Origin of the sequence: Pseudomonas sp. D1-1, assembly GCF_051132225.1 — a bacterium.
Classification (GTDB): domain Bacteria; phylum Pseudomonadota; class Gammaproteobacteria; order Pseudomonadales; family Pseudomonadaceae; genus Aquipseudomonas.
Genome location: NZ_CP071676.1, coordinates 727288 through 1188660, shown reverse-complemented (window position 1 = coordinate 1188660; position 461373 = coordinate 727288). Strand labels below are relative to the sequence as shown.

398 protein-coding genes, 5 tRNA genes, 3 rRNA genes, 2 other RNA genes and 5 pseudogenes (2 of these 413 cut by a window edge) are annotated in these 461373 nt (G+C 60.5%); 174 read left to right on the top strand and 239 right to left on the bottom strand.

Annotation, left to right across the window (positions count from 1 at the left end):
• Positions 1–957, top strand: the 3' portion of a protein-coding gene (gene purT / locus J3P86_RS05215) for a formate-dependent phosphoribosylglycinamide formyltransferase (protein WP_230151134.1). 225 nt of this gene lie to the left of the window's left edge; the window shows 957 of its 1182 coding nt (coding positions 226–1182); its start codon lies beyond the left edge, outside the window; the stop codon is at positions 955–957.
• Positions 958–1211: 254 nt separating this feature from the next.
• Here the strand turns inward: purT and J3P86_RS05210 are convergent, their stop codons facing one another.
• Both J3P86_RS05210 and J3P86_RS05205 read right to left on the bottom strand, forming a co-directional pair.
• Entirely contained in the window at positions 1212–3626 is a 2415-nt protein-coding gene (locus J3P86_RS05210) for a glucose/quinate/shikimate family membrane-bound PQQ-dependent dehydrogenase (RefSeq protein WP_434625843.1), read from the bottom strand.
• 172 nt (positions 3627–3798) lie between these two features.
• The gene (locus tag J3P86_RS05205) at positions 3799–4053 is read right to left on the bottom strand and encodes a hypothetical protein (protein ID WP_434625845.1); all 255 of its coding nucleotides are present in this window, start codon (positions 4051–4053) and stop codon (positions 3799–3801) included.
• Positions 4054–4110: 57 nt separating this feature from the next.
• Between J3P86_RS05205 and J3P86_RS05200 the strand changes: the two genes are divergently transcribed.
• Positions 4111–4341 carry a VF530 family DNA-binding protein gene (locus tag J3P86_RS05200; protein ID WP_434569681.1) on the top strand — a complete coding sequence of 77 codons (231 nt, stop codon included), beginning with the start codon at positions 4111–4113 and terminating at the stop codon, positions 4339–4341.
• Between the two features lie 42 nt (positions 4342–4383).
• Positions 4384–4992, top strand: a complete 609-nt coding sequence (locus J3P86_RS05195) for a Pr6Pr family membrane protein (RefSeq protein ID WP_434625847.1) — start codon at positions 4384–4386, stop codon at positions 4990–4992.
• Positions 4993–5151: 159 nt separating this feature from the next.
• Here J3P86_RS05195 and J3P86_RS05190 read toward each other — a convergent pair whose 3' ends face one another.
• The 3 genes from J3P86_RS05190 to J3P86_RS05180 are packed head-to-tail and all read right to left on the bottom strand — an operon-like array spanning position 5152 to position 6498.
• Complete coding sequence (locus tag J3P86_RS05190; RefSeq protein WP_434569683.1) at positions 5152–5361, bottom strand: DUF1289 domain-containing protein; 210 nt, start codon at positions 5359–5361, stop codon at positions 5152–5154.
• Entirely contained in the window at positions 5358–5882 is a 525-nt protein-coding gene (locus tag J3P86_RS05185; RefSeq protein WP_305496527.1) for a gamma carbonic anhydrase family protein, read from the bottom strand. Before J3P86_RS05185 ends, J3P86_RS05190 begins: the two co-directional genes overlap by 4 nt.
• A 16-nt stretch (positions 5883–5898) precedes the next feature.
• Positions 5899–6498 carry a CoA pyrophosphatase gene (locus J3P86_RS05180; protein ID WP_434569685.1) on the bottom strand — a complete coding sequence of 200 codons (600 nt, stop codon included), beginning with the start codon at positions 6496–6498 and terminating at the stop codon, positions 5899–5901.
• 147 nt (positions 6499–6645) lie between these two features.
• On the opposite strand from J3P86_RS05180, the gene J3P86_RS05175 reads away from it, so the two are divergent.
• Both J3P86_RS05175 and J3P86_RS05170 read left to right on the top strand, forming a co-directional pair.
• Positions 6646–7197 carry an NUDIX hydrolase gene (locus tag J3P86_RS05175; protein WP_434699578.1) on the top strand — a complete coding sequence of 184 codons (552 nt, stop codon included), beginning with the start codon at positions 6646–6648 and terminating at the stop codon, positions 7195–7197.
• Positions 7198–7237: 40 nt separating this feature from the next.
• The gene (locus J3P86_RS05170) at positions 7238–7744 is read left to right on the top strand and encodes a L,D-transpeptidase family protein (protein ID WP_305496533.1); all 507 of its coding nucleotides are present in this window, start codon (positions 7238–7240) and stop codon (positions 7742–7744) included.
• A gap of 201 nt (positions 7745–7945) precedes the next feature.
• Here the strand turns inward: J3P86_RS05170 and J3P86_RS05165 are convergent, their stop codons facing one another.
• Entirely contained in the window at positions 7946–8254 is a 309-nt protein-coding gene (locus J3P86_RS05165; protein ID WP_434625854.1) for a DUF6124 family protein, read from the bottom strand.
• 1652 nt (positions 8255–9906) lie between these two features.
• On the opposite strand from J3P86_RS05165, the gene J3P86_RS05160 reads away from it, so the two are divergent.
• From J3P86_RS05160 to nagE, 5 genes are read left to right on the top strand one after another with little or no spacing between them, the layout of a single operon-like run.
• Positions 9907–10638, top strand: coding sequence for a GntR family transcriptional regulator (locus J3P86_RS05160; RefSeq protein ID WP_305496537.1), 732 nt, complete (start codon positions 9907–9909; stop codon positions 10636–10638).
• A 16-nt stretch (positions 10639–10654) separates the two neighbouring features.
• Positions 10655–11761, top strand: coding sequence for an N-acetylglucosamine-6-phosphate deacetylase (gene nagA, locus J3P86_RS05155; protein ID WP_434699577.1), 1107 nt, complete (start codon positions 10655–10657; stop codon positions 11759–11761).
• Positions 11742–12764, top strand: coding sequence for an SIS domain-containing protein (locus J3P86_RS05150; protein ID WP_434695749.1), 1023 nt, complete (start codon positions 11742–11744; stop codon positions 12762–12764). The genes nagA and J3P86_RS05150 overlap by 20 nt, the downstream gene beginning before the upstream one ends.
• A 53-nt stretch (positions 12765–12817) precedes the next feature.
• Positions 12818–15331, top strand: coding sequence for a phosphoenolpyruvate--protein phosphotransferase (gene ptsP / locus J3P86_RS05145; RefSeq protein ID WP_434699576.1), 2514 nt, complete (start codon positions 12818–12820; stop codon positions 15329–15331).
• Positions 15332–15365: 34 nt separating this feature from the next.
• Positions 15366–17075, top strand: a complete 1710-nt coding sequence (gene nagE / locus J3P86_RS05140) for an N-acetylglucosamine-specific PTS transporter subunit IIBC (RefSeq protein WP_434699575.1) — start codon at positions 15366–15368, stop codon at positions 17073–17075.
• A 335-nt stretch (positions 17076–17410) separates the two neighbouring features.
• Here nagE and J3P86_RS05135 read toward each other — a convergent pair whose 3' ends face one another.
• Complete coding sequence (locus J3P86_RS05135) at positions 17411–17722, bottom strand: NGG1p interacting factor NIF3 (protein WP_434699574.1); 312 nt, start codon at positions 17720–17722, stop codon at positions 17411–17413.
• A 4-nt stretch (positions 17723–17726) separates the two neighbouring features.
• Entirely contained in the window at positions 17727–21623 is a 3897-nt protein-coding gene (gene purL, locus J3P86_RS05130) for a phosphoribosylformylglycinamidine synthase (protein WP_434625868.1), read from the bottom strand.
• Positions 21624–21911: 288 nt separating this feature from the next.
• On the opposite strand from purL, the gene mltF reads away from it, so the two are divergent.
• Positions 21912–23372, top strand: coding sequence for a membrane-bound lytic murein transglycosylase MltF (mltF, locus tag J3P86_RS05125; protein ID WP_305496550.1), 1461 nt, complete (start codon positions 21912–21914; stop codon positions 23370–23372).
• 182 nt (positions 23373–23554) lie between these two features.
• On the opposite strand, the gene pdxJ is transcribed toward mltF, so the two are convergent.
• From pdxJ to lptF, 8 genes are all read right to left on the bottom strand, one after another.
• Positions 23555–24298 carry a pyridoxine 5'-phosphate synthase gene (gene pdxJ / locus J3P86_RS05120; protein ID WP_434699573.1) on the bottom strand — a complete coding sequence of 248 codons (744 nt, stop codon included), beginning with the start codon at positions 24296–24298 and terminating at the stop codon, positions 23555–23557.
• A gap of 50 nt (positions 24299–24348) precedes the next feature.
• Positions 24349–25032: a DNA repair protein RecO gene (gene recO, locus J3P86_RS05115; protein ID WP_434625873.1), complete on the bottom strand. Its 684-nt coding sequence runs from the start codon at positions 25030–25032 to the stop codon at positions 24349–24351.
• A gap of 172 nt (positions 25033–25204) precedes the next feature.
• Positions 25205–26107, bottom strand: a complete 903-nt coding sequence (era, locus tag J3P86_RS05110; protein ID WP_072345611.1) for a GTPase Era — start codon at positions 26105–26107, stop codon at positions 25205–25207.
• On the bottom strand, positions 26100–26789 hold the full coding sequence (gene rnc / locus J3P86_RS05105) for a ribonuclease III (RefSeq protein ID WP_030139612.1): 690 nt from the start codon (positions 26787–26789) through the stop codon (positions 26100–26102). Before rnc ends, era begins: the two co-directional genes overlap by 8 nt.
• Positions 26790–26973: 184 nt before the next feature.
• The gene (lepB, locus tag J3P86_RS05100; protein ID WP_434625875.1) at positions 26974–27828 is read right to left on the bottom strand and encodes a signal peptidase I; all 855 of its coding nucleotides are present in this window, start codon (positions 27826–27828) and stop codon (positions 26974–26976) included.
• 5 nt (positions 27829–27833) lie between these two features.
• Positions 27834–29633: a translation elongation factor 4 gene (gene lepA / locus J3P86_RS05095; RefSeq protein ID WP_053124835.1), complete on the bottom strand. Its 1800-nt coding sequence runs from the start codon at positions 29631–29633 to the stop codon at positions 27834–27836.
• Between the two features lie 194 nt (positions 29634–29827).
• Positions 29828–30889, bottom strand: coding sequence for an LPS export ABC transporter permease LptG (gene lptG / locus J3P86_RS05090; RefSeq protein WP_434699572.1), 1062 nt, complete (start codon positions 30887–30889; stop codon positions 29828–29830).
• Positions 30882–32003 carry an LPS export ABC transporter permease LptF gene (gene lptF, locus J3P86_RS05085; protein WP_434625879.1) on the bottom strand — a complete coding sequence of 374 codons (1122 nt, stop codon included), beginning with the start codon at positions 32001–32003 and terminating at the stop codon, positions 30882–30884. Before lptF ends, lptG begins: the two co-directional genes overlap by 8 nt.
• 316 nt (positions 32004–32319) lie before the next feature.
• Between lptF and J3P86_RS05080 the strand changes: the two genes are divergently transcribed.
• The 5 genes from J3P86_RS05080 (at position 32320) to rlmF (ending at position 39039) form a co-directional block, all read left to right on the top strand.
• Entirely contained in the window at positions 32320–33810 is a 1491-nt protein-coding gene (locus J3P86_RS05080) for a leucyl aminopeptidase (RefSeq protein ID WP_305496564.1), read from the top strand.
• Between the two features lie 58 nt (positions 33811–33868).
• Positions 33869–34297 (top strand): DNA polymerase III subunit chi, encoded by a 429-nt coding sequence (locus J3P86_RS05075; RefSeq protein WP_305496566.1) that lies wholly within the window; start codon positions 33869–33871, stop codon positions 34295–34297.
• A gap of 7 nt (positions 34298–34304) precedes the next feature.
• Entirely contained in the window at positions 34305–34670 is a 366-nt protein-coding gene (locus tag J3P86_RS05070) for a DNA polymerase III subunit chi (RefSeq protein WP_434625881.1), read from the top strand.
• 231 nt (positions 34671–34901) lie between these two features.
• A complete protein-coding gene (locus tag J3P86_RS05065) occupies positions 34902–37748 on the top strand; it encodes a valine--tRNA ligase (RefSeq protein ID WP_434699570.1) in 2847 nt (948 codons plus the stop codon).
• 271 nt (positions 37749–38019) lie between these two features.
• Complete coding sequence (gene rlmF, locus J3P86_RS05060) at positions 38020–39039, top strand: 23S rRNA (adenine(1618)-N(6))-methyltransferase RlmF (RefSeq protein ID WP_434699569.1); 1020 nt, start codon at positions 38020–38022, stop codon at positions 39037–39039.
• A gap of 293 nt (positions 39040–39332) precedes the next feature.
• On the opposite strand, the gene J3P86_RS05055 is transcribed toward rlmF, so the two are convergent.
• Positions 39333–39614 (bottom strand): HU family DNA-binding protein, encoded by a 282-nt coding sequence (locus J3P86_RS05055; RefSeq protein ID WP_030139622.1) that lies wholly within the window; start codon positions 39612–39614, stop codon positions 39333–39335.
• Positions 39615–40008: 394 nt separating this feature from the next.
• On the opposite strand from J3P86_RS05055, the gene yejK reads away from it, so the two are divergent.
• Positions 40009–41013: a nucleoid-associated protein YejK gene (yejK, locus tag J3P86_RS05050; RefSeq protein WP_420765369.1), complete on the top strand. Its 1005-nt coding sequence runs from the start codon at positions 40009–40011 to the stop codon at positions 41011–41013.
• On the top strand, positions 41013–41369 hold the full coding sequence (locus tag J3P86_RS05045) for a glutaredoxin family protein (RefSeq protein WP_434625889.1): 357 nt from the start codon (positions 41013–41015) through the stop codon (positions 41367–41369). The genes yejK and J3P86_RS05045 overlap by 1 nt, the downstream gene beginning before the upstream one ends.
• A gap of 160 nt (positions 41370–41529) precedes the next feature.
• Here J3P86_RS05045 and J3P86_RS05040 read toward each other — a convergent pair whose 3' ends face one another.
• The 5 genes from J3P86_RS05040 to J3P86_RS05020 form a co-directional block, all read right to left on the bottom strand.
• A complete protein-coding gene (locus J3P86_RS05040) occupies positions 41530–42465 on the bottom strand; it encodes a glutathione S-transferase family protein (protein ID WP_434625891.1) in 936 nt (311 codons plus the stop codon).
• Between the two features lie 79 nt (positions 42466–42544).
• The gene (locus tag J3P86_RS05035) at positions 42545–42868 is read right to left on the bottom strand and encodes a GIY-YIG nuclease family protein (protein WP_434625893.1); all 324 of its coding nucleotides are present in this window, start codon (positions 42866–42868) and stop codon (positions 42545–42547) included.
• A 42-nt stretch (positions 42869–42910) separates the two neighbouring features.
• Positions 42911–43381 carry a nuclear transport factor 2 family protein gene (locus J3P86_RS05030; protein WP_434569706.1) on the bottom strand — a complete coding sequence of 157 codons (471 nt, stop codon included), beginning with the start codon at positions 43379–43381 and terminating at the stop codon, positions 42911–42913.
• A gap of 88 nt (positions 43382–43469) precedes the next feature.
• A complete protein-coding gene (locus J3P86_RS05025; RefSeq protein WP_434699568.1) occupies positions 43470–44798 on the bottom strand; it encodes a CynX/NimT family MFS transporter in 1329 nt (442 codons plus the stop codon).
• Positions 44788–45447, bottom strand: coding sequence for a FadR/GntR family transcriptional regulator (locus J3P86_RS05020; RefSeq protein ID WP_434699567.1), 660 nt, complete (start codon positions 45445–45447; stop codon positions 44788–44790). The genes J3P86_RS05025 and J3P86_RS05020 overlap by 11 nt, the downstream gene beginning before the upstream one ends.
• A gap of 166 nt (positions 45448–45613) precedes the next feature.
• Here J3P86_RS05020 and J3P86_RS05015 point away from each other — a divergent pair, with 166 nt between their 5' ends.
• Entirely contained in the window at positions 45614–45925 is a 312-nt protein-coding gene (locus J3P86_RS05015) for a type II toxin-antitoxin system MqsR family toxin (protein WP_434699564.1), read from the top strand.
• Complete coding sequence (locus J3P86_RS05010) at positions 45922–46407, top strand: type II toxin-antitoxin system MqsA family antitoxin (protein ID WP_434699563.1); 486 nt, start codon at positions 45922–45924, stop codon at positions 46405–46407. The genes J3P86_RS05015 and J3P86_RS05010 overlap by 4 nt, the downstream gene beginning before the upstream one ends.
• Before the next feature lie 58 nt (positions 46408–46465).
• Here the strand turns inward: J3P86_RS05010 and J3P86_RS05005 are convergent, their stop codons facing one another.
• From J3P86_RS05005 to J3P86_RS04990, 4 genes are all read right to left on the bottom strand, one after another.
• Positions 46466–47230: an amino acid ABC transporter ATP-binding protein gene (locus J3P86_RS05005; protein ID WP_003178331.1), complete on the bottom strand. Its 765-nt coding sequence runs from the start codon at positions 47228–47230 to the stop codon at positions 46466–46468.
• A gap of 10 nt (positions 47231–47240) precedes the next feature.
• Positions 47241–48338, bottom strand: a complete 1098-nt coding sequence (locus tag J3P86_RS05000) for an amino acid ABC transporter permease (protein ID WP_186705160.1) — start codon at positions 48336–48338, stop codon at positions 47241–47243.
• Between the two features lie 10 nt (positions 48339–48348).
• Positions 48349–49530, bottom strand: coding sequence for an amino acid ABC transporter permease (locus J3P86_RS04995; RefSeq protein ID WP_434625904.1), 1182 nt, complete (start codon positions 49528–49530; stop codon positions 48349–48351).
• 65 nt (positions 49531–49595) lie between these two features.
• Entirely contained in the window at positions 49596–50627 is a 1032-nt protein-coding gene (locus J3P86_RS04990) for an amino acid ABC transporter substrate-binding protein (protein WP_186610954.1), read from the bottom strand.
• A gap of 471 nt (positions 50628–51098) precedes the next feature.
• On the opposite strand from J3P86_RS04990, the gene J3P86_RS04985 reads away from it, so the two are divergent.
• Positions 51099–51755: an alpha/beta hydrolase gene (locus J3P86_RS04985; protein ID WP_434625906.1), complete on the top strand. Its 657-nt coding sequence runs from the start codon at positions 51099–51101 to the stop codon at positions 51753–51755.
• A 98-nt stretch (positions 51756–51853) separates the two neighbouring features.
• Positions 51854–53329 (top strand): ATP-dependent RNA helicase RhlB, encoded by a 1476-nt coding sequence (gene rhlB, locus J3P86_RS04980; protein WP_434625908.1) that lies wholly within the window; start codon positions 51854–51856, stop codon positions 53327–53329.
• An 81-nt stretch (positions 53330–53410) separates the two neighbouring features.
• Here rhlB and moaE read toward each other — a convergent pair whose 3' ends face one another.
• From moaE to J3P86_RS04955, 5 genes are all read right to left on the bottom strand, one after another.
• The gene (moaE, locus tag J3P86_RS04975) at positions 53411–53863 is read right to left on the bottom strand and encodes a molybdopterin synthase catalytic subunit MoaE (protein WP_434653597.1); all 453 of its coding nucleotides are present in this window, start codon (positions 53861–53863) and stop codon (positions 53411–53413) included.
• Positions 53864–53866: 3 nt separating this feature from the next.
• On the bottom strand, positions 53867–54109 hold the full coding sequence (locus J3P86_RS04970) for a MoaD/ThiS family protein (protein ID WP_305496595.1): 243 nt from the start codon (positions 54107–54109) through the stop codon (positions 53867–53869).
• Positions 54106–54579, bottom strand: coding sequence for a cyclic pyranopterin monophosphate synthase MoaC (gene moaC, locus J3P86_RS04965; protein WP_264426735.1), 474 nt, complete (start codon positions 54577–54579; stop codon positions 54106–54108). Before moaC ends, J3P86_RS04970 begins: the two co-directional genes overlap by 4 nt.
• A 247-nt stretch (positions 54580–54826) precedes the next feature.
• Entirely contained in the window at positions 54827–56221 is a 1395-nt protein-coding gene (locus J3P86_RS04960) for a PhoH family protein (RefSeq protein WP_305496599.1), read from the bottom strand.
• Positions 56222–56560: 339 nt separating this feature from the next.
• Positions 56561–57685, bottom strand: coding sequence for a polysaccharide deacetylase family protein (locus tag J3P86_RS04955; RefSeq protein WP_434699561.1), 1125 nt, complete (start codon positions 57683–57685; stop codon positions 56561–56563).
• Positions 57686–57992: 307 nt separating this feature from the next.
• Here J3P86_RS04955 and yaaA point away from each other — a divergent pair, with 307 nt between their 5' ends.
• The 15 genes from yaaA to J3P86_RS04880 all read left to right on the top strand — a co-directional run bounded on the left by yaaA (position 57993) and on the right by J3P86_RS04880 (position 77698).
• On the top strand, positions 57993–58772 hold the full coding sequence (gene yaaA, locus J3P86_RS04950; protein WP_434673589.1) for a peroxide stress protein YaaA: 780 nt from the start codon (positions 57993–57995) through the stop codon (positions 58770–58772).
• An 810-nt stretch (positions 58773–59582) separates the two neighbouring features.
• Entirely contained in the window at positions 59583–60899 is a 1317-nt protein-coding gene (locus tag J3P86_RS04945) for a nucleotide sugar dehydrogenase (RefSeq protein ID WP_305496603.1), read from the top strand.
• Positions 60900–60999: 100 nt separating this feature from the next.
• Entirely contained in the window at positions 61000–62481 is a 1482-nt protein-coding gene (alg8, locus tag J3P86_RS04940; protein WP_370870998.1) for a mannuronan synthase, read from the top strand.
• Between the two features lie 35 nt (positions 62482–62516).
• Entirely contained in the window at positions 62517–63686 is a 1170-nt protein-coding gene (locus tag J3P86_RS04935) for an alginate biosynthesis protein Alg44 (RefSeq protein ID WP_305496605.1), read from the top strand.
• A gap of 9 nt (positions 63687–63695) precedes the next feature.
• Entirely contained in the window at positions 63696–65207 is a 1512-nt protein-coding gene (algK, locus tag J3P86_RS04930) for an alginate biosynthesis TPR repeat lipoprotein AlgK (RefSeq protein WP_434699560.1), read from the top strand.
• A gap of 5 nt (positions 65208–65212) precedes the next feature.
• The gene (locus J3P86_RS04925; protein ID WP_434631468.1) at positions 65213–66697 is read left to right on the top strand and encodes an alginate export family protein; all 1485 of its coding nucleotides are present in this window, start codon (positions 65213–65215) and stop codon (positions 66695–66697) included.
• 26 nt (positions 66698–66723) lie between these two features.
• A complete protein-coding gene (algG, locus tag J3P86_RS04920; protein WP_434673588.1) occupies positions 66724–68316 on the top strand; it encodes a mannuronan 5-epimerase AlgG in 1593 nt (530 codons plus the stop codon).
• Between the two features lie 12 nt (positions 68317–68328).
• Complete coding sequence (locus J3P86_RS04915; RefSeq protein ID WP_434631471.1) at positions 68329–69780, top strand: alginate O-acetyltransferase; 1452 nt, start codon at positions 68329–68331, stop codon at positions 69778–69780.
• Between the two features lie 23 nt (positions 69781–69803).
• Positions 69804–70928 (top strand): mannuronate-specific alginate lyase, encoded by a 1125-nt coding sequence (locus J3P86_RS04910; RefSeq protein WP_434631474.1) that lies wholly within the window; start codon positions 69804–69806, stop codon positions 70926–70928.
• Positions 70929–71141: 213 nt separating this feature from the next.
• Positions 71142–72707, top strand: coding sequence for an MBOAT family O-acyltransferase (locus tag J3P86_RS04905; protein WP_434625921.1), 1566 nt, complete (start codon positions 71142–71144; stop codon positions 72705–72707).
• An 11-nt stretch (positions 72708–72718) separates the two neighbouring features.
• On the top strand, positions 72719–73894 hold the full coding sequence (locus J3P86_RS04900) for an alginate O-acetyltransferase (RefSeq protein ID WP_305496611.1): 1176 nt from the start codon (positions 72719–72721) through the stop codon (positions 73892–73894).
• 14 nt (positions 73895–73908) lie between these two features.
• Positions 73909–74574 (top strand): alginate O-acetyltransferase AlgF, encoded by a 666-nt coding sequence (locus tag J3P86_RS04895; protein WP_434625923.1) that lies wholly within the window; start codon positions 73909–73911, stop codon positions 74572–74574.
• A gap of 150 nt (positions 74575–74724) precedes the next feature.
• Positions 74725–76176 (top strand): mannose-1-phosphate guanylyltransferase/mannose-6-phosphate isomerase, encoded by a 1452-nt coding sequence (locus tag J3P86_RS04890; RefSeq protein ID WP_434569722.1) that lies wholly within the window; start codon positions 74725–74727, stop codon positions 76174–76176.
• Between the two features lie 202 nt (positions 76177–76378).
• Complete coding sequence (locus J3P86_RS04885) at positions 76379–76843, top strand: multidrug transporter (protein ID WP_434699559.1); 465 nt, start codon at positions 76379–76381, stop codon at positions 76841–76843.
• Between the two features lie 30 nt (positions 76844–76873).
• Positions 76874–77698, top strand: a complete 825-nt coding sequence (locus J3P86_RS04880) for an SDR family oxidoreductase (RefSeq protein ID WP_434699558.1) — start codon at positions 76874–76876, stop codon at positions 77696–77698.
• 688 nt (positions 77699–78386) lie between these two features.
• Here J3P86_RS04880 and J3P86_RS04875 read toward each other — a convergent pair.
• Genes J3P86_RS04875 through J3P86_RS04860 form a run of 4 tightly spaced genes read right to left on the bottom strand, consistent with a single transcriptional unit; the run spans position 78387 to position 83214 of the window.
• Positions 78387–79250, bottom strand: a complete 864-nt coding sequence (locus tag J3P86_RS04875) for an efflux RND transporter periplasmic adaptor subunit (protein ID WP_434602878.1) — start codon at positions 79248–79250, stop codon at positions 78387–78389.
• 10 nt (positions 79251–79260) lie between these two features.
• Positions 79261–79461 carry a DUF1656 domain-containing protein gene (locus J3P86_RS04870; protein ID WP_434569726.1) on the bottom strand — a complete coding sequence of 67 codons (201 nt, stop codon included), beginning with the start codon at positions 79459–79461 and terminating at the stop codon, positions 79261–79263.
• Positions 79451–81631, bottom strand: coding sequence for an FUSC family protein (locus tag J3P86_RS04865; RefSeq protein ID WP_434699557.1), 2181 nt, complete (start codon positions 81629–81631; stop codon positions 79451–79453). Before J3P86_RS04865 ends, J3P86_RS04870 begins: the two co-directional genes overlap by 11 nt.
• Positions 81632–81642: 11 nt before the next feature.
• A complete protein-coding gene (locus tag J3P86_RS04860) occupies positions 81643–83214 on the bottom strand; it encodes an efflux transporter outer membrane subunit (RefSeq protein WP_434699555.1) in 1572 nt (523 codons plus the stop codon).
• Between the two features lie 310 nt (positions 83215–83524).
• On the opposite strand from J3P86_RS04860, the gene J3P86_RS04855 reads away from it, so the two are divergent.
• Positions 83525–84493 (top strand): LysR family transcriptional regulator, encoded by a 969-nt coding sequence (locus tag J3P86_RS04855; RefSeq protein WP_434569728.1) that lies wholly within the window; start codon positions 83525–83527, stop codon positions 84491–84493.
• Positions 84494–84521: 28 nt separating this feature from the next.
• Here J3P86_RS04855 and J3P86_RS04850 read toward each other — a convergent pair whose 3' ends face one another.
• A complete protein-coding gene (locus J3P86_RS04850; RefSeq protein ID WP_434625934.1) occupies positions 84522–84779 on the bottom strand; it encodes a hypothetical protein in 258 nt (85 codons plus the stop codon).
• A gap of 229 nt (positions 84780–85008) precedes the next feature.
• Here J3P86_RS04850 and J3P86_RS04845 point away from each other — a divergent pair, with 229 nt between their 5' ends.
• The 5 genes from J3P86_RS04845 to J3P86_RS04825 all read left to right on the top strand — a co-directional run bounded on the left by J3P86_RS04845 (position 85009) and on the right by J3P86_RS04825 (position 93057).
• The gene (locus J3P86_RS04845) at positions 85009–86166 is read left to right on the top strand and encodes an efflux RND transporter periplasmic adaptor subunit (protein ID WP_434699554.1); all 1158 of its coding nucleotides are present in this window, start codon (positions 85009–85011) and stop codon (positions 86164–86166) included.
• On the top strand, positions 86163–89276 hold the full coding sequence (locus J3P86_RS04840; protein WP_434699553.1) for a multidrug efflux RND transporter permease subunit: 3114 nt from the start codon (positions 86163–86165) through the stop codon (positions 89274–89276). Before J3P86_RS04845 ends, J3P86_RS04840 begins: the two co-directional genes overlap by 4 nt.
• A 9-nt stretch (positions 89277–89285) precedes the next feature.
• Entirely contained in the window at positions 89286–89960 is a 675-nt protein-coding gene (locus J3P86_RS04835; protein ID WP_305496630.1) for a heavy metal response regulator transcription factor, read from the top strand.
• Complete coding sequence (locus J3P86_RS04830; RefSeq protein ID WP_434699552.1) at positions 89935–91314, top strand: heavy metal sensor histidine kinase; 1380 nt, start codon at positions 89935–89937, stop codon at positions 91312–91314. Before J3P86_RS04835 ends, J3P86_RS04830 begins: the two co-directional genes overlap by 26 nt.
• 258 nt (positions 91315–91572) lie before the next feature.
• On the top strand, positions 91573–93057 hold the full coding sequence (locus tag J3P86_RS04825) for a sensor domain-containing diguanylate cyclase (protein ID WP_434700602.1): 1485 nt from the start codon (positions 91573–91575) through the stop codon (positions 93055–93057).
• Positions 93058–93146: 89 nt separating this feature from the next.
• On the opposite strand, the gene lpxC is transcribed toward J3P86_RS04825, so the two are convergent.
• The 18 genes from lpxC to rsmI all read right to left on the bottom strand — a co-directional run bounded on the left by lpxC (position 93147) and on the right by rsmI (position 112590).
• The gene (lpxC, locus tag J3P86_RS04820; protein ID WP_030139673.1) at positions 93147–94058 is read right to left on the bottom strand and encodes a UDP-3-O-acyl-N-acetylglucosamine deacetylase; all 912 of its coding nucleotides are present in this window, start codon (positions 94056–94058) and stop codon (positions 93147–93149) included.
• 112 nt (positions 94059–94170) lie between these two features.
• Positions 94171–95364: a cell division protein FtsZ gene (ftsZ, locus tag J3P86_RS04815; protein WP_305496634.1), complete on the bottom strand. Its 1194-nt coding sequence runs from the start codon at positions 95362–95364 to the stop codon at positions 94171–94173.
• A 97-nt stretch (positions 95365–95461) separates the two neighbouring features.
• A complete protein-coding gene (gene ftsA, locus J3P86_RS04810) occupies positions 95462–96721 on the bottom strand; it encodes a cell division protein FtsA (RefSeq protein WP_058542749.1) in 1260 nt (419 codons plus the stop codon).
• Positions 96722–96736: 15 nt separating this feature from the next.
• A complete protein-coding gene (locus tag J3P86_RS04805; protein WP_434569734.1) occupies positions 96737–97603 on the bottom strand; it encodes a cell division protein FtsQ/DivIB in 867 nt (288 codons plus the stop codon).
• 3 nt (positions 97604–97606) lie between these two features.
• Positions 97607–98572 carry a D-alanine--D-alanine ligase gene (locus J3P86_RS04800; RefSeq protein ID WP_305496638.1) on the bottom strand — a complete coding sequence of 322 codons (966 nt, stop codon included), beginning with the start codon at positions 98570–98572 and terminating at the stop codon, positions 97607–97609.
• The gene (gene murC / locus J3P86_RS04795; protein WP_305496639.1) at positions 98569–100029 is read right to left on the bottom strand and encodes a UDP-N-acetylmuramate--L-alanine ligase; all 1461 of its coding nucleotides are present in this window, start codon (positions 100027–100029) and stop codon (positions 98569–98571) included. The genes J3P86_RS04800 and murC overlap by 4 nt, the downstream gene beginning before the upstream one ends.
• On the bottom strand, positions 100022–101092 hold the full coding sequence (gene murG, locus J3P86_RS04790) for an undecaprenyldiphospho-muramoylpentapeptide beta-N-acetylglucosaminyltransferase (RefSeq protein WP_434625947.1): 1071 nt from the start codon (positions 101090–101092) through the stop codon (positions 100022–100024). The genes murC and murG overlap by 8 nt, the downstream gene beginning before the upstream one ends.
• A complete protein-coding gene (ftsW, locus tag J3P86_RS04785; RefSeq protein ID WP_370870999.1) occupies positions 101082–102299 on the bottom strand; it encodes a putative lipid II flippase FtsW in 1218 nt (405 codons plus the stop codon). The genes murG and ftsW overlap by 11 nt, the downstream gene beginning before the upstream one ends.
• Positions 102296–103642: a UDP-N-acetylmuramoyl-L-alanine--D-glutamate ligase gene (gene murD / locus J3P86_RS04780; protein ID WP_434673579.1), complete on the bottom strand. Its 1347-nt coding sequence runs from the start codon at positions 103640–103642 to the stop codon at positions 102296–102298. The genes ftsW and murD overlap by 4 nt, the downstream gene beginning before the upstream one ends.
• Positions 103643–103647: 5 nt before the next feature.
• Positions 103648–104730, bottom strand: coding sequence for a phospho-N-acetylmuramoyl-pentapeptide-transferase (gene mraY, locus J3P86_RS04775; protein ID WP_339478079.1), 1083 nt, complete (start codon positions 104728–104730; stop codon positions 103648–103650).
• Positions 104730–106097, bottom strand: a complete 1368-nt coding sequence (locus J3P86_RS04770) for a UDP-N-acetylmuramoyl-tripeptide--D-alanyl-D-alanine ligase (protein WP_434699550.1) — start codon at positions 106095–106097, stop codon at positions 104730–104732. Before J3P86_RS04770 ends, mraY begins: the two co-directional genes overlap by 1 nt.
• The gene (locus J3P86_RS04765; protein ID WP_434602871.1) at positions 106090–107553 is read right to left on the bottom strand and encodes a UDP-N-acetylmuramoyl-L-alanyl-D-glutamate--2,6-diaminopimelate ligase; all 1464 of its coding nucleotides are present in this window, start codon (positions 107551–107553) and stop codon (positions 106090–106092) included. The genes J3P86_RS04770 and J3P86_RS04765 overlap by 8 nt, the downstream gene beginning before the upstream one ends.
• Complete coding sequence (locus J3P86_RS04760) at positions 107553–109292, bottom strand: peptidoglycan D,D-transpeptidase FtsI family protein (RefSeq protein WP_305501351.1); 1740 nt, start codon at positions 109290–109292, stop codon at positions 107553–107555. Before J3P86_RS04760 ends, J3P86_RS04765 begins: the two co-directional genes overlap by 1 nt.
• Complete coding sequence (ftsL, locus tag J3P86_RS04755; protein ID WP_003178214.1) at positions 109292–109585, bottom strand: cell division protein FtsL; 294 nt, start codon at positions 109583–109585, stop codon at positions 109292–109294. The genes J3P86_RS04760 and ftsL overlap by 1 nt, the downstream gene beginning before the upstream one ends.
• Positions 109582–110529: a 16S rRNA (cytosine(1402)-N(4))-methyltransferase RsmH gene (rsmH, locus tag J3P86_RS04750; protein ID WP_305496646.1), complete on the bottom strand. Its 948-nt coding sequence runs from the start codon at positions 110527–110529 to the stop codon at positions 109582–109584. Before rsmH ends, ftsL begins: the two co-directional genes overlap by 4 nt.
• Entirely contained in the window at positions 110526–110981 is a 456-nt protein-coding gene (gene mraZ / locus J3P86_RS04745) for a division/cell wall cluster transcriptional repressor MraZ (protein ID WP_003205355.1), read from the bottom strand. Before mraZ ends, rsmH begins: the two co-directional genes overlap by 4 nt.
• A 308-nt stretch (positions 110982–111289) precedes the next feature.
• Positions 111290–111643: RNase P RNA component class A (gene rnpB, locus J3P86_RS04740), an RNA gene on the bottom strand.
• A 74-nt stretch (positions 111644–111717) separates the two neighbouring features.
• On the bottom strand, positions 111718–112590 hold the full coding sequence (gene rsmI, locus J3P86_RS04735; RefSeq protein WP_434625955.1) for a 16S rRNA (cytidine(1402)-2'-O)-methyltransferase: 873 nt from the start codon (positions 112588–112590) through the stop codon (positions 111718–111720).
• A 251-nt stretch (positions 112591–112841) separates the two neighbouring features.
• Between rsmI and J3P86_RS04730 the strand changes: the two genes are divergently transcribed.
• From J3P86_RS04730 to J3P86_RS04715, 4 genes are all read left to right on the top strand, one after another.
• The gene (locus J3P86_RS04730; RefSeq protein WP_434699549.1) at positions 112842–114653 is read left to right on the top strand and encodes a penicillin-binding protein activator; all 1812 of its coding nucleotides are present in this window, start codon (positions 112842–112844) and stop codon (positions 114651–114653) included.
• A complete protein-coding gene (locus J3P86_RS04725; protein WP_434569741.1) occupies positions 114653–115015 on the top strand; it encodes a YraN family protein in 363 nt (120 codons plus the stop codon). Before J3P86_RS04730 ends, J3P86_RS04725 begins: the two co-directional genes overlap by 1 nt.
• 97 nt (positions 115016–115112) lie before the next feature.
• Entirely contained in the window at positions 115113–115706 is a 594-nt protein-coding gene (locus J3P86_RS04720) for a phosphoheptose isomerase (RefSeq protein ID WP_007928463.1), read from the top strand.
• Positions 115703–116281, top strand: a complete 579-nt coding sequence (locus J3P86_RS04715) for a BON domain-containing protein (protein ID WP_030139689.1) — start codon at positions 115703–115705, stop codon at positions 116279–116281. Before J3P86_RS04720 ends, J3P86_RS04715 begins: the two co-directional genes overlap by 4 nt.
• A gap of 318 nt (positions 116282–116599) precedes the next feature.
• On the opposite strand, the gene J3P86_RS04710 is transcribed toward J3P86_RS04715, so the two are convergent.
• From J3P86_RS04710 to rplM, 7 genes are all read right to left on the bottom strand, one after another.
• Positions 116600–117010, bottom strand: coding sequence for a ClpXP protease specificity-enhancing factor (locus J3P86_RS04710; protein ID WP_434569742.1), 411 nt, complete (start codon positions 117008–117010; stop codon positions 116600–116602).
• Between the two features lie 16 nt (positions 117011–117026).
• Positions 117027–117644, bottom strand: coding sequence for a glutathione S-transferase N-terminal domain-containing protein (locus J3P86_RS04705; RefSeq protein WP_003178195.1), 618 nt, complete (start codon positions 117642–117644; stop codon positions 117027–117029).
• Positions 117645–117796: 152 nt separating this feature from the next.
• A complete protein-coding gene (locus J3P86_RS04700) occupies positions 117797–118579 on the bottom strand; it encodes a cytochrome c1 (protein WP_305496653.1) in 783 nt (260 codons plus the stop codon).
• Positions 118579–119790 (bottom strand): cytochrome b, encoded by a 1212-nt coding sequence (locus J3P86_RS04695; protein WP_434625960.1) that lies wholly within the window; start codon positions 119788–119790, stop codon positions 118579–118581. Before J3P86_RS04695 ends, J3P86_RS04700 begins: the two co-directional genes overlap by 1 nt.
• Positions 119790–120383 (bottom strand): ubiquinol-cytochrome c reductase iron-sulfur subunit, encoded by a 594-nt coding sequence (petA, locus tag J3P86_RS04690; protein WP_305496657.1) that lies wholly within the window; start codon positions 120381–120383, stop codon positions 119790–119792. Before petA ends, J3P86_RS04695 begins: the two co-directional genes overlap by 1 nt.
• Before the next feature lie 257 nt (positions 120384–120640).
• On the bottom strand, positions 120641–121033 hold the full coding sequence (gene rpsI / locus J3P86_RS04685; protein ID WP_003228056.1) for a 30S ribosomal protein S9: 393 nt from the start codon (positions 121031–121033) through the stop codon (positions 120641–120643).
• Between the two features lie 14 nt (positions 121034–121047).
• Complete coding sequence (gene rplM, locus J3P86_RS04680) at positions 121048–121476, bottom strand: 50S ribosomal protein L13 (RefSeq protein ID WP_003205365.1); 429 nt, start codon at positions 121474–121476, stop codon at positions 121048–121050.
• 245 nt (positions 121477–121721) lie between these two features.
• Here rplM and J3P86_RS04675 point away from each other — a divergent pair, with 245 nt between their 5' ends.
• A complete protein-coding gene (locus tag J3P86_RS04675; RefSeq protein ID WP_198796609.1) occupies positions 121722–122762 on the top strand; it encodes an NADP(H)-dependent aldo-keto reductase in 1041 nt (346 codons plus the stop codon).
• Between the two features lie 126 nt (positions 122763–122888).
• Here the strand turns inward: J3P86_RS04675 and J3P86_RS04670 are convergent, their stop codons facing one another.
• The gene (locus J3P86_RS04670) at positions 122889–124025 is read right to left on the bottom strand and encodes an acyl-CoA dehydrogenase family protein (RefSeq protein WP_434625962.1); all 1137 of its coding nucleotides are present in this window, start codon (positions 124023–124025) and stop codon (positions 122889–122891) included.
• Positions 124026–124269: 244 nt separating this feature from the next.
• On the opposite strand from J3P86_RS04670, the gene J3P86_RS04665 reads away from it, so the two are divergent.
• The 4 genes from J3P86_RS04665 to J3P86_RS04650 all read left to right on the top strand — a co-directional run bounded on the left by J3P86_RS04665 (position 124270) and on the right by J3P86_RS04650 (position 128576).
• On the top strand, positions 124270–125166 hold the full coding sequence (locus J3P86_RS04665) for a GlxA family transcriptional regulator (protein WP_434631484.1): 897 nt from the start codon (positions 124270–124272) through the stop codon (positions 125164–125166).
• A 251-nt stretch (positions 125167–125417) separates the two neighbouring features.
• On the top strand, positions 125418–126305 hold the full coding sequence (locus J3P86_RS04660; protein ID WP_305496660.1) for a nitrilase family protein: 888 nt from the start codon (positions 125418–125420) through the stop codon (positions 126303–126305).
• A gap of 13 nt (positions 126306–126318) precedes the next feature.
• Positions 126319–127515 carry a hypothetical protein gene (locus J3P86_RS04655; RefSeq protein WP_434699546.1) on the top strand — a complete coding sequence of 399 codons (1197 nt, stop codon included), beginning with the start codon at positions 126319–126321 and terminating at the stop codon, positions 127513–127515.
• Between the two features lie 74 nt (positions 127516–127589).
• Positions 127590–128576, top strand: a complete 987-nt coding sequence (locus J3P86_RS04650) for an asparaginase (RefSeq protein WP_434699544.1) — start codon at positions 127590–127592, stop codon at positions 128574–128576.
• A gap of 84 nt (positions 128577–128660) precedes the next feature.
• Here the strand turns inward: J3P86_RS04650 and zapE are convergent, their stop codons facing one another.
• From zapE to J3P86_RS04635, 3 genes are all read right to left on the bottom strand, one after another.
• Positions 128661–129755, bottom strand: coding sequence for a cell division protein ZapE (gene zapE / locus J3P86_RS04645; protein ID WP_305496664.1), 1095 nt, complete (start codon positions 129753–129755; stop codon positions 128661–128663).
• Positions 129756–129855: 100 nt separating this feature from the next.
• A complete protein-coding gene (locus tag J3P86_RS04640; RefSeq protein ID WP_434699542.1) occupies positions 129856–131211 on the bottom strand; it encodes a tryptophan--tRNA ligase in 1356 nt (451 codons plus the stop codon).
• A 24-nt stretch (positions 131212–131235) separates the two neighbouring features.
• The gene (locus J3P86_RS04635) at positions 131236–131865 is read right to left on the bottom strand and encodes an alpha/beta hydrolase (protein WP_305501353.1); all 630 of its coding nucleotides are present in this window, start codon (positions 131863–131865) and stop codon (positions 131236–131238) included.
• Between the two features lie 148 nt (positions 131866–132013).
• Here J3P86_RS04635 and J3P86_RS04630 point away from each other — a divergent pair, with 148 nt between their 5' ends.
• The gene (locus J3P86_RS04630) at positions 132014–132451 is read left to right on the top strand and encodes a YhcB family protein (protein ID WP_305496666.1); all 438 of its coding nucleotides are present in this window, start codon (positions 132014–132016) and stop codon (positions 132449–132451) included.
• Positions 132452–132753: 302 nt separating this feature from the next.
• Here the strand turns inward: J3P86_RS04630 and J3P86_RS04625 are convergent, their stop codons facing one another.
• From J3P86_RS04625 to J3P86_RS04590, 8 genes are all read right to left on the bottom strand, one after another.
• Positions 132754–134139: an aspartate aminotransferase family protein gene (locus J3P86_RS04625; protein WP_434699540.1), complete on the bottom strand. Its 1386-nt coding sequence runs from the start codon at positions 134137–134139 to the stop codon at positions 132754–132756.
• The gene (locus J3P86_RS04620; protein ID WP_434699538.1) at positions 134136–135623 is read right to left on the bottom strand and encodes an NAD-dependent succinate-semialdehyde dehydrogenase; all 1488 of its coding nucleotides are present in this window, start codon (positions 135621–135623) and stop codon (positions 134136–134138) included. The genes J3P86_RS04625 and J3P86_RS04620 overlap by 4 nt, the downstream gene beginning before the upstream one ends.
• A 130-nt stretch (positions 135624–135753) precedes the next feature.
• Entirely contained in the window at positions 135754–136233 is a 480-nt protein-coding gene (locus tag J3P86_RS04615; protein WP_305496671.1) for an Lrp/AsnC family transcriptional regulator, read from the bottom strand.
• 186 nt (positions 136234–136419) lie between these two features.
• Positions 136420–137421 (bottom strand): N(2)-acetyl-L-2,4-diaminobutanoate deacetylase DoeB, encoded by a 1002-nt coding sequence (gene doeB / locus J3P86_RS04610; RefSeq protein ID WP_434699537.1) that lies wholly within the window; start codon positions 137419–137421, stop codon positions 136420–136422.
• Between the two features lie 3 nt (positions 137422–137424).
• Positions 137425–138615, bottom strand: coding sequence for an ectoine hydrolase DoeA (gene doeA, locus J3P86_RS04605; protein WP_434625978.1), 1191 nt, complete (start codon positions 138613–138615; stop codon positions 137425–137427).
• Between the two features lie 41 nt (positions 138616–138656).
• A complete protein-coding gene (locus J3P86_RS04600) occupies positions 138657–139643 on the bottom strand; it encodes a cyclodeaminase (RefSeq protein ID WP_434699536.1) in 987 nt (328 codons plus the stop codon).
• A gap of 22 nt (positions 139644–139665) precedes the next feature.
• Positions 139666–140637 (bottom strand): hydroxyectoine utilization dehydratase EutB, encoded by a 972-nt coding sequence (gene eutB, locus J3P86_RS04595; protein WP_434699534.1) that lies wholly within the window; start codon positions 140635–140637, stop codon positions 139666–139668.
• Positions 140638–140852: 215 nt separating this feature from the next.
• Entirely contained in the window at positions 140853–142247 is a 1395-nt protein-coding gene (locus tag J3P86_RS04590) for a PLP-dependent aminotransferase family protein (RefSeq protein WP_434625984.1), read from the bottom strand.
• Between the two features lie 289 nt (positions 142248–142536).
• Between J3P86_RS04590 and ehuB the strand changes: the two genes are divergently transcribed.
• From ehuB to ehuA, 4 genes are all read left to right on the top strand, one after another.
• Positions 142537–143394, top strand: coding sequence for an ectoine/hydroxyectoine ABC transporter substrate-binding protein EhuB (gene ehuB / locus J3P86_RS04585; protein WP_305496678.1), 858 nt, complete (start codon positions 142537–142539; stop codon positions 143392–143394).
• 78 nt (positions 143395–143472) lie between these two features.
• Positions 143473–144132, top strand: coding sequence for an ectoine/hydroxyectoine ABC transporter permease subunit EhuC (ehuC, locus tag J3P86_RS04580; protein WP_434625989.1), 660 nt, complete (start codon positions 143473–143475; stop codon positions 144130–144132).
• Positions 144129–144785, top strand: coding sequence for an ectoine/hydroxyectoine ABC transporter permease subunit EhuD (gene ehuD / locus J3P86_RS04575; RefSeq protein ID WP_434625991.1), 657 nt, complete (start codon positions 144129–144131; stop codon positions 144783–144785). Before ehuC ends, ehuD begins: the two co-directional genes overlap by 4 nt.
• Positions 144785–145654 carry an ectoine/hydroxyectoine ABC transporter ATP-binding protein EhuA gene (ehuA, locus tag J3P86_RS04570; RefSeq protein ID WP_434625993.1) on the top strand — a complete coding sequence of 290 codons (870 nt, stop codon included), beginning with the start codon at positions 144785–144787 and terminating at the stop codon, positions 145652–145654. Before ehuD ends, ehuA begins: the two co-directional genes overlap by 1 nt.
• 228 nt (positions 145655–145882) lie before the next feature.
• Here ehuA and J3P86_RS04565 read toward each other — a convergent pair whose 3' ends face one another.
• A complete protein-coding gene (locus J3P86_RS04565; protein ID WP_018604257.1) occupies positions 145883–146617 on the bottom strand; it encodes an OmpA family lipoprotein in 735 nt (244 codons plus the stop codon).
• A 153-nt stretch (positions 146618–146770) separates the two neighbouring features.
• Positions 146771–147946 (bottom strand): aspartate aminotransferase family protein, encoded by a 1176-nt coding sequence (locus tag J3P86_RS04560; RefSeq protein WP_434699532.1) that lies wholly within the window; start codon positions 147944–147946, stop codon positions 146771–146773.
• A 98-nt stretch (positions 147947–148044) separates the two neighbouring features.
• On the opposite strand from J3P86_RS04560, the gene J3P86_RS04555 reads away from it, so the two are divergent.
• The 4 genes from J3P86_RS04555 (at position 148045) to J3P86_RS04540 (ending at position 151721) form a co-directional block, all read left to right on the top strand.
• Entirely contained in the window at positions 148045–148947 is a 903-nt protein-coding gene (locus J3P86_RS04555) for a LysR family transcriptional regulator (RefSeq protein WP_434699531.1), read from the top strand.
• Between the two features lie 114 nt (positions 148948–149061).
• A complete protein-coding gene (locus J3P86_RS04550; RefSeq protein WP_434699530.1) occupies positions 149062–150075 on the top strand; it encodes a sensor domain-containing diguanylate cyclase in 1014 nt (337 codons plus the stop codon).
• 76 nt (positions 150076–150151) lie between these two features.
• Entirely contained in the window at positions 150152–150895 is a 744-nt protein-coding gene (locus tag J3P86_RS04545; protein WP_434626002.1) for a DUF72 domain-containing protein, read from the top strand.
• Between the two features lie 121 nt (positions 150896–151016).
• Positions 151017–151721 carry a hypothetical protein gene (locus J3P86_RS04540; protein WP_434626004.1) on the top strand — a complete coding sequence of 235 codons (705 nt, stop codon included), beginning with the start codon at positions 151017–151019 and terminating at the stop codon, positions 151719–151721.
• A gap of 97 nt (positions 151722–151818) precedes the next feature.
• On the opposite strand, the gene J3P86_RS04535 is transcribed toward J3P86_RS04540, so the two are convergent.
• The 8 genes from J3P86_RS04535 to hmpA all read right to left on the bottom strand — a co-directional run bounded on the left by J3P86_RS04535 (position 151819) and on the right by hmpA (position 159933).
• A complete protein-coding gene (locus J3P86_RS04535; RefSeq protein WP_434574337.1) occupies positions 151819–151992 on the bottom strand; it encodes a hypothetical protein in 174 nt (57 codons plus the stop codon).
• A 319-nt stretch (positions 151993–152311) separates the two neighbouring features.
• Positions 152312–153199, bottom strand: coding sequence for a heme o synthase (gene cyoE, locus J3P86_RS04530; RefSeq protein ID WP_039591595.1), 888 nt, complete (start codon positions 153197–153199; stop codon positions 152312–152314).
• A gap of 11 nt (positions 153200–153210) precedes the next feature.
• Positions 153211–153546 carry a cytochrome o ubiquinol oxidase subunit IV gene (gene cyoD, locus J3P86_RS04525; protein ID WP_249876093.1) on the bottom strand — a complete coding sequence of 112 codons (336 nt, stop codon included), beginning with the start codon at positions 153544–153546 and terminating at the stop codon, positions 153211–153213.
• Complete coding sequence (locus J3P86_RS04520) at positions 153547–154173, bottom strand: cytochrome o ubiquinol oxidase subunit III (RefSeq protein WP_053125033.1); 627 nt, start codon at positions 154171–154173, stop codon at positions 153547–153549.
• Between the two features lie 3 nt (positions 154174–154176).
• A complete protein-coding gene (cyoB, locus tag J3P86_RS04515) occupies positions 154177–156207 on the bottom strand; it encodes a cytochrome o ubiquinol oxidase subunit I (protein WP_434626009.1) in 2031 nt (676 codons plus the stop codon).
• A 3-nt stretch (positions 156208–156210) separates the two neighbouring features.
• The gene (cyoA, locus tag J3P86_RS04510; protein WP_305496696.1) at positions 156211–157158 is read right to left on the bottom strand and encodes a ubiquinol oxidase subunit II; all 948 of its coding nucleotides are present in this window, start codon (positions 157156–157158) and stop codon (positions 156211–156213) included.
• Between the two features lie 781 nt (positions 157159–157939).
• Positions 157940–158449, bottom strand: coding sequence for a disulfide bond formation protein B (locus J3P86_RS04505; RefSeq protein ID WP_434569750.1), 510 nt, complete (start codon positions 158447–158449; stop codon positions 157940–157942).
• Positions 158450–158751: 302 nt separating this feature from the next.
• Positions 158752–159933, bottom strand: coding sequence for an NO-inducible flavohemoprotein (gene hmpA, locus J3P86_RS04500; protein WP_434626011.1), 1182 nt, complete (start codon positions 159931–159933; stop codon positions 158752–158754).
• Between the two features lie 150 nt (positions 159934–160083).
• Here hmpA and norR point away from each other — a divergent pair, with 150 nt between their 5' ends.
• From norR to J3P86_RS04475, 5 genes are all read left to right on the top strand, one after another.
• A complete protein-coding gene (gene norR, locus J3P86_RS04495) occupies positions 160084–161637 on the top strand; it encodes a nitric oxide reductase transcriptional regulator NorR (RefSeq protein ID WP_434699529.1) in 1554 nt (517 codons plus the stop codon).
• A gap of 155 nt (positions 161638–161792) precedes the next feature.
• Entirely contained in the window at positions 161793–162695 is a 903-nt protein-coding gene (locus J3P86_RS04490) for a chemotaxis protein CheV (RefSeq protein ID WP_030139917.1), read from the top strand.
• A gap of 116 nt (positions 162696–162811) precedes the next feature.
• Positions 162812–163138 carry a hypothetical protein gene (locus J3P86_RS04485; RefSeq protein WP_434695804.1) on the top strand — a complete coding sequence of 109 codons (327 nt, stop codon included), beginning with the start codon at positions 162812–162814 and terminating at the stop codon, positions 163136–163138.
• Positions 163139–163216: 78 nt separating this feature from the next.
• Complete coding sequence (locus tag J3P86_RS04480) at positions 163217–163966, top strand: YkgJ family cysteine cluster protein (RefSeq protein ID WP_434699528.1); 750 nt, start codon at positions 163217–163219, stop codon at positions 163964–163966.
• Positions 163967–164202: 236 nt separating this feature from the next.
• Positions 164203–165174: a 2-hydroxyacid dehydrogenase gene (locus tag J3P86_RS04475; RefSeq protein ID WP_305496709.1), complete on the top strand. Its 972-nt coding sequence runs from the start codon at positions 164203–164205 to the stop codon at positions 165172–165174.
• 70 nt (positions 165175–165244) lie between these two features.
• Here J3P86_RS04475 and J3P86_RS04470 read toward each other — a convergent pair whose 3' ends face one another.
• A complete protein-coding gene (locus J3P86_RS04470; protein WP_434626021.1) occupies positions 165245–166144 on the bottom strand; it encodes a DMT family transporter in 900 nt (299 codons plus the stop codon).
• A 135-nt stretch (positions 166145–166279) separates the two neighbouring features.
• On the opposite strand from J3P86_RS04470, the gene J3P86_RS04465 reads away from it, so the two are divergent.
• The 4 genes from J3P86_RS04465 (at position 166280) to fecA (ending at position 171206) form a co-directional block, all read left to right on the top strand.
• A complete protein-coding gene (locus J3P86_RS04465) occupies positions 166280–167155 on the top strand; it encodes a helix-turn-helix domain-containing protein (protein ID WP_434631490.1) in 876 nt (291 codons plus the stop codon).
• Positions 167156–167311: 156 nt separating this feature from the next.
• Positions 167312–167800, top strand: a complete 489-nt coding sequence (locus J3P86_RS04460; RefSeq protein ID WP_434699527.1) for a sigma-70 family RNA polymerase sigma factor — start codon at positions 167312–167314, stop codon at positions 167798–167800.
• Between the two features lie 8 nt (positions 167801–167808).
• Complete coding sequence (locus tag J3P86_RS04455) at positions 167809–168756, top strand: FecR domain-containing protein (RefSeq protein ID WP_434626025.1); 948 nt, start codon at positions 167809–167811, stop codon at positions 168754–168756.
• A 110-nt stretch (positions 168757–168866) separates the two neighbouring features.
• Entirely contained in the window at positions 168867–171206 is a 2340-nt protein-coding gene (fecA, locus tag J3P86_RS04450; RefSeq protein ID WP_434699526.1) for a TonB-dependent Fe(3+) dicitrate receptor FecA, read from the top strand.
• Positions 171207–171290: 84 nt separating this feature from the next.
• Here the strand turns inward: fecA and J3P86_RS04445 are convergent, their stop codons facing one another.
• Positions 171291–171701 carry an HPF/RaiA family ribosome-associated protein gene (locus J3P86_RS04445; RefSeq protein WP_434626030.1) on the bottom strand — a complete coding sequence of 137 codons (411 nt, stop codon included), beginning with the start codon at positions 171699–171701 and terminating at the stop codon, positions 171291–171293.
• A 508-nt stretch (positions 171702–172209) separates the two neighbouring features.
• Here J3P86_RS04445 and J3P86_RS04440 point away from each other — a divergent pair.
• Positions 172210–172527 (top strand): DUF3509 domain-containing protein, encoded by a 318-nt coding sequence (locus J3P86_RS04440; protein ID WP_434626032.1) that lies wholly within the window; start codon positions 172210–172212, stop codon positions 172525–172527.
• Here J3P86_RS04440 and J3P86_RS04435 read toward each other — a convergent pair.
• Positions 172524–173024, bottom strand: a complete 501-nt coding sequence (locus J3P86_RS04435) for a phosphate-starvation-inducible protein PsiE (protein ID WP_186611035.1) — start codon at positions 173022–173024, stop codon at positions 172524–172526. The genes J3P86_RS04440 and J3P86_RS04435 overlap by 4 nt on opposite strands.
• A 291-nt stretch (positions 173025–173315) precedes the next feature.
• Here J3P86_RS04435 and J3P86_RS04430 point away from each other — a divergent pair, with 291 nt between their 5' ends.
• Entirely contained in the window at positions 173316–173576 is a 261-nt protein-coding gene (locus tag J3P86_RS04430; RefSeq protein ID WP_003205410.1) for a YebG family protein, read from the top strand.
• 67 nt (positions 173577–173643) lie between these two features.
• Here the strand turns inward: J3P86_RS04430 and J3P86_RS04425 are convergent, their stop codons facing one another.
• Complete coding sequence (locus J3P86_RS04425) at positions 173644–174663, bottom strand: Glu/Leu/Phe/Val dehydrogenase dimerization domain-containing protein (RefSeq protein ID WP_434569763.1); 1020 nt, start codon at positions 174661–174663, stop codon at positions 173644–173646.
• A gap of 187 nt (positions 174664–174850) precedes the next feature.
• On the opposite strand from J3P86_RS04425, the gene J3P86_RS04420 reads away from it, so the two are divergent.
• A complete protein-coding gene (locus J3P86_RS04420) occupies positions 174851–175654 on the top strand; it encodes a SirB1 family protein (RefSeq protein WP_434602853.1) in 804 nt (267 codons plus the stop codon).
• Positions 175655–175775: 121 nt separating this feature from the next.
• Here the strand turns inward: J3P86_RS04420 and maiA are convergent, their stop codons facing one another.
• From maiA to hmgA, 3 genes are read right to left on the bottom strand one after another with little or no spacing between them, the layout of a single operon-like run.
• A complete protein-coding gene (gene maiA / locus J3P86_RS04415) occupies positions 175776–176411 on the bottom strand; it encodes a maleylacetoacetate isomerase (protein ID WP_434699525.1) in 636 nt (211 codons plus the stop codon).
• Between the two features lie 9 nt (positions 176412–176420).
• The gene (gene fahA / locus J3P86_RS04410) at positions 176421–177725 is read right to left on the bottom strand and encodes a fumarylacetoacetase (protein WP_434699524.1); all 1305 of its coding nucleotides are present in this window, start codon (positions 177723–177725) and stop codon (positions 176421–176423) included.
• Between the two features lie 3 nt (positions 177726–177728).
• Entirely contained in the window at positions 177729–179033 is a 1305-nt protein-coding gene (gene hmgA, locus J3P86_RS04405; protein WP_434695819.1) for a homogentisate 1,2-dioxygenase, read from the bottom strand.
• 161 nt (positions 179034–179194) lie between these two features.
• On the opposite strand from hmgA, the gene J3P86_RS04400 reads away from it, so the two are divergent.
• Positions 179195–180001, top strand: a complete 807-nt coding sequence (locus J3P86_RS04400; RefSeq protein WP_434653648.1) for an IclR family transcriptional regulator — start codon at positions 179195–179197, stop codon at positions 179999–180001.
• Here J3P86_RS04400 and J3P86_RS04395 read toward each other — a convergent pair.
• The 7 genes from J3P86_RS04395 to J3P86_RS04365 form a co-directional block, all read right to left on the bottom strand.
• Positions 179998–182550, bottom strand: coding sequence for a LuxR C-terminal-related transcriptional regulator (locus J3P86_RS04395; RefSeq protein WP_434699523.1), 2553 nt, complete (start codon positions 182548–182550; stop codon positions 179998–180000). The genes J3P86_RS04400 and J3P86_RS04395 overlap by 4 nt on opposite strands.
• Before the next feature lie 213 nt (positions 182551–182763).
• On the bottom strand, positions 182764–184131 hold the full coding sequence (locus J3P86_RS04390; protein ID WP_434626043.1) for a DUF1329 domain-containing protein: 1368 nt from the start codon (positions 184129–184131) through the stop codon (positions 182764–182766).
• Positions 184132–184153: 22 nt separating this feature from the next.
• Positions 184154–185947: a DUF1302 domain-containing protein gene (locus J3P86_RS04385; RefSeq protein ID WP_434626045.1), complete on the bottom strand. Its 1794-nt coding sequence runs from the start codon at positions 185945–185947 to the stop codon at positions 184154–184156.
• Positions 185948–186726: 779 nt separating this feature from the next.
• Positions 186727–187638: an SDR family oxidoreductase gene (locus tag J3P86_RS04380; RefSeq protein ID WP_434569771.1), complete on the bottom strand. Its 912-nt coding sequence runs from the start codon at positions 187636–187638 to the stop codon at positions 186727–186729.
• Between the two features lie 126 nt (positions 187639–187764).
• Complete coding sequence (locus J3P86_RS04375; RefSeq protein ID WP_434699521.1) at positions 187765–188667, bottom strand: alpha/beta fold hydrolase; 903 nt, start codon at positions 188665–188667, stop codon at positions 187765–187767.
• A complete protein-coding gene (locus J3P86_RS04370; RefSeq protein ID WP_434569773.1) occupies positions 188667–189449 on the bottom strand; it encodes a class II aldolase/adducin family protein in 783 nt (260 codons plus the stop codon). The genes J3P86_RS04375 and J3P86_RS04370 overlap by 1 nt, the downstream gene beginning before the upstream one ends.
• Before the next feature lie 166 nt (positions 189450–189615).
• Positions 189616–190071 carry a flavodoxin gene (locus J3P86_RS04365; protein ID WP_434626049.1) on the bottom strand — a complete coding sequence of 152 codons (456 nt, stop codon included), beginning with the start codon at positions 190069–190071 and terminating at the stop codon, positions 189616–189618.
• A 156-nt stretch (positions 190072–190227) separates the two neighbouring features.
• On the opposite strand from J3P86_RS04365, the gene J3P86_RS04360 reads away from it, so the two are divergent.
• Both J3P86_RS04360 and J3P86_RS04355 read left to right on the top strand, forming a co-directional pair.
• Positions 190228–190704: a PAS domain-containing protein gene (locus J3P86_RS04360; protein ID WP_305501358.1), complete on the top strand. Its 477-nt coding sequence runs from the start codon at positions 190228–190230 to the stop codon at positions 190702–190704.
• A gap of 52 nt (positions 190705–190756) precedes the next feature.
• Entirely contained in the window at positions 190757–191362 is a 606-nt protein-coding gene (locus tag J3P86_RS04355; RefSeq protein WP_305496748.1) for a hypothetical protein, read from the top strand.
• Between the two features lie 63 nt (positions 191363–191425).
• Here the strand turns inward: J3P86_RS04355 and J3P86_RS04350 are convergent, their stop codons facing one another.
• Positions 191426–192385, bottom strand: coding sequence for a MerR family transcriptional regulator (locus tag J3P86_RS04350; protein ID WP_434699520.1), 960 nt, complete (start codon positions 192383–192385; stop codon positions 191426–191428).
• 220 nt (positions 192386–192605) lie between these two features.
• Here J3P86_RS04350 and J3P86_RS04345 point away from each other — a divergent pair, with 220 nt between their 5' ends.
• The 7 genes from J3P86_RS04345 to J3P86_RS04315 all read left to right on the top strand — a co-directional run bounded on the left by J3P86_RS04345 (position 192606) and on the right by J3P86_RS04315 (position 197183).
• The gene (locus J3P86_RS04345; RefSeq protein ID WP_434653654.1) at positions 192606–193166 is read left to right on the top strand and encodes an antibiotic biosynthesis monooxygenase; all 561 of its coding nucleotides are present in this window, start codon (positions 192606–192608) and stop codon (positions 193164–193166) included.
• Between the two features lie 200 nt (positions 193167–193366).
• On the top strand, positions 193367–194071 hold the full coding sequence (folM, locus tag J3P86_RS04340) for a dihydromonapterin reductase (RefSeq protein WP_434653655.1): 705 nt from the start codon (positions 193367–193369) through the stop codon (positions 194069–194071).
• 20 nt (positions 194072–194091) lie between these two features.
• A complete protein-coding gene (gene folE, locus J3P86_RS04335) occupies positions 194092–194649 on the top strand; it encodes a GTP cyclohydrolase I FolE (protein WP_434569779.1) in 558 nt (185 codons plus the stop codon).
• Entirely contained in the window at positions 194650–195030 is a 381-nt protein-coding gene (folX, locus tag J3P86_RS04330) for a dihydroneopterin triphosphate 2'-epimerase (protein WP_434699518.1), read from the top strand.
• Positions 195031–195127: 97 nt separating this feature from the next.
• Complete coding sequence (locus J3P86_RS04325) at positions 195128–195424, top strand: DUF1244 domain-containing protein (RefSeq protein WP_434699517.1); 297 nt, start codon at positions 195128–195130, stop codon at positions 195422–195424.
• Positions 195417–195755 (top strand): HopJ type III effector protein, encoded by a 339-nt coding sequence (locus J3P86_RS04320; protein ID WP_305496755.1) that lies wholly within the window; start codon positions 195417–195419, stop codon positions 195753–195755. The genes J3P86_RS04325 and J3P86_RS04320 overlap by 8 nt, the downstream gene beginning before the upstream one ends.
• 177 nt (positions 195756–195932) lie before the next feature.
• Entirely contained in the window at positions 195933–197183 is a 1251-nt protein-coding gene (locus J3P86_RS04315) for a 2-aminoadipate transaminase (RefSeq protein ID WP_434699516.1), read from the top strand.
• 195 nt (positions 197184–197378) lie between these two features.
• Here J3P86_RS04315 and trxB read toward each other — a convergent pair whose 3' ends face one another.
• Positions 197379–198341, bottom strand: coding sequence for a thioredoxin-disulfide reductase (gene trxB, locus J3P86_RS04310; protein ID WP_212799028.1), 963 nt, complete (start codon positions 198339–198341; stop codon positions 197379–197381).
• A 311-nt stretch (positions 198342–198652) separates the two neighbouring features.
• Here trxB and cysZ point away from each other — a divergent pair, with 311 nt between their 5' ends.
• The 3 genes from cysZ (at position 198653) to J3P86_RS04295 (ending at position 201938) form a co-directional block, all read left to right on the top strand.
• Positions 198653–199411 carry a sulfate transporter CysZ gene (gene cysZ, locus J3P86_RS04305; RefSeq protein ID WP_434653658.1) on the top strand — a complete coding sequence of 253 codons (759 nt, stop codon included), beginning with the start codon at positions 198653–198655 and terminating at the stop codon, positions 199409–199411.
• A 39-nt stretch (positions 199412–199450) separates the two neighbouring features.
• On the top strand, positions 199451–200650 hold the full coding sequence (locus tag J3P86_RS04300; protein WP_434626062.1) for a glycosyltransferase family 4 protein: 1200 nt from the start codon (positions 199451–199453) through the stop codon (positions 200648–200650).
• A 241-nt stretch (positions 200651–200891) separates the two neighbouring features.
• On the top strand, positions 200892–201938 hold the full coding sequence (locus J3P86_RS04295; RefSeq protein ID WP_434699514.1) for an IS110 family transposase: 1047 nt from the start codon (positions 200892–200894) through the stop codon (positions 201936–201938).
• 18 nt (positions 201939–201956) lie between these two features.
• Here J3P86_RS04295 and J3P86_RS04290 read toward each other — a convergent pair whose 3' ends face one another.
• The 3 genes from J3P86_RS04290 to J3P86_RS04280 form a co-directional block, all read right to left on the bottom strand.
• Positions 201957–203060, bottom strand: coding sequence for an NADH:flavin oxidoreductase (locus tag J3P86_RS04290; protein WP_434699512.1), 1104 nt, complete (start codon positions 203058–203060; stop codon positions 201957–201959).
• A 309-nt stretch (positions 203061–203369) separates the two neighbouring features.
• Entirely contained in the window at positions 203370–203852 is a 483-nt protein-coding gene (locus tag J3P86_RS04285; RefSeq protein ID WP_434626066.1) for a glutathione peroxidase, read from the bottom strand.
• Between the two features lie 115 nt (positions 203853–203967).
• A complete protein-coding gene (locus tag J3P86_RS04280; RefSeq protein ID WP_305496761.1) occupies positions 203968–204453 on the bottom strand; it encodes an FKBP-type peptidyl-prolyl cis-trans isomerase in 486 nt (161 codons plus the stop codon).
• Here J3P86_RS04280 and J3P86_RS04275 point away from each other — a divergent pair.
• From J3P86_RS04275 to J3P86_RS04265, 3 genes are read left to right on the top strand one after another with little or no spacing between them, the layout of a single operon-like run.
• On the top strand, positions 204422–204760 hold the full coding sequence (locus J3P86_RS04275) for a DUF3565 domain-containing protein (protein ID WP_305496763.1): 339 nt from the start codon (positions 204422–204424) through the stop codon (positions 204758–204760). The genes J3P86_RS04280 and J3P86_RS04275 overlap by 32 nt on opposite strands.
• 60 nt (positions 204761–204820) lie before the next feature.
• The gene (gene pta, locus J3P86_RS04270; protein WP_305496764.1) at positions 204821–206920 is read left to right on the top strand and encodes a phosphate acetyltransferase; all 2100 of its coding nucleotides are present in this window, start codon (positions 204821–204823) and stop codon (positions 206918–206920) included.
• Positions 206921–207829, top strand: a complete 909-nt coding sequence (locus J3P86_RS04265; protein ID WP_434626071.1) for an acyltransferase — start codon at positions 206921–206923, stop codon at positions 207827–207829.
• Positions 207830–208013: 184 nt separating this feature from the next.
• Here J3P86_RS04265 and cysN read toward each other — a convergent pair whose 3' ends face one another.
• The 3 genes from cysN to J3P86_RS04250 all read right to left on the bottom strand — a co-directional run bounded on the left by cysN (position 208014) and on the right by J3P86_RS04250 (position 211849).
• Positions 208014–209912: a sulfate adenylyltransferase subunit CysN gene (gene cysN, locus J3P86_RS04260; RefSeq protein ID WP_434699511.1), complete on the bottom strand. Its 1899-nt coding sequence runs from the start codon at positions 209910–209912 to the stop codon at positions 208014–208016.
• A 9-nt stretch (positions 209913–209921) separates the two neighbouring features.
• Positions 209922–210839 carry a sulfate adenylyltransferase subunit CysD gene (cysD, locus tag J3P86_RS04255; RefSeq protein WP_007912374.1) on the bottom strand — a complete coding sequence of 306 codons (918 nt, stop codon included), beginning with the start codon at positions 210837–210839 and terminating at the stop codon, positions 209922–209924.
• 251 nt (positions 210840–211090) lie between these two features.
• Positions 211091–211849: a Nif3-like dinuclear metal center hexameric protein gene (locus tag J3P86_RS04250; protein ID WP_434626075.1), complete on the bottom strand. Its 759-nt coding sequence runs from the start codon at positions 211847–211849 to the stop codon at positions 211091–211093.
• Between the two features lie 104 nt (positions 211850–211953).
• Here J3P86_RS04250 and algW point away from each other — a divergent pair, with 104 nt between their 5' ends.
• The 3 genes from algW to J3P86_RS04235 all read left to right on the top strand — a co-directional run bounded on the left by algW (position 211954) and on the right by J3P86_RS04235 (position 216218).
• On the top strand, positions 211954–213114 hold the full coding sequence (gene algW / locus J3P86_RS04245; RefSeq protein WP_305496771.1) for a Do family serine endopeptidase AlgW: 1161 nt from the start codon (positions 211954–211956) through the stop codon (positions 213112–213114).
• A gap of 264 nt (positions 213115–213378) precedes the next feature.
• Positions 213379–215484 (top strand): TonB-dependent siderophore receptor, encoded by a 2106-nt coding sequence (locus J3P86_RS04240; RefSeq protein ID WP_434626078.1) that lies wholly within the window; start codon positions 213379–213381, stop codon positions 215482–215484.
• A gap of 14 nt (positions 215485–215498) precedes the next feature.
• Entirely contained in the window at positions 215499–216218 is a 720-nt protein-coding gene (locus tag J3P86_RS04235) for a DUF4198 domain-containing protein (RefSeq protein ID WP_434569792.1), read from the top strand.
• Positions 216219–216421: 203 nt separating this feature from the next.
• Here the strand turns inward: J3P86_RS04235 and hisC are convergent, their stop codons facing one another.
• From hisC to J3P86_RS04185, 10 genes are all read right to left on the bottom strand, one after another.
• A complete protein-coding gene (hisC, locus tag J3P86_RS04230; protein ID WP_434626083.1) occupies positions 216422–217474 on the bottom strand; it encodes a histidinol-phosphate transaminase in 1053 nt (350 codons plus the stop codon).
• 1 nt (position 217475) lies between these two features.
• Positions 217476–218813, bottom strand: coding sequence for a histidinol dehydrogenase (gene hisD / locus J3P86_RS04225; protein WP_434626086.1), 1338 nt, complete (start codon positions 218811–218813; stop codon positions 217476–217478).
• A gap of 124 nt (positions 218814–218937) precedes the next feature.
• A complete protein-coding gene (hisG, locus tag J3P86_RS04220) occupies positions 218938–219573 on the bottom strand; it encodes an ATP phosphoribosyltransferase (RefSeq protein WP_434699509.1) in 636 nt (211 codons plus the stop codon).
• Between the two features lie 129 nt (positions 219574–219702).
• Positions 219703–220968, bottom strand: coding sequence for a UDP-N-acetylglucosamine 1-carboxyvinyltransferase (murA, locus tag J3P86_RS04215; protein WP_305496778.1), 1266 nt, complete (start codon positions 220966–220968; stop codon positions 219703–219705).
• 22 nt (positions 220969–220990) lie between these two features.
• Positions 220991–221230 carry a BolA family protein gene (locus J3P86_RS04210; protein WP_007953556.1) on the bottom strand — a complete coding sequence of 80 codons (240 nt, stop codon included), beginning with the start codon at positions 221228–221230 and terminating at the stop codon, positions 220991–220993.
• A 114-nt stretch (positions 221231–221344) separates the two neighbouring features.
• Complete coding sequence (locus J3P86_RS04205; RefSeq protein WP_434626088.1) at positions 221345–221650, bottom strand: STAS domain-containing protein; 306 nt, start codon at positions 221648–221650, stop codon at positions 221345–221347.
• Positions 221651–221658: 8 nt separating this feature from the next.
• Entirely contained in the window at positions 221659–222312 is a 654-nt protein-coding gene (locus J3P86_RS04200; RefSeq protein ID WP_305496782.1) for an MlaC/ttg2D family ABC transporter substrate-binding protein, read from the bottom strand.
• 11 nt (positions 222313–222323) lie between these two features.
• Positions 222324–222791, bottom strand: coding sequence for an outer membrane lipid asymmetry maintenance protein MlaD (gene mlaD / locus J3P86_RS04195; RefSeq protein WP_186613429.1), 468 nt, complete (start codon positions 222789–222791; stop codon positions 222324–222326).
• Positions 222791–223588, bottom strand: coding sequence for a lipid asymmetry maintenance ABC transporter permease subunit MlaE (mlaE, locus tag J3P86_RS04190; protein WP_305496784.1), 798 nt, complete (start codon positions 223586–223588; stop codon positions 222791–222793). The genes mlaD and mlaE overlap by 1 nt, the downstream gene beginning before the upstream one ends.
• Complete coding sequence (locus J3P86_RS04185) at positions 223588–224397, bottom strand: ATP-binding cassette domain-containing protein (protein ID WP_434699508.1); 810 nt, start codon at positions 224395–224397, stop codon at positions 223588–223590. Before J3P86_RS04185 ends, mlaE begins: the two co-directional genes overlap by 1 nt.
• A gap of 273 nt (positions 224398–224670) precedes the next feature.
• Here J3P86_RS04185 and J3P86_RS04180 point away from each other — a divergent pair, with 273 nt between their 5' ends.
• The 10 genes from J3P86_RS04180 to J3P86_RS04135 all read left to right on the top strand — a co-directional run bounded on the left by J3P86_RS04180 (position 224671) and on the right by J3P86_RS04135 (position 231680).
• Positions 224671–225645 carry a KpsF/GutQ family sugar-phosphate isomerase gene (locus J3P86_RS04180; protein WP_434626092.1) on the top strand — a complete coding sequence of 325 codons (975 nt, stop codon included), beginning with the start codon at positions 224671–224673 and terminating at the stop codon, positions 225643–225645.
• Positions 225646–226170 (top strand): KdsC family phosphatase, encoded by a 525-nt coding sequence (locus tag J3P86_RS04175; protein WP_305496788.1) that lies wholly within the window; start codon positions 225646–225648, stop codon positions 226168–226170.
• Between the two features lie 7 nt (positions 226171–226177).
• Positions 226178–226750, top strand: coding sequence for an LPS export ABC transporter periplasmic protein LptC (lptC, locus tag J3P86_RS04170; protein WP_434626094.1), 573 nt, complete (start codon positions 226178–226180; stop codon positions 226748–226750).
• Positions 226737–227285 (top strand): lipopolysaccharide transport periplasmic protein LptA, encoded by a 549-nt coding sequence (gene lptA, locus J3P86_RS04165; protein ID WP_305496790.1) that lies wholly within the window; start codon positions 226737–226739, stop codon positions 227283–227285. Before lptC ends, lptA begins: the two co-directional genes overlap by 14 nt.
• Complete coding sequence (gene lptB, locus J3P86_RS04160; protein WP_305496791.1) at positions 227285–228010, top strand: LPS export ABC transporter ATP-binding protein; 726 nt, start codon at positions 227285–227287, stop codon at positions 228008–228010. The genes lptA and lptB overlap by 1 nt, the downstream gene beginning before the upstream one ends.
• A 163-nt stretch (positions 228011–228173) precedes the next feature.
• Positions 228174–229667 carry an RNA polymerase factor sigma-54 gene (locus J3P86_RS04155; protein ID WP_434602829.1) on the top strand — a complete coding sequence of 498 codons (1494 nt, stop codon included), beginning with the start codon at positions 228174–228176 and terminating at the stop codon, positions 229665–229667.
• A 76-nt stretch (positions 229668–229743) separates the two neighbouring features.
• Positions 229744–230052, top strand: a complete 309-nt coding sequence (hpf, locus tag J3P86_RS04150) for a ribosome hibernation-promoting factor, HPF/YfiA family (RefSeq protein WP_039592236.1) — start codon at positions 229744–229746, stop codon at positions 230050–230052.
• A 12-nt stretch (positions 230053–230064) separates the two neighbouring features.
• Entirely contained in the window at positions 230065–230529 is a 465-nt protein-coding gene (ptsN, locus tag J3P86_RS04145) for a PTS IIA-like nitrogen regulatory protein PtsN (protein ID WP_210642854.1), read from the top strand.
• A gap of 2 nt (positions 230530–230531) precedes the next feature.
• Positions 230532–231389, top strand: a complete 858-nt coding sequence (gene rapZ, locus J3P86_RS04140) for an RNase adapter RapZ (protein WP_434626100.1) — start codon at positions 230532–230534, stop codon at positions 231387–231389.
• Between the two features lie 15 nt (positions 231390–231404).
• Positions 231405–231680, top strand: coding sequence for an HPr family phosphocarrier protein (locus tag J3P86_RS04135; protein ID WP_434602828.1), 276 nt, complete (start codon positions 231405–231407; stop codon positions 231678–231680).
• A gap of 76 nt (positions 231681–231756) precedes the next feature.
• Here the strand turns inward: J3P86_RS04135 and J3P86_RS04130 are convergent, their stop codons facing one another.
• From J3P86_RS04130 to pmbA, 6 genes are all read right to left on the bottom strand, one after another.
• Positions 231757–232647, bottom strand: coding sequence for a ZIP family metal transporter (locus tag J3P86_RS04130; RefSeq protein ID WP_434626103.1), 891 nt, complete (start codon positions 232645–232647; stop codon positions 231757–231759).
• A gap of 27 nt (positions 232648–232674) precedes the next feature.
• Positions 232675–233286 carry a superoxide dismutase gene (locus tag J3P86_RS04125; RefSeq protein WP_434569804.1) on the bottom strand — a complete coding sequence of 204 codons (612 nt, stop codon included), beginning with the start codon at positions 233284–233286 and terminating at the stop codon, positions 232675–232677.
• 1 nt (position 233287) lies between these two features.
• A complete protein-coding gene (locus J3P86_RS04120) occupies positions 233288–233728 on the bottom strand; it encodes a hypothetical protein (protein WP_434626105.1) in 441 nt (146 codons plus the stop codon).
• Between the two features lie 27 nt (positions 233729–233755).
• On the bottom strand, positions 233756–235132 hold the full coding sequence (locus tag J3P86_RS04115) for a class II fumarate hydratase (RefSeq protein ID WP_434699507.1): 1377 nt from the start codon (positions 235130–235132) through the stop codon (positions 233756–233758).
• Positions 235125–235520 carry a FagA protein gene (locus tag J3P86_RS04110; protein ID WP_434626109.1) on the bottom strand — a complete coding sequence of 132 codons (396 nt, stop codon included), beginning with the start codon at positions 235518–235520 and terminating at the stop codon, positions 235125–235127. The genes J3P86_RS04115 and J3P86_RS04110 overlap by 8 nt, the downstream gene beginning before the upstream one ends.
• 271 nt (positions 235521–235791) lie before the next feature.
• Positions 235792–237138: a metalloprotease PmbA gene (gene pmbA, locus J3P86_RS04105; RefSeq protein WP_434626111.1), complete on the bottom strand. Its 1347-nt coding sequence runs from the start codon at positions 237136–237138 to the stop codon at positions 235792–235794.
• Between the two features lie 108 nt (positions 237139–237246).
• Here pmbA and yjgA point away from each other — a divergent pair, with 108 nt between their 5' ends.
• Complete coding sequence (gene yjgA / locus J3P86_RS04100; RefSeq protein ID WP_305496807.1) at positions 237247–237771, top strand: ribosome biogenesis factor YjgA; 525 nt, start codon at positions 237247–237249, stop codon at positions 237769–237771.
• A gap of 155 nt (positions 237772–237926) precedes the next feature.
• Here yjgA and tldD read toward each other — a convergent pair whose 3' ends face one another.
• The 8 genes from tldD to mreB form a co-directional block, all read right to left on the bottom strand.
• Complete coding sequence (gene tldD / locus J3P86_RS04095) at positions 237927–239369, bottom strand: metalloprotease TldD (protein WP_003197828.1); 1443 nt, start codon at positions 239367–239369, stop codon at positions 237927–237929.
• Between the two features lie 5 nt (positions 239370–239374).
• The gene (locus J3P86_RS04090; RefSeq protein WP_434626116.1) at positions 239375–240238 is read right to left on the bottom strand and encodes a carbon-nitrogen hydrolase family protein; all 864 of its coding nucleotides are present in this window, start codon (positions 240236–240238) and stop codon (positions 239375–239377) included.
• A 144-nt stretch (positions 240239–240382) separates the two neighbouring features.
• A complete protein-coding gene (locus J3P86_RS04085; protein ID WP_434699506.1) occupies positions 240383–244186 on the bottom strand; it encodes a YhdP family protein in 3804 nt (1267 codons plus the stop codon).
• Positions 244187–244247: 61 nt separating this feature from the next.
• On the bottom strand, positions 244248–245705 hold the full coding sequence (gene rng / locus J3P86_RS04080) for a ribonuclease G (RefSeq protein ID WP_305496813.1): 1458 nt from the start codon (positions 245703–245705) through the stop codon (positions 244248–244250).
• Positions 245706–245762: 57 nt separating this feature from the next.
• Positions 245763–246359 (bottom strand): Maf family protein, encoded by a 597-nt coding sequence (locus tag J3P86_RS04075; protein WP_434626122.1) that lies wholly within the window; start codon positions 246357–246359, stop codon positions 245763–245765.
• Positions 246360–246522: 163 nt separating this feature from the next.
• Positions 246523–247011, bottom strand: a complete 489-nt coding sequence (mreD, locus tag J3P86_RS04070; RefSeq protein WP_305496816.1) for a rod shape-determining protein MreD — start codon at positions 247009–247011, stop codon at positions 246523–246525.
• Positions 247008–248102, bottom strand: a complete 1095-nt coding sequence (gene mreC, locus J3P86_RS04065) for a rod shape-determining protein MreC (RefSeq protein ID WP_434699505.1) — start codon at positions 248100–248102, stop codon at positions 247008–247010. The genes mreD and mreC overlap by 4 nt, the downstream gene beginning before the upstream one ends.
• A gap of 169 nt (positions 248103–248271) precedes the next feature.
• Complete coding sequence (mreB, locus tag J3P86_RS04060; RefSeq protein WP_002555108.1) at positions 248272–249309, bottom strand: rod shape-determining protein MreB; 1038 nt, start codon at positions 249307–249309, stop codon at positions 248272–248274.
• 214 nt (positions 249310–249523) lie between these two features.
• Between mreB and gatC the strand changes: the two genes are divergently transcribed.
• From gatC to J3P86_RS04030, 6 genes are all read left to right on the top strand, one after another.
• Positions 249524–249811: an Asp-tRNA(Asn)/Glu-tRNA(Gln) amidotransferase subunit GatC gene (gene gatC / locus J3P86_RS04055; protein WP_434626124.1), complete on the top strand. Its 288-nt coding sequence runs from the start codon at positions 249524–249526 to the stop codon at positions 249809–249811.
• Positions 249812–249827: 16 nt separating this feature from the next.
• Positions 249828–251279: an Asp-tRNA(Asn)/Glu-tRNA(Gln) amidotransferase subunit GatA gene (gene gatA / locus J3P86_RS04050; RefSeq protein ID WP_434699504.1), complete on the top strand. Its 1452-nt coding sequence runs from the start codon at positions 249828–249830 to the stop codon at positions 251277–251279.
• A gap of 10 nt (positions 251280–251289) precedes the next feature.
• Positions 251290–252735: an Asp-tRNA(Asn)/Glu-tRNA(Gln) amidotransferase subunit GatB gene (gatB, locus tag J3P86_RS04045; protein ID WP_434569815.1), complete on the top strand. Its 1446-nt coding sequence runs from the start codon at positions 251290–251292 to the stop codon at positions 252733–252735.
• A gap of 185 nt (positions 252736–252920) precedes the next feature.
• On the top strand, positions 252921–253298 hold the full coding sequence (locus tag J3P86_RS04040) for a septal ring lytic transglycosylase RlpA family protein (protein ID WP_434626129.1): 378 nt from the start codon (positions 252921–252923) through the stop codon (positions 253296–253298).
• Between the two features lie 49 nt (positions 253299–253347).
• Positions 253348–254406 carry a calcium/sodium antiporter gene (locus J3P86_RS04035; protein ID WP_434604992.1) on the top strand — a complete coding sequence of 353 codons (1059 nt, stop codon included), beginning with the start codon at positions 253348–253350 and terminating at the stop codon, positions 254404–254406.
• Positions 254403–254783, top strand: a complete 381-nt coding sequence (locus tag J3P86_RS04030; protein ID WP_434626131.1) for a carboxymuconolactone decarboxylase family protein — start codon at positions 254403–254405, stop codon at positions 254781–254783. Before J3P86_RS04035 ends, J3P86_RS04030 begins: the two co-directional genes overlap by 4 nt.
• Before the next feature lie 130 nt (positions 254784–254913).
• Here the strand turns inward: J3P86_RS04030 and J3P86_RS04025 are convergent, their stop codons facing one another.
• The 5 genes from J3P86_RS04025 to kdgD all read right to left on the bottom strand — a co-directional run bounded on the left by J3P86_RS04025 (position 254914) and on the right by kdgD (position 261849).
• Positions 254914–255855, bottom strand: coding sequence for an AEC family transporter (locus J3P86_RS04025; protein WP_305496830.1), 942 nt, complete (start codon positions 255853–255855; stop codon positions 254914–254916).
• Between the two features lie 529 nt (positions 255856–256384).
• The gene (gene garD, locus J3P86_RS04020; RefSeq protein ID WP_434626132.1) at positions 256385–257938 is read right to left on the bottom strand and encodes a galactarate dehydratase; all 1554 of its coding nucleotides are present in this window, start codon (positions 257936–257938) and stop codon (positions 256385–256387) included.
• A 12-nt stretch (positions 257939–257950) separates the two neighbouring features.
• Positions 257951–259315, bottom strand: coding sequence for an MFS transporter (locus tag J3P86_RS04015; protein ID WP_039592259.1), 1365 nt, complete (start codon positions 259313–259315; stop codon positions 257951–257953).
• Positions 259316–259400: 85 nt separating this feature from the next.
• On the bottom strand, positions 259401–260846 hold the full coding sequence (locus tag J3P86_RS04010; RefSeq protein ID WP_434699503.1) for an aldehyde dehydrogenase family protein: 1446 nt from the start codon (positions 260844–260846) through the stop codon (positions 259401–259403).
• Positions 260847–260937: 91 nt separating this feature from the next.
• Positions 260938–261849 (bottom strand): 5-dehydro-4-deoxyglucarate dehydratase, encoded by a 912-nt coding sequence (gene kdgD, locus J3P86_RS04005; protein ID WP_186613371.1) that lies wholly within the window; start codon positions 261847–261849, stop codon positions 260938–260940.
• Positions 261850–262165: 316 nt separating this feature from the next.
• On the opposite strand from kdgD, the gene J3P86_RS04000 reads away from it, so the two are divergent.
• Entirely contained in the window at positions 262166–262507 is a 342-nt protein-coding gene (locus J3P86_RS04000; RefSeq protein ID WP_434626135.1) for a hypothetical protein, read from the top strand.
• Positions 262508–262670: 163 nt separating this feature from the next.
• Here the strand turns inward: J3P86_RS04000 and J3P86_RS03995 are convergent, their stop codons facing one another.
• From J3P86_RS03995 to J3P86_RS03980, 4 genes are all read right to left on the bottom strand, one after another.
• A complete protein-coding gene (locus tag J3P86_RS03995; RefSeq protein WP_434626136.1) occupies positions 262671–263417 on the bottom strand; it encodes a FadR/GntR family transcriptional regulator in 747 nt (248 codons plus the stop codon).
• Between the two features lie 256 nt (positions 263418–263673).
• Positions 263674–265401, bottom strand: coding sequence for an ABC transporter ATP-binding protein/permease (locus tag J3P86_RS03990; RefSeq protein WP_434699502.1), 1728 nt, complete (start codon positions 265399–265401; stop codon positions 263674–263676).
• Positions 265402–265492: 91 nt separating this feature from the next.
• The gene (locus tag J3P86_RS03985; protein ID WP_003177957.1) at positions 265493–266053 is read right to left on the bottom strand and encodes a response regulator transcription factor; all 561 of its coding nucleotides are present in this window, start codon (positions 266051–266053) and stop codon (positions 265493–265495) included.
• A complete protein-coding gene (locus J3P86_RS03980) occupies positions 266046–267308 on the bottom strand; it encodes an ATP-binding protein (protein WP_434699501.1) in 1263 nt (420 codons plus the stop codon). Before J3P86_RS03980 ends, J3P86_RS03985 begins: the two co-directional genes overlap by 8 nt.
• 365 nt (positions 267309–267673) lie before the next feature.
• Here J3P86_RS03980 and J3P86_RS03975 point away from each other — a divergent pair, with 365 nt between their 5' ends.
• From J3P86_RS03975 to J3P86_RS03930, 10 genes are all read left to right on the top strand, one after another.
• Complete coding sequence (locus J3P86_RS03975) at positions 267674–268390, top strand: SIMPL domain-containing protein (protein WP_434569824.1); 717 nt, start codon at positions 267674–267676, stop codon at positions 268388–268390.
• 408 nt (positions 268391–268798) lie between these two features.
• Positions 268799–270400, top strand: coding sequence for an ABC transporter substrate-binding protein (locus tag J3P86_RS03970; protein WP_434626138.1), 1602 nt, complete (start codon positions 268799–268801; stop codon positions 270398–270400).
• Positions 270401–270655: 255 nt separating this feature from the next.
• Positions 270656–272281 carry an ABC transporter substrate-binding protein gene (locus J3P86_RS03965; RefSeq protein ID WP_434626139.1) on the top strand — a complete coding sequence of 542 codons (1626 nt, stop codon included), beginning with the start codon at positions 270656–270658 and terminating at the stop codon, positions 272279–272281.
• Positions 272282–272587: 306 nt separating this feature from the next.
• Complete coding sequence (locus J3P86_RS03960) at positions 272588–274189, top strand: ABC transporter substrate-binding protein (RefSeq protein WP_434699500.1); 1602 nt, start codon at positions 272588–272590, stop codon at positions 274187–274189.
• A 171-nt stretch (positions 274190–274360) separates the two neighbouring features.
• A complete protein-coding gene (locus J3P86_RS03955) occupies positions 274361–275773 on the top strand; it encodes an OprD family porin (protein WP_434626142.1) in 1413 nt (470 codons plus the stop codon).
• A gap of 75 nt (positions 275774–275848) precedes the next feature.
• Positions 275849–277444: an ABC transporter substrate-binding protein gene (locus J3P86_RS03950; RefSeq protein ID WP_434699499.1), complete on the top strand. Its 1596-nt coding sequence runs from the start codon at positions 275849–275851 to the stop codon at positions 277442–277444.
• A 74-nt stretch (positions 277445–277518) separates the two neighbouring features.
• Positions 277519–278529 (top strand): ABC transporter permease subunit, encoded by a 1011-nt coding sequence (locus tag J3P86_RS03945; protein WP_434626145.1) that lies wholly within the window; start codon positions 277519–277521, stop codon positions 278527–278529.
• Positions 278530–278539: 10 nt separating this feature from the next.
• The gene (locus J3P86_RS03940; RefSeq protein WP_186613348.1) at positions 278540–279451 is read left to right on the top strand and encodes an ABC transporter permease subunit; all 912 of its coding nucleotides are present in this window, start codon (positions 278540–278542) and stop codon (positions 279449–279451) included.
• Positions 279452–279461: 10 nt separating this feature from the next.
• Positions 279462–280430, top strand: a complete 969-nt coding sequence (locus tag J3P86_RS03935) for an ABC transporter ATP-binding protein (RefSeq protein WP_434626146.1) — start codon at positions 279462–279464, stop codon at positions 280428–280430.
• Entirely contained in the window at positions 280430–281410 is a 981-nt protein-coding gene (locus tag J3P86_RS03930) for a peptide ABC transporter ATP-binding protein (protein ID WP_305496858.1), read from the top strand. The genes J3P86_RS03935 and J3P86_RS03930 overlap by 1 nt, the downstream gene beginning before the upstream one ends.
• Before the next feature lie 127 nt (positions 281411–281537).
• Here the strand turns inward: J3P86_RS03930 and J3P86_RS03925 are convergent, their stop codons facing one another.
• Complete coding sequence (locus tag J3P86_RS03925; RefSeq protein WP_434653692.1) at positions 281538–281789, bottom strand: hypothetical protein; 252 nt, start codon at positions 281787–281789, stop codon at positions 281538–281540.
• 422 nt (positions 281790–282211) lie between these two features.
• Complete coding sequence (locus J3P86_RS03920) at positions 282212–283795, bottom strand: peptide chain release factor 3 (RefSeq protein ID WP_434699497.1); 1584 nt, start codon at positions 283793–283795, stop codon at positions 282212–282214.
• A 333-nt stretch (positions 283796–284128) separates the two neighbouring features.
• Between J3P86_RS03920 and J3P86_RS03915 the strand changes: the two genes are divergently transcribed.
• The 5 genes from J3P86_RS03915 to J3P86_RS03895 all read left to right on the top strand — a co-directional run bounded on the left by J3P86_RS03915 (position 284129) and on the right by J3P86_RS03895 (position 289303).
• Positions 284129–284845: an ABC transporter permease gene (locus J3P86_RS03915; protein WP_186612146.1), complete on the top strand. Its 717-nt coding sequence runs from the start codon at positions 284129–284131 to the stop codon at positions 284843–284845.
• A gap of 24 nt (positions 284846–284869) precedes the next feature.
• Entirely contained in the window at positions 284870–285772 is a 903-nt protein-coding gene (locus J3P86_RS03910; protein ID WP_434699495.1) for a glycine betaine ABC transporter substrate-binding protein, read from the top strand.
• Positions 285773–285787: 15 nt separating this feature from the next.
• Positions 285788–286441, top strand: coding sequence for an ABC transporter permease (locus J3P86_RS03905; protein WP_434699494.1), 654 nt, complete (start codon positions 285788–285790; stop codon positions 286439–286441).
• Positions 286438–287595, top strand: a complete 1158-nt coding sequence (locus J3P86_RS03900; protein WP_305496869.1) for an osmoprotectant ABC transporter ATP-binding protein OsmV — start codon at positions 286438–286440, stop codon at positions 287593–287595. The genes J3P86_RS03905 and J3P86_RS03900 overlap by 4 nt, the downstream gene beginning before the upstream one ends.
• Before the next feature lie 544 nt (positions 287596–288139).
• Positions 288140–289303, top strand: a complete 1164-nt coding sequence (locus tag J3P86_RS03895) for a type III PLP-dependent enzyme (protein WP_305496871.1) — start codon at positions 288140–288142, stop codon at positions 289301–289303.
• A 36-nt stretch (positions 289304–289339) separates the two neighbouring features.
• Here J3P86_RS03895 and J3P86_RS03890 read toward each other — a convergent pair whose 3' ends face one another.
• Entirely contained in the window at positions 289340–290101 is a 762-nt protein-coding gene (locus J3P86_RS03890; protein WP_434626151.1) for a tetratricopeptide repeat protein, read from the bottom strand.
• Positions 290102–290782 (bottom strand): Fe2+-dependent dioxygenase, encoded by a 681-nt coding sequence (locus J3P86_RS03885; RefSeq protein WP_434699493.1) that lies wholly within the window; start codon positions 290780–290782, stop codon positions 290102–290104. It abuts the gene before it with no gap.
• Positions 290783–290991: 209 nt separating this feature from the next.
• Here J3P86_RS03885 and J3P86_RS03880 point away from each other — a divergent pair, with 209 nt between their 5' ends.
• Together J3P86_RS03880 and J3P86_RS03875 are read left to right on the top strand one after the other, a co-directional pair.
• Positions 290992–293310 carry a TonB-dependent receptor gene (locus J3P86_RS03880; RefSeq protein WP_434699491.1) on the top strand — a complete coding sequence of 773 codons (2319 nt, stop codon included), beginning with the start codon at positions 290992–290994 and terminating at the stop codon, positions 293308–293310.
• Positions 293311–293593: 283 nt separating this feature from the next.
• Positions 293594–296119, top strand: a complete 2526-nt coding sequence (locus tag J3P86_RS03875; RefSeq protein WP_434700601.1) for a PepSY domain-containing protein — start codon at positions 293594–293596, stop codon at positions 296117–296119.
• A 145-nt stretch (positions 296120–296264) separates the two neighbouring features.
• On the opposite strand, the gene J3P86_RS03870 is transcribed toward J3P86_RS03875, so the two are convergent.
• The 4 genes from J3P86_RS03870 to ptsP (J3P86_RS03855) form a co-directional block, all read right to left on the bottom strand.
• Positions 296265–297806 (bottom strand): alkaline phosphatase D family protein, encoded by a 1542-nt coding sequence (locus J3P86_RS03870; RefSeq protein ID WP_434699490.1) that lies wholly within the window; start codon positions 297804–297806, stop codon positions 296265–296267.
• Between the two features lie 191 nt (positions 297807–297997).
• Positions 297998–299743 (bottom strand): PTS fructose-like transporter subunit IIB, encoded by a 1746-nt coding sequence (locus tag J3P86_RS03865; protein WP_434626155.1) that lies wholly within the window; start codon positions 299741–299743, stop codon positions 297998–298000.
• A gap of 13 nt (positions 299744–299756) precedes the next feature.
• A complete protein-coding gene (gene pfkB / locus J3P86_RS03860; protein ID WP_434699488.1) occupies positions 299757–300698 on the bottom strand; it encodes a 1-phosphofructokinase in 942 nt (313 codons plus the stop codon).
• The gene (gene ptsP, locus J3P86_RS03855; RefSeq protein ID WP_434626157.1) at positions 300698–303562 is read right to left on the bottom strand and encodes a phosphoenolpyruvate--protein phosphotransferase; all 2865 of its coding nucleotides are present in this window, start codon (positions 303560–303562) and stop codon (positions 300698–300700) included. Before ptsP (J3P86_RS03855) ends, pfkB begins: the two co-directional genes overlap by 1 nt.
• 287 nt (positions 303563–303849) lie before the next feature.
• On the opposite strand from ptsP (J3P86_RS03855), the gene cra reads away from it, so the two are divergent.
• Both cra and J3P86_RS03845 read left to right on the top strand, forming a co-directional pair.
• Complete coding sequence (gene cra / locus J3P86_RS03850; protein ID WP_434626158.1) at positions 303850–304845, top strand: catabolite repressor/activator; 996 nt, start codon at positions 303850–303852, stop codon at positions 304843–304845.
• Between the two features lie 20 nt (positions 304846–304865).
• Positions 304866–305642 carry a TatD family hydrolase gene (locus J3P86_RS03845; RefSeq protein ID WP_434699486.1) on the top strand — a complete coding sequence of 259 codons (777 nt, stop codon included), beginning with the start codon at positions 304866–304868 and terminating at the stop codon, positions 305640–305642.
• A 117-nt stretch (positions 305643–305759) separates the two neighbouring features.
• On the opposite strand, the gene J3P86_RS03840 is transcribed toward J3P86_RS03845, so the two are convergent.
• The 4 genes from J3P86_RS03840 to J3P86_RS03825 all read right to left on the bottom strand — a co-directional run bounded on the left by J3P86_RS03840 (position 305760) and on the right by J3P86_RS03825 (position 311699).
• Positions 305760–306464 (bottom strand): methyl-accepting chemotaxis protein, encoded by a 705-nt coding sequence (locus tag J3P86_RS03840; RefSeq protein WP_434674501.1) that lies wholly within the window; start codon positions 306462–306464, stop codon positions 305760–305762.
• 1593 nt (positions 306465–308057) lie between these two features.
• Positions 308058–308867: a regulatory signaling modulator protein AmpE gene (gene ampE / locus J3P86_RS03835; RefSeq protein ID WP_434699485.1), complete on the bottom strand. Its 810-nt coding sequence runs from the start codon at positions 308865–308867 to the stop codon at positions 308058–308060.
• Positions 308864–309424, bottom strand: a complete 561-nt coding sequence (gene ampD / locus J3P86_RS03830; protein ID WP_434569850.1) for a 1,6-anhydro-N-acetylmuramyl-L-alanine amidase AmpD — start codon at positions 309422–309424, stop codon at positions 308864–308866. Before ampD ends, ampE begins: the two co-directional genes overlap by 4 nt.
• A 64-nt stretch (positions 309425–309488) precedes the next feature.
• Positions 309489–311699 (bottom strand): DUF1631 domain-containing protein, encoded by a 2211-nt coding sequence (locus J3P86_RS03825; RefSeq protein WP_434699483.1) that lies wholly within the window; start codon positions 311697–311699, stop codon positions 309489–309491.
• A gap of 267 nt (positions 311700–311966) precedes the next feature.
• Between J3P86_RS03825 and nadC the strand changes: the two genes are divergently transcribed.
• On the top strand, positions 311967–312815 hold the full coding sequence (gene nadC / locus J3P86_RS03820; RefSeq protein ID WP_434626163.1) for a carboxylating nicotinate-nucleotide diphosphorylase: 849 nt from the start codon (positions 311967–311969) through the stop codon (positions 312813–312815).
• Between the two features lie 39 nt (positions 312816–312854).
• Here the strand turns inward: nadC and J3P86_RS03815 are convergent, their stop codons facing one another.
• Positions 312855–313160, bottom strand: a complete 306-nt coding sequence (locus tag J3P86_RS03815; RefSeq protein WP_434602788.1) for a DUF6388 family protein — start codon at positions 313158–313160, stop codon at positions 312855–312857.
• Positions 313161–313459: 299 nt separating this feature from the next.
• Here J3P86_RS03815 and J3P86_RS03810 point away from each other — a divergent pair, with 299 nt between their 5' ends.
• Entirely contained in the window at positions 313460–314005 is a 546-nt protein-coding gene (locus J3P86_RS03810; protein WP_434658321.1) for a hypothetical protein, read from the top strand.
• An 11-nt stretch (positions 314006–314016) separates the two neighbouring features.
• Here the strand turns inward: J3P86_RS03810 and J3P86_RS03805 are convergent.
• The 16 genes from J3P86_RS03805 to rlmE all read right to left on the bottom strand — a co-directional run bounded on the left by J3P86_RS03805 (position 314017) and on the right by rlmE (position 329560).
• Positions 314017–314092 (bottom strand) — tRNA-Thr (locus J3P86_RS03805).
• Positions 314093–314217: 125 nt separating this feature from the next.
• Entirely contained in the window at positions 314218–316323 is a 2106-nt protein-coding gene (gene pnp / locus J3P86_RS03800; protein ID WP_305496899.1) for a polyribonucleotide nucleotidyltransferase, read from the bottom strand.
• Positions 316324–316517: 194 nt separating this feature from the next.
• On the bottom strand, positions 316518–316787 hold the full coding sequence (rpsO, locus tag J3P86_RS03795) for a 30S ribosomal protein S15 (protein WP_011332409.1): 270 nt from the start codon (positions 316785–316787) through the stop codon (positions 316518–316520).
• A gap of 143 nt (positions 316788–316930) precedes the next feature.
• Positions 316931–317848 carry a tRNA pseudouridine(55) synthase TruB gene (gene truB, locus J3P86_RS03790; protein WP_434626164.1) on the bottom strand — a complete coding sequence of 306 codons (918 nt, stop codon included), beginning with the start codon at positions 317846–317848 and terminating at the stop codon, positions 316931–316933.
• Positions 317849–317851: 3 nt separating this feature from the next.
• On the bottom strand, positions 317852–318253 hold the full coding sequence (gene rbfA, locus J3P86_RS03785; protein ID WP_181287552.1) for a 30S ribosome-binding factor RbfA: 402 nt from the start codon (positions 318251–318253) through the stop codon (positions 317852–317854).
• Between the two features lie 159 nt (positions 318254–318412).
• Positions 318413–320932, bottom strand: coding sequence for a translation initiation factor IF-2 (gene infB / locus J3P86_RS03780; protein WP_434626165.1), 2520 nt, complete (start codon positions 320930–320932; stop codon positions 318413–318415).
• Positions 320933–320959: 27 nt separating this feature from the next.
• On the bottom strand, positions 320960–322441 hold the full coding sequence (nusA, locus tag J3P86_RS03775) for a transcription termination factor NusA (protein WP_434699482.1): 1482 nt from the start codon (positions 322439–322441) through the stop codon (positions 320960–320962).
• A gap of 59 nt (positions 322442–322500) precedes the next feature.
• Complete coding sequence (rimP, locus tag J3P86_RS03770) at positions 322501–322959, bottom strand: ribosome maturation factor RimP (RefSeq protein WP_053118762.1); 459 nt, start codon at positions 322957–322959, stop codon at positions 322501–322503.
• A gap of 138 nt (positions 322960–323097) precedes the next feature.
• A tRNA-Met gene (locus tag J3P86_RS03765) sits at positions 323098–323174 on the bottom strand.
• A gap of 97 nt (positions 323175–323271) precedes the next feature.
• Positions 323272–323357: transfer RNA gene (locus J3P86_RS03760), tRNA-Leu, on the bottom strand.
• 21 nt (positions 323358–323378) lie between these two features.
• The gene (gene secG / locus J3P86_RS03755) at positions 323379–323762 is read right to left on the bottom strand and encodes a preprotein translocase subunit SecG (RefSeq protein WP_025211789.1); all 384 of its coding nucleotides are present in this window, start codon (positions 323760–323762) and stop codon (positions 323379–323381) included.
• Between the two features lie 4 nt (positions 323763–323766).
• Complete coding sequence (gene tpiA / locus J3P86_RS03750; protein ID WP_305496904.1) at positions 323767–324522, bottom strand: triose-phosphate isomerase; 756 nt, start codon at positions 324520–324522, stop codon at positions 323767–323769.
• A 66-nt stretch (positions 324523–324588) separates the two neighbouring features.
• Positions 324589–325926: a phosphoglucosamine mutase gene (gene glmM, locus J3P86_RS03745; RefSeq protein WP_434626166.1), complete on the bottom strand. Its 1338-nt coding sequence runs from the start codon at positions 325924–325926 to the stop codon at positions 324589–324591.
• 16 nt (positions 325927–325942) lie between these two features.
• Positions 325943–326794 carry a dihydropteroate synthase gene (folP, locus tag J3P86_RS03740; RefSeq protein ID WP_434602784.1) on the bottom strand — a complete coding sequence of 284 codons (852 nt, stop codon included), beginning with the start codon at positions 326792–326794 and terminating at the stop codon, positions 325943–325945.
• Between the two features lie 8 nt (positions 326795–326802).
• The gene (ftsH, locus tag J3P86_RS03735) at positions 326803–328716 is read right to left on the bottom strand and encodes an ATP-dependent zinc metalloprotease FtsH (protein ID WP_305496907.1); all 1914 of its coding nucleotides are present in this window, start codon (positions 328714–328716) and stop codon (positions 326803–326805) included.
• A gap of 193 nt (positions 328717–328909) precedes the next feature.
• Positions 328910–329560, bottom strand: a complete 651-nt coding sequence (gene rlmE / locus J3P86_RS03730; RefSeq protein WP_305496908.1) for a 23S rRNA (uridine(2552)-2'-O)-methyltransferase RlmE — start codon at positions 329558–329560, stop codon at positions 328910–328912.
• 107 nt (positions 329561–329667) lie between these two features.
• Between rlmE and J3P86_RS03725 the strand changes: the two genes are divergently transcribed.
• Complete coding sequence (locus tag J3P86_RS03725; protein ID WP_181287543.1) at positions 329668–329976, top strand: YhbY family RNA-binding protein; 309 nt, start codon at positions 329668–329670, stop codon at positions 329974–329976.
• A 9-nt stretch (positions 329977–329985) separates the two neighbouring features.
• Here the strand turns inward: J3P86_RS03725 and J3P86_RS03720 are convergent, their stop codons facing one another.
• From J3P86_RS03720 to grpE, 8 genes are all read right to left on the bottom strand, one after another.
• Positions 329986–330390, bottom strand: a complete 405-nt coding sequence (locus J3P86_RS03720; protein WP_434699481.1) for an MFS transporter — start codon at positions 330388–330390, stop codon at positions 329986–329988.
• 28 nt (positions 330391–330418) lie between these two features.
• The gene (greA, locus tag J3P86_RS03715; RefSeq protein ID WP_030139783.1) at positions 330419–330895 is read right to left on the bottom strand and encodes a transcription elongation factor GreA; all 477 of its coding nucleotides are present in this window, start codon (positions 330893–330895) and stop codon (positions 330419–330421) included.
• A 2-nt stretch (positions 330896–330897) separates the two neighbouring features.
• A complete protein-coding gene (gene carB / locus J3P86_RS03710; protein WP_434602783.1) occupies positions 330898–334119 on the bottom strand; it encodes a carbamoyl-phosphate synthase large subunit in 3222 nt (1073 codons plus the stop codon).
• Positions 334120–334224: 105 nt separating this feature from the next.
• Positions 334225–335361 carry a glutamine-hydrolyzing carbamoyl-phosphate synthase small subunit gene (gene carA, locus J3P86_RS03705; RefSeq protein ID WP_186639522.1) on the bottom strand — a complete coding sequence of 379 codons (1137 nt, stop codon included), beginning with the start codon at positions 335359–335361 and terminating at the stop codon, positions 334225–334227.
• 254 nt (positions 335362–335615) lie between these two features.
• Positions 335616–336422: a 4-hydroxy-tetrahydrodipicolinate reductase gene (gene dapB / locus J3P86_RS03700; RefSeq protein ID WP_434699480.1), complete on the bottom strand. Its 807-nt coding sequence runs from the start codon at positions 336420–336422 to the stop codon at positions 335616–335618.
• A 9-nt stretch (positions 336423–336431) separates the two neighbouring features.
• On the bottom strand, positions 336432–337556 hold the full coding sequence (gene dnaJ / locus J3P86_RS03695) for a molecular chaperone DnaJ (protein ID WP_030139779.1): 1125 nt from the start codon (positions 337554–337556) through the stop codon (positions 336432–336434).
• 290 nt (positions 337557–337846) lie between these two features.
• Positions 337847–339763: a molecular chaperone DnaK gene (gene dnaK / locus J3P86_RS03690; RefSeq protein ID WP_434602781.1), complete on the bottom strand. Its 1917-nt coding sequence runs from the start codon at positions 339761–339763 to the stop codon at positions 337847–337849.
• A gap of 101 nt (positions 339764–339864) precedes the next feature.
• Complete coding sequence (gene grpE / locus J3P86_RS03685) at positions 339865–340431, bottom strand: nucleotide exchange factor GrpE (RefSeq protein WP_434699479.1); 567 nt, start codon at positions 340429–340431, stop codon at positions 339865–339867.
• 240 nt (positions 340432–340671) lie between these two features.
• On the opposite strand from grpE, the gene recN reads away from it, so the two are divergent.
• The gene (recN, locus tag J3P86_RS03680; protein ID WP_434653715.1) at positions 340672–342345 is read left to right on the top strand and encodes a DNA repair protein RecN; all 1674 of its coding nucleotides are present in this window, start codon (positions 340672–340674) and stop codon (positions 342343–342345) included.
• Positions 342346–342419: 74 nt separating this feature from the next.
• Here recN and fur read toward each other — a convergent pair whose 3' ends face one another.
• Entirely contained in the window at positions 342420–342824 is a 405-nt protein-coding gene (gene fur, locus J3P86_RS03675; RefSeq protein WP_305496921.1) for a ferric iron uptake transcriptional regulator, read from the bottom strand.
• A 97-nt stretch (positions 342825–342921) separates the two neighbouring features.
• On the opposite strand from fur, the gene bamE reads away from it, so the two are divergent.
• Positions 342922–343449 carry an outer membrane protein assembly factor BamE gene (gene bamE, locus J3P86_RS03670; RefSeq protein ID WP_305496923.1) on the top strand — a complete coding sequence of 176 codons (528 nt, stop codon included), beginning with the start codon at positions 342922–342924 and terminating at the stop codon, positions 343447–343449.
• A gap of 60 nt (positions 343450–343509) precedes the next feature.
• On the opposite strand, the gene J3P86_RS03665 is transcribed toward bamE, so the two are convergent.
• Genes J3P86_RS03665 through J3P86_RS03655 form a run of 3 tightly spaced genes read right to left on the bottom strand, consistent with a single transcriptional unit; the run spans position 343510 to position 345663 of the window.
• The gene (locus tag J3P86_RS03665) at positions 343510–343812 is read right to left on the bottom strand and encodes an RnfH family protein (protein WP_434699478.1); all 303 of its coding nucleotides are present in this window, start codon (positions 343810–343812) and stop codon (positions 343510–343512) included.
• Positions 343809–344252: a type II toxin-antitoxin system RatA family toxin gene (locus tag J3P86_RS03660; RefSeq protein ID WP_305496926.1), complete on the bottom strand. Its 444-nt coding sequence runs from the start codon at positions 344250–344252 to the stop codon at positions 343809–343811. Before J3P86_RS03660 ends, J3P86_RS03665 begins: the two co-directional genes overlap by 4 nt.
• A 7-nt stretch (positions 344253–344259) precedes the next feature.
• Complete coding sequence (locus J3P86_RS03655; RefSeq protein ID WP_434699477.1) at positions 344260–345663, bottom strand: sodium-dependent transporter; 1404 nt, start codon at positions 345661–345663, stop codon at positions 344260–344262.
• Positions 345664–345781: 118 nt separating this feature from the next.
• Between J3P86_RS03655 and smpB the strand changes: the two genes are divergently transcribed.
• Positions 345782–346264, top strand: coding sequence for an SsrA-binding protein SmpB (gene smpB, locus J3P86_RS03650; protein WP_030139770.1), 483 nt, complete (start codon positions 345782–345784; stop codon positions 346262–346264).
• Positions 346265–346384: 120 nt separating this feature from the next.
• Here smpB and J3P86_RS03645 read toward each other — a convergent pair whose 3' ends face one another.
• Positions 346385–347152 (bottom strand): FCD domain-containing protein, encoded by a 768-nt coding sequence (locus tag J3P86_RS03645; protein ID WP_434569863.1) that lies wholly within the window; start codon positions 347150–347152, stop codon positions 346385–346387.
• A gap of 263 nt (positions 347153–347415) precedes the next feature.
• On the opposite strand from J3P86_RS03645, the gene J3P86_RS03640 reads away from it, so the two are divergent.
• From J3P86_RS03640 to J3P86_RS03605, 8 genes are all read left to right on the top strand, one after another.
• Complete coding sequence (locus J3P86_RS03640) at positions 347416–349110, top strand: lactate permease LctP family transporter (RefSeq protein WP_434699475.1); 1695 nt, start codon at positions 347416–347418, stop codon at positions 349108–349110.
• A gap of 150 nt (positions 349111–349260) precedes the next feature.
• The gene (locus J3P86_RS03635; protein ID WP_434699473.1) at positions 349261–350085 is read left to right on the top strand and encodes a (Fe-S)-binding protein; all 825 of its coding nucleotides are present in this window, start codon (positions 349261–349263) and stop codon (positions 350083–350085) included.
• Positions 350082–351539: a LutB/LldF family L-lactate oxidation iron-sulfur protein gene (locus tag J3P86_RS03630; RefSeq protein ID WP_434699471.1), complete on the top strand. Its 1458-nt coding sequence runs from the start codon at positions 350082–350084 to the stop codon at positions 351537–351539. Before J3P86_RS03635 ends, J3P86_RS03630 begins: the two co-directional genes overlap by 4 nt.
• A complete protein-coding gene (locus tag J3P86_RS03625) occupies positions 351536–352207 on the top strand; it encodes a LutC/YkgG family protein (protein ID WP_434653721.1) in 672 nt (223 codons plus the stop codon). The genes J3P86_RS03630 and J3P86_RS03625 overlap by 4 nt, the downstream gene beginning before the upstream one ends.
• Positions 352204–355014 (top strand): FAD-binding and (Fe-S)-binding domain-containing protein, encoded by a 2811-nt coding sequence (locus J3P86_RS03620; RefSeq protein ID WP_434699469.1) that lies wholly within the window; start codon positions 352204–352206, stop codon positions 355012–355014. Before J3P86_RS03625 ends, J3P86_RS03620 begins: the two co-directional genes overlap by 4 nt.
• Positions 355015–355136: 122 nt before the next feature.
• The gene (locus tag J3P86_RS03615; protein WP_434569869.1) at positions 355137–355427 is read left to right on the top strand and encodes a hypothetical protein; all 291 of its coding nucleotides are present in this window, start codon (positions 355137–355139) and stop codon (positions 355425–355427) included.
• Between the two features lie 93 nt (positions 355428–355520).
• Positions 355521–355914, top strand: a transfer-messenger RNA (tmRNA) gene (ssrA, locus tag J3P86_RS03610).
• A 183-nt stretch (positions 355915–356097) separates the two neighbouring features.
• On the top strand, positions 356098–357354 hold the full coding sequence (locus J3P86_RS03605) for an integrase domain-containing protein (protein WP_434699467.1): 1257 nt from the start codon (positions 356098–356100) through the stop codon (positions 357352–357354).
• Positions 357355–357494: 140 nt separating this feature from the next.
• Here the strand turns inward: J3P86_RS03605 and J3P86_RS03600 are convergent, their stop codons facing one another.
• The 10 genes from J3P86_RS03600 to J3P86_RS03555 form a co-directional block, all read right to left on the bottom strand.
• Entirely contained in the window at positions 357495–358175 is a 681-nt protein-coding gene (locus tag J3P86_RS03600; RefSeq protein WP_434699465.1) for a hypothetical protein, read from the bottom strand.
• Positions 358172–359299, bottom strand: coding sequence for a hypothetical protein (locus J3P86_RS03595; RefSeq protein ID WP_434699464.1), 1128 nt, complete (start codon positions 359297–359299; stop codon positions 358172–358174). The genes J3P86_RS03600 and J3P86_RS03595 overlap by 4 nt, the downstream gene beginning before the upstream one ends.
• Positions 359296–360273 (bottom strand): hypothetical protein, encoded by a 978-nt coding sequence (locus tag J3P86_RS03590; RefSeq protein ID WP_434699463.1) that lies wholly within the window; start codon positions 360271–360273, stop codon positions 359296–359298. The genes J3P86_RS03595 and J3P86_RS03590 overlap by 4 nt, the downstream gene beginning before the upstream one ends.
• Before the next feature lie 373 nt (positions 360274–360646).
• Entirely contained in the window at positions 360647–361054 is a 408-nt protein-coding gene (locus J3P86_RS03585) for an SMI1/KNR4 family protein (protein ID WP_434699462.1), read from the bottom strand.
• A gap of 11 nt (positions 361055–361065) precedes the next feature.
• Positions 361066–361653, bottom strand: coding sequence for an HNH/ENDO VII family nuclease (locus tag J3P86_RS03580; protein ID WP_434699461.1), 588 nt, complete (start codon positions 361651–361653; stop codon positions 361066–361068).
• On the bottom strand, positions 361650–364919 hold the full coding sequence (locus tag J3P86_RS03575; RefSeq protein WP_434699460.1) for a helicase HerA domain-containing protein: 3270 nt from the start codon (positions 364917–364919) through the stop codon (positions 361650–361652). Before J3P86_RS03575 ends, J3P86_RS03580 begins: the two co-directional genes overlap by 4 nt.
• Before the next feature lie 4 nt (positions 364920–364923).
• Complete coding sequence (locus J3P86_RS03570) at positions 364924–365802, bottom strand: hypothetical protein (protein WP_434699459.1); 879 nt, start codon at positions 365800–365802, stop codon at positions 364924–364926.
• Between the two features lie 13 nt (positions 365803–365815).
• Positions 365816–368071: a dynamin family protein gene (locus J3P86_RS03565; protein ID WP_434699457.1), complete on the bottom strand. Its 2256-nt coding sequence runs from the start codon at positions 368069–368071 to the stop codon at positions 365816–365818.
• Positions 368068–368982 carry a dynamin family protein gene (locus J3P86_RS03560; RefSeq protein WP_434699455.1) on the bottom strand — a complete coding sequence of 305 codons (915 nt, stop codon included), beginning with the start codon at positions 368980–368982 and terminating at the stop codon, positions 368068–368070. The genes J3P86_RS03565 and J3P86_RS03560 overlap by 4 nt, the downstream gene beginning before the upstream one ends.
• Positions 368983–369174: 192 nt before the next feature.
• Positions 369175–370197, bottom strand: coding sequence for a helix-turn-helix transcriptional regulator (locus J3P86_RS03555; RefSeq protein WP_148852550.1), 1023 nt, complete (start codon positions 370195–370197; stop codon positions 369175–369177).
• A gap of 845 nt (positions 370198–371042) precedes the next feature.
• On the opposite strand from J3P86_RS03555, the gene J3P86_RS03550 reads away from it, so the two are divergent.
• From J3P86_RS03550 to J3P86_RS03525, 6 genes and pseudogenes are all read left to right on the top strand, one after another.
• Positions 371043–371315, top strand: a complete 273-nt coding sequence (locus J3P86_RS03550; protein WP_238340729.1) for a complement resistance protein TraT — start codon at positions 371043–371045, stop codon at positions 371313–371315.
• A 118-nt stretch (positions 371316–371433) separates the two neighbouring features.
• A pseudogene (locus J3P86_RS03545) lies at positions 371434–371946 on the top strand (DUF932 domain-containing protein); the annotation flags it as partial.
• Positions 371930–372538: pseudogene (locus J3P86_RS03540) on the top strand (hydrolase or metal-binding protein); the annotation flags it as partial. The pseudogenes J3P86_RS03545 and J3P86_RS03540, both read left to right, overlap by 17 nt.
• Entirely contained in the window at positions 372510–373007 is a 498-nt protein-coding gene (gene radC, locus J3P86_RS03535; RefSeq protein WP_339100574.1) for a RadC family protein, read from the top strand. The pseudogene J3P86_RS03540 and the gene radC, both read left to right, overlap by 29 nt.
• A 13-nt stretch (positions 373008–373020) precedes the next feature.
• Complete coding sequence (locus J3P86_RS03530; protein WP_434699452.1) at positions 373021–373230, top strand: hypothetical protein; 210 nt, start codon at positions 373021–373023, stop codon at positions 373228–373230.
• Positions 373231–373285: 55 nt separating this feature from the next.
• Positions 373286–373591, top strand: coding sequence for a hypothetical protein (locus J3P86_RS03525; RefSeq protein ID WP_434699450.1), 306 nt, complete (start codon positions 373286–373288; stop codon positions 373589–373591).
• On the opposite strand, the gene J3P86_RS03520 is transcribed toward J3P86_RS03525, so the two are convergent.
• Positions 373578–373925 carry a helix-turn-helix domain-containing protein gene (locus J3P86_RS03520; protein ID WP_017739179.1) on the bottom strand — a complete coding sequence of 116 codons (348 nt, stop codon included), beginning with the start codon at positions 373923–373925 and terminating at the stop codon, positions 373578–373580. The two genes, J3P86_RS03525 and J3P86_RS03520, sit on opposite strands and share 14 nt — an antisense overlap.
• A gap of 138 nt (positions 373926–374063) precedes the next feature.
• Between J3P86_RS03520 and J3P86_RS03515 the strand changes: the two genes are divergently transcribed.
• From J3P86_RS03515 to J3P86_RS03505, 3 genes are all read left to right on the top strand, one after another.
• Positions 374064–374417, top strand: coding sequence for a hypothetical protein (locus J3P86_RS03515; RefSeq protein WP_434699448.1), 354 nt, complete (start codon positions 374064–374066; stop codon positions 374415–374417).
• Positions 374418–374468: 51 nt separating this feature from the next.
• The gene (locus J3P86_RS03510) at positions 374469–375257 is read left to right on the top strand and encodes a hypothetical protein (protein WP_434699447.1); all 789 of its coding nucleotides are present in this window, start codon (positions 374469–374471) and stop codon (positions 375255–375257) included.
• A 209-nt stretch (positions 375258–375466) separates the two neighbouring features.
• A complete protein-coding gene (locus tag J3P86_RS03505) occupies positions 375467–375769 on the top strand; it encodes a hypothetical protein (protein ID WP_434699445.1) in 303 nt (100 codons plus the stop codon).
• A gap of 24 nt (positions 375770–375793) precedes the next feature.
• On the opposite strand, the gene brxL is transcribed toward J3P86_RS03505, so the two are convergent.
• The 11 genes from brxL to J3P86_RS03450 all read right to left on the bottom strand — a co-directional run bounded on the left by brxL (position 375794) and on the right by J3P86_RS03450 (position 394072).
• The gene (gene brxL / locus J3P86_RS03500; protein WP_434699443.1) at positions 375794–377869 is read right to left on the bottom strand and encodes a BREX system Lon protease-like protein BrxL; all 2076 of its coding nucleotides are present in this window, start codon (positions 377867–377869) and stop codon (positions 375794–375796) included.
• A 5-nt stretch (positions 377870–377874) separates the two neighbouring features.
• On the bottom strand, positions 377875–380397 hold the full coding sequence (locus J3P86_RS03495; protein WP_434699441.1) for a PglZ domain-containing protein: 2523 nt from the start codon (positions 380395–380397) through the stop codon (positions 377875–377877).
• On the bottom strand, positions 380394–382202 hold the full coding sequence (locus J3P86_RS03490; protein ID WP_013692227.1) for a DUF262 domain-containing protein: 1809 nt from the start codon (positions 382200–382202) through the stop codon (positions 380394–380396). Before J3P86_RS03490 ends, J3P86_RS03495 begins: the two co-directional genes overlap by 4 nt.
• Positions 382199–386005, bottom strand: a complete 3807-nt coding sequence (gene pglX / locus J3P86_RS03485) for a BREX-1 system adenine-specific DNA-methyltransferase PglX (protein WP_434699439.1) — start codon at positions 386003–386005, stop codon at positions 382199–382201. The genes J3P86_RS03490 and pglX overlap by 4 nt, the downstream gene beginning before the upstream one ends.
• A complete protein-coding gene (gene brxC, locus J3P86_RS03480) occupies positions 386006–389647 on the bottom strand; it encodes a BREX system P-loop protein BrxC (RefSeq protein ID WP_434699438.1) in 3642 nt (1213 codons plus the stop codon).
• A 15-nt stretch (positions 389648–389662) separates the two neighbouring features.
• Positions 389663–390235, bottom strand: a complete 573-nt coding sequence (locus tag J3P86_RS03475) for a BREX protein BrxB domain-containing protein (RefSeq protein ID WP_434699436.1) — start codon at positions 390233–390235, stop codon at positions 389663–389665.
• The gene (locus J3P86_RS03470; RefSeq protein ID WP_434699434.1) at positions 390216–391001 is read right to left on the bottom strand and encodes a BrxA family protein; all 786 of its coding nucleotides are present in this window, start codon (positions 390999–391001) and stop codon (positions 390216–390218) included. The genes J3P86_RS03475 and J3P86_RS03470 overlap by 20 nt, the downstream gene beginning before the upstream one ends.
• Positions 390998–391501, bottom strand: coding sequence for a BrxE family protein (locus J3P86_RS03465; protein ID WP_434699432.1), 504 nt, complete (start codon positions 391499–391501; stop codon positions 390998–391000). Before J3P86_RS03465 ends, J3P86_RS03470 begins: the two co-directional genes overlap by 4 nt.
• A 44-nt stretch (positions 391502–391545) precedes the next feature.
• Positions 391546–392460, bottom strand: coding sequence for a WYL domain-containing protein (locus tag J3P86_RS03460; protein ID WP_434699430.1), 915 nt, complete (start codon positions 392458–392460; stop codon positions 391546–391548).
• A gap of 314 nt (positions 392461–392774) precedes the next feature.
• Positions 392775–393470, bottom strand: a complete 696-nt coding sequence (locus tag J3P86_RS03455; RefSeq protein WP_434699428.1) for an inovirus Gp2 family protein — start codon at positions 393468–393470, stop codon at positions 392775–392777.
• Between the two features lie 371 nt (positions 393471–393841).
• Positions 393842–394072, bottom strand: a complete 231-nt coding sequence (locus J3P86_RS03450; protein ID WP_058409978.1) for a helix-turn-helix transcriptional regulator — start codon at positions 394070–394072, stop codon at positions 393842–393844.
• Positions 394073–394265: 193 nt separating this feature from the next.
• On the opposite strand from J3P86_RS03450, the gene J3P86_RS03445 reads away from it, so the two are divergent.
• Both J3P86_RS03445 and J3P86_RS03440 read left to right on the top strand, forming a co-directional pair.
• Positions 394266–395951 (top strand): YfjI family protein, encoded by a 1686-nt coding sequence (locus J3P86_RS03445; RefSeq protein ID WP_434699425.1) that lies wholly within the window; start codon positions 394266–394268, stop codon positions 395949–395951.
• Between the two features lie 905 nt (positions 395952–396856).
• Positions 396857–396994 (top strand): annotated as a pseudogene (locus tag J3P86_RS03440) (integrase); the annotation flags it as partial.
• Positions 396995–397032: 38 nt separating this feature from the next.
• Here J3P86_RS03440 and J3P86_RS03435 read toward each other — a convergent pair.
• Positions 397033–398505, bottom strand: a complete 1473-nt coding sequence (locus tag J3P86_RS03435) for an FAD-dependent oxidoreductase (RefSeq protein ID WP_434699423.1) — start codon at positions 398503–398505, stop codon at positions 397033–397035.
• 49 nt (positions 398506–398554) lie between these two features.
• Between J3P86_RS03435 and J3P86_RS03430 the strand changes: the two genes are divergently transcribed.
• Positions 398555–399040 (top strand): MarR family winged helix-turn-helix transcriptional regulator, encoded by a 486-nt coding sequence (locus J3P86_RS03430; RefSeq protein WP_434626251.1) that lies wholly within the window; start codon positions 398555–398557, stop codon positions 399038–399040.
• A gap of 57 nt (positions 399041–399097) precedes the next feature.
• Here J3P86_RS03430 and J3P86_RS03425 read toward each other — a convergent pair.
• Positions 399098–400026, bottom strand: a pseudogene (locus J3P86_RS03425) (AraC family transcriptional regulator N-terminal domain-containing protein).
• A 23-nt stretch (positions 400027–400049) separates the two neighbouring features.
• Complete coding sequence (locus J3P86_RS03420) at positions 400050–400883, bottom strand: oxidoreductase (RefSeq protein ID WP_434699421.1); 834 nt, start codon at positions 400881–400883, stop codon at positions 400050–400052.
• A 216-nt stretch (positions 400884–401099) separates the two neighbouring features.
• Between J3P86_RS03420 and J3P86_RS03415 the strand changes: the two genes are divergently transcribed.
• Positions 401100–401669 carry a hypothetical protein gene (locus J3P86_RS03415; RefSeq protein WP_434626254.1) on the top strand — a complete coding sequence of 190 codons (570 nt, stop codon included), beginning with the start codon at positions 401100–401102 and terminating at the stop codon, positions 401667–401669.
• 121 nt (positions 401670–401790) lie between these two features.
• Positions 401791–401967: a hypothetical protein gene (locus tag J3P86_RS03410; RefSeq protein ID WP_434626255.1), complete on the top strand. Its 177-nt coding sequence runs from the start codon at positions 401791–401793 to the stop codon at positions 401965–401967.
• Positions 401968–402230: 263 nt separating this feature from the next.
• Here J3P86_RS03410 and J3P86_RS03405 read toward each other — a convergent pair whose 3' ends face one another.
• The 7 genes from J3P86_RS03405 to J3P86_RS03375 form a co-directional block, all read right to left on the bottom strand.
• Positions 402231–402635 carry a hypothetical protein gene (locus tag J3P86_RS03405; RefSeq protein WP_434626256.1) on the bottom strand — a complete coding sequence of 135 codons (405 nt, stop codon included), beginning with the start codon at positions 402633–402635 and terminating at the stop codon, positions 402231–402233.
• 556 nt (positions 402636–403191) lie between these two features.
• Positions 403192–404037: a phosphatase PAP2 family protein gene (locus J3P86_RS03400; RefSeq protein ID WP_434626258.1), complete on the bottom strand. Its 846-nt coding sequence runs from the start codon at positions 404035–404037 to the stop codon at positions 403192–403194.
• Positions 404038–404061: 24 nt separating this feature from the next.
• Positions 404062–404733: a histidine phosphatase family protein gene (locus J3P86_RS03395; protein ID WP_434699420.1), complete on the bottom strand. Its 672-nt coding sequence runs from the start codon at positions 404731–404733 to the stop codon at positions 404062–404064.
• Positions 404734–404851: 118 nt separating this feature from the next.
• Positions 404852–406432, bottom strand: a complete 1581-nt coding sequence (locus tag J3P86_RS03390; protein ID WP_434626260.1) for an aldehyde dehydrogenase (NADP(+)) — start codon at positions 406430–406432, stop codon at positions 404852–404854.
• Between the two features lie 23 nt (positions 406433–406455).
• Positions 406456–407451: an AraD1 family protein gene (gene araD1 / locus J3P86_RS03385; RefSeq protein ID WP_434626261.1), complete on the bottom strand. Its 996-nt coding sequence runs from the start codon at positions 407449–407451 to the stop codon at positions 406456–406458.
• Between the two features lie 52 nt (positions 407452–407503).
• Positions 407504–408679, bottom strand: coding sequence for an L-rhamnonate dehydratase (locus J3P86_RS03380; protein ID WP_305496980.1), 1176 nt, complete (start codon positions 408677–408679; stop codon positions 407504–407506).
• Positions 408680–408998: 319 nt separating this feature from the next.
• On the bottom strand, positions 408999–410003 hold the full coding sequence (locus J3P86_RS03375) for a 4-hydroxythreonine-4-phosphate dehydrogenase PdxA (RefSeq protein ID WP_434699418.1): 1005 nt from the start codon (positions 410001–410003) through the stop codon (positions 408999–409001).
• A gap of 422 nt (positions 410004–410425) precedes the next feature.
• Here J3P86_RS03375 and J3P86_RS03370 point away from each other — a divergent pair, with 422 nt between their 5' ends.
• The 6 genes and pseudogenes from J3P86_RS03370 to J3P86_RS03345 all read left to right on the top strand — a co-directional run bounded on the left by J3P86_RS03370 (position 410426) and on the right by J3P86_RS03345 (position 416815).
• The gene (locus J3P86_RS03370; RefSeq protein WP_434626263.1) at positions 410426–411442 is read left to right on the top strand and encodes a Bug family tripartite tricarboxylate transporter substrate binding protein; all 1017 of its coding nucleotides are present in this window, start codon (positions 410426–410428) and stop codon (positions 411440–411442) included.
• Between the two features lie 52 nt (positions 411443–411494).
• Positions 411495–412028 (top strand): tripartite tricarboxylate transporter TctB family protein, encoded by a 534-nt coding sequence (locus J3P86_RS03365; protein WP_434569883.1) that lies wholly within the window; start codon positions 411495–411497, stop codon positions 412026–412028.
• Positions 412025–413554 (top strand): tripartite tricarboxylate transporter permease, encoded by a 1530-nt coding sequence (locus J3P86_RS03360; protein ID WP_434626264.1) that lies wholly within the window; start codon positions 412025–412027, stop codon positions 413552–413554. Before J3P86_RS03365 ends, J3P86_RS03360 begins: the two co-directional genes overlap by 4 nt.
• 69 nt (positions 413555–413623) lie before the next feature.
• Positions 413624–414565: a LysR family transcriptional regulator gene (locus J3P86_RS03355; protein ID WP_434626265.1), complete on the top strand. Its 942-nt coding sequence runs from the start codon at positions 413624–413626 to the stop codon at positions 414563–414565.
• Between the two features lie 330 nt (positions 414566–414895).
• Positions 414896–415909 (top strand): annotated as a pseudogene (locus J3P86_RS03350) (methyl-accepting chemotaxis protein); the annotation flags it as partial.
• A gap of 42 nt (positions 415910–415951) precedes the next feature.
• On the top strand, positions 415952–416815 hold the full coding sequence (locus tag J3P86_RS03345) for a methyl-accepting chemotaxis protein (RefSeq protein WP_434604984.1): 864 nt from the start codon (positions 415952–415954) through the stop codon (positions 416813–416815).
• Between the two features lie 54 nt (positions 416816–416869).
• Here the strand turns inward: J3P86_RS03345 and J3P86_RS03340 are convergent, their stop codons facing one another.
• The 6 genes from J3P86_RS03340 to J3P86_RS03315 form a co-directional block, all read right to left on the bottom strand.
• Entirely contained in the window at positions 416870–417289 is a 420-nt protein-coding gene (locus J3P86_RS03340) for a type II toxin-antitoxin system VapC family toxin (RefSeq protein WP_305496990.1), read from the bottom strand.
• Positions 417286–417531 (bottom strand): FitA-like ribbon-helix-helix domain-containing protein, encoded by a 246-nt coding sequence (locus tag J3P86_RS03335; RefSeq protein WP_305496991.1) that lies wholly within the window; start codon positions 417529–417531, stop codon positions 417286–417288. Before J3P86_RS03335 ends, J3P86_RS03340 begins: the two co-directional genes overlap by 4 nt.
• A 70-nt stretch (positions 417532–417601) precedes the next feature.
• Positions 417602–417970, bottom strand: coding sequence for a glyoxalase superfamily protein (locus J3P86_RS03330; protein ID WP_434569886.1), 369 nt, complete (start codon positions 417968–417970; stop codon positions 417602–417604).
• A gap of 124 nt (positions 417971–418094) precedes the next feature.
• Positions 418095–419567: an N-acyl-D-amino-acid deacylase family protein gene (locus tag J3P86_RS03325; protein WP_434626266.1), complete on the bottom strand. Its 1473-nt coding sequence runs from the start codon at positions 419565–419567 to the stop codon at positions 418095–418097.
• Position 419568: 1 nt separating this feature from the next.
• Positions 419569–420429 carry a MurR/RpiR family transcriptional regulator gene (locus tag J3P86_RS03320; RefSeq protein WP_434695946.1) on the bottom strand — a complete coding sequence of 287 codons (861 nt, stop codon included), beginning with the start codon at positions 420427–420429 and terminating at the stop codon, positions 419569–419571.
• A 24-nt stretch (positions 420430–420453) separates the two neighbouring features.
• Positions 420454–421803 (bottom strand): gluconate:H+ symporter, encoded by a 1350-nt coding sequence (locus J3P86_RS03315; RefSeq protein WP_434602741.1) that lies wholly within the window; start codon positions 421801–421803, stop codon positions 420454–420456.
• Positions 421804–422139: 336 nt separating this feature from the next.
• On the opposite strand from J3P86_RS03315, the gene J3P86_RS03310 reads away from it, so the two are divergent.
• A complete protein-coding gene (locus J3P86_RS03310) occupies positions 422140–423585 on the top strand; it encodes a SulP family inorganic anion transporter (RefSeq protein WP_434699416.1) in 1446 nt (481 codons plus the stop codon).
• Positions 423586–423730: 145 nt separating this feature from the next.
• Here J3P86_RS03310 and J3P86_RS03305 read toward each other — a convergent pair whose 3' ends face one another.
• From J3P86_RS03305 to J3P86_RS03295, 3 genes are all read right to left on the bottom strand, one after another.
• Positions 423731–424624, bottom strand: coding sequence for an NAD-dependent epimerase/dehydratase family protein (locus J3P86_RS03305; RefSeq protein WP_434699415.1), 894 nt, complete (start codon positions 424622–424624; stop codon positions 423731–423733).
• Positions 424625–424727: 103 nt separating this feature from the next.
• Positions 424728–425639 (bottom strand): LysR substrate-binding domain-containing protein, encoded by a 912-nt coding sequence (locus J3P86_RS03300; protein WP_434699413.1) that lies wholly within the window; start codon positions 425637–425639, stop codon positions 424728–424730.
• A gap of 191 nt (positions 425640–425830) precedes the next feature.
• Complete coding sequence (locus J3P86_RS03295; protein WP_434699411.1) at positions 425831–426421, bottom strand: NAD(P)H-dependent oxidoreductase; 591 nt, start codon at positions 426419–426421, stop codon at positions 425831–425833.
• Positions 426422–426619: 198 nt separating this feature from the next.
• Between J3P86_RS03295 and J3P86_RS03290 the strand changes: the two genes are divergently transcribed.
• Positions 426620–426934: a putative quinol monooxygenase gene (locus J3P86_RS03290; protein WP_434602737.1), complete on the top strand. Its 315-nt coding sequence runs from the start codon at positions 426620–426622 to the stop codon at positions 426932–426934.
• On the opposite strand, the gene J3P86_RS03285 is transcribed toward J3P86_RS03290, so the two are convergent.
• Complete coding sequence (locus tag J3P86_RS03285) at positions 426924–427688, bottom strand: sulfite exporter TauE/SafE family protein (RefSeq protein WP_434699410.1); 765 nt, start codon at positions 427686–427688, stop codon at positions 426924–426926. The two genes, J3P86_RS03290 and J3P86_RS03285, sit on opposite strands and share 11 nt — an antisense overlap.
• A gap of 199 nt (positions 427689–427887) precedes the next feature.
• Here J3P86_RS03285 and J3P86_RS03280 point away from each other — a divergent pair, with 199 nt between their 5' ends.
• Entirely contained in the window at positions 427888–428769 is an 882-nt protein-coding gene (locus J3P86_RS03280) for a LysR substrate-binding domain-containing protein (protein ID WP_434699409.1), read from the top strand.
• Between the two features lie 96 nt (positions 428770–428865).
• Positions 428866–429210, top strand: coding sequence for a cupin domain-containing protein (locus J3P86_RS03275; RefSeq protein WP_003177747.1), 345 nt, complete (start codon positions 428866–428868; stop codon positions 429208–429210).
• Between the two features lie 223 nt (positions 429211–429433).
• Here the strand turns inward: J3P86_RS03275 and mmsB are convergent, their stop codons facing one another.
• Entirely contained in the window at positions 429434–430321 is an 888-nt protein-coding gene (gene mmsB / locus J3P86_RS03270) for a 3-hydroxyisobutyrate dehydrogenase (protein ID WP_434699407.1), read from the bottom strand.
• A 10-nt stretch (positions 430322–430331) separates the two neighbouring features.
• Positions 430332–431858: a CoA-acylating methylmalonate-semialdehyde dehydrogenase gene (locus J3P86_RS03265; protein ID WP_434569899.1), complete on the bottom strand. Its 1527-nt coding sequence runs from the start codon at positions 431856–431858 to the stop codon at positions 430332–430334.
• Between the two features lie 139 nt (positions 431859–431997).
• On the opposite strand from J3P86_RS03265, the gene J3P86_RS03260 reads away from it, so the two are divergent.
• Entirely contained in the window at positions 431998–432945 is a 948-nt protein-coding gene (locus J3P86_RS03260) for a LysR family transcriptional regulator (RefSeq protein ID WP_434569900.1), read from the top strand.
• On the opposite strand, the gene J3P86_RS03255 is transcribed toward J3P86_RS03260, so the two are convergent.
• From J3P86_RS03255 to J3P86_RS03195, 13 genes are all read right to left on the bottom strand, one after another.
• Positions 432942–433445 carry an OmpA family protein gene (locus J3P86_RS03255; RefSeq protein WP_434569901.1) on the bottom strand — a complete coding sequence of 168 codons (504 nt, stop codon included), beginning with the start codon at positions 433443–433445 and terminating at the stop codon, positions 432942–432944. The two genes, J3P86_RS03260 and J3P86_RS03255, sit on opposite strands and share 4 nt — an antisense overlap.
• A 5-nt stretch (positions 433446–433450) precedes the next feature.
• The gene (locus J3P86_RS03250; protein ID WP_305497012.1) at positions 433451–434719 is read right to left on the bottom strand and encodes a diguanylate cyclase domain-containing protein; all 1269 of its coding nucleotides are present in this window, start codon (positions 434717–434719) and stop codon (positions 433451–433453) included.
• Entirely contained in the window at positions 434716–435291 is a 576-nt protein-coding gene (locus J3P86_RS03245; RefSeq protein ID WP_434626277.1) for a YfiR family protein, read from the bottom strand. The genes J3P86_RS03250 and J3P86_RS03245 overlap by 4 nt, the downstream gene beginning before the upstream one ends.
• Positions 435292–435424: 133 nt before the next feature.
• Positions 435425–437521 carry an exodeoxyribonuclease V subunit alpha gene (recD, locus tag J3P86_RS03240; protein WP_434699406.1) on the bottom strand — a complete coding sequence of 699 codons (2097 nt, stop codon included), beginning with the start codon at positions 437519–437521 and terminating at the stop codon, positions 435425–435427.
• A complete protein-coding gene (gene recB / locus J3P86_RS03235; protein ID WP_434699404.1) occupies positions 437518–441207 on the bottom strand; it encodes an exodeoxyribonuclease V subunit beta in 3690 nt (1229 codons plus the stop codon). The genes recD and recB overlap by 4 nt, the downstream gene beginning before the upstream one ends.
• On the bottom strand, positions 441204–444656 hold the full coding sequence (gene recC / locus J3P86_RS03230; protein ID WP_434699402.1) for an exodeoxyribonuclease V subunit gamma: 3453 nt from the start codon (positions 444654–444656) through the stop codon (positions 441204–441206). Before recC ends, recB begins: the two co-directional genes overlap by 4 nt.
• 155 nt (positions 444657–444811) lie before the next feature.
• Positions 444812–444927 (bottom strand): 5S ribosomal RNA (rrf, locus tag J3P86_RS03225).
• Between the two features lie 164 nt (positions 444928–445091).
• Positions 445092–447983, bottom strand: a 23S ribosomal RNA gene (locus tag J3P86_RS03220).
• Positions 447984–448234: 251 nt separating this feature from the next.
• Positions 448235–448310: transfer RNA gene (locus tag J3P86_RS03215), tRNA-Ala, on the bottom strand.
• A gap of 27 nt (positions 448311–448337) precedes the next feature.
• A tRNA-Ile gene (locus J3P86_RS03210) sits at positions 448338–448414 on the bottom strand.
• Positions 448415–448479: 65 nt separating this feature from the next.
• Positions 448480–450018, bottom strand: a 16S ribosomal RNA gene (locus J3P86_RS03205).
• The 16S, 23S and 5S rRNA genes sit together here with 2 tRNA genes alongside, the layout of an rRNA operon.
• A gap of 636 nt (positions 450019–450654) precedes the next feature.
• The gene (locus J3P86_RS03200) at positions 450655–452148 is read right to left on the bottom strand and encodes a CoA-acylating methylmalonate-semialdehyde dehydrogenase (protein WP_434699401.1); all 1494 of its coding nucleotides are present in this window, start codon (positions 452146–452148) and stop codon (positions 450655–450657) included.
• Between the two features lie 63 nt (positions 452149–452211).
• Positions 452212–453561 (bottom strand): aspartate aminotransferase family protein, encoded by a 1350-nt coding sequence (locus tag J3P86_RS03195; protein ID WP_434699400.1) that lies wholly within the window; start codon positions 453559–453561, stop codon positions 452212–452214.
• Between the two features lie 121 nt (positions 453562–453682).
• Between J3P86_RS03195 and J3P86_RS03190 the strand changes: the two genes are divergently transcribed.
• From J3P86_RS03190 to J3P86_RS03170, 5 genes are all read left to right on the top strand, one after another.
• On the top strand, positions 453683–454603 hold the full coding sequence (locus J3P86_RS03190) for a LysR family transcriptional regulator (RefSeq protein WP_434602727.1): 921 nt from the start codon (positions 453683–453685) through the stop codon (positions 454601–454603).
• Between the two features lie 105 nt (positions 454604–454708).
• Positions 454709–455359 (top strand): TetR/AcrR family transcriptional regulator, encoded by a 651-nt coding sequence (locus J3P86_RS03185; protein ID WP_305497021.1) that lies wholly within the window; start codon positions 454709–454711, stop codon positions 455357–455359.
• Positions 455360–455365: 6 nt separating this feature from the next.
• Positions 455366–455959: an IMPACT family protein gene (locus tag J3P86_RS03180; protein WP_434699399.1), complete on the top strand. Its 594-nt coding sequence runs from the start codon at positions 455366–455368 to the stop codon at positions 455957–455959.
• A gap of 442 nt (positions 455960–456401) precedes the next feature.
• The gene (locus J3P86_RS03175) at positions 456402–457088 is read left to right on the top strand and encodes an SDR family oxidoreductase (RefSeq protein WP_434699398.1); all 687 of its coding nucleotides are present in this window, start codon (positions 456402–456404) and stop codon (positions 457086–457088) included.
• Positions 457089–457261: 173 nt separating this feature from the next.
• Positions 457262–458620 carry an 8-oxoguanine deaminase gene (locus J3P86_RS03170; protein ID WP_434699397.1) on the top strand — a complete coding sequence of 453 codons (1359 nt, stop codon included), beginning with the start codon at positions 457262–457264 and terminating at the stop codon, positions 458618–458620.
• Between the two features lie 119 nt (positions 458621–458739).
• Here J3P86_RS03170 and J3P86_RS03165 read toward each other — a convergent pair whose 3' ends face one another.
• Positions 458740–459831: a calcium:proton antiporter gene (locus J3P86_RS03165; RefSeq protein WP_305497028.1), complete on the bottom strand. Its 1092-nt coding sequence runs from the start codon at positions 459829–459831 to the stop codon at positions 458740–458742.
• A gap of 186 nt (positions 459832–460017) precedes the next feature.
• Here J3P86_RS03165 and J3P86_RS03160 point away from each other — a divergent pair, with 186 nt between their 5' ends.
• On the top strand, positions 460018–460971 hold the full coding sequence (locus J3P86_RS03160) for an adenosine deaminase (protein ID WP_434569912.1): 954 nt from the start codon (positions 460018–460020) through the stop codon (positions 460969–460971).
• A gap of 118 nt (positions 460972–461089) precedes the next feature.
• On the opposite strand, the gene J3P86_RS03155 is transcribed toward J3P86_RS03160, so the two are convergent.
• Positions 461090–461373, bottom strand: partial view of an MFS transporter gene (locus J3P86_RS03155; protein ID WP_434700599.1) — the final stretch only. Its footprint extends 1051 nt past the window's final position; 284 of the gene's 1335 nt are visible here — the last part of the coding sequence; its start codon lies off the right edge, out of view; the stop codon is at positions 461090–461092.

Here is a 461373-nt window from a genome sequence, read left to right as displayed (position 1 = left end):
CCGCACTACATCGTGCCGGAAATCGAAGCCATCGCCACCGCGACCCTGGTGGAACTGGAAGCCGAAGGCTTCACCGTGATCCCTACCGCCCGCGCCGCGCAACTGACCATGAACCGCGAAGGCATCCGCCGCCTGGCCGCCGAAGAACTCGGCCTGCCGACCTCGCCGTACTTCTTCGCCGACACCGTGGAAGACTACCGCAAGGCCGTCGAGACCCTGGGTTTCCCATGCGTGGTCAAGCCGGTGATGAGTTCCTCGGGCAAGGGCCAGAGCCTGCTGCGCAGTGCCGATGACGTGCAGAAAGCCTGGGACTACGCACAGGAAGGCGGCCGCGCCGGCAAGGGCCGGGTGATCATCGAAGGCTTCATCGACTTCGACTACGAAATCACCCTGCTTACCGTGCGCCACGTCGGCGGCACCACGTTCTGCGCACCGGTCGGTCACCGTCAGGAAAAGGGCGACTATCAGGAATCCTGGCAGCCACAGGCCATGAGCCCGGTGGCCCTGGCCGAATCCGAGCGCGTCGCCAAGGCAGTGACCGAGGCCTTGGGTGGTCGTGGACTGTTTGGCGTCGAACTGTTCATCAAGGGTGACCAGGTGTGGTTCAGCGAAGTCTCGCCGCGCCCGCACGACACCGGCCTGGTGACGCTGATCTCCCAGGACCTGTCGCAATTCGCCCTGCACGCCCGCGCCATTCTGGGTCTGCCAATTCCGCTGATCCGCCAGTTCGGCCCATCGGCTTCGGCGGTGATTCTGGTGGAAGGCCAGTCGACGCAGACCGCCTTCGCCAACCTCGGCGCCGCCCTGAGCGAACCGGACACCGCCCTGCGCCTGTTCGGCAAGCCGGAAGTCAACGGCCAACGCCGCCTGGGCGTGGCCCTGGCCCGCGACGAATCCATCGAAGCCGCCCGCGCCAAGGCAACCCGGGCTTCGCAGGCGGTCAAGATCGAACTCTAAAAGCCCAAGGCTAAGCACAATCCTTGTGGCTAGAAGACTCATCTGTGGCGAGGGGATTTATCCCCGCTGGGCTGCGCAGCAGCCCTAAAACCAGACAACTCGTTGGATCAGACAGATTGGGGTGACTGTTCTGAGGGGCTGCTTCGCAGCCCAGCGGGGATAAATCCCCTCGCCACAAAAGCGTGTGTGAGATCGAAGTATTAAAAAAGGCGACACCCGCAAGGGTGTCGCCTTTTTCTTGGGCGCGGTTCTGCTTAATCCGGCAGCTTGTAGGCGATCACATAATCACCCTGCTTGGTCCCCAGCGAGCCATGGCCGCCGGCTACGACCAGCACGTATTGCTTGCCGTCCTTGCCGGTATAGGTCATCGGCGTGGTCTGGGCGCCGGCGGGCAGGCGGCCTTCCCACAGCTGTTTGCCGTTCTTCACGTCATAGGCGCGCAGGTACTGGTCAAGCGTGCCGCTCAGGAACGCCAGGCCACTGGCGGTGGTGAACGTGCCGCCCAGGCTCGGAACGCCCATGCTCAGCGGGATCGGAACCGGCGAGCTGTCGCGCACGGTGCCGTTCTTGTGCTTCCACAGGGTCTTGTTGTTGGTCAGGTCGACGGCCGCCACATAACCCCAGGCCGGCGCCTGGCAAGGCAGGCCCATTGGCGAAAGCAGCGCCTCGAGGATTACGCCGTACGGCGCGCCCTTGTTCGGCTGCACGCCTTCGGTTTCGCTCTTGCGACCCGGACCACCCGCGACTTCCGCCGCCGGCACCAGTTTCGACTTGAACGCCATGTAGCTCGGGTTGACGAAAGCGATCTGGCGCACCGGATCCACCGAGATACCGCCCCAGTCGAACACACCGAAGTTGCCTGGATAGACGATCGAGCCCTGCAACGACGGCGGTGTGAACATGCCCTCATAGCGCAGCGACTTGAAGTCGATCCGGCACAGCATCTGGTCGAACGGGGTCACGCCCCACATGTCGCGTTCCTTAAGGACCGGCGGCACGAAGTTCAGGTCGGACATAGGTTGGGTCGGTGAAGTGAAGTCGCCTTCCACCGCGCCTTGCGGCACCGGGATCTCCTTGATCGGCACGATCGGCTGGCCGTTGCTGCGGTCCAGCACATAGATGCTGCCCTGCTTGGTCGAAGCCAGCACGGCCGGTTTCACGCCATCAGCAGTCTTGAGGTCCATCAGGGTCGGCTGGCCGCCGACGTCCATGTCCCACAGGTCGTGGTGGGTGAACTGGAAGTACCAGCGCACCTTGCCGGTGGCGATGTCCAGCGCGGTCAGGCCGGCAGCGTATTTTTCCGACTCGGGCGTGCGGAAACCACCGAACTGGTCGGGCGTCTGGTTGCCCATCGGCAGGTAGAGCATGCCGAGTTTTTCGTCGACGCTGAACATCGACCACATGTTTGGCGAGTTGCGGGTGTAAGTCTGGCCTTCGGCAATCGGCGTGGTGTCGTCCGGGTTGCCGCTGTCCCAGTTCCACACCAGTTTGCCGGTGTGCACGTCGTAGGCACGGATTACACCGCTTGGCTCGTCAGTGGAAACGTTATCGGTGACGTGGCCGCCGATCACGACCAGGTTCTGGGTGACCGCCGGCGGCGAGGTGGAGTAGTAACCGCCGGCGGTGAAACCACCGATGTTGGCGGTCAGGTCGACCTGGCCCTTGTCGCCGAAGTCTTCGCACATCTTGCCGGTGTCGGCGTTGAGGGCGATCAGGCGGGTGTCGGCGGTTGGCAGGAAGATCCGTCGTGGGCACACGGTGCTGGCGGGCGTGGTGCTGGCGGCGCCGGTCGGGCTCTGCTCGGCCGAGGCGTACACGGCGTCATCGTGATAGCTCACACCGCGGCAGGTCATGTGGGCCCAACCCTTGAAGTTTTCCGCATTCTGCGTGGAAAGCTTCGGATCGAAACGCCAGATTTCCTTGCCGGTTTCAGGCTCCAGCGCAATCACCTGGCTGTGCGGCGTGCACACGTAGAGCATGCCGTTGGCCTTGAGCGGGGTGTTTTCAGCGGTAGTCTCGCCCGGGTCGTTCGGCCCTGGCAGGTCACCGGTGCGGAACGTCCAGGCTTCCTTCAACTGGCCGACGTTCTGCGGGGTGATCTGCGCCAGCGGCGAATAACGGTCGCCGTGGGCGCTGCGGCCGTAGGAGTTCCAGTCCCCGTCCGGCATCGCCGGTGCGGTGTTGGCCATGCCGGGCACGCTGTCGCGGTCCAGTTGGCCCTTGATTTCACCCGGGTTGGTGAACTGGCTGGCGAGCGCGGCGATACCCGCGATGATCACCGCAGCGCCCAATGCGCGGGTGCCCATCGGCGACGCATCGGCAGTCAGCAACGGGCGGCGGAACCATGGCAGCAGCAAGACGATGCCCAGGGCAAACAGCATCGCCAGGCGCGGCACCAGTTGCCACCAGTCCAGGCCCACTTCCCACAGGGCCCAAACGGTACTGGCGAACAGCACCAGCGCGTACAGCCCCAACGCCGCACGGCGGGCCAGGATCAGCAGGACGCCGGTGAGCGCCAGGCCGATACCGGCAAGCAGGTAATACAGCGAGCCGCCGAGCGTGCTCAGCTTGATTCCCCCGGCCAACAGGGCCAGGCCCATCAACAGAAGCAGAATGCCGAGCAGGCTCGGTAGCAGACGGCTTCGACTCAAAGCACCCTCAGTGCTCATAGTGTGTATCTCCGTGACGTTTTAAAGAGTCCCGCGCAAGCAGTCACTTTAGATGACGATCTCGCGCAGGCATGGTTCAGTAAAAAAGTGATCGGTCGACGCGCTGCCGCTGGGCTTGCGTTGGCCATCAGAACGACGACTGGATCCCGCCAATCGGCGTGTCGTCCGCCTGTCAGCGAAGCCGGACAGCGCTGTCTGGCAGAGTCTGAACATCAAACATAAAGAGGGATTTCTTGATCTTTTTTAAGGATTGAACAAACGCAAAGGCTCTGGCGCGGCAGGAGAAGCGTTTCAGCTGGCTGCGCAAGGATAATGTTCTGTTACAAATAGAGAAAGCGCTTTTACCAACATGGATCCTTTCGGATTCGGTAACAGTCAAACGGGCTTCAACGACGCGGCCACTGCTTTCAAAGCGCGGCGCTTCCACCCGAACGGCACCTCGGCTAAGGTGCGCGGCATATCACTTACCTGGCGTACAGGCTTCATGACCGAACACAACGACAACCCACTGCACGGCGTGACGCTGGAGCAGATCCTCAATGCCCTGGTGCAGCACTACGAGTGGTCGGGCCTGGCCGAACGCATCGATATCCGCTGTTTCAAGAGCGACCCCAGCATCAAGTCGAGCCTGACCTTCCTGCGCAAGACGCCGTGGGCGCGGGAAAAAGTCGAGCGCCTGTACATCAAGCTGATGCGCACGAAACGGCCGGTCTGAGTCGTGGGCGTTGGAATTCCCCTGCGGCGCGGTTTCGTGTCGATGGCGGCACTGCTTGGCTGGGCGGGACTGAGCATCCAGTTGTATCTGATCTTGCTCGGGCGTTGGGAGCTGGGCGCGAGCCTGCTGGGCGGGCTGGTGAATTGCTTCAGTTTTTTCACGGTGCTGACCAACACGCTGGTGGCCGTGGTGCTGAGCTTCGAACTGACCCACCGCGATTCAGCGGCGCGGCGCTGGTTCCTCGGGCCAGCGGTATGCAGCGGCATCGCCGTGAGCATTGCCCTGGTCGGCCTGGCCTACAGCCTGCTGCTGCGCCATCTCTGGCAACCCGAAGGCTGGCAGTTTATCGCCGACGAACTGCTGCACGACGTGATGCCCGTGCTGTTCATCGGCTACTGGTGGTTCTGCGTGCCCAAGGGCAGCTTGCGCCTGCGCCACATCGGGCTGTGGATGCTTTATCCCTTGGTGTACTTCGGTTATATCCTGCTGCGTGGCAATCTGCTGGCGGCTTACCCCTACCCTTTCATCGATGTTGCGACTCTGGGTTATCCACAGGTACTGATCAATGCCGGGGGGATATTGGCGGGGTTTGTCGGGATCGCGCTGGGGGTGGTGGGATTGGATTGGTGGCTGGGGCGGCGGCCCCACTAAGAATCACCGTGATTATCTGTGGCGAGGGGATTTATCCCCGCTGGACTGCGTAGCAGCCCCTTTAAAAGGCTATGCGTTTTTTCCTGACACTACCTGGAGCTTGATTTGGGGCCGCTGCGCAGCCCAGCGGGGATAAATCCCCTCGCCACAGTGAATACATCAAGGTTTTGCCGGCAACATCCACACCAACCCACTGGCCTTGGCCCGTTCGTGACACAACGCCAGAACGCCGCGCCGCTCTTCATTGTCCATCCGGCTCCAGCGGGTGATTTCCGCCACCGTGCGCTGGCAGCCGGTGCAGATGTCGTCATCATCCAGCGCGCAGATGTTCACGCAGGGCGAGGGAACCGGACGTTCAGCCGGGTTCATTGTTCTTGCTCGACCAAGTCGCGGGCATAACGCTGCGAGTTGTGCACATAGTGCGCCGCGCTGGCTTCGAGCATCTTCTTCTGGGCCTCGGTCAGCTCGCGCACGACCTTGCCCGGCGAGCCCATCACCAGCGAACCATCGGGAATCTCCTTGCCTTCGCCGATCAGCGAGTTGGCGCCGATGATGCAATTCCTGCCGATCTTCGCGCCGTTGAGGATCACCGCGTTGATGCCGATCAGGCTGTAGTCCCCCACCGTGCAGCCGTGGAGCATCGCGTTGTGGCCGATGGTCACGCCGGTGCCGATGGTCAGCGGAAAGCCCATGTCGGTGTGCATCACCGTGCCGTCCTGCACGTTGCTGTTCCTGCCGATCAGGATCAGTTCGTTGTCGCCGCGCAGCACGGCGTTGAACCAGACGTTGGCGCCTTCTTCGAGGCGGACCTTGCCCACCAGCGTGGCGTTGGGCGCAACCCAGCTCTGTGGGTGGGTTTCGACACGGGCATCGCCCAGGCGGTATTTCATGGAAGTCCTCGGGGCGTCAGGTATTGATGAAACTGTTGGGCGGTGTGTGCAGGTCGATACCGGCGTCGTACAGCAGGTTGACCAGCTCGACGATCATGATCGCCGTCAGGCCCCAGATCTTGTATTCGCCGAAGCGATAACTGGGCACGTACCAGCTGCGCCCCTGGTAATCGATGCGGTGGGTGTGTTCGCGCGGGTCCTTGCGGAAAAACTCCAGCGGCACGCTGAAGACCGCGGCGATCTCGGCATCGTTGGCCTGGTACTCGACGTAATCGGGAATCACCCCGACATAGGGGGTGACCTTGATGCCGTGTAGGGAAATCAGCGGGCTGAGAGGGCCGATCACTTCCACCAGGCCAGGCGGCAGGCCGATTTCCTCTTCGGCTTCGCGCAGGGCAGTGAAGATCAGGTCCGGGTCTTCCGGGTCGCGGCGCCCGCCGGGGAAAGCCACTTCGCCGCCGTGGGTCGAGAGCCCACTGGCGCGCAAAGTCAGGACCAGTTCCGGCTCGTCGCTGCGGGTGATCGGCACCAGCACCGCCGCTTCAGGGAAACGCCGATCGGTCTCCAGATCACGCGGCGTATGGTTGCTTACTCGATGCAGTAGCTCGTCCAGCATGAGACTTCTCGATTTATTCGCTGCCTAGCATCATGCACCAATCAGCCAAGCGGCCCAAGCCCCGGGACCACGTCATGTCGCGAAACGACAACTTGCCGATACCCGCCCGCACACGCCAAGATAGGCGCAGCCTCCAGGAATCCAAGCATGAAATTCTGCAGCCAGTGCGGTAACCCGGTGACCCAGCGCATACCCGAGGGCGACTCGCGCCTGCGCTTCGTCTGCGACACCTGCCACACCATCCATTACCAGAACCCCAATATCGTTGCCGGATGTGTACCGACCTGGGGTAGCAAAGTCCTTTTATGCCGCCGCGCCATCGAACCGCGCCGCGGTTATTGGACGTTGCCGGCGGGCTTCATGGAAAACGGCGAGACCGTCGAGCAGGCCGCCGTCCGTGAAACCGCCGAGGAAGCCTGCGCCCGGGTGCGAAACCTGAGCATCTATACGCTGATCGACGTACCGCACATCAGCCAGGTGCATGTATTCTTCCGCGCAGAGCTGGTCGACATTGATTTTGCCGCCGGGCCCGAGAGCCTGGAAGTGCAGCTGTTCGAAGAAACCGAGATTCCGTGGGACGAGCTGGCTTTCCGCACGGTGGGCCGTACCCTGGAATACTTTTACGCGGACCGACGGGCCGAGGATTTCCCGGTGCGATCCGAGTCGATACCGCCGCTGGCCCAGCCTGCCAATACCTGAACATCAATATAGTCGCGACACCTCTAGGGATATCGTTTTAATGCGCTGGTTGCTTGTCCTGTTTTGCCTGTCGTTCACCGCTGTGTCCCAAGCCGCCGCCGTGGGAACCTATAACGGCAAGGTCATTGAAAAAGTCCTGGTGCTGAAGTCCGCCCATCAATTGCAATTGATCAACGACGGCAAGCCGCTGAAGACCTATCGCATCTCCCTGGGCAAGGGCGCCAAGAAAGGCCCCAAGCTGATCGAAGGCGACAAGCGCACCCCCGAGGGTTTCTACTGGCTGGACTGGCGCAAGACCAGCGAGCGCTTCTATCTGTCGATGCACATTTCCTACCCCAACATCAGCGACGCCGCCCGCGCCCGCCGCGAAGGCGTGGAGCCGGGGGGAATGATCATGATCCATGGCACGCCGGATTCGGAGGAGAACCCGGAGCAGTTGTTCCATACGCTGGACTGGACCGATGGCTGTATCGCCATGCGCAATGTGGACATGCGTGAGGTGTGGAACCTGGTGCCGGATGGGACGATGATCGAGATTCGCCCGTAACTGCGCAAGGAGCCTTTGGTGGCGAGGGAGCTTGCTCCCGCTGGGCTGCGCAGCAGCCCCAAGACCCGACAGCGCGGTGTATCAGGCAGATTGAGTTGCTGGCCTTGGGGTCGCTTCGCAACCCAGCGGGAGCAAGCTCCCTCGCCACAGGGGGCCTGGCGTTCCCGCATCGTGCTAGGGATGAGGCCATTACTTATGGCATCAAATCCGAAGCTCGACCCGATCCAAGGCCTTGTTTGTCAGCAATTCCCCGAGCTCAATCATCTGCACCACTCCCAATGCTACGTGCCGTCGTGAGCCTTCGAGACTGAATGCCAGGTCGCTGAGCATTGCATTGGCCGAGGCCAGGGTTTCGCTGAGGTTGGCTAGCAGGGTTTCGGTGTCGATGCAGTCCGTCACGTTGAACAGTTGGGTCGAGGGTTGGGGTTCTGAGTCGCTGTCGTCCGGCTTGGGATTCTGGTCCATAGCGCGGTCGGCGGGGTTTGGCGGGTTTGGGGTTTCTTTGATCATGGTCTTGCTCCTAGAGATGGAGCTACCACCGAGTCTTCTCACGGACTGGAGGGTGGCAGCCGTACGCGGGGTGAGAATCCGGACTCTAGGAACCCGGCCACGCAGAAGCGTGCCCGCGCACAGCCGCCATAACATGATGCATAGGCGAAATGCGCCTGCACTTTATATGGTGGGCGCCTGTGCGCCTAGAGATGCTCGGATTCTCACGTCCGGTCGCTGAATTGGCAGCGACGCCCAAAGACTAGAACTGCTGCGGTCACGGCCGGTAATGGTTCCGCTTTTACAGCGGGTCACTTTTGGAAAGAGCGCCAAAAGTAACCAAAAACGCTCTGCCCCACCACTCGGCACCTCGCCAAGGCTCGGTGTCCCCTCACTCCGGCATTGCTCCGTGGGCCCGCCGCGAAGGGCCGTCCCTGGCCCAGCGCGGCTATCCCGGCATCCATGCCGGGATGCCCACTCCACAATGCCTGCGTTCGGCCAGCGTGGTTAACGGGGCGCCGAAATCAACGTCCGCCACGAGGCGGCCTGAAGCCGACCTGGTTTTGGTGGGACCGCACTCCTCCTGTGGGAGCGAGCCTGCTCGCGAAGAGGCCGGTACCGCCAACATCTTCATCGGCTGTGACATCGCCTTCGCGAGCAGGCTCGCTCCCACATTGGGTCTTCAGCAACTACAAAATTTGCGTAGGCCACAGCCCCTGTGGAGCGAGCCTGCTCGCGAAGAGGCCGGCACATCCAGCCTCTTCATCGACTGACATTCCGCCTTCGCGAGCAAGCTCGCTCCCACATTGGATCTTCAGCAGCTACAAAATTTGCGTACGCCACAACCCCTGTGGGAGCGAGCTTGCTCGCGAAGAGGCTGGTACAGCCAACATCTTCATTAACTGAAAGTCCGCTTTCGCGAGCAGGCTCGCTCCCACATTGGATCTTCAGCAGCTACAAAATTTGCGTACGCCACAGCCCCTGTGGGAGCGAGCTTGCTCGCGATGAGGCCGGCACATCCAGCCTCTTCATCGACTGACATTCCGCCTTCGCGAGCAGGCTCGCTCCCACAGATGGATCGAAGTACCACCGCCAAAGACAGGCCGGCTCTTGCTCTTGCCGTGCTTTTGACTTTGATCTCAGCGCCCCGTTAACCACGATGGCCGAACGCAGGTATTGTGGAGTGGGCATCCCGGCATGGATGCCGGGATAGCCGCGCTGGGCCAGGGACGGCCCTTCGCGGCGGGCCCACGGAGCAATGCCGGAGTGAGGGCACACCGAGCCCAGGCGAGGTGCCGAGTGGTGGGGCAAAGCGCTTTTGGTTACTTTTGGCGCTCTTCCAAAAGTGACCCGCTGTAAAAGCGGAACCATAAGTAGCCATCACCGCAGCAACGGATATACACGCCGCCCCCTCCGGTCGCAAAAAAAATAAATATCAAATCCCCTAATTTACAACCCATGCATACCACTGCCCTCCTGAAACCACCACCCAACGCCGTACGCTCACGAACCCTCCTCCGCCCGGCAATACCACTTAAAGCCAACCCCCTCGAAACACCCCATAAACGCCCAAAAACCAACCAGATCCCACGTTGACATGGTATTCAAGTGGTATTAGTTTCCACCCCACTTACCGAGCGACAACGCCCACAAAAACCGCATCGGACACCCCCATGAACGACATCCAGACCCTGCGCCCTGACGATACCCAACCCACCCCGCTCTACCTGCAACTGGCCCGCAACCTGGAAGCCGCCATCCACGCCGGCCAATGGAAAGCCGAGCAGGCAATGCCGTCCGAGCGCAGCTTGAGCGAACAACTCGGCATCTCCCGGGTCACCGCCCGCAAAGCGCTGGAAGTGCTGTTCGAACAAGGCCTGATCCGCCGTAACCAGGGTTCGGGCACGTTCATCACCCCGCGCCTGGAACAACCGCTGTCACGCCTCAGCGGCTTCAGCGAAATGCTCCGGCTCAAGGGCTTCGTGCCCGGTTCGCAATGGCTGGAGCGCGAGATCACCCCGCCGACCCACGAAGAACTGATCCGCCTGGGCCTGTCGCCCACCGACAAAGTCGCGCGGCTCAAGCGCCTGCGCAAGGCCGATGACACGGTCATGGCGATTGAAATGAGCACGCTGCCGGCATCGATCATTCCCAAGCCACAGGCGGTGGGCGATTCGCTGTACGAGTTCCTCGATGGCATTGGCAAACCGGTCGTTCGCGCGCTGCAGCACATCCAGGCGATCAACGCTTCCGATGAATTCGCCGCCCTGGTGGGCATCGCCCCCGGCACCGCGATGTTGCTGATGACGCGGGTCGGCTACCTGGAAGACAACACGCCCATCGAAGTCACCGACACCTATTGTCGCAACGACTACTACGACTTTGTCGCCGAGCTGCGGCGCTAGAGACCAGAGAATTCCCATGTCCGAAGACAACATCCTCACCGCCAACGGCTGGATACGCGGCCGCCTGGTCCACGAACACGGCAAGGTCGCGGCCATCGAAGGCCAGCCCTGCGACCCGGCGAGCAACGACCTGCCCTATCTGCTGCCCGGCTTCATCGACCTGCATGTGCACGGCGGTGGCGGCAAGGACATCATGGAGGGCGCGACGGCGTTCGAGACGATCGCCCGAACCCACGTGCGCTTCGGCACCACGTCGCTGCTCGCCACCACCATGACGGCACCGAGCGAAGAAATCGCCGGGGTGCTCAAGGCCCTCGGCGAATACTGCGAACAGCGGCCCGGCGGCAGCGCGCGGGTGCTCGGCGTGCATCTGGAAGGGCCTTATATCAACCCCGGAAAACTCGGCGCCCAACCGAATTTCGCCCACACCGCGTTGATGGCGGAAGTGGAGGCTTATCTCGCCCTGGCGCCGATCCGGGTGATCACCATTGCGCCGGAAATCGCCGGGCACGATGCCTTGATCCGCGCCCTCAGCGCCCGCGGCGTGCGCATGCAGATCGGCCATACCCTCGGCAGCTACGAAGAAGGCGTCGCGGCGCTGGCCGCCGGGGCCAGCAGTTTTACCCATTTGTATAACGCCATGAGCCCGCTGCATCACCGCGAACCGGGCATCGTCGGCGCGGCGCTGGCCCATGCGCAATATGCCGAATTGATCCCGGATCTGCTGCACGTTCACCCCGGGGCCATGCGCGTGGCCTTGCGTTCGATCCCGTGCCTGTATTGCGTCACCGACTCGACGGCCGCCGCCGGGATGCCCGACGGCGAATACAAGCTGGGCAGCCACACCGTGACCAAATGCCTGGGCGGCGTGCGGCTGGCCGACGGCACGCTGGCCGGCAGCACCCTGACCATGGACCAGGCCCTGCGCAACCTGGTGAAGATCGGCCTGCCCATCGCCGAAGCCTCGCAACGCCTGTCGCAATTTCCCGCCGATTATCTCGGCCTGCCCGAACGCGGACGCCTGCGCCCCGGCGCCTGGGCCGACTGTGTGCGCCTTGACCGTTCCCTGAACCTGACCGACGTGATGGTCGAAGGAGAAGCCATTGTCTTCCAGAATGCTTGAAGAGGCCCTCGCCTCGTCCGATGCCGTCGAGCGCCAGTTGCAGCGACTGGATCCGGCCCTGCAGGAAATCGCCGGACGCCTGCGCCGCCAGCCGCCGCAAGTGGCGATGACCGTCGCCCGGGGCAGCTCCGATCATGCCGCCAGTTACTTCGCCTACCTGACCATGCAGCACCTGGGCTTGCCGGTGGCGTCGTTGCCCATGTCGGTGGTAACCCTGCAACAGGCGCCGCTCAAGGTCAGCGGCCAGGTGGCCTTTGCCTTTTCCCAATCCGGGCAGAGCCCCGACCTGGTGAACAGCCTGCGTCTGTTGCGCAAGCGTGGCGCGCTGAGCGTGGCGATGGTCAACGCCGAGGATTCGCCGCTGGAGGCTGCCTGTGAATTCAGCGTGCCGCTGTGCGCCGGCGTCGAAAACAGCGTCGCCGCGACCAAGAGTTTCATCGCCACCCTCAGCGCCAGCACGCGGCTGGTGGCGCACTGGAAGGACGATTCCGAGTTACTGGAGGCTGGCCGCGCGTTGCCCGAAGGCTTGCGCGACGCCGCGCGCCAGGATTGGAGCCCGGCCGTCGAGGCCCTGCGCGACTGTACCCGGTTGATGGTGATCGGCCGTGGCGCCGGGTTCGCCATCGCCCAGGAAGCGGCGCTCAAATTCAAGGAAACCTCGGCGATTCAAGCCGAGGCCTTCAGCAGCGCCGAAGTCCGTCACGGGCCGATGGCGCTGATCGACGAACACTATCCGCTGCTGGTCTTCGCTCCGCGGGGAGCCGAGCAGGCCGGCGTGTTGAGCCTGGCCGCCGACATGCGCCAACGCGGCGCGCGGGTATTGCTGGCGGCCCCCGATGACATTGCCGAACGCGACCTGACGCTGTCCCGCGCCGAACACCCGGCCCTGGACCCGATCCTGGCGATCCAGAGCTTTTATGGCATGGCCGCCCGGCTGGCCGTGGCCCGAGGCCTGGATCCGGACCAGCCACGGCACTTGAGCAAGGTCACCCGAACCCACTGAGCCGACGGCGTCTTTTAACGCAAGGCCAACCCGATTTCAAAGAGAGCGAGCCCATGCCCAATAACAATAAAGAGCTGACCCTCAGCGCCCCGCTCAGCGGTCCGCTGCTCACCCTCGCCAACGTCCCGGACGCGGTGTTCGCCAGCGGCGCGATGGGCGACGGGATTGCCATCGACCCGCTGAACGACACGCTCTACGCACCCTGTGACGGTGAGGTGATCCACGTCGCTCGGACCGGCCACGCCGTGACACTGCGGGCCGACAACGGCGCCGAACTGCTGCTGCACCTGGGGCTGGACACCGTCGAGTTGCAGGGCGACGGGTTCTCGATGCTGGTCAAGCAAGGCGCCCGGGTCAGCAACGGGCAGGCGTTGCTGCGCTATGACCTGGACCGCGTGGCACTGCGCTGCAAAAGCCTGGTGAGCCTGCTGGTCATCACCAATGGCGAGCGCTTCCAGGCACGGCCCATCACCCTCAAAGCGGTCAAGGTCGGCGAGCCGTTGCTGCATATCGTCGCCCGGGCGGCGGGCGAAACCCGCAGCGATGAACCGCAGGTCGGCATCGAAGTGTCCGGCCAGATCCGCATCGTCCATCGAGGTGGCCTGCACGCCCGCCCCGCCGCCCTGGTTCGTCAGACGGCGCAACGCTTCAAGAGCCGCTCGCACCTGCATTTCGGCGACCGCTCGGCGCCGTGTGACAGCGTGATGGGCATGATGGGCCTGGCAATCACCGAGCAGGCCGAAGTCCATGTCAGTTGCCGCGGCAGCGATGCCGAAGCGGCGTTGCAAGCGTTGTTGAAGACATTATCCACAGCCTTGGCCGAAGAGGTTCACGCCGACACGCCACGGGTCCAGGCGCCGAACCATGCCGCCGAGGATGGCGTGCTGCAGGGTGTCTGCGCCGCACCCGGCCTGGTCACCGGCCCGCTGGTTCGATTGGAGGGCATTCAATTGCCCGAGGACCCCGGTGGTCACGACGTTGAAGAACAACGACAACGGCTGCGCCAAGCCCTGGAGCAGGTCAGCCGCGACATCGGTGTTACGTTGGAAAACGCCAAGGCCCGGCACCACGCGGATGAGCAGGCGATTTTCAGCGCTCATCTGGCGCTGCTGGAAGACCCGGTCCTGCTGGACGCCGCTTACCTTTCCATTGATCAGGGTTGCGCGGCGGCCCACGCCTGGAGCCGCTCCATCGACGTGCAGTGCCAGGTGCTGCGGCAATTGGGCAGCACGTTGTTGGCCGAGCGCGCCAATGATCTGCGCGACTTGCGTCAGCGGGTCTTGCGGGTGTTGCTTGGTGAAGCGTGGCAATTCGACGTGCCGGTGGGCGCGATTGTCGCCGCGCAGGAGCTGACCCCCTCGGACCTGCTGCAACTCGGCGCCCAGGGCGTGGCCGGCGTATGCATGGCCGAAGGCGGCGCGACGTCCCACGTAGCGATCCTGGCCCGGGGCAAAGGCCTGCCCTGCCTGGTGGCGTTGGGCGAGGCGCTGCTCGAACAGGCGCCGGGGCGAACGGTGGTGCTGGACGCTGACAATGACCGCCTCGAACTCACGCCCAGCGCCGAGCGCCTGACGCAGGTCCGCCAAGCCCAAGCCCAACGCGCCGCCCTGCGCACCTGGCATCAGTCCCTGGCCCACACGCCGGCGCGAACCGTTGATGGGGTCGATGTCGAAATCGCCGCCAACGTCGCTTCCAGCGCCGAAGCGGGCGAGGCCTTCGCCAACGGTGCCGATGGCGTCGGTTTGTTGCGCACCGAATTTCTTTTTGTCGACCGTCACACGGCCCCCGACGAAAGCGAGCAACGCCAGGCCTATCAAGCCGTGCTCGATGCCATGGGCGACAGGCCGGTGATCATCCGCACCATTGATGTCGGCGGCGACAAGCAGCTGGATTACCTGCCGCTGCCGGCCGAAGCCAACCCGGTGCTCGGCCTGCGCGGCATACGCCTGGCCCAGGTACGCCCGGAATTGCTCGATCAACAGTTGCGCGCCCTGCTGCAGACCCGTCCGTTGAATCGCTGCCGAATCCTGTTGCCAATGGTCACCGAAGTCGACGAACTGCTGCACGTCCGCCAGCGCCTTGATGCCTTGGGCACCGAGCTGGGCCTGGGCGAGCGTCCGCATCTGGGGGTGATGATCGAAGTGCCGGCCGCCGCCCTGCTCGCCGAGCAACTGGCCGAGCACGCGGACTTCCTGTCCATCGGCACAAACGACCTGTCCCAGTACACCCTCGCCATGGATCGCGACCACGCCGGCCTCGCCGCCCGGGTCGATGCCCTGCACCCGTCGCTGTTGCGGCTGATCGCCCAGACCTGCGCCGGCGCGGCCAGGCATGGACGCTGGGTCGGCGTGTGTGGCGCCCTGGCTTCCGATCCCCTGGCGACACCGGTGTTGATCGGGCTGGGTGTACGGGAGCTATCGGTCAGCCCGCCACAGATTGGTGAAATCAAGGACCGCGTGCGCCACCTCGACGCTGCCCAATGCCGCCGCATCAGTACCGATTTGCTGAATCTGCCGAGCGCCGCCGCTGTGCGCCAGGCCTGTCACCAACACTGGCCTCTGGGCTGAGCCACGTCGAACAACAACAAAAAGGAGAGACGCCATGTACCAGCATTTCATCGAAGGGCTGCAACGCCTCGGCCGGGCGCTGATGCTGCCCATCGCGATCCTGCCGATTGCCGGCCTGCTGTTGCGCCTGGGTGACACGGACCTGTTGAATATCGCCATCATTCACGACGCCGGCCAGGCGATCTTCGCCAACCTGGCACTGATTTTCGCCATCGGCATTGCCGTGGGCTTCGCCCGGGACAACAACGGCACCGCCGGGCTGGCCGGGGCGATCGGCTACCTGGTCATGATCGCGACGCTGAAGGTACTCGACGCGACCATCAACATGGGCATGCTCGCCGGGATCATCAGTGGCCTGCTGGCCGGCGCGCTGTACAACCGTTTCAAGGACATCCGGTTGCCGGAGTACCTGGCGTTTTTTGGCGGCCGGCGTTTCGTGCCGATTGTCACCGGTTTCAGTGCCGTGGGCCTGGGCGTCGTGTTCGGTCTGATCTGGCCGCCGATCCAGCATGGCATCAACGGCTTCGGCGAACTGCTGATGGCCAGCGGCAGCTTCGGCGCGTTCGTGTTCGGCGTGTTCAATCGGCTGCTGATCGTCACCGGCCTGCACCACATCCTCAACAACATGGCCTGGTTCATCTTCGGCAGCTTCACCGACCCGGCGACCGGCGCGGTGGTCACCGGTGACCTGACCCGCTATTTCGCCGGCGACCCCAAAGGCGGCCAGTTCATGACCGGCATGTTCCCGGTGATGCTCTTCGGCCTGCCCGCCGCGTGCCTGGCGATGTATCGCAACGCCCTGCCCCAGCGGCGCAAAGTGATGGGCGGGATCCTGCTGTCGATGGCGCTGACCTCGTTCCTGACCGGCGTCACCGAGCCGATCGAATTCGCCTTCATGTTCCTTGCGCCGCTGTTGTACCTGGTCCACGCGCTGCTCACCGGTCTGTCGATGGCGGTGACCAACCTGTTGGACATTCACCTGGGCTTCACCTTTTCGGGTGGTTTCATCGACATGGTGCTGGGCTGGGGCAAATCCACCAACGGCTGGCTGGTCGTCCCGGTGGGCCTGGCGTACGCGCTGATCTATTACCTGGTGTTCGACTTCTGCATCCGCCGCTTCGATCTCAAGACCCCGGGGCGTGAAGAGATGCCGGCGGGCGACAAACCGGTCATCACCGAAAACCAGCGAGCCGCAGCCTACATCCAGGCGCTGGGCGGCGCCGACAACCTGATCACTGTCGGCGCCTGCACCACTCGCCTGCGCCTGGACATGGTGGACCGCAACAAGGCGTCCGACGCCCAGCTCAAGGCCCTCGGCGCCATGGCCGTGGTTCGCCCGGGCTATGGCGGTAGCTTGCAGGTGGTGGTCGGGCCGATGGCGGACAGCATCGCCGATGAAATCCGCCTGGCATTGCCCTCCTCCGAACAGACGGCCCCTGTCGCTGTACTGGATAGCGTTGAACCGTCACCACAGGTCGGCGCTGTCGAAGCACAGAAATGGCTGGATGCCTTGGGCGGCAATCACAACGTGGTGCAACTGGATTGCGTGGCGATGAGCCGGTTGCGGGTGCAATTGGCCGATGGCAAGGGATTGTCGGAAAGCCAGCTAAAGGCGCTTGGCTGCCAGGGGGTCAGCGCGCTGGAGGATGGCGTGTGGCATTTGTTGCTGGGGGAAAAAGCGCCCGGGGTGTGGCGGGCGTTGGAGGCGGTGGTGGTGAGTCGTAAGGCGGATGTCAAAGCCTGATCTTTCATTGCCTGGAAGTACGCCATCGCGAGCAAGCTCGCTCCCACAATGGATTTTTTTGATGTGCAGATATTTGTGATTCACACCCTACCCTGTGGGAGCGAGCTTGCTCGCGATGGGGCCGGCACAAGCAACATCAAATATCCGATACACACAATCCCCGTGGCGAGGGAGCTTGCTCCCGCTGGGTCGCGCAGCGGCCCCGGTTTTTTGCGACTGCTACGCAGCCGAGCGGGAGCAAGCTCCCTCGCCACGGGATTTGCGTACACCGAATCGCAGCCAATAAAAAACCCGCTGAATCAATCAGCGGGTTTTTCATTTCGGCCTGAGGAGGATCAGAAATCCTCCAAGCGCCACACTTCATACGCCGGTGTCTCGTAGGGGTGGCTCTGCTTCAGCGCCTCCACCACAGGCCGGATCAACCCGTCGGCCACTACCAGCTCCACCTTCCATTCCTCGACCTGCTCGACGTGCCCCGCCTCGCCAATGAACGGCTGGCTGCCGTCCAAGGGGCGAAACTGGCCCAGGCCCAGCACTTGCCAGGCGCAGTGGTCATACGCGCCGATCCGTCCGCCACCGGCGGCGAATACAGCGCTTTTGACCACCTCCACATGGCTGGCCGGGACGAAAAAGCAGAGTTTGTACACCGCCTCAGTTCACCCAGACGCGCGCGTTGCGGAACATGCGCATCCATGGCGCGTCTTCGTTCCAGTCGTCCGAACGCCACGAGTTCTGCACCGCGCGGAATACCCGCTCCGGGTGCGGCATCATGATCGTGACGCGGCCGTCGCGGCTGGTCAGGCCGGTGATCCCGCGTGGCGAGCCGTTCGGGTTGGCCGGGTAGGTCTCGGTGACCTTGCCATGGTTGTCGACAAAACGCAGCGACACACAACCGGACAGATCGGCTTCAAGCAATGCTTCTTCGCTTTCGAATTCCGCATGACCTTCGCCGTGGGCAATGGCGATCGGCATGCGCGAACCGGCCATGCCCTGCAGGAAGATCGAGTTCGACTCCTGCACCTGGACCATCGCCACGCGCGCTTCGAACTGCTCGGAGCGGTTGCGCACGAAGTGCGGCCAGAACTCGCTGCCCGGGATCAGCTCGTGCAGGTTGGACATCATCTGGCAACCGTTGCACACGCCGAGGGTGAAGCTGTCGGTGCGCTCGAAGAAGCCCTGGAACGCGTCGCGGGCGCGGCTGTTGAACAGCGCCGACTTGGCCCAGCCTTCACCGGCACCCAGCACGTCGCCGTAGGAGAAGCCGCCGCAAGCGACCATGCCCTTGAAGTCGTTCAGGTCGACACGGCCGGCGAGGATGTCGCTCATGTGCACGTCGATCGCGTTGAAGCCGGCGCGGTCGAACGCCGCAGCCATTTCCACCTGGCCGTTGACGCCCTGCTCGCGCAGGACCGCCACTTGCGGACGAATGCCTTTCTTGATGTAAGGCGCGGCCACGTTGTCGTTGACGTCGTAGCTGAGCTTGGCGCTCAGGCCCGGGTTGTCTTCTTCCAGGATTGCGTCGAATTCCTGCTCGGCGCAGTCGGCGTTGTCGCGCAGGCGCTGGATCTGGTAGCTGGTCTCGGCCCACTGGCGCTGCAACAGGCGGCGCTGGCCTTCGAAGACGGTGTCGCCGTTGAAGGTGATGTTGATGTGGGCGTTGTTGATCGGCTGGCCGATCACCGAGACGCACTCGGCCAGGCCGGCGGCGCTGAATTGGGCGAGGATATCCGGGGTGGCGTCCTGGCGAACCTGGATCACCGCACCGAGTTCTTCGTTGAACAGGATGGCCGGGATTTCGCTGGCCGATTCGGCCACGCTGTCCAGGGTCAGGTTCAGGCCGCAGTGGCCGGCGAAGGCCATTTCCATCACGGTGGTCAGCAAGCCGCCATCGGAACGGTCATGGTAGGCCAGCAGATGACCGTCGGCGTTGAGGCCCTGGATCACGGCGAAGAACGCCTTCAGGTCTTCGGCATCGTCGACGTCCGGCGCTTGCGAGCCGAGCTTGCCATGCACCTGGGCCAGGATCGAGGCGCCCATGCGGTTCTGGCCACGGCCCAGGTCGATCAGGATCAGATCGGTGGTGCCCTTGTCCATGCGCAGTTGCGGGGTCAGGGTCTGGCGGATGTCGGTGACCGGGGCAAAACCGGTCACGATCAGCGACAGCGGCGAGGTCACGCTCTTGTCCACGCCTTCATCGTTCCAACGGGTGGCCATGGACATGGAGTCCTTGCCCACCGGAATGGTGATGCCCAACTCAGGGCACAGCTCCATGCCGACAGCCTTGACGGTGTCGTACAGGCGGGCGTCTTCACCAGGATGGCCGGCGGCGGACATCCAGTTGGCCGACAGCTTGATGTCGGAGATCCTGCCGATGCGCGAGGCCGCGATGTTGGTCAGGGTCTCGCCGATCGCCATGCGGCCCGACGCCGGGGCGTCCAGCAGCGCCAGCGGGGTACGTTCGCCCATGGCCATGGCTTCGCCAGTGTAAACGTCGAAGCTGGTGGCGGTCACGGCCACGTCGGCCACCGGCACCTGCCATGGGCCGACCATCTGGTCGCGCGCCACGAGGCCGGTGATGCTGCGGTCGCCAATGGTGATCAGGAAGCTCTTGCTCGCCACGGCCGGGTGATGCAGGACGCGCTCGATGGAGTCGGCGATGTCGAGGGTGGACGGATCGAAATCATCCCCCAGCTCGGCTTCGCGGACGGCCGAACGGTGCATGCGCGGGGCTTTGCCCAGCAGCACTTCCAGCGGCATGTCCACCGGGCTGTTGCCGAAATGACTGTCGGTGACGGTCAGTTGCGGCTCGGCGGTGGCTTCGCCGACGACCGCGAACGGGCAGCGCTCACGCTCGCAGATCGCCTTGAAGCGCTCGAAGTCGGCCGGGCCGACCGCCAGGACGTAACGTTCCTGGGATTCGTTGCTCCAGATTTCGTGCGGGGCCATGCCCGGCTCGTCGTTCGGAATGTTGCGCAATTCGAAGCGACCACCACGACCGCCGTCGTTGACCAGCTCCGGGAAGGCATTGGACAGGCCGCCCGCGCCGACGTCATGGATGAAGCTGATGGGGTTCTGCTCGCCCAGCTGCCAGCAACGGTCGATGACTTCCTGGCAGCGGCGTTCCATTTCCGGGTTTTCGCGCTGGACCGAGGCGAAGTCCAGGTCCGCCGAGCTGGTGCCGGTGGCCATGGAGGAAGCGGCGCCGCCACCCAAGCCGATCAGCATGGCCGGGCCGCCGAGGACGATCAGCTTGGAGCCGACCAGGATCTCGCCCTTCTGTACGTGTTCGGCGCGGATGTTGCCCATGCCGCCGGCGAGCATGATCGGCTTGTGATAGCCACGAACCTCTTCACCGCGCGGGGTGTTGATGGACTGCTCGAAAGTACGGAAGTAACCGGTCAGGGCCGGACGGCCGAATTCGTTGTTGAATGCCGCGCCGCCGAGCGGGCCTTCGATCATGATGTCGAGGGCGTTGACGATGCGCTCAGGCTTGCCGTAAGGCTTTTCCCACGGCTGTTCAAAGCCCGGGATCTGCAGGTTCGACACGGTGAAGCCGGTCAGGCCGGCCTTGGGCTTGGCGCCACGGCCGGTAGCGCCTTCGTCGCGGATCTCGCCACCGGAACCGGTGGACGCGCCCGGGAACGGGGCGATGGCGGTTGGGTGGTTGTGGGTTTCGACCTTCATCAGGATGTGCACCGGCTCCTGGACCGCACCGTACTGGCGGGTCTCAGGGTTCGGGTAGAAGCGACCGGCAACGTTGCCGACGATCACCGCCGCGTTGTCCTTGTAGGCCGACAGCACACCTTCGTTGTGCATCTGGTAGGTGTTCTTGATCATGCCGAACAGGCTTTTTTCCTGGCTCTGACCGTCAATGTCCCAACTGGCGTTGAAGATCTTGTGGCGGCAGTGCTCGGAGTTGGCCTGGGCGAACATCATCAGTTCGATGTCGTGCGGGTTGCGCTGCAAGCCCTGGAAGGCGTCGACCAGGTAATCGATCTCGTCTTCGGCCAGGGCCAGGCCCAGCTCGGCGTTGGCTTTTTCCAGCGCGGCGCGGCCACCGCCCAGCACGTCGATAGCGGTCAGCGGCTTGGGTTCGGCATGGCTGAACAGGCCGGCGGCCTGCTCCAGGTTGCCCAGAACGACCTGGGTCATGCGGTCATGCAGGCCATCGGCAATCAGTTGGGCCTCGGCCTCGCTGAACTCACCGGCGACATAAAAGGCAATGCCGCGCTCCAGACGCTGGATTTTCGCCAGGCCGCAATTGCGCGCAATATCACTGGCCTTGCTCGACCACGGCGAAATGGTGCCGAAACGCGGCAATACCAGGAACAGACGACCGGTCGGTTCCTGGACGGGAACGCTGGGGCCGTACTTCAGAAGGCGCGCGAGCACCTGCTGTTCGTCGCCGGTCAAACCGCCGGTGACTTCGGCGAAGTGAGCGAATTCAGCATACAAGCCACTGACAGCCGGAACGCATCGGCTCAGTTGCTCAAGGAGTTTGCTGTGGCGAAAGGCAGAAAGGGCAGGAGCGCCGCGCAGGATCAACATCTTCGGGACAGCCTCGGGAAGGGGGTGTGCTTTGAGGCCGTGCATTCTAGCCTAAACCGCTGGCAACGGCACCCGAAACGCTACGTGCGATGCCAGCCGGACGTCGGTCATCCCTTGGACGGCTGCAGCCAGGCGTCATTGGGATAATTCAGCGGAGTTATTTTTTTCCGGCGCAACCGCCGCCGCACGCCGGCCCGCCTGTGTTGCGGACACGTTTTGCAACCTCTAGCAGACTGGCCTTTTGCTGTCGATATATGGCGGTCGAGGCCGTTTGCGTATACTGCGCAGATGTTTTCCCCAACGGCTTTGCGTCCGCGGTACGCCAGATGGCTGATCGCAACCGGACTCTTCCTGGTGCTCAGTGGTTGTGTTGAGAAACCCAACACACTGGAGCGCGTAAAGGAGGATGGCGTGCTGCGGGTGGTTACCCGGAACAGCCCCGCCACCTACTTCCAGGATCGCAATGGTGAGACCGGCTTCGAATACGAGCTGGTGAAGCGCTTCGCCGAGGATTTGGGGGTCGAGCTGAAGATCGAGACCGCTGACAACCTTGACGACCTGTTCAGCCAGGTCGGCAAGCCCAATGGCCCGGTGCTGGCCGCGGCGGGCCTGGTCAGCAGCGAACAGCGCAAGAAACAGGTACGGTTCTCCCACGCCTACCTGGAGGTTACCCCGCAGGTCATCTACCGCAACGGCCAGTCCCGCCCCACCGATGCGGCCGCCCTGGCGGGCAAGAAGATCATGGTGCTCAAGGGCAGCTCCCACGCGGAGCAGCTCGCGCAGTTGAAACAGCAGTATCCGGGAATCGAATACGAGGAATCCGACGCGGTTGAAGTCGTCGACCTGCTGCGCATGGTCGATGAAGGCCAGATCGACCTGACGCTGGTGGATTCCAACGAAGTGGCGATGAACCAGGTGTACTTCCCTAACGTGCGCGTGGCGTTCGACCTCGGCGATGCCCGCAGCCAGAGCTGGGCGGTGGGCCCCGGCGAAGACAACAGCCTGCTCAACGAAATCAACGCCTACCTCGACAAGGTGCAGAAGAACGGCACGCTGCAACGCCTCAAGGACCGCTATTACGGGCACGTCGACGTCCTCGGCTACATGGGCGCGACCACCTTCGCCCAGCATCTGCAGCAACGCCTGCCCAAATACGAGCAACACTTCAAGACCTACGCCAAGAAGGAAAAGGTCGACTGGCGCCTGCTGGCTGCCATCGGCTACCAGGAATCGCTTTGGCAACCGACGGTCACCTCCAAGACCGGCGTGCGCGGCCTGATGATGCTGACCCAGAACACCGCCCAGGCCATGGGTGTGTCCAACCGCCTCGATCCGAAGCAGAGCATCATGGGCGGCGCCAAGTACCTGGCCTATATGAAGGAGCAACTGGACGAGAGCATCGAGGAGCCGGACCGCACCTGGTTCGCCCTCGCCGCCTACAACGTGGGCAGTGGTCACCTGGACGACGCGCGCAAGCTCGCCGCCAAGGAAGGGCTGAACCCGAACAAGTGGCTCGACGTGAAGAAGATCCTGCCGCGCCTGTCCCAGAAACAGTGGTACAGCAAGACCCGCTACGGCTACGCCCGGGGCGGCGAACCGGTGCATTTCGTGGCGAACATCCGTCGCTACTACGACATCCTCACCTGGGTGACGCAGCCACAGCTCGAAGGCGACCAGGTAGCCGAGGGCAACCTGCATGTACCGGGCGTGGACAAGAGCAAGCCTAACCAGGAATCTCCACAGCTCTAAACAGCTGCCTTCCCCACAGTCTTGCTTGGTTTATCCACAAGTTTTATGTCCATCCAGCGCCCCTGTGGGAGCGAGCTTGCTCGCGATAGCGGTCTGTCAGTCAACATTCATGTTGAATATCAGGCCCTCATCGCGAGCAAGCTCGCTCCCACAGTTTTGATTGGGGCGCTTACTCGGTGGGATCAGGGTCGGGCAGCCGCCAGGATCAACGCTTTCATCTCCGCCACAGCCGACTTGAACCCGACAAACAACGCATGGGCCACCAGCGCGTGGCCGATGTTCAGCTCGTTGATGCCCTTGATGGCCGCGACGGCTTCAACGTTGTGGTAATGCAGACCATGGCCGGCATTGACGATCAGCCCCTGGGCCAGGCCGAAGCTGACGCCGTCGGCGACCCGCTGCAGCTCATCGGCCACGTCCTTAGGTGTCTCGGCGTCGGCGTAACGGCCGGTGTGCAGCTCGATGGCCGGCGCACCGACACGCTTGGAGGCTTCGATCTGCCGTTCATCGGCATCGATGAACAGCGAGACCTCGGCACCGATCTTCGACAGGCGCTCCACCGCCAGGCTGATCCGCGACTCCTGCCCCGCTACATCCAGGCCGCCTTCGGTGGTCAGTTCCTGGCGCGTCTCCGGAACCAGGCAGATGTGCGCCGGACGGATGCGTTCGGCGAACGCCATCATTTCCTCGGTCACGCCCATTTCAAAATTCATGCGAGTCTGCAGCACATCCTTGAGCAGCAGCACGTCGCGTTCCTGGATGTGTCGACGGTCTTCGCGCAAGTGCACGGTGATGCCATCGGCGCCCGCCTCTTCGGCGTCCAGCGCGGCCTTGACCGGGTCCGGGTAACGCGTACCACGGGCCTGGCGCAGAGTGGCGACATGGTCGATGTTGACGCCGAGAAGAATGCGATTGCTGGTACTCACGAAAAGCGCTCCTGAATGGACAGAGATTCGGCCCACAGCATACGGGGAGATCAGGGCTTGCGAAACAACTCGCGACTGACCAGCGGCCGGCCGCCCAGATGAACCGCCAGGGCCTGGCGCATCAGCCGCTTGGCCGCCGCCAGCGCGCCAGGCGCTGTCCAGTCGGCTTGCGCCATGGCCAGCAACTCGACGCCGTTGAACAGTCCCGGTTGCAGCAGGTAGACCCGCTCCAGGCCTGCATCCACTTGCAGGCGATACAGACCGTCGGCCGCAATAGGATCGCCGTGCAGGTCGGCGTCCAGGGCAAAACCGTAGCCCAGGTCATCCAGCAGGCGCCATTCGAAAGAGCGCAGCAATGGCTCCAAGGGTCGACCCTCGGCCAGGGCCAGCAACGTGGCGGTGTAATGGTCGAACACGGCGGGATGGGGATCTTCGGCGGGCAGCAGGCGGATCAGCAATTCGTTGAGGTACAGGCCACTGAACAGCGCTTCGCCATTGAGCCAGGAGGCGACGCCATTGCTTTCCATGCGCCCGACATTCTTCAACTCACCCCGGCCGCGAAACTCGACTTCCAGCGGCACGAACGGCCGCGCCAGGGTCCCGGCCTTGCCCCGAGCCCCCCGCAACACCGCCCGCAGCCGCCCTTGAGGCGTGAGGAAGTCCACCAGGGCGCTGCTTTCGCGGTAGGCGCGGCTGTGGAGGACGTAGGCGGATTGAGCGGTGGGTTGAGACATCGAAGTCACAGTTCTCGATGAGCGAGCACAATTTTATAAACACCCCGAAACCAATGTGGGAGCGAGCTTGCTCGCGATAGCGGTCTGTCAGTCAACACAGATGTTGAATATCAGCCCCTCATCGCGAGCAAGCTCGCTCCCACAATGGTTCTCGGTATATCCAGTCAGATAATCAGAGGTCGCCGTAACCCAGCGAGCGCAACGCCCGCTCGTCATCGGACCAGCCACCCTTCACCTTGACCCACAGGTTGAGCATGATCTTGGAGTCGAACAGCAGCTCCATGTCCTTGCGCGCCTCGGTGCCGATGCGCTTGATGCGCTCGCCCTTGTCGCCAATGATGATTTTTTTCTGGCCGTCACGCTCGACGAGGATCAAGGCATGGATGTGCAGGGTCTTGCCCTGCTGCTTGAACTCTTCGATTTCCACCGTGATCTGGTACGGCAGCTCGGCACCCATCTGGCGCATGATTTTCTCGCGGACCAGTTCGGCGGCGAGAAAACGGCTGCTGCGGTCGGTGATCTGGTCTTCGGGGAAGAAGTGATCGTTTTCCGGCAGGTGCTCGGCGATTACCCGCTCCAGCGCGTCGAGGTTGTGACCGTGCTGGGCAGAGATCGGGATGATCTGGGCATTCGGCAACTGCTCTTGCAACCAGCTCAGGTGCGGCATCAGCTCGGCCTTGTCTTCGATGCGGTCGGTCTTGTTCAGCGCAACGATCAAGGGACCGGTCACGTACTGGACACGCTCGAGGACCATCTGGTCTTCTTCGGTCCACTTGGTGCGGTCGACCACGAAGATGACCACGTCAACGTCCTTCAACGCCGCCGAGGCCGTCTTGTTCATGTAGCGGTTCAGGGCCTTCTCGCCGCCCTTGTGCATGCCGGGCGTGTCGACGTAGATCGCCTGTACGGCGCCTTCGGTCTTGATGCCGAGCATGTTGTGGCGAGTGGTTTGCGGCTTGCGCGACGTGATCGCCAGCTTCTGGCCGAGAATGTGGTTGAGCAATGTCGACTTGCCCACGTTCGGCCGGCCAACGATGGCGACATAGCCGCAGCGGGTGACGGTTGTATCAGTCATTGCCATTCTCCACGCCCAGGGCGATCAGTGCTGCAGCGGCCGCTACCTGTTCGGCAATACGACGGCTGACGCCCTGGCCTCGGCTTTTTTCATTCAATAGGACCACTTCGCATTCGACGAAGAAGGTTCGGCAATGCGGCTCACCCTGGATATCCACCACTTCGTAGCGCGGCAGTTCGCAGCTGCGCGACTGCAGGAATTCCTGCAAGCGCGTCTTGGGATCCTTGTTGGTGTCCACCAGCGTCAGGCTGTCGATCTCGGAAGTCAGCCAGGCCAGCACCCGCTCGCGGGCCATTTCCATGCCGGAATCCAGATAGATCGCGCCAATCAGCGCTTCCAGGGCATCGGCCAGGATCGATTCGCGACGAAAACCGCCACTTTTCAACTCGCCGGAGCCCAGGCGCAGGTAATCGCCCAGGTCAAAACCACGGGCCAGTACCGCCAGGGTCTCACCTTTTACCAACCGTGCACGCAAACGCGACAACTGGCCTTCCCGCGCCAGGGGGAAGCGTTCGAACAACGCCTCGCCGGCCACGAAGTTGAGGATGGCATCGCCGAGGAATTCCAGGCGTTCGTTGTTGCGCCCGGCAAAACTGCGGTGAGTCAGGGCCAGGAGCATCAGCTCCTGATCCTTGAAAGTGTAGCCGAGCTGACGCTCGAGACGGCTTAGAGAAACGCTCACGGTTTACCCACGCTGAGTTCGTGGCTGGATTCCACCGCCACGGCGACTGAGTGCCGTTGGCTTGGGACAATTAACGCTGTGTTCAAAAATGACGTCCTGACTATCGTTGGCTTCATGCCTTCGGGCAACCTTGTGCAGGCTCCAGAAATGCATTCGGCGCTGTGTTCAACAGCGCCGTGTGTGATTACTTGATCAGGCCAACCCGCGAGAAATTCGGCAGGTGACTGAGTTTGGGTTCCGGCCAGCTCATCCAGACCGCAAAGGCCTTGCCGACGATGTTGCGGTCGGGGACCATGCCCAGCATGTCCCTGGGAATGTTCGGATCATCCCAGTAGCGGCTGTCGTTGGAGTTGTCGCGGTTGTCGCCCATCATGAAATAGTGCCCGGCCGGCACGGTCCATGAATGGTCCGGCGTGGCGCGGTAGCGGCTCATTTCCTTGCGGATCAGGTGTTCCGCCTCGCCGAGTTTTTCCTTGTAGAGCTCGGCACTGCCCAGCGTGCCCGGCTCGGAGCCGATCAACTGCTCGGCCACCAGTTCGCCGTTGACGAACAGACGCTTGTCGGCGGTGTAGCGAATCCTGTCGCCCGGCAGGCCGACCACACGCTTGATGTAGTTGACGTTCGGGTCGCTCGGGAAGCGGAACACCATCACATCACCCCGTTGCGGGTCGCCGATCTCGATGACTTTCCTGTCGATCACCGGCAGCCGGATCCCGTAGGAAAACTTGTTCACCAGGATGAAGTCGCCCACGTCCAGGGTCGGCTTCATCGAGCCGGACGGGATCTGGAACGGCTCCACCAGGAACGAGCGCAGCACCAGGACGATGAACAGCACCGGGAAGAACGACTTGCCGTATTCGACCAGCAGCGGTTCCTTGTTGAGCTTTTCGATGACCACGCCATCAGGCTGGCTGACGCTGCCCTGATATGAGGCAATGGCGGCCCGACGCCGAGGCGCCAGGAACAACAGATCAAGCAACGCCAACAGGCCGCAGACGAACACGGCGATCACCAGCAACAGCGGGAAATTTAGCGACATAGGACCTAACTATCCAACCTGAGCACCGCAAGGAAGGCTTCCTGTGGAATTTCCACGTTACCGACCTGCTTCATGCGTTTTTTACCGGCCTTCTGCTTTTCCAACAGCTTGCGCTTACGGCTGACGTCGCCGCCGTAGCATTTGGCCAATACGTTCTTTCTGAGTGCCTTGACGGTTGTGCGCGCCACAATCTGCCCGCCAATGGCGGCCTGGATTGCCACGTCGAACATCTGCCGCGGAATCAGCTCCTTCATCTTCTCGGTCAACGCACGACCTTTGTAGTGCGCGTTGTCACGGTGCACGATCAATGCCAGGGCATCGACTTTTTCGCCGTTGATCAGCACATCCAGCTTCACCAGATTAGCCGATTGGTAACGATCGAAATGATAGTCCAGCGAAGCATAGCCGCGGCTGGTGGATTTCAGGCGGTCGAAGAAGTCCAGCACCACTTCGTTCATCGGCAAGTCGTAGGTCACCTGGACCTGCGTGCCGAGGAACAGCATGTCGTGTTGCACGCCGCGCTTCTCGATGCACAGGGTAATGACGTTGCCCAGGTGTTCCTGAGGCACAAGGATATTCGCCCGCACGATTGGCTCGCGCATGTCCTCGATGGCCGACAGGTCCGGCAGCTTGGACGGGTTGTCGACGTAGATGGTCTCGCCGTTCTTGAGCAGCAGCTCGAAGATTACCGTCGGCGCCGTGGTGATCAGGTCCAGGTCGTATTCGCGCTCCAGGCGCTCCTGGATGATTTCCATGTGCAGCATGCCGAGGAACCCGCAGCGGAAACCGAAGCCCAGGGCGTCGGAGCTTTCCGGGGTGTACTGCAGGGACGAGTCGTTCAGGGTCAGCTTCTGCAGTGCTTCGCGGAAATCCTCGAAGTCGTCGGAGCTGACCGGAAACAGGCCGGCATAGACCTGCGGCTGAATGCGTTTGAAGCCCGGCAGCACGTCGACGTCGGGGGTCGAGCTCAAGGTCAGGGTGTCGCCGACCGGCGCACCGTGGATGTCCTTGATACCGGCAATGATGAAGCCGACTTCGCCAGCCTTCAGGTCGACGGTGGCGGTGTGTTTCGGATTGAACACACCAACACTGTCCACCAGGTGGATCTTGCCAGTGGACTTGACCAGGATCTTGTCGCCCTTCTTCACGCGGCCATGGCGCACGCGAACCAGGGAGACCACGCCCAGGTAGTTGTCGAACCACGAGTCGATGATCAACGCCTGCAGCGGATCTTCGATATTGCCGGTCGGCGCCGGAATGGTAGTGACCAGGCGCTCGAGCACTTCATCCACGCCCAGGCCGGTCTTGGCGCTGCAAGTGACCGCGTCGGTGGCGTCGATGCCGATGATTTTCTCGATTTCTTCTTTCACGCGGTCCGGATCGGCCTGGGGCAGGTCGATCTTGTTCAATACCGGCATGACTTCCAGGCCTTGCTCGATGGCCGTGTAGCAGTTGGCGACCGACTGGGCCTCGACGCCCTGGCCGGCATCGACAACCAGCAGCGCGCCTTCACAGGCCGCCAGCGACCGGCTGACTTCATAGGTGAAGTCGACGTGGCCGGGGGTGTCGATGAAGTTGAGCTGGTAGGTGACGCCGTCGCGAGCCTTGTAATAGAGGGTAACGCTGTGGGCCTTGATGGTGATCCCGCGCTCACGCTCGAGGTCCATGGAGTCCAGGACCTGGGCTTCCATTTCACGCTCGGCCAGACCGCCGCACATCTGGATGAAGCGATCAGCCAGCGTCGACTTGCCATGGTCAATGTGGGCGATGATGGAGAAATTGCGGATATGACTCAAATCACTCACGGATCAACACTCAAAAAGGCTGCAGGCATGGCCCGCCGAAAAATAGCCGGGAATTGTACCTGATCCATCGTGCAAGCGTCACGTTCGCCTGTCGATGGCTGTCCGTGGAATGAATCAGGGGCCGCTTGTTACATCATTGTGGCGAGGGGATTTATCCCCTCGCCACAAAAGCCCCCCCGCCACAAGGGCGCCGATCAACCCGCCCGGCGCAGCAGCCAGAGCCCGGCCAGCGCGCAGATCGTGGCCGGCACCAGCACGGCGAACAGCGGCGAGAAACCGAACACCAGGCTCGATGGCCCCAGCAAGTCCTGGGCGATGCGGAAGGTGAAGCCGACCAGTACGCCGGTGAAGACGCGCTGGCCGAGGGTCACCGAGCGCAGCGGACCAAAGATGAAGGAAATCGCCATCAACACCAGGGCGGCAGTAACCAGCGGCTGCAATACCTTGACCCAAAATGCCAGCCAGTAGCGGCCATTGTTCAGGCCCTGGTCCGCCAGATAGTGGATGTAACCCCACAAACCGGTGATCGAAAGCGACTCCGGCGCCATCACGACGGTGCTGAGCAACTGCGGGCTGATCTGCACGTCCCAACGTTCCTGTGGAGCGGCGACCACCTCGGTGCGCTTGTCATGGAACAAGGTGGTGGTGACGTCGGTCAGTTGCCAGTGATCCTCGGCGAAATTGGCGCGTTTGGCGAAGCTCGACGACAACAGGTGCCGCTCGTCGTCGAAGCGATACCGGGTCACGCCGTACAGCGTGCCGTTAGGCTGGACCGAGTTGATGTGGATGAACTCGTCACCCTGGCGGTGCCACAAGCCATGCTTGGCGCTTTGGGCATCACCGCCGCCCTGGGCCAGGGAGCGATTGGCCTGGGCGGTGTTCTCGGTGGCCGGCGCGACGTACTCGCCGACCAGCAGCCCGACCAGCATCAGCACCAGCATCGGTTTCATCACCGCCCACACGATGCGGCCGATGGACACGCCGGCGGCGCGCATGATGGTCAGTTCGCTGTTGCTCGCCAGGCTCCCCAGGCCGATCAGGCAACCGATCAGCGCAGCCATCGGCAACATGTCGTACAGGCGCCTTGGCGCCGTCAGCAACACGTAGCTCGCCACGTCCAGCAATGTATAGGTATCGCTGACATCGCCCATCTCGTCGATGAACGCGAACAGGGTCGCCAGGCCAAGAATGATTCCCAGCACCGCGAGGATCGCCATGAACACGCTGCTGCCGATATAGCGGTCGAGTTTAACCACGGGCCACCTCCAGCGCGCTGCGACGACTGGCCAGCTTCAAGCGCAACGGCTCCCAATAGAGCAAGCCCAGGCCAATGACCAGGAAGATCGAATGCACCCACCACAGGCCCAGGGCCGGCGGGATCTTGCCTTTCTCCAGGGCACTGCGGGCGGAAATCAGGATGGTCAGGTAGGCCATATACAAAAGAATCGCCGGCAGCAGCTTGAGGAAACGACCCTGGCGCGGATTGACCCGCGACAGCGGGACCGCCATGAGGGTCACAATGAACACCAGCAACGGCAGCGACAGGCGCCATTGCAGTTCGGTGCGGGCGCGGATGTCATCACTGCCCAGCAGGCTGGCGGTAGGCATCGCATCGCGGTCGGTGACTTCATCGCTGACATCGGGCTTGGGCAGCAGCACACCGTAGGTGTCGTACTTGATCGCCCGGTAATCGGCCTGTCCCGGGGTGCCATCGTAGCGATAGCCGTTCTCCAGGATCAGGTAGCGGTTGCCGTCGGGGTTGATTTCCTGGCGGCCTTTCTCAGCCACCAGCACGGAAATGCCGCGGTCCTTCTTGGTGTCCGAAGAGACGTTTTTCTGGGTGATAAAGACGCCGCCGAGGTTGACCCGGTCGTCCGACAGTTGTTCGGTGTAGGTGACACGCGTCCCGTCGCGCAGGGCCTGGAAGCGCCCCGGTACCAGGGTGTCGAATTCGGTCATGGCGTCCTGCTGGTTGATCAACAGCTGGAACTGGTTGGCGCCCTGGGGCGACAGGCTCAGGCTCAGCCAGGCCACCACCAGCGCCACCAATGTGGCCGGGAACAGAGTGATGCGAAACAGACGCTGCTGACTCATGCCGGTGGCCGACAGCACGGTCATTTCACTGTCCAGGTAGAGGCGACCGTAGGCCAGCAGGATCCCGAGGAACAATCCCAGCGGCAGGATCAGTTGCAGGAAGCCCGGCAGGCGGAACCCCATGATCAGGAACAGCGAGCCCGGATCGAGGGCGCCCGAAGCCGCCTGGGCAAGGTACTTGATGAAGCGCCCGCTCATGATGATGACCAGCAGCACGGCACTGACCGCGCTCAGGGTCAGCAGGACTTCGCGGGATAGATAACGGAAGACGATCAAACCAGACACTCCACGATTGTCAGGCTAGGCGGCCAAACAAGAAACGTATCGAGCCGACGCATACTGCGAGCAGCCGAAAAAAGAGCCGCATTATCCTGTGATTGGAGGCGCCTGTCACTGCGCATGCTTTAAGCAGACGCTCCCCAGCCAAAAAAGTTAACCGCTGCGAGGGTTGTCAGCTTCGGGCGCCGGGGTTCAAACTGCGGCCTTTGTCGCCGGCAAGCTCCGGCGCTTCTTTTATATAGAAGACAGCTGTTCAGCGCGCCACTGTCGTCGCGGCGCCTGGCCTCTTGACCATTGACTCAAGGATCCGGACATGGAACTGGTTGTAAAAAGCGTCAGCCCAGAAACGTTGAAGACCGCCACGCTGGTGGTTGCCGTTGGTGAGAACCGCCAGCTCGGCGTCGTCGCCACCCAGCTCGACGCCTTGAGCGGCGGCGCCATCAGCGCTGTACTCAAGCGCGGCGACCTGGCCGGCAAGGTCGGCCAGAGCCTGCTGCTGCACAGCCTCCCCAACCTCAAGGCCGAGCGTGTGTTGCTGGTGGGCGTTGGCAAGGACGCTGAACTGGGCGACCGTCCGTTCCGCAAGATCATTGCCGGCGTCTTGGGCACCCTGAAAAACCTGGGCGGTGGCGACGCCGTGCTGGCCTTGGACGAACTGGTTGTAAAAGGCCGCGACAGCTACGGCAAGAATCGCCTGCTGGCCGAGACCCTGGTGGATGGCGAATACCAGTTCGACCAGTTCAAGAGCCAGAAAGCCGAACCCCGTGCGCTGAAAAAAATCACCCTGCTGACCATCAAGGCCGCCCAGGCCGAAGTCCAGCGCGCCGTGACCCACGCCACCGCGATCGCCAACGGCATGGCCTTCACCCGCGACCTGGGCAACCTGCCGCCGAACATCTGCCACCCGACCTTCATGGGTGAACAGGCCAAGGCACTGGGCAAGGAATTCAAGGGTCTGAAGGTCGAGGTCTTCGACGAGAAGAAAATCAAGGACCTGGGCATGGGTTCGTTCTATGCCGTCGGCCAGGGCAGCGCCCAGCCGCCACGCCTGATCGTGATGCAATACAACGGCGGCAAGAAATCCGAGAAGCCGTACGCCCTGGTGGGCAAGGGCATCACTTTCGACACCGGCGGCATCAGCCTCAAGCCCGGCGCCGGCATGGATGAAATGAAATACGACATGGGCGGCGCCGCCAGCGTGTTCGGCACCCTGCGCGCCGTGCTCGAGCTGCAATTGCCGATCAACCTGGTCTGCATCCTCGCCTGCGCCGAGAACATGCCCAGCGGCACGGCTTCGCGCCCGGGCGACATCGTCACCACCATGAGCGGCCAGACCGTGGAAATCCTCAACACCGATGCCGAAGGCCGTCTGGTGCTGTGCGACGCCCTCACCTATTCCGAACGCTTCAAGCCGCAAGCGGTGATCGACATCGCCACGCTGACTGGCGCCTGCGTCGTCGCCCTGGGCGCCCATACCTCGGGCCTGCTGGGCAACAATGACGAGCTGATCGGCCAACTGCTCAGCGCCGGCCAGCAGGCCGACGATCGCGCTTGGCAATTGCCGCTGTTCGATGAGTACCAGGAACAGCTGGACAGCCCGTTCGCCGACATCGCCAACATCGGTGGCCCGAAAGCCGGGACCATCACCGCAGCGTGCTTCCTGTCGCGCTTCACCAAGAACCTGAACTGGGCCCACCTGGACATCGCCGGCACGGCCTGGACCAGCGGCGGCAAGGACAAGGGCGCCACCGGCCGTCCGGTACCCCTGCTGACCCAGTACCTGCTGGACCGCGCCAAGGCCTGACACCGATGATCGCCGGTGCGTCGCCCTCGGGTGACGCCTCGGCGATTCAAGGAACGCAATGACCAAAGTCGACTTCTACATCCTGCCCAGCGCCGATCCCTCGGCGCGACTGGATTTCGCCTGCAAGCTCACCGAGAAAGCCTGGCGCATGGGCCATCGCATCTATCTGCATTGCAGCGATGCCGCTCAGCGCGAAGACCTGGACGCGCGCCTGTGGGCGTTCAAGGGCGAGAGTTTCGTGCCCCACGGTCCGGCCGAAAGCGAACCCGAAGGGCTGATCGTGCTGGGGCTGGGGGAAGACTGCGGTCAGCATCAGGACCTGCTGGTCAATCTCGACCTGAAAGTGCCGGCGTTTGCCCAGCGTTTCGCCCGCGTGGCGGAAGTCGTGGTCGAAGACCCGGCCATCCGCCAAGCCGCGCGGGAGAGTTTCCGTTTCTACCGCGAACAGGGCTATGCTCTGCAAGACCACCGTTTACAGCGACTCTGAGCCTACGATGGACACTCCAAAACCGCCGCAAAAACCTGCTCACCTGCTGGATGACCTCGAGTCGATCCGCCAACTGCTCGGTGACGATACCTTGCAGCCACCGCTGTTGACCGACACGGTGGAACACGAAGCCGTGCATGACGAGCAGATTCCGCTGCTGTTCGAACCGATCAACGGCCAGCCCGAACCCAAGCCAGCCCCCAATGCCGAACCAAAAGGCCCCGACGCCCTGTTGCATCTGGACCAGGAATTGCGCGCCGCCGCCCAACTGATCCTGCAAGACGTGATCGACGATTTCGCCCCGCACATCGAAACCGAGATCAAGCGCCGGTTGGATGCGCGTATGGAGCGGTTGTTGAGCCAGTACGAATAGATAACAGACCTACTGATCTTCCTCTGTGGGAGCGAGCTTGCTCGCGATGGGGCCGGCACATCCAATATAAGTGCAGGCTGAACCACCGCCATCGCGAGCAAGCTCGCTCCCACAGGGTTCACTGCCCCTATATATACCCGACGTGCCGCTCCCAGCCTGTGGCTTGCACTCGCCCCGCCCGCTATACTTCCCGGCTTTTCCTGAATAAATGCCAATAGGGTCCCGCCGCGCATGGATAAGACCTACCAGCCGCACGCCATTGAAACTTCCTGGTACAACACCTGGGAGTCCGAGAATTATTTCGCTCCGCAAGGCGCGGGCGATTCCTACACCATCATGATCCCGCCGCCGAACGTCACCGGCAGCCTGCACATGGGCCACGGTTTCAACAACGCGATCATGGACGCCCTGATCCGTTTCCGTCGCATGCAAGGCCGCAACACCTTGTGGCAGCCGGGCACCGACCACGCCGGTATCGCCACGCAAATGCTGGTGGAACGTCGCCTCGAAGCCCAGGGCCAGAATCGCCATGACCTGGGTCGCGAGAAATTCCTCGAGAAAGTCTGGGAATGGAAAGACGAATCCGGCGGCAACATCAGCCGTCAGATCCGTCGCCTCGGCTCGTCCGTGGACTGGAGCCGCGAGCGCTTCACCATGGACGACGGCCTGTCCGAAGCGGTCAAGGAAGCCTTCGTGCGCCTGCATGAAGACGGGCTGATCTATCGCGGCAAGCGCCTGGTCAACTGGGACACCAAGTTGCACACGGCGATTTCCGACCTCGAAGTGGAGAACCACGACGAGAAAGGTTTCCTGTGGAACCTGAAGTACCCGCTGGCCGACGGCGCCAAGACCGCCGAAGGCAAGGATTACCTGATTGTCGCCACCACGCGTCCGGAAACCATGCTGGGCGACTCAGCCGTAGCGGTGAACCCGAACGACGAGCGCTACCAGGCGCTGATCGGCCAGTTCGTCGAGCTGCCGCTGGTTGGCCGTCGTATCCCGATCATCGGCGACGACTACTGCGACCCCGAATTCGGCACCGGCTGCGTGAAAATCACCCCGGCTCACGATTTCAACGACTATGAAGTCGGCAAGCGCCACAACCTGCCGCTGCTGAACATCTTCGACAAGAACGCCAATGTCTTGCCGGCCGCCCAGGCATTCAACCTCGACGGCACCCTGAACGAAAGCGTCGACGGCCAGATCCCGGCCGAATACGCCGGCCTGGATCGCTTCGAAGCGCGCAAGCAGATCGTTGCTGCGTTCGAGGCCGCCGGCCTGCTGGTCAGCGTCGACGACCATGCCCTGAAAGTCCCGAAAGGCGATCGCTCTGGCACCATCATCGAGCCGTGGCTGACCGACCAGTGGTACGTGTCGACCAAGCCGCTGGCCGAGCCGGCGATTGCCGCCGTGGAAGACGGCCGCATCCAGTTCGTGCCCAAGCAATACGAAAACATGTACTTCTCGTGGATGCGCGACATCCAGGATTGGTGCATCAGCCGCCAGCTGTGGTGGGGCCACCGCATCCCGGCCTGGTACGACGAGTCGGGCAAGGTCTACGTCGGTCGCGATGAAGCCGAAGTCCGCGCCAAGCACAACCTTGGCCCGGACGTAGCGCTGGCGCAGGACAACGACGTTCTCGACACCTGGTTCAGTTCGGGCCTGTGGACGTTCTCGACCCTGGGCTGGCCGCAACAGACCGAGTTCCTGAAGAAATTCCACTCCACCGACGTGCTCGTCACCGGCTTCGACATCATTTTCTTCTGGGTCGCCCGGATGATCATGCTGACCATGCACTTGGTGAAGAACGAGGACGGCACGCCGCAAGTGCCGTTCAAGACTGTCTACGTCCATGGCCTGGTGCGCGACGGCCAGGGCCAGAAGATGTCCAAGTCCAAGGGCAACGTCCTCGACCCGCTGGACATCATCGACGGCATTGACCTGGAAACCCTGGTGCAGAAACGCACCTCGGGCCTGATGCAGCCGAAACTGGCGAAGAAGATCGAGAAGGCCACCCGCGAAGAATTTGCCGAGGGCATCGCCAGCTACGGCACCGACGCTCTGCGGTTTACCTTCTGCTCGCTGGCATCCACCGGTCGCGACATCAAGTTCGACATGGGCCGCGTCGAAGGCTATCGCAACTTCTGCAACAAGATCTGGAACGCCGCGCGCTACGTGCTGGACAAGGGCGAAGACTGCGGCCAGAACGGCGAAACCTACGAGCTGAGCCTGGCTGACCGCTGGATCATTTCGCAACTGCAACGCACCGAAGCCGAAGTGACCCGCCAGCTCGACCAGTTTCGTTTCGACCTGGCCGCACAAGCGCTGTATGAGTTCATCTGGAACCAGTATTGCGACTGGTACCTGGAACTGTCCAAGCCGGTACTGTGGGACGAAAACGCACCGGTCGAGCGCCAGCGCGGCACCCGTCGCACCCTGGTTCGCGTATTGGAAGTGGCCCTGCGCCTGGCGCATCCGTTCATGCCGTTCATCACCGAGGAAATCTGGCAGCGCGTCGCACCGCTGGCCGGTGCCCAGGGCAAGACGATCATGCTGCAACCGTGGCCGGTGGCCAACGAAAGCCGCATCGATCCGGCAGCCGAAGACGACATCGAGTGGCTGAAGACCTTCATGCTCGGCCTGCGCAACATCCGCGCCGAAATGAACATCGGCCCAGGCAAACCGCTGACCCTGTTCCTGAAAAACGCCAACGCCGAAGACCTGCGCCGTCTCAACGAGAACGAAGCGCTGCTCAAGAAGCTGGCGAAACTGGAATCGGTGACGGTACTGGCTGTGGGCGAAGAAGCACCGCTGTCGGCCACCGCCCTGGTTGGCGAGATGGAAGTGCTGGTGCCAATGGCCGGCCTGATCGACAAGGCCGCCGAACTGGCGCGCCTGGACAAGGAGATCCTGCGTCTGAAGGGCGAAGTCCAGCGCGTCGGCGGCAAGCTGTCGAACGCCGGCTTCGTCGACAAGGCACCGGCCGAAGTCATCGAGAAGGAGCGGGCCAAACTGGCCGAGGCCGAACAGGCCCTGGGCAAGCTGGCCGAGCAGCACGCGCGGATTGCCAGCCTGTAACGGTGGTTCGTGATTGAAAAGGGAGGCCCAGGTGGCCTCCTTTTTTTCTGCCTGTCCTTTCCCAAAGCAAGCGCCTCCCCCTGTGGGAGCGAGCCTGCTCGCGATGACGGTGGCAAAATTCAACATCCATGCAAGCTGATCCACCGCTTTCGCGAGCAGGCTCGCTCCCACACAGGTTCCCCCCGCTCATTTGAATAGCGCAGTCATCAAGACCGCGCCGAATGTGGGACAATGCCCGCCACTTTTTGAGCCAGCCCTGAATCGACCCGCCATGACCGCTCCTCGCCCTCCCCGCCCTCCCCGCCAGAAGCCCAAGCCCGTCGCCGAGACCAAAGCGCCGCGGGAGAAGGCCAGCCTGCATCCGCGCAATCGCCATCAGGGCCACTATGACTTCCCGGCGCTGATCAAGAGCACACCGGAACTGGCGAAGTTCGTGATCATCAATCCCTACGGCAAGGAAAGCATCGACTTTGCCAGCCCCGAGGCGGTGCGAGTGTTCAACCGGGCGCTGCTCAAGTCCTTTTATGGCATCGCCTATTGGGACATTCCGGCTGACTACCTGTGCCCTCCCGTGCCGGGGCGCGCCGACTACGTGCATTTTCTCGCCGACCTGCTCGCCAGCCACAATGAAGGCGAAATTCCTCGCGGCGCGGCGGTCAAGGTGCTGGACGTTGGCACCGGCGCCAACTGCGTTTATCCGCTGATCGGCTACAGCGATTACCGCTGGCACTTCCTGGGCTCGGAAATCGACCCGACGGCAATCGCGTCGGCCAAGGCCATCGTCCAGTCCAACGGCCTGAACAAAGCCATCCAGCTGCGCCAGCAACCCAACCGCAAGCACATCCTGTCAGGGCTTCTGGAAAGTACCGAACGGTTCGACCTGACGATGTGCAACCCGCCGTTCCACGCCTCCCTGGAGGAAGCCACCAAGGGCAGCCAGCGAAAATGGCGGGCACTGGGCAAGGCGGATCCGAAGCGCAAGTTGCCGGTCTTGAATTTCGGCGGCCAGGCGGCGGAGCTGTGGTGCGAGGGTGGCGAGGCGCGCTTCGTCACGCAGTTGATCAGTGAGAGCGCCCAGATCGCCGGGCAAGTGCTGTGGTTCAGCACGCTGGTATCGAAGGCCTCGAACCTGCCGGCGATTCAAGCCGCGCTGAAAAAGGCCGGAACGCTGCACAGCCAGGTGGTGGAAATGTCCCAGGGGCAGAAGCAGAGTCGGTTCGTGGCTTGGACCTTCCAGGACCAGGCGCAGCAACAAGCCTGGCGCCAGGCGCGCTGGGCTCGCAAGGACTGAACCTCCCTCAACACAGCCTGATGCGGTTCACTTAAGGTATCGGCATTCCCGTGGCGAGGGAGCTTGCTCCCGCTGGGCTGCGTAGCGGCCCCAAAACCTGCCGAATACGCAGCATCAAACACACCGTACCCGCCGGAATACGACTGCTTCGCAGCCGAGCGGGAGCAAGCTCCCTCGCCACAGGCACGTCGTTTTTCTTGAGTGATCAGCATTACTCACCACTGGCCACTTTTTCAAGGCAACAAAAAACCGTGCCCGGATCGCTCCGCGGCACGGTTTTTCATAAAACGATCTTACTTGTTGACCGCGTCGGTCAGGCCTTTGGCCACAACCAGCTTGATCACTTTCTTGGCCGGGATTTCGATGGCTGCGCCAGTCGAAGGGTTGCGACCGGTACGGGCAGGACGCTCGGTGACTTTCAGCTTGCCAACACCTGGCAAGGTCAGTTCGCCGCCGTTTTCCAGCTGATCGGCAACCACTTGGCCCAGTTGGTCCAGCAGCGCACGCACGGTAGCTTTTGGTGCGTCTACAGATTCAGCCAAATCAGCGATCAGTTGGTCTTTAGTAAGAGCCATGTAGTGTTCCTTCCCTATCAAATTCATATGGATTGCAGAGTGCAGTGTCAGCCATCGAGCCGATCTATCTGATCAGCCGCCCTCGGTCATCACCACGACGGATCGGGGTAATAGATGCCGAAATCCGGGTTTGGTTCGACCTGACAAATGCTGAATGCACGCTTAACGCAGTGACTTCGCGTAAGACCGGGCAAAACTAGCACAACGCCTGTGAAATATCCGCCTCTACCTACCCATTTGGTCAGCTTTATTGCGCTAAATTGGTAAAAAAATGCTCACCGGGTGTCAGACCGGTCTGAAAGGGCCTTCACCACGTTCCAAAACCAGTGATTGCGGTACACTGGGCCCTTTTTCGGGGAGCGCGCCCTCCCCTCTTTCATCAGCCGAGAAATCCATGCCGATCCGTCATTGCATCGTCCACCTGATCGACAAAAAACCCGACGGCACGCCCGCTGTGCTCCATGCCCGCGACTCCGAACTGGCGGAGTCCACGGCCATCGAGAACATGCTCGCCGACCTCAACGAGAGCTACAACGCCAAGCAAGGCAAGGCCTGGGGCTTCTTCCATGCCGAATCCGGGGCGCATCCGTTCAGTGGCTGGTTGAAGGAATACCTCGACGGCGGCAAGGACTTCACTGCGTTCAGTCGCGTGGCGGTGGAACACCTGCAAAAGCTGATGGAAGAATCCAACCTGTCGGTTGGCGGCCACGTGCTGTTCGCTCATTACCAGCAAGGCATGACCGACTACCTGGCGATCGCCCTGCTGCACCACAGCGAAGGCGTGGCCGTGACTGACGAGCTGGACGTGACCCCGTCGCGCCACCTGGACCTGGGCCAGTTGCACCTGGCGGCGCGGATCAACGTGTCGGAATGGCAGAACAACAAACAGTCCAGACAGTACATCTCGTTCATCAAGGGCAAGAACGGCAAGAAGGTTTCGGAGTACTTTCGCGACTTCATCGGTTGCCAGGAAGGCGTCGACGGCCCCGGCGAAACCCGCACCCTGCTCAAGGCTTTCAGCGACTTCGTCGAAAGCGAAGACCTGCCCGAAGACGACGCCCGGGAGAAAACCAAGACCCTGGTGGACTACGCCAGCAGCCAGGCCAAGCTCGGCGAGCCGATGGGCCTGGAAGAGCTCTCGGAGCTGATCGACGAAGAGCGCCCGAAAGCGTTCTACGACCACATCCGCAACAAGGACTACGGCCTGTCGCCGGAAATTCCGGCGGATAAACGCACCCTCAATCAGTTCCGCCGCTTCACCGGCCGCGCCGAAGGCTTGTCCATCAGCTTCGAAGCGCATCTGCTGGGCTCGAAGATCGAATACGACGAAGAGGCCGGCACGCTGATCATCAAGGGTTTACCGACCTCGCTGACCGATCAGCTCAAGCGGCGTAACTGATGCTCACCGGGGTACTGAAGAAGTGCCTGCTGGTTCTGCTGGTGGTGGTCGCGTACCAGAACTGGGGCAAAATCGAGCGGGTGCTCAATCCGTCGCAAATGGTTTCGAAACAGGTTCGCAGCAACGCCCGCGTCGTGCTGTACGCCACCGACTGGTGCGGATACTGCAAGGCAACCCGACGATTCCTGGACGAGAAAGGCGTGCCGTTTCGCGAGTTCGATATTGAAAAGGACGCCGAAGCGCGCAAGACCTACGAGGCGCTGGGCGGCCGGGGGATTCCGATCCTGGATGTGAACGGCACGTTGATTCGTGGGTATGAGCCGGAGAATATTCTCAAGGCATTAGCCGCGATATAAATCCACCGGGCCAGCAGTGATGTCGGCCCCGCCCCCCTTTCGCGAGCAGGCTCGCTCCCACAGTGATTGCGGCAAACACAAATCCTGGGCCCACCCCCGGCCAAATGTGGGAGCGAGCCTGCTCGCGAAAGCGGAAGCCCAGTCACCACCTCAGCAAAAATCAGACCGCCTCGAGGCGAAACCCGAACCGCGGAAAGTGCACATGCACCACCCCGCCACGCTCGTCCTGACGACGCAGAATCAATTCTTCGCTACCGGCAAACAACAACTCCCCAACCACCGGATCGACACCGTAATCAGTCGCCGCGATGCTCACCCGCTGCCCCGCCACAAATCCGTTCGGCTCCTTGAATGACTCATCCGGCAGCGCTGCCGGCGTCGCATCGCGAGACACCTCCAGGGCCTCTTCGGAACTCATCTGGCTCGACGCACCGTGGCCGAAACCCAACACCCGCGCCAGCCACGCCGATACCGCAGGGTGAGCATCCACCAAAGGTGAAGTGACAGGCGTGCCCTTGAGGAACCACAGCGGATGCGCCATGGCAAAGTCGGCAATCGACGGATCACCTAGCAGGAAGTCGCCGTCTTCACGCTGCAACTGCTGCTCCAGGCGCGCCATGATCACAGGCCATTGATGCTTGGCCTGCTCGGCGGACAGACGCGTGGCCGTGCCGCCACTGAACAGCCCGGCACGGTCGCTGATGAACGCCTTGATCGCCTCGGGCGGCAACTTGGCAAAACGCACCGCCACCGATTCCGGCTGGAACACCAGGCTTACCGCATGCTGAAACACCACCGAATCCGCCCATGCCGCAAAGGACGCAGCGATCATTTCCCGGCCCTCGGGAAACAGCGCCGGGGAGGCTTTCTGTTGCTCCAGTCGCCGGGCTATCAACGCCGTGTCGCAGTAGATGTCAGCGCCGATCTGCAACACCGGCGTCTTGCGGTAACCACCGGTCAAGGCCGTCAGGTCCGGCTTGGGCATCATCGGCGGTATACCTACCGAACGCCAGGACAAGCCCTTGAAACCCAGCAGCAGGCGGGCTTTCTCTGCGAATGGGGAGGTTGGGTAATGATGGAGGATCAGTTCAGACATGAGAATCGCCACTGCTGGGATGAAGTCTTGCAGCTTAGCGCGCCTGACCGGACCAGCCTACCGGCCTGATGAAGGCCTATCAGCCTGGCTGATGAAGCGACAGCGCACTGGCCACCAAGCATTCCTTGGCGCTTTTCTTGAGCTTCTTGATCAACCGCTCCTGCCGCAACGCCTCGCCCTTGTCACGGCAGGCCTCGGTATAGACCAGCGCGACCGCCGGGCTGGAGAGAAAGAAACGCGCGCCCTTGCCGCTCTGATGCTTGGCGAAACGCCGCACCGGGTCATCGCTGATGCCGCAGTACAGCGAGCCGTTGGCGGCGCGCACCAGGTAGACGAACCAGGGCTTGGCCGGTTCGGGTGTGGCGGGGGCAGCGAGGTCGGGGGGTGATTCAACGGTGGTCACGGAAATATTCAACAGCCGCGATGGAAACAAGCCGCGATCTTATCAGCGACTGGCCTGGAACGCCCGCAGCCCCTTGAGCGCCTGGGCGCGGACGGCGTTGCGCACCAGCGGTGTCCAGCCCAACAGCAGGCCTTTGGTGCCCAAGGCCTGGCGCGACCAGCGCCACAGGTCGAAATGATCGTGGTGCTCGCAGATCTTGCCGTCACGAAAAACGAAGCGCGCCTGGATGTCGTTTACCACTGTATTGCCGGTCTGGCTGAACAGATAAGTCGCCACCCAATGGGCGCCGCCGGAACGTTCGTCGCTGCGCACGTTATCGAACGTCAGGGAAAAATCCTTGGCCCGCGTGGTGAGCATGCGCCACATGTCGCCGGCATCGCGCCCACGCAGTTCGCCGAAGGCCGGATCACTGAACACCACGTCATCGGTGTAGCAGGCACTCATGGCCTCGGCATCGAGGCGCTGGAATGCCTGGTAAAACCGGGTGATCAGGGCTGTGTGGGCATCGCTCATGGACGGACTCCGGAGATCGTTTCAGTAGGCCTGCACGATAATCTGCCACCGCGTGGAACACTATCGTCATTCGCTATGAAAAATGACATTAGCGAAGCTCGCCGACTCTTTCGCTGACGACACCGACATACAACGCCCGGCCGGCGCCGAGGCCGGCGATGATCGCGCCCAGGCCAACCAGGCCAAAGATCCAGCCCAGGGCATTCCAGCCGCCGGTCAAGTCATGTACCACGCCGACCGCGAACGGCCCCAGTGACGCCAGCGTATAACCAAAACCCTGGGCCATGCCGGAGAGGTTGGCGGCCACATGGGCGTCGCGCGAGCGCAGCACGATCAGCGTCAGAGCCAGGGCGAACGTCGCGCCCTGCCCCAGGCCCAACAGGACCGCCCAGCCCCACAGCCCTTCGATGGGCGCGTAGAGGCAGCCGAACAACCCGCCGAGCACCATCAGCATGACGATCACGATGGCCAGGCGCTGGTCTTTGCCGCGCGTTGCCAGCCAGGGCGCCGCGAGGGAGCTGACCAGTTGCACGATTACCGAGCCGGACAGCACCAGCCCCGCCTGGGTCGGGGTCAGCCCGCGACCGATGAGGATCGACGGCAGCCAGCCGAACACGATGTAGGCCAGGGACGATTGCAGCCCCATGTACAAGGTCACCTGCCAGGCCAGGGGATCACGCAGCAACCCGCGGACACGATACGCCGCTTGATGCGCCCCGTGTTTCTGGCCCACTTGCGGCAGCCAGAACACGGCGGCCAGCAGGGCCGGCAGCATCCAGAAGCCCAGGCCGAGGGCCCAGTCATGGCCCAGATGTTCGCTCAATGGCACCGTCGCGCCGGCCGCCATCGCCGCACCCAGGCACAGCGCCATGGTGTAGACACCGGTCATGGTGCCGGCCTGCTTGGCGAAGTCGCGCTTGACGATGCCCGGCAGCAACACGCCGATCACACCGATGCTGGCGCCAGCGAGGATGCTGCCCGCGAACAGGCCGAACTGGCCGAACGAGCTGCGCAGGATGATGCCGCCAGCCAGCGTGAGCAGGATCCCGAGCACCACTCGTTCAGCGCCGAAGCGGCGTGCCAGCACTGGCGCCAATGGCGCGAACAGGCCCAGGCAGAGCACTGGCAAGGTTGTCAGCAGACCGGCCTGGGCAGCCGACAGGCCAAGGCTTTTCGACACGTCGCTGAGCAGCGGTGCCATGCTCGACAAGGCCGGGCGCAGGTTCAACGCGACCAGGATCAGGCCTAGCAGCAGCAACCAGGGCCGGCGCACCAGCGGGTGGCTCTGCTGGGCCTGCTCGTCGTCCGCCTCGGCGTCGATCAGCAATTCTTCGAGTTCGGCGCCGCGTTTGTTCGGCGTTGCGGTAGTGCGGTCAAGCGGATCGCGGGACATGGAAAGCTCGGGTTCAGGGTTCATTGATCAACTGCCGGCAGAGGGCCTTGGCCCGCTCCGGATCCTGGCGTTCAACGGCTTCGAGGATTTCGATGTGCAGGTCGAACACGTGTTGATGGCGCGGAATAATACTGAGGCTCTGACGCAACTGAGCGCCGATCACGCTGGAGAAATAGCGATACAGCTCGCTCAGGGCCGGGTTGTGCGCGGCGTCCACGAGCAGGCGATGGAACACCAGGTCGCAGGCGATGTAGTGCTCCAGGTCGCCGTGATAATGCTCGCCGCTGGTTTTCAGCGCCTGGCGCAAGGCAACTAAATCATCCTCGGTGCGCCGTAGCGCCGCCAGGCCGATGGCCTCGACTTCAAGGATGTGCCGGGTTTCCCGGGCCTGCTCCAACGAACAACGGGATAGCGCCTTGAGCGTGTCCAGCGGGTCGACGACCGCACGCACGTAGCTGCCGTCGCCCTGACGAATCTCGATCAATCCGGAAAACGCCAGTACGCGCATGGCTTCGCGCACCGTGTTGCGGCTGATGCCTAGCTCGGCGACCAATTCCGGCTCGGTAGGCAGGCGCTGGCCGACAGCCCACACGCCGTCGCTGATGCGTTGGCGCAGTTGCTCCAAGGCTTGATCGACCAGGGAGCGCTTTATTAGCGGGGACATTTCTGACATGGGGCTCGCCTTTTCATCCAATCATGGGATGAATTTTCTGACATGTTAGTCAGCTTCACGTAGGACGGCAACCGCCTACGTTTTATTGGAGGCAAAGAATCCGAATTTTCGATTAGTCAGATTTACCCTTTATGGGTGATCATTGAGACAAGGCAAACGGCTTCTTATGGAAAAGAGCACACCCCATTACGACCTGACAGTGGTCAAGGCCGAGGTTCACAGGTTGCGAAGCAAGGCGTTCACATTGAACGCCCGCGAAGGCGGACGAAGGATGATGTTGAGTCTCGCCCGGATGCTGCGGATCGTTCACCTGTTGGAATACAGGATGCTGCATAAATCGATGACCACGTATGCCGATCACCGAATCTGGCAAGACGTCTATCACACAACATTTCAGGATCGGGAGATTTACATCAAGGTGACTTACCGCCCCGGCGGTGGGCATCCGGTGGTCTCCTTCAAGGAGAAAAACCAATGAAACCCCAGCAATGTGTCAGCTGCGGCAGCATCGACGCGATGCATCATTTCAAAGGCCGTAGCTTTACGGTCGACTACAGGCAGGTGACTCGGCAAGTACACGATATTGCCGGATGGGAATGCCGGATCTGCGGTGAAATCGAATTCGATCACGACACTGACAGCGCCGAACGTTACTCCAGGGCCAGCGACCAATTGCTGGAAGATTACGCGCTGGCGACAGGTGCGGAAATCAAACGCATCCGCCGCAAACTGCACCTCACGCAAAAAGACGCGGTGAAGCTGCTATCCGGAGGCGGGCATAACGCGTTTTCCCGTTATGAACGCGGCGAAGTTACCCCGGCCCAGTCGTTATTCGTGCTGATGCGCCTGCTTGATCGGCATCCGCACCTGATGGCTGAAGTCCACTCGCTGAACGACGAAGCCCATTTGCAGCAACTGTTGTCGGGTCGCCATCCGGAACATGACACGGCGGATCTCTGACCCGAAAAAAAAAACAAACCCGGACAAGTCCGGGTCTATTTCACTGCCTGAGATCGGATCAGTGCAGGATCTGGCTCAGGAACAACTTCGTACGGTCATTCTGCGGGTTGTCGAAGAAGTCATTCGGCGCAGCCTGTTCAACGATTTCGCCTTTGTCCATGAAGATCACGCGGTTGGCCACGGTGCGGGCGAAGCCCATCTCGTGGGTCACGCACAGCATGGTCATGCCGTCTTCGGCCAGGCCGATCATGGTGTCCAGAACCTCTTTCACCATTTCCGGGTCGAGGGCCGAGGTCGGTTCGTCGAAGAGCATGATTTTCGGTTTCATGCACAGGGCACGGGCGATCGCCACGCGCTGTTGCTGACCGCCGGAGAGCTGGCCCGGGTACTTGTGCGCCTGCTCTGGAATGCGTACGCGTTCCAGGTAATGCATGGCGATTTCCTCGGCCTTGCGCTTGGGCATCTTGCGCACCCACATCGGCGCCAGGGTGCAGTTCTGCAGGATGGTCAGGTGCGGGAACAGGTTGAAGTGCTGGAACACCATGCCGACTTCGCGACGGATCGCTTCGATCTGCTTGAGGTCGTTGGTCAGTTCCACGCCATCGACCACGATGCGACCCTGCTGGTGCTCTTCCAGGCGATTGAGGCAGCGGATGGTGGTGGATTTGCCGGAACCCGACGGGCCGCACAGCACGATACGCTCGCCCTGCTTGACGTTCAGGTTGATGTCTTTCAACACGTGGAACTGGCCGTACCACTTGTTCACGCCCTGCATCTGAATAATGCCTTCAGGGCTCACAGGCTGTTTGATCGCTTCACTCATGAGTCAACTCCTAACGCTTGTGGCCAGTGTCCAGCTTGCGTTCCAAATGCATGGAATAGCGGGACATACCAAAACAGAAAATCCAGAACACCAGGGCGGCAAACACATAGCCTTCAGTGGCCATGCCCAGCCATTTCGGGTCGGCGGCAGCTTGTTTCACGCTGTTGAGCAGGTCGAACAGGCCGATGATGATCACCAGGCTGGTGTCCTTGAACAGCGCAATGAAGGTGTTGACGATCCCCGGGATCACCATCTTCAGCGCCTGCGGAAGGATAACCAGGCCCATGCTGCGCCAGTAGCCCAGGCCCATCGCCGCGGCCGCTTCGTATTGCCCCTTGGGAATCGCTTGCAGACCGCCACGCACCACTTCGGCCACGTAGGCCGACTGGAACAGGATCACGCCGATCAATGCCCGCAGCAGCTTGTCGAAGTTCATGCCCTCAGGCAGAAACAACGGCAGCATCACCGAGGACATGAACAGCACCGTGATCAACGGCACGCCGCGCCAGAACTCGATGAAGGTCACGCAGACCACGCGAATCGCCGGCATGTTCGAGCGCCGGCCCAGGGCCAGGACGATGCCCAGCGGCAGAGCACCGACGATACCGACGGTGGCGATCACCAACGTCAGCATCAGGCCGCCCCACTGGCTGGTCGCCACGGTATCCAGACCGAAAACGCCACCGTGCAGCAGGCACCAGGCAATGATCGGGTACAGCACCAGGAAGCTGAGGCCGTAGATCGCCTTGCGCGGGAAGCGCGAGATGAACAGCGGCGCCACGCCAAGCACTGCCGCCCACACCGTCAGGTCTACGCGCCAGCGCAGGCCTGTCGGGTAATAGCCGTACATGAACTGGCCGAAACGCTGTTGGATGAACACCCAGCAGGCGCCTTCCTTGGTGCAGTCGGCCTGGGTGGTGCCGACCCAGTTGGCATCGAGGATAGCCCAACCGAGGATCGGTGGAACTATCAGGTAGATCAGGTAGAACGCGAACAACGTCAGCAGCGTGTTGAGCCAGCTGGAGAACATGTTCGCGCGCATCCATGCCACCGGCCCGAACACTTTGCTCGGTGGCGGCATATCAGGTTTGAAAGTATGGGATGTCATGCGCTTTTCCTCACCGCTCGATCAGCGCAATGCGCTTGTTGTACCAGTTCATCAGCAAGGAAATGCTGATACTGATCGCCAGGTACACGCTCATGGTGATCGCGATCACCTCGATGGCCTGACCGGTCTGGTTCAACACCGTGCCGGCAAACAGCGAAACCATTTCCGGATAACCGATACCGGCCGCCAGCGAAGAGTTCTTCGCCAGGTTCAAGTATTGGCTGGTCAGCGGCGGGATGATCACGCGCAGGGCTTGCGGGATGATCACCTTGCGCAGGGTCGGACCGTTGCGCAGGCCCAGCGAGTGAGCCGCCTCGGTCTGGCCATGGCTGACCGACTTGATGCCAGAACGCACGATCTCGGCGATGAACGCCGCGGTGTACACCGTCAGCGCCAGGGTCAAGGCCAGCAGTTCCGGGATGAGAACCCAGCCACCAACGAAGTTGAAACCCTTGAGCTGCGGCATTTCCCAATGCACGGGCGCGCCGAAGATCAGTGCGCACAACGCCGGGATCACCAGGAACAGCGCCAGGCCGACCCAGAATTTATGGAACGGCTCGCCCGTTGCTTCGAAACGCTTGTTGGCCCAGCGGGTCATCAGCACGATGGCGACGATCGCCAGCACGACACTGGCCACGAACGGCCAGAACCCTTCCGCCACCAGCGCCGCCGGCATGTTCAGGCCACGGCTGCTGACGAAGAAGGTGTCGCCGAAGTTGTGGGCAGCCCGTGGTCCCGGCATCGTCAGGAATACCGCGAAGTACCAGAACAGGATCTGCAACAGCGGTGGGATGTTACGAAAGACCTCCACGTAGACGGTCGCCAGCTTGGAGATTATCCAGTTCTTCGACAAGCGTGCGACGCCGATGATGAACCCCAGGATGGTCGCCAGAATCACGCCAATGAAGGTCACCAGGAGGGTGTTGAGCAAACCGATGACAAAGACGCGGGCATAACTGTCCGCTTCGGTGTAGTCGATCAGGTGTTGGGCGATGCCGAAACCGGCACTGCGCTCCAGAAAGCCGAAACCGGACGTGATGCCCCGGTGTTCCAGGTTGGTCTGTGTGTTATCGAACAGAAACCAGCCCAGCGAAATAACCGCCACGATGGTGACGATCTGAAATACCCACGCACGCACTCGTGGATCGCTGAGGCTGAGCCTCTGCTTAGGTGCGCCGATTGAATTTTGCATGAAGTGCCCCGCAAAGAATGGAACAGAACATCACCCGGTGGTTGGCCCACCGGGTGATAGAACCATCAGCGCACTGGTGGTGCGTATTGGATGCCGCCTGCGTTCCACAGAGCGTTCAGACCGCGATCGATCTGCAGCGGGGTGTCCTTGCCGAGGTTGCGCTCGAACATTTCACCGTAGTTGCCGACTTGCTTGACGATCTGCACGACCCAGTCTTTCGGCAGCTTCAGGTCTTTACCGTATTCACCGTCAGCGCCCAGCATACGAGCGACGTCCGGGTTCTTGGTGGACTTGGCTTCAGCTTCGACGTTCTTCGAGGTCACGCCTGCTTCTTCGGCATTGAGCATGGCGAAGCCAGTCCAACGCACGATGGCCAGCCACTCGTCGTCGCCGTTACGCACGACCGGGCCCAGTGGCTCCTTGGAGATGGTTTCCGGCAGGACCACGTAGTCCTTCGGCGAAGCCAGCTTGCTGCGCTGGGCGAACAGTTGGGACTTGTCGGAGGTCAGCACGTCGCAACGACCGGATTCCAGCGACTTGGCGCTTTCATCGGAGGTGTCGAAAGTGATCGGGGTGTACTTCAGGCCGTTGGCGCGGAAGTAGTCGGACACGTTCAGCTCGGTGGTGGTACCGGCCTGGATGCAGATGGTTGCACCGTCCAGTTCCTTGGCGCTCTTGACGCCCAATTTGCTGTTGGCCAGGAAGCCGATGCCGTCGTAGTAGGTAATGAAGCCCGGGAATTTCAAGCCCATGCCCGCATCACGGGAGCTGGTCATGGTGGAGTTGCGCGACAGCACGTCGATTTCGCCGGATTGCAGCGCGGTGAAGCGCTCCTTGGCGTTCAACTGGCTGAACTTGACCTTGGTCGCATCGCCAAACACCGCAGCGGCCACGGCACGGCAGAAGTCAGCGTCGATACCCACGATCTTGCCGGTGGAATCAGGCACCGAGAAACCCGGCAGGCCATCACTTACACCACATTGCACAAAACCTTTCTTCTGCACGGCATCCAGGGTTGCACCCGCCTGAGCGAACCCGCTGACACCGAGGACTGCTGCTGCAGTCACGACTGCCAGGGTGGATTTCAGTAACTTCATTCAAACCTCCAGTTTTGCTCTTGTTGTGTCGGAGCTGGGACCCTGTCGCACCCTTTTGAGGCATTGCCGACCCTTGTTGGCTTTTTTTAGGGTCAACCGACGTCTGGGCCTTCGCTATGAGTCTAATAATGAGAGCGGCTATAAACGGCGCCTTACTCACTTCTCACCAATCGGCCGAACGGGCTGTAGCCCTTCACGTTCGCGAAGCCCGTAGCGGCTATTGGCGAACATCCATCACCGGATTTCTGATATCCCATGCGTCGCGTCGAGCTGATAGTGTTACCGCGCTGCGTAAGAATCATCATTCGGCTAAACCAATAGCAAAGCCCGTACCACACCGCTGCGCTTGTCCGTTACTGGCGACGTCAAGACAAAAACTTGTAGCATTGCGACATCTAATTAACTGAGGCACCAGGCGCGCACCGCAATCAGGCACTGATTGAGCGCACCCGCACATTTTTGGAGCACACCATGACCGACCCCTTGATTCTCGAGCCCTCCAGCACCGCCGATGCGTGCGTTATCTGGCTCCACGGCCTGGGCGCCGATCGCTACGACTTCATGCCGGTCGCCGAAATGCTGCAGCAAAGCCTGCTGACTACGCGCTTCGTATTGCCCCAGGCGCCGACGCAACCGGTGACCATCAATGGTGGCTACGCCATGCCCAGCTGGTATGACATTCGGGCCTTGAGCCCGGCGCGGGCGATCGACGAGCAACAACTGGACGCCTCGGCGCAACGGGTCATCGACCTGATGGAAACCCAGCGAGCCAGCGGAATAGACGCCTCGCGGATTTTCCTGGCAGGTTTTTCCCAAGGCGGAGCAGTGGTTTATCACACGGCATTCGTCAAGTGGCAGGGGCCGCTGGGTGGCGTGATTGCGCTGTCCACTTATGCGCCAACTTTCGGCGAAGAACTGCAGTTGTCAGCCAGCCAGCAACGCGTTCCGGTACTGGCGCTGCACGGACAGTACGACGAAGTGGTACTCAACCCGATGGGCCGGACCGCCAAAGAGTATCTGAAGCAGCATGGTGTCACCGTGACATGGCAAGAATACCCAATGGGCCACGAAGTGTTACCCGAGGAGATTCGCGACATCGGTACCTGGCTGGCGGAACGCTTGCGCTAAGAGGCAGATAGCCACGCCAGCGCTTTGATGATCACACTACGCCGCGCCCGTTTCTTGCATTACACTGGCCGGCGTACATTCCTTAACCAACCGATGAGATGACCGTGCTCAAAGCACTCAAGAAGATGTTCGGTAAAAGCGAGGCCGAGCAACTCGCGCCTGAAGCCAGCGCCCCCGTCCACGGCGCGAGCCGCACCGATGCGCACCAACCACGTCGGACCGCCCCCGTTGCGGACGCAAAACTATCGCCGTCGACCGCATCCGTTGCGCAACCTGTGGCGGCATCCGAGCCGGAAAAACCACGCAGCGAAGCCCCCAAGCCACGTCGCGAGCGCGCACCCAAACCGCCGGTCGTTGCCTGGAAGCTCGAAGACTTCGTCGTAGAACCTCAGGAAGGCAAGACCCGCTTCCACGATTTCAAGCTCGCCCCCGAGCTGATGCATGCCATCCAGGACCTGGGCTTCCCGTACTGCACGCCGATCCAGGCGCAAGTGCTGGGCTATACCCTCGCCGGCAAGGACGCTATCGGTCGTGCCCAGACCGGCACCGGCAAGACCGCCGCGTTCCTGATTTCGATCATCACCCAGTTGCTCCAGACCCCGCCCCCCAAGGAACGCTACATGGGCGAGCCGCGGGCGCTGATCATCGCGCCAACCCGTGAGCTGGTGGTGCAGATCGCCAAGGATGCCGCCGACCTGACCAAGTACACCGGCCTGAACGTGATGACGTTCGTCGGCGGCATGGATTTCGACAAGCAGCTCAAGCACCTCGAGGCCCGCCACTGCGACATCCTCGTGGCGACGCCGGGCCGCCTGCTGGACTTCAACCAGCGCGGCGACGTGCACCTGGACATGGTCGAAGTGATGGTGCTCGACGAGGCCGACCGAATGCTCGACATGGGCTTCATCCCCCAGGTACGCCAGATCATTCGCCAGACCCCGCCGAAAAACGAACGCCAGACATTGCTGTTTTCCGCCACCTTCACCGAAGACGTGATGAACCTGGCCAAGCAATGGACCACCGATCCTGCAATCGTCGAGATCGAAGCCGAAAACGTCGCCAGTGAAAATGTCGAACAGCACATCTATGCGGTCGCCGGTGCCGACAAGTACAAACTGCTCTACAACCTGGTCAACGACAACGGTTGGGAGCGGGTGATGGTCTTCGCCAACCGCAAGGACGAAGTGCGCCGCATCGAAGAACGCCTGGTGCGCGATGGCGTCAACGCCGCGCAACTGTCGGGCGACGTGCCGCAGCACAAGCGCATCAAGACACTCGAAGGTTTCCGCGAAGGCAAGATCCGCGTGCTGGTCGCCACCGACGTGGCCGGTCGCGGCATTCACATCGACGGCATCAGCCACGTGATCAACTTCACCCTGCCGGAAGTGCCGGACGACTACGTGCACCGTATCGGCCGCACCGGTCGTGCCGGGGCCGCCGGGGTTTCGATCAGCTTCGCCGGCGAGGATGATTCCTACCAGTTACCCTCGATCGAGGCACTGCTGGGCCGCAAGATCAGTTGCGAGATGCCGCCGACTCATCTGTTGCGGCCGGTCGAGCGCAAGCGACCTTAACCGTCTTCGCAGTACCGAAAGCGCAGCCCAACCAGGCTGCGCTTTTTTCGTCTTGGATACCTGGCAGTTTCTACAGGTTGCCTACCGCTTCCAGCGATCCGCCGCCGCATGATCACTGTCCCGCCCCTCGACCCAACGCGGGCCGTCGGCGGTATTTTCCTTTTTCCAGAACGGTGCGCGGGTCTTCAGGTAGTCCATGACAAAGGCGCAGGCCTCAAAGGCCGCCTGGCGATGGGCGCTGGCGGCGCCGACAAAAACGATCGGCTCACCCGGTTCCAGGGCGCCGATGCGGTGCAATACCTCAAGCTTGAGCAGCGGCCAGCGCTGCTCGGCCTCGGTGGCGATCTTGCCCAGGGCTTTTTCGGTCATGCCCGGATAATGCTCGAGGAACATCCCGGACACATCGAGGCCGTCATTGAAGTCGCGCACGTAGCCGACAAAACTCACCACGGCGCCGACGCCGACATTTGCTGCCTGCATCGCATTGACCTCGGCCCCCGGGTCGAACGGCTCGGCCTGCACCCGAATCGCCATGGCTCAGCCTCCGGTCACGGTGGGGAAGAAGGCCACTTCGTCGCCGTCCGCCAGCGGTTCATCGAGCTGGCACAGGTCTTCGTTGCGGGCGCACATCAGGTTCTGCTCTCGCAGCACTTCGGCTCCGTCACGCTGAGCGAGCAATGCGCGCACATCGTCAACCGTGGCGAAAACGCCCTCCACTTTCAGCGAATCCACGCCGAGCGCTTCGCGATAACGGGCAAAGAACTTCACGGTGATGTTCATGACGCATCCGCCTGGAAGTGGCCGCTCTTGCCGCCGAGTTTTTCCAGCACACGCACGCCCTCGATGGTCATGCCCCGGTCCACGGCCTTGCACATGTCGTAGATGGTGAGCGCGGCGACGCTGGCGGCGGTGAGCGCCTCCATTTCGACACCGGTCTGTCCCGAGAGCTTGCAGCGGGCCACGATGCGCACGCGATCCTCGCCTTCGGCGGTCAGTTCGACCTTGACGCTGGTGAGCATGAGCGGATGGCAGAGCGGGATCAGGTCACTGGTTTTTTTTGCCGCCTGGATACCGGCAATGCGCGCGACGGCGAACACATCGCCCTTGGGATGGCCGCCGCTGACGATCATTTGCAGAGTATCGGGCAGCATGCGCACAAAGGCTTCGGCGGTGGCTTCGCGGAACGTCACGGCCTTGTCGGTCACGTCGACCATGTTGGCGCGACCTTGGGAATCGAGATGGGTCAGCACAGGGTAACTCCTGATCAGGAGCGTCGATTGTAAACCTGTGAGTCAAATTCCGGCAGGGTTGATTGTCGTACCTGCTTGGATCTATTACCGCAAATCCCTTGTGGGAGCGAGCTTGCTCGCGATGGCGGCGTGTCAGACACCTATTTTTATCTGACACTCCGTCATCGCGAGCAAGCTCGCTCCCACAGGGTTTTCGTCCAGTCATAAAGAACCGGGCGACCTTGATGGCCGCCCGGTTCGGCTGGGGTTACAGATGAGATTCGGCGTATTCGGCCAGGATCGAGCGTGGTACGCCCTGCAGGGTGATGTGGACGCCGTTGGGGAAGTCCTTGAAGCGTTCGGTCAGGTAGGTCAGCCCGGAGCTGGTCGCGGACAGGTAAGGGGTGTCGATCTGCGCCAGGTTACCCAGGCACACCACTTTGGAACCGGCGCCGGCACGGGTAATGATGGTTTTCATCTGGTGCGGGGTCAGGTTCTGGCATTCGTCGATCAGGATCAGGCTCTGCTGGAAGCTGCGGCCTCGGATGTAGTTGAGGGATTTGAACTGCAACGGCACTTTGCTGAGGATGTAGTCGACGCTGCCATGGGTGCTCTCGTCATCCATGTGCAAGGCTTCGAGGTTGTCGGTAATTGCACCCAGCCACGGCTCCATTTTTTCCGCTTCGGTACCGGGCAGGAAGCCGATTTCCTGGTCCAGGCCCTGCACGCTGCGAGTGGCGATGATGCGCCGGTAGCGCTTGCTGACCATGGTCTGTTCGATGGCGGCGGCGAGGGCCAGGATGGTCTTGCCGGAACCGGCGGCGCCGGACAGGTTGACCAGGTGGATGTCCGGGTCGAGCAAGGCGAACAGCGCCAGGCTCTGGTAGATGTCGCGAGGCTTGAGGCCCCACGCCTCCTGATGCAGCAGGGGTTCCTGGTGCAGGTCGAGGATCAGCAGCTTGTCGACCTGGATTTCCTTGATCCAGCCGACGAATCCTTGTTCATCGATAATGAATTCGTTGATGTGCACCGCCGGCAGGTTGTCGATCAGTTGCACCTGGTGCCAGGTGCGCCCATGGTCCTGGCGGGTCTCGACCTTGCTCACGCGGTCCCAGAAGGAGCCGGTCATGGTGTGGTAGCCGTTAGGCAACAGCGATACGTCGTCGACCAGTTGGTCAGTGCTGTAGTCTTCCGCCGCGATCCCGCAGGCGCGGGCCTTGAGGCGCATGTTGATGTCTTTGGTCACCAGCACCACGGCTTGTTCCTTGTTGCGCGCGTGCAGGTCGATCAGCTGGTTGATGATGATGTTGTCGTTCAGGTGTTCAGGCAGCACCAGGTTGGGTTCGGTGCGCTTGCTCATCAGGATCGAGAGCAGGCCCTTGGGGCCGCTCTTGCCGCGCTGGATTGGCACCCCCAGTTCAACGTCTTCTGGAGAGGCATCGCCCAGGGTCTTGTCGATCAGGCGGATCGCCTGCCGGCATTCAGCCGCCACGCTATGATGGCCGCTCTTGAGCTTATCCAGCTCCTCGAGCACGGTCATCGGGATGGCGACGTGGTGTTCTTCGAAATTCAGCAGCGCGTTTGGATCGTGGATCAATACGTTGGTATCGAGTACATACAGGATTGGCTGGTTGGAGGAAGGGCTACGTCCGTGGTCATCCATACTCGGTCACCTTTGTGGGGGCCATTCGACGCAATACCGTGACAGTGCTGCGCCTCGAGGTAGCCACCGAATTCACTCGCGAGGATTTCGGGTGAACTGCACACAATCTGGGTCTTGGAAGACGCCACCTGTGTTGCAGGTTTCGGCGGTCTGACTTCTTGATACTCCAAAAACGATGACAGGAAAAAGCACTTTGACGCTTTTTTGAAGTTTATTTTTCAGAGTGACGAATAACCCTTGGCGTAGTGCCCCGGCGCCGTTAAAGTCGGAAGTCCGGTCGCCCTGAATGCGCGCCCCGATTCCCGCCCCGCCCAATGTTTACGGGACTTTTGCCTTTTTTCAGCGAAACGCGTCCTGACACTCTTCCCAGCCGATCCCGCTTTGCGCCGTTTGCGTAACGAGCCAGGGCAGCGCCGTTTTCACCGCGTCCTGCTTGGCGTTGAAGTTGATGACCCCGTGGCGCCACAACAGCATCAGCGTCAGCGCGCGCTGGGCACTCTGCTCGGGCTTGAGGCGGTTGGTGCTGTCCTGGGGATCGATATCCCATAGCGCCACTTGCAGTCCCTGGTTCCTGAAGAATGCCTGGGCATCGCCTCGACGCTGGCCCTGTGGCGGACGGAACAAGGGCACGTAATTCTCCGGCAGCCGGCCCTTGACCAGGTCAACGCTGCGCCGTACCGAGTCCTGCCAATCCTGCCAATGGCTGTGGGAGCGGAACTCCCAGCCCTGCACCCCGACGCATTGCCCAGCAAACAGAGTCTGGAGATCATTTGCCGAGCCGTCTGTCAGGCGCGCCTGGATGTCCTTGCCCAACACAAAAAAAGTGCCGTTCATGTTCGACTTGCGCAGGTACTCGGTCAGCCAGGGCGTGTGGTCCGGTGCGACGTTGGCAGCGCTGTCGAAGGTCAGCAAGAACAGTCGGTCATTCATCTGCTCACCGTTGCGCTCATAATCGCCGAAACGCTCGACTTCGCTGCTGACCTGGGGAAACAGCGCAGCCTTGCGCAGCAGCTCGTCGCGGTATTGCGTATGAAAGATCCGGCTCGGCTCGGCCCACTTGATGTAATAGGAATTGTCATCGAGCTTGAACCGGCCCGCCTCCTCGCGCAGGGTCGCCATGTCCTCGACCAGGTAGCAGAAGGAGGCATCCAGCGTGCAACTGCGCTGGGCGAAGTTGTAGCTCGAAAGCAGGCGCTGCCACAGCCGCGCGCGCAAGGCGTTCACCGCGACCATATTGACCGAGCGCAGCCCCAGGTATTGCTTGAGGGCTATTTCGTCCATGGCATCGGCATCCAGCAATACCCGGGCGAACATCAGGACCTCGGCCCGCGAAGCCACATCGAACAGCGTCGGGCTGGTGAGCTGTTCAGGCCAGGTGCTGCGGTCCAGGGTAGCGACGTCGTTGGGCGCAGCGAAAGCGCCGAGGCTCAACAACCAGGCCGACAGTAAAAGGACGATACGCAAAAGGGATGCTCCATAACGAAACCCGCGCGGGATGATAGCTGATCCAGAAGCAGTCCCCTATGGCGCACGAAGCTTTGTGGCGAGGGGATTTATCCCCGTTGGGGTGCGAAGCAGCCCTGAGAAATCTGCAGCCTGGAACATCTTTTTGGACTGCTGCGCAGTCCAGCGGGGATAAATCCCCTCGCCACAATGTGCACCCGACGAAAGTGTGACGGTTCGCATCGCCACCCATCCCCTATCACCTCAATAGCTGGAGTCCACCCGGACAACCCCCTAGAATCGCCGCACCCTTAAAGGAGACGTTTGCATGCTGATGGTGATTTCCCCCGCCAAGACCCTCGATTACGAAACACCGCCGGCCACCGAGCGTTTTACCCAGCCGCAGTACCTGGATCACTCCCAAGAGCTGATTGAACAATTGCGCGAATTCTCGCCAGCGCAGATCAGCGAGTTGATGCACGTCTCCGACAAGATCGGCGGCCTCAATGCCGCGCGATTCGGCAGCTGGAACCCGGCGTTTACCCCGGCCAATGCCAAACAGGCGTTGCTGGCGTTCAAGGGCGATGTGTACACCGGCCTCGACGCGCAAAGCCTCGGTGAAGCCGATTTCGACTACGCCCAACAGCACCTGCGCATGCTCTCCGGTCTCTACGGTCTGCTGCGTCCGCTGGACTTGATGCAGCCTTATCGCCTGGAGATGGGCACGAAGCTGGCCAATGCCCGGGGCAAGGACCTTTATGCATTCTGGGGCACCCGCATCAGCGAATGGCTGAACGAAGCCTTGGCCGATCAGGGCGACGACGTACTGTTGAACCTGGCTTCCAATGAATATTTCTCGGCGGTCAAGCGCAGTGCACTGAAAGCCCGCGTCATCGATGCCGAGTTCAAGGATCTGAAGAACGGCCAATACAAGATCATCAGTTTCTACGCCAAGAAAGCCCGGGGCTTGATGAGCCGGTTTGTCATCGAGCAGCGCATCAACGATCCCGTGCAACTCAGACACTTCGATGTACAGGGCTATCGTTACAACGCCGAACAATCCTCCCCGAACAAGTTGGTCTTTTTGCGCGACCACGCCCCGCAATAACGCAACACCTGTTTCGGGCCCCGATAAGGGGCCTCGATCATCCCGCTATATGTCATCTCACTTCCCCACCGCACTTGACACTTTCTTGGCGTCAACAAAACAAACACCCCCTGCTCTAACTTTTCTTTCACTCGACAAATGTCAGATTTTTCCGTAGTGGCACGGAAATTTTTCATCAGTAGTGGCATAAAACTATCTACCCCCGCCAACTCCCCGAAACTAAAGGCCAAAAGCGCGCGTGCTATCAATTTGAAAGCAGTGCCATCTAGGCAAATATTTCGAAAAATTTCGAAAATGGCGATGAGCGGATCGGAACTATGTGAAATTGCACGGCTCATACCACCCGTAACGATTCTCGCCGAGCGTGTACGAGATAACTTACGTGGCACGTCGTCCGAAGTAACCGAGTTGTCACGACAATTTAGCGAAACGGTCGTCTAATTGGATCCACCCTTAAAAGGACGGGAGATAAAGCACCATTTGTATCCCCTACAAGGCCAAGGCTGCGCCCCTATAACGTGCTCACCCGAGCACACAAGCTTCTGATTTTGTGGGCTTTTTGCCAGAAATCGGAAAGTGAACGACCGTTGCACGAACGTCCCGCCAACGAGGACTGGCTGCATAACAGGGCAGGTCATAACAACTAGGCCGCTTTGCGCACAACTTGAGTGCATTTATTTAGACACTCGGAACTTAGTATGCCTGCACACGGCACTGTGGCGCCTGCATTCCACACTTCCGAGTGCGCGATGACCGCTGAACACTTATTAACTCCGGCCATTTGATGGCGTGAAAACAGAGGTAAATGCGATGCGCATTAGCATATTTGGTTTGGGTTACGTCGGTGCAGTATGTGCCGGTTGCCTGTCTGCACGGGGCCATGATGTAGTTGGCGTAGATGTCGCCAAAGACAAGATCGACATGATCAACGCCGGTAAATCACCGATCGTTGAACCGGGCCTGGGCGAGCTATTGGCGCAAGGCATTCAAACAGGTCGCCTGCGCGGTACTACCAACTTCGCCGAAGCTATTCGTGATACTGACCTGTCGATGATTTGCGTCGGTACACCGAGCAAAAAGAACGGCGACCTGGAACTGAACTACATCGAAGCCGTGTGCCGCGAGATCGGTTTTGTCCTGCGTGACAAGACCACCCGTCACACCATCGTGGTTCGCAGTACCGTACTGCCGGGCACCGTGGCCAATGTGGTCATCCCGATCCTCGAAGACTGCTCCGGCAAGAAAGCCGGCGTCGATTTCGGCGTCGCGGTCAACCCTGAGTTCCTGCGTGAAAGCACCGCGATCAAGGACTACGACCAGCCGCCAATGACCGTCATCGGCGAGTTCGACAAAGCGTCGGGCGACGTCCTGCAATCGCTGTACGAAGAACTCGACGCACCGGTCATCCGCAAGGACATCGCTGTCGCCGAGATGATCAAGTACACCTGCAACGTCTGGCACGCCACCAAGGTGACCTTCGCCAACGAGATCGGCAACATCGCCAAGGCCGTCGGCGTCGATGGTCGTGAAGTGATGGACGTAGTCTGCCAGGACAAGGTCCTGAACCTGTCCCAGTACTACATGCGTCCAGGCTTCGCTTTCGGCGGCTCGTGCCTGCCAAAAGACGTGCGCGCCCTGACCTACCGTGCAGGCTCGCTGGACGTGGAAGCGCCGCTGCTCAACTCGCTGATGCGCAGCAACGAATCCCAGGTGCAGAACGCCTTCGACATCGTCTCCAGCCACGACAAGCGCAAAGTCGCCCTGCTGGGCCTGAGCTTCAAGGCCGGCACCGACGACCTGCGTGAAAGCCCACTGGTGGAACTGGCGGAAATGCTGATCGGCAAGGGTTTCGACCTGAAGATCTACGACAGCAACGTCGAATACGCACGCGTCCACGGTGCGAACAAGGATTACATCGAGTCGAAGATTCCTCACGTCTCGTCCTTGCTCAATTCCGACTTCGACGCGGTGATCGACAACTCCGACATCATCATCCTCGGTAACCGCGACGAGAAGTTCCGCGCGCTGACCGAGAACGTACCGGAAGGCAAGCAGGTCATCGACCTGGTTGGCTTCATGTCCAAGGCCACCTCCCCGAGTGGCCGGACCGAAGGCATCTGCTGGTAAGTCTGTTAGCCGGCCGGGGCTTGCCCCGGCCGGCCTTTCGCCTGCCTTAACCCATCGGGCCGCCCACAAGGCCCGCCCGAGATAGAGACGGATGCAGATTATGCACAGGCTAAAGCACGGCCTGCTTCAGGCCGCCGGTTGGCTGTTTTACTTGAGTTTATTGATGGGCATCGCCACGGCGCTGCCCACGTCCACGTTCGACTCCGAATCGAAGGATTTCATCTTTCTGATCGGCGCCGTGGGCATCTGGCGTTATTCCATGGGCGCGACGCATTTCGTGCGCGGCATGATTTTCCTGTACATCGTCTACCCACACCTGCGCCGCAAAGTGCGCAAGCTGGGCAAGGCGGCGGATCCGTCCCACGTTTACCTGATGGTCACCAGCTTCCGCATCGATGCGCTGACCACCGCCCAGGTCTACAGCTCGGTCATCCGCGAAGCCATCGACTGCGGGCTGCCGACCACCGTGGTCTGCTCCATCGTGGAAATGTCCGACGAACTACTGGTCAAGAGCCTCTGGGCCCGCATGAACCCGCCAGAGCACGTCAAGCTGGACTTCGTGCGCATTCCCGGTACCGGCAAGCGTGACGGCCTGGCCTTCGGTTTCCGTGCCATCTCCCGTCACCTGCCGGACGACCGCGCCGTCGTGGCCGTGATCGACGGCGATACCGTCCTGGCCGAAGGCGTCGTGCGCAAGACCGTGCCGTGGTTCCAGCTGTTCGGCAACGTCGGCGGCCTGACCACCAACGAGTTCTGCGAAGTGCGCGGCGGCTACATCATGAGCGAGTGGCACAAGCTGCGTTTCGCCCAGCGTCACATCAACATGTGCTCCATGGCCCTGTCCAAGCGCGTATTGACCATGACCGGGCGCATGTCGGTGTTCCGCGCCACCGTCGTGACCAACCCGGACTTCATCGCCGACGTCGAAAGCGACTCGCTGCAACACTGGCGCCTGGGCCGCTTCAAGTTCCTCACCGGCGATGACAAGTCGAGCTGGTTCAGCCTGATGCGCCTGGGCTACGACACGTTCTACGTGCCGGACGCCGCCATCAACACGGTTGAGCACCCGCCGGAAAAAAGCTTCATCAAGGCGAGCCGCAAACTGATGTTCCGCTGGTACGGGAACAACCTGCGGCAGAACTCCCGGGCATTGGGCCTGGGCATGAAACGTCTGGGCCTGTTCACCTCGGTCGTGCTGTTCGATCAGCGCGTGTCGATGTGGACCTCGCTGCTGGGCCTGACCGTAGCGATCATCGCCAGTGTCAAGTACGGCACCGCGTTCATCCTGGTGTACCTGCTGTGGATCGGTATCACGCGGTTGCTCCTGACGCTGCTGCTGTCGTGCTCCGGACACCGGATCGGTCCGGCCTACCCGGCGATTCTCTATTACAACCAGATCGTCGGCGCGCTGGTGAAGATCTACGTGTTCTTCCGCCTCGATCAACAATCCTGGACTCGCCAGCCCACCCACCTGACCCGTGATCTCGCCAGCTTTCAACGTTGGTTCAACACTTGGTCGTCTCGGACCATGACCTTCTCCGCCGGCAGCATCTTTGTCGCCGTGCTGCTGACGATGGTCTGACCGGACTTGAATGAATTAACTAGGAAATCGCCCCTATGAACACCGCCGTGAATGTCAACGTAGTGCATGAATCCGAAGCCCAACGCCAACACGCCCGGGTCAAAATCCCGGCCAAGTTGCGCTTCTTCGGCCCCGACCGTACGCCGATGGAAGTCAAGGTCCTCGACCTGTCCGCCGGTGGGTTGTGCTTCAACGCCGGCCAACTGCCGCTCAAGGTTGGCGAGACCTACAAGGCGCGCCTGCAGTTCGTGATCGACAACCTCGGCCTGGCCATGGACGTCGAATTGCAGATCCGTTCCTACGACCGCCAGACCGGCCGCGCCGGTTGCCAGTTCCAGAACCTGGAGCCGCGGGACATCTCGACACTGCGCCACATCATCACCTCGCACCTGGCCGGCGACATCGTCGGCGTCGGTGATGTGCTGGCGACCCTGCAACGCGACAACTTCACCAAGGCTCGCAAGCAGAAAGATGAAAACGGTGGCATGAGCGCCTTCGGTCGCCTGCGCGCCGTGACCTTCAGCCTGGGCATCTTCATTGTCGGCCTGGCGGCATTCGGCTTCATCTTCAAGTCGGTGTACGGCATGTACTTCGTCAGCCACGCCCAGGCCGGCATCGTCAACGTACCGGGCATGGCCATCACCATGCCGCGCGACGGCACCGTGCAAAGCCTGGTCAAGGCCGACGGCCTGGCCGCCAAAGGCGCTCCGCTGGCGACCTTCAGCACCAGCATGCTCGACGTGCTCAAGGGTCACCTGGACGACAACCAGCTGCAGCCAGCCAAGGTCGAGGAACTGTTCGGCAAGCAAATGACCGGCACCCTGACCTCGCCATGCGATTGCATCGTGGCCCAGCAACTGGTTTCCAACGGCCAGTACGCCAGCAAGGGTGACGTGATCTTCCAACTGGTTCCTCGCGGCGCCGAAGCCAACGTCGAGGCACGTTTCTCCTATCGCCAGTTCGGCGACGTGCGTCCAGGCACCCCGGTCAGCTTCCAGGTAGCCGGCGAAGACGCCACCCGCACCGGCAAGATCGTCAGCAGCACCAGCCTGAAAAGCGCCGACCTGTCTTCCGATATCCGTGTGCTGATCCAGCCTGACGAAGCCCTGGACAGCGCGCTGGCCGGCCGTCCGGTGGAAGTCGTCAGCGACCGTGGCCCGAACTTGAACTGGCTGATCGACAAAGCCATGGCCGTCGGTCTTTAAGTCGAGGAAATGCCCGTGATCACTCCACAAAACAACAATGCACCGCATTCCCTGTGGGAGCGAGCTTGCTCGCGATGGGATCGACGCGGTCTGTCTGGTACACCGAGCGGCCTGCATCGCGAGCAAGCTCGCTCCCACACAGGATATGCGTTGTGTGCTCTGGCGCTGGCAGTCAGTCTTAGCGGTTGCGCCGGCCTGCCCGACCAGCGCCTGGCCAACGAAGCCCTCAAGCGCGGCGACACGGCGTTGGCGCAGCAGAACTATCAGCAACTGGCAGACCTGGGCTACAGCGAGGCCCAGGTGGGCCTGGCCGATATCCAGGTAGACAGCCGCGACCCCGAGCAGATGAGAAAGGCCGAGGCGACCTACCGCGCCGCCGCCGACATCTCGCCGCGCGCCCAGGCTCGCCTGGGTCGCCTGCTGGTGGCCAAGCCCGGCTCCACCGAAGCTGAAAAGCACGAAGCCGAAGGCCTGTTGAAAAAAGCCTTTGCCAACGGTGAGGGCAACACGCTGATCCCGCTGGCGATGCTGTACCTGCAATATCCCCACAGCTTCCCGAACGTCAACGCGCAGCAACAGATCAGCCAATGGCGCAGCGCCGGTTATCCGGAAACGGGCCTGGCGCAGATCCTGCTCTATCGCACCCAGGGTACGTACGACCAGCATCTGGACGAAGTGGAAAGAGTCTGCAAGGCCGCCTTGGCGACCACCGACATCTGCTACGTCGAACTGGCCACGGTCTATCAGAAACGCGGCCAGCCGGAACAGCAGGCCGAGCTGATCAAGCAGATGCAGGCCGGTCACGCTCGTGGTGTGGTCTCGGCCCAGCGCGTGGACAGTGTCGCGCGTGTCCTGGCCGATTCCAGCCTGGGCAAGACCGACGAGAAAACCGCTCAGTCGCTGCTCGAAGGCATCGCGCCCGGCAACCCTGCTTCCTGGGTCAGCCTGGCGCAGCTGCTCTACGATTTCCCTGAGTTGGGCGACGTCGACAAGATGATGCAGTACCTGGAAAACGGCCGCGCCGCCGACCAGCCGCGCGCCGAGCTGTTGCTGGGCAAGCTGTACTACGAAGGCAAGTGGGTACCCGCCGACGCCAAGGTCGCCGAGGCGCATTTCCAGAAAGCCGTGGGCCGTGAAGTGGCCGCCGATTACTACCTCGGCCAGATCTATCGTCGCGGCTACCTGGGCCAGGTGTACTCGCAAAAGGCCCTGGATCACCTGCTCAAGGCCGCCCGCAACGGCCAGAACAGCGCCGACTACGCCATTGCCCAGCTGTTTTCCCAAGGCAAGGGCACCAAGCCCAACCCGGTCAACGCTTATGTGTTCAGCCAGTTGGCCAAGGCGCAAAACACCCCGCAAGCCATCGAGCTTGCCCAGACCCTCGAAGAACAATTACCGCCGGAACAACTTGCACAAGCGCAACGCCTGCTACAACAAGAGCAGGCCATTCGCGGCGCCATGAGCCCCGATACGCTGGAACTGCAAGCCCTAAAAGAAGATGACGGCGAGGAACCTCTATGAAGCTTTTGAAGCTCAATCCTTTTGTACAGGCTGGTATTGGCCTGTCGTTTGCCCTGCTGTGGTCCTGCCCGACCCTGGCGGCCCTGACCGATAGCAAGAATTTCGGCCTGGAAGTGAAGATCACCGGCCAGTCCGAAGATGACCGCGACCTCGGCACCCAGCGTGGTGGCGACGTCAACGGCATCGGCCTCGACCTGCGCCCTTGGGTCTACGGCGAAAGCGGTGCGTGGAGTGCCTATGCCATGGCCCAGGCCGTGACGTCCACCGACATCATCGAGACCGACACCCTGCAACAGTCGGACGACGCGACCCAGCAAACCGACAGCGGCGACCGCGAGGCCAAGAAAAGCTACCTGGCCATGCGCGAATTCTGGATTGGCTACCGGGGCCTGACCCCTTATCCGGGCGAGCAGTTGAAGTTCGGCCGCCAACGCCTGCGCAATGACGACGGGCAATGGCGCGACACCAACATCGAAGCCCTGAACTGGACCTTCGACACCACGCTGCTGCGCGCCAACCTGGGCGTCGCCGAGCGGTTCAGCGAATACCGCACCGACCTCAAGGAGCTGTCGCCCCAGGACAAGGACCGTATGCATGTCTACGGTGATGTCGGCTATCAGTGGATGCCAGGCCAATGGGCCGGGATCCGTGCCCACCACAGCCATGACAGCGGCAGCCTCGACTATCCGGTCCCGGGCCAGGCCACCGACACCCTGGACAAGACCCAGAACGGTGATCTGACCTGGCTCGGCCTGGAAGCCAACAGCGACGCCTACAACTGGCGCAACACCAATACCGTCAACTATTGGGCAAGCGTCACCGGCATGACCGGCGACCGCGACACCGTCAACCCGCTGAACGCCGACGGCACCCGCCCCGCGCAGCTCAAGCGCAGCGACGACGTCGACGGCTGGGCCACCGACCTGGGTATCCGCCTGCGCCTCGACCCGCAATGGCAAGTCGGTGCGGCCTATGCCCGCGCCAGCGAGGACTACGAACAGAACGGCCTGCAAAGCAACCGCTCGAACTTCACCGGCACCCGCTCGCGCGTGCATCGTTTCGGCGAAGCGTTCCGTGGCGAGATGGCCAACACCCAGAGCGCCAGCCTGTTCGGTTCCTGGCAGTTGCGTGACGAATACGACGCCAGCCTGGTGTACCACAAGTTCTGGCGCGTGGACGGCAACAAGGCAGTGGGCAGCAACGGCATCAACGCCGTGGAAAACAACACCGATGACGTGACCGGCGCGATCCTGTCCACCTCGTCCCTGCCGCTGCGCGACGGCGACAAGGACCTGGGCCAGGAAGTCGACCTGGTCGTCACCAAGTACTTCAAGCAAGGCCTGCTGCCGGCTGCGCTGAGTCAATCGATTGATGAGCCGTCGGCGCTGGTGCGCTTTCGTGGCGGCGTGTTCAAGCCAGGCGACGCCTACGGCAAAGAGGTCGATTCGTACATGCATCGCGCCTTTGTCGACGTGATCTGGCGCTTCTGATGCGAACGGCCATGGGAGTGCCCGATATGAACCACTACCTCAGGAACAGCCAGGCGATGAAAGGTTCGATCAGCCTGTTGGCCGCAGCCATGCTGCTGGCCGGCTCGTCGGCGTTCGCCAACGTTGAACCGGTGGTCAAGCCGGGCAACGTGGTCAAGGAACTGCAGCAAGCCAAGACCTACACCGTCAGCAGCGCGCCAACCGCACCGCTGGAACTGGCCGCACCGACCCTGCCCGACCTCTCCGGCTACACCGCCGAAGCGGTCGCGGCGAAGATCGTGCGCAGCAAGCCCGGCAAGGTCAGCGTGCGGCGGATGATGCAGGAAAACGCCTTGAAGGACTTCATCGGCGGCGACAACAAGATGGCCGAGTGGGTGGTGCGCCAGCACGGCATCCCGCAGGCCATCTTCATCGACGACGGCTACATGAACCTCAAGGATCTGGTCAAGAAGGTGCCCAAGCAGTACCTCAAGGAAACTTCGCCAGGCGTCTTCCTGGCGCGGATTCCGATTGTCGTGGGCGAAAAAGGCATCCTGGAGATCGACAAGCAGACCCAGGAACTGCGCCTGTCCCAAGAGGGAGGCTCGTTCCTGGTCAACGATGGCCGGATGTTCATCCGCGACACCAAGGTCACCGGCTGGCGTGAAAAGGACAACGGCCCCGCGACGTTTCGTTCGGCCAACGAGTTCCGGCCGTTCCTGCTGTCCTGGGGCGGCACCGAGACCTACATCGTCAACACCAAGATGGCCAGCTTCGGCTACGCCAACAGTAAGTCGTACGGCGTCAGTATTTCCCAGTACACGCCGAACATGGCCAAGGTCCTCAAGCGTCCGGAACCGACCGGCTGGATCATCGGTTCCGAGTTCTCGGACATGTGGTACGGCTTCTACTGCTACGAAACCAACGATTTCGTGGTCAAGAGCAACACCTACAAAGACAACATCGTCTACGGCATCGACCCCCACGACCGTTCCCATCGGCTGATCATTGCCGACAACACCGTCTACGGGACCAAGAAAAAGCACGGAATCATTATTTCCCGTGAGGTCAACGACAGCTTCATTTTCAACAACCGCAGCTACGACAACAAACTCTCGGGCCTGGTGATCGACCGTAACAGCGTGAACAACGTGATCGCCTACAACGAGATCTACAAGAACCACACCGACGGCATCACGCTTTATGAGAGTGGTGACAACCTGTTGTGGGGCAACAAGGTGATCAGCAACCAGCGCCACGGCATTCGGATTCGTAACAGCGTGAACATCCGCTTGTACGAAAACCTGTCCATGGCCAACGGCCTGACCGGTCTTTATGGCCACATCAAGGACCTTTCCGACACTGACCGGGACATCAAGCTCGACCCGTTCGACGCCCAAGTCTCCTTGATCGTGGTCGGCGGCGAACTGGCCGGCAATGGCAGCGGCCCGTTGTCCATCGACTCGCCATTGAGTGTCGAGCTGTACCGCGTGTCCATGCTCGCGCCGACCAAATCCAGCGGCATCAGCTTCACGGGGATCCTTGGCGAACGCCAGGACGAAATCCTCGACCTGCTGGTGCGCCAGCAAAAAGCCGTGCTGATCGACCCTGTCGAACGCCAGACCGAAATGCGGGACTGAGGAATGACCTTTATGAACCCACAGATGATCAAACTTCTGGGCCTGTCCGCCCTGACTGCCGGCATTCTCGCCGCCGCAAGCGGCGCGCGCGCCGATGAAGTCAAAGCACCGACCTTTACCGCCGAACCCTGCTGCAACCTGTGCCCGGCTGCCCATGACGCGAAGAACTACACCACGCGCTACCAGCAGAACTTCACCACGCTGGTGCAGGCCCAGGGCGACTGGCTGTTCCGTACCCAGGAAGACCTGCGTACCGAGTTCAATACCACACCGGCCGGTTACAAGCGCATGCAGCAACTGCACGATGCGTTCAAGAAAAAAGGCGTCGAGCTGGTAATCGTCTACCAGCCGACCCGTGGCTTGGTGAACCGCAACAAGCTCAACCCGCAGGAGAAGGCTTCCTTCGACTACGAAAAGGCCCTGGCCAATTACAAAACCATGCTCGGCCGTTTCGCGCAGATGGGTTACGTGGTGCCGGACCTGTCGCCACTGACCAACGAAAACCTGCCCGAAACCCTGCCGGCCCACGACTTCTACTTCCGTGGCGACCAGCACTGGACCCCGTACGGCGCCCAGCGCACGGCGAAGATCGTGGCCGAGAAGGTCAAGCAGATCCCGGCCTTCGCTGACATTCCCAAGCAGGAATTCGAGACCAAGAAGTCTGGCCGCATGGGCAAGACCGGCACCCTGCACAACATGGCCGGGCAACTCTGCGGCACCAGCTACGCGATTCAGTACATGGACCAGTTCACCACCGAGCCCAAGGGCGAGGCTGGCGACGGCGACCTGTTCGGTGATTCCGGCAATCCGCAGATCACCCTCGTGGGCACCAGCCACAGCGGCAAGAACTACAACTTCGCCGGTTTCCTGCAAGAAGCCATCGGCGCCGACATCCTCAACGTGGCCTTCCCGGGCGGCGGTTTCGAGGGCGCGATGATCCAGTACCTGGGCAGCGAAGAGTTCCAGAAGAATCCGCCGAAGATTCTCATCTGGGAATTCTCGCCGCTGTATCGCCTGGACCAGGAAACCATCTATCGCCAGATGATGGCGCTGCTCGACAACAACGGTTGCGAAGGCAAGCCGGCGCTGATGAGCAGCAAGGCCAAGCTAAAGCCGGGCAAGAACGAATTGATGGTCAACAGCAAGAATATGGACCTGCGTAACGGCAGTCACCAGATCGACATCCGCTTCACCGACACCTCGGTGAAAACCTTGCAAGCCACCCTCTGGTACATGAATGGGCGCCACGAGGACATCAAGATCGAAAAACCGAACACCTCCGAAACCGACGGGCGTTTCGCCTTCCAATTGCGCACCGACGAAGACTGGGCCTCGCAGAACCTCCTGGCTCTAGAAGTCCAGGGTCCTGAAGCCGGTAAAGAGCCACTGCAAGTGGAAGCGAAAGTCTGCAAACGCAATGCATCTCCGCAAGCCGAGCAACAAACGGCTCAAATCGGACAATGAGGTCTCGTCTCATGACCAGAACCATGCGCACCCGAACGTTGAAAACGCTGTTGGCGCCATCGCTGCTGACCCTGGCGATATTCGCCGGGGCCACGCAGGCCGCGGCGCCACTGCGCCCGCCGCAGGGCTACTTCGCACCGATTGAAAAGGTCAAGGAAGGCTCCGGCGGCCAGGGCTGCGAAGCCGTGCCGACGCCTTACACCGGCTCGCTGCAGTTTCGCAGCAAGTACGAGGGCTCCGACAAGGCTCGCGCAACGCTGAACGTGCAGTCGGAAAAAGCCTTCCGCGACAGCACTGCCGACATCACCAAGATCGAGCGCGGCATCAGCAAGCAGGTCATGCAGTTCATGCGCGACGGTCGCCCCGAGCAACTGGAATGCACCCTGAACTGGCTGACCGCCTGGGCCAAGGCCGATGCGTTGATGTCCAAGGATTTCAACCACACCGGCAAGTCCATGCGCAAATGGGCGCTGGGCAGCATGGCTTCGGCCTATGTGCGCCTGAAGTTCTCCGAGTCGCGCCCGCTGGCGAATCACCAGGAACAGGCGCAACTGATCGAGAGCTGGTTCAGCAAGATGGCCGACCAGGTCGTCAGCGACTGGGACAACCTGCCGCTGGACAAGACCAACAACCACTCGTACTGGGCCGCCTGGTCAGTGATGGCGACCGCCGTGGCGACCAACCGTCGTGACCTGTTCGACTGGGCCGTCAAGGAATACAAGGTCGGCGTCAACCAGGTAGACGCCGAAGGCTTCTTGCCCAACGAGCTCAAGCGCAAGCAACGCGCCCTGTCCTACCACAACTATGCCCTGCCGCCGCTGGCGATGATCGCCAGTTTCGCCCAGGTCAACGGCGTGGACCTGCGCCAGGAAAACAATGGCGCCCTCAAGCGACTGGGCGACCGGGTGCTGGCCGGGGTGGAAGACCCGGACATCTTCGAAGAGAAGAACGGCGACGAGCAGGACATGAAGGATCTGAAGATCGATTCGAAATTCGCCTGGCTCGAACCGTTCTGCAGCCTCTACACCTGCTCCGAGGACGTGCTGGAACGCAAGCATGAAATGCAACCGTTCAAGACCTTCCGCCTCGGCGGCGACCTGACCCGCGTGTATGACCCTTCGCGGGAGAAAGGCGAGAAAGGTAGTTAAGACTCAACACATTTCCTGTGGCGAGGGAGCTTGCTCCCGCTGGGGTGCGTAGCGCCCCCAAGCCTGACGATGCGACTGCTTCGCAGCCGAGCGGGAGCAAGCTCCCTCGCCACAGGTAAGCAAGTGTTCGAAATGTAATAGCCCCCCGGTTTTCATGGGGGGGTTTGGGGGGGCTCTGGCCCTTGACTGTTGATTCAACATGGAGAGATCGGGATGGTATTTTCATCCAATGTGTTCCTGTTCCTGTTCCTGCCGATCTTTCTCGGCTTGTACTACCTGAGCGGGCAACGCTATCGCAACCTGCTGCTGCTGATCGCCAGCTACGTGTTCTATGCCTGGTGGCGGGTGGACTTCCTCGCCCTGTTCGCCGGCGTCACCCTGTGGAACTACTGGATCGGCCTGAAAGTCGGTGCCGCCGGCGTGCGCACCAAGCCGGCCCAGCGTTGGCTGCTGCTCGGCGTGGGCGTGGACCTGGCCATCCTGGGCTATTTCAAGTACGCCAATTTCGGTGTCGACAGCCTCAACGCGATCATCACCGGCTTCGGGCTGAACCCGTTCATCCTGACCCACGTACTGTTGCCGATCGGTATCTCGTTCTACATCTTCGAGTCCATCAGCTACATCATCGACGTGTATCGCGGTGACACACCGGCCACTCGCAACCTGATCGACTTCGCGGCATTCGTGGCGATCTTCCCGCACCTGATCGCCGGCCCCGTGCTGCGTTTCCGTGACCTGGCCGACCAGTTCAACAACCGCACCCACACGCTGGACAAGTTCTCCGAAGGCTGCACGCGCTTCATGCAGGGCTTCATCAAGAAAGTGTTCATCGCCGATACCCTGGCGGTGGTGGCCGACCATTGCTTCGCCTTGGAGAACCCGACCACGGGCGATGCCTGGCTCGGCGCCCTGGCGTACACCGCGCAGCTGTACTTCGACTTCTCCGGCTACAGCGACATGGCCATCGGCCTGGGCCTGATGATGGGTTTCCGTTTCATGGAAAACTTCAAGCAGCCCTACATCAGCCAGTCGATCACCGAGTTCTGGCGGCGCTGGCACATCAGCCTGTCGACCTGGCTGCGCGACTACCTCTACATCACCCTGGGCGGTAACCGCAAAGGCACGCTGATGACCTATCGCAACCTGTTCCTGACCATGCTGCTCGGTGGTCTGTGGCACGGTGCGAACATCACCTACGTGATCTGGGGTGCCTGGCACGGCATGTGGCTGGCCATCGAAAAAGCGGTGGGCATCGACACCAACCCACGCAGCATCAACCCGATCCGCTGGGCATTGACCTTCCTGCTGGTGGTGATGGGCTGGGTGATCTTCCGTGCCGAAAACCTGCACGTCGCCGGTCGCATGTACAGCGCGATGTTCAGCTTTGGTGACTGGTCGCTGTCGGAACTGACCCGCGCCAACCTCACCGGCCTGCAGATCGCTACGTTGGCGGTGGCCTACATCACCCTCGCCTTCTTCGGCCTGCGCGACTTCTACACCAATCGTCCGCCGGTCAAGGCCAAGCCTGAAGAGAGCACCGAAGCCAATGGGCCTGCCACTGCGCAACCGGGACTGATCAAAGCCGTACCGGGTGACAACCCGTCGACCATCCATGAACCAGGCTACACCGTCGGCGTCGAAGCCCAGGTGCAACCGGCCTACTGGACCGTGGACTGGTCGCGCTACGTGATGCGCACCCTGGTATTGGTGTTGTTCATCGCCTCGATTCTCAAACTGTCGGCGCAAAGCTTCTCGCCGTTCCTTTACTTCCAGTTCTGAGGGATCCGGACATGACCCGCTCATTACGCATCTTCTACGTCGCACTGTTCATGCTGATACTGACAGCGCTGGGTATCTGGTCGATGCGCAGCTTCCTCGGCTTCAGCACCAACCCCGATGCGACCGTGCTCAACGGTCGCTGGGCCAAGGCCGTGGAAACGCATTACGACGAAGAATTCCCGATCAAACGCCTGGGCACCAACATCTGGGCGGCGCTGGACTACAAGCTGTTCAACGAGGGCCGCAAAGGCGTGGTCCTGGGCCGCGATCAGTGGCTGTTCAGCGATGAGGAATTCAACCCGATCGTCAACGAAGACCAGAACCTGCAAGGCAACTACGCGCTGATCGAAGGCGTGCGCCAGAAGCTCAAGGAGCAAGGCATTACCCTGGTCATGGCCATCGTGCCGGCCAAGGCGCGGCTGTATCCGGAGCACCTGGGTGAAGTGAAGCCTTCGAGCATTCACGCCAACCTGTACCAGGATTTCCACGCCCGTGTCGCGGCGGACAAGATCCTTGCCCCTGACTTGCTCGCCCCGCTGCAACAGGCCAAGCAAAGCGGTCAGCAAGTGTTCCTGCGCACCGACACCCACTGGACTCCGGAAGGCGCGCAAATCGCTGCGGAACATCTGGCCAAAGCGATTGCCGAACGCACACCACTGAACGGTGAGCCACAGCGTTTCGTCACAGAGCCTGCGGAAAAAATCATCCACAAGGGCGACCTGCGTCAGTTCCTGCCGCTGGACCCGCTGTTCGAAAACCTGATGCCAGCCCAGGAACCGCTGGTCAAGCGCAACACCCGCGAAGCCGACGACCAGCCGGCCAGCGAAGACGCACTGTTCGCCGATGCCCAGGTGCCCGTGGCTCTGATCGGTACCAGCTACAGCGCCAACCCGAACTGGAACTTCGTCGGTGCACTCAAGCAAGCCCTGCACAGCGACGTCGTCAACTACGCCGAAGACGGCCATGGCCCGATTCTGCCGATGCTCAGCTACCTCAAGAGCGACGCCTTCAAGAACAGCCCGCCACAAGTGCTGATCTGGGAGTTTCCTGAACGTTATCTGCCCGTGAACAACGAGATCGGCGACGCCGATCCGCAATGGGTCGCCGAGCTCAAACAAGCCGGCGCCCGCCAACAGAACGTAGCTGCAAACACACAATCCGAGACGCCCGACCGGGCGCAAAACTGAAAGAGAGGTCCACCATGACTTTCAACACTACTCCTCGCCGTCTCGCTGCTCGCTCCTTCAAGGCCGTTGCCCTGGTCGCCAGCATGAGTGCCCTGTCCTTCTCAGCGTTTGCCGGTGACTCGGCCCTGTACGGCCCGGTCGCGCCAAAAGGTTCGAGCTTCGTGCGGATCTACAACGCCAGCAACGCCGAAGTCAGCGCCACCGTCGGCAGCACCAATATCAGCGACGTGGCCCCACTGGCCAGCAGCGACTTCAGCTTCATGCCTGGCGGCGACTACAGCGCGAAGGTGGGCAGCCAGACCGTACCGGTTAAACTGGCCTCCGATCACTATTACACCCTGGTCAATAACGCCAGCGGCCAGCCACAACTGATCGAAGAGCCACCGTTCAAGAACAAGCAGAAATCCCTGGTCCGCATGCAGAACCTCAGCGACAAGCCGCTGACCCTCAAGACCGCTGATGGCAAGACCGAAGTGGTTCCGAACGTAGCGGCCAAGGGCCGTGGCGAACGTGAAATCAACCCGGTGAAAGTGAGCCTGGCACTGTACGAAGGCGACAAGAAAGTCGGCGACGTCAAGCCTGTTGCCCTGGAGCGTGGCGAAGCGGCCGTGCTGTACGTAACCGGCTCCGGCAGCAGCCTGTCGCCAGTCTGGGTGAAACGCCCGGTGTCGACCCGCTGATGAGTTTTCCTGACTGACGCCCTGCCTGTGGGAGCCAACCTGCTCCCACTTTGAACCGAGGCGTCATTCAGGCACGGAACAACAACAAGAGAGTGAAACGACAGAACGCAGTAGCTCTGAAACCATTTCGATTTTGTAGGAGTAACACACATGATTCCGGTGATCTTGTCAGGTGGTAGCGGCTCACGTCTTTGGCCGCTTTCGCGCAAGCAATTCCCTAAACAGTTCCTGGCCTTGACCGGCGAACATACCCTGTTCCAGCAGACCCTCGAGCGCCTGGTGTTCGAAGGCATGGACACGCCGATCGTGGTCTGCAACAAGGACCACCGCTTCATCGTCAACGAGCAGCTGTCGGCCCGCAACCTGGAAGCCCAGCGCATCCTGATGGAACCGTTCGGTCGCAACACGGCACCTGCCGTGGCCCTGACTGCGATGATGCTGGTCAATGAAGGCCGCGACGAACTGATGCTGGTGCTGCCGGCCGACCACGTCGTCGAGGACCAGAAGGCCCTGCAACGCGCCCTGGCGCTGGCCACCGTGGCCGCCGAGCGTGGCGAAATGGTGCTGTTCGGCGTACCGGCGACCAAGCCGGAAACCGGTTATGGCTACATCAAGTCGACCAACGATGCCCTGCTGCCTGAAGGCGTCAGCCGCGTTTCGCACTTCGTCGAAAAACCCGACGTCAAGCGCGCCACTGAGTTCGTCGATGCCGGCGGTTACTTCTGGAACAGCGGCATGTTCCTCTTCCGCGCCAGCCGCTTCCTCGAAGAGCTGAAAAAGCACGATCCGGACATCTACGACACCTGCCTGCTGACTCTGGAGCGCAGCGAGCAGACCGCCGACACCATCACTTTTGACGAAGCCACTTTCGCCTGCTGCCCGGACAACTCCATCGACTACGCCGTGATGGAAAAAACCCAACGCGCCTGCGTAGTGCCGCTGTCGGCCGGCTGGAGCGATGTCGGCTGCTGGTCGTCGCTGTGGGAAGTCAATCCGAAGGACGCCAACGGCAACGTCACCAAGGGCGACGTCGTGGTCCAGGACAGCCGCAACTGCATGATCCACGGCAACGGCAAGCTGGTATCGGTGATCGGCCTGGACAACATCGTCGTGGTCGAAACCAAGGACGCCATGATGATCGCCCACAAGGACAAGGTCCAAGGCGTGAAGCAGATGGTCAACACCCTCAATGCCCAGGGCCGCACCGAAACCCAGAACCACTGCGAAGTCTATCGTCCATGGGGTTCCTACGACTCGGTGGACATGGGCGGTCGTTTCCAGGTCAAGCACATCTCGGTCAAGCCGGGCGCGTGCCTGTCGCTGCAGATGCACCACCACCGCGCCGAACACTGGATCGTGGTCAGCGGCACCGCCGAAGTGACCTGCGACGAGAATGTGTTCCTGCTCTGCGAAAACCAGTCGACCTACATCCCGATCGCGTCGGTCCACCGCCTGCGCAACCCGGGCAAGATCCCGCTGGAAATCATCGAAGTGCAGTCCGGTAGCTACCTGGGCGAAGACGACATCGAGCGCTTCGAAGACATCTACGGTCGCTCCACCCCGATCGAACGCGGCGTGTCGGTGAAGACCATCGCGCAGTAAGAACTAGTAGCAACGATCAGTAGTAACGATCGGCAACAAAAGATCAGTCGTACAAGAAGCCCCCGTCCAACCCACTGCGTCCCCTATCCGCAGCGGGTTGGGCGGGGGCTTTTTCCTGGGCGTTCGGTGACCCATCCAGGGAGCAATACCCATGGCCCGCCCCCTTCGGTAGGATGTGCCGACGGTCACGGAGGCTTCAACCATGTTTATCGGCGTCTTGCTGGTCATCACCTGGCTCATCCTGCTGTTGCGCTACCCGGCCAAGGCATTGCCGGTGTCCCTGGCGGCGTTTGTCGGGTTGGGGCTGGTGGCGGCATGGGTACTCTGGGAAGAGAACCGGGAAACCCGGCAACTGGCACGTCTGGACCTGCGCGTCACGTTCGCTCCTGACCAGTGCCCCGCCGATCGCCCACTGCTGCTGAAAATGCGCAATGGCAACGACGTGCCTCTGACCGAACTGCGCTGGCGAATCGCAGCCTATGCCCCCGGCGATACCATCAACCTGGCGGACAACCAGTACAGCTCACCGCGCTACAGCGGCCCCGGCGAATTGCAACCCGGCGCCAACTGGCAGGACTGCCTGCCGATACCGCCACTGCGCCCCGGCTACCGCCCGCAAACCCTGGAGTTTCGTGCCGAGCGACTGCAAGGTAGTTTCTCCAACTGACCCTCCCATTTTTTGCACAAGGAAAGCCTCATGCCCGTCGCGCTGATCACCGGATGTTCCAGCGGCATCGGCCGCGCCCTCGCCGATGCCTTCAAGACCGCCGGTTACCAGGTCTGGGCCAGCGCGCGCAAGGATGACGACGTGGCGCAGTTGCGCGCCGCCGGGTTCACCGCCGTGCAGCTGGATGTCAATGACGCTCAGGCGCTGGAACAGCTCGGCGAGCGAATCAACCAGGAACATGGCGGCCTCGATGTGCTGGTCAACAACGCCGGTTATGGCGCCATGGGCCCGTTGCTGGATGGCGGCGTGCCGGCCATGCAGCGTCAGTTCGAAACCAACGTGTTCGCCATCGTCGGCGTGACCCGCGCGCTCTTTCCGGTGCTGCGCCGGGCGAAGGGGCTGGTGGTGAACATCGGCAGTGTTTCCGGTGTGCTGGTCACGCCATTTGCCGGGGCGTACTGCGCCTCCAAGGCTGCCGTGCATGCCTTGAGTGATGCGCTGCGCATGGAACTGGCGCCGTTCGGGATCCGCGTGATGGAGGTCCAGCCCGGTGCCATTGCCTCCAGCTTCGCGAAAAATGCCGGGCATGAAGCCGAGCAGTTGATCAGCGAACAATCGCCCTGGTGGCCCCTGCGTGACGGTATCCGCGCCCGCGCCAAGGCCTCCCAGGACAACCCCACCCCCACCAGCGAATTCGCCGCCGCGCTGCTCAAAGCCGTGCAACAACCCAAACCACCGCGCTTGTTGCGTCTGGGCAATGGCAGCCGGGCGTTGCCGTTGATGGCCGGTCTGTTGCCCAAGGGGTTGCTGGAGAAAGGCTTGATGAAGCGGTTCGGGTTGGGTCGGTCGCTTTAAATCATCGGGCTCTGCTTTTGCTGTTGTGCCAAGAATCCTTTGGGATAACCGGAACATGTGGGAGCGAGCCTGCTCGCGAATACGGTCTCACATTCAACATTGATGTTGGCTGAACCACCGCTATCGCGAGCAAGCTCGCTCCCACAGGGGACTTTGGGTGAGCACAACATTCATGCCCGTCGAAGATCCAGTGTGGGAGCGAGCCTGCTCGCGATGACGGCGTGTAAGTCACCGTCCATGCAGCTGAACCACCGCTATCGCGAGCAGGCTCGCTCCCACAGGGGACTTTGGCTGAACACATCACTCGTGCCCGCCGAAGATCCAGTGTGGGAGCGAGCTTGCTCGCGATAACGGCGTGTCAGTCACCGTCCATGCAGCTGAACCACCGCTATCGCGAGCAAGCTCGCTCCCACAGGGGACTTTGGGTGAGCACAACATTCATGCCCGTCGAAGATCCAGTGTGGGAGCGAGCCTGCTCGCGATGACGGCGTGTAAGTCATCGTCCATGCAGCTGAACCACCGCTATCGCGAGCAGGCTCGCTCCCACAGGGGACTTTGGGTGAACACAACATTCATGCCCGCCGAAGATCCAGTGTGGGAGCGAGCCTGCTCGCGAATACGGTCTCACATTCGACATTGATGTTGGCTGAACCACCGCTTCCGCGAGCAGGCTCGCTCCCACAGGGGCTCAGCGCTTGTCGTGGGGTTCTACCACCACCGTGCACGTCATCCCCGCCGCCAGCAGCACGCCATCCGGTACTTCATCCAGATGTATACGCACCGGCACCCGCTGGGCCAGGCGCACCCAGTTGAAGGTCGGGTTCACGTCGGCAATCAGTTCCCGGCTCTCGGGGTTGTCGCGGTCGTAGATGCCCCGGGAGATACTTTCCACGTGCCCCTTGAGCAGTTCGCCACTCATCAACTGCAACTGCGCGGCATCGCCGACCCGCACCTTGGGCAACTTGGTTTCCTCGAAGAAGCCATAGACCCAGAACGAATTCATGTCCACCACGGCCATCTTCGCCTCGCCGATGCGTGCATAGTCACCACGGTGCACATTGAGGTTGGTGACGTAGCCGTCCACCGCCGCACGGACCTCGGTGCGAGCCAGGTTCAGCTCGGCCGCCTCCAGCTGCGCCTGGGCGTGCTGGTAATCAGCCAGGGCCGAGTCGGCGATATTGCTGGCGTCGTCACGGTTTTCCCGGGAAATCACCAGGCTGTCCAGGTCGGCGCGCCGATGAGCGTTGACCTTGCGCATCTCCCAAGTGGCCTTGCGGGACGCCACCAGGGAACGCGCCTGCTTGAGCGCAATGCGGTAATGCTCGGGGTCGATGCGCATCAGCAAGTCGCCCTTCTTGACCAACTGGTTATCACGCACCGGCACCTCGATCACTTCGCCGCTGACGTCGGCGGCGACGTTGATGATGTCGGCCCGGACCCGGCCATCGCGGGTCCATGGGGTGTTCATGTAATGCACCCACAACGTCCGGCCGATCCACAGCGCAAGCGCCAGCACCAACAGCGTCGCCAGCAGGCTGAAAAATTTCTTCATCGCATCGATCTCAACGGTAGACCGTCAGCGCCAGCGCGCCGAACAGGCAAGTGAACAGGCTCAGGCGCAGCAGCGCCGGATGCCAGAAAAAACGGTACAGATCCAGCCCCGAGAGGAAACGATCCAACGCCCAGGCGAGGCCGGCGGCGATGAAAAACATCAGGGTCATGGTCGGCATGTATACGCCGTGGAAGGCGATCTCACGGAGCATGTTCAGGTTCCTGGGGCAGCGACGCGGCATAAGCCGCCAAGGGTGATTGCGGGTCCAGCAGAGAGGTGCGGATGAAGTGCAGGTAGCTCTTTACCCGGCGCAGGGCGGAGGTGTCGAAATGCGGGGCGAAAGGTTCGTCGGTGGACTGGACCCGGCTGATGGCCTGGTCCACCGCGACCAGGGCGCGCTCCAGATTTTTCTGGCCAGGCTGGCGGAACAGCCGCACCAGCGCCCGCCCCATCACCCGGATCGCCTGGCGCCATGGCTGGCTTTCGGCATAGGCCGGATGCACCGGCAGCGTCGCCTGTTCCTTGCGCAACTGGATGATCGCGTGGCCGACTTCCAGCACCACGAACATCCAGCGCAGCAAGTCCCGTTGCACCCGGGGCTGTCCCGCCGCCAGCCCGTAGGCCTGGTGCAGCAGATCGCGGGTACGGCTCTCGAATCCCGACGCGAGGCCCTTGAGCTTGCCACTGATGGCGAACACCACTTGTTCGCGCAAGTCCTGTTCCAGCCGGCGCCACATCCAGCGGCTGTTGGGCGGCAGGATGATCGCCCCGGCAGCCGCACACACCAGCATGCCGAGGATCATCGCGAGGTAGTCGTTGATGAAGGCGTAGGGGTTGTAGACCGTCAGGTTGTCCGGCACCGAGCCGGTGCTGAAAAAAATCAGCAGGCCCAGCCCGACCCCGGCGTATTGCGCACGTGAGCTGAGAAACGCGCCCAGCATGATCACGGGCGCCAACATCACGCAGAGCAAGGGGAAGCCGTCGATCAACGGGAAGATGAAGAACATCTCGACAAACCCGATCAACGCCCCGAACAACGTGCCGCAGGCCATCTGGAACGCCATGCGCTTGGGGTTCGGCGTGGCGGCCGACAAGCCCACGGTGGCGGCGGCGATCATCGTCATGGTCGCACCGCTCGGCCAGGCCGTGGCGACCCAATAGCTGCCCAGCACCACCAGGATGAAGGCGGCACGAAAACCGGCAGCCGCGGCGGCCAGGCCATTGGTCTGCGACACGAAGGGTTCGTCCCAGCGCTCACGTTCGTGGCGGTGATCGGCCAGTGACGCGTGGGTCTGGGCGTAGCCATGCAGGTCTTCGACGAAGCGATAGAGCAATTCGTATGCAGTATGGAAATCCAGCTGCTGCGCCTCACTGGGATCCGTCTCTTCAAATTGTCCCCGCAGTTGGCGCACCCGGGCTGGCAAGTCGGCCTTGTAGGCCGCCAGCGCCGCCGCCAGACGCGTCGCATCGGCGTCGGTCAAGGCCCGCGCGCTGAAGCCGTCGAGCAATTCGGCGAGGGTTTGCAAGCCGGGTTTGATCGCGTCCACCACCGCATCGGCCGCGCCATTGCGCAAGCGTTCAAGCAACTGATGCAAGGCGTTGAAGCGCGTGGTAACGCCCATGAATTCGCTGTTCAGGCGACTCAGTCGGCCGTTGCGCCGGCGCATGTGCGGGTCTTCGAACACGGTCACGCTGCGCAGGCTTTCCAGGCCCACCGCCTCGGCGATGAAAGCGACGTTGCGTGCCTCGAATGCCTCGGGCTGGCTGCGTCCGCGCAAGCCATCGGTGACGAACAGGGCGAACACGCCGAAGCGCTGGTAGAGCGCGTTGCGCATGGCCGCGCTCGCGGTTTGCGGCAGGATTGCAGCGCTCACCGCGGTGGCGCAGAGAATCCCCAGGGCAATCTCCAGCACCCGCCATACCGCCGCCATGAAAGCCCCTTCCGGATGAGCCAGGGCCGGCAGGCCGATCATCGCCGCGGTGTACCCGGCCAACACAAAACCGTAGGCGCGAAAGTTGCGATAACGCGCTGCTCCGGCCGAACAGATGCCGACCCATATCGCCAGGCAGCCGAGAAACAACTCGGTGTTCTGGGCGAACAGGGCGATCAGCGCCACCATCACCGTCGAGCCGGCCAAGGTACCGAGCAGGCGATAAAAACTCTTGGCGAAGACCTGGCCACTCTGCGGCTGCATGACGATGAACACGGTGATCATCGCCGTACGCGGTTGCGGCAACTCCAGGCGCATCGCCAGCCACAGGGTCAGGAACACGGCGAGCAATACCTTGAAGATGTAGACCCAGGTCACCCCATCGCTGCGGGCCCAGTCGAAAAAGCCACGGCGCCATTCGAGGCGATGAAGCCGAAGTAAATACGTCACGGAAGGCCTGCTCAGCATCGTGGCGAGGGAGCTTGCTCCCGCTCGGGTGCGCAGCACCCATCTGAAGAACCTGGGGCTGCTTCGCAGCCCAGCGGGAGCAAGCTCCCTCGCCACAGGGGAGCGCCTGCCACAGGCATGTCGCTGCCGGCCTCCAGCCCGCCGCCCAATGCGGTGACCAAATCGGCATGGGCGCTCAGCCGCGCTGCCTCTACCTGCTGTTGCACCTGTTGTTGCTTGAACAGCAGGCTCTGGGCGTTGAGCACGTTGAGGTAGTCGGTGAGCCCACGCTGGAACGCAACCAGCGCGATGTCGTAGGTGCGCTGGGCGGCGGCCACCGATCCGGCGGCGAAGGCCTGTTGCTTGTCCATCGACTCACGGCGAATCAACCGGTCGGAAATGCTCTTGAGGGCATTCACCAGCGTCTGGTTGTAGCGCGCCACGGCGATGTCATAACCCGCCGCAGCCTCGCCCAACTCGCCACGCAGGCGTCCGCCATCGAAAATCGGCAGCGAAATCGCCGGGCCGACGTTGTAGGTGAGCTTCTTGCCTGTCAGGAACTCCAGCGCCCCACCGCCAGTAGCCATGTAACCCAGGCTACCGACCAAGTCGACGTTGGGGTAAAAACCCGCGCGCGCCACCTCGACTCCACGGGCCTGGGCCGCCACCTGCCAGCGCGCGGCAACCACATCCGGGCGCTGGCCGAGCAGTTCGGCGGGCAACGCCGATGGCAGTTTCAACGGAGCCCCCAGCGCCAGGCTCGGCCGTTGCAGGCGCGCGCCGTCGCCCGGGCCCTTGCCGGCCAGCGCCGCCAATTGATTGCGGCTCAGGGCAATGGCTTCGTCGAGGGCATCGAGCTGACGATGGGTTTCCGGCAATGGCGCCTGGGCCTGGCTGACTTCGAAATGGGTGCCGATGCCACCGTCCAGACGCTTTTGCGCCAGTTCGAGGATCTGCTCTTGCTGATGGAGGGTCGCGGCGATGATGTCGTGCTGGGCGTAATGCAGCGAAAACTGGATGTAGGCGCGCACGATATTGTCCTGCAATTCCAGCTGCGCCTGCCGCGCCTCGGCGACGCTGACATGGGCCAGGTCGACGGCCCGCTCGCTGGCGCTGCGCTCGCGGCCCCACAGGTCCAACGCATAGCTCAGGCCCAGGGCGGCGTTGTTGTCCCAAGTGGTGGTGTTGGCCAGTTCGCCGGGGCCATAAAACTGATCGGTGGGCCAGTTGTGGCGCTTGAGGGCCGACTCGCCATTGATCTGCAGCGACTCGGCGGCCTCGGCGACACCCGCCATGGCCTTGGCCTGGCGCACCCGGGCGACGGCCATGGCCAGGCTCGGGCTGTCTCGCACGGCCAGGTCAATCCAGCCGTCCAGTTGCGGGTCACCATAGGCTTTCCACCACTGGCGGGTCGGCCAGTGAGCATCGCGGGCGGCCTCGCGTATCGCCGCATCGGTCGCCAACTGGTTGGCCAACAAGAGCTCGCCTTGCGGCGCGATCCCTCCCGTCCCGATACAACCGCTGAGGGTCAGCGTCAAAACCCAAACACTGAGAGTCTTCAGCTCTCTGCTGATGCAACGCGGCACGGGCGCAATATTCCTGAGGTGGAGAGGCAAGAAGAGATGATGAGAATTTCGCCCTGACACACCTGTGGGAGCGAGCCTGCTCGCGAAAGCGGCCGGGCAGACACACCGAGGACAATTGGAGTGCCTGTTTCGCGAGCGGGCTCGCTCCCACAGGATCCAGGACTGGCGGCAATTCTAGGCATCACCCCCAACGGCGATAAGCCGACCTTTCTGCGAATCTTTGTTACCGTTATCGTGATAATCCATTAGTCGGGGTCCCGCATCTCTGTAACTTCATGTCACAATTTGGCACCTCCCAAGAGAGCCCTCCATGGACACTTTGCAAAACATGCGTGCGTTCAGCTGTGTTGCCGAAGCCGGCAGCTTCACCGCCGCCGCCGCGCAACTCGACACCACCACGGCCAACGTCTCGCGTGCGGTTTCCAACCTGGAAGCGCATCTGCAAACCCGTCTGCTCAACCGCACCACTCGCCGCATCGCCCTGACCGAAGCCGGCAAACGCTACCTGCTGCGGTGCGAGCAGATCCTGGCGTATGTCGAAGAGGCGGAAGCCGAGGCCAGCGATGCCCATGCGCGCCCGGCCGGACAATTGAAAGTCCACACCATGACCGGCATCGGCCAGCACTTCGTCATCGATGCCATCGCCCGTTATCGCAAGACGCACCCGGACGTGACCTTCGACCTGACCCTGGCCAACCGGGTGCCGGACATCCTCGACGAGGGCTACGACGTCTCGATCGTACTCGCCAGCGAGTTGCCGGACTCCGGCTTCGTGTCCCAGCGCCTGGGAATCACCTACAGCATCGTCTGCGCGTCGCCCGCCTACGTGAAGGCCAGCGGCTGCCCGCAGAAACCCAGCGACTTGCTGAACCACGCCTGCCTGCGCCTGGTCAGCCCGGTCATTCCGCTGGAGAAATGGGTGTTCGACGGCCCGGAGGGCCAGGAGATGGTCACCATCAACAGCTCACCGTTCCTGGTGAATTCCGCCGATGCGATGAAGACCGCGATCACCAGCGGCATGGGCGTGGGCGTGCTGCCGGTGTACGCCGCCATCGAAGGCTTGCGCAACGGCACGCTGGTGCGGGTCATGCCCAACTACCGCTCGCAGGAACTGAACCTTTACGCCATCTACCCTTCGCGCCAGTACCTGGATGCGAAGATCAAGACGTGGGTCGAATACCTGCGAGGCTCGTTGCCGGAAATCCTCGCGGCGCACCAGGCCGAACTGACGGCCTATGAATTGAGTGGAAGCCTGACGGGAGCACGGGTCGCGAACTGAATCCGCGACCGCGCGCCGAGGGGAAAGATCAGCGTTTGCCCATCGAACGGCGCGTGCCGGGAGGCGCGGCGCCGGGGGTCTTGGTATGGCCATTCTTCGCGCCGTTCTTGTACCACGGTTGTTGGCCGGCACCTTTGGCCGCCGCCAGGTCGCCTGGTTTGAATGGAAACTTGAAGGCCGGGATCGGCGCCTTGTCGTCGGCGGCGCTGGAAACATCGCTGTCGGTCTGGCCGGACGGTTCACCGTTCGGGTGCTCGTCCACAGGCGATGGTGTTGGGGAAGTCATGTAAGGCTCCGGGCGGGTATGCCGGGCTCGGTAAGTGAGCCGCGAAACGCAGCAGTATACCTGCGCAAAATCGCGGTGCACGGGGTAGATTCAATGGCTAAGTTCCGTCTGACGGGAAACCAAGACAAAACTGACAGCCCTGACAGCTAGCCGTCACCTTCCTGACGGGCTCACAACGCTATATAAGAAAGCCAGGAATTCCTCCGTCCCGAACCGGCGTTTCACGTTCATGCCTATCCAGAAAAAAACCGTCCTGCTCGTCGCGTTACTGATCGCCCTGGCCGCCCTCGCCCTCTGGTTCATCATGAAGCCCGTCGCCAGCAAACCCAGTGCTTCCACCGCCGTGCCAGTGAAGGTGATAAGCGTTGTCGAGCAGGATGTGCCGCGCTTTGCCAGTGGCATCGGCACGGTACTGTCGCTGCACAGCGTGGTGATCCGTCCGCAGATCGACGGCATCCTCACCAGGCTGCTGGTCAAGGAAGGGCAACTGGTCAAGAAGGGGGACCTGCTGGCGACCATCGATGATCGTTCGATCCGCGCCAGCCTCGACCAGGCCCGCGCCCAGCTCAGCGAGAGCCAGGCGCAACTGGCCGTGGCCCAGGTCAACCTCAAGCGCTACAAGCTGCTGAGCGTCGATGACGGCGTATCGAAGCAGACCTACGACCAGCAACAGGCGCTGGTCAACCAGCTCAAGGCCACTGCCCAGGGCAACCAGGCGGCCATCGATTCGGCGCAGGTGCAGCTGTCCTACACGCAGATCCGCTCGCCGGTGAGCGGTCGCGTCGGCATTCGCAATGTGGATGAAGGCAATTTCCTGCGCACCAGCGACACCGAAGGCCTGTTCACGGTGACCCAGATCGACCCGATCGCCGTGGAGTTCTCCTTGCCCCAGCAAATGCTGCCGACCCTGCAGCGATTGATCGCCGCCCCGGACCAGGCCCTGGTCAAGGCCTACATCGGGGCCGACGGCGTGACCGGGGAATTGCTCGGCGAGGGGCGGCTCAGCCTCATCGACAACCAGATCAACACCAATACCGGAACCCTGCGGGCAAAGGCCGAATTCAATAACGCCGCGCAACGGCTGTGGCCGGGGCAACTGGTGACGCTGAAAATCCAGACCGCTATCGACAAGGGTGCCCTGGTAGTGCCGCCCACCGTGGTCCAACGCGGGCTGGAGCAACACTTCGTCTATCGGGTCAAAGGTGACAAGGTCGAAAGCGTGCCGGTGCAAATGGTTTATCAGGACAGCGACAGGCACATCATCAAAGGCGTGAACGCCGGCGACCAACTGGTGAGCGACGGCCAGTCACGCCTCAAGCCCGGCGCCAGTGTCCAGGTGCTCAGCGATCCGCCTGCCCTCGCCAAGACCGGGCAGGCGCAGCCATGAAGGGCCGCGGCTCGATATCGGCGTGGTGCATCGACCACCCCATCGCCACGGTGCTACTGACGTTCGCCCTGGTATTGCTGGGGTTGATCGCCTTTCCCCGCCTGCCCGTCGCGCCTTTGCCCGAGGCGGAATTCCCGACCATCCAGGTCAACGCCCAACTGCCCGGCGCCAGTCCCGAAACCATGGCATCGTCCGTGGCGACCCCACTGGAGGTGCAATTCAGCGCCATTCCCGGCATTACCCAGATGACCTCAAGCAGTGCGTTGGGCTCGACCAACCTGACCCTGCAATTCAGTCTCGACAAGAGCATCGACACCGCCGCCCAGGAAGTGCAGGCGGCGATCAACACCGCCGCCGGCAAGCTGCCCAATGACATGCCGAACCTGCCGACCTGGCGCAAGGTCAACCCGGCCGACAGCCCGGTGCTGATTCTCAGCATCAGCTCCGACCTGATGCCAGGCACCGAACTGAGTGATTACGTCGAGACGCTGCTCGCCCGGCAGATCAGCCAGATCGACGGTGTTGGACAGATCTATATCACCGGCCAGCAGCGGCCGGCGATCCGGGTCCAGGCCTCGGCCGACCGGCTTGCCGCCATCGGCCTGACCCTCGCCGATATTCGCCAGTCCTTGCAGCAGGCCAGCCTCAACCTGGCCAAGGGCGCGCTGTATGGCGAGTCGAGTATTTCCACCTTGTCCACCAACGACCAGCTGTTCAAGCCGGAGGAATACGGCGAGCTGATCGTTTCCTACCGGGACGGCGCACCGGTCCATCTCAAGGACATCGCCAAAGTCGTCAACGGTTCGGAAAACGCCTACGTGCAGGCCTGGTCCGACGATCAGCCCGGCGTCAACCTGGTGATCTTCCGCCAGCCGGGGGCGAACATCGTCGAGACGGTCGACCGCATCCAGGCGGCGCTGCCGACCCTGGAAGCCATGCTGCCGGCCGCCATACAGGTCAAGGTGATGATCGATCGCACCCAGACCATTCGCGCTTCGCTGCATGAAGTGGAAATCACCCTGCTGATCGCGGTGCTGCTGGTGGTGGCGGTGATGGCGCTGTTCCTGCGCCAGCTCTCGGCGACGCTGATTGTCTCGGCCGTGCTCGGGGTGTCGCTGACCGCCAGTTTCGCGCTGATGTATGTGATGGGTTTCAGCCTCAACAATCTGACCCTGGTGGCGATCGTCATCTCGGTGGGATTCGTGGTGGACGACGCGATCGTGGTGGTGGAGAACATCCACCGGCACCTGGAAGCCGGCGATGGCATGCGCGAGGCGGCGATCAAGGGCGCCGGGGAAATCGGCTTCACGGTGGTGTCCATCAGCTTCTCGCTGGTGGCGGCGTTCATTCCGCTGCTGTTCATGGGCGGCGTGGTCGGGCGGCTGTTCAAGGAGTTTGCCCTGACCGCCACTTCGACCATCCTGATTTCCGTCGTGGTGTCCCTGACCCTGGCGCCGACCCTGGCTGCCTTGTTCATGCGCGCCCCGAAACATCACGCCCATGCCAGGCCGGGTTTCGGCGAGCGCCTGCTCGGCTGGTACGAACGCGGCCTGCGCCGGGCCCTGGCCCACCAGAAACTGATGATCGGCATGTTCGGCCTGACCCTCGCCCTCGCGGTCGTGGGCTACGTGTTCATCCCCAAGGGCTTCTTCCCGGTCCAGGACACCGGCCTGGTGCTGGGCACCAGCGAAGCGGCGGCCGATATCTCGTTCCCGGACATGGTGGCCAAGCACAAGGCCCTGGCCGAGATCGTCGCCGCCGACCCGGCAGTGCAGACCTTCTCGCACTCCGTCGGCGTCTCGGGCAACAACCAGACCATCGCCAACGGCCGCTTCTGGATCGCCCTCAAGCCTCGGGGCGAGCGCGATGTATCGGCCAGTGGCTTCATCGACCGGATCCGCCCCAAGTTGCTGAAGATTCCCGGCGTTGTGCTGTACCTGCGGGCCGGACAGGACATCAACCTCAGCTCCGGCCCGAGCCGCGCCCAGTATCAATACGTGCTCAAGAGCAACGACGGGCCGACCCTCAACGCCTGGACGCAGAAACTCACCGACAAGCTGCGCAGCATTCCGGCATTCCGCGACATTTCCAACGACTTGCAACTGGGCGGCAGCATCACCCACATCAACATCGACCGCAGCGCGGCGGCACGTTTCGGCCTCACCGCCAGCGATGTCGACCAGGCGCTCTACGACGCTTTCGGCCAGCGGCAGATCAATGAATTCCAGACCGAGACCAACCAGTACAACGTCATCCTGGAACTCGACACCCAGCAACGCGGCAAGGCCGAAAGCCTGGCGTATTTCTATCTGCGCTCGCCGCTGAGCGGGGAAATGGTCCCGCTCTCGGCCCTCGCCCGCTTCGACGCACCGACCAACGGCCCGCTGTCGATTGCCCACGACGGCATGTTCCCGGCCGCCAACCTGTCGTTCAACCTCGCGCCGGGCGTGGCGCTGGGGGATGCCGTGCGCCTGCTCGACCAGGCCAAGAACGAGATCGGCATGCCCGCCGCCATCACCGGCAGCTTCCAGGGCGCGGCCCAGGCGTTCCAGAGCTCGCTGAAAAGCCAGCCGTGGCTGATCCTCGCCGCGTTGGTGGCGGTGTACATCATCCTCGGCGTGCTCTACGAGAGTTTCGTCCATCCGTTGACGATTATTTCCACGTTGCCCTCGGCCGGCCTCGGCGCGTTGATCATGCTCTGGCTGTTGGGCCAGGACTTCTCGATCATGGCGCTGATCGGCCTGGTGCTGCTGATCGGCATCGTCAAGAAGAACGGCATCCTGATGATCGACTTCGCCCTCGATGCCCAGCGCAACGGCGGGATGGCGGCGCAGGAAGCGATTTTCCAGGCCTGCCTGACGAGGTTCCGTCCGATCATGATGACGACCCTGGCCGCCCTGCTCGGCGCCCTGCCACTGATGCTCGGCTACGGCCCCGGCGCGGAGTTGCGCCAACCCTTGGGCATCGCGGTGGTCGGTGGCCTGCTGGTGAGCCAGGCACTGACGCTGTTCACCACGCCAGTCATATACTTGTGGCTGGAGCGATTGTTCCATCGGCCCGCGCCTCGACCCGGTTCTGCGCCGACGGCGGCGCTGGCAAATGCAGACTGAGGCCGGGCCATGCGCGTTCTGATCATCGAAGACGAAGAAAAAACCGCCGACTACCTGCACCGCGGCCTGACCGAACAGGGTTACATCGTGGATGTGGCAGGGGATGGCGTCGAAGGGCTGCACCTGGCCCTGGAAAGCGATTATGCGGTGATCGTGCTCGACGTCATGCTGCCGGGCCTCGACGGCTTTGGCGTGCTGCGGGCCCTGCGCGCCCGCAAGCAGACGCCGGTCATCATGCTCACCGCCCGCGAACGGGTCGAAGATCGCATCAAGGGCCTGCGCGATGGCGCCGATGATTATCTGGGCAAGCCGTTTTCGTTCCTGGAGCTGGTGGCCCGCCTGCAAGCCCTGACCCGCCGCAGCAGCGGCCATGAACCGGTGCAGGTGAGCATCGCCGACCTGTGGATCGACCTGATCAGCCGCAAGGCCAGCCGCGCCGGGCAGCGTCTGGACCTGACCGCCAAGGAGTTTTCGCTGCTCAGCGTGCTGGCTCGCCGCCAAGGCGAGATCCTTTCGAAAACCGCGATTGCCGAAATGGTCTGGGACATCAATTTCGACAGCGACGCCAACGTCGTCGAAGTGGCGATCAAACGCCTGCGGGCCAAGCTCGACGGGCCTTTCGAGCACAAGCTTCTGCATACCATCCGAGGGATGGGTTATGTGTTGGAGAACCGCGGTGAGTAACAGCATCGCCCTGCGCCTGAGCGGCATGTTCACGCTGGTGGCGGCGCTGGTGTTCCTGCTGATTGGCGGCGGCTTGTACCAGCAGGTCGAAAAAGGTCTCGGCCTGTTACCAGAGGCGGAGCTCGATGCCCGCTACAGCGTGCTGGAGTCCACCGTCGGCCGCTATGGCACGCCGGAGCACTGGGTCAAGATCAACAACAAATTGCGCTTGCTCGGCGAGGAGGATAAACGCATCCACTTCTGGATCGTCAGCGATGACCCGCGCTTTGAATACGGTAACCCCGATGCACAGATCCGTGCCTTCGCCGCAGGTCCATTGGGCAAACGTGACCTGAAGCTGGCGACGCAGCATTACCCGATGAAAGTGCTGGTGAGCCAGTTCCCGGCCAAGGACCAGCGACCGCCGCTACGGTTCATGATCGGTATCGACACCGAGACCTTCTACCAGACTCAGCATCGTTTGCTGGTCGCGCTGGTGAGCCTGGCGATCGTCGGCGTGCTGCTGGCCTCGTTGCTGGGCTACTGGGTGGCGCGCATCGGTCTCAAGCCACTCATCAAGTTGTCGGACGAAGCCCGGCGCCTGGCCCCGCCCCGGCTCACCGGGCGCTTGCAATTGTCACCGCTGCCACCGGAACTCAACCAGTTCGTCAGTTCCTTCAACGCAACCCTGGACCGGGTCGAGCAGGCGTATTCAAGGCTGGAGTCATTCAATGCCGACGTTGCCCATGAACTGCGCTCGCCGCTGACCAACCTGATCGGCCAGACGCAGGTGGCGCTGACCCGCGGGCGCTCGGCAGAGCATTACTTCGAAGTGCTGCAATCGAACCTCGAAGAGCTGGAGCGACTGCGCTCGATCATCAACGACATGTTGTTCCTGGCCAGCGCCGACCAGGGTAGCAAGGCCACCAAGCTGACCACGACGTCCCTGGCCGATGAGGTGGCAACCACCCTCGATTATCTGGACTTCATCCTGGAAGACGCCCAGGTCCAGGTTCGCGTCAGCGGCGATGCCCAGGCCAGTATCGAGATCGCCCACCTGCGCCGGGCCTTGATCAATCTGCTCAGCAACGCCGTCCAGCACACCGCGCCCGGCCAGGTGATCGACGTGGACATCGAAGCCACCGGCGACCAGGTCATCCTGGGCGTCACCAATCCCGGCGAGCCTATCGCCGGCGAACACCTGCCGCGCCTGTTCGAGCGCTTCTACCGGGTCGACGTCTCCCGCAGCAACAGCGGCGCCAACCACGGCTTGGGCCTGGCCATCGTCAAGGCGATTGCGCTCATGCACGGCGGCGATGTATTCGTGCGCAGCGACCGTGGTGCCAACACCTTCGGGATCCGCTTGCCGGCCTGAGGAGCAAGCCCGCCCCCACGAAACTCCTGTGGCATACGCCCACCCAAGGACAACACTGTGGGAGCGAGCCTGCTCGCGAAGGCGGCAGTCCATCCAATCTCGATTTCCATGCAATAAGCCACGATGTGGATTGCTCAATTCCAGTGTCACAAGCACAATCTTGCAAAAGGCCAGCATTGTCTGATGCCAGTCATCCGCTGTTAAAGATGAGCAGCCTATGGGAAGGATCCCAGCCACATGACAATGCAGATCGGAATCATGAGCGCGAGCAGTGCAACACCCGGCAACATCCCGCTTTCGATACGTTCGGAACGGGTACTCGTTTTGGCCAGCTCGCTGGTTGTCATCGCCATCGTAGCTATCGTGACGTTCCTGCTGATCCGTGAACACGCCAGCGCGCAGCAGGCAGCGACACGCGCGGCGAGCAACATTGTGCAGTTGATCGACGCCGACGTACTGCGCAATGTCGAACTCTACGATCTTTCGCTGCAAGGCCTGATTGCCGCAGCGAAACGCCAGGACCTCCAGGACGTTTCGCCAACGATCCGCCACCTCGCCCTGTTCGATCGCGCCACCGCAGCCCCTTATAAAGGCGACATATTGCTGCTCGACAAGCGCGGCGACGTGGTCGCCGATTCCGCTTCGATCGAACCGCGCAAGGGCAATTACGCCGATGGGGAATATTTCCAGTCCCATCTGCAGGAACCGGGCCCGGGCATGAAGATCAGCCGTCCGTTCCGGGCCCGGAGCAGTCCGCATGACTGGCGCATCAGCTTCAGCTACCGCTTGAACGACGACCGGGGCGGGTTCATGGGCGTGGCCGAGGCTGCAATGCGCCTGGGCTACTTCAGCCAGCTCTTCAAGAGCTTGAACATCGGCCATGGCGGCACGGTCAACCTGGTCAGCCGCGACGGGATCCTGTTGGCTCAGGAGCCGCCTCTGGCCGAAGACATGATCGGCAAGGATTTCAGCAGCCGACCGAACTTCGTGCGGATCCTGCGCGAAGGCGATGGCAGTTTTACCAGCGTGTCCAGCGTGGATCAGAAGCAGCGGCTGTACACCTTTTCCCAGGTAGGTAATCTGCCGCTGATCGTCGTGGTCGCGCTCTCTTCCCAAGAAGTTTTCGCGTCATGGCAACGCACGGCGCTGCTGGTCAGTGGCGCCACGGGCGCGCTGTGCTTCAGCTTGCTCTGGCTCACCTGGCTGCTGCGTCGGGAATTGAGACGCCGGCACACCGCTGAACGGGAACTGGCCCTGCTGGCATCCGTCGACCCCCTGACAGGCCTGGCCAACCGCCGGACGCTGGACCAGACGCTGCAACTGGAGTGGCTGCGCGCCCAGCGCTCCGGTCAATCGTTGTCGATCCTGATGATCGATGCCGACCACTTCAAGGCGCTCAATGATCGCCTGGGCCACCAACGCGGTGACGAGGCGTTACGAACCCTGGCGCAACTGATCGGCGGGTACGTGCGCCGACCGGCCGACCTGGCGGCGCGTTATGGCGGTGAAGAGTTCTCGGTGGTGCTGCCGGAGACGACGACCGCAGGAGCGTTCACCATGGCGCAAAACATTCGCGAAGCCGTTGAGCAACTGCCCGGTGAATTGACCATGACCGTCAGTATCGGCATCGCAACCTGGGCCCAAGGGCCTTATGACGAACTCGATCAATTGTTGCTCGCCGCTGACAAGGCGCTTTACCAGGCCAAGGCCAGTGGGCGTAATCGGGTGGTTTGCGCGATGTAAGGCAACCCCAGAAGCTCTTGCCTCCAACAGCCAGCCATAAAAAAAGGCCACCCGAAGGCAGCCCTTAAAAAACTAGAGAGGTTTTTTGCTTACACGGCCGCTACAGGGCGCATGTAAGAGATTGGTGCGGTGCTGGCGTCTTCGAACGTCACGACTTCCCAAGCGTCTTTCTGCTCAATCAACTTGCGCAGCAGCTGGTTGTTCAGTGCGTGGCCGGACTTGAAGCCCTTGAACTCACCAATCAGGCTGTTGCCCAGCAGGTAGAGGTCGCCGATTGCATCGAGGATCTTGTGTTTGACGAATTCGTCTTCATAACGAAGGCCGTCTTCGTTCAACACGCCATCGGAATCGACCACGATCGCGTTTTCCACACTGCCACCGAGTGCGAGGTTGTGCTTGCGCAGGTACTCGATATCACTCATGAAACCAAAGGTACGCGCGCGGCTGACTTCTTTGACGAACGAAGTGCTGGAAAAATCCACGCTTGCACTCTGGGTGCGGTCACGGAAAACCGGGTGATCGAAATCGATCTCGAAGCTCACCTTGAAACCTTCGAAAGGGACGAAAGTGGCGCGCTTGTCGCCGTCTTCCACTGTCACTTCCCGCAGGATGCGGATGAACTTCTTGGCCGCGTCCTGCTCTTCCAGGCCAGCCGATTGAATCAGGAATACGAAAGGTCCGGCGCTGCCATCCATGATCGGGACTTCGGACGCGGAGAGCTCGACGTAGGCGTTATCGATGCCCAGGCCAGCCATGGCCGAGAGCAAATGCTCCACCGTGTCCACTTTGGTGTCACCGTTGACCAGCGTGGTCGACATAGTGGTTTCACCAACGTTTTCCGCGCGAGCAGGAATCTGCACCACAGGGTCGAGGTCGGCACGACAAAACACAATGCCGGTGTCGACAGGCGCGGGCTTGAGGGTCAGATAGACCTTCTCGCCGGAGTGCAGGCCGACACCTGTGGCACGGATAATATTCTTCAGGGTGCGTTGTTTAATCATGGCATGGGCCGCTTCAGCGCAAATTGCGAACTGGTATCAACAAAGGCTGGCGATGATAGCAGACCAGACCTTTGCTGAACACCAATCACCCGTATACCCCTGATACATTCCATCAATCGGCCTGACGACGCAGGAATGCCGGGATGTCCAGGTAATCCAGATCGTCTTGCGGATTCATCTTCGCGGCAGTCGCAGCACCGGCCTGGGCCTGGTTGCGCATGACGGTCGGACGGTCCAGGTCACGGTAGTTCACCGCGGGAGCTTCCTGACGAGCGGCAGCTTGCTGCTGGGGCTGCGAAGCCATGGCGGTCTGCACGGTGTTGTCGATCACCTTCATCGGCTTCTCGATTTTCGCGCCCAGGCCAGTGGCAACCACGGTCACGTGCAGTTCGTCACGCATGTCCGGATCGATCACGGTGCCGACCTTGACCATTGCGTGGTCGGAAGCGAACGCCTCGATGATGCTACCCACGTCGGAGTACTCGCCCAGGGACAAGTCCGGACCGGCGGTGATGTTCACCAGGATGCCGCGGGCGCCCTGCAGGTTCACATCTTCGAGCAGCGGGTTGCGGATGGCCGCTTCGGTGGCTTCGCGTGCACGGTTCGGACCGCTGGCGCAGCCGGTGCCCATCATCGCCATGCCCATTTCGGACATCACGGTGCGTACGTCGGCAAAGTCGACGTTGATCATGCCCGGACGCTTGATGATGTCGGAGATACCGCGAACGGCACCGGCCAGTACGTCATCGGCCTTGGCGAAAGCCGACAGCAGGCTGGCGTCCTTACCGAGGATGGTCAGCAGCTTCTCGTTGGGGATGGTGATCAACGAGTCGACGCTTTCGCTCAGCGCGCGGATGCCTTCATCGGCGATCTGCATGCGCTTGCGGCCTTCGAACGGGAACGGACGGGTCACCACCGCAACGGTGAGGATGCCCATTTCCTTGGCCACTTCGGCAATGATCGGCGCTGCACCGGTACCGGTACCGCCGCCCATGCCAGTGGTGATGAACACCATGTTGGTGCCAGCCAGGACTTCAGCGATGCGCTCGCGATCTTCCAGGGCAGCCTGACGGCCAACCTCGGGATTCGCGCCGGCACCCAGGCCCTTGGTCACGCCGGTACCGAGTTGGAGGATGGTCCGCGCGCCGATGTTTTTCAGCGCCTGAGCATCGGTGTTGGCGCAGATGAACTCAACGCCTTCGATGTTGCTCTTGACCATGTGGTTGACAGCGTTGCCGCCGCCACCGCCGACACCGATTACCTTGATAACCGGGCTGGCGGGGATGTTGTCTACGAGTTCGAACATTTTCCCTCTCCTTTCATTCTCTAGTTTTTTCGCCTACTGCGTTTGTTGCCGTCTTGCAACGCCGGGCCTGAAACCCGACGCCTGAATCTGAAATCGCTTAGAAATTGCCCTTCACCCAAGCCTGGAGCCGCTCGAACAGCGGTGCCTTGGGCTCTTCGCTGCTGTAGCTGTCACGGCTGCCGATGCCCGAGAACGAGATCCCGTCGGATTGCTTTTGCAGGCCGTACATCAACAGGCCCACGCCAGTCGAATAGATCGGGTTGCGCACCACGTCATCCAGGCCCTTGACGCCATGGGGCACGCCCAGGCGCACCGGCATGTGGAAAATCTCTTCGGCCAGCTCGACCGCGCCCTCCATCTTCGACGTACCGCCGGTCAGCACGATGCCGGCCGGGATCAGGTCTTCGTAGCCGCTGCGGCGCAGTTCGGCCTGGATCAGCGTGAACAGTTCGTCGTAGCGCGGCTCGACCACTTCGGCCAGGGCCTGGCGCGACAATTCGCGCGGCGGACGGTCGCCGACGCTCGGCACCTTGATGGTTTCACCGGCACCGGCCAGCTTGGCCAGGGCGCAGGCGTAACGGATCTTGATTTCCTCGGCGTACTGGGTCGGGGTGCGCAGCGCCATGGCGATGTCGTTGGTCACCTGGTCGCCGGCAATCGGGATCACTGCCGTGTGGCGGATGGCGCCTTCGGTGAAGATCGCGATGTCGGTGGTGCCGCCGCCGATATCGACCAGGCACACGCCGAGTTCTTTCTCGTCGTCGGTCAGCACCGAGTAGGCCGAAGCCAGTTGCTCGAGGATGATGTCGTCGATTTCCAGGCCGCAGCGACGCACGCACTTCTCGATGTTCTGCGCGGCGTTCACGGCGCAGGTGACCACGTGGACCTTGGCTTCCAGGCGTACCCCGGACATACCCAGGGGCTCGCGTACGCCTTCCTGGTTATCGATCACGTAATCCTGCGGCAGGGTGTGCAGCACCCGCTGGTCGGCCGGAATCGCCACGGCCTGGGCCGCGTCGAGTACGCGCTCAAGGTCGGCGGAGCTGACTTCACGGTCCCGAATCGCCACGATGCCGTGGGAGTTCAGGCTGCGGATGTGATTGCCCGCGACACCGACGAACGCCGAGTGGATCCGGCAACCGGCCATCAGCTGCGCTTCTTCGATGGCGCGCTGGATCGATTGGACGGTGGACTCGATGTTCACCACCACGCCTTTCTTCAAGCCACGGGACGGGTGTGTACCGATCCCGACGATGACCAGCGTGCCGTCGTCCGCGACCTCGCCTACCAGCGCTACCACCTTGGAAGTGCCGATATCCAGACCGACGATCATTTTTCCGCTTTGCACGTTTGCCATGGGTCCTGCCTCTTCTTAATTCTTCGCGACGGCGGGTTCGGCCGTCGTCGGCGCTACAGGTTCCCGCCAGCCAACAGCGAGGCCGTTGGCGTAGCGCAGATCGATGCGCGCAATGTTCGTAATCTGTTCTTTGAGCGTCTTGTCATAGATGGCAATGAAGCGGCGCATCTTTTCCACCAGGTTGCCGCGCCCGAGCAACAGCTCGATGCCCGGCCCCGAGCTGCCCGCGCCAGTGGTCAGGAACCAGCTGCCGCGCTCACGCAATTCCAGGCGCGCGATGGAGAAGCCCAGTGGCCGCAACATCTGACTCAACACCTGGTATTGCTGCATCACTTGCTGCTGGGCCCGCTGTGGACCGAACAGTTGTGGCAAATGTTCATAATTGGCCAGTTCCCGTGGCGTAAACGCCTGGCCCTGGTTGTTCAACAGCGACTCGTCGCCCCAACGGGCCACCGGCAACTGCTCTTCCAGACGAATCGACACCTGGTCCGGCCATACCCGCCGCACTTCGGCGTGGGCGATCCAGGGCATCTGCTCCAGCTCGGTGCGCATGCCCGCCAGGTCGATGGTGAAGAAGCTCGACGCGACGAACGGAGCGATCCGCTGCTGCACCGCCTGCTGGCTGATGTAGCTCAGGTCACCCTGGACGTTGATCCGGGCGATTGGCCGATCGGCATAAGGCAGCAGCCGCTGCGCGCCTTCATACGTGCCGAACCCCAATACCACCAGCATCACCGGCCAGAACAAGCTCTTGAGAAAGCCGAAATTGGCTTTCGGCAAGCGCGCCGACATCGGCTCTTTGGCCACCATTCGGCTGGCACCCCGCGGCACCGGCTTGCGACCGGGTGCGGATGGCTGATGACGAAGCGATGCGCCTTGCATGGCTTAACCCCTGGACTCTTGGTTGCCGACACTGGCGGCCAGGATCGACAGCACCAGTTGCTGGAAATCCAGGCCGGCAGCACGAGCCGCCATCGGAACCAGGCTGTGGTCGGTCATGCCGGGCGCGGTGTTGACTTCCAGGAACCAGAACTGCCCATCGGCGTCCTGCATCACGTCCGCCCGCGCCCAACCGGCGATACCCAGCGCCTCACAGGCCTTGGCCGTGAGGTCCATCAATTGTTTTTCCTTGGCAGCGTCCAGCCCGCAGGGAATGCGGTACTGGGTGTCATTAGCGATGTACTTGGCGTCGTAGTCGTAGAACGTGTGGGGCGTGCCCAGCGCAATCGGGGGCAACACCTGGTCACGCAGGGTGGCGATGGTGAACTCGGGACCGGTGATCCATTGCTCGACCAACACTTGCGAATCGTAGGAACTGGCGTCCTTCCAGGCTGCGGTCAACTCAGGCAGCGAATTCACTTTCGCCATGCCGATACTTGAACCTTCATGGGCCGGTTTGACGATCAAAGGGAAGCCCAGTTCCGTCGCCGCCGAAATACAATCGGCCTCGGACGCCAGCACGGCGTGACGCGGCGTCGGGATGCCGAGGCTGTGCCAGACCTGTTTGGTGCGCAACTTGTCCATCGCCAGGGCGGAAGCCAGGATGCCACTGCCGGTGTAGGGAATGCCCAGGCATTCGAGCAAGCCCTGCATGCTGCCGTCTTCGCCGCCACGGCCATGAAGAATGATGAAGGCGCGATCGATCTTTTCGCTCAGCAGGCGCTGCAGGAAGTCGTCGCCCACGTCGATGCCGAATGCGTCGACGCCGGCGCTTTGCAGGGCTTGCAGCACGGCGTTGCCGGACTTGAGAGAGACCTCGCGCTCGGCGCTCTTGCCACCGAACAGCACGGCCACGCGGCCGAAGGCTTTCGGATCAAGGGTCGAGACCAGGTTGGCGTAGGCAGCAGTCATTTCAGTTTCCCCTCGCTGGAGGCCACGGTGGCTCCGGCGAATAACGGACTTTTCAACAGTTTCGGGGCCAGGCCACCGATATCACCGGCGCCCTGGCAGAGCAGGATGTCGCCGGCGCGCAGCAGCGGCTTGACCAGCGGCGCGAGGTCCACGCCGCGGTCGATGTAGATCGGGTCCAACTGGCCGCGCTGGCGGATGCTGTGGCACAGCTGGCGGCTGTCGGCGCCCGGGATCGGCTCTTCGCCGGCCGGGTAGACTTCCATCAACAGCAGCACGTTGGCGTCGGCCAGCACCTGGACGAAATCGTCGTACAGGTCGCGGGTGCGGCTGTAGCGGTGCGGCTGGTAGACCATCACCAGCCGGCGCTCCGGCCAGCCACCGCGCACGGCCTTGATCACCGCCGCGACTTCGGTCGGGTGATGGCCGTAGTCATCCACCAGCATCACGTTGCCGCCGTCCACCGGCAGCTCGCCATAGACCTGGAAGCGTCGACCTACGCCCTGGAACCCGGACAGGCCCTGGACGATGGCTTCATCGCTGACGCCTTCGTCGGTGGCGATGCAAATTGTCGCCAGCGAGTTGAGCACGTTGTGGTTGCCGGGCATGTTCACCGACACGTCCAACGGCTCGCGATCAGGACGCAGCACGGTGAAGAACGTCTGCATGCCCTGCTGGCGCACGTTGATCGCGCGCACGTCGGCGTCTTCGCCAAAGCCGTAGGTCACGGTCGGACGCTTGATCAGCGGGAGGATTTCGCGCACCACCGGATCGTCCAGGCACACCACCGCCAGACCGTAGAACGGCAGGTTGTGGAGGAACTCGACGAAGGTTTTCTTCAGTTTGTTGAAGTCACCGTCGTAGGTCGCCATGTGGTCGGCGTCGATGTTGGTCACCACGGCCACCAGCGGTTGCAGGTGCAGGAAACTTGCATCGCTCTCGTCGGCTTCGGCGATCAGGTAGCGGCTGGTGCCCAGTTGGGCGTTGGTGCCCGCGGCGTTCAGGCGCCCACCGATCACGAACGTCGGGTCCAGGCCACCGGCAGCGAACACCGAGGCGATCAGGCTGGTGGTGGTGGTCTTGCCGTGAGTACCGGCGACGGCGATGCCGTGGCGATAGCGCATCAGCTCGGCGAGCATCTCGGCGCGCGGCACCACGGGAATGCGACGTTCCAGGGCGGTGGCGACTTCCGGGTTGGAAGTGTTCACGGCGCTGGAGACCACCAGCACATCGGCGTTGGCGGCGTTCTCGGCACGATGGCCGATGAAAATCTGTGCACCGAAGGATTCCAGGCGCTCAGTGACCGGCGAAGCCTTCAGGTCGGAACCCGAGACCTGGTAACCCAGGTTCAGCAACACCTCGGCGATCCCGCACATGCCCACGCCGCCGATCCCGACGAAGTGGATGCGGCGGATGCGGCGCATTTCCGGCTGCGGCATGGCTTTGCGATTCTCAACCATGGGCCACCTCCAGGCAGGTATCGACCACTTGGGCGGTGGCATCGGGTTTGGCCAGGCGGCGTGCGGCGCGGGCCATGTCTTCGAGTGTTTGCGGCTGCATCAAGACCTCTGTCAGGCGCGCAGCGAGATCCGCGGCGCCAGTCGTTCTTTGTGGCATCAGGAAGGCAGCGCCTTCGCGGGCCAAATAATCGGCGTTGCGGGTCTGGTGATCGTCGATGGCGTGGGGCAAAGGCACCAGCATCGAGGGCAGACCGGCGGCAGCCAGTTCACTGACGGTCAGCGCGCCTGCGCGGCAGACCACCAGGTCGGCCCAGCCATAGGCTTGGGCCATGTCTTTGATGAAAGGCTGCACTTGCGCCTCGACGCCAACGGCGCGATAGCGCTCGGCGGTCACTTCATCGTGGTTTTTGCCAGCCTGGTGAAACACTTCAGGGCGCAGTTCGGGGGCGACCTGGGACAAGGCTTCGGGCAGCAGTTTGTTCAACGGTTCCGCTCCCAGGCTTCCGCCCAGGATCAGCAAACGCGCCTTGCGTCCGGCCAGGGCCGGGCGCGGTGTATCGAGGAACAGCTCCGTGCGCACCGGGTTACCGGTGGTGCGACGGCTGCCCGACAGGGTAAAGGTGTCGGGGAAGGCTTCACACACTCGAGCGGCCAACGGCACCAGTAACCGATTGGCGGTACCAGCGACCGCGTTCTGCTCATGAACGATCACCGGCACACCGGCCAGTTTTGCCGCGACGCCGCCAGGACCGGTCACATAACCGCCGAAGCCGACGACACACACCGGCCGCAGCCGACGGATGACCGCCCGCGCCTGCCAGATCGACTTGAGCAGCATCAGCGGTGCCTTGAGCAGCGACAGCTTGCCTTTGCCCCGCAGGCCACTGGCGTTGATCCGATGCAGCTCGAGGCCGGCGGCGGGTACCAGTTCATTCTCGATGCCACGCGGCGTGCCGAGCCAGTGCACGGTGTAGCCGCGCGCCTGGAACTCCCGGGCGCAGGCCAGCGCCGGGAATACATGCCCGCCGGTTCCGCCCGCCATGATCAGCACGTTAGCGCCCATGAGTCGGCTCCTCGGCGAAGTCGCTTTCATGGAATTCCATTTCTTCGCTGCCCAGGTGGGTTCGACTTTCCCACTCGATGCGCAGCAACAAGCCGAGGCAGGCACAGCAGATCACCAGGGAGCTGCCGCCATAACTGAGGAACGGCAGCGTCAGGCCCTTGGTCGGCAGCAGGCCGACGTTCACCCCGATGTTGATCAGGAACTGGCCGATCCACAGGAACGACAGGCCGTACGCCACGTACGCGGCAAAGAACTGCTTGGCCTTCTCGGCCCACAAGCCGATGTACATGCCGCGCACACAAACGAAGACGAACAGCGCGACGGTGCACAGGGAACCCACTACCCCCAGCTCCTCGGCGAGAACCGAGAACACGAAGTCGGTGTGAGCTTCCGGCAGGTAGAACTGCTTTTGCACACTGTTGCCCAGGCCCACGCCCAGCCACTCGCCGCGACCGAAGGCGATCAACGCCTGGGTCAACTGGTAGCCGGAACCGAACTGGTCGGCCCACGGATCGGTAAAGGTGATCAGGCGCGCCATCCGGTACGGCTGGGCCTGCACCAGGACGGTCACTGCCGCGAACGCCAGCGCTACCATCAGGGTGAAGCGGAACAGCCCGACACCGCCGAGGAACAGCATTGCCGCCGCCGCGCCCATCATCACCACCGTTGCGCCGAAGTCCGGCTCCATCAGCAGCAGGCCGGCCATCGGCAGCAGCACGATGAACGGCTTGAAGAAGCCCATCCAGCTCTCGCGCACTTCTTTCTGACGACGCACCAGGTACCCGGCGAGGTAGATCACCACAAAGACCTTGGCGATTTCCGAGGGCTGCACGTTGAAGAAGCTGAAGCCGATCCAGCGCATGGAGCCGTTGACCTCGCGGCCGATACCCGGCACCAGCACCATCACCAGCAGGCCGAAGGCACCCAGCAACATCAGCCAGCCCAGGCGTTGCCAGGTGGCGATCGGCACCATCATGGTGACAATGCACGCGCCCAGGCCGATCACCAGGTAAATCAGGTGGCGGATCATGTGGTAGAGGGTGTTGCCCGATTGCACGGCGGCCACTTCCGACGAGGCGGAGGTGATCATCACCAGGCCCAGGCCGAGCAGCGCCAGGCAGCCGGCGAGCATCGGGAAATCCAGGTCGATACCGCGACCGGTAATCAGCGGCGACGGGTACGGCTTGATGATGTTCATCAGGCTCATGCCAAGTCCTCCGCAGCCCGGGCGAACAGTTGCCCGCGCTCTTCGTAATTCTTGAACATGTCGAAACTGGCGCAGGCCGGCGACAACAGCACGGCATCGCCCGGTTGCGCGAGGGCACGGCATTGCTGCACGGCTTCGTCCAGCGAAGCGACGCGAACCTGCGGCACGGCATCGCCGAGGGCCTGGGCGATCAGTTCACGATCGCGGCCCATCAGCACCACGGCACGACAGTTGGCCGCCACCGGATCGCGCAGGTCTTTAAAATCGGCACCCTTGCCGTCGCCACCGGCAATCAGCACGAGCTTGCCCTGGATGTCCGCGCCGAGGCCTTCGATGGCAGCCAGGGCGGCGCCAACATTGGTGGCCTTGGAATCGTTGTACCAGGCCACGCCATCCAGGTCGCGCACCCACTGGCAGCGGTGCTCGAGCCCGGCAAAGCTGCGCAGCGCCGAAAGCATGGCGTCGAACGGCAGCCCGACGGCATGCCCGAGGGCGAGCGCGGCCAAGGCATTGGCCTGGTTATGGGCGCCGCGAATCTTCAGTTCGCGCACCGGCATCAGGTTCTGGAACTCGAAGGCCAGATATTTCTCGCCGTTCTCTTCGCGCAAACCGAAGCCTTTGAAATCTGGAGCGCCGAGGCCGAAAGTCCAGCACGGCAGCCCTTCGCTCATCAGCGGACGCGTCAAGGCATCCTGGCGGTTGAACACCACTTGCCGGGCACCACGGAAAATCCGGTGCTTGGCCAGGTGATAGGCCGGCAGGCCGCTGTAGCGGTCCATGTGGTCTTCGCTGATGTTCAGCACAGTGGCCACTTCAGCGCCAAGGTGATCGGTGGTCTCGAGCTGGAAGCTCGACAACTCCATGACGTACAGCTCGACCTCGTCGCTGAGCAGATCCAGCGCCGGGGTGCCGAGGTTGCCGCCCACGGCGACACGCTTGCCGGCGGCCGCGGCCATTTCACCGACCAGCGTGGTGACGGTGCTTTTCGCATTGGAACCGCTGATGGCGATAATCGGCGCCTTGGCGTTGCGCGCGAACAGCTCGATATCGCCGGACAATTTCACGCCACGGGCGGCGGCAGCCTGCAGGGCCGGGGTCGCCAGGGCCAGGCCAGGGCTCACGTAGAGCTCGTCGGCGCGGCACAGGAACTCGACGTCCAGCTCGCCACAACGCACATCCACCTGGGGATAGTCACGACGCAGCGTGGCCAGCTCAGGCGGATTTTCCCGCGTATCGGCGACGGCAAACGACACACCCCGGTTCGCCAGGAAGCGAACCAGGGACATGCCGCTCTTGCCGAGGCCGACAACGATGCGGAAGTGGTCAGAAGCGATCAGGGACACTCGTTCTACCTCAGCTTCAGGGTGGCAAGGCCGACCAACACGAGAATCACGGTGATAATCCAGAAACGGACGATCACACGCGGCTCGGGCCAGCCCTTGAGTTCAAAATGGTGGTGTATCGGCGCCATGCGAAATACCCGGCGGCCGGTCAATTTAAAGGAAGCAACCTGAATGACGACTGACAGGGTCTCCATCACAAACACGCCGCCCATGATGAACAGGACGATTTCCTGGCGAACGATGACGGCGATGGTGCCCAGGGCCGCGCCCAGCGCCAGCGCGCCGACGTCGCCCATGAAGACTTGCGCCGGGTAGGTGTTGAACCAAAGAAAGCCCAAGCCGGCACCGATCAGCGCGCCGCAGAATACGATCAGCTCGCCCGCCCCCGGTACATAAGGAATCAGCAGGTATTCAGCGAATTTCACGTTACCCGACAGGTAGCAGAAGATCCCCAGCGCACCACCGACCATCACCGTCGGCATGATCGCCAGGCCGTCGAGGCCGTCGGTGAGGTTGACCGCATTGCTCGAACCGACGATCACCAGGTAGGTCAGCACGATGAAACCTGCGCCCAGCGGGATGCTGTAGTCCTTGAGCATCGGCAGGATCAGGGTGGTTTCCACCGGCGAGGCGGCGGTCATATAAAGGAAGATCGCCGCGCCGAGGCCGAACACCGACTGCCAGAAATATTTCCAGCGGCTTGGCAGCCCACGGGAGTTCTTCTCGATGACCTTGCGGTAGTCGTCGACCCAGCCAATGGCGCCGAAAAACAGCGTCACCAGCAGCACGACCCAGACGTAACGGTTCGCCAGGTCGGCCCAGAGCAAGGTGCTGATACCGATGGACGACAGGATCAGCGCGCCGCCCATGGTCGGGGTGCCGGATTTGGACAGATGCGACTGCGGGCCGTCGTTACGAACCGACTGACCGATCTGCAGGCTCTGCAGGGTGCGGATCATCCACGGGCCCAGGAACAGCGACAACGACAACGCGGTCAGCACACCCAGGATCCCGCGCAGGGTCAGGTACTGGAAGACCGCGAAGCCTTTGTGGAACTGTTGCAGGTACTCCGCTAGCAGCAGCAGCATTAATGTTTCTCCATACGGGTGCCGCACAAAGCCGCAACGATGTTTTCCATCGCCGCACTGCGTGAGCCCTTGATCAATAGGGTGGTGTTCGGGTCTTGCTCGGCGCCCAGGGCCTGTATCAGCTCGGCCTGCGTGGTGAAATGCTGTGCGTGCTCGCCAAACGCCGCCACGGCGTGGGCCATCATCGGGCCGACGGCATACAGCGCATCGACCTTGCCGCGCGCGTAGGCACCGACATCGTGATGGCCTTGCTGCGCCCACTCGCCCAGTTCACCGATATCCCCCAGCACCAGCACGGTGCGACCGGAGAAACCGGCAAGGATATCCACAGCGGCGCACATGGACGTCGGGTTGGCGTTGTAGGTGTCGTCGATAACGCGCATGCCGTTGCTCGCCAACTGCGCGACGCTGCGTCCCCTGACCGGTTGTACGGCGGTAAGCCCGGCAACGATGCCCGGCAACGACACACCCAGCGCATGGGCGGCGGCCGCGGCGGCCAGGGCATTGGCAACGTTATGCGTGCCAAGCAGGTTCAACTGCACGCGCTCCGCGCCATCAGGGCTGTGCAGGTTGAAAGCCGGGCAACCACGGGCGTCGCGATCCAGGTCGCTGGCGTAGAAATTCGCCGCCAGGTTGCTCAGGGCGAAGCTCAGCACCTTGCGCTCCCCGGCCCGGGTCTTCCAGATTTCGAAGGCTTTATCGTCGAGATTGAGCACGGCGATGCCATCGTTAGCCAGCCCTTCGATGATCTCGCCCTTGGCCTCGACAATTTTCTCGGGGCCGCCGAACTCGCCGACATGGGCGGTCCCGGCGTTGTTGAGCACCGCCACGTGAGGCTTGGTCATGCCGACCGTGTAGGCAATCTCGCCGAGCCGTGAAGCGCCGAGTTCGATGACCGCGGCGCTGTGCTCCGGCGCCAGTTCGAGCAGGGTCAAAGGCACGCCGAGGTCATTGTTCAGGTTGCCACGGGTCGCCAGGACCGGACCGCGTGTGCGCAGGATGCTCGCGAGCATTTCCTTGACCGTGGTCTTGCCGCTGGAACCGGTGATGGCCGCGACCGGATTGGCAAACGCCGCGCGATTCAGCGCACCGAGCTGGCCCAGGGCCTGGCGAGTGTCGCTGACCAGCAACTGCGGCAGCGTGCTGTTGCTTACTTCCCGCTCGACCAGTGCCGCGACCGCGCCTTTGGCTGCCACCTCGTTGAGGTAATCGTGACCGTCGAAACGTGGTCCGGCCAGAGCGACGAACAACTGCCCCGGCGCGATCGCACGGCTGTCGATGCTGACGCCGTCGAACGAGGCGTCCGCGGCGATCAGGCGCGCATTCAAAGCGTTGCTCAGCTCGCTGAGCTTCAAGGCCTTAAGCATGGGCCACCTCCCACGCGGTCAGGGCGTGATCGGCTTCCACCAGATCGGAAAAGGCCTGGCGCACGCCGTTTATTTCCTGGTAGTCCTCGTGCCCCTTGCCGGCCAGGACGATGACGTCGTCCGCCGAAGCGCTGGCGATCAATTGGGCAATGGCCTGGCCACGCCCGGCCACGAAGGTGACGTTATCGACCTCCGAGAAACCGGCGCGGATGTCGTCGAAAATGCGCGCTGGATCTTCACTGCGCGGATTGTCATCGGTGACCAGCACGCCATCGGCCAGTCGTTCCACGACCTCGGCCATCAATGGGCGCTTGCCGCGATCACGATCGCCGCCGCAGCCGAACAGACAAAGCAACTTGCCCTTCGCGTGCGGGCGCAGGGCCGTGAGGACTTTTTCCAGTGCATCGGGGGTGTGGGCATAGTCGACCACCACCAGCGGCTGGGTTCCGCCGCCCAGGCGCTGCATGCGACCGGCCGGACCTTCGAGTTTCGGCAGCACCTTGAGAATTTCGTCCAGGGCATAGTCCAGCCCGAGCAAGGCGCCAATGGCGGCCAACACGTTGCTCAGGTTGAAACGCCCCAGCAAGGTGCTGCGCAAGTGGTGCTCGCCCTGGGGTGTGACCAGCGTGGCGCGCACGCCTTCGTCATCGAACTGCGCCTGACGGATATAAAGGTAGGCGCTGGGGTCTTCCTGGCTGTAGGTGATCAACCGGGACTCGCGCTGCTCGGCGGCCAGTTGGCGGCCGAACTCGTCATCAATGTTGATGACCCGGCACTTCAGATCGTTCCAGGCGAACAGCCTGGCCTTGGCTTCGCCGTAGGCTTGCATGGAGCCGTGGTAGTCCAGGTGATCCCGGGACAGGTTGGTCAGCACCGCGACGTCGAACGCCAGTGCAGTGACGCGACCCTGATCGAGGCCATGGGAAGAGACTTCCATCGCCACGGCCTTGGCGCCGGCCTTCTTCAGGTCGGCCAGGGTCGCCTGCACGGCAATCGGGTTCGGCGTGGTGTGCAGGCCGCTTTGCAGCGCGCCATGGAAACCGTTGCCCAGCGTTCCGACGATGCCGCAATGCTGGCCGAGCAGATCCAGCGCCTGCGCCACCAACTGGGTAACGCTGGTCTTGCCGTTCGTGCCGGTCACGCCGATCAGGTTCAGGTGACGGCTCGGTTCGCCATAAAAACGCCCGGCGATGTCCGACAACTGCGCCGCCAGTCCCTTGACCGGGATCAGCGGAACATCAGTGATCGGCAGCACGGTTGCGCCGTTCACTTCATAAGCCACCGCCGCCGCGCCGCGCTTCAAGGCGTCGGCAATGTGGTCCCGACCATCGAAACGGGCACCCGGCACCGCCAGGAACAGGTCTCCGGCGCGCACGTCGCGGCTGTCGAGGGCCAGCTCGCGAATCAGCAGGTCATGCCCGGCGTGGGCAAAAATCTTGTTCAGGCTCAGGGACATCAGCCACGCCCTCCGTCGGCTTTCAGGGGGACGACCGGGGCGGTACTCGCCTGCTGGGTCGGCGGCAGGTTATCCGGGGTGATGTTCATCAGGCGCAGGGTGCCGGACATCACTTTGCTGAACACCGGCGCCGATACCAGGCCGCCGAAATAACCGGCCTTGCTCGGTTCGTCGATGACCACCACGATGGCATAGCGCGGATCGCTCATCGGCCCGAAGCCGGCGAACAGCGAACGATAGGAATTCTCGGCATAACCCTTGGTGCCCACGGAAGTCTTGCGCGCCGTACCGGACTTGCCGGCAACGTGATAGGCCGGAACCTGAGCGCGATAGACACCGCGCGGCGCCTCGATCACCTGTTGCAGCATGCCCTGCATGGTCTTGGCGACGTCCTCAGGGATTACCTGGGTGGTTTGCGGCGCCTTGTCGGTCTTGATCAGCGTCAGCGGGGCAATACGGCCATTGTTAGCCAGCGCGGAAAACGCGTGGACGAGCTGGATCGCCGTCACGGAAACACCGTAGCCGTAGGACAAAGTGGCTGTTTCCGCCTTGCGCCATTCACGATAGTTGGGCAGGTTGCCGACGCGCTCGCCTGGGAAGCCCAGGCCCGTGTCCTGGCCGAGGCCGATCTTCTGGGCCAGGCGATAAATCGCCTCGCCACCGATATCGAAGGCGATCTTGCTCATGCCGACGTTACTGGAATTGATCAGGATGCCGGTCAGGTCGAGCACCGGTCCTTCGGTCTTGGATACGTCACGAATGGTGTACTTGCCGATCTGCAACGTTCCCGGATAGACCTCGACGGTGTCGCTCGGCTTCCAGCGCCCGGTTTCCAGGGCGGCGGCCATGGACACGGCCTTCATCGTCGAACCGGGTTCGAACACGTCGATCATCGCGCGGTTGCGCATCATCGCCGGCTGCAGGTTGCGACGGTTGTTCGGGTTGTAGGTCGGCTGGTTGACCATGGCGAGGATCTCGCCGGTCTTCACGTCCATGATCACCAGGCTGCCGGCCTTGGCACCGTTCTCGACGATGGCGTTGCGCAGCTCGCGGTTGGCCAGATATTGCAGGCGCAGGTCAATGGACAACGCCAAGGGCTTGCCGGCCTTGGCGTTTTTGGTGACCTGGACATCCTTGATCAGCCTGCCGCGCCGATCCTTGATGACCTGGCGCTTGCCGGCGACACCGGCGAGCCATTCGTCGTAGGCCAGCTCGACCCCTTCCCGTCCCCGGTCATCGATGTCGGTAAACCCGACCATATGGGCGGTGACCTCACCGGCCGGATAAAAACGCCGAAACTCTTCGATGCCGTAGACCCCCGGCACTTTCAGGTCGAGCACGCTCTGGCCTTGCTCGGGCGTCAGCCCGCGCACCAGATAGATGAATTCCTTGTTGGCCTGGGCTTCGAGGCGTTCGGTCAGAGCCTTGGGGTCCTGGCCGAGGGCGGCAGCCAGCGCCGGCCACTTCTCCTTGGCCTGCTGCATTTCCTTGGCGTTCGCCCACAAGGTGGTCACTGGTGTGCTGACAGCCAGCGGCTCGCCATTGCGGTCGGTGATCAGGCCACGGTGAGCCGGGATCGGGATATGACGCACGCTACGGGCGTCGCCCTGCTCCTTGAGGAAGTCACGGTCGACCACCTGCAAGTCGATGATGCGCCACGAGATGGCCGCGACCATGATCCCGAGCAAACCCAGGACCAGGCGGAACCGCCACGGGAACAGCGCCCCTTCGAGCTTCATCATGGCGCCACCATCTGCACTTCAGCCGCACCGGGGATGCGCATCTTCAGCTGTTCGGTCGCCAGGACTTCGATACGGCTGTGGGCGGTCCAGGTACTTTGCTCCAGGATCAACCGACCCCACTCGGCCTGCGCCTTGTCGCGCACGCTGAGCTCGTTGTAAAGGGTGTTGAGCAACTGCCGGTTCCAATGCGCGCTGTAGGACACGGCAATGGCCGAAACGAGCACGCCAATAAACAGCAGCAGCATGAAAAAGCTGCCGCCTGGCAGGGGCTTGGCGAAGAGCTTGCTCACCGCAACTTCTCCGCGACACGCATGACGGCGCTACGGGCGCGAGGGTTGGCCTTGAGCTCGGCCTCGGAGGCGAACTGCGCTTTGCCATGAATCTTGATTTTCGGTACGAACGCCTCGAAACGCACCGGCAGATTGCGCGGCAGGTTATCGGCTTCGCCTTTGGTGAGCTTGCGCATGAACAACTTGACGATACGGTCTTCCAGGGAATGGAAGCTGATCACCACCAGGCGCCCACCGATTTCCAGTGCCTCGAGAGCGGCTTCGAGACCGGCCTCAAGATCGCCCAATTCGTTGTTGACGTGGATACGCAGCCCTTGGAAAGCCCGGGTCGCCGGGTTCTTGCCTTTTTCCCAGGCAGGGTTGGCAACCTTCAGCACTTCGGCCAGATCACCGGTACGCTCGAACGGCTTGATGTCGCGACGCTCGACCACCGCGCGCGCCATGCGCCCGGAAAAACGTTCCTCGCCGTACTCCTTGAACACGCGGGCGATTTCTTCTACGGACGCGGTATTGACGAATTCAGCCGCGCTGATGCCACGGGACGGATCCATGCGCATGTCCAGCGGACCGTCGTTGAGAAAACTGAAGCCGCGTTCCGGGTCGTCCAGCTGCGGCGAAGACACGCCCAGGTCAAGCAACACGCCGCTGACCTTGCCTGCCAGGCCGCGTTGGGCGACTTCCGAACCGAGCTCCGCAAAGCTGCGCTGCACAACGACAAAGCGGCCGTCTTCGGCCGCTAGCGCTTGCCCGGTGGCAATCGCTTGAGGATCCTTGTCGAACCCCAGCAGCCGACCGTCCGGACCGAGCTGGCTGAGAATCAGCCGGCTATGCCCGCCACGCCCGAACGTGCCGTCCAGATAGCAGCCATCAGGACGTACGGCGAGAGCCTCGACGGCTTCGTCAAGCAGTACGGTGATGTGGTTAAAGCCGCTATCAGTAGTCACAGGATCAAATCACGCAGTTCATCAGGCATGGCGCCCGGTTGTTGAATAGCAGCAAGGTCGGCGGCAGAAACCGCATTCCAGGCATCTTCGTCCCACAGCTGGAACTTGTTCAGTTGGCCCACCAGCATCGCGCGCTTGTCCAGCTTGGCGTACTCGCGCAGACGCGGCGGCACCAGGAAACGACCGCTGCCGTCGAGTTCGAGGTCGACGGCATTACCGATCAGCAGGCGTTGCAGGCGACGGTTCTCTTCCCGCAGCGAAGGCAGTGCGCGCAGTTTGGTTTCGATGATTTCCCACTCATCGAGAGGGTAAACGCATAAACATGGATCAACGGCGTCGATCGTGACGATTAACTGTCCTGAACTTCGCGAAACGAGCTCGTCACGATACCGGCTCGGCATGGCGAGACGGCCTTTTGCATCGAGACTGATAGCGTTAGCTCCGCGAAACACGTCAGCGTTTCTCCACTTTTTGGCGTTTTACCTTCAAAAAAACCCACTTCATGCCACTTTCCGCCACTTGCGCACACTATAGGAATGCGCCCACCGCACCGTCAAGGCACGGAATGAAGGAAAAGCCTTATAGATCGGAGATTTAGGAGCGTTTCAGGAGGGGCAACAAGAAACTGACGTAGGAAAATTCGCTTTAACTCGAAGGCACACAGGGGACTGCACGCTGAAGTTAAAGTGATTTATTAAGAGTAAGATTTTTTTGATCTTAGGAACTGCTTCTGCCATTGATTCCGGCAGGGAGGGAAAAGGTGGAGAGTCGATCTGTAAGCCGGGTTCTGTCTTGAACAGTCATTCGTCTACGATGGCCATCACTGGACATCTTTAGCAACCTACCCGGTCCCAGCGCGGGCCACGCCTTGGGACCCTATTTGGTCTTGCTCCAAGTGGGGTTTACCTAGCCACGAACTGTTGCCAGTCGTGCGGTGCGCTCTTACCGCACCTTTTCACCCTTACCGGCGCCGAAGCGCTTAGGCGGTTATTTTCTGTGGCACTTTCCGTAGGCTCGCGCCTCCCAGGCATTACCTGGCACTTCGCCCTATGGAGCCCGGACTTTCCTCCCCCCCCTAATTTTCATAGAGGGCAGCGACTGTCCGATCGACTCTCCGCCGCGAAGGTTAACGGTAGCGCGCCCGAAGAACAAGCGCTAAAAGCCCTTGGCCAGCTTGGCGCGCCGGTTTCATTGGGCCTTCTGTTTATCCAGCGCAGCCTGATACAGCACATTCTTGCGCTCGCCGGTGATCTGCGCGGCGAGGGCCGCCGCTCGCTTGAGGGGCATTTCCTCCAGCAACAGATCAAGGATGCGCATCGCTTCGCTACTGACGGCGTCTTCGTCCTGGGGCGGTGTCCAGCCCGCGACCAGCACCACACACTCGCCACGCTGCTGATTGCTGTCGCTTTCAACAAACGCACGCAACTGCGCCAGAGGCAGCCCCTTCAAGGTCTCGAAGGTTTTCGTCAGTTCCCGAGCCAGCAATGCCTGGCGCTCGGGACCGAACACCAGCTCCATGTCCTGGAGACATTCGAGGATACGGTGCGGCGCCTCATAAAAGATCAGCGTTCGAGGTTCCTCCTTTATAGCTTCCAGGCGCCCTCGCCGCCCCACCGCCTTGGCCGGCAGGAAACCTTCGAAGATAAACCGGTCCGATGGCAAGCCGGCCGCCGACAACGCCGCGATCAATGCGCAGGCACCTGGCACCGGCACTACATTGATACCGGCAGCGCGGGCCTGGCGCACCAGGTGGTAACCCGGATCGGAAATCAGCGGCGTGCCGGCATCGGAAATCAGCGCCACATTGTCGCCGGCCAGCAGACGGGTAATGAAACGACTGCCTTCGTCCCGTTCGTTATGTTCATGGCAAGCTGCCAATGGCGTGGAAATACCGAAGTGCTGCAGCAGACGCTGGGAGTGACGCGTGTCTTCGGCGGCGATAAGGGCGACCTCGCCAAGGATCTTCAGCGCGCGGGCGCTGATATCGTCCAGGTTGCCGATGGGCGTCGCCACCACGTAAAGCGAGCCGGCAGCGGAATTCAAAGCACCTGGAGCAGTCAAAGCGCACACCTCATGATCATGAAAGTGGGCATTGTAGCGTGTGCCGCCATTCTCAGCCGCTCACATTAACCCTTGTGGCGAGGGAGCTTGCTCCCTCCCACGGGGTCAGACATTCGAGTGAGCAGCATCTTTGTGCTGCAATGCACGCTTTGAAATACCTAAATTGATCGATTCACACCACTAACATCGCGCCCCGGCCAGTGCTTGGGTACAATTCGACGCTAATTTGATCTCGTATCAGGAACACTTACATGATCGCTTGCCTGCGGCTGCTCTCCGCCCTCTGCCTCGCTGCCCTCCTGGCGGCTTGCGTCAGCTCGCCCTCGTCCAGCCTTGGCGAACTTCCACGGACCCCGGACGCCAGTATCGAGCAATTGCTCGAACAGGCCGCCCAGAGTAAAAACCCGGAACAAGCCGCCCTGCTGCGCTTGAGCGCCGCCGACCTGGCCTACCGCCAGGGCAATGCTGGCCAGTCCGCACAGATCCTGCAACAAGTGCCGATGGAGCAGCTCAAGCCCGGCCAGCAGATTTTCGCCAACACGTTGTCAGCCGAACTGGCGATGACGCGCAACCAGCCCAAGGCCGCGCTGACTTCGCTGAGCCATCCGAGCCTGCAGCACCTGAGCGAAATGCCCGTGGAGCAGCAAGTCCGCACCGGTACCGTCCGCGCTCGCGCCCTGGAGGCCGATGGCCAGACCCTGGCCGCCGCCCGCGAGCGGATCTTCATTGCTCCGCTGTTGGAAAACGAAGCGCAGGCAAAAAATCACGAAGCCATCTGGACACTGATCGCCTCGCTGCCCACCGATCAACTGCAACCGACCACTACCGACGATCTCGGTGGCTGGCTGAGCCTGGCCAAAGCCGTGAAAACCGCCGGCACCCTGGAGCAGCAGCAAGCCGCCATCGACAGCTGGCGCGAACAGAACCCGAAACACCCTGCCGCACTCCAGTTGCCGACGCCGCTGGTCAAGCTCAAGGAGCTGGCAAGCCAGCCACTGGGCAAGATCGCCGTGTTGCTACCGCAGAATGGCCCGCTGGCCGCGGTCGCAAAAGCACTGCGCGAGGGCTTCATGGCCGCGCATTACCAGGCCCAACAGGCCGGGCAGAAGCCGCCGAGCATCCAGTTCTATGACAGCGCCAGCCTGACCTCGATGGACGAGTTCTATCGCAAGGCCCAGGCCGACGGCGTACAGCTGGTGGTCGGCCCGTTGGAAAAACCATTGGTCAAGCAGATCAGCACCCGCCCGCAATTGCCGATCACCACCCTGGCGCTGAACTACAGCGAAGGCGAACAAGGCCCGCCGCAACTGTTCCAGTTCGGCCTGGCGCCTGAAGACGAAGCCCGCGAAGTCTCCCGGCGCGCCCGCGCCGACGGCCTGCATCGTGCAGCCGTGATGGTGCCGAAAGGCGAATGGGGCGATCGCGTCTTGAAAGCCTTCAGCCAGGATTGGCAGGCCAATGGCGGGACCATCATGGCAATCGAGCGTGTCGACCAGCCGGTGCAACTGGCCCAGCAGATCGCCGACATGTTCCAGCTGCGCCAGAGCGAAGGTCGCGCCAAGAGCCTGCAAAGTACGGTAGGCACCGCGGTCGCGGCGCAGCCATCGCGTCGCCAGGACATCGAGTTCATTTTCCTCGCGTCGACCCCGCAGCAGGCCCAGCAGATCAAGCCGACCCTGAACTTCCAGTACGCCGGCGACGTGCCGGTCTACGCGACCTCCTCGGTGTTCAGCGTCAGCGGCGACCAGAACCAGTACAACGACATGAACGGCGTTCGCTTCTGCGAAACCCCATGGCTGCTCGACGCGAACGATCCGCTGCGCCAGCAGGTCACCGCGCAGTGGCCCCAGGCGGCCGGCAGCCTGGGCCGGCTGTACGCGATGGGCGCTGACGCCTATCGCCTGGCTCCACGCCTCGGCCAGCTCAAGGCCCTGCCGGACAGCCGCATCGAAGGCCTGTCGGGTAGCCTGGCTGTCTCCCCGACCCAGCGCGTGCAACGTCAACTCCCTTGGGCGCAGTTCGTCAACGGCCAGGTCCAGCGCCTGCCGGACACTCCGCGCTGATGCCCGACCGATCGCGCCAGCAAAGCGGCAGGGATGCCGAGGGCCTCGCCCTCGCGCATCTTGAGCAACACGGCCTGCGACTGCTGGCGCAAAACTGGCTGTGCAAACGCGGCGAGCTGGATCTGGTCATGCTTGACGGCGATACAGTAGTATTCGTCGAAGTCCGCTACAGAAAAAATACCCAATGGGGTGGCGCGCTCGACAGCATTGACCAGCGCAAGCGCCAGAAGCTGGTTTTCGCCGCGCAGTATTTCCTGCAACGCGAGTCTCGCTGGGCCGATCATCCTTGTCGCTTCGACGTGGTTGCCATCGATAGCAACGTCGACCAACTGAATTGGCTGCAAAACGCCTTCGACAGTTGAGCGCAGCCGAGCCGGACACCTTCACTCAACTTTTTTGCTCTTTGCTTTGCGCGCCGCACATTTGTGCCGATAAGTCGCGCTACTTAAGGTCACACAGATGGACATGCAATCGCGAATCCGCCAGCTTTTTCAGGCCAGCATCGACACCAAGCAACAGGCGATGGACGTACTTGCACCGCACATCGAGCAAGCCAGCCAAGTGATGGTCAATGCCTTGCTCAACGAGGGCAAGATGCTTTCGTGCGGCAATGGCGGTTCGGCCGGCGACGCCCAGCACTTCTCTTCGGAACTGCTCAACCGCTTCGAGCGCGAACGTCCGAGCCTGCCGGCCATCGCACTGACGACCGATAGCTCGACGATTACCTCGATCGCCAACGACTACAGCTACAACGAAGTGTTCTCCAAACAGATCCGCGCCCTCGGCCAGCCTGGCGATGTGCTCCTGGCGATCTCCACCAGTGGCAATTCGGCGAATATTATTCAAGCGATCCAGGCCGCACATGATCGCGAAATGATTGTCGTAGCATTGACCGGTCGCGACGGCGGCGGCATGGCTTCACTGCTGTTGCCTGAAGACGTCGAGATCCGCGTACCGGCCAATGTCACCGCACGTATTCAGGAAGTCCACCTGCTGGCGATCCACTGCCTTTGCGACTTGATCGACAGCCAACTGTTCGGGAGTGAAGAATGACCCCTAATCGCCTAGGCCTTTTGGCCCTGACCCTGTGCCTCGGCATCAGCGGCTGCACATCGGTGGTTAACGCCAGCCGGGAAAAGCCGATTGAAGACGACCGCGGCACCCGCACCTTCGGCAGCAAGATCGACGACTCGTTGATCGAAACCAAAGTGGGCGTGAACATTGCCAAGGCCGACCCGGACCTGGACAACAATTCGCACATCGTCGTCACCAGCTTCAACGGCGTTGTGCTGCTGGCCGGCCAGACGCCCCGCGCCGACCTCAAGGCCAAGGCCGAACAGGAAGCCAGCGCCGTGCAGAGGGTCAAGACCGTGCACAACGAACTGCAGGTCCTCCAGCCCTCTTCGCTGCTGGCTCGCCAGAACGACGCCTGGCTGACCACCAAGATCAAGACCCAGATGCTCACCGACGCCAGCATTCCTGGTTCGCGCATCAAGGTTGTGACAGAGAACGGGATTGTCTATCTGCTGGGGTTGCTGACCAAGCAGGAGGCCGCGCAGGCGACCAATCTTGTTCAGGGTGTGTCTGGGGTGCAGAAGATTGTGAAGTTGTTTGAGTACATCGACTGATATCAAGCGCTCATTCGCTCAAGAAAAACGGCGTCTGCTCCGCGATGGAGAGGCGCCGTTTTTTTACGGGATATTCCTTAAAGCCGACCTGGTTTCGGTGGGTTTTGCATTTTCTCTGTGGGAGCGAGCCCGCTCGCGAAGGCAAAGTATCAGCCGATCAAAATGTCGGATGTGGTGGCCTCTTCGCGAGCAGGCTCGCTCCCACGGGATATCTGTGATGCACATGGGTACCGATTGGTGGGGCACTCAAAAAAATGCCCGCATCTCACGACACGGGCATTTTCTCAACCAAATAACCAGGCTTTCACACAGACCCGATCACTTCACCACTTTCAAACTAGGCCGCCCGCTAGGACGCGGCGGCTCATCGTCGGGCGGCAGATCCTCATCCGCCTCGAACTCTTCCTCACCGTCCAACGGCACTTCCAGCTCGAATACCATTCCCTGGCCATTCTCCCGGGCATAGATCCCCAGGATGGAGGCAATCGGCACGTACAGCGTATGCGGCACCCCACCGAAGCGCCCCTCGAAACTGACCGCATCGTTGTCCATGTGCAAATGACGCACAGCGGCCGGCGATACGTTCAAGACAATTTGCCCGTCATTGGCAAAACCCTGCGGCACCTGTACCGACGGATACTCGGCATTGACCAGCATGTGCGGGGTGCAATCGTTGTCCACAATCCACTCGTAGAGCGCGCGGACCAGATAAGGTCGACTGGAGTTCATAGCGGCTCCCTAAGCCTTAGCGCATGTCACGTTCGACACCAGACAGACTCGCCTGGAAAGCCTCACGCGCAAATTGGCGCTCCATATAATCAAGCAACGGCTTGGCGGGCCGTGGCAGTTCGATACCCAGGATCGGCAAACGCCAGAGTATGGGCAATAGGCAGCAATCCACCAGACTTTGTTCCTCACTGAGGAAAAACGGCTTGTCGACAAACAGCGGCGACACGCCTGTCAGGCTTTCGCGCAATTCCTTGCGCGCCACGACACGCGCCGGCTCCTTGGTCCTGGAATCCAGGATCAGGTCCACCAACCCGCACCAGTCACGCTGGATGCGATGGATCAGCAAACGACTGTTGGCACGCGCGACCGGGTACACCGGCAGCAACGGCGGATGCGGATAACGCTCATCCAGGTACTCCATCACCACGGTCGACTCCCACAGTGCCAGGTCACGATCGACCAGCGTGGGCAGGCTGCCGTAAGGGTTCACCTCGATCAGCTTCGGCGGCTGACGGCCCGCTTCGACGTAAATGATCTCGGCGCTGACACCCTTCTCGGCCAGTACGATACGTACCCGGTGGGAATAGTGGTCGGCGGGGTCGGAGTAACAGGCCAACCGATTGGTCACGCCCATGGCGATCCTCCTCGCTTGTTGAAATTATCGAAAAACGGAAAAACGAGCGCGCCCAGAGGGCGTCTCCCGTAACCACCTGGCCGACCAGGCTCGTTACACCTTCAGAGACGCCCTTGGGCGCGCACGATTAACAGCAACGGCTTACAGCTTTATCAATGCACGTCTTTCCAGTATTCACGCTTGAGCAGATAAGCGAATACGAAGAAGAACGCCAGGTACAGCAATACATACGTACCGATGCGCTGATGTTCCAGCTTCACCGGGTTGGCCGAGTAGGCCAGGAAGGTCACCAGGTTCTTGACCTTCTCGTCGAACTGCTCCGGGGTCAGGCTGCCGGAGTTCGGCACGATGGTCAGCTGGTCGCAGGCTTCATGGGTCAAAGCGGTGCCGGTCAGCGGATCATATTGCTTCTTGCCGTCCTCGACGATCTGAACCTGCTTGCAGCCTATCACCTGACGACCCTGCAGGCCGACCAGAACGTTCGGCATGCCGACGTTCGGGAAGACCTTGTTGTTCACGCCCCAAGGGCGCGCCGGGTCTTCATAGAACGAACGCAGATAGCCATAGAGCCAGTCGGTACCACGCACGCGCGCCACCAGGGTCAGGTCGGGCGGCGCCGCGCCGAACCAGGTCTTGGCATCCGCCGGCTGCATGCCGATGTTCATGTGGTCGCCCAGCTTGGCGCCGGTGAACACCAGCTTTTCAAGCATCAACTCATGGGGAATACCCAGGTCATCGGCCACGCGCTCGTAGCGCTGGAACTTGGCGCTGTGGCAGCCCATGCAATAGTTGGCGAAAGTACGGGCGCCGTCCTGCATGGCCGCTTTGTCGGAAACGTCGATGTCGACTTTTTCCAGCTCCGGACCACTCGATGTGGACGCAAAGGACAGAACAGGCAAAGCAGCAAGAATCAGTACAGAAAATAGCTTTTTCATCAGCCAGCCACCCTTTCCGGAACCGGTTTGGTCTTCTCGAGCCTGGTGTAGAACGGCATCAGAATGAAGTAGGCGAAGTACAGGAAGGTGCAGACCTGCGACAGCAGCGTCCGGCCCGGTGTCGGTGCCAGCACACCCAGCACGCCGAGGATCACGAACGAGATGCAGAACACCCAGAGCCAGATCTTGCTCAGCCAGCCCTTGTAGCGCATCGACTTGACGGGGCTGCGGTCCAGCCAGGGCAGGACGAACAGCACGGCAATCGCGGCGCCCATGGCAATTACGCCCAGCAGCTTGTCGGGAACCGCCCGCAGGATCGCGTAGAACGGGGTGAAGTACCAGACAGGGGCAATATGCTCAGGGGTCTTGAAGGCGTTGGCCTGTTCGAAGTTCGGCTTCTCGAGGAAGTAGCCGCCCATTTCCGGGAAGAAGAACACGATCGAACAGAAGATGAACAGGAAGACCACCACGCCGACGATGTCTTTCACGGTGTAGTACGGGTGGAAGGCGATGCCATCCAGCGGCACGCCGTTCTCGTCCTTGTGTTTCTTGATGTCCACGCCATCGGGGTTGTTCGAACCGACTTCGTGCAACGCCAGGATGTGCAGCACCACCAGGCCGAGGATCACGATCGGCAAGGCCACGACGTGCAAGGCGAAGAAGCGGTTCAGGGTAATGCCCGAGATCAGGTAGTCACCGCGGATCCACTGGGTCAGGTCATCGCCGATGACCGGGATAGCACCGAACAGCGAGATGATCACCTGGGCGCCCCAGTAGGACATCTGGCCCCACGGCAGCAGATAACCCATGAAGGCTTCGGCCATCAGCGCCAGGTAGATCAGCATGCCGAACACCCACACCAGCTCACGCGGCTTCTGGTACGAACCGTAGAGCAGGCCACGGAACATGTGCAGATAGACCACGATGAAAAACGCCGAGGCGCCGGTGGAGTGCAGCAGACGCAGAATCGAGCCGTACTCGACATCACGCATGATGTACTCGACGGAGGCAAACGCTTCCTCCGCCGACGGGGTGTAGCTCATGGTCAGCCAGACACCGGTAACGATCTGGTTGACCAGGACGAGCAAGGCCAGGGAGCCAAAAAAGTAGAAGAAGTTGAAATTCTTCGGCGCGTAATACTTGCTGAGATGGTCTTCCCACATTTTGGTCGCGGGAAAGCGCGCATCAAACCAGTCCATTAATTTGCTCATCACGCTTTCTCCGTATCGACGCCAACGACAATGATGTCGTCCGACTCATAGGAATGCGGGGGAACTGGCAGGTTCAGAGGTGCAGGCTGCGATTTGTAGACGCGACCGGCCAGGTCATAGTGGGAGCCGTGGCATGGGCAGAAATAACCACCGACCCAGTCTTTGCCCAGGTCGGCAGGCGCCACTTCGGGACGGAACGTTGGCGAGCAACCCAGGTGAGTGCAGATCCCGATCAGCAGCAGCACTTCCGGCTTGATCGAACGGGTTTCAGGGTTGACGTACTCCGGTTGGACCGAGTTCTTGGAAGAGGGATCGGACAGCTGGCCCTCGATCTTTTTCAGATTCCCCAGGATCTCCTCTGTACGGCGGACGATGAATACCGGCTGGCCGCGCCACTCAGCAATCATCTGCTGGCCTGGCTCGATCTTGCTGACATTCACTTTCACCGGTGCGCCTGCGGCTTTCGCCTTGGCACTGGGAAACCATGACCCCACGAACGGGACCGCAGCCCCCACCGCTCCTGCAGCACCCACCACGGATGTGGCTGCTACCAGGAAGCGACGCCGGCCTGCATTCACGCCGTCATTGCTCATTCAGTCCTCTCCCATCAGCTTTGTGGCCTGTTAAATCAGGCGTCTACTAAGTAAAAATCTGAACTTATAAAAATTTTGCCGAATGGTAATGAAAACCCCCAATTCTGACAAGGTAATTACCCAGCGGCGAAACCGCCAGGCCTTGTAGTATAGGGGCTCTACGAATGTGGCAAGTTGTCACAGAGCAATTATTTCGCGCATAAAAAAAACGCCCAGCTCCGTGAGGAACTGGGCGCCTTTTGAACGCGGAAGCGAAATTAACGCTTCGAGTACTGCGGACGCTTACGCGCTTTACGCAGACCGACTTTCTTACGTTCTACTTCGCGAGCATCGCGAGTTACGAAGCCAGCTTTACGCAGGGCGCTGCGCAGAGTTTCGTCGTAATCCATCAGGGCGCGAGTGATGCCGTGGCGGATTGCGCCAGCCTGGCCACTTACACCACCACCGATAACGGTGACGTAGATGTCGAACTTCTCGACGGTCTCGGTCAGTTCCAGCGGCTGACGAACTACCATGCGGGCAGTTTCGCGGCCGAAGAAGTTATCCAGGGAGCGGTTGTTGATGGAGATGTTGCCAGTACCCGGACGCAGGAAAACGCGTGCGGTTGCAGTCTTGCGACGGCCAGTGCCGTAATTTTGAGTCGCCGACATAATGAACTATTCCGTTAAAACTTCAGTTCTTGGGGCTGCTGAGCAGTATGAGGGTGAGCAGCGCCCGCATAAACCTTCAGCTTACGATACATGTCGCGACCCAGTGGGTTTTTAGGCAGCATGCCTTTAACCGCGGTCTCGATCACGCGCTCAGGGGCTTTGGCGATCAGCTTTTCGAAGTTGATCGACTTGATGCCGCCAGGAAAACCGGAGTGGGAGTAGTACATTTTGTCAGTGGTTTTAGCGCCAGTAACACGTACTTGCTCGGCATTGATCACGACGATGTAGTCACCGGTGTCAACGTGAGGGGTGTACTCAGGCTTGTGCTTGCCACGCAGACGGCTCGCGATTTCGGTGGCCAGACGACCCAGGGTCTGACCAGCAGCGTCGACGACAAACCAGTCGCGCTTTACTGTTTCCGGTTTAGCAGTAAAAGTTTTCATTCTTTATAGCCTCAGGGGCCGCCCTGTAAATTAGACGGCGGATCTTACTGAATAGTGCGTACTTTGACAAGTCAAAGGCAGCCGGATACAGACGCTTTCGGGGGCTCGGGTCGGCGCGTCCGTTCAACGGCAAGATTCTTCGGCGGCGGCGCATCACTTCCACTGCAGAAAGAGGTGCGCAATTATGCAGATTGCGAAAAATATTTCAACCTGCTTTTATGATTGTTTTGCCCAAGGAGTCCCTGATGGACTATCGCAAGCTAGGCCGTACCGATCTGAATGTCAGCGCCTTGTGTCTCGGAACCATGACCTGGGGCGAGCAGAACAGCGAGGCAGAGGCGTTCGCCCAGATTGAACGCGCCAAGGGTGCCGGGATCAATTTCCTCGACACCGCCGAGATGTACCCCGTGCCGCCGAAGGCCGAGACCTACGCCACCACCGAGCGTTATATCGGCAACTATTTCAAGAGCCGTGGCGACCGCGCCGACTGGATCCTGGCCAGCAAGATCGCCGGCCCGGGCAATACCATCGACTATATCCGCGACAAGAATCTCAAGCACAACCGCCGCCACATCGTCGAAGCGCTGGACGCCAGCCTCAAGCGCCTGCAGACCGACTGGATCGACCTGTACCAACTGCACTGGCCGGAGCGCAGCACCAATTTCTTTGGCCAATTGGGCTACACGCACAAGGCCGACGAGGATTTCACTCCTCTGGAGGAAACCCTCGAAGCTCTGGACGAACAGGTCCGCGCCGGCAAGATCCGCCATATAGGCCTGTCCAACGAGACGCCGTGGGGCACCATGAAATTCCTCGCCCTGGCCGAAGCCCGCGGTTGGCCTCGCGCGGTGTCGATTCAAAACCCGTACAACCTGCTCAATCGCAGCTTCGAAATCGGCTTGGCGGAAATCGCCATTCGCGAGCAATGCGGCCTGCTGGCCTATTCGCCCCTGGCGTTCGGTTTCCTGTCGGGCAAATACGAAAACGGCGCACGGCCCGCCAAGGGCCGCCTGACGCTGTACAGCCGCTTCATGCGTTACTTCAACCCGCAATCGGAAGCCGCCTGCAGCCGCTATGTGGCACTGGCCCGCGAACACGGCCTGGACCCGGCGCAGATGGCCCTGGCATTTGTTACCCAGCAGCCGTTCGTGACCAGCAACATCATCGGCGCCACCACGCTGGAGCAACTGGACAGCAACATCGCCAGCTTCGACCTCAAGCTGTCGGATGAAGTGCTGGCGGGAATCGAGGCGATTCACAAGGACCAGCCGAATCCGGCGCCTTGATCCATAGGCCCCATCGCGAGCAAGCTCGCTCCCACAAGGGTTCTTTGTCGATCACAAAATAATGATCAGACACAAACCCTGTGGGAGCGAGCTTGCTCGCGATAGCGGTCTAACTGTCCTAATGCATCAAAGCGACCGCGCAATAATCTCCTTCATGATTTCGTTGGTCCCCGCATAGATCCGCTGCACCCGCGCATCAGCCCACGCCCGGGCGACCGGATATTCCCACATGAAACCGTAGCCGCCATGCAGCTGCACGCATTCGTCGAGCACCTTGCATTGCAGGTCGGTGCCCCAGTACTTGGCCATCGCCGCCGTCGGTACATCGAGCTTGCCCTGCAGATGAAGCTCCAGGCAGCGGTCGACAAAGACCCGGCCGATCTGGATCTCGGTGGCCATTTCAGCCAGTTTGAAGCGGGTGTTCTGGAAATCCGCGATGGATTTGCCGAACGCCTTGCGGTCACGGGTGTAATCCAGCGTCCATTGCAGCGCCGCTTCGGCCGAGGCCAGGCCACCGATGGCGACGGTCAGGCGCTCCTGAGGCAGTTCCTGCATCAGGTAGGCGAAGCCCATTCCGGCCTGGCCCAGCAGATTTTCCTTCGGCACGCGGACATCCTGGAAGAACAGCTCCGACGTGTCCTGGGCCTTCATTCCGACTTTCTCCAGGCGCTTGCCTTTTTCAAAGCCCGGCGTGCCCGCCTCCACCAGGAACAGGCTGGTACCTTTGGCCCCCGCCTTCGGGTCGGTCTTGGCGACGACAATAACCAGGTCGGCCAGGAAGCCATTGGTAATGAACGTCTTGGAGCCGTTGATCACGTATTCATCGCCGTCGAGCACTGCTGTGGTCTTCACGCCTTGCAGGTCGGAACCGGCGCCCGGCTCGGTCATGGCGATGGCCGTGACCATTTCGCCGGACACCAGTTTCGGCAGGTATTTATGCTTCAACGCTTCGCTGCCGTAATGCAGGATGTAAGGCGCAACGATATCGGAATGCAACGAGAAACCGATCCCGGTCAGCCCCAGGCGGCCGATTTCCTCGATCACCACCGTGCTGTAGAGAAAATCCGCTTCCAGCCCGCCGTAGGCCTCCGGCAGATGCGAGCACAACATCCCCGCCTCCCCAGCCTTGTTCCAGAGTTGGCGATCGATGTGCCCCTGTTTTTCCCACTGGCTGTGGTACGGCACGGCTTCTTTTTCAAGGAAGGTTCGTACGGTGTCGCGAAACAACTCGTGCTCGGGACTGAACAGGGTTCTGGGGATCATGGCGCACCTTTGGTTATTGTTGGGTGTGGTTATCCGACAGAGCCTAAGCCTGCGGCGTATGAGAGGACACTGGACACATCCGACAAAAAATAAGACGATCCAGCCGTCTGGTGACCACTTTCCCCTATAAAAATAAAGATGAGTTATGTCCATGCACGCCTCCACGCCCTTGCGGCGCGTCAGCATCCTGGCAGTCGACCGGGTTTTCGCTTCCACCCTCATGCAGGCCAAGGATTTTTTCCACCTGGCCAGCCTGCGCTACGGCAAACAGCTTGGCCACGGCCTGACCCCAGCGTTCGAAACCCGGCTGGTCAGCCCTGACGGCAAGCCAGTCAACAGCTTCAGCGATGTGCTCATGCCGGTGGACGGTGGCCTCGAAAATACCGATGTGATCATCCTGCCGGCGTTCTGGGATGACTTTGCCACGCTCTGCCAACATTATCCCCAGGTCCTGCCCTGGCTGCGCGAACAACACGCTCGCGGTGCGGTGCTCTGCGGCGAAGCCACCGGAGTATTCTGGCTGGCCGAGGCCGGGCTGCTCGACGGCAAGGAAGCCACCACCTACTGGCGCTTCTTCAATGCCTTCAAGGAGCGTTTCCCTCAGGTGCACCTGAACCAGGACAAGCACCTGACCGACGCCGACAATCTGTTCTGCGCCGGCGGCACCACGTCGGCCTGCGACCTTTACATCTACTTGATCGAACGCTTCTGCGGCGCCAACGTCGCCCAGGCCGTGGCGCGGGACATCCTGTATGAAGTGCAACGCAACTATTCGCCGGGACGCATCGGCTTTGGCGGGCAGAAACTGCATCAGGACGTGATCATCCTGCAGATCCAGCAATGGCTGGAGGAGCATTTCGCCGACAAGTTCCGCTTCGAGGACGTCGCCCGGGAGCACGGCATGAGCATCCGCAATTTCATGCGCCGCTTCCAGACCGCCACCGGCGACAAGCCCTTGCACTACCTGCAACGCCTGCGGATAGAAACCGCCAAGGGCCTGCTGTCCGGGAGCCGCAAGAGCATCAAGACGATCAGCTATGAAGTCGGCTACGACGACGCGAGCTTTTTCGCACGACTGTTCCGGCAGCACACCGACCTGTCACCGAACCAGTACCGGCAGCAATTCCAGCAGGCGGCGTGAGCACGTCGCTGAACGCAAATTCCATTGTGGGAGCGAGCCTGCTCGCGAAGGCGGTGTGTCAGCTTGCAGGGTTGCTGAACAGGCTCGCCTCTTCGCGAGCAGGCTCGCTCCTACTTTTGATTTCCGCTCATTCATCTTGGGAGATGCCCTACAAACCACACGGAAACGGCTGACTTACGCTCCACGCCCGTTTCGCCTCTTATAAACACGCCATTAAACAGCGTGAATAAAAATAAAAAGAGGTTTCTTGAATGAGCGAGCCAACCAGTCCTGTCCGCGTAGCGGTTGTGCAATTCGACCCTCAGGTCGGCGTAAGGAATCATGAGCAGAACCTGCATCACAGCCTTGCGCTGGCGTTGGAGGCGGTAAACGGCGGAGCGAATCTCATCGTTCTGCCCGAGCTGTCAAATACCGGTTATTTTTTCAGCAACCGACAGGATGCGTTCGAACACTCCGAATTGGTCCCTAACGGGCCGAGCGTGCAGGCCTGGAAGGACTTCGCCCGCCAGCACAAGATTTACCTGGTGGCCGGCTTGACAGAGCGCGAGGGCATGCGGCTTTTCAACACCGGTGTTCTGTTGGGGCCAGACGGTTTTATTGGCAAGTACCGAAAAGCCCATTTGTGGAACCTGGAGAAACTCTGGTTCACACCAGGGGACCTGGGTTTTCCAGTGTTCGAAACCCCGATAGGCCGCATCGGAATGCTGATCTGCTGGGACATCTGGTTTCCGGAAGTGCCGCGAATCCTGACCCAGCAAGGCGCGGACATCATCTGCAGCCTGAATAACTGGGTCTGGACGCCCCCACCGCTGTTTGATGACGCAGGCAAGTGCATGGCGTCATATCTGACCATGACGGCGGCACACGTCAATAACGTGTTCATTGCAGCGGCAAGCCGCATCGGCGAAGAACGCGGTGCCCGCTATCTTGGCTGCTCGCTGATCGCGGGTACTAACGGTTGGCCGATTGGCGCGGTGGCCTCCGCCGACCAGCAGGAAGTGCTGTTCGCCGACATCGACCTGACCAGTTCCCGTAGCGCCGCCATCTGGAACAACCTGAACGACCTGCACCGTGATCGGCGTTCGGATCTCTACGATCCGATGCTTGGTTATACCCAGCACCCTCTCCTGCCGCGCTGAGGGGGCTTATGCAATGGAATCCACAAACGAAAAACGCCAACGCCGGCATACCGCTCGTTCATCGCTGGATCTTGCAGTGATCCTGTTGGTGCTCGGCGCGCTGTCGCTGGTCTTCTGGCTTTCTTTCATGAGCCTCGCCTCCTGGCCCGACTACGGCCACATGGTGTCGAATTTGCCACAGCCAACCTCATGGCTACGCTGGGTGGTGGGAGACATCAGCGAAGTCGCCTTTTATAAGCATGAATTTGCTTCCATCGGACTGCTGGCGGGGGCATACCTGGCATACCGGGCCAATGAAACGGGAAAGGCCTGGCAAGGCTTTCCCATCTGCTACGGCAGCGGCCTGTGGCCGTGGGTCGTCGCCAGCTCACTGCTTGGGCTCCTGCTCAGCAACCTGTTATGGGGCTGGACCGTTACGGCCACCGCCTGGCAACCGACCTTTGCCGCATTCGTTTCATTGCCGGCGGCGATGGTGCTGATGTTTGGCGGTGGCTGGAAAGTGGCGATCAATGGCGCAGTCATGGGTGCATTGCTGGTCACCCCGGCGTGCTTGTTGCTGGTCAATTACGTCTGCAATCCACTGGGTTTGCCGGCAGTGATCGGCAACGTCTCGGGGATGGCTGTCGCCAGCGTCATGGCATTCCTGCTCTGTCGTTATGTGCCAAGCCTGGTGAGCTCGCAGGCCTCAATGAAACCATCCGAAACGCCATCAAGGCCCACGCCCAGCCGTGCACCCGACTACGGTGTCGTCTGGAGCCTGCGCCGAGTCTTGGCGGATTTCTCCGAAGCGCCGTTCTTCGGCAATGAGTGGGCCAGCCTTGGGCTCATATCGGGCGCCTTGCTGGCCTATGCCTTGAACCCGATGAGCCCGGTCTACGGCTCGGGCTTGCTGCCGCAACTGATCGGTGCGCAAGCGCTGACCTCGGCCTTGGGCGTGATGATCTGGCGTCGACAGTGGAGGTTGCGAGGCTGGTATCCCACCTATATCCCGCTGGTATCGGTCGTGCCTGCCGCGGTTCTGACCTACGGCGGCAGTTGGCCGGTGATTGTCTCCAGCGCCTTGCTAGGTGCACTTGTGGCGCCGCCACTGGCGTGTGCGATTGCCAAAAGGCTACCCACCGACATGCACGGATTTATTGCGAATGTCCTGTCCATGGCCATCAGTACCTTGCTCATCATTCCGCTTATCGGACGCCTGATAACCAACTGAGCCGCCCCCTTCCACGGCTGCATCTCGACCGGTAGGCGGTTGCAGCCATTTTTTGCAAGCACGCGAGGTATCACATGGACTTGCCCAACCTGAGCATCGCTTCACTCGGCGGCACCGTGAGCATGCAGGCCCGGGTCTTCGGAGAAGGAGTGGTCCCGACCGTCAGCGGCGCAACCCTGCTGGCTTCGGTACCCGAATTGAGAGCCCTGGCCCGCGTCACCGTCGAAACGCTCCAACTGTTGCCCAGCGCCTCATTGAGTTTCGAGCATTTATTGAGTGTCCTGCGCTGGGCGAACACTCAGATCGAGCTAGGTGCGGTGGCGGTTGTCCTCACTCAGGGCACCGACACGCTGGAGGAATCCGCCGCATTTTTCGATCTCCTGTGGGACCACGACGAACCTCTGGTGCTTACTGGAGCGATGCGTTCCGCAGCCCAGACAGGCGCCGACGGACCGGGCAATCTGCTGGATGCCTGCCAGGTGGGCCTGGCCGAGAGCAGTTGGCGACGAGGTGTTCAGGTGGTCATGAACGGGCAGATTCATTCGGCGCAGGCGGTTCGCAAAACCGATTCGATGGCACTGCAGGCTTTTTCTTCGCCCGTCGTAGGCCCGGCAGGCCTGTTACTGGAGGGTGACGTTCACTATTTCCATCCACCACGCCAACGTCACACCTTGCCGTTGCCACAGCGCTCGACGCACAAGGTTGCGTTATTACAAGCGTCGCTGTCTGCCGACAGCCTGTTGCTGGAGAACGTTCTCGCGCTGGGTTACGACGGGCTGGTGATCGCCGGTTTCGGCGCAGGGCACGTTTCTGAAACCTGGGCTGGAAAAATTGACGCCATTGCCAGAAAAATCCCGGTCATTGTTGCGACTCGCTGCGATTGCGGCTCAACGGCTCGCTCGACTTACGGCTTCAAGGGCGGCGAGATGGATCTGGTTAAAAGAGGTGCTTCGATGGCTGGTTTTGTCTGCCCACGAAAATCGAGGATTCTCTTGTGGCTGCTGCTCGGTTGCCAGCGACAAGATGACCTGGCTCGCTATCTGAGGCTTTTGCAGTATTGAGGGTTGCCTAGACGGATCGGCGGGGGCTGCTGCGCAGCCCAGCGGGAGCAAGCTCCCTCGCCACGGGTTTGTGCTGCAGTTGTATTACGGTTTATGCGCCCGCGACAGGAATTCGTGGGATTGCATCTCCAACAGGCGACTGAGGGTCCGCTGGAATTCGAAGTTCAGGCGACCGCCGGTATAGAGGTCCTTGAGCTCGACTTCAGCCGAGATGATCAGCTTCACGTTGCGGTCGTAGAATTCGTCGACCATGTTGATGAAACGGCGGGCGATGTCATCGGTGGTGACGCTCATCTGCTCGACGCCGCTGAGCAGCACGGCATGGAAGATCTTGCCCAGCTCGATGTAGTCGTTCTGGCTGCGGGGGCCGTCGCACAGTTCACGGAAGTCGAACCAGGCCACGTCGTCGCAGGTGCGGATCGCACGGATTTCGCGGTTCTCGATGATCAATACATCGTTTTCAACCGCCTGGGTGCATTCCGGCGTCAGGGCGCGGAAGCTCTTGCGCAGGCTTTCTTCAGCGGCGGCATCCAGCGGGAAATGGAACAACTCCGCTTGTTCGAGGTGACGCAGGCGATAGTCCACGCCGCTGTCGACATTGACGATTTCGGTGTGCTCCTTGATCAGCTTGATCGCCGGCAGGAAGCGCGCCCGTTGCAGACCGTCCTTGTAAAGGCCGTCGGGGACGATGTTCGAGGTGGCGACCAGGGTCACGCCGTTCTTGAACAGTTCTTCCATCAGCGTGCCAAGGATCATGGCGTCGGTGATGTCGGAAACGAAAAACTCATCGAAGCAGATCACCCGCGTCTCGGCGGCGAAGCGCTTGGCGATGAGGGTCAGCGGGTTCTTTTCGCCACCCAGGGTCTTCATTTCCTCGTGCACGCGCTTCATGAAGCGGTGAAAGTGCGTCCGGGTCTTTTCCTTGAAGGGCAACGCTTCGAAGAAGGTGTCCACCAGGTAAGTCTTGCCACGGCCGACGCCACCCCAGAAGTACAGGCCCTTGACCGGTGTCTGGTCCTTTTTGCCGAACAGTTTGCCCAACAAGCCCGGCTTGTTGTTCGACGCGGCAACCAGGTCGTCGTACAGGCGCTGCAAATGCCGCACGGCCGTTTCCTGGGCTGCGTCGTGGAAGAATTCCGGGCGTTTCAGATCAGCTTGATATCGTTCTAGGGGCGTCATATTCGTTAGCAAGGCAACAAAAACGGGCCGTCACTGTAGCGATGGCCCAGAGGAATGGCAATCGGCCCTTATTCGGGCCGATGGTCGGGAACGCCTTCAATCAATCCTGGGCAGGCGTCAGTGCCACGCGCAACGCATCGATGGCCGCGTCTCGGGCGCTACGGTCGGCAAAGGCCGGGCTGTGGGCCACGCATTCGCCGTCGAGCCAGACGCTGAAACTCAGTTCATCGCTGCGCACGTCCAAGGGCTGGCCGGATTGCAACTGCTTGGTCACCTGGCCAGCGGTCTTGCCGTCGGCGAAGTTGTTCGAAAGCAACAACTGCTCGCCATCGGCAGAAAGCAGGCGGAAGCGGAAACTGCCGTCATCGTCGCGGAAGCTGACGAAGCGCGCAGCCTTGGCCGCTTTCTTTTTGGTCTGCGTTGCCACTTGCACCTGGCTGACGAAGGACCGCAGGCCAACTGCCTCGCGCAGTTCATTGAGAAACGGCGTTGCTACGGCCCGGGCTTTTTTCGCGCCCAGTTGCAGGATGTCTTCAAGGTCCGCCGGGCGTTCGATCAACTGGTGGTACCGCTCGCGCGCTTCACCCAACTGGTCGTCGAGCAGTTGGAACAGACGACTCTTCGCCTCGCCCCAACCCAGGCCTTGCAGCAGTTCGCTACGGAACGCGGCGGACTGCTCGGCAGTGGCGAAGGCCTGGAACAGCGTGAACAGGTGCGAGTTGTCCGGGTCCTTGGCTTCGCCCGGCGCGCGCGAGTCGGTGACGATCCGCGAGATCGCGTCCTTCATGTCCTTGGCGCTGCTGAACAACGGAATGGTGTTGTCGTAGCTCTTGGACATCTTGCGGCCATCGAGGCCCGGCAGCGTGGCGACGCTTTCCTCGATCAGCGCCTCGGGCATGGTGAAGAACTCCTTGCCCTTGCCGAACAGGTGGTTGAAGCGCTGACCGATGTCCCGCGCCATTTCCACGTGCTGGATCTGGTCACGACCGACCGGCACCTTGTGGGCGTTGAACATCAGGATGTCGGCCGCCATGAGGATCGGGTAACTGTAGAGGCCCATGGTGACGCCGGCGTCAGGGTCTTCGCCGGTCTCGACGTTCTTGTCCACCGACGCCTTGTAGGCGTGGGCACGGTTGAGCAGGCCCTTGGCGGCGACGCACGTCAGCAGCCAGGTCAGTTCCGGGATTTCAGGGATATCGGACTGGCGATAGAACGTCACGCGGTCCACATCCAGGCCACCGGCCAGCCAGGTCGCGGCGATTTCCAGGCGCGAGCGCTGGATGCGCAGCGGGTCATCACATTTGATCAGGGCGTGGTAATCGGCCAGGAAATAGAACGAATCGGCATTGCTTTCGCGGCTGGCGAGGATCGCCGGACGGATGGCGCCGGCGTAGTTGCCCAGGTGCGGGGTGCCGGTGGTGGTGATGCCGGTCAGGATACGGGTACGAGTCGTCATGGGTTATCGCTTGTCAGACTGCTGTCAATTCGAGAGGCGCGGCAGGAGCAGATCCTTGAGATCAGTCAGCTTGCCATGAAAAAAGTGTCCGCATTCTGCCACTTTCAGCAGCTCATGGGGGCGCTGGAGCGCGTCGGACCATGTGTAGACAAGTTGGGGATCGACCACTTCGTCGGTTTCCGGCTGGATCACGGTCAATTCGCCACTGGTCGGCAGGGGCGCTTGTGCATCCAGGCGCATTACCGCCGGAGCAACCATGAACAGGTGCTTGAGCGCCTGGCCTTGGGCTTCCAGGCGTCCGCCAAGGGTGGCGGCGACGAAGCCGCCGAAGGAAAAACCAAACAGGGTCAGGGGCAGCTGCGGGTATTTTTCCAGCAACCAGGCGGCCGCGGCCTGGGCATCGTCCACTTCGCCGGTGCCCATGTCATGGCTGCCGGCACTGGCGCCGACGCCGCGATAATTGAAACGCAACGTAACCAGGCCAGCGTCGCGGGCGGTGCGCTGCAGGGTCGAGACCACTTTGTTGAGCATGGTCCCGCCCTGTACCGGGTTGGGGTGGCAGATCAGCGCCAGGCCACGGGGCGCTTCGCTGTCCAGGTACAAGGCTTCCAGTTGGCCGACCGGGCCATCGATGACTACAGGGGTTTCGCGCATAAGCAAGGGAAAGAACTCCGTGACCCCGAATAGGGTCGACTCGTCTAGCTAAAAGTCTGTGCCTGGCATGATTGCGATGTTCTTCGCGGTATACAGCGCAGGTCCGAGCCGTTAACGTAAAGCAAAGCCGTTTATAGAGGAAGGACTCGTGGAACACTCGCTCTTAGTTTGGCTGTTGCCGACTCTTGCCCTGGTTGCCGGTGTCGCCATTGGTTTCCTGATTGCCCGACTGCTGCCTAACGCGGTGCCCAACAGCACCCAACGTCAGCTCGACGACATCCAGGAACGTTTCGACAGTTACCAGAATGAAGTGGTAACCCACTTCAACAGCACCGCTTCCCTGGTGAAAAAGCTCACCCAGAGCTACCAGGAAGTCCAGGATCATCTGTCCGAGGGCGCCAACCGCCTGGCCCTGGACGAGCAGACGCGCCAGCGCCTGCTGGCCGCCCTGCAAGCCGACACGGCGCAGACGCCACGGGAGCGCCTGACCCCGCCCAAAGGGATCCAGGAACCGCCACGGGACTACGCCCCCAAGGCCCCGAACTCCCCAGGGATGCTGGATGAGCATTACGGTTTGAAGAAGTAATTTCCAGCAACACCAAAAAGCCCGCCCGATCGCATGATCGGGCGGGCTTTTTATTGGCTCTAATTCCACTCACTTCGATGTCTGATCCCTTGTGGCGAGGGAGTCGTCGACGCTGCGCTGTCGCGCTGTGAACTTGGTTCTGTGGCGAGGGGATTTATCCCCGTTGGGCTGCGCAGCGGCCCCCAAACCAGCCAACTCGGTGTCAGAAAGATTGAGTTCACTGCTTTAGGGCTGCTGCGCAGCCCAGCGGGGATAAATCCCCTCGCCACAGGTATTGTGTCCTGAAGTATTGTGTACTCAGCTCAAGCCAACACTTCCTCCGCCACCTGGTCGATGGCCCCTTTGGTGATGTCGACGATCAGGTCGGCGTCTTCGCGGGTCAGGATCAGCGGCGGAGCGAAGCCCAGGATGTCGCCGTGGGGCATGGCGCGGGCGATCATTCCGCGTTCCAGGCAGGCGGCCGAGACCTTGGGTCCGACCTTGAGTGCCGGGTCGAACGCCGTACGCTGTTCACGATCGGCCATGAACTCCACCGCCGCCAGCATGCCGTCACCGCGCACTTCGCCCACCAGCGGATGGCCTTCGAGGGTTTCGCGTAAACGCCGGTTGAGGTAACCACCGACGTCTTCGGCGTTGGCCATGAGGTTTTCCCTTTCGAGGATATCCAGGTTGGCCAGGGCCGCCGCCGCGCAGATCGGGTGTCCGGAGTAAGTCCAGCCATGGCCCATCGCACCTTCGGCCTGGGAGGCTTTTTCGATCACGCTCCAGACCTTTTCACCGATGATCACCGCCGACAACGGCGCGTAGGCGCTGGTCAGTCCCTTGGCCGTGGTGATCAGGTCCGGCTGCATGCCATAGCGCTGGCTGCCCATCTTCGAACCCAGGCGACCAAACGCGCAGACCACCTCATCGGCGATCAACAGCACGTCGTATCTGTTCAGCACGGCCTGGATCGCAGCCCAATAACCGGCGGGCGGAACGATGATGCCACCAGTGCCCATCACCGGTTCGCCGATGAACGCCGCCACCGTGTCCGGGCCCTCGGCGAGGATCATTTTTTCCAGTTCATCGGCGCAATAACGCACGAACGTTGCTTCGTCCATGCCCGCCCGGGCCTTGCGATACCAGTGCGGACACACGGTGTGCTTGACCCCTTCGGCCGGCAGGTCGAAATGCTGATGGAACGCCGGCAGCCCGGTCAGGCTGCCGGTCATGATGCCCGAGCCATGGTAGCCACGATCACGGGAGATGATTTTTTTCTTCTGCGGCCGGCCGAGTACGTTGTTGTAGTAACGCACCAGTTTGATCTGGGTTTCGTTGGCATCGGAGCCGGACAGCCCGTAATAGACCTTCTTCATCCCCGTCGGCGCCCAGTCCATGATGCGGCTGGACAGTTCGATGATCGCCTCGCTCGAATGACCGACATAGGTGTGGTAGTAGGCCAGTTCCTTGGCCTGTTTGTAGATGGCATCGGCCACTTCGGTACGGCCATAACCAATGTTCACGCAATAGAGCCCGGCGAAAGCGTCGATGAAGTCACGCCCCTCGTGATCGCGTATGCGAATGCCCGACGCGCTCTTGATGATGCGCCCCTTGAGCGCCCCGCTGGCGTGGTCGTGGGCGTGGGTCGAGGGGTGCATGAAATGCGCACGGTCTTGTTCGAACAACGTGTTGAGTTCTTGGCTCATGCGGGCTCTCCTGGGAATTGGCCTTGATGGTGCAGGCAAAAGTATTTGGTTTCGACGAAGGGCTCGAAGCCCTCGGTGCCGCCCTCGCGGCCGAGGCCCGAGGCTTTCATGCCGCCGAAGGGAATCGGATGACCGGTGAACTTGACGCCGTTGACGGCGACCATGGCGTGGTCGAGACGACGGATCAGTGGATAAATGACATCCAGGCGATTGGAGCAAATATACGCGGCCAGTCCGTATTCGGTGTCGTTGGCCAGTTCGATGGCTTCGTCCAGGGTGTCGAACGGCATCACCCCGGCGATGGGCGCGAAGTTCTCTTCACGGTAGATGCGCATTTTTGGCGTGACGTCGGCCAGCACGGTCGGTTGGTAGAACAACCCGCCCAGAGCATGGGCCTCGCCACCGGCCAGGCGTTGGGCGCCAAGGGCCAGCGCATCGGCGACGCGGTCGGCGGTCGCATCGAGCGCCGCCTGATGCATCAACGGCCCGACATCCACCGCCTGCTCCTGTTGATCAACCATCGCCGGCCCGACCCGCAAGGCGCGCACCGCGGCGGCGAAACGACTGAGAAACGCCTGATACGCCGGGCGCTGCACCAGGATCCGGTTGGCCGCGCAGCAATCCTGACCCGAGGTCTGGAATTTCGCCTCGACAGCGACTTTGACTGCCAAGGCCAGATCGGCATCGGCGCAGACAATGAACGGCGCATTGCCGCCCAGCTCCAGCGCGACCTTTTTCACGTCATGGGCCGCTGCTTGCAGCACCAGTTTGCCGACCCGGGTCGAGCCGGTGAAACTCACCGAACGCACGCGGCGGTCCTTGACCAGGGTCTCCATGGTCATCTGCGGCTCGCCCAATACCACGTTGAAGACGCCGGCAGGAAAGCCCGCTTCCTCGGCCAGTTGCGCCAGGGCCAACGCCGAGTAAGGCGTTTCATGGGCCGGCTTGACCACCACGGTGCATCCGGCCGCCAGCGCGGCAGCGGCCTTGCGGGTGATCATCGCCGAGGGGAAGTTCCAGGGTGTGAGCAGCGCGCAGACGCCCACTGGTTCCTTGACCGTGCCCAAATGAGCGTTCGGGATATGACTGGGAATGTTCTGGCCGTAGAGGCGCCGGGCCTCCTCGGCGAACCACGGGATGAAACTTGCGGCATAGGCGATTTCGCCACGGGACTCGGCCAGCGGCTTGCCCTGCTCCAGGCTGAGAATTCGCGCGAGGTCTTCGCTGTGCTCGCTGATCAACGCCGCCCAGCGCCGCAGCATCGCGCCGCGAATCTCCAGGCTCTGCTCGCGCCATGCGGGGAACGCGCGATGCGCCGCGTCCACCGCCGCGACGATCTGAGGTTGATCGAGCATCGGCACATGGCCGATAACCGTGCGGGTTGCTGGGTTCTGCACCGCGATGCTCTGGCCGCTGTCGCTGTGGACCCAATGGCCATCGATGTAGCAAAGCGCTTTGAACAGCAGCGGGTGTTGATAAGGCATGACGTTCACTCCAGACCGTTAGCGTGAATCCATGCTAGGGCTGCTGCGCTTTTGTTATCGGCTGTTTGCACCGGCCCGGACCTTGGTTTTTTTCTGGAAATACCCTGCCGGAAAATGTTTTCTGCGGTGTTCAGGATGACGGTGTGAGCTCCGCCGGCAAGGCGCCGACGGTCTTGATGGTCTTGGTGACGATGTAGGTGAAGTAGCGTTCGATGCCGAGGTCTTCAAGCAACAGTTGATCGACGAAACGCTGATACGAATCGACGTCCGGCGCCTGGATCATCGCCAGGTAATCCACACCGCCGCCGGTGGCGTAGCAGAACACCACTTCGGGCGCGGCGAGCAGGCGTTGCTCGAAACGGCGCATGTCCTGGGCGGTGTGCCGGGCCAGGGTGATTTCCACCAGTACCTGCTGGCGCTTGAACACCGCGCCCCAGTCGATCTGCGCCCGGTAGCCGATGATCAGCCCCGCCGCCTCGAGTTTGCGCACCCGCTCCCAGGCCGGGGTCACTGAAAGGTTGATCGCCTCGGCGAGGCTCGACTTGGTGATCCGCCCGTCCTCGGCGAGGATCTGCAGGATTTTCAGGTCGTAGCGATCGAGCTTGTGCATGGGCCGGGCTCTCCAGAGAATTCAGACGTCATACCGCCCCCGTGGGAGGGTAAATCTACCGTCACCGCAAATCCCTGTGGGAGCGAGCTTGCTCGCGATGAGGCCATCAAATTCAACATCATCGTCTCAGACACACCGCTATCGCGAGCAAGCTCGCTCCCACAGGGAATTTGTGGTTGGCTGTTATCAAGCCAACACATCCGCAATCACCACCAGCGTATCGCCACACTGCACCAGCCCGGGAAAGTGCCGCGCCGCCAGCAGGCCGCTGCGGGCGGCGCGGTATTCAACCGGGGCGACGCCGCTGCGGGTTGCGTCGTGGATGCGCGCCACCACTTCTCCCTGGTTCACGCTTTCGCCGAGGTCGCGACACATTTCCAACAAGCCGTCATGCTCGCTGGCAACGAAGCAACTGGCGTCCGGCATGTCGAGCATCACCGACGGCTGCAACTCGATCGCACCCCGCAGGATGCCGGCGTGGATCAACAGGTTGCGCACCCCGCGCTCGGCAATCGCCACGCTGCGGGCGGTGGACGAACCGCCGCCGCCCAGCTCGGTAGTAACAAACACCTTGCCCTGGGACTCCGCCGCCGTGTCGTACATCGACCCGGCATCCAGCTCCAGCATGCGCATGCAATACGGCGCGTTGAACGCCAGCATCGCGGCCTCGCAACGCGCCTGTTGCTGTTTGTCCGGCAATACGTGGCAGGCGGCGAATGGCAGGAAATCCAGGGTTCGCCCCCCGGAATGAATGTCCAGCACAAGGTCAGCCAACGGCAGCAGGGTGCGGTTGAAATAGTCGGCGATTTTCTCGGTGACGGTGCCGTCCGGCTTGCCGGGAAAACTGCGGTTCAGGTTGCCTTTGTCGATGGGCGAAGTCCGGCGTCCGGCACGGAACGCCGGGGTGTTCATGAACGGCACGATGATGATCCGCCCGCTGACGTCTTCGGCGCTCAACTGCTGGGCCAGTTTGCTCAGGGCCACCGGGCCTTCGTATTCGTCGCCGTGGTTGCCACCGCTGAGCAGCGCGGTCGGACCGCTGCCGCGCTGGATCACGGTGATGGGGATCATTACCGCGCCCCATGCCGAATCGTCCCGCGAATACGGCAACTTGAGAAAACCGTGCTGCACACCCTCGCGGCTGAAGTCGACCGTGGCGCTGATGGGATTGCTGGGCAATTCGCGCATGGCTCAATCCTTCACGAACAGTTGACGGGGCACGTTGCACAGCGTCTCGACGCCGGTCTCGGTGATCAGGATGCTCTCGGTGATTTCCAGGCCCCAATCGTCCATCCACAGCCCCGGCATGAAGTGGAAGGTCATGCCCGGCTGCAACACGCTGTTGTCGCCGGGGCGCAGGCTCATGGTGCGCTCGCCCCAATCCGGCGGATAACTGATGCCGATGGGGTAGCCGCAACGGCTGTCCTTGTGGATGCCGAACTTTTCCAGCACCTTGAAAAACGCCACGGCAATGTCGCCGGTGGTGTTGCCCGGCTTGGCCGCGTCCAGGCCAGCGGCGATGCCCTCGACCACGGCTTTTTCGCCGTCGAGGAAATGCTGCGGCGGCTTGCCCAGGTAAATGGTGCGCGACAGCGGGCAGTGGTAACGCTTGTAGCAGCCGGCGATTTCAAAGAAGGTGCCAGCGCCTTTTTCGAACGGCGAATCATCCCAGGTCAGGTGCGGTGCGCTGGCGTCGGCACCGGTGGGCAGCAGCGGCACGATGGCCGGGTAATCGCCGCCATGGCCGTCGGCACCGAGGATGCCGCTGCTGTAGATCTCAGCCACCAGTTCGTTCTTGCGCATGCCCGGCTCGATGCGTTCGAGGATCCGGCTGTGCATGTTCTCGACGATGCGTGCGGCGATGCGCATGTAGGCGATTTCCTGCGGCGACTTGACCGCACGCTGCCAGTTCACCAGGCCCACCGCGTCCACCAGCTTCGCCTCGGGCAGGTGCTTTTGCAGCGACAGGTACGCGGCGGCGCTGAAGTAGTAGTTGTCCATTTCCACGCCGATGCTCAGCGCGCCCCAACCACGGGCAATGATCACCTCGCGGGACAGGTAGTCCATGGGATGACGCTCGCGGGACTGCACGTAAATGTCCGGGTAGCCGACGATGTTATCGGCCTGCATGAACACCGTGCGCTTCGCCCCGTTGGCATCCTGGCCACGCCCGAACCACACCGGCTCGCCGTCCAGCGCCAGCAGCACGCACTGGTGCACATAGAACGACCAACCGTCATAGCCGGTGAGCCAGGCCATGTTCGACGGATCGGTGACCAGCAACAGCTCCAGGCCCTGGACCTGCATCGCCGCGCGAACCTTTGCCAGGCGCTGGGCGTATTCCTCCCGCTGGAACGGAAGATTGACGACTATCTCTGACATCCACCTGCCCTCTGTTCAATGACACGAATAAACAAATCGATTCAACGACCGAACGCGAAACCCTTGCCTGCCGCCCTCGCCCGCTCGAACGCCAGATTGGCGATGGCGGTGTCCTGGGCGCCGGTGCCGGTCAGGTCGCAAAGCGTTACCTGCGTTGCATCGGAGCGCCCGGGCTGCTGGCCCGCCAGCACTTGCCCGAGTTCCATCAAATCGTCACGGACAAAGCCGGCCGCCAAGGCATGGTGCAGTTCGCCGAGCACGCGGGTCTGGCTGAGGCGATCGGCGACATAGCAGTCGACGGCTGCCAGGGCCTGTGGGGAAATTTCGTTCTTGTGCTCCGCGTCCGAGCCCATCGCGGTGATGTGCAGGCCAGGGTGCAAGTGGCGGGGCTCGATCAGCGGCTCGCGGCTGGGCGTGCAGGTGATCGCGATATCCACGCCCTCCAGGGCAGCGTCAATGGAGCTGCAGGGCGTGACGGCAAGTCCGCTGTCACGGGCCAGTCCATCACTGAACGCCTTGGCCTTTTGCGCATCCCGCGCCCAGACCCGCACCTCGTCGATCGGCCGCACCAGGCGCAGCGCCTGAAGCTGCAACGCCGCCTGCTCGCCGGCCCCGATCAACGCCACGCTGCGGCTTTGCTCGCGAGACAGGCAACGCGCCGCCACCGCCCCGGCCGCGGCGGTGCGCACGGCGGTGAGGTAGCCATTGTCGAGCAGCAGCGCCTCCAACAGACCGGTACGCGCCGAGAGCAGCATCATCATGCCGTTGAGGCTGGGCAGGCCGAGCTTGGGGTTGTCGAAGAAACCCGGACTGACCTTGATGGCGAAGCGCTCCAGGCCCGGCAGGTAAGCGGTCTTCACATCCACTTCGCCGTTGTGCTCGGGAATGTCCAGCCGCAGGATCGGCGGCATCGCCACGGCCGCGGTGGCCAGCATCACGAAGGCCTGCTCGATGGCGTCGATGCTGGCCAGGTCGAGGGCCACGCAACTGCGCAGGTCGGCCTCGCTCAATAGGGTGACTTCACTCATGACAGGCTCCGTTAACGGGTTATCAGGCGTTGGCGCCGGCGATCACGCGGGCATGTTGTTCGGTGTCGACGTTGCGCCCGCTGACCACCACCACGATCGGTCCGCGCGGTTCGACCAGGCCGTCGAGCAACGCCGCGATGCCCACCACGGCGGCACCTTCGAGCACCAGGCGTTCGTGGTGATAGGCGTGGCGCAGGGCATTGGCGATCGAAGCTTCCGAGAGCAGGTGCACGTCATCGGCCAACTGCCGGGTCATGGCGAAGGTGTAGCGGTTGTCCAGGCCGATGCCGCCGCCAAGAGAGTCCGCCAGGGTCGGCAGCTCTTCGACTTCCAGCGGCTGGCCGGCGGCGAGGCTGGTGTGCATCGCGGCGCCTCGCGCCATGCTGATGCAGTGGACTTGAATGGCTGGATTGGCGCTTTTCAGGGCCAGGCCCACACCGGCGAACAGGCCGCCGCCGGACAATGGCACCAGCACCTGGGCCACATCCGCTTGCTGTTCGAGGATCTCCAGGCCAAGGGTGCCCTGGCCGGCGATGATTGCGGGATGATCGAACGGCGGCAGGAAGGTCGCGCCCTGCTCGCGGGCGATGCGCTCGGCCTCGCGCTGGGCGTCGTCCTGGGACTGGCCGACAATGCACACCTCGGCGCCCAGATCGCGGATCGCCTGCACTTTGTTGGCCGGCACGAGGTTCGACAGGCAGACAATCGCCTTGACCCCTTGTTGCGATGCGGCATGGGCCAGTGCCCGACCATGGTTACCGGTCGAGGCCGTCACCACGCCTGACACCTTCTGCTCCGGGCTGAGTTGCGCCACGGCATTGCTGGCGCCACGCAGCTTGAAGCTGCCGGTGATTTGCAGGGATTCCAACTTGAGGTATACGGGCACGCCGATCAATCGCGACAGGCTGGCGGAGTACTCCATGGGCGTGCGCCGCACCAGCGACTCGATGCGCTGGCGAGCGAGGTAGATGTCCTGAAGCTGCAACCCTGTCATGACCGCGTCCCGAGCCGATGTGTTGGGCGCAGTCTAAGAGGGCCGGATTGTGCTGACGAATGTACTAGGGCAATTTAGTGATGAAGTTCCAAAGTCACTACAAATCCCTGTGGGAGCGAGCCTGCTCGCGAAAGCGGTCTACCCGTCACATCAATGCTGGATGTGCTGCCGCCTTCGCGAGCAGGCTCGCTCCCACAGGATTTTTGTTCGCGTTATCAAAAATCATGAATCTGCGGATACTGGTTGAAGATCTGCCGCATGCCGATCAATGCATGGCGCATTTCTTCATCGCTGCATTCGGCGCCAACGCAGACCCGCACCGCCCGTGGCCGCGGTGTGCCGCGCACGGTGAACGGGTCGGGGGACGTGACGGCGATGTGCTTGTGGCGCAGCGCCCGCACCAGGCTGTCGACTTCCCAGTGGGGCGGGATGCCGATCCAGGCATTCAAGGCATGGGGATGCTGGGCCAAGACGTGCTCGCCCATGTACTCGGTGACCATCGCCTGGCGCCCGGCCAACAGGCGCCGTTGTAAATGCAACAACGAGTCGGCGCGCCCGTCGCGGATCCAGCGAGCGGCGATCTCCGAGACCATCGGGGTGGCCATCCAACTGTTCACCCGCAGGATGCTCTCGGTGCGCAGCGCCAGGCGCTTGGGCACCACCAGATAACCGATGCGCAAGCCCGTGAGCACTGACTTGGTCATGCTCGTGCAGTAGAACGACAGCTCCGGCAGGTAATGGCTGATGGGCGGCGCCCGGCGCTCGTCCAGCAACGGACCGTAGACATCGTCTTCGATGATGTGCACGCCGAAGCGCCGGGCAATCTCGGCGATTTCCCGGCGGCGGGTGTCGGGCATCAGGCTGGTGGTGGGGTTATTGAGGTTGGGTGTACACACCAGCGCGGTGATGCGCTCGTTGCTGCACATGTCCTCGAAATGCTCGGGATCAATGCCGTGGCGGTCGGTGTCCAGGCCCTTGAGGGTGAAACCCAGCACCTGGGAATTGCCGATCACACCGTGGTCGGTCAGCCCTTCGCAGAGCACTACATCGTCGGGACCGGCCAGGGAAGCCAGGGCGAGGAAGATGCCATGAGCCGCGCCGTTGGTGATCAAGACGTCGTTGCGATCGACCTTCAGCCCCTGCCGGCCGATCCATTGCGCCGCCGCTTCGCGATGGGATTCAAACCCCGCAATCGGACGAAACGCATGAATCCATGGCTGGTCTTCTTCGGTGCTCAGCTCGGCGCAGGTGTCGCGCCAGAACTGATCATGCTCGCGAGTGTGCAGGATCCGCGTGATGGAAAAATCCACCAGCGCCCGCTCGGGGCTGTCGAGTATGTAAGTGGCGACCCGGTCGCTCATGCGCCGCGAAACGAAACTGCCGCGCCCTACTTCGCAACGCACCAGCCCCTGGCGCTCCAGTTCCTTGTAGGCGTTGGTGACGGTCTGCACGCTGATGCCCATGGCGTCGGCCACTTGTCGTTGCGGCGGCAGGCGCTGGTCGTTGGCGAGGATGCCCTGTTCGATGTCGTCGGCGATCGCCTGGACCAGAATCTTGTATTTGGATTCACCGCTGCGGGCGACGTCCAAGGCTGATTTCCACTTATCCATAACGCTGCGACCCGCCTGTGTACTGGTGCGCCCAGCATTGCTCGGGCTTCGCGGCAAAGCAATTGTCCTAGTGCAATACAATCGGCGCCGGGGCTTTTGTATGCTCGGTCCAAGGTCGTCATCCAGGCGGGCACACTGCCCCCGACAAAAAGCCGGATCGACCTGTACCGGCGCTGTTACCGACTCAGGCCCCGCCCGGATCCGCCGCTGTACGCTTTGCTCTTGCCACACTGCCTCCTAACACAGAACCGTCTAGCGACGGATCCACAAGAAACAGGAGATTTTATCGATGAGCAATTTTCCAACCAGCAGCTGCACGCCCCTGCGCCGCCTCTTGTTGACGTGTGCCGCGCTTGGCCTGGCCGGCAGCGTTCAAGCGGCCACCCTGGACACCGTCAAAAGCAACAGCAGTATCCGCATCGGCTACGCCAACGAAACGCCGTTTGCGTTCACCGAAACCGACGGCAGCGTGACCGGCGAATCGCCGGAGATCGCCAAGATCATCTTCGCCAGGATGGGCATCAAGCAGGTCAATGGGGTGCTCACCGAATGGGGCTCGCTGATTCCGGGCCTGCGCGCCGGGCGTTTCGACGTGATTGCCGCCGGCATGTACATCACCCCGGCGCGGTGCAAGCAAGTGTTGTTCACCGACCCACAGTACCAGTTGCCCGACGCGCTGCTCGTGGCCAAGGGCAACCCGAAAAAGCTCCACAGCTACGAAGACATCGCCAAGCAACCGGACGTGAAGCTGGCGATCATGGCCGGTACGGTCAACCTCGCTTACGCCCGCGACTCGGGGGTCAAGGACGAACAGATCCTCCAGGTTCCCGACACCACGGCGCAACTGCAAGCGGTGCGCGCCGGTCGCGCCGATGCCGCCGTCGGCACACAACTGACCATGAAAGGCCTGGCCAGCAAGGGCGGCGACAAAGTCGAGGCGATGACCGAGTTCAAGGACGACCCGTCCCACATTGGCTACGGCGCCCTGGCCTTCCGGCCCGAGGACAAGGACCTGCGCGACGCGGTCAACGCCGAGTTGAAAAAGTGGCTGGGCTCGGAGGAACATCTCAAGGCCGTCGCGCCATTCGGTTTCGACAAGTCCAACGTCACCAGCAAGACCGCGGCCGAGCTCTGCGCTCAGCCGTAATCGACACTGGCGTGCCGAAACGGGCATGACGCGTACGCGTGATGCCTGTTCCCAGCTTCATCGGATACGGGTTGAACCATGGGCGAATTACTTCCGTTATTGATTCAAGGGGCCTGGGTCACGCTCCAGGTGACATTCTTTGGCTCGTTGCTGGCGATTGTCGCCGCGGTGCTGGCGGCACTCGGACGGCTCTCGCCGTGGCGCGCGTTGCGCTGGTTTTCCATCACCTACATCGAGGTGTTTCGCGGCACCTCGCTGCTGGTGCAGCTGTTCTGGCTATTCTTCGTGCTGCCACTTCCTCCGTTCAACATCGAGCTGAGTCCCTACGCCGTGGCGATTGTCGGCCTGGGGCTGCACATCGGCGCCTACGGGGCCGAGGTGATGCGTGGCGCGATCAGCTCGGTCGCCAAGGGGCAATACGAAGCCTGCACGGCGCTGAACTTCAGCAGCTATACGCGCTTCAAGCGAATCATCCTGCCCCAGGCCTTGCTGGCGGCCATTCCACCGGGCACAAACCTGCTGATCGAGTTGTTGAAGAATACCTCGCTGGTGTCGTTGATCACTTTGTCCGACCTGAGTTTCCGGGCACGCCAACTGGACCAGGCGACGTTCCAGACCCTGGAAATCTTCAGCCTGGCGCTGGTGATGTATTTCATCCTCGCCCAGGCCATCAACCTGGGCATGCGCCACGTCGAGCGGCGGCTGAGCCGGGGCCGGATGCGCGGAGGTCTGTCATGACGCTGTTCGATTGGTCCTACGCCGCACAAATCCTCCCGGACCTGCTGCGCGCGTCGCTCAACACCGTGGGCATTACCCTGATCGGTTTCCTGATCGCGATCGTGCTGGGGCTGTTCCTGGCGATTGGCCGGCGCAGCCGCAAGTTCTGGCTGTCGTGGCCGGCCACGGCGGTGATCGAGTTCATCCGCAGCACACCGTTGCTGATCCAGGTGTACTTCCTTTACTACGTGCTGCCCAACTACGGCCTGAGCCTGACGGCCATGCAAGTCGGCGTCCTCGGCATCGGCCTGCATTACGCCTGCTACATCGCCGAGGTCTACCGCAGTGGCCTCGACGCCGTGCCACGGGCGCAGTGGGAGGCGGTGACCGCGCTGAACATCGCGCCGTACGACGCCTACCGCAACATCATCCTGCCCCAGGCGCTGCGGCCGATCGTGCCGCCGCTGGGCAACTACCTGGTGGCGATGCTCAAGGACACGCCAGTGCTGTCGGCGATCACCGTGGTGGAAATCATGCAACAGGCCAAGAACATCGGCTCCGAGCATTTCCGCTACCTGGAACCGATCACCCTGGTCGGCCTGTTCTTCCTTGCCCTGAGCCTTGTCCTGGCTTGGCTGGTACGGCGCCTTGAAACGCGCATGGAGCTACGCTAATGACTTTACCCCTGTCCACGTCCACCGATTTGTCCCGGCGCAGCACGCTGGCATCGCAGCAGGAGGCCCCGGCCATGCAGATTCCGACACCGTCCCGGCCGATTGTGAGTTTCCAGGACGTGACCAAAAGCTATGGCAGTTTCACCGTGCTCGATCATTTGAACCTGGATGTCGCGCCCGGTGAAAAGGTCGCGATCATCGGCCCCAGCGGCTCGGGCAAGTCGACGCTGCTGCGGGTGCTGATGACGCTCGAAGGCATCGATCAGGGCCAGATCCGCATCGAGGACGATTCCCTGACCCACATGCCCAACCGCAACGGCGTGCTGGTTCCGGCCAATGACCGGCACATCCGCCGGGTGCGTGGCAAGATCGGCATGGTGTTCCAGAGCTTCAACCTGTTTCCCCACATGACCGCGCTGCAAAATGTGATCGAAGCGCCAGTGCAGGTGCTGGGCATGAACCCCAAGGAAGCCCGCGAGCGCGCCGCCGACCTGCTGGAGCTGGTGGGCCTGGGCAACAAGCTCGACCATTACCCGTCGCAGTTGTCCGGCGGCCAGCAGCAGCGGGTGGCAATTGCCCGGGCGCTGGCGATGCGCCCCAAGGTGATGCTGTTCGATGAAGTGACCTCGGCGCTTGATCCGGAATTGTGCGGCGAGGTGCTGAGCGTGATCCGCAAGCTGGGCGCCGAGCACAACCTGACGATGTTGATGGTGACTCACCAGATGGGCTTTGCCCGGGAATTCGCCGACCGGGTGTGCTTTTTCTACAAGGGGCAGATTCACGAACAAGGCACCCCGGCGCAGATTTTCGAGCACCCGCAGCAGGAGCGGACGTGCGCATTCTTGAGTGCGGTGAAAGAAGCTAACTAAAACCTACCCATTAGAGTGAACTCTGTTGTGGCGAGGGGATTTATCCCCGCTGGGCTGCGCAGCAGCCCCCCAATCAAGCAACTCGGAGTGTCAGGCTGAGTGGGTTGACTGTTTTGGGGCTGCTTCGCAACCCAGCGGGGATAAATCCCCTCGCCACAAAGGGTCAAACGACAGCCGTAAAAAAGGGGGCCATGTTTCCATGGCCCCCTTTCAGTTAACGTCCAGCGGTTATGGATATTGCTGGTAAGTCTGCCCCTGCTGCTGCGGCGCCTGGTACTGCTGGCCAGGAATGGCCTTGAGGTTGACCTCGACGCGACGGTTTTGCGCACGGCCGTTGACGTCGGCGTTGCTTGCCACCGGGTTGTCCGGGCCGGCGCCACGGGCCGAGAGGTTGGCGCCGCTGACACCTTGGGACGTCAGGTAGGTCGCCACGCTCTGCGCGCGACGCTGGGACAGGTCCATGTTGTGCTGGCGGCTGCCGGTGCTGTCGGTATAGCCGACAATCTCGATCTGGTTCTGGTTGAATTCCTTGAGGGAGTTGGCCAGGTTGTTCAGCGGCTGGTAGAAGCTCGATGCGATGTTCGCCGAGTCGGTGGCGAAGGTGATGTTGCCTGGCATGATCAGCTTGATCTGGTCGCCCTGGCGCTGCACCTCAACGCCGGTATTGGCCATGCTGGCGCGCAATTTCTTTTCCTGCTGGTCGGCGTAGTAACCGTAGCCGGCCGCGGAGGCCCCCACCACCGCCGCGCCGATCAACGCACCCTTGCCCCGATTATCGTGGCCGATGGCCGCACCGGCCAATGCCCCGGCCAGGGCGCCGAGGCCGCCATACTTGGCGGTTTTGCTCATGCCCGAAGATTCGGTAGAGGCCTGGCCCTGGTTGTCATAGGGGTTGGGCGACGCACAGCCGGACAACAGGGCCACGGCAGTAGCGACAACGATCAAGCGACGCGAGGTGAACATGAAGATGCTCCTGGGTTTTCAGTCTGAGTGCAAAAGTGTAGGCAATCGACTCTGGCTGGCGTTGGAACGCGACAATCGTCAAAAATTCCGTCCCGTCGCGCTGCGCTTCGCCTGGACCGATCACCATGAGTCATCGGCCCGGACAAGGTAGCCTCACGCCTGCCCCAGGCAGCGGCTCACCCCTCTGACGATCATCTCGACTTCCCGCCCGTCGATCGTCAACGGCGGCAACAGGCGAATGGTCTTGCCCCGGGTGACGTTGATCAGCAAACCATGATCCCGGGCGGCACAGAGGGTCAGGTCGCGCACCGGTTGCTTTAGCTCGATGCCGATCATCAAGCCTTGGCCCCGAATCTCCAGGACATTCGGGTTGTCCGCCAACTCAGCCCGCAACCGGCTTAGCAATTGCTCGCCCTGACGTCTGGCGTTCTCCAGCAGGCCTTGCTCCTCGATGATGTCCAGCACGGTGCAGCCGACCCGACAAGCCAGAGGATTTCCGCCGAACGTGCTGCCGTGGCTGCCGGGGGTGAACAGTCCGGCGGCCTTGCCGCGCGCCAGGCAGGCACCGATGGGCACGCCGTTGCCGAGGCCTTTGGCGAGGGTCATCACGTCCGGGACGATGCCCTCGTGCTGGAACGCGAACCACTGCCCGGTGCGGCCGATGCCGGTCTGGATCTCGTCGAGCATCAACAACCAGGCGCGCCGGCTGCACAAATCCCGCAGAGCGTTCAGGTAACCCGGTGGCGCGAGTTGTACGCCACTTTCGCCCTGGATCGGCTCTACCAGGATCGCAACGATGCGCTCGCCGTGGGCTTGCTGGACTTTTTCCAATGCGCCGAGATCGCCGAACGGCACCTTGATGAAGTCCCCCGGCAACCGATTGAAACCCAGCCGCACCGAGGGCCCGTCGCTGGCGGACAGCGTGCCCAGGGTGCGCCCGTGGAAAGCATTGTCCATCACCACGACCAACGGCTGTTCGACGCCTTTGTGCCAGCCATACAGGCGGGCCAGCTTCAATGCGGTTTCATTCGCCTCGGCGCCGGAGTTGTTGAAAAACGCCCGTTCCATCCCCGAGAGCTGGGTGAGTCTGTGGGCCAACCGCTGCTGCCAGTCAATGCTGTACAGGTTGGACGTGTGCAGCAGCAGGCCGGCCTGTTCACTGATGGCTGCCACCAACCGCGGATGGGAATGGCCCACGTTGGTCACTGCCACGCCCGCCACCGCATCAAGGTATTCGCGACCATCCTGATCCCACAGGCGCGTACCCAAGCCATGGGTGAAGTTCAGCGCCAAGGGTTGGTAAGTGCTCATCAGGCAGGCGGCAGTCATGACATCTAGCTCCATCGGGTGGTTTTTTCCAGTATGGTTAGCCACTCTCGATGGATAAACCTCGCTTTACTTCATTCATTTAAAAGCAGAGCTTGATAATGGACCTGTTCCAGGCAATGACCGTTTACGTGAAAGTGGTGGAAACCGGCAGCCTGACCGCAGCGGCCCAGGCGTGCGAAATGTCCACGACCATGGTCGGCAATCACCTTCGGGCGCTGGAGCAACGCCTGGGTGTGCGCCTGATCAACCGTACGACGCGTCGTCAGCGCTTGACCGAATTCGGCTCGGCCTACTATCAACGCTGCCTGGAAGTGATCGGGCTGGTTGACGATTCCGAACGCCTGGCCGAGCAGACCCAAGGCGACCCCAGCGGCACCTTGCGCATCACCGCGCCGCTGACCTTCGGCACGGAGCGCCTCGCCCCGGCGCTGGCCGAATACAGCCAGCGTTATCCCCAGGTCAAGCTCGACGTTGTCTTGACCAACCAGCGTCTGGACCTGCTCGACCACGGCTTCGACGTCGCCATTCGCCTGGGCAGTCCCGACCCGAAGCTGATCGTTCGTCCCCTGATGGACTACACACTGACCGTCTGCGCCTCCAAGGCCTACCTGGCACGGCGCGGCACGCCGCAGAAACCTGAAGACCTGCAACAGCATGACTGCCTGTCGTTTGCCTATTCCGCCGGAGACGAATGGCGTTTCGCCCAGGAGCACTGGCCCATCAACGGGCCGGACGGGGAGATCAAAGTGCCGGTGCGCGGGCCGATGCTGATCAACAGCTCGTCGGGTCTGCACCGCGCCGCCCTGGCCGGCATGGGCGTGGTGATGCTGCCGGACGCGCTGGTGGCGCAGGATCTGGAGGATGGACACTTGGTGGCGCTGTTGCAGGACTATCAACTGCCCCACCGGCCAATGAGCCTGATGTACGCCCAGGATCGCTATCGTTTGCCGAAGCTGCGCAGTTTCGTCGAGTTTGCGCTGCAAAAGTGGAGCAAACCCTGAAGTAATAAATCCTCTCGTGGCGAGGAGCTTGCTCCCGCTAGTGGCGCCCCGCCCCATCGGCTACTCTTAACCCCTGGAAAGCATTTTGATATCAGGGCTGATTGAGGGAACGATATGGACGACGCCTCGAAGATCGATTTGCTGCGGTTCGATTTGTCCGATCTGGACGAAAACGTGCTGCACACCATCATGGAACTGGTCAGCGATGGCATCTGGGACTGGAACGCCAACACCGGCTTCGTCTATCGAAATCCCGGCTGGTACACGATGCTCGGCTACACGCCTCACTCCCTGAGCAATACCGTGCTGACCTGGGAGAGTGTGATCCACCCGGAAGATTATCCCTACGTAATGGCGTTATTCGACGATTACCTCGAACAACGCGCCCCTAAGTACCAGGCCGAATACCGCTGCCGCGCCTATGACGGCTCCTATATCTGGATCGAAGACCGCGGCTACGTGATCGCCCGCAATCCCGATGGCAGCGTCGCCCGCATGATCGGTGCCCATCGCAGCATCGATGACAAGAAGCGTCTGTTCGAACAACTTGAACGGCGTAACAAGTCCCTCGAAGCCATCATCGAAGAACGCACCCGCGAACTGTCCCGGGTCAACGAGCAGTTGCAAATCCAGCTCGAGGAAAACCGCAGGCTCGCCGAAACCGACGCCCTCACGCTGGTCGCCAACCGCTATCGCCTGGAACAGGCGCTACCATTGGCCTGTGAACGCGCGCAGCGCTTTCGCGAGCCGTTGTCGCTGATTGCCATGGATGTCGACGATTTCAAGGACATCAACGATCGCTACGGCCATGCTTTCGGCGACGCGGCGCTGGTGCAAGTGGTACAGGCGGTCAAGCGCTGCGAGCGCGACGGCGACCTGCTGGTACGCTGGGGCGGCGATGAATTCATCATGATCTTGCCCAACACGTCCAAGGCCGATGCAGTCCTGTTGGCCGAAACCATTCGCCGAGGCTTGTCCGACCTGCTGCCGGTGGGCGATTTCCAGATCACCATGAGTTTTGGCGTGGTGCAACGCCACGAAGACGAACCGCAAGCAGCGCTACTGGATCGGGCTGACCAGGCACTGTATCGCTCCAAGATGGCCGGCAAGAATGTGATTTGTGATTGAACGGGCAATGTCCGACTGGATCCTCAGGCCGCTACGGTGGTCATAGGCTGTAACTCTTGCAATCAGGTCCTCGCCATTGCCGACTCGACCCCTCTCCTCTTCGCCCGTGTTGGTGGGCTGCGCGGGCTGGTCATTGCCAAAGGAGCAATGGCCCGCTTTTCCCTTTGAGGGCACCCATTTGCAGCGCTACAGTGCCCGCTTCCCGGCGGTGGAAATCAACAGTTCGTTCTACCGCCCGCACCGTCCCGCCACCTATGCAAAATGGGCCGACAGTGTGCCGGCGGGTTTTCGCTTCTCAGTCAAGATGCCCAAGCAGATCACCCATGAGCGGCGCTTGCATGATTGCGAGGGGCTGGTGGATGAGTTCCTCGGGCAATGCTCGCAACTGAGGGAGAAACTTGGTTGCCTGTTGATCCAGTTGCCGCCGTCGCTGGCCTTCGATAACACCCAGGCCGAGGACTTTTTCAAAGCCTTGCGTGACCGTTACCAGCGCCACGCGGTACTCGAACCCCGGCACCCGAGCTGGCTCGCGCCACAGGCCATGGCATTGCTTGAGAAAGAGCGCATCGCCCGCGTCGCCGCCGACCCGTCGCCTGTGCCGGGCGGCGATCAACCGGCGGGCTGGGCGGGCGTGCGTTATTACCGGCTGCATGGCTCGCCGCGCATTTATTACTCCGCCTACGAAGACGCCTGGCTGCAGCGACTGGCAGACCTACTGAAGGCTGCCCCGGACACGCCGACCTGGTGCATCTTCGACAACACCGCCAGCGGCGCCGCGACGCCCGATGCGTTGCGATTGCTGCAGCTGCTGGGCGATTGAAATAGTCACCGGTGGCCGGTCCGACCGTGACAACACCGCTCGGGTCCAATAGATTAGGCGACCGAAAAAAGCCCCGTGCGTTTTCTCGCCATATCCCGCTAACAGAAGTAGTGAAATTTCAATGTCCGATTCCAATACCGCTGAATCTGTAGTCTCCCTGTCGTCCAAAGCGGAATACGAAAACTCCATCAATCTTTCACAGCATCTGCCCCAGGCCAAAAGCATCAGCGAAATGGTCCTCGATGCCTTCCAGTCGAACCGCGAAAGCGACCAGATCCGCGAACTGCGCACCGCCATTCGCCAGGCTCACGATGCGTTCGACGATGACAAGGCCTACGCACTGATGGGCCAGCTCAAGCAACTCAAGGACGCCGAAGCCGCCGACTTCGCTGCGCTGGAAGACCTCAGCAGCCGCTTCCCGATCAGCCGTATCCTTTCCAGCTACAAGGATGACCCGGCCTTCCAGGAACTGGTCTACGGCCTGGCCCTGAAGGTGCTGAACCAGACCCATCAGGCCATCAGCAACCCGAGCGGCGGCAAGGGCAAGGCCGCGCGCGCCAAGAAGGAAGCCGAGGTGTTTGTCATCAGCAAGGACGGCATCAGCGTCACCCTGCCCTTGCGCACACCACGCTCCAAGCCGAACGTCGACCGCGAGGCCTTCGAATTCCTCGGCTTCAACTTCATCGGCGAAGGCGACGAAGCCGAGCTGGAAAGCGAAACCTTCCTGGACAACGACGGCACCGAACAGCCGGTCACCCGCAAAAGCATCGTCACCGCCTTGCAGCAGCAAAAAGCCTTCGACGGCTACAGCATCGCCCAGCAATAACCCCCGAATCCGCTCCCACAGGAAGGTCAACAACGCCCTGAATATTACCTATGAAAAAGCCCCGCATTTCTCTCGAAGGCGGGGCTTTTCATAGCTATCAGCTTTTCAAACAGCGCCAAGCCGTTCGACCATGTCCGGAAACTTCTCGACCAGCTTGATCAACAAAGCCGCCTGGGCGTTTTATCTGGCGAAGGGTAATCTTGCCCTCGCGGTGAGCGGCCATCTCTTCGACGCCTTGCATCATCTCGGCAAACAGATCGCGTTTTTTCATAAGGTACCTCGTACTTTCAACTCTGCTTCCATGGCTCGCTTGAGCGTCTTCTATTGCTCGGAGGTCAGGTTTTCCAAGTCGTCCTTGCTCGTCATAAATCGCTATTATCAAATTGACCAGCATTCATAGAGCATTAACGAGCACTCCGCAATCCTTGTGGGAGCGAGCTTGCTCGCGATGACGTCGGCACATACAGCATCCAGACAAGCTGACCCACCGCTATCGCGAGCAAGCTCGCTCCCACAGGGTCCGGAGTTCCGCCTATGAAAAAGCCCCGCGCTTCTCTCGAAGGCGGGGCTTTTTGTGCAGCGTCTGAAGCTTAAGGCGCGTACGTCAGCAGCAGCTCACTCGGCACTTTGAAGTCCAGGGACATCATGACGCTCAGGGCGGTGATGGTGAAGATCGAGAACACGAACAGCTTGCGTGCCCAGACCGTGTCATCCACCGCCTTGTAACCGGTCCAGGCCATGTACAGCCAGTACATGCCCATGGCGGCGGCGACGGCGAGGTAGCTCATACCGGCGTAACCGCTGAACGTCAGCATCAAGGTCGCCACGAGGAAGGCCAGGATGTAGAGCAGGATGTGCTTCTTGGCCACCTGGATGCCCCGCTTGACCGGCAGCACCGGAATCGAAGCCGCCAGGTAGTCGTTGAAGCGGAAGATCGCGATGGCATAGGAATGCGGCATCTGCCACAGGCTGAACATCACCAGCAGCGTCAGCGCAGCCATGTCGAAGCTGTTGCTGACCGCGACATAACCGATCACCGGCGGCATCGCCCCCGACAGGCTGCCCACCAGCGTGCCGTGGACCGACTTGCGCTTGAGGTACAGGCTGTAGAGACCGACGTAGATGACAAAACCGATCACCGCGAACAACGCCGCCAACGGATTGGCCACCCAATACAGCAGCGCCACGCCGGCCACGCCCAGCACCGTGGCGAATGCCAGGGCCAGTTGCACTGGAATCAGGCCTTGGACCAGCGCCCGGTTCTTGGTGCGTTCCATCTTGATGTCGATGTCGCGGTCGATGCAGTTGTTGAACACGCAACCGGACGCCACCACCAGGGAAGTGCCGATCATCGCCGCCAGGAAGATGGCCAGATCGACATGCCCTTTCGAGGCCAGGAAAAACCCGCCCGCCACAGAAAGCACGTTACCGAAAATGATCCCCGGCTTGGTGATTTGGATAAAGTGCTTCAGTGACATCCGGACTTTCCTCAGTGCGCCATCATGTTGGAGTGGATGCTGAACATGATCCACAACGACAAGCCGACCAGCAGTACGATCACCAGCGCAGCGAAGACAAACGCAATGACGTTGTTACGCTGGGCGGCCGAGCGGTCCAGGTGCAGGAAGTACACCAGGTGGACCAATACTTGGACCACGGCGAAGATCAGAATGATCCAGAGCGTCAGGCTCTTCGGCAGCGTTGGATACATCACCAGGCCGAACGGAATGACGGTCAGGATCACCGACAGGATGAAACCGATCGCGTAGGACTTGACGCTGCCGTGGCCGGCGTCGTGGCCATCATGGGAATGAGCGTTAGCCATTTACAGGGTCCCCATCAGATAAACAACGGTGAATACGCAGATCCACACCACGTCCAGGAAGTGCCAGAACAGGCTCAGGCAGCTCAGGCGCGTCTTGTTGGTGGCGGTCAGGCCATTTTTCTGGACCTGGTACATCATGATCGCCATCCAGATCAGACCGCTGGTCACGTGCAGACCGTGGGTGCCGACCAGGGTGAAGAACCCGGACAGGAAGCCGCTGCGGCTAGGGCCGTAGCCTTCGGCGATCAGGATGTGGAACTCGTTGATCTCCATGGCGATAAAGCCGGCGCCCAGCAGGAAGGTCATTGCCAACCAGCCCAGTACCTGGGTTTTCTTGCCCTTGAACAACGCCAGCATGGCGAAGCCGTAGGTGATCGAACTGAACAGCAGCAGCGCGGTTTCGCCCAGTACATAAGGCAGTTCGAAGATGTCGTGGCCCGACGGGCCACCGGCGACGTTGTTAACCAGCACCGCGTATACCGCGAAGATCGACGCAAACAGAATGCAGTCGGTCATCAGGTAGAGCCAGAAACCGAATACGGTCATCTCGCCCGAGTCGTGGTGATGGTCATCGTGCCCATGGTCATGACCATGGGCGTGTCCAACATTGGTCACTAAGTTCGACATGGTTTAAGCCTGTTCCAACGAGGTTTCAACACGGGTGGCGGAGGCTGGGACTTTCCCGGCCGCGACCAGACGCTTGTGCTGCTCGGCTTCGATGCGCTCGATGACATCCACCGGCACCATGTAGCCCTGATCATCACGGGCGGCATGGATGGCGAAATACACCACGGTGCCGACCAGGCTGGCGATGGCCAGCCACCAGATGTGCCAGATCATCGCGAAACCGAACACGGTCAACAGAGCCCCCATGACCACACCGGTAGCGGTGTTGTTGGGCATGTGGATCGGCGCGTACCTGGCCGGAGTCTGGTACGCGGTACCGTTTTCCTTGGCTTCGGTGAACGGGTCGATGGTTTCCGCTTTCGGCAGCACGGCAAAGTTGTAGAACGGTGGTGGCGAAGAAGTCGACCATTCCAGGGTATGGGCATTCCACGGGTCACCGTGTTCGCACATGTTTTCCGGCTTCTTGCGGTCACGCACACTGACGTACAGCTGGATCAGCTGGCAGGCGATACCGACAGCGATCATCACCGCACCGAACATGGCGACGTACAGGTACGGCACCCACTCAGGGTTGGTGGTGGCGTTCAGGCGACGGGTCATGCCCATGAAGCCCAGTGCATAGAGCGGCATGAACGCGACGAAGAAGCCCGAGATCCAGAACCAGAACGCTGCCTTGCCCCAACCTTCGTGCAGCTTGAAGCCGAACGCTTTCGGGAAGTAGAACGCAAAGCCCGCGATGTAGCCGAACACGGCGCCGCCGATGATCACGTTATGGAAGTGCGCGATCACGAACAGGCTGTTGTGCAGCACGAAGTCCGCACCCGGGATGGCCAGCAGTACGCCGGTCATGCCGCCGATGGCGAAGGTCACCATGAAGCCCAGGGTCCACAGCACATGGCTGGTGAAACGCAGGCGGCCCTGGTAGATGGTGAACAGCCAGTTGAACAGCTTCACACCCGTCGGAATCGAGATCAGCATCGTCGCCAGGCCGAAGAAGGCGTTGACGCTGGCACCCGAACCCATGGTGAAGAAGTGGTGCAGCCAGACCATGAAGCCCAGTACCGAGATCGCGCCGGAAGCGTAGATCATCGAGTGGTGGCCAAACAGTTTCTTGCCGGAGAAGGTCGAGATGACTTCGGAGAAAATACCGAACGCCGGCAGGATAAGGATGTACACCTCAGGGTGACCCCAGGCCCAGAACAGGTTGACGTACATCATCGGATTTCCACCCAGTTCATTGGTGAAAATGTGGAAATCCATGTAGCGGTCAAGCGTCAGCAGAGCGAGTGTAGCGGTCAGGATCGGGAACGAAGCGACGATCAGCACGTTGGCCCAGGTGCAGGTCCAGGTGAAGATCGGCATGTCCATCAGCTTCATGCCAGGGGTACGCATTTTCAGCACGGTGGCCAGGAAGTTGACCCCCGTCAGCGTTGTCCCGAGCCCGGATAGCTGTAGCGCCCAGATGTAGTAATCCACCCCGACGCCCGGACTGTATTGCAGCCCCGACAGCGGCGGATAGGCAACCCAACCGGTCTTGGCGAATTCGCCGACACCCAGGGAAAGGTTGATCAGCACCACGCCGGACACCAGCAGCCAGAAGCTCAGGGAGTTCAGGAATGGATAGGCAACGTCACGCGCGCCGATCTGCAGCGGCACTGCAAGGTTCATCAGGCCGGTGAAGAATGGCATCGCCATGAAGATGATCATGATCACACCGTGGGCGGTGAAGATCTGGTCATAGTGTTCAGGCGGCAGGTAGCCGGGCGAGCCCTCGGTGGCCATGGCCAACTGGGTACGCATCATGATCGCGTCGGCAAAACCGCGCAGCAGCATGACCATGGCGACGATGATGTACATCACGCCGATCTTCTTGTGGTCGACCGAGGTCAACCATTCAGTCCACAGATAAGTCCACTTCTTGAAATAAGTGATACCCGCGAACAACGCCAGACCACCGAGCGCGATGATGGCGAGGGTCACCATGACAATCGGCTCGTGGAACGGGATCGCTTCCCAACTTAATTTACCAAACATCGTTTACTCCTCTGCCCCGGCAGCTGAATGCGAGCTCATGTCCATCCCTTCCATGTTGTGGGCCACTTCCTTGTCTTTCTTCTCGTGATGCATCGGCTTGCCCGGATTCATCCCTTCATACTTATCGATGATGGTCTGGAACAGGTTCGGCGTGACCGACGAGTAGAGTTCGACAGGGTTGTTCTGGCTCGGCTTGGAAAGGGCTTCGTATTCAGCTTTTTCAAGCTGTTTAGGTGCCTTCTTCACTTCGTTTACCCAGGCGTCGAACTCTTCCTGGGTGGTGGCGGTCGCTTTGAACTTCATGCCGGTGAAACCCGCGCCGCTGTAGTTGGCGGAGATACCTTCAAGTTCGGTGTTCTGGTTGGCGATCAGGTGCAGCTTGGTCTGCATGCCGGCCATCGCGTAGATCTGGCCGCCCAGGCCCGGGATGAAGAACGAGTTCATCACGGTGTCGGAGGTGACCTTGAAGTTGATCGGCGTGTGGGCCGGGAACACGATCTTGTTGACCGTGGCAATGCCTTGTTCCGGATAGATGAACAGCCACTTCCAGTCCATCGAGACCACTTCGATGGTGATCGGCTTGACGTCGGAATCCAGCGGACGGTACGGGTCCAGGGCGTGGGTCGACTTGTAGGTGATGTAACCCAGGGCAATGATGATCAGTACCGGAATGGTCCACACCGCGATTTCGATCTTGGTCGAGTGGGACCATTTCGGCGTGTAGGTGGCACTGGTGTTGGACGCGCGATATTTCCAGGCGAACAGGAACGTCATGACGATAACCGGCACGACGACCAGCAACATCAGCAGCGTGGCGGTGATGATCAGGTTTCGCTCATCCAGGCCGACCTGGCCCTTGGGATCGAGCAGGGTCATGTTGCAGCCTCCCAGCAGCAACGTGCCGAGCAGCGGCAACAAGCCTAGTAATCGGGGGTACCTGTTTTTACTCATCTCACGACCTCTAAAGCAGCTTGCGCAATGCAGTTGGGTTTTGATCGCCAACACTTCACCCTGCCAAGGGTTGGCATTTTCTTGGATTGAATAAGGGCTGCCCGTCGAACGTCAGACGCTGTTCGACACATCCTGGGCCAGCAGTGAGTTCTTATTCGTTGGTCAAAGGCCTGTTCAAGCCCAATTCCGTTTGGTGCGGGTAGTTGGAGGCACCGACACCTGGGGTCGCATGGGGCGCTGGCGCCCTTCGACCACTCTCGTGCTCAAGCCTGAGCCGGGTCGGAAAATCGGTGCGGGCGATTGTAGTGAGCTGCGGCGTTCGAGACCATGTCTTAACCCGAAATAATTTTTCTCCGATCCGGCAATAATCTGCCGCCGATATTGCAACGGGCCAGCATGTTATCGAAATTAATTCTCAACAAGAACCCCAAAAAACGTAAGGCTACTACGCCCGATTTAGACAGCTCCAGCAATTTAAGGCGAGCTTCTATCCGCTTTAGGCGCCCATTTTACGGGGCCTTGAAGGCAACCCGCTGCGCTGTTAAAAATGCCTGCTCCAGAGCGACTCCCAATTGAAAACGAAGGGTGGTCAGGCGGTTTTTTTGTTGCAGAATGAGGCGGCAATTCGGCCCCGGGACGGCTGCGAGACAGCAGATATGTGACAACATGTCGCACACTGTCGCAGGGTGTTCCTGCCGCTGATCAAGACGGTGCCTCATCGACCCTGAAACGTAAAACGCCCCGGTTCCGAAGAAGAGCCGGGGCGTTTTTCCACGATACTTCAGCGCAGCGTCTTGCGATTGCGCGACACCAGCAATGGCACCAGCACGACGGTGAGGACGAACGCCACCAGTGCCCATTGCGCCAGCGACAGGCCGAGGATCGGCGGGTACGGGGTGGAACAGAAACCATCGACCTGGAAGCCCAGCGGGAAGATCTTCGCCAGCGGCAGGCTATCGACAATCGGCTGCAACACATCCACACCGCAACTGACCGCGGGGAAAAACTGGGTGTACACATGGTGCCCGGCCACCCCCGCCCCCGCCAGCGCGCAAAGCACGACAAGGCCTTCGAAGACCGTCAGGCTGCGGCGCGTGCGCATGGCCGCGCCGATGAAGGCGAAGATGGCGATCAGCAACAACGCATAGCGCTGCAGGATGCACAGCGGGCATGGCGCTTCACCAAGCACTACCTGCATATATAAAGCACCGCCGATCAGTCCCAGGCAGATCAACCCCAGCAGCACCAGATAGCGCCGCTCACGGCCCAGCCGCAGCATTTCCTCACTCATTGCTTTTCCCTTTGATAGGCATGGATCGACGCGCGGCCTTGCGGCGACCGGCGCGCTTTCGGATGGCCGAAGTCTACACGCAGATCGTGAACGAGCGCAGTCGGCAATGTGGAGGGAATAGACAGCAAAGAGGTTAAGCGGGGATTAATTTCAGGACAGCGCCGGTCATGCCGCCGCTTTCGCGAGCAGGCTCGCTCCCACAGGTCACGCGTCGTGCATGAGTGTTCCGGATACGCAGATCCTCTGTGGGAGCGAGCCTGCTCGCGAAGAAGGCAACCCGGTCACCCGGATTGCCCTGGCATTTATTCCAAAGCAGCCGCCGGCCCGAAGAATTCATAACGGCTTTGTCCCGGCGGTACGCCTAAGGCCTTGAGATGACGCTTGATGGCCGCCATGAAGCCCTTCGGCCCAAGGAAGTACGCGTCCAGGTCTCGCTGCTCCGGCAACCACTGCGCCAGTTGCTCCTCACTCAACAGCCCTACCTTGTCAGCCGCCGGCCCAGCGCCGTCGTGCTCGTCATAACAGTAGAAACGCTTGAGTTGCGGGTGCCGCTTGGCCAGGTCGTCGATCCACTCGCGAAAGGCATGGACCTGGCCATTGCGTGCGCAGTGAATGAAATGCACCGGGCGCTCGGTTTGCAGCGCCGCTTGCAACATCGCCAGGGTCGGAGTGATGCCGACGCCGCCACTGATCAGCACCAGCGGCTTGTCGCTGGCGGTGAGGTAAAAATCTCCCGACGGCGGAAACAGCTGGATGCTATTGCCGACCTGGAAATGGTCGTGCAGGTAATTGGACACCCGTCCGCCCGCCTCGCGCTTGACGCTGATGCGGTACTGGCCATTGTTCGCCAAGGCCGACAACGAATAGTTGCGGCGCACTTCTTCACCGTCCAGCACCAGCTTCATACCGATGTACTGGCCGGGCTCGGCCTGCAGGATCGGCCCCTTGTCCGCCGGTTCGAAGTAGAACGAAGTGATTTCCGCGCTTTCCTGCACTTTGGCCGTCAGGATGAACTCACGTTCACCGCGCCAGCCGCCGGGTGCCGCGGCTTTGCGGTCATACAAGCTGGTTTCGGCGCCGATCAGGATATCGGCCAACTGGTTATAGGCAGCGCCCCACGCCGAAATCACTTCAGGTGTAGCGATCTCTTCGCCCAGTACCTCGGCGATTGCCCGCAGCAAGCAGGAGCCGACGATCGGGTAATGCTGTGGCTGGATCTGCAAGGCCACGTGCTTGTTGACGATCTTCGCCACCAGGTCGCCCAACTGGTCGAGCTGATCGATGTGCCGCGCATACATCAGTACACCGTTGGCCAGCGCACGCGGCTGATCGCCGCTGGCCTGGTGAGCCTGGTTGAACAGCGGGCGCACTTGCGGGTATTCCGACAGCATCATGCGGTAGAAGTGAGTGATCAGCGCTTCCCCACCGCTTTCAAGCAAGGGGACAGTGGAACGGATGATGGCGCGTTGTTCTCGACTCAGCATGGGTGACTCCTCGCGTGGTACAACTAACAGTTACCTATGCCTATCAGTTTTCATGCCACAAATTTTGGCCTTGTATTTCAGTCAGTTGAAGACGATGTAGTCATATCGACAAGACAGCGCTTATAGTCCATATGACTAGATGGAGTCATTATGACCGCAACTTCCTTGCTGACCTCGCTATTGCCGCTGGTGGCCGACCTGTCCCGCGAACTGCCTGAAGGCGAGCGCTATCGGCGCCTGCTCGGAGCCCTGCGCAGCCTGTTGCCTTGCGACGCCGCTGCACTGTTGCGCCTGGACGGCGACTGCCTCGTCCCGCTGGCCGTGGATGGCTTGAGCACCGACACCCTGGGCCGGCGATTCCGGGTCAGTGAGCATCCGCGTTTCGAAGCTTTGCTGGCCAATCCGCAGCCCACTCGCTTCGCCACCGACAGTGACCTGCCCGATCCGTACGATGGATTGGTGGAAGGGCTGGATGAACATCTGGAGGTTCACGATTGCATGGGTTGCCCGCTGTTTGTCGATGAGCAGCCCTGGGGCTTGCTGACCCTGGACTCGCTGGACCCGGAACGCTTCGAACCTATTGACCTGAGCGCCCTGCAAGCCTTCGCCAGCCTCGCCGCCGCCACCGTCAGCGCCGCCGAACGCATCGAGCGCCTGGCGTTGAGGGCCGAGGACGAGCATCGCCGCGCCGAAGTCTACCGTCAGGCCAGCGGCCAGCAGCAGCGCGACATGGTCGGCCAGAGCAAGCCCCATAAACGCCTGGTGGAAGAGATCAAGCTGGTCGGGGGCAGTGACCTGACGGTACTGATCACTGGCGAAACCGGCGTCGGCAAGGAATTGGTCGCCCAGGCCATTCATGCCGCCTCCCACCGTGCCGACCAGCCGCTGATCAGCCTCAATTGCGCGGCGCTGCCTGACACTCTGGTGGAAAGTGAACTCTTCGGCCATGTTCGAGGCGCATTCACCGGTGCCACCCAGGACCGGCGCGGCAAATTCGAGCTGGCGGATGGCGGCACGCTGTTCCTCGACGAGGTGGGCGAACTGTCCCTGACCGTCCAGGCCAAATTGCTTCGCGTGTTGCAAAGCGGCCAGCTGCAACGCCTGGGCTCGGACAAGGAGCACCGCGTCGATGTACGCCTGATTGCGGCGACCAACCGCGACCTCGCCGAGGAAGTGCGCAATGGCCGTTATCGGGCCGACTTCTACCACCGGTTGAGTGTCTACCCGCTGCAAGTGCCCGCGCTGCGTGATCGCGGGCGCGATGTACTGCTGCTCGCCGGCTTTTTCCTGGAACAGAACCGCTCGCGCATGGGCCTTGGCAGCCTGCGCCTGACCAGCGACGCCCAGGCTGCGTTGCTGGCCTACGATTGGCCGGGCAACGTGCGCGAACTGGAACACCTGATCGGTCGCAGCGCGTTGAAGGCATTGGGCAAGCATCCGGTTCGGCCGAAGATTCTAAGCTTGAGCGCCGATGATCTGGATCTGCATCACGTAGTCCCGGAAAATGCTCCGACCAACAGCCTCGCGCCAGCCTCCACGGTGAAGGTTTCCGGTGACTTGCGCCAGGCCACGGAAAATTATCAACGGCAAATGATCAGCGCCTGCCTGGAACGCCATCAACACAACTGGGCCAGCGCTGCCCGGGAACTGGGCCTGGATCGGGCCAACCTGGGGCGGATGGCCAGGCGGCTGGGCCTCAAATAGTTTGCCGAGGGGACTTTTGTGGACCGCGCTATCGTGATCCTCGCCATTGACAGTTTTTCGCCCTAAAGCCTGCCCCCGACAAGTCGATAACCCGTTATCAAAAGCTGTCTTGGCGATCTTCATGCTCGCCCCACCTTTTTCCACAGAAGGTTTTTATGTCTTCCAACAAAGCCCGCGCAGATTCCCTTTCGCTTCTGCTGTTTACCTTGCGCAGCGGCAAGCTGATGGCAATCAACCTGCTCAAGGTCAGCGAAATCATTCCCTGCCCGCCGCTGACCAAACTGCCGGAGTCGCACCCACACGTAAAAGGCATCGCCACGTTGCGCGGAACGTCGTTGTCGGTGATCGACCTCAGCCGCGCCATTGGCGAGCGGCCGCTGGAAGACCCGGACGGCGGGTGCCTGATCGTCACCGACGTCAGTCGCTCCAAGCAGGGCCTGCACGTGCAGGCGGTGAGCAAGATCGTGCATTGCCTGACTACCGACATCAAGCCGCCGCCCTACGGCTCCGGCGGCGTGCGTGCGTTCATCACTGGCGTGACCTCGGTGGACGGCACGCTGGTGCAGGTGCTGGACATCGAAAAAGTCATCCACGGCATCGCCCCGGCGCAGATCGAGACGGCGCCCACCGAACTGAGCATGGAAGACGCCGAAGTCCTCGGCAACGCCCGGATCCTGGTGGTCGATGACAGCCAGGTGGCGCTCCAGCAATCGGTGCATACCCTGCGCAACCTGGGCCTGCAATGCCACACCGCCCGCAGCGCCAAGGAAGCCATTGACTGCCTGCTTGAGCTGCAAGGCACGGCGCAGGAAATAAACCTGATCGTTTCCGACATCGAAATGTCCGAGATGGACGGTTACGCCCTCACCCGGACCCTGCGCGAAACACCCGACTTCGCTCACCTCTACGTGTTGTTGCACACCTCGCTCGACAGCGCGATGAACAGTGAGAAAGCGCGGCTGGCGGGCGCCAACGGGGTGCTGACCAAGTTCTCCTCGCCGGAACTGACCAAATGCCTGATCACGGCGGCCAAGGCCGTCGCCGAACAAGGTCGCTGAACCCGCCCGCGTTCCGATGGTGCGCCGAATGCACGAGGCTGCGAGTTCGCGGCCTCGATACCGTCCCAACCTCAGGCATACTCCTGCGCTGGCCTCCCAGAACAAGGATCTTGCCGATGAAAGTACCCTGCCTGATTTTCTTCGCCCTCAGCGCCCTGGCTGCACAGGCCCATGCCTCCAGCTCCGATGCCTGGGCTGCCTATGACAAGAAAGTCCTCGCCAGTTGCATCAAGGCCAGCGGTTTGAAAAATGCCGAACCGGTCGGCAGCCCCGCGCAATTCGACGACCGGGTGGGCTACACCGCGCTGTTGCTGCAAGGCCAATATCCGCAAAAGCACATGAAAGGCGCGACCGGCACCGAGCTGTGCCTCTACCGCAAGAAAACCAAGAGCGCGTTCGTGACCGAATGGGACTCGATCCGCCCGACCGAAACCTCCCGATGAGTGGCGCATAAATTGCTTCGCATGGCTTATCCCGGCGTTTTTCTGTCGCCGCTTTAGCCAATTGCCTTCGGTCAATCAATGAACACAACGTTTTCCTGCGTAGGGTGCGGTAAATGCTGCACGGGCCATCACGTTCCCCTGACGCTCGATGAAGCCAGGATGTGGGCGAATGATGGCGGCCAGGTGATTGTCCTGGTCGAGGCCTTCCTGCCCAATGGCCTCGGCCTGCCGGTGGCGCAACGCGAGCACGCCGAACGGCGCTCGGCAGTAGTGCGCAGCGGCGTCAGCGAGGCCCGCGTGGCGATCACCTTCGCCGCCTATAATCCCGGTCCTTGCCATAATCTGGACGCCGATAACCTGTGCCGCATCTATGAGCGTCGCCCCCTGGTGTGCCGCATCTATCCCATGGAAATCAACCCGCATATTCCTCTCGATACCGCCGCCAAGGATTGCCCGCCGGAGTCGTGGGAAACGGGGCCGCAGCTGATCGTCGGCGGTCAGTTGGTAGACCAGGAACTGGCCCGGTTGATCGAGCGCTCCCGCCAGGCCGACCGTGAAGAGATCGCCATCAAGGAACGCATCTGCGTGTCCCTGGGCATCCACACCACCGCACTGAAGGGCGACGGATTTACCGCGTACCTGCCGAACATGGCGGCGTTTGCCGCCGCCATCGATCAGGCTCGCGCGCAGCCGATGGGCCAAGAGGCAGGTGAATGGCAGTTCCACTTGTCCGGTGATGACATTGCTCGCCAGGTCACCGACAGCGGCGCAAGTGTTGTCACCGAGGAGCCGGTCAACTACGCGTTTATTTCGCTGCGGGCCGCCTGACTGTGTAGAAAGGCCCCTGTGGAAGAAAGGTCCCTGTGGGAGCGAGCCTGCTCGCGATGGCGATTTATCTGCCGGCCTATCCGGTGACTGACACACCGCGATCGCGAGCAGGCTCGCTCCCACATAAGCTCACTCCCAAAAGGAAAAGTGTGGCGCTGGGATGCACCGTCCCTCTCGCCTAACCCGCGCCAGGAATGTTAGCGTGCTTGGTATTCTCCGCAGATGAGCCTTGCACGATGAAAAAAACCGTACTCGCCTTCAGCCGTATCACGCCCCCCATGATCGAGCGCCTGCGCCAGGACTTCGACGTGATCGTGCCCAACCCGTCGAACGGCGACATCAATGCGCAGTTCAACGAAGCCTTGCCCCATGTCCATGGGCTGATTGGCGTTGGCCGCAAGCTCGGCCGCGAGCAACTGCAGCACGCCACGAAGCTGCAAGTAGTCTCCAGCGTGTCGGTGGGCTATGACAATTACGACCTGGCGTACTTCAATGAACGCGGGATCATGCTCACCAACACTCCCGACGTGCTCACCGAAAGCACCGCCGACCTGGCGTTCGCCCTGGTGATGAGCAGTGCCCGGCGCGTCGCCGAACTGGACGCCTGGACCAAGGCCGGACAGTGGCAGGCATCTGTCGGGCCACAGCTGTTCGGCAGCGATGTACATGGCAAGACCCTGGGCATCGTCGGCATGGGCAATATCGGCGCGGCTGTTGCCCGACGTGGTCGGCTGGGGTTCAACATGCCGATCCTCTACAGCGGCAACAGTCGCAAGCCCGAACTGGAGAACCAGTTGGGCGCACAGTTCCGCGAACTGGACCAGTTGCTGGCCGAAGCGGACTTCGTCTGCCTGGTGGTGCCGTTGAGCGAGAAAACCCGCCACCTGATCGGCCAGCGCGAGCTGTCCCTGATGAAACCGAGCGCCATCCTGGTGAACATTTCCCGCGGTCCGGTGGTGGATGAGCCGGCGTTGATCGAAGCCTTGCAGAACAACCGCATCCGCGGCGCCGGGCTGGATGTCTACGAAAAGGAACCGCTGGCCGAGTCGCCGCTGTTCCAGTTGAAAAACGCCGTCACCTTGCCGCATATCGGTTCGGCTACCCATGAAACCCGTGAGGCCATGGCCAATCTGGCCGTGGAAAACCTGCGCAGCGCCTTGCTGGGCGAACGACCGAAGAACCTGGTCAACCCGCAAGTCTGGAAATAAGCGGGCCGAGTACTCACCGTGGCGAGGGAGCTTGCTCCCTCGCCACGGGATTCATACCGGACGTTGTGGCTTAACGAGCCAGCACGACTTTCGCGGTCACGGGTCGCGGCTTGCGAAACACCAACACGTTGCCCAGCATCACCAGCACCAGTCCGACCAGCGCCGGTGCCGTCCACTGATAACCCTCGACAACAGCCGAGACATTCAAGGCCACTACCGGGAACAGCACGGTGCAATACGCCGCCCGCTCCGGCCCCATGCGTCCTACCAGCGTCAGGTACGCGGTAAAGCCGATGACCGAACCCGGGACCACCAGGTACAACAGCGAGCCGACGTAGCGCGTATTCCATTCCATCTCGAACGGAATGCCCTGGAACAAGCACCACACCGACAGCATCGCGGCCCCGTAGGCCATGCCCCAGGCGTTGGTGGTCAACGGCTTGAGGCCGGCCTTCTGTTGCAGGCTCGACAGCATGTTGCCCGCCGAGAAACACAAGGTGCCCAACAGCGCCAGCGCCAACCCGAGCAGCGTTTGCGGACTTGCGCGGTGCCCGGCCAGCTCCGGCCAGAACAACAACGCCAGCCCGAGCAGCCCAAGGGCACCGCCGAGCAAGACGTTTCGGGCGATCCGCTGACCGAAGAACACCCGCGCATTCAAGGCGTTCCAGAGCGTAGCGGTGGAAAACACCACGGCGATCAGGCCGCTGGGAATCCATTGGCTGGCGGTCAGGAAACACATGAAGTTGATGCAGAACAGGCACAGGCCCTGGGCGACGCAGATCAAATGACCGCGCCGGTTCATGACCTGAAGGCGGCGGCTGAGCAGGAGCATCACGAACAGGATCAGCGCGGCGAGGCCGAAGCGATAGACAATCGACACCGGAATGGCGACGACGCCCAACTGCAGTTTCAGGGCGATCCAGGTGGTCCCCCAGATGAGCACGGTGAGCAGGTACAACGAAAGGTTCATGGCGACGACTCCTGGCAATGACGGCCAGTCTCACGCCGATACGTGCCCGACGCTTGCGTAAACTTGCGGTTTTTATCAGGGACAGGCTGGCATGGGCGCCTCGAGGGAGTAGGATTCATGCTGGAGAAACCGATCATGACCAGTCTGCAAACCCTGCAAGTCTTCCAAGCCCTCAACAGCTCGCCCAATGCTCGCCTGGAGCACAGCGCCGAGCTCGGTGACGGCATGGCGGCGGCTTTGTGGAGCAACCATCACGACGCCCGTGACTACGAGGCGCCAACCCACCATACGCTGTCGTGCTACATCGCCGGCGGCACCGGCACTTTTCGCCGCGAGCGTCCCGACACCACGGGGGCGCCCGGCAAACTCTGCGTGTTGCCGGCCGGACATGAATCGGCCTGGGTCATCAACGGCGACATTCGCCTCGCCCACCTGTATTTCAGCCCCGAGCAATTCGCCCTGGGTTGCGTCACGCTGCTGGATCGCGAACCGCGGCAAGTGCAATTGCACGAGGCAACCTTTCTCGATGACCCGCGGCAGGCACAGCGCTTTCGACAGTTGATCGAGCTGGACTGGGCCGAGCCGGCTGAACGCCTGCTCGGCACCAGCCTCGCCCATGAACTGCTCAGCCACCTTCTGCTCAACCAGGTTGGCCAACGCCAGGGCCTGCGCCTGAAGGGTGGGCTGGCCGCGCACCAGCGACGCTTGCTGGTGGATTACATCGACGCTCAATTGGCCGAAGCCATCAGCCTTGGTCAACTCGCTGCGCTGTGTGCCCTGTCCGAATACCATTTCGCCCGGATGTTCCGCGAAACCTTCGGCCTGCCACCGCACCAGTACGTCCTGGCGCGGCGTCTCACCCGGGCGCGGCACTTACTGCGCCATACCCTACAACCGTTGGGCGAGGTAGCTCTGGCCTGCGGATTTGCCAGCGCCAGCCATTTCACCAACCGTTTTCGCCAGGCCCTGGGGGCAGCTCCCGGGGAGTATCGGCAGGCATTTTTGCGCTAGCGCGTCCATGTGCGAGCGAGCCTGCTCGCGAAAGCCCGATCCGGTCCATAACCGAAACGAAACACTCATCCCGATTGCCGTTTCCCTCTGCGCGCCTCTACAATGCGAACAATTCTTGTTCTCTAGCACAGCTTACCGCTGTCGGGATGTTCCTCGTTGCCGCCTGCACACACCGTCGAAGTGCTCTACAACGCCCACCACAGTTGGCTCAACGGCTGGTTGCGAAGAAAACTCGGGTGTCCCGACAGTGCCGCCGATCTGGCCCAGGACACGTTCATGCGCGTGCTGACCGCGCGCGATCCGCAGCCGGTCCTGGAGCCCCGTGCATTTCTCACCACCATCGCCAAGCGCGTATTGTTCAACCATTACCGACGCCAGGATCTCGAACGCGCCTACCTCGACACCCTCGCCCAGATGCCGGAGCAAGTGGCGCCGTCGGAAGAGGAGCGAGCGATCATCCTGCAGACCCTGCTGGAACTGGACCAACTGCTCGATGGACTGCCACGTGCGGTCAAAAAGGCGTTCCTGCTGGCGCAGATCGATGGCCTGACCTACAACGAAATCGCCCATGAACTGGGTATTTCCCTGCCGACGGTCAAGCGCCACCTGAACAGGGCAGCGATGCGCTGCTACTTCGCCCTGTGAACCCGCCGATGCCCAGCGCGCCGAACGTCAGCGCGCAAGTCGCCGAGCAGGCGGTGCATTGGCTGCTGGAAATGCAGCAAGGGCCACTCGATGCGCGCCAGCAGCAAGCCTGGGAACAGTGGCTCAATGCACACAGCGAACATCGCCGCGCCTGGGAGCATATCCAGCGGGTCAACCAGCGGCTGCGCAATGTGTCTTCTCCGTTGGCCCATGCGACGCTCAACACACCGAAGTCGGCAACGCGGCGCCGGACCCTCAAGATGTTGCTGCTGCTGGGTGCCGGCTCGGCCGCGACCTGGGGCCTGCGTGAACGCCAGTTGTTGCCGCCATTGCTCGCCGATTACCGCAGCCCGGTGGGCGAGCGGCGTCGCCTGGCGCTGGATGACGGCAGCCAGCTGCAGCTCAACAGCGGCAGCGCGGTCGATATTCGCTTCGACGCTCAGCGCCGCCTGATCCGCCTGCTGGAAGGCGAACTGCTATTGACCGCAGCCCAGGACCCACGCCCCCTGCAGGTGCTGACCGCCCATGGCCTGCTGGAAAGCCACGACGCCCGTTTCAACGTGCGTGAGTATGCAGACCACACCCAAGTCGCAGTGTTTGCCGGCCAGGTGGACATTCGCGGCAGGCACGGCACGGCTTTTCTGCTGGGGGCTTCCCGACAAGCGTCCCTTGGCATCAACGGCACCGGTCCCGCCACGGCGCTTGACGCCAACAGCGGTGCCTGGACGGAGGGCATGCTGGTCGCCGCGCACATGCGCCTGGCGGATTTCCTTGAGGAACTGGGCCGCTACCGACGCGGCCAGCTGCACTGCGACGAGGCGGTCGCCAACCTTCTGGTCTCCGGAACTTATCCGCTGGACAACGGCGAGCGAATCCTTGATCTGCTGGAAATCAGCCTGCCGGTAAAAGTGCGGCGTTTCACCCGCTATTGGGTCACGGTCGAAGCTCGCGCTTGAGCCCATGGCGGCCCACCCAAAAAAAATGATTTGCTAGTGAGCCGTTTTCCACACCTCGGGTGACAGAGAAGGAAAGCCACTTCGATATAACCTTCTCGGGATTCCCATCCATGCCGCAGCAACCCACCCGTCTCACCCCGCTCGCTCGCGCCGCGCGTCAACTGTTGCTGGGGGCCAGCTTGAGTTTCGTTGCACTGCCCGCCGTGCTGGCTGCAGAGGCCAAGGCCTATCACATTGCGCCGTCATCGCTGGAAAACGCCCTTAATCAATTCGGCCGCGAAGCCGGCGTGTTGATTTCCTTCGGCTCGCAACTGACCGGCGGCCTGCAGAGTCGCGGCCTGGAAGGCAGCTACAGCCCCGAGCAAGGCTTGAACGCGCTGCTTGAAGGCACAGGCCTGCAAGCTCGGCCCGAGGGGGACAATGCTTTCAGCCTGCAACCGGTCAGCAGCACTGCACTGGACATCGGCACCACGACCGTGGTCGGTGACTGGCTCGGCGACGCAGCGCCGACCAACGTCTTCGAACACCCGGGCGCTCGGGACGTTATCCGCCGCGATGAGTTCGAACGCCAGGGCGCGACGCAGGCCCGGGACGTGCTCAATCGCATTCCCGGCGTCAACGCACCGGAAAACAACGGCACCGGCAGTCATGACATGGCGCTGAATTTCGGTATACGTGGCCTCAATCCGCGCCTGGCTTCCCGCTCGACGGTACTGATGGATGGCATTCCAGTGCCTTTCGCGCCGTATGGCCAACCGCAGCTGTCCTTTGCTCCCGTGAGCATGGGCAACATGGACGCGGTGGATGTCGTGCGCGGGGGCGGCGCGGTGCGCTACGGCCCGCAAAACGTCGGCGGCGTGGTCAACTTCGTGACCCGGGCAATACCCGATGCACCGACCGTCAAAGGCGGTTTCCAGACCGAGGCGAGCCCGTCCTCCAGCCACGATGGCTTCAAGACGTCCGCCAATCTGCTGGCCGGCGGCACCGCCGATAACGGCCTGGGCGGCGCCCTGTTATATTCCGGCACCCGCGGCGGCGACTGGCGTGAGCACAGCGACACGCAGATCGACGACCTGATCCTCAAGGGCAACTATCAACTGGACGAGGCCAACAGCTTCAACGCCATGGCCCAGTACTACGAAGGCGAGGCCGACATGCCCGGCGGCCTGAACGTGGCCGACTACAACGCCGACCCGTACCAGTCCACTCGTCAGAAGGACCGATTCTGGGGCCGTCGTACCCTGGTCAATTTCGGCTATCGCTACCAGCAGGACCGGCGAGAATTCACCGCCAACACGTTTTTCACCAAGACCTTGCGCAGCGGCTATCTGGACCAGGGCTCCTTCCTGTCCCTGTCGCCTCGTGAATATTGGGTACGCGGCCTGGAAACCCGTTTTGCCCAAGGCTTCGACCTCGGCCCGACCAGCCACGAGGTCGGCGTCGGCTATCGCTATATCAACGAAGCCGGTCATGAACTGCGTTATCGCACACCGATCGCCAGCAACGAGCTGCCGACCACCTCCAGCCGCAACGACCGCGATACCCGCGGCGGAACCGAAGCCAATGCATTTTTCATCGATGACCGGATCGATATCGGCAAATGGACGATCACGCCCGGCATTCGCTACGAAATGATCGAGTCGCAGCAAACCAACAACCTGACCAATGTGAAGTACAAGGGCGACTACAACACCGCCCTGCCAGCGCTGAATGTGCTGTACCACCTGACCGACGAATGGAATCTGTATGCCAACACCGAAGGCTCGTTCGGCAGCGTGCAGTACAGCCAGATGCCCAACCGCGTCAGCAGCGGTGAAGTGAAACCGGAGAAGGCTCGCACCTGGGAGCTTGGCACCCGCTATGACAATGGCAACCTGCGGGCAGAGATCGGCGCCTTCCTGATCAACTTCGACAACCAGTACGAAAGCAACCAGACCAACGATTCGGTGATCGCCCGGGGCGAGACCCGCCACCAGGGCATCGAAACCAGCGTCAACTATGCCCTCGAAGGCCTGAGCCCGGCGCTGGCCGGTTTTGACGTGTACGCCACTTACGCCTACGTCGACGCCACCATCCGCGAAGACGGGCCGAACAAGGGCAACCGCGTGCCCTTCTCCTCCAGGCACAAAGGTACGCTGGGCGTAGGTTACACGGATGGGCCGTGGAAGCTGAACCTGGACAGCACCTACCAGAGCGCGCAGTTTGCCGACAACGCCAATACCCGCGCGGAAAGCGCCGATGGCAGCACCGGCAATATCCCTGGCTACATGCTGTTCAGCAGCCGCGCCGCTTATGATTTCGGCCCGCAACTGTCGGACCTGAACGTCGCGGTGGGCGTGAAGAACATCTTCAATACCCAATACTTCACCCGCTCGTTTGATGACAACAATCGGGGCAAATACGTAGGGGAACCGCGCACGTTGTATGTGCAGACGTCCGTGGCGTTCTGATTCGGGGCCACGGTGAATAGCTGAAACAAGACGGGCCTGCAATTGCAGGCCCGTCTGTTTGGTGGGTAATTTCAGTGACCGGGTTCAGCCGTTAAGCGCAGCCCGTTCGTTCTCGAGGAATTCTTCTTCCAGCATGGCATCAGCCAGTGCAATCGACTCGGTCTGGCCGTTGGTGGCGGCGCGCTTGCCGCGCAGTTTGCCGAACAGATGCTCCAGTTTATGTTCCAGCTTGGTGGCTGCGCCTTCGATCGCAAGTTCCAGCGACTCGGCCTTGTGCGTTACGGAAATTGGCTGGTGGCCTTTTGGCCGAGCCTCAAGTTGGCAACGCAAATCGTGGGGACCGGGCTTGTCGCCGTTCTCATCCCCCAAATGAACCTCGATCCGTGTCAGGTCTTCTTCGTAACGTTCGAGCGTGCTTTCAATGGTAGTACGTACCCACTCCTCCAGTCGGATGCTGCTTTGAATATGGTTATCGCTGTTGACTTGGATTTGCATAGTTCATCCCTTATTTCGGCTAGCTCGCCAGGGGCCAATCGACGTTAGCGCAACGGCCCCTTGAGTACAGAGTCGGGCTGGCGGGAGAACAATTCAACCCCCGAAAAAAGATAAATATTCATTTGTAAATAAAGCCGGACAACGAGCAACAGCGCTGTTAATGTCGGGAGTTGTCTCGCCCCGCTTGTTCATTCCAATCCGCCTGCGTGCCCTGCACCGTCAGCGAACATCGGCCCGCCAGTGCCCCGAAACGGGCTGCCGCCATAACCGCATTCCAGAGCATTGCGCGTCCAGGCGCCGTGATCATTGTCCGACAGTTTTTCCGGCATGCCCCTTGCTAACTCCCTTACAGGAGGCGCCGCGGGCTGCGATCAATGGGTCAGCCGCCTGCCCGCCCCGGGAATCTGGCGATGGATACGATCATGGAATGGCCGGTGGTCCGGTGTTGCGAACTAATCCCGATCATGGCCGGTCAACAACTGCACGTTCAATCAGGCGGTGACGCATCATGGACAACCCTTTTCAGATCATTACGGACGCCTTCGCGCCGCAATACCAGATCAACCTGAGCATCCAAGGCCTGGACGGCAGCATCATGCTGACCCTGTCCAAGGCCGGGCGCGTCGTTGCCAAGCGCATGATCAGCGCGCAGCAACGCAACGACCCGGAACGGCTCAAGCGCCTGGTGCAGAGTATTCAATTCGGCATTGCCATCGAGCAGGGCCACAGCGCCGTGGCCATCCTCGAAGCCATGACCGGCGGCGACAACATCAAGGTGCCGCCACCGCAGGTACAGGGCCAGGCGTCCAGCGCCGCCGGTCTCTAGATTTCGCCCTTCTCCACTTCGGCATGCTCGCTCGAACCCGCGCCGACCTTACGGTGCGGGTGTTCGATCTTCACCGAGGGAAACTGCGACGAGGCGTAGCGCACCACCAGGATCGCGAACGCCAGCAGCAGGATGCCGCCGCACAAGTAGATGATGCCCAGGTCCGGCGGGCTGTGATGCGAGACGTTGGAAATCAGCAGGCGCGTCAACGCGGTGATCGCCACGTAGATGAGAAATCGCACCGGCATGTGATTGGTCTTGAAGTAAATCCCGACCATCGCCCCCAACTCCAGGTAGATGAACAGCAGGAGGATGTCGTCGATCTTGATATGACCCTCCTCGATCATCTGCAGGAACTCCATCACGGCAGCCCATGCCGTCACCGCCCCGATGGCGAACAGCGCCAGGTAGTGGAAGGTCTCGACGAACAGGTTGCCCAGGGATTCGGCCAGCTGGTGGACATTCTGGCGCAGGTTCTCGGCCCAGTTGATTTTCACGATGTAGTTTCCTTAGGTCGACTCGACCGGATGATGCGGGTTGGACGTGACGGTTGTTCTGCATGCAGAAAAAAGGCCAGCGACCGCAATGAGATGGCACCGGGCTGGCATTCGACACGTTGGCGACATCAGCGGTCCCGTCGCGGGCACGTTTGTCTTGGGCGACAAACCTCGAAACCGGTCTACATTAAAAAGCCACTATTCAAAGCGTCAGGATTCGCTTATCCTTTGGCCTGTATATAAATACAGTAGTCACAGACAAAACCAATGTGAAGGCATGTGAGGTGGTGAATGGCCGTCGAAGTGGTATACCGCAGCAGCCGAGATCTGGAGCGATTGTTCATGGATAAAGCCGAAGCTGACCGTCATGACAAAATGCTGGAACTCGCTGAATTGCTCGCCGAAGTGTTGCAAAAAGCCGTTCCATCGCTGAGCGAACAACAGGTGGAGGAAGCCGGCATCTACATGGCGAAGAATCGCGATGTGTTCGCCAAGGCATTCAAGAGCCAGCCAGACGCGTTGTCCGAACTGCTCAATCCGTCAGACGAATGATCAAAAAGATCGCAGCCTTCGGCAGCTCCTACACGGTGTAGGTGCTGCCGAAGGCTGCGATCTTTTTTTATCGGTACAACAAACGCTCCGCGAGCTCGTCAGCCACCCTGGCCGGTGAGCGTTTTTCGGCCTGGGCGTGGGCGAAGACTTCCGTGAGCCGGGCACCGATCTTGGCGAGATGCGCCGTGATGGTCGGCAGCTCTTCGCCGCGGTGTTTCAAGGCAACATAGATCAGGCCGCCGGAATTGATCACGTAGTCCGGTGCATAGAGGATCCCACGTCTTTCCAACTGGTCGGCGACTTGCAGGTTGCTCAACTGATTATGCGCCGAGCCGGCAACGGCCGAGCAGCGCAGTTGCGCCACGCTCTGGCTGTTGAGTACCCCGCCGAGGCCGCAGGGAGCCAGGATGTCGCAGGGGGTACTGAGCAGTGCGTCGTTGGCGATGGGATGGGCGCCCAGTTGCTCCATCGCCAGCTGCACTTTACCGGGGTCGATATCGCTGACCAGCAGTTCGGCGCCCGCCGCATGCAGTTGCTCGGCCAGCGCATAACCGACATTGCCCAAGCCTTGGATGGCCACCCGCAGGCTTTCCAGGTTGTCGCTACCCAGGCGAGCCATGGCCGTGGCGCGGATCCCGGCGAACACCCCCATTGCCGCATGGGGCGCCGGGTCTCCCGCGGCAGTGGTGCTGGTGACATGACGAGTCTGCTGGGCGATACAGTCCATGTCCGCCACCGATGTGCCGCTGTCGATGGCGGTAATGTAGCGACCGTCCAGCTGCTCGATGCAGCGGCCGAAGGCTTCGAACAATGCCGCACGGCTCTCGACGTGTGCCGGACGCATGATGACCGCCACGCCCCCGCCCACGGGCAGGCCGGCCAGCGCAGCCTTGTAGCTCATGCCCTGGGCCAGGCGCACGGCGTCGGCCACGGCACTTTCGTCGTCGGGGTAGGAAAGATAACGACAGCCACCCAGTGCAGGCCCAGGACGGCTGCAATGAATGGCAATCACCGCCTTCAACCCGGTTGCCGGGTCTACGCTCAAGTGCAGCGATTCAAGGCGGGAGCTTTGCATGAGAGCAAACATCGACAGGCTCCCGAATCACTTTTTTGTCTGTCTCGCCAGTATAGGCGCGCAATCGAAATTTGCAGGAGCACGCCGGAATAACGCCGCATGATCGTCAGTCTTTTCGGCATAACCGGCTACCCCCTCTTTGCGAGACTGGACGAAACCTCGCGGCAGAGCTAAAACGAGGCATAGTCCGGAGACTGTGATGAAACCGCGCCAAGCCTTTTTTGACTGTCTGCACCGCTCGCCACCCGCACTGCTCGAAGCAGCCCTGTGGATCGCAGCCGAGCATGATCGTGAAGTGGACGTGCCAGCGTTATTGAAGGATTTCAGGGAGCTGCAGCAGAAAGTCAGCCACGGCCTGCCGATGCTGCCTGTCAGCGAATTGGGCCAGCCCCTGCTTCGGCGCCTGAATGATCTGGGTTTCGCCCAGGACGACGCTACGCCGCTACGGCCTGGCGCGGCGCTGCTGGACAAGGTCCTGGTCCGCAAGCGAGGGCAACCGCTGGCCTTGGGCCTGATAGCCCTGGAACTGGCCAAGGGCCTGGAAATCCCGATGACCGGCGTCAATTTCCCCGGCCATTTCCTGCTGCGCGTACCTGGCGCGGACCACCTGCTCGACCCCTGCGGCGGTCGCCGCTTGTACCCCAATGACTGCCGGGACTTGCTGCATCGCCAATACGGCGCCAACCTGCCGCTCAAGGCCGAGCACATGGTCTGCGCCGAGCCGATGCAGATGCTCCAGCGGCTGTCGCGTAATCTCAGGCAATTACATCTGGCCAACGACGACTACATCGCCGCGCTGGTCGATGCCGAACGGGTGCTGGAACTGGGTAACGCCAGCGCCGCCGACTACCTGGCCCGCGCCAGCCTCTACCAGCGACTCGATTGCCCCAACGCCGAACGTTTCGATCTCGAACATGCATTGATGCTCAGTGATGACCCGATCCAGCGGATCCGGCTGACCGAGCGGCTGGGGCATCTGCCGCCAAATACGATTGTGCATTGAGCCCCGGCGGCCCATTACACACCCTGTGGGAGCGAGCCTGCTCGCGATGAAGCAGGCGGCCTCACTATCAGAGCGTCTGGCCCACCGCCTTCGCGAGCAGGCTCGCTCCCACAGGGGCGACTCAGGGAGTATCAGGCTGACTCGCCGGATGCGCTTGCTGGAACGCCGCATGGGCTGCCGCCAACGCTGCCACCCGGCGGATTCGTGGATACCCCTGCAACGACACATTGAAGCGCTCGGCCGCATACAGCTGCGGGATCAGGTAAACGTCCGCCAGGCCTGGCGCCGCGCCGAAACAATAGCCGTCTTCGCCAATCAGCTGCTCCACCGCTGCCAGCCCTTGGCTGATCCAGTGCCCGATCCACTCCGTCACCTGTGCTTCGTCGTGGCCCCACTGCCTGAGCTTGTTGAGCACGCTGACATTGTGCAGTGGATGGATGTCGCAGCCGATCAGTGCGGCCACGCCACGCTCATGTGCGCGAAGCACGGGGTCACGGCTGAGCAACGGCACCTGTGGATAACGTTCCTCCAGGTATTCGATGATCGCCGGAGACTGGACCAGCAAAGCGCCCTCATCGGTACGCAGCGCGGGTACCCGCCCCTGGGGATTGATCCCCAGGTAGGCCGGCTGGCGATGTTCGCCCCCGGGCGGCGCGATCAGGTTGACCGGCAGGGCCCGGTAATCCAGGCCCTTGAGCGCCAGCGCGATGCGCACCCGGTAAGACGACGTGGAACGGTAATAGGTGTAAAGCTCCATGCCGCCCCCTCAATGCGCCGGCAAGACTTTGCCGCGGCATTCGCCGAAACCGATGGAGGCGGCACCTTCGCGGCCGCAACGGGCGCGCAGGATGATTTCGTCACCGTCTTCGAGAAATTTGCGGATTTCGCCGGACGCCAGTTCGATCGGCTTTTTACCGCCCTCGGTGATTTCCAGCAGGCTGCCGAACTGACCATTTTCAGGTCCTGACAATGTGCCCGAGCCAAACAGATCGCCGGCCTGTAATTGGCAACCGTTGACGCTGTGGTGCGCGACCATCTGCGCCACGGTCCAATACATGTACCGGGTATTGCTCAAGGTCAGGCGATGAGGCGCCAGGCCCTGCTCGCGCATGGATTCGGTCAGCAGCAGGACTTCCAGTTCGATATCAAAGGCTCCGCCAGCCTGGTCACGCTTGTCCAGCAGATACGGCAGTGGCTGGGGGTCGCCTTCCGGGCGCGCCGGCTGCGGGCGACGGAACGGCTCAAGAGCCTCGGCCGTCACCACCCACGGCGATACGCTGGTGAGGAAACTTTTCGACAGGAAAGGCCCCAGCGGCTGGTACTCCCAAGCCTGGATATCCCGGGCCGACCAATCGTTGAGCAAGCAGAAACCGCCGATGTGCTCGGCCGCATCGCCGATGGCAATGGGCTCGCCCAGGGCGTTGCCCTTGCCGATCCAGATACCCAGCTCCAGTTCATAATCCAGCCGCGCGCACGGGCCGAAGATCGGCTCGGCCTGGCCGGGCGGCAGCGTCTGGCCTTGCGGACGGCGCACATCGGTACCGGAGGGGCGAACCGTCGAAGCGCGACCGTGATAACCGATGGGAACGTACTTGTAGTTGGGGAGCAGCGGATTGTCCGGCCGAAACAGCTTGCCGACATTCTGCGCGTGCTCGATGCCTACGTAGAAATCGGTGTAGTCATTGATTTTCGCTGGCAAGTGCATCTGGCAGTCCGCCGCCAGTGGCAGCAACCGCGCGCCCTGGGCCTGGATCGCGTCCCGCTGGGGGCTGTCCTCGCGCAACAGTTCGAGCAATCTTTCGCGCAGGGCAACCCGGGCCTCGCGCCCCAGGTCGAAGAAGGCGTTCAACTGGCCGCCCTGCATGGCCTCGACGGCTTCAGCCGCCTTGCCGTCAAACAGGCCCGCCTGCAACGCGGCCTGCAGATCGAAGATCCGCTCACCAATCGCCACGCCGCTACGGGGAGCTTCGCCAGCGACACTGAAGATGCCCAGCGGCAGGTTCTGCAGCGGGAAGTCGGGATGACTATTAGCGCAAACAACCCAGCTGAGGGTAGGGGAAACTTGGGTCATGGGTTATCTCCGGGTCGGGTCGAAAGTGACCGGCAGCGAGGCCCAGCAGGCGTCGTAGTCAGTTTGCAATTGTGCGCAGTCCAGGGCGAAACGGCTGGGACGCAGCACTTGGCTGGTCTCGAACATGAAGGCCATGGTGTTATCGATTTTTGTTGGCTTGAGCTCGGCATTGATCGCCTTGGTGCAGGTCTCGCCATCCGGGCCGTGGGCGCTCATGCAGCTGTGCAGCGACGCGCCGCCCGGCAGGAAGCCCTCGGCCTTGGCATCGTAGGCGCCCTGGATCAGGCCCATGAATTCATTCATCAGGTTGCGATGGAACCACGGCGGACGGAAGGTGTTTTCCGCCACCATCCAGCGCGGCGGGAAAATTACGAAATCGAGATTCGCCAGGCCATGGACACTGGTCGGCGACGTCAACACGGTGAAAATCGACGGATCGGGGTGGTCGAAGCTGACCGTGCCGATCGTGTTGAATCGTCGCAGATCGTATTTGTACGGCACGTTGTTGCCGTGCCAGGCCACCACGTCGAACGGCGAATGGTCCAGCTCGCAGGCCCACAGTTCACCGAGGAACTTCTGTACCAGCGTGGTCGGTTGCACGAGGTTTTCGTAATGGGCGACGGGGGCCAGGAAATCCCTTGGATTGGCCAGGCCATTGCTGCCGATCGGCCCGAGGTCTGGCAGGCGCAACGGCGCCCCGTGGTTCTCGGCGATGTAGCCGCGAGCTTGCGCGTCGAGCAGTTCGACGCGAAATTTCAGCCCTCGAGGCAGCACGGCGATTTCCAGCGGAGCCACTTCCAGCACACCCAGCTCGGTGGCGATGCGCAGCCGCCCCAGTTGCGGCACGATCAGCCACTCACCATCGGCGTTGAAGAACACCCGCTCCATGGAGCGGGTGGCGCAGTAGTGATAGATGCTGATACCGGCGGGTTTGTCCGCACCGGCATTGGCCGCCATGCGCACCAGGCCGTCGATCAGATCGGTGGGCTCCGCAGGGATCTGCAACGGGCTCCAGCGCAGGCGATTGGGTGTCACCTCGCCCAGCGGGCCTGCGGCCAATTGCCGTTCCAACCTGGCGAAGGCCGGATGGTTGGCCGAAGGACGGATGCGGTACATCCAGGTTCGCCGCGCTTCGCTGCGGGCCATGGTGAAGGCGGTGCCGGAAAACAGTTCGGCGTACAGGCCGTACGGGGCTTTCTGCGGAGAGTTCTGGCCAACGGGCAGTGCGCCGGGCAGCGCCTCGCTGGCGAATTCGTTACCGAAGCCAGACTGGTAAGCCAGGTCCGACGCCGTGGAATCGAGGTTCATGGAGCCTCCTGAATACAGGACTGGATGCGTCCCGTCGCTCTGTGGAGCAGCCTGGGCGCACCGGGTTGTTTTTATCGTAATTCGATTACGCATAACGTAATTTGCTCGACGACCACCGTCAAGCTATAAAGACGCCCATTCGCTTCCGGACCATAACCTCCATGGAAAACCCGCCTAGCAACGGTAAACAGAAAGTCCGCTCCGCTGAGGTCGGCACCGACATCCTCAAGGCCTTGGCCGAGTTGTCCCCTTCCACCTCGCTGTCACGCCTGGCCGAACATGTGCAGATGCCGGCCAGCAAGGTTCATCGTTACCTGCAAGCCCTGATCGCGAGTGGCTTCGCCGAACAGAACAGCGCAACCAACCACTACGGTTTGGGCCGCGAAGCCTTGCGCGTAGGGCTGGCGGCGCTCAACGGCATGGATGTGCTGCAAGTGGCCGCCCTGCCCTTGGCCGAACTGCGCGACGACTTGAACGAAACCTGTTTTCTCGCGGTGTGGGGCAATCACGGCGCGACCGTGGTGCGGATCGAACCCGCCGTGCGGGCCGTGACCGTGGTGACGCAATTGGGCTCGGTCCTGCCGTTGCTCAGCTCATCCACGGGATTGGTTTTCAGTGCCTACCTGCCGGAGCGCGAGACCATCGAGCTGCGCGAACAGGAGGTGCGCGACGCCACCGACCACGCCTTGGCCGATGACAATGTCTATGCCGCCTTGCAGGGGCAGATCCGCAGTCGCGGCCTGCACCATGTGCATGGCTTGTTGATGCCCGGCATTGATGCCTTGTCCGCGCCGGTTTTCAACGCCATGGGCCAGGTGGCGGCAGTCATGACCATTGTGGGTCCGACATCGCTGTTCCACGCCGACGAAAACGGCCCGGCGGCGCAGCGCCTGTTGACCGCGACCCGGGCCGTGAGCCGGCGAATGGGGTATGACTCAGGGTCATCAGCCCAGCAGGATATTGGCTAACTCATCACGCCCATGTTTTTCGCTTTTGCGACCGCTTGTGTCCGCCGCTGTACGCCCAGCTTGCTATGGATCCGCCGCGCATGGGTTTTCACCGTATGCAGCGAGATGAACAGGCGCTCGGCGATCTGCTGGTTTGAATGGCCCTGGGCAATGAGTTCCAGTACTTCCAGTTCGCGCTGGCTGAGCAGCGTTTCTTCCGCCGCGCGTCCCGGCAGCTCGATCCGCTCCTGAGATTGCATCCAGTGCACCAGTTCAGGCTGGCGCATACGCAGCTCACCCAAGGCTTGCTGCGCCCGCCAACAGGCCACTTGCTTGAGCGCCTCCGGCGCGATCAATCCAAGAGAAGTGCGATCGACGGACAACCAGACGACCTCGGCCAGCGCCAACTGCAACTCCGTTTCCAATGCGTGCATTTCGCGCTGCCGTGCCTGGGCGATCATCGCCTGCAGGCGAGCCTGCGGCTCATGCGCCCGATGCAGGTAGACCTCGGCCAGCACCAGCAGATACTCAAGACGCGGAATCAGCTCCAGGGTCGCTGGCGGCGCCTGCTTGGCCTGCGGCCCGTGGAAATGCCGCAAGACCCGGGTCAAGACTTCATGAGCAAGCTCCGGGCGCCCCTGCTGCAACCAGAATTGACAGCTGGTTTGCAGCAGCACGCCGCGATAGACCGTGTCGGGGATGTGTCGCTGCTGCATGATCCGCTCGGCGTCGCGCAGTTGCATGAAGGCTTCGCCATAGTCACCCCGGTTGGCCGCCAGGCAAGCCTTGCCGAGAAAGCCGTAGAGCACTTGTTTGTCCTGGCTGCGCAGGCCCGCCTCCAGGCCGGCTTGAAAGTGTTCGGCGGCCTGCTCGTCAGATCCCATGCGTAACGCCAGGCGCCCACGTCGCAGGGCGATACGTCCCAGCAGCGCGGAAAAATCCTGGCCGGGCTTGTCGAGCAGCACCTGGACGGCGCTCAACAAATGATCCGCCCGATGGGGCGCGCCGCGTTGCTCAAGTACCTGGGCGTGATCCAGTTCCAGCAATCCTTCGAACACCAGCGAGCCATGAGCCCGGGCCAGGCACAGCGCCTGACGGTTGATCCATTGCGCGGACGCCAGCTCACCTTTGAGCAGTGCCTGCTGCGTCTGGCCGATCAGGCACAGCACCTTGAGAGCCCAGGCGTGCGGTTCGAGGCCGGCTTCGGCCTGGAGGAAATGCTCAAGCGCCGGTTCGCCCTCACCGTCCAGATGCAGCAGCCAACCACGCAAGACCTGCCAGCGGGCAATCAGTTCTCGCTGCCGGCAGGCCAGCGGTTGTGGCGCGAACCGGCCCAATTGCTCGATGCACCGCTCGGCCTCGGCGAAACGTCCGGCGCACAGCAAGGCTGCGGTAACCAGCCCCACCGATTGCGGCGTACCGAGGGACAACGCCTCGTCCTGCTGGTCATGCAGGCTCAATAACAGCTGGACGTTGTTGCCCTGCAAGACATGCTCGAAATTCAGATGCTGGAGGACACTCACGGCGGTCTCGAACTCCCCCGCTTGCATGGCCTGTTCGAATGCCATCGGCCAATCCTGCTCGGCGGCGAACCATTGGCAGGCCCGCCGGTGCCAGGAGCGCGCCTGGGGCCAGGGCTCGTCACGCACCAGGCGGGCCAGCGGAGGGAAAATCTGCATCCATTCCGAAGACTGCGCCCACGGTTCGATGAAGCATCCCAGGTCCAGCAGCAAGGGAAGGCATTCGGCCCCCACCGTATCGCCGAACAGATGCTCGCAAAGCCGGGCATTGAAGCGCGGCAAATGCGCCAGCACGCGCCAGGCCTGCGCCAGTTCCGGGGACAGGGCGCCAAACAATTCATATTCGAGGTAGTCGGGCAAAGTCCCGGCACGCCCCGACGAAGCGTTGCTCCGCGCCCACTCGCAACGTTCGAGCAAGGCGAAGCGCACCCCGGCACACCAGCCACCACTGCGCTGAACCACCTCGCGGGCGGTGCGTGCTGCCAGTGGGCCGGGCAAATGCCCGAGCAATTGCTGAACGTCCTCGGCGGTAAAAACCAGGGCTTGCGCGTCGAACTCGTGCAGCTCGTCGTCCAGCAACAGGCGCGGCCAATTGCAGTGCGGGCGGCGACGGCCATTGAGCCACAGATGCAGCGCCGGACTGCTGGTGTTGAGCAAGCGGTCGAGCAATTGGTCGAGTGCCGGATTGGGCACCCGGCAATAATCATCCAGGAACAACCATGTCGGGGTTTGCAACCGTGCCAGGTGAGCCAGCAGGCTCGCCTCATCGACCACCGGCAATCCGAGGGCCTGGGCCAGGCACTCACAGAATTGCGCGACATCCATCGCCGCGCCCCCCAGCGGCAGCCAATGCAGCCGGCAGCCCGGGGGCGCTTGCAGGAAGCACTCAGCGAACAACGCGCTCTTGCCACTGCCCGCCGGTGCGTAAAGCAGCTTTACCCGCGCCTCGGAAGCCAGCAACGACTCGCTCAAGGACCGGCGTGGCACATGCGTCGAAGACAGGCGCGGCAGCAGCCCGGGACGGTCCGGACACGGGGTCATGGCGGTCATTGTGCAAGGTCCCTTTTATTGTTGTTCCATCACCCTAGACCTGTGTCGAGCACCTTAGGAGAAATATTCAGCGCGCTGATTGCGGCTCATAAAAAAATGACCGGCAGCTCAGCTGTCGGTCATTGGTTTTGCTCAGGGTCTGGAGGGCTTTGGGGCCGCTTCGCGGCCCAGCGGGAGCAAGCTCCCTCGCCACGGGCATTTTGCCAAGACGATCTAGCGAACCCCGCTCGACCGCAACGCTGCCGGCGTGTAGTCGGCTGCCCGAGCCTCGAACCCATAGACGTAGGCGTGCTTCTCTTCGTTTTTCATCCCCAGGGCAATATAGCGGCCAGCGATGATGTCGTAGAGCGCTTCGAGTGTGTAGCCCGGGTTCTGATGGTCGTAATAGAACTGGGCATGCCCTTCGGCCACGCGCCACAACTGGCCGCGCCCGTCATAGTGGTCCACCAGTGCCGCTTGCCAGCTGTCCTCATCGATGTACATGTGACGCTTGGCGTAGATATGCCGCTCGCTGGGCTTGACCGTACCCACTACTTCCCAGACCCGGTGCAGCTCGTAGCGCGTCAGGTCCTGGTTGATGTGCCCGGCCTTGATCACGTCATCGTATTTGAGACTCGGTGAATCAAGTTTGTAGCTGTTGTACGGGATGTACATTTCCTTCTTGCCCACCAGCTTCCAGTCGTAGCGATCCGGGGCGCCGGAAAACAGGTCGAAGTTGTCGGAAGTACGCAAGCCGTCGGCAGCGGTGCCCGGGCCGTCATAGGCAACTTGTGGGGCACGACGCACACGACGCTGGCCGGCGTTGTAGATCCATGCCAGACGCGGCTCCGTCACCTGGTCGAGCGTTTCATGCACCAGCAACACGTTACCGGCCAGGCGCGCCGGGGCCGTCACCTCTTGCTTGAAATAAGTGAGTACGTTGCTGGCTTTTTCCGGGTCGGCGTCCTTGATCAGAAACGGCACGGCGATCTCTTCTTCGAAGCGGATCGGCGTGAAGCTGCCGTTGGTCTGCGGTGTGGCCTGGATGATGACGCGCCGCAGGTTGCCGCCGTGGTAGCGGGTGACGTGGTTCCACAGCACCTCCACGCCGGTCTTGGGAATCGGGAACGCGTAGTAGCGGTTGCCAGTGAAGTTGGCCAGGCCGTTACCGTCGTTGATGGCGTTCACGTTCAGTGCGCTACGTTTGGCCGCCTCATAGATCTCCGGCGGCAGGCCAACGCTGCGGTGGGTCGGGTAGACCGGAATCCGGTAGGTTTCCGGGTAGCGCTTGAACATCGCGACCTGGCCTTCGGAGAGTTTGTCCTTGTACTTGTCCACGGTCGCGGCGGTGATGGTGAACAGCGGTTTTTCACTGGCGAACGGGTCGGCGAGGAAGCCTTTGCTGTCCACGGCACCGGCATTCTTCGGAATACCGCCGGTCCAGGCCGGGATCGAGCCATCAGCGTTGCCGGCCTTTTCCGCGCCCAGCGGGGTGAGGCTGGTGCCCAGTTTGTTGGCTTCCTCCGGCGAGACTGCCGCCATCACGTTCGCGGCCAGCAGGCTCAGGGCCAGGGCACCGCATTGCAGGATCATCTTGCGCATTGGGTTTTCCTTGTCAGCCAGATCAGAAGTTCACGCCGAAGCTCAGCGCGAGGAAGTCGCGGTCTTCGAGAACGTTGTAATCGCCGCCGAAGAAATCGGTGTAGCTCAGGCTGGCGGTGTAAGTGTTGCGGTAATCGGCATCGACACCCACGCTGACCGCCTTGGCGCCTTCGTTGAACAGACCGTTGGGCCCATAGCCGGCCACGTCATGGGACCAGGACAGGTTGGGCTTGAAGTTCACCCCGCCGATAACGTTGGAATAGTCAAGAATCGCCCGGGCGCGATAACCCCAGGAGGTCGAGGTGACAAAACCGTCGGTGTCGCCGTTGAAGCCGTACTGGCCGTAGACCGAATCGCGTCCATAACGCAGCTCGTCCTTCGATTCGAGACCGCCGACATGCACGACCGCGGCCTCACCGACCACGGTCAGGCGATCGGCGCCCAGCACCTGGTCGAAGAAGTGCGTCAGGGTGCTCTGCACCTGGGTCACTTCCTTGCGGCGGTAACCGGTGTTGTCCGCGCCCGGCGAAGTGGCGATCGGTGACGCGGCGCCTCCGGCGATCGGGTTCACCAAGGCCAGGGTCAGGTCGTTGGTGTTGACCTGTACCGGTGCATTGGGGCGGTAACTGATTTCGCCGGTCCACGCCGTGCCAGTCGGCAACGTGGTGGAGAAACTGGCGCCGTACAGGCGGATGTCTTCAGGGTATTCGAGGTAATACCCACCGCGCCCCAACATCACGCTTTGCGCCAGGCCCGCGCCGCTGCCAGGGGCGATGGCGTTTGCAGTCGCGACCATCCCCGGCAGCGCAGCCAGCGTAGAGAGCCCCGCCGTAGTGGTGCCCACAGTCGGCGTGCGGCTGTGGTAATTCATGAAGTACAGGCCGTACTCGGTGTCATCGCCGAGCCAGCGCAACGCCGTGCCCCACTGGCCGGAGTCCCGCGCATCGCGGTCACCGCCACGGGGAATGACCACGCCTTCGCTGGTCACCTGGATGCCCTGGCCGAACGCGGTGGTCAACGGCACGAACGGCGCAATCGCCGGGCTGCCTACGGTATAGCCATCGGTGCAACCATCGGCGACCACATCGTTACCGAAGAAGGTGCCGCAGTTGTCCACAACCGTCTGGTCCCACTCCAGTTGGTAGAAACCTTCGACGGTAAGCTTGTCGGTCAAGCCCTGGGAGGCGAACAGCATGTTGACCGGGATCAGGCCTTCCTTGATCTCCGCACCCGGGCGACGGAACGCGGACACATCCACCGGGTTGATGCTGTTGATGGAGTTGCCGATGAAGGTACTTTCGCCCCAACTGACCACCTGCTTGCCGGCGCGCACCGTGCCCGGCAGATCGGCGATGGAATAATTGTGATAGACGAAGGCATCGAGGATCTGCGCCCCCGACGACTTGGCGCCCTCCTTGCGGTTACTGTCGCTGATGTCCTTGAACTCGCGGTTTTCGTCCTTGAGCTCGAAGTCGTACCAATACTTGCCACGGACAAACACGCCGGTGTCGCCGTACTTGAGTTCGAGGTCGTGGAGGCCCTTGAAGATTTTCGAGAAGGTCTCGCCTTTCCTGAAATTCAATCGGCCGTCGTCACCGGTGGAAGACTGGCCCGTACCGCCATTGACGGTGCCGACCAGATCCCTGTCGGCATCGCGCATGCCCCAGCTCGCGCCAACCGACAGCGAGGAATCGAACTGCCCCTCGATTTCGCCAATGTTGAATGAAACGGCCTGCGCCTGGGCACAGCAACCCAAGGCCACCGCGACGGCCAGCGCCTGCGGCTTGAAGATGGCGCGCATTGTTATTGTTGTCATGCGTCTTCCCCGGTGAGTGACAGAGCCTCCACCCTACTGCCCCACGTCATGGGCGATAAGCGCACCAAGGGGGTATTCGCGATGTACCTCCAAAGGATGACAGCCCATGCGGGCCGGGCCTTTGCGTGGTGCATGAACGGACTGGATGAGAGGTTATCAACGGCGTGCATTTTCATCGCTGCGCCTGCACTGTTACATGCACTGCAACAGTGCATGTCCGGATCCGGGCTGTTTCCGAAAACGTCCCATCCCTATGCTGGCCGGGCTTGCGGGACAACGGGCCTGCAAGCGCAAGCCGCCAGGCGTCCCTCGCGCCTGGCGCACCGTCATTCGGATGGATTGCGCATCAATCCATCGTCCCCGTGTCCACTGACGTTGATTTGTAGCTCCTTTACAACGTCACGTTTAGGCCGCTGCGTTTTGCAGCGGCCTTTTTTATTTCCGGGTTATTTCCGCGAGGGAACTTCTTGTTTCCTGGATAACTCGAGCACTATTCAGAATATTCTCAAACGCTACCCGGAAATCGGTCCGGTAAACGTGCTCGGGCATTCGGACATCGCCGCGGGCGCAAGAGGTTATCCAGGCCCGATGTTTGCGAGGCATGCGTTGTATCTCAAGGGTATCGGCGCCTGGTTCGAGCCTTCCAGCTGCATTTTCGCCCGGCGAAACATGACGGTGTGATAGACAGGGAGACCGCTGCGAATCTCGCGGCCCTGGTGCAGAAGTACTTCCCCTGAGCGCGGTGCCGCGCCTGGCGACAACGTGCCCAGGGACGCGATTCAAATGGCGTGACGCTGCAGGTTCGCCATCATCTCTTTCAAAGCTTCCAGGTTGTCGTTCGGGTGGACTGCGTTTTCGAAGTCGCAAATCTGCTGCCAGTGAGCGGCGACGTCCTCGGGTGAGAACCCCTCGCGCGGATCGAAGCCGGCACCGAGGCTGCGCTCCCAGCGCACCTTGCCCATCCAGCCGCCGCCTACTTCGAACAATCCGGAAGTTTCCTGACAGGCTTCGCTGGCCAGGTACACGACCAGCGGGCTGACCAGCTCGGGCTTGAGCTGCTCGAATACCTGCGGCGGGATCAGGCCTTCGGTCATCCGCGTGCCGCCGGTGGGGGCGATGGCGTTGACGAGGATGTTGTTCTTGCGACCTTCGATAGCCAGGGTGCGAGTGAGGCCGTACAGGCCAAGCTTGGCCATGCCGTAGTTGGACTGGCCGAAGTTGCCATAGATGCCGGACGTGGAGGCGGTGAAGATCACTCGTCCGTAGTTCTGCTCGCGCAGGTGCGGCCAGGCGGCGCGGGTGACTTTATAGGCACCTTCGACATGGACACGGTAAACCAGGTCCCAGTCGGCATCGTCCATCTTATGGAAGGTCTTGTCGCGCAGGATACCGGCATTATTGACGACCACGTCCACCCTGCCGAAGGCGTCGAGGGCGTTTTGCACAAGCTTGTCGCCATCGGTGACCGAGTCATGATTGGCCTCGGCAATACCACCGGCGGCACGGATTTCAGCCACCACCCGATCCGCTGCCGAGGCGTTGGCGCCCTCCCCCTGCGCCGACCCGCCGAGATCGTTCACCAGCACGCGTGCGCCCTGCCGGGCAAACAGCAACGCATGAGCGCGGCCAAGGCCGCCGCCGGCTCCCGTGACGATCACGACTTTATCTTCGAAGCGCACAGATTCACTCATGGGCAGAACTCCAGCAGGCCGATAGGACATTGGCCCGAGTGTCCGGCACAAGTCGGCAGGCCACAATCAACTGGGCTCAGAGTGAATGGTGGGCGATAAGGTGAGGGGATGATGCGAGGCAATCGGTCATGAACAGGCCATTTGCCTGATCGGCGCCGCGATGATTTCGCGAAATGCCAGGTAATGCTTGAGTACCTGAACAGGTGCCTCGGTGTGTGGATAGTGGCCAATGTCAGGCAACAGCACCGTGTCGGCGTTCGGAATCAAGGCGCGGTAACGCGCCACCATATGCGCACCGGAAATCGGATCGATTGCCCCGTCGATGACCCGCAACGGCACTTCGCCGCGCTGCATCGCCTGCACCCAACGGTCGCGTTGCACCCGTCGTTCGGGAATATAGGCGATGAGTTTGTGCATGATCCGCGGCCCGTGATGGGTTTCGACGAGGCTCCAGTAATCATCCATCTCGCTTTCGGTCGGGCAGGTCCTGGGGCCGAAAATCCGTTGGAAACTCTTCACCAGCCCGTCCCTGGAGAAGGCCCGGCCTATCAGCCACCCCAAGGGGCTGAGCAGCAACTTCTGCATCAGCACCGGACGATGGGTCTCGGGAAACAGTCCACCATTGAGAAAGACACAACTGGCGACGTCGGCGCGCGCCTCGCTGTGCCGGGCAATCAACTCTTGGGCCACGCTGTCGCCATAATCGTGGGCCAGCACATGAACTCCCTGTGTCACATTCAAATGCGTCAGCAACGCTTGCTGCAGATCGGCCTGCTCCAACAGGCTATAGGTGTGATCCACAGGTTTATCGGAGTCACCGAAACCGAGCATGTCGCAGGCGATCACCCGGTAACGCTGTGCCAGCGGCTGCCACAGGTAATGCCAGTCCCAACTGGCGGTAGGGAACCCGTGGATCAACAGCAGAGGCTCGCCGTGGCCCGCCACCCAATAGCGGATAGCGTGACCCCGAAACATGAAGGTCTGTCCGCGCTGGCGCCAGATACGCAGCGGAATCTGGACCATGGGCATCAGCTTTTATAACCCGGATCTTGCTGGTCGAGTTTGCGCAGCAAGGCCGGCCAGGCCAGCGCGCCCCCCATGCCTTGGGCGCTTCGGGTCACCCCGGCAACCATCGCCCGGGCACCGGCCAGCACCTGGGGCTCGATGGCGATCAACTCGGCGCCGCCGGTCTGCGCCAGAACCTGGATGTCACAGGCTCGCTGGAAAATGAACATCATCAGGAAGGTATCGGCGATGGTGCCGCCACAAGTCAGCAGACCGTGGTTGTGAAGCATCAGGAAATTACTGTCGCCCAGGTCCGCTTGCAGGCGGGCCTTCTCTTCAGGATTGAGGGCGACCCCTTCGTAAGGGTGATACGCCAGGCTCGACAGCACGAACAGCGATTGCTGGCTGATCGGCAGGACGCCCTGTTTTTGCGCCGATACCGCGACACCGGCGGCCGTGTGGGTGTGCAACACACACATCACATCGTGCCGCACCTCGTGCACCGCACTGTGAATGGTGTAACCCGCCGGGTTTATCTCATAGGGGCTGGGCATCAGCTTGTTGCCGGCCTGGTCGACCTTGACCAGGCTCGACGCGGTGATTTCATGGAACATCAAACCGAACGGGTTGATCAGGAAATCTTCGGTGCCGGGGACCTTGGCGGAGATATGGGTAAAGATCAGATCGTCCCAGCCGTGCAGCGCGACCAGTCTGTAACAGGCGGCAAGATCGACGCGGGTCTGCCATTCCGCGGCGCTGACCTGGTCCTTGATGCCGGGTGTCGATTGAATGGGCGTCACGCTCACGGTTATGACCTCTGGCTTCTTGTTATGGTGGAGGCGTATCCAACCTCCATGAACAGAAAACCAGTCTAGTCAGCTCCGCCAGGGCCGGTAGTTGCATTGGCAGCCAGCTTACTGACCGAGCGGGTCATCAGGCGAACATCCGCGATCAGTGCCGGCCGCTCCTCCATCAATGGCGCAATGCAGCGATCAATTCGCCCAGCCAGGGCTCGGCATCGCTTTCCGGCGTCACACTCTCGCTGGCATCCAGGCGTAACATGGCCAGCACCTCGTGCACGCCCAGCTCGGCGAACAATTCGCGCATCTGCTCGCCACCACCGCAGAACGTATCGCCATAGCTGGCATCCCCGAGGCCGATCACCGCACCGGGCAGGCCGCGAAACGACGCGGGCAATTGGTCGCGAATCGTCGAATACAATGGCATCAGGTTGTCCGGCAGCTCGCCCATGCCGGTAGTGGACGTTATGGCCAGCAACGCCTGCGGGCCAAACGCCTGGATATCCGCCAGGGTTGCCCGCGGATTGTGGAATGTCTGGAAACCGGCGTCATCAAGCAATTTGGCGGCATGCCGGGCGACTTCTTCGGCGGTGCCGTATACGGAGCCGGAAAGGATGGCGACTTTCATCAATCTGATCCTGAAGCGGAATTAAAGAGCCGCAATGGTAGCAGGCTGAACAGTGATGCCGGGATTGATTCTCAACAACCGATAATGGCAAGTAGACATCCCCCAGGGTTCTTCTAGAATGCAGCGCACGCAGGGATGACGATGGCTGGAGGCCTCATGATTAATGCTCACTTGATGCAGTTGGTGATCAGCGCTTCGAACGACGGGATCGTCATCGCCGAAAAGGAAGGCGACGAAGACAATATCCTGATTTATGTAAACCCGGCGTTTGAACGGCTGACCGGCTACAGCCGCGACGAGATCCTCTACCAGGACTGCCGTTTCCTGCAGTCCGGCGATCGCGATCAACCGGCCCTGGAGCATATCCGCATGGCCTTGAAGCAAGGCGGATCATGCCGACAGGTCCTTCGCAACTATCGCAAGGACGGCACGCCGTTCTGGAATGAGCTGTCGTTGTCGACCGTGAAAAACCAGGCTGACGGGCACACTTATTTCGTCGGTGTGCAGAAGGACGTGACAATCCAGGTGAAAGCTCAACAGCGAATCGCCCAGCTTGAAAAGGAGTTGGCTGAAGCACGGGAGACCATTGCGCGCCTGGATGCGACGAACGGCGCAAACAAAACGGCGAATTAATGGTCAGTCACTACAATCACCCGTGAACTCGCACATATTTTTCGAGCACTGTATGCAGCGCGACGCCCTTCTTACCCAAGATGAGCTGGATTTCATCCGGACCATGCAGCACAGCCCGCAGTTGAACGAGCGGGATGTCACGTCGAGCTTGCTGGTAAACGGTGGGTCGCAGATCCGTGACCTTTTGACGCGCCTGGCAGCAAACGAGCAGGTCACGTTACAAGCCAATTTCGAAAACCAACAGATGACCTTTCCGTTGCATCTGGTGGAAGACGAATTCCATGCCATGCACCTGCGCCTGGGTGTGCCGAGCATCTATGAGGATGGACCAAAGGTGCGCCCATGGCGCCTGACGCTCGAGGCACCGGTTGCGCTGGAAAATGCCAAGGGTCAGCCAGGTCCTTTATGGGTGCACGAGGTATCTTGCAAGGGCGTTCTGCTGGAAATTCGCAACCGCACCAAACCGCCAAAACAGTTCGCGTTGTGGTTCAGCCCTTCAGGCTACGAGAGAATTTCGCTTCGCGGTACGTTCGAACGGGAAACCGATCAGGGCCTGTACGCCTACCATCTGAATCAGCATGACCAGGACGAAACCGAGCGCCTGCGTCAATACATCCTCCAGCAACATCGTCTGACCCATCCGGCGATGCACCTCTAGGCTTTGTACGAAAAGTGCCTGCGCGACGATCGGCGACTTTTCGTACAAATCCTAGCAAGCCATTCAAGTGTCCAGGTTACCCGCCAGAAATTGACGCAAGCGTTGGCGCATCAGCATGCCTTCATTTCCCAGGCAAGCGATGGAAGAGCCCGCCAGGCTTTCCTGCGCCAGGTCGGACGCATCGCCGGCGAGCATGACCGGGCAATCGAGGCTCATCGCCAGCCTGTTCAGCCGCTTGGGCAGCTCCGCGGCCGGCGCATGATTGGAAACCAGCACGAGCGCCAATGGCTTGATCTTCTGGCAAATCAGGGTCAATTCGTCAAAGGGTTGGCCGACAGCCATGACCCTGACATCCACCTCCGCCCTGGAGATGAATAGCGTCGTGACCAGCAACTCCAATTCCCGGCATTGGCCAGCTATGGCGCTGACCAGGACCCGGCGCGACGAAGTTTCGCGCTTCAGCAAGAGTCGTTGCATGACACGCGAGCGCAAGAAACCGTCGAAAAACAGCCACTCACTGGTCTGCCCGAACTCATGCTGGCGTTGGAGCAATGCTCGCCAGAGCGGCATCAGGATGTCCTGGAAGACGACCGGTGCCGTATAGCTGGAAAAAATCTGTCCATAGACCCGATCCAGCTCCACATCGTCAAAGTTGCCGACTGCTTCAGCCACGAGCTGTTGCCACTGGGCGTAATCAGCGCGCACCAGATCGGGCGAAATGAACCTGGAGGCTGGCTGAACCGACTCGGTCCTGGCGAGAATTTTCCCCACCTTGCTCACCGCTACCCCGCGTTCGATCCAGGCGAGAATGCTGCGAACCTTCTCGATGTCGCCCAATGAATACAGGCGGTGCCCGCTTTCGGTGCGTGTGGGCTGGATGAGGCCGTAGCGCCGCTCCCACGCGCGCAAGGTCACCGGATTCACGCCAGTCACCCGCGCCACTTCGCGGATGGGAAACAAATCCTCGCCTTTCAAAGCCACGGAGGCCTGAAACGCAAGGTTCTCTTCGATGATCACGCTCATTCCGAAGGCTTACCCGGCTCGAATTGGATCCCAGTTTACTCCTCACCGGGGATGTCTTTACAAGGTAGATAGCGGGCGATATTCGAATTTGTAGTTTTTTATCCTACAAGGAATAATCCTTGCTTGCCTTCAGGCATCGAACGTCGCCCCCTTACCCTGGGGCCGTTCTTCAAGCGAATCTCCTACCCGGAGTGCCGCAGCCGTAACATGGAGATACAAAATGTCTGCCTCACCCGTCACGTTGATGGTTGCCCGCCGCGTCGCCAATGGCCGCTATCAGGACTTGATCGCCTGGTTGCGCGAAGGCGAGCAACTGGCGACCGACTTCCCCGGCTACCTGGGCTCAGGCGTACTTGCGCCGCCGCCCGAAGACGACGAATTCCAGATCATCTTCCGTTTCGCCGATGAGCAGACCCTGCATGCGTGGGAACATTCGGCCTCGCGCACGGCTTGGCTGGGACGCGGCAGCGAGCTGTTTGCCCATCCCTCCGAACACCGAGTGCGCGGCATCGACGGCTGGTTCGGCGCCGTCAACCAGCGCCCGCCGCGCTGGAAACAGGCGGTGGCTATCTGGCTGGCGTTTTTTCCGGTTTCGTTGTTGTTCAATTTCCTGCTGGGGCCATTACTGGTTGAACTGGGCATGTTGAGCCGGGTGCTGATCAGCACGCTCATCCTGACGCCGCTGATGGTTTATCTGTTTATCCCGTTATCGACCCACTTGCTGGCGAACTGGCTCGCCGGCGCACCGCAACGACCAGTGCCGGCGACGCAGAACCATTAATGCAGCAGGACTTCGTGTGGGAGCGAGCCTGCTCGCGAAAGCGGCCTGCCAGCCAGATTGAATCCAGCTGGACCAACGCCTTCGCGAGCAGGCTCGCTCCCACAGTGAAATTGGCAATGCATTCACTGGATCGGTCGCCAATAGGTACACGGTATCCGGCGCTGTTATAGTTTTGCTTCCGCCGCAAACCGAGCCGCCCCATGCCTACCGCTCCGATCCTCATCACCGGCGCAGCCCAGCGTGTCGGCCTGCACTGCGCCCGTCGGTTGCTGGAAGACGGGCAACCGGTCATCGCCACCTATCGCACCGAACGCCCGGGCGTGCAGACGCTACGGGACTCAGGGGCCACGATGCTGTTTGCCGACTTTTCCAGTGAAGCGGGAATCCTCGCCTTCATCGAACAACTCAAGCAGCACACCGACCAGCTACGCGCCATTGTGCATAACGCCTCGGCCTGGCTGGCCGAAACCCCAGGCGATGAGGCGGCCGCCTTCGGCGCGATGTTTGGCGTGCACATGCTCGCGCCTTACCTGATCAACCTGCAGTGCGCCGAGCTGCTGCAACGCTCGGTGCCGGCCGATATCGTGCACATCAGTGATGACGTGACCCGCAAGGGCAGCAGCCGGCACATCGCCTATTGCGCCACCAAGGCCGGGCTCGAGAGCCTGACCTTGTCGTTTGCGGCAAAGTACGCACCCGCCATCAAGGTCAACGGTATCGCCCCGGCCCTGCTACTGTTCAATCCCGACGACGATGCGGCCTATCGGGCCAAGGCCCTGGCCAAATCCGCGCTGGGTTTCGAGCCGGGCAGTGAAGTGATCTACCAGAGCCTGCGTTATCTGCTGGACAACCCCTACGTCACCGGCACGACCCTGACCGTCAACGGTGGGCGGCACATTAAATAATCCTGTTCCGAGGAAGCGCAATGGCCCTGTCGCCCGAGCATTACCGCGAGATCCTGATCGGCCTGGGCGAAGACCCGGAACGCGAAGGCCTGCTTGATACACCGGTGCGGGCCGCGAAGGCCATGCAGTACCTTTGCCATGGCTATGAACAGAGCATCGAACAGATCGTCAACGGCGCCCTGTTCGCCTCCGACAGCGATGAAATGGTGATCGTTGCCGACATCGAACTCTATTCATTGTGCGAACATCACCTGCTGCCCTTCATCGGCAAGGCCCATGTGGCTTATATTCCTACGGGCAAGGTCCTGGGGCTGTCGAAGATCGCCCGGCTGGTGGATATGTTCGCCCGTCGCCTGCAGATCCAGGAAAACCTCACCCGGCAAATCGCTGACGCGGTGCAGCAGGTCACCCAGGCCGCCGGCGTTGCGGTGGTGATAGAAGCCCAGCACATGTGCATGATGATGCGCGGTGTCGAAAAACAGAACTCGACGATGAACACCTCGGTGATGCTCGGCGCCTTTCGCGAGTCCAGCACCACGCGCCAGGAGTTCCTGCAATTGATTCGACGGAGCCAATAAATGCCACAACTTCAGCCCGCCATGGCGCGCATCAAGGTCAAGGACCTGCGCCTGCGTACGTTCATTGGCATCAACGAGGACGAGATCCTCAACAAGCAGGATGTGTTGATCAACCTGACCATCCTCTACGCGGCCCAAGAGGCAGTGCGCGATAACGACATCGACCACGCCCTGAACTACCGCACCATCACCAAGACAATCATCGCCCATGTGGAGGGCAACCGATTCGCCTTGCTCGAACGCCTGACCCAGGAGTTGCTGGACCTGGTCATGGCCAACGAGTCGGTGCTGTACGCCGAGGTCGAAGTCGACAAGCCGCACGCCTTGCGCTTCGCCGAGTCAGTGTCGATTACCCTCGCGGCAAGCCGTGCTGCTTCGTAGCAGCCAAAAGTTTCAAGCGGTAAGCTTCAAGCCTGAACACCGCAAACCCACTTGCAGCTTGAAGCTCGCCGCTTGAAGCTGTCTCGCAGAGACTCCCATGAACGATCAACAACGCCTCGAACTCGAAGCCGCCGCTTTCCGCCAGCTGGTTGCCCATCTGGACAGCCGCAAGGATGTGCAAAACATCGACCTGATGAACCTCGCCGGTTTCTGCCGCAACTGCCTGTCGAAGTGGTACAAGGCTGCCGCCGACGAGCGTCAGGTCGAGGTCAGCCTCGACGATGCCCGCGAAGTCGTCTACGGCATGCCCTATGCCGAGTGGAAAGCTCAATACCAGAAAGAAGCCAGCGCCGAACAGCAAGCGGCGTTCGCCAAAGGAACTCCCGATGCCTGACCTGAACACCTTCCGCGCCAGCCTCAAGAGTGGCGAACATGTTTTCGCCGATACCCTGGCCTTTGTCGCCGATGGCTACGATTACCAGCCCCAGGCTTTCAACAACGGTGGCGTCGAGAACGCCGCCGGGCAGAACGAAGGTTCGTGCAAGACCCTGGGCCTGGCGTTGCTTGAAGGCTTGAGCGATGAAGAAGCACTCCTGGCGTTTGGCGAGCATTACCGTTCGGTGCTGGCCACGCCCGAGGGCAGCGATCACGGCAATATCCGCGCGTTGATGGTCCATGGTCTCGCCGGCGTGAAGTTCGAGGCGCAGCCGCTGCAACGGCGCTGACCGTCCCGCTCTTGTGGCGAGGGAGCTTGCCCCCTCGCCACAAGAGCCGCTTGCGCAAGATTCACAGTTATCCACATCCCGACTTTTATGATTGACCCGGCAACTTTATTTCGTTTGCCGGGCGCCTCTCCCCGCGGCTTAGATAAAGGCAATATTTCTTCCTTCGAGCCGTCATCCATGAGCCGCGAAAGCATCAGCCAATCGATTTCCTTCGTTCACCCCGTCAGCCTCGACCATGGAAGAAACGCCGAAGTCTGGGACACGGATGGCAAGCGCTACATTGATTTTGTCGGCGGCATCGGCGTGCTGAATCTCGGCCACTGTCATCCGCGTGTCGTCGAGGCGATTCGCGAGCAAGCCACCCGGTTGACCCACTATGCGTTCAACGCCGCGCCGCACCGGCCTTATCTCGAATTGATGGAGCGCCTGGCAAGATTCATCCCGGTGGACTATCCGGTTAGCGGCATGCTTACCAACAGCGGCGCCGAGGCAGCGGAGAACGCCTTGAAAATCGTCCGCGGCGCCACGGGGCGCACCGCCGTGATCGCGTTTGATGGCGGCTTCCACGGCCGGACCCTGGCCACCCTCAACCTCAACGGCAAGGTTGCGCCCTACAAACAGAAAGTAGGTGTCCTGCCCGGACCGGTCTATCACCTGCCCTATCCCAGCCAGGACAACGGCGTGACCTGTGCCGAAGCCTTGAAAGCCATGGACCGGTTGTTCAGCGTCGAGATCGATGTAAACGACGTAGCCTGTTTCATCGTCGAGCCGGTGCAGGGCGAAGCCGGTTTCCTGGCGATGGACATAGCCTTCGCCCAGGCGCTGCGCCAGTTCTGTGACGACAAGGGCATCGTGTTGGTCATCGATGAGATCCAGTCCGGTTTCGGCCGTACCGGCCAACGTTTTGCGTTTTCGCGGCTGGGCATCGAACCGGACCTGATCCTGCTGGGCAAGAGCATCGCCGGCGGTGTCCCGCTGGGGGCGGTGATGGGACGCAAAGCCCTGATGGACAACCTGCCCAAGGGCGGCCTCGGCGGCACCTACTCGGGCAACCCTATCGCCTGCGCCGCCGCGCTGGCGACCCTGGACGAGATGACCGACACGAACCTGCGGGCCTGGGGCGCACGCCAGGAGGAGGCCATAGTTAGCCGCTACGAATCCTGGCGCCGTCGCGGGTTGTCCCCCTATCTGGGGCGGTTGACCGGAGTCGGCGTCATGCGCGGCATCGAACTGGCCCACGCCGATGGCACCCCGGCGTCGGCTCAATTGACGCAATTGTTGGCGGCGGCACGGGACTCGGGCTTGCTGCTGATGCCCAGCGGCAAATCCCGGCACATCATTCGGCTACTGGCGCCGTTGACGACCGAGCCGGCGGTGCTGGAAGAGGGATTGGACATCTTGGAAGCGTGCCTGGCGGAACTGGCCTGAATACGGTCCCCTTGTCCACACAGCCCTTGTGGGAGCGAGCTTGCTCGCGATAGCGTCAGGTCAGCCAACATCTATGTTGACTGACACACCGTCATCGCGAGCAAGCTCGCTCCCACAAGGGCTCGGCATCCACCCGTTGGTCATGTGACAGGCATAAAAAAACCGGCCGAAGCCGGTTTTTTATTGCCCGATGGATCAGAACGAAACGTTCTGCAAGCCATCCAGGTAACGCTCGGTGTCCAGGGCCGCCATGCAACCGGCGCCGGCCGAGGTGATCGCCTGGCGGTAGACGTGGTCGGCCACGTCGCCGGCCGCGAAGATACCTTCGACGCTGGTGGCCGTGGCGTTGCCGTCGCGACCGCCCTTGACCACCAGGTAGCCGTCCTTGAGCTCCAGCTGGCCTTCGAACAACGAGGTGTTCGGCGTGTGGCCGATGGCGATGAAGACGCCGTCGACCTTGATCTCGTCAAAGCTGCCGTCGTTGTTCTTCAGGCGGGCACCGGTCACGCCCATGTTGTCGCCCAGCACTTCGTCCAGGGTCGCGTTGAGCTTGAGGATGATCTTGCCTTCGGCGACGCGGGCGTTGAGCTTGTCGATCAGGATTTTCTCGGCGCGGAAGGTTTCGCGACGGTGGATCAGCGTGACCGTGCTGGCGATGTTGGCCAGGTACAGCGCTTCCTCGACTGCGGTGTTGCCGCCACCGACCACGGCGACCGGCTTGTTGCGGTAGAAGAAACCATCGCAGGTGGCGCAGGCGGACACGCCTTTGCCCATGAAAGCTTCCTCCGATGGCAGGCCCAGGTAGCGGGCGCTGGCGCCGGTGGCGATGATCAGGGCATCACAGGTGTAGGTCGCGCTGTCGCCGGTCAGGGTGTAGGGCTTGGCGGCGAAATCCACGGCGTTGATGTGGTCGAAAACGATCTCGGTCTCGAAGCGCTCGGCGTGTTCCTTCATGCGTTCCATCAAGGCCGGACCGGTCAGGCCATGGACATCACCCGGCCAGTTGTCGACTTCAGTGGTGGTGGTCAACTGACCGCCGGCCTGCATGCCGGTGATCAGCAACGGCTTGAGGTTGGCACGTGCCGCATAGACCGCGGCGCTGTAACCGGCAGGGCCGGAACCGAGGATAATCACTCGCGAATGACGGACTTCAGACATGACTTGCTCCTGTTGACCGGACCCTGCGGCCCGGAACGCCGGCTATGCGGCGGGAATAAAAAAGGACTGTGGATGCACTTGGGGAAGGCTTGGGTTCGACAGTCCTGAAAAAGATTGGGTGCAGCGTATCGAGGGAGCGAAGATTAAGGAAATACGGTTTAACAATCCAGCTCATAGGTGAGCTCTATCCGCGGCAGCGCTCCCGATAGCTGCGATCCTGCGCTAAACCTTTGTTACACACAGTGTCGTGGCTTTCGCGCACCGAGCAAAGCCGGTAAGGTCGGCGCGTCCACCTACCCTCGGAGCCACCTATGCCCGCCGCCCCTGTCCTGTCCGGCCCGCAATATTTGCGAGAAGGACTCAAACTGGTCCTGAGCCCCAGCCTGCGCCTGTTTGTCTTGTTGCCGCTGGCGATCAATCTGGTGTTGTTCGTCGGGCTGATCTACCTCGCCGGTCACCAGTTCAGCCTGTGGGTCGACACGCTGATGCCGTCGTTGCCGGATTGGCTGAGCTTTCTCAGTTACGTGCTCTGGCCATTGTTCGTCGTCCTTGTCGTACTGATGGTGTTTTTCAGCTTCACCATGCTCGCCAATATCATTGCGGCGCCCTTCAATGGCTTTCTCGCCGAGAAAGTCGAGGTAGTGGTTCGCGGCACCGATGATTTCCCCGCGTTCAGTTGGGGCGAGCTGGTTGCGATGATCCCGCGTACCTTGGCCCGGGAGGCGCGCAAGCTCGGCTATTTTCTGCCCCGGGCCCTGGGGCTGTTCGTGCTGTCATTCATCCCGGTGATCAATATCGTCGCCGCACCGCTGTGGCTGCTGTTCGGCATCTGGATGATGGCGATCCAGTACATCGACTACCCGGCGGACAACCACAAACTGGGCTGGAAAGAGATGCTCGCCTGGCTGCGGGAAAAACGCTGGCAGAGCCTGGGCTTCGGCGGCAGCGTTTACCTGGTGTTGCTGATCCCCTTCGTGAACATTTTGATGATGCCGGCGGCGGTGGCCGGGGCGACGCTGTTCTGGGTGCGCGAACAAGGTGCCGAGACCGCTTTGGCCCGTCAGGGCTGAGCCGTCACAAATCCATCATCCTGGCGTCACAATGACGAAATGGCCCCGGTCGACACTGGGGTCATGACCACACTCCTGCACGTTACCCTCGTCACCGAAACCTTTGCGCCGGAAATCAATGGCGTAGCCAACACCCTGGGTCGTCTCTACGACGGCTTGCGTGCCCGCGGGCACCGGGTGGAACTGATCCGCCCACGCCAGGCCGGGGACCACGGCCTGGCCAGTGACGAGCAGTTGCTGCTATGCCGGGGCTGGCCTTTGCCCGGGTATCCGGGGCTGCAATGGGGGCAGGCGTCGATGCACAAGTTGCTCAGGCGCTGGAAACGTCATCGCCCGGACGTGCTGTATATCGCCACGGAAGGCCCGCTGGGCTTGTCCGCGCTACGAGCAGCGCGGCGCCTGGGGATTTCGGTGGTCAGCGGCTTCCATACCAATTTCCAGCAATACACCCAGCAATATGGCCTCGGCTTGCTAAGTCGCGGGCTGACCCATTACCTGCGCTGGTTCCACAACCGCTCCAGCCTGACACTGGTGCCCAGCCTCAGCCAGCGTCTGGAACTGGAACGCCGGCATTTCGAACGCGTGGCGTTGCTGTCCCGCGGCGTGGACAGCCAACTGTTCCATCCAGCCAAACGCTCCACAGACCTTCGTGAAACGTGGGGCCTGGGCGAGGACGACATTGCCGTCATCCATGTCGGACGCCTGGCGCCGGAGAAAAACCTCGGGCTGCTCAAGCGCAGTTTCGACACGCTGAGCAGCGCCTTCCCGGCACGGCGAATCAGACTGGTGATAGTCGGTGACGGCCCGCAGCGGCCCGCCCTCGAACAGCAATTGCCCGAGGCGATCTTTTGCGGCGCACAGCGTGGCGAAGCGCTGGCTGCGCATTATGCGTCCGGGGACGTGTTTGTCTTTCCGAGCCTGACCGAAACCTTTGGCAACGTCGTGCTCGAAGCACTTGCCTCGGGGCTGGGCGTGGTGGCCTACGATCAGGCTGCGGCGGCGCAGCACATCCGTCACGGCTATAACGGCGTGCTGGCGATGCCAGGGGATGAAGAGGCTTTTTGCGACGCGGCCCGCTGGCTGCTGGAAGAGCGCGAGGCCTTGCGTTGTGTGCGGCTCAATGCGCGCCAGCATGCCAGTCGCCAGGGCTGGGCATCGGTGATCGAGCAGTTCGAGGCGCAGTTACGCGGGGTTTGTGTGGGTGAGCAGGTGCTGCCTGCGGCGCCGACGGTGCGTTGATTGTCGCTGATGCTGAGGGCGCCATCGCGAGCAAGCTCGCTTGTATGTTTAGACTTGAAGGGGTGGGCGGGACTAAAAGCTCGATTCCGACTCTAGCCAGTACGGACCGTGGGAGACTTCTCGTCCCGCCCTTTCTACCTAAAGCGCCGATAAGGAATTCATCGGTAAACCGACGATAGAAGCAAGCCAGCGCTACGGTAGACCCCGACAAGCATCTAAATCCTAGCTCCGAGGATTCGAGATGACAATCCTTACCTCCCCAGCGGTTATCGGTATTGATGTCGCCAAGGCTGAAATCGTGGCTTATCGCGAAGATCTAAAAAGCATTCAGATTGTTGATAACGACCGTAAGGCCCTTGTTCGTTGGCTCGAAACGTTGCCAGCGCAAAGTTTGATTGCACTGGAAGCCACCAGCTTTTATCACCTGGACACGGCTGAACTGGCTCATGGGATGGGGCACAGGGTTTACGTTGTGGATGCCTATCGGGTGGCCCACTACCGCGAAAGCATTGGACAGCGGGCCAAAACCGATCCTTGCGATGCACGTTTGCTGGCGCGCTATCTGACAAACGAACAGCAACGGCTACGCGTCTGGACCCCACCTCCGCAGGCCTACAAAGTATTAAAGAGCCTGCTACGCAAGCGCGCAGAACTCATCAAAGCGCGCGTCAGCCTCATGCTGAGTTGGTCGGGCGAACCGCTTCTGAAGGATATCCTGACCGAGCAACTGGAGGCCTTCAAGCAAAGCGATCGGGCCATCCAGAAGCTATTGCGCGAGGCCAGCCAAGAGGCGGGAATTACTGAAAACATCAACCGCTGCAAAGCCATTGAGGGCGTGGGTGAACTGACGGCAACAGGTCTGGCGACAGCCTTCATGCGAGGTGACTTCGCCAGCGGCGATGCGTTTATTGCCTTTTTAGGGATGGACCTGAGGCCAAAGGATTCCGGAAAAAAACACAGCCCCAGGCACCTAAGCAAAAAAGGAGATGGCGAACTGCGACGCTTGGCGCACACCGCGGCGATGGCGGCTAGCCGGTCTCCTGTCTGGAAACCTTACTACGAATCCTGCTTGGCAAGAGGTTTCGCCAGAACCCAAGCCTTGGTGATCCTCGCCCGGAAATTGTGCCGGGTGGCATTCGCCCTGATGAAAAACCAGAGCGAATATCGCCCTAAATTCTATGCTGCAGGGTTCCCCTGCAACATAGAATCTCCCACATTGAATCTTCGGCGGAATATATATCTGCTGTTCTACCGAAATCCCCTGTGGGAGCGAGCTTGCTCGCGATAGCGTCAGCTCAGACGATGCTTAAACCAAGGTCATCAACGCCTCGCGGCTGAACGGCAGGATCTCCTGTTCGCGCCCTTCCCGCACTTTCTGCGCCCAGTCCGGATCCACCAGCAGCGCGCGCCCCACCGCCACCAGATCGAATTCCTCCTTGTTCAGGCGCTCGAGCAGATTCTCCAGGCTGGCCGGTTGCGCAACCTTGTCGGTGTTCACCATAAATTGCAGGAACTCACCATCAAGGCCGACGCTGCCGACGGTAATGGTGGGCTTGCCCGTGAGCTTGCGGGTCCAGCCGGCCAGGTTCAGGTCCGAGCCTTCGAATTCCGGCTCCCAGAAGCGACGCGTAGAACAGTGGAAGATATCCACGCCGGCATCCGCCAGGGGCTTGAGAAATTCTCCCAGCGCTTCGGGCGTCTGCACCAGGCGCGCGGTGTAGTCCTGCTGTTTCCATTGGGAGAAACGGAAAATGATCGGGAAGCCCTCACCTACCGCAGCCCGCACCGCGCGAATCAGCTCGATCGCAAAGCGCGAACGGTTGGCCAGGCTGCCACCATAACCATCGGTGCGCTGATTACTGCCTTCCCAGAAAAACTGGTCCACCAGGTAGCCGTGGGCACCGTGGATTTCCACCCCGTCCATGCCGATGCTCTGGGCATCTTTTGCCGCTTGGGCGAATGCCGCAATGACCTCGTCGATGTCCGTCTGGCTCATGCCATGGACCACGACTTGGCCATCCTTGAGCTTTTCAGTCGGGCCGTAGCCCGGCACGGCGCCATCCGGCTCGGTGCCGAGGCGCCGCACGTTGCCCACATGCCACAGTTGCGGAACAATCTTGCCGCCTTCGGCGTGCACGGCATCGACCACTTTTTTCCAGCCGGCCAGCGCGGCGTCGCCGTAGAAGTGCGGTACGTTCGGATAGCCATTGGACGCCCGGTGGCCGACCGTGGTGCCCTCGGTGATGATCAGGCCGACCCCGGCCGCCGCGCGACGACGGTAATACTCGATCACCTTGGAGTTCGGCACGCCGCCAGGCGAAAAGGAGCGCGTCATCGGCGCCATCACGACCCGGGTCGGCAGTTCCAGCGCGCCGAGATGAAAGGGTTTGAACAGGGCTCTTACAGGCATGGGGCACTCCATGAAAACGAGGTCGCATCGGATATGACGACGATAATATGGGACATGCACAGCGCTGGGTAGCACTATTGATTGGAGTGATTAAGGATCAGAAGGCCGCGAAGATCGACATTGGAGAGGCTCAACCTGATGCAAGCCGAGCGCATAACCTGTGGCGAAGGGATTTATCCCCGCTGGGCTGCGCAGCAGCCCCAAGAGCAAGCGACTTGATAAAGCTGACACACCGAGGCATCAGATTTTAGGGCTGCTCCGCAGCCCAACGGGGATAAATCCCCTCGCCACAAAAGTTCAGCGGATGGTTTAGCTCAGCGCTTTTTCAATCGCCTGGATCACCGAAGGATCATCCGGCGACGTGCGCGGCGAGAAACGCGCCAGCACCCGGCCGTCCTTGCCGAGCAGGAATTTTTCGAAGTTCCAGGTGATGTCCCCGGGAAACTCGGCACCTTCACCCGCCAACAGACGGTACAGCTGGTGACGGTCGTGGCCGTTCACTTCCAGCTTGCTCGACAGCGGAAACGTCACGCCGTAATTGAGGCTGCAGAATTCCTGGATCTCCTGCTCGGTCCCAGGCTCCTGGCCGGCGAACTGATTACAGGGCAGGCCCAGCACGCTGAACCCCTGGTCCTTGTATTGCTGATAAAGATTTTCCAGCGCCGCGTACTGAGGCGTCAGGCCACATTTGGAGGCGACGTTGACCACCAGCACGACTTGGCCCTTGAATGGCGCGAGGGGAAGCTCCTGACCATCCAGGGCTTGCAGTTTAAGGTCGTGGAAAGCACTCATGACGAACTCCAGGGTTTGCGGATCTTTTCGAAACAGCCATGGGCGATGCTAACAGCAAGCGACTAAAAAGGCGCCATAGGGCGCCTCTCCAGTCAACTTGAGCGTAGCGCAGAAATCAGTGCTGATGGCCGCCTTCACCATGGACGTGGCCATGGGCGATTTCTTCCTGGCTGGCATCACGGATGTCGACGATCTTGACCTGGAAGTTCAAGCGCTGACCGGCCAACGGGTGGTTGCCGTCGACAGTCACGTCGTCGCCGTCGAGGTCACGGATAGTGACGATTTGCATCTGGCCATCAGGCGCCGAAGCGTGGAACTGCATGCCCACTTCCAGCTCATCCACGCCTTCGAACATGCTGCGGCTCAGGGTGCTGACCAGCTCGGCGGAATATTCGCCATAAGCGTCTTCCGGCTCAACGGCCACTTTCAGCTCGTCACCGGTGGTTTTGCCTTCCAGGGCTTTTTCCAGGCCCGGGATGATGTTGCCTGCGCCATGCAGGTAGACCAGCGGAGCGCCGCCGGCGGAGCTGTCGATGACCTCACCAGCGTCGTTGGTCAGGGTATAGTCGATGGAGACAGCCTTATTGGCGGCGATCAGCATGGGGCGAGACCTTTTGCATAAGAATGAAGAACGGACAAGTCTAAACAAGGATTTGCCCGAAAGCGAACGGAACCCGGACAAACGGGCTAGCTCGAACAGACCAACGGTCACCGGTTTCCATCAGGATGAGGACGGGCACTGGGTGGCCGAGCTGTCCTGCGGCCACACCCAGCACCTGCGCCACCAGCCACCGTGGCAATCCCGGGCCTGGGTGCTGGACCCGGCGCAACGTATTGAAAAAATAGGCCAGCCCTTTGATTGCGGCTGGTGCGCTCAAGGCCCGGTTAGCGCTAACCTTGGCGACTGAATTGACGGTAGACAGCCAGTCATAGGCTGCAGCCTTGCCATGCCCCTCTAGAGAATCCGCATGCAGACTTTTTTTATCGCGCCCACCGACTTTGGTGTGGGTCTGACCTCCATCAGCCTCGGGCTGGTGCGTACCCTCGAACGGGCCGGGCTGAAAGTCGGCTTTTTCAAACCCATCGCCCAGCCCCACCCTGGCGATACCGGCCCGGAACGCTCCACCGAACTGGTGGCCCGTACCCACGGCCTCAAGCCACCGCAACCACTGGGCCTGGCCCATGTGGAGCGCATGCTCGGCGATGGCCAGCTCGATGAATTGCTGGAAGAAATCATCACCCTCTATCAACAGGCCGCGATCGGCAAGGACGTGCTGGTCGTCGAGGGCATGGTCCCGACCCGCAGCGCCAGCTACGCCGCCCGGGTCAACCTGCACCTGGCCAAGAGCCTGGACGCCGAGGTGATCCTGGTGTCGGCGCCGGAAAACGAAGTGCTGACCGAACTGTCCGGTCGTGTCGAGTTGCAGGCGCAACTGTTCGGCGGGCCGAAAGATCCGAAGGTCCTCGGCGTGATCCTCAACAAGGTGCGCACCGACGAAAGCATGGAAGCGTTTTCAGCACGGCTCAAGGAGCACTCGCCCCTGCTGCGCAGCGGCGACTTCCGCCTGCTCGGCTGCATCCCTTTTCGCCCCGAACTCAACGCCCCGCGCACCCGCGACGTGGCCGACCTGATGGGCGCGCAGGTACTCAACGCCGGCGACTACGAAACCCGGCGCATGAGCAACATCATCATCTGCGCCCGCACCATGCGCAACACGGTGGAGCTGCTCAAGCCCGGCGTATTGGTGGTCACCCCGGGCGATCGCGATGACATCATCCTGGCCGTGAGCCTGGCGGCGATCAACGGCGTGCCGCTGGCCGGCCTGCTGCTGACCAGCGACACCCTGCCCGACCCGCGCATCATGGACTTGTGCCGAGGCGCCTTGCAGGCGGGGTTGCCGGTGCTGTCGGTGAGCACCGGTTCCTACGACACCGCCAACCTGCTCAACAGCCTGAACAAGGAAATCCCCATCGATGACCGCGAACGCGCGGAGATCATCACCGATTTTGTTGCCAGTCACCTCGACGCCAACTGGCTGCACCAACGCTGCGGCACGCCCCGGGAAATGCGCCTGTCGCCGGCGGTGTTCCGCTACCAACTGATCCAGCGCGCCCAAGCGGCCAACAAGCGTATCGTCTTGCCCGAAGGCAGCGAACCGCTGACCGTACAGGCGGCGGCGATTTGCCAGGCCCGAGGCATCGCCCGTTGCGTGCTGCTGGCCAAGCCGGCCGACGTCGAAGCGGTGGCCCGCGCCCAAGGCATCGAACTGCCGCCTGGGTTGGAGATTCTCGACCCGGATACGATCCGCGAGCGCTACGTGGAACCCATGGTGCGGCTGCGCAAAAGCAAGAGCCTGAACGCACCGATGGCCGAGCAGCAACTGGAAGACACCGTGGTGATCGGCACCATGATGCTGGCGCTGGATGAAGTCGACGGGCTTGTCTCGGGGGTCATCCACTCCACCGCCAATACCATTCGCCCGGCGTTGCAACTGATCAAGACCGCACCCGGCTGTTCGCTGGTGTCCTCGGTATTTTTCATGCTGTTTCCCGAGGAAGTGCTGGTCTACGGCGACTGCGTGATGAACCCGCACCCCAGTGCAGCGGAGCTGGCCGAAATCGCCCTGCAAAGCGCCGATTCAGCCGCAGCGTTCGGCATCACGCCACGGGTGGCGATGCTCAGCTATTCCAGCGGCGAATCGGCCAGCGGTGAAGAAGTGGAGAAGGTCCGCGAAGCCACCCTGCTGGCCCACGAGGCACAACATGGCTTGCTGATCGACGGGCCGTTGCAATACGACGCCGCCGCCAACGAGGCCGTGGCCCGGCAATTGGCGCCCAACAGCCAGGTAGCCGGCCGCGCCACGGTGTTCATTTTCCCGGACCTGAACACCGGCAACACCACCCACAAGGCCGTGCAGCGCAGCGCCGACTGCGTCAGCCTCGGGCCGATGCTGCAAGGCCTGCGCAAACCGGTGAACGACCTGCCGCGCGGCGCCCAGGTCGATGACATCGTGTACACCATCGCCCTGACAGCGATCCAAGCCGCCAACCGACCTCTGGACATTTAAATGCTGGATTTCCTGCCTGCCCCCGTGCGCGGCGTCATTGCCTCGCTGCTGTTGGCGCTGAACACCATCGCCTGCTGTACGCCGCTGTTCGTCGTGGCGATCTTCAAGCTGTTGCTGCCCTTCCCCGCCGCCCAGCGTTTCACCGACTGGCTGATGAGCCACATCCACGAAGCCTGGATCAGTAACAACAAGGCCTGGATGAACCTGGTGCGCCCTACCCGCTGGCGCCTCAGCGGCCTGGAAGGCCTGGACTACCAGCACTCGTACCTGATCACCAGCAACCACCAGAGCTGGGTCGACATCATGGTGCTGCAATACGTGCTGAACCGACGCATCCGTCCATTGAAGTTCTTTCTCAAGCAGGAGCTGATCTGGGTGCCGGTGATCGGCCTGGCCTGGTGGGCGCTGGGGTTTCCGTTCATGAAGCGTTACTCCAAGACGTACCTGGAAAAGCATCCGGAGAAGAAAGGCAAGGACCTGGAAACCACCCGCAAGACCTGCGCGAAGTTTCGCAACAACCCCGTGGGCATCTTCAATTTCGTCGAAGGCACGCGCTTCACCGAGGGTAAGCATGCCCAGCAACAATCACCGTTTCGCTACCTGCTCAAGCCCAAGGCCGGCGGCATCGCGTTTGTGCTTGATGCGATGGGCGAGCAACTGGAGTCGATCATCAACGTGACGATCCATTATCCGGGCGGCCGTCCGGGCTATTGGGATTTGCTCTGCGGCAACGTTGGCGAGGTGGTGGTGCATTTCCAGGAGTTGAAGATCCCGCCGCAGTTCATCGGCAAAAGCTACGACCAGGATGGGGAGTATCGCCTGGAATTCCAGGGTTGGATCAATCAGTTGTGGCAAGACAAGGATGCGCTGCTTGAGCAGATGCATCGCGAGTATCCCGCCAAGTCTTGAGGTGACTGTACAGGCCTCATCGCGAGAAAGCTGGCTCCCACAATGGTCAGCGCTGAGACAAATACCTGTGGGAGCGAGCTTGCTCGCGATGGCGTCCCTCCAGACAACAAAAAAGCCCGCCGATGATCATTCATCGGCGGGCTTTTACTTGCCGCTTGAAGCTAGAAGCTTGTAGCTGCTTCCCTTAGATCGCCCCACGCTTGCGCAGCAGATCCAGCACCTGCTTGACGCTCTCTTCCAGGGTCAGCGACTGGGTGTCGATCACCAGGTCGGCATCCAGCGGCACGTCGTACGGGAAGGACTCGCCCGGGATGTTGTCGCCGGCGGCGGCATACAGCCCTTGCGGATCACGCTGGGCGCACACCGTTGGCGAGGCCTGGACATAGACCGTCAGCAGGCGCTCGCGGCCGATCAGGTCCTTGGCCTGCTCACGCCCTTCGGCACTCGGTGCAACGAAGGCGGCCAGGGTCAACAGGCCCGCTTCGTTGAACTGACGGGCGACGTGAGCCGCACGACGCCAGTTCTCGGTGCGTCCGGCACGGTCCTGCGGCAAGCCTTTGTTCAAGTCGTGGCGCAGGTTTTGACCATCGAGCACGAACACCGCGCGGCCCATGTCGAACAGCTTGCGCTCTACAGCATAGGCCAGCGTGCTCTTGCCCGCGCCCGACAGGCCGCTGAACAGCACGGTGGCCGGCTGCTGGCCGAAACGCTGGGTGCGTTCTTCCACCGACACGTGGGCCAGTTTGCCGTGGTGCGTGCTGCTGCCGTGGGCCAGCGGCTGGGCGACGATCATGCCGGCACCGACGGTGCCGTTGGTCAGGCGGTCGATGATAATGAAGGCGCCGGTGGTGCGGTTGCTCTCGTAGCCGTCCAGGGCGATCGGCGCGTCCAGAGCAATCTTCACCTTGCCGATTTCGTTGAGCTGCAACGCGCTGGCCGGACCTTCTTGAAGGGTGTTCACATCGACCTTGTTGACGATGCTGGCAATCGAGCCGGGCACGTAACTGGTGGCGCGCTTGATGTCGTACTTCTTGCCCGGCAGCATCGGCTCTTCGGCCATCCACACCAGCATCGCTTCGAAGCTGTCGGTCACCGGCGGAACGTTGTCGGCGTGTACCAGCAGGTCGCCACGGGAGATATCGATCTCGTCTTCCATGGTCAACGTCACAGCCTGGCCTGGGCCGGCGTGTTCCAGCTCGCCCTCGAAGGTGACGATGGATTTCACGCGGCTGCTCTTGCCCGACGGCAGCACCACGACTTCGTCGCCCTTGTGCACGATGCCGCTGGCAAGGGTGCCGGCGAAACCGCGAAAGTTCAGGTTCGGACGGTTGACGTACTGCACCGGGAAACGCAGGTCGGTGAAGTTGCGGTCGCCCGCCACTTCCACGGTCTCGAGAATTTCCATCAGCGACTGGCCGGTGTACCACGGCGAACGCTCGGACCTGTTCACCACGTTGTCGCCCTTGAGCGCCGACATCGGCACGAAGTGCATGCTGGTGGGCTTCATCTTCAAGCCTTCGGCGAACTTCAGGTAGTCGGCCTTGATCGACTCGAATACGCCCTGGTCGAAGTCCTTGAGGTCCATCTTGTTGATGGCCACGACGATGTGCTTGATGCCCAGCAACGAGGCGATGAAGCTGTGGCGACGGGTCTGGGTCTGCACGCCGTAGCGGGCATCCACGAGGATGATCGCCAGGTCACAGGTGGAGGCACCGGTGGCCATGTTGCGGGTGTACTGCTCATGGCCGGGCGTGTCGGCGATGATGAATTTACGCTTGGCGGTGGAGAAATAGCGGTAGGCGACATCGATGGTGATGCCTTGCTCGCGCTCGGCCTGCAGGCCGTCGACCAGCAGCGCCAGGTCGATGTCGTCACCGGTGGTGCCGACTTTCTTCGAATCGCGAGTGATCGCTTCCAGATGATCTTCGTAGATCATCTTCGAGTCGTGCAGCAGGCGCCCGATCAGGGTGCTCTTGCCGTCGTCGACGTTACCGCAGGTCAAAAAGCGCAGCAGCTCTTTACGTTCGTGCTGGCCCAGGTAGGCGAGGATGTCCTCGCTGATCAAATCAGATACGTGCGACATGACAACCCCTTAGAAATAACCCTGACGTTTCTTGTCTTCCATCGAGCCTGCGCCATCGTGGTCGATGACCCGGCCCTGGCGCTCGGAAGTTCGCGTCAGGAGCATTTCCTGAATGATGTCCGTCAGGCTTTCGGCCTCGGACTCCACCGCGCCCGTCAACGGGTAGCAGCCAAGGGTACGGAAACGCACTTTCTTCTTGACGATGCGCGCCTTGTCTTCGTCGGACAGGTGCTCGAGGATGCGCTCGTCGTCGATCATGATCAGCGTGCCGTTCTTCTCGATCACTTCACGCTCGGCGGCGAAGTACAACGGCACGATCGGGATGCCTTCGAGGTAGATGTACTGCCAGATGTCCAGCTCGGTCCAGTTCGACAGCGGGAAGACGCGGATCGACTCGCCCTTGTTGACCTTGCCGTTATAGACGTTCCACAGTTCGGGGCGCTGGTTCTTCGGGTCCCAGCGGTGCTTGCTGTCGCGGAACGAGTAGACGCGCTCCTTGGCGCGGGACTTCTCTTCATCGCGACGGGCGCCGCCGAATGCAGCGTCGAAACCATGCTTGTCGAGCGCCTGCTTCAGGCCCTCGGTCTTCATGATGTCGGTGTGCTTGGCGCTACCGTGGGTGAACGGGTTGATGTTCTGCGCGACGCCGTCCGGGTTGATGTGGGTGATCAGGTCCAGGCCCAGTTCTTCGACCATCTTGTCGCGGAACTTGTACATCTCCTGGAATTTCCAGCGGGTGTCGACGTGCATCACCGGAAACGGCAGCTTGCCGGGGAAAAACGCCTTGCGTGCCAGGTGCAGCATCACGGCGGAGTCTTTACCGATGGAGTACAGCATCACCGGGTTATCGAACTCGGCGGCCACCTCGCGGATGATGTGGATGCTTTCCGCCTCCAGCTGTTTCAGATGCGTCAGTTTGTCGACCATGGCTACTCACGAAAGCTTTCTTATGAACGGCCAGCGGGCCGTGTTCGAGCGGGGAATCCTAGCACAGCGACCTCTTCTAATCAGGGCGCCAACTAGATCGAAACAGCATATGGATATGCCTGTGGGTTCGGGCGCGTTCAGGTATCAATGTGGGAGCGAGCCTGCTCGCGAAAGCGGTGCGTCAGTCAATACCCATGTGTCTGTTATAACGCTTTCGCGAGCAGGCTCGCTCCCACAGGGGTGACCAGCAGTCAGATAGGATTCGGGCAATCGATGAAGATATGCTCCAGCGCGAAGCGTCGCGCCAGATAGTCACCCAGCGCCTGGACGCCGTAGCGCTCGGTCGCATGATGCCCGGCAGCAATGAAGCTGATGCCGTTCTCCCGGGCGCTGTGGAAGGTCTGCTCCGACGCTTCGCCGCTGAGATACAGGTCAACCCCGGCGAGTACCGCCTGATCGATGTAGCCCTGGCCACCGCCGGTGCACCAGCCCACCCGGCGGATCATCTGCTCGCCTTCGATCAACAACGGCTCGCGCCCCATCACTTCCTGGACCTTGCGAGCGAAATCCCGGGGCGTCATCGGCTCGGACAAGGAGCCGACCAGGCCGACGATTTTCGGATTGTCCGGGTCCAGCGGCCCCTCCACGGTGATGTCCAACTGCCGGGCGAGTTGCACGTTATTGCCCACCTCGGGGTGCAGATCCAGCGGCAAGTGGTAAGCCAAGAGACTGATGTCGTGCTTGAGCAGCGTTTTCAGGCGCCGCTGCTTCATGCCGGTGATGCACGGGTTCTCACCCTTCCAGAAATAACCATGATGCACCAGCACCAGGTCGGCGCTGGCCTCCACGGCGGCGTCGAGCAGCGCCTGGCTGGCGGTCACGCCGCTGACGATGCGCATCACCTGCGGCGCGCCCTCGACCTGCAAGCCATTGGGGCAGTAATCGGCGACCCGGCTGCTTGCCAGGTATCGGTCCGCTTCTTCAACCAGGGTGCTCAGGGCTACGGCCATAAAAAGACTCCTAAATATCCCGTTCAGAGGCGTGCGCGGCCTCGTATAATGCGCGACATTATGGGCGGTCCCATTCCGCCTGCAACCTCTGTAGGACGTGCTTAATGCTCAAGGCGCTGCGTTTTTCCGGCTGGCCGCTGTTGGCCGGCGTACTTGTCGCACTACTGATTATCCAGCGCTACCCGGAATGGGTCGGCTTGCCAAGCCTCGACGTCAACCTGCAACAGGCACCGCAGGCCAAGGCTCCGCAGCAGGGCCCCGTGTCCTATGCGGATGCGGTGACCCTCGCCGCGCCGGCGGTGGTCAACCTGTACACCACCAAGGTCGTCAACAAGTCCGGTCACCCACTGTTCGAGGACCCGCAATTCCGACGCTTCTTTGGTGACAATTCCCCCAAGCAGAAGCGCATGGAATCAAGCCTGGGCTCGGGCGTCATCATGAGCCCGGAAGGCTACATCCTGACCAACAACCACGTCACCAGTGGTGCCGACCAGATCGTGGTGGCACTCAAGGACGGTCGTGAAACCCTGGCGCGGGTGATCGGCAGCGACCCGGAAACCGATCTGGCCGTGCTGAAGATCGATTTGAAGAACCTGCCGGCGATCACCATCGGCCGCTCCGACAGCATCCGTATCGGCGACGTGGCCCTGGCGATCGGCAACCCGTTCGGCGTCGGCCAGACCGTGACCATGGGCATCATCAGCGCCACCGGTCGCAACCAGTTGGGCCTGAACAACTACGAGGATTTCATCCAGACCGACGCCGCGATCAACCCCGGCAACTCCGGCGGTGCGCTGGTGGATGCCAATGGCAATCTCACCGGGATCAATACGGCGATCTTCTCCAAGTCCGGCGGCAGCCAGGGCATTGGCTTCGCCATTCCGGTGAAGCTGGCCATGGAGGTGATGAAGTCGATCATCGAGCACGGCCAGGTGATTCGCGGCTGGCTGGGCATTGAAGTCCAGCCGCTGACCCAGGAGCTGGCGGAATCCTTTGGCTTGTCCGGGCGCCCCGGCATCGTCGTGGCGGGGATTTTCCGCGACGGTCCGGCCCAGAAAGCCGGCCTGCAATTGGGTGACGTGATCCTCAGCATCGACGGCGAACCGGCCGGCGACGGCCGCCGCTCGATGAACCAGGTGGCGCGGATCAAGCCCACCGACAAGGTCACCATCCAGGTGATGCGCAACGGCAAGGAGCTCAAGCTCACCGCCGAGATCGGCCTGCGTCCACCGCCGGCACCGGTGGTGCTCAAGGAAGAAGAGTAACCGCGGCGCCTTGATCAGAACACTTGTGGCGAGGGGATTTATCCCCGCTGGGCTGCGAAGCAGCCCCAAGAGCAAGCGACTCGACCAGACTGACACACCGCGGCAGCCAAGTAAGGACTGCTGCGCAGCCCAGCGGGGATAAATCCCCTCGCCACATGTACTCCTCGTTCTGCGGCGACCATAGCTGCACCTGAAATTACAGATAGCATAAATTCTCATTAGTAGTGTTATATTGTTTCAATACTAAAATTGGAACAACATAACATGTCATCCTTCAAACGGATTTCCGCTGCCAGTCTCGCCCTGGGCCTGCTCGGTGATCCCGCCTTCGCCGAAGAAATCCAGCCCCTGGAACTGGACGCCATCAACGTCACGTCCGAGTACGAATCCCCCACCGGCCCCGTTTCAGGTTATCGCGCCACCCGCTCCGCCAGCGCGACCAAAACCGACACCGCCCTGCGCGACGTCCCGCAATCCATCAGCGTGATTACCGCCAGCGTGCTCAAGGACCTGGGCAGTACCAGCGTCGAACGGGCGCTGGAATATGCCGGTGGCGTATCGAAGCAGAACAATTTCGGCGGCCTGACGCTTTATGAATACAGCGTGCGCGGCTTTACCACGTCGGAGTTCTACAAGGACGGCTTCAGCGCCAACCGCGGTTACCCAAGCACCCCGGACGCCGCCAATATCGAACGCATCGAAGTTTTGAAGGGCCCGGCGGCCAGCCTTTATGGTCGGGGAGACCCTGGCGGGACGGTGAACATTGTCACCAAGAAACCCCAACCCGAAGCCTTCACCACACTGCAGACCAGCGCCGGCAGTTGGGACCGATATCGCACAGCGCTGGACGTCAATACGCCACTGGACGCCGAAGGCAACCTGCTGTCGCGAGTAAACCTGGCGGTGGAGGACAACCACAGTTTCCGTGATCACGTCGACAGCAAGCGCGTCTTCGTGGCCCCGTCCATCAGTTGGCAACTGAGCCCGGACACTCGACTGCTGGTGGAAAGCGAAATCGTGCGCCACAGCTCGACGTTCGATCGCGGCATCGTCGCTCCGAATAATCGCTGGGGTGGCGTCTCCCGCTCGACTTTCCTCGGCGAACCCAACGACGGCGACATCGACAATCACAACAATATGCTCCAGGCCGCCCTTGAGCATCAGCTCAACGATACCTGGCAACTGCGTCTGGCCAGCCATTACAAGCAGGGTGAACTCTGGGGCTTCGCCTCAGAGGCGCGCGCCCTGAACGCCGACGGCCACACCGTGAACCGCCGCTACCGCGAGCGCGACAATGATTGGCACGACAGCATCACCCAGTTGGAACTGCGCGGCCAGTTCGACCTCGGCCCCTGGCGGCATGAACTGCTGATCGGCACGGAATACGAGGACTATCGCAAGAACGAACGCGTGACGACCATCGCCGGCAGCGCTTATCCCATCGACATTTACAACCCGATCTACGGCCAGCCGAAACCCAACGGTACGCGCTCCGGCACGGACTTCTTCGAGCATGTCGAAAGCAGGGCCCTGAACCTGCAGGACCAGATCGTCTTCACCGACAAACTACGCGGCCTGCTTGGCGTGCGCTATGAGCACTTCGAGCAAAGCATCGACAATCATGTCAACGACGTCACCAGCCGTCAGCGCCATGACGCCCTGACGCAACGCGCGGGGCTGCTGTATCAACTGACGCCTGAAGTCGGGCTGTTCGCCAACGCCTCCACTTCGTTCAAGCCCAATAACGGCCTGGATGCCGGCGGCAAGACCTTCGACCCGGAGGAAGGTGTCGGTTATGAACTCGGAATCAAGAGCGAGCTGTTCGACGATCGCCTGAGCACCACCCTGGCGGCTTTTCATATAGAGAAGGAAAACGTCCTGACCCAAGTCGCCGGAACCGACTTCAGCCGCGCCGTGGGCAAGGCCCGCAGCCAGGGCATCGACCTCCAGGTCACCGGCCAGGTGACCGACGCCGTGCGGGTAATTGGCGCCTTCGCCTACATCGATGCCGAAGTGACCAAGGGCGACGAGCAGATTCCCGACGGCAGCCGGATCCTCGGCGTTGCCAAGCGCAGCGGCAGCCTGCTTGGGGTCTACGAATTCCAGGACGGCCACCTGCGCGGCTCGGACGTTGGCGCGGCATTCACTTATGTCGGCGATCGCTCGGGCGAGGCCGGCAAGGACTTCGAACTGCCGGCCTACCACACCGTGGATCTGCTGGCCCATTACAAGGCCAGTGACAACGTCACCGTCGGCCTGAACCTGAACAACGTCCTCGACGAAAAATACTACGAACGCTCCTACAGCAATTACTGGGTCACCCCCGGCGATCCGCGCAACTTCACTGTCAGCCTCACCCTCGATCTATAAAAAGGAAAATCAGCATGAAATACCCCAAGACCTTTGCCCTGCTCGGCATGCTCCTGGCTATCGACGCCTCGGCCCATGGCCTGTGGACCGAACAACGCCGCGGCAATATCGAGGTGATCTACGGCCACGGCGCCGAAGACAACGCCTTCAAGGCGCAGAAAATCAGTGGCGCCTGGGCCTACGACCTCGGCGGCAAGATGATCCCGGTCACGGTGGAGCGTTTGTCGGACCACGCGCGCCTGCAGCCGCTCAAGCCGCCGGCCGTGCTGGCGGTCGCCCTGGACAACGGCATGTGGTCGCAGACCGCCGACAAGAAATGGATCAACGAAGGCCGCAGCAAAGTGCCTGGGGCGATTGAATCAACCCAGACCTTCAAGTACAGCCTGGCGATCTACGAGCCGGGCGCCAAGCTGCCGAAGCTCGAACCGATCAAGTTCGTGATCCTGCCGGAAGTCGACCCGCTGACCGTCGGCCCCGGCCAATCGCTGCCGGTGCGGGTGCTGCTCGATGGCAAACCGGCCGCCGGTGTGAAGCTGGTGGGCGACTACCGCAGCGCACCGAACACCGTGAGCACTGAAACCGACGCCGAAGGCCGGGCCAAGGTGCTGGTGCGCAATGAAGGTTTGAACGTGATCGCCGCAAGCATGGAAATCCCGCTCAAGGACAACAAGGACGTGGCGACGCGCGGGGTGTTTACTTCGCTGACATTCCTCGGTGAGCCGCATCACGAGTGAAGTCGAAAACTGCGGGAGCTGAGCCGACGCCTTCGCGAGCAGGCTCGCTCCCACAGGGGATTTACAAGTTTGCCGACCTTTTGGACACCCTGAAACGCATGTGGGAGCGAGCCTGCTCGCGAAAGCGTCGGTTCAGCCACCCTTGAGGTGACAAACACTCAGCCATCGCGAGCAAGCTCGCTCCCACAGGGCCGTGCTGAAGGTTAGAGCTCGCCCATAGCCTCGATCAGTGCCTGGTTCTGCTCCGGCGTGCCGATGCTGATCCTCAGGAACTGGGCGATGCGCGCCTGCTTGAAGTGCCGCACGATCACGCCCTGCTCGCGCAGTTTCGCCGCCAGCCCCGCCGCGTCATGTCGGGGGTGACGGGCGAAGATGAAGTTGGCCGCCGACGGCAGTACTTCAAAACCCTTGGCTTCAAGCTGCCCAACTACCCATTCGCGGTGCTCGATGACCGACCGGCAGGTCTGGTCAAAATACTCGCGATCATCGAACGCTGCCGCGCCGCCGACATTCGCCAGGCGATCCAGCGGGTAGGAGTTGAAGCTGTTCTTGATCCGCTCCAACGCTTCGATCAAGTCCGGATGGCCCACCGCCAGGCCCACGCGCAGCCCCGCCAGCGAGCGTGACTTGGACAGGGTTTGTGTCACCAGCAGGTTCGGATAACGATCCACCAGGCTGATGGCCGTTTCGCCGCCGAAATCGATATAGGCCTCATCGACCACTACCACTGAATCCGGGCTGGCCCTGAGGATCTGTTCCACCGCGTCCAGCGCCAGCAGGCAACCGGTCGGCGCATTCGGGTTGGGGAAAATGATCCCGCCATTGGGCTTGGCGTAGTCTGCCGGGTCGATCCGGAATTGTTCATCCAGCGGCACCGCATCGAACTGGATACCGTACAGCCCGCAATAAACCGGATAGAAACTGTAGCTGATGTCCGGGAACAACAACGGCTGATCGTGCTGCAACAAGCCGTGGAAAATGTGCGCCAGCACTTCATCCGAACCGTTGCCCAGGAACACCTGGTTGGTCTGCACTGCGTAATATCGGGCCACGGCGCTTTTCAGCAAATCACTGTTGGGGTCCGGATACAGGCGCAGGTTGTCGTTCAGCTCGGTCTGCATCGCGGCCAGGGCCTTGGGCGATGGGCCGTAGGGATTTTCGTTGGTGTTGAGCTTGACCAGCCGGGTCAGCTTCGGCTGTTCGCCCGGCACGTAGGGCACCAGGTTCTTGACGAACGGGCTCCAGAATTTACTCATTTCAGTTCCCCTGCCCTTCAATGGATGGCTCGTCAAGAATGCGGTACTCGGCGCTACGAGCGTGGGCGCTCAGCGATTCGCCGCGGGCCAGCACCGAAGCGGTCTTGCCCAGTTCGGACGCGCCCTGCTCGGAGCAGAAAATGATCGACGAACGTTTCTGGAAATCGTAAACGCCCAGCGGCGACGAGAAACGCGCGGTGCCGGAAGTCGGCAGCACGTGGTTGGGGCCCGCGCAATAATCACCCAATGCCTCGGACGTGTGACGGCCCATGAAGATCGCACCGGCATGGCGAATCTTCGGCAGCCAGGCTTGCGGGTCGGCCACCGACAACTCCAGGTGTTCCGGCGCGATGCGGTTGGCGACCTCGATGGCCTGCTCCATGTCTTCGACCTTGATCAGCGCTCCACGGCCATTGATCGAGGTGTTGATGATCTCGGCGCGGTCCATGGTCGGCAGCAGCTTGGCGATACTGGCAGCGACCTTGTCGAGGAACCCTGCATCCGGACTGACCAGGATGGCCTGGGCATCTTCGTCGTGCTCGGCCTGGGAAAACAGGTCCATGGCGATCCAGTCCGGGTCGGTCTGGCCGTCGCAGACCACGAGGATCTCCGAAGGGCCGGCGATCATGTCGATGCCGACCTGGCCAAATACGTGGCGCTTGGCGGTGGCAACATAGATATTGCCCGGCCCGACCACCTTGTCGACCCGCGGCACGCTTTCGGTGCCATAGGCCAACGCAGCCACGGCCTGCGCACCGCCGATGGTGAACACTCGGTCGACGCCGGCGATGCAGGCGGCCGCCAACACCAGTTCGTTGATGTCCCCGCGCGGAGTCGGGACGACCATGACCACTTCGGTCACGCCAGCCACCTTGGCCGGAATCGCATTCATCAACACCGAAGACGGATAGGAGGCCTTGCCACCCGGCACATACAGGCCGGCGCGGTCCAGCGGCGTGACCTTCTGGCCAAGCACCGTGCCATCGGCTTCGGTGTAGCTCCAGGAATCCTGCTTCTGTCTTTCGTGATAGCTGCGCACGCGGGACGCAGCTTTTTCCAAGGCTTCGCGCTGGGGCACGGTGATTCGGGTCAGGGCCAGCTCCAGGCGCTCGCGCGGCAGGATCAGGTCGGCCATCGAGGCGACTTGGAGGCCGTCGAACTTCTGGGTGAACTCCACCAGTGCGGCATCACCACGCTCGCGCACGGCTTTGATAATGTCGAGCACACGCTGATTGACCGAGTCGTCGGACACACTCTCCCAGCTCAGCAGATGATCCAGATGATGTGCGAAATCCGGGTCGGCAGCGTTGAGTCGGCGAATCGAGGTGGGAGCGGTCATGGCGAGGGCCTCATTAATGGCAAATGCTCAGGCGCCCTAAGCTACCAGTCCATTCGCGTGGGCACCTGAGAAAATTGGCTATGACGCGGATAGACGGGCGCGACGCAGAAGTCGCGCAGGTGAATCAGCCGCGGTGTCGCGATTCCACTGCCTTGCGCAGGGTATCGATCAAGGCCTGGATGCGGGCGTGCTGCATTTTCATCGAAGCCTTGTTGACGACCAGCCGGGAGGTGACGTCGGCGATGAAATCCTGCGGCTCAAGACCATTGGCCCGCAACGTATTGCCGGTGTCGACGACGTCAATGATCTTGTCCGCCAGGCCGATCAGCGGCGCCAGCTCCATCGAGCCGTAGAGCTTGATGATGTCGACCTGACGGCCTTGTTCGGCGTAGTAACGCTTGGCAACGTTGACGAACTTGGTCGCCACCCGCAGGCGGCCCTTGGGCTCGGGGGCGCCGACCTTGCCGGCGGTCATCAGCTTGCAGCGGGCGATCCGCAGGTCCAGCGGCTCGTAAAGGCCCTGGCCGCCATACTCCATCAGCACGTCCTTGCCGGCTACGCCCAGATCGGCGGCGCCATGTTCCACATAGGTCGGCACATCGGTGGCGCGCACGATCAACAAGCGCACGTCGGCCTGGGTCGTGGGAATGATCAGCTTGCGGCTCTTGTCCGGATTCTCGGTCGGCACGATGCCCGCTTCGGCCAGAAGCGGCAGGGTGTCGTCAAGGATGCGGCCCTTGGACAGTGCGATGGTCAACATGGGAAGCGTCAGTCCTTATCAAGGTACTCATGCCTGGTCGCAAGCGGCGCCAGACAGACATCGAGGGTGCAACCACCCTCGATGTGAAACGAAATCAGAGGGCACTTCCGTGTGCCCGTTCAGCCGGTACTAGCCCGGTACGCGACGGATCTTGGCGCCGAGCATCTGCAGCTTCTCTTCGATGCACTCGTAGCCACGGTCGATGTGGTAGATGCGGTCGATCAGCGTGTCGCCTTCGGCAACCAGTGCAGAGATGACCAGGCTGGCCGAAGCCCTCAGGTCGGTCGCCATGACAGGCGCGCCTTTCAGTTTTTCGGTCCCGGTGACGATGGCCGTGTTGCCTTCGACCTGGATCCTGGCGCCCATGCGGTGCAGCTCGTAGACGTGCATGAAACGGTTTTCGAAGATCGTCTCGATCACCGCGCCCGTGCCTTCGGCAATGGCGTTGAGGGAGATGAACTGCGCCTGCATGTCAGTCGGGAACGCCGGGTATGGAGCGGTCCGCACGTTGACGGCTTTCGGCCGCTTGCCGTGCATGTTCACTTCGATCCAGTCTGCACCGCAGGTGACTTCGGCACCGGCTTCCTTGAGTTTCTCCAGGACGGCTTCGAGGATGGTCGGATCGGTGTCCTTGACCTTGACGCGACCACCGGTGACGGCGGCGGCTACCAGGTAGGTGCCGGTTTCGATACGGTCCGGCATCACTTTATAGGTGGCCGAGTGCAGGCGCTCGACGCCATCGATGGTGATGGTGTCGGTGCCGGCGCCGCTGATCTTGGCGCCCATGGCGATCAGGAAGTTCGCCAGGTCGACGACTTCAGGCTCGCGGGCAGCGTTTTGCAGCACGCTGCGGCCCTTGGCAAGGGCGGCGGCCATCATGATGTTTTCGGTACCGGTCACGCTGACGGTGTCGAAGAAGAAATGCGCGCCACGCAGGCCGCCTTCAGGCGCCTTGGCCTTGATGTAGCCGCCTTCGACGTCGATCACCGCGCCCATGGCTTCGAGGCCACGGATGTGCAGGTCCACCGGACGCGAACCGATGGCGCAACCGCCAGGCAAGGCGACTTCGGCTTCACCGAAACGAGCGACCATCGGGCCGAGTACCAGGATCGACGCACGCATGGTCTTCACCAGTTCGTACGGCGCGATCAGGGTCTTGATGGTGCGCGGGTCGATTTCGACGCTGAGCTTCTCGTCGATCACAGGCTCGATGCCCATGCGACCGAACAGCTCGATCATCGTGGTGATGTCGTGCAGGTGCGGCAGGTTGGCCACGGTCACCGGGCCATCGCACAGCAGCGTCGCGGCCAGGATCGGCAGGGCGGAGTTCTTTGCCCCGGAAATACGGATTTCGCCATCAAGACGAACGCCGCCGGTAATAATCAGTTTATCCATAAGAATCTCGAGGCCCTTGGGCTCAGGTGCGCTCGGCCCAGGCCGCGCTGCTGAAAAATTTCATCGTGACCGCGTGGATGCTGCCGTCGGCGATCCATGGGTTCAAATGGGCATAGATGCTCTGCTGACGCTTCACTGGGCTCAACGCCGCCAGTTCATCGCTGATCACGTTCAACTGAAAGTTGCAGCCTTCGCCTTCAACTTCCACCTGCGTACCAGGCAGCTTTCCTTCAAGGAAGCTCTTCACTTCTACAGCCTGCATGCTCAACCTCAATCGGCGCCCTGTGCGCACGGGTCGCACATCATACAAAAAAGCCCCGCGCCTGCGAACCCCGCGAAGCAGGACTCTGACAGGGGGCGCTTCCAGCGATGTGGGTCAGGGATGCGCCAACAGCTCGGTCAATTCGCTGACCTGGGCTATTTCGCGCATGTCTTCGGGCATCCCGCGGATGCTCCACGTCTTGCCGGCGGCCCTGGCGTCGCGCATGAAGCACAGCAGCAGCGACAGGCCGACGCTGCTGGACTTCTGCACGCCCGAACAGTCGATAACCAGCTCCGCAGCCTTCGCGGACTCGATCAGCGCCTGGCCCTGCTTGCGCAATCCAGGGCCGGTACGGTAATCCAGCACGCCGCTGAGCAGCAGCTCGCCGGCCTCGCCCAGGCGAACGGCCGATTCACTCACCGGCTCATTCATTGTTGCTGCTTCTCTTGGGCGTCTTCGGCAACTTCCTTGGCCTTGGCGACTTCACCGGCCCAACCGTTGATGGTCTTGTCCAGGTCATTGCCATTGCGCTGCATCGCATCGGCGAACTGATCACGGAACAACTTGCCGATGTTGATGCCGTTGATGATCACGTTGCGGACTTTCCACTCGCCGTTGATTTTCTCGAGTGTGTAGGACACCGGGTACACGGCGCCATTGTTGCCCTTGACCGTCATGCCGACGCTGGTGCGCTCGCCTGACTCATCCTTGGCCGGGTCGACCGTTATCCCCTGATTGTTGTACTCGAGCAAGGCGTTGCCATAGAACTGGAACAGGCTGCGCTTGAAGTTTTCCTGGAAGCGGGTCATCTGCGCGGGCGTAGCCTTGCGCGAATACTTGACGGTCATGATGCTCTTGGAAATACCGTCGGCATCCACCACCGGCCCGACGATACGATTCAAGGACTCGTAGAATGCGCCCGGGTCCTGCTTGTACTTTTCCTTGTTCGCCGACAGATCGGCCAACAGTTGGTCGGTGGTCGTCTTGATGATGTCGTGCGCCGAAGGGGCCGCCACGGCGTTGCCCATCAGCGGCAGCGCCGCCAGCAGGACCAGCAGGCTGCGTCGCAGGATAGAGATCATTCAAAAGCTCCTCATTTGGCGTCTTTGCTAACGGTATTGAGCAGGAATTTACCGATCAGGTCCTCAAGCACCAGCGACGACTGCGTGTCGTGAATGGTCCCGCCATCCTTGAGCAGGGAGTCTTCCCCGCCCACGCTGATACCGATGTATTTCTCACCCAACAGCCCAGCCGTGAGGATAGATGCAGTGGAGTCAGTCGGCAGGTTGTCCACGCGCTTTTCCAGCTGCAGCGTCACCCGACCGGTGAAACTGTCGCGATCCAGATCGATTGCCGTGACCTTGCCGATGGTCACACCGGCCATGGTCACCTTGGCTCTGACAGTCAAACCGGCGATATTGTCAAAATAAGCATAAAGTTTATAAGTATCGGTGCTTGCGGTCGGCGCCAGTCCACTGACCCGCAGGGCCAGCAACAGCAAAGCCAGGATGCCAGCCAGCAGGAAAAGGCCGACACCGATTTCCAGGGTGCGGTTTTGCATCAGAAATCTCCAAACATCAAGGCGGTCAGAATAAAGTCAAGGCCCAGGACGGCCAACGAGGCGTATACCACGGTCTTGGTTGTGGCACGGCTGATCCCCTCTGACGTGGGCTCACAGTCATAACCTTGAAACACGGCGATCCAGGTCACCACGAAAGCGAATACGGCACTCTTGATCACACCGTTGAGCACATCGTCGAGAAAATCGACGCTGTTCTGCATATTGGCCCAGTAGGAGCCTTCATAGACCCCCAGCCAATCGACGGCAACCCATGAGCCGCCCCAGATCCCTACGACACTGAAGATCATTGCCAGCACCGGCAGGGAAATGAACCCGGCCCACAAGCGCGGGGCAATGATGTACTTGAGCGGGTCGACCCCGATCATTTCCAGGCTGGACAGCTGTTCGGTGGACTTCATGTTACCGATCTCGGCCGTCAACGCCGAACCGGCGCGCCCGGCAAAAAGCAGCGCAGTGACCACCGGGCCGAGCTCACGCAGCAAGGTCAGCGCAACCATCTGCCCGACCGCCTGCTCGGAACCGTAGCTGGACAATATGCTGAAGCCCTGGAGCGCCAGGACCATGCCGATGAAAATCCCCGAGACGACGATGATCACCAGGGACATCACTCCCACCGAATGCAGCTGCTTGACCAGCAGGCCAAAACCGCCGCCGGTCGAACTGCGACCGAGCAAGGCATGCATCAGGAACAGCGAGGAACGCCCCAGCACTGCCACCACGTCGATGCCCGAGCGACCGAACAGGCGGACTCTTTCTATCAATGACTTCTTGCGCATCAGCGCTTCCCCAGCAGATCGGTACGGTAATCCGTGGCCGGAAAATGGAACGCCACCGGGCCGTCCGGATCACCTTTCATGAATTGGCGAATACGCGGGTTTTCCGAATCCTTCAGCTCCTCGGGCGTGCCCTGCCCCAACACCTGGCCATCGCCGACCACATAGATGTAGTCGGCAATGCTCGCGGTTTCGGCCAGGTCGTGGGACACCACGATACTGGTGATGCCCAACGCATCGTTGAGCAAGCGGATCAGGCGCACCAGCACGCCCATGGCGATAGGGTCCTGCCCGACAAAGGGCTCGTCGTACATGAGGATCTGCGGATCGAGGGCAATCGCCCGAGCCAACGCGACCCGACGCTTCATGCCACCGGACAGTTCGTCCGGCATCAGCTCCAGGGCGCCGCGCAGCCCGACGGCCTGCAATTTGAGCAGGACAATATCGCGGATCATCTCTTCCGGCAGCTCCGTATGGACCCGCAGGGGAAACGCCACGTTTTCGAATACGTCGAGATCGGTAAACAGCGCACCGCTCTGGAACAGCACGCCCATATGCTTGCGCGCATCGAACAGATCGCTGCGCGACAGTTCTGGAAGATTCTGGCCATTGACCCAGACTTCGCCGGCACTGGGGCGCAATTGTGCTCCCATCAGGCGCAGCAGCGTGGTCTTGCCGCAGCCGGAAGGCCCCATGATGCCGGTCACCTTGCCGCGCGGGATACGAATATCGATGTCATTAAAAATGCTGCGCGTCCCTCGCTTGAAGGACAGCCCCTTCAGCTCGACCGCGTAGGCGTTGTCGGCACTCATCTAAACTCCTTGCGATGCAGCCTCATATTCGGATGTCCCGGCCAGCCGACAAACGCCGGTAACGCCGGGCACACGAACCGGCGGCGAACTATATCACTGCAACGACCAAGCGCCCAAGGCCGACGCCCGCCCGTTGAGCCTTGCTCGAGGTAAAACGTCACATTTCATGTCAAGCGTTGGGGCTGCCTGAACAAAGCATGACGAACTAACGTGAGGGAATCGTTCATTGCCGGTATAATCGCCGCCTTTTCATCGGGCTATACGATTTCTGACATGAGCCAATCCAGCGAACTGATTCAATCGGCACAACGTACCCTCCGCCTCGAACTCGAAGCCGTGCAAGGTTTGCTGGCCCATATCGATGCTGATTTCGTACGCGCGTGCGAGATGATTCTGTCCAGCAAGGGCCGCGTGGTCGTGGTGGGCATGGGCAAATCCGGGCACATCGGCAACAAGATTGCCGCGACCCTGGCCAGCACCGGCACCCCGGCGTTTTTTGTCCACCCCGCCGAAGCCAGCCATGGCGACATGGGCATGATCACTCGGGATGACATCATCCTGGCGCTGTCGAACTCCGGCTCCACCAATGAAATCGTCACCCTGCTGCCGCTGATCAAGCGCCTGGGCATCCAGTTGATCAGCCTCACCGGCAATCCTGACTCGCCGCTGGCCAAGGCCGCCGAGGTGAACCTCAACGTGCATGTCGAACACGAAGCCTGCCCGCTGAATCTGGCACCCACCTCTTCCACCACGGCGGCGCTGGTCATGGGCGACGCCCTGGCCGTGGCCTTGCTGGAAGCCAGGGGCTTCACCGCCGAAGATTTCGCTTTCTCCCACCCCGGTGGCGCCCTGGGCCGCCGGCTGCTGCTCAAGGTCGAAAACGTGATGCACGCGGGAGACGCATTGCCGCAGATACAGCGTGGCACGCTGCTCAAGGACGCCCTCATGGAGATGACCCGCAAGGGCCTGGGCATGACCGTTATTCTAGAAACGGACGGCAAGCTCGCCGGGATCTTCACCGACGGCGACCTGCGTCGTACCCTGGATCGCACCATCGATATCCACAGCACGACCATCGATGAGGTCATGACCCCCCACGGCAAGACAGCCCGGGCCGAAATGCTTGCCGCCGAAGCCTTGAAGATCATGGAAGACCACAAGATCAGCGCCCTGGTGGTGGTCGACGACGAAGACCGCCCGGTGGGCGCCCTGAATATGCACGACTTGCTGCGTGCGGGAGTCATGTAAATGAGCACAGACCTGTTGCAACGCGGCAAAGCAATCAAACTGGCAGTGTTCGACGTGGATGGTGTGCTGACCGATGGCCGCCTGTACTTCCTCGAAGACGGCAGCGAATTCAAGACGTTCAACACCCTTGATGGCCAGGGCATCAAGATGCTGATGGCCACCGGCGTGCAGACCGCCATCATCAGTGGCCGCAAGACCCCAGTGGTCGAACGGCGCGCGAAGAACCTCGGCATCCCGCACCTTTATCAGGGCCGCGAAGACAAATTGGTGGTGCTGGACGAACTCCTCGGCCAACTCAATCTAAGCTATGAGCAGGTCGCCTACCTCGGTGACGATCTGCCAGACCTTCCGGTGATCCGCCGTGTCGGCCTGGGCATGGCAGTGGCCAACGCGGCTGCCTTCGTACGCGAGCACGCCCATGGCGTCACCACGGCGAGGGGCGGCGAAGGCGCGGCCCGCGAATTCTGTGAACTGATCCTGCGTGCCCAGGGCCACCTCGAAGCGGCCAACGCCGCGTACCTGTGAGCCACCTATGCTAAGCAAGAAAATTCGCACCATCCTGGTGTTCGGCTGTATCGCCGCGATCTTCGCGGCGGTGGGCTACTGGAACATCAGCCCGGAACGCTTCCTCGACCAGCCTGCGGTCCAGGCGCCGGAAAACGATATCGACTGGTACGCGACCAACACGCACACCTTGCAGTACCTGCCTGACGGCAAGCTGCAGTATGAGATGACGTCGGACAAGGTCGATCACGTGAAGGCCAGCGACATGACGCTGGTCACCAAGCCGGACCTGAACATGTTCCGCGGCACGGAGTTCCCGTGGCACGTACAAAGCGAGCGCGCCGAGGTCAATCCCGGCGGCACCGAGGTGGAACTGATCGACTCGGTACGCGTGGCCCGGACCGATGAGAAGAACCGTACGACCATCATTACCAGTACCCGTATGACAGTCTTCCCGCAGCGCCAATATGCGCAGACCGAGCAACCCGTTAGAATCGACGGCGCCGGCGGCGTGTCGACCGGCACGGGAATGAAGGCCTATTTGAAGGAAAGCAGGATACACCTGCTATCGAACGTAAGAGGACAGTATGAAGCTCGCTAAAACCCTCCCTATTTTGCTCAGTCTGGGCGCAGCACTGGGAAGCGCGAGCGCCTGGGCCCTCCCCACCGACCGCGACCAGCCTATCCGCATCCAGGCCGACGACGCGCAACTGGACGACAAGAACGGCGTCGCCACTTATAAAGGCGACGTGATCATCACCCAGGGTTCGATGAAGGTCACCGGCAATACCGTGACCATCACCCGCACCCAGTCCGGCGACATCGACGTGGTGACCTCGGTGGGCAACCTGGCCTACTTCGAGCAGATGCAGACCGCGGGCGACACCAAGCCGGTCCAGGGCTATGGCGTCACCATCCAGTATCACGCGTCCCAGGACCGCGTCGTGCTGATCGACCGCGCCAAGGTTGTCGACAAGGACAATAACGTGACCCAGGGCGAGAAAATCGTCTATGACACCAACAAGAAACTGGCCAGCGCCGGTCGCGCCACTGGCAGCAAGGTCACCGAATCGCGCCCACGCATCGACATGGTGATCCAGCCGAAAAAGAAAACCGACGAGCAGAAGGCCCAGTAATGGCAACTCTGAAAGCTCAGCATCTGGCCAAGAGCTACAAGAACCGCCAAGTCGTGCGTGATGTCAGCCTGTCCATCGAAAGCGGCCAGATCGTAGGCTTGCTCGGCCCCAATGGCGCGGGCAAGACCACCTGTTTCTACATGATTGTCGGCCTGGTGCAGGCCGACCAGGGTCGCGTACTGATCGATGACCTGGACGTCAGCCACCGGCCGATGCATGGCCGGGCAAAGGCTGGCATTGGCTACCTACCACAAGAGGCGTCGATCTTTCGCAAGTTGTCGGTAGCCGACAACATCATGGCGATCCTGGAAACCCGCCAGGAGCTCGACAAGGCCGGCCGTCGCCAGGAGCTGGAAAGCCTGCTGCAGGAGTTCCATATCAGCCACATTCGCGACAATCTGGGCATGAGCCTTTCCGGTGGCGAACGTCGCCGCGTGGAGATCGCCCGTGCCCTGGCCACCGCGCCGAAATTCATTCTGCTGGATGAGCCGTTTGCCGGCGTGGACCCGATTTCGGTGGGCGACATCAAGCAGATCATCCATCACCTCAAGGCCAAGGGAATCGGCGTGCTGATCACCGACCACAACGTACGCGAGACGCTGGATATCTGTGAAACCGCCTACATCGTCAACGATGGCCAGCTGATCGCCGAGGGCGACTCCGCCACCATCCTGGCCAACGAACTGGTCAAGGAAGTATACCTGGGCCATGAGTTCCGCCTTTAAGCCAAAGGTGGCCTGGCGGATGCCCGGGCGCCCTCAATTAATTGAGATAGCCCCCTAGGCAAACACTTCAGTTTCAGGCATATAATTTGCTTAAGTTTGGCGCTTCGGCGCCCTGTAGTGGATGGCGCATGTGCGCCGGCGAATAAGGTGTTAAGCCCCAGCCATGAAACCATCGCTAGTCTTGAGAATGGGCCAGCAGCTGACGATGACACCGCAGCTGCAACAGGCTATCCGCCTACTCCAATTGTCGACCCTGGACCTGCAACAGGAAATCCAGGAGGCCCTGGAGTCCAATCCGATGCTCGAACGCCAGGAAGAAGGCGACGACTTCGACAATACCGACCCACTGGCCGACAACGTCGAGCAGAAAACCACCCCGGAGGTCCCGGAACCGTCCTATCAGGAAGCCGCCCCGACGGTGGATAACCTCGACGATGGCGAATGGAGCGAACGCATTCCCAATGACCTGCCCGTGGACACGGCATGGGAAGACGTCTACCAGACCAGCGCCAGCAGCCTGCCAGGCGGTGACGACGACGAGTGGGACTTCACCACTCGCACCTCTGCTGGCGAAAGCCTGCAAAGCCATCTGCTGTGGCAACTGAACCTGGCGCCGATGTCGGACACCGATCGCCTGATCGCGGTGACGTTGATCGATTGCATCAACAACCAGGGCTACCTGGACGAGACCCTCGAAGAAATCCTCGAAGCCTTTGACCCGGAGCTCGATATCGAGCTGGACGAGATCGAAGCCGTCCTGCATCGCATCCAGCAATTCGAACCCGCCGGCATTGGCGCTCGCAACCTAGGCGAATGCCTGCTGCTGCAATTGCGCCAGCTGCCCGCCAAGACGCCATGGCTGGCCGAAGCCAAGCGCCTGGTAACCGATTACATCGACCTGTTGGGCGGCCGCGACTACAGCCAGTTGATGCGCCGGATGAAGCTCAAGGAAGATGAGTTGCGCCAGGTCATCGAACTGGTGCAAAGCCTGAATCCGCGCCCCGGCTCGCAAATCGAATCCACCGAGCCCGAGTATGTCGTCCCCGATGTGATCGTGCGCAAACACAACGATCGCTGGCTGGTGGAGCTGAACCAGGAATCGGTACCCAAGCTGCGGGTCAATGCCCAATACGCCGGTTTCGTGAAGCGTGCCGACACCAGCGCCGACAATACCTTCATGCGCAATCAGTTGCAGGAGGCGCGCTGGTTCATCAAGAGCCTGCAAAGCCGCAACGAAACCCTGATGAAAGTCGCCACCCAGATCGTCGAGCATCAGCGCGGCTTCCTGGAGTACGGTGACGAAGCGATGAAACCGTTGGTCTTGCATGACATCGCCGAGGCGGTAGGCATGCACGAGTCGACGATTTCGAGGGTGACAACCCAGAAATTCATGCATACCCCAAGGGGCATCTATGAATTGAAATACTTTTTCTCCAGCCACGTCAGTACCTCCGAAGGCGGTGAATGCTCGTCCACGGCCATCCGCGCGATCATTAAAAAACTGGTCGCTGCGGAAAATCAGAAAAAGCCGTTGAGTGACAGCAAGATCGCTGGTTTACTGGAGGCACAAGGCATTCAGGTGGCCCGCCGTACCGTCGCCAAATACCGCGAATCCCTGGGAATCGCGCCTTCGAGCGAACGCAAGCGGTTGATGTAACAGGCCACGCCACAGCGTTCCAGTGGCAGGTATTTCTACCTGCCGCTTTATGCACTGGCAACGAAGGAGAAGCTGTATGCAAGTCAACATCAGTGGACACCAACTGGAAGTGACCGAACCCCTGCGCACCTACATCGGCGAAAAGCTCGACCGATTGGAAAGGCATTTCGACAAGATCACCAACGTGCAAGTCACGATGAACGTCGAGAAGCTGCTGCAGAAAATCGAAGCCACGCTGCATATCCCCGGCGGAGAAGTGGTTGCCAACGCAGAGCATTCAGACATGTATGCCGCGATTGACCTGCTGACCGACAAGCTGGATCGCCAACTCAAAAAGCATAAGGAAAAGACCCAGAGCCTCCTCCAGGGCGCAACCGGTCGTTAACCCCCCCAATCCATGATCCGACTAGAATCCATCCTGACCCCCGGCCGTTCACAGGTGAACGCGCCGGGTGGCAGTAAAAAGAAAGCCCTCGAACAAATCGCCAACCTGATCCACCGCGAAGTACCGGATCTGGAAATGCAGGACGTTTTCGAGGCGCTGGTTGCCCGTGAGAAACTCGGCTCCACCGGTTTTGGCAACGGCATCGCCATTCCCCATTGCCGCCTCAAGGGTTGTTCCGCGCCGATCAGTGCGCTGCTACACCTTGAAGCCCCCATCGATTTCGACGCCATCGACGGCGCCCCGGTCGACCTGCTGTTCGTATTGCTGGTCCCGGAAGCGGCGACCGATGCGCACCTCGAGCTGCTGCGCCAGATCGCCAGCATGCTCGACCGCAAGGAAGTACGCGAAAAACTGCGCAGCGCCCCGAGCAACGAAGCCTTGTATCAGGTAGTCCTGGACGAGCAGAACGGTCATTAAACATGCGTATGATCATCGTCAGTGGCCGCTCCGGCTCCGGCAAAAGCACGGCCCTCAACGTTCTTGAGGACAGTGGCTACTATTGCATCGACAATTTGCCGGCCGGCCTGCTCCCACAACTGGCCGAGCGCGCCTTGATCCACACCGAGCTGGCGCAACCGCTGGTCGCCGTCTCGATCGACGCGCGTAACCTGCCGAGCCATTTGTCGCGGTTTCCGGCATTGCTTGAAGAAGTGCGCAGCCGGCACATCCAATGCGACGTGTTGTACCTCGACGCTGACGAAGAAACCCTGCTCAAGCGCTTCTCGGAAACCCGTCGACGCCACCCGTTGAGCAACGCCAGCCGCTCCCTGGCTGAAGCGATCCATGACGAGAGCCAACTGCTGGGGCCGATTGCCGACCTGGCGGACCTGAAGGTCAACACCACCAACCTGAACCTGTACCAGTTGCGCGACACCATCAAGTTGCGCCTGCTGAACCAGCCGGAACCGGGTACGGCGTTCCTGGTGGAGTCGTTCGGCTTCAAGCGTGGCATGCCGGTGGATGCCGACCTGGTGTTTGATGTCCGCTGCCTGCCCAACCCTTACTGGAAACCCGAACTGCGCGAGCAGTCCGGGCTTGACCAGTCGGTGATCGACTACCTGGCTGCCCAGCCGGATGTCGAGGAAATGTACCAGGATATCTCCAGCTACCTGCTCAAGTGGCTACCGCGTTTTGCCGCCAGCAATCGTGCCTATGTCACGATTGCCATCGGCTGCACCGGCGGTCATCACCGCTCCGTGTACCTGACCGAACGCCTGGGTCAGCTCCTGCAAAAATCCCTGAAGAATGTCCAGGTTCGCCACCGCGACCTCAGCTAAAGGATTCACATCGCGATGCCTGCTCGGGAAATTGAAATCATCAACAAGCTGGGTTTGCATGCCCGTGCATCGGCGAAATTCGTAGGTGTCGCCGGCAAGTTTCCAGAAACCACGATCAGGGTCGGGCGCACGCCGGAGGCAACAGTCGACGGTAAGAGCATCATGGCGATGATGATGCTGGCTGCGGGTAAAGGCACCAAGATCCACCTGAGTACCGAAGGTGAACAGGCGCAGGAAGCCATGGATGCGCTGGTGGCACTGATCAACAACTATTTCGACGAAGGCGAGTAATCAGGCACTGCTGACTTGCCGGTGGTGAGGGAGCAAGCTCCCTCACCACAAAAGCTCATCCACTTGCAGATTTGCATCACCCCAACGCCGTATCCATCACCATCATCAAGCAGAACCCAAGCAAGAGCCCCAGGCTCGCCAGTTTTTCATGCCCATTGCGACGCGACTCGGGGATGACCTCATGGGTCACCACCAACAGCATCGCTCCAGCGGCCAGCGCCAGCCCCAACGGCAACAGCACCTCGGCCAACGTCACCAGCCAGGCACAGAGCAATGCGAACACCGGCTCGACCAGCCCTGACGCTGCGCCAATCAGGAACGCCTTGACCCGCGACATCCCCGCCGCGGCCAGCACCAGCGCAATCACCAGCCCTTCCGGCACATCCTGCAAAGCGATGCCCATCGCCAGGCTATCGGCATCCGCCATGCCGCCGCCCGCCGAAACGCCCACCGCCATGCCTTCCGGGATGTTGTGGGCGATGATGGCGAACACGAACAACCAGATCCGCGGCGCAATAACCGGTCGTCCTGGGGTCGCAACCAGTCGTTCAGGGCTGGCAGAGACCTTGCGGTCCACCAGGTACAGTCCGAACGCCCCCGACAGGATGCCGAAACAGATGAGCCCGCTGGCCGCCCAAGGCGTGAAGCCCAACTGCTCGGCTGCGGCAATGCCCGGCACGATGAGCGAAAACGCGGTGGCGGCGAGCATCACCCCGGCCCCGAAGCCCAGCAGCGAGTCGCTCATGGCCTGAGGCATGCGCCGTATCACCAGCACCGGCACCGCGCCCAACGCCGTACCCAAGGCGCAAAGCCCACCGCCCTGGAGCGCACGCAACATTTTTGGCTCAAGCTCCAGCCACGCCAGCCCTTGGGCCACCAATAATGTCATGCCAGCCAACAGCAACAGCGAGCCCAAGGCATAGCGGAACATTCGCCCGCCGCCTATCGCCAGAGTTTCAGTGTCCATAGTCAGCCTTGGGTTGTTTATAAGAACTCAAGCAAGCGCAGCCTGGTAGCGCCGGGCGACTTCTGGCCAATTGATCACGTTGTAGAACGCGTTGATGTATTCCGGACGGCGGTTTTGATACAGCAGGTAATAGGCATGCTCCCAGACGTCCAGGCCCAGGATCGGCGTGTTGCCGCCCATCAGCGGGCTGTCCTGGTTGCCGCTGCTTTCCACCACCAGAGTCTTTTGCGGGGTCACACTCAACCAGGCCCAGCCGCTGCCGAAGCGGGTCAGTGCCGCTTTCGTGAAGGCTTCCTTGAACTGATCGAGACCGCCCAACTGCGCGTCTATCGCCGCTGCCAGCGCACCGTCCGGCTGGCCGCCACCGTGGGGCGTCATCACTTCCCAGAACAGCGAGTGGTTCGCATGACCACCGCCCTGGTTGATCACCGCGGCTCGTAGCGCCTGCGGTAATTGCTCCACGCTGGCCACCAGTTTTTCGATGGGCCAATCGGCATATTCAGTGCCATCCACCGCCGCGTTGAGGTTGTTGATGTAAGTCTGGTGATGCTTGGTGTAGTGGATCTCCATGGTCTGCGCATCGATGTGCGGTTCCAAGGCGTCGTAGGCGTAAGGCAATGCAGGCAAGGTGAAAGCCATCTCAGTGGACTCCGTAATGATGAGGGACGTGGCTGTGCCGGGACGAAACGGCAGCGTTGTGCAGCAGGCGCTGAGTGCGTGGGTACTCGCCATGCTCGCTGATGAAATTCAGCAGTTCGACGTAGGTCCTGTGGCTTTGGCGCATCGCGGCGGCACGCAGGGCCGGCGCCAGGCGTTCGTCCTGCATGGTCTGCAATAACCGTTGGTGAATCGCGCAGAGGTACTCGGCGCTCTCCTCCGGCTGGTTCAGGCGCAAGTGCAGGTCCGCCAGGTTGTGATGCGACACGACACAGGCGGCCACGGCTTCGTCGGCATCCGCCCAACGCTCGAACAACACCTGCGCCAGGGCCAGGGCCTGCAGGTAGGCTTCGCGGGCATCCACCCACTCGCCCTGCAGGAAATGGTGATTGGCCCGTTCGATCGTACGTTTCCAATGCTCCATGATGAGTCCTCCACACAAGTGTCGGGGTTACACACCACCGGCGGTGAGCTTTTCCGGGTCCAGCAGGATCTCCAGTTCGGCGCGCGACAGGTCGGTGTGTTCCAAGGCGACATCGATCACCGGGCGACCTTGCTGATAAGCCTTCTTGGCTATTTCAGCGGCCTTCTGGTAACCAATGATCGGATTCAGTGCCGTGACCAGGATAGGATTGCGCGACAGCGCTTCCTTGAGCCTGGCTTCGTTGACCTTGAACGTGGCGATGGCCTTGTCCGCCAGCAATTGGCTGGCGGTGGACATCAGGGCGATGCTGCTCAGCAGGTTCTGGGCGATGATCGGCAGCATCACGTTGAGTTCGAAATTGCCCGACTGGCCGGCGATGGTAATCACCGTGTCGTTGCCGATGACCTGGGCTGCGACCATGGCGGTGGCTTCGGGAATGACCGGGTTGACCTTGCCGGGCATGATCGAAGAGCCCGGCTGCAGGCCTTCCAGCTCGATTTCGCCCAGGCCGGCCAGCGGCCCTGAGTTCATCCAGCGCAGGTCGTTGGCGATTTTCATCAGCGACACGGCAGTAGTCTTGAGCTGCCCGGAAACCGCCACGGCAGTGTCTTGGGAGCCGATCAGCGCGAACAGGTTCTTGCCCGGGGTGAATTGCACCTGGGTCAGTTGCGTCAGCTGCTGGCTGAACAATTCGGCGAAGCGTGGATGGGCATTAACGCCGGTGCCAACCGCCGTACCGCCCTGGGCCAGGGACTGCAGGCTCGGCAACAGATCCTGCAAGTGGCCGATGTTAGCCTTGAGCTGTTGCGCCCAACCGTCGAGCACCTGGCTCAAGCGCACCGGCATGGCATCCATCAGGTGGGTGCGGCCAGTCTTTATGAAGGGGTGGACTTCTTCGGCCTTGCGTTCGATCACCTGGACCAGGTGCAACAGCGCCGGCAGCAATTGCTCGTGCAGGGCCAGCGCGGCGCTGACATGAATACTGGTGGGGATGATGTCGTTGCTGCTCTGGCCACAATTGACGTGGTCATTCGGGTTGACCACCTCTCCCAGCAAGCGGCTGGCAAGCGTGGCAATCACTTCGTTGGCGTTCATGTTGGAACTGGTGCCGGAGCCGGTCTGGAAGATATCCACCGGGAAATGCGCCATGAAGTCGCCTTCGAGCAGGCCCTGGGCCGCATCGACGATGGCTTTGCCCTGGGCGACGCTGATTTGCTCCAACTCGACATTGGCTCGTGCGGCGGCGGCCTTGGCCAGGATCAGGGCACGAATGAACTGCGCCGGCATGCGCTGGCCGCTGACCGGAAAATTATCCACCGCGCGCTGGGTCTGCGCGCCATAGAGTGCGTCCACGGGGACCTGAAGTTCACCCATGCTGTCGCGTTCGATACGGGTATTACTCATCGGGAAATCCTTGCTCCAGTTCAATAAGAGAAATCGACGGCTCCAGCGCGCAGGTAGCCAGCGCCCAGGCATGGCTTTGCCAGCGCTTGAGGCGGCAGCGGCAAAGCGCCTGCCGCTCAAGTTCACGCAACGGGCGCCAGGCTTGATCCAGGCAGAGGTTGCGCCAGTGCCAGGGCAGCGCGACATCCGAAGCGGTGTCGAGCAACAGCCGGAAGGCAGTTTCGCCAATCATCCACGGCGACGTGGCGGTGCAGCAGGCCAGGTAGCGCCCCTCGGCCAGGTAGTGTTCGATCAGCCGCGGCTCGTCCGGGCTCATCGCGCAGCGGATCTGGCGACTCATCCAGCGCCAGTTTTCAAGGTAGGGTTGTTCGTGCAGGGCAAGACTCATGACCGGGGCTCAATCGGCGAATGAGATTCATTATTAGATGATAATAAGAAGCAACACAAGCCCGATGGAGGTCACATTGTGGCGAGGGGATTTATCCCCGCTGGGGTGCGAAGCAGCCCCCAGCAATCTTTCAGGCACACCGCAGTGTCGGTTTTTTTGGGGGCGCTTCGCACCCCAACGGGGATAAATCCCCTCGCCACAAAGGAATGTTCGGGTACAAAAAAGGCGCGTCATCCCAACGGATGACGCGCCTTTTTTGATGCGATGAGTTTCAGCTACCCGCCACCATCATTCGCTCGATCAGCACCGAGCCGGTGCGGATGTTGCTGCGCAGCTCCAAGTCGCTGCCCACCGCCACGATCTGCTTGAACATATCGCGCATGTTGCCAGCAATGGTGACTTCCTGGACCGGGAACTGGATCTCGCCATTTTCGACCCAGAACCCCGCCGCGCCACGGGAATAATCGCCGGTCACCATGTTCAAGCCATGCCCCATCAGCTCGGTGACCAACAACCCACGCCCCATGCGCCGCAGCAGCGCTGCCTGGTCTTCCTCGCCATGAGTGACGAACAGGTTGTGCACGCCACCGGCGTTAGCGGTGCTCGGCATGCCCAATTTGCGACCCGAATAGGTGCCGAGGATGTACGAAACCAGCTCGCCGTTTTCCACGAACGGCTTGGCATAGGTGGCCAGGCCATCCCCGTCGAAAGCCGAACTGCCCATGGCCTGCATCAGGTGCGGACGCTCGTCGATGGTCATCCATTCCGGAAACAGTTTCTGGCCCAGCGCGCCTTCGAGGAACGAGGATTTGCGGTACAGGTTGCCGCCGGACACCGCCGACAGGAAGCTGCCGAACAAGCCACCGGCCAACTCGGCGGAGAACAGCACCGGCACCTCACAGGTTGGCACAGGCCGCGCGCCCAGGCGACTGGCGGCCCGTTGCGCGGCCTTCTGGCCGATGCTCACCGGGTCCGCCAGCAATGTGCCCTGGCGACTCACGTCGTACCAGTAGTCGCGCTGCATCTGCCCGTCGGCCTCGGCGATCATCACGCAGCTGAGGCTGTGGCGGGTCGATGCGTAACCGCCGATGAACCCATGACTGTTGCCATAGACGCGGCAACCCTGGTGGGTGTTGAGCGTAGTGCCGTCGGCATTCTTGATCCGGCTGTCGGCGTCGAATGCCGCCGCTTCGCAGCGCAGTGCCTGCTCGATGGCCTGCTCGGGCGTGATGTCCCAGGCGTGGAACAGATCGAAGTCCTTGAGCTCCTTGCACATCAGCGCGGCATCGGCCAGGCCGGAGGCTTCGTCTTCGGACGTATGCTGGGCAATCGCCAATGCAGCGGCGACTGTTTCGCGAATGGCGTCAGGGCCGCTGGCCGAGGTGCTGGCCGAGCCCTTGCGCTGCCCCACGTAGAGGGTGATGCCAAAGCCCTGGTCGCGATTGAATTCGACGGTTTCCACTTCGCGTTGGCGCACCGACGTCGACAGCCCCTGCTCCAGCGACACCGCCACTTCGCACGCGCTGGCGCCCTGTCGCCTGGCTTCGGCGAGGATCTGCTCGACCTGTTCCTGCAGTGCCGGCAATGCTTGCGGGCCGACGCTTTGAACTGCACTCATGGTGTTCTCCACTCAAATTCTGCTTTCGGTAATGGCCATCGAGCGACCGGGCCGGACAAGCGGCCCCCGACTGGTTATCATGGCGGCGTTTCTTTGCGGACTGCCACCATGGTTGATTCTTACGACGACTCCCTCTACGAGGGTGAAAAAAGCAAATCCCAGGTCAAACGCGAGCTGCATGCTCTGGTTGACCTCGGCGAGCGCCTGACAACACTCAAGCCTGACTTGCTGGCCAAACTGCCCTTGACCGACGCCTTGCGCCGAGCCCTGGCCGATGCGCCCAAGCACACCGCGAATATCGCGCGTAAACGGCACCTGCAATTCATCGGCAAGCTGATGCGCGACCAGGACACTGACGCCATCCTGGTTCTGCTCGACCAGCTCGATGCCTCCACCCGGCAGTACAACGAGCGTTTCCACAACCTGGAACGCTGGCGTGATCGCCTGATCGCAGGCGATGACGGCACTCTGGAAAAATTCGTCATCGACTACCCGGACGCCGATCGCCAGCAACTGCGCTCGCTGATCCGTCAGGCCCAGCACGAACTGGCGCAAAACAAGCCGCCGGCGTCGAGCCGTAAAATCTTCAAGTACATCCGTGAGCTGGACGAGACTCAACGCGGCCTGCGCTGATCGTAACAGCTTGACTCCTCTGCAAGAGGCGGCAGTTACCGTGGCGAGGGAGCTTGCTCCCGCTCGGTTGCGTAGCAACCGCATTGGGGCTACTGCGTAGCCCGGCGGGAGCAAGCTCCCTCGCCACGATGACGTGCGCACATCCTTGAATATTTTTATGCGCCCGTGCCACCCACGGTAATCGCATCGATCTTCAGTGTCGGCTGACCGACGCCTACCGGCACCGACTGACCGTCCTTGCCACACGTGCCCACGCCGCTGTCCAGCGCCAGGTCGTTACCGACCATCGACACCTTGCTCATCGCCTCCGGCCCGTTGCCGATCAACGTCGCGCCCTTGACCGGTGCGGTGATCTTGCCGTCTTCGATCAGGTAGGCCTCGCTGGTGGAAAACACGAACTTGCCGCTGGTGATGTCCACCTGGCCGCCGCCGAGATTGGCGCAGTAGATGCCCTTCTTCACCGACGCGATGATTTCCGCCGGATCACTCTGGCCGCCGAGCATGTAGGTGTTGGTCATGCGCGGCATGGGCAGGTGCGCGTAAGACTCGCGGCGACCGTTGCCGGTGCGGGCCACGCCCATGAGGCGGGCATTGAGCTTGTCCTGCATGTAACCCTTGAGCACGCCGTTCTCGATCAGCGTGGTGCATTCGGTCGGGGTGCCTTCGTCGTCGACGCTCAGCGAACCACGACGCCCGGCGAGCGTGCCGTCATCGACGATGGTGCAGAGTTTCGAGGCGACCATCTCGCCCATGCGACCGCTGTAGGCCGAACTGCCCTTGCGGTTGAAATCGCCTTCCAGGCCGTGGCCCACGGCTTCGTGCAGCAGCACGCCGGACCAGCCGGAGCCGAGCACCACTGGCAACGTGCCGGCCGGGGCCGGGATGGCCTCAAGGTTCACCAGCGCCTGGCGCAGCGCTTCGCGGGCGTAACCCATGGCGCGGTCTTCGCTGAGGAAATAACGATAGTCGGTACGACCACCCCCACCGTGGCCACCGCGCTCACGGCGACCGTTCTGCTCGACGATCACGCTGACGTTGAAACGCACCAGCGGCCGCACATCCGCCGCCAGGCCACCGTCGGTGGAGGCCACCAGAATCCGCTCCCAGACCCCGGCCATGCTCACCGATACCTGCTGGATACGCGGGTCGAGGGCACGTGTGGCGACGTCAATGCGCTTGAGCAGCTCGACCTTTTCGGCGCGACTCATGACTTCCAGTGGGTTGTCCGGCGCATACAGCTGGGCCACGTCCTGGCTGCTGAACGCCTGGACCGTGCCATTCTGCCCGGCCCGGGAAATCGAGCGAGCCGCACGAGCCGCGGCGCCGAGGGCCTCAAGGGTGATGGCGTTGCTGTAGGCAAACCCGGTCTTTTCGCCGGATTGGGCACGCACGCCCACACCCTGGTCGAGGTTGAAACTGCCTTCCTTGACGATGCCGTCTTCCAGCGACCAGGACTCGGAAATCTGTCCCTGGAAATACAGGTCGGCCGCATCGATGCCCGGACCGGCCAGGTCGCCCAGCACGCCTTGCAGGCTTTCGAGGGTCACGCCGCCGGGGGCTAAAAGGTGTTCACTGACTGAGGACAACAACCCGCTCATATGTTTTACGCCTTGAATTCGTCGTCTTGGACAGGTCGCTGTCGAGCGCCCTGCGAGAAAAAGCGCCGGTGGCTCGCCACCGGCATGCGCGCCCGGATGGACGCCTGTTCACTGTCGTCGCGCTCGGCCAGCAGCACGGCCTCGCCTTGATCCTGTTGCGCCAGCACACGCCCCCACGGGTCGACTATCGCGGCATGGCCAAAGGTTTCCCGGGGCCCCGGATGCAACCCACCCTGGGCGGCCGCCAGCACGTAGCACTGGGTTTCGATGGCCCGGGCGCGAATCAGTACGTCCCAATGCGCAGCGCCGGTCACCGCGGTAAACGCCGAAGGCGCGGTAATCAGCTCGGCCCCGGCCGCCCGCAACTCGCTGTAGAGCTCGGGGAAGCGCAAGTCGTAGCAGACCGTCAGGCCAACCCGGCCCACCGGTGTGTCGGCAACCACCACGTTGCCGCCATAAGCATAGTCATCGGATTCGCGGTAACGACCGCGATTGTCCGCCACGTCCACGTCGAACAGGTGCAGCTTGTCATAACGCGCGACGATCTCGCCCTGGTCGTCCACCAGCAACGAACATGCATGGGCCTTGGCCTCGGGCTGGCCCACCGGGGGCAACGGCAACGTGCCGGCCACAATCCATAACCTGAGGTCGCGCGCGACCTGTTTCAACCACGGCAGGATCGGACCCTGACCAAAGGCTTCGGCCCGCGCGATATCGGCAACGTCCCGCCGGCCCATGGCCGCGAAGTTTTCCGGCAGCACCGCGAGCCGTGCGCCACCCGCCGCGGCCTGCTCCAGCAACACCCGGGCACGGGCCAGGTTGGCAAGCACATCGCTCTGGCTGACCATTTGAATCACGGCGACTGGCATGGTGCCTCCTTATTTTTCTTATGCCTCATTGCCCCTGTGGGAGCGAGCTTGCTCGCGATAGCGGTGCATCAGTCACCTCTTCCTTTGCTGACCCGGCGCTATCGCGAGCAAGCTCGCTCCCACAAGGGGGCTTCGCATTTTCTGTCAAAACGGCTTGTCGAAAGTGATCTTCGGCTCTTTCCACGGCCCCTTGACGTCGTATCTTACGCTGGCAAAACGCGCGACGCGGTCGCCGATCAGCTTGTCGATCAGAAACAGCGCCCCACCCACCGCCGGTGCGCCGACGATCAACGCGGCGATCGGCAGGTTATTGGTGACGGGCAGGGTTACCAGCAGCTTGGCATCGACCCGGTCAGCCACCATGTCCAGCGTTCCGTTGAGTTCCAGGTTGCTCGAAGGTCCGGTCAGGGTAATCGGCTCACGAGTCACGTATACACCACTGCTCGCCACCAGCAGGCCCTTGACCCGATCGTAGCTCAGCCCCTTGCCGAACAGATCGGAGAAATCCAGGCGCAAGCGCCGGCCGATGGAGTTGAAGTTCAACAGGCCGAAAACCCGCAAGGCCTGCGCGCTGCCTTCGACTTCGACGAACTGACCCTTGTTGAGTGACGCATCGAGGCTGCCGGAGAAACGCTTGGTGGCGACCCATGCAGGCGAACCGGGCCAGCGTCCGTCGACGTCCAGATGGAATTCCTGGCTTGTCACGCTAGGCGCAAACCCCCAGCCCTTGAGCACATCGGCGAGGTTCTTGCCCTTGATCCGGCCCTTGTACCAACTGCTGGTGGAACCGGGCAGGCCCTCCCAGGCGCCATTGCCATGCAGGACCATGCCCTTGAGCCCCATGTCCAGATCATTCAGCGCGATGCCCTTGCCCGTCGGCCGGACTTTCAGCGACCAGGCACCAATGAGATCCGGCCCCTGGAACAACTGGTCGATGGCGATATCCATCGCCGGGATTTGGCTCGGATCGACCGAGGCCAGCGGGTCCGGGGCGTTTTCGTCGGCCTGGACCGTCGGGTCCGCGGCCGGCAGGCGCACATAGTCGAGCCGGATCCCGATCGGCGCGGCCTTCGCATCCGGCAGGTTGACGCTGCCCTTGGCCTGCTGGCTATCGAGCCGCAGGGCCCAGGCATCAGCCTTACGGTCCAACTGTACCGAGGCCTGGTCAAGCGTCGTGCCCATCGCGGTGAGCTTGCCAACCTTGAGATCGGCACTGCTGAGCACCTGCCGGGCACTGCCGCCCGGGTCCTTGCCGGCATATTTGCCCAACAGATCCTGCCAGGGGCTCACGTCCAGCTCCGACAATGTGCCGCGCAGCCGCAGCCCCTTGGCGCCAGGCAGAACCGCCTCGCCGGCGCCCAGCAGCAATTCGCCACGCCCGTCAGCGACTTTTCCGCTCGGCGCGGCGTAAGTGAAGCTGGCCAGGTCGCCATAATCGACCCAGTAGCGACGCTCCGCCCCTTGCAACGTCATACGGAACACCGTGTCGCGCCCGACATCCGCAGCCATGCCGAAGGGCGCCGGCAGATCCACCGCCACGCCCTTGAGATCGGAGCTGACCGACAATTGGCTGTCGGCACCGTTGAGCGTCACTTGCAACTGATAGGGAACCACGCCGGAGATGGGCAACGGCTGGGTCACGCTCAACCAGTCCGTAAGCTTCTTGACCTCGACCCGCCCGGACGCCACCACCCGTGTGTCGAGCGCACCGGCACGGCCCTCGGCAAAAATCTGCGCGCTTACCGGCCGGTCGAATGCCCGGGCCGCGATGTTCTTGCCACTGAGCCCCTTGTTGCTGTCGAAACGGAAGTCGCCCTTGAGCTGGGTCAGCTCCAGCGCCGGCTCACTGAGCTTGAGCCGGGCCTTGTCGGTACTGAAATCCACCAGGATCTTCGGCTGTTCACCTTTGGCCAGCGGGATATCCAGGTTCACCTTACCTTGCAGGTCGCCCTCGCCTTCCCAACCGGCGAAGGTCTCGGCCGTGCCGATGGGTGCGGTCTGGAGGATTTTCAGCCCGTCGCCCAATACCCCGGCAAAGCCGCCGTCCAACAACAGATGGACATTCTGCCCGGCCGGCGCATGGGGAATGGTTACCGCAACATCCTTGACCTGGGTGTCCAGCAGTTGCCCCTGGCTGGCATAGATACGTACGCCGCTGTCCTCGACAAAGACGTCGCCGCTGACCTTGCTGACCGAAGGCCAGCCCGGCTGGAACGCCAGCTCGGCGTCATGCACCTTGAAAAACAGGCTGATGCTGCGAGACGCGTCCTCGGCACCTTTGTTCAGCGAGCCCTGGTACTGGAAAAAACCCTCGTCCACCGCGCCCTTGACGATGGCGGTGCGCAACCATTCATCCAGCGCCGGACTGAGGACGGCCGGCAGGTACTTGGCGGTGTAGCGCCCGTCACCGTCCACCAGGCCGACCCGCAGGTCCATGTAGTCTTCCTGGCTGTGGTCGAAATGCAGGCGGATCAGGAAGTCGCCGGCAATCCGCCCTTCCTCTCCCAGCACCTTCAAGTACGGTGCGATCAGGGTGAACCCCTGCTTGTCGAGCTTCCAAGTCAGCCGGGCATTGGCCTGCAAGTATTGCCAGGGCTTGGCGAAAATCGGGTCCAGGTGCAGGGAAAAATCCTTGCTGTCCATGCGCAGCTCACCGCCGCCGAGGTCACCGCTGAGGCTGCCTGAGACGTTGCGCGCCGCCGGGGCGCCGCGATAGGCGTCAAACCCGACCGTGTCCAGATTGGTGGCGAAGCTGATTTTCTGATCACCGGTGTTCTGTGGCCGGTAATCCAGCAACACGTTGCGCAGGCCACCGGTCACCTTGAGCCGGTCGATCGCCGTGGCGACACCTTCGGGCAATGGCGCCAGGGCATTGAGCAACGGCGTGAGCGGCGTCAGGTCAAGGCGATCGGCCTGCACGTGCCAACGCTCCTCGACCTTCTCGGTGGCGCTGTTCTGTTGCAACTGCAGGCGTGTTTCCCAGCGCGTCTCACCCAGGTTCATCGCCAGCGAGTCGAAGGTCGCGGTGAACCCCTGGCTGCTGCGCTGGAAATATCCGTTGAGGGCCAGGTTGTGGATTTGCACGGGCCTGCGATCGGCATAGGCGCCCTGGATCTGTGGCGCGTTCAACCGCACGGCGGCACTTTGCACCGTGCCCTCTCCCCAACTGAGCCAGAATTCCCCACCGGCCTTGATCTCGGCAAAATTCCACTGCCGGGTCAGGCGTTTCGGCAGCCATTTCGACCAGTCGCTTTGCGGCAGGCTCAGGTAGGCGTCGGCCTCGCCATTTCGCCAATCGCTGGCGCGGATACGGGTGCGCAGGTTGAGCGCCACGGGCTGGCCGTCAGGCAGGGTAATACGTGCGTCCAGGCGCTGGCGAGCCGGACCGGTGCGCAAGCTCAGACCAACATAGGTCAGGCTCAGCGGCGGATGGTCCAGCGGTTGCAAGGTGACCTGACTGTCGAGCACCGACAGTTTTGAAATCATCTGCATGCGTTCAAGCAATTGCTGCGGATCGAGCGGCTGATCGTCCTTCACCGGCAGGCCTTCAAGGGACCATTTGCCGTCAGCGCCCTCTTTCAGGCTGACCTTCAGGCCGCTGACTTCCAGATGAGCGATGCGCACCTGGCGAGCCAGCAGGCTGTCCCACACCGCAGGCACGGCACGTACCTGATCCAGGTGCAAGGCGTTGGGCCCCTCGCCGACTACCACGTCGCGCGCCGCCAGGACGGGCGCCAGGGCGCTCCAACTGCCTTCGAGGCTACCAACGTGCACGGGAATGCCCAACGCTTCGCCGGCCCGGCTCTCGGCTTCACCGCGATACTCGGCCACCAGCGGGATCAACTCCCGGCCGAGGCTGACATACAGGGCCAGCAGTATCAGCAGCAGCGCACACAGGCCCAGCCCCCAGCGAGTCAGCGTCCCCATAAGGCGTGTCAGACGCTCCATGTCAGCGGGCTCCCCTGGCAAAGGCATTCATATTCGCGGCCCTGGCGCTGCGCGCGCCGCTTCAGAGCAACACCACGTCGTACTGTTCCTGGGAATACATGGTTTCCACCTGGAAGCGAATCGTGCGCCCGATAAAGGCCTCCAGTTCCGCGACGTTGCCGGACTCCTCATCCAGCAGGCGATCCACCACCTTCTGGTTCGCCAACACTCTATAGCCGGTGGCCTGGTAGGCGCGCGCCTCCCGGAGGATTTCCCGGAAGATTTCGTAACACACGGTTTCCGGAGTCTTCAGCTTGCCCCGGCCCTGGCAACTGCTGCACGGCTCGCACAGCACCTGCTCAAGGCTCTCGCGGGTGCGCTTGCGGGTCATCTGCACCAGGCCCAGTTCGGTAATGCCGATGATGTTGGTCTTGGCGTGGTCGCGTTCGAGCTGTTTTTCCAGGGTCCGCAGCACCTGGCGCTGGTGCTCTTCGTCTTCCATGTCGATGAAGTCGATGATGATGATCCCGCCCAGGTTACGCAGGCGCAGTTGCCGGGCGATGGCCGTGGCCGCTTCAAGATTGGTCTTGAAGATGGTTTCCTCAAGGTTGCGATGGCCGACGAATGCACCGGTATTGACGTCGATGGTGCTCATCGCCTCGGCCGGATCGACCACCAGGTAACCGCCGGATTTGAGCGGCACCTTGCGTTCAAGGGCTCGCTGGATTTCATCTTCGACGCCGTACAGATCGAAAATCGGCCGCTCGCCAGGGTAGTGCTCCAGGCGGTCGGCGATTTCCGGCATCAGCTCGGCGACGAATTGCGTGGTTTTCTGGAAGGTTTCCCGGGAATCGATACGGATTTTCTCGATCTTCGGGCTGACCAGGTCCCGCAGGGTCCGCAGCGCCAGGCCCAGGTCCTCGTAGATCACACTCGGCGTGGCGATGGTCTTGATCTGCTCGGCGATCTGGTCCCAGAGCCTGCGCAGGTAGCGGATATCCATGAGGATTTCATCGGCCCCGGCGCCCTCGGCGGCCGTGCGCAGGATGAAACCGCCGGCCTCCTTGATGCCTTCTTTCTCAACGCAGTCGCTGACAACCTTCTTCAGACGCTCGCGTTCGGCTTCGTCCTCGATCTTCAGGGAGATGCCAACGTGGGCGGTGCGCGGCATGTACACAAGATAGCGCGACGGAATCGACAACTGGGTGGTCAGGCGCGCGCCCTTCGAACCGATGGGGTCCTTGGTGACCTGCACCACCAGGCTCTGGCCTTCATGGACCAAGGCGCTGATGCTCTCTACCGCCGGCCCTTCGCGCATCGAAATTTCCGAGGCGTGGATGAACGCCGCGCGGTCCAGGCCGATATCGACGAAGGCCGCCTGCATGCCCGGCAGCACCCGTACCACCTTGCCCTTGTAGATATTGCCGACGATGCCGCGTTTTTGCGTACGCTCGACATGGACCTCTTGCAGGACGCCGTTTTCAACCACCGCCACGCGCGATTCCATCGGCGTGATGTTGATCAGGATCTCTTCACTCATGGCAGGGTCTCGTTCAGGCATATTCACGATTTATGGCCGCATCTGGTCAGACGGCGCTCAGCGCGCGCTCAAGGTTTGCCAACAGGGTATGCCGAAATGGCCGAGCAGTTCTGCGGTTTCGCATAGTGGCAGGCCGACCACGGCCGAATAACTGCCTTCGAGGTCGGCGATGAACACCGCGCCCAGCCCTTGGATACCATAGCCGCCCGCCTTGTCCCGGGGTTCGCCGCTGGCCCAATAGGCAATCGCTTCCTGCTCCGTGACCGGGCGAAAGCGCACCCGACTGCGAACCACCCGGGATTCGCAACGCTGGCCATCGAGCACGGCAATCGCGGTCAATACCTCATGGTCGCGACCGGACAGGCTCAGCAGCATCGACTTGGCATCGGCCTCGTCCTGAGGCTTGCCGAGAATCCGGCCATCCAGTACCACCGCGGTATCGGCACCCAGCACACAGCAATCGGTGCCGTTCTGCAACGAGTGCAGCCCGGCCTCGGCCTTGCCCCGCGCCAGGCGCTCGACATAGGCCGATGGGGTTTCGTGGTCGAGGGGAGTTTCGTCGATGTCCGCGCCGATCGCGGTAAAGGGAACGCCGATCTGCGTGAGCAATTCACGCCGACGCGGCGAGCCCGAGGCAAGGTAAAGCGGTTTCATCAAGACATCTCCCTTGTACGCGCCGGCTTTTGTGGCGAGGTAGCTTGCTCCCGCTCGGTTGTGCAGCAACCGTAAAAATGGGGCCGCTACGCAGCCCAGCGGGAGCAAGCTCCCTCGCCACTGGGATGTAGGTATTCAAAAAAGTCTAGAGATCCCGACCGCATCAGTTGATCTTGAAACGCAGGCGCAAGCCACGCAAACCGAAGCTGACCCAAGGCCAGAGCAACGCACTGACCAGGGCCGGCAACACCAGCGCCAGCGTCGGCTGACGATTGCCGGTCAGTGCGCTGAGCCACAATTGCACCAGTTGCGCCAGGCCAAAGATCACTAGGATCACCAGGCTCTGCTGCCACATGGGAAACATCCGCAGGCGCTGTTGCAGCGAGAGCACCAGGAAAGTGATCAAGGTCAGGATAAGCGCGTTCTGCCCCAGCAACGTGCCATAAAGCACATCTTCGGTCAGGCCCAGGCACCAGGCGGTGACCATGCCGACCTTGTGCGGCAAGGCCAGCGCCCAGAAGGCCAGCAGCAAGGCCAGCCACAACGGACGCAGGATCTCCATGAACTGCGGCAGCGGCGACACACTGAGCAACAGGCCGATGGCGAAGGTCAGCCAGACCATCCAGCCGTTACCGGATCGAGTACTGCTCATTCTTCTCGTGCTCCCCTGGTCGCCGGTGTAGCGGCGGGTGTCGAGGCCGGTGGCTTGGCCGCGGGCCGTGCAGGTTGGGATGTCGTCGCATGGGCGGCCGGCCGGGCGGGCGTCGCAGCGGGTGCGGCCGGCGGGGTGGTTGCCGTGACGGGCGCCGCCACTTGGGGTTTTGGCACCGTGGCCGGGACCGACGCGGGTGCAGGTGCGGGCGCAGGCGCAGCAGGCGCCGTCGACTCGCCACCCTGCCGATCCTGGACTTCCTGGGCCACGGCGGCGTCATTGGCGCGCTCTTCAGGCGTGCGGTTGTCGCTGAACACCAGCAGCAGGTAACGGCTACGGTTCAGCGCGGCCGTGGGCACCGCCCGGACAATGGCGAATGGCTGACCGGAATCGTGGATGACTTCCTTGACCGTCGCCACCGGATACCCCGCCGGGAATCGCTGGCCAAGACCCGAGCTGACCAGCAGGTCGCCTTCCTTGATGTCGGCGGTGTCGGCCACATGCCGCAGCTCCAGGCGCTCAGGATTACCGGCGCCGCTGGCAATCGCCCGCAAGCCGTTGCGATTGACCTGCACCGGAATGCTGTGGGTGGTATCGGTCAACAGCAGCACGCGGGAGGTATAGGGCATCAGCTCGACCACCTGCCCCATCAGGCCACGGGCATCGAGCACCGGCTGGCCGAGGACCACGCCGTCGCGCTCACCCTTGTTGATGATGATCCGGTGCGTGAAGGGATTGGGGTCCATGCCGATCAACTCGGCGACCTCGACCTTCTCATTGACCAGCGCCGAGGAGTTGAGCAACTCGCGCAGCCGCACGTTCTGCTCGGTGAGGGCCGCGAGCTTCTGCATGCGCCCCTGCAACAGCAGGTTTTCGGTCTTGAGTTTTTCGTTTTCGGCGACCAGTTCGGTGCGGCTGCCGAACTGGCTGGCCACACCCTGCCACAGCCGCTGCGGCAGGTCGGTGATCCAGTAGGACTCCATCAACACCAGCGACATCTGGCTGCGCACCGGCTTGAGCAGCGTGAAGCGGGCATCGACCACCATCAGCGCGACCGATAGCACGGCCAACACCAGCAGGCGTACGCCCAATGAGGGGCCTTTGGCAAAAAGCGGTTTAATAGGCCGCTCCTCCCAGGCAAATGTTGTCTTTATTCATACGGCATCAACCGGCCTGGATACGAATGACAGAAGATAAACGCCAACGGGCAGCACTGCAAAGTGCTGCCCGGAAGCGAACAACATAGACGATCCCGCCAGCTTATTCGCTGGAAAGCAGGTCCATGGTGTGCTTGTCCATCATTTCCAGCGCACGGCCACCGCCGCGGGCAACGCACGTCAGCGGGTCTTCGGCGACGATCACCGGCAGGCCGGTTTCCTGGGCCAGCAGCTTGTCGAGGTCACGCAGCAGCGCACCACCACCGGTCAGCACCAGGCCGCGCTCGGCGATGTCCGACGCCAGCTCCGGCGGCGACTGCTCCAGGGCGCTCTTGACCGCCTGCACGATAGTCGCCAGCGACTCTTGCAGCGCCTCGAGCACTTCGTTGGAGTTGAGGGTGAAGGCGCGAGGAACGCCTTCGGCCAGGTTACGGCCGCGCACGTCGACTTCACGCACTTCGCCGCCCGGGTAGGCGGTGCCGATTTCCTGCTTGATGCGCTCGGCGGTGGATTCGCCGATCAGGCTGCCGTAGTTGCGGCGCACGTAGGTGATGATCGCTTCGTCGAAACGGTCGCCGCCGACACGCACGGACTCGGCATAGACCACGCCATTCAGGGAGATCAAGGCGATTTCAGTGGTACCGCCACCGATATCGACGACCATCGAACCGCGGGCTTCTTCCACCGGCAGGCCGGCACCGATGGCAGCGGCCATCGGCTCTTCGATCAGGAATACTTCACGGGCACCGGCACCGAGGGCCGATTCGCGGATGGCGCGACGCTCCACCTGGGTGGATTTGCAGGGCACGCAGATCAGCACGCGAGGGCTGGGCTGCAGGAAACTGTTTTCGTGAACCTTGTTGATGAAATACTGCAGCATCTTTTCGCAGACGCTGAAGTCGGCGATCACGCCATCCTTCATCGGGCGAATGGCTGCAATGTTGCCCGGTGTGCGGCCCAGCATGCGCTTGGCTTCAGTACCGACAGCCACGACACTTTTCTGGTTACCGTGGGTGCGGATGGCCACGACCGAGGGTTCATTCAGGACGATACCGCGCTCGCGCACGTAAATAAGGGTGTTGGCAGTGCCCAGGTCGATGGAAAGATCGCTGGAAAACATGCCACGCAGTTTCTTGAACATGGGAAAGGGACCCTAGGCAACGCGTGGGTAAAAAAGTGCGGCAAACTCTAACAACGACAGGGATTTTGGGCAAGGCGCCAATATGTTAAATTGGCCGCTTTTCTGTGCACCAAACCCCGAGATCGCGGCCGTAGGGCCGTAGAAATGCGGTAGTGTTCCGACAATCTAACACACGGACAGACTGCGTCCGTTTTGTTTTCCACTGGAGAATCCCATGGCGCTTGAACGCTCCGACGTGGAAAAAATCGCTCATCTGGCCTGTCTGGGCCTCAATGAAGCCGATCTTCCACACATTACTTCTGCCCTGAACAGCATTCTAGGGCTGGTCGACGAGATGCAGGCGGTCGACACCGACGGTATCGAGCCGCTGGCCCACCCACTGGAAGCCAGCCAGCGCCTGCGCGCCGACGTCGTCACCGAGTCCGATAACCGCGAGGCCTACCAGGCCATCGCACCGGCGGTCGAAAACGGCCTGTACCTGGTTCCGAAAGTCATCGACTAAAGGGAAAGAGCCTCTCATGCATCACATGACCCTGGCCGAGATCGCCCGCGGACTCGCCGACAAGAAATTTTCCTCCGAAGAGCTGACCAAGGCCCTGCTGGCGCGCATTGCCCAGCTCGACCCGCAGCTCAACAGCTTCATCAGCCTCACCGAAGAACTGGCCCTGAGCCAGGCCAAGGCCGCCGACGCCCGTCGCGCCAACGGTGAGAGCGGCGCCCTGCTCGGCGCGCCGATCGCCCACAAGGACCTGTTCTGCACCAAGGGCATCCGCACCAGTTGCGGCTCGAAGATGCTCGACAACTTCAAGGCCCCGTACGACGCCACCGTGGTCGCCAAGCTGGCCGCCGCTGGCGCCGTGACGCTGGGCAAGACCAACATGGACGAATTCGCCATGGGTTCGGCCAACGAATCCAGCTACTACGGCGCGGTGAAAAACCCCTGGAACCTGGAACACGTACCGGGCGGTTCGTCCGGTGGTTCCGCTGCCGCCGTGGCTGCGCGCCTGTTGCCGGCGGCCACCGCCACCGACACCGGCGGCTCGATTCGCCAGCCGGCGGCGTTCACCAACCTCACCGGCCTCAAGCCGACCTACGGCCGCGTCTCGCGCTGGGGCATGATCGCCTACGCCTCCAGCCTCGACCAGGGTGGCCCGCTGGCACGCACCGCCGAAGACTGCGCAATCCTGCTGCAAGGCATGGCCGGGTTCGACCCGAACGATTCCACCAGCATCGATGAACCGGTGCCGGACTACAGCGCCAGCCTCAACGGCTCGCTGCAAGGCCTGCGGATCGGCGTGCCGAAGGAATACTTCGGTGCCGGCCTCGATCCGCGCATCGCCGAACTGGTTCACAACAGCGTCAAGGCGCTGGAAAAGCTCGGCGCGGTGATCAAGGAAATCAGCCTGCCGAACATGCAGCACGCGATTCCGGCGTATTACGTGATCGCCCCGGCGGAAGCCTCCTCGAACCTGTCGCGCTTCGACGGCGTGCGCTTCGGCTATCGCTGCGAAAACCCGCAGAACCTGGTCGACCTGTACAAGCGTTCCCGTGGCGAAGGCTTCGGCGCCGAAGTGCAGCGCCGGATCATGGTCGGCGCCTACGCGTTGTCCGCCGGCTACTACGACGCCTACTACCTCAAGGCGCAGAAAATCCGCCGCCTGGTGAAAAACGACTTCATGGCCGCCTTCAACGAGGTCGACATCATCCTCGGCCCGACCACGCCGAACCCGGCCTGGAAGCTCGGCGCCAAGAACAGCGACCCGGTCGCCGAGTACCTGGAAGACGTCTACACCATCACCGCCAACCTCGCCGGCTTGCCGGGCCTGTCCATGCCGGCCGGCTTCGTCGATGGCCTGCCGGTGGGCGTGCAGCTGCTCGCGCCGTATTTCCAGGAAGGCCGCCTGCTCAACGTGGCGCACCAGTATCAGTTGAACAGCGACTGGCACACCCGCACCCCAACCGGCTTCTGAGGAGAAACACATGCAATGGGAAGTCGTGATCGGGCTGGAGATTCATACCCAGCTCACCACCCGATCGAAAATCTTTTCCGGTAGCTCGACCACGTTCGGTTCCGAGCCCAACACCCAGGCCAGCCTGGTAGACCTGGGCATGCCCGGCGTATTGCCGGTGCTCAACGCCGAAGCGGTGCGCATGGCGGTGATGTTCGGCCTGGCGATCGACGCCGAGATCGGCCAGCACAACGTGTTCGCCCGCAAGAACTACTTCTACCCGGACCTGCCCAAGGGCTACCAGATCAGCCAGATGGAACTGCCGATCGTCGGCAAGGGCCACCTGGACATCGCCCTGGAAGACGGCACGGTCAAGCGCGTCGGCATCACCCGTGCGCACCTGGAAGAAGACGCCGGCAAGAGCCTGCACGAAGAATTCAACGGCGCCACCGGCATCGACCTGAACCGTGCCGGCACGCCGCTGCTGGAAATCGTCTCCGAGCCGGACATGCGCAGCGCCAAGGAAGCCGTGGCCTACGTCAAGGCGATCCACGCATTGGTGCGCTACCTGGGCATCTGCGACGGCAACATGGCCGAAGGCTCGCTGCGCTGCGACTGCAACGTGTCGATCCGGCCCAAGGGCCAGACCGAGTTCGGCACCCGCTGCGAGATCAAGAACGTCAACTCGTTCCGCTTCATCGAGAAGGCGATCAACAGCGAGATCCAGCGCCAGATCGAACTGATCGAGGACGGCGGCAAGGTCATCCAGCAGACGCGCCTGTACGATCCGAACAAGGACGAGACCCGTCCGATGCGCAGCAAGGAGGAAGCCAACGACTACCGTTACTTCCCCGATCCGGACCTGCTGCCGGTGGTCATCGAGAACTCCTTCCTCGACGAAGTGCGCGCCACCCTGCCGGAACTGCCGCCGCAAAAGCGCGAGCGCTTCCAGGCGCAGTTCGGGCTGTCGAGCTATGACGCGAACGTCCTGGCCACCAGCCGCGAACAGGCCGATTACTTCGAGAAAGTCGTGAGCATCGGCGGCGACGCCAAGCTGGCGGCCAACTGGGTGATGGTCGAACTGGGCAGCCTGTTGAACAAGCAGGGCCTGGAAATCGACGAGTCGCCGGTCTCGGCCGAGCAACTGGGCAGCATGCTGTTGCGGATCAAGGACAACACCATTTCCGGCAAGATCGCCAAGATGGTCTTCGAAGCCATGGCCAATGGCGAAGGCAGCGCCGACGAGATCATCGAGAAGCGCGGCTTGAAACAGGTCACCGACACCGGTGCGATCAGCGCCGTGCTTGATGAAATGCTCGCGGCCAATGCCGAGCAGGTCGAACAGTACCGCGCGGCGGACGAAGCCAAGCGCGGCAAGATGTTCGGCTTCTTCGTCGGCCAGGCCATGAAAGCCTCCAAGGGCAAGGCCAACCCGCAACAGGTCAACGAACTGCTAAAAAGCAAGCTCGAGGGCTGATGGCCATGGAGCCAGTCTTCCAATCTGGCTCACCCCCCTGTGGCGAGGGAGCTTGCTCCCGCTGGGTCGCGAAGCGGCCCCCAACAATCTGCTGCCAGATTCAGGGGGCTGCTGCGCAGCCCAGCGGGAGCAAGCTCCCTCGCCACAACAACTTTCACAACCACACTGATGTGGAACCCCCCTACATGAAGCGTCTCCTCGGCGCCTGCGCGCTGCTGTCCCTGCTGGCCGGCTGTGCCAGCCAGAGCGGGACGGTCGATCCAAACGGCTACGACCAGACCGGCGTCGCCTCCTATTACGGTTCCCGGCACCACGGCAAACGCACCGCCAGCGGCGAACGTTTTGACCAGCACGGCCTGACCGCCGCTCATCGCCAGTTGCCGTTCGGCACCCGGGTGAAAATCACCAACCTGAAAAACAACGACAGCGTCGTGGTCCGCATCAACGACCGTGGTCCGTATTCACGCGGCCGACTGATCGATGTATCGCGCGCCGCTGCCGAACAGTTGGGCATGCTGCGTAGCGGTACCGCGCGGGTGCGCGTACAAGCCCTCGACGACTGACAGACGGAGTCCGGCCATTTCCCTGATCAACGCTTTATCCCTGCTCAGCCTGATCGAATTGCTCGGCGCCTTGCTGTTGCTGATCGCCGGCGCCGAGCTGCTGGTGCGTGCCGCTGTCGGCCTGGCGGCGCGCTTGCAGGTGCGTCCGCTGATCATCGGCCTGACCGTCGTCGCCTTCGGCAGCAGCGCGCCACAGATGGCCGTCAGCCTGCAGGCGACCCTGGCGCAAAACGCCGACATCGCCGTGGGCAGCGTCATCGGCAGCACGATTTTCAACCTCCTCGTGACTCTGGGCCTGTCGGCGCTGATCATTCCGTTGCGCGTCTCGCGACAACTGGTGCGCCTGGACATCCCGCTGATGATCGGCGCGTGCCTGCTGGTTTTCGTACTGGCCTGGAACGAAGAGCTGAGCCGACTGGACGGAGCGCTGCTGCTGATAGCCCTGGCGGTGTACCTGGCGCTGCTGCTGCGCCAGTCCCGGCATTCGGGACGACCGCATCCGCTGGGCGAAGTGGTCGACATGGCCTGGCCCAAAAGCCTGGTGATGATCGCGTCGGGCCTGGCCATGCTGGTTTTCGCCGGGCACCTGTTACTGGGCGCCGCAGTGGAAGTGGCGACGGACCTGGGACTGTCGGAGCGCATCATCGGCCTGACCATCGTCGCCGTCAGCACCTCGCTGCCGGAACTCGCCACCTCACTGATCGCCGCACTGCGCGGCCAGCGGGACATTGCGGTAGGCAACGTGATCGGCAGCAACCTGTTCAACCTGCTGGGCGTACTCGGCGTGACCGCCCTCGCCGCCCCTTCGCCGCTCTCGGTCTCGCCCAATGCCCTGGACTTCGACCTGCCGGTAATGCTCGGCGTGGCGGTGCTGTGCCTGCCGGTATTCTATTCCGGCTACCGCGTCACCCGCGCCGAAGGGCTGCTGTTGCTGGGCTTGTACCTGGCCTACGGGCTGCACGTGGTGTCGTTCACCACCGGCATGCCCCTGGCCGGCCAACTGGAACGGCTGATGCTGTTCTACGTGCTGCCGGCGCTGCTGGCGTTCTTGCTGTTCACTTCCGTGCGCGCCTGGCGCCGCCAACACCACAAGAGGGATTTGCCATGACCAACACCCCGAAGACCGGCCTCGACATGCGTCGCCAGGTGATGGGCGACGCCTTCGTCGATCGCGCCCTGGGCAACGCCACCGAATTTACCCAGCCACTGCAGGATTTCGTCAACGAGCACGCCTGGGGCAGCGTCTGGAGCCGCGAAGGCCTGCCGCTGAAAACCCGCAGCCTGATCACCCTCGCCGCCCTCACCGCCCTCAAATGCCCGCAGGAACTCAAAGGCCACGTGCGCGGCGCCTTGAACAACGGCTGCACGGTAGAGGAGATTCGTGAGGCACTCCTGCATTGCGCGGTGTACGCGGGCGTGCCGGCGGCGATCGATGCGTTTCGGGCGGCGCAGGAAGTGATTGATAGTTACCAGAAGCCTGAGTGACCGTTAGATCGCTATCGTCGGATCGCCGCCCGGAGCAAGCTCGCTCCCACAAGGGCCAGAGGGTATCGCAGTCACCTGTGGGAGCGAGCCTGCTCGCGAATGGATCGAAAGGGCGCTGCAAATCCGAGGCTTAGATCCACCCACCCCACTGCAGCACAAAAATCCCCACGTTGGTGGTAATCGCCGCCATCAGCGTAGTGATGACGATGATTGCCGCCGCCAACTCATGGTTGCCATTTGCGGCGCGGGCCATGACGAAGCTGGCGGCGGCGGTGGGGCTGCCGAAGTACAGGAACAGGATCCCCAACTCGGCGCCGCGAAAGCCCCACAGCCAGGCGCCCAACGTAGTCACCAGGGGCAGGCCGACCATTTTCACCAGGCTCGAACTCAGGGCCATCTTGCCGCTCTTGCGCAAGGCCGCCAGCGACAGTGTGCCGCCGATGCAGATCAACGCCAGGGGCAAGGTCATTTGCGACAAGTACCTGGCCGAGGTCTCGAACCAGTTCGGCAGGCCGATTTGCCAATAGGCGAACGGCGCGGCGGCGAGCACGCTGATGATCAGCGGGTTGCTGATCACGCTTTTGCAGATGCTCCATGGGTCGGACTTGATCACCGGGCTGTAGACCGCCAACACGATGGTCGACAAGGTGTTGTAGAACAGGATCACCAGCGCCGCGAGAATCGCGCCCAGGGAAATCCCGTAGTCACCGTACATGCTTGCCGCCAGCGCCAGGCCGATTACCCCGTTGTTGCCACGAAACGCGCCCTGAGTGTAGATACCGCGATCTTCACGCGGGCAACGCCAGATCGCCCAGCCCCAGGCCATGGCAAAACTCGCCAGGGTGGCGATCGAGAAATAGATCAGCAGGTCCGGCTGCAACGCCGCATGCAGATCGGCATGCAGAATGCCGAGGAACAACAGCGCCGGCATGGTGACGTTGAACACCAGCGACGAGGCGATGTAGATGAAGTTGTCGTTGATCCAATTGATACGCTTGAGCAGCGTCCCCAGAAACAGCATGGCAAACACCGGCGCGGTGATGTTCAGGGTTTCGAGGAAAATTGCCAGCATGCCGGGGGACCTTGAGAAGGAGTGTCGTTAGGTGGCTAATGATAGCCACTCACGGCGTTGGCGTCTGGTGAAGCCTCTTCGCGAGCAGGCTCGCTCCCACCTTTATTCCGCGATGAACACAAAATCCAAATGCACCACCTACCCCTGTGGGAGCGAGCTTGCTCGCGAAGAGGCCGGCACATCCAGCATCAATGCAAGCTGACCCACCGCCTTCGCGGGCAAGCCCGTTCCCACATTTGCTCTGCGATAAACACAGAATCCAGATGCACCACATCCCACTGTGGGAGCGAGCCTGCTCGCGAAGAGGCCGGCACACCCAGCATCAATGCAAGCTGACCCACCGCCTTCGCGGGCAAGCCCGTTCCCACATTTGCTCTGCGATAAACACAGAATCCAGATGCACCACATCCCACTGTGGGAGCGAGCTTGCTCGCGAAGAGGCCGGCACATCCAGCATCAATGCAAGCTGACCCACCGCCTTCGCGAGCAGGCTCGCTCCCACACTGGATCCCAACCGGTCACGAAATCATCAGGTAATCGGCGCGGGGTTGAACAGCGTGATGTCGTTGTACAGCTTGTGCCGCTCGGCCCAGGTCTGTTTCTTGCCGCTGGCCACATCCAGGTAGTAGTGGAACAGCTCCCAGCCCAGCTCTTCGATGCTTGCACGCCCGGTGGCGATCCGGCCGGCGTCGATGTCGATCAGGTCCGGCCAGCGTTGGGCCAGTTCGGTGCGGGTCGAGACCTTCACCACCGGCGCCATCGCTAAACCGTACGGCGTACCGCGTCCGGTGGTGAACACATGCAGGTTCATCCCCGCTGCCAGTTGCAGCGTACCGCAGACAAAATCGCTGGCCGGCGTGGCGCAGAAGATCAAGCCCTTCTGCTTGAAGCGCTCGCCCGGGCCGAGCACGCCGTTGATCGCGCTGCTGCCGGACTTGACGATCGAGCCCAGGGATTTCTCGACGATGTTCGACAGCCCGCCCTTCTTGTTGCCCGGCGTGGTGTTGGCGCTGCGATCGGCTTCGCCCTTGGCCAGATAGCGGTCGTACCAGTCCATCTCGCGCACCAGCTCCTCGGCGACTTCACGGGTTTGCGCCCGGGACGTCAGCAGGTAGATCGCATCGCGCACTTCGGTGACTTCGGAGAACATCACCGTCGCACCGGCCCGCAGCAGCAAATCCGAGGCGTAGCCCAGGGCCGGGTTCGCGGTGATGCCGGAAAACGCATCGCTGCCGCCGCATTGCATGCCCAGGATCAGCTCCGAGGCCGGCACGGTTTCGCGACGGCGCTGGTCGAGTTTCTTCAGACGGGTCTCGGCCAGTTCCATGATCTGCTCGATCATTTCGGTGAAACCGTGGCTGGAGTCCTGCAAGCGATACAACCATGGCTCGCTGAGATCCACCGAACTGTCGCCCTCGTGCATGACCTGCCCGGCCTGCAATTTCTCGCAGCCCAGGCTGATCACCAGCGCCTCGCCGCCCAGGTTCGGGTTGCGCGCCAGGTTGCGCACGGTGCGAATCGGGATATAGGCATCGGTGGCGGTGATCGCCACGCCACAGCCGTAGCTGTGGGTCAGCGCCACCACGTCATCGACGTTCGGGTACTTGGGCAGCAGCTCATCCTTGATGCGCTTGACCGCATGGTCCAGCACGCCGGTCACACACTGCACCGTGGTGGTGATACCCAGGATGTTGCGCGTGCCGACGGTACCGTCGGCATTGCGATAACCTTCGAAGGTGTAGCCCTCAAGCGGCGCATCGGCGGCCGGCACATCGGTGGACAGCGGCAGGCTGTCCAGCGGTGGCGCGGTAGGCATGCGCAACTGGTCTTCCTTGACCCAGCTGCCACGCGGGATCGGCTGCAGCGCGTAGCCAATGACCTGGCCGTAGCGAATCACCTCGCCGCCCTCGGGAATATCCTCCAGGGTGACTTTGTGGCTTTGCGGCACGAAGTCGACGGTAACCAGGCCGTCCGGGAATTCAGTCCCGGCCGGTACGCCTTGGTCGTTGACGACGATCACTACGTTGTCCCGCTCATGCAGGCGGATGTAACGGGGCGAATCGGCATGTTCAATCAGATTCATCGACGCCGCTCCTCAGGATTTGGCTTCAGACAGGCTGGAAAGATCGGCTTCTTTGGCCGCTGGTTCCTTGAGCACGACACGCTTGATCGGGCCCACGATGACCAGGTAGCTGAACACCGCCATCAGCGCGTTGCAACCGACAAACACCAGCGCCCACTTGAACGAACCGGTGGAGCTGATGATGTAGCCGATGACGATTGGCGTGGTAATCGACGCCAGGTTGCCGAAGGTGTTGAACAGGCCACCGCTCAAGCCGGCGATCTGTTTTGGCGAAGTGTCGGAGACCACGGCCCAGCCCAATGCACCGACGCCTTTACCGAAGAAGGCCAGGGCCATGAAGCCCACCACCATCCATTCGATGTCCACGTAGTTGCACGCCACGATGCTGCTGGACACCAGCAGGCCGGCAATGATCGGCGCCTTGCGGGCGAAGGTCAGCGAGTGGCCCTTGCGCAGCAGGTAGTCGGAAATCACCCCGCCAAGCACGCCGCCGATAAAGCCGCAGATGGCTGGCAAGGACGCGATGAAACCGGCCTTGAGGATGGTCATGCCGCGTTCCTGCACCAGGTACACCGGGAACCAGGTGAGGAAGAAGTAGGTGATGCCGTTGATGCAGTATTGGCCCAGGTACACGCCGAGCATCATGCGGTTGGTCAGCAACTGGCGGATGTAATCCCACTTCGGACCATCGGCTTTCTTTTCCTTGCCCTTGTCTTGGTCCATGTCGACCATCGCGCCGTTGGACGCGATGTGATTGAACTCGGCCTCGTTGATCATCGGGTGCTGGCGCGGGCTGTAGATCACTTTCAGCCAGACCAGCGAGAACACGATACCGATCACGCCCATCACGATGAACACGTGCTGCCAGCCGAAGCGGTAGACGATCCAGCCCATCAGCGGTGCGAACAGTACGGTGGCGAAATACTGCGCCGAGTTGAAGATCGCCGAGGCGGTGCCGCGTTCCGCGGTGGGGAACCAGGCCGCGACGATACGGGCGTTGCCCGGGAAGGAAGGCGCTTCGGCCAGCCCGACCAGAAAGCGCAGCATGAACAGCGCAACCACGGCCGTGGACATGCCGAATTCACCGACATAGCCTTGCAGCACGGTGAACAACGACCAGGTGAAAATGCTCAGGGCATAGATTTTTTTCGAACCGAAACGGTCGAGCAGCCACCCGCCAGGAATCTGCCCGGCTACGTAGGCCCAGCCGAAGGCGGAGAAGATATAACCGAGGGTGACGGCATCGATGCCGAGGTCTTTTTGCAGGCTGGAACCAGCGATGGCGATGGTGGCACGGTCGGCATAGTTGATCGTCGTCACCAAAAACAGCATGAGCAGGATCAAATAGCGGACGTGCGTCGGCTTGGTCTCTTGCATGTAATCTACTTCCACTATTTATTTTTATGCGGGAAATCAAATTGTACGGTCGGCGCCGGAGCCCGGCGCCGTCCGGTGTTGCGTATTACGAGCCGATGTAGGAGGTCTTCACCACGGTGTAGAATTCTTGTGCGTAGCGGCCTTGCTCGCGCGAACCATAGGACGAACCTTTGCGCCCGCCGAACGGCACGTGATAATCCACGCCGGCGGTTGGCAGGTTGACCATCACCATGCCCGCCTGGGAATGGCGCTTGAAGTGGTTGGCGTACTTCAACGAGGTGGTAGCGATACCGGCCGACAGGCCGAACTCGGTGTCGTTGGCCATCGCCAGCGCCGCCTCGTAGTCAGCCACGCGCACGACGTTGGCGACCGGGCCGAAGATTTCTTCACGGCTGATGCGCATCGAGGCTTCACTGTCGGCGAACAGCGTCGGCGCCAGGAAATAACCTTCGGTGTCGCAGGTCACCACACCACCACCGCTGACCAACCGCGCACCTTCGCTCTGGCCGATGTCGATGTACTTCAAGTCCTGGTTGAGCTGGGCCTCGGAGACCACAGGGCCGATATCGGTGCCGGCTTTCAAGGCATGACCGACCTTGATCGACTGCATGCGCTCGGCCATCGCCGCGACGAACTGGTCGTGGATACCGGCGGTGACGATCAGGCGGCTCGACGCGGTGCAACGCTGGCCGGTGGAGTAGAACGCGCTCTGCACCGCCAGCTCGACGGCCTGCTTGAGATCGGCGTCGTCGAGGATGATCTGCGGGTTCTTGCCGCCCATTTCCAACTGCACCTTGGCCTGGCGCGACACGCAGTTGACCGCGATCTGCCGGCCCACGCCCACGGAACCGGTGAAGCTGATGCCGTCGACTTTGGGGCTGTTGACCAGGACTTCACCGACCACGCGGCCGCTGCCCATGACCAGGTTGAACGCACCGGCCGGGAAACCGGCGCGGGAAATGATTTCGGCCAAGGCCCAGGCACAGCCCGGCACCAGCTCGGCGGGCTTGATCACCACGCAGTTGCCGTAGGCCAGGGCCGGGGCGATTTTCCACGCGGGAATAGCGATCGGGAAGTTCCACGGGGTGATCAGACCGACCACACCAAGGGCTTCACGAGTGACTTCAACGTTGACGCCCGGACGCACCGACGGCACGTAATCGCCCGACAGGCGCAGGCACTCGCCGGCGAAGAATTTGAAAATATTGCCGGCGCGAGTCACTTCGCCGATGGCTTCGGGCAGGGTCTTGCCCTCTTCCCGGGCCAGCAACTGGCCGAGTTCTTCGCGGCGGGCGAGAATTTCGCTGCCAACTTTATCCAACGCGTCGTGGCGGGCCTGGATACCCGAGGTCGACCAGGCCGGGAACGCAGCACGAGCAGCGTCGATGGCGGCATTGACTTGAGCGGCGTCAGCCTTGGCGTATTCACCGATGACATCGGACAAGTCAGACGGGTTGATGTTGGTGCAATAGTCGGCACCGGCTACCCACTGACCGTTGATGTAGTTATCGAAACGCTTTGAATCTGCCACGGAGCTTCTCCTATTACAAAACCTGTCTAGGAACGCTGGGCGTCCCTGTACGCAAAAAGCCGCTGATTGCTCAGCGGCTTTGTCGGGTCTGTTACTGCTTGCCTTGCTTGTCGATCAGCGCGGCCAGGGCTTCGTATTCTTCTGGCAGCAGGTCGGTCAGCGGCGTGCGCACAGGGCCCGCGTCGTAGCCGACGATTTTCGCACCGGCCTTGACGATGCTCACCGCGTAACCGGCCTTGCGGTTGCGGATGTCCAGGTACGGCAGGAAGAAATCGTCGATGATCTTGCCAACGGTTTCGTGATCTTCGCGGGCAATGGCGTGGTAGAAGTCCATCGCGGTTTTCGGGATGAAGTTGAACACCGCCGAGGAGTAGACCGGTACGCCCAGCGCCTTGTAGGCAGCGGCGTAGACTTCGGCGGTCGGCAGGCCGCCCAGGTAGCTGAAACGATCGCCGAGGCGACGACGGATCGACACCATCAATTCGATATCGCCCAGCCCGTCCTTGTAGCCGATCAGGTTCGGGCAACGCTCAGCCAACTGCTCCAGCTGGGTGGCGTTCAGGCGGCAGACGTTACGGTTGTAGACCACCACGCCGATCTTCACCGATTTGCACACGGCTTCAACGTGGGCGGCAACGCCGTCCTGGCTGGCTTCAGTCAGGTAGTGTGGCAGCAGCAGCAAGCCCTTGGCACCCAAACGCTCGGCTTCCTGAGCGTATTCGATGGCCTGGCGGGTCGCACCGCCAACACCGGCGAGGATTGGCACGCTGGTGGCGCAGGTATCGACGGCAGTCTTGATGACTTGCGAATACTCACTGGCGGCCAGGGAGAAGAATTCACCGGTGCCGCCCGCTGCGAACAACGCAGAGGCGCCATACGGGGCCAGCCACTCGAGGCGCTTGATGTAGCTGTCGCGATTGAAATCGCCATTGGCAGTGAAATCGGTGACCGGGAACGACAGCAGGCCAGACGAGAGGATGGACTTCAGTTCTTGTGGATTCATTATTCGAACACCCTGGACGCAAATGTTGTGTTGTAGGAAAGCGGTTCAGCTTCGTGAGAAGTTGTAGGTCATCGTACAACTTAAAATCTGAACGTCAACTGAATTTCGTCGGTGGGTAGGTGTTGTGGCCGAGCGCGACCTCTTCCGCCGGGGAGGCCAGGGCAGCGCGCGGCATACCCGAGCGCTCATTACCACTAGCAGATCTGACAGTTGTGCCTTCTCGGCAGTGCTGAGAGGGTGTTACTGCGAACCCAAACAATCTTTGACATGAGCCGCCCGCAAAACAGCCGCGGCCAAGACTACATGGAGTTAGATCATGGCTATGTTCGACCCACCCATCCTGTCGATCAGTTTGTCGGCTTTGGGAAATACCCTGAATGTCTTGATCCCTGATGCCGACGGGATTTCCGCCGACTGGTGGGTTTTTCCGACGCTTCGCGCCGATAACATTCCCGATTGGGAAGGAGAACAAGTGCCCGCGGGCCGATGGGACGACCCCGACCAAGGGCCGATTAAATTGACGGGATTACGGGTGATCGTGCCCGAGAAAGAGCTGAGAAGGTATATCGGAAAGGAAGTTGAATTGCAGTACCGGTTTTCCAACGAGTCCAGCCAGGACATCCATTCAGCCCCGGTGAAGTTGAAGATCGAGAAGTAACCGTCCTCCCCGTAAGGTGGGTTATCTGCTGAATCAGAAGCCAACACAGGGACCTCCGTGGCGAGGGAGCTTGCTCCCGCTTGAGTGCGAAGCACTCATATAGAGAGGGGCTGCTGCGCAGCCCAGCGGGAGCAAGCTCCCTCGCCACGAAAAGCAGCGAAGGTCAGCCTTGTGCTTGCGCCTCTTCATGGGCCTGGCGCAGCCGCTCGCGGCTGTTGGTCAGGTGCAGGCGCATGGCCGCGCGGGCCGCATCGGAGTCCCTGCGGGCGATGGCTTCGTAGATTTCTTCGTGCTCGCGGCTCAGGCGATCCATGTAGTGCTGCTGGTCATCATGGGCCAGGCGCGCCGAGTTCAGCCGGGTGCGCGGGATGATGCTGGTGCCCAGGTGGGTCATGATGTCGGTGAAATAGCGGTTGCCGGTGGACAAGGCGATTTCCAGATGGAAAGCGAAGTCCGAGGCCACCGCGTCGCTGGCGTGGGCCGCGCTTTCATTCAGGGCGTCGAGCGCCGCGCGCATCGCTGCCAATTGTTCGTCGCTACGCCGCTGCGCCGCCAGCCCGGCCGATTCCACCTCCAGGCTGATGCGCAATTCCAGGATCGCCAGCACGTCACGCAAGGTGACCACCGTCGCCGGGTCGATGCGAAAGCCGCTCGGGCTCGGCGTGTCGAGCACGAATGTACCGATGCCGTGGCGGGTTTCCACTTGCCCTGCCGCCTGCAAACGGGAAATCGCCTCGCGCACCACGGTACGGCTGACGCCATGGGCCTCCATGATCGCCGACTCGGTGGGCAATTTATCGCCACGCTTGAGCAGACCGTCGCGAATCTGCTCGGACAGCACCGTCACCAGCTCCTGCGCCAGGCTGCGGCGCTTGCGGGGAAGACGTGGGACGTTGAGCGGGTTTTCCATGGTGTATCTCTATTTTGACAAGCGGCTGAATACGCATCATAGCGCAACGTGGTTGTACGATCACCGTTGGTGCAGAAACCGAGTCGCTTTCATTGCGAGCAGGCTTCCACGGGGACCGGCTGTAGACATAAACCTGCGATTCGCCAGCACCCCTTGTGGGAGCGAGCCTGCTCGCGAAGACGGTGGGTCAGACTTCAACCGCAACTGACACAAGGCCTTCGCGAGCAGGCTCGCTCCCACATCAGGTTTGGGGGTTTCAGGCGGTTACGGCCTGCTCCACCAGTTGGCCATTCTCGATGCGCACATGTCGCCCATGGAAACGTTTCAAACTGCTTCGATGGCCGACGCTGATGATGCTCAGGCCTGGCAGCTGGTCGAGCAACGCCTGGTACAGCGTTGCCTCGTCTTCTTCATCCATCGCCGACGTTGCTTCATCCATATACAGCCATAGCGGCGCATACAGCAACGCACGGGCGAAGGCCAGGCGCTGCTGTTCGCCCGGCGAGAGCATGCGTTGCCAATGGTTGCTTTCGTCCAGCCGCGAAATCAGGTGCGGCAGGCGACAGGTTTCCAGCACCTGTGCATAACGTTCGTTGGGGTAGATATCGCCCGCTTGTGGATAACTCAACACCTCGCGCAGGCTGCCAATCGGCAGGTAAGGCTTTTGCGGCAGGAACAGATAACGCGCCGAAGGCAACAGGATGCTGCCGTGCCCGGCGGGCCACAAATGCCCCATCGCCCGCAGCAAGGTGGACTTGCCGCTGCCGGAACGCCCGCTGAGCATCACCCGCTCACCCGGTTCGACACTCAGTTCAGCGCGGGTCAGCAAATGACGACCGTCGCTCAGGTCCAGCCCGAGGTTGCGGACTTTCAGTTCGTTGCCCTGGTTCTGCACATCGATGGCCGGCACCCGGTCTTCGTTGTCGCTCATGGCCTGGCGGAAACTCAGCAGACGGTCACAAGTGGCGCGCCAGGCGGCGAGCGAGGCGTAAGCATCGATGAACCAGCTGAAATTCTCCTGCACATTGCCGAACGCCGAGTTGATCTGCATCAGCTCGCCCAGCTGGATCTTCCCGGAAAAATAACGCGGCGCAGCGACGATAAACGGGAAGATGATCGCGATCTGCCCATACCCAGAGGTAAAGAACGTCAGGCGCTTGGACACGCGCATGATGTCCCAGAAGTTGTGCCACACCAGGCCGAAACGCTCGCTCAGGCGGCGGTTCTCGTTGGGTTCGCCGTTGTACAGCGCAATGCTCTCGGCGTTTTCCCGCACCCGCACCATGGAAAAACGCAGGTCGGCTTCGAAGCGCTGCTGGTTGTTGTTGAGGCCGATCAGGCGACGACCGATCAAATGCGTCAGCCAACTGCCCACCGCCGCATACAGCAGCGCACACCAGAACATATAGCCAGGGATCGAGTAGCCGAACACTTCGATGCTGCCCGACACGCCCCACAGAATGATCGAGAACGACACCAGGCTGACCACGGTACGCAGCAGCCCCAAGCCCAGGCTCAACGTCGTGGAAGTGAAGCTGTTGAGGTCTTCGGAAATCCGCTGGTCAGGGTTGTCGGTGTAGCCGCCCTGCTCCAGCCGGTAATAATTCTTGTCGTTCAGCCAACGGGCAAAATGCTGCTCGGTGAGCCAGGCCCGCCAGCGAATCGTGAGCATCTGGGTGAGGTACAGACGATACACGGCGCCGAGGATCGCCACCGTGGCGATGCCGCCGAAATACAGGATCAACTTCCAGAACGCCTCGCTGTTCTTTTCCTGCAGGGCGTTATAAAAATCCTTGTACCAATTGTTCAGCCACACCGAAATCGCCACGCTGAACAGCGACAGCGCAATCACGGCGATCAACAGCGTCCAGGCCTTGCCCTTCTCCTCACTGCGCCAGTATGGCGTGGTCATTTGCCAGACACGGCGGAAAAACTGGCCGCGCACCGCGTCATTGACCGCGGAATATTCAGCGTTCTGATTCATGGTTAAGGCTCGATAAGGGGAAAACTCGGGCCGATCATAAAGCAACGGCCCGATGTGTCGCGAGGGTGGACAGCATTCGTTCAGCGCAGGTTCAGCGACGTACCGGACGCTTCTGCAATTTGCGCTGCAAGGTCCGCCGGTGCATGCCCAGGGCGCGGGCGGTGGCGGAGATGTTGCCTTCGTGCTCGGTCAGCACCCGCTGGATGTGTTCCCACTGCAACCGGTCCACCGACATCGGGTTTTCCGGCACCAGCGTGTCCAGGTCGGCATGTTCGGACAACAACGCGGCCAGCACATCGTCGGCGTCGGCCGGTTTGCACAGGTAATTGCAGGCGCCGCGCTTGATCGCCTCGACCGCCGTGGCGATGCTCGAATAACCGGTGAGAATCACCACGCGCATTTCCGGGTCGAGTTCCAGCAGCTTGGGCAGCAGCACCAGCCCAGAGTCGCCATCCATCTTCAGGTCGAGGGCGGCGTAGTCCGGCAGGTCGGCCTGGGCGATGGTCAGGCCCTCTTCGGCGGAGCCGGCGGTGCTGACGCGAAAACCGCGTCGGGACATGGCCCGGGCCATGACGCGGGTGAAGGTGGCATCGTCGTCCACCAGCAAAAGGTGCGGCAGTTCTTCGCCGTCGACTTGGATCTCGTCACTCATATTCGTCTCCTCGGTCGGCATGGGGCAGGCGCAGCTCGGTGAGCGTGCCGCCCTCCTCATGGGGGTAGAGTTTCACCGAGCCGCCGGCGCGTGTCACGCTGGCCTTGCTCAAAAACAGGCCGAGGCCGAAACCCTTGCCCTTGGTGGTGTAAAACGGTTTGCCGATCTGCTCGGCAATCGCCAGCGGCACACCGGCGCCGTGGTCGCGAATGCAGATCGTCAGTTCATGGGCGTTCCAGTCCAGCACCACTTCCAGGCCTTCGGGACAGGCATCGGCGGCATTGTTCAGCAGGTTCAGCAAGGCCTGGGTCAGGTCCGGCGGCGGCGCCATGCGCGGCACCGTGCCCTGGCCCAGGCACTGGAAGCGATAACTGGCTTCGGGGCGCATCAGGTGCCAGCGATTCAGGGCCTCGTCGAGCCAGTCGGTGACGTCCTGCATTTCGATGGCCAGCCGGCGGTTCGCCTCGGCGGCACGCACCAGGTATTGCAGGGTTTCCTTGCACAGCTGGACCTGGTCCTGCAGCACGCTGAGGTCTTCCTGCAACGCCGGGTCGTGATGATCCTGGCGCATTTCCTTGAGCAGCACGCTCATGGTCGCCAGCGGCGTGCCCAATTCATGGGCGGCGCCGGCGGCCTGGGTCGCCACGGCCAGCAGTTGCTCGTCGCGCAGGCCCTCTTCGCGGCGAATCGCCCTCAGCTCTTCCTGGCGACGCAGCTCTTCGGCCATGCGCGCGGCAAAAAACGTGATGACCGCGGCGGCCAAGGCAAAACTCAGCCACATGCCGTAGATCTGCAGGTTTTCCCGGGCAATGGGAAAGGTTTCAAGCGGATAGAACCGCGCCAGCAACAAGGTGTACAGCGCCAGGGCGATGCCGGACAGGATCAGCGAAAAACGCCACGGCAGCGTGACCGCAGCAATCGTCAGCGGCACCAGGTAATACGACACGAAGGGATTGGTCGACCCGCCGGAGAAATACAGCAGCGCACTGTGGATAAACAGGTCGCAGGCCAGTTGCACGGCGTATTCGAGCTCGGTCACTGGCCAGGAAGTGCGCAGGCGAATCGCCGTCAATGCGCAGAGTACGCTGGAGCACGCCAGGGTAATCGCCAGTTGCAGCCAGGGCAGCGGCAGCAGGTCGAACCAATAGGCAAGCCCCACGGAGCCGGCCTGGGCCGCGAGGACCAGAATGCGGATGAACGTCAGACGCCAGAGGTTCTGGCGCGAAGCGGAAGTCATTTGCAAAGGGGCGAGCATGAGCTCTCCTGATGAGCGCTCCAGGCGGATCGCACGGAGTATAACCAAGGCGCGGCAGGCAGAGGCGAAGATGCGGCAAAGCGCCACAGCTTCCAGCCTTGCCGCAGCCTCCTGTGGCGAGGGGATTTATCCCCGCTGGACTGCGCAGCAGTCCCGATAGTGTCATGACCTGATTCAGTGTGATGGCTGATCTTTTGGGGGCGCTTCGCGCCCAGACGGGGATAAATCCCCTCACCACAGAAAGCCCTTCGCCGGGCATCATCTGTATAGAAGTTGTAACTGTGCGAACCCGCCCATAAAAGCTAGAGTCTTATCGTTCACGCAGGCTCGGAACCTACCCCTGCGCATCATCCCAAGGAGCTTTCATGCACACGTTCAGTCGCCCCGCCGCCCTGCTCGCCCTCAGCCTCGGCGCCGTCGCCAGCCTGCCGGCCCTGGCCGCCGATGAGCTGCACTACAACCAGATTTCCCTGCACGCCGAAGCCAGCCAGGAAGTGGCCCGCGACCTGATGATCGTCACCCTCTACACCGAGGAACAGAACACCGACCCGGCCAAACTCGCCGCCGCCGTCAGCACCACGCTGAACAAAGCCATCGGCCAGGCCAAGCAAGTCAAGGACATCAACCTGCGCCAGGGCAGCCGCAACAGCTACCCGGTCTATGACAACAAAGGCGGGAAAATCACCGGCTGGCGCGAACGCGCCGAGCTGCGCCTGGAAAGCGCCGACTTCGCCGCCCTGTCCAAACTCACCGGCGAACTGCTGGGCGACATGAAAATGGCCGGCATGGACTTCGCCATCGCCACCGCCACCCGCCAGACCAGCGAAGACGCCTTGCTCAAGGACGCCGTCAACGCCTTCAAGGCCCGCGCCCAACTCGCCACCGAAGCCTTGGGCGGCAAGGGCTACAAGATCGTCAACCTGAACTTCAACACCAACGGTTACCCACAACCGTACATGCGCCCGCAAATGATGATGAAAGCGGCATCCATGGACGCTGAGTCGGTCACGCCTGAGGTTGAAGCCGGCACCAGCAAAGTGACCATGACCGCGGATGGGGTGGTTGAGGTGTTGATGCAGTAATGATTGGCGGTGGCCAGTCAGTATCCACCGACCGACCACCGCGTCCCCCGTGGCGAGGGAGCTTGCTCCCGCTGGACTGCGCAGCAGTCCCAAAACCGGACACCTCGTTGTGTCAGATGTACAGAGTCGCTGTTATTGGGCCGCTTCGCGGCCCAGCGGGAGCAAGCTCCCTCGCCACGGGGGAAGTGGTTGGCCAGCGATTCATGGCGGCCTTTAGAACGCCTTCGCGAGCAGGCTCGCTCCCGCAATGGGGTTGGAATACCAGCGCAGAAACAGGTGGGATGTCGAGCCGGCTCTTCCAAGCGCTATACCCAAACCCAACGGTCACCCTCACTTTTAGATATTTCCTACGCGCCCGCCCCACCCGCTACCCTTCAGAAAAACCGTCATCAAGATCTAAGGGATTTCATGGACAGAACCACCTTCAAACCCCTCTTGCTTACGCTTGCCCTGCTGAGCGGCGCCCCACTGGCCCAGGCCGCGACCACCCTGGTCTATTGCTCCGAAGCCAGCCCCGCCGGCTTCGATCCCAGCCAATACACCAGCGGCACCGACTTCGATGCCTCGGCCGAAACCGTCTTCAACCGCCTCACCCAGTTCAAGCGCGGCGGCACCGAAGTCGAGCCCGGGTTGGCGTCAAGCTGGGACGTATCCGCCGATGGCCTGGCCTACACCTTCCACCTGCGCGAGGGTGTGAAGTTTCATACCACCGACTATTTCACCCCGAGCCGCGACTTCAACGCCGACGACGTGCTGTTCACGTTCCAGCGCCTGCTCGATCCGCAACATCCGTTCCGTCAGGCCTACCCCACCGAGTCGCCGTACTTCACCGACATGGGCCTGAACACCACGATCAAAAGCGTCGAAAAAATCGACGAGCACACCGTGCGCTTCAGCCTGAACAACGTCGACGCCGCATTCGTGCAGAACCTGGCGATGAGTTTTGCCTCGGTGCAGTCCGCCGAGTACGCAGCGCAGCTATTGAAGGAAGGCAAGGCCGGCGACCTCAACCAGAAGCCCATCGGCACCGGGCCGTTTGTGTTCAAGCGCTATCAGAAGGATTCGCAGATCCGCTACGCCGCCAACACGGCGTACTGGAAACCCGAGGACGTGAAGCTCGACAACCTGATTTTTTCCATTACCCCGGACGCTGCCGTGCGCCTGCAAAAGCTCAAGCGCGGCGAATGCCAGGTCAGCGGTTATCCGCGTCCGGCCGACATCGAAGTGATGGAGCAGGACCCGAACCTGCGCGTGCTCAGGCAGCCCGGTTTCAACCTGGGTTTCCTCGCCTATAACGTGACGCATCCGCCGCTGGACCAGCTCAAGGTCCGTCAGGCGCTGGACATGGCCATCGACAAGCCGGCGATCATCAAGGCCGTGTATCAGGGCGCCGGGCAGTTGGCGCAGAACGCCTTGCCCCCGGCTCAATGGTCGTTCGACCCGGCGATCCAGGACGCGCCCCATGACGTGACCAAGGCCAAGGCGCTCCTCAAGGAAGCCGGGGTTGCGCCCGGTACAACCATTGATTTATGGGCAATGACGGTGCAGCGCGCCTCCAACCCCAATGCGCGAATGTCTGCGCAAATGATCCAGCAGGACTGGGCCAAAGTTGGCATCAAGGCCAACATCGTCAGCTACGAATGGGGGGAGTACATCAAGCGCGCCAAGAATGGCGACCACGACGCGATGATCTACGGCTGGACCGGCGACAACGGCGATCCAGACAACTGGCTCGGCGTGCTGTACAGCTGCGCGGCGGTCAAGGGCAGCAACTACGCCAAGTGGTGCGACCCAGCCTACGACCGGCTGGTCCAGCAGGCCAAGGTCTCGACCGACCGCCAGCAACGCATCGACCTGTACCGCCAGGCGCAGAAAATCCTCAAGCAGCAGGTGCCCATCACGCCCATCGCCAACTCGACGGTGTTCCAGCCGATACGCAAGGAAGTGGTCGATTTCAAGCTCAGCCCGTTCGGGCTTACACCCTTCTACGGCGTGGGTTTGAACAAGTAAAACCCGCCCCAGGCCGGTGCATTGCAGCCTCACAACGCACCGGCACGGAGCGCCCCTCGCCCCAAAAAAACCGGCGCAAACGTTCAAATGCGTCAAAAGTTATAAAGATGCGACATTAAGGTACGTACGTGCCACTGTTTCAGACTTGAAACCGCTCTGGATCTTGCATTGGGTATGGGGCCTGCATAAGTATCCGCAGGACGACTCACGAGGTCGCCCTCAAATCCAAAAATGACAACAAATCATGAGGCCAACATGCTTAAACACGCGGTCATTCCGTTTTTAGTCGGCGCAGGCTTGTTAGCCAGCGCTCCTTTCGCTTCCGCCGCGACTAACCTGGTGTTCTGCTCCGAAGGCAGCCCGGCCGGTTTTGACCCTGGTCAGTACACCACCGGAACCGACTTCGATGCCTCTGCAGAAACCATGTTCAACCGCCTGACCCAGTTTGAGCGCGGCGGTACCGCCGTGATTCCTGGCCTGGCCACCAAGTGGGACATTTCCGAAGACGGCCTGACCTACACGTTCCATCTGCGTGAAGGCGTCAAGTTCCACACCACCCCGTATTTCAAGCCGACCCGTGAATTTAATGCCGATGACGTGCTCTTCACGTTCAACCGCATGATCAACAAGGACGATCCCTTCCGTAAGGCGTACCCAACCGAATTCCCGTACTTCACCGACATGGGGATGGACACCAACATCACCAAGGTCGATAAAGTCGACGACCACACCGTCAAGTTCACTCTCAAGGATGTCGACGCCGCGTTCATCCAGAACCTGGCCATGAGCTTCGCCTCGATCCAGTCCGCCGAGTACGCCGCCCAGCTGCTCAAGGACGGCAAGCCTGCCGACATCAACCAGAAGCCGATCGGCACCGGCCCGTTCGTGTTCAAGAGCTACCAGAAAGACTCCAACATCCGTTACACCGGCAACAAGGACTACTGGAAGCCTGAAGACGTGAAGATCGACAACCTGATCTTCGCCATCACCACCGACCCGTCGGTGCGTATCCAGAAGCTGAAGAAGAACGAGTGCCAGATCACCCTCTTCCCACGCCCGGCCGACCTCAAGGCCCTCAAGGACGACAAAGCGCTGAAGATGCCTGACCAGGCGGGTTTCAACCTGGGCTATGTAGCTTACAACGTGATGGAAAAAGTCAAAGGCGACGACAAGCCCAACCCGTTGGCTGACCTGCGCGTTCGTCAAGCCCTGGACATGGCTGTAAACAAGCAACAGATCATCGACTCGGTGTACCAAGGTGCGGGACAACTGGCGGTCAACGCCATGCCTCCGACCCAATGGTCCTACGACACCACCATCAAAGATGCCAAATACGACCCTGAAAAAGCCAAGGCTCTGCTCAAGGAAGCCGGCGTCAAGGAAGGCACGGAGATCGTTCTGTGGGCCATGCCGGTTCAGCGTCCGTACAACCCGAACGCCAAACTGATGGCGGAAATGCTGCAGAATGACTGGTCCAAGATCGGCCTGAAGGTCAAGATCACCAGCTATGAGTGGGGCGAGTACATCAAGCGCTCCAAGGGCGGCGAGAACCAGGCCATGATCATCGGCTGGAGCGGTGATAACGGTGACCCGGACAACTGGCTCAACGTGTTGTTTGGCTGCGACTCGCTGCAAGGCAACAACTTCTCCAAATGGTGTGACAAGAAGTTCGACGGCCTCGTCAAGGAAGCCAAGCGCACCACCGACCAGGCCAAGCGCACCGACCTCTACAAACAGGCGCAACACGTCCTCAAGGACGCCGTGCCGATGACACCTATCGCTCACTCGACGGTGTATCAACCCATGCGCGCCAACGTGCAGGACTTCAAGATCAGCCCCTTTGGCTTGAACTCCTTCTACGGCGTCAGCGTCAGCAAATAAAGGTAATCAACGGCGGCGTTTCCAACGTCGCCGTTGCTTTATCTGCCGAGACAAAGACTTGGAAATTGCCTACATCCAAAAGCACTGCGAACCACAGCAGTTGGTTTAGGACGTGTCGCCTTTTCCCACAAGTCTTTCAGGCATTGCGCATATACCGCCTGGCACACGACTCATACCGTCGGGGCTGGAGGTTTTGCCAATCCTGCGGCAGCGCTGTTCACGCATTGGAATGAGCCCATGCCCCGGCCCCGTCCCTGGAAGGACACCGGTTCACTGTCAAACACCCCGAACGAGAGAGGGAGCGTCATGCGCCATACCTTGGTTTTATCCGCATTGCTGGGCACCGGCCTGCTGGCCGCTACATCCGCGGCCCAGGCCGCCGGCGGCAGCCTGGTGTTCTGTTCCGAAGGCAGCCCCGCCGGTTTCGACACTGCGCAATACACCACCGCGACCGACAACGATGCCGCCGAACCGCTGTACAACCGCCTGGCCGAATTTGAAAAAGGCGCGACCAATGTCGTGCCGGGCCTGGCGACGAGCTGGGACATTTCCGAAGACGGCCTGAAATACACCTTCCATCTGCGCGCAGGGGTGAAGTTCCACACCACCGACTACTTCACGCCGACCCGGGATTTCAACGCCGACGATGTACTGTTCACCTTCAACCGCATGCTCGATCCGCAGCATCCGTTCCGCAAGGCCTACCCCACCGAGTTCCCGTACTTCAACGGCATGAGCCTGAACAAGAACATCGCCAAGGTCGAAGCGACAGGACCGTTGACGGTGGTCATGACGCTCAACAGCGTGGACGCCGCGTTCATCCAGAACATCGCCATGAGCTTCGCCTCGATCCTTTCGGCCGAGTACGCTGACAAGCTGCTCACTAGCGGCAAGCCGAGCGACATCAACCAGAAGCCGATCGGCACCGGGGCTTTCGAGTTCAAGAGCTACCAGAAAGACTCCAACATCCGCTACGTCGCCAACAAGCAGTACTGGGCGCCTGAGCGGGTCAAGCTGGACAACCTGATCTTCTCGATCAACACCGATGCGTCGGTGCGGGTGCAGAAGCTCAAGGCCAACGAATGCCAGATCACCCTGCATCCACGCCCGGCCGATGTGCCGGCGCTGAAGAACGATCCCAAGCTGCAACTGATCGAGAAACCCGGCTTCAACCTCGGCTACATCGCCTATAACACCCGCCACAAACCCTTCGACCAGGTCGAAGTGCGCCGGGCGCTGGACATGGCGGTGAACAAGCAGGGCATTCTCAACGCCGTTTACCAGGGCGCGGGGCAGTTGGCGCAAAACTCCATGCCGCCAACTCAATGGTCCTACGACGACACGATCAAGGACGCTCCCTACGACCCGGAAAAAGCCAAGGAGCTGCTCAAGGCCGCCGGGGTCAAGGAAGGCACCGAAATCACCCTCTGGGCCATGCCCGTGCAACGCCCGTACAACCCCAACGCCAAGCTGATGGCCGAAATGCTCCAGTCCGACTGGGCGAAAATCGGCTTGAAGGTGAAGATCGTCACCTACGAATGGGGCGAATACATCAAGCGCACCAAGAACGGCGAGCACGACATCAACCTGATCGGCTGGACCGGCGACAACGGGGACCCGGACAATTGGATGGGCACGCTGTACAGCTGCGACGCCATTGGCGGCAACAACTACTCCCAATGGTGTGACCAGGACTACGACAAGCTGATCAAGCAGGCCAAGATCGTCACCGACCGCGAGCAGCGCACCGTGCTCTATAAACAGGCCCAGCAGTTGCTCAAGCAGCAAGTGCCGATCACGCCTATCGCCCACTCGACGGTCAACCAGCCGCTGAGTGCCAAAGTCGAAGGGTTCAAGGTCAGCCCCTTCGGTCGCAACGTCTTCTCGGGCGTCAGCCTGAACCCATAACCGTTTAGCCATGCAGCGAGGGCTTCCTTTGGAAGCCCTCCGCTAGCGTTTTGCCTTAATTCGCCGATCAGGCAGCTGGCAAACGTTTGCAAGCTGCAAATGAGTTGTAAACCAATAGCCGTATCACCGAAAAAGAACGGCATAAAAAAGAAAGAAAAAGGAGCGTTACCCATGAAACTGAGCAGCACCGCGATACTGGCCCTGGCCATCAGCAGCATCACCGCGACGGCCTATGCCGAGTCTCAAAGTCAGGCGGTCACGCCCGTGGCTCTCAAGACCACCAGCGAGCAAAGCGAAGCCAAGGGTTTCATCGAAGGCCAGTCCATCAGTGGCACCACGCGCAACTGGTACGCCAACGAGCAATTCAAGCGGGGCACAAAGCTCACCTATCGCAAGAACGGCGAAGCGCGCGAGACCGACCGCCGTATCAACTGGGTTCAGGGCACCATCGTCAAATACAACTCGGGGTTCACCGAAGGCACCGTGGGTTTCAGCACCGAACTGGCCGCCTATAACGCTATCGCCCTTGACCAGGATCGCAAGGATCTGGCGTCCAACAATGGCGGAGCGCCGACCACCCGTCCGGGCGCCGGCAACAACCGTACCCTGACGCGCGAAGGCGGCGACGCCGTGGGCCAGTGGAGCAAACTGGGTCTGGCCAACCTCAAGGCCCGTGTTTCCAACACCACTCTGACCGCCGGCCGCCAGAACTTCAGCAGCCCGATGGTCGATGTCATCGGCAACCGTGCGCTGCCTTCCAGCTTCCAGGGTGTGAGCCTGCACAGTGAAGAATTCGAAAACCTGGCGTTCGATATAGCCACCTTCGACCGTAACTCTCCTCGCATGGAACAAAGCCAGCGCAAGTTTCGCTCCGAGTATGGCGACAGCAGCGTCGAGACCGATCACGTCAACACCGCCGGTATCAGTTACCAGCCACTGGCCAGCCTGAAGACCAGCCTCTGGGCGACCGAGGCCGAGGACATGTGGAACCAGTACTATTTCGGTGCCACCCATGAACTGGGCGACAGCTCGGTGCTGAGCCTGACTACCGGCCTGAACTACTACAAGACCGTGGACTCGGGTAAAAGCAAGCTGGGCGAAATCGACAACGACACCTATTCCCTGTCGTTCGGCTTGACGCACCAGGCCCACAGCCTGACGTTCTCTTACCAGCAAGTGAACGGCAACGAATACTTCGACTACCTGCACGAAACCAACGGCATCTACCTGGCCAACTCCCTGTTGTCGGACTTCAACGGCCCGAACGAGAAATCCTTCCAGGTCGCCTATGGCCTGAACATGGCCGAATACGGCGTTCCGGGCCTGAAATTCAACATTTATCAGGCTCGCGGCTGGGGCATCGACGGTACGCATTACAACAGCACCGGTTATGACGTCGCCGCGATGGACGGCGAGCATCACTACGAATACGGTATCGGTGCCTCCTATGCCGTCCAGAGCGGCCCGCTGAAAGCCACCGCGGTCCGTGCGACCTACACCGCACACCGAGCCAGCGAAAACCAGGCCGACGGCAGTCTCAACGAATTCCGCCTGGTTACCACCATCCCGTTCAACATTCTCTAACCTTTCCACCGACGGTCGACCCACAAGGTTGACCGTTCGGTTTTTTGCCGTTCAACCGATTGCAGAGGATTGACGATGAACATGAACCCCCTACGCGCCGCCATTGCCGCCGCACTGCTGAGTGTTGCCGTTGGCGCCACGGCCAAACCCCTGGTGGTTTGCACAGAAGCCAGCCCGGAAGGCTTCGACATGGTCCAGTACACGACTGCAGTCACCGCCGACGCCGTGGCCGAAACGATCTTCAACCGCCTGGCCGACTTCAAGCCCGGCACCACCGAAGTGATTCCTGCCCTGGCCGAGTCCTGGGACATCAGCGACGACGGCTTGACGTATACCTTCCACCTGCGCAAAGGCGTCAAGTTCCACACCACCGATTACTTCAAGCCGACCCGCGACATGAACGCCGACGACGTGGTCTGGAGCTTCCAGCGCCAGCTGGACCCGAATCATCCGTGGCACAAACTGTCGAGCGTGGGTTTCCCGTACTTTGAAAGCATGGGCTTCAAGGAACTGCTCAAGAACGTCGAAAAAGTCGACGAGCACACGGTCAAGTTCACCCTGACCCGCCGCGAAGCACCGTTCCTGGCCGACATCGCCATGGCGTTCTCCTCGATCTACCCGGCCGAATACGCCGACCAGTTGCTCAAGGCAGGCAAGGCCGCCGAGCTGAACAACAAGCCGATCGGCACCGGGCCGTTCATCTTCCAGCGCTACAACAAAGACGCCCAGGTTCGCTTCAAGGCCAACCCGGACTACTTCCGGGGCAAGCCGCCGGCCGATGCGCTGGTGCTGGCGATCGCCACCGATAACAATGTGCGCATGCAGAAACTCAAGACCAATGAGTGCCAGATTGCGCTGTACCCGAAACCGGACGATATCCCCAGCATCAAGAAAGACCCGAACCTGAAGGTCACCGAGCTGGATGCGATGACCGTTTCCTACACCGCCCTGAACACCAGCCACAAATACATGAGCGATGTGCGGGTGCGCAAAGCCATCGACCTGGCCTTCGACAAGGAAGCCTACGTCAACGCGCTGTTTGGCAAAGGTAACGCCACCGCCGCGGTCAATCCGTACCCGCCGACGCTGCTGGGTTACAACCACGACCTGAAGAACCCGACCCGCGACCTCGACAAGGCGCGCCAGTTGCTCAAGGAAGCCGGCGTGCCGGAAGGCACCGTGTTTACCCTGTTCACCCGCAACGGCGGCGGTCCGACCAACCCCAACCCGATGCTCGGCGCGCAAATGATGCAGGCCGACCTGACGAAAGTCGGGATCAAGGTCGATATCCGCGTCATGGAATGGGGCGAAATGCTCAAACGCGCGAAAAACGGCGAGCACGACATGGTTTCCGCCGGATGGGCGGGCGATAACGGCGACCCGGATAATTTCCTGACGCCTATGCTCAGTTGCGAAGCCGCCAAGAACGGCGAAAACTACGCGCGCTGGTGCAACGAAAAATTCCAGGCGCTGCTCGACCAGGCACGCGCCACAGTGAACCCCGAGGAGCGCGCCAGGCTCTATGAGCAGGCCCAGGTGATTTTCAACCAGGACCAGCCATGGATCAGCATGGCCCACACCCGCATGTTCACGGCAATGCGCAAGAACGTAGAGGGCTATGTGATTAGCCCGCTCACCACCAACAACTTCGCCACCACCCAGGTGAAGTAGATAAGAAAACGCCCGGCAACCTTCACCAAAGGATTGCCGGGCACGCCTAACCGGCTGATGAGGTACACCTGAAGATGTTTAGTTTTATTGCCCGCCGACTGGGATTACTGATTCCCACGTTCTTCGGCATCACCTTGCTGACCTTCGCGTTGATTCGCATGATTCCCGGCGACCCCGTGGAAGTGATGATGGGCGAACGTCGGGTCGATCCCGAAATGCATGCTCAGGCAATGGAACGCCTTGGCCTGAACAAACCGCTGTATGCCCAGTACCTGGACTACATCGGCAAACTGGCCCAGGGCGATCTTGGCGAATCGCTGCGCACCCGTGAAAGCGTATGGAGCGAGTTCAGCTCGCTGTTTCCCGCGACCCTGGAACTGTCCCTGGCCGCGCTGCTGTTCGCCGGTATCCTCGGCCTGCTGGCCGGGGTGATCGCGGCGCTCAAGCGAGGATCCCTGTTCGACCATGGGGTGATGGGCATCTCCCTGGCGGGATATTCGATGCCGATCTTCTGGTGGGGCCTGATCCTGATCATGTTCTTCTCGGTGTCCCTGGGCTGGACACCGGTGTCGGGACGGATCGACCTGCTCTACGACATCGAGCCGAAAACCGGCTTCATGCTGATCGATACGCTGCTGGCCGATGAGCCGGGCGCGTTCCTCGACGCACTGCATCACCTGATCCTGCCGGCTATCGTGCTGGGCACCATTCCGCTGGCGGTGATCGCCCGCATGACCCGCTCCTCGATGCTCGAAGTGCTGCGCGAGGACTACATCCGCACCGCCAAGGCCAAGGGCCTGTCGCCGTCGCGCGTGGTGTTCGTGCACGGCCTGCGCAACGCGCTGATCCCGGTGTTGACCGTGGTCGGCCTGCAAGTCGGCACGCTGCTGGCCGGCGCGGTCCTGACCGAAACGATCTTCTCCTGGCCGGGCATCGGCAAGTGGCTGATCGAAGCCATCGGCGCCCGGGACTATCCCGTGGTGCAGAACGGCATCCTGTTAATCGCCTGCCTGGTGATTCTGGTCAACTTCGTCGTGGACATTCTCTACGGCTTTGCCAACCCACGTATCCGTCACCAGCGCTGAGATCAAGACCATGAGTACTCCAACTACCGCGGTAGCAGTCGATCAAAGCCTGCTGTACCCGTCCCCGTACAAAGAATTCTGGCAAGCGTTTTCCCGCAACAAGGGCGCCGTCGCCGGGCTGCTGTTCATGATCCTGATCGTGTTCTGCGCACTCTTCGCCCCGTGGGTCGCGCCGCACGACCCGAGCGAGCAATACCGCGACTTCCTGCTGACGCCGCCGGCGTGGCTCGAAGGTGGGCAGATGCAGTTCCTGCTGGGCACCGACGAACTGGGCCGTGATTTGCTCTCGCGCCTGATCCAGGGTTCGCGGCTGTCGCTGCTGATCGGCTTGTCGTCGGTGGTGATGTCGCTGATCCCGGGCATCCTGCTGGGGCTGTTCGCCGGGTTCTTCCCGCGCATCCTCGGCCCGACCATCATGCGCCTGATGGACATCATGCTCGCCCTGCCCTCGCTGCTGCTGGCCGTGGCGATCGTCGCCATCCTCGGCCCAGGCCTGATCAACACTGTGATCGCCATCGCCATCGTCTCGCTGCCGTCCTACGTGCGCCTGACCCGCGCCGCCGTGATGGGCGAGCTGAACCGCGACTACGTGACCGCCGCCCGCCTGGCCGGTGCCGGCCTGCCGCGCCTGATGTTCATCACCGTGCTGCCCAACTGCATGGCACCGCTGATCGTCCAGGCGACCCTGAGCTTCTCCTCGGCGATCCTCGACGCCGCCGCCCTGGGCTTCCTCGGCCTCGGCGTGCAACCGCCGACCCCTGAGTGGGGCACCATGCTGGCCTCGGCCCGCGACTACATCGAACGCGCCTGGTGGGTCGTGAGCCTGCCTGGCCTGACCATTTTGCTCAGCGTGCTGGCAATCAACCTGATGGGCGACGGTCTGCGCGATGCGCTGGACCCGAAACTCAAGAATGCCGCCTGAGGAGATTCCCATGTCACTGCTAGAAATCAAGAATCTCAACGTCCGCTTCGGCGACGCCACCGCCGTGCCGGTGGTCGACGGCCTGGACCTGAGCGTGGATAAAGGCGAGGTGCTGGCGATCGTCGGCGAATCGGGCTCGGGTAAATCCGTGACCATGATGGCGCTGATGGGCCTGATCGAGCACCCCGGCATCGTCACCGCCGATGCGCTGAACTTCGACGGCAAGAACATGCTCAAGCTGAGCAACCGCCAGCGCCGGCAGATCGTCGGCAAGGACCTGGCGATGGTTTTCCAGGACCCGATGACCGCGCTCAACCCCAGCTACACCGTGGGTTTCCAGATCGAAGAAGTACTGCGCCTGCATCTGAAGCTGTCCGGCAAGGCCGCCCGCAAGCGCGCCATCGAACTGCTGGAAAAAGTCGAGATCCCGGGCGCCGCCAGTCGCATGGATGCCTACCCGCATCAACTGTCCGGCGGCATGAGCCAGCGTGTGGCGATTGCCATGGCGATTGCCGGCGAGCCGAAACTGCTGATCGCCGACGAACCGACCACCGCTCTGGACGTGACCATCCAGGCGCAGATCATGGACCTGCTGCTGGCCCTGCAGAAAGAGCAGGACATGGGCCTGGTGCTGATCACCCATGACCTCGCCGTCGTGGCTGAAACCGCGCAGCGCGTGTGCGTGATGTACGCCGGCCAGGCCGTGGAAGTGGGCAAGGTGCCGCAGCTGTTCGACATCCCGGCCCACCCGTATAGCGAAGCACTGCTGGCGGCGATTCCGGAGCACAGCATGGGCGCCGAGCGCCTGGCGACGTTGCCGGGCATCGTGCCCGGTCGCTACGACCGCCCGCAAGGCTGCCTGCTGTCGCCGCGCTGCCCGTACGTGCGTGACAACTGCCGCCAGGAGCGCCCTGCGCTCGATCCGAAATCCAACAGCCTCGCCCGCTGCTTCTACCCGTTGAACCAGGAGGTGGCGTGATGGCCGTCGTACTTACCGCCCGTGACCTGACCCGTCATTACGAAGTGTCCCGTGGCATGTTCAAGGGCCATGCGACCGTACGCGCCCTCAACGGTGTGTCGTTCGAACTGGAAGCCGGCAAGACCCTGGCCGTGGTGGGTGAATCCGGTTGCGGCAAATCCACCCTCGCCCGGGCCCTGACGCTGATCGAAGAGCCGTCCGCCGGTTCCTTGAAAATCGCCGGCCAGGAAGTGGCCGGCGCCAACAAGGCCGAGCGCAAGCAACTGCGCAAAGACGTGCAGATGGTCTTCCAGAGTCCTTATGCGTCCCTCAACCCGCGGCAGAAAATCGGTGATCAACTGGCCGAGCCGTTGCTCATCAACACCAACCTCTCGGCCACCGAGCGTCGCGACAAAGTCCAGGCGATGATGAAGCAGGTGGGCCTGCGCCCCGAGCACTACCAGCGCTATCCGCATATGTTCTCCGGCGGCCAGCGCCAGCGCATCGCCCTGGCCCGCGCGATGATGCTGCAACCCAAGGTGCTGGTGGCGGACGAACCGACCTCGGCGCTGGACGTGTCGATCCAGGCCCAGGTGCTGAACCTGTTCATGGACCTGCAACAGGAGTTCAACACCGCCTACGTGTTCATCTCCCATAACCTGGCGGTGGTGCAGCATGTCGCCGACGACGTGATGGTGATGTACCTCGGCCGCCCGGTAGAAATGGGCCCCAACGAGTCCATCTACAGCCGCCCGCTACACCCCTACACCCAGGCGCTGCTGTCGGCCACCCCGACCATCCATCCGGACCCGAACAAGCCGAAGATCAAAATCGTCGGCGAACTGCCCAACCCGCTCAACCCACCGTCCGGCTGCGCCTTCCACAAGCGCTGCCCGTACGCGACCGAGCGTTGCAAGACTGAAGAACCGGCGTTGCGGCCACTCGATAACCGGTTGGTGGCGTGTCACTACGCGGAGCGGTTCCTTGACGGCGCGGCGTAAGGCTAAAAAGCAGCAAAACACTTAAGGCAAGAAAAGCCTTTGTGGCGAGGGAGCAAGCTCCCTCGCCACAGGAAATAAAAAAACCCTCCAGACCAACTCGGACTGGAGGGTTTTTTATGCAGGGCATCTACGTCTGGCTATCGCCCTCTTCATCCTCATCGCCATCCGGTGTGTCGATTGGCGAACCATCGTCATCCTCGCCATCGTCCGGATCGCCTGCGTCCGCATCGGTCGCGGCAAGCATCAACTCGCCTTGAACCACCGAGCCATTCGACGCGTGCTTCTCGTGCTCATCGCATTCGGCCCACGCAGCGGTGGAACCGAGGGACAGCATCACCAACACCTTTAGAAAAAACATCATGCGCAGCAGCTTATTCATAGCCAATTCCTTCTTTACCGGATAAAGCCGGGGCCGACGGTGCTCAGGAAATACTGTTCCGAACAGACCGGTTCATCAGATAGGACGCCACGGAACAGCCAGAAATGCCGCTCTTCTAAAGATTGGTTTCGAATAAGATTTATTCCCAAACCAACTAACACCAAAAGGTCCAATGTGGGAGCGAGCCTGCTCGCGAAGAGGCCCGCACATCCAGCATCCAGGCAGGCTGACCCACCGCTTTCGCGAGCAAGCTCGCTCCCACAGGGGTTGTGGATGACTGGGAGATTGGCGACCTGCATAGGACCAATGTGGGAGCGAGCTTGCTCGCGATGACGGCGGCACATCCAAAAATGGATATGGCTGACACTCCGCTTTCGCGAGCAGGCTCGCTCCCACAGGTTTTCGGTTTAGACGCTTGGGGCTTAGTGATGCTCGCGCGTCGCGCGGAATTTCACATCTGGCCAGCGCTCTTCCATCAGCGCGAGATTGACCCGTGTTGGCGCCAGGTAGGTCAGGTGGCCGCCGCCGTCCAGCGCGAGGTTTTCCACGGCCTTGTTGGAAAATTCCTCAAGTTTTTTCTTGTCGGCGCATTCAATCCAGCGGGCGGAATACACGGTGATCGGCTCGTAGGAGCACTCGACTTTGTATTCCTCTTTCAGGCGACTGGCGACGACGTCGAACTGCAGCACACCGACGGCGCCGAGGATGATGTCGTTGCTGCGCTCCGGGAAGAACACCTGGGTGGCGCCCTCTTCGGCCAACTGCTGGAGGCCCTGGCGCAGTTGCTTGGACTTGAGCGGATCCTTCAGCCGTACCCGGCGGAACAGTTCCGGGGCGAAATGCGGGATGCCGGTAAAACCCAGGGCTTCGCCTTCGGTGAAGGTGTCGCCGATCTGGATGGTGCCGTGGTTGTGCAACCCGATGATGTCACCGGCGAAGGCCTCTTCCAGTTGCTCGCGTTCCGAGGAGAAGAAGGTCAAGGCGTCGCCGATGCGCACGTCCTTGCCGGTGCGCACGTGGCGCATCTTCATGCCTTTTTCGTATTTGCCGGAGCAGATGCGCATGAAGGCGATACGGTCGCGGTGCTTGGGGTCCATGTTCGCCTGGATCTTGAACACGAAGCCTGCGAACTTCTCTTCCACCGGTTCCACGGTGCGCTCGTTGGCAACGCGTGGCAGCGGGCGCGGAGCCCAGTCGACAACGGCGTCGAGCACATGGTCGACGCCGAAGTTGCCCAGGGCGGTCCCGAAGAACACCGGGGTCAGTTGGCCATCGAGGAATTCCTGCTGGTTGAATTCATGGCAGGCGCCCTGCACCAGCTCCAGCTGCTCGACAAAACGGTCGTATTCGTCGCCCAGGTGCGCGCGGGCCTCGTCGGAGTCGAGCTTCTCGATGATCTTGGTTTCGGTGCGCTCATGACCGTGGCCGGCGGTGTAGACGATGATGTAGTCGTCGGCCAGGTGGTAAACGCCCTTGAAGTCGCGGTAGCAACCGATCGGCCAGGTGATCGGCGCTGCCTTGATCTTCAGGACCGCTTCGATTTCGTCGAGCAGTTCGATCGGGTCGCGAATGTCGCGGTCGAGCTTGTTGATGAAGCTGACGATCGGCGTGTCCCGCAGACGGCAGACGTCCATCAGCGCGATAGTCCGTGGCTCGACGCCCTTGCCGCCGTCGAGGACCATCAAGGCCGAGTCCACCGCGGTCAGCGTGCGGTAGGTGTCTTCGGAGAAGTCTTCGTGGCCCGGGGTGTCGAGCAGGTTGATCATGTGCTCGCGATACGGGAACTGCATGACCGACGTGGTAATGGAAATACCCCGCTGCTTTTCCATCTCCATCCAGTCGGAGGTGGCATGGCGGTCGGACTTGCGGGATTTCACCGTGCCGGCCACCGCAATCGCCTTGCCCATCAGCAAGAGCTTTTCGGTGATGGTGGTCTTACCGGCATCGGGGTGGGAAATGATGGCGAAAGTGCGGCGTTTCGCGACTTCGGCGGCCTGTTTGGTCATGGGAAATCGCCTGGCAGGTGATTCAAAAAAGGGCGGCGATTATAGCTCAACTTGTGCCAGGAACCGAACCGTTGAGCACATCAAGGGTGGCCAGATGCTGCCGCACATGGGAACCTTTTGCCACGTGGAGGCGTCCACCACCCTGATACGAGCAACCGTCAGGGGCTGAAAAATCAGCAAGTTAGCCTGACGAGGCTGCGCTCATGGCTCGCTTCGACAGCCGTTTTGACGGCATCGAAAAGAGCTGCTTCTCGCGAACGTTTTCCCGGCAACCAATGAGGGTCCGCCGCTCGGGAAAGCGTGCGCCGACAAAAAAGACAAAGGAGTCCGCCTGTGGCTATCCGCTATGGCAAAGGGCTTATCGGGGGGGCGGTCGTCGTCGCCCTCCTGGCCCTGTTGGTCCACTGGATCGGCATCGATACGATCCACCGTTACCGCGACGACCTGCTGTTCTACCTGCAAGCGCACCTGATGCTTGTACTGGCTTCCATGTTGGCGGCCCTGATCGTCGGCATTCCCGCCGGCATCGCCCTCAGCCGCCCCGGCATGGTCGGGCGCGCCGAACGCTTCATGCAAGTGTTCAACATCGGCAATACCGTGCCGCCCCTGGCCGTGCTGGCCATTGCCCTGGGTATCCTGGGCATCGGCAGCGGGCCGGCGATCTTCGCCCTGTTCCTCGCCTCGCTGTTGCCCATCGTGCGCAACACCTATGAAGGCTTGAAAAATGTCCAGGGCTCGCTCAAGGAAGCTGCCGTCGGCATCGGCATGACCCCGCGCCAGGTGTTGTGGAAAGTCGAACTGCCCAACGCCGTGCCGATCATCGTCGGTGGCGTGCGCGTAGCCCTGGCGATCAACGTCGGCACCGCACCGCTGGCGTTCCTGATCGGCGCCAACAGCCTTGGCAGCCTGATCTTCCCCGGCATCGCCTTGAACAATCAGCCGCAATTGCTGCTCGGCGCGGCCTGCACCGCCTTGCTGGCGCTGCTGCTCGACGGCCTGGTAACCCTGGCCAGCCGCCTCTGGCTGGAACGCGGTCTGCGACCGTCCTGAGCCTGGCTGGATAAAGGAATCATTATGAAGAAGTTGAGCTTGATCCTGGGCTGCCTGCTGTTGTTCGCGGGGTTCGCCCAAGCCGCTGAAAAACCGCTGATCCGCCTCGGTGCCCGGGTGTTCACCGAGCAGACCCTGCTGGCCGAGATCACCGCGCAATACCTGCGCGACAAGGGCTACGACGCACAGATCACTGGCGGGCTGGGCAGCAACCTGGCCCGCAGCGCCCATGAAACCGGGCAGCTGGATTTACTCTGGGAATACACCGGCGTGTCGCTGGTTTCCTACAACCATGTCACGGAAAAACTCGACAGCGCCCAGTCCTACGCCCGGGTGAAAGAACTCGACGCGAAAAAAGGCCTGGTCTGGCTCGCGCCGTCGAAATTCAGCAACACCTACGCCTTGGCCCTGCCGGAGAAAGTCGCGAAGAAGTACCCGCAGATCAATTCCATCAGCCAATTGAATACGGTGCTGCAGACCGAGGCCGAGGAAAATCACCTGGTCGCGCTTGACACCGAGTTCGCCAACCGTTCCGACGGCCTGGCCGGCATGGTCGAGCGCTACGGCATGAACCTGACCCGCAAGAATATCCGGCAGATGGACGCCGGCCTGGTCTACACCGCCCTGCGCAACAGCCAGGTGTTCGCCGGACTGGTGTACACCACCGACGGCCGACTGAACGCGTTCAAGCTGAAGCTGCTGGAAGACGACAAGCACTATTTCCCCGACTACACCGCCGCGCCGGTGGTGCGCCAGGCCTTCCTTGACGCCCATCCGCAACTGGCCGCGCAGCTCAAGCCACTGGCCGAACTGTTCGACGACGAAACCATGCGCCAGCTCAACGCCCGTGTGGATGTCGATCATGAAAGCCCTTCCGCCGTTGCCGCCGATTTCCTGCGCCAGCATTCCCTGCTCTCAACCCAATGACCTGGAGGAAAAGCCATGGATTTTCTTGACGCCTTTTCCCATCTGGACTGGCCGCTGGTGCTGCACCTGACCTGGCAGCACATCACCCTGGTGGGCATCGCCGTGACCCTGGCGATAATCGTCGGTGTGCCGCTGGGCATTTTCATGACCCGCTTCCCGGCGCTCGCCGGCCCGTTGCAAGCCAGCGCCACGGTACTGTTGACCATTCCGTCGATTGCCCTGTTCGGCCTGCTGCTGCCGTTCTATTCCAAGTTCGGCCAGGGCCTCGGTCCGATGCCAGCGATCACCGCGGTGTTCCTTTATTCGCTGCTGCCGATCATGCGCAACACGTACCTGGCCTTGACCGGCGTCGAACCGGGCATTCGTGAAGCCGCCCGCGGCATCGGCATGACCTTCGGCCAGCGCCTGCGCATGGTCGAACTGCCGATTGCCGTGCCGGTGATCCTCGCCGGCGTACGCACCGCCGTGGTCATGAACATCGGCGTCATGACCATCGCCGCCACCATCGGCGCCGGTGGCCTGGGCGTGCTCATCCTCGCTTCCATCAGCCGCAGCGACATGTCGATGCTGATCGTCGGCGCCGTGCTGGTCAGCCTCCTGGCCCTCTTCGCCGACCTGCTTCTGCAATGGCTGCAACGCTCGCTGACCCCGAAAGGACTATTAAAATGATCGAACTTCAAAACCTCAGCAAAACCTTCAAGAGCAACGGCAAGGATGTAAAAGCCGTGGACTCGGTGAACCTGACCGTCAACGAAGGCGAGATCTGCGTGTTCCTCGGGCCGTCGGGCTGTGGCAAAAGCACCACGCTGAAGATGATCAACCGCTTGATCCCGCCGACCTCGGGCAAGGTCTTGATCAACGGCGAAGACACCACCGGCCTCGACGAGGTGACCCTGCGCCGCAACATCGGCTACGTGATCCAGCAGATCGGCCTGTTCCCGAACATGACCATCGAGGAGAACATCACCGTGGTGCCGCGCCTGCTCGGCTGGGACAAGCAGAAATGCCACGACCGCGCCCGCGAGTTGATGAGCATGATCAAGCTCGAACCCAAGCAGTACCTGCATCGCTACCCCCGTGAACTGTCGGGCGGCCAGCAGCAGCGGATCGGCGTGATCCGCGCCCTGGCCGCCGATGCGCCGTTGCTGCTGATGGACGAACCTTTCGGCGCGGTCGATCCGATCAACCGCGAGATGATCCAGAACGAGTTCTTCGAGATGCAACGGGCGCTGAACAAAACCGTGATCATGGTCAGCCACGACATCGACGAAGCCATCAAGCTGGGCGACAAGATCGCGATCTTCCGCGCCGGCAAGCTGGTCCAGTGCGATCACCCGGACACGCTCCTCGCCCATCCGGCCGATGAATTCGTCAGCAACTTTGTCGGCCAGGACAGCACCCTCAAGCGCCTGTTGCTGGTCAAGGCCGAAGACGCGGCGGACAACGCCCCGTCGGTCAGCCCCGAAACACCGGTGGCCGAGGCGCTGGAGTTGATGGACGAACACGACCGTCGCTACGTGGTGGTCACCTGCGCCGAGAACAAGGCGCTGGGGTATGTGCGCCGGCGCGACCTGTACCGCCAGACCGGCACCTGCGGGCAGTTCCTGCGGGAATTCAACGCCACCGCGGCCTACGACGAACATCTGCGGATTCTGTTGTCGCGTATGTATGAGTTCAACCGTTCGTGGCTGCCGGTGATGGATGCCGAGCGGGTCTTTCTTGGGGAAGTGACCCAGGAATCGATTGCCGAATACCTGAGCTCCGGCAAGTCCCGTGGCGGCAAGACCAGTATCGTCTCGCCGGCCGAGACCGCGTCTACCTGACCATCGGTGAAGCACAATTCCTTTGTAGTGAGGGGGCAATTTGTGGCGAGGGGATTTATCCCCGTTGGGCTGCGAAGCAGACCCATACTCTGGCACCACGCTTATTCAGATAGGGCAAATCAACCGGATGGGGCTGCTGCGCAGCCCAGCGGGGATAAATCCCCTCGCCACAAAATCAAAAGGCACATTGCGCAAGGTTGAAAACCGATCCGAGGGAACATCAACCTGTCACACCGGTCGGTTACATCATGAACTGTCGCGCACTGCACGACGGAGACGTGCAAAAACGCGACATTTTTAGTTGATCTCAGGCCCCTCACGCCCTAAAGTTCGCGCCGAACGTCCATGCTGGAAACGATCCATCCGGCTCAAGTACTGACGACGAGACAGCAAGGCCAAGGGACTCAAGCGTCCCATGGCCTTTTTGCTTTCGGCGACATGCCTTGGGAAGTAGGCGAACCAAAGTGGGGATACGGAGGACGTTCGCGAGGGTTGCTGCCCTCAAACCCATTGATCCTGATGTTTGCCAGTAGGAGTCCCAAGTATGTCGATCCAGGTCGAAGATTATTTCGCGCGCGAAACCTTTCAGAAAATGAAGGCGTTCGCCGACAAGCAGGAAACCCCGTTCGTGGTGATCGACACCGCGATGATCGCCAAGGCCTATGACGACCTGCGCGCCGGTTTCGAATTCGCCAAGGTCTACTACGCCGTCAAGGCCAACCCGGCGGTGGAAATCATCGACCTGCTCAAGGATAAAGGCTCGAACTTCGACATCGCCTCGATCTATGAACTGGACAAGGTGATGAGCCGCGGCGTCGGCCCGGACCAGATCAGCTACGGCAACACCATCAAGAAATCCAAGGACATCCGCTACTTCTACGAGAAGGGCGTGCGCCTCTACGCCACTGACTCCGAAGCCGACCTGCGCAACATCGCCAAGGCCGCGCCGGGTTCGAAAGTCTATGTGCGCATCCTCACCGAAGGTTCGACCACGGCTGACTGGCCCCTGTCGCGCAAGTTCGGCTGCCAGACCGACATGGCCATGGACCTGCTGATCCTCGCCCGCGACCTGGGCCTGGTGCCGTACGGCATCTCGTTCCACGTCGGCTCGCAACAGCGCGACATCAGCGTCTGGGACGCGGCCATCGCCAAGGTCAAGGTGATTTTCGAGCGTCTGAAAGAAGAAGACGGCATCGTCTTGAAGCTGATCAACATGGGCGGTGGCTTCCCGGCCAACTACATCACCCGCACCAACAGCCTGGAAACCTACGCCGAGGAAATCATCCGCTTCCTCAAGGAAGACTTCGGCGACGAACTGCCGGAAATCATCCTGGAGCCGGGCCGTTCGTTGATCGCAAACGCCGGCATCCTGGTCAGCGAAGTGGTACTGGTGGCGCGCAAGTCGCGTACCGCCGTCGAGCGTTGGGTGTACACCGACGTGGGCAAATTCTCCGGCCTGATCGAAACCATGGACGAAGCCATCAAGTTCCCGATCTGGACCGAGAAGAAAGGCGAGATGGAAGAAGTGGTCATCGCCGGCCCGACCTGCGACAGCGCTGACATCATGTACGAGAACTACAAATACGGTTTGCCGCTGAACCTGGCGATTGGCGATCGTTTGTACTGGCTGTCGACGGGTGCCTACACCACCAGCTACAGCGCTGTGGAGTTCAATGGCTTTCCGCCGCTGAAGTCGTTCTACGTGTAAAAACGCGCTTGCCTGACCCAAAAGCCCGTGACTCGCTCACGGGCTTTTTTGCATCTGCTGGATTCGCGCCTGATAGGCCTCGATCAGTGGAGACAACGCAGTCAGCCGCGCCGTCTGCAAGGTTTGCACGGCGACACGAAGAAAATTCAGATTCCCTCCGGCCAACGCCCGGCGCAACCACACCAAGCCCTCTTCGATACGGGCATCGGCAATCAATACGCAGCCATGGCTGAACTGCCCCCGAAAATCCCCGCCTTCGGCCGAACGTCGATACCACCGGGCCGCCGCCACCGGGTCCGCCGGGCAGAAACGCCCCTCTTCCAGATAACGCCCCAACAGATTCATTGATTTGGCGTGCCCCAGCTCGGCCGCGCGCCAATAAAGGACCAATGCCTGCGGCTGATTCTCAGCAACGCCGCGCCCAGTCGCCAGCAGGTTGGCCAGGTTGTACATCGCCCAATCCAGTCCTGCCTCGGCTGCCTGACGATAATGTCCGGCCGCGACCGAAGGATCGGCGACACAGCCCCAGCCATGCTCATGGCAACGCCCCAACATGTTGCGCGCCATCAGGTGCCCACGTTGGGCGGCGATCTCGAACCAGCGCCGGGCCAGGGTTTTGTCCTGTTCGATACCGCGCCCGTCGAGCAGGATCTGCCCGAGCAGCGCCTGGGCCTCCAGCAGCCCTTCGCCCGCTGCGATCAGAATCGCCTGGGCCGCCCGCGCCGGGCTGTCCTCGAGCATGGCCTTGAGGGCCTCGCCGTCGAGCACTTCCTCGCGGCGCAGACGAAAATCCGCCACCTACACCTCGACCCAGCGACGCAACAGGTTGTGGTAGGTGCCGGTCAGGCGAATCAACGACGGATGCTCGGGCACGTCCCGGGTCAGTTCCCGGATCGCACCGTCCATCTCGAACAGCAGCGCACGCTGGCTGTCTTCGCGCACCAGGCTCTGGGTCCAGAAGAACGAGGCATAGCGTGTACCACGGGTAACCGCGTTGACCTTGTGCAGGCTGGTGCCCGGATACAACACCATGTCCCCGGCCGGCAATTTGACCCGTTGGGTGCCGTAGGTGTCCTGGATTTCCAGCTCGCCGCCGTCGTAGTCCTCCGGGTCGCTGAAGAACAGCGTGGCCGACAGGTCGGTGCGCACCCGCTCGGCACTGCCCTTGGGCTGGCGTACGGCATTGTCGATATGGAAATCGAAACTGCCGCCGGCGGTGTAGCAGTTCACCAGCGGCGGGAAGACTTTGTGTGGAAGCGCCGCCGACATGAACAAGGGGTTTTTCCACAACCGATCCAGCATAGCCGCGCCGATTTCCTTGGCCAGGGGATGCCCCTCGGGCAGTTGCAGGTTGTGCTTGGCCTTGGCCGATTGATAACCGGCCGTGACCTTGCCATCTGCCCATTCGGCCTGCTCCAGCGCCTCGCGGATACGCTGCACTTCTTCAGGAGAAAATACACCGGGAACGTGCAGCAACATGGCATTCAAGACCTGTGGATAACGCGGGGCGCCAATGGTAGTGATTCTTATTGACTGTGTACAACCCCCGCCAACGCGCCATTGGGCAGAAACCGTAAAGGCAAAATGTAAAGAATGTAAATTCCTCCCAAATAGCAATGTTTCGCAATTGATACATAAAAGTGTTTACCCTATATTCCGCCGCCTCAACCTTGGGGAAGGCACTGTTCATGTCGCGTCAACAATCACAATTACCGGTTAATTCACCTCGTCTGCTGGCCTCCGCCATCGGCGTCGCCCTCGGTGCGACGTCAATCGCACAGATGGCCCAAGCGGCGGAAAAGATCGACGAAAAAGCCCCGCGCAACGCCATCTCCCTGGACGCTACCAGCATTACGGGCGAGGCCCAGGACACGACGTCCTACCAGGTCGAAAAAGCCTCGTCCTCGAAATACACCGCGCCGCTGGTCGACACGCCGCGCTCGGTGACGGTCATCCCCCAGCAGGTGCTCAAGGACACCGGCGCCCTCAACATGCAGGATGCCCTGCGTACCGTGCCGGGCATCACTTTTGGCGCCGGCGAAGGCGGCAACCCCCAGGGCGACCGTCCATTCATCCGTGGCTTCGATGCCCAGGGCGACACCTACCTGGATAACGTGCGTGATACCGGTTCGCAAAGCCGGGAGATCTTTGCGGTGGAGTCCATCGAGGTCAGCAAGGGCCCGAACTCGGCCATCGGCGGCCGCGGCGCCGCCGGCGGCACCATCAACCTGGTGAGCAAGAAAGCCCACTTGGGCGACTCGTTCGACGGCGGCTTCACCTGGGGTTCGGACCAGACCCAGCGCTACACCCTCGACGGCAATTACCAGTTCAGCGACAGCGCCGCCGGCCGGCTCAACCTGATGAGCCACGAAAGCAATGTCGCCGGTCGTGACCAGGTCAACTACGATCGCTGGGGCGTCGCGCCGTCGCTGGCGTTCGGCCTGGGCACCGACACCCGGATCAACCTCGACTACTACCACCTGGAAAGCAACGATCTGCCGGATTCGGGCATTCCCTACAGCGTTCCCGCCTCGGGCCGCACCGCCGATCGCACCAAAGCCAACCCGGACAAGCCCGATGCCGGCGGCGACAGCAGCAACTTCTATGGCCTCACCGACCGCGACTTCCGCAAGACCCGCGTCGACACCGCGACCATCGCCATCGAGCATGACCTGAGCGATGCACTGACCGTCAAGAACACCCTGCGCCACGGCTCCAGCATGCAGGACTACATTCTCACCCAACCCGACGACAGCAAGGGCAACGTCAACAACGGTACGGTCTGGCGGCGCGTCAACAGCCGCGTCAGCAACGTCGACACCACCACCAACCAGACTGATCTGTTCGGTGATTTTTATGTGGCCGGCTTCAAGAACAGTTTCTCCACCGGCATCGAGCTGAGCCGCGAGACCGGCGAGAAAACTTCGTACAACGTCAACACCGACACCGTACCGGGCACCACCGCCGCGAACACCAACTGCACGCCGGCCCTGGTGGGCGCGCCGAGCGGCTACAACTGCACGTCGCTGTCCAATCCGAACCCGAACGATCCCTGGAACGGCGCGATTTCCCGCAACTATGCCGGCACCGACACCACCAGCGTCACCCGCGCGCTCTACGTGTTCGACACGCTGGAACTGTCACCGCAGTGGCTGGTGAACATGGGCTTGCGCTACGACCACTTCGACACGAAATACAAGACTTACGACGCCGCCGGTACCACCACGTCCAAGGGTGACGACACCAGCGAGTTCGTCACCGGCCAGTTCGGCCTGGTCTGGAAACCAGCCGACAACGGCAGCATCTATGCGTCCTACGCGACCTCGGCCACGCCGCCCGGCAGCATGGTTGGCGAAGGCATCGAGGGCAATCCGCTCGGTGGGACGCCAGACCGCAGTGGCAACCTGCTCGCCAGTGACATGGAGCCGGAAACCACCAAGAACTACGAGATCGGCACCAAGTGGGACTTGCTCGACAGCCGGCTTTCGCTGACCGCGGCGATTTTCCGCACCGAGAAGGAAAACGCCCGGGTGCAGGTCGACACCACGACCTATGAAAACGCCGGCAAGACTCGCGTCGACGGCCTGGAGCTGTCGGCCAGCGGCAAGCTCACCGAGAAATGGCAGGTGTTCGCCGGCTACAGCTATCTGGACAGTGAGCAGGTCGATGGCGGGCCAATGAGCACCAGCGATGGCAACGAGTTGCCGAACACGCCGAAAAACAGCGCCAGCGTCTGGACCACCTACGCACTCACGCCAAAGCTGACCATCGGTGGCGGGGCCTTCTATGTGGATGATGTGTTCGGCAGCGTGGCGAACACCACCATGGTCGACTCTTATGTGCGTTATGACGCCATGGCCAGCTACAAGGTCAGCAAGCACCTGGACCTGCAACTCAACGTGCAGAACCTGACCGACGAGACTTACTACGACAAGGCATTCTCGACCCACTTCGCCAACCAGGCGGCCGGGCGCACGGCGTTGTTGAGTACCAATTTCCACTTCTGACCGGTTGAAAGAACCCGACGCCGATGGCCAGGCAATGAACCTGTGGGAGCGAGCCTGCTCGCGAAAGCGGAGTGTCAGTTGATGAATGCGTGACTGACACGACGTCTTCGCGAGCAGGCTCGCTCCCACAGGATCTGGCCACCACCCATTACTGACCGGCACCGGGCAAAGCCCCGTTCATGCAAATGAATGGGGCTTTTATGTGTGTTTATGAATGCTTCTCGATAACACACGGCATAATGCACGCCGTGACAAACAGTATTGAATGAACAAGGCGGGCGACGTGTTGAAGAAAACCCTGTTCCAGTTGCACTGGTTTTTCGGCATCAGTGCCGGGCTGGTCCTGGCATTGATGGGCGTTACCGGTGCGGTGGTGTCTTTCCAGGACGAGATCCTGCGGGCATTGAACCCCGAGGTGCTGACGGTTGAAAAACAACCGGCCGGCGTCCTGCCTCCCGCCGAACTGGTGGAACAGATCGAAGCCGCCTCCGGCAAGACCGTCGCCATGCTCTGGGTCGAGACCGACAGTGGCAACGCCGCGCGGGCGATCTTCACCGCCCCGCCGGGAGAGAAACGCGGGCCGATGCGTTACTTCAATCCTTACAACGCGCAGTTTCTCGGCGATGTGGTGGGCCAGGATTTCTTCGGCCTGATGCTCAGGCTGCACCGCGTCCTGACCCTGGACGACGTGGGCCGGCAGATTACCGGCGCCTGCACGCTGATCCTGGTGTTCTTCTGCTTGTCCGGCCTCTACCTGCGCTGGCCACGCCAGTGGAAAAACTGGCGCGCCTGGCTGACCCTCGACTGGGCGAAAAAGGGCCGCAGCTTCAATTGGGACCTGCACTCCGTCGCGGGCACCTGGTGCCTGCTGTTCTATCTGTTGGCCGCCCTGACCGGGTTGACCTGGTCCTATGAGTGGTACAACAAAGGCCTGACCCGCCTGCTTTCCGATTCGCCCAAGGATGAGCGCGTGCGCACCCGTGGCCCGGCACCGAGCGGCCCGGCGCCGATCGCCGATTACCGGGCCATGTGGAGCAGCATCTACAGCGCCGCCGGCCCCGGCCTGTCCGCCTACAACGTGCGCATGCCACCGGTGGCCGGGCAACCGGCGACGGTGTTCTACCTACTCAAGGACGCCCCCCATGACCGCGCCCTGAACCAACTCATGCTCGACCCGAGCACCGGCGTCATCAGCCGTCACAGCCGCTACACCGACAAGAGCCTCAAGGCGCAATTGCTCACCAGCATCTATGCCCTGCATGTCGGCAGTTACTTCGGCCTGGTCGGGCGGATCCTGGTGACCGCCGCCGCATTGGCGATGCCGCTGTTTTTCATCACCGGCTGGCTGCTCTACCTGGACCGCCGACGCAAAAAACGTCAGGTCCGCCAGGCTCGCCAGGCGCTTGCCGGCAACCCTGGCGATGCCCCGGCGTGGCTGATCGGCTTTGCCAGCCAGAGCGGTTTTGCCGAGCAACTGGCCTGGCAGACCGCCGGCCAGCTCCAGGCCGCCGGGCTACCGGTGAAGGTCCAGCCGTTGGCCGGCGTCAGCGAAAAGGATTTGAACAGCGCCACCCGCGCCTTGTTTGTCGTCAGCACCTTTGGCGACGGTGAAGGACCGGACAGCGCTCGCGGTTTCGAGCGCAAGGTGCTCGGCCGGGCGATGAGCCTGGAAAGCCTGCAATACTCGGTCCTCGGCCTCGGTGACCGGCAATATGACAATTTCTGCGGTTTCGCCCGCCGTCTGCACGCCTGGCTCGCGGAGCACGGCGGCAAGACGCTGTTCGCACCGGTGGAAGTGGATAGCGGCGACCCGTACGCCTTGCGGCACTGGCAACAGCAATTGGCCGAGCTGACCGGCCAGCCTCCGGCGGATGCGTGGCAAGCGCCGAGTTTTGAACACTGGACCTTGAGCCAACGCACCCTGCTCAACCCCGACAGCAGCGGTTCGGGCGTGTACCTGCTCGGCCTCGGCGCCCCCGGCCCGAGCAGCTGGCTGGCCGGTGACCTGGTGGAAATCCTGCCGCGCAATGACCCGTGGGCTATCGAACACTTCCTCGATGGCCTGGGTATCGCCGGTATCGCTCGGGTGCAGGTCGATGGCTTGCAGCAGACGCTCGAACAAGCCCTCGCCACGCGTCAACTGCCGGAAAACCGCGCACACCTGGTGGGTCTGCACGCCCAGGCGCTGGTGGAGGCGTTGGCACCGCTGGGAATACGTGAATATTCCATCGCCTCGATCCCCGCCGACGGTGTACTGGAACTGATCGTACGCCAGGAACGTCACGCCGATGGCAGCCTGGGCATCGGTTCCGGCTGGCTGACCGAGCATGCGCCGCTGGGCAGCCCCATCAGCCTGCGCGTCCGTCGCAACAGCAGTTTCCATCTGCCGCCCCAGGGCGTGCCGATGATTCTGCTGGGCAACGGCACCGGCCTGGCCGGCTTGCGCAGTTTGCTCAAGGCCCGTGTTGCCCAGGGCATGCAGCGCAACTGGCTGCTGTTTGGCGAGCGCAACCGCGAGCATGATTTCCATTGCCGCGACGAACTGCAGGAATGGGTGACCTCCGGCGACCTGGAACGCCTGGACCTGGCGTTCTCCCGGGATCAGGAAAAGAAAATCTACGTCCAGGACCGCCTGCTGGAATCGGCCGCGTTGCTCAAGCAATGGCTGGCCGACGGCGCGGTGATCTATGTCTGCGGCAGCTTGCAGGGGATGGCGTCAGGCGTGGACCACGTGCTCAATCTGGTGCTGGGCCGCGAGGAAGTGGAAAAGCTGATCGAGCAGGGCCGGTATCGGCGGGATGTTTACTGACGAACGCTTATTTTGAATCCACCCTAAAACCCTGTGGGAGCGAGCTTGCTCGCGATAGCGGATTGTCAGTCAGCATTTTATTGACAGACATACCGCCATCGCGAGCAAGCTCGCTCCCACATTGGTTTTGTGGTGAGCCTTGGATTCAAACCGGCTGCAACTTCTTCTCGAACACCGCCACCCCTTCAAGATCGCGCAACACCACGCTCATCTCGCCGCTCTGTCCGTCGATGTTCACCTCGCCAAAGAATTGATACCCGGCAAACGGCGAAGTGTTCTGCACGGGGGGCGCTTTCTGGAATACCACTTCCGGACCGAAGGTCTTGTCCAGGGTATTGGGCCCGAAGCTGCCGGCGTTCAGCGGCCCGGCGACAAACTCCCAGAACGGTTCGAAATCCTGGAACGCGGCCTGTTCAGGATGGTAATGGTGGGCGGCGCAATAGTGCACATCGGCAGTCAGCCAGACGTAGTTGCGCACCTGATGCTTGCGCAGATAACCGAGCAGTTCGGCAATTTCCACTTCACGCCCCTGAGCCTCGCCCGGGTCACCGTTGGCGACCGCTTCCCAGCGCGGCACACCGGGACTGACTTCGCCGTCGGGTACGCCGAGGCCAATGGGCATGTCGGCGGCAATGACTTTCCACTGCGCCCGGGATTGCTTCAGCTCGCGCTTGAGCCAGTTCAGTTGCTCACGCCCCAGGAACGGTTTCGCCGCGCCGAGGTTGGCGTCATTGGCTTCGCGGTAGCTGCGCATGTCCAGCACGAACACATCGAGCATCGGCCCGTAGCCGAGCTTGCGATAGATCCGTCCACCATGGTCGGCCTTCTGCAGGCGCATCGGCGCATATTCCAGCCAGGCCTGTCGCGCACGGCCTACCAGGCTGTGGATATCCTTGGTCTGGTAGCGCTCGTCCAGTTGCTTGCCCGGCGACCAGTTGTTGACCACCTCGTGGTCGTCCCATTGCCAGATCTGCGGCACCTCGGCGTTGAAACGACGGACATTTTCATCCATCAGGTTGTAGCGGTAGTTGCCGCGATATTCGTCCATGGTCTCGGCAACCTTGCTCTTGGCTTCGGTGGTCAGGTTGCGCCAGATGCGGCCGCCCTCGGTGGTGACCTGCGCCGGCACCGGGCCGTCGGCGTAGATGGTGTCGCCGCTGTGGATAAAAAAGTCCGGCAGGCGCAGGCGCATGGCTTCGTAGATGCGCATGCCACCAATGTCCGGGTTGATGCCGAAGCCCTGGCCTACGGTGTCGCCGCTCCAGACAAACCGGATGTTGCGCTTGAACTGCGGCACGCTGCGCAAATGGCCGAGCCAGGGCTCGCTGGCGACACCGCTGCGGGCGTCTTCGAAATGCACGCGGTAGAAAATCGCCTGGTCGGGCGGCAGGCCGGTGAGTTCGACCCGGGCGGTGAAATCGCTGCGGCTGTCGGCCAGCGCCGAGACAAAGCGCCGAGGGTTGGAGAACTGACTGCGGGTGTCCCACTCCACCACCATTCGCGCCGGGCGGTCGCTGCGACTCCAGATCATCGCCCGGTCGCCCTGCAAGTCGCCCGATTGCACGCCTTCGGTCAGCACCGGCCGATCCTTGACCGAAGCAATCACCGCCGGCGCCAGCCCCGGCAGTAACAAACCGGCACCAACGGCTTGCATTACACGGCGACGGCCCAGGTCGAATTCGCTCATGGTGTTCTCCCTTGAAATGGGGAAACTTAAGCATGGCTGTGTGAAGTGGGTGTGACAGAGACTCAGGACGCCCCAAGATCAACTGTGGGAGCGAGCTTGCTCGCGATGGCAGGGTGTCAGGCAACTAAAATGTCGACTGATACACCGCTATCGCGAGCAAGCTCGCTCCCACAGGAAACAACAGGGTTGGGTCAGGCCTTAGCCGGCTCCAGCGCCATCTCTACCGCCTCCGGCCGCTTGAGCAGCGCATAGGTCACCGCCGTCAGCAGGCTGCCCGCGACGATTGCCAGCAGGTACAGCAACGCATGATTGATGGCGTTGGGGATCAGCATCACGAACAGGCCGCCGTGAGGCGCCATGAGTTTGCAGCCGAAATACATCGACAGCGCACCGGTCAGCGCACCACCGGCAACACTTGACGGGATCACCCGCAGCGGATCCTTGGCCGCGAACGGAATCGCGCCTTCGGAAATGAAGCACAGCCCCAGCACCAATGCCGCTTTACCGGCCTCGCGCTCGGTCTTGGCGAATTTGCGCCGGGCGATGAACGTAGCGATGCCCAGGCCAATCGGCGGGACCATGCCGGCGGCCATGGTCGCGGCCATGGGTGCATAACTCTGCGAAGCCAGCAGCCCCACCGAAAACGCATAGGCGGCCTTGTTGATCGGCCCACCGAGGTCGACGCACATCATCGCCCCCAGCAGCACGCCCAGCAGCAGCGCATTGGTGGTGCCCATGCTGTCGAGGAAATGCGTCAGGCCTTCGAGCATGCCCGCCACTGGTTTGCCGACGATGTAGATCATCACCAGGCCGGTGAACAGGCTCGCCAACAGCGGAATGATCAGGATCGGCTTGAGCGCTTCCAGGCTCTGGGGCAGCCGCGCGTAGCGGTTGATCGCCTTGGCGGCATAGCCGGCCAGGAAGCCGGCAATGATCCCGCCGATGAACCCGGCGCCCAAGGTGCTCGCCAGCATCCCGCCGATCATGCCTGGCGCCAGGCCCGGCCGGTCGGCGATGGAATAGGCGATGTAGCCCGCCAGCAGCGGCACCATCAATTTGAATGCGGTATCGCCGCCGATCTGCATCAGTGCCGCCGCCAGGGTGCCAGGCTCCTTGAAGGCCTCGATGCCGAACACGAACGACAAGGCAATCATCAAGCCACCCGCCACCACCATCGGCAGCATGAACGAAACACCGGTCAGCAAGTGTTTGTAGACGCCGCTTTTTTCCGCTTTCGCCGGACCGCCGGAAGTGTCGCTGGCAGCGCTTTCCTGCCGACCTTCGGCCAAAGCCTTGTTCAGCGTGGCTTCGGCCTGCTTCAACGCGATGCCGGTGCCGCAGCGGTAGATTTTCTTGCCGGCGAAACGCTCGGTGGCGACTTCAATGTCCGTCGCCAGCAGCACCACGTCGGCCTCGGCAATCGCTTCGGGACTCAGCGGATTACGCGCGCCCACCGAGCCCTGGGTTTCGATCTGCAAGTCGTAGCCCAAGCGCGCCGCTGCCTGCTGCAAGGCTTCGGCGGCCATGAAGGTGTGGGCAACGCCGGTCGGGCACGCGGTGATGGCCACCAGGCGCGGGGCGCGCTCGGTGGAGGCCTGTGGTGCTTCGGCGAGCACGTCGGCCTCGGCCATTACCTCGGCTTCTTCGGCGCCACGCCGCAGCACCGTATCAACGTCTTGCAGGGCCTGGGCCGGGGTGCTGCGAAATACCCGCTTGCCGACAAATCGCGACAGGTCCACCGGGCCGCTGGCAACCAGTAGCACCCACTCGGCCGCCTCAAGCGTGGCGGCCGACAACTGGCGCTCGGGGTGCGCCGGGTCATGCACTTCGACGCTGGTGCTCCAGCCCTGGCGCTGGGCCGCCGCGTCCAGCAGACGGGCGCACAACACACTGGTGACCATGCCGTTCGGGCAGGCCGTCACAATGGCTAATTTCATCTTGCGAACCCTCTTATTGTTCTGTCAGGGGGCGCACGCGCACGCCCTGTTCAAGCGACGCCAGCAACGCGGTGTCGTGGATGCCAAAACCGATCTGCGTGACCGCCATGGCGGCGATGGCCGTGGCGCTGCGCAGGGTCTGCTCCGGCGTGTGCCCACCGAGCAAGCCGTGCAGCATGCCGGCCAGCAGCGAATCACCGGCACCCACGGTACTCGCAACCGTCACCTTGGGCGGCGAAGCATGCAGCGCCGAACCGACGCTGAACCAGTTCACGCCGTCGGCGCCATGGGAAATCACCACGTGCTCGATACCCTCGGCATGCAGGCGCTGCGCCGCTTGCGCCTGGGCCAATTCGCTGACCACGGCGCAGCCCAGCGCATCGGCCAGCTCCTCGGTGTTCGGCTTGATCAGCCACGGCCCCGCCGCCAGGGCGACGCGCAAGGCTTCGCCGCTGGTGTCGAGGGCCACGTTCAGGCCAAGTTGTTTCAGGCGCGTGATCAGCGCCTGCAGCCATTGCGCACTGACGCCACGGGGCAAGCTGCCCGCCACGACCACCACATCATGGCCTGGGGCGATTTGCTCAAGGCGCGCCAGCAACGCCTGCTGAGCGGCTTCGTCGACCATTGGGCCCGGGCCGTTGAGATCGGTGATGCGGCCGTCCTGCTCGGCCAGCTTGATGTTGCTGCGGGTTTCGCCCGGAACGCGGATGAATGCGTCGACGAAGCCACGCTGGGCGAACAACGTCTCGAACACCTGGGCGTTGTCCTCGCCGAGAAATCCACTGACCGTCAGCGTATGGCCGAGATCGGCCAACACCTGGGCGACGTTCACGCCTTTACCGGCGGCGTGGGCGTGCATGGCATCGCTGCGGTTGACCTGGCCCGGTTCCAGGCGCGCCAACTCCACCGTGAGGTCGAGCGCCGGGTTGAGGGTCAGGGTAAGAATCTTCGCCATTACAGCGCCTCCACTAATGCGCGCACGTCGTCGGCGCTGCCCACGGCCAAGGCCTCTTGGGCCAGGGTTTGTACTTGCGCCAGGCTCAATTCGCGAACCCGCGCCTTGACCTCGGCAATGCTGCGGGCCGAAACGCTCAATTCGTCGACACCCAGGCCCACCAGCACCGGCACCGCCAGCGGATCAGCCGCCAGCTCGCCGCACACGCCGACCCATTTGCCATGGGCATGGGCCGCGCGCACGGTGATGTCGATCAGCTGCAATACCGCTGGATGCAGGCCGTCGGCCTGGGCCGACAGAGTCGGGTGGCCCCGGTCGATCGCCAGGGTGTATTGGGTCAGGTCATTGGTGCCGACGCTGAAGAAGTCGACCTCCTTGGCGAGCACCGGCGCCAGCAGCGCGGCGGACGGCACTTCGATCATGATCCCCAGTTGCAGGTCCGCCACCGGGATTTCCCGGCGCAGGCGCTCGGTCATGTCGCGGGCCTGGCGCCACTCGTCGACGCTGCCAACCATGGGGAACATGATCCGCAGCGGACGGTTGTCCGCCGAGCGCAACAAGGCGCGCAACTGCGCTTCCATCACCTGCGGACGCTGCAAGGTCAGGCGGATGCCGCGCACCCCGAGGAAGGGGTTTTCTTCCTTCGCGATCGGCCAGTACGGCAGCGGTTTGTCGCCGCCCACATCAAGGGTGCGCACCACCAGCGGCCGACCGGCCAGGCCATCGAGCACCTTGCGGTATTCGGCTTCCTGGGTCGCTTCGTCCGGGGCCTCGTTGTGAGCCATGAAAATCAATTCGGTGCGCAGCAGGCCGATGCCTTCCGCGCCCTGCTCCACCGCGCTGGTGACGCCGGCGCTTTCGCCGATGTTGGCGAACACTTCCACGGCGTGACCGTCGCGGGTCTGCGCCGGTTGGTGACGCTGCTCGGCGGCGGCCTTGAGGCGCTGCTCGCGGGTGTCGCGTTCTTCGGCGGCGCGTTGCAGCGTGGCGGCGTCCGGGTCGACATGCAGCCGACCGCGCTGGCCGTCCAGCAGCAAGGAGGTGCCCGGCGCCAGCAGCAATACCGCTGCCCCCGCACCGACCAGGGCGGGAATGCCCAGGGCACGGGCAACAATCGCGCTGTGGGCGGTGGCGCCGCCCCGGGCGGTCAGGATCCCCGCCACCCGAGCCGGATCCAGGCGGGCGACGTCGGAGGGGCCGACTTCGTCCATCACCAGAATGTACGGTTGATCCGGCTCTGCCGGCGTTTCCACGCCACACAGCTGCGCCAGCACCCGCCGGCCGACGTCCCGCAAGTCGGCGGCACGTTCGGCAAGCAAGGCATCCTGCAGGGCTTCCTGTTCTTTCGCGGCGGCTTCGATCACGCCCATCCACGCCGCTTGCGCGCTCTCGCCCAGCTTCAAGCGGGTGTCGACCTCGTCGGTCAGCTCCGGATCGTCGAGCATTTCCTGGTGAGTGATGAAAATCTCGCGGATGGCCTTGGCCTTCGCGCGCTCGATCAAGCCTTCGATGTCGCGGCGCACCTGGCTCAGGGCTTTTTGCAGGCGCTCGCGCTCGATGGCCGGTGACTCGCCGCGCAACGGATAGTCGATGTCTTGCAGCACTTGAATATGCGCCGGGCCGATGGCGATGCCCGGTGCGGCGGCGACCGCCTGGAGCAGGCTGCCGGATTCGGGCGCCAGCATCACGCTGGCGACTTCGGCGATGGTGGTTTCCCGTGGCGCGCTCGGTGGCGGCAGCGGTTCGACCTCTTCGCCGAGCCCCTCTTCGACGGCGGCCAGCAAGGCCGGCAGCGCATCGGCGGCAATGCTCGGCTCGGCGATGAACTCCAGGACCTGGCCGCGACGGGCGCCCAGGCTCAACAGTTTGCTCAGGCTCTTGGCCGACACGGCGCTGTCCTGGCCGTCGACGATGCGCACGCGGATCTCGCCTTCGAAGTTTTTCGCCAATTGCGCGAGGATTTTCGCCGGACGTGCATGCAGGCCGTGGGCATTGGCCAGGCCGATACGGGCGCTGGGCCAGTCGGCGGGCAGCTCGCCGCCCAGCACTTCGAGGACCTTGCGACTGCTGGTGGCGCGGCCCAGTTCGTGGCCGCGACCTTCGATCAGCAGCGCGCAGAGTCTTTCCAGCAAGGCCTGATGGGCCTCGCCGAGGCTGGCCAGGCAGAACAGTCCGCTCAGGGGCTGGCCGAGGTAACGGATGGGCTTGTCCGGCGTGACGAAAGCCAGGCCAGGGCGCTTGACAGTCTGTTCACTGTGCAGCCACCACAGGCCGTCGCCCAACGGCAGCGCCTCGACCTGCTGCAACACACCGGCGAAGCCGTTGCTCACGCAGTCGGCCTGGCGCAACAGACGAGCGCCGCGCCACACCAGTTCTTCGAAATCGTCGGCCGACACGCCGAGGCCGATCATCTGCGCATCCAGCGCCAGTTCCTGCGGCGCGCCTTGCAGCAGTTTCAACAGCGCCTCGGCAGACCCGGCGCGGCGCAGGGCCTGACCCAGGTCCGTCTCGCCGAGGGCGCGGGTCAGCAGTTGCAACAGGCGCAGGTGCTCGTCGGATTTGGCCGCGATGCCAATCGCCAGGTAGACGATCTGGCCATCGCCCCAATCCACGCCGTCCGGGAATTGCAGCAGGCGCACGCCGGTGGCATACACCAGGTCGCGGGTCTGCGGGGTACCGTGGGGAATGGCAATACCTTGGCCAAGAAATGTCGAGCCCTGGGCCTCGCGGGCCTGTAAACCGGCGAGGTAACCTTCGGCGACCAGGCCATCGGCCACCAGTTTGTCGGCGAGCAATTGCAGCGCGGCGTCTTTATCCACAGCCACCTGGGCCATGGATATCTGCTCTAGAGTGAGCTCGAGCATGCTTTCTCCTTTTTGGCGTCCGGTGGGCGCCAGGTATTGTTTTGAATGAATCAGCTTAGCGTGTGGGACAGCTTCCGGCGGTATCGCGGCAGTGCGGCCAGAAAATCCCGAGAGCCTGAAAATACGCTTGCTGAAACGTTTAATCTAGAAAGATTGGCACGTTACTCGATAATCTCTCATCCTTGAAGTGCAACTTGTCGAAAGCGCCTCGGGGGTGACCATCGTGCCGAATCGGGTAGGATGGGCCTTCAATGTCGCGGCACACTCGAAAAACAAGGAAAACCGGGTTGAAACTCAGTGATATCGCCCAGCTTGCCGGTGTGTCCGTCACCACCGCCAGCTACGTCATCAACGGCAAGGCCGAACAGCAACGCATCAGCAACGCGACCGTCGAACGGGTGCGGGCGGTGGTCGAAGAACATGGCTTCACGCCTAACCCCCAGGCCGCCGGGCTGCGCAGCCGGCACACGCGGACGTTGGGTTTCATCCTGCCGGACCTGGAAAACCCCAGCTATGCCCGTATTGCCAAACTCCTGGAACAAGGCGCCCGCGCCCGGGGCTATCAACTGTTGATAGCCAGTTCCGACGACGCGCCTGACAGCGAGCGGCAATTGCTGCAACTGTTCCGCGCCCGGCGCTGCGATGCGCTGATCGTCGCCAGTTGCCTGCCGGCCGAGGATGACAGTTACCGTCAGCTCCAGGCCAAGGGTATTCCGATCATCGCCATCGACCGGGTGATGGAACCGGCGCACTTCTGCTCGGTGATCAGCGATGACCGCCAGGCCAGCCTGCAACTGACCCGTAGCCTGCTGGGCACCCACCCGCGGCAGATCGCGCTGATCAGTGCCCGTCCCGAACTGAGCATCAGCCAGGAGCGGGCGGCGGGGTTTCGCGAGGCGCTGGCCGGGTTCGACGGCCAGGTGTTGATCGAACACGGCGAGTCGTTCAGCCGTGAATGCGGTCGCCAACTGATGGACGAGATGCTCGCGCGCCTGGGGCATTTGCCCGATGCGCTGATCACCACGTCCTATGTACTGCTGCAAGGTGTGTTCGACGCCCTGCATGATTTTCCGCTCAAGTCGCGGCCGCTGCGCCTGGGCACGTTTGGTGACACGCAACTGCTGGATTTCCTGCCGCTGCCGGTCAATGCCATGTCCCAACAGCATCAACTGATCGCCGCCAAGGCGCTGGAACTGGCGCTGGCAGCCATCGAGAACGATGACTACCAGCCTGGTGTCCAGGCGATTGCCCGCACGTTCAAACAGCGTATCCACCAAGGCTGAGGATTTTCCCGGATCGAACCATGGAGCTGATCGACACCCACACCCACCTGGACTTCCCGGATTTCGACGCGGATCGCTCGGCGCTGCTTGCCGAAAGCCGCGCCCTGGGCGTTCGGCAAATGGTCTTGCTGGGGGTATCTCGGGACAACTGGCAACGGGTCTGGGACCTCGTGCAAAGCGACCCCGACCTGCATGCCGCGCTGGGCCTGCACCCGGTGTACCTCGATCAGCATCGTGGCGAAGATCTTGAGCATTTACGTGACTGGCTGGCCCGCCTGGCCGGGCATCGGCAGTTGTGTGCGGTGGGGGAAATCGGCCTGGACTATTACATCGAGACCCTGGACCGTGATCGCCAGCAGGCATTGTTCGAGGCACAACTGGGCCTGGCCGTGGAGTTCGAACTGCCGGCACTGATCCATGTGCGCCGCAGCCACGCCGCGGTGATCGCGACCCTGAAGCGTATCCGCCCCACCCGCACCGGCATCATCCACGCCTTCGCCGGCAGCTTCGAAGAGGCCCGCGAATACATCAGGCTCGGTTACAAGCTCGGCCTCGGCGGCGCTGCGACATGGCCGCAGGCTTTGCGCATGCACCGGGTGCTGCCAAAACTGCCGCTGGACGCGGTGGTGCTGGAGACCGATTCACCGGACATGGCCCCGGCGATGTTCCCCGGCCAGCGCAACAGCCCGGCGCATTTGCCGGCGATTTGCGCGGCGTTAGCGCAGATCATCGGGATCAGCCCGGAGCGACTGGCCGAGGCCAGCACGGCCAACGCCCGCCAACTGTTCAATTGGTGACAACCTGTGGGAGCGAGCCTGCTCGCGAATGCGGTGTACCAGACACCCTGTCTGCGAGTGATATGCCGCTTTCGCGAGCAGGCTCGCTCCCACATTGGAACTGTGTGGACACAGGAATCAAACCCGAAACGCATTGATTAATTGCTTGAGCTGCACCACCTGCGCGGACAGCTCGCGGCTGGCGTCTTCGGTCTGGTGCGCGCCCTCGGCGGTGCGCTCGCCGGCGCGGTTGATCTCGACGATGTTCTGGTCGATGTCATGGGCTACCGCCGTCTGTTGCTCTGCGGCAGCGGCGATCTGCTGGTTCTGGTCGACGATCATGCCAACGGCGCCGAGGATATTTTCCAGGGCCTGCTGAACCCTTTCCGATTGGCCGACGGTGCCGCTGGCCATCTCATGACTGCTGCCCATGGCCTTGACGGCGGCGCCCACGCCGCTGTGCAGCCGGCTGATCATCGCTTCGATTTCCTCGGTCGATTGCTGGGTTCGCTTGGCGAGGGTACGGACCTCATCGGCCACCACCGCGAACCCACGCCCCTGCTCGCCGGCCCGGGCCGCTTCGATCGCGGCATTGAGCGCCAGCAGGTTGGTCTGCTCGGCGATGCTCTTGATCACGTCCAGTACACGGCTGATGGCCTGGCTGTCGGTGGCCAGTTGATTGATCACTTGCACCGACTGATCGATTTCACTGGCCAGCCGGGCGATGCTGCTTTGCTGTGACTCAACCAGGCCGCGCCCGCTGAGGGTTTCATCGTTCACGCTATGGGCGCTGCTGACCGCCGCGGCGGCACTGCTGGCGACTTCCTGGGCGGTGGCCGACATCTGGTTCATCGCCGTGGCGACCAGCTCGATCTGGCTGCGCTGCCCGGCCACGGCCTGGTTGCTCTGGGCAGACACGGCTTGCACCTGACCGGCCTGGCGCTCGACCTCGGCAACCGTGCGACCGACCTGCTCGATCAGGTCATGGATTTTCGCCACGGTGCCGTTGAACACTTCACCCAGCTCCCCCAACTCATCCTTGCTGCGCGCCACGAAATTGACCGTCATGTCGCCGGCCGCAACCTTGTCCATCATTGCGCCCAAATGCTTGAGCGTGGTGCGAGTCGAGGCATAAAAACCGGCGTACAGGTAAAAAATCAACAGGAACACCACCGCCAGTGCCACCGCTTGCAGCACCATGTGGCTGCGGTTCTGCTCCAGGCGGTGCTGCAACTGGACACCGAGAAAGCCCAGTGTCACTTCGTTCAGCCGATAGGTCTGTTCCATCAGGCCGCTGACCTGCTGGTAAAACGCCGACCAGGGGGCGTCGAGCGTATCAGCCATCACCACCTGTTCCTCGATCAGTTCGGCGGCCTGCTTGAGAGAACTCCTGCTGGCGCCAGCCTGCTCGGCAAGCGCTTGTCCGGCCGCCTTGCTGGAGCCAAGGGCGTCCTGCAATTTAAGATCATATTCGCCCTGGAGTTTTTCGACCTGTACCAGCAACTCGTCAAACCGGGTGCTCGAAGCAGAATTGAGGAACCCCAAGCCCAACGACGAAGCCCCCAGCGCACGCCCTTCGCCCAGGATCTGGGTGACCTTGGGAGTCACGCCGACCATCAGGTCGCTGAGTTGGCGGATGTCGCCCTGGTTGTCGCGGCTCAGGCCCGCCTGGCTGGCGATGACCTGGCCAAATATTTGCGCATTGTTGAGCAACCTGCCGATCAACGCGCTTTTGCTTTGCAGTGAGCTTTCGGCCTGCTGGGCCTTGAAGGCGGCAATCATTTCGTCGCGCTTGGCATCGAAGGCGCTGACGTGCTCGGGCTCTGCGGCCATCGCCTGCATGCCCTGGAGGCGCGCGAGAATCTGTTGCTCCAGGGTGCTGATCCGGCTTTCCACGTCGCCCGCCTTGCCGGACTGGCCCAGGCTGGCATTGATCTGCACCAGGTTGTTCAAGGTCTCCAGGTCGCGGCGCAGAGTCAGGCTGCTGCCCAGCAAGTCGAGGCTTTGCAACTCGACTTGGGTGCCCTGAAACTCCCGGTAGGAGTCACGTACCAGAAAGAAGTTGGTCACCAGCATCGGCAGCAGGAACAACACGCTGATCAGGCTGAACTTCATGCCGAAGCTCAGGCGGTTCATCAGGGCGACGGCGGGCCAGAGCAAACTCTTCACAAGGAAGTCTCCCGATAATTTTTATTTTTATAGGCGCGCGGGCAGGCAGCAGAAGGCCACTATGCGGACGCTGCTTCTGTATAGCCTAAATCGGCGAGGAGATTTGTAACTTAAGGTTAACGAGAGGAATGACCCGGCTCAGTCGTGGCGAGGGGATTTATCCCCGTTGGGCTGCGAAGCAGCCCCTGGTATCTGGCTTCCAAAAGCGAGGGGGCCGCTTCGCGCCCCAGCGGGGATAAATCCCCTCGCCACAACCGACTCGCTTGCCTAGGCCAACACCGTCCACAACGCAAACCCGGCATACCAGAGTACTGCCGCGCGCAACAGCAGTTCCCACAGCCGATCCAGGCTGTTGATGCCGTCCGGCCCGGCGACGGGAGTCGGGATCTCGCCGGCCACCAGGCCGACCTTGTTGATCAGGTCGGCCGCGCTGATGTTCCAGTTCAGCAGTTCGTGCAGCATCACCCGGCTGACCGCCACGAAGTTGCCCACCAGGGCGAAGCTCGCCGCCAACAACCGCACCGGTACCCAATCAAACGCGTGGCGCAGCTGCGCCGCACGCTCGGCCACGCCGGGGTTGTGGCTGTGTTCGGCGGCAAGGGCGAGCAATCGATAGCTCAGGGCAGCCACCGGGCCCAGCAGGAAATACCAAAAGATGACCGCAAAAAAACTCTGGTACGCCTGCCACAGCAAGTGCCCCTGGACCCGCTCCAGCAACTGCTCGCGCTTGGCCACATGATTCGCTGCCTGCAGATCTTCACGGCGCCAAGCGTCGCGAAACGGGCCGAGTTCAGCCAACAGATCGCCGCGCCCCAGGCTGTAGATCACCACCAACAGGTGCACCGGCAGTGCCAGCAGACCATAGGCCACCGGCTCCAGCACCCACAGCAGCAACGCCAACAGCGCCACCGGCAACAGCACCATCACCATCAGCACCAGCCAGGGCCGATTGACCCAGCGTGGGCTCGCTTCGAGCTTGTTCAGCTCGCCCAGCCAACCGCCGTCACGCTGGACCCGCTGGCGCAGGGCCGAGAATTTCTCGATCCAGACTGCCAGCAGCAACACCAGAAAACTCATTGTCCTTCCCCTTCTGTCAGGGCCGCGCGATAGCGCGCCCAGTCGAATGCCGGTCCCGGATCGGTCTTGCGCCCCGGAGCAATGTCGCTGTGCCCACAGATGCGCTGCACCGTGATCGCCGTAAACGCCGCGCGAAGCTGCCGGGTCAGGTCCACCAACGCGACATATTGCGCGTCGGTGAACGGCAGATCATCGGTGCCTTCAAGCTCGATGCCTATGGAAAAATCGTTACACGTCTCCCGCCCTTCGAAGCACGAAACCCCCGCATGCCACGCACGCTCCAGACAAGAGACAAACTGCGTCACGGCGCCGTCACGTTCGATCAGAAAATGCGCAGAGACACGCAGGTCGGCAATACCGGCAAAGTAGGGATGTTCCGTGACATCCAGACGATTCTGGAAAAATTCCTGCACCTTGCCAGTCGCGAACTGTGCCGGCGGCAGGCTGATGTTGTGGATCACCAGCAGGGAGATCTCGCCTTCGGGGCGCGCATTGAAATTGGGCGAAGGGCAATGACGCACGCCATCGCACCAACCGCTCACGGGGTCCAGCTGCATACGGGTTCCTTCGATGACGACGGTGAGTGCCGCCAGTATGCCGCGATCTACGTCGGCTGCGCGATCACTTGCCGCGATTGAGCTGGCGCAGGTTGCCGAGAACAGACTCCAATGCCCGGTCGAACAGCAGGGTGTCGTCCAGCAGACGTGCCGCTCCCCGGCGGAACTCCAGGGCGAGGCTGGTGCGGCTGTGCTCCAGGACCTTGAGGCCGGTGCGGTTGACGAAAACGAACTTGCCGGTGGCCTGGATGATTGCCGCCAGCTTGCAACGCAGGCTGTTGTCTTCGTCTTCCTGGAACTCTACCCAGCATCCCAGGCGCAATTGATCGACCTGAAGCAGGCCTGCATCATCAGCCGGCAAACGCACGGTCGGCTCCTGCGCGGGCGTCTGTGGCGCAGTGCGAAGGACGATGGGTTCCGCCACTTCGACCATGACCGGCAGATCCACCGGCTCGCCAGCCTCCGTTGCCTGGCCCAGCCGCTGCAGGGCCTGGACATGAAGCAGTTCCAGCTCGCTGAAGAATTCGCTGGTGGCGAACGGATCGAACGCCGAGCGACTCAGCCCCTCGCGCAGGGCCTTGAGCAGCTCCGGCACCATCGCCAGCAAACGCAGGCCCGCATCGGACTCTTCGTGATGCTGGACACTCCAGACCAATTGTTCCAGGGTCAGCACGTCGGCCCGCCATTCGGCTGAATGCTCGCCATGCTTGAAGCCGGTCAGCAGCAGCACCTGGCTCCAGGCCTGCTGTACAAAATCTACTACGGCCTGGGGCAGGACTTTGCCCAGCATGACCTGGTTCAGTGCCCCTTCGACCCGCTGTCGAGCCAGGTCGGCCTTTGCCCTTCCCTCTTCGGCGTCACGGATGCGCTGCTCAAGCAATTCACAGCGGCGGCGCTCGTCGCTGGTGAACGCCAGGAAATCGGCCAGCACTTCGGAAAATATCGCCGGATCGTCGACGAAGTCGTTCAACAGACGCTGCACCACCTGCTCGATGCGCAGGTAGAGGCTGTCGCGCTGATGATCATCGCAATCACCCCAACCCATCGCCGCCGCTGCGATTTCATTGAGCAACCGGCGCGCCGGATGATTATTGCGACTGAAAAAACTCTTGTCCTGCACCGCGACCTTGAGCATCGGGATCTGCAGCCGGCCGATCAAGGCCTTGAGGGAGTCCGGCAGGTTACGGTCATCAAGGATGAATTCGAACATCATCGCGATCAGGTTGATCACATCTTCGTCGGCGCCTTCGACCACGCGGGATTTGCCGCTCTTGACGCTGACCCGGGTCAACAGCTGTTCAAGCTGGCTGCGCAGGTCGAAGTCATCCTGAACCGAGGGGGCCGGCACGTATTGCTGCAAATGAGACAACAAGCGCAAAAGGTCACGGGTCGTGATTGGCTGGGCCGGTGCACTGGGCTCAAGGGTAGGCGCGACACTGCCGCGCACCTGGACCAACAACTTCTGCAAAGCGGCGAAGACTTCGTGCACGCTGTCATCGACATCGTCGACCCTTGGCCTGGCAGGCCCGGCAGTGCTGGGCCGAACAGGCTCTTCGACACGGTCCGAGGCCCGCCGCGACGGAGAAACCTTCAGATCCGGCAAGATCCCGGTTGCCGCCAATAGCTGATTGGCCTCGGAATAAAGGTTGTCGCATTCGCTGAGCACATACCGCTCGAAGAGCTTGAGCAGGATCAGTTTGACCTTGATGCCTACGCCCAGGTTACGCCCGGCCTGGAGAAAATTCTCACACAGCAGGGCCGGGCTCAAGGGGTTGTGCTGGTTCGCCAGGGGCCGCGACAGTAACGCGCCGAGGCGCGCCGTGAGTTGATCGAGAGACAGGCCATCGCGACTGAGCACCCGGGTGACCATGGTTTCCACCGCCAGCCGGCGTTCGAGGTCATCATGGTTTCGCTGGGCCGGTATGGCGCCCAATACGGGCGCGAGGGTGGCCTGGGTCAGATCGTACTGGGCAAGATTGACGAACGCCTCGAAAAACTGCTCGAGGAATTCACGTTCGATGCTCTTGCGTTTCAGCCGCAGGTCTCGCATGGCTTCGAAGTAGAGGTTCTGCTCCACATCGTTCCGCGCCCGATCGGCCATTTCGAACAAGGTATCGTCAGCATTATCGAACAATTCCTGCAAGCCAAGGCGCAACTGCTGCGCAGCCTTGTCGCGAACCTGAAGCAGAATCACAGGCAGGCGGGCGAGCGGCGAGCGACTCGCCTGATCGGTAGACGCCTTGTGCAAAGGCACTACATTCCCGTCGTTGTGCATCCTGGCCTCCTGAAAGGGCATTCTTCGGTTCGCGACGTCAAAGTCATGGCGTCAATCGAAAGGCGGATTATCGGGTAAAAGAACCCTGTCGCACCAGTGGACACTTGTGAACCAGCTCGAAATACTCGGAACAACTGACAGGACAATCGGGAAAATGTTGCGGGCATGCGACCAAATGCAGGTTTCATCCGGCAGCGCGCAAGTGGCGCCTTGGGTTCGCCTGCGGCCTGGCCCTATAATCCGGCCACTTTGTTTGTGGAGCCCGTCATGCCGAATCTACGCCTCGCCGATCTGACCGCCGAAATCGAAGCCAACGTGCGCCGTGCGTTGCTCGAAGACATCGGCAGCGGCGACATCACCGCACAACTGATCCCCGCCGAACGCCTGGCCAAGGCCACCATCATCACCCGGGAAGCCGCGACCATCAGCGGCACGGCCTGGGTCGATGCGGTGTTCAGACAACTGGATCCCCGCGTCGCGGTGCATTGGCAAGTGCGCGACGGCGACCGGGCAAGCCCCGACCAGGCCCTGTTCCACCTCGAAGGCCCGGCCCGCTCACTGCTGACGGGCGAACGCAGCGCGCTGAACTTCCTGCAGATGCTCTCGGGCGTTGCCACCCGGGCCCGCTATTTGGCGGACTTTGTTGCCGACACCCAGGTCAAGCTGCTGGATACCCGCAAGACCCTGCCCGGGCTGCGCCTGGCCCAGAAGTACGCGGTCACCTGCGGCGGCTGCCATAACCATCGCATCGGCCTTTACGATGCCTTTCTGATCAAGGAAAACCATATCGCCGCCTGCGGTGGCATTGCCCAGGCCATCAGCGCCGCCCACAAGATCGCACCGGGCAAGCTGGTGGAGATCGAAGTGGAAAGCCTGGCGGAATTGAAAGAAGCGCTGGCGGCCGATGCCGACATCATCATGCTCGACGAGCTGAGCCTGGACGACATGCGCGAAGCCGTGCGCCTGAACGGCGGCAAGGCGAAACTGGAAGCCAGCGGCGGCATCAACGAAAGCACGTTGCGCCCGATTGCCGAGACCGGCGTGGACTATATCTCCATCGGTGCGATGACCAAGGACGTCAAAGCCGTGGACCTGTCGATGCGCTTGAGCCTCTGACAAAAAAAAACGCCAGCCTTTAAGAGGCTGGCGTTTTTTTCAGACCACCAGATTATTCATCTCGCAGTACTCATCCCAATCCACACCCAACACCTCGGCCGCCTCCTTGTGCAAGACAAGGCGCTGCGCCTCGAACTCTTCCGGCGTACTGGTGTACTTGAGCGTCAGCTCCCAAGGCTGCAGGCCCTGGGCTTCGGCCTCATCCTCGAACGCCCACTGGACCTGGTCTTTCTGGTCATCGGCGGACAAGTCCTTGATCTCATCGCGCAACTGCGGCGTTTCTTCGAGGTACTTTTCCAGGGCTTCTTCGTGCCTGGCTTCTTGGGACAATTCTTTAGCGGTCATGGCGTTCTCGCTGATCTGGGAATGGAAGATGGATCTGGATCATCAAGGATCTCTCTGACGCAGGAAGCCGTTGGAAGCTCGGTTTTCCTGGCCTTCAGAACCATTCGTGGATCATCTGAAAACTGCTGGGCGATGCTCATGCAGGTGACGAATATAGGATGTTTTGGCAACGATTTACACGGCTCTTTACATCCACCGCAGAAAAAATTTCATGCCTGACGGCAAGGTGCCCACGAACATTTGTCATGGCAACCAGTCGTAGCGATGTGCCATATCGGCACTTCTTCAGGAACCCAATGATGCGCAGTCTTGCGAAACGCTCGTCGACCCGGTTTGCTACCACGTCCCTCCTGCTCGGCAGCCTGAGCTTGATCGGTGCCGTTCAAGCGGCTGTCGAAGTTTCCTCCGGCCCCCCTCTGCCGTCTGACACGATCCCGCTGCTTCGCAACTCATTCGACAAGGATGTTCTGATCAAGACCAATATCAACGTGGGTGACCTGGAAAAATTACCAGAAGCAGTCAAGGACAACACCGCCGAGCTGGACAGTCAGAAGCGCACCCTTGGCGAGCAGGCCCGACAAATCGAAGAACTCAAACGCAACAGTGGCTCCAGCTCCACCTCCAGCAGCAAGGAGATAGACGATCTCAAGCGCATCATCAAGGAACAGGAACGCGATCTGAACGACCTTGGCAAGCAAGTGGAAGAACTCAAGCGCAACAGCGGTTCCAGCTCAAGTTCGAGCAGCAGCGAAATTTCGTCCCTGAAACGGGAGCTCAGCGATCAGGACAACGAGCTGACACAGCTCAAACGCACGGTCGAGGAACTGAGCAGGAAGGTGAAATAACCAGGGGGGATTGGTGCCCGAGACAGGAATCGAACCTGCGACCTTCGCGTTACGAGTGCGCTGCTCTACCGACTGAGCTACACGGGCGGTGGCTAAACCTAGCATCGTCCCCGGGGGACAGGCAACCTGCCCTGAAGGGATTTTCAGCACACAGCAAAACGCCCCGAACCAGTCGGGGCGTTTGCTTGTTCAGCGGTCAAGCGAGGGAGTGATTAAACGCCCGACGCCTTGGCTGCTGCAACGTCCTTGATGGACAGCTTGATACGGCCGCGGTTGTCCACGTCCAGTACCAGCACTTCCACTTCCTGGCCTTCTTTCAGGATGTCGGTCACTTTCTCGACGCGAGCATCGCTCAGCATGGAGATGTGAACCAGACCGTCCTTGCCAGGCAGGATGTTGACGAACGCACCGAAGTCGACGATGCGTTCAACCTTGCCGACGTAGATCTTGCCGATCTCGGCCTCTGCGGTGATGCCCAGGACGCGCTGGCGTGCTGCTTCTGCCGCTTCCTTGGTTTCGCCGAAGATCTTGATCGAACCGTCGTCTTCGATGTCGATCGAAGCCTTGGTTTCTTCACAGATCGCACGGATAGTCGCGCCGCCTTTACCGATGACATCACGGATTTTGTCGGTGTCGATTTTCATCGCGATCATGGTCGGAGCATTTTCCGACAGTTCGGTACGGGACTGACCGATGATCTGGTTCATCTGACCGAGGATGTTCAGGCGCGCTTCCAGGGCTTGGCCCAGGGCGATTTCCATGATCTCTTCGGTGATGCCCTTGATCTTGATGTCCATCTGCAGTGCGGTGACGCCCTTGGCGGTACCGGCCACTTTGAAGTCCATGTCGCCCAGGTGGTCTTCGTCACCCAGGATGTCGGTCAGGACGGCGAATTTCTCGCCTTCCTTGACCAGACCCATGGCGATACCGGCCACCGGCGCCTTCATCGGCACACCAGCGTCCATCAGGGCCAGGGAAGCGCCGCAGACCGAAGCCATCGAGCTCGAACCGTTGGACTCGGTGATTTCCGATACCACGCGAATGGTGTACGGGAACACGTCAGCGGCCGGCAGCATGGCCTGGACCGAACGACGGGCCAGACGGCCGTGACCGATTTCGCGACGACCGGCGCCACCCATGCGACCACACTCGCCCACCGAGAACGGAGGGAAGTTGTAGTGCAGCATGAACGGGTCTTTCTTTTCGCCTTCCAGGGTGTCGAGCAGTTGCGCGTCACGGGCGGTGCCCAGTGTCGCAACGACCAGCGCCTGGGTTTCACCACGGGTGAACAGCGCCGAACCGTGGGTCTTTGGCAGAACGCCGACTTCGATGTTCAGCGGACGCACGGTGCGAGTGTCGCGACCGTCGATACGCGGCTTGCCGTTGACGATGTTTTCGCGAACGGTGCGGTATTCGATTTCACCGAAAGCCGCCTTGACGTCGCTGGCCGATGGCTGGCCTTCTTCGCCGGAGAACTTGGCAACGACCTGGTCACGCAGCTCGCCCAGACGCGCATAGCGGTCGGCCTTGATGGTGATGGTGTAGGCCTGGGAGATCGCTTCGCCGAACTCGGCACGGATCGCGCCAAGCAGCTCGGTGGCTTCTGGCTGAGGAGCCCAGGTCCAGGTTGGCTTGGCGGCTTCGGCAGCCAGTTCCTTGACGGCGTTGATGACCACCTGGAACTCGTCGTGGGCGAACAGCACGGCGCCCAGCATCTGGTCTTCGGTCAGTTCCTTGGCTTCGGATTCAACCATCAGCACGGCTTCGGAAGTACCGGCCACGACCATGTCCAGGCTCGATGCCTTCTGTTGCTCGTAGGTCGGGTTCAGCAGGTAGCCGGTGCTTTCGTGGAACGCAACGCGGGCAGCGCCGATCGGGCCATCGAAAGGAATGCCGGAGATCGCCAGCGCAGCCGAGGTACCGATCATCGCAGCGATGTCCGGATCGGTCTTCTTGCTGGTGGAAACGACGGTGCAGACAACCTGCACTTCGTTCATGAAACCTTCAGGGAAAAGCGGACGGATCGGACGGTCGATCAGTCGGGAAGTCAGGGTTTCTTTCTCGGAAGGACGGCCTTCACGCTTGAAGAAACCGCCAGGGATCTTGCCCGCGGCGTAGGTCTTTTCCTGGTAGTGCACAGACAGAGGGAAGAAACCCTTGCCTGGATCGGCCTGCTTGGCACCGACGACGGTCACCAATACGCTGACGTCGTCGTCAACGGTGACCAGCACTGCGCCGGAGGCCTGACGGGCGATACGGCCAGTCTCGAGGGTAACGGTCGACTGACCGAACTGGAATTTTTTGATTACCGGGTTCACGGTGTCCTACCTTCTTTGTGGCTCTTGGGGAACTTGTCTTCTTGCGAAATTCTTGGGCAATGACGGGAATCGGCCCGACGCCTGTCCAGGGTAAAACGTGTATCCAGATAAAACTTGAGGCTGGGAGCCTGCCACGCGCCAGCGGGAAACCCACTGACGTACGACAGACCACCAACCTCTAGCGCAATCGCTGATTAGCGACGCAGACCCAGGCGAGCGATCAGAGCGCTGTAACGGCTCACGTCCTTGCCTTTCAGGTAGTCCAGCAGCTTGCGACGCTGGTTTACCATGCGGATCAGACCACGACGGGAGTGGTGATCCTTACCGTTGGCCTTGAAGTGACCTTGCAGTTTGTTGATGTTGGCGGTCAGCAGTGCAACTTGCACTTCTGGCGAACCAGTGTCACCAACAGCTTGCTGGTAGTCAGCTACGATTTGAGCTTTTTCTTGAACGTCGAGAGCCATGAGGCAATCCTTTTAGTCAGGAAACTGTTCCGAGGAAACAGCTTCAACAGGCCAGGGACAAATCCCTGTATCTATAAATGAGTAGTGACCGTGCCTGTTAACAGCCACACTCGCCAGCCTGTTGTTACACAGGCTGGTTCCGGTCATTCCGACCGAATTAATCGACGCGGCGCGATACGCCCGTCTTCGCTCACTTCACCGATACCGATGAAGCGACCATTGTGATCCTGCACCCGGACCATGCCGAACTTCGGCGCATCCGGAGCGCGCACCGGCTGGCCGTTGAGCCAGTAGAACGCACTGTGTTCGGAGAACTGCAGCAGCGGCCAATCGAGCAAACCGCTGTCCGAAGGCATGAGGAAACGGTCGACCGCTTCGTTGCCGCCTTCGGCGTGTACCGCTTCGAGCTCTTCCAGCGTGACCGTCTGGGCCAGGGTGAAAGGCCCGGCCTGGGTCCGTCGCAATTCCGCCACGTACGCGCCACAGCCGAGCTGCTCGCCGATATCCTCCACCAGGGTACGGATATAGGTGCCTTTGCTGCAATCCACGGCGAGCCGTGCAGTATTACCGCCAAAGGCCAGCAATTCCAAGCGCGCAATAGTAACAGAACGCGGTTCGCGCTCCACTACTTCGCCTGCACGGGCCAGTTTGTACAACGGCTGTCCATCACGCTTGAGCGCGGAGTACATCGGCGGTATCTGACTGATTTGCCCACGAAATTTCGGCAACACCGCCTCGATATCCGCCTGACCAACGGTCACCGGACGCTCCAGCAAAACCTCACCTTCGGCATCCGCCGTGGTGGTGGTCTTGCCCAGTTGCGCCAGGGTTTCATAACCCTTGTCGGAATCGAGCAGGTATTGGGAAAACTTGGTCGCCTCGCCGAAGCACAGCGGCAGCACGCCGGTAGCCAGTGGATCGAGGCTGCCGGTGTGCCCGGCCTTTTCAGCATTGAGCAGCCAGCGAACCTTCTGCAACGCCGCGTTGGAGGTAAATCCCAACGGCTTGTCGAGCAGGATGATGCCGCTGACGTTACGACGGATACGTTTGACCTGAGCCACCGATTACTCCTTGGTGTCTTCGGGTTCAGCGGCAGCCGGATGCTGACTGTCTTCAGCCACGGCACGCTCGATCAGCGCCGACAGATGCGCGCCCCGCACGACGCTTTCGTCGTAGTGGAAGTGCAGCTGTGGAACGCTGCGCAGCTTCATTTCCCGCGCCAGTTGCATGCGCAGGAAACCGGCTGCCGAGTTGAGCACCTTGATGCTCTGGGCAATTTCTTCGGCGCTGTCCTGCCCCATCACCGTGATGAAGATCTTGGCGTGACCGACGTCACGGCTGACTTCAACAGCGGTGATGGTCACCAGGCCGACGCGCGGGTCTTTGACTTCGCGACGGATCAGTTGGGCCAGCTCGCGCTGCATCTGATCGCCGATTCGTTGGGTACGGCTATATTCTTTTGCCATGTCTTGTTACCTGTTACTGCCCCACGGTCAAACCCGTGAGGTCTGAAAGCGGCAAACGCCCGGCCTGGCAAAAGCCAGACCGGGCGTTGCGTTTAGAGTCCGCCAGCCAGGCAGCGCATATTCATGCGACTGCCCGGTACGGCTCTTGAAGTACGCGAGTCAGAGGCTGCGAGCAACCTGGACCTTCTCGAAGACTTCGATCTTGTCGCCGACCTTGACGTCGTTATAGCTCTTGACGCCGATACCGCATTCCATGCCGGCACGTACTTCGGAAGCGTCATCCTTGAAGCGGCGCAGGGATTCCAGCTCGCCTTCGAAGATCACGATGTCTTCACGCAATACGCGGATCGGACGGTTACGGTGAACGACACCTTCGATCACCATGCAACCGGCGATCGCGCCGAACTTCGGCGAACGGAACACATCGCGCACTTCGGCCACGCCCAGGATGTTCTCGCGAACGTCGCTGCCGAGCATACCGGTCAAGGCTTTCTTGACGTCTTCGATGATGTCGTAGATCACGTTGTAGTAACGCATATCCAGGCCTTCCTGCTCGACGATCTTGCGCGCGCCGGCATCGGCACGCACGTTGAAGCCGAACAGTACAGCGTTGGAAGCGAGTGCCAGGTTGGCGTCGGATTCGGTGATACCACCGACACCACCACCGACAACGCGCACTTGCACTTCGTCGTTACCCAGGCCATTCAAGGCGCCGTTCAACGCTTCGAGCGAACCACGGACGTCGGATTTGAGGACGATGTTGAGCGTCTTCTTCTCTTCCTGGCCCATGTTCTCGAAGATGTTTTCCAGCTTGCCGGCGTGAGCGCGAGCCAGTTTGACTTCGCGGAACTTGCCTTGACGGAACAGAGCCACTTCACGGGCCTTCTTCTCGTCAGCCACAACGCTCATCTCGTCGCCAGCATCCGGGGTACCGTCCAGACCGAGGATCTCGACCGGGATAGCCGGACCGGCTTCCTTGATTGGCTTGCCGTTCTCGTCGAGCATGGCGCGCACGCGGCCATAGTTCGAACCGACCAGCACCATGTCGCCCTGACGCAGGGTACCGTCTTGAACCAGGACGGTCGCGACCGGACCACGGCCCTTGTCGAGACGCGATTCAACGACCACGCCACGGCCAGGAGCCGAAGGTGTAGCGGTCAACTCCAGAACTTCGGCTTGCAACAGAACGGCTTCGAGCAGTTCGTCAACGCCGGTACCCATCTTCGCCGAGACCGGAACGAAAGGAGTGTCGCCACCCCACTCTTCGGAGGTCACGCCGTGGACCGACAGTTCGCTGCGGATGCGATCGAGATCGGCGCCCGGCTTGTCGATCTTGTTCACCGCAACCACCAGCGGCACGCCAGCAGCCTTGGCATGCTGAACGGCTTCGATGGTTTGCGGCATCACGCCGTCGTCCGCTGCAACCACCAGGATCACGATGTCGGTTGCCTTGGCACCACGGGCACGCATCGCGGTAAACGCGGCGTGGCCCGGGGTATCGAGGAACGTCACCATGCCGCGGTCGGTTTCAACGTGGTACGCGCCGATGTGCTGGGTGATACCACCGGCTTCGCCAGCGGCTACCTTGGCACGACGGATGTAGTCGAGCAGCGAGGTTTTACCGTGGTCAACGTGACCCATGACGGTCACGACCGGCGCACGGGAAACAGCTTCACCTTCAAACTTCAGGGACTCGGCCAGGGAATCTTCCAGGGCGGTGTCGCTGACCAGGGTCACTTTGTGGCCCAGCTCTTCGGCGACCAGTTGGGCAGTTTCCTGGTCCAGTACCTGGTTGATGGTGGCTGGCGTGCCCAGCTTGAACATGAACTTGATGATTTCAGCAGCCTTGACCGACATCTGCTGGGCCAGATCGCCCACAGTGATGGTCTCGCCGATCTTCACTTCACGCACGACAGGGCCGGTAGGGCTCTGGAAACCGTGGGCGTTGCGTTTCTTCAGCTTGGCCTTGCCGCGACCGCCGCGACGGAAGCCATCGCTTTCTTCGTCGGTGGTACGTGGCGCAACACGCGGCGCAGGCGCCTTCTCCTTGACCGAAGCACGATGAGGAGCGTTTTTGCGCTCGCCATCGCCACTGCCACGACGGTTATCGTCGGCACGTGGTTTGTCCGGACGACGCTGTTCGTCGCGCTTGCGGGTGTCCGCCGGCGCCGGAGCAGCTGCCAGGACAGGTGCGCTTTCACGCACTGGCTCAGCTGCCGCCGCAGGTGTCTCGACCACTTCGGCTGGAGCAGATTGCGCAGCAGCAGGCTGGCGACGCGCTTCTTCTTCGGCGCGACGCTTGGCTTCTTCTTCAGCCTTCTGACGTGCAGCATTTTCTGCCGCGCGACGTTCTTCCAGTTCGCGTTTGCGCTCGGCTTCGATTTCTTCCGGGCTGCGCTGTACGAAGACTTTCTTCTTGCGTACTTCAACGCTGATGCTTTTGCTACCGGCAACACGCAGGGTGCTGGTGGTTTTACGCTGCAGAGTGATCTTGCGCGGTTCTTCCACTTTCGCCTTGTGACTGCTCTTCAAGTGAGTGAGCAGGGACTGCTTCTCACTGTCGGTCACATGTTCCTCGGCGGCGGTGTGCGGCAGACCTGCCTCACGCATCTGCTGCAACAGGCGCTCTACCGGTGTTTTGACCTCATCGGCCAGTTGTTTCACCGTGACTTGCGTCATGCACTTCTCTCCTCAGGCCGCGCCTAATTACTCGAACCAGTGGGCTCGGGCGGCCATGATCAACTTGCCGGCACGATCATCGTCAATGCCGTCGATGTCGAGCAGATCGTCAATAGACTGCTCGGCCAGGTCTTCGCGGGTAATTACGCCGCGCACCGCCAGTTCCATCGCCAAATCCTTGTCCATGCCCTCAAGCGAGAGCAGGTCTTCGGCCGGATGGGCGTCTGCCAGCTTTTCCTCAGTAGCGATGGCTTTGGTCAACAAGCGATCCTTGGCACGAGCGCGAAGCTCGTTGACGATGTCCTCGTCAAAGCCGTCGATGTTGAGCATTTCCTCCACCGGTACGTAGGCAATCTCTTCCAGGCTGGTAAAGCCTTCATCCACCAGCACCTGCGCCAGCTCTTCATCGACTTCAAGCTCTTCGATGAAGTTGCGCAGGATGTCGCCGGTTTCAGCTTGCTGCTTGGCCTGGATGTCCGATTCGGTCATCACGTTCAGGGTCCAGCCAGTCAATTGGCTAGCCAGACGCACGTTCTGACCACCGCGACCGATGGCCTGAGCGAGATTGTCTGCGCCAACGGCGATGTCCATGGCATGGGCATCCTCGTCGACGATAATTGCCGCCACTTCAGCGGGCGACATGGCATTGATCACGAACTGAGCCGGGTTGTCGTCCCACAGGACGATATCCACACGCTCGCCGCCCAACTCGCCGGATACGGCCTGGACGCGCGAACCACGCATGCCGATGCAGGCACCTTGCGGGTCGATGCGCTTGTCCTTGGAGCGGACCGCGATCTTGGCCCGCGAACCCGGATCACGGGAGGCGGCCATTACTTCGATCAGGCCTTCAGCAATTTCCGGCACTTCGATGCGGAACAACTCGATCAGCATTTCCGGCGCGGTACGCGACAGGATCAGCTGCGGGCCGCGGTTCTCGGTGCGGATTTCCTTGAGCAGCGCACGCAACCGCACGCCAACACGGAAAGTTTCGCGAGAAATGATGTCTTCACGGGCCAGCAATGCTTCGGCATTGTTGCCCAGATCAACGATCACGTTGTCGCGGGTGACTTTTTTAACGGTGCCGGAGATGATCTCTCCCAGGCGCTCGCGATAGGCATCGACGACTTGCGCGCGCTCGGCTTCGCGAACTTTCTGCACAATGACCTGCTTGGCAGTCTGTGCAGCAATGCGGCCAAACTCGATGGACTCGATTTTTTCTTCGACGACATCACCCACCTTGGCGGCAGGATGCGTTTCTGCAACCTTGCTCGGCCAGGTTTCGATAGCCGGATCATCCAGGTCGGCCTCCTCGACTACCGTCCAGCGACGGAAAGTCTCGTAGGCACCGGTGTGGCGATTGATCTCCACACGCAAATCAACTTCGTCTTCGAAGCGCTTCTTGGTAGCAGTGGCCAGGGCCAGCTCCAGTGCTTCAAAAATAACGTTAGCCGGTACGCCCTTTTCATTGGATACCGACTCAACAACCAGCAGTACTTCTTTGCTCATCGTACGCCTCGCCTTTCGCAAGCCATTGGATCCGCGGGATCCGCAGTATCTGGCACGTATCAGTCAAAACTGGGAATAATGTTGGCCTTGTCGATCATATCGATCGGCAACAGAAACTCATGGTCATCTACCTGCACCACGACATCCTGTTCTTCCACACCGCGCAGAAGGCCTTGGAAGTTGCGTCGGCCTTCAAAGGGCGAGCGCAGCTTGATCTTCACTTGTTCACCGGCAAACAAAGCGAACTGTTCAAGAGTGAACAGAGGGCGTTCCATGCCAGGCGAGGAAACTTCAAGGGTGTATTCGGAGGTGATGGGATCTTCAACATCCAGCACACCACTGATCTGACGGCTGACGATGGCGCAATCATCCACCAACACGCCGCCTTCCTTATCGATATAAACGCGCAACAGTGAGTGGCGACCTTGAGCCGAAAACTCAATACCCCAGCATTCATAGCCAAGGGCCACGACCACCGGGGCCAACAAGGCCTGCAACTGTTCTAGCTTGCTCGACACCTGAACCCCCTCGTGCATGTATGTGCATGCCATGCAAATAAAAAAAAATGGGCGAATCGCCCATCCCTGAAACGCCGTCGAACAGCGGCGTTGTAAATGTCCAGCTAACAAAAAGCCCCTTGGAAGGGGCCCTGAAACTGGTTGCGGGAGCCGGATTTGAACCGACGACCTTCGGGTTATGAGCCCGACGAGCTACCAGGCTGCTCCATCCCGCGACAAAGCTGGGGCGGAAGTATACGACCGATCCTTTACAGGGTCAATGTAACGCTTCCACCTACAAGAAAGCCCGCAATTGCGGGCTCTCCTGATAATTGGTACCGAGAAGGGGACTCGAACCCCTACACCCTATGGGCACAACCACCTCAAGGTTGCGTGTCTACCAATTCCACCACCTCGGCAATACAGCGTTTGAAACCTTCTTACTTCTGCTCTTGAGCTGGAGGTACGTCAGTCGCCGGATTGGCCGACTTTTGCTCTTGAAGCACCGGGACATCATCAGAAGCCGGTTGTTGCTTTGGCGCTTCCAACACCGCTGGGTTTGGCAAACCTACCTGAGTCAGCTCATGAGCCTTCTCTTTAGCAAAGTAACCTAACCCCAAGCTGGTTATGAAGAAACCGGCGGCGAGTATAGCAGTAAACTTACTAAGAAAGGTAGAGGAACCTTGGCTTCCGAATACAGTATTTGAAGCACCTGCACCGAAAGACGCACCAGCATCCGCACCTTTACCCTGCTGCAGCAATACGAGAGCAACTACACCCAGTGCGCCCAGCAGATGAAAAACGACTACGACTGTTTCCAGCATTTTTTCAGTTTCCCGCGGCGCGACAGATCGCACCGAACTCATCTGCATTCAGGGACGCTCCACCAATGAGCCCCCCATCGATATCCGGCATGCCGAACAGTTCGACCGCATTGGCCGCCTTCACGCTGCCGCCGTATAGAAGCCGCACACCTCGTGCCACTTCAGAATTTTCTTGCGCCAACTGCGCGCGGATGGCGGCGTGCACATCCTGCGCTTGTTGAGGCGAAGCAGTCAGCCCGGTGCCAATGGCCCAGACCGGCTCGTAAGCGATGACTGCCTTTGCAAACGCACCGACACCCAGGTCCTCGATGATGCTGCCCAACTGGCGAGCGACAACTTCGAGAGTCTTGCCTGCCTCACGCTGTTCGAGGGTCTCCCCTACGCACAACACCGGAATCAGACCACAAGCCTGTGCCGCGGCAAATTTGCGAATCAGGGTCTTGTCCTGCTCGCCCATGATCAGGCGACGCTCGGAATGACCGACCAGGACCAGTGAACACCCTGCGTCCACCAGCTGACTCGGCGCGATTTCACCGGTCAACGCACCCTGCATGGATTCCACTGCAGAGTTTTGTGCACCGACCGAAATCGACTTGCCTTTCAAGCCATCAACCACTTGGTTGATATACAGGCAAGGCGGGAACACCGCCACATCAACACCGCTTGGCAAGGCCAGGTTACGAAGGCCCTTGATCAGCTCAGCGACGCTGGCGCGGGTACCGTGCATCTTCCAGTTACCAGCTACCATAGGGCGACGCATGCTGTACCTCGTCGGTCAAAGTGGGCGCAGATGTTACCCAACGGATTCATGACTGGCAAGCCGAATTCAGGCAGAAACTTCAGTAACCAGCTTCGCCAGCTCTTCGGCATAACCGCGGACCTGTACTTCATCCTCGCCTTCGACCATGACGCGCACCAAAGGCTCCGTGCCAGACTTGCGCAACAACACCCGTCCACGCCCGGCCATTGCCTGTGTTATGCGCTCGCTGGCCTGCTTGACCGTCGCATGTTCAAGAGGACTGACACCTCCACCAAAACGCACATTGATCAATACTTGCGGACATTTGCGCAGCGCCTGGCGCGACTGCGCCAGCCCTTCGTTACGGGCCTTGAGCGCCATCAGCACTTGCAGCGCAGCGATGATCGCATCACCGGTGGTGGTATGGTCGAAGCAGACGATGTGGCCGGAATTCTCGCCTCCGATCACCCAGTTGCGCTCCAGCAATTCCGAGATCACGTAGCGGTCGCCGACATTAGCCCGGACGAATGGGATATCTAGATCCGCCAAGGCCAATTCAAGCCCGAGGTTGCTCATCAACGTACCAACCACGCCGCCCTGCAGCTTGCCGCGACCATGCAGATCGCGCGCGATGATGAACAGCAACTCATCACCATCAACGACCGTACCGGTATGGTCGACCATCAACACCCGGTCACCGTCACCGTCGAAAGCGATCCCGAGATCGGCATGTTCGGCCAGGACCGCAGCCTGCAATGCCTCGGTATGGGTCGAGCCGCAATTGTGGTTGATGTTCAGCCCGTTGGGCTGGGCAGAGAGCACCACCACCTCGGCGCCCAATTCGCGAAAAACGCTGGGCGCGACCTTATAGGTTGCGCCATGCGCGCAATCGACAACGATTTTCAGACCGGAAAAGCTCGTACCGGTTGGAACACTGCCTTTGCAGAACTCGATATAACGGCCCGATGCATCGTTGATCCGCGACACCTTGCCGATCTTGCTCGACTCGACCACCGTCATCGGCGCATCCAGCAGCTCTTCGATCATCAGCTCGATTTCATCCGGCAGCTTGGTGCCCTTGCCAGAGAAAAACTTGATGCCGTTGTCGTCATGAGGATTGTGCGAAGCACTGATCACAATACCCGCCTGGGCCTGGAATGTACGGGTCAGGTAGGCAATGGCCGGCGTCGGCATCGGGCCCAGCAACATCACATCGGCACCCGCCGACGTAAGGCCGGCCTCGAGAGCCGATTCGAACATGTAGCCGGAAATCCGCGTGTCCTTGCCGACCAGCACCTTGCATGCGCCCATCTTGCGGAACGCCATGCCGGCGGCCCAGCCGAGCTTGAGCATGAAATCGGGGGTAATAGGGTATTCGCCGACCCGACCACGAATACCGTCGGTGCCAAAATATTTCTTGCTCATAAGTGCTCCGTCATTCTTATTCGGCTGAATCCACTGCGTCGATCATCCGCACGACATCCATCGTTTCGGCTACATCATGCACGCGCAAAATGCGCGCACCTTTGGTAAGGGCCAAGGCAGCCAGGGCGAGACCACCATACAAGCGCTCACCCACCGGTCGGCCCAAGGCATTGCCTATCATGCTCTTTCGCGAGACGCCAACCAACAGGGGCCGCCCCAGCGCATGCAAGGCTTCCATATGCTTGAACAGGCTCAGGTTGTGAGCCAGGGTCTTGGCAAAGCCGAACCCGGGATCAAGGATGACCCGCTCGGCAGGGATGCCCACGGCAGCACACTGGTCCAGGCGCTCCGCGAGGAACCCGGCCACTTCCCTGGTCACATCATCATAGTGCGGATCGTCCTGCATGGTCCCCGGCTCGCCGAGCATATGCATCAGACACACCGGCAAGCCGGTTGCCGCCGCGGCGTCCAGCGCGCCGTCGCGCCGCAAGGACCGGACATCATTGATCAGCCCCGCCCCCAGCCGCGCTGCCTCGCGCATGACCGCTGGCGTAGAGGTATCAACCGAAATGATGACATCAAGCTCGCGGTGTATACGCTCGACAATCGGCGCCACTCGCTCCAGCTCCTCGGTAGGTGATACTGCCCGCGCACCGGGACGGGTCGATTCACCGCCGACATCGATCAGCGTTGCGCCCGCTGCCACCATGGCCTCGGCATGCCGCAATGCAGCGTCGAGCTGGCAGAATCTTCCACCATCGGAAAAGGAATCGGGAGTGACATTAAGAATGCCCATGACGTGCGCACGGGCCAAATCAAGAAACCGGTTGCCGCAAGGCAACCGGTTAGAGGACTGAACAGAAGTCATTTCAAGCCTTAGACGTCGGCGGCCGGACCACCGATGGGCGTCTCGGGACGCTCACCCTGTACCGCTGGCGGCGTACCGGAGGTACCCGTGCCACCACCGGACCAGTCACGAGGCTCACGAGGTGTGCGGCCGGCCATGATGTCGTCGATCTGCTCAGCATCGATGGTTTCATATTTCATCAGTGCGTCAGCCATCGCGTCCAGTTTGTCGCGGTTGTCCGTAAGGATCTGCTTGGCCGTGCCGTAGCACTGGTCAATGATGCTGCGAACTTCCGAGTCGATCAGCTTGGCCGTCTCACCAGAGAAGCTTGCATGCTGGCCACCGCCGCCGCGACCCAGGAACACTTCGCCCTCTTCCTCGGCATACATCAACGGACCAAGCTTTTCGGACAAGCCCCACTTGGTAACCATGTTCCGGGCAATCTGGCTTGCGCGCATGATGTCGTTGGAGGCACCTGTCGTCACGCCGTCAAAGCCCAACGTCATTTCCTCGGCGATACGGCCACCGTACAGCGAACAGATCTGGCTGATCAGCGCGCGCTTGGACAGGCTGTAACGGTCCTCTTCCGGCAGGAACATCGTCACACCCAGCGCACGACCGCGCGGAATGATCGAAACCTTGTACACCGGATCATGCTCAGGCACGACACGACCGACGATGGCATGTCCTGCCTCGTGGTAAGCGGTGTTCTGCTTTTCCTTTTCCGACATGACCATGGATTTGCGCTCGGCGCCCATCATGATCTTGTCCTTGGCGAGTTCGAACTCCTTCATTTCCACGACACGCTTGCCGGAACGAGCAGCAAACAGCGACGCTTCGTTTACCAGGTTCGCCAGGTCAGCACCGGAGAAACCCGGTGTGCCGCGAGCGATGACGGCCGGAGCAACGTCATCCCCCATTGGCACCTTGCGCATGTGAACCTTCAGGATCTGCTCGCGACCACGAATGTCCGGCAGCCCCACCACGACCTGACGGTCAAAACGACCTGGACGCAGCAGCGCAGGGTCGAGCACGTCAGGACGGTTGGTGGCGGCGATCACGATGATGCCGTCATTCATCTCGAAACCGTCCATCTCGACCAGCAATTGGTTGAGGGTCTGCTCGCGCTCATCGTGACCGCCGCCCATGCCGGCACCACGGTGGCGACCAACGGCGTCGATCTCGTCGATGAAGATGATGCATGGCGCGTGCTTTTTCGCCTGTTCGAACATGTCGCGAACACGGCTGGCACCGACGCCGACAAACATCTCGACGAAATCGGAACCGGAAATGGTGAAGAACGGAACCTTGGCTTCGCCGGCGATTGCCTTGGCGAGCAAGGTTTTACCGGTACCAGGTGGCCCCACCATCAGTACGCCGCGGGGAATGCGTCCGCCCAGGCGCTGGAACTTGCCCGGATCACGCAGGAATTCAACCAGCTCGCCGACCTCTTCCTTGGCTTCATCGCAACCGGCGACGTCAGCCAGGGTGGTCTTGACCTGATCTTCGGACAATAGTCGGGCCTTGCTCTTGCCGAAACTCATCGGCCCGCCCTTCCCTCCAGCCCCGCCCTGCATCTGGCGCATGAAGAACATGAACACCGCGATGATCACCAGGATCGGGAAGCTCGCGACCAGGAGCTGGGTCCAGATACTTTGCTGCTCAGGCTGCTTGCCTTCGATCACGACGTGATTGTCCACCAGGTCGCCGATCAGACCATTGTCCTGGATCGCCGGACGAATGGTCTTGAAGCTGTCGCCATCGCTGCGCTTGCCGGTAATCACATAACCATCAACGGCTACGCGCTCGACCTTGCCTTCCTTGACCTGCTGGAGGAAATCGGAATAGTTGAGGGTCTGCGGCTCGTTAGGGCTGGAGAAGTTGTTCATCACGGTCACAAGGACAGCGGCGATGATCAACCACAGGATCAGATTCTTTGCCATATCGTTCAATTAACTACCCTCTGAAGCAAGCTCCGCTACTGGCGCGCGCTTCGCATGATATTCACCGGCCTAACTTACTACATTACCTGCGACTCTGGCAGGCGCCGTCTGTAACCCTTTGTGAAACTTTGACTCGCGCAATTTTCGTTACGCGACGCCCGCAATGCGATACAAAAAAAACTATCGGCCTGTTTCAAAGCCGCTCATCACTGGAAGCGCCTTCGATTCCGCGAAACCCTCGCGCCAGCAGATACTGCTCGCGAGAGCGGTCGCGGGACGACAAAGGCTTGCGCATCTGCACCTTGTCGAACAATTTGCGCATGCCCTTGTGGTATTCATCGAAGCCTTCACCCTGGAAGACTTTGATCAGGAAATCACCACCCGGACGCAGAACCCGCCCCGCCAGATCAAGGGCCAGCTCGCTGAGGAACATTGCACGAGGCATGTCGACAGCCGCCAATCCACTCATATTGGGGGCCATATCGGAAATCACAAGGTCGACTTGCGTATTTCCGACGGCCTCGAGGATTTGCGCCAATACGGCGTCCTCGGTGAAATCACCCTGAATAAAGGTCACGTCAGGGATGCTGTCCATTTCCAGGATGTCTGAAGCGATCAATCGCCCCTGGCCGCCAATCAGACGACTGGTCACCTGCGACCAGCCACCCGGCGCCGCACCGAGGTCGATCACGGTCATGCCAGGACGAATCAGGCGATCCTTCTCCTGGATCTCCAGCAATTTATAGCTGGCGCGCGAGCGATAACCGTCTTTTTGCGCCATTTTGACGTACGGATCGTTGAAATGCTCTCTGAGCCAGTTCTGGCTAGTCTTGGAACGGGCCACGGGCCACCTCTGAAAAATAAATCGGGTCGTGATTAAGTGGGCGGTCCCGGACTCGCTCGGGTAAACTGGCCGCCGCTTTTTACAAGATCAGACGCAGGGGTCAGATTATGCCGCTCACTCAAGAGCAGAAGAAACAATACAAATCCATCGGCCACCATCTGAAACCGGTTTTGACTGTGGCTGACAACGGTTTGACTGAAGGTGTCCTCGCTGAACTGGAACGCGCCCTCGGCGATCACGAGCTGATCAAGATCAAGCTCAACATCCTCGACCGCGAAGCCCGCCTGGCTGCCGTTGCCGAGCTGTGCAAGGTCGGCAAGGCTGACCTGGTCCAGGTCATCGGCAAGATGGCGCTGATTTATCGCAAGAATTTCAGCGTCAACAAGCAACTGTCGAACGTTCACCGCTTCAAATGATGCAAACGGTCAAGGGTGTGCTTCGCGCACCCTGCCGCTCCATCCGGGAACCGGCTGCAACACCAGCACCAGGCCGGAAAAACCCAGCACCAGATAGCTGAATACCTGCCATTGGCTCGCCTCCGGCCAGCCGAGACGCACCGCCAGGAACATCCCGCAAGCGTACAAGGCCATGAGCAGCAATTGCCCACGAATGTCGCGCCATAGACTGCCAAGACCCTCGGCCTGAACCAGCACCAAAGCCTGGAATATCACGCACACTGCTGAAAAGCCCACCAGCAGCGCCGTCAGCATACCCGCGATTTCATTGATGAGCAGCGGTGCCAGGCCAATCCGACCCAGCACCGGCAGCAGACCGATATGCAACAACCAGACGCCGCCCACCCATAACATCTGGGTGAGCTGCCAGATCATGGCACCCGCACGCAGCGGGTGCCTTCGTTCAGATATGACGGACTTCGACAATCTCGTACTCAATGACACCGCCAGGTGTCTTCACGGCAACCACATCACCCTCTTCCTTGGCAATCAAGGCGCGGGCGATAGGCGAGCCGACTGAAATCTTGCCGAGCTTGATGTCCGCCTCGTCCTCGCCAACGATCTGGTAAGTGACGCTTTCATCAGTCTCGACGTTGGCGATTTCCACGGTAGTGCCGAAAATCACTTTGCCAGTGTGCGGAATCGTCGTGACGTCGATGATCACCGCATTCTGCATGCGGCCTTCGATGTCACGGACACGCGCCTCGACCATGCCCTGCTCCTCTCGGGCAGCGTGGTATTCGGCGTTTTCCTTCAGGTCGCCCAGTTCACGGGCTTCACCGATCGCCTGGCTCAAGCGCGGGCGCTCGACCTTGGTCAGGAAAGCGTGCTCTTCCTCCAGGGCCTTCGCGCCCTGAACAGTCATCGGGTACTTGGTTATGCTCATGCCTTCAATCCTGCATGTAGATCCTGCAAGCGACGTACGGTCTTCTCGGGTCCGAACTTGAGCGCTTCGCAGATCGCTTCGCCGGCAGCAATAGTCGTGGTGCAGTAGATCTTATGCTGCAGCGCATTGCGACGAATGGAATAGGAATCGGCGATCGATTGACGGCCTTCGGTGGTGTTGATGATCAGCGTGACTTCGTCATTCTTGATCATGTCGACCACGTGCGGACGACCCTCGGTCACCTTGTTCACGCGGCGCACTTTCAGGCCCGCCGCCTCGATCAGCTTGGCGGTACCGGCAGTGGCGACCACTTCGAAACCCAAGTTGATCAGATCACGGGCCACGCCCGCAACCAGTGGCTTGTCGTCATCACGCACGCTGATGAACGCCGTGCCGCCCGTTGGCAGGACTTCGCTGGCGCCCATCTGGGCCTTGGCAAAGGCCTCGCCGAAGGTGTCGCCAACGCCCATCACTTCACCGGTGGATTTCATTTCCGGGCCGAGGATCGGGTCAACGCCAGGGAATTTGGCGAATGGGAACACCGCCTCTTTCACACTGTAGAAGTTCGGGATGATTTCCTTGGTAAAGTTCAGCTCCGCCAAGGTTTTACCGGCCATCACGCGAGCAGCGATCATCGCAAGGGAAACACCGATGCACTTGGACACGAACGGTACGGTCCGGGAGGCGCGCGGGTTGACTTCGATGACATAGATGTCTTCGCCCTGAAGCGCCAGCTGCACGTTCATCAGGCCGACAACCCCGAGCTCCAGGGCCATTTTCTTGACCTGTTCACGCATCTCGTCCTGGATGTGAGCCGGCAACGAATACGGCGGCAGCGAACAGGCGGAGTCACCGGAGTGAACGCCTGCCTGCTCGATGTGCTGCATGATTGCGCCGATCACGACATCCTTGCCGTCGCAGACCGCGTCCACGTCCATTTCGATGGCGCAGTTGAGGAAGTGGTCGAGCAGAACCGGGCTGTCATTGGACACCTGGACCGCTTCGCGCAGGTAGCGCTTGAGTTCGTCTTCCTGGTAAACGATTTCCATCGCACGACCGCCCAGTACGTAGGACGGGCGCACCACCAGTGGATAACCGATCTTCGCCGCTGCACGAATCGCTTCGTCTTCGCTGCGCACGGTGGCGTTTGGTGGCTGGCGCAGGTTCAGGCGCTCGACCATCTGCTGGAAGCGCTCGCGGTCTTCGGCGCGGTCGATGGCATCCGGGCTGGTGCCGATGATCGGCACGCCGGCGGCTTCGAGGGCGCGGGCCAGTTTCAGAGGGGTCTGCCCGCCGTACTGGACGATCACGCCTTTTGGCTTCTCGACACGGACGATTTCCAGCACGTCCTCCAGGGTCACTGGCTCGAAGTACAGGCGATCAGAGGTGTCGTAGTCGGTGGAAACGGTCTCTGGGTTGCAGTTGACCATGATGGTTTCGTAACCATCGTCGCGCAGCGCCAGTGCCGCGTGGACGCAGCAGTAGTCGAACTCGATGCCCTGGCCGATCCGGTTCGGACCGCCGCCCAGGATCATGATCTTGTCCCGGGTCGAAGGCGCGGCTTCGCACTCTTCTTCGTACGTGGAGTACAGGTAGGCAGTGTCGGTGGCGAACTCGGCCGCGCAGGTGTCGACACGCTTGTAGACCGGGAAGACTTCCAGCTTGTGGCGGTGAGTGCGCAGGCTCTTTTCGGTGACACCCAGCAGCTTGGCCAGGCGCATGTCGGAGAAGCCCTTGCGCTTGAGACCCAGCATCGTGTTGCGATCGATGCTGGACATGCCCATGGTCTTGACCTTCTCTTCTTCCTTGATCAGATCTTCGATCTGCACCAGGAACCAAGGGTCGATCATGTTCATGTCGAAAATCTGCTCGACAGTCATGCCGGCGCGGAAGGCATCCGCCACGTACCAGATACGCTCGGCGCCCGGCACGGTCAGCTCGCGCTTGAGCTCGCTCATGCTTTCCGGCTTGCTCAGGTCCAGCTTCGGATCGAGGCCGCAGACACCCACTTCCAGGCCACGAAGGGCTTTTTGCAGGGATTCCTGGAAAGTCCGGCCGATGGCCATGACTTCACCCACCGATTTCATCTGGGTGGTCAGGCGCGCGTCAGCCTTGGCGAATTTTTCGAAGGCGAAACGCGGCAGCTTGGTCACCACGTAGTCGATGGACGGCTCGAAGGACGCCGGAGTCTTGCCGCCGGTGATGTCGTTCGACAGTTCGTCCAGGGTGTAGCCGACGGCCAGCTTGGCGGCGACCTTGGCGATCGGGAAACCGGTGGCCTTCGAGGCCAGGGCCGACGAACGGGATACGCGCGGGTTCATCTCGATGACCACCATGCGGCCAGTGTTCGGGCAGATGCCGAACTGGACGTTGGAGCCACCGGTTTCCACGCCGATCTCGCGCAGTACCGCCAGGGAGGCGTTACGCAGGATCTGATATTCCTTGTCGGTCAGGGTCTGGGCCGGCGCAACGGTGATCGAGTCGCCGGTGTGCACGCCCATCGGGTCGAAGTTTTCGATGGAGCAAACGATGATGCAGTTGTCCTTTTTGTCCCGGACAACTTCCATTTCGTATTCTTTCCAACCGATCAGGGACTCGTCGATCAGCAGTTCCTTGGTTGGCGACAGGTCCAGGCCACGGGCGCAGATTTCTTCAAATTCTTCACGGTTGTAGGCGATGCCACCACCCGTGCCGCCCATGGTGAAGGAAGGACGGATGATGCAAGGGAAGCCGAGGCGTTCCAGCACGGCGTTGGCTTCTTCCATGCTGTGGGCGATGCCCGAACGTGGGCAGTCCAGGCCGATGGATTTCATCGCCTTGTCGAAGCGCGAACGATCTTCGGCCTTGTCGATGGTGTCGGCATTGGCGCCGATCATTTCCACACCGAACTTCTCCAGGACGCCTTCGCGCTCCAGGTCCAGAGCGCAGTTCAGTGCGGTCTGGCCACCCATGGTCGGCAGCAATGCGTCCGGGCGCTCCTTCTCGATGATCTTGGCAACGGTCTGCCATTTGATCGGTTCGATGTAGGTGGCGTCGGCCATCGACGGGTCGGTCATGATGGTGGCCGGGTTGGAGTTCACCAGGATGACGCGATAACCCTCCTCGCGCAGGGCCTTGCAAGCCTGGGCGCCGGAGTAGTCGAATTCGCAGGCCTGGCCGATCACGATCGGGCCAGCGCCGAGAATCAGGATGCTTTTTATGTCTGTACGTTTTGGCATGGGTTTGTCACTCAAATCCGCAGGTCAGTCGGCTAGGCCGTCGAACAATCTTTGAAGCGCCCGAAGGGGCCGCCGTTTTCGGGGCCGCCCTCGGGTTTCACGCGGTCAGCGTCGCTTGGCCATCTCATTGATGAAGCGATCGAACAGCGGCGCCACATCGTTCGGGCCCGGGCTCGCCTCAGGGTGGCCCTGGAAGCTGAACGCGCTCTTGTCGGTACGCTCGATGCCTTGCAGCGTGCCGTCGAACAGCGACTTGTGGATGGCCCGTACGTTGGCCGGCAGGGTCGCCTCGTCAACCGCAAAACCGTGGTTCTGGCTGGTGATCATGACGACACCGGTATCCAGGTCCTGGACCGGGTGGTTGGCACCGTGGTGGCCGTGGCCCATTTTCAGGGTCTTGGCGCCCGAAGCCAGGGCCAGCAACTGGTGCCCCAGGCAGATACCGAATACCGGGATCTCGGTTTCCAGCACGTCCTTGATCGCCTGGATCGCGTAGTCGCATGGCTCCGGGTCACCCGGACCGTTGGACAGGAACACGCCGTCGGGCTTGAGGGCCAGGACGTCAGCCGCCGGGGTCTGGGCCGGCACTACGGTGACGCGGCAACCGCGCGCGACCAGCATGCGCAAGATGTTCAGCTTGACGCCGTAATCGTAGGCGACCACGTGATACGGCAGTTCGGAAGCCTCGATCGTCGCGTGGCTATCGGTTTTCAAGTCCCAGACCGAGGAGCGCCACTCGTACTGTTTCTTGGTGCTGACGACTTTCGCCAGGTCCATGCCCTTGAGGCCTGGGAAACCCTGGGCAGCGGCAATGGCGGCCTCGTCGGAAATATTGTCACCGGCCATGATGCAGCCGTTCTGCGCGCCTTTTTCCCGCAGGATGCGGGTCAGGCGGCGGGTGTCGATACCGGCGATCGCCACGACGTTGTTGGCTTTCAGGTAGTCGGACAGGGACATCTTGTTACGCCAGTTGCTCGCTACCAGCGGCAGGTCGCGGATGACCAGGCCAGCGGACCAGACACGATCGGACTCGGCATCTTCCGGCGTGGTGCCGGTATTGCCAATGTGCGGGTAAGTCAGGGTAACGATTTGCTGGGCGTAGGAAGGATCGGTAAGAATTTCCTGATAGCCGGTCATTGCGGTGTTAAACACCACCTCACCAACGGTCTGACCGTCGGCTCCAATGGCTTCGCCGCGAAAAATGCTGCCATCAGCAAGGGCGAGTATGGCTGGCTTAGTCAAGAAGACCTCCCGTAAATAAAGCCTGAAAGGGCGATCGCAGGTTGTAAAAAAGCGGAGTGACGTATGGACACGTCACCCCGCTTGTTCACTGAATTATTCTGCGCGCTTTTAGTGGACACACTAAAGCTGTAGCTTACAGAAAAAGGCTTTTTTGGTCCACCGCTAATGAGCCTTAAAGGCAGGGGAATGCGACAGGCCGTCGCGAAGCGGTGTAAAACGGGGCTCAGTGTAACCTGAACCCCGCCTTGAAGGCATCAACGCAGGTCGAGAACGTCCTGCATGTCGTACAAGCCGGGCTCGCGACCATCCAGCCACAGCGCGGCACGCACGGCGCCCTTGGCGAAAGTCATCCGACTCGATGCCTTGTGCGTAATCTCCAGGCGCTCACCCTCGGTGGCGAACAGCACCGTGTGATCACCTACCACGTCGCCACCACGCACGGTCGCGAAACCGATGGTGTCTCGCTCACGCGCACCGGTGTGCCCCTGGCGCCCATACACGGCCACTTCCTGCAGGTCACGACCCAGCGCATCGGCAATCACTTCCCCCATGCGCAAGGCTGTTCCCGAAGGCGCATCGATCTTGTGACGGTGATGCGCCTCGATGATTTCGATATCCGCATCATCACCCAACACCCGCGCCGTCAGGTCCAGCAGCTTGAGCGAGAGATTCACGCCCACGCTGAAGTTCGCCGCGAACACGATCGGTATGTCCTTGCCGGCATCGGCCAACAATTGCTTCTGCGCGGCGTCCAGGCCGGTCGTGCCGATGACCATGGCCTTGCCGGCCTTGCGGCAGGTGGCGAGGTTTTTCAGCATGACTTCCGGCAGGGTGAAGTCGATCAGGACGTCAAATTCATCGAGTACCTTTTCCAGCCCACCGGACATTGGCACGCCGATACGTCCGATCGAGGCCAGCTCGCCAGCATCGGCGCCCACCAGCGTACTGTCGGGCCGGACGATGGCGGCCGTCAGGCCAGAGAGCGGCGAGCGGTGCTGCACCGCCTCGACCAGCGCCTTGCCCATACGCCCCGCGGCGCCCATCACAGCTATACGTCGCATGCCCACTCCTTACAGATCGCCGAAGAAGCGCTTCACACCTTCGAACCAACCGGTGGTTTTCGGCGAGTGGCTGTTGTCATCCGCCAGGGAACTGCGGAACTCTTCCAACAGCTCCCGCTGGCGCCGGCTCAGGTTGACCGGTGTCTCTACCGCGACGCGGCACATCAGGTCGCCCGCACCGCCGCCACGCACTGGAGCCACGCCCTTGCCGCGAATGCGGAACTGCTTGCCGGTTTGAGTTCCCTCGGGAATCTTCAGCTTGACGCGACCATCAAGGGTCGGGATTTCAAGCTCACCGCCCAAGGCCGCATCAACAAAACTGATCGGCACTTCGCAGAACAGATGCTTGCCATCACGCTGGAAGATCGCGTGCTCGCGCACGTTGATTACTACATACAGATCGCCGGTCGGGCCGCCCTGGGCACCCGCCTCGCCTTCGCCGGACAGACGAATGCGGTCGCCGGTATCGACACCGGCCGGCACTTTGACCGACAGCGTCTTGTACTCTTCGACACGCCCTTCGCCGTGGCAGGAGTCGCACGGATCGGAAATGATCTTGCCCTGGCCATGGCAACGCGGGCAGGTCTGCTGGACCGAGAAGAAGCCCTGCTGCATGCGAACCTGGCCGATGCCGCCGCAAGTCGGGCAGGTGACCGGCGAGGAGCCCTTCTTGGCGCCCGAACCGTCGCACGGCTTGCAATTGACCAGCGTCGGCACCCGGATATTCACGGTAGTACCACGCACCGCTTCTTCCAGGTTCAGCTCCAGCGTGTAGCGCAAATCGCTGCCACGCTGGGCACCACCACGGGCGCCGCCGCGACCGCCGCCAAAAAAATCACTGAACACATCACCGAAGATATCGGAGAAGTTCTGGCCGCCGAAACCGGCACCGCCACCACCCATGCTCGGGTCGACACCGGCATGCCCGTATTGGTCGTAGGCCGCGCGCTTGCTGGAATCGGACAGAACTTCGTAAGCCTCGTTGGCTTCCTTGAACATCTCTTCCGACGCTTTATCGCCGGGATTACGGTCTGGGTGGTGCTTCATCGCCAGGCGACGGTAAGCCTTTTTCAGCTCTGCCTCGCTGGCTCCCCGCTCGACACCCAATACTTCGTAAAAATCACGCTTCGCCATTAGTCTTTGCACTCTTATAGGACGTCCGGCAAACCTCTCCTGAACCTTGCCAAACTCGTTGAGCCCCAATACAGGCCCGGACCCAACTCACGTCGATTCAACGATCCTGGTCTCGGCGCATATCGCCCGGAAAGCAGGAGCATTCCCGAACACACCGCCAGCACCCGAACGCTGTCGCATGCTGTAAAAATTCACTGACTCCAGACACGCCAACGCGGGAGCAAGCTCCCGCGCGGCGACATCCTACCAGCCACCGCACAAACGCAGTCAACCGGCCGACCAACAAGCGATTACTTGTTGTCTTTCACTTCTTCGAACTCAGCGTCGACCACGTCATCGGCTTTCTCGGCCGATTCGCCTTGCTGCGCAGCACCTTCAGCTGGCTGGGCCTGCTCGGCATACATCTTCTGGGCCACTGGCGCGGAGACTTTCGACAGCTCTTCGATCTTCGCTTCGATGGCAGCCTTGTCGTCGCCTTTGACGGCAGCTTCAAGGGCAACCACGGCGGCTTCGATCGCGGTCTTCTCTTCAGCGGTCACTTTGTCACCGGCATCGGCAACCATCTTGCGGGTCGAGTGAACCAAGGCGTCGCCCTGGTTACGAGCGCTGGCCAGCTCTTCGAACTTGCGGTCTTCCTCGGCGTTGACTTCAGCGTCGCGAACCATCTGCTGAATTTCTTCCTCGGACAGACCGGAGTTGGCCTTGATCACGATTGACTGGGTCTTGCCGGTGGCCTTGTCTTTCGCGCCGACGTGCAGGATGCCGTTGGCGTCGATGTCGAAGGTCACTTCGATTTGTGGCACACCGCGTGGCGCCGGTGGAATCTCGGCCAGGTCGAACTTGCCCAGGGACTTGTTCTGGGCCGCTTGCTTACGCTCACCTTGCAGCACGTGGATGGTCACGGCGCTCTGGTTGTCGTCGGCCGTCGAGAACACCTGGGATTTCTTGGTAGGAATCGTGGTGTTTTTCTCGATCAGCGCGGTCATCACGCCACCCATGGTTTCGATACCCAGGGTCAGCGGGCTGACGTCGAGCAGCAGAACGTCTTTCACGTCGCCGGCCAGAACGGCACCCTGGATGGCAGCACCCATGGCAACGGCTTCGTCCGGGTTCACGTCCTTGCGTGCTTCTTTACCGAAGAAATCGGTTACCAGCTTCTGGACCAGCGGCATACGGGTCTGGCCGCCGACCAGGATCACGTCGTTGATCGAGCCAACGTCGATACCGGCATCCTTCATCGCAATGCGGCAAGGTTCGATGGTGCGCTGAACCAGGTCTTCCACCAGCGCTTCGAGCTTGGCGCGGGAGATTTTCACGTTCAGGTGCTTCGGACCGGTAGCGTCTGCGGTGATGTACGGCAGGTTCACGTCGGTCGACTGGCTCGAGGACAGTTCGATCTTGGCTTTCTCAGCGGCCTCCTTCAGACGCTGCATGGCCAGCGGGTCACCCTTGAGGTTCATGCCGCTTTCTTTCTTGAACTCATCGACGAGGTAGTCGATCAGGCGGATGTCGAAGTCTTCACCACCCAGGAATGTATCGCCGTTGGTTGCCAATACTTCGAACTGGTGCTCGCCATCGACTTCGGCGATTTCGATCACGGAAACGTCGAAAGTACCGCCACCCAGGTCATAAACGATCACGGTGTGATCGCCCTTGGCCTTGTCCATACCGTAGGCCAGAGCGGCTGCGGTTGGTTCGTTGATGATACGTTTCACGTCCAGGCCAGCGATGCGGCCGGCGTCTTTGGTCGCCTGGCGCTGGCTGTCGTTGAAGTACGCAGGAACGGTAATGACCGCTTCAGTCACTGGCTCGCCGAGGTAGTCTTCGGCGGTTTTCTTCATTTTCTTCAGGATTTCAGCCGAGATCTGTGGCGGCGCCATTTTCTGGCCGTTCACTTCAACCCATGCGTCGCCGTTGTCAGCCTTGGCGATTTTGTACGGCACCATCTTGATGTCTTTCTGCACGACTTCTTCGTCGAACTTGCGGCCGATCAGACGCTTCACCGCGTACAGGGTGTTATGCGGATTGGTCACAGCCTGACGCTTGGCGGACTGGCCCACCAGGATCTCGCCATCGTTGGCGTAAGCGATGATCGACGGCGTGGTACGCGCGCCTTCAGCATTCTCGATGACTTTGGCCTTGCCGTTTTCCAGCACGGAGACGCACGAGTTGGTGGTCCCCAGGTCGATACCGATAATCTTGCCCATGTTAACTCTCCCGGAACTTGAATTTTTTTGCCGCAGCAGTGGTGGCTAACTGCGGTAGTACTTAAACGCTTGACTTCTTAATGGGGCCGTTGCGCCCGATTTCAAGCCTGCTCATCGATAGAAGGCGAAACCGGCGCTGGCGCCTTGCTGACCACAACCATGGCCGGGCGCAGCAAGCGGCCGTTGAGCAGGTAGCCCTTCTGGAATACTTTCAGCACGCTGTTCGGCTCGACGTCGGCACTTTCCTGCATCGCCATGGCCTGGTGGTGCTCGGCGTTGAAGGGTTCACCGTGGGGATCGATCGCTTCGAGCTGATAACGCTTGAGGGTGTCCTGGAACATTTTCAGCGTCAGCTCGATGCCTTCACGCATCGGACGGATGTTCTCGTCGTCCGGGTTGGACAGCTCCAGGCCGCGCTCCAGGCTGTCGATGATCGGCAGCAGGTCGCCGGCGAAACGCTCCAGGGCGAATTTGTGGGCCTTTTCCACGTCTTGCTCGGCGCGGCGGCGGACATTCTGCAGGTCGGCTGCTACGCGCAACGCCTGATCCTGAGCACCGGCCAGTTGCTCTTCGAGCACTTGTACACGAGCCGACAGGTCTTCGCCCGAATCCTGGGGAGCCTGATGGGCGTCTAGATTTTGCGTATCCTGCGTCTGTTCGTCAGCCATAGATTTCTCCTTTCAACTTCGTCCGCGAGCTCGACTCGCGCTTCTGCCCCGGTATATGGGGCCACGTTTTTCAGCTTCAAGGGCCGCGCGACGAATTAACCTTACAAAAAACAGCTGCATATCATTCCCGGCAGCGCTAAAAAATCATGCGATCAAAGCAAATCGAGCTAAGCCCAGGCATTGTCAGTTCGCGACAAAACACTGTATAAATAACCAGACCTAAAGCCTGGGAGCGGCCTTATGCTGGTGCACCTGTCCGTACACAACTACGCCATCGTCGAACATCTCGACCTCGAACTCGACCGGGGCATGAGCGTGATTACCGGTGAAACCGGCGCTGGCAAATCGATCATGCTCGATGCCCTCGGGCTGACCCTGGGTGATCGTGCCGACAGCGGCGTGGTGCGCCCCGGCGCAGACAAGGCCGACATCCTGGCAACTTTCGACCTGGTCGACATTCCTGAAGCCAGTGCGTGGCTGGCCGAACGGGACCTGGACACCGACGGCCTATGCATCCTGCGCAGGGTCATCACCGCCGAAGGCCGCTCCCGCGGCTATATCAATGGCGCCCCGTGCCCGCTGGGTGATCTGAAAGCACTCGGCGAACTGCTGATCGATATTCACAGCCAGCATGAACACCAGTCCCTGCTCAAGACCGATACCCATCGCCGCCTGCTCGACGAATACGCCGGAGCCACCGACCTGGCCCGTCAGGTTCACCTGGCAGCCCAACGCTGGCGCCAGACCCGGCAGGAGCTGGACCGACTCGCCAATTCCGGCGACGAGCAACGCGCCCGCCACCAACTCTTGAGCTACCAGCTCGAAGAGCTGGAGAACCTGGCCCTGGGTGAAAACGAACTGGAGGAGCTGGAACAGGAACACAAGAACCTGACCAACGCCGAAGCACTGCTGGGCGTCTGCCGCCAGGTAGTCGAACAATGCAGCGAAAGCGACTCGGGCAATGTGCTCAGCGCATTGACGGCGAGCCTGAACCGGCTCTCCAGCGTCAGCAATTCGGTAGGCGCCCTGAGCGAGGCCAGCAACCTGCTGACCAGCGCACAGATCCAGGTCGAGGAAGCCGTCGGGGAACTGAACCGGTTCCTGGATCATTTCGATGCCGACCCCGCGCGCCTGCAATACCTGGAAGAACGCCTGGACACTATCTATACGCTTGCACGCAAGCACCGCGTCCAGCCAACCGAAGTCGTCGAACTGCAGCAACGCCTGCTGGAAGAACTGGAAACCCTGAACGCCAACGACGAATCCATCGAGCGACTCGCAGATGAGCTGGCTTCCTACGCGCGGCATTACCAGGAAAAGGCCAGGGAACTCAGCGAGCTGCGCCGCAAGGCCGCCACCGGCCTGGCCGGTGCCGTGGAGCAGGAAATCCAGCGCCTTGGCATGCCAGGCGGCCGATTTACCATCGAACTGCGCCCCAACGCCGGCGACGAGCTTCAGCCCAATGGCTTGGAACAAGTGGAGCTACTGGTCAGTGCCAACCCCGGGCAACCGCTCAAGGCCCTGGCAAAAGTGGCGTCCGGCGGTGAGTTGTCGCGCATCAGCCTGGCCATCCAGGTCATCACGGCGCAGACATCCCGTGTACCGACATTGGTCTTCGACGAAGTCGACGTGGGCATTGGCGGCCCGACAGCGGAGATCGTCGGTCAATTGCTGCGCAGGCTGGGTGAGCGCGGGCAGGTATTGACGGTGACTCACCTGCCTCAGGTCGCAGCCCAAGGCCATCAGCATTTGTTCGTGCACAAGGTGCGTGGCGAAGACGCGACTCGCACCGCCGTCTCCAAGCTCGACAAGAACGAGCGCGTGGAAGAAGTGGCACGGATGCTGGGAGGCATCGACCTGACCAAGGAATCCCTGGCTCATGCCAAAAAAATGGTGGTTGCGGCAAAAAGCTGAAAGCGCTGTAAAGCAAGAAGGCGACCCGAGGGTCGCCTTCTTTCGTTTTGCGGGCTTTCGCCTACGTGACGAACTTACTTGCGCTTGCGGACATGCAAGACGAGATGGTGATCGATCAAATCGAAGCCATACTCGTCAGCAATCGCCTTTTGCAGCTTCTCGATTTCAGGACTGACGAACTCGATTACCTCGCGAGTCTCTACATCCACCATGTGGTCATGGTGCTCCCCGTCCGCCAATTCGAAGACAGCATGACCGCCATCAAAATTATGACGAGCCACCAGTCCCGCCGCCTCGAATTGGGTCAATACACGGTAAACCGTGGCCAGACCGACGTCCTCGCCAGCTTCCATGAGCGCCTTGTAGACGTCTTCGGCACTCATGTGGCGTTGCTCGGCGGAATCGAGCATTTGCAGAATCTTGACCCTTGGCAGGGTCACTTTGAGGCCGGCTTTGCGTAGTTCGCTATTTTCAACCATGGTCAGCTTTCTCGCGATGCTGCTTCGCAGCTTCTCTTAATGCGGGTATGATCGGCGTTTACGTTGTCCCAGCCAAGATAGTGGAAGTCGCCCACCGATGCAAAACACCAAGCTCTTGCTAACCAGTTTCACCTTCGTGGGACTGCTCGCACTCGCCGGTTGTTCATTCCCCGGGGTTTACAAAATCGACATCCAGCAGGGCAATGTCGTCACGCAGGACATGATAGACCAGTTACGCCCGGGAATGACCCGTCGGCAAGTACGGTTTATCATGGGCAACCCCCTGCTGACCGACACGTTCCATGCCGATCGCTGGGATTACCTGTACAGCCTGCAGCCAGGCGGTGGTGAACGGCAACAGGAACGCATCAGCGTTATCTTCAATGCCAATGACCAACTTGTCAGCCTGTCGGGTGATTTCATGCCTGGTGTGAGCCGCGATGAGGCCATCATGGGCAAGGACAGCGGTACGACTGTCACCGACCCGACCCAGAATGCCGAACAGCCGAAACCGGAAAAACCGGCCAAGCCAGGTTCGTTGCTGGATCAGATCCAGAAGGATGTGGACAACGTCGAGACCGTACCTGTCCCGACGCCCGAGCCTCTGGACACCTCGCCGCAATAAATTGCGACAACAAAAAAACCCGGCATGCCGGGTTTTTTATTGCCTGCAATTAGGCGCTGCTTACTGATCCGCCTGACGCGCCTGGGCAGCCTTGGCCGCTCGCAGACGACGAATTTCTTTCGGATCAGCCAGCAGCGGTCGATAAATTTCGAGCCGATCACAAGCTTGCACCGCTTGCTGATCCGGATCGGCGACGACCTTGCCAAAAATACCGATCGGACACGCGCTCAAGTCCAGCTCCGGAAAATCCTCGGCAATACCCGACGCCAACAGCGCAGCGCGAACGCTGGTACCTTCGGGCACTGAACATGTGCGCAAGACCTGGCGGTCGATGCTGGCATGCACCACTTCAATTTCGATCAACGCTTGAGCTCGGCGTTCTGTTTCGCGCGTTGGCAGAACGCATCGACCAGCGTATTGGCCGCCTGGTTGAACAGCGGCCCCAAGGTCGCCCGCACGATTGGCCCCGCGTAGTCGAACGACAGATCCAGGCTGATCTTGCAGGCCTTTTCCCCGAGCGGCTTGAACACCCAGACACCATGGAGCTGATTGAACGGTCCCTCTTCGAGGTTCATTTCGATCGACTGCCCCGGCACCAAGGTGTTACGCGTGACAAAGTGCTGGCTCAATCCGCCTTTGGCCACATTGAGACTGGCGCGCATGTGGGTTTCGGAGCTTTCAAGTACCTCGGCGGACGAGCACCACGGCAAGAACTCCGGATAACTCGCCACATCGTTGACCAGGTCGTACAGCGCCTGCGCCGGGTAGGGCAACAAGGCCGAGCGTTGAATATGTGTCGTCATGTAAGCGTCACTTCCACAGCTGGGCGGCAAACACTACCAGGATGCCGATGGGCGCCACATAGCGCATCAAGAACAGACTCAAGGCGAACACCACCGGGCTGCGCAGCGACAGTTCATCACGCACCGCGTCACGCCCCATGATCCACCCTGCAAACACCACGAAACACAATCCGCCCAAAGGCAGCATGATCCGCGACGTGAAGAAATCAATCACTCCGAAGAAATCCAGCCCTCCGGTCGCTCCCCACTGATAGAGGTGGAACAGACCGCCTTCGTTCACGAAAAACTTTGCCTGCTTCCATATATTGAAGGAAAACACCGTGCCCAATCCTACGAACCAGCAGGTGAAGGCCAGCCAGAAAGTGACCCAGGCGCGGCTCAGGCGGGTTCGTTCAACCAGGTAAGCGACCATCGGCTCGAGCAAGGAAATGGCCGAGCTCCAGGCAGCGACTGCCACCAGGACAAAAAACACCACGCCCATTACCTGGCCGAACGGCATGCTGCCGAAGGCGAAAGGCAGGCTGACGAACATCAGCCCCGGCCCTTCACTGGGATTCAGGCCAGCAGCGAATACAATCGGGAACAATGCCACCCCCGCCAGCAGCGACACGAAGGTATCCAGCAACGCAACGCCGAAGACAGTCCTGGTCAGCGAGGCGTTCTTGGGCATGTAGGCGCCGTAGATCATGATCGAGCCGACCCCAACGCTGAGGGAGAAAAACGCATGCCCCATGGCCGGCAGCAGCCCTTCCATGACTTTCTCCGGCTGGAAGTCGAACATGAAATGCACGCCCTCCATGAAATGTCCGGTGGTCATGCTGTAGCCCAGCAGCACCAGGATCATCACGAACAGCAGCGGCATCATGATCCGCAAGCTGCGCTCAAGCCCGGCGACCACGCCTCGGGCGATCACTACGGCAGAGAGCACCATGAAAAGCGTGTGCCAAAGTGTCAGCCTCCAAGGGTCGGCGATCACGTTGCCGAAGTAGGCGCCGACCTGATCGGGCGTCGCCCCCTGGAAATCTCCCCGGCCCATATCGATGATGTAATCCAGGGACCAGCCGCCAACCACACTGTAGAAAGAAAGAATCAACAGTGCCGTGACCATTCCGGCGAACGCCCCCCACGACCACCTGGCCGAATGGCCCGCCTCCGTCGCCAGCACCTTCAAGGCATTGGCCGGGCTTTGCCGGGCACGACGACCGATCAGTGTTTCGGCCAACATGACCGGCGCACCGATCAGGGCGATGCATGCCAGGAACATCAATACGAAGGCACCGCCGCCGTAGACGCCGACCATGTACGGAAACTTCCAGATACTACCCAGCCCCACGGCCGAACCGGTCGCAGCGAATATGAAGACCCAGCGGCTAGCCCAACTGCCGTGGACAGAAACCTTGTCTGTCGACATCGTGATCACGCCCAAGCGTTCAAAAAAGAGGCCGCATTGTCCGGGATTCATTCAACCTGCTCAAGCATGCTGCTTCACCGTAGCCGACACGCACGCAACTGCCTATAATGCCGCCCCTATGGCTAAACAGAAGAAACACCCCACAGGGACCATCGCGCAAAACAAAAAGGCGCGACACGATTACTTCATCGAACAGCGTTTCGAGGCTGGCATGGTCCTGGCCGGCTGGGAAGTAAAAAGCTTGCGTGCCGGCAAGGCGCAACTGGTCGACAGTTACGTCCTGCTCAAGGACGGCGAAGCCTGGCTGCTGGGCAGCCACATCACGCCGCTGACCACCGCCAGCACCCACGTCATTGCCGATCCTGTGCGCTCGCGCAAACTGCTGCTCAACAAGCGGGAGCTGGAGAAGCTCTTCGCCTCCGTGCAGCAGAAGGGTTATGCCTGCGTCTGTACCTCGCTGTACTGGAGCAAGCATTTGATCAAGTGCGAAATTGCACTGGGCAAGGGCAAGAAGGAATATGACAAGCGCGACACCGAGCGCGAACGCGATGCCGGGCGCGAGTTGCAGCGCGCGGTGCGTAACAAGGGCAAGGAAGACTAGCCCGACCGCGAGCCACTGTGGGAGCGAGCTTGCTCGCGATGGCATCGGCATATCTTGCATTGATGTGTCAGACAGACCGCCATCGCGAGCAAGCTCGCTCCCACACGATCCGCAACAGGGCTACATCCCCTTGCGCCGCTCCGCCCGGGCAACCCGCTGCACTTCCTGACGCACCTCTTCCAGCACCTCCTGCACATACAGGATATGTCGGCTGGAAACCTCCCGCGCCAACTCGGCGTGACCATCCATGATGGCTTGATACAACTCCCGATGCTGACTGATCAGCATGTCGCGGGTCTCGCTGCGCTGTTTGTACATGCCGCCGATATTGGTCACCACGTTGCGCTTGAGCAGGTCGAACAAGCCGCGAATGGTGTGCAGCAAAACCGCGTTATGACTGGCCTCGGCGATCGCCAGGTGAAAGCGCGCATCCGCCGCGCCCTCCTCCGCCCGACTCACCTGTTCGTGACGCGAGTAACAATCCTGCAACTCATCGAACGCCGCTGTCAGCCGCTCGCGATCGACCTCGGTAGCCCGCAATGCTGCGTAATAAGCGCAGGACGCCTCCAAGGTATGCCGGAACTCCAATAGATCACGCTGTGCTTCGGGATTGCTTTCCAGGAGCTGAAGCAGCGGATCACTGAACGTCGAGCCCAGCGACTCCACCACATAGTTGCCGCCGCCCTGACGACTGATCAGCAAACCCTTGGCCGTCAGCTTCTGGATCGCCTCACGCAACGAAGGGCGTGACACACCGAACTGCTCGGCCAGGGTCCGTTCGGCCGGCAATCGCTCGCCGGACTTCAACGTGCCCTCGAGGATCATGCCTTCCAGCCGCTCGACAATATCGTCAGACAAACGGCGCTGACGAATCTGATCAAACCCCATAACTCGATTCTCCACGGTCCCGACGGCTCGCCGGGCTCTCTATTCTGGCCCATCCGGGCCTCGTCCACACCCAACAAAAAATATTAATGCCAGCAGATCAGATGTCATCTGCACCGCTTATTCGACGAAAGTTTCAAAGCGGCAAATTGACACACGACGACCAAGGCTTTTACCCTAGCCGACAGCGCTTGTAAATTGGTATTACCAATTACCCAAAACCGCTGACCAGTGCCTGACCAACAACAATTAGGGGCTCACCCAATATGCAAACCTGGCAACAGCTTTACAGCCCGCTCGGCAGCCTAGGCTTGTCCGCACTCGCGGCCGTCATTCCCATCGTGTTTTTCTTCCTCGCCCTGGCGGTGTTTCGCCTCAAGGGGCACGTGGCGGGCAGCATCACCCTGGCCTTGGCGATTGCCGTCGCGATCTTCGCTTTCCAGATGCCGGCCGACATGGCGTTTGCCGCCGCCGGCTATGGCTTTGCCTATGGTCTTTGGCCGATTGCCTGGATCATCGTCGCCGCCGTGTTTCTCTACAAACTGACCGTCAAGAGCGGCCAGTTCGAAATCATCCGCAGCTCGGTGCTGTCGATTACCGATGACCAACGCCTGCAAGTGTTGCTGATCGGCTTCTGCTTCGGCGCATTCCTGGAAGGTGCCGCCGGTTTCGGCGCTCCCGTCGCGATTACCGCCGCGCTGCTGGTCGGCCTGGGTTTCAACCCGCTCTACGCCGCCGGCCTGTGCCTGATCGCCAACACCGCTCCGGTAGCCTTCGGCGCACTGGGTATTCCGATTATCGTTGCGGGCCAGGTCACCGGGATCGACGCTTTCAAGATCGGCGCCATGACCGGTCGCCAGCTGCCGTTGCTGTCGCTGTTCGTGCCGTTCTGGCTGGTGTTCATGATGGATGGGCTGCGCGGTGTGCGGGAAACCTGGCCGGCCGCCCTGGTAGCGGGCTTGAGTTTCGCCATCACCCAGTACTTCACTTCGAACTTCATCGGCCCGGAACTGCCGGACATCACGTCGGCCCTGGCCAGCCTGGTATCCCTGACGCTGTTCCTGAAAATCTGGCAGCCCAAGCGTACCGCCGGCGCCCAGATTGCCGGTGCAACCTCCAGCGCAGCGATCACCGCCAGCGTCGGCGGTTTCGGCCAGCCGCGCAGCACCGTGGCTTCGCCCTACAGCCTGGGGGAAATCATCAAGGCCTGGTCACCGTTCCTGATCCTGACCGTGCTGGTGACCCTCTGGACCCTGAAGCCCTTCAAGGCGATGTTCGCCGCCGGTGGCTCGATGTATGGCTGGGTGTTCAACTTCGCGATCCCGCACCTGGATCAACTGGTCATCAAGGTCGCCCCTATCGTGATCAACCCCACGGCGATTCCGGCGGTGTTCAAGCTCGATCCGATTTCGGCCACCGGCACGGCGATTTTCTTCTCGGCACTCATCTCGATGATCGTCTTGAAGATCAACTTCAGAACTGGTCTTACCACTTTGAAGGAGACCTTCTACGAACTGCGCTGGCCTATTCTGTCCATCGGCATGGTGCTGGCATTCGCCTTCGTCACCAACTTCTCGGGCATGTCATCAACCATGGCCCTGGTATTGGCCGGAACTGGCGCAGCGTTCCCGTTCTTCTCGCCATTCCTCGGCTGGCTGGGCGTATTCCTGACCGGCTCCGATACTTCCTCCAATGCGCTGTTCGGCTCGCTGCAAGCGACGACCGCGCACCAGATCGGTGTCAACGACACATTGCTCGTGGCAGCCAATACCAGTGGCGGCGTCACCGGCAAAATGATTTCGCCGCAATCGATCGCCGTAGCCTGCGCGGCAACCGGCTTGGTGGGCAAGGAATCGGATCTGTTCCGTTTCACCCTGAAACACAGCCTATTCTTTGCAACGATCGTCGGCTTGATCACGTTGGCCCAGGCCTACTGGTTCACCGGCATGCTGGTTCACTGAGTACTACACGAAACATTAAAAAACCCGACGCTGAAACGTGATTCGGCGTCCGCTATTCACCACCGGGTCTGCAAGGCTGCTGAAAGATTTCCTCTCTATATTCAGCAGCCTCAGCAGACGGATAACCGGGACCACCCGGAGACACGCCTGATGAGCGAGCTTTTTTACAACGCCGTGCCGAACGCGACCCGAGTCGCCCCGCCATTGCCTGAGCCGCGCCAGTATCCCAGCGAGAAACCCCGACGGGTCTATCTGTTCGGAACCTGCGTGGTGGATCTGTTCTACCCCGAAGCCGGGATGGACGCGATTCATCTGCTTGAGCGCGAAGGCATCCAAGTCGACTACCCGCAAGGCCAGACATGCTGCGGGCAACCGGCCTACACCTCGGGATATACCGAGCAGGCGCGGACGGTGGCGCGGGCGCAACTGGCCCTGTTTGCCGGGGATTATCCGGTGGTCGTGCCGTCGGGCTCGTGTGCCGGCATGCTGCGTGAACATTACGCCGACCTGTTCAAGGACGAACCGCAAATGCTCAAACAGGTCCAGGCCCTGGCGGCCAGGACCTATGAGCTGGCCGAGTTCCTGCTGTTCGTGTGCAAGGTGCAATTGAACGACGATGGCGCGCCGGTAAAGGTCGCGCTGCATACGTCCTGCTCGGCACGACGGGAAATGAATACGCACCTACATGGCCGTGAGTTGTTGGCACAGCTGCGCAACGTGGAACGGGTCGACCACAGTCACGAAAGTGAATGCTGCGGTTTTGGTGGGACGTTCAGCGTTCGCATGCCGGATATTTCCGGCGCGATGGTGGCCGACAAGACCCGCGCGCTGAAGGAATCCGGCGCGCATCAGGTGGTCAGCGCCGACTGCGGTTGCCTGATGAACATCAACGGCGCGCTGGAAAAACAGCGCGAAGCGCTACGCGGCCAGCATCTGGCGAGCTTCCTCTGGAAGCGTACCGGAGGTGTCGCATGAGTACGCCGACGCTGATTCCGACCGTTGCAGTGCAGGAAGATTTTCGCGCCCGCGCCCACAAGGCGTTGGACGACACGCAACTGCGAAACAACTTTCGCACTGCGATGGATTCACTGATGACAAAACGGGCAGCGTCCTTCAGCGATGCCCACGAAAGAGAACACCTGCGGGTGCTGGGCAATGCTGTCCGCGCCCGCGCGTTATCCAGGCTGCCCGACCTGCTCGAGCAACTTGAAGCCAACCTGACCCGCAACGGTGTGAACGTGCACTGGGCGGAAACGGTGGACGAGGCCAATGGCATCGTCCTGTCGATCATCCGCGCTCACGAGGCGCGGCAAGTGATCAAGGGCAAATCGATGGTCAGCGAAGAGATGGAGATGAACCATTTCCTCGAGGCTCGGGACATTGAATGTCTCGAATCCGATATGGGGGAATACATCGTCCAGCTCGACCACGAGAAGCCTTCACACATAATCATGCCGGCAATCCACAAGAATGCCGGTCAGGTCGCGTCCTTGTTCCACGACAAACTTGGCGTGGAGTACACCAAGGACGTCGACCAACTCATTCAGATCGGTCGCAAGGTCTTGCGGCAGAAATTCTTCGAAGCCGACGTCGGCGTTTCCGGTGTCAACTTCGCCGTCGCCGAAACCGGCACGCTGCTGCTGGTGGAAAACGAAGGCAACGGGCGGATGTCGACCACGGTGCCGCCGGTGCACATTGCCGTGACCGGCATTGAAAAAGTCGTGGAGAACCTGCGGGACGTCGTGCCGCTGCTCTCGCTGCTGACCCGCTCGGCGCTGGGCCAGCCGATCACCACCTACGTCAACATGATCTCCGGCCCGCGCAAGGCAAACGAACTGGACGGGCCGCAGGAAGTTCACCTGGTCCTGCTCGACAACGGTCGCAGCCAGGCATTTGCCGACAGTGAGCTGCGCCAGACCCTGAACTGCATTCGCTGCGGCGCCTGTATGAATCATTGCCCGGTCTACACGCGAATTGGTGGTCATGCCTACGGCGAGGTTTACCCGGGACCTATCGGAAAAATCATCACGCCGCACATGGTCGGCCTGGCCAAGGTGCCGGATCACCCGAGCGCGTCTTCGCTGTGCGGTGCCTGCGGCGAAGTGTGCCCGGTGAAGATTCCGATCCCGGCACTGCTACGACGGCTGCGAGAAGAAAACGTCAAGGCGCCGGACAGCCCCAACCCGGTCATGCGCGGCCAGGGCAGCAAGTATTCGGCCAAGGAGCGCTTCATCTGGAATGCCTGGGCCCGGCTCAACAGCTCGCCACCGCTGTACCGGCTGTTCGCTTTCCTCGCCACGCGCCTGCGCGGCCTGACACCGCAGAACGTCGGCCCCTGGACCCAGAACCACAGCGCCCCGAAACCCGCCGCCCGCTCGTTGCATGACCTGGCCCGCGACCACCTGACCCCGCAGGGAGACCGCCGATGAGCGCCAAGGAAAATATCCTCGCCAAGCTGCGTAAAAGCCTGACCGGCACCACGCCCGTTGCCGACAACTACGACGTCGAACTGGTGACACAGACCTACCGCTACGCGCCCGAGGAACGCATTCCACAACTGCGCAAGCTGATGGAAGCGGTACACACCGAAATTCACCTGACGTCCGGCGAAGCCTGGCCGACGCTGCTGGCGCAATTGCTGCGCGACCGGCAACTGCCGAGCCTGCTGATCGCACCGACAACGCCCCATGGGCAAAAAATCGTACAGTTCTGGGCGAACAATCCGGGCCTTCCTGCGCTCAAGGCCTACGATCGGCCGGTGGAGGAATGGAAAGCCGAACTGTTCAACGATACGCCTGCCAGCCTGACCGGCACCCTCGGAGCCATCGCCGCAACCGGTAGCCTGATTCTCTGGCCGACGCGGGAAGAACCGCGCCTGATGAGCCTCGTCCCGCCGGTGCACTTCGCCTTGCTCAAGGCCAGCGAAATCCGTGACAACTTCTATGAAGTGCAGCAGGAATTCGAATGGGCCCAAGGCATGCCGACCAACGCCCTGTTGGTGTCGGGCCCGTCAAAGACCGCCGACATCGAGCAGGTCCTGGCCTACGGCGCCCATGGACCAAAGGATCTGGTGGTGCTGATTCTGGAGGACCAATGACGCTTCCGGCCCCTTTCCTGCGCGACGTATACCAACTGATCCCGGAGAAACGACGCTTCGACGACCCGTTGTCGACCCTGGCCTTCGGCACCGATGCGAGCTTTTATCGGCTGATTCCGAAACTGGTGGTACGCGTCGAAAGCGAAGACGAAGTCATCGCCCTGCTGCAACTGGCCCAGCGCGACCGGGTTCCGGTGACCTTCCGTGCGGCGGGCACCAGCCTGTCCGGCCAGGCCATCAGCGACTCAGTGCTGATTGTGCTCGGGGACAACTGGAACGGCCGGGAAATTCGCGAGCAAGGCACACAGATCCGTTTGCAACCCGGCGTGATCGGCGCCCAGGCCAACGCCTGGCTGGCCCCGTTCGGGCGCAAGATCGGCCCGGATCCGGCGTCGATCAACGCCTGCAAGATTGGCGGCATCGTCGCCAACAACGCCAGCGGCATGTGCTGCGGCACGGCGCAGAATACCTATCACACCCTGGCCGGCATTCGCCTGGTACTCGCCGATGGCACGCGCCTGGACACCGAAGACGCCGCCAGCGTGGCGGCATTCAGGGCGAGCCACGGCGAACTGCTGGAGCGGCTGGCAACCCTTGGCCGTGAGACACGCGCCAACACGGAGCTCGCCGCCCGAATTCGCCACAAATACCGTCTGAAAAATACCACCGGCCTGTCGCTCAATGCCCTGGTGGATTTCGACGAGCCGGTGGATATCCTCAGCCACCTGCTGGTGGGCTCTGAAGGCACGCTGGGATTCATCAGCGCGGTGACCTACAACACCGTTATCGACCACCCGAACAAAGCCTCGGCACTGATCGTGTTTCCGGATGTGGAGACCTGCTGCAACGCCGTGACCGTACTGAAAAGCCAGCCGGTCTCCGCCGTTGAGCTGCTGGACCGCCGCAGCCTGCGCTCAGTGCAGGACAAGCCGGGCATGCCGGATTTCGTACAGCACCTGTCGAACAATGCCTGCGCGCTGCTGATCGAATCCCGCGCCGCTTCGTCATCGTTACTACAGGAACAACTGACCCGGATCATGGCTTCTCTGGCGGCTTTCCCGGTGGAAAGGCAAGTCGACTTCACCGAGGACCCGCGAGAAAACGCCCGCCTGTGGGCCATCCGCAAAGACACCTTCCCCGCCGTAGGCGCGGTGCGCAAGACCGGAACCACGGTCATCATCGAAGACGTGACCTTCCCGGTCGAGCAACTGGCCGCTGGCGTGAATCGCCTGATCGCCCTGTTCGACAAACATCACTACGACGAAGCGATCCTTTTCGGACACGCACTGGAAGGCAATCTGCACTTTGTCTTCACCCAAGGCTTCAACAGCACTGAAGAAGTCGCACGCTACCAGGCGTTCATGGATGACGTAGCGCAACTGGTGGCGGTGGAATTCGGCGGCTCGCTGAAAGCCGAACACGGCACCGGCCGCAACATGGCACCGTTCGTTGAGTTGGAATGGGGCACTGATGCCTATCAATTGATGTGGCAGCTCAAGCGCTTGCTCGACCCCAACGGCATCCTCAACCCGGACGTCGTGCTCAGCGAGGACCCGCAGATCCACCTCAAGCACCTCAAGCCATTGCCGGCAGCTGATGAGATTGTCGACAAGTGCATCGAGTGCGGCTTCTGCGAGCCGGTGTGTCCCTCCAAGGACCTGACCTTGAGCCCGCGCCAGCGCATCGTGATCTGGCGCGACATTCAAGCGAAAAAGCGCGCCGGTATCGATACCTCCGAGCTGGAAACGGCCTATCAATACCAGGGCATCGATACCTGTGCCGCCACGGGCCTTTGCGCCCAACGCTGTCCTGTAGGCATCAACACCGGCGAACTGGTGAAAAAACTCCGCAGCCGCACTGCGACGCGTACGAAAACCGCCGATTGGCTTGCGGGTAATTTCGCCACTGCGCTGCAAGGGGCGCGCTTTACCCTGCACGTCGCCAACGGTGCGCGAATGATGTTGGGAGCGCCGCGCCTGGCACGGTTGTCCGCCGGGCTGACGCGGCTGTCCAAAGGACAGGTTCCGCAGTGGACCAACGCCATGCCGCAACCGGAAAGGGCGATTCGGTTCAGCCCCAGCGTGGCGGACGAACGCCCGAGGGTGGTTTATCTGGCGGCCTGCGTGTCGCGGGTCATGGGCCCGGCGGCGGAGGACAAAGAACAGATGTCGTTGCACGACAAGACCCGCGGGCTGCTGGAAAAAGCCGGTTACCAAGTCGTTTTCCCGGACAACGTAGACAGCCTCTGCTGCGGCCAACCCTTTGCATCCAAAGGCTACGCCGAACAGGCCGAGCACAAGCGCCAGGAACTGATCGGCGCGCTGCTGCACGCCAGCCGCGGCGGGCTCGACCCGATCTATTGCGACACCAGCCCATGCACCCTGCGCCTGGTTCAAGACTTGGGTGAAGTACGTCTGGACCTGTACGACCCGGTGCGTTTCATTCGCACGCACCTGATGGATCGCCTCGACTTCACGCCTCAAGAGGCCCCCATTGCGGTGCACGTCACCTGCAGCACGCAGCACCTTGGCGAGAGCCAGGCGTTGATCGATCTGGCGCGCAGGTGCAGCAAAAACGTGGTCATTCCGGAAGGCATCCATTGCTGCGGATTTGCCGGGGACAAAGGCTTCACCACGCCCGAACTGAACGCCCACTCGTTGCGCACGCTGAAGGGCGCGGTAGAGCACTGCAGCGAAGGAATCTCCACCAGCCGGACCTGTGAGATCGGTCTTACGCAACACGGTGCGATTGATTACCACGGGCTGGTTTATCTGGTTGACCGAGTGACACGGGCCAGGGCGATGTGAAAAAAATAGAACCCTGACGAACAACGGCAGTCCATTGATCAGGTCCCGCAAACGCGGGACTTCCTCAACAGGTAGCCGCCCTGATGGCCAGCAAATGCTGCCCTTGGGTCAAGGAGAGACATATGAAACGCTCTGTGCTGTTAGGTCTGTTTGTCACTGCTTCGATGCTGGCATCACCCTCGTTTGCTGCCGGCGATTCGGACAGTCTCTGCGCCACCAACATCAAAACCATTGAGAATGCCAAGACCCAGTACCAAGGCTCGGATTCGCAAAGCCAGATCGAGGCGAGCCTTCAGCAAGCGAAGGCCCATCAAGCCTTGAAAACCAAGGAAGGCACCGAGAAATGCATCTCTGAAACCACCCAGACCATCCAAGAGATGCAGAAGACCAACAAAGACGGTAAAAACTCCTGAATGCAGTGGGCCAACCTTCGGGTTGGCCCCTGATGCGTTTTGGCGTACACTACGCAGGCCTGTCGCTCTACAGATTCACAGAGCGCCAGGTTCGGGGCCGTTTAGGATTCGACGCCGGTTGCGAAACTTTAGGTGCATGCCGAGTTGGTAACAGAACTCGTAAATCCACTGTTGCAACTTCCTATAGTTGCCAATGACGAAACCTACGGGGAATACGCTCTCGCTGCGTAAGCAGCCTTAGCCCTTCCCTTCTGGTACCTTCGGGTCCAGCAATCACCAGGGGATGTCCGTAAACCCAAAGTGATTGTCATATAGAACGGAATCGCCGTGCAGTACGTTGTGGACGAAGCGGCTAAAACTTACACAACTCGCCCAAAGCACCCTGCCCGTCGGGTCGCTGAGGGTTAACTTAATAGACACGGCTACGCATGTAGTACCGACAGCGGAGTACTGGCGGACGGGGGTTCAAATCCCCCCGGCTCCACCATTCCATCATCTAAAGACGTCCACGGACGTCTTTTTTTGTGCCTGAAATCCAGTAAACACGGGGCCTTAAGCACCACCAGCGTCCACGGACGTCCAGGAACAGCCACGCTTTATGGCATTCCAAATGGCATTCCAAGCCCAATAGTGCTAATTTTTGGAATGCCAACTCCATCCTGGAATGCCAATGTGCGCACAAGCGGTTCGCCTCTCTGAACTCAAAATCAAATCTGCCAAGCCTGCTGAAAAGGACTACGTACTGTTCGATGGCGGCGGACTTCAAATGCGAGTGAGAAGTAATGGCTCAAAGCTATGGAACTTCAACTATCGACACCCCGTGACGAAGAAGCGGATCAACATGGGCCTCGGTACCTTCCCTGAAGTCTCACTAGCGCTAGCACGAAAAGGCTCCATTGCAGCCCGGGAAATACTTGCCAAAGGCCTCGATCCCAAAGAACAACGGGATGCAGTGCTGCAAGCAAAGCAAGCTGAAACCGAGCACACATTCCAGAATGTCGCGACGTCCTGGTATGAACTGAAGAAGGATGCGGTGACACCTGCTTATGCCGAGGACATCTGGCGTTCGTTGACGCTGCACGTTTTTCCAGACTTGGCCTCCACACAGATTTCAGCAATCAGTGCACCACAAGTCATCAACCTTCTTCGACCACTCGAAACCAAAGGTAGCCTTGAAACCGTTAAACGGCTGTCACAGCGACTCAACGAGATCATGACTTACGGGGTCAACTCAGGACTGATACACGCAAACCCACTCAGCGGGATTCGCTCCGTCTTCAAGAAGCCGAAAAAGAAAAACATGGCGGCACTTGCTCCAGATGAGCTGAAAGAGCTCATGGTGGCAATTGCCAATGCCAGCATAAAAAGAACTACGCGCTGTCTGATTGAATGGCAGCTCAATACCATGACTCGCCCAGCGGAGGCTGCAACCACGCGCTGGGTCGACATCGACTTCGAGAAGAAGATCTGGACGATTCCTGCTGAGCGCATGAAGAAACGCCGAGTACATATCGTGCCGCTCACAGATCAAGCATTGGCACTGCTGGAGGCAATCAAACCCTACAGCGGACACCGAGAGTATGTATTTCCTGCAGACCGGGACCCTCGGACCCATTGCAACAGCCAGACCGCCAACATGGCACTAAAGCGCATGGGCTTCGAAGGTCGGTTGGTGAGCCATGGCATGCGATCAATGGCCAGCACTACTCTCAACGAACACGGCTGGGATCCTGAGTTGATTGAGGTAGCGCTTGCACACGTCGATAAAGACGAGGTCCGCAGCGCCTATAACCGAGCGGACTACATCGAGCGCAGGCGTCCAATGATGAAGTGGTGGAGCGAGCACATCCAAAAAGCAGCTACCGGCAATCTTTCGATCTCGGCAATCCAGAACACCCGAGACACGAAGGTCGTCTCAATACGCTAACGAAGTAGCTTCAACAGGTGATAAGTAATCTCTAAATCATGACCGTCGCCTGTCTGGGCTGTACATCAGGCTTGCCTCCATCTCTCAGCGTGCACCTCAAGCAGCCGACTCACGCGATACAGCCATCTACAGATACTCTTTCATCTGACGCTGGTAGGAAAGGACACACGTAAATGATGAAGGAGGTCTTTCGGTAGCATTGCGGGGAGCTTCGCAGTGCCGTTATTGGACAATTGGATGACCACTGTCTTGTGAAGGCCAGCGAATTTCACTTGGACTTTTTCCAGCACATGTTTACGCCCGGCTAGTAGAACATCAGTGGCTTCACGCACATCTCTTAGCCCTTTGAGCAATATTTTCCCCGTCACACCTTGGTCTATTTCGACGCCCGAGACCTGAAGCGAATCGACAGTGATTTCCTGATCCACGGCAAGCTGCAGCGCCGATACCCACTCAATCAGGTTAACCGTAATAGGCGTAACTACTAGGTTGAAACTGCAAGCTTCGAGCAGCCGACTGATAAATCCTTTGATACTGCGCTGATAATTTCTTAGCTCAATGTGGGGCGACGAATCAAAGAGAGTGAACTCTGTTGTCCGGTACCCAACCCGATCAAACACCTCTTCAGTACCAAAAGGAGTCGAGATCACTTCTTGGTAATTGTACTTTTCGATGTAACGCCCCTCGACGAAGTCGTCTCGAATTCGTTCTATAGCGAAGCCATCCATTCTCTCATCCGTAAATGGCGTCTCAACGAGCTTCTTCCCAACTGCTCGAATTGGTAAGGGCCATTGGGCATAAAGCCATCTAACCCTGTTCATGTTGGTTCTCCTTGCGGCTCAGCGCTCGCTTGAGCTTTTGCTCTCAGTTCCCTGATAACTTTCGCCGCGGTTTCTTCAATAACACCCAGATAGATTTCTTTGTCTTCGGCACTGACCGGTCGAATCGTCTTGGTGTACTCAAGCTCAACGATACGATAGGCGCCTCGGACAAAGTACTTGAACCCCTTTCCTTGCATCGGATCCTCAAAAGCAGCCTCAAACTCCACCATGGGTTGTGGTGCTTTATTCAGCACCGAGCGCCATATGATCGACGTGATGAAAAAGCCTTTCCGGGTCAAACTCTGGTACTCCTCAGACGCCAGAAGTGTCTCACCTTTCAGTGCGACATTCTTGACCAGAGCCAAGGCCTCCTCTTTGGCCACCTCAGCTTCCTGGTCATCGTCCAGATCAAGCTCGTCTTCCTCAGGTTCCTGGGGCAAGCGCTCAACTTTCACACTAGTGACGTTCTTCAGCGAGAACCCCGTTAGATCTCTGATGAGAGAAGTAAAGAACTCTGTGCGCAATGCTGATGATTGAAACTCGCCGAGTTCGATGCGGATAGCGGGGATTTCAGCCTTGGCCCTGGTATCCAGCTTGCCCTTGAGCTTCGAGTAGATAGCCTTGACACGATCATTGGCAGGCATCCGAATGACCGTCTTGTCCGCCGATACGTGGAACTCGATCAAGGCTTCTTTGGGTGTGCGCTGAACGAGCCGCGTTTTGCCATAGTCAACGTCGGAGTACTTAATGTTGGCGACCACTTGGTTGCCGTCCTTAATCTGCTGAGTGACCTTCTCGTCCTCCGGGGACTCCTCAATGTACTCTCTAATAATCTCCCGGATTCCTTCCACGGTCAGCGCGGTTGGTAGCGTTACCGACGTGAGCTTTTCCTGCCGGCCAGAATGCTCACGCTGTTCCAGCAGGGTATTAAGATCGTGATAGTCATGTGGAAGGAGCGAAATGGCGCTGACCAAATCATCCCGGCTGTCCTTGGCAGAAAAGAAAATCCCCCTGTCCTTCGCAAGCTCTAGCAGAATTTTTTCGTTGATTTTCTGCTTAGCAGACATCAAGGCGTCGTAAATTTCCTTATCCGTAGCACAATACTGAAGCGCGTTTTTGCTCATTGCCGAGACAACTCCAGGTCACAGAAAGTGGTACGGACGTGCTCAAGTTTGCCGAAGTCAATGGAGTCTAGGATCTGCCTAAGGTCTCCACCGCCTTGATAGTCAGCGACGTACTGGTCTTTTGCTTTGGCAAAATTGGCTGAAGCATTCTGATGCGGGTCGACCATGCGGATAGTGACCTCCGTTTCGGCCTTAATTACCTGGTAGTGCATCAGATACTCGATGAGATACAGAAACTCATCTGTTGTGAATCCCCGCTTACGCATGAAGATCACGAAACCCTGCTTACTTCCATTCTTGGGGTTTACATGGGACAGGATGATCCAAGGTGCGGTCAGCATGTCCAGCGTGGCTGCCTTAGCGTGCTCCAATTGGACATTCTTTCTGCGAACCAGATGGGGGTAGTAAAACTTGCAGTAATCCCGTTCCGGTAGGAGACCTGCACCTCCGCGAAGGTGGATAATTTCGTGGTGAACGTTGTTCAGCCAGTAGATATCGTCAGGCCCCATCACAACGATTTTAGAACCTTTGGGTATGTCCAATTCATCGCACTTTACCTTTTCTAGGATTTTGGCGAAGTCCTTGTCATACTCACTATCGTGGTTGTAGACGAAAAGCAGTCCCTGGATATTTGCCGATACATCCGGATGGATGTAAGTTTCGCTAAACTCTCGGCTGATCTCGGCGCATCGCAGACTCTTGGCAAGACTCTCGATTGCCTCCCGGATAGCCTTCGTTTTAATGGTGCCCTTCGCGTAGCTCTTGAGATCGCAGTTCACATATGTGCGGGACTGAGAATAGGGCTCATTGTACCAAAAAACGACATCTGAGGGATGGGTCTTGACCTCATGTAAGTCCTGGTTCTCGCACGGCCAATTGATATTGGTGTGCTCCATACGCCCCCAGAGAAACTCGTTGAAAATGCCTTTCGACAGCTTCTCTGCCATCTTTGCGATGTTTATCGTCTCGGCCATGATTCCGTGGGCTCTTTATGTAGTAAAAGCAACACTAGCACCATCACGGCGCTAATGCCGGCACAGTAAACACGTTAGTCCAGCTACAAGGTGATCCGTTATCCGCTGGGCACGAATACCATAATCCTTGATTCTGAGGAAACTGTCTGAACAGTTACGACTGACTGGAACCAATCGCTAGATATCCTTCCTGAAAGCTACCCGCATCAGCTTCGGTTAACACCCGTCAGCTCTTTGCATTCCTGTAATGCAACATTTCTGACCTCCATCTTCTTCGCTGCTATGCCGAGTCCAGTACCAGTTCACCGAATAGAACTTGCCGCACCTGGCCGGACGAGAAAGAGTAAAGTCTATTTCTCCGAACTGCGCTCAACTAGCCTGCGAAGACATGCTTGATCAAAAAGGCTTCCAGCCCGTCGTCCAAGACACGCACAATGCCGCCATTCGGTGTAGCCCAAACCAGAATTTTCCGTGCCTGGTTGTCGTACAGGTAGTACTGACCATCACCAATCTCCAGCAGTGGCACAGTATTTTTCGGGTAGGTCGGGTCACGGCCAAGGTCCGAGAATGCGGCAAACACATTCAGGTAATAGTCGTCAGGCACGCCTAGGCCATACGTTTCGTAGGCGTCAAAGACAATGACTCCAAAAGCCGACAGGTAGCGCTTGTATTCGTCAGACAGTGCGAATCCCAGTTTCTGCTCAAGATTCTGGATGCTGGCGGTATCTACTGGCCGGGTGTTGGCCTGATGGAGATCAACGAGTTGTTCAAGTTTTTTCATAAGATTCGCCCTCAGCGCTGATTCTCAATCTGTTCGGCTCGCGCCTTCCAGTAGTCTTTTCGCTCTTTATCGAAGTCCTCGCGATTGATCTCGGACTCCTTCTGCTTGTTGTGCAACACGTTATCGTTTCCGTTGCCACGGTGCTCAGCGCTGGTCAATTCTGCCAATGGTGAGTCCTGTTTCTGGCCGATGTGATGTAACTCGATCGGCTTTCCATTGGCATCGAGCGGGGCCCTTCCCGACTTCATCCGATCCAGGTTAGTGGTGCCCATGGCATCTTTTTGATCGTAATCGATGTCGGTACGAATCAGTGCATCCTTGCCGTTGACCTCGGATGGTTCAAGATTGGCATTTTCATAGATCTTCGCTTCGGCCTCACTACCTATTGCATCCAGAACCTCTTTAGGAACGCCCAGCAGCTCAAGCCGCTCACGGGTTTCCGGCGACATTTGCGGTAGCTCCAGGCGGGTTTCCTGGGTGAGCACGATAGGACGATCGAGCTCGACAACGATAAGGCAGCGGTCTGGCATTTCACGGGCCAATAACGCCAGGCTGGTCGGAACCTCGGATTTTTCAGCAAAGAAATTTTCAAAGTTCACAGAACACTCCCTGTTTCGAGGCGCGCACGCCATGCGGAATAGATATCGAGATGGCTCTCGTGCTGCAGGCTGTAGTCCTTCATCAGGCACTGCTGAGTAGCCAGGGTCAGCTCAGCGCTCAAGCCAGTGGCTCTCTCGTGGAGTAACAGGTCAAGTTGATTGCTTAGATGCCCGTAGTCGGTCGCCATTTGAATGATCTGCTGGACCTGCTGCCGGCAACCGAGCACATCGACCACCAATTGTGCGACGTAGGCAAATGCCTCGGGCTTGCACAGCGCCGACGGTTTCTCTTCTTTGTGAGCATTGAGCGCCTCGAACAGCGCGATTTTGCTGCGAGCCAGCAACGGCAATTCACACAAGCCGTTTTCCAGCAACGCTAAATCCAAGGCGACTGGCGTGCGGATACGGTTGCTCAGCAGCAGGTTGAGTACCTGCAGGTTGAAATCCTGGCTACGCACGGCGCGATTGTCATTGGCGGTATACACATAAGGGGTTTCGTGCCCGGCGAATTTCTTCACCTGACACAGCACCGGCTCCAGCCAGTCATTTTGATAAACGATGGCGACGCCTTTGGGTAACTTGGCGATCTCTTCAAGCTGATCATCACGCAACGCAACCGACTTACCGATTAAACGACGGTCCATTTCATCCGGCAGACGCATGATGATTTTGGTGTTGGTGTTGCGAATCGCGGCGATATCAACCGCATGGGGCGACTGGTCGGCAATGATGAAACCTTCACCGTAGGTGCGCATTTCGGCGATAGCGTTGGTTAGCATCTCCACTGACTTGCCGACCACATTTGCCCCTTCAGCACCGCCTTCGGACGGGCTGCGCTTGAGGATGTTATGCGCTTCTTCAAGGACCGTGACGTGGCGCAGCGGCTGGTTCATGCCACCACCGGCCATTCGGTGCTCACTCAGGCGCATCACCAGGATCCCCATGATCAGGGCTTTGGTCTCGGACGAGCCGATGCGGCTCAGGTCAACGATTGCGCTCTGATCAAACAGTACGGCGCTGTCGATTTCGTTAGCGGTAAAAATCTGCCCATTCAAACCATTGGTCAGGGATTTGATCCGCGTGGACAGCGAACCGATGTAGTTACCTTTGAGCTCCTGGGAGTACGCGGACGCCTCGATCACGCTTTGCAGGGTACTGAGCAGATCACTGAACGTCGGAAATAATTCATCGCTGTAACGGTTGGTCGACGCGTCCAAGTCCCAACCACATTGCTGATACGCCTGCAGGATCGCCTCTTTGAGTACGGCAGGCATTGCGGCATACATCGGCCAGCAGACGTTGAAGATTTCCACGAGCCGATCAACGTGCTCCAGCACATGAATGGCCAACGGGAAGCGGAACGGGTTGATGCGCAACAATTCACTGTGGGCCGGATGCGTACCAAATACATTGACGTCATCGCGATGACCGAAGACGTGTTTGTACTCGCCCTTGGCCGGTTCAATCACCAGGAATGGCACGCCGACGGCGCTGATTTGGCTGAGCATTTCATACAGCGTGTTGCTTTTACCGGCACCGGTCGAACCACTGACAAACACATGGCTGGCCAACTGATCGAGACTCAACTCGATCTTTTGCGGCAGGTTTTCCCACAAGTGGCGGATGTTGCCCAAGGTCAGTGTCTTGCCCTTGCCTGGCTCACTGCTGTGACCATCCAGGCGTTGCACCTTACGACCGAACGCCTGGGTTTCCAGCACGGCCACCGTGGAAGTGGAGCGTCGGGGCAGGCTCAACTGGATCGCCATCTCCTTACCCGACACCAGCGTGGCCGGAGTGAGGTAACTGATCGGGATCTTTTTGGAAAATGCCGGTTTCAATTGTGGATGGCTGAACGCGCTGAGCCAGTCCAGCACGGCTGACTTGTTGGCGGATTTCCAGGTGGTCAGGGCGAAGTCTTCATGACTGGACTTGCTGCCGCGTACCAGCCCAAGAAAGATACTCGCCAACGATTCGGACGACGCAGTGCTGTCACCGATGAAATACGCCGCCGAGTTCCAGCCGCCGTATGTCTTGGCTTCGTCGATACGTTCGAGGTGGTGATCGATTTTGCTGAGCAACTGCTCGATGGTCTTATCCACGGTCTCAATCGAAATCTGCCGATTAGAGCCCAGGGTTTTGTTCAACGAATGAGTATCGGTGGTGCTGGTGGTATGTGTGGTCGACGTAGTCTTCGACGCGGCCTCACTGAAGGAGGTGCCGTGGCTTTCATTGCGACCGGTGGACGTCGACTGGCTGGTGCCGGTGGTGCGTTGTTCGTTGAGCAGCGCAGCAGCGGCCGAACCGATCTGGCTACCGAGCATCGCGCCGAATGGCCCCAATGTCGCGCCACCTACCATACCCAGCACATTGGCACCGATAGCGACCGTTTTGGATGTCAGGGTCTGTGCACTGAACGACTCGCTGGTACCGGTTGTGTCGGTGATTGATGTGCCGAGCGTCGTCGACGTGCCCTTGGTTTCGGTCAGCCCAAGGCTGTGTCCAAGGGAGTCACTCAAGCCCTGGCTGATGCTGAGCCCAACGGAATCACTGTCTTGTTCGCCGAACGACAATTGCTGTTTGAGCAATGGCGAAAGTTGCGTGGCGACCTGCTCGTATCCGGCGCGGATCAAGTCAAGGTTCTGCGACGAAACCGGCTCGGCAAGAATGATCGCGTGGTACACCCGGCGCTCAGCCGCATCGATAAAACGCTCGAGCCCTTGCATGAAGTGCTCGCGGTTCTCTGTCGACAACGCAGGCACACCCGTGACCGCCGTGATGCTTGCCGAAGGGTTGGCCTTCTCGGCCTGCAAAGCGCCCAGCAAGGCATCTGCATGCTGTTGCGGCAGCGGCACTAACGAACTGCCCGAGAAGTGCCCCTTGAAGGTCTCCCGCAGCAGCTCGCCAGAACTGTGCCCGAGGGTTTTACCGGGCTCACCCCGGGTACCGATATAGAGGTCGGTTTCGATACCGTTGGAGCGCAATATCAGAAAAACCGAGTAACCCGCAGCACCCAGTGCGGTGTAAGCGGCCGTGGTGCTCTCGAGTACAGATTGTTTGTTGTCCTGGACGATGCGCTCAATGCGAAAAATCCGCACGTCACTGGCAGCATTGAACCGCAGCCCCTTCTCGGCAAAGGCATGGACCGGATACCGCTCCAGCTCCGACAGGTAGCTGCGATTGATCAGCGCACGCCCAGCTTCAAGGGTCAGGCCGGCGTTTTCACGGATATCCTGCACGGCAGTGCGGGTCAGTATTGGAGAGGTCATCAGGTCACCGTACCAGTGCAATGAGGAACACCACCACGGCCGCAATGGCGCCGCCGATCAGCAGTGCGGCCTTGAAGGCTGGATTACGCTCTGATGCACCATCGTAAATGGGCTGGCGGGAGTGGGGGCGTGATGCTTGAGCTACAGGGGAGGCTGAATGTGCGGTGGAGGCTTTTGTCTTGGTCGAAGCAAAGCCCTCAACAGCGCTGTTGCGCAAATGCTCGCGAACGTCGATCAGGTGCAAAAAGCGCTTTTCCGAGAAGTTGGTTTTCAGGTAAGTGACCTGTAGATCGTAATAATCTTCGGTCCATTTGTTCTGATCTGCCACAAGCTCACGCGCAAATGCGCCTTCTGAAAAAACCTCGAATATCCCGGAAACACTATCTTTGATCCACCCCAGCGCAGCGCGCAATTCGGCGCCATCCAGACGACGGTCGTTGAGCTCCAGGCGCAGTGCGGTGCGGGTCGTCAACAAGTCACCTTCTTCGACAAACTTCTTGAGGTTGCTGGAAGGTTGGTAATCGGAGGACGCACTGCTCATCGGATCTTTTCTCACATGTGAAGCGGCAACAGTTGGTGTGAATCCCTTTTCGTTTCGTTGACGAAACACGTCGCGGACCTGGATCAAATGCTCCAGCCGCTCCTTGGAAAAGTTGCGGGCAGCGAAAACCTTTTGCCGACTGAAATAGTCCGGATTCCAACTCACAGGGTCCACATCAATGGCGCGAGTGACAGCATCGACCTTATGAGCCTCCATCACCCCTGGGGTCTGTTGCACGGCGTCCATTATCTTCTGCAACACATCGGTGTCGCACTGTGTGTCATCGAGCGCCGTCAGAAACTGCTTACGAGCTTTTTCAATCATTATGGCGTCAGTCGTCATAGAAACTCCGAAGTCAAACGGCGAGGGTTTCGTCGAGTTTTTCTTTGAATTGATTGATCCACGCTTGCAACTCACGAGCCTCTTCAAGGGCTCGCTCACGCAGGTCGCGGTCCGTCATTTTTTCTTTGAGCGAGTCGATCAACTCATTGAACTTGGTGTCGAATTCGCGCCCCATAAACGCCACGAACTGATCAATCAGGACGGTCTTGCCATTGTCGATTTCGCTACGCGCGGCCACTACCAAGCGAGCAAACTCGGTGTCAACACGCGTGCTACGCTCCTTCCAGAGTGCTCTAAGATCGACGGTTTTCTCTTCGCCATATTTGTAAACCGTGCGAGTGGACCCCCACGAGAAGGGGTTGTACCAAGTGCTGTCACTGACTTCGTAACGGTCAATCACCACTCGCTTGGTCTGCACCTCATCACTCTTGATAGTAAGATTGAAGGAAATATCAGCCGTAGCTTTTTGGAGGCTTTCCAGAATAGGCAACTTCAAATGTTGGCAGTCGTTGAAAAGAGCCACGATGTAGCGCTGATATTCAGCCTGAAGGTCTTCACTAATAACTCGCTGACTTGTGATGAACACCGCTTCATATGCATTGATGAGTTTGCGGTACTGGAACTGGAGTTCCTCTTCAACTTCCTTGACTCGCATTTCGGCGATGTGTGGTTCGACCGTTTCGGTGAAACGCTCACTGACCGACCTCAGATACTTGCCAGCAGAAGTCTCCAGCTCCGCGAGAGCATCCTCAGTAACCCGCGGCAACACCTTACCTTCACGCTTTATCTTGTCCTTGTAAGCCTGCGTATCGAACCCTTTCTCCTGCCGACACTCCAGTGCCTGGATCTCTTCATTTATATGCGCCAGCATCTTCTCGTCCTGATCCAATTGCTCGATCAGTTGCGTTTCGTTGAGACCAACAGCAATGGCTTTGGTCATCGCGTCATAGGCACGCTTGACCCGATGCGGGAAGTTGTACTTGTCGATGTACTCGTCAATCATCGCTTCTACCGCCGGCAAGCCACTGCTCAGCACGATCTCGGGGAGTTTCTTCTCTTGCAAACTACGTTTGACCCGCTCGGTAATCGGCATGTATTGCAGCAAATTCATGCTCGGCTCTTCACCGAACATGTCCATCATGGAGTTCAACTCACCGCGTTCCTTGCGTGAATGCAAGTGCTGGGGCTTGCGCAGCAGCCGCGTCAGGTTGGCCGACACCGGGTAGATCAGCGGATTGAAAATACCGTTTTCAACCAGGTAGTTTTTGACGCGGGCCAGCACGGATGGCAGGTCCTCGCCTTTCTCAGGGTCGAATACATCCATCTTGTTGATGACAAAAATGAACCGATCCTTGCTCTGCTTGCCGCCCTTGCGCATGGTTTCGGCGACCAGTCCCAACAGGTTTTTGTCGTCGTTGGTACCCAACTGGCTGGCATTAAGCACATACAGAATCAGCGGGTTGCGCTGCGAGTCCTGAATGAAACTCATGGTTTTGAGCTGGTGTTTTTCATCCTGGCTGTTGTTCGGCCCTGGTGTGTCGGTCAATACCAGGCGTACGCTGTCACGATCTTGGATTGCGTGAATTTTGCCCTCGATATCGATGCGCATCGTGTCCGGCAGGCTGTTCCATGCCTGCAGCACTTCCAGGTTCACGTCATCGCTGTTTTCCGCAACACGGTGATCATTGGTTACGCGTTGGGCGGCGAAGCGCTGGCCCATCGATGCGTTGTCGGTGATGCGGGCAATGGTCGCGGTCGTGGCTTCGTTGGCCGCGGGCAGCAGGTCCTGGCCAAGCATGGCGTTAATCAGTGTCGACTTGCCCGAGGACATGGTCGCCACCACATACACGTCGAAATCCTTATTGAACGCTTCTTCAAAGGACTGGCTGACATCGGCATTGTCACGAATGAAATGCTCAAATTCAGGATGAAGCTTGGCCTCTTCCATCAACTCACGAATGCGGGTCAGCCGCTCCTCCGCTGGGTCGGCCTCGATAAACTGCAGAGTGACCTGCATGCCCTTGCCCGTCGCGACTTTTGCCGCCTCAACCACGTCAAGGTAGTCCGACTCGACCCCTCTGAAAGTGACATCAAAGTTATTGTCACCATTGAACAACTGACTCAACTCATCAAACAGCTTCTCGATCCACACTTGCAGCCGCGATTCTTTATAGCTCGACAGCTTGCAGCCTTCGGCCGGCGGTTGGCCACTGATCAGGAACTGAGTCTCGACGATGAATGGGTTATGGATGATTTCAATAGTATTCATGGTTGCTCATCTAATCGGCGTTGATGATGGATAAGGGCTTCAACGGTTTTGAGCCCACTGATTGTGACCAACTGTTGCAATTGGTTTTTATCGTAGGCACGGGTATCGAGTGCCTTGGTTCGCTGTCTGCGTTCCAGGTTGTTGAGTGATGTGAAGACTCGGCGCTTGACCACTTCTGGCACGACGGTGGCATTGAGCAAATCGCGCTTGTTCACTTCCAGATCATCGAGTACCTGACGCAATTTGGAGCGTTGCGCGCGCGTCAGTGTTTCGGCACTCAGGGCCTTGCGCGCGTACAGCGCTGCACTGGCCATTGTCGGAATGATGATCGGCTGCTCAAAACCGATATCGCGCAAATAGCGCTGGGCGTTGTGCACATAGCCTTGAATGCTTTCGCCCTTCTCGGGATCGAGCAAATCCACTTTGTTGAGGATGAAATAAATCGGCTGGGCAGGCTTGGCGGCGAGTTCTTCGCGCAGCTGTTCGAGCAGCAACCGGTCGTCACAAGTCCCCAGTTGGCTGGCGTTGAGCACATAGCAAAGCGCATTGAACGACACCGTGCGGATAGCCTCCAGCATCAGTCTGGCGTGGTTTTCATCCTGGCTGTTGTTAGGCCCTGGCGTGTCGTGAAATACCAGCCCGGGCGCTGGGCGCGGCTGCACTTTGAAGGTTCCAGCCAAGCTGATGCGCTTGACCTCGGCATTGGCGTTCCAGTCCTTTAGCAAGGCTACCGACGGGGAATGCAGGGAGGCCAACTCGGTGTCGTTGTAGCAATAACAGGCGCCACTGAATCGACGGGCGCCCTGGCGATGCTCGACACGGGTCACGCAGGCAGTGGTGGCTTCATTGGCGGTATACAGCAGTTCCTGGCCAATCAGCGCGTTGATGAACGACGTTTTGCCTGCGCTCATTGTGGCCAACACCAACACATCGAACGTGGTGGTAACAAAAGGCTCCGCCCTCCTGGCCTTTCTAGGTTTTGCAGGCGTAGCGGTGGAGCCCGTCATCAGCTTCTGTCCCTATTGCCGGGTGCCTTGGGCACCAAACACGTGTTAATCCATTGGAGGTTGATCAGCCGCAGTCTTGCACGGCAGTGCGACAGTTCATGTCGCGCAATCAGTCGACGCGTAGAGGTTTTGCATACTGTTCAATCTGGCGCTGATCTCATCGACCCAAACCTGCGGCCCATGCACGCGGATGTTGTCGTTCAGGCCAAAGATCCACCACAGCGTTTCACGATCCAGCGGAACTTGGGCGTGCAGACGCTTCCAGGTATTCGAGGGAATATCGCTCAAGGTCTGCTCATGACTCAGCGGGGTTTCGCCGAGCAGGACGGCAATCTGCGGATGAACATCTGCGATCAGTTCCACGTGAGTGTTGGTTTGGCGTTGACTGAATATGCCGCTCGCAATGTAATCGTTCACATCAAAGTTGGCGTGCAGCACGGACGGCTCATCAAGTACGCGAACGTGCTGAATGCGATGCAGAGCAAACTGGCGCAAATCACCATAGCCATCCACGGAGGCCAGCAAGTAGCTGATGGCATGCCGCGATACCAGGCCCGCAGGATGCAGGCGAAACTGTTTGAGTTCGCCCTTGCTCCGACTCCGATAGGTCACTTGCAATTGCCTGCGCTCCAGCAAAACGGCAGACACTTGCCCCCAGACTTCAGGGTTGATCGCAGCTGGCAGCAAGGTTTTCCCATTAGGAATCGCACGCACTCGTCGCGCCCAATCGGCCAATCCGTTATGACCGAGATCGCCCAGGAAGTTACGTGCACGTCGAAATTGCGGACCAAGCTGATCCAGAACCGTCTGCGGCAGCAAGGTAACCAGATGGCTTTCCGACAGATACAAAGCCAGTGCTGTGGAAGCATCCATATCTTCCAGCTTCAATGGAGCATCCCGAGTGAAACTCCAGCGGAAAGGGGTCTCGCTATCATCGCATTGCAACGAAAAAGGTATCGATAACCGATTCAAATCACGCTGAACCGAGCGAAGTGTCACGGAAAAACCTCTATCGCGAAGCTTTTCGAGCAGGGTCGGGGTTGCAATACGCTGCGGCTCGGTGGGAATCAGGCGCAGTAATGCGAATAGCCTGAGCAGCGTATCCTTCGCTTGAGACATGGTGACTACCTTGTTTGCAGTTCAACTGATAGCCCGCAGGCTGATGCCAATTTGGCATTGATGCTACTGACTAAAATGGCTTATTGCCATCTATTGTGGTCAACATGAGACTTTAGTCTTTCGACAGCGGCGCGCCAAACTTGAGATTCTGCTTTCCTCTCAGCCGGGAGAAGACTGGCGCCCTGCCTTGTCACGCTTCAGTTCGCTGTACTCGCAATACAGTTCATAGCTTTTCTTCAGCACCACACAAAAACCGATGACGGCAAACAGATTTTTCATGATCGTAATCTCCTAGGTTTTTTGGTCATTTTCCAAGGTAGAGCGACAAGGTGCGTCGCGACTTTGAAGCGTCAATCGTTGAGGCTAAGAAATTGATCCAAGCGGGTTCTGAGGATTTCATGACGATTGGCTTCTCGCCCCTCCAGCGAAGGGGTATGACATTCAGGACAAAGGATGAACGCTGCTTGGCCGAGCGATGCCAAATCGTTGTGAGGTAGAACTGTTTCTTTCCAAGAACAGTAAGCGCACACAAAGGTGAACGGACGCGGGGAGATTGCCATAGCGGTGTCCTAAGCTGTCGGATGGCGCTAGCTTGGGGTACAGGTACGACAATGTGTGTCGCCTCGTTTAACAGACAAAACTCATCATAATTGCGGTCGAATACAAGCGGATGAGTGTGTTCGCTGCCCTAGCGACCAAATCACGTGCCCATAGGCGTACTAATTCGATTCAAAAAAATCTCAACTCTACATAACAGCAATGACACCATTATCAGGAAGGTTCATCCCATGTCATTGCAGTGTCCTCGTTGTAACTCCCCTAAAGTCGCTTCATTCCATCACGCCATGAAAGTCGGCGCGGCCATCGGCACCTTGGGTGGTGCCGCGCGCGGCGTCAGTACTGCTTTGGCTGGAGGCCAAGCGGGCGCGCTTATTGGCGCTATCGCCGGCCCTGTCGGTATCACACTCGGTTCGGTATCGGGTGCCATCCTCGGTGGGCTGGCCGGCGGTGTCGGTGGCTGTGCCCTCGGCGCCCAGTTGGGTGAGTCGCTCGATCGCCACGTCCTGGCCCATAACCTCTGCTTGCTATGCGGCCATCGATTCAACCTCCCGACATAACCAAGTCAACTTCCCCTCTATTTATTACGTCCGGACGGTGCTGCGCTCTGCGTGGCGCTGTATGCCGGCTTATGCCCAAAGGAATCACAATCATGGCTCATCTCATCGAAACTATGGCTTACGCACCACAGCAACACCAACCACCGTGCGAGTGGTGTGCAACAACACCCTGACCATCGCCCTGGACGGCACCAGCCGCGCGATCAAGGTGCCGCACAACACCCGCTTCGACCCGAAAGCAGTGAAGAAGCAGCTCGGCATCGCCGTCTCGCAGTGGGATGAGTTTATGTACCGCATGCGGGACTTGTCTGAGCGCAAGGTGCAGTGGCATGAGGCGCTGGGGTTCTTCATGACCGTGTTGTGTGAGACGAGTCCAACCGGCGCACTGCCGGAGGTACTGCCAAACGAACGCGCTCTGCGCAAGGTTCAGGAGCTGTACGAAGGTCGTGGTCGGGGCAGTCAGCTCGACTCGGCACGCGGCACCGCCTGAGGCCTGCTCAACTCCGTGACCGAGTTTGTCGACCACGAACGGTGGGCACGTAGCAACGAGTACCGCATGGACTCGGCCTGGTTCGGCCAGGGGGCGCAGATTAAACAACGTGCCCTGGAAACCGCCCTGCAACTGGTCGCTTGCCTGCCCACTGGCCAAAGGCGGTGCCTGCAAACCGTACGGCCGGCTGAATGTGCTGATTGGGGATGATGATCCGCTAGGCAGCTTCGTGTTCCGCACCACCGGCTTCAACAGCATCCGCACCCTAGCGGCTCGCCTGCAGTACTTCAAAGCTATTTCCGGTAATCGATTGGCTTGACTGCCGCTGGAGTTGCGCCTGCGTGGCAAGTCAACGCGGCAAAGCCATGGAACACCAATTTTCTACGTCGATCTCACAGTGCGCAGCGGTATGGACATGGCCGAAGCGCTGCAATCTGTGAGTGAGCTAGATGTGCAACGACAGGCGGCTGGCTTTGATCAGACAGCGCTGGATGAAGCCGCGCGCCGTGGCTTTGGCAATGGTGCCTTTGAGGACAGCGAAGAAGACGCCGGTGCAGTGATTGAAGAGTTTTACCCCACCGAAGAAATCCCACTCTCAACCACAAGCATTTTCCCGCCCTCTACGAAACCCAGCCTATTCGAGAAGCTGGACACGCAAGCCCAGCGCCACACCTCACCGACAGATAACCATCAAGGAACTTCACATGCGTCTACACAAGCTGAAGGCCAGTGAATCTACTGGTACCTACCAAATCGAGTCACCGATCAGTGAAGCCGACATTCTGCTAATGGCCCGGCAATTGGCAAATCTACGCCTGCGCCGAGGACGGGCATTAACTTCGCCGAAGGACGTGTTCAGCCACCTGCAAGCATTGTTGGGCGATTACGAACATGAGGTATTCGCCTTGCTTCTACTCGATAACCGGCACCGAGTAATCGTCTTTCACGAACTGTTCCGGGGCACCCTGGACAGTGCAAACGTCTATCCCCGCGAAGTCGTCAAGACCGCCCTAGAGCACAACGCTGCAGCGACTGTATTAGTACACAACCACCCTTCCGGTGATCCAGAACCTAGCCAAGCAGACCTCACCCTGACCCACAAACTACAGGAGGCCTTGAACCTGGTTGGGGTGCGAACACTGGACCATATCGTGGTAGGTCACGAGGGCTGCGTATCGCTGGCGGAGCAGGGCTATCTATAAGGAGAACACGACGATGAAGCTACTACGCATGTTTGCGGCTGTACTCATGCTCACCGGCATTCTTGCGGGCTGCTTGGCCACTCTATTGTTGGTGCTTTTGATGGTGCGGTTCCCACCACTGCTGATCGCCGTACTGCTGGCGTGTTGGATGTTCTGCCGTCTCTTAAAGGCATTGGCACCCAAGCCAGCAGCGGCAGATGCCACCACGGCAGCACCGAAATAACCCTACGTCTGAGGAGCGTCAGGCATGCACTAGCGCCTCAATAGGAAACATAACGATGAACAGACAGTGTTTGATCTGCGACTCCAGCGCCGTGCTGACACGTGACGCCGCCAAAGGGCTGACCTTGCTGATCGGGTTGTTTAATGGCGCAATCGAGGGTGCTCAACGTCCGCATGAAAGGAGCGGCCAGTTCGCTCTTCTCAGCGGGCTGGCCGCAGTTGTGTCTGCTTATCCAGCGGCCAGAAAAGAGGCAGATGAGGTTGTGCGGTTCCACTTCGCCGGCTTTGACTCTCTCTGCCTACGCTGTGGTGCTTTGTTCAACGAGGCAGCCGAAATCAAGGAGCGGCTTAACCCCGGCTGAGGCGCGCCACCAAACTCTCCACAAACTCCAACACCAGCGTACGGTCACCTGAGTCCAGCACGGATAACAGCCCCTGCAGTCGACGTGCCTGATCCTCCTGACGCGTGCTGCCCTCAGTTAGCAGGTCAGCAGTCTCGCAGCCGAAGACCGTCGCCAGCTCAATTAAGCGTTCGATGTTAGGCATCACAACGCCACGCTCAATACGGGATACGGCCTCGCTTCCAATCCCGAGCTTTTCCGCAACCTGCTCCTGACTCAACTTGCTGCGAATGCGCTGGCGCGCAATGGCTTGCCCAACAAACTCCGCTAGCTGCTTCGATTTGGTTTTTGACATTTCACCCTCCAGGACAACCCGGATGGTTGAGCATCAACCCATTGAAATGAAGGACTCGTCAAACCGAGACCCAACCTATTAGGTTGATATTTGACTTTTATTTAGCCCGCTATTGCATACAAGGAGCTCAGAAAAACCATGATCGTTGTAACCGGCCTAAACGAAGCACAGATTGAAGGTCTCGTGAAAAGCAAAGCGACCTTCGAGATCCATGGTCTCAGGGGAAATTTCATGGCAGGCATCAAACTGGTCGAAACCAAGATTGAAAGCCAGGGGCTGAAGTGTCGAGTCAAAAGCGATGTGAAAAGTGCAGTGGTACAAGGCGGCGCGCTGGGTGCCGTATTCAGCGTCCTGACAACACCCGCCACATTGACCATCGCGACATTAACGGCCGCAGCAGGAGTAGGTCATACGCTCGTTACCTACAACCCCGATTACGAAATCATCAAGGACTACGTCAACAAGCAGCTCAAGGTTGTTTACAAGCAATAGCAGCCTGTTCAAGACCTCTTTCTCTCTCACCTTCATAGTAAGAAACAGACCATGAAACGTATTTTTAGCATTCTCCTTCTCGCGCTCTGCGCCCAAGCCAACGCTGAAATCTCCGCGTACCAAGGTACAGCGGCTTTCTTTCCCGACGAAAAATCGACGCACAACCTCCCGGAGGCAATTCCATGCGTCACCCGCCCAGCTGCAACGGGTCAACCGATGCTCTTTTGTACTTGGCTCACCAGCACGCGCTACGTAGATATCTGGGACGCTCAGCGCCAGCAAAACGTTCGTATCACCAATAAGGTCAATGGCATGTGTCAGCGAGGCAATTGTCGAATGCAAGGTGCGGAGGTAGGTCACTGGAAGGAGAACACTCCGTTCCAACTCTCTATTTGGTATCGCATAGGCAGTAGCACCGATGGCAAGCCAGTTGCCTACCGCACCGACACGACTCGGCAAGTATCGTACGTTGAAGCTGGCAGTCTCTTGATGAAGTTCTATCTGGATTCAGGCGTCCCCGACAATGAACTCGTTTCGACCTTCGATAAGCGCTACATCGGTGGCTGGGTCGCGTGGAATCAGGAGAAAAACGGAACTGCATCAACAACGACGAAGACCCCAGCCGCTCCTCAGTCCGAATGGCCAGAAGTCAAAACCGCCTGGTGCAACCCGCGAGCTGATGACGACTGCTATATCAACAACAAGAAGGTACCAGTCGCTGAGCTAGGTAAATGGTTACCCGATATCAGCGAATCAAATGCCGATCAGCTAGGCGGTCACTGTGAAACCATCCTCTGCTTCGACAAAGATGACCAGCCGATGGGTTATCTGCTGCAATAATGATCCTGAGTACTGTCGGACCAGTGAAAAGCACAGTCGGCTTGGTAAACCTGACAATAGGGGGCATACGCCCCTTATTGGTTTAACTTCAATATTTTTTTGGCCAAGTGCATAGCTGAGCAGATATTCACCTTGCGCCTATGATGGGGATGCTCTTTTTTCGTCAGTCGGGCAAAATCTACGCCTCATTGAGCTTGCATCCGAAACCTATGAAACTGCTTAACACCTACGACGACCGCGACGAAGCTGAAGAGGCTGCGGAAAGGCTAACAGGCCAGAAGCGTCTGGCCAGCGAACGCGACGCCAGCGTGGTCATCTACAACCTGTTCGGTATTCCCAACTGGGGAAATTTCCATCGGCTAGGAATGTACAATCTGAGCGTACTGAAAAACCTACTTGACTGCCGTGCTACATGGAATGAAACCAACAGAACCCAACATGGCGAGATCATCACGACGTTAAAAACAGTGTCTAAAAACTACGGAATAGAAGTACCTGAACATTGGCTATGAAAGCAAAAATCAGTGGTTCTCAATTTACTCACGAAAAACATCCACCTTGGTTTCAAGGCATTTTCGCAAGCTCAAGTCATTCGCACCCACCTCAAACCAGCCACCCGGCTTTTGGTAAAAATCCAAGCCTCGCCCGACTTTGATGACCCAGCCGTTGTCCAAGCGGATTTCCCGATCGTGCAAGTTCGGGTTGAGTTTGACCTCTAGCTCCACATCCATCTCGAGCAAGCTCTGCTTCAACTCTTCCAGCTTCTCTGCAATATCGGCCAGCTGCGTGTTGTCGTCGTAACCGGTAATGAGGTTGATCTTTTTCACCGTTCCGGCCTTTAAGACGCACTCACAAAAGCGAACGAAATTCTGGATCTGATGCTGAAGGCGAATGTAAGGGTCTTCAATGACTACCGTCTTTGCTCCTCGCAGGTAGGGGCCAATGATCGATTCGTAGCTGTGGCCGACGTCACCGTACATAATCGTGAAGTGCTTCTCCACCAACTCTTCTGGAACAACAGGGGTGACGACAGGGGGAGTTGCTTCGACTTTGATAGCAGGCTCGGGCACCCGCGGCTCTTGCGTAGCCTCTGTTGCAACGTCACGCTCAGGTGAAAGTTTGTCGTTGAGCTGCCGTCTAAACGGTTGCTGCGTAGCTGCAGCATCCTTCGATTCGGGACAATAGACAACAACTTCTTGCCCCAGCGCATTAAGGAATGAGAGATCGATGCGCGCAAACTCATCATCGGGTTTGCGTTTATTCATCTGTTCCTTCACACGTCGACGGCACTCAACTGCGTAGGCTACATATTCTTCGAACTCCTCATCGGTCGGAGAACCGGTAGGGTGAAGAATCTTCAGGAAGGCACAGACGGTCTTCTTGATGCCTTTTTCATCACGGCCCTCAACACTCTTGCCAAGTCGGATGCGTTTGCTGACTTCTTCGTACCGATTGGTGTGCTTGAACTGGTAGTGGAATGCTTCCGCCAGGTAGTCAGTAATGAACCCGTAGCTACTGGTTAGAAATTCACTGCTGTTCTTGGGCATTTCCCAGCCAGGTATGTAGGCTGCGAATCGATCCATGATCGCCAAGTCAAACTCAGCGGGCAATGGTTGGAAAAGATCATGCTCAACCGAGTTAACTACTTGGCTGATGGAGAGATCGAAATTGCCAACAAAGCTAAGGCTGGCATCAGCGATCACTTCAGCGCCACGCGAAAAGCGACCATTCGCCATGAAATCCTTCATGATTTGAATGGTGTCCGGATCTTTGACTTTGATGCCGCCTACTTCGTCGAAAGCCACGGTATCCCAAAACCCAACCAGACCAACCTTACGGCGTGCGTTGTTGTAGAACAGCGCCGATTTGGTCGCCTGTCCGCCTGAAATCAATGTGGCGTAGGGCGAAAATTCACTGAAGAAATACGACTTCCCCGTGCCGCGTGGCCCAAGCTCAATGTAGTTGTAATTGGGTTCGACGAGAGCAGCCAAGCGCGCAATAAAGTGCATGCACACGCGCTTTGATAGCTTTGTTGGCTCCAAGCCAACGGTGCGCAAAATCGCCGCAATCCACTCGTCACGGGTGAACTGAGTACGACCATCACAGTAGCGGTCAAAATCAAAGCGGCTGATCTGGATGGGGCGCAGGTCTTCAATATAAAACGCGTAGTCGTCTTCTTCGATCGCGTTATGTGCCAACGTCACCTCAGCCCAAATTCCGCCCTCCAGTAGGCGGTCATTGTCTCGATAGAACTTCTCGCCAATAGCGATACGCTGTGAATTGAAGTTCTCCAATGAGGCCCAGTGGCGCTTTTCCTTCTCGACATACCGAACATGGACCTTGTCGATAAAGCGATGCTTGCCTTTGGTTGCCACCTTTGACTGCGCGGCATTGGCCTCGTCAGGCTTTACATAGTTGTCTTGTAGGCTGGCGAGCACCGCCTCCATGCCCGCATCCATTTCAGCCTGATCATCACTCGCACAAAAGCGCGCAAGCAAAAACTCCAGCACGAAGGTAGGGACGTTGGTTCCCTTCTTAATCCGATGGAGTAAATCTTTGCGCAGTACCTTGCCATCAAAGGTGGCGGTAAGCTTTTGATCGAGCTCATTCATCGTTTTTACACCGCATAGTCGGTTGCCAGGTCAAGTTGGCAGTACACCGTATAAGTCGTTGGATGCAAAGCCTTGATCTTGAATTTCCCCTCGAAATCCATTTGCATCTTGATCGTGACTTGAACCTTATCACCTGGCTTCAACGACAATGTTCCTGTTGCAGGATTCACTGCACCTCCGGCCTTCGCTTCACCCACCACTTCGCCCTTGCTGTCGTGTGCCTCCAGCAAAATCTCGAACTCGTTTTCAGTCGAGAATATGTCTGCCGTTTCAACTGCAAGGTCAATCACGGGCATACGTGTAGTGATCGCCTTGGCGCCGTTCTTGTAGCTCATCGCCACAGATGCTTTATGCAGTGTCGGTTGATTGGAGGTTTTCAACTGCATCGTTATCACCGGCACCACGCATTCCTGCAAAGAAATGCCACCGTGATAATAGAGCAAACCACTGCGATAGGCCGCCAACGAATGTGGCGCAGTGAACTTGGCAAAGTCACCGCGAATGCCCATTTTCTCGGCTGAGACCACTAGGTGATTGCTGTCGCCAGCACCATCACCCAGCGCGCACCGGTCATGAATGCCAATCCAGTTGCCAGCGGGCTTGCTGCAGACATCGCCCGCACCAGCGTGGGTGTTCATGAAAAAGCCGTGATCGGTCGCGATCACCACCTCATGAAAGCCACGCTCTTTCAGCTTATGAATTGCGACTCGAATGCGTTTGAGTGCATTGGTAATCTCTGCAGGGGCGGTGTCAGGATGGTTCTCAAAGTGGCTATCTATCTCTACAGCGCGCAACACCAACAAATCGGTTTCAGGCGAGAAATCGAAACGCCCGCGAACAAAGTCTTCCAGACGCCCCTCTTCAAAGCGCTGGCCGTATTTCCTCCGAAACACATCCATGCGCTGCGCAACAGTTTCCACCACCTGGTCACCCAGCATTGGCACCAGACTCTGTTCGTCATTCTTGATACGAAGCTGCTGGCCAGCCCCGGGCAACAAGCTGGCCATACCTACTGGCGTGATGCTTGGTAGCTGCGCCATGGCAGCCTGCACCTCAACTTGTCCGTCTTCCGTCAACTGTCGTTCCAGCGCCACGCCCAATTCGTAGCGAAGCGCATCAATCATGAAGTACGCCACCTTGTGGCCGTTCTTTTGCAGCTTGGGCGCAACAATGCGGTCAAACACATCGGTATTCGATAGCTGCCCAGCCAACGGCCAGCCACTTTGCTGCACGTGACGAGTGAAGATCAACTGCACCTTCTCGACCAGTTTGCCGTACTGCTTACGAACCTGCTGCTTGACTGGCGTCATTACACCTTGCGCGTCTTGCCAGTCGTAATCGCTAACTGCCTGTTCGAACTCGCGATGCAAGCGATCAGCTTCACGCAGACTGCTCACATAAAAGGTCAACAGCACATCAAGATTGCGTGCGTTGTCCGAAAGCTGCCGCTCCATGTCGTCGCAGGTTTGAAGCAACTCAGTAGCCGATCGAATCAAATCCCACTGGGCACGGCTCTCGCCTTTGCCCGTCCACACCGATTGCTGATGGCGCTCCGAGATGCTCCTCACCCGGTCGATGTCATCACGTAGGATGCCTTCGATCGCCCGACTCAAAAACGTACGTTCCTCAAACGGGAAGGTGTCCCGGTCGCCCAAATCAGACCAGCTACCAAATTGGCTGACCAGGTTGAGATCCCTCTCAATTTCTTCTGCGCGGTCGATATAGACACTCTGCGTGCGGCGATCATTGCGCAGCAAATCGCACAGGTATTCAATCAACGGCTTCGCCTGCGTTTCGGCTCGCGGTACATCGTTCAAACTGGCAGGCAATGCACCAGGCAGATCAAAAACAAACTCGCTGAACAAAACAAAACGCCAAAGTTCGTTGGCAACCGAGTCCCATGTCTTTCCCCTAGTCTTCAATGACAGGCCCATGCTGTTGCGGAGCAAATCACGCGCCTCTGTCACCCAGCTATCGCTGCCTTTCAATGCCACTTGCTGCGCATCGTTTGGCACAAGCAGCGAGAACAGAATGTCTCGGGCGGACTCGACTGCCAGTAGCGCACGCAAGTTGGGCCAGCCCAAGCCGCCGCCAATAGCATCCACCACCGCAAAACTAGGCGAAGCATCCTGCTCAAAGATGGCCCGAATGGCCATGGTCTGATCTGGTTTCGCCTTCAGGCATAGGCTCTCAAAGCTATCACCATCCCCTTCGGGAAAAATCGACCCTGCTGCGGCAATGGGCGCGAAGGGATCAGCCTGCCTTTCTTCATCGCTCTCGGGCGCTTTTGCAGGCACATAGACCAGTATTCCAGCGAGCTGCCGATCAATCACATCACGCAAGCCCTGCATCGCAGCTATCCGACTCTCAATGCTGCTCTTTGAAGCATCCACAACCAGCAGTTTTTCGTCGGCCAACCCTTTGCAAACATCTTGGTAATGCCCGGCAGGGTCATACACCACGAGACTGCCTGTCTTCTGCAATCGAGGACGAAGAATTTTGTTCTGAATGAATTCGGCAATGCTCATGAGCTGCTCCTTAGGCTCAGGATGGACTTCACCTCCTTGAGCATCTTGTCTGTTCGTGCCGTCATCGCGGCCTCATTCCATTCGGTGCGAGTGGCCAAATCAGCGTTCAGATAAAGCCCATTGCGATACCCGATGAAATCGTCCTTGTCGTTCTGGCGATCTCGCTTCTTGATGAATTCCATCGTGCCGAGTTTGGAGTTGTACCCACTCAGGGTTAAGTTGCCGAGTTGGTGGGCGCAGCGCTGGCGTATGGCATCAGCAGTGTCCTTGCTGTTGAGCTCCAGCATGGCCACCCAGCCTGGACCAAGGTTTTCTGTCTTGGGCAAGATGTGCTCAACCGTGAAAACGGGGCGATCGTTTGCGTCGTGTGCCCACAAATCGCGCGTGTTCTCGCGAGTCTGGTGTACTTCTTCCAGCTTGCACAACATGAAACGTGTGGCCTCGTAGTTATCGAGGTAAACATCGCCCTTCAGGCGCGCATCACACACATCCTCTGGTGCCGCACGAGCCACCAACCAATCACTGGCCTGCGCCACAAACTCTTCGAGCTTGCTAATCGAGCCATTGCGAATCTGCTTCAGCAGCTCGCCTATCAATTGCACAAACATCGGGTCTAGCTCACGGGTTGGCGGCGTGTCGGTAAGATTCCGCCAAAAAAACCATTTAGTGAGCAAAGAGGCTATTTGGCCTAGTGCCAGGCCTTCATCCCAACTCCGACTTCTAGCGACCTGACTCACCCACAGTAAAAATGCATAGGCAGGTGCTGTACCGAGGTGCTGTAAATCCAACAGTCGATTTTTTGTATCTTCAGACCAAACACAATCATCACTATCCGGATAATGAAGTAAGGAATAGGTCTTTCCTTTTTCTAATAGCTGCCCGATAAACCACACCGGATGACGCCGCAAAATAGCGTCATAAATGGTGATCAGATTTGATCTCGTCGCCCTTGGACATCCTTTAACTTCTACGCGCCTCAAATACTTGAATATATTGTATAAATGCCGCAGGAACCGCTCCTGTAGCGCTGGCTCATCGAGCCAGTAAATCAGCTCTTTCCACTTATCAAACGCTCGGTCAATGCCGTAGTCAGGACGTTTGTCGAGTTCTGCCAGCAAATTGTTCTTGATGATGTCGATGGCCGATAGCGGAATGCCCCGGTTGTTGATCGACTCGAACAACATAAACGCGTCTGAGTGGCTTTGAACCTCAATCTTGACCAGGATCGCCGACTTGAGTTTTTCCAACAGTTCCATGGCCTGAGCAATGGTCAATGGCATAAGGCGTTCGCGGAAATACTTGTAGGCCTTCGCGATACGGCGATTCCCAAAGTTGGCCAGCCCTTTCGGTGCAGTGACAAGTTTTGGAAAAAGCTCACTCAGAATCCGCTGAAAGTCTGTTTTGTTCTGCATCTGCTCGCTGGGCTCAAACCGCCACTGGCTGTTTGCCTTGATGAAGATGCGGTTCTTCAGGTTCACGATCTCGACGTTGAAGTCGTCATCCGGCTCAGGGTTCGTCTTCAGCTTCTCGTACAGCGCACAGAACAGCAGGCTAATGGTAGTAAAGCGCTGCTGGCCATCGATCAACTCCAGCCTGCTTCCTGCCATAGAGTCCGTCTGCCCGTTGACACAAATGATCGACCCCAAGAAGTGGCCAGAAGGTGACTCATTCAAATCGTTGAACAGCGCATCCCAGTTCGACCACCCCCAAACGTACTCACGTTGGTATTTTGGGATGAAGAACGAGGTCGCCCCATCCGGGTTGAAGTAAAAACTGACGGGGAATGCTTTGACGTCCTGGATCATTCCTCACCCCCAGCCTTCTTTTTTCCGCGCGTTTTCTTGGGAGCGGCCTCTGGCTCCACGTACAGCTCTTCAAGCCCATGCGCGATGGCGAGGGATTTGTCGTTCTTGCACTTCTCGCGCACTCGTTCGGGCCAGTAGGCCGTGGCCAGGCGCGCCCAGTCGTAATCACCTTTTTCCAGCTTGCCCCAGGTGTCTTTCAACACCTTTTGCCAGGGCTTGTGGCGGAACAGCGGCCAAAGCGGCGCGGCGGTGATTTGCACACCGTCGTCGTGGTTGGGCTGGAAGGTCGGCGCGATCTTGAGCAAGTTGTCGCGCAGATCGGTCAACTCTTGCTCGAAGGTTTGCAACGTTTCGTACTGCTTTTCCTCATCACGAGAACGGCCGCTGCCCGTAATGCGCAACTCTGCGCACTCACGGCTGACTTGCGTCAGCTTCCCGTTGGGGCCGTCGAGGAAATCATTCACCGCTGAGAACAGCGTTTGATTACTCAAGGATGGATAATAGACCCACAACGTGTAACTACCCGATGCAGTAGAAAGCGGCCAATAGACTGGGGCTGATCGCCTTCCTTTTGAATACCTATCCCGATGATCCGCGAAGAACCCATTTGGTCTTACCAAATACGAACGAAGACTCTCCTCACCAATATGCTCCAATATAGCGGACTCGATGACATCAGCATCTTCATTCCATATCTTTCTCAAATATGATCGTATCAACCCAGATGCATCAAGCGGCGCACCCGGGTCATCAACAAGAACCACATTGCGAGCATCAACATCTAAAAAATGGTAGTTAATCTTCTCGAAAGGATTTCCAGCGCATAAATTTTCAAGATCAGAATCAAACTCGCCAACTGACCAACGTCCTACAGCGCAGCCAAAAAGGTACGAAACAAGTTCTCGCGCCCAGTCATATGACGTACAAAATTTCTCAACAAACGCTCTTGGCCGGTCATCTCCAGATGAGGAAAAACTTGAAATATTCGTAGCCTTCGCCGCACACTTATCAACCAACCGGTCTATCTCAGCAATCTTTTTAAAATATATGTCAACCCAACCGCTTAGTAGTTTATTTACTTCCCACGGCTTCGCTATTTTGCTAAATGGCGAATTATATATTTCTGACTGTTCAGAAGTGCGAGAAATTTTCGACGCTGCTTCCCAACATTCTTTAGCCGCATCTCCAGCCAGTCGCAACTCTTCAGAATTAAGCGGCGGGCAAGGCAGGTTGGAGACGTAGCCTGCCAATTTGTGCTGCCCACAAAATAGATTGAGCAGCTGCTGACCTAGTGATGAGTTTAAATAAGCCAATAAAGGCCAAAGATACACATCATCAGTAGGAAATGCGCAATGTCCTTCATGGGAAAATATACTTCCGGCCGGCAAAGGGTAAGCATACATATAGTCGGTTCTTTTGCCCCAACCAATTCCCGGCTTTCCGAACCATTGCTCAGATTCAAGTCTGAACCCAGAAAGCGGGCGGTATTGAGACCAGCCGTCATCACGATAACCAACCAAAAGCCCATCAGTAATTATTGGTGAATATGCCCCCCCGTTGTTCAAGGTCCACCACTTTTGTGCCCCCAAGTCCGAGCTCACCTCCCACCACAATCTAAAAAACCTAAATGTGTCGCCTGGAGTGTACCCACGACGGGTCTTACAGAACGATGGATCTATACCAGGCCACAAAGTGAACAACGAAACAAATGCGGGCGGAGCTTCATGGGCGATAGCCTTTCCTGGGAAATTGTCGAAAAACCTTCTATCTACTGAATTGATCTGCGGGGCAGAGGGATGTTCTTTCAAAGAAAAAGGATTGGAGAACTGACTAACTACAGTGCGTAGCAAGTCTCCTTTCTCATCTAATGGCGATTCTTGCAAGTCGAGCGTATTCACGATGTCGGTGCTCAACGCACTTAATGTGAATGCGCAAGCAGCAACATTCGCATCATCAAGCACTCCCCAACCTAGATCAACTAAATTAGCCAATTGCAGATCGCCATCCAGTACCAACTCCCGAAGGTCTTCGTAATCAGTCTTCTTCAGCCATGTATTGTCAGTTATAGCGCCGACAAAGCCTAGTTTAGACAGCGAAATCGCTCGTGCAATGAAAGTACAAAAAAGATTATTTGCATGTTTTCCATATCGGTTGCTTAAGTAGCCAGACCATTCAGTGGAACCATCACCAAAAGGGGGATTCATAACCACTACATCGAACACCTCACTACATAGATCTATCAGCCGTAATCCCTGAAGGGCATCCTGCGCAAATAGACGCCCTTGATAAGTTGAATGGGAAGCCTGGGTAAACTCGGTCAGCGCCGCACGCAAGCGAGCCTCGGCATTCAGCCAGCTCTCCTGTTCCTGCTCGGCAAACAGGCCAGTGCCCTTGCCCACATAAACCTGACGGATCAGGCTCGGCAACTCGTGTTCAACTTGGAGCAGCACTCCCAGCTCTGGCAGGCCCTTGAGCAATTGCAGGGTCTTCTCGAACAGTTCGGCGTCACGCTGATCCAGATTAGCTGCAAACTGATGGCGCAATTCACGTTCTGCTGGCGGCGCAACGGCCGCCACTACGTGGCCCTGCCCTATACGTGGACGGTCTTTGGCTTTGACACCTGCTTCATGCCAGGCACGCTGCGCCCTCAACCATAGCGCCAAGGAAGCGATCTGGGCGGCACGCGGATCAATGTCCACACCGTAGATGTTGTGCTCGATGATCAAACGAGGTAAATCGCGCGTAAAAGCAGCTTCGTCTTCGTAGGTACGGCAGAGTGGCTTGAGCGCGGCTTGGGGTTGCGTGGAAACATCCAACGAGCCCGGGCCGTTTTGCTGCTCCCAAGCCCAGGTTTCTCGGTAAATCTCCAGAAAGAGATCGAAGGCATACAGGCCAAAGTGCATAGAGCCGCAAGCCGGATCCAGCAGCTTAAGTGTGCGCGGGTCGCGCACTTTACTTGAAGCCTGCGGTTGCTCATCAGGTTTTACCAGCAAGTATTGGCAACGGTCGCGCAGTTCGGTTTGCCCACCTGTGTCGTTGAACCATAGGCGGCCCAGGGTGTTGTCCACCAAAAACTCCACCACATAGCGCGGCGTGAAGAACTGGTTGCGAACGGCCAGCTCGCGGCTATTGCGTGGTGCTTGACTGGCATCGCGCATGGCCTTGCGCTCTTCTTTGGAATTGAAGTATTGGTAGATCCAACCAATGGTTTCGTCTTCGGCCCAAAGTGGCTCAACTTCAAAGTGGTTGAGCTCGCCCAGCACCGCCCGTAGGGCGGTCTCGCGCGGGAATAGCAAACCATTGGCGGCATAGCGATCAAATAGGGCGGGCAGCTCTTGTGTCAGCTCATCAAACACGCTGAACAGATAAACCTGGTACGCCTGGCCGGTTTCACCCAGGGCGTTACCGGCGATCTTACTGTAGAGCTGGTAGCCACGCGATTGGTAGCCTTTGCTGACCGATTCAATTAGTTGTCCACGCGCTTCCATCATTAGCAGTGCTGCCAAACGGTTGAGCACGGTAAAAGCCTGCTCGCGCACCACACGGTCGAGCACTGCGATGCGGTGATCGGTGTCGTCGGCATCCGCGCCCAGGTAGTGCGCCAGAGTTTGGCGCAGCACTTGAGCCGTGTGGCGCTGGCGATCGTCCAGATGGATAAGCCGCGCCATGGGCGTGACATCACCGGTCTTGGGGTCTAGGCCATAGGCCTGCTGAAGCTGGATGCTAAACTCCTCGGACAACAGACTACGACAAGTGTTAACCAGCTTTTGCAGGCGGCCTCGTGTGGATTGATCGAAAGCCATTTATTCGTCCTGCAGTTCGAGGTTGACGGCGAAGGCATGTGCATACTTCAGCTCGCCACGCAGTTGTTGCAGCTGCGTGATCAGCGCATCCAGATCATCCATGGTGGTGATCTTGGTGCGCGCTTTGATACTGCGCGCGATGGCTGGTTTCGGTTCATTTACAGCACTTGGTACAGGAATCTCAGCTTCAAGCTCCTCCTTAATCCGCTTCGTGCCAAGGCGCTCAATGCTGTGTTTCAAACCTTGCACTTCATCCTGCAGTTCAGAGAGCTTGTTTGTAATGGAATTGAGTCCCAACAAATCAGGCGTCACTTCCACAATCAAACGCTCTAGGCTACCCAACAGTTCAGTCTGCTCTTGCTGGGTGAGCTTGATCCACTCCGGCACCCGTTTGAGGTCAACCTCGGCCTCTTTGATGCGTGTTTTGAGCAGATCTTGCATCGCAATCACCGTATCGCGAATGCGAGCGCGAATGGTGGTGAGGCTGGTGCTGAAATCAGCCGCAAAACGATAGAAGTCGGCCTGCTGCAGGCGCTCGTCGATAAGGCTGAGAGCCTCAGCCAACTCTTCTTTTAGTGTGGCCAGCAAAGCCACATTCGGCAGATTGGCAATGGCCGAGCAGTGCTGGCGAAGATCGCGTAGCGTTTGCTCCAGGCCTTGCTCCAACTTGAGTTTGACTTCGGCAGCCCATTTGAGATTTTCAAACAGCTCTGATTGCTCGTTGCCCAAGCGTCGCGGCGCATCCGAAGCGTCGGTGAGCAGCACATCGTTAATCTCGTGAGTGAGGTTTTGCAGGCGGTCTACACCTGGCAAGTTCAGGCTGCGCAGTTTTTCAGTGAGAGGGCCGTATTGGTGCTGCAGTTGCGGAAAGAGCTTGGTGGTGACTTTGCTGATGTCGTCTTCCAGCGGCACGACGGTATCGCCAGTCAATTCAGTTAACCGGGTTGCAGCGCGTGCCAGTACGTCGTTGGTCGGACGGTCGCCGCCGCGAAGCGAAATGCCAATGATCTTGAACGTATTGTTGGTTTTGATGGCGTCGATAGCTTGTTGGCCATTGACGGTAACCTCACGTCCAGCCACCTTGAGCTTGATCTCACCTGCCAGCAGCATGGCCGCCACCAGATAGCGCAGGGTGTCAGCGGACCAACCGAAGGGCGCATCAGCAAAGGCATCAGTCAGGCGTTTGCCGTCGACTGTGCCGTTGCGATCGATGTAGTCACGGATGCTCACCATCGCCAAGTGGTCAGTGCGAATGCTGTGCCGCCCGCCTTGGGTTTGCACAAGGTTCAGAGGATCGAGAGCGCTGGTGATGCCCGACAAATTGCCGACCCGGAGGAATTTTTCAGCGAGTTCGGTTCCGGCGCGCACCGGGGCCTCAACATAGCGATCGAACACTTGCTCGGCCACTTCGCTCAAGTGTTTGCGAGCGGCATCCAGCAGCTCCGCCGCCAGCGTATCTACTGCGACAACCTGGCCACGGAAGATGAACGAACCTTGCAACAGGCTGCGCTGGATCTGTGCCCGCAGTTTGATGCTAAGGTGTTCAGCCCGGTCGGCCTGGCCGTTGCAATATTCGCGAATTTCCTGATCTGGATCGCTGCGGTAGCGGTTGGCGATCTCACGGCAGCGGTGGATGTCAGCCGTCAGTTCGTCCATTTCCGGCGTCGTGCGGCCCACTAGGTAGATGTTGAACTTGGATGAGTTGTGACGCGACTCGTCAGTGACTCGAGTGCGTGTGCTGTCGATTTCTTTGGGGTCGACCAATTCAACAATGGTTTGGATCTGGTTACGCTCACCCGCCAACGATGCGGGCACATTGCCTGCCGATTGCGCCTTAAGTCCGGTGGATACGGCATAGGAGCCGTGCAATTGGGTGGAGGGCAACGGCGCATAGACACTGGTCAACGCTTCGTTAACGATGCGACGCAGCTCAACGCCGCGCAGTGCAACTTGGCTGCGTTCCTGTTCAATGTCGTTCAGCTTTTCACTGAAGAAGCAAAGGTTGCCGTCTTGCTCGCCAAATGGAACGATGGGGTCGTTGATCAGGTCTTCGACCGCCTTCGCCACAGCCTCTCCTTGAGACGCCCCGGCGATGCTGGCGTGCATCAGGCTGGTGACGTTTTGACGAGTGATCGGCAGGTTGCCAAGGATTTGCAGAACGGCGACCGTTTTGGCGATGTTTTGATGCAACTCGGAATGCGAGAAGCGGATCTTTGTGACTTTCTCGACCGATGCGTGCAAAGAGGCGAAGGCGCGCTTGATGTCTTTATCCAGAGCATCAAACAGCGTGACGGTGGTGGCGAGCCAGCCAACGGCTTGCTCTGCAACGGCAGGTTTGCCTTCAGAGCCGTCAATCAGAATATCTTGCACCACCTTGATCGCCGAGCGCAGGCCGATGCCACCCGTGGACTTGGCCAGTGCGCCTAGCAAGTGCAGCAGGATGTCGAAATGCGCGGGAAGGAACGGGTAGAGATCGACAAAGGTCTTGCGGTCAAAATCGACACCATAGACGCGCGCATCAACAAGCTTGGTGTTCTGGCGCAGCTGCTGGCCATATTGATCAAACAATCCGCCCAATTCGGCTTCCGCTGGTGACGACTTGCCCAGCAGACGTGTGTAGCAAATTTCCTTGATATCGTTGGATTCAAGGGCGATCTGAATCGGGAAGCGGTCATTAAGCTTGAACAGTTCTGGCGAGTTGAGGGCGGCCTTCGCGTCGTCCGCCGTGAGCGTTTGTTGCGCCGTTCCGACGATCCAAACCTTGCCGTCGCCGATGTTTTTCAGGTTCTTCGCCAATCCATCGAGGTTCAGGATCAGATTGGGCCGTGGGCCAACGTACTGACCGACTTCATCGATGATGAAGATGATGTATTCCTTGCCCGATGCCTCGCGGGCAATCTCCAGCATTTCACGCACGCGGTCGTTTTCGAAAACGACGATTTCACTTGATTCGGTCGTGAACGAACTGGATGTCTTGAAAAGGGTCGGGTAAAGCTTGTGCGCAATCTCAGGAATGAGGCTGTCGACCACCAACTCGTCGTTACGGTAGTTGCTCCAGTCTTCACCGCCCGCCGCCTCTTTGAATGCATCCAGGAATTCGTTGTAACGACCTTCCTTCTTAAGCCTGCGTTCCAGCGCAGCAACCTTGAGATTGCGCGAATAACCTGCCCACTGCAGAACCTTGTAGAACAGGACCGTCGACACCTCTTCCATGGTTGCACCTGCGACCTGTTCGCTGGCTAAGTCCAACATCAGCACTGCGGCAGGAAAGCGCTTGGCTACGTTCGAAAGCAAGGACTTGGTTTGCTGACGCTTGAGGCGATCTTGGAGGTGCTGGATGAATGGAACGCCATCAATGGTGATGCGATCGTCAAATGCCAAGCCCAAATATTTGGTGAACGAGCTCTTACCCGAGCCATAGAAGCCCGACACCCAGACGCCGACTTCGTTTTCGCCACCAATGTCCATGGCGGCTTCCATCTTGAGCAGGAGATTCTCAAACTGCTGGTCGATGCTGTCGGTAACTACGTATTCCGAGATTTCCGATTTCAGGCGCGCCTCTTGTGACACGCCATAAGTGATGACCTTTTCAATGCTGCGATTGATGCTCTTGCTGGGGTCGAAGAGTTTTTTGATCGTCATGTTTTACCTCAATGATTAGCCGCCGACGTGGACAGAGCGGTAGTTGCCATCGTCGGGGTAGAACCCCAGGAATTTGAGTCGTGTCTTGCCGGTGCGCACACCAGGGTAAAAGAACACCGTGGGTACATGGAATTTGCCTTGCAACTTGCCTTCGATGACACCGATGCGTGTGTAGGGATGCAACGCCTCAAGATCGGTGACCAGCAAAATGGCCTTAGGCTTGCCTTCAAGTTCGGCCAGCTTGGCTTCAATGCGTGCCTGCAACGCGCCATTACTGATGGCATTAGCGAGCGACGCATTGGTCTTGCCCCATGCCAGGGGGGCTTTCTGATCGGCCGCGAGCCAGATCTTGCGAAGCGGTGCCTTCTCGATAATGTCTGCAACATGCTCGGCGATCGAAAAGGTTTCGACTTCCCAGCCTTCGTTACGCAGTCGGTGCACCCACGCAGGTGTTTCGCGCTTCACATTGAGGATCTGATTTGGCGGAAAAACCAAATAGAAAATGGGCTCGAAGCTGGCATGGCCAAACTCGCGCCCCTGCTTAATTCGCTCCATCAACTCATTGAAATCAGCTTTGAGCGATGACATCGATCAGTTCCTCCATGTTTTTATAGGTCCAACCGATATGCACGACATCGGAAGCGGCCTGAAATATGAGCAGGCCTTGTAATGACAAACGTTTCAATTGGTCTCGGACGTCGGTACGTTCCAGTCCAAAGAGATCCCAGTCGGAGCTTGAAACAATTTGGTTGTCACCAAGACCACTGAACTTCAAGTCGTAGGCCAAGTAGGCGGCGACCTTTGGCAAGATGCGATAAGCAGCAATCGAGCGCTGGTTACGGCCTGTGGTTGTCAGCAGTCCATAGTCGGCGCAGCAGCCCATCAAATACGATGAGATGCGCTTGATCGTGGTCTCAGACCATGGCTTTTGCGTTTTTCCTTCGCGCACGCTGTTAGCAACAAAGGTGCGTGCGTCCTCCAGCTGGAGGTCATTTCGCCCTGCTGAATAGCGCGCCCAGTAAACTTCTCGAACGAAGTCTGCCAATACAAGATTGGCTCGCGCGGTATAGATAAAGAGCAGTTGATTGAGCTCGGCGGTCGTAAAACGATCAACCAGGGACTTGAGGCGCGCGGCAACGCAGGGGTCGCGCATGTAGCGTGGGGCAAAGCACTCGGCAACAATATTGCGTAGGCGCCTTGCCGTTACCAAAGGGAAACGACCCGATGCCAGCGCGGCCTCATAAAGCTGGGACGCACTCATGCTAGATTGATAAACCTGGAGCAGTTGCCTTGTTTCTTCTAAGAGCCCAAGCCCGGCTTGTAGCTGAGTGGTGTAGTAGCGCTGCTGACTCACTCAACCTCCCGAACGTAGGGGAACGTCTGAATTCCAGAGGTTAGGGCTGCACAATAAAAGCCCGCAGCACGTTCTAGCTCGGTTTGTAGATCTTGACTCATCTGGCCCAGCGAAATGGGGCCTGGCGATGCGGACTCTGGTTTTTCCGCCAATTCAGCCAGGCGCACCATCGCCAGCTCACGACTTGCCAATCTGCCTTGCAAGATTTGCACGAAAGCGGTGTCGTTGAGCGCATCAGCAGATGCTTGCTCGAGCCCGATCGGCAAACGAAATAGGTGATAGATACGGCCAACACCAATGACCTCGTCGTGAACCTTAGCTGCCGCCGCAGTTGCCCCCTGGTATTGGGCAAGAAATAGAGATCGGTTGAATATTGGAGCCAAAAAAGCAGACGCTGTAGCGCCAAAGAACTCGCTGCCCCACCAATTAGCCTGGCCCTTTTCCCCCAGGTAACCAATCAGTATCCGGAGCTCTGCGATTGTTTTTGCGATGGTATTCATAAAAGTCCTAAATCTTTTTTCCAGTTGGGCAGCTAGGCATACAGTTAGTAATTTGGCTTCGCCTCGTCCAGACGGGGTTCTTTGTAGCCTGGAGCCAAAACAGCATTCTTGACACCGTATAGCGCCAACTGGTCCTTCAGCCAAAGCCGGTACTCATGCCCACGCAGACTATGGTCTGGCGAGCAGTCCACGCTCCATTGCCTTAGGATGTATCCGGCAGTGGCGGCACGCAGCTTCATGCGTAGTGCCCCTCCATCCATCCCGTAGTCCATTTCGGTTATTTCTGGACGCGGCTGGCTCGGATGCGGCACCAGCTCTAACTCGACGATTCGGGTCCACTGAATGTCTTGATCGCTCATCTCCTGAGGAGCCACGGGCTGACCATTAAGCACCACTGGGCGCCTTATCCGAGTAATGACGAAGTCACGGAATTCTTTTGACTTTCGATCGAACGCGCGAACGTGCCAGCGAAAACCTGTATCGATCAAAGCAAAAGGCACGATCTCGCGTTTCGACTTGCCACTGGAAATCGAGTGGTATTCAACGACCAAGGGACAGCAGTGATGGATGGCGCGCGTCACACTCGCCAGCACATCCAAATCAGGGTTCGTCAGCCTAGAAGGAATTTCACTAGGCACCCAAGTTTTGAACTTAAGCGGCTCGCCATCACCGAAGGCCTGTGTCAGCCACGACATAACTCTTTCTGCTGGGTAATCGAACAGCGAACGGAAGTCAGCTCCAAGGACATAGGTCTTGGCTTTGGAGTCATAGTCGATATTGCCGGAGGCTAGCTCCCTATACAGCGCAAGATCCCGGGTCGCCGCAGCGGACTGGATGGCAAAGCGATCCACCAGATCCTGCCTCCGAATCTCCCCGACGAAACGTATACGCAGCTCGATAAAGGCTAGGCGGTCACGCTGTGGCTGAGCGAGTTCTGCAAGAGAGCTTATGGGCGTCATATGAATTAGCGGCACGTAATTTGACTAGTTAACGGATATTATTGTACGCCTTAGACGCACGTCCATATTTGTATTTTACAAATATGATGGTACTCATTTTGATTACCTAATCACCCGTATATTAGAACATGCACGCCGCGCCTGCTCGCGACGATTCGGTATTTTAGAGATGCCGCCCAGACACTGCACATCGAGCCCTGGCGGTGTCCTGCTAGAATCCGACCTGCCAGCAACCACTCACAAACGAAGGTATTGCTCAGCCAAGTCGGGCATGTCGGTACCCACTCTTCTCCTTGTAAGGCCAGATATCTGATTTATCCCCTGCTGGTGCCGAATCCACGCTGACGATCCCCGTAGGACTTCGTAGCCTCCTTGCATAGGTAGCTGGCTCTCCGGAACAACTCTGGCAGCTCATCAATCTTGCCGTCGGGGACGTCCCGGTAGATTCGATATGTGGCATTGTCAGTGATATGCACCAGCCCACGTACCTGATCGACTGATAGCTGCAAAGCACTAGCCCAAGCTTCCTGCAGGCGCGTCACGAGATTTCGATTCGTAGATTGCAACCGGCCTGGCCTGTGATAGGCATCATGATTGAGCAGAAACACCAAGTGGTAGTGCGGCTGTCCTCTCTGTCCGACCTCCCTCGCCCAGGCATAGCGAACCTTGCAACCACGAGCATCCTGCTTTTGCTCACGCAGCTGGCTGCGGTGGTAGTCAATCTTGGCGCAGAAGGACTCGATAAACCTGCTGATGTTCTTGTTGGTGTTAGCGGACAGATCTATCTCCCTCGGCAGATGAAGGTCCACCCGGAATGCCATGACCCTAGGATATTGAGTCAGAGCCCGCTGGATAACGCTCAGGAGACTGAATAGGTACTCCTCTACATACGGCCCCTTGTCGACCATCAAGGGCAGGCCGCCGTAGGTAGGCCCGTACTGCAGATGGAGGTTGGTGTTGCCTGGATGACGACGCGGACGGTGGCTCGTGTTATCGGAATGACGAAGCATGGGTATGATTCCTGGTTGAGTCTCATACCGATGTTCATCAGGTGTATTTTTTTACACTCGACTGGCTGCCTAACGCTCTCCGACTGGATGTCCTGGTTAGTGCTTGCAGCTCATACCTAAGCAACCCTGCGAACCCTATGGGTAGGAGAAGCTATTAAAAGCATAATACTCGTGCCGCAAATGATGCTCTCGACTGCATGGTGATCGCGGGAGGTTTTTTCACGGCCACTCCGTGAATTTCTTCAGGGCATCTACTCCGGAAATAAACCATCGCTTTGCTCGGCCTTCCGGGGCGTCCAACGTGCGACTCCAGCCTACCCAGCATAAGCGCCATGACCAGCCATAACTGGTCATGGCGCTTATGCTGGTTTCTAACTGGCCATGCTTAGGTGACCGGTGGACCGCACTGCAGAGCTCTCGGTCAGATCACGCTCTTCAATCCTTGCCAAGATCCAATCGTGCACCTCGCTCTCGACCCAGCCAACGCAGCGGTCGCCCAGAGATACCGGTTTCGGGAAGGTGCCCTCCGCGATGTATTTGTAGATGGTCGACCGGGCAAGTCCTGTCGAGTCGATGACTTCTTTCAGACGGATGATTCGCATGAGCAGGCTCCTCTGTGGCTCAGAGGATGTGCAGGGGACGTATAAAAAAACCGCGCAAAGACCGCGATTCAGTCCGCGCCCCAATAGAGCTGGGGAAATACATGCCCCACCTCATGTCCGTTAAAATCAAATAAAGAAGTAATTTAAATAGTCTGCTATTTTCGCTACTTGCTAGCAGAAATAGCGGGTAAAAATGATCAATACACATAAAGACAAATCTGAATCCATTGGCAGTGAACCAATTACCTACCAGAACGGCTGGCCCTGTTTCCGCGAGCACAGCTTGGTAGAGGCCGCTGTAACTGAGGCAGCCCGAGAGCTGCAGATTTCCCGTGAAATGGCAATGATGTGCGCCTTCGGGGCCATGGCCACCGCTTGCCAGAAACTTATTGATATACGAATGCCAACCGGACACCAAGTGCCAACCTCACTGATGCTGCTGACCATCGCGGACTCCGGTGAACGCAAGACCACTACACAGAACAATTTTTTCGAGGCGATCAACGACCTGAATGATGCAGCGCATCGCGCCAACGAGGTCGCCTTAGTGGAGCATCGGGTCGAACAGCAACTATGGAGCACGCGCAAGAGACACCTGGAGCGTATGTACAGCAAATACGCAGCCCAAGACGACGCCGCCGCCACGCACGCAGCCCTGAAGACTGTCGCTGAGCATGTCAGAGCTGAACCGCAACCCGCCCGCTCGGGCAAGTTCCTCTATGAAGACACCACCCCGCAGGCCCTAGTGCAGATGCTTTACGAACACACGCCCAGCGGCTGTCTGCTGACTAGCGAAGCCAACAGTATTTTCAGCGGCAAGGCCTTGGGTGAGCTCGACAAACTCAATACTCTCTGGGATGGCAGCAGCGTTATCGTCGATCGCATTTCCAGAGAAGGCTTCATTCTCCAAAATGCCCGTCTCACCTTGTCACTAATGGCACAACCGAGCGTGATCGCCCGCTTCATGGGCAGGCGCGGCGAGGAGGCTCGCGGCACGGGCTTTCTCGCCCGCTTCCTAGTCGCCAAGCCCCGCTCAATGGCTGGCCAGCGTACCGATCAAAAGCTATCTGAACTGCCTCGCCTACAGGCCTTCAATGCCCGCATCCGCGAGTGCTTGGCCCCCTCCGTTTCGCCTGATCGCCAAGTACTACGTTTCTCGGAGCCGGCCGCAAATCTCTGGTACCAGTACAGTCGGCATCTCGAACAACAAATGCAGGAAAACGGCCTATACCACTACGCTAAGGATCACGCTTCCAAGCTGCTGGAAAACGCGAGTCGTCTGGCGGCCATCCTGCATACGTTCGAGCGCACCTCAGACAGCAATACCGAGATCGACTACCTCACGCTGGAGTTCTGCTGGAAGTTCGCTCAGAACTGCTCAAAGCACTTCATCGAGCACTTGGCCAACGAGCCGCAGCTCGTGACGGATGCGAACCAACTGGCACACTACCTACTGAAAACCGCCCACAAAGAAAACCCTCTCACAGACAGACCTACAAACAGGAACAGAAACGACTCCTCACCCAACACGCGCCTCTCATCGACGCCACCTGACGATTTGATGACCGGGCAACGAACCACTTTCACACTAACCCAGGTGAAACAGTACGGCCCCAGCAGTCTCAGGGGACGGGCCAATACCGAGCGTTTGGAGGCAGCCATCGAGCTGCTGACCAAGCTGGGGCATATCGCCAAGGAAGGAGGCCGCTACCGGTTCCAAGAATCGATCCTCCTCAAAAGAGGAGAGCCCGAACTGAAGAACGGCGAAACGCTCACGATCAAAGAGCTTCCTCTGTTCAGCGAACATGAGTATTGGAAGCCTGAGGTAAGGAATGGGTTTGGGCCTCAGCCGAGCTACCTCATCAAAGTCCGCGATTAACGGGTAAGCTGTAGCTGCAAAACATCCCCCTCGCTGAGCGCAAGAGAACCAGAACACAGACTGGGAGCTCCATGCGCAAGCCGGCACAACAATGGGAAATCGCGCGCGATTGTCACGGTTATGCACGGGATCAAAAAAATCAAAACTATAAGTTATGTTATAACATATAAATAATGACAGGCTTGGCGAAAACGGATCTGGCCTTCAGATAGCACTTTGCATCAAATAGGGGCCGCCCCTATGAAAAATGGCTACCGGGTCCGACTCGAGCGGCGGAAAGAGTAAGCGCCGACCTCAGCGGAAGCCGCACGCCCTGAGGAAGATATTTACGCGAGAAGAAATGCCGACGCTAACCCACGACGAAGATGCTAATGCAGCTACGCTAAATGTGGTCGATCCAGAAGGTCATTGATACCGTCGTAGAGAAGCATTATGAGTCCAAGGTCTATCCAGGCCAGTCAGCCCCAGCGGTCTGACCGGAAGGAATACAGCTGCAAGTCACCGAGAAATTAAATGACAAAATCTCGGAGGGCTACTTACCTGCTCGGCCTCAGCGCTTCACTTCGGCTAACGCCTGATAAGTAGCAGAGATGCGGTATAGCAATCGCACCCTATCAAGACGCCCCAAGGTACCAAGCAAATGTCATTGGCATTCCAAATGGCATTCCAGATAAAAAAACAAACCAGGTATTTTATTTAAAATCAACAACTTAATTTATCTGTTCAGATTACCCCGGCTCTAAAAACGTCCATGGACGTCTTTTTTTTGTGCCTGAAACCCAGCGAAATCAAGAGTCTCAGCGATTCCGAGGTGTTTTGGCATCCGCCGAGTTCTGACTGTTCAGGTATTCCAAGCCCGCCGGGACTAATCTCTGGAATACCAAACAGCGCCTGAGGTAGATCTCATCCCTGCTCCAGCCCTGCGACGATCCGACCGACAACTGAAGGGAGCCAAACCGGAGTCCAAGGATTACGTCCTCACAGATGACGACGGGTTGCAGCTCCGCGTACGCAGCAACGGCCCAGCAATCATCCATTTCCATTCGAAATCAGACCATAATCAGGAAACGCTGAAGTCCTCTTAGTTGTAGCGAGCCAGATAGCCGTCCAATGCAACCACCTGATCTTTCGTGAAGACCCCTGCCAGATAGCCATCCGGCCTGACCAACACGGCGGAGCCTTCAGCGAGGCCGTAAAACTGGGCGAATTGACCCAGGTAATCTTCGATTTCCGAGCCGGGCCCGATGCCGTGGATATGCAAGCCCGCGCTTGGCGCGAAGTTCGAGGGACCATTGGCTAACAAGGTCCAATGTGTGCCCTTGAACAGGTTGAACAAGCGCGTTGGGCTGCCGCCTGCGCCTCGCACGACGGCATCAGGTGCACGATCGCCTGGCGCGAGCCCGCTGTCAGTGGCCTGCGACGGGAGCGATAGCGGCGAGTGGGGATAACCGATATCCAGCTGCTGGACCTCACGGGTCCGCCTGTTGTCCCCGGTCTTGAAGCTTGCAAGCAGGCGCGTGGACAGCCCGAGCACGTCTGCGGCCACCGGGCGGCGCTCAGCTTCGTAGGTGTCCAGTAGAGCCTCTGGTGCGCCGGCCAATACGGCCGCCAGCTTCCAGCCCAGGTTGTAAGCGTCCTGGACGCTGGTGTTGAGGCCTTGTCCACCGGTAGGCGGATGGACATGCGCCGCATCGCCGACCAGGAACACCGGGCCATCCCGGTAACGATCGGCAAGCCTGGCATTCATGCTGTAGATGGATGACCAGGCGACCGAATGGACCATGATGTCCGTGCGCCCCGTGTGCAGGGCAACGCGTTCGGTCAGCGCAGCCGCGCAGAGATCTATATCGCCCTCCAAGGGAACAGGGGCCTGGATCTGGAACAGGTCTGTGCCCGCCAACGGGCAGATAGCCAATGGGCCTGAGCCCCCACCATCAAACTGGTGCCACACGTCGCGCGGCAGTCCATCCAATATGACATCGGCCACGATTGCCCGTACGCCCAGGGTCTTGCCCGGAAAGCCAATCCCCAAGGTGTTGCGCACGAAGCTGCGCCCGCCATCGGCACCCACCAGGTATCGGGTATGGAGGGTCTGTTCTCCATCCGGGGTTGCGAGTACGGCTTTGACTCCGTCGGCGCTGACCAGCGTCCCGGTTAGCTCGACACCAAACTCTGGCGCATGCCCCAGTTCGATCAAGCGCTCGCGCAAGACTGCTTCGGTCTTGAATTGAGGAATCATCAAAGGCAGGCAATAGGGCTCGGCAGGTGTGGGCTCGGCAACGTTCGTCACGTCTTGGTCCACGTGACTACCATCGGGCGCGTATTTGCGAATAGTCGGGTAGATACCGCCTGCGGCCATGATCCGGTCCAGGATCCCGAGATCTTCGAAGACCTCCTGGGTGCGGGGCTGAATGCCTTTGCCGCGCGAGCCCAAGAAGGGCGAGGAAAGCTTTTCGATGAGGGCAAAGCGCACCCCTCGCCGCGCCAGGTCAATCGCTAAGGTAAGGCCCGCGGCACCGGCACCACAAATCAGGACGTCAACGGGCTTACGCATATCACCTCTCCCAAGAATGTGTAAGATGCACATATCAGGAGAGCAGCTTATGACCGTCGAAAATAAAGTGCAAGATACACATATATCGGCGCAGATGAAGGATCTGCATCGGTCCTTGATCTCGATCGTGAGCGTGATGAACCGGCCTAGGAACGACGAGCGACTCATCGCGGAAGCTGGTGTACACCTGGACCAGGCGCTCTTTCGCCTGCTGGTGGTAATCGAGCGGGTGGGGCCGATTGGTGTCGTGGATCTGGCAGGTCGCCTAGGCAGGGACTATACGACCATCAGCCGTCAGGTCTCCAAGCTTGAACACATGGAGTTAGTGATCCGGCATGAGAACTCGGAAGATCGACGGATGCGCGAGGCGGTGGTGTCCGCGAAGGGCAAGGCGATCACCGACCAGATAGACCAAGCGCGCGAGCGCCTGGCACGAGGAATCTTTCAGGACTGGGCTGCCGAGGACATCACCGACCTGGTGCGTCTGATGCGTAAATTTGCCAAGGCCCTGGAACAGGGCACAGGGGCTGGTTAGCTCGGCAACTTTCGCGGGATCAGCCACCATGGAGCGGCCACAATAACCACCCTACCCCTAATGCGAAGAAACATACCCCGACGCCGCCACCCCCTCCGGCAACGCATAAATCGCCCTCATCCATTCCACCTCGGCCTGTGGCGTCCGGCCAAACATCCGCTTGAACTCGCGGCTGAATTGCGAGGCGCTTTCATAGCCGACACTGAACGCCGCCGTCGAGGCGTTCATGGTGTTGCGCAGCATCAATAATCGCGCCTGGTGCAGGCGGGTCGATTTCAGGTACTGCATGGGTGATGCGCCCGTCACGTTGCGAAAATGCAGGTGAAAGTTGGGGACGCTCATGCCGGCTTCCTGGGCCAGGGTTTCGACGTACAGATGCTCGTGATAGCAACTGTGGATCTTGCGTATCGCCCGGGTGATCTTGCCGAAATGTCCCCGCCGACTGAGGGCGGCGCGCATCGAGCCGCCCTGTTCGCCGGTCAGGATTCGATAGTAGATTTCCCTCATCAGAGAAGGGCCCAATATTTGCGCCTCGCCCGGACGCCCATCGCCTCCAGGAAGCGCAGCGTCGAGGCGCGCAGCGGCTCATCCATGGGCGAGGCGTACATGCCTTTGGGCTGGGCGTCGCTGGGGCCGTGGGTTTCGTCCACTTGCAACATGAGTTCGCTGGCCAGTTGCAAGTCGAGGCGCATGTAGACCGCCAGCATGGGTTCCGAGGCGCTGGCGGCGGTCTCCATGGTGAATGGAACGGGGACAGAGACCATCAGGTAATGCTGGGCGTCATAGACATAGACGTCATCGCCCAGATAACCGCGCTTGCGCCCCTGGCAGAGGATCACGATGCCGGGTTCATACAGCACCGGCGTGCGCGTCAGGGGGCGGTTCGAACGCAGGAAGCGGACGTCGTCCAGCGCGCTGAGGTTGTAGCCTTCCACCGGTGCGAGCTGTTCCATCAACTGCACCATGCGCGCAGCGGCCTGAGTCATCGACGTCCCCTTTTGCGGGCCGTTCAACTGTCAGTCGAACGGGTCAGCGCTTCCCATTGATCAATCTCACTGGCGGCACGACTCAGCTTCTCCCGCACCAGCTTCAGCGCATCACTGCCCAACAGCAAATGCGCGGGTGGCGTCGGGCTGGCAATGATCTGCAGCATGGCCTGCGCCGCTTTCCGCGGGTCGCCCAGTTGTTTGCCGCTTTTCTCCACGCGCGCTTTACGTATCGGATCGAAACTGGCGTCGTAGTCGGCAATGCTCCGCGCCGTGCGCTGCATCGAACGGCCGGCCCAGTCGGTGCGAAACGAGCCGGGCGCGACGGCCGTCACGAAGATGTTGAACGGTAGCAGCTCCTTGCTCAGCGTATCGGAGAGACCTTCGAGGGCAAACTTGCTCGCGCAGTAATAGGAGATGCCCGGCATGGTAATCGTGCCGCCCATGGAAGTGATATTGAGGATATGACCGGCACGGCGCTGGCGAAAATACGGCACGAAGGCCTTGGTCACCGCCACCGCGCCAAACACGTTGACGTCGAATTGACGACGCATTTCCTCCAGTGGCGACTCTTCGAAGACGCCTTCGTGGCCATAACCGGCATTATTGACCAGCACATCGACCGGGCCGTGGGCGGCCTCCGTCGCCGCCACAACGCTGTCGATCCGGTCGAACTCGGTGACGTCCAGGATGACGCCATGGGCACGCTCCGTCGACAGCGACTCGAAGGCCTGCAAGGCCGCCTCATTGCGCACGGTGCCGATGACACGGTGGCCTGCTGCAATTGCCTCTTGCGCGAGTGCGCTACCCAAGCCGCTGCTCACGCCGGTGATGAATAGGGTTTTGCGACTGGGCATGGTGAACTCCAATGGATGAACAGGTAGCCATGGTAGCGAGCGAAAAATGCCCCTCCTATGCCGGTTTGCCTTGGGGCATTGCCTATTCCTATCAGCGCGTCAGAGGCATCGCCGCCAGCGCCCTACCCTAGACTCACATGCCTCAGCCGAGGCTCCCGCGGGTATACTGGGCCCGCTTCACAAGCCCTGAAATCTCCCATTCAGTTCATGGATCGAATGAAAACATATCTTGCTGTTCCATTAGCAGTGACTCTCGCTTTTGCAATGACCGGTTGTGGCAGCCGCCAAGCGAGCGTTCAACCCTCTTCCATGCCAGTAGTTCCACTGGCGGCGGATGAGCATCATGCAAGCCTTACCTTCCGCACCCTCGGCGGCGCGGGTGATCACCCCGTCAGCTATTCGCTGGGTCCTGCCAACGCGGTCGAGTACGCCATGTCTTCCGCTGGCGAGCCCGTCTACGATGCAGGCTACTTCAAGCGCATACCGGGTTACCTGAAGAAAATGGCAGGTGGCACGGACAGCATCGATACGCTGGTAGAGGCCGAAAAGCCCCTGAAAGTGAGTGCGTCGGTGAAAAGGCAGATCGCTACCCTCAATGGCATACCCATGCATACGTTGTTCGGCTACGGCATAACACCACAGCCTGCTCCGCTGGTATTCACACCACGACCGCAAAAGAACTATCTCATTGAAACGGTGATCGCGGATTACTACATCATGAAGGTGTATGAAATTTCCGCGACGGGTGAGCGCAGAGAGGTCAGCGTGCCTGTGGGTACGAATTGAAATCTGACCCGAAAAAAAAGATACATAGGATAACGAAGACACATCCTGTCTTATCGAAGAAGCCGTTGCCTCTTACTCATAAAACCTGGTCTGTACTAACTTTTTGTAAAGGATAAATGTGATGTTTCCACGATATTTCCGCTGGATTTCAGCATTGGGTGTTCTCGCTGCCCTGGCGGCATTCATATTTTTCGGCCTTGGGGTGTTTACCGGTCAGGCGCCAGCGACGGATCTGATCAGACCCGTCATTGCCGTTATCGTGTTTGCTTGGGCTTTCACTCAGTCGACCAAGGCCTGAAAAAGCGGCAGACCACGTTTTTTATCGCAGAAATTGGGCAGGAGCGTGGTCTGCCTCTCACTCAAGCCTATTCAAGATGTTTCGACGCTTAGTTATCTGCGCGCCAGTCGACTAGACCTTAACGTGCTTGAGTTCATCCAACGTGAAACTAGAAAAAACCGCCCGGCAACATTTCAACGCTATCCTTTCTTTGGCGGATATGTTGAAAGCACGGATCCGAGCCTCCGGGGTATACCTAAACTATCCTCTAAGTGCCGTTTACGCTACCCCACCTCCTTCTCTATGTCTCCAACAAAGTCTTCAATAATTCGCCTATCTGAGTCATTTTTTGCAGAACGACGTAACACGGGGACTAGATAATAGAGTAACAATTCGCGCCTAGCAGCATCTTCCGGTAAAGCTTTCTTAACACAGCCGACCATAGAAGCTACAGACATGATAGATGCGAACGCCTCGTATCCTCGATAACCTGAAAAAGGCAGCTTTTTAAAGAAATGATTCGCCAAACGCTGCTGTTCAGATTTTTTCCATGATCGATGGGGTAGAAGCAAAATGGCCTCCCCCCATTCATCAGAGTCTATTGGATATGTATCAATCAACCAGTCGGCAGCTTGATCGGAGCTCATTCTTGAAAGCTGTTTACACAGTTCCGCCTGTCGTGCGTCCATACCAAACCTATTTAGGGTTAAAGAAATTTTGGGGCAGACCAGAGTTATCTTTCAACGAAGCAGGCGGCTTGTAATGCCCTGAGCTGTTATCCCACTTCGTTATAGTGCCTCGCTCTGGTCCTTGGTTGTTCCCGAAGCGAATAGAGCCCGCGTATTTAACGTCTTTACCACCACTAAGCCCAAGATGGGTTGAAAACCCTTCGTTGATATTCGGCCTACTAACTTTAATAGTCCCATCCGGCAACGTAACAAAATCATATGAGCCTGAGGGAGTAATTCTGCCGCCTGCTTGCCCTTGGAGCCAATACCGCCCTGACTCGTCCTGAACCAGAGTTCTTATTGGTCGCTGTGCGATAGCTGGATCAGACGGAAAAACGTTAGTAAGTGTGCCACGCTCAGTAAGATTCGGAACAGTCTGCACCTGTGGTTTACCGCCAGCGGCACCACGTCAGTTCAGGAGAGGGAAAACTTTCTGCGTAAAAAAGAGACGCATCTCACAGGACGCGTCCGAATGGCTTGGTTGATTCGCGCTATCCGCAATTTCCAGGCCTGCCGTTCAGACGGAGGAAGGCGCGTTGCCCAACGCCTGCACGACGGGCGGCACCGTGCGCTGTCGATTCGACAGCGGCTGCTCCAAGGCGCCTCGCCCATAAAACACCAGCGCCATCAACCAGCAGCTCAACCAGACAAAGATTCCCGCCCAGAAGGTATGGGACATGTAGTGCCAACCCTGCAGGACCCGCGTCGTGCCATAGACGAACCCCAAGGCCAACGCCCCATACATCACCGCTTTGGAATGACGCCAGCGATAACGACGGGCGACGAAGTACAGCGCCAGCAGGGTGAAGCCGCCGGACGCATGGCCACCCGGCCAGCAGCGCCCCTCACCGGCCACTTTCAGCAGGTCGAAATTCCGGAACCATTCCTTGTGCTCGATCTTGCCGGCGTATTGGCTGGTTTCCACCGGGCAGTACACGCTGGTATGGCCCTTGAGGTAATGGATAACCCCGGTACTGAGCGAAAAGGCGAAGACAACGTAGAGGAAATCGCGCCGGTGTTTGTAGGCAAAACGTAGCGGTTTCGCCAGCCGGGTTCTGTCCAGTACGCGAAGTAGCCCAGGGCGCTTTTCCGGTTTCAACAGCGGCCAGAAAAACGACAGCACGGCGCCGATTATGGCCGCCTCCCCCGTCCAGTTCGGAATGGCCCTGGCCCATTTGTGCGTGATTTGCTCGAACAGCCGCACATGCCCCAACGGAAAGACCTGGTGCAACGGGTCATAGAAAAGATTGCTGATGGCGATGTCGATACGGGTCAGATCGAAAAGCAGGAACACCATGGCGGCAACGGCCAAGGGAATTCCGAGGTTGAGCCCGTAGAAACGGGCGCGGGCAGACGTCAGCATGAGCGGTCCTGGTCGTGGGAAGAATTACTGGAATGTCACCGAGCGCCAGTCAGGGGCTTCGATAAAACCGAGCACTCGTGGCGCTTGTGGCTGAGCGCTGGAAACGAACAACGAAGCCCCATAGCCGAACGAGGAAGTCGGGCGCAGAAGCGCGGTTTCCATCGCCTGCATGCATTCGCTGTGGGTAACCAGGATCAGGTTGCGACCGGCCACTTTGTGGGCCAGGGCATTGCGCAGCAGGTCATGTCGGCAGTCGAACAGCCAATCGTCACCGGCGCTCACCTTGTTGAACATGTAGCCCGCCGTCTGCGCGGTGCGCACCCGTGGGCTGTTGTAAAGGTCGACGTGGTCCAGGCCCAGTTGTTCGAACCGAGCCCCGAGCCCCACCGCAACGGCACGGGCGCGGTCGGTGATGCCTTCGCGGTCACCCAGGCAAGCAGCCTTGGAGTGGTCGCAGCGCTCGACATGGCGCACCAGCACGATCATTTCGCCCTTGGCCCAGCCATCGGCCAGGGCCCGGGCGCCGGCGACGTTGCCATGGGCCAGGTCCGGCACCGCTGCCGGGCCGAGTAGCCACAGGACCAACGGGACAGCCAGCAGCGCCGAGGCGAGCACGACCACGGTGTTTTGGTAACGGGCAAAACGGCGCCTATCGATCGAGCGCGTCAGGCCGAAAAGACTCAGTCTCAGTTCCACATCAAGCCGCCCCGACGGCATCCACCCAGTGATTCGATGGCGCGACAGTAGAGAGGCCGACGTAGGCAGGCAGTGAAAGCGATGTGAAAAAAAACTTCGGATTCAACGATCGCGCCGCTCACAGCGCTCGATCAGTTACCTCCCCATCCACCAGCCGCCGAATCCCTAGCGGATTGCCGTTCTGCAATGCCTGGGGCAACAACGCATCCGGGTAATTCTGGAAACACACCGGCCGCAGGAAACGATCGATGGCCAACGTGCCCACCGACGTTCCCCGTGAATCGGATGTTGCCGGATACGGTCCGCCGTGCACCATCGCCTCGCACACCTCCACCCCGGTCGGATAACCGTTGAGCAGGATCCGCCCGACTTTTTCCTGCAGTACTTCTGTCAGCCAACGGTACTCCAGTAATTCATCAGCCTCACCGATCAACGTCGCCGTCAACTGTCCGCGCAGGCCGTGCAGCGCCGCCGCCAACTGTGTCCGATTCTCCACTTCGATGACGATGGTGGTCGGCCCGAACACTTCTTCCTGAAGCAACGCATCGCCCTTGAGCAACAGGCTGACATCGGCCTTGAACACCTGCGGCTGCGCCTGGTTGCCCTGTTGCGTTTTGCCCGCCAGGTGCGTCAGGCCCGGATGCTCGTACAGCTCACCGAGGCTGCGGCTGTAACTGGCCAAGGTGCCCGGGTTGAGCATGGTTTGTGGCGGTTGCTGGTTCATGCTCGCGCAGAAGCTTTCCAGGAACAGGCTGAACTGCGGCGAGCGCAGGCCAATGACCAAACCCGGATTCGTACAGAACTGACCGCACCCCAACGTCACCGAACCGGCCAACTGCGCCGCGATCTGCTCGCCGCGTACCGCCAACGCTTCGGGCAGCAGGAACACCGGATTGATGCTCGACATTTCGGCGAACACCGGAATCGGCTGTGGCCGGGTGGCGGCCATGTGGCTCAAGGCGTTGCCACCCTTAAGCGAACCGGTGAAGCCCACCGCCTGAATGGCCGGATGCTTGACCAGCCATTCACCGACACCCCCGCCATAAATCATGTTGAACACGCCGGCCGGCATTTCAGTCCGTTCAGCGGCACGGATGACCGCGTCCGCCACCCACTCGGCAGTCGCCATGTGGCCACTGTGGGCCTTGAACACCACCGGGCACCCCGCTGCCAGCGCCGAAGCGGTGTCACCGCCGGCCGTGGAAAAGGCCAGCGGAAAGTTGCTGGCGCCAAACACCGCCACCGGCCCCAGGGCGATGCGGTATTGACGCAGATCCGGACGTGGCAGTGGCTGGCGATCGGGCAATGCGCGGTCAATCCGCGCACCGTAGAAGTCGCCACGACGCAGCACGCTTGCAAACAGACGCAACTGGCTGCTGGTGCGACCGCGCTCCCCTTGAATGCGCCCGGCAGGCAATGCGGTTTCGCGGCACACGGTAGCGATGAAGTCATCGCCCAGCGCGTCGATTTCCTCGGCGATTGCATCGAGAAACGAAGCGCGTTTTTCCGCGCTCAGGTTGCGGTAAACCGGGTAAACCGCAGCAGCGGCCTTGGCGGCGGCATCCACTTCGGCTTCGGATGCCTGGAAGAAGGTGCCGGGCAAGGGCTCGCCGGTGCTCGCATCGAAGCTTTGCAGTTGCAGGGTGCCGTTGGCGCTGCGACGGCCGCCGATGTAGTTGTATCCCTGTGGCAATGTCATGAGGGCATTTTCCTGTTGAAGGCTTAGAGCGCACGCACCTGGCCGATGGGCAGCGGCTGGGCACTCTCGCCGATACCGTTCACCAGCGGCGCACCGAACTCATCGAGGCTGATCCGAAAGCGATCCCCCGGCTGTGTCTTCACACCGTCGGCGAACGACAGGGTAGCGGTGCCGAAGTAATGCACATGGACATCACCCGGCCGCAAGAACTGCGCGTACTTGAAATGGTGAAATTCCAGGTTGGCCAGGCTGTGGCACATGTTGTCCTCGCCGCTGAGAAAAGCCTTCTCCCAGAGGGTTTCGCCATTGCGCTCGATGCGACTGGTGCCGACCAGATGCCTGGGCAACTCACCGACGCGCAGCTCCGGGCCGTAGGAGCAACTGCGCAGTTTCGAGTGGGCGAGGTACAGGTAATTGCGCCGCTCCATGACGTGGTCGGAGAACTCATTGCCCAAGGCATAACCGATGCGATACGGCAGGCCATCGTCGCCAATCACATAGAGACCGGTCAGCTCCGGCTCTTCACCGGCATCTTCGGCAAACGGAGGCACCGGGAAGTCCGCGCCGGGGTGCACGACGATGCTGCCGTCACCCTTGTAGAACCATTCCGGTTGCGCACCGACCTGCCCCGGCGCCGGCTTTCCGCCCTCGATCCCCCATTTGAAAATGCGCATGGTGTCGGTCATGCCGGCCTCGACCTCACCGTCATGCTGGTGCATCTTGTCCCGCGCCGAGGCGCTGCCCAGATGTGTCAGGCCGGTGCCGCTGATCAGGCAGTGGGCCGGATCTTCGTGATCCAGCGGCGGCAGGACTTTGCCTTGGTGCAACAGCGCTGCGTAATCCGGGCCCGGCTCGGTGCCGCGCGAAGCGACTTCTTCATGCAGGCTGCGATTGCCACGGATCGCTGCAAGCGCCAGTTCCCGGGTATTGCGGGTTCCTTTGAGCACTTGAACAAGTGCCCCATCGACGACGCCGACCTGGCGCTCTCCGGCGGAGTTTTCAAATTGAATCAGGCGCATGGTGGCCTCCAGATAGTCAGGGTAGGCGCCGCTCATTTGCGGCGCGTCCAGGTCACTCGATGATGTTGAAGTCGCTCAGGTATTCGTCGGAGATTTCCAGGCCCAGGCCCGGAGTGTTGTCGTCGAGCTGGATGTACCCGTTGACCGGTTGCGGCTCGCCCTTGAACACGTAGTAGAAGAGTTCGTTGCCAACCTCGACGTCGAACACCGGGAAAAACTCGGCCATCGGCGAGGCGGTGGTGGACATCGTCAAGTGGTAGTTGTGCATCTGCCCGGCGTGGGGAATGACCGGCACCGACCAGGCTTCGGCCATGGCGTTGATCTTGCGCGCGGCAGTGATGCCGCCGACGCGGTTGGTGTCGTACTGGATGACGTCGACGGCGCGGCGTTCCAACAGGTCTTTGAAGCCGTAGGAGGTGAACTCGTGCTCGCCTCCTGAGATCGGCATGATCCCCATCTTCTTCAGTTCGATGTAGCCTTCGATGTCGTCGGCGATCACCGGTTCTTCCAGCCAGCGCGGTTCGAACTCGGCCAGTTTCGGCAACATGCGCCTCGCGTATTCCAGGGTCCAGCCCATGTAGCATTCGAGCATGATATCGACGTCAGGGCCGGCCAATTCCCGCAGGGCGCGCACTTGTTCGATGTTGCGGCGCATCCCCGCCGGACCGTCTTTCGGACCGTAGCCAAAGCGCATCTTCAGCGCGGTGAAACCCTGGTTGAGATAGCCCTGGGCCTCTTCGAGAAACAGATCGAGGTTGTCGTTGGCGTAGAGCTTGGAAGCGTAGGTCCAGATCTTTTCCTTGGTGCGACCGCCGAGCAACTTGAACACCGGCTTGTTGACGGCCTTGCCCATGATGTCCCAGATCGCGATGTCGATCGCCGAGATCGCCGCCATGCCGATGCCTTTTCGGCCCCAGGCGTGACTCTGACGGTACATTTTCTGCCAGATGTATTCGTTGTCGAAAGGGTCTTCGCCAATGGCGATCGGTGCCAGGTAGGTGTCGATGATTTCCTTGGCCACACGCGGTGCCAGGGCGCAGTTACCGATACCGACGAGGCCGTTGTCGGTCTCGACTTCCACCACCAGCCAGCCGTGGAAACGGAAGGAGCCCATCGCGTCGCCGCGCTCGAACAGGATGTCGCTGGCGTTGGTGCAGAAGTGCGCCTGGGGCGGGACGACTTTGCCCTTCCACTCGAAAACGCGGGTACGGATCGCTTTGATTTTCATGAAATACAGTTCCTTGGGCTGCGGCTTCTTGTCATTGTCGGTCGTGTGCGCAGAGCCTTTTCAGGAAGGGGCTCCGGCATCCGATGGGCCGACTTTAGCCAGCGTCCGAGGACTGCGGATAATCACTTATGCGTATCCGGCGATAGCCTGAGGTGATAGCAAATCCGAGTAAGAGAGCAGATCGGGTTATCAGCCATACACAAACAAATGTGGGAGCGAGCCTGCTCGCGAAAACGGTGTATCAGCCACTGGAAATGTGGCTGTACTACCGTGATCGCGAGCAGGCTCGCTCCCACAACGGACCGCATTGATTTCAGGATCAGTGCCGGTTGCGTCCCATCCGGCATGCGATTTCGAAGGCCTGGCGCGTAGCACCGACGTTGGCCTTGCCCTGCCCCGCGATATCAAAAGCGGTGCCGTGGGCCGGGGTGGTGATCGGAATCGGCAAGCCGCCCTGCACCGTCACGCCACGGGAGAAACCCATCAACTTGATCGCGATCTGGCCTTGGTCGTGATACATGGTCACGACAGCATCGAAGGCATTGGCATCGCCCTGGACCTTGAGAAAGATCGTGTCTGCCGGATACGGCCCTTGTGCCGCGATGCCCAGCGCCTGCGCCGAGCGTACGGCCGGACCGATGATGTCCAGCTCCTCGCGACCGAACGAACCGTTGTCGCCGTTGTGCGGGTTCAAGCCGCAAACACCGATTCGCGGTTGCTCCAGGCCATTGCGCTTGAGGGCGGTGTCGATCAGTTGAATCGCTTCCACCACCCGCTGCTCACTGAGCAGGCCCGGCACTGCGGACAGGGCCACATGGGAGGTCACGCGTGAAGTCCAAAGGTTGTCGAGCACGTTGAATTCGCAGAACGGTCCGTGGAAATCCAGCAGCTCGGCAAACCAGTGCAATTCATCGCTGTGGGCCATGCCCGCCATGTGCAGCGAGGTCTTGTTCAGCGGCCCGAACAGGACCGCGTCGGTGGTCCCGGCTTCGGTCAGGCGCAGGGCCTTTTCCAGGGTGTCGAGGCTGTAGCGACCGCCAATCACGCTGGCCTCGCTACGGGGGAACTCGCCGACCGTGTCGCCGCGAAAGTCATGGAACAGCGGCGTGTCATCGACGAACTCCAACACGTCCAGTGTCTCCACCCGGCGATAAGGAAACTCGCTGCCGGCGATGCGCATGCCGCGACGCATTTCCGCTTCGTCGGCAATCAGAATGATGTTGGCCTTGCTGCGTATCTCGGGCTCGGCGAGCAAGCGTGCAATCAATTCCGGGCCAATGCCAGCCGGGTCACCCAGGACCATGGCGATAGCGGTTTTTTTCATGCTTCACTCCTCAAGGGTCCCATGCCACGCCCGGTCATGACGCAAAGCTCTCGTCCTGAGCCATGACACGTACCCCGTTTGTTATTGTTGTGAAATGCCGTCGGCCTGAAGACGTTGCCGAGCACTATCGGAGGCCTGGCGATAACCGTCTAATCAAAACTTGAAATCAGGTGATAGCTTCGGGTTATGGCACCGCGCGCTTTCAGCCTTCGGGTTCTATTTCGGCTTGTTTCAAAAAAGCCCCAGCCCTCGACATCTGGACGATGTCCACCCGCTCCTTTTTGCGAGCTATAACCTCAGGCTATCGGTGTATGTATTGTTTTGACTAGACGCGGCGCCGGCACCTTTCCACACTCAGGCCAGGCTTGCGGCTTCATCGCGCAGACAAGTCACTCATAACAACGACAAAAACGAGGCCCATCATGCGAAATGCATTCGTCCGTCGCACATCGCGTCTTCTTCTAGGCGGCGCCCTGATTGCCGTCGGCGTCCTTCCCGCCCTTGCCCACGCCGCCTGGCAACCGGACAAGAATGTCGAAATCGTCGTCGCCGGCGGCCCGGGTGGCGGAACCGACCAGCTCGGTCGCCTGATCCAGTCGATCATCACCACCCATAAGCTGCTCGACGTCAACACCATTGTCCTCAACAAGGGTGGCGGCAACGGTGCCGAGGCCTTCCTCGACATGAAGATGAACAAGGGCGATGCAGAGAAACTGGTGATTGCCACCAATAACGTTTACCTGTTGCCGCTGGTTTCCAAGCTCGGCTACCAATGGCAGGAACTGACCCCGATTGCCGCCGTGGCCGAAGATGACTTTATCCTCTGGAGCTACAAGGGCGCGCCGTGGAAAGACGCGAAAGGTTTCTACGAAGCGGCCAAGACCGACCCGGCGAAGCTGCGCATGGGGGGCAGCCAGTCCAAGGACGTCGACCAGACCCTCACCCTGCTGCTCAACCAGACCAACAACAGCAAACTGGTGTACATCCCGTTCAAGAGCGGCAGTGAAGCCGCGACCCAACTGGCCGGCAAACACATCGCGGCCAACGTCAACAACCCCAGTGAAAGCATCAGCCAATGGCGCGGTGATCAAGTCGAACCGCTCTGCGTATTCAGCAAGGAGCGCATGAGCTACACCGAGAAAGTCGCCGGAAACAAAGCCTGGGCCGATGTTCCAACCTGCCACGAACAGGGCCTGGGCATCGATCAGTACCGCTTCCCGCGTACGGTGTTCATGCCCGGCGATGTCAGTGCCGAACAACGGGCCTTTTATGTCGAACTGATGCGCAAAGTCACGCAGACCGATGAGTTCAAGGCCTACGTCAAACAGAACGCGCTGGTGCCGACGTTCCTTGAAGGCGAGCCCCTGACCGCCTACATCGAAAAGGACGTCGCCCGCGTCACCCCGGTGTTCAAGGAAGCCGGCTGGCTGAAAAACTGAAGTTGCCAGGGCCGCTCGCCCCAGGGCGGTCGTCACCTACTGGAGGTGTTTGATGTCCCATTCTTCGGATTCACCGGCGCTGGTCGGTACCCGTTGGGTCGAGCTCGGCCTGACGCTGTTTACTACCCTGCTCGGTGCCGTGGTGATGTTCGGCAGTGTCGAACAAGGCATCGGCTGGGGCGATGCCGGCCCTGAACCGGGTTACTTCCCGTTCTATATCGGCCTGATACTGAGTGCGGCGAGCGTCGCCAACGGCGTGCTGACGGTGGTGCGCTGGCAGGCCCTGAGCGTTGCATTCCTCACCCGTAGTGCGTTCAAGCAAGTGCTATCGGTTTTCCTGCCCATTGCCCTGTTCGTCGGTGCGATGCCCTTCACCGGCATCTACCTCGCGTCGGCCTGCTTCATTGCCTGGTTCATGTGGCGCGACAAGGTCCGCGCCAAGCCTTACGGCAAGTGGATGATCGGTGCGGTTGCCCTCGGTGCGGCGCTCGCCAGCTACCTGATTTTCGCGCTGTGGTTCAAGGTCCCGCTGGATGCCGGCCCAATAGGCGACTGGATTGCCCTGGCCGGGAGAACCTTCAAATGAGCGAGTTCGATTCCCTGTTGCAGGGCATGAACCTGATCCTGACCCCGGGCCACATCGGTCTGATGGTGATCGGCGTTCTGCTGGGCATCCTGGTCGGTGTGCTGCCCGGTCTCGGCGCGCCCAATGGCGTGGCGCTGTTGCTGCCCTTGACCTTCACCATGTCGCCGGTGTCGGCGATCATCCTGCTGTCGTGCATGTACTGGGGCGCGCTGTTTGGCGGCTCGATCACCTCGATCCTGTTCAACATTCCTGGCGAGCCTTCATCGGTGGCGACCACCTTCGACGGTTATCCGATGGCCCGCGAAGGCCGGGCTGCCGAGGCGTTGACCGCCGCGTTCAGCTCGGCGCTGATCGGTGCGTTGTGCGGGGTGTTGTTGCTGACGTTCCTGTCGACAAAAATCGCAGCGTTCGCCATGTCCTTCAGCTCGCCGGAGTTCTTCGCGGTGTACCTGTTGGCGTTCTGCACCTTCATCGGCATGAGCAAGAACCCGCCATTAAAAACCGTGGTCGCGATGATGATCGGCTTCGCCATGGCGGCAGTCGGCATGGACACGGTTTCCGGCAACCTGCGCCTGACGTTCGACCAGCCGATCCTGATGACCGGGATCAGTTTTGAAGTGGCGGTGATCGGCCTGTTCGGCATCGGAGAAATTCTCTGCACAGTCGAGGAAGGCCTGGTGTTTCGTGGCGAACATGCGCGCATCACACCGATGGTGATTTTGCGCACCTGGGCCAGGTTGCCGCGTTATTGGTGGACGATTGTGCGCAGCACACTGGTCGGTTGCTGGATGGGCATCACCCCCGGCGGCCCGACGGCGGCATCGTTCATGAGCTACAGCCTGGCGCGACGTTTCTCGAAAAACCGCGACAACTTCGGCAAAGGCGAGATCGAAGGGGTGATCGCCCCGGAAACCGCCGACCACGCTGCCGGCACCAGCGCGCTGCTGCCGATGCTGACGCTGGGCATTCCGGGTTCCGCCACGGCAGCGGTGATGCTCGGTGGCTTGATGATCTGGGGCCTGCACCCTGGGCCGACGCTGTTCGTCGAGCAACACGACTTTGTCTGGGGCCTGATCGCCAGCATGTACCTGGGCAACGTGGTCAGCCTGATCGTGGTGTTGGCCACCGTGCCGTTGTTTGCTTCGATCCTGCGCATTCCGTTCTCGATCATCGCGCCGATCATCATCATGGTCTGCGCCATCGGTGCGTACTCGGTGCACAACTCGTTCTTCGACGTGGTACTGATGCTGGGCTTCGGTGCGCTGGGTTACCTGTTCAAGAAACTCGGCTATCCGATTGCGCCGCTGGTGCTGGCAGCCGTCCTGGGGGACAAGGCCGAAGACGCATTCCGTCAGTCGATGCTGTTTTCTGACGGACAGCTGGGAATTTTCTGGTCCAACCCATTGGTGGGCAGCCTGACCACCGCCGCGCTGCTGATGCTGTTCTGGCCGCTGATCTCCAAGGCACTGGGCCTGCTGGTGGGCTTGCGCAAACCCCACGTCGCCGAGGCGAAATCATTGCTGTGACTCGGCACTGCTGGTAACGCCTGGCATTTATTGTCAGGCTTGCCACGGACTTTCCAGCGAGTACCGCCCATGACCCGAATTCCTGTTGCCAATGTCATCCATAGTCGACTGCGTCTGCGCCAACTGCGGCTGATGCTGGCATTGCAGGAATTAGGTTCTCTGCGCCGCGCAGCCGACCACATCGGCATGACCCAACCGGCTGCCACCAAAATGCTGCACGAAGCCGAGGACTTGCTCGGCGTCGAGCTGTTCGAACGCCTGCCCCGTGGCATGCGCTCCACCCCATTCGGGGAAACCGTCATTTACTACGCGCGTATGGTCTTCGCCGAGCTCAGCGGCATGCGCGAAGAACTGGTGGCACTCGAATCCGGCAACCTCGGCCGGGTGGCAGTCGGCGCCATTCCGGCACTGGCTTCGGGACTGCTGACGCGCACCATCGCGACCTTGAAACAAAGCCATCCCCGCTTGTCCATGAGCATCCAGGTCGACACCAGCGACGTGCTGGTACAAGCGCTGTTGCAGGATCAACTGGACATTGTCCTCGGCCGTATTCCCGCCGGTGCCCGCGCCGAAGAGTTGCTCTTCGACAGCCTCGGGGAAGAGGCGCTGTGTGTCATTTGTGGCGCGCAGAATCCGTTGGCGCAGGCGAGCCGACTGGGCTGGGCCGAGCTACAGAGCATGACCTGGGTGTTGCAACAACACCCAAGCCCGATGCGCGCAATCATCAACCAGGTGTTTCACAACGCCCGGGTCGATATCCCCAGCAGCATCGTCGAAACCACCTCGATCATGACCTTGCTCTCATTGGTCCAGCAGACCGACATGCTCGGCGTCACCCCGATATCGGTCGTCGAGGATTATCCAGGTCGTGACTTGCTCGCCGTGTTGCCGATCAAGTTCGAAGCCCGGTTGCCACCGTACGGATTGATCACCCGCCGCCATCGCATTCAGTCATCGGCGATGCAGGCGTTCATGAATTCGGTACGTGCCGAGCATGCGTTATTGAACTGAAAGGCCCGCGTCGGACGGCCGATCAGCCAATCGACGAGGCCAGCCCCTGCATGAACTTTTCTTCACCCCACATCCTCGCGGGATTCGCTAACATCGCCTCGCTCATTCAAGAAACTAAGGTTTTAGCCCGCTCTCCCGCGGGCTTTTTTTTGCCTGCATTTCAGGCCGAGTCGCCCGCTGTGCCCCCTGCCTTTCCCGATGTAGAAAAAAATCTTACAGATCCCTCCGTTTCCGCCGATAAAGCTCCGTTACACGTTTTTGCTGGCTCTTAACAACAACAATCTTCCAGCCAACCGACGATAAGCAGCACAACGTTCCTGGAGGAATTTGATGAATAGCTGGTTTGGCAACATTAGCGTCAACATGAAATTGGGCCTGGGCTTCGGCCTGGTGCTGGTCCTGACCTGCCTGCTGGCCCTGACCAGCTGGACCAGCCTTGGCGGCCTGATCGACCGCAGCAACTGGATGAGCGACATCACCCAGCTCAACGCCGGCCTGACCAAACTGCGCGTGACTCGCCTGCAATACATGCTGGCCAACGGTGACGAAACCGCTGCACAGAATGTGCAAACCACCCTCGACGGTTTCGTCGCGCAACAGAACGCGCTGCTCAACAGCTTCAAGAGCCCGGAAAACGTCAAGCTGCTCAGAGAGCAGAGCGCGACCATCAGCGCCTATCAGGTATCACTGAACAAAATGCGCAGCGCCTACCGCACCGGTAACAGCGCTCGTGATGTCATGGGGGCGAACGCCGAAACGGCCTACAAGCTGATCGAGGCCATCGACGCCGACGTGAAGCAAATGGCCCTCAACGATGAACGCTTCGCCCAGTTCCAGGCCATCACTGAAGCCAAGCAGGCGTTCATGCTCGCTCGTTATGAAGTGCGCGGCTACACCGCCAACCCCAACGCCGATACCGAACGCAAGGCCTTCGCCCAACTGGACGCGGCGATTGCTTCGCTCAAGCCGCTGAACGAATATTTTGCCAGCGTCCATCAGGACGAACTGCGTCAGCTGGAAACCACCCTGGTGCAATACCGCAGCGCCGTGCAGGCCTTCAAATCGGCCACGGCCGACGTGGTGCAGGCGCGCAAGGAAATGACCGACCAGGGCGCGACCATCGTTTCCCTGAGCGAACAGCTGTACCAGATCCAACTCGACCGTCGCGACGCCGAAAGCGCCCAGGCGCGTACGTTGCAACTGGTCAGTACATTGCTGGCGTTGTTGGTCGGCATCATTGCTGCCGTCATCATCACCCGCCAGATCACCCGTCCGCTGCGCGAAACCCTGACCGTGGTCGAACGCATCGCCAGTGGCGACCTGTCGCAGGATGTGATCGTCACCCGTCGCGATGAGCTGGGCGTACTGCAACAGGGCATCGCGCGCATGGGCGTGACCCTGCGCGACCTCATCAGCGGCATCCGTGATGGCGTGACTCAGATCGCCAGCGCCGCCGAAGAATTGTCGGCGGTCACCGAACAGACCAGTGCCGGGGTCAACAGCCAGAAAGTCGAGACCGACCAGGTCGCAACCGCCATGCACGAAATGACCGCCACGGTGCAGGAAGTTGCCCGCAACGCCGAAGAAGCCTCCCAGGCAGCGGCCGCCGCCGACGGCGAAGCCCGTGCCGGCGACCAGGTGGTCAGCGAAGCCATTGCCCAGATCGAACGCCTGGCCAGTGAAGTGGTGCGCTCCACCGACGCCATGAGCGTGCTGCAACAGGAGAGCGACAAGATTGGCGCAGTGATGGATGTGATCAAGGCCGTGGCCGAACAGACCAACCTGCTGGCACTCAACGCCGCCATCGAAGCCGCCCGCGCCGGTGAAGCCGGTCGTGGCTTTGCGGTCGTCGCCGACGAAGTCCGTGGCCTGGCCCAACGCACCCAGAAATCCACCGAGGAAATCGAAGGCCTGGTGGCCGGCCTGCAGAACGGCACCCAGCAAGTGGCCGCCGTGATGAACAACAGCCGCAACCTCACCGACAGCAGCGTGGCCCTCACCCGCAAGGCCGGCGTATCACTGGAGAACATCACCCGTACGGTGTCGAACATCCAGTCGATGAACCAGCAGATCGCCGCCGCCGCCGAGCAGCAAAGCGCCGTGGCCGAAGAGATCAGCCGCAGCATCATCAACGTGCGCGACGTGTCCGAACAGACCGCCGCCGCCAGCGAAGAAACCGCAGCGTCCAGCGTTGAACTGGCGCGGCTTGGCAGTCAATTGCAGCAGATGGTCAGTCATTTCAGGGTTTGATTACAAAAGCGCCCGCTTCCAACAGAAAGCGGGCGCTTTACGTAGCGATGCGGCTCATGCGCACCACGGATTGATTACCTCGACTCCTGGAAACTCGAAATCTCTTATATTGCGCGTAGCAACCGCAGCACCGTGAGCTCGGCAAATCGCTGCGATTTGCGCATCGGCCATGCCAACCGCCTTACCCTTGGCCTCGCATGAAGCGACAAGAGTTGCGTACTCAACAGCCGCATGGGCATCAAAAGACAGGATCCTGCCGGCAAAATCCTCTTCGAAGATGGCCATGGCATGGGATTCGAGCTTCTGCTTTCGCTTGCCGAAAGGCAGCCGAGCTATGCCATGAAGAATTTCCGCTACCGTGACAGCGCAGATAACCAGATCCATTGCGGGCTGCAAATCGACCCAAGTTAGAACCTTCGTGTCCGGCTCAGCGCGCATGAATTCGGAGATAACATTGGTATCGAGCAATATCATTCAGAGAAATCCACCGCCTTGGCTTTTTCGTCACGGGACGGTAGATCCAGCTCAACGCCCCCCAAAGCACTGAACCTGTTTCGAATACGGCTCCCAAGTCCTCCCGCAGGGCTTACCGTCGCTAGCGCGCGCCCCAAAATAAGACGAGCCTCTTCCTCCATGGAATGACCGTTATGAGCTGCGGCAATACGCAGCTGTTCTTTGATTTGATCATCAAGATTTCGAATCGTAATACTGGCCATAACGTCCCTGCAATCAATGAAATCATTGATTGCAGGCTAGTCGAAGACTCATCAAGTTGTCCAGCCACCGTTACACACTGATCGCATTGGTAAACACCAACCGATTCCCGAACGGATCACTGATGGTCATGTCCTGGCTACCCCATGGCATGGCCTGGATTTGCGGGTGGGCGTAGCGGTATTGCTTGGCCATCAACTGTTGCTGGAATGCTTCCAGCTCATCGGTCTCGATCCGCAGCGCCGAGCCCGGTGTGCAATCGCCGTGGTGTTCGGACAGGTGCAGCACGCAATCACCGCGCGATACTTGCAGGTACAGCGGATAGTCGTCACCAAAGCGATGTTGCCAGTCGACGGTAAAGCCCAGGAAATCGACATAGAACGCCAAGGCCTTGGTTTCATCGAAAATCCGCAGGATCGGGGTGGTCTTACCGAAGCTCATGGGTTGCTCCCTGGCTGAAATGACCCAGTTTAGATGGGTTGACCCCAATGCTTCGGCCTGTAAGCCGGCTTCTTTAGTGTCGTAGTGCCATTATTGTGGCGTCAATTAACGTTATATCAGCCGCTTACACACCTTTAAAAGTCCGAAATCCCTGGCGAAGATTGCCTTCCCGCGCCAGGAATCGGCCTTCCCGGCGGCCGTTCGCCTGGCCATCGCGATAACTCAGGACGCCGTTGATCCATACGCCATCGATGCCCTCGGCAGCCCGTTGCGGCTGGTTGAAATCGGCGACGTCGCGGACGGTTTGCGGATTGAACAACACCAGGTCGGCCCAATATCCTTCATGGATTTCACCCCGCTCCTTCAGGCCAAAGCGTGCAGCCGAAAGGCCGGTCATCTTGTGCACGGCGGTGTGTAACGGAAACAGCCCGATGTCTCGACTGAAATGTCCCAGCACCCGTGGGAAAGCGCCCCACAACCGAGGATGGGGAAAAGGGTCCTCGGGCAAGCCGTCGGAGCCGACCATCGACAATGGGTGTGCGAGGATGCGTCTTACGTCGCTTTCGTCCATGCCGTAGTACACCGCGCCGGCCGGCTGCAAGCAGCGCGCGGCTTCCAGCAGTGGCATGCCCCATTCGGCGGCGATGTCGATCAAGTCCCGTCCGCTCATGTGCGGGTGCGGCGTCGACCAGGTGATGGTGATGCGATGGGCATCGGTCACTTGCTTGAGGTCCAGCGTCGAAGAGCTCGCCGCGTAGGGATAACAGTCGCAACCGACGGGATGGCTTCTGGCGGCAGTTTCCAACGCCGCGAGCACCTGTGGACTACGCCCCCAATTACCGGCCCCCGCACATTTGAGGTGGGAAATGATTACCGGGCTCCGGGCATGACGGCCGATCTGGAAGGCCTCGTCCATCGCTTCCAGCACCGGTTCGAATTCGCTGCGCAAGTGGGTGGTGTAGACCGCGCCGAACGCTGCCAACTCTTCGCTCAGTTGCATGACTTCATCGGTCGACGCACAGAACGCGTTGGCGTAGGCCAGGCCGGTGGATAAACCCAGCGCACCGTCCTCCAGGCTTTCGCGCAGTTGCTGACGCATGGCGGCGATTTCTCCGGCGCTGGCGGTGCGCAGCAGATCGTCCAGGTGGTTGCTGCGCAGCGCCGTGTGCCCGACCAGTGCCGCGACATTGACCGCCGGCGTGGCGGCTTCCACCGCCGCACGATAATCAGCGAAGCGTGGGTAGGCGAACGCCTGGGCAGCACCGAGCAGGTTCATCGGGTCCGGTGGATCGCCCCGCAGGCTGACGGGCGCAGCGCTGATGCCGCAATTGCCGACGATGACCGTGGTGACGCCCTGACTGAGTTTGGGCAGCATCTGCGGTTGGCGTATGACTACCGTGTCGTCGTGGGTATGCACGTCGATGAATCCCGGCGCCAGCACCCGGCCGGCGGCGTCGACTTCTTCAGTCGCCCGGGCGGCGCCGAGGTCGCCGATGTGCTCGATACGACCGGCGCGTATCGCCACGTCGGCGCTGTAGCCAGGCTTGTCGCTGCCGTCGATGATCAGCGCGTTGCGAATAAGCGTGTCGTAGTGCATGTCAGTCTCCCAGCGGCAGGTCGTCCTCGCCGCCTCGGTAATCGTCCAGGGCGAGCTTGACCCGCCGCAGGCGCTCTTGATTGTCTTGCGGATGGGCCAGCGCCAACTCGGTGGCGAGCACATCGATCGCCAACAGCATGCCGTAGCGCGCCGCCGTGGGTTTGAAGATGAACGAGGTTTCGGCACCTTGCAGGGGCAGTACCACATCCGCCAGGTGGGCCAGCGGCGAGTCGGTGCGGGTAATCGCCAGGATCGCTGCACCGTAGCTGCGCGCCAGTTCGACCGCGCCGAGCAGCTCCGGGGTGATACCAGTCAACGAACAGGCAATCACCAGATGCTGATCGCTCAGCGAAGTGGCCGTGATACGCATCATCAGCGGGTCGCGGCAGGCGGCGATCGGGTAGCCGAAACGCACCAGCCGCACCTGCAACTCTTCGCCGCACAGCGCCGACCACCCGCCGAGCCCGAACGCATGGATCATCCGCGCCTTGCCGATCATCCGTACCGCGTCGGCGAAGCGTGACTCGTCAAATGCCGACAAGTGCTGGCGCAGCGTCGACTCGATATCGCCGACGATCTGCCCATAAAACGCCGACTGCTCGGGCGCGCCCGTGGGGTCGAGGAAACGGCTGCCAACGCCACTGGCCTGGGCCAGTTGCAGGCGCAGATCGCGCAAATCGCGACAGCCGACAGTCCGGGCAAACCGCGACAGCGTGGCACTGCTGACTTCGGCGCGTTGGGCCAGTTCATCCAGGCTGGCGGAAGCGGCAAATCCTACGTCGTCGAGCATCAGTCGGGCGATTCTTCCTTCGCCTGCACTGAAGAAATCCTGACGGGAGCGGATCTGGTAAAGGATGTCCATGACGGCACCTCTGTTGGAGCGCGATCAGAGCACGCGCGCAAGCCCGAGGGTCAGGCCGAACGCGACCAGGGAGATCAACGTTTCGAGCACGGTCCAGGTCTTGAAGGTTTGGGTGACAGTCATATTGAAGTATTCCTTGATCAACCAGAAGCCGCCGTCGTTGACGTGGGAAAAGATCACCGACCCGGCGCCAGTCGCCAGCACCAACAGTTCAGGATGGGGATAACCGAGGCCGATCGCCACGGGCGCGACAATGCCCGAGGCCGTAGTCATCGCCACCGTCGCCGAACCGGTGGCGACGCGCATCAACGCGGCGAACAGCCAGCCCATGACCAACGGCGACAACTGGAACTCCTGGGCCAGCCCGACGATTTGCTGGGTCACGCCCGCGTCCACCAGAATCCGGTTCAAACCACCGCCGGCGCCCACCAACAGGGTAATGCTGGCCGTAGGCGCCAGGCACTCGTTGGTGAATTTGAGGATCGATTCGCGGTTGAAGCCTTGGGCCAGGCCGAGGGTCCAGAAGCTGAGAATGGTCGCCAGGAGCAAGGCGATCACCGAGTTGCCGATAAACAACAGAAACTGGTTGAAACCGCTTCCCGGTGTGGAAATCAGGTTGGCCCAGCCACCGATCAACATCAGGACCACCGGCAACAGGATCGTCCCCAAGGTGATACCGAAGCCCGGCAGATTTGCACGTGGCTCGCGGTCGAGAAATTGCCGCTCCAATGGGTTCTCGGCCGGCAGCTGAATGCGGGGCACGATGAATCTGGCGTACAGGGGACCGGCGATGATTGCGGTGGGAATGCCGATCAGGATGGCATACAGCAGGGTCTGCCCCACCGAAGCCTGGAATGCCTGCACCGCCAGCATCGCCGCCGGATGCGGTGGCACCAGGGCGTGGACCACCGACAGCCCGGCCACCATTGGCAGGCCGACCATCAGGATCGACACGCCGACACGCCGGGCAATCGTGAATGCGATAGGCACCAGCAGCACAAAGCCGACCTCGAAAAACAACGGCAACCCCACCAGGAACGCAATGCACACCATCGCCCAGTGAGCGTTGCGCTCGCCGAAGCGCTCGATCAGCGTCTGCGCCATCCGCTCCGCGCCACCGGACTCGGCCATCATCTTGCCGAGCATCGTGCCCAAGGCCACCACCAGCGCAATGTGCCCCAGGGTTTTTCCCACGCCCGCCTCGTAGGCGCCGACGACGCTGGAGGGTGGCATCCCGGCCAGCAGCGCCAGGCCGATGGAAACCAGGGTAATCACGATGAACGGGTTGAGACGGTAGCGCGCGATCAGGACAATCAGCGCAATGATCGCGATCGCCGCGTAGACCAACAGCCAATAACCGAAATCAGGGGCCATGCGTTACTCCTCGAATGGGGTCACGTCGTTGTTTATGAAACTCATAAATCATTTCGAGAAGAAATCCACAAACCCGCTGAAAGTAATTTTCGCCCACGGACAAAAAATGTCGCGCAGGGACATCGAGACAAGGCGCCGATGAAAATCCACAGCCGAATTTTCATCGCCAAACAGGCCCTTCGTCGCGAGGGAGCTTGCTCCCGCTGGCCTGCAAAGCAGGCCCCCGGAAAAGCCAATCACTGGCCCCAAGGTCGTCGATTCCGTACCATTCCCCTCCTGCTTTTCGCACCACTTCTTCGGCAGCCGACTCTTCACCGGCGCCCAATCAGGTAAACCATGAAACCAGCTCGTCTTCGCGCCGACGCCCTCGCCGGCCTCACCACCTCTTTCGCCTTGCTCCCGGAATGCATTGCCTTCGCCCTGGTTGCGCATCTGAATCCGCTGATGGGTCTGTATGGCGCCTTCATCATCTGCACGTTGACAGCCCTGTTCGGCGGGCGGCCGGGCATGGTGTCGGGGGCGGCGGGATCGATGGCGGTGGTGATCGTCGCGCTGGTGGTGCAACACGGCGTGCAGTACCTGCTGGCCACGGTGCTGCTGGGCGGATTGATCATGATGGCGTTCGGGCTGCTGCGGCTGGGCAAGCTGGTGCGGATGGTGCCGCACCCGGTGATGCTCGGTTTCGTCAACGGCCTGGCGATCGTCATCGCGTTGGCGCAACTGGAGCACTTCAAGAGCGACGGAACCTGGCTGAGCGGCGCCCCGCTGTACCTGATGGCCGCCCTCGTGGCGTTGACCATGGCCATCGTCTATCTGCTGCCGCGCCTGACCCGTAGCGTACCGCCGGCCTTGGTGGCAATCCTCGGGATTGGCCTGGCGGTCTATTTGCTTGGCCTGCCGACCCGGACGCTGGGCGACATGGCGCACATCGCCGGTGGCTTGCCGGTCCTTACCCTGCCAGATATCCCCTGGAACCTGGAAACCCTGCTGATAATCGCGCCCTATGCGGTGGTCATGGCGATGGTCGGCCTGCTGGAAACGCTGCTGACCCTTAACCTCACCGACGAAATCACTGAGAGTCGTGGTTATCCGGACCGTGAGTGCGTGGCATTGGGCGCGGCAAACATGGCGTCCGGCCTGTTAGGCGGCATGGGCGGTTGCGCCATGATCGGCCAGACGGTGATCAACCTAAGCTCTGGCGGGCGCGGCCGGTTGTCCGGGGTGGTGGCTGGGGTGATGGTGTTGCTGTTCGTGCTGTTCCTTTCGCCCCTGATCGAGCGCATTCCGCTGGCCGCGCTGGTGGGCGTGATGTTCGTGGTCGCTCAGCAGACCTTTGCCTGGGCCTCGTTGCGGGTCATCAACAAGGTGCCGACCAATGATGTACTGGTGATCATCGCGGTCACCGTCATCACCGTGTTTACCGACCTGGCCGTCGCGGTCCTTTGCGGGATTATCATCGCGGCGCTCAACTTCGCCTGGCAACAGGCCCGGGAATTGTACGCCGACACGCACCTGGAAGCCGATGGCAGCAAGCTTTATCGGCTGCACGGCACGTTGTTCTTCGCCTCGACTACGCCGTTCCTCAACCAGTTCGACACGGCCAACGACCCCGACCTGGTGACCCTGGACTGCCGCCACTTGAGCTTCGTCGACTACTCGGCCATCGCCGCGCTGATGACCCTGCGCGAGCGCTACAGCAAGGCGGGCAAGCATCTGCGGGTGTTTCATCTGTCCGAGCGTTGCAAACAGATGCTCAAGCGCGCGGGCGTGCATCACGACTAAAGATAGGCCAACACAAAACCCTGTGGGAGCGAGCCTGCTCGCGAAGGCGGAAGACCAGGCAACATGTGCTTCGACTGACAGACCGCCTTCGCGAGCAGGCTCGCTCCCAAAAGGGTGTTTACTCTTACGGCTCGAACGGCGTAACTCACACCATCTCATCAAGAGTCCAAGCCACCACCGACGTGCGCTTCGGCGTCCACCCCAACAGCTCGCGGGCATTCTTGCCGCGCACGCGGCTGTTGGAGCCCAGGCCGTAATTGGCCATTTCATAACCCCACTCGGCTTCGGCATCCGCCAGCGGCCAATCCTGCGGTTCGCCCAGGTTCAGCGCCTGAGCCATCGCGGTGGTCATTTCAATGAACGAAGCTTCACCGCTTTCGACGAAGTAGAACGTGCCAGGCTGGTTGCGGGTCAGGGCCAGCGTGTACAACTCGACCACGTCCTCGATGTGCACATTGGACCAGATGTTCTGCCCCGGTCCGACATGCCGCACCACGCCGCTTTTGCGTGCCTGCTTGAGGAGGCGCGGCAGTTGCACGCTGTCACGCTTGACGCCCAGGCTGTGACCGTAGATCAGCGTGTTGCAGATCACCGCCGAGTTCACGCCATGCTTTGCCGAGCCGAGAATCAGGTTGTCGATCGCGACACGGGGCGCCTTGTCGGCGGTAGGTTGCGGCAGGGAGTCTTCGTAGTAGATGTCATCGCTGGCACGACCGCCCGATGCGTCGCCGACGATGCTCGAACCGCTGGTATGCAGCAACACCTTGTTCGAGCCCTTGAGCGCCTCGACCAACGCTTCGGCCGCGCCACGATGATCGCTGCTGGCGGCGTTGATCACCGCATCAGCAGCTCGTGCCTGTTTGATCAGCAGCGCGCTGTCTTCAAGGGTGCCGATAACCGGCGTGATGCTCAGCGCGCTCAACTCGTCGGCTTGTTCGGCGTTGCGCACCAGGCCAGTGACCTGATGGCCGGCCCGCACGAGACCGGTAGCAATGGAACCGCCGATGAAGCCGGCAGCGCCGGTAACAAATACTTTCATGGAGTAACTCCTTGGCAAAATAAGTGATGGGACGAGTATCGAGGAGCGTTCCTTGCCGAAACAGTCCACGTTGCCCAAATCACTCTTGCCTTGAAGTCACGAATCAGCCGTTGAATTCCCGCGATGCGTACCCGGCGAGCTTGCCTTGGATGAAGTCCAGGAAGCACTGGATCCTCAGCGCCAGTTGAGAGTTGCGGTAGTACACCGCGTTGATCGGCTGGCGGTAGCCGCTGTTGGCATCGGCCAGCAGCACCTTGAGGCGGCCGGCGCTGATATCGTCGCGCGTCATGAAATCCGACAGGCAAGCGATGCCCTGCCCTTGCAGCGCCAGGTGACGCACCGTTTCGCCGCTGGACGCGCTGATGGCCGGCTGGATCGGCCAGCGATCACCGTGGATGTGGCGCAGCGGCCATTGGTTGAGCCCGTCGTTCTGGGCAAAACCCAGCAGCGAATGCTCCGCCAGCTCGGCAACGCTGGAAGGTGTGCCATGCCGCTTGAGATAGGCCGGGCTGGCGAGGATGTGCAACGGACTGCATCCCAGCGACCGTGCGTGAAGCGTCGAGTCGGTCAGGGTGCCGATGCGGATGGCGACGTCTGTGCTTTGCTCGAGCAGATCGATGATCAAGTCGTTGCTGTTGAGTTCGAGCTGAATGTCGGGGTAGAGCGTGCGGAATTCTTCGATATGAGGAACGATCGCGTGCAGCATGAACGGCGATGCGGCATTGATCCGCAAGCGCCCGGCGGGGTTCTTCTGGCGGGAAGACAAGCGCTCTTCCAGCTCGTCCATCTGGTCGAGAATGCCCTTGGCCTGCTCGAAGAAATACTTGCCCTCTTCAGTCAGGTCCATGCGCCGCGTGGTGCGGTTGATCAGCGTGGTGTCGAGCTTGGCCTCCAGGCGCGACAACGTACGGCTGACCGCCGACGGCGTCTGCCCGACCTGCTCGGCGGCGGCGGAAATCGATCCGCATTCGATCACGCAGACAAAAATCTGCAACTCGTCGGATCTGGCTTTCACGTATCCCTTCCTTATCGACTGATCGCTCTTGTGGCGAGGGGATTTATCCCCGCTGGGCCGCGAAGCGGACCTGAACCAATGACGAAATATAATGGGATAAATGCATCGTCAGCCTCGGCGTCTGCTTCGCAGACGAGCGGGGATGAATCCCCTCGCCACAGGATAGTAGCGGGATACGTGGCAAAAAATGCCTATGCGTTTAGACCGAACACCTCAATCAAATGCCGCTCATACCGCGCCACATCTTCTTCGATGTTCGGACGCTTCATCACGTCCACGCAGAGAAACGTTGGCAGACCGGTCATGCCCAGGAACTGGTTGGCCTTGTGGAACGGGAAATACACCGCGTCCACGCCCTTGGCTTCGAAGAAATCAGTCGGGTCGTCGAAGGCTTGCTGCGGGGCGTTCCAGGTCAGCGACAGCATGTACTGCTTGCCCTGCACCAGGCCACCGCTGCCATATTTCTGCGAAGCATCGGAACGGGTACGGCCGTCGCTGGCATAGAGGCTGCCGTGGCCTTCGGTGAAGACCTCGTCGATGTATTTTTTTACCGTCCAGGGAGCACCCATCCACCAGCCGGGCATCTGGTAAATGATCACGTCGGCCCAAAGGAATTTCGCGACTTCTTCCTTGATGTCGTAGCCGCCGTCGATGAACGTGGTTTTTACATCCAGGCCGCCACGGTCGAGCACGCTGAGCGCAGTGTCGTGCAGGGTTGCGTTATAGCGACCGTCGGAGTGAGCGAATTGTTTACCGCCATTGAGCAACAGGATTTTTTTCATCGGAGCCTCATTGGTTCCACGGCGTAGACCGCTGGACGGACGCCGATGGGAAAGATTGAAAATGATGGCGGCAGAGTACCGATGAGCTTCGCGCGGAATAAGCAGCGAAACGACAAAACTGTTTTGATCTATACGCACGAATCGCAACTGGATTGTTGCCGTAAAATTCACCGGACCTTTTGACCAGGAGCCCACCTGATGAGTGAATTGCACGGTTTCATCCTGCACGCCAAGACCCGCCCGGAAAAAGCCGAAGCCTTCGAAACGCTGTTTCGCGCCTACGTCGAACCGAGTCGTGCCGAGCCTGGCTGCATCGAATATCACATGCTGCGCGACCAGCAGGACCCGACGTTGTTCATCTTCTATGAGATCTGGGCATCCCAGGCTGACCTGGAAGTGCATTCGAGCCTGCCGCACATGAAGCAGTTCTTCGAGCAGCGCATGGACTATCTGGAACGCGACTTCGAGATTCGCCGCGTCGACATGCTCAGTCGATCCTCGGCTAGCCGCTGATCAACAGATGGCCGCCGAGCACACCAAGGCCAATAAAAAACACCCGCTTGAACAACACGGCGCTGATCCGCTGGCGCAGCCATTGCCCCAGCCACATCCCCAGCAGCGCCGGCACCAGCGCCAGCAGCGAAGCGCTCAGTTCACCGCCCCCCAGCGCACCGTGCCACAGCAGGCCGGCCGCCAAGGCCAGTGTCGAGACGGTGAATGACAGGCCGAGGGCCTGCACCAACTCATCCTTGCTCAAGCCCAGCGCTTGCAGATAAGGCACCGCCGGGATGACAAACACGCCAGTGGCCGAGGTGATCACACCGGTCAGCACGCCACAGAGTGGCGCAAGCCAGTATTCGTTCCGGGCGCTCACTCGCAACGTCGGCATCAACAACCCGCTCAGCGCATACAACACCAGCGCCGCGCCGAGCGCCCGTACTGCCCAGGCGCCACCCACCATGCCGATCCACAACGTGCCAAGGCCGGTGCCGATGAAAATCGCCAGCAGCAGCGGCCACAAGCGCCGGATCAATGCTTGCAGATGCCCGCCAGATGCCAGTTGCCAGACGTTGGTCAGCGTGGCTGGAATCAGCAACAACGCAGCAGCCTGCGTCGGTGCCATAGCCAGGCCGAGCAGCCCCATCGAGATGGTCGGCAGGCCTACGCCAATCACGCCCTTTATGGTACCGGCCAGCAGAAAGGTGCCGATGACCAGCAAGGAAAGGGCCAGGCCGAGGTTTTGATAGAAGTCGAGGAGTGTGTTCATGGGGTTATCCTGAGGTCCGCGCCCGGGTTTGAAAATCTGCCATATACTGAGGGTGCCTCTTGTCTGGCGATAGGCAAAAAAATTTACATCGCCGCTTTCGCGAGCAGGCTCGCTCCCACAGTCGAAACACAGAACCCTGTGGGAGCGAGCCTGCTCGCGAAAGCGATAAACCAGACACCGCAGCCCCCGAGAGCAGCCCATGCACTTCGATCTCACCGACCTGCGCCTCTACCTGAACATCCTCGACACCGGCAACATCACCGCCGGCGCCGCTCGCAGCCATCTTTCCCTGGCAGCGGCAAGCGCCCGGGTGCGTGCCATGGAGGCGTCCCTGGGCATCGACCTGCTCGAACGCGGGCGGCGCGGCGTCACTCCGACGCCGGCCGGCAAAGCCTTGGCCCAGCACGCCCGGGTCTTGCTGCAGCACGCCGAACATCTGCAACAGGACCTGGCCGAATACGCCAAAGGCGTCAAAGGCCAGGTGCGGCTGCTGTGCAACACCAGCGCGATGACCGAATACCTGCCCGAATTACTCGCCAGTTTCCTCAATAGCCACCCCAACCTGGACATCGACCAGCAGGAATTGCCCAGCTCACGGATCACCCATGCGTTGCGCCAAGGCGCCGCAGACCTGGGTATCGTTTCCGACGCGGTGGACACCGCTGGCCTTCAGACCTGGCCTTTTCGTGACGATCCGCTGGTCCTGATCCTACCTTCGGGACATCCCTTGGCTGACGGCCGCACGCCGAGTTTCAGCGAGACCCTCAACCACGACTATGTCGGCCTGAACGCCACCAGCGCGCTGGCGATTTACCTGGAGGAACAGGCGCTGCACACCGGAATGCGCATGCAGATCCGCATTCGCGCCGAGGGCTTTGACGGGGTGATCCGCATGGTGGCCCATGGCGCGGGTATTGCCGTCGTGCCGAAAGCCGCTATCGAACGCCGTCCATCCCAATCCTCATATCACTACGTGCCGCTGCAGGAGGCCTGGGCACACCGGGCCCTGTTGCTTTGCGCACGGAATTTCGAACGGCTTCCGGCCTACGCCAAGGCCCTGGCCCGGCATCTGGCCGAATGATGCGCGCTTCTGGGCAGCCCGGTGTCGAGTTCAGGCATCTGCCTGGTACTTCTCCACGCTAGGGTGCAGGTTCTTTTCTGCCCCTTCGGAGCTCACATGACCGCCCCCATCACCGTCCTGCGCGATACCCATCCGCTGCCCGTACTCGATGCCTGCAAATGGGAAAAACTCGAAGGCGACCCGCACACCGTCAACCTCAACGCTTATACCAGCGAGGACGGCAGCAAGATCATGGGGACCTGGATCTGCACGCCCGGCAAGTGGCGGGTGGACTACGTGAAGTGGGAATACTGCCATTTCCAGGAAGGCTACTGCGTGATCACCCCGGACGGCATGGCACCGATTCATCTGCGCGCCGGTGATATTTTTGTCGTCGAACCAGGCATGAAAGGCACTTGGGAAGTGGTCGAGACCGTGCGTAAATATTTCGTGTTTGCCTGAAACAAAAAAGCCGAGGGACCACCCGACATGGTCGCTCGGCAAACAACTTTCAAATCTGAATGGTGCCCTTTGTGGCGAGGGGATTTATCCCCGTTGGGTCGCGAAGCGGCCCTGAAAACTGGCGCCTCGATGCACCAGATAATTGAACCAACTATTTTCGGGTCGCTACGCAACCCAGCGGGGATAAATCCCCTCGCCACAAAAGCCTCTCGATATCACAGGTTCACTGCGGCTTGCGATAGCTGTTCACAATCGCCGAGAAATCCTTGCCGCCCTCGCCCCGCTGGCTCATCGCCTGGTACAACTGCTGCGCCACTGCCCCCAGTATCACCGGCTGGCGGGCCTGCCGCGCGGCTTCGGTGGCCAGGCCCAAATCCTTGAGCATCAGGTCCGCGCCAAACCCGCCGGTATATCCACGCGCCGCCGGGGCCGTTTCGATCACGCCGGGCCATGGGTTGTAGGTATCGGAACTCCAGCATCGGCCGGTCGAACTGTTGATGATGCCGGCCAGCACCTGAGTGTCGATTCCCAGGGCATCGCCCAAAGCCATGGCCTCGCTGACGCCGACCATGGAAATCCCCAAGAGCAGGTTGTTGCAGATCTTGGCGATCTGCCCGGTGCCGACTTCGCCGCAATGCACGATGTTGCGGCCCATTTGCGCTAGTACCAGTTGCAGGGTGGCGAACAGCTCAGGCGTGGCGCCGACCATGAAGGTCAGGGTGCCCGCCGCCGCGCCGCCGGTGCCGCCCGAGACAGGCGCATCGGCCATTGCCACTCCCTGCCTGGCAGCGGCAGCCGCCACGTCACGGGCGGTTTGTGGATCGATGGTGCTGCAATCCACCGCCGGCGTGCCGGCGGCGATACCTGCCAGCACGCCGTCTTCGCCCAGCCAGACACTGCGCACATGGGCAGCGGCCGGCAGCATGGTGATCACCAGCGCCGCGCCCTGGGCCGCATCGCGAGGCGAGGCGCTGATGGTGCCGCCGAGCGCCGCCAGTTCGGCCAGCACCGTCTGGTTCAGGTCGAACAGGTTCAGCGAATGGCCGGCTTTGAGCAGATTGCGCGCCATCGGGGCGCCCATGTTGCCGAGGCCGATAAATGCGATGTTCATGTCCGGCTCCTTAACGCAAGTTGATGGTGGTGTTCACACCGTCGTTGACGCTGTCATCGTCGAACCAGCGCGCGGTGACGGTCTTGGTCTGAGTGTAGAACTGCACCACTTGTTTGCCGTAAGGGCCGAGGTCGCCGAGTTTCGAGCCGCGGGAGCCAGTGAAGCTGAAAAACGGCACCGGCACCGGGATCGGGATGTTGATACCGACCTGGCCGACGTCGATTTCGCTCTGGAATTTGCGCGCCGCCGCACCGCTCTGGGTGAACAGGCCAGTGCCGTTGCCAAACGGATTGGCGTTGACCAGGGCGATCGCTTGATCGAGGGTATCGACCTCCAGCACCACCAGCACCGGGCCGAAAATTTCCTCGGTGTAGATGCGCATGTCGGTGGTTACGCCGGAAAACAGGGTCGGACCGACGAAGTTGCCCTGCTCGAAGCCCGGCACGCTGATGTCGCGGCCATCCAGTTCAAGTTTTGCGCCTTGCTGCACGCCGCTCTCGATCAGTTCAAGGATGCGCGCCTTGGCTCGCTTGGAAATCACCGGGCCGACATCCGTGCCCGGCTCGCTGCCGGCATTGACCTTGAGTTTCTGCGCCAGCGCCTTCAGCTCCGGCAACCATTGCCTGGCCGCGCCCACCATCACCACCACCGAAGTCGCCATGCAACGCTGGCCCGCCGCGCCGAAACCGGCACCGACCAGGGCGTTCAGGGTTTGCTCGCGATTGGCGTCGGGCAGCACCACGGCGTGGTTCTTGGCGCCCATCATCGATTGCACGCGTTTGCCATGGCGACCCGCCAGGTCATACACATGGGTGCCGACCGCCGTTGAGCCGACGAAGGAAACGGCCTTGATGTCCTTGTGAGTGCAAAGCGCATCCACCACATCCTTGCCGCCGTGCACCACGTTCAACACGCCCGGCGGCACACCGGCCTCGATGGCCAGCTCCACCAGCAGCATGGTCGACAGCGGATCCTGCTCCGACGGCTTGAGGACGAACGTATTGCCGCAGGCGATGGCCATCGGGAACATCCACAGCGGGATCATCGCCGGAAAATTGAACGGGGTAATACCCGCGCACACACCAATCGGCTGGCGCAAGGTATAGGTATCCACCCCACCGGCGACATTCTCGGCAAACTCGCCCATTTGCAGGGTGCCGATGGAACAGGCGTGCTCGACCACTTCCAGGCCGCGGAAAATATCGCCTTCGGCGTCGGCGATGGTCTTGCCCTGTTCGGCACTGAGCACCGCGGCGATGCGCTTGGAATGCTCGCGGATCAGCGCCTGGAGCTTGAGCATGATGCGCATCCGCGCACCAATCGGTGTCAGCTTCCAGGTCTGGAAAGCACGCTGGGCAGCAGCGATGGCGGCATCGACTTCCGACGCGGTGGCAAACGGTACCTTCGCCAGCACTTGTTGGGTGGCCGGGTTGACGATGTCGTGCCATTCGCTGGATTGGGACTCGACCCACTCGCCATCGATCAGCAATCTGACGGTTTGCAGGGCTGTGTCGCTGGGCGTAAGGGAAACGTTCATGCTGGCCTCCGGGATTGTTCTTATAAGGGCGCGCTGGTTCAGCAACGACCAAGGTGAAGAGTCACCTTGGTGATGAGACGGTTTTTGGAGTATAGATGTGCAAACTTCTAATAAGAACGCACATAAAAACCGGTCCATCATGCAAAAAAACATCACCTCCTTAGGGTCGCTGAATTGGGACGACCTCAAGTTTTTCCTCGAAGTGGCCCGCACCCGCAAGGCCAGCACGGCCGCCAAGCGTCTGGCCGTCGACTACACCACGGTGTCGCGACGCATCAGCTCGCTGGAAGCTTCCTTGGGTACGCTGCTGTTCGAAAAATCCCGGACCAACGGTTTTGTCCTGACGGCTGAAGGCCAACGTTTACTGGGCTATGCCGAGTCGATCGAAAGCACGCTGCACATGGCTTGCGAACAAGTTTCAGGCTCAGGCGTCGCGCTGTCCGGTCATGTACGCATGGGCTGTACGGAAGGCTTCGGCAGCTTTTTCATCACCCCGCAGTTGAGCCATTTCGTCGACGCCTACCCGGCGATCTCGGTGGACATCCTGCCGCTGCCGCACTTCATCAGCCTCTCCAAGCGCGAAGCCGATATCGTCATCGCCCTCGAGCGCCCCGAACATGGGCCGTATGTGTGCTGCAAACTCTGCGACTACCGATTGCAGCTTTATGCAACCCGGCAATACCTGGACAACCACCCACCCATCCACCGCCCGGCAGACCTGAACAAGCATTCGTTCATCAGCTATGTGGATGACCTGGCGTTCAGTTCCGAGCTGCTCTACCTGGCCAACGTATTGCCCGGCGCCCACGCTCATCTGCGCAGCACCAGCGTGATCGCCCAATTCGTGGCGGCGCAACAAGGCCGGTCACTGGCGATCCTGCCGTGCTTTTTGGCCGCCCAAGACCCACGCCTGCTGCCGGTGCTGCCGGAGGAAATCACGGTCACCCGGCAATTCTGGATGTACTGCCGGGAGGATCTGCGCAAGCTCAAGCGGATTACGTTGTTGTGGGATTACATCCGCGAAGTCACCGAACAGAACCAGCCACTACTCATGGGCGACAGCCGGGAGATGGTGTTTGCCGATTAGTCGGCGATGACCACGATGGCCACGCGACGATTTTCGGTGCGCCCGCTGGCGGTGTCGTTGGGGGCGACGGGTTGGCTGCTGCCAAGGCCGCGCAACTGGACGTTCTCTTCGCGCATGCCCACGCCTCTCAAGACTTTGCCAACGCTTTCGGCCCGACGTATCGACAGTTGTTCGTTATAGGCCTGGGAGCCCGATGCATCGGTGTGACCGTCGATACGTACCCGCTCGATTCCCGCACCCAGCAGTGCCTTGCCGATCCGCTCGACGATCTCGGTACTGGCCGGGTTGAGGCTTTCCACGTCACTGCCAAACAGCACTTTGCCCGAAAGTCCGAAGGCCCAGCCGTCGTCTGTCAGTTTGAACCCCTGCTCCTTGAGAACAGCGATCTGCGCTGGGCTCAGTCCTTTTTGCGGCGTCGTCTGGCATCCGCTGAGGGCAAAAATGGCGATGAACAAAAATGCTGCATAACGCAGCAGAGAAAAACGCGAATTGGAAAACATGCAAATCAGCTCCTGGTTTGAAGATCCGCGACCGGGTGCTCCGACCCCGCCGTGTGTTGGCCGCCTCGGGCGAGGCGTTTGGCCTGGTACATCGCCGCATCAGCGGCGCTGAGCAAGGCGCCGGGCGTGGCGCCATGATCGGGGTAAACGGCGATGCCGATGCTGAGGGACGTCAGGACCGAGGCATTGCCGGGCAATTGAATCGGCATCTCCATGCTGGCGATGATTTTTTCAGCGATCCGTTCGGCATCCTCGGTCTTGTGCAACGGCGCCAGCAGCACGGCAAACTCGTCACCGCCCAGACGCGCGACCAAGTCATCCTCACGCAACTGCGCCCGGACCCGGGTCGCCACGGCGGTCAACACCGCGTCACCGGCGGCATGACCAAAGTTGTCGTTGATGCCCTTGAAGCGATCGCTGTCCAGGTAGAGGACGGCCACTTGCTCGTCGAGCTTGTTGGCATTGCGCAAGGCACGGATCAGCCGACCTTCGAAAAAGGCCCGGTTCGGCAGCCCGGTCAGGCTGTCGTGGCTGGCCTGGTGAGCCAGGGTCTCGTTTTCACTTTGCAGATGGGTCTGCCAGGATTCCAGCTCGGCAAGCAGTGCGTTGAAGTCGTTGCCCAGATTATCCAGTTCGGCGATATCGGCCGGTGGCACTCGGCGGTCCAGGGCGCGCTCGCAACGGGCGGCGTGGGCTACTTCAGCCAGGCTACGCAAAGGTCCGGTAATCGCCCGCAGCTGACGGCGCGCCAGATACAGGGCGACCCAGGCACTGACCGCCGTGCACAGGATGATCCCGGCCAGGCCGCTGAGCAGAAAACGCAACAGGCTACCGCCGTGTCCTGCCAGCAGGATCCTGCCGATGTTCTGTTCCTGGTGGATGATTGGCAGGCTGATGGGCTTTTCCAGGAATGCCTTGGCGATGTGCATTTCCAGCTCCGACAGAAGACCGGTTTCCGGTCGCCGCCAATGCGCCAACAGGCGGCCACTTTCATTGAAGACCTGGGCATCGGCGACTTCTTCAGTGGAAGCAATAAGGGCCAGCGCTTCGGTGGCCGCCGCAGCGTCATCGAAGACCACGGCCGCCTCCACGGTGTAGCTGATCGAACGGGCAATCAGATGCAAGTTGTGATCGGCATAGACCCGTAAGGCAAGCACGCCCAACAAGGTCAGGGAGACGCTGGCCATGGTGATCGCCACCAGCGCAACGATCAGGTGACCGCGACCGATGACCGAGCCCAACGTGGGACGAATTCGTGATCTGGACGAATTCATGGCGCGGCGGGCCTACGGCGTGACAGCTGGAGGACGCTCGGATGGATGCGTACACCGCTGCGTGCCACCGAGTCGAGGTTGACCTCGAACGACACCTGTTCATCTCCGACCCGCAGGCAGAACAGGCTGCCCACGGTGCATTGGTCGCCGCCTTCGCTGATGCTCAACACCGGTTTGCCGATCAGGGACGCAAACAATCGGGAACGTTCGTCGTTGGTCAGCCGGCCGATGTAGACGGCATTGCAATCGTTCGCAATGCCGGGATGATCGGCCAGCAAGCGCTGTACCGTCACAGGCCTGCCGGTGGCCTGGGCGGTGCCTTTGACCAGGTCGTCCGTGTATTGCGTCGGACCGACGATGCACAGCTGCAATTGCGTCGGTTCAACAGGCCAGCGAGCGTAGCTGAGGATCCCCAACACGACCTGGGTGACCGCTTCGGCCCGCTGTTCGGCCCGAGTGGTAGAGGTCGGCTCCTGGGCGGCAATTGCAGGCGACAGCAAGCACAGCAGACCGGCGAGCGCATAATGCCTCCGGCCGTTTCCGCGCGCCGCCCCCCGAACCGCCGCTTCCATGGAGAATCTCTTGGTGTGGATAAGTGCGAAACGATAGCACAGTGTCAAAAAGCCAGCGAGACAGAGTCCTACGCAAATTTCCGTCAGAAAACAGACTAATCACAACCTTTGAACGAACAGGCAAACCCGAGCTTCAGTCGTTTCCATCCAATTCGAGCATCAACCCGCTCAAACGCCTGACCTTGCGCCGAACCGCTTCTTCGAATATTCCCGTGCGCGGCTCTATCAGGCTGAACCACTGCTTGCCTCGGGTAATGGCGGTATACACCAGTTCCTTGGTCAAAACGGGGTTCAAGGCATCCGGAAGAATCAGGGCCGTGTGGGTGAATTCCGACCCCTGGGACTTGTGCACCGTCATGGCGTAAACGGTTTCCACGTCATTCAGGCGGCTGGGCAGGACGAAACGCACACCACCCCGGCCATCGTTACGAGGAAAGGCGACCCGCAGGACCTGCTTGCCAGCGTCAGGACCGTCACGCTCGGGCAACTTGAGAGCGATCCCGATATCGCCGTTCATCAATCCCAGCCCGTAGTCGTTGCGAGTCATCAGTACCGGACGCCCCTCGTACCACTGGTGATCGCTATCGATCAGGCGAGCCTTGAGCAGCGCGGCGGTGATTCTCGGGTTCAGGCCCTCGACGCCCCACGGCCCCTTGCGTACGGCACAGAGCAATTGGAACTCGTCAAAGGCCGACAAGACCTCACGCGCCCAATCAGTCCAGCAACTGTCCTCCAGCGGGCGAGAAATGTCCGGACGTCGCTGTCGCAGCAGGCTCAGATAATGCCGATAGCCCTGCGGACCACCGGGTCGACCATCGAGCAACCAGCGCTCGAGCGTCCCGTCGTGCTGGCTCTTCAGCGCCAGGGAGAACAGGTCGGCATATTGGCCCTCCTCTAGCAACTGACGAGCTTCTTCAGGCTGCTGGCGATTGACCCGTCGGGCCAGTTGGCCGATACCGCTGCCTTCGCCAAAGCGTCGGGAATGCCTGAGCATCACCACTTGCTGCGCGAGGGGATGAGTGTCGTCGAGGTCCTGTTTCAGATCGCTCGCCGCCAGGCTCTCGCCACTGACGGACTCGAGCCAGGCGCGCGTCTGTGGGCTATACCAGCCGTCCTCGGCGTCCCGACACAGATCCCCCAATACCGCGCCGGCCTCCACGGAAGCCAGCTGGTCCTTGTCGCCCAACAAAATCAACCGCGCATGGGACGGCAGCGCGTCCAGCAGATTGGCCATCATTTCCAGATCGATCATGGACGCCTCATCGACCACTAGCACATCCAACGGCAATCGATTGCCACGATGGTGGCGAAAATGTCGGGTGCTGGGACGACTGCCGAGCAGGCGATGCACCGTGGTGACGTCGCAGGGAATTCGCTCGCGTACGGAGTCGATCACATCCAGCGTCCGAACTTGCTGGCTGATCGACTCGGTCAGCCGCGCAGCGGCTTTGCCGGTGGGTGCGGCCAGGCGAATCCGCAGCGGTTTCCCCGCCTCGACGGCAGGTGCCTGCAACAAGGCAAGCAAGCGCACGACCGTGGTGGTCTTACCCGTGCCCGGGCCGCCGGTAACGATGCTGAACGCGCTCCGCGTCGCCAGCGCGCAAGCCAGCTTCTGCCAGTCGATCGGGCCGGTAGTGCTGGCCGGCCCGAACAGTCCGTCCAGCCGCTCGCGCAGGTCATCAGGGGCGCTTTCCTGTTCGGCCAGGCGTTGACGCAACGCCGCGTCGATCCGTCGTTCATAGCCCCAGTAACGACGCAGGTAAAGCCGTTTGCCGGACAATACCAGTGGCCGCTGCTGCGCCTCTTCGCTGTCATCGACCGCCAGGGCCACGAGGCGGCTGGACGCCAGGACCTTGCACCAATGGGCACCGTCCAGCGTTCTCAGGATCTGCGAAGGCAACAGCATCACGCCCGTCTGCAGGTCGCCCTCGGGGGGCAGTGACAGGGCGAAATCAGGTTCCTTGAGTGTCTCGAACAGGTCCAGGCAAACATGCCCATGGCCCAGTTGGTGGCTGGTCAGCGCAGCCGCCAGCAATACCAGCGGATCATCGCCAGGCGACAATTCATGGAGGAACACCACGAATGCCTTGTCCAAGGCCCGCAACCAGCCACGTTCAACCCAGCGCGTGAGCAACAGCAGCAGGTCCTCTGCACGACTCAGGGGCGCCAGGTCGACCAGCCCTTCGTCGTCGAGCGATTTAGGCAGCAGGTCGGCAAAGGAGCGACTCATAACAATTCTCCTTGTACCCATGCCGGCTCGGCCTTGGGCGCGGGTGCTCCCTGGAACAGGCGGTCAAGCTGTTCGATCAGTGCCCGAGGGGGCTTGGTGAAAAACACGCCCTGGCTGGCTGCACGTGTGCCGCGCAGGAAAAGATACAACGCGCCACCGACATGCCGGTCGTAGTCATAGTCTGGCAGGCGCGCCTTGAGCTGGCGATGCAGGGCCAACAGGTACAGCGTGTATTGCAGGTCGTAACGATTATCCAGAATCGATTGCTCCATGGCTTGAGCGGTGTAGGCCATGTCATCGGCGCCCAGCCAGTTGGATTTGTAGTCAGCCACGTAATACCGGCCGTCATGCTCGAAGGTCAGGTCGATGAAGCCCTTGAACATTCCGTTGAGCAGTGCCGGTTCTGCGGCGACACGAGCCACGCCACCGTGGGTTGACTGGCAAACCAGCTCATCAAGCTTGAGCACATCAACCTTGTGACTGGAGAACCAGAACTCCATCTCGACCTGAAATTGGCTCAACTGAGCCAGTACCACCGGAGACTGTCCGCCACCGATCTGCAAGGGCGTCGTGACCAGGTGCTGCAACCAGTCTCCAAGGGTGCTGATCCAGCCTTTCCAGCCGCGGCGGTTGCAACGTCGCGCGATGGCATCTTCGAGGGCCATTGGCGAGGCGGTAAATCCCTCTCCGGCAGCCCATTCCAAGAGACCATGGAGAAACGTACCGGGGTTGGGACCGCGGGGGAAACGATGGATATCACCGCCGACGGCGATGACTTCCCTGGGAGCGTCAGGATCAAGCCGTTCGTCGTCGAACATTTTCTGCGCCTGTGGGTTTTCCGGCGCGGAATCGGTGCCGGCGCTGAGACTTTCTCCAAAGCGCAGCGCGCTGTACGAAGCGATCCACCAGTTCTCGCTGGCTTTACGTACCGGAAGCAAGGGTTCAAGCAACACCGCATCATTACGTGGGGGTCGATAGTGCTGATCGTTGGCCTCCGGCATATCCTGGCAGCTCACCGCGTCGCTCCCCTGCTGCAGATCTTCCAGCCAACGTCTCAACGCCACCGACTCGGTCAACGGCGCACCACCGCCCAACAGATACCCCAGCGCAGACAGATGCAGGATCGAGCGGCTGTTACTGCCTCGCTTGAGATCGGCCACACCTAACCAGCAGGCATGCTGCGCACGGGTAAGCGCCACGTATAGAAGCCGAAGATCCTCGGCCAGGCGCTCGTCGTCGGCCTTGGCGATCAACTCGGGGCTGGGCGTAAGACTGATCTGCGCATGACCGGCTTCATCGTGGTAATGCAACGGCAATCGGGTGCCGTCCACCGGTTTCGTCGAGCATATGAACGGCAGGAAAACCAACGGATACTCAAGCCCCTTGGATTTATGGATCGTGACCACCTTGACCAGTTGCTCGTCGCTTTCCAGGCGCAGGATCTGTTCCTCTCCCGCCTGCCCGGTCAATGCAAGGTGTTCGGACAGATAGCGAATCAAGGCCTGCTCGCCATCCAGCTCGACGGCGGCCTGCTGTAACAGCTCGCATAGATGCAACAGGTTGGTCAGCACCCGCTCGCCATCGCCACGCATCATCAAGGCCTGGGGCAGCTTGAAGTCATGCAGCAGGCGCCTCAGCATGGGCAGCACGCCCTGGGTGCGCCAGACCACCCGATAGCTACGGAACTGCATGACTCGACGTTCCCAGGCCAACTCGTCCTGGTTGAGGCGCTCCAGTTCTGCAAGCGGCAGATTCAGGGTGACGCTGGCCAGCGCAGCTCGCAGCGGCCGCTCGACGTCCGGCTCGGCGCAAGCCTTGAGCCAGGCCAGCAAATCCCTTGCCTCCTGCGAGGCGAAGACCGAGTCCTTATCGGATAGATAAACGCTGCGCACACCCCGTGCCGACAACTCGTTTCGCACGGCCTGCGCTTCCTTGCCATCACGCACCAGGATGGCGATATCCGCCGGTCGAAGCCCCCGTAACATTTCCCCATCACCAACGAAGCCATCGTGCCCTGACTGGCCGCCATTGAGCAGCGCCGTGATTTCACTGGCGCAGGCCACGGCCATTTGCTGTCGGTACACCGCTCCGGAGAGCGGCTGGTCCGAGGCCAGATGCCAGATATTCAAGGCCGCGACCGTCCGCCCCGCAAGCTGCAAGGACTCCTTGCGGCCCTGGGAGTCGACCGGCAGGAATGGCACCGGATTCTCACCCGATGGCTCGCGGAACAGAAAAGCCCCGCGCCCATTCAGCCGCGATTCGGCGTATTGAAAAATATGGTTCACAGCGCCGACCATGGCATGGCTGGAACGGAAATTGGTCCCCAGCGTATGCAACCTGCCGGCAGTGGCTTCGCGGGCGCGCAGATAGGTGTAGATGTCGGCGCCGCGAAACGCATAAATGGCCTGTTTCGGATCCCCGATCAGGAACAGCCCCGTTTCAGGATCGTTGTCGCCAATGCGATAGATGCTCTCGAAGATGCGGTACTGGACCGGGTCGGTGTCCTGGAACTCGTCAATCAGCGCAACCGGAAACTGCTCGCGAATCAGGCTCGCCAGGCGCTCCCCACCTTCAGCCTGCAAAGCTGCGTCCAGGCGCAGCAGCATGTCGTCGAATCCCATTTCCGCCCGGCGCCGCTTCTCCGCCTCGAAGCGCGCCCCGACCCACTGCGCAGCATGCTGCAGCACCGCAGCGTCGGGCGTGGGCAAGGCATCCAGGCCGGCCTTCAGGCCCGCCATGGCGTCCAGCCCTGGGTGGCTGGGCACGTCGCCCTTCCAGGCCTCGGCCATGCCTTCGGGCGTCAAGCGCGTGAAGCCGGTGCCGATGTCGAGCAACTCCAGGCTCTCGTCTTCAACCCATGCAGATAGCTTCTGAAACCATGGCTCGAAGTAACGAGCCTGCATCTTGCGCCCGTCGACGGTTTTATTGGCTACGCCTTGCTGGCAGATCTCCAGCAACTCCACCGCCCACTGCCGCCAGGGAGCCTTGAGATCGAGCAAGGCTGCGCTGCGCTCGCGCAGGGACGCGGTGATGAGTTCCGTCGGTTCAAGCCCATCGTCACCACCTCGCGAGTTGGCAAACAACCCCCTCACCCGTGGCAACAACGCAGCAGGACCGCCCCAGTGCGCTCGCACCCAATCCAGTGCCTCACCCTCCATCGAGTAGCAGAACAATCGCCAATAATCGCGCAGCACCTCGCCGAGCAATTCGCTGTGGTCGGTTTCCAGGGTCTGGGTGAACAGGCTGCCACTGTCAAAGGCATGCTCACGAAGCATCCGCTGGCACCAGCTGTGGATCGTCGAAACGGCGGCTTCATCCATCCATTGCGCGGCGATATCCAGCCGATTCGCACAGCCAGGCCATTGCCCTTTATCAAACTCATCACGCAGTGCGTTTATCAACGCGTCGGGAGCGGGAATCTCGTCACGAAAAAAACGCGCCGCTTCCGCGAGGCGGGTGCGGATGCGTTCGCGCAATTCCTTCGTGGCAGCGTCGGTGAAAGTCACCACCAGTATCTGCGGAGGAAGCAGCTCACGGCCAAAGCCGGCCGTCGAGCCGCCATGGCCCAGCACCAGGCGCAAGTACAACGCCGAGATGGTAAAGGTCTTGCCAGTTCCTGCGCTGGCTTCGATCAATTGACTGCCGCGTAGTGGGAAAGCCAGCGCCAAGGGTGTTTGTCGACTCATGAATGCGCTTCCTCACCCGCCAACGAACGCCACGGTGCTTCCAGAAGCGGTCGATAGAGCGCGTCACACCAGTCGGGGAATGTTTCGTCAGCGATAAGCGCATCGAAGTCGGCATATTGCCGAGCCAGAGCGGGGCTTTCGCGCCGCTCGCCTTCAGACGTCAGCCCATCGCCTTCGTAGGCTTTTCGAGCGGCCGCTTCGGCTTTGTCCGGATCACTCTGGCCGAGCCAGGCGAAGGCGGTCTTCACTGCGATTGGCAGCGGTTGGCGCATGCCAGCCTGCCAGGCTTGCAACAAGTCGCCGAGCAGCTTGCGGGCTACCGACTCGTCAAAAGGATTCAGCAGCAAGCTGTCATCGCTGGCGACCAATGCCGTCGTCATCGACAGACCGTTGGCGCAAGCCACGAGATGGTTCACCCAGGGTCGTATCAAGCGGTGCCATTTCCGGGTCCTGGTAGAACCGATACTGTTGGGAATGGCAGTGATGGCGAGGACCGCACCATCGGAGCGCTGGTGCAGGCCGCTGAGCCAACCTTCAATGTTCACACCGTGTAATTGCAGGCTGACGGGCACGGCACTGGTCAGCGGAGTCGGCCATAGCGCCAGAAGTTGCTGGTAGCGTTGCAGTAGATCAGGCAGCGGCTCGATCAATTCACGCTGCATACATTGGCCAAAGCCAGCCATGGGTAACAGGCCGCTGTTCTGAAGCCTCTTGGCGTGAGCCTCCAATGCAAGGTCCGCTTGGTCAAGGCGAACAAGGGCAGCCTCGAGCAGGCTGTCGCTCAGGCTATAGCGCTGCAGGGCATCCAGGATGAAAGGTTCGTCGTCCGCCAATGGGGCTTCGAGAGGCTCGAAGAACACCTTGAGTCGCTGGCTGAAAAAGTGCCGGACAGGATTACGCAGGAAGTCCTGCAACTGACCAAGCCCCAGGGGTTCCTCCTGAACGTAGGGCTCCAGGGCCCCAGGCTTGCCAGCGTGCTCATGATCCTCATGAAGTCCTCGCCATTCGCTGGCATAGCTGAACAGCTCATCGCCCTGGTAGAAATAACGAGCGCTGAACGGTTGCAGGGGGTGCTCCTGGGTCAGCGCTTCAAGAAGGTCGCCATGGACATCCGCCGACTGCCAGCCACTTGCGAGATGATCGCGCAACTGTCCGACCAGGACTGAGGCAGGCCGCTCGCTGTTGTCGCGTATGCTGCGCCCGACCCAACTGATGTAGAGTTTTTCCCGCGCAGAAAGCAGCGCCTCCAACAGCAGGTAGCGATCGTCCTCTCGTCGAGAGCGATCTCCCGGCCGATAATCACTGCCCATGAGATCGAAATCCAATGGCGGTTGGGCCCGCGGGTAATCACCATCGTTCATGCCCAACAGGCAGACCAGCTTGAAGGGGATCGCCCGCATCGGCATCAAGGTACAAAAATTGACCGCTCCGGCGAGGAAGCGCTGGGACAGTCGCCCTTGATCCAGCCCCGCCAGCCAGGCCTCTCTGACAACCGTCAACGGCAGCTCGTCGTGCAGGCCGACCGACTCGCAGGTTTCCAACCAGTTTTCACGCAAGTCCTCGAGCTGGGCCAGCAAATAATCGTCATGCTCGTTGCTCGCCAGAAAGAACAACTGCATCAGATCATGCAGGCGTGTCCCCCAGTCCTGAGGTGAGGCGGGTTGACTGAGCGCCTGGTAAGCAACCTCCAGGGCATCGAGCAATGCAACCAACGGACCGATCAATGCGGCATCCAGACCGCCGATTTCGTCATAGGGTTCTATGCCTTCATAGGCTTGCGAATCACCAACGGCATACCCCAACAACATGCGACGCAGGCCGAAACGCCAACTGTTCTGCTCCAACTCCGCGGGCAAGCCCAACCCGGCTCGGTGCTCGGCGCTTATCCCCCAACGGATGCCTGCGCCCTCGATCCAACGGTGCAGTGTCGGTAAATCGGCCTCATCAATGCCAAATCGCTCACGCAATGCCGGGACGTCCAGCAAATCAAGGATTTCGCTGACGGGGAAACGGCTATCGGGAAGTTTCAGCAAATGCTCGACGGCAATCAGCAGCGGATCGCGTCCACGCTGACCTTGGTCCGTCAGTGTGAATGGGATGAAACGCGGATCGACCCGGTCGAGTTGGCCGAACACCGCGCGAATATGCGGCGCATAACTGTCGATGTCCGGGACCATGACGATGATATCCCGAGGGCGTAAAGCCGGGTCATTGCTGAAATGGGCAAGCAACTGATCGTGAAGAATCTCGACTTCACGCTGGGCGCTGTGGGCGATATGAAAACGGATCGATCCGTCTCGCGAGGTATCGACCGCGGGCCACTTTTCCCGGGTTTCGCTCAGTGGCCGCAGCTCAAGAATGTCATCCTGCAACTGGCTGAGGAGCGTAGTGGGATTGCCTTCGCTGAACAGGTCGATCCGCCCTTCGCGAAATACCGAGCGATAGGTGTTTGGCTCGTCATAGCTGTCGAGCAAGTTGATATAGTCGCGCCCCTGCTTCCCCCAGGCAGCCAGCAATGGATGAGCATGCTGATGCAAGGTTTGCGGGTCCAGGACGTCCGGCATGCCGCTCTTGCGTGCCTGCCGCTTGTATTGGTGGCGAAGCAGATCCTTGTCGGCCACGATATCTGCCCAATGGTGACGGCATGGGTTATGGACGCACAGCAGAACCTGACTGAACCGTGACAGACCGGCCAGGGCTTCGAGCGCTTGGGCGGGCAGTGAGGAAATACCGAAGACTATTACCCGTGCAGGCAGACCTTTTGGAGCGGCTTCCAGACTATTGATGCGCTCGATGTAGCGCTGATGAACACCCGCACGGCTTTGAGCCATGCCTTGCTCTCCCACATCCAGCAATAACGCCCGCCACAATTCCGCTTGCCAGCAATTCGCCGGCGCGAGCGGCTTGATTTCACCCCGGACGTTGCGGGTCTGATGGCGCCCTTGGGCCCAGTCTTCGAGCCAGTCGGCTCGGTACACCTGATATTGGTCGAACAAATCTGCAAGGCGCTCGGACAACTGGTACCGCTTGCGCAAGTCCGTGTCATGGGTCAAAAAACGCCGCAGGGGCTCGAAATGGGGCTGTTCAATCAATTGCGGCAGGAGGCGCATCAGGCGCCACGTAAGCGGGGCCTTGTCCAGCAAGGACTTGGCTGGAATCTCGTCACGCCCGAGCACCGTTCGATAGAGCTGCCACATGAAACTGCCGGGCAACTGCACATCAATCGCAGCCGCGATGCCGCAGCCGCCCATGTCGTCGTCAAGGGGATCCTCAGCCAGTGCCAGCTTCAGCCATTGGGCAATGCCGTTGCTTTGTACGAGCGCGATTTCATTTTCAAGAGGGGCCAGCGGATAGCGCCGCATGAGGCTTATCACCAGGCTGCGCAGCTCATCAAGGCGGTTCCCGTGGACCACCATGAAAGCAGGGCTGAGGGACTTAGCGTCCGGCATAAAGGCGTCCTTGAAAAATGCAAAAGCCAGGGCGGAACCTTAGCATTGTCGGGGGGCCGTGACAGCCGGGAGCTTTCTGCACTTGTCGTAAGAATTTTCTTGCGGGCAAAACAAAACCCCTACCTGCGTCAGCAGATAGGGGTTTCGGAATTTAATCTTGACGATGACCTACTCTCACATGGGGAAACCCCACACTACCATCGGCGATGCATCGTTTCACTTCTGAGTTCGGGATGGGATCAGGTGGTTCCAATGCTCTATGGTCGTCAAGAAATTCGGTAGCCAGCGCGTGCCTTACGGTCACGTTCCAGCGAATGGGTATGCGATAGTTTGTGGGTTTTGACTCGAACTTTCGGTTCATTTCGTCTTCACACACCGCAATCTGGCGCCTTTCTCCGTTTCCAGAGCAGGATCAGCAAATTGCTTGGGTGTTATATGGTCAAGCCTCACGGGCAATTAGTACAGGTTAGCTCAACGCCTCACAGCGCTTACACACCCTGCCTATCAACGTCGTAGTCTTCGACGGCCCTTCAGGGGACTCAAGGTCCCAGTGAGATCTCATCTTGAGGCAAGTTTCCCGCTTAGATGCTTTCAGCGGTTATCTTTTCCGAACATAGCTACCCGGCAATGCCACTGGCGTGACAACCGGAACACCAGAGGTTCGTCCACTCCGGTCCTCTCGTACTAGGAGCAGCCCCTCTCAAATCTCAAACGTCCACGGCAGATAGGGACCGAACTGTCTCACGACGTTCTAAACCCAGCTCGCGTACCACTTTAAATGGCGAACAGCCATACCCTTGGGACCGGCTTCAGCCCCAGGATGTGATGAGCCGACATCGAGGTGCCAAACACCGCCGTCGATATGAACTCTTGGGCGGTATCAGCCTGTTATCCCCGGAGTACCTTTTATCCGTTGAGCGATGGCCCTTCCATACAGAACCACCGGATCACTAAGACCTACTTTCGTACCTGCTCGACGTGTCTGTCTCGCAGTCAAGCGCGCTTTTGCCTTTATACTCTACGACCGATTTCCGACCGGTCTGAGCGCACCTTCGTACTCCTCCGTTACTCTTTAGGAGGAGACCGCCCCAGTCAAACTACCCACCATACACTGTCCTCGATCCGGATAACGGACCTGAGTTAGAACCTCAAAGTTGCCAGGGTGGTATTTCAAGGATGGCTCCACGCAGACTGGCGTCCACGCTTCAAAGCCTCCCACCTATCCTACACAAGCAAATTCAAAGTCCAGTGCAAAGCTATAGTAAAGGTTCACGGGGTCTTTCCGTCTAGCCGCGGATACACTGCATCTTCACAGCGATTTCAATTTCACTGAGTCTCGGGTGGAGACAGCGCCGCCATCGTTACGCCATTCGTGCAGGTCGGAACTTACCCGACAAGGAATTTCGCTACCTTAGGACCGTTATAGTTACGGCCGCCGTTTACCGGGGCTTCGATCAAGAGCTTCGCGTTAGCTAACCCCATCAATTAACCTTCCGGCACCGGGCAGGCGTCACACCCTATACGTCCACTTTCGTGTTTGCAGAGTGCTGTGTTTTTAATAAACAGTCGCAGCGGCCTGGTATCTTCGACCGGCGTGGGCTTACGCAGCAAGTGCTTCACCCTCACCGGCGCACCTTCTCCCGAAGTTACGGTGCCATTTTGCCTAGTTCCTTCACCCGAGTTCTCTCAAGCGCCTTGGTATTCTCTACCCAACCACCTGTGTCGGTTTGGGGTACGGTTCCTGGTTACCTGAAGCTTAGAAGCTTTTCTTGGAAGCATGGCATCAACCACTTCGTCACCCAAAGGGTAACTCGTCATCAGCTCTCGGCCTTAAGATCCCGGATTTACCTAAGATCTCAGCCTACCACCTTAAACTTGGACAACCAACGCCAAGCTGGCCTAGCCTTCTCCGTCCCTCCATCGCAATAACCAGAAGTACAGGAATATTAACCTGTTTTCCATCGACTACGCTTTTCAGCCTCGCCTTAGGGACCGACTAACCCTGCGTCGATTAACGTTGCGCAGGAAACCTTGGTCTTTCGGCGTGGGTGTTTTTCACACCCATTGTCGTTACTCATGTCAGCATTCGCACTTCTGATACCTCCAGCAAGCTTCTCAACTCACCTTCACAGGCTTACAGAACGCTCCTCTACCGCATCACTTGCGTGATACCCGTAGCTTCGGTGTATGGTTTGAGCCCCGTTACATCTTCCGCGCAGGCCGACTCGACTAGTGAGCTATTACGCTTTCTTTAAAGGGTGGCTGCTTCTAAGCCAACCTCCTAGCTGTCTAAGCCTTCCCACATCGTTTCCCACTTAACCATAACTTTGGGACCTTAGCTGACGGTCTGGGTTGTTTCCCTTTTCACGACGGACGTTAGCACCCGCCGTGTGTCTCCCATGCTCGGCACTTGTAGGTATTCGGAGTTTGCATCGGTTTGGTAAGTCGGGATGACCCCCTAGCCGAAACAGTGCTCTACCCCCTACAGTGATACATGAGGCGCTACCTAAATAGCTTTCGAGGAGAACCAGCTATCTCCGAGCTTGATTAGCCTTTCACTCCGATCCACAGGTCATCCGCTAACTTTTCAACGGTAGTCGGTTCGGTCCTCCAGTCAGTGTTACCTAACCTTCAACCTGCCCATGGATAGATCGCCCGGTTTCGGGTCTATTCCCAGCGACTAGACGCCCTATTAAGACTCGCTTTCGCTACGCCTCCCCTATTCGGTTAAGCTCGCCACTGAAAATAAGTCGCTGACCCATTATACAAAAGGTACGCAGTCACCCAACAAAGTGGGCTCCCACTGCTTGTACGCATACGGTTTCAGGATCTATTTCACTCCCCTCTCCGGGGTTCTTTTCGCCTTTCCCTCACGGTACTAGTTCACTATCGGTCAGTCAGTAGTATTTAGCCTTGGAGGATGGTCCCCCCATATTCAGACAAAGTTTCTCGTGCTCCGTCCTACTCGATTTCACTTCTAAGATCCTTTCGCGTACAGGGCTATCACCCACTATGGCCGCACTTTCCAGAGCGTTCCGCTAAAATCAAAGAAGCTTAAGGGCTAGTCCCCGTTCGCTCGCCACTACTAAGGGAATCTCGGTTGATTTCTTTTCCTCAGGGTACTTAGATGTTTCAGTTCCCCTGGTTCGCCTCTTGCACCTATGTATTCAGTACAAGATAACCATCTTATGATGGCTGGGTTCCCCCATTCAGACATCTCCGGATCACAGTCTGTTTGCCGACTCCCCGAAGCTTTTCGCAGGCTACCACGTCTTTCATCGCCTCTGACTGCCAAGGCATCCACCGTATGCGCTTCTTCACTTGACCATATAACCCCAAGCAATCTGGTTATACTGTGAAGACGACATTCGCCGAAAATTCGAATTTCTCAACTAAGAGAACTCACAAATTTTACCTTAGCCTGAGCCGTTACCAGTGAAAGTAACGTCCAGTCTATCTTTCTATCACATACCCAAATTTTTAAAGAACGATCTAATCAAAAGACTAGAAATCAACATTCAGGCACCGTACGGTGGAATGCTCATTTCTAAGCTTTAAACGTTGGTGCCAATCTGTAATGGTGGAGCCAAGCGGGATCGAACCGCTGACCTCCTGCGTGCAAGGCAGGCGCTCTCCCAGCTGAGCTATGGCCCCGTATCGCTACAGGGGACACCATGAAATTGGTGGGTCTGGGCAGATTCGAACTGCCGACCTCACCCTTATCAGGGGTGCGCTCTAACCAACTGAGCTACAGACCCAATCGTCTTCTTCAATGAATCAAGCAATTCGTGTGGGAGCTCATGGAGCCGCTGCGGTCGTCGATTAAGGAGGTGATCCAGCCGCAGGTTCCCCTACGGCTACCTTGTTACGACTTCACCCCAGTCATGAATCACACCGTGGTAACCGTCCTCCCGAAGGTTAGACTAGCTACTTCTGGTGCAACCCACTCCCATGGTGTGACGGGCGGTGTGTACAAGGCCCGGGAACGTATTCACCGCGACATTCTGATTCGCGATTACTAGCGATTCCGACTTCACGCAGTCGAGTTGCAGACTGCGATCCGGACTACGATCGGTTTTGTGGGATTAGCTCCACCTCGCGGCTTGGCAACCCTCTGTACCGACCATTGTAGCACGTGTGTAGCCCAGGCCGTAAGGGCCATGATGACTTGACGTCATCCCCACCTTCCTCCGGTTTGTCACCGGCAGTCTCCTTAGAGTGCCCACCATAACGTGCTGGTAACTAAGGACAAGGGTTGCGCTCGTTACGGGACTTAACCCAACATCTCACGACACGAGCTGACGACAGCCATGCAGCACCTGTCTCAATGTTCCCGAAGGCACCAATCCATCTCTGGAAAGTTCATTGGATGTCAAGGCCTGGTAAGGTTCTTCGCGTTGCTTCGAATTAAACCACATGCTCCACCGCTTGTGCGGGCCCCCGTCAATTCATTTGAGTTTTAACCTTGCGGCCGTACTCCCCAGGCGGTCAACTTAATGCGTTAGCTGCGCCACTAAGAGCTCAAGGCTCCCAACGGCTAGTTGACATCGTTTACGGCGTGGACTACCAGGGTATCTAATCCTGTTTGCTCCCCACGCTTTCGCACCTCAGTGTCAGTATCAGTCCAGGTGGTCGCCTTCGCCACTGGTGTTCCTTCCTATATCTACGCATTTCACCGCTACACAGGAAATTCCACCACCCTCTACCATACTCTAGCTCGACAGTTTTGAATGCAGTTCCCAGGTTGAGCCCGGGGATTTCACATCCAACTTAACGAACCACCTACGCGCGCTTTACGCCCAGTAATTCCGATTAACGCTTGCACCCTCTGTATTACCGCGGCTGCTGGCACAGAGTTAGCCGGTGCTTATTCTGTCGGTAACGTCAAAACAATTACGTATTAGGTAACTGCCCTTCCTCCCAACTTAAAGTGCTTTACAATCCGAAGACCTTCTTCACACACGCGGCATGGCTGGATCAGGCTTTCGCCCATTGTCCAATATTCCCCACTGCTGCCTCCCGTAGGAGTCTGGACCGTGTCTCAGTTCCAGTGTGACTGATCATCCTCTCAGACCAGTTACGGATCGTCGCCTTGGTGAGCCATTACCTCACCAACTAGCTAATCCGACCTAGGCTCATCTGATAGCGCAAGGCCCGAAGGTCCCCTGCTTTCTCCCGTAGGACGTATGCGGTATTAGCGTCCGTTTCCGAGCGTTATCCCCCACTACCAGGCAGATTCCTAGGCATTACTCACCCGTCCGCCGCTCGCCACCAGGTACAAGTACCCGTGCTGCCGCTCGACTTGCATGTGTTAGGCCTGCCGCCAGCGTTCAATCTGAGCCATGATCAAACTCTTCAGTTCAAACATCTTTGGGTTTTGAGAAAACCCTAAACTTGGCTCAGCAATCGTTGGTTACATCTTTGATTTCTCGCGGAGTAACTTGTGATGCTGATAATCTGTTGACTAGCAGTCTGACTCCACAAGCACCCACACGAATTGCTTGATTCAGTTGTTAAAGAGCGGTGGGTTGAGCCTTTCGTCTCAACCGAGGCGCGCATTCTACAGCGCCCCGCGTATCTGTCAAGCGGTTATTTTAAGAAGTTTTCAAAGTTTCGCTTGGAAATCCTTAACAACTTCAACCACTTGCGCTTCCGATCTCTCGTTAGCGGGAGGCGAATTTTACAGCGTTAGTCGCTGCTGTCAACACCTCTTTTTTACCGCTTTCGATCGAGAGGATCGAACCGTCGACAGCGCCCATCAACCCGGCCTGCCCACTCCTTCCGCGCTTCGATGACCTGAAGCCGCACACTTTCGAAACCTACTCAACTCATTGAAACTCAAGGAGTTTTCCGTTTCGACTGCGCCGGAAGTGGGGCGAATTATAGACATCCAGAATTTGCCGTCAACCGTTATTTTCACAATTCTGTCATATCGGTCAAAAAACCCTGTAATACAAAGGCCGGTGGCCCAAGGGCACCGGCCTTTGTATTACGCCGATTAAAGGCTGGGGAATGCGAACTGCGAAGCCTCGTGGCTGGCACGCTGCGGCCAGCGCTGGGTAATGGCCTTGCGACGGGTATAAAAACGCACCCCGTCCGGACCGTAGGCATGCAGGTCGCCAAACAATGAACGCTTCCAACCGCCAAAGCTGTGATAGGCAACAGGCACTGGCAATGGAACGTTTACACCGACCATCCCGACTTCGATCTCATCGCAGAACAACCGTGCCGCCTCCCCGTCCCGGGTAAAGATACAAGTACCGTTGCCATACTCGTGATCATTGATCAGTTGCATCGCCTCTTCCAGGCTGTTGACCCGGACGATACACAGCACCGGTCCGAAGATTTCTTCCTTATAGATACGCATCTCGGGCATTACGCGATCAAACAGGCAACCGCCCAGGAAAAACCCGTCTTCATGCCCAGACACACTCAAGCCGCGACCATCGACAATCAGCGAGGCGCCTGCCGCCACACCCTCTTCTATATAGCCGCTGACTTTGTCCCGATGCTGGCCGGTCACCAACGGCCCCATGTCCAGACCGCAAGACGTACCGGCACCGATCTTCAGTGCCTGGATCTGCGGCACCAACTTGGCCACCAGCGCATCCGCCACCTGATCGCCGACACACACCGCCACCGAAATCGCCATGCAACGCTCACCGCATGAACCGTAAGCCGCGCCCATCAGCGCGCTGACGGCATTGTCCAGGTCGGCATCCGGCATCAACACCGCATGGTTCTTGGCACCGCCTAGCGCCTGAACGCGTTTGCCGCGACGAGTACCTTCGGCATAGATGTACTCGGCAATCGGCGTCGAGCCAACAAAACTCAGCGCCTTCACTTCCGGCGCTTCGATCAGTGCATCCACGGCTGCCTTGTCGCCATGGACCACACTCAACACCCCCTTTGGCAGACCGGCTTCCAGCAGCAACTGGGCGATCAGCAGGGTCGAACTCGGGTCACGCTCGGATGGCTTGAGGATGAAGCAGTTGCCGCAGACGATCGCCAGCGGATACATCCACAGCGGCACCATCGCCGGGAAATTGAACGGTGTGATGCCTGCCACCACGCCCAACGGTTGAAAGTCTGACCAGGCGTCGATGTTCGGTCCTACGTTACGGCTGTATTCGCCCTTCAGTATTTCCGGGGCCGCACAGGCAAACTCGACGTTCTCGATACCGCGTTTGAGCTCACCGGCGGCGTCTTCGAGGGTCTTGCCATGTTCTTCGCTGATCAACTGGGCAATGCGCGACTCGTTCTGCTCCAGCAACTGCTTGAAACGAAACATCACCTGGGCACGCTTGGCCGCCGGCGTATTGCGCCAGGCCGGGAAAGCCGCCTTGGCGGCATCGATGGCCTGCTGAACAGTTGCGCGATCCGCCAGCGGGACCTTGTGGATTGCTTGCCCGGTGGATGGGTTGAACACGTCGGCCGTGCGTGCGCTGTCGCTCAGCAATTCGCCATTGATCAGATGCGGGATGAGGCTCATGGGGACTCCAGACAATTCGCTCGCCAGGCGCTCTTGATCGAGCGCCTCTATATAAGAAATAAATCAGTCGATTCTATTCAGCACGTCACCGACCGCATCGAACAGACGATCCAGGTCCTGCGGCTTGCTGTTGAACGTTGGCCCGAACTGTAGGGTGTCGCCGCCGAATCGCACATAGAACCCGGCTTTCCACAGGGCCATCCCGGCCTCGAACGGACGCACGATGGCGTCGCCGTCGCGCGGGGCAATCTGGATCGCCCCGGCCAGGCCGAAGTTGCGAATGTCGAGGACGTTCTTCGAGCCTTTCAAACCATGCAAGGCATTCTCGAAATGCGGCGCGACCTCGGCCACGCTTTGCACCAGGTTTTCCTTCTGCAACAAATCCAGTGCCGCCAGGCCAGCCGCACAGGCCACCGGGTGCGCCGAATAGGTATAGCCGTGGGGAAACTCCACCGCATATTCGGGCGTCGGCTGGTTCATGAACGTCTGGTAGATTTCCGAACTGGCAATCACCGCCCCCATGGGGATGGCGCCGTTGGTGACCTGCTTGGCGATGCACATCAGGTCCGGAACCACGCCAAAGCTATCAGCGCCAAACATCGAACCGGTGCGACCGAAACCGGTAATGACTTCGTCAAACACCAGCAGGATGTTGTGCTGGTCGCAGATCTGCCGCAGACGCTTGAGATATCCCTCAGGCGGGACCAGGACCCCGGCGGATCCGGCCATCGGCTCGACAAATACGGCCGCAATGTTGGAAGCGTCGTGCAGCTCGATCAATTTCAGCAGCTCATCGGCCAGAGCGATGCCACCTTCCTTCGGCATGCCACGGGAATAGGCATTGCTGGCCAGCAAGGTGTGGGGCAGATGATCAACGTCCATCATGGCCTGGCCGAACAATTTACGGTTGCCACTGACACCGCCCAGGCTGGTGCCGGCGATGTTCACGCCGTGATAACCACGGGCACGGCCGATCATCTTGGTCTTGGTGGCCTGCCCCTTGAGGCGCCAGTAGGCACGGACCATCTTCACTGCGGTATCGGCGCACTCGGAACCGGAGTCGGTGAAGAACACATGGTTGAGTTTGCCCGGGGTCAGGCTGGTGATCTTTTCCGCCAGCTGGAACGACAGCGGATGGCCGTACTGGAATCCCGGGGAATAATCGAGGGTGCCCAATTGCCTGGCGACCGCCTCCTGGATTTCCTTGCGGGTGTGCCCGGCGCCACAGGTCCACAAGCCCGACAACGAATCGTAGACCTTGCGCCCCTTGTCATCCGTCAGCCAGCTACCCTCGGCGGCGACGATCAAGCGGGGATCGCGTTGGAAATTACGATTGGCCGTGTAGGGCATCCAGTGGGCATCCAGCTTGAGCTGGCTGGCCAGGGAACCGACAGCGTGTTCGGGCATGTTCATCGACAAAACCTCGCAGGGTATGGGCGGCATGAAGCCAAGGCGTTCTTGCGGCTACGTTGCCACGACGATAAAGTCGGTGAAATCCAGCTTTTCTAACCTTCAGTCAGCGGATCACTAAACTATGAGCGCTCGTCGTCCCGATCCACTGGCCCAAGTCAGCGACTTCGATATCCGCTTGCTGCGCATTTTCCGCAGCGTGGTGGAATGCGGCGGGTTTTCGGCAGCGGAAACCGTGCTTGGCATCGGCCGCTCTGCCATCAGCCAGCAGATGAACGATCTGGAGCAGCGTCTTGGCCTGCGTCTATGCCAGCGTGGGCGCGCGGGCTTTTCACTGACGGAGGAAGGGCGGGAAGTCTATCAATCGGCATTGCAGTTATTGAGCGCGCTGGAGAGCTTTCGCACCGAGGTCAACGGCCTGCACCAGCATTTGCGCGGTGAATTGACCATCGGCCTGACGGACAATCTTGTCACCCTGCCCCACATGCGGATCACTCACGCCTTGGCCCAGTTGAAAGAACGCGGGCCGGACGTGCAGATCCAGATTCGCATGATCGCTCCCAACGAAGTCGAACAAGGCGTGCTCGACGGGCGCCTGCATGTCGGCGTAGTGCCCCAGGCCAGCGCCCTTTCCGGACTCGAATATCAACCGCTCTACAGTGAGCGCTCGCTGCTCTATTGCGCAGTAGGCCATCCGCTGTTTTATGTGGACGACCAACAGCTTGAAGATGCTCGGCTCAACAGCCAGGACGCCATCGCGCCAACCTTTCGCCTGCCCGCCGAGATCCAGGCTCACTACCAGGCACTCAACTGCACCGCCAGCGCCTCGGATCGCGAAGGCATGGCGTTCCTGATCCTCACCGGACGTTACATTGGTTATCTGCCGGATCACTACGCCAATCTATGGGTTCAGCAAGGACGGCTGCGAGCCCTCAAGCCCTTGGCACGTTTTTATGATCTGAGCCTGGCGTCGGTCACACGCAAGGGTCGCCGCCCGCACCTGGTGCTGGAAAGTTTTCTCGAAAACCTGGCGGCAACCCGCTGACATTTTTGCAGTACACGGCTTTTATGGCAGCAGCACTTGTCGGATCCGCGCCGGTGCGCTATGAACGCACTTGCCCGCCCCCACAGACCCAGCCCGGAAACGTCCATGACCTTTGAAGTTCCTGCCCATGGTGGCAAGCCTACCGGCCGTATTCGTCAGAAAAACGAGGAAACCATCCTCAGGGCCGCCGAGGATGAGTTCGCCCGCCACGGCTTCAAGGGCACCAGCATGAACGCCATCGCCTTGAAGGCCGGATTGCCCAAGGCGAACCTGCATTACTATTTCACCAACAAGCTCGGCCTTTACGTCGCCGTGCTGAGCAACATCATCGAGTTGTGGGACAGCACTTTCAACTCCCTGACCGCCGAGGACGATCCAGCGCAGGCATTGACCCGCTACATCCGCGCCAAGATGGAATTCTCACGGCGCCAGCCCCAGGCATCGCGAATTTTCGCCATGGAAGTGATCAGCGGCGGCGAATGCCTGAGCGAGTATTTCAACCAGGACTATCGCGCCTGGTTCAAGGGCCGCGCGGCCGTGTTCCAGGCCTGGATCGATGCGGGCAAAATGGACCCGGTCGATCCGGTTCACCTGATTTTTCTGCTGTGGGGCAGCACCCAGCATTACGCCGATTTTGCCACCCAGATCTGCCGCGTGACCGGGCGTAGCAAATTGACCAGGCAAGACATGATCGACGCCGGCGACAATCTCATCCGCATCATTCTCAAAGGCTGCGGCCTGACACCAGACCTCTAGGACTCCATGCCTTATACCCTTGCCGGCTTTTGCGAATACCGTGAAGAAATCCGCAAAAGCCGTTTCATCACCTTCGCCGCCCCCATCACCAGCCCCGCCGAGGCCCAGGCCTTTATAGAGCGGCACAGCGACCTGGACGCCACGCATAATTGCTGGGCATGGAAACTGGGCGACCAATATCGCAGCAGCGACGATGGCGAGCCGGGCGGCACCGCCGGGCGCCCGATCCTCGCGGCCATCCAGGCCCAGGATTGCGATCAGGTGGTGGTGCTGGTCATACGCTGGTACGGCGGAATCCAGCTGGGTACCGGCGGTTTGGCCCGCGCCTATGGCGGCGGTGCGAACAAATGCCTGCAAACCGCCGAGAAGGTCGAATTGATCAGCCGCGTAGCGCTGCGTTGCCTGTGCGGTTTCGCCGAGCTGGCCCTGGTGAAACTGCGGATAGCTGAATGCGGCGGTCTGGTCCTCGCCGAGGATTTCACCGCCAACGGCGTGGAACTTCAATTGGCAGTCGGTGAAGAACACATCGAGAGCCTGCAGACGCGACTGGCCGATTTGAGTCGCGGACAGATACGACTTGAGCGCCCGGCAGCCTCATGAAAAAGCACAGGTTTGCCCACATGCGCTGTGCACCTGCCTGTGGATAACCTGGGCGCATCCAGCTGTAACCCTTCTGTCATGCGGGTTTTCGAGCATTGTTCGTTTTTCATACAAAAATTCGCCGATCCGGCGAATACGTCAAAAAACAAATGGTTGCGATGGTTTATCACTTTTAGAAGAAAGCCGCACAGGGCTTATGCCCGACTTTCAGGCTTGCGCACAATAACTGTGGAGCAACCTGTGGATAACCCGTTCATGGCTCCAGCGGCCCCAAGAACAGCATGGCTTGCAGCCGCCTGATCATTTTTTAACCAGACATTATAAGGACCTGAACCTGATCGAAACCGCATGACCGCTCCCGACGCGTTGTGCCGCAAGCTGAAACAACCGCCCGGGCAATGTTGTCCATTAACTCCGTGACTTTTCTTTCAAGGAAGCATTCATGAATTCGGCAAAAACCGCATTGATCATCGGCGCCTCTCGGGGACTGGGCCTCGGCTTGGTGAAGACGCTTCTGGGTGATGGCTGGAACGTGACCGCCACGGTACGTAACCCACAGAACGCCGAGGCCTTGAAGGCGCTGGGCCCGGTTCGAATCGAAAAGCTCGACATGGACGACCAGCAAGCCGTCATCGCCTTGAGCCAGCAGCTCAGGGACCAGACCTTCGACCTGTTGTTCGTCAATGCCGGCGTCAAAGGCCCCGACAACCAGAGCCCAGGCGGCGCAACGCTGGCTGAGGTCGGTCAGCTGTTCTTAACCAATGCCGTGGCACCGATCAACCTCGCCCAACGCTTCGTCGGGCAGATCCGCGACGGCAGCGGCGTGCTGGCCTTCATGAGCTCGGTGCTGGGCAGCGTGACCATGCCCGACGCCCCCGAACTTGCGCTGTACAAGGCCAGCAAAGCCGCGCTCAACTCCATGACCAACAGTTTTGTCAGTCAGCTGGGCGAGCAAGCATTGACCGTCCTGTCGCTGCACCCGGGCTGGGTAAAAACCGACATGGGCGGCGAAGGCGCGGCCATCGATGTCGAGACCAGCACCCGTGGGCTGATCGATCAGGTCAATGCCTTTGCCGGCAAGGGTGGACATCACTTCGTCAATTACAAAGGCGAGACGATTCCCTGGTAATCACCCCGATACCCCTGGAGCATCCAATCCTGCAGCACTTTTGTCGGGCACTGGAAATGTGTCCGGCAACCTGAGTACACTCCGAACCGCGCCCTCCAAGGCGCCCCTGGATCAGCAGACAGGGCATCACTGAGCTGGCTAACCTGAACCCACTTTCAGAGGAGCCGGCCACCATGCCTGCGACCCGTACCTGGTTAAAAAATCCCCTCGCCATTTTCACGGCCAACGGCCTCGATGCCCGTGGCGGTCTCGTCCTGCAGGACGGTGTGATCGTTGAGCTGCTCAACGCCGGGCAACAGCCCGCACAGCCTTGTGACACCGTGTTCGATGCTCGAGAACATGTGATCCTGCCGGGGCTGATCAACACCCATCATCACTTCTACCAGACCCTGACCCGCGCCTGGGCACCCGTCGTAAGCGAGCCGTTGTTCCCATGGCTGAAGACTCTCTATCCGGTGTGGGCGCGGCTGACTCCGGAAAAACTCGCGCTGGCGAGCAAAGTCGCGTTGGCCGAACTGCTGTTGTCGGGTTGCACCACGGCGGCCGATCACCACTACCTTTTTCCCGAAGGCCTGGAAAACGCCATCGATGTGCAGGTGCAATGCGTCGGTGAGCTGGGCATGCGCGCAATGCTGACCCGTGGTTCCATGAGCCTGGGCGAGGCCGACGGTGGCTTGCCGCCGCAGCAGACCGTGCAGCAGGGCCAGGTGATTCTCGACGACAGCCAGCGACTGATCGCTCGATACCATGAGCGCGGTGCCGGCGCGAAAATCCAGATTGCCCTGGCGCCCTGCTCGCCGTTTTCGGTCACGCCCGAGATCATGCGCGCCAGCGCCGAGCTCGCGGAAAAGCTCGACGTACGCTTGCATACCCACCTGGCCGAAACCCTCGACGAGGAGGACTTCTGCCGGCAGCGCTTCGGCCTGCGCACCGTGGATTACCTCGACAGCGTCGGCTGGCTGGGCCCACGTACCTGGCTGGCCCACGGCATTCATTTCAATCCTGACGAAATAACCCGTCTCGGCGCCGCCGGAACCGGAATCTGCCATTGCCCCAGTTCGAACATGCGCCTGGCCTCGGGCATTTGTCCGACGCTTGAACTGACCGCCGCCGGCGCCCCATTGGGCCTTGGGGTGGACGGCTCGGCGTCCAACGATGCGTCGAACATGCTGCTGGAAACCCGTCAGGCGCTATACATCCAGCGCTTGCGCTATGGCGCGCAAGCGATCACGCCGGAGAAGGTGCTGGGCTGGGCGACCCGAGGCTCGGCCCAATTGCTGGGACGCAGCGACATCGGCGAACTGGCAGAGGGCAAACAAGCCGACCTGGCGATGTTCAAGCTTGATGAGTTGCGCTTTTCCGGCAGCCACGATCCGATCTCGGCCCTGCTGCTGTGCGGTGCTGATCGGGCGGACCGGGTGATGGTCGCGGGTCAGTGGAGAGTGATCGATGGACAGGTCGAAGGGCTGGACCTGAAGGGCTTGATTGCCGACCACAGCCAGGCGGCGCGAGAGCTGATCGCGGGTACCTGACCCAACCAGAAAACCTGTGGGAGCGAGCCTGCTCGCGATAGCGGTTTCATATCCGGCACTGATATTGACTGACCTGGCCCAATCGCGAGCAGCTCGCTCCCACAGAGACTGTGACAGGTTCAAAGACCGAGCAACGACAACATGATAAACGTGGCAAACAGCACAAAGTGGGTCATGCCCTCGATGGCGTTGGTTTCGCCATCATTGAGGTTGATGGCGCTGACGATCAGGGTGATGAAGATCATCACCGTTTGCACCGGGGTCATCGCCATCTGGAAAGGCTGGCCGGTGTAGAGGGCCATGGCTTCCATCACCGGCACCGTCAGGATCACGGTGGACAGCGACGCGCCCAAGGCGATGTTCACCACCGACTGCATGCGATTGGCCAAGGCTGCGCGCAGGGCGGTGAGAATTTCCGGCGCAGCGGAGATGACCGCCACCAGAATTGCCGTGACCACCGGCGGCGCGCCGGAGCCTTCCAGCCCGAGGTCGATAGCCTTGGACATGACTTCGGCCAGCGCACCGATGACCACCACGCCGAACACCAGTGCGCCGATGGAAAACGCCAGGCTGATGGGTTTCGGCTCGGCTTCCACCGGTTCCTTCCTGCGGCGTTTTTCCGGGTAGCTGTAGCTGAAGAAATAGCTGTGTGGCCCCACCTGCATGCGCAAGAACAACGTATACAAGACGATCATCGCGCCGATGGTGAATGCCGAATAATGCTTCCAGTTTTCCTGCGGAATAAACTCCGGCACCACCATCGACACGCCCATGGCGGTGAGGATCATCACGCTGTAGGTACGCGCCGAATCGTCGTTATAGACCTGCTCGCCGTGCTTGAGCCCACCCATCAGCGCCGCCAGTCCGAGAATGCCGTTGATATCGAGCATCACCGCCGAATAGATCGTGTCCCGTACCAGGGTCGGCGACGCCTCGTTACTCATCATGATCGCCAGGATCACCACTTCCACCAGCACCGCCGACAAAGTCAGGATCATCGTGCCGTAAGGATCGCCGACCTTTTCCGCCAGCAACTCGGCGTGATGGGCCACGCGCATGGAGGCCGCGACGATGAAACCGATCAGCACCAGGCCGCCAACCAACGCCACGACCTGCCCGCTGCCCAGCAGCCAATGCTCCAGCGGGTAGGCGACAAAAGCGGCAAGCAGGGCCAGCAGCAGCAATTTTTCTTGCTTGATCAACGTCAGCATCGTGGGCCTATCGCCATGGACGGGTCATGAGCTACTAGACTGTGACGTGACGGGAACGTTTCCTTCGGATGTGCCGTAGCCGTCGTTCAGGCTTGCGCGGTTAGTGGATCAGCCGGTCAGGTTTTACCAGACATCGGCGTCCACCCCTGTAGAATGCCGCCATTGATTCGCTGATGAGAAAAAACCATGTACGACTGGCTTAACGCCTTGCCCAAGGCTGAACTGCACTTGCACCTGGAAGGCTCGCTGGAGCCCGAGCTGCTGTTTGCCCTGGCCGAACGCAACAAGATTGCCCTGCCGTGGAGCGACGTGGACACCCTGCGCCAGGCCTATGCCTTCAACAATCTGCAGGAGTTTCTCGACCTGTATTACCAGGGCGCCGACGTGCTGCGCACTTCCCAGGATTTCTACGACCTGACCTGGGCCTACCTGCTGCGCTGCAAGGCACAGAACGTGATTCACACCGAACCGTTCTTCGATCCGCAGACCCACACCGACCGGGGCATTCCATTCGAAGTGGTGCTCAACGGTATTGCCGCCGCCCTCAAGGACGGTGAGCAACAACTGGGCATCACCAGCGGCCTGATCCTGAGCTTCCTGCGTCACCTGAGCGAAGAGCAGGCGGAAAAAACCCTCGACCAGGCGCTGCCCTTCCGCGACGCGTTCGTGGCCGTCGGCCTGGACAGCTCGGAGATGGGCCACCCGCCGAGCAAGTTCCAGCGGGTGTTCGACAGGGCGCGCAATGAAGGCTTCCTGACCGTCGCCCACGCCGGCGAAGAAGGCCCCCCCGAGTACATCTGGGAAGCCTTGGATCTGCTGAAAATCCAGCGCATCGACCACGGCGTGCGAGCCATCGAAGACGAGCGGTTGATGCAGCGGATCATCGACGAACAGATCCCCTTGACGGTTTGCCCGTTGTCCAACACCAAGCTATGCGTGTTCGATGATATGTCGCAGCACAACATCCTCGACATGCTCGAACGCGGCGTGAAGGTGACGGTGAACTCCGATGACCCGGCGTACTTCGGCGGCTACGTCACCGAGAACTTCCACGCGTTGCACACGCATCTGGGCATGACCCAGGACCAGGCCAGGCGGTTGGCGCAGAACAGCCTCGATGCGCGGTTGGTGAAACCTTAATACTGGCGTTCAGCCCCTGTGGGAGCGAGCTTGCTCGCGATGGCGGTCTATCCGTTGACATCAATGTTGAATGTCGGACCGCTATCGCGAGCAAGCTCGCTCCCACAGGGGATTGTGTTTAGTCAGCGACCGTCGCCTCACTCAATTCCTCCAGCGTCTTGCCCCGCGTCTCCATTCCAAACAACCAGACCACGCCCGCCGCCACGGCAAAACACAGGGCGCCAAGGGCGAACACTCCGCCCTGCCCGGTGATCGGAAAGACCAAGCCGGTCACCAGCGGTCCAAGCAGCGAACCGATGCGACCGACCGCCGAGGCAAAGCCCGACCCCGTGGCTCGCGCCGAGGTGGGATACAGTTCCGGGGTGTAGGTGTAGAGCACTGCCCACATGCCGAACAGGAAAA

What these genes read in the sequence shown, in the direction of transcription:
- J3P86_RS05210 (WP_434625843.1), bottom strand. Translation starts at nt 3,626, where the DNA reads ATGAGCACTGAGGGTGCTTTGAGTCGAAGCCGTCTGCTACCGAGCCTG.
- J3P86_RS05200 (WP_434569681.1), top strand. Translation starts at nt 4,111, where the DNA reads ATGACCGAACACAACGACAACCCACTGCACGGCGTGACGCTGGAGCAG.
- J3P86_RS05195 (WP_434625847.1), top strand. Translation starts at nt 4,384, where the DNA reads ATGGCGGCACTGCTTGGCTGGGCGGGACTGAGCATCCAGTTGTATCTG.
- J3P86_RS05190 (WP_434569683.1), bottom strand. Translation starts at nt 5,361, where the DNA reads ATGAACCCGGCTGAACGTCCGGTTCCCTCGCCCTGCGTGAACATCTGC.
- J3P86_RS05185 (WP_305496527.1), bottom strand. Translation starts at nt 5,882, where the DNA reads ATGAAATACCGCCTGGGCGATGCCCGTGTCGAAACCCACCCACAGAGC.
- J3P86_RS05180 (WP_434569685.1), bottom strand. Translation starts at nt 6,498, where the DNA reads ATGCTGGACGAGCTACTGCATCGAGTAAGCAACCATACGCCGCGTGAT.
- J3P86_RS05175 (WP_434699578.1), top strand. Translation starts at nt 6,646, where the DNA reads ATGAAATTCTGCAGCCAGTGCGGTAACCCGGTGACCCAGCGCATACCC.
- J3P86_RS05170 (WP_305496533.1), top strand. Translation starts at nt 7,238, where the DNA reads ATGCGCTGGTTGCTTGTCCTGTTTTGCCTGTCGTTCACCGCTGTGTCC.
- J3P86_RS05165 (WP_434625854.1), bottom strand. Translation starts at nt 8,254, where the DNA reads ATGATCAAAGAAACCCCAAACCCGCCAAACCCCGCCGACCGCGCTATG.
- J3P86_RS05160 (WP_305496537.1), top strand. Translation starts at nt 9,907, where the DNA reads ATGAACGACATCCAGACCCTGCGCCCTGACGATACCCAACCCACCCCG.
- nagA (WP_434699577.1), top strand. Translation starts at nt 10,655, where the DNA reads ATGTCCGAAGACAACATCCTCACCGCCAACGGCTGGATACGCGGCCGC.
- ptsP (WP_434699576.1), top strand. Translation starts at nt 12,818, where the DNA reads ATGCCCAATAACAATAAAGAGCTGACCCTCAGCGCCCCGCTCAGCGGT.
- nagE (WP_434699575.1), top strand. Translation starts at nt 15,366, where the DNA reads ATGTACCAGCATTTCATCGAAGGGCTGCAACGCCTCGGCCGGGCGCTG.
- purL (WP_434625868.1), bottom strand. Translation starts at nt 21,623, where the DNA reads ATGTTGATCCTGCGCGGCGCTCCTGCCCTTTCTGCCTTTCGCCACAGC.
- mltF (WP_305496550.1), top strand. Translation starts at nt 21,912, where the DNA reads ATGTTTTCCCCAACGGCTTTGCGTCCGCGGTACGCCAGATGGCTGATC.
- recO (WP_434625873.1), bottom strand. Translation starts at nt 25,032, where the DNA reads ATGTCTCAACCCACCGCTCAATCCGCCTACGTCCTCCACAGCCGCGCC.
- era (WP_072345611.1), bottom strand. Translation starts at nt 26,107, where the DNA reads ATGACTGATACAACCGTCACCCGCTGCGGCTATGTCGCCATCGTTGGC.
- lepB (WP_434625875.1), bottom strand. Translation starts at nt 27,828, where the DNA reads ATGTCGCTAAATTTCCCGCTGTTGCTGGTGATCGCCGTGTTCGTCTGC.
- J3P86_RS05080 (WP_305496564.1), top strand. Translation starts at nt 32,320, where the DNA reads ATGGAACTGGTTGTAAAAAGCGTCAGCCCAGAAACGTTGAAGACCGCC.
- J3P86_RS05075 (WP_305496566.1), top strand. Translation starts at nt 33,869, where the DNA reads ATGACCAAAGTCGACTTCTACATCCTGCCCAGCGCCGATCCCTCGGCG.
- J3P86_RS05070 (WP_434625881.1), top strand. Translation starts at nt 34,305, where the DNA reads ATGGACACTCCAAAACCGCCGCAAAAACCTGCTCACCTGCTGGATGAC.
- J3P86_RS05065 (WP_434699570.1), top strand. Translation starts at nt 34,902, where the DNA reads ATGGATAAGACCTACCAGCCGCACGCCATTGAAACTTCCTGGTACAAC.
- rlmF (WP_434699569.1), top strand. Translation starts at nt 38,020, where the DNA reads ATGACCGCTCCTCGCCCTCCCCGCCCTCCCCGCCAGAAGCCCAAGCCC.
- J3P86_RS05055 (WP_030139622.1), bottom strand. Translation starts at nt 39,614, where the DNA reads ATGGCTCTTACTAAAGACCAACTGATCGCTGATTTGGCTGAATCTGTA.
- yejK (WP_420765369.1), top strand. Translation starts at nt 40,009, where the DNA reads ATGCCGATCCGTCATTGCATCGTCCACCTGATCGACAAAAAACCCGAC.
- J3P86_RS05045 (WP_434625889.1), top strand. Translation starts at nt 41,013, where the DNA reads ATGCTCACCGGGGTACTGAAGAAGTGCCTGCTGGTTCTGCTGGTGGTG.
- J3P86_RS05040 (WP_434625891.1), bottom strand. Translation starts at nt 42,465, where the DNA reads ATGTCTGAACTGATCCTCCATCATTACCCAACCTCCCCATTCGCAGAG.
- J3P86_RS05030 (WP_434569706.1), bottom strand. Translation starts at nt 43,381, where the DNA reads ATGAGCGATGCCCACACAGCCCTGATCACCCGGTTTTACCAGGCATTC.
- J3P86_RS05025 (WP_434699568.1), bottom strand. Translation starts at nt 44,798, where the DNA reads ATGAACCCTGAACCCGAGCTTTCCATGTCCCGCGATCCGCTTGACCGC.
- J3P86_RS05020 (WP_434699567.1), bottom strand. Translation starts at nt 45,447, where the DNA reads ATGTCAGAAATGTCCCCGCTAATAAAGCGCTCCCTGGTCGATCAAGCC.
- J3P86_RS05015 (WP_434699564.1), top strand. Translation starts at nt 45,614, where the DNA reads ATGGAAAAGAGCACACCCCATTACGACCTGACAGTGGTCAAGGCCGAG.
- J3P86_RS05010 (WP_434699563.1), top strand. Translation starts at nt 45,922, where the DNA reads ATGAAACCCCAGCAATGTGTCAGCTGCGGCAGCATCGACGCGATGCAT.
- J3P86_RS05005 (WP_003178331.1), bottom strand. Translation starts at nt 47,230, where the DNA reads ATGAGTGAAGCGATCAAACAGCCTGTGAGCCCTGAAGGCATTATTCAG.
- J3P86_RS05000 (WP_186705160.1), bottom strand. Translation starts at nt 48,338, where the DNA reads ATGACATCCCATACTTTCAAACCTGATATGCCGCCACCGAGCAAAGTG.
- J3P86_RS04995 (WP_434625904.1), bottom strand. Translation starts at nt 49,530, where the DNA reads ATGCAAAATTCAATCGGCGCACCTAAGCAGAGGCTCAGCCTCAGCGAT.
- J3P86_RS04990 (WP_186610954.1), bottom strand. Translation starts at nt 50,627, where the DNA reads ATGAAGTTACTGAAATCCACCCTGGCAGTCGTGACTGCAGCAGCAGTC.
- J3P86_RS04985 (WP_434625906.1), top strand. Translation starts at nt 51,099, where the DNA reads ATGACCGACCCCTTGATTCTCGAGCCCTCCAGCACCGCCGATGCGTGC.
- rhlB (WP_434625908.1), top strand. Translation starts at nt 51,854, where the DNA reads ATGACCGTGCTCAAAGCACTCAAGAAGATGTTCGGTAAAAGCGAGGCC.
- moaE (WP_434653597.1), bottom strand. Translation starts at nt 53,863, where the DNA reads ATGGCGATTCGGGTGCAGGCCGAGCCGTTCGACCCGGGGGCCGAGGTC.
- J3P86_RS04970 (WP_305496595.1), bottom strand. Translation starts at nt 54,109, where the DNA reads ATGAACATCACCGTGAAGTTCTTTGCCCGTTATCGCGAAGCGCTCGGC.
- J3P86_RS04960 (WP_305496599.1), bottom strand. Translation starts at nt 56,221, where the DNA reads ATGGATGACCACGGACGTAGCCCTTCCTCCAACCAGCCAATCCTGTAT.
- yaaA (WP_434673589.1), top strand. Translation starts at nt 57,993, where the DNA reads ATGCTGATGGTGATTTCCCCCGCCAAGACCCTCGATTACGAAACACCG.
- J3P86_RS04945 (WP_305496603.1), top strand. Translation starts at nt 59,583, where the DNA reads ATGCGCATTAGCATATTTGGTTTGGGTTACGTCGGTGCAGTATGTGCC.
- alg8 (WP_370870998.1), top strand. Translation starts at nt 61,000, where the DNA reads ATGCACAGGCTAAAGCACGGCCTGCTTCAGGCCGCCGGTTGGCTGTTT.
- J3P86_RS04935 (WP_305496605.1), top strand. Translation starts at nt 62,517, where the DNA reads ATGAACACCGCCGTGAATGTCAACGTAGTGCATGAATCCGAAGCCCAA.
- algK (WP_434699560.1), top strand. Translation starts at nt 63,696, where the DNA reads ATGCCCGTGATCACTCCACAAAACAACAATGCACCGCATTCCCTGTGG.
- algG (WP_434673588.1), top strand. Translation starts at nt 66,724, where the DNA reads ATGAACCACTACCTCAGGAACAGCCAGGCGATGAAAGGTTCGATCAGC.
- J3P86_RS04915 (WP_434631471.1), top strand. Translation starts at nt 68,329, where the DNA reads ATGAACCCACAGATGATCAAACTTCTGGGCCTGTCCGCCCTGACTGCC.
- J3P86_RS04910 (WP_434631474.1), top strand. Translation starts at nt 69,804, where the DNA reads ATGCGCACCCGAACGTTGAAAACGCTGTTGGCGCCATCGCTGCTGACC.
- J3P86_RS04905 (WP_434625921.1), top strand. Translation starts at nt 71,142, where the DNA reads ATGGTATTTTCATCCAATGTGTTCCTGTTCCTGTTCCTGCCGATCTTT.
- J3P86_RS04900 (WP_305496611.1), top strand. Translation starts at nt 72,719, where the DNA reads ATGACCCGCTCATTACGCATCTTCTACGTCGCACTGTTCATGCTGATA.
- J3P86_RS04895 (WP_434625923.1), top strand. Translation starts at nt 73,909, where the DNA reads ATGACTTTCAACACTACTCCTCGCCGTCTCGCTGCTCGCTCCTTCAAG.
- J3P86_RS04890 (WP_434569722.1), top strand. Translation starts at nt 74,725, where the DNA reads ATGATTCCGGTGATCTTGTCAGGTGGTAGCGGCTCACGTCTTTGGCCG.
- J3P86_RS04885 (WP_434699559.1), top strand. Translation starts at nt 76,379, where the DNA reads ATGTTTATCGGCGTCTTGCTGGTCATCACCTGGCTCATCCTGCTGTTG.
- J3P86_RS04880 (WP_434699558.1), top strand. Translation starts at nt 76,874, where the DNA reads ATGCCCGTCGCGCTGATCACCGGATGTTCCAGCGGCATCGGCCGCGCC.
- J3P86_RS04875 (WP_434602878.1), bottom strand. Translation starts at nt 79,250, where the DNA reads ATGAAGAAATTTTTCAGCCTGCTGGCGACGCTGTTGGTGCTGGCGCTT.
- J3P86_RS04870 (WP_434569726.1), bottom strand. Translation starts at nt 79,461, where the DNA reads ATGCTCCGTGAGATCGCCTTCCACGGCGTATACATGCCGACCATGACC.
- J3P86_RS04855 (WP_434569728.1), top strand. Translation starts at nt 83,525, where the DNA reads ATGGACACTTTGCAAAACATGCGTGCGTTCAGCTGTGTTGCCGAAGCC.
- J3P86_RS04850 (WP_434625934.1), bottom strand. Translation starts at nt 84,779, where the DNA reads ATGACTTCCCCAACACCATCGCCTGTGGACGAGCACCCGAACGGTGAA.
- J3P86_RS04845 (WP_434699554.1), top strand. Translation starts at nt 85,009, where the DNA reads ATGCCTATCCAGAAAAAAACCGTCCTGCTCGTCGCGTTACTGATCGCC.
- J3P86_RS04840 (WP_434699553.1), top strand. Translation starts at nt 86,163, where the DNA reads ATGAAGGGCCGCGGCTCGATATCGGCGTGGTGCATCGACCACCCCATC.
- J3P86_RS04835 (WP_305496630.1), top strand. Translation starts at nt 89,286, where the DNA reads ATGCGCGTTCTGATCATCGAAGACGAAGAAAAAACCGCCGACTACCTG.
- J3P86_RS04830 (WP_434699552.1), top strand. Translation starts at nt 89,935, where the DNA reads ATGTGTTGGAGAACCGCGGTGAGTAACAGCATCGCCCTGCGCCTGAGC.
- J3P86_RS04825 (WP_434700602.1), top strand. Translation starts at nt 91,573, where the DNA reads ATGAGCGCGAGCAGTGCAACACCCGGCAACATCCCGCTTTCGATACGT.
- lpxC (WP_030139673.1), bottom strand. Translation starts at nt 94,058, where the DNA reads ATGATTAAACAACGCACCCTGAAGAATATTATCCGTGCCACAGGTGTC.
- ftsZ (WP_305496634.1), bottom strand. Translation starts at nt 95,364, where the DNA reads ATGTTCGAACTCGTAGACAACATCCCCGCCAGCCCGGTTATCAAGGTA.
- ftsA (WP_058542749.1), bottom strand. Translation starts at nt 96,721, where the DNA reads ATGGCAAACGTGCAAAGCGGAAAAATGATCGTCGGTCTGGATATCGGC.
- J3P86_RS04805 (WP_434569734.1), bottom strand. Translation starts at nt 97,603, where the DNA reads ATGCAAGGCGCATCGCTTCGTCATCAGCCATCCGCACCCGGTCGCAAG.
- J3P86_RS04800 (WP_305496638.1), bottom strand. Translation starts at nt 98,572, where the DNA reads ATGACTGCTGCCTACGCCAACCTGGTCTCGACCCTTGATCCGAAAGCC.
- murC (WP_305496639.1), bottom strand. Translation starts at nt 100,029, where the DNA reads ATGGTTGAGAATCGCAAAGCCATGCCGCAGCCGGAAATGCGCCGCATC.
- murG (WP_434625947.1), bottom strand. Translation starts at nt 101,092, where the DNA reads ATGGGCGCTAACGTGCTGATCATGGCGGGCGGAACCGGCGGGCATGTA.
- ftsW (WP_370870999.1), bottom strand. Translation starts at nt 102,299, where the DNA reads ATGAGCCTGATGAACATCATCAAGCCGTACCCGTCGCCGCTGATTACC.
- mraY (WP_339478079.1), bottom strand. Translation starts at nt 104,730, where the DNA reads ATGCTGCTGCTGCTAGCGGAGTACCTGCAACAGTTCCACAAAGGCTTC.
- J3P86_RS04770 (WP_434699550.1), bottom strand. Translation starts at nt 106,097, where the DNA reads ATGCTTAAGGCCTTGAAGCTCAGCGAGCTGAGCAACGCTTTGAATGCG.
- J3P86_RS04765 (WP_434602871.1), bottom strand. Translation starts at nt 107,553, where the DNA reads ATGTCCCTGAGCCTGAACAAGATTTTTGCCCACGCCGGGCATGACCTG.
- J3P86_RS04760 (WP_305501351.1), bottom strand. Translation starts at nt 109,292, where the DNA reads ATGAAGCTCGAAGGGGCGCTGTTCCCGTGGCGGTTCCGCCTGGTCCTG.
- J3P86_RS04730 (WP_434699549.1), top strand. Translation starts at nt 112,842, where the DNA reads ATGATCGCTTGCCTGCGGCTGCTCTCCGCCCTCTGCCTCGCTGCCCTC.
- J3P86_RS04725 (WP_434569741.1), top strand. Translation starts at nt 114,653, where the DNA reads ATGCCCGACCGATCGCGCCAGCAAAGCGGCAGGGATGCCGAGGGCCTC.
- J3P86_RS04720 (WP_007928463.1), top strand. Translation starts at nt 115,113, where the DNA reads ATGGACATGCAATCGCGAATCCGCCAGCTTTTTCAGGCCAGCATCGAC.
- J3P86_RS04715 (WP_030139689.1), top strand. Translation starts at nt 115,703, where the DNA reads ATGACCCCTAATCGCCTAGGCCTTTTGGCCCTGACCCTGTGCCTCGGC.
- J3P86_RS04710 (WP_434569742.1), bottom strand. Translation starts at nt 117,010, where the DNA reads ATGAACTCCAGTCGACCTTATCTGGTCCGCGCGCTCTACGAGTGGATT.
- J3P86_RS04705 (WP_003178195.1), bottom strand. Translation starts at nt 117,644, where the DNA reads ATGGGCGTGACCAATCGGTTGGCCTGTTACTCCGACCCCGCCGACCAC.
- J3P86_RS04700 (WP_305496653.1), bottom strand. Translation starts at nt 118,579, where the DNA reads ATGAAAAAGCTATTTTCTGTACTGATTCTTGCTGCTTTGCCTGTTCTG.
- J3P86_RS04695 (WP_434625960.1), bottom strand. Translation starts at nt 119,790, where the DNA reads ATGAGCAAATTAATGGACTGGTTTGATGCGCGCTTTCCCGCGACCAAA.
- petA (WP_305496657.1), bottom strand. Translation starts at nt 120,383, where the DNA reads ATGAGCAATGACGGCGTGAATGCAGGCCGGCGTCGCTTCCTGGTAGCA.
- rpsI (WP_003228056.1), bottom strand. Translation starts at nt 121,033, where the DNA reads ATGTCGGCGACTCAAAATTACGGCACTGGCCGTCGCAAGACTGCAACC.
- rplM (WP_003205365.1), bottom strand. Translation starts at nt 121,476, where the DNA reads ATGAAAACTTTTACTGCTAAACCGGAAACAGTAAAGCGCGACTGGTTT.
- J3P86_RS04675 (WP_198796609.1), top strand. Translation starts at nt 121,722, where the DNA reads ATGGACTATCGCAAGCTAGGCCGTACCGATCTGAATGTCAGCGCCTTG.
- J3P86_RS04670 (WP_434625962.1), bottom strand. Translation starts at nt 124,025, where the DNA reads ATGATCCCCAGAACCCTGTTCAGTCCCGAGCACGAGTTGTTTCGCGAC.
- J3P86_RS04660 (WP_305496660.1), top strand. Translation starts at nt 125,418, where the DNA reads ATGAGCGAGCCAACCAGTCCTGTCCGCGTAGCGGTTGTGCAATTCGAC.
- J3P86_RS04655 (WP_434699546.1), top strand. Translation starts at nt 126,319, where the DNA reads ATGGAATCCACAAACGAAAAACGCCAACGCCGGCATACCGCTCGTTCA.
- J3P86_RS04650 (WP_434699544.1), top strand. Translation starts at nt 127,590, where the DNA reads ATGGACTTGCCCAACCTGAGCATCGCTTCACTCGGCGGCACCGTGAGC.
- zapE (WP_305496664.1), bottom strand. Translation starts at nt 129,755, where the DNA reads ATGACGCCCCTAGAACGATATCAAGCTGATCTGAAACGCCCGGAATTC.
- J3P86_RS04640 (WP_434699542.1), bottom strand. Translation starts at nt 131,211, where the DNA reads ATGACGACTCGTACCCGTATCCTGACCGGCATCACCACCACCGGCACC.
- J3P86_RS04635 (WP_305501353.1), bottom strand. Translation starts at nt 131,865, where the DNA reads ATGCGCGAAACCCCTGTAGTCATCGATGGCCCGGTCGGCCAACTGGAA.
- J3P86_RS04625 (WP_434699540.1), bottom strand. Translation starts at nt 134,139, where the DNA reads ATGAGCCAAGAACTCAACACGTTGTTCGAACAAGACCGTGCGCATTTC.
- J3P86_RS04620 (WP_434699538.1), bottom strand. Translation starts at nt 135,623, where the DNA reads ATGCCTTATCAACACCCGCTGCTGTTCAAAGCGCTTTGCTACATCGAT.
- J3P86_RS04615 (WP_305496671.1), bottom strand. Translation starts at nt 136,233, where the DNA reads ATGCACAAGCTCGATCGCTACGACCTGAAAATCCTGCAGATCCTCGCC.
- doeB (WP_434699537.1), bottom strand. Translation starts at nt 137,421, where the DNA reads ATGCGCGAATTGCCCAGCAATCCCATCAGCGCCACGGTCGACTTCAGC.
- doeA (WP_434625978.1), bottom strand. Translation starts at nt 138,615, where the DNA reads ATGTCAGAGATAGTCGTCAATCTTCCGTTCCAGCGGGAGGAATACGCC.
- J3P86_RS04600 (WP_434699536.1), bottom strand. Translation starts at nt 139,643, where the DNA reads ATGAGTGAAGTCACCCTATTGAGCGAGGCCGACCTGCGCAGTTGCGTG.
- eutB (WP_434699534.1), bottom strand. Translation starts at nt 140,637, where the DNA reads ATGACAGGGTTGCAGCTTCAGGACATCTACCTCGCTCGCCAGCGCATC.
- J3P86_RS04590 (WP_434625984.1), bottom strand. Translation starts at nt 142,247, where the DNA reads ATGGATAAGTGGAAATCAGCCTTGGACGTCGCCCGCAGCGGTGAATCC.
- ehuB (WP_305496678.1), top strand. Translation starts at nt 142,537, where the DNA reads ATGAGCAATTTTCCAACCAGCAGCTGCACGCCCCTGCGCCGCCTCTTG.
- ehuC (WP_434625989.1), top strand. Translation starts at nt 143,473, where the DNA reads ATGGGCGAATTACTTCCGTTATTGATTCAAGGGGCCTGGGTCACGCTC.
- ehuD (WP_434625991.1), top strand. Translation starts at nt 144,129, where the DNA reads ATGACGCTGTTCGATTGGTCCTACGCCGCACAAATCCTCCCGGACCTG.
- ehuA (WP_434625993.1), top strand. Translation starts at nt 144,785, where the DNA reads ATGACTTTACCCCTGTCCACGTCCACCGATTTGTCCCGGCGCAGCACG.
- J3P86_RS04565 (WP_018604257.1), bottom strand. Translation starts at nt 146,617, where the DNA reads ATGTTCACCTCGCGTCGCTTGATCGTTGTCGCTACTGCCGTGGCCCTG.
- J3P86_RS04560 (WP_434699532.1), bottom strand. Translation starts at nt 147,946, where the DNA reads ATGACTGCCGCCTGCCTGATGAGCACTTACCAACCCTTGGCGCTGAAC.
- J3P86_RS04555 (WP_434699531.1), top strand. Translation starts at nt 148,045, where the DNA reads ATGGACCTGTTCCAGGCAATGACCGTTTACGTGAAAGTGGTGGAAACC.
- J3P86_RS04550 (WP_434699530.1), top strand. Translation starts at nt 149,062, where the DNA reads ATGGACGACGCCTCGAAGATCGATTTGCTGCGGTTCGATTTGTCCGAT.
- J3P86_RS04540 (WP_434626004.1), top strand. Translation starts at nt 151,017, where the DNA reads ATGTCCGATTCCAATACCGCTGAATCTGTAGTCTCCCTGTCGTCCAAA.
- J3P86_RS04535 (WP_434574337.1), bottom strand. Translation starts at nt 151,992, where the DNA reads ATGAAAAAACGCGATCTGTTTGCCGAGATGATGCAAGGCGTCGAAGAG.
- cyoE (WP_039591595.1), bottom strand. Translation starts at nt 153,199, where the DNA reads ATGTCACTGAAGCACTTTATCCAAATCACCAAGCCGGGGATCATTTTC.
- cyoD (WP_249876093.1), bottom strand. Translation starts at nt 153,546, where the DNA reads ATGGCTAACGCTCATTCCCATGATGGCCACGACGCCGGCCACGGCAGC.
- J3P86_RS04520 (WP_053125033.1), bottom strand. Translation starts at nt 154,173, where the DNA reads ATGTCGAACTTAGTGACCAATGTTGGACACGCCCATGGTCATGACCAT.
- cyoB (WP_434626009.1), bottom strand. Translation starts at nt 156,207, where the DNA reads ATGTTTGGTAAATTAAGTTGGGAAGCGATCCCGTTCCACGAGCCGATT.
- cyoA (WP_305496696.1), bottom strand. Translation starts at nt 157,158, where the DNA reads ATGAGTAAAAACAGGTACCCCCGATTACTAGGCTTGTTGCCGCTGCTC.
- J3P86_RS04505 (WP_434569750.1), bottom strand. Translation starts at nt 158,449, where the DNA reads ATGAGTGAGGAAATGCTGCGGCTGGGCCGTGAGCGGCGCTATCTGGTG.
- hmpA (WP_434626011.1), bottom strand. Translation starts at nt 159,933, where the DNA reads ATGCTGAGTCGAGAACAACGCGCCATCATCCGTTCCACTGTCCCCTTG.
- norR (WP_434699529.1), top strand. Translation starts at nt 160,084, where the DNA reads ATGACCGCAACTTCCTTGCTGACCTCGCTATTGCCGCTGGTGGCCGAC.
- J3P86_RS04490 (WP_030139917.1), top strand. Translation starts at nt 161,793, where the DNA reads ATGTCTTCCAACAAAGCCCGCGCAGATTCCCTTTCGCTTCTGCTGTTT.
- J3P86_RS04485 (WP_434695804.1), top strand. Translation starts at nt 162,812, where the DNA reads ATGAAAGTACCCTGCCTGATTTTCTTCGCCCTCAGCGCCCTGGCTGCA.
- J3P86_RS04480 (WP_434699528.1), top strand. Translation starts at nt 163,217, where the DNA reads ATGAACACAACGTTTTCCTGCGTAGGGTGCGGTAAATGCTGCACGGGC.
- J3P86_RS04475 (WP_305496709.1), top strand. Translation starts at nt 164,203, where the DNA reads ATGAAAAAAACCGTACTCGCCTTCAGCCGTATCACGCCCCCCATGATC.
- J3P86_RS04470 (WP_434626021.1), bottom strand. Translation starts at nt 166,144, where the DNA reads ATGAACCTTTCGTTGTACCTGCTCACCGTGCTCATCTGGGGGACCACC.
- J3P86_RS04465 (WP_434631490.1), top strand. Translation starts at nt 166,280, where the DNA reads ATGACCAGTCTGCAAACCCTGCAAGTCTTCCAAGCCCTCAACAGCTCG.
- J3P86_RS04455 (WP_434626025.1), top strand. Translation starts at nt 167,809, where the DNA reads ATGCCCAGCGCGCCGAACGTCAGCGCGCAAGTCGCCGAGCAGGCGGTG.
- fecA (WP_434699526.1), top strand. Translation starts at nt 168,867, where the DNA reads ATGCCGCAGCAACCCACCCGTCTCACCCCGCTCGCTCGCGCCGCGCGT.
- J3P86_RS04445 (WP_434626030.1), bottom strand. Translation starts at nt 171,701, where the DNA reads ATGCAAATCCAAGTCAACAGCGATAACCATATTCAAAGCAGCATCCGA.
- J3P86_RS04440 (WP_434626032.1), top strand. Translation starts at nt 172,210, where the DNA reads ATGGACAACCCTTTTCAGATCATTACGGACGCCTTCGCGCCGCAATAC.
- J3P86_RS04430 (WP_003205410.1), top strand. Translation starts at nt 173,316, where the DNA reads ATGGCCGTCGAAGTGGTATACCGCAGCAGCCGAGATCTGGAGCGATTG.
- J3P86_RS04425 (WP_434569763.1), bottom strand. Translation starts at nt 174,663, where the DNA reads ATGTTTGCTCTCATGCAAAGCTCCCGCCTTGAATCGCTGCACTTGAGC.
- J3P86_RS04420 (WP_434602853.1), top strand. Translation starts at nt 174,851, where the DNA reads ATGAAACCGCGCCAAGCCTTTTTTGACTGTCTGCACCGCTCGCCACCC.
- maiA (WP_434699525.1), bottom strand. Translation starts at nt 176,411, where the DNA reads ATGGAGCTTTACACCTATTACCGTTCCACGTCGTCTTACCGGGTGCGC.
- fahA (WP_434699524.1), bottom strand. Translation starts at nt 177,725, where the DNA reads ATGACCCAAGTTTCCCCTACCCTCAGCTGGGTTGTTTGCGCTAATAGT.
- hmgA (WP_434695819.1), bottom strand. Translation starts at nt 179,033, where the DNA reads ATGAACCTCGATTCCACGGCGTCGGACCTGGCTTACCAGTCTGGCTTC.
- J3P86_RS04400 (WP_434653648.1), top strand. Translation starts at nt 179,195, where the DNA reads ATGGAAAACCCGCCTAGCAACGGTAAACAGAAAGTCCGCTCCGCTGAG.
- J3P86_RS04395 (WP_434699523.1), bottom strand. Translation starts at nt 182,550, where the DNA reads ATGACCGCCATGACCCCGTGTCCGGACCGTCCCGGGCTGCTGCCGCGC.
- J3P86_RS04390 (WP_434626043.1), bottom strand. Translation starts at nt 184,131, where the DNA reads ATGCGCAAGATGATCCTGCAATGCGGTGCCCTGGCCCTGAGCCTGCTG.
- J3P86_RS04385 (WP_434626045.1), bottom strand. Translation starts at nt 185,947, where the DNA reads ATGACAACAATAACAATGCGCGCCATCTTCAAGCCGCAGGCGCTGGCC.
- J3P86_RS04380 (WP_434569771.1), bottom strand. Translation starts at nt 187,638, where the DNA reads ATGAGTGAATCTGTGCGCTTCGAAGATAAAGTCGTGATCGTCACGGGA.
- J3P86_RS04375 (WP_434699521.1), bottom strand. Translation starts at nt 188,667, where the DNA reads ATGCCCATGGTCCAGATTCCGCTGCGTATCTGGCGCCAGCGCGGACAG.
- J3P86_RS04365 (WP_434626049.1), bottom strand. Translation starts at nt 190,071, where the DNA reads ATGAAAGTCGCCATCCTTTCCGGCTCCGTATACGGCACCGCCGAAGAA.
- J3P86_RS04360 (WP_305501358.1), top strand. Translation starts at nt 190,228, where the DNA reads ATGATTAATGCTCACTTGATGCAGTTGGTGATCAGCGCTTCGAACGAC.
- J3P86_RS04355 (WP_305496748.1), top strand. Translation starts at nt 190,757, where the DNA reads ATGCAGCGCGACGCCCTTCTTACCCAAGATGAGCTGGATTTCATCCGG.
- J3P86_RS04350 (WP_434699520.1), bottom strand. Translation starts at nt 192,385, where the DNA reads ATGAGCGTGATCATCGAAGAGAACCTTGCGTTTCAGGCCTCCGTGGCT.
- J3P86_RS04345 (WP_434653654.1), top strand. Translation starts at nt 192,606, where the DNA reads ATGTCTGCCTCACCCGTCACGTTGATGGTTGCCCGCCGCGTCGCCAAT.
- folM (WP_434653655.1), top strand. Translation starts at nt 193,367, where the DNA reads ATGCCTACCGCTCCGATCCTCATCACCGGCGCAGCCCAGCGTGTCGGC.
- folE (WP_434569779.1), top strand. Translation starts at nt 194,092, where the DNA reads ATGGCCCTGTCGCCCGAGCATTACCGCGAGATCCTGATCGGCCTGGGC.
- folX (WP_434699518.1), top strand. Translation starts at nt 194,650, where the DNA reads ATGCCACAACTTCAGCCCGCCATGGCGCGCATCAAGGTCAAGGACCTG.
- J3P86_RS04325 (WP_434699517.1), top strand. Translation starts at nt 195,128, where the DNA reads ATGAACGATCAACAACGCCTCGAACTCGAAGCCGCCGCTTTCCGCCAG.
- J3P86_RS04320 (WP_305496755.1), top strand. Translation starts at nt 195,417, where the DNA reads ATGCCTGACCTGAACACCTTCCGCGCCAGCCTCAAGAGTGGCGAACAT.
- J3P86_RS04315 (WP_434699516.1), top strand. Translation starts at nt 195,933, where the DNA reads ATGAGCCGCGAAAGCATCAGCCAATCGATTTCCTTCGTTCACCCCGTC.
- trxB (WP_212799028.1), bottom strand. Translation starts at nt 198,341, where the DNA reads ATGTCTGAAGTCCGTCATTCGCGAGTGATTATCCTCGGTTCCGGCCCT.
- cysZ (WP_434653658.1), top strand. Translation starts at nt 198,653, where the DNA reads ATGCCCGCCGCCCCTGTCCTGTCCGGCCCGCAATATTTGCGAGAAGGA.
- J3P86_RS04300 (WP_434626062.1), top strand. Translation starts at nt 199,451, where the DNA reads ATGGCCCCGGTCGACACTGGGGTCATGACCACACTCCTGCACGTTACC.
- J3P86_RS04295 (WP_434699514.1), top strand. Translation starts at nt 200,892, where the DNA reads ATGACAATCCTTACCTCCCCAGCGGTTATCGGTATTGATGTCGCCAAG.
- J3P86_RS04290 (WP_434699512.1), bottom strand. Translation starts at nt 203,060, where the DNA reads ATGCCTGTAAGAGCCCTGTTCAAACCCTTTCATCTCGGCGCGCTGGAA.
- J3P86_RS04285 (WP_434626066.1), bottom strand. Translation starts at nt 203,852, where the DNA reads ATGAGTGCTTTCCACGACCTTAAACTGCAAGCCCTGGATGGTCAGGAG.
- J3P86_RS04275 (WP_305496763.1), top strand. Translation starts at nt 204,422, where the DNA reads ATGGAGACAGCCTTATTGGCGGCGATCAGCATGGGGCGAGACCTTTTG.
- J3P86_RS04280 (WP_305496761.1), bottom strand. Translation starts at nt 204,453, where the DNA reads ATGCTGATCGCCGCCAATAAGGCTGTCTCCATCGACTATACCCTGACC.
- pta (WP_305496764.1), top strand. Translation starts at nt 204,821, where the DNA reads ATGCAGACTTTTTTTATCGCGCCCACCGACTTTGGTGTGGGTCTGACC.
- J3P86_RS04265 (WP_434626071.1), top strand. Translation starts at nt 206,921, where the DNA reads ATGCTGGATTTCCTGCCTGCCCCCGTGCGCGGCGTCATTGCCTCGCTG.
- cysN (WP_434699511.1), bottom strand. Translation starts at nt 209,912, where the DNA reads ATGTCGCACGTATCTGATTTGATCAGCGAGGACATCCTCGCCTACCTG.
- cysD (WP_007912374.1), bottom strand. Translation starts at nt 210,839, where the DNA reads ATGGTCGACAAACTGACGCATCTGAAACAGCTGGAGGCGGAAAGCATC.
- J3P86_RS04250 (WP_434626075.1), bottom strand. Translation starts at nt 211,849, where the DNA reads ATGGCCGTAGCCCTGAGCACCCTGGTTGAAGAAGCGGACCGATACCTG.
- algW (WP_305496771.1), top strand. Translation starts at nt 211,954, where the DNA reads ATGCTCAAGGCGCTGCGTTTTTCCGGCTGGCCGCTGTTGGCCGGCGTA.
- J3P86_RS04240 (WP_434626078.1), top strand. Translation starts at nt 213,379, where the DNA reads ATGTCATCCTTCAAACGGATTTCCGCTGCCAGTCTCGCCCTGGGCCTG.
- J3P86_RS04235 (WP_434569792.1), top strand. Translation starts at nt 215,499, where the DNA reads ATGAAATACCCCAAGACCTTTGCCCTGCTCGGCATGCTCCTGGCTATC.
- hisC (WP_434626083.1), bottom strand. Translation starts at nt 217,474, where the DNA reads ATGAGTAAATTCTGGAGCCCGTTCGTCAAGAACCTGGTGCCCTACGTG.
- hisD (WP_434626086.1), bottom strand. Translation starts at nt 218,813, where the DNA reads ATGACCGCTCCCACCTCGATTCGCCGACTCAACGCTGCCGACCCGGAT.
- hisG (WP_434699509.1), bottom strand. Translation starts at nt 219,573, where the DNA reads ATGTTGACCATCGCACTGTCCAAGGGCCGCATCCTTGACGACACCCTG.
- murA (WP_305496778.1), bottom strand. Translation starts at nt 220,968, where the DNA reads ATGGATAAACTGATTATTACCGGCGGCGTTCGTCTTGATGGCGAAATC.
- J3P86_RS04210 (WP_007953556.1), bottom strand. Translation starts at nt 221,230, where the DNA reads ATGCAGGCTGTAGAAGTGAAGAGCTTCCTTGAAGGAAAGCTGCCTGGT.
- J3P86_RS04200 (WP_305496782.1), bottom strand. Translation starts at nt 222,312, where the DNA reads ATGATCTCTATCCTGCGACGCAGCCTGCTGGTCCTGCTGGCGGCGCTG.
- mlaD (WP_186613429.1), bottom strand. Translation starts at nt 222,791, where the DNA reads ATGCAAAACCGCACCCTGGAAATCGGTGTCGGCCTTTTCCTGCTGGCT.
- mlaE (WP_305496784.1), bottom strand. Translation starts at nt 223,588, where the DNA reads ATGCGCAAGAAGTCATTGATAGAAAGAGTCCGCCTGTTCGGTCGCTCG.
- J3P86_RS04185 (WP_434699508.1), bottom strand. Translation starts at nt 224,397, where the DNA reads ATGAGTGCCGACAACGCCTACGCGGTCGAGCTGAAGGGGCTGTCCTTC.
- J3P86_RS04180 (WP_434626092.1), top strand. Translation starts at nt 224,671, where the DNA reads ATGAGCCAATCCAGCGAACTGATTCAATCGGCACAACGTACCCTCCGC.
- J3P86_RS04175 (WP_305496788.1), top strand. Translation starts at nt 225,646, where the DNA reads ATGAGCACAGACCTGTTGCAACGCGGCAAAGCAATCAAACTGGCAGTG.
- lptC (WP_434626094.1), top strand. Translation starts at nt 226,178, where the DNA reads ATGCTAAGCAAGAAAATTCGCACCATCCTGGTGTTCGGCTGTATCGCC.
- lptA (WP_305496790.1), top strand. Translation starts at nt 226,737, where the DNA reads ATGAAGCTCGCTAAAACCCTCCCTATTTTGCTCAGTCTGGGCGCAGCA.
- lptB (WP_305496791.1), top strand. Translation starts at nt 227,285, where the DNA reads ATGGCAACTCTGAAAGCTCAGCATCTGGCCAAGAGCTACAAGAACCGC.
- J3P86_RS04155 (WP_434602829.1), top strand. Translation starts at nt 228,174, where the DNA reads ATGAAACCATCGCTAGTCTTGAGAATGGGCCAGCAGCTGACGATGACA.
- hpf (WP_039592236.1), top strand. Translation starts at nt 229,744, where the DNA reads ATGCAAGTCAACATCAGTGGACACCAACTGGAAGTGACCGAACCCCTG.
- ptsN (WP_210642854.1), top strand. Translation starts at nt 230,065, where the DNA reads ATGATCCGACTAGAATCCATCCTGACCCCCGGCCGTTCACAGGTGAAC.
- rapZ (WP_434626100.1), top strand. Translation starts at nt 230,532, where the DNA reads ATGCGTATGATCATCGTCAGTGGCCGCTCCGGCTCCGGCAAAAGCACG.
- J3P86_RS04135 (WP_434602828.1), top strand. Translation starts at nt 231,405, where the DNA reads ATGCCTGCTCGGGAAATTGAAATCATCAACAAGCTGGGTTTGCATGCC.
- J3P86_RS04130 (WP_434626103.1), bottom strand. Translation starts at nt 232,647, where the DNA reads ATGGACACTGAAACTCTGGCGATAGGCGGCGGGCGAATGTTCCGCTAT.
- J3P86_RS04125 (WP_434569804.1), bottom strand. Translation starts at nt 233,286, where the DNA reads ATGGCTTTCACCTTGCCTGCATTGCCTTACGCCTACGACGCCTTGGAA.
- J3P86_RS04120 (WP_434626105.1), bottom strand. Translation starts at nt 233,728, where the DNA reads ATGGAGCATTGGAAACGTACGATCGAACGGGCCAATCACCATTTCCTG.
- J3P86_RS04115 (WP_434699507.1), bottom strand. Translation starts at nt 235,132, where the DNA reads ATGAGTAATACCCGTATCGAACGCGACAGCATGGGTGAACTTCAGGTC.
- J3P86_RS04110 (WP_434626109.1), bottom strand. Translation starts at nt 235,520, where the DNA reads ATGAGTCTTGCCCTGCACGAACAACCCTACCTTGAAAACTGGCGCTGG.
- pmbA (WP_434626111.1), bottom strand. Translation starts at nt 237,138, where the DNA reads ATGAGTGCAGTTCAAAGCGTCGGCCCGCAAGCATTGCCGGCACTGCAG.
- yjgA (WP_305496807.1), top strand. Translation starts at nt 237,247, where the DNA reads ATGGTTGATTCTTACGACGACTCCCTCTACGAGGGTGAAAAAAGCAAA.
- tldD (WP_003197828.1), bottom strand. Translation starts at nt 239,369, where the DNA reads ATGAGCGGGTTGTTGTCCTCAGTCAGTGAACACCTTTTAGCCCCCGGC.
- J3P86_RS04090 (WP_434626116.1), bottom strand. Translation starts at nt 240,238, where the DNA reads ATGCCAGTCGCCGTGATTCAAATGGTCAGCCAGAGCGATGTGCTTGCC.
- J3P86_RS04085 (WP_434699506.1), bottom strand. Translation starts at nt 244,186, where the DNA reads ATGGAGCGTCTGACACGCCTTATGGGGACGCTGACTCGCTGGGGGCTG.
- rng (WP_305496813.1), bottom strand. Translation starts at nt 245,705, where the DNA reads ATGAGTGAAGAGATCCTGATCAACATCACGCCGATGGAATCGCGCGTG.
- J3P86_RS04075 (WP_434626122.1), bottom strand. Translation starts at nt 246,359, where the DNA reads ATGAAACCGCTTTACCTTGCCTCGGGCTCGCCGCGTCGGCGTGAATTG.
- mreD (WP_305496816.1), bottom strand. Translation starts at nt 247,011, where the DNA reads ATGAGCAGTACTCGATCCGGTAACGGCTGGATGGTCTGGCTGACCTTC.
- mreB (WP_002555108.1), bottom strand. Translation starts at nt 249,309, where the DNA reads ATGTTCAAGAAACTGCGTGGCATGTTTTCCAGCGATCTTTCCATCGAC.
- gatC (WP_434626124.1), top strand. Translation starts at nt 249,524, where the DNA reads ATGGCGCTTGAACGCTCCGACGTGGAAAAAATCGCTCATCTGGCCTGT.
- gatA (WP_434699504.1), top strand. Translation starts at nt 249,828, where the DNA reads ATGCATCACATGACCCTGGCCGAGATCGCCCGCGGACTCGCCGACAAG.
- gatB (WP_434569815.1), top strand. Translation starts at nt 251,290, where the DNA reads ATGCAATGGGAAGTCGTGATCGGGCTGGAGATTCATACCCAGCTCACC.
- J3P86_RS04040 (WP_434626129.1), top strand. Translation starts at nt 252,921, where the DNA reads ATGAAGCGTCTCCTCGGCGCCTGCGCGCTGCTGTCCCTGCTGGCCGGC.
- J3P86_RS04030 (WP_434626131.1), top strand. Translation starts at nt 254,403, where the DNA reads ATGACCAACACCCCGAAGACCGGCCTCGACATGCGTCGCCAGGTGATG.
- J3P86_RS04025 (WP_305496830.1), bottom strand. Translation starts at nt 255,855, where the DNA reads ATGCTGGCAATTTTCCTCGAAACCCTGAACATCACCGCGCCGGTGTTT.
- garD (WP_434626132.1), bottom strand. Translation starts at nt 257,938, where the DNA reads ATGAATCTGATTGAACATGCCGATTCGCCCCGTTACATCCGCCTGCAT.
- J3P86_RS04015 (WP_039592259.1), bottom strand. Translation starts at nt 259,315, where the DNA reads ATGCAAGAGACCAAGCCGACGCACGTCCGCTATTTGATCCTGCTCATG.
- kdgD (WP_186613371.1), bottom strand. Translation starts at nt 261,849, where the DNA reads ATGAATCCACAAGAACTGAAGTCCATCCTCTCGTCTGGCCTGCTGTCG.
- J3P86_RS04000 (WP_434626135.1), top strand. Translation starts at nt 262,166, where the DNA reads ATGGCTATGTTCGACCCACCCATCCTGTCGATCAGTTTGTCGGCTTTG.
- J3P86_RS03995 (WP_434626136.1), bottom strand. Translation starts at nt 263,417, where the DNA reads ATGGAAAACCCGCTCAACGTCCCACGTCTTCCCCGCAAGCGCCGCAGC.
- J3P86_RS03990 (WP_434699502.1), bottom strand. Translation starts at nt 265,401, where the DNA reads ATGAATCAGAACGCTGAATATTCCGCGGTCAATGACGCGGTGCGCGGC.
- J3P86_RS03985 (WP_003177957.1), bottom strand. Translation starts at nt 266,053, where the DNA reads ATGAGTGACGAGATCCAAGTCGACGGCGAAGAACTGCCGCACCTTTTG.
- J3P86_RS03980 (WP_434699501.1), bottom strand. Translation starts at nt 267,308, where the DNA reads ATGCTCGCCCCTTTGCAAATGACTTCCGCTTCGCGCCAGAACCTCTGG.
- J3P86_RS03975 (WP_434569824.1), top strand. Translation starts at nt 267,674, where the DNA reads ATGCACACGTTCAGTCGCCCCGCCGCCCTGCTCGCCCTCAGCCTCGGC.
- J3P86_RS03970 (WP_434626138.1), top strand. Translation starts at nt 268,799, where the DNA reads ATGGACAGAACCACCTTCAAACCCCTCTTGCTTACGCTTGCCCTGCTG.
- J3P86_RS03965 (WP_434626139.1), top strand. Translation starts at nt 270,656, where the DNA reads ATGCTTAAACACGCGGTCATTCCGTTTTTAGTCGGCGCAGGCTTGTTA.
- J3P86_RS03960 (WP_434699500.1), top strand. Translation starts at nt 272,588, where the DNA reads ATGCGCCATACCTTGGTTTTATCCGCATTGCTGGGCACCGGCCTGCTG.
- J3P86_RS03955 (WP_434626142.1), top strand. Translation starts at nt 274,361, where the DNA reads ATGAAACTGAGCAGCACCGCGATACTGGCCCTGGCCATCAGCAGCATC.
- J3P86_RS03950 (WP_434699499.1), top strand. Translation starts at nt 275,849, where the DNA reads ATGAACATGAACCCCCTACGCGCCGCCATTGCCGCCGCACTGCTGAGT.
- J3P86_RS03945 (WP_434626145.1), top strand. Translation starts at nt 277,519, where the DNA reads ATGTTTAGTTTTATTGCCCGCCGACTGGGATTACTGATTCCCACGTTC.
- J3P86_RS03940 (WP_186613348.1), top strand. Translation starts at nt 278,540, where the DNA reads ATGAGTACTCCAACTACCGCGGTAGCAGTCGATCAAAGCCTGCTGTAC.
- J3P86_RS03935 (WP_434626146.1), top strand. Translation starts at nt 279,462, where the DNA reads ATGTCACTGCTAGAAATCAAGAATCTCAACGTCCGCTTCGGCGACGCC.
- J3P86_RS03930 (WP_305496858.1), top strand. Translation starts at nt 280,430, where the DNA reads ATGGCCGTCGTACTTACCGCCCGTGACCTGACCCGTCATTACGAAGTG.
- J3P86_RS03925 (WP_434653692.1), bottom strand. Translation starts at nt 281,789, where the DNA reads ATGAATAAGCTGCTGCGCATGATGTTTTTTCTAAAGGTGTTGGTGATG.
- J3P86_RS03920 (WP_434699497.1), bottom strand. Translation starts at nt 283,795, where the DNA reads ATGACCAAACAGGCCGCCGAAGTCGCGAAACGCCGCACTTTCGCCATC.
- J3P86_RS03910 (WP_434699495.1), top strand. Translation starts at nt 284,870, where the DNA reads ATGAAGAAGTTGAGCTTGATCCTGGGCTGCCTGCTGTTGTTCGCGGGG.
- J3P86_RS03905 (WP_434699494.1), top strand. Translation starts at nt 285,788, where the DNA reads ATGGATTTTCTTGACGCCTTTTCCCATCTGGACTGGCCGCTGGTGCTG.
- J3P86_RS03900 (WP_305496869.1), top strand. Translation starts at nt 286,438, where the DNA reads ATGATCGAACTTCAAAACCTCAGCAAAACCTTCAAGAGCAACGGCAAG.
- J3P86_RS03895 (WP_305496871.1), top strand. Translation starts at nt 288,140, where the DNA reads ATGTCGATCCAGGTCGAAGATTATTTCGCGCGCGAAACCTTTCAGAAA.
- J3P86_RS03885 (WP_434699493.1), bottom strand. Translation starts at nt 290,782, where the DNA reads ATGTTGCTGCACGTTCCCGGTGTATTTTCTCCTGAAGAAGTGCAGCGT.
- J3P86_RS03880 (WP_434699491.1), top strand. Translation starts at nt 290,992, where the DNA reads ATGTCGCGTCAACAATCACAATTACCGGTTAATTCACCTCGTCTGCTG.
- J3P86_RS03870 (WP_434699490.1), bottom strand. Translation starts at nt 297,806, where the DNA reads ATGAGCGAATTCGACCTGGGCCGTCGCCGTGTAATGCAAGCCGTTGGT.
- J3P86_RS03865 (WP_434626155.1), bottom strand. Translation starts at nt 299,743, where the DNA reads ATGAAATTAGCCATTGTGACGGCCTGCCCGAACGGCATGGTCACCAGT.
- pfkB (WP_434699488.1), bottom strand. Translation starts at nt 300,698, where the DNA reads ATGGCGAAGATTCTTACCCTGACCCTCAACCCGGCGCTCGACCTCACG.
- ptsP (WP_434626157.1), bottom strand. Translation starts at nt 303,562, where the DNA reads ATGCTCGAGCTCACTCTAGAGCAGATATCCATGGCCCAGGTGGCTGTG.
- J3P86_RS03845 (WP_434699486.1), top strand. Translation starts at nt 304,866, where the DNA reads ATGGAGCTGATCGACACCCACACCCACCTGGACTTCCCGGATTTCGAC.
- J3P86_RS03840 (WP_434674501.1), bottom strand. Translation starts at nt 306,464, where the DNA reads ATGTCGGCCACCGCCCAGGAAGTCGCCAGCAGTGCCGCCGCGGCGGTC.
- ampE (WP_434699485.1), bottom strand. Translation starts at nt 308,867, where the DNA reads ATGAGTTTTCTGGTGTTGCTGCTGGCAGTCTGGATCGAGAAATTCTCG.
- ampD (WP_434569850.1), bottom strand. Translation starts at nt 309,424, where the DNA reads ATGCAGCTGGACCCCGTGAGCGGTTGGTGCGATGGCGTGCGTCATTGC.
- J3P86_RS03825 (WP_434699483.1), bottom strand. Translation starts at nt 311,699, where the DNA reads ATGCACAACGACGGGAATGTAGTGCCTTTGCACAAGGCGTCTACCGAT.
- nadC (WP_434626163.1), top strand. Translation starts at nt 311,967, where the DNA reads ATGCCGAATCTACGCCTCGCCGATCTGACCGCCGAAATCGAAGCCAAC.
- J3P86_RS03815 (WP_434602788.1), bottom strand. Translation starts at nt 313,160, where the DNA reads ATGACCGCTAAAGAATTGTCCCAAGAAGCCAGGCACGAAGAAGCCCTG.
- J3P86_RS03810 (WP_434658321.1), top strand. Translation starts at nt 313,460, where the DNA reads ATGCGCAGTCTTGCGAAACGCTCGTCGACCCGGTTTGCTACCACGTCC.
- rpsO (WP_011332409.1), bottom strand. Translation starts at nt 316,787, where the DNA reads ATGGCTCTCGACGTTCAAGAAAAAGCTCAAATCGTAGCTGACTACCAG.
- rbfA (WP_181287552.1), bottom strand. Translation starts at nt 318,253, where the DNA reads ATGGCAAAAGAATATAGCCGTACCCAACGAATCGGCGATCAGATGCAG.
- infB (WP_434626165.1), bottom strand. Translation starts at nt 320,932, where the DNA reads ATGACGCAAGTCACGGTGAAACAACTGGCCGATGAGGTCAAAACACCG.
- nusA (WP_434699482.1), bottom strand. Translation starts at nt 322,441, where the DNA reads ATGAGCAAAGAAGTACTGCTGGTTGTTGAGTCGGTATCCAATGAAAAG.
- secG (WP_025211789.1), bottom strand. Translation starts at nt 323,762, where the DNA reads ATGCTGGAAACAGTCGTAGTCGTTTTTCATCTGCTGGGCGCACTGGGT.
- tpiA (WP_305496904.1), bottom strand. Translation starts at nt 324,522, where the DNA reads ATGCGTCGCCCTATGGTAGCTGGTAACTGGAAGATGCACGGTACCCGC.
- glmM (WP_434626166.1), bottom strand. Translation starts at nt 325,926, where the DNA reads ATGAGCAAGAAATATTTTGGCACCGACGGTATTCGTGGTCGGGTCGGC.
- folP (WP_434602784.1), bottom strand. Translation starts at nt 326,794, where the DNA reads ATGACTTCTGTTCAGTCCTCTAACCGGTTGCCTTGCGGCAACCGGTTT.
- ftsH (WP_305496907.1), bottom strand. Translation starts at nt 328,716, where the DNA reads ATGGCAAAGAATCTGATCCTGTGGTTGATCATCGCCGCTGTCCTTGTG.
- J3P86_RS03725 (WP_181287543.1), top strand. Translation starts at nt 329,668, where the DNA reads ATGCCGCTCACTCAAGAGCAGAAGAAACAATACAAATCCATCGGCCAC.
- J3P86_RS03720 (WP_434699481.1), bottom strand. Translation starts at nt 330,390, where the DNA reads ATGATCTGGCAGCTCACCCAGATGTTATGGGTGGGCGGCGTCTGGTTG.
- carB (WP_434602783.1), bottom strand. Translation starts at nt 334,119, where the DNA reads ATGCCAAAACGTACAGACATAAAAAGCATCCTGATTCTCGGCGCTGGC.
- dapB (WP_434699480.1), bottom strand. Translation starts at nt 336,422, where the DNA reads ATGCGACGTATAGCTGTGATGGGCGCCGCGGGGCGTATGGGCAAGGCG.
- dnaJ (WP_030139779.1), bottom strand. Translation starts at nt 337,556, where the DNA reads ATGGCGAAGCGTGATTTTTACGAAGTATTGGGTGTCGAGCGGGGAGCC.
- dnaK (WP_434602781.1), bottom strand. Translation starts at nt 339,763, where the DNA reads ATGGGCAAGATTATCGGTATCGACCTGGGGACCACCAACTCGTGCGTC.
- grpE (WP_434699479.1), bottom strand. Translation starts at nt 340,431, where the DNA reads ATGGCTGACGAACAGACGCAGGATACGCAAAATCTAGACGCCCATCAG.
- recN (WP_434653715.1), top strand. Translation starts at nt 340,672, where the DNA reads ATGCTGGTGCACCTGTCCGTACACAACTACGCCATCGTCGAACATCTC.
- fur (WP_305496921.1), bottom strand. Translation starts at nt 342,824, where the DNA reads ATGGTTGAAAATAGCGAACTACGCAAAGCCGGCCTCAAAGTGACCCTG.
- bamE (WP_305496923.1), top strand. Translation starts at nt 342,922, where the DNA reads ATGCAAAACACCAAGCTCTTGCTAACCAGTTTCACCTTCGTGGGACTG.
- J3P86_RS03660 (WP_305496926.1), bottom strand. Translation starts at nt 344,252, where the DNA reads ATGACGACACATATTCAACGCTCGGCCTTGTTGCCCTACCCGGCGCAG.
- J3P86_RS03655 (WP_434699477.1), bottom strand. Translation starts at nt 345,663, where the DNA reads ATGTCGACAGACAAGGTTTCTGTCCACGGCAGTTGGGCTAGCCGCTGG.
- smpB (WP_030139770.1), top strand. Translation starts at nt 345,782, where the DNA reads ATGGCTAAACAGAAGAAACACCCCACAGGGACCATCGCGCAAAACAAA.
- J3P86_RS03645 (WP_434569863.1), bottom strand. Translation starts at nt 347,152, where the DNA reads ATGGGGTTTGATCAGATTCGTCAGCGCCGTTTGTCTGACGATATTGTC.
- J3P86_RS03640 (WP_434699475.1), top strand. Translation starts at nt 347,416, where the DNA reads ATGCAAACCTGGCAACAGCTTTACAGCCCGCTCGGCAGCCTAGGCTTG.
- J3P86_RS03635 (WP_434699473.1), top strand. Translation starts at nt 349,261, where the DNA reads ATGAGCGAGCTTTTTTACAACGCCGTGCCGAACGCGACCCGAGTCGCC.
- J3P86_RS03630 (WP_434699471.1), top strand. Translation starts at nt 350,082, where the DNA reads ATGAGTACGCCGACGCTGATTCCGACCGTTGCAGTGCAGGAAGATTTT.
- J3P86_RS03625 (WP_434653721.1), top strand. Translation starts at nt 351,536, where the DNA reads ATGAGCGCCAAGGAAAATATCCTCGCCAAGCTGCGTAAAAGCCTGACC.
- J3P86_RS03620 (WP_434699469.1), top strand. Translation starts at nt 352,204, where the DNA reads ATGACGCTTCCGGCCCCTTTCCTGCGCGACGTATACCAACTGATCCCG.
- J3P86_RS03615 (WP_434569869.1), top strand. Translation starts at nt 355,137, where the DNA reads ATGAAACGCTCTGTGCTGTTAGGTCTGTTTGTCACTGCTTCGATGCTG.
- J3P86_RS03605 (WP_434699467.1), top strand. Translation starts at nt 356,098, where the DNA reads ATGTGCGCACAAGCGGTTCGCCTCTCTGAACTCAAAATCAAATCTGCC.
- J3P86_RS03600 (WP_434699465.1), bottom strand. Translation starts at nt 358,175, where the DNA reads ATGAACAGGGTTAGATGGCTTTATGCCCAATGGCCCTTACCAATTCGA.
- J3P86_RS03595 (WP_434699464.1), bottom strand. Translation starts at nt 359,299, where the DNA reads ATGAGCAAAAACGCGCTTCAGTATTGTGCTACGGATAAGGAAATTTAC.
- J3P86_RS03590 (WP_434699463.1), bottom strand. Translation starts at nt 360,273, where the DNA reads ATGGCCGAGACGATAAACATCGCAAAGATGGCAGAGAAGCTGTCGAAA.
- J3P86_RS03585 (WP_434699462.1), bottom strand. Translation starts at nt 361,054, where the DNA reads ATGAAAAAACTTGAACAACTCGTTGATCTCCATCAGGCCAACACCCGG.
- J3P86_RS03575 (WP_434699460.1), bottom strand. Translation starts at nt 364,919, where the DNA reads ATGACCTCTCCAATACTGACCCGCACTGCCGTGCAGGATATCCGTGAA.
- J3P86_RS03570 (WP_434699459.1), bottom strand. Translation starts at nt 365,802, where the DNA reads ATGACGACTGACGCCATAATGATTGAAAAAGCTCGTAAGCAGTTTCTG.
- J3P86_RS03565 (WP_434699457.1), bottom strand. Translation starts at nt 368,071, where the DNA reads ATGAATACTATTGAAATCATCCATAACCCATTCATCGTCGAGACTCAG.
- J3P86_RS03560 (WP_434699455.1), bottom strand. Translation starts at nt 368,982, where the DNA reads ATGAGCGCAGGCAAAACGTCGTTCATCAACGCGCTGATTGGCCAGGAA.
- J3P86_RS03555 (WP_148852550.1), bottom strand. Translation starts at nt 370,197, where the DNA reads ATGTCTCAAGCGAAGGATACGCTGCTCAGGCTATTCGCATTACTGCGC.
- J3P86_RS03550 (WP_238340729.1), top strand. Translation starts at nt 371,043, where the DNA reads ATGAAAGTCGGCGCGGCCATCGGCACCTTGGGTGGTGCCGCGCGCGGC.
- radC (WP_339100574.1), top strand. Translation starts at nt 372,510, where the DNA reads ATGCGTCTACACAAGCTGAAGGCCAGTGAATCTACTGGTACCTACCAA.
- J3P86_RS03530 (WP_434699452.1), top strand. Translation starts at nt 373,021, where the DNA reads ATGAAGCTACTACGCATGTTTGCGGCTGTACTCATGCTCACCGGCATT.
- J3P86_RS03525 (WP_434699450.1), top strand. Translation starts at nt 373,286, where the DNA reads ATGAACAGACAGTGTTTGATCTGCGACTCCAGCGCCGTGCTGACACGT.
- J3P86_RS03520 (WP_017739179.1), bottom strand. Translation starts at nt 373,925, where the DNA reads ATGTCAAAAACCAAATCGAAGCAGCTAGCGGAGTTTGTTGGGCAAGCC.
- J3P86_RS03515 (WP_434699448.1), top strand. Translation starts at nt 374,064, where the DNA reads ATGATCGTTGTAACCGGCCTAAACGAAGCACAGATTGAAGGTCTCGTG.
- J3P86_RS03510 (WP_434699447.1), top strand. Translation starts at nt 374,469, where the DNA reads ATGAAACGTATTTTTAGCATTCTCCTTCTCGCGCTCTGCGCCCAAGCC.
- J3P86_RS03505 (WP_434699445.1), top strand. Translation starts at nt 375,467, where the DNA reads ATGAAACTGCTTAACACCTACGACGACCGCGACGAAGCTGAAGAGGCT.
- brxL (WP_434699443.1), bottom strand. Translation starts at nt 377,869, where the DNA reads ATGAATGAGCTCGATCAAAAGCTTACCGCCACCTTTGATGGCAAGGTA.
- J3P86_RS03495 (WP_434699441.1), bottom strand. Translation starts at nt 380,397, where the DNA reads ATGAGCATTGCCGAATTCATTCAGAACAAAATTCTTCGTCCTCGATTG.
- J3P86_RS03490 (WP_013692227.1), bottom strand. Translation starts at nt 382,202, where the DNA reads ATGATCCAGGACGTCAAAGCATTCCCCGTCAGTTTTTACTTCAACCCG.
- pglX (WP_434699439.1), bottom strand. Translation starts at nt 386,005, where the DNA reads ATGGCTTTCGATCAATCCACACGAGGCCGCCTGCAAAAGCTGGTTAAC.
- brxC (WP_434699438.1), bottom strand. Translation starts at nt 389,647, where the DNA reads ATGACGATCAAAAAACTCTTCGACCCCAGCAAGAGCATCAATCGCAGC.
- J3P86_RS03475 (WP_434699436.1), bottom strand. Translation starts at nt 390,235, where the DNA reads ATGTCATCGCTCAAAGCTGATTTCAATGAGTTGATGGAGCGAATTAAG.
- J3P86_RS03465 (WP_434699432.1), bottom strand. Translation starts at nt 391,501, where the DNA reads ATGAATACCATCGCAAAAACAATCGCAGAGCTCCGGATACTGATTGGT.
- J3P86_RS03460 (WP_434699430.1), bottom strand. Translation starts at nt 392,460, where the DNA reads ATGACGCCCATAAGCTCTCTTGCAGAACTCGCTCAGCCACAGCGTGAC.
- J3P86_RS03455 (WP_434699428.1), bottom strand. Translation starts at nt 393,470, where the DNA reads ATGCTTCGTCATTCCGATAACACGAGCCACCGTCCGCGTCGTCATCCA.
- J3P86_RS03450 (WP_058409978.1), bottom strand. Translation starts at nt 394,072, where the DNA reads ATGCGAATCATCCGTCTGAAAGAAGTCATCGACTCGACAGGACTTGCC.
- J3P86_RS03445 (WP_434699425.1), top strand. Translation starts at nt 394,266, where the DNA reads ATGATCAATACACATAAAGACAAATCTGAATCCATTGGCAGTGAACCA.
- J3P86_RS03435 (WP_434699423.1), bottom strand. Translation starts at nt 398,505, where the DNA reads ATGCGTAAGCCCGTTGACGTCCTGATTTGTGGTGCCGGTGCCGCGGGC.
- J3P86_RS03430 (WP_434626251.1), top strand. Translation starts at nt 398,555, where the DNA reads ATGACCGTCGAAAATAAAGTGCAAGATACACATATATCGGCGCAGATG.
- J3P86_RS03420 (WP_434699421.1), bottom strand. Translation starts at nt 400,883, where the DNA reads ATGCCCAGTCGCAAAACCCTATTCATCACCGGCGTGAGCAGCGGCTTG.
- J3P86_RS03415 (WP_434626254.1), top strand. Translation starts at nt 401,100, where the DNA reads ATGAAAACATATCTTGCTGTTCCATTAGCAGTGACTCTCGCTTTTGCA.
- J3P86_RS03410 (WP_434626255.1), top strand. Translation starts at nt 401,791, where the DNA reads ATGTTTCCACGATATTTCCGCTGGATTTCAGCATTGGGTGTTCTCGCT.
- J3P86_RS03405 (WP_434626256.1), bottom strand. Translation starts at nt 402,635, where the DNA reads ATGGACGCACGACAGGCGGAACTGTGTAAACAGCTTTCAAGAATGAGC.
- J3P86_RS03400 (WP_434626258.1), bottom strand. Translation starts at nt 404,037, where the DNA reads ATGCTGACGTCTGCCCGCGCCCGTTTCTACGGGCTCAACCTCGGAATT.
- J3P86_RS03390 (WP_434626260.1), bottom strand. Translation starts at nt 406,432, where the DNA reads ATGACATTGCCACAGGGATACAACTACATCGGCGGCCGTCGCAGCGCC.
- araD1 (WP_434626261.1), bottom strand. Translation starts at nt 407,451, where the DNA reads ATGCGCCTGATTCAATTTGAAAACTCCGCCGGAGAGCGCCAGGTCGGC.
- J3P86_RS03380 (WP_305496980.1), bottom strand. Translation starts at nt 408,679, where the DNA reads ATGAAAATCAAAGCGATCCGTACCCGCGTTTTCGAGTGGAAGGGCAAA.
- J3P86_RS03375 (WP_434699418.1), bottom strand. Translation starts at nt 410,003, where the DNA reads ATGAAAAAAACCGCTATCGCCATGGTCCTGGGTGACCCGGCTGGCATT.
- J3P86_RS03370 (WP_434626263.1), top strand. Translation starts at nt 410,426, where the DNA reads ATGCGAAATGCATTCGTCCGTCGCACATCGCGTCTTCTTCTAGGCGGC.
- J3P86_RS03365 (WP_434569883.1), top strand. Translation starts at nt 411,495, where the DNA reads ATGTCCCATTCTTCGGATTCACCGGCGCTGGTCGGTACCCGTTGGGTC.
- J3P86_RS03360 (WP_434626264.1), top strand. Translation starts at nt 412,025, where the DNA reads ATGAGCGAGTTCGATTCCCTGTTGCAGGGCATGAACCTGATCCTGACC.
- J3P86_RS03355 (WP_434626265.1), top strand. Translation starts at nt 413,624, where the DNA reads ATGACCCGAATTCCTGTTGCCAATGTCATCCATAGTCGACTGCGTCTG.
- J3P86_RS03345 (WP_434604984.1), top strand. Translation starts at nt 415,952, where the DNA reads ATGGGCGTGACCCTGCGCGACCTCATCAGCGGCATCCGTGATGGCGTG.
- J3P86_RS03340 (WP_305496990.1), bottom strand. Translation starts at nt 417,289, where the DNA reads ATGATATTGCTCGATACCAATGTTATCTCCGAATTCATGCGCGCTGAG.
- J3P86_RS03335 (WP_305496991.1), bottom strand. Translation starts at nt 417,531, where the DNA reads ATGGCCAGTATTACGATTCGAAATCTTGATGATCAAATCAAAGAACAG.
- J3P86_RS03330 (WP_434569886.1), bottom strand. Translation starts at nt 417,970, where the DNA reads ATGAGCTTCGGTAAGACCACCCCGATCCTGCGGATTTTCGATGAAACC.
- J3P86_RS03325 (WP_434626266.1), bottom strand. Translation starts at nt 419,567, where the DNA reads ATGCACTACGACACGCTTATTCGCAACGCGCTGATCATCGACGGCAGC.
- J3P86_RS03320 (WP_434695946.1), bottom strand. Translation starts at nt 420,429, where the DNA reads ATGGACATCCTTTACCAGATCCGCTCCCGTCAGGATTTCTTCAGTGCA.
- J3P86_RS03315 (WP_434602741.1), bottom strand. Translation starts at nt 421,803, where the DNA reads ATGGCCCCTGATTTCGGTTATTGGCTGTTGGTCTACGCGGCGATCGCG.
- J3P86_RS03310 (WP_434699416.1), top strand. Translation starts at nt 422,140, where the DNA reads ATGAAACCAGCTCGTCTTCGCGCCGACGCCCTCGCCGGCCTCACCACC.
- J3P86_RS03305 (WP_434699415.1), bottom strand. Translation starts at nt 424,624, where the DNA reads ATGAAAGTATTTGTTACCGGCGCTGCCGGCTTCATCGGCGGTTCCATT.
- J3P86_RS03295 (WP_434699411.1), bottom strand. Translation starts at nt 426,421, where the DNA reads ATGAAAAAAATCCTGTTGCTCAATGGCGGTAAACAATTCGCTCACTCC.
- J3P86_RS03290 (WP_434602737.1), top strand. Translation starts at nt 426,620, where the DNA reads ATGAGTGAATTGCACGGTTTCATCCTGCACGCCAAGACCCGCCCGGAA.
- J3P86_RS03285 (WP_434699410.1), bottom strand. Translation starts at nt 427,688, where the DNA reads ATGAACACACTCCTCGACTTCTATCAAAACCTCGGCCTGGCCCTTTCC.
- J3P86_RS03280 (WP_434699409.1), top strand. Translation starts at nt 427,888, where the DNA reads ATGCACTTCGATCTCACCGACCTGCGCCTCTACCTGAACATCCTCGAC.
- J3P86_RS03275 (WP_003177747.1), top strand. Translation starts at nt 428,866, where the DNA reads ATGACCGCCCCCATCACCGTCCTGCGCGATACCCATCCGCTGCCCGTA.
- mmsB (WP_434699407.1), bottom strand. Translation starts at nt 430,321, where the DNA reads ATGAACATCGCATTTATCGGCCTCGGCAACATGGGCGCCCCGATGGCG.
- J3P86_RS03265 (WP_434569899.1), bottom strand. Translation starts at nt 431,858, where the DNA reads ATGAACGTTTCCCTTACGCCCAGCGACACAGCCCTGCAAACCGTCAGA.
- J3P86_RS03260 (WP_434569900.1), top strand. Translation starts at nt 431,998, where the DNA reads ATGCAAAAAAACATCACCTCCTTAGGGTCGCTGAATTGGGACGACCTC.
- J3P86_RS03255 (WP_434569901.1), bottom strand. Translation starts at nt 433,445, where the DNA reads ATGTTTTCCAATTCGCGTTTTTCTCTGCTGCGTTATGCAGCATTTTTG.
- J3P86_RS03250 (WP_305497012.1), bottom strand. Translation starts at nt 434,719, where the DNA reads ATGAATTCGTCCAGATCACGAATTCGTCCCACGTTGGGCTCGGTCATC.
- J3P86_RS03245 (WP_434626277.1), bottom strand. Translation starts at nt 435,291, where the DNA reads ATGGAAGCGGCGGTTCGGGGGGCGGCGCGCGGAAACGGCCGGAGGCAT.
- recD (WP_434699406.1), bottom strand. Translation starts at nt 437,521, where the DNA reads ATGAGTCGCTCCTTTGCCGACCTGCTGCCTAAATCGCTCGACGACGAA.
- recB (WP_434699404.1), bottom strand. Translation starts at nt 441,207, where the DNA reads ATGAGTCGACAAACACCCTTGGCGCTGGCTTTCCCACTACGCGGCAGT.
- recC (WP_434699402.1), bottom strand. Translation starts at nt 444,656, where the DNA reads ATGCCGGACGCTAAGTCCCTCAGCCCTGCTTTCATGGTGGTCCACGGG.
- J3P86_RS03200 (WP_434699401.1), bottom strand. Translation starts at nt 452,148, where the DNA reads ATGAGCCTCATCCCGCATCTGATCAATGGCGAATTGCTGAGCGACAGC.
- J3P86_RS03195 (WP_434699400.1), bottom strand. Translation starts at nt 453,561, where the DNA reads ATGAACATGCCCGAACACGCTGTCGGTTCCCTGGCCAGCCAGCTCAAG.
- J3P86_RS03190 (WP_434602727.1), top strand. Translation starts at nt 453,683, where the DNA reads ATGAGCGCTCGTCGTCCCGATCCACTGGCCCAAGTCAGCGACTTCGAT.
- J3P86_RS03185 (WP_305497021.1), top strand. Translation starts at nt 454,709, where the DNA reads ATGACCTTTGAAGTTCCTGCCCATGGTGGCAAGCCTACCGGCCGTATT.
- J3P86_RS03180 (WP_434699399.1), top strand. Translation starts at nt 455,366, where the DNA reads ATGCCTTATACCCTTGCCGGCTTTTGCGAATACCGTGAAGAAATCCGC.
- J3P86_RS03175 (WP_434699398.1), top strand. Translation starts at nt 456,402, where the DNA reads ATGAATTCGGCAAAAACCGCATTGATCATCGGCGCCTCTCGGGGACTG.
- J3P86_RS03170 (WP_434699397.1), top strand. Translation starts at nt 457,262, where the DNA reads ATGCCTGCGACCCGTACCTGGTTAAAAAATCCCCTCGCCATTTTCACG.
- J3P86_RS03165 (WP_305497028.1), bottom strand. Translation starts at nt 459,831, where the DNA reads ATGCTGACGTTGATCAAGCAAGAAAAATTGCTGCTGCTGGCCCTGCTT.
- J3P86_RS03160 (WP_434569912.1), top strand. Translation starts at nt 460,018, where the DNA reads ATGTACGACTGGCTTAACGCCTTGCCCAAGGCTGAACTGCACTTGCAC.